Annotated in this window: 370 protein-coding genes, 4 tRNA genes, 1 other RNA gene, 2 pseudogenes and 1 other annotated feature (2 of these 378 running past the window's edge); of the genes and pseudogenes, 304 read left to right on the top strand and 73 right to left on the bottom strand. The window is 44.1% G+C overall.

Annotated features, from left to right (window positions below):
* From addA to rnpB, 28 genes are all read left to right on the top strand, one after another.
* Positions 1-1867, top strand: the final stretch of a protein-coding gene (gene addA, locus NST58_RS25340; RefSeq protein ID WP_339248800.1) for a helicase-exonuclease AddAB subunit AddA. It extends 2177 nt beyond the left edge of the window; the window shows 1867 of its 4044 coding nt (coding positions 2178-4044); the start codon falls outside the window, past its left edge; the stop codon is at positions 1865-1867.
* Between the two features lie 40 nt (positions 1868-1907).
* Entirely contained in the window at positions 1908-3089 is a 1182-nt protein-coding gene (locus NST58_RS25335) for an exonuclease SbcCD subunit D (RefSeq protein WP_076136581.1), read from the top strand.
* 1 nt (position 3090) lies between these two features.
* Positions 3091-6507: an AAA family ATPase gene (locus NST58_RS25330; RefSeq protein ID WP_339244525.1), complete on the top strand. Its 3417-nt coding sequence runs from the start codon at positions 3091-3093 to the stop codon at positions 6505-6507.
* 354 nt (positions 6508-6861) lie between these two features.
* The gene (locus NST58_RS25325) at positions 6862-7221 is read left to right on the top strand and encodes a histidine triad nucleotide-binding protein (protein WP_036683863.1); all 360 of its coding nucleotides are present in this window, start codon (positions 6862-6864) and stop codon (positions 7219-7221) included.
* Between the two features lie 139 nt (positions 7222-7360).
* Positions 7361-7534 carry a 30S ribosomal protein S21 gene (rpsU, locus tag NST58_RS25320; RefSeq protein ID WP_036657994.1) on the top strand — a complete coding sequence of 58 codons (174 nt, stop codon included), beginning with the start codon at positions 7361-7363 and terminating at the stop codon, positions 7532-7534.
* A gap of 15 nt (positions 7535-7549) precedes the next feature.
* Positions 7550-7993: a GatB/YqeY domain-containing protein gene (locus NST58_RS25315; RefSeq protein WP_036683862.1), complete on the top strand. Its 444-nt coding sequence runs from the start codon at positions 7550-7552 to the stop codon at positions 7991-7993.
* Positions 7994-8111: 118 nt separating this feature from the next.
* Entirely contained in the window at positions 8112-9497 is a 1386-nt protein-coding gene (locus tag NST58_RS25310; RefSeq protein ID WP_076192094.1) for an NfeD family protein, read from the top strand.
* A gap of 55 nt (positions 9498-9552) precedes the next feature.
* Positions 9553-10557: a flotillin-like protein FloA gene (gene floA, locus NST58_RS25305; RefSeq protein ID WP_036683849.1), complete on the top strand. Its 1005-nt coding sequence runs from the start codon at positions 9553-9555 to the stop codon at positions 10555-10557.
* Positions 10558-10575: 18 nt separating this feature from the next.
* Positions 10576-11154, top strand: coding sequence for a hypothetical protein (locus tag NST58_RS25300; RefSeq protein WP_076128994.1), 579 nt, complete (start codon positions 10576-10578; stop codon positions 11152-11154).
* A gap of 173 nt (positions 11155-11327) precedes the next feature.
* Entirely contained in the window at positions 11328-11621 is a 294-nt protein-coding gene (yqfC, locus tag NST58_RS25295; protein ID WP_036683844.1) for a sporulation protein YqfC, read from the top strand.
* Positions 11618-12799: a sporulation protein YqfD gene (gene yqfD / locus NST58_RS25290; RefSeq protein ID WP_076128997.1), complete on the top strand. Its 1182-nt coding sequence runs from the start codon at positions 11618-11620 to the stop codon at positions 12797-12799. The genes yqfC and yqfD overlap by 4 nt, the downstream gene beginning before the upstream one ends.
* 15 nt (positions 12800-12814) lie before the next feature.
* Complete coding sequence (locus NST58_RS25285) at positions 12815-13786, top strand: PhoH family protein (protein ID WP_036683834.1); 972 nt, start codon at positions 12815-12817, stop codon at positions 13784-13786.
* Between the two features lie 14 nt (positions 13787-13800).
* Entirely contained in the window at positions 13801-16056 is a 2256-nt protein-coding gene (locus NST58_RS25280) for an HDIG domain-containing metalloprotein (RefSeq protein ID WP_076128999.1), read from the top strand.
* Positions 16053-16550 (top strand): rRNA maturation RNase YbeY, encoded by a 498-nt coding sequence (ybeY, locus tag NST58_RS25275; protein ID WP_339244522.1) that lies wholly within the window; start codon positions 16053-16055, stop codon positions 16548-16550. Before NST58_RS25280 ends, ybeY begins: the two co-directional genes overlap by 4 nt.
* Positions 16550-16945 (top strand): diacylglycerol kinase family protein, encoded by a 396-nt coding sequence (locus NST58_RS25270; RefSeq protein WP_076129003.1) that lies wholly within the window; start codon positions 16550-16552, stop codon positions 16943-16945. The genes ybeY and NST58_RS25270 overlap by 1 nt, the downstream gene beginning before the upstream one ends.
* A 241-nt stretch (positions 16946-17186) precedes the next feature.
* Positions 17187-17606 carry a cytidine deaminase gene (locus NST58_RS25265; RefSeq protein WP_076221046.1) on the top strand — a complete coding sequence of 140 codons (420 nt, stop codon included), beginning with the start codon at positions 17187-17189 and terminating at the stop codon, positions 17604-17606.
* A gap of 666 nt (positions 17607-18272) precedes the next feature.
* Positions 18273-19166: a GTPase Era gene (era, locus tag NST58_RS25260; protein WP_036683823.1), complete on the top strand. Its 894-nt coding sequence runs from the start codon at positions 18273-18275 to the stop codon at positions 19164-19166.
* Between the two features lie 113 nt (positions 19167-19279).
* Positions 19280-19423, top strand: coding sequence for a YqzL family protein (locus NST58_RS25255; protein ID WP_076098533.1), 144 nt, complete (start codon positions 19280-19282; stop codon positions 19421-19423).
* Between the two features lie 36 nt (positions 19424-19459).
* Entirely contained in the window at positions 19460-20215 is a 756-nt protein-coding gene (recO, locus tag NST58_RS25250; protein WP_036683821.1) for a DNA repair protein RecO, read from the top strand.
* Positions 20216-20635: 420 nt separating this feature from the next.
* Positions 20636-21523, top strand: a complete 888-nt coding sequence (glyQ, locus tag NST58_RS25245; RefSeq protein WP_036683820.1) for a glycine--tRNA ligase subunit alpha — start codon at positions 20636-20638, stop codon at positions 21521-21523.
* Positions 21516-23591 carry a glycine--tRNA ligase subunit beta gene (glyS, locus tag NST58_RS25240; RefSeq protein ID WP_076185259.1) on the top strand — a complete coding sequence of 692 codons (2076 nt, stop codon included), beginning with the start codon at positions 21516-21518 and terminating at the stop codon, positions 23589-23591. The genes glyQ and glyS overlap by 8 nt, the downstream gene beginning before the upstream one ends.
* Positions 23592-23753: 162 nt before the next feature.
* Positions 23754-24233 (top strand): DUF188 domain-containing protein, encoded by a 480-nt coding sequence (locus NST58_RS25235; RefSeq protein ID WP_076220169.1) that lies wholly within the window; start codon positions 23754-23756, stop codon positions 24231-24233.
* Positions 24234-24272: 39 nt separating this feature from the next.
* A complete protein-coding gene (gene dnaG / locus NST58_RS25230) occupies positions 24273-26093 on the top strand; it encodes a DNA primase (protein WP_036683805.1) in 1821 nt (606 codons plus the stop codon).
* Positions 26094-26133: 40 nt separating this feature from the next.
* Positions 26134-27267 (top strand): RNA polymerase sigma factor RpoD, encoded by a 1134-nt coding sequence (gene rpoD, locus NST58_RS25225; protein WP_036683799.1) that lies wholly within the window; start codon positions 26134-26136, stop codon positions 27265-27267.
* 110 nt (positions 27268-27377) lie between these two features.
* The gene (locus NST58_RS25220) at positions 27378-28202 is read left to right on the top strand and encodes a hypothetical protein (RefSeq protein WP_036683797.1); all 825 of its coding nucleotides are present in this window, start codon (positions 27378-27380) and stop codon (positions 28200-28202) included.
* A 5-nt stretch (positions 28203-28207) separates the two neighbouring features.
* A complete protein-coding gene (locus NST58_RS25215) occupies positions 28208-28978 on the top strand; it encodes a class I SAM-dependent methyltransferase (RefSeq protein ID WP_076192145.1) in 771 nt (256 codons plus the stop codon).
* Positions 28954-30069, top strand: coding sequence for a Nif3-like dinuclear metal center hexameric protein (locus tag NST58_RS25210; protein ID WP_076098536.1), 1116 nt, complete (start codon positions 28954-28956; stop codon positions 30067-30069). Before NST58_RS25215 ends, NST58_RS25210 begins: the two co-directional genes overlap by 25 nt.
* Before the next feature lie 64 nt (positions 30070-30133).
* Positions 30134-30536, top strand: an RNA gene (gene rnpB, locus NST58_RS25205) — RNase P RNA component class A.
* A 1121-nt stretch (positions 30537-31657) separates the two neighbouring features.
* On the opposite strand, the gene NST58_RS25200 is transcribed toward rnpB, so the two are convergent.
* Complete coding sequence (locus tag NST58_RS25200) at positions 31658-32878, bottom strand: PLP-dependent aminotransferase family protein (RefSeq protein ID WP_076185258.1); 1221 nt, start codon at positions 32876-32878, stop codon at positions 31658-31660.
* Between the two features lie 93 nt (positions 32879-32971).
* On the opposite strand from NST58_RS25200, the gene NST58_RS25195 reads away from it, so the two are divergent.
* Positions 32972-34402, top strand: a complete 1431-nt coding sequence (locus NST58_RS25195; RefSeq protein ID WP_076276749.1) for a PLP-dependent aminotransferase family protein — start codon at positions 32972-32974, stop codon at positions 34400-34402.
* A 5-nt stretch (positions 34403-34407) separates the two neighbouring features.
* On the opposite strand, the gene NST58_RS25190 is transcribed toward NST58_RS25195, so the two are convergent.
* On the bottom strand, positions 34408-36342 hold the full coding sequence (locus tag NST58_RS25190) for a S8 family peptidase (protein WP_076276750.1): 1935 nt from the start codon (positions 36340-36342) through the stop codon (positions 34408-34410).
* A 300-nt stretch (positions 36343-36642) separates the two neighbouring features.
* On the opposite strand from NST58_RS25190, the gene NST58_RS25185 reads away from it, so the two are divergent.
* From NST58_RS25185 to thiI, 6 genes are all read left to right on the top strand, one after another.
* Complete coding sequence (locus NST58_RS25185) at positions 36643-37140, top strand: YpuI family protein (protein WP_036683764.1); 498 nt, start codon at positions 36643-36645, stop codon at positions 37138-37140.
* Positions 37141-37305: 165 nt separating this feature from the next.
* Positions 37306-37527: a DUF1540 domain-containing protein gene (locus NST58_RS25180; RefSeq protein ID WP_036683762.1), complete on the top strand. Its 222-nt coding sequence runs from the start codon at positions 37306-37308 to the stop codon at positions 37525-37527.
* A gap of 12 nt (positions 37528-37539) precedes the next feature.
* Positions 37540-37950: a hypothetical protein gene (locus NST58_RS25175; RefSeq protein ID WP_038572882.1), complete on the top strand. Its 411-nt coding sequence runs from the start codon at positions 37540-37542 to the stop codon at positions 37948-37950.
* Positions 37951-38136: 186 nt separating this feature from the next.
* Positions 38137-38841 (top strand): lytic transglycosylase domain-containing protein, encoded by a 705-nt coding sequence (locus tag NST58_RS25170; RefSeq protein ID WP_038572880.1) that lies wholly within the window; start codon positions 38137-38139, stop codon positions 38839-38841.
* An 82-nt stretch (positions 38842-38923) separates the two neighbouring features.
* The gene (locus NST58_RS25165) at positions 38924-40075 is read left to right on the top strand and encodes a cysteine desulfurase family protein (RefSeq protein ID WP_339244518.1); all 1152 of its coding nucleotides are present in this window, start codon (positions 38924-38926) and stop codon (positions 40073-40075) included.
* Between the two features lie 9 nt (positions 40076-40084).
* Positions 40085-41365: a tRNA uracil 4-sulfurtransferase ThiI gene (thiI, locus tag NST58_RS25160; protein ID WP_339248799.1), complete on the top strand. Its 1281-nt coding sequence runs from the start codon at positions 40085-40087 to the stop codon at positions 41363-41365.
* Positions 41366-41432: 67 nt separating this feature from the next.
* Here thiI and NST58_RS25155 read toward each other — a convergent pair whose 3' ends face one another.
* Positions 41433-42125 (bottom strand): TerC family protein, encoded by a 693-nt coding sequence (locus NST58_RS25155; protein WP_076278783.1) that lies wholly within the window; start codon positions 42123-42125, stop codon positions 41433-41435.
* A gap of 171 nt (positions 42126-42296) precedes the next feature.
* On the opposite strand from NST58_RS25155, the gene NST58_RS25150 reads away from it, so the two are divergent.
* The 6 genes from NST58_RS25150 (at position 42297) to NST58_RS25125 (ending at position 47896) form a co-directional block, all read left to right on the top strand.
* On the top strand, positions 42297-42956 hold the full coding sequence (locus NST58_RS25150; protein ID WP_076136549.1) for a TerC family protein: 660 nt from the start codon (positions 42297-42299) through the stop codon (positions 42954-42956).
* 220 nt (positions 42957-43176) lie between these two features.
* The gene (locus NST58_RS25145) at positions 43177-43686 is read left to right on the top strand and encodes a hypothetical protein (protein WP_076192076.1); all 510 of its coding nucleotides are present in this window, start codon (positions 43177-43179) and stop codon (positions 43684-43686) included.
* Between the two features lie 205 nt (positions 43687-43891).
* A complete protein-coding gene (typA, locus tag NST58_RS25140; RefSeq protein ID WP_076129029.1) occupies positions 43892-45733 on the top strand; it encodes a translational GTPase TypA in 1842 nt (613 codons plus the stop codon).
* A gap of 129 nt (positions 45734-45862) precedes the next feature.
* The gene (locus NST58_RS25135; RefSeq protein WP_076179286.1) at positions 45863-46159 is read left to right on the top strand and encodes a YlaH-like family protein; all 297 of its coding nucleotides are present in this window, start codon (positions 45863-45865) and stop codon (positions 46157-46159) included.
* Positions 46160-46241: 82 nt separating this feature from the next.
* Positions 46242-47342, top strand: a complete 1101-nt coding sequence (locus tag NST58_RS25130) for an LCP family protein (protein ID WP_076129031.1) — start codon at positions 46242-46244, stop codon at positions 47340-47342.
* Positions 47343-47443: 101 nt separating this feature from the next.
* A complete protein-coding gene (locus NST58_RS25125; RefSeq protein WP_076129033.1) occupies positions 47444-47896 on the top strand; it encodes a pyridoxamine 5'-phosphate oxidase family protein in 453 nt (150 codons plus the stop codon).
* Positions 47897-47951: 55 nt separating this feature from the next.
* Here NST58_RS25125 and NST58_RS25120 read toward each other — a convergent pair whose 3' ends face one another.
* Positions 47952-48527 carry a YhcN/YlaJ family sporulation lipoprotein gene (locus NST58_RS25120; RefSeq protein WP_339244515.1) on the bottom strand — a complete coding sequence of 192 codons (576 nt, stop codon included), beginning with the start codon at positions 48525-48527 and terminating at the stop codon, positions 47952-47954.
* 107 nt (positions 48528-48634) lie between these two features.
* On the opposite strand from NST58_RS25120, the gene NST58_RS25115 reads away from it, so the two are divergent.
* Complete coding sequence (locus NST58_RS25115; RefSeq protein ID WP_036683710.1) at positions 48635-49966, top strand: PhoH family protein; 1332 nt, start codon at positions 48635-48637, stop codon at positions 49964-49966.
* Between the two features lie 380 nt (positions 49967-50346).
* On the top strand, positions 50347-51573 hold the full coding sequence (locus NST58_RS25110) for an extracellular solute-binding protein (protein ID WP_076217857.1): 1227 nt from the start codon (positions 50347-50349) through the stop codon (positions 51571-51573).
* Here the strand turns inward: NST58_RS25110 and NST58_RS25105 are convergent.
* Both NST58_RS25105 and NST58_RS25100 read right to left on the bottom strand, forming a co-directional pair.
* Entirely contained in the window at positions 51565-52692 is a 1128-nt protein-coding gene (locus NST58_RS25105) for a hypothetical protein (protein ID WP_339244514.1), read from the bottom strand. The genes NST58_RS25110 and NST58_RS25105 overlap by 9 nt on opposite strands.
* A 140-nt stretch (positions 52693-52832) precedes the next feature.
* Complete coding sequence (locus NST58_RS25100; protein ID WP_036683705.1) at positions 52833-53069, bottom strand: DUF2626 family protein; 237 nt, start codon at positions 53067-53069, stop codon at positions 52833-52835.
* A 345-nt stretch (positions 53070-53414) separates the two neighbouring features.
* On the opposite strand from NST58_RS25100, the gene NST58_RS25095 reads away from it, so the two are divergent.
* The 37 genes from NST58_RS25095 to NST58_RS24915 all read left to right on the top strand — a co-directional run bounded on the left by NST58_RS25095 (position 53415) and on the right by NST58_RS24915 (position 96147).
* Entirely contained in the window at positions 53415-54065 is a 651-nt protein-coding gene (locus NST58_RS25095) for an RsfA family transcriptional regulator (protein ID WP_036683702.1), read from the top strand.
* Between the two features lie 107 nt (positions 54066-54172).
* Positions 54173-55135, top strand: a complete 963-nt coding sequence (locus tag NST58_RS25090; protein WP_076192070.1) for a 2-dehydropantoate 2-reductase — start codon at positions 54173-54175, stop codon at positions 55133-55135.
* A 21-nt stretch (positions 55136-55156) separates the two neighbouring features.
* Complete coding sequence (locus NST58_RS25085; protein ID WP_076129040.1) at positions 55157-55543, top strand: DUF3397 domain-containing protein; 387 nt, start codon at positions 55157-55159, stop codon at positions 55541-55543.
* Between the two features lie 150 nt (positions 55544-55693).
* Complete coding sequence (locus NST58_RS25080; protein ID WP_076129042.1) at positions 55694-57403, top strand: peptide ABC transporter substrate-binding protein; 1710 nt, start codon at positions 55694-55696, stop codon at positions 57401-57403.
* A 221-nt stretch (positions 57404-57624) separates the two neighbouring features.
* Positions 57625-58557, top strand: coding sequence for an ABC transporter permease (locus NST58_RS25075; RefSeq protein ID WP_036683691.1), 933 nt, complete (start codon positions 57625-57627; stop codon positions 58555-58557).
* Positions 58558-58560: 3 nt separating this feature from the next.
* The gene (locus NST58_RS25070; RefSeq protein WP_036683689.1) at positions 58561-59496 is read left to right on the top strand and encodes an ABC transporter permease; all 936 of its coding nucleotides are present in this window, start codon (positions 58561-58563) and stop codon (positions 59494-59496) included.
* A gap of 11 nt (positions 59497-59507) precedes the next feature.
* Positions 59508-60503: an ABC transporter ATP-binding protein gene (locus NST58_RS25065; RefSeq protein WP_036683686.1), complete on the top strand. Its 996-nt coding sequence runs from the start codon at positions 59508-59510 to the stop codon at positions 60501-60503.
* Complete coding sequence (locus tag NST58_RS25060) at positions 60500-61420, top strand: ATP-binding cassette domain-containing protein (RefSeq protein ID WP_036683682.1); 921 nt, start codon at positions 60500-60502, stop codon at positions 61418-61420. The genes NST58_RS25065 and NST58_RS25060 overlap by 4 nt, the downstream gene beginning before the upstream one ends.
* 230 nt (positions 61421-61650) lie before the next feature.
* Entirely contained in the window at positions 61651-63282 is a 1632-nt protein-coding gene (bshC, locus tag NST58_RS25055) for a bacillithiol biosynthesis cysteine-adding enzyme BshC (protein WP_339244511.1), read from the top strand.
* A 102-nt stretch (positions 63283-63384) separates the two neighbouring features.
* The gene (locus NST58_RS25050) at positions 63385-64656 is read left to right on the top strand and encodes an adenosylhomocysteinase (protein ID WP_170914265.1); all 1272 of its coding nucleotides are present in this window, start codon (positions 63385-63387) and stop codon (positions 64654-64656) included.
* A 263-nt stretch (positions 64657-64919) separates the two neighbouring features.
* Positions 64920-65357 carry a division/cell wall cluster transcriptional repressor MraZ gene (mraZ, locus tag NST58_RS25045; RefSeq protein ID WP_036683674.1) on the top strand — a complete coding sequence of 146 codons (438 nt, stop codon included), beginning with the start codon at positions 64920-64922 and terminating at the stop codon, positions 65355-65357.
* 36 nt (positions 65358-65393) lie between these two features.
* Entirely contained in the window at positions 65394-66347 is a 954-nt protein-coding gene (gene rsmH / locus NST58_RS25040; protein ID WP_036683671.1) for a 16S rRNA (cytosine(1402)-N(4))-methyltransferase RsmH, read from the top strand.
* A gap of 23 nt (positions 66348-66370) precedes the next feature.
* The gene (locus tag NST58_RS25035; protein WP_036683668.1) at positions 66371-66763 is read left to right on the top strand and encodes a septum formation initiator family protein; all 393 of its coding nucleotides are present in this window, start codon (positions 66371-66373) and stop codon (positions 66761-66763) included.
* A gap of 46 nt (positions 66764-66809) precedes the next feature.
* On the top strand, positions 66810-69044 hold the full coding sequence (locus NST58_RS25030) for a penicillin-binding transpeptidase domain-containing protein (RefSeq protein WP_076192067.1): 2235 nt from the start codon (positions 66810-66812) through the stop codon (positions 69042-69044).
* Positions 69045-69123: 79 nt separating this feature from the next.
* Positions 69124-71049: a stage V sporulation protein D gene (locus tag NST58_RS25025; RefSeq protein WP_076136530.1), complete on the top strand. Its 1926-nt coding sequence runs from the start codon at positions 69124-69126 to the stop codon at positions 71047-71049.
* Between the two features lie 55 nt (positions 71050-71104).
* Positions 71105-72592: a UDP-N-acetylmuramoyl-L-alanyl-D-glutamate--2,6-diaminopimelate ligase gene (locus NST58_RS25020; RefSeq protein WP_076192064.1), complete on the top strand. Its 1488-nt coding sequence runs from the start codon at positions 71105-71107 to the stop codon at positions 72590-72592.
* Positions 72589-73995: a UDP-N-acetylmuramoyl-tripeptide--D-alanyl-D-alanine ligase gene (gene murF / locus NST58_RS25015; RefSeq protein WP_076306391.1), complete on the top strand. Its 1407-nt coding sequence runs from the start codon at positions 72589-72591 to the stop codon at positions 73993-73995. Before NST58_RS25020 ends, murF begins: the two co-directional genes overlap by 4 nt.
* Before the next feature lie 21 nt (positions 73996-74016).
* The gene (gene mraY, locus NST58_RS25010) at positions 74017-74982 is read left to right on the top strand and encodes a phospho-N-acetylmuramoyl-pentapeptide-transferase (protein ID WP_036683653.1); all 966 of its coding nucleotides are present in this window, start codon (positions 74017-74019) and stop codon (positions 74980-74982) included.
* Positions 74983-74985: 3 nt separating this feature from the next.
* Positions 74986-76407, top strand: a complete 1422-nt coding sequence (murD, locus tag NST58_RS25005) for a UDP-N-acetylmuramoyl-L-alanine--D-glutamate ligase (protein WP_339244509.1) — start codon at positions 74986-74988, stop codon at positions 76405-76407.
* Positions 76408-76456: 49 nt separating this feature from the next.
* Complete coding sequence (gene spoVE / locus NST58_RS25000) at positions 76457-77554, top strand: stage V sporulation protein E (protein ID WP_036683647.1); 1098 nt, start codon at positions 76457-76459, stop codon at positions 77552-77554.
* 5 nt (positions 77555-77559) lie between these two features.
* Entirely contained in the window at positions 77560-78672 is a 1113-nt protein-coding gene (gene murG, locus NST58_RS24995; RefSeq protein ID WP_076136524.1) for an undecaprenyldiphospho-muramoylpentapeptide beta-N-acetylglucosaminyltransferase, read from the top strand.
* Between the two features lie 205 nt (positions 78673-78877).
* Entirely contained in the window at positions 78878-80161 is a 1284-nt protein-coding gene (murA, locus tag NST58_RS24990; protein ID WP_036683642.1) for a UDP-N-acetylglucosamine 1-carboxyvinyltransferase, read from the top strand.
* Between the two features lie 65 nt (positions 80162-80226).
* Positions 80227-80982: an FtsQ-type POTRA domain-containing protein gene (locus NST58_RS24985; protein ID WP_076192056.1), complete on the top strand. Its 756-nt coding sequence runs from the start codon at positions 80227-80229 to the stop codon at positions 80980-80982.
* Positions 80983-81325: 343 nt separating this feature from the next.
* On the top strand, positions 81326-82588 hold the full coding sequence (gene ftsA, locus NST58_RS24980; protein ID WP_076136520.1) for a cell division protein FtsA: 1263 nt from the start codon (positions 81326-81328) through the stop codon (positions 82586-82588).
* A 61-nt stretch (positions 82589-82649) separates the two neighbouring features.
* Positions 82650-83771: a cell division protein FtsZ gene (ftsZ, locus tag NST58_RS24975; RefSeq protein WP_076129065.1), complete on the top strand. Its 1122-nt coding sequence runs from the start codon at positions 82650-82652 to the stop codon at positions 83769-83771.
* A gap of 269 nt (positions 83772-84040) precedes the next feature.
* Positions 84041-84988: a sigma-E processing peptidase SpoIIGA gene (gene spoIIGA / locus NST58_RS24970; RefSeq protein WP_076217866.1), complete on the top strand. Its 948-nt coding sequence runs from the start codon at positions 84041-84043 to the stop codon at positions 84986-84988.
* Between the two features lie 92 nt (positions 84989-85080).
* Positions 85081-85803 (top strand): RNA polymerase sporulation sigma factor SigE, encoded by a 723-nt coding sequence (gene sigE, locus NST58_RS24965; protein ID WP_036683937.1) that lies wholly within the window; start codon positions 85081-85083, stop codon positions 85801-85803.
* Between the two features lie 78 nt (positions 85804-85881).
* Positions 85882-86664 carry an RNA polymerase sporulation sigma factor SigG gene (sigG, locus tag NST58_RS24960; RefSeq protein ID WP_036683631.1) on the top strand — a complete coding sequence of 261 codons (783 nt, stop codon included), beginning with the start codon at positions 85882-85884 and terminating at the stop codon, positions 86662-86664.
* Between the two features lie 130 nt (positions 86665-86794).
* Positions 86795-87139: a YlmC/YmxH family sporulation protein gene (locus NST58_RS24955; RefSeq protein ID WP_036683628.1), complete on the top strand. Its 345-nt coding sequence runs from the start codon at positions 86795-86797 to the stop codon at positions 87137-87139.
* A 104-nt stretch (positions 87140-87243) separates the two neighbouring features.
* The gene (gene pgeF, locus NST58_RS24950) at positions 87244-88101 is read left to right on the top strand and encodes a peptidoglycan editing factor PgeF (RefSeq protein ID WP_036683625.1); all 858 of its coding nucleotides are present in this window, start codon (positions 87244-87246) and stop codon (positions 88099-88101) included.
* 3 nt (positions 88102-88104) lie between these two features.
* The gene (locus NST58_RS24945) at positions 88105-88791 is read left to right on the top strand and encodes a YggS family pyridoxal phosphate-dependent enzyme (protein WP_036683622.1); all 687 of its coding nucleotides are present in this window, start codon (positions 88105-88107) and stop codon (positions 88789-88791) included.
* Between the two features lie 11 nt (positions 88792-88802).
* Positions 88803-89243, top strand: coding sequence for a cell division protein SepF (gene sepF, locus NST58_RS24940; protein ID WP_036683619.1), 441 nt, complete (start codon positions 88803-88805; stop codon positions 89241-89243).
* 7 nt (positions 89244-89250) lie between these two features.
* Positions 89251-89517, top strand: coding sequence for a YggT family protein (locus NST58_RS24935; RefSeq protein WP_036683616.1), 267 nt, complete (start codon positions 89251-89253; stop codon positions 89515-89517).
* A 9-nt stretch (positions 89518-89526) separates the two neighbouring features.
* Positions 89527-90309 (top strand): YlmH/Sll1252 family protein, encoded by a 783-nt coding sequence (locus NST58_RS24930; RefSeq protein WP_036683613.1) that lies wholly within the window; start codon positions 89527-89529, stop codon positions 90307-90309.
* 227 nt (positions 90310-90536) lie between these two features.
* Positions 90537-91049 carry a DivIVA domain-containing protein gene (locus NST58_RS24925; protein WP_051491297.1) on the top strand — a complete coding sequence of 171 codons (513 nt, stop codon included), beginning with the start codon at positions 90537-90539 and terminating at the stop codon, positions 91047-91049.
* A 185-nt stretch (positions 91050-91234) separates the two neighbouring features.
* Positions 91235-91509 (top strand) — a binding site (T-box leader).
* 919 nt (positions 91510-92428) lie between these two features.
* Positions 92429-95521 carry an isoleucine--tRNA ligase gene (gene ileS, locus NST58_RS24920; protein ID WP_339248798.1) on the top strand — a complete coding sequence of 1031 codons (3093 nt, stop codon included), beginning with the start codon at positions 92429-92431 and terminating at the stop codon, positions 95519-95521.
* Positions 95522-95850: 329 nt separating this feature from the next.
* Positions 95851-96147, top strand: coding sequence for a DUF5665 domain-containing protein (locus NST58_RS24915; protein WP_051491300.1), 297 nt, complete (start codon positions 95851-95853; stop codon positions 96145-96147).
* 92 nt (positions 96148-96239) lie between these two features.
* Here NST58_RS24915 and NST58_RS24910 read toward each other — a convergent pair whose 3' ends face one another.
* Positions 96240-96962, bottom strand: coding sequence for a TraR/DksA C4-type zinc finger protein (locus tag NST58_RS24910; RefSeq protein WP_076098553.1), 723 nt, complete (start codon positions 96960-96962; stop codon positions 96240-96242).
* 246 nt (positions 96963-97208) lie between these two features.
* Here NST58_RS24910 and lspA point away from each other — a divergent pair, with 246 nt between their 5' ends.
* The 15 genes from lspA to NST58_RS24835 all read left to right on the top strand — a co-directional run bounded on the left by lspA (position 97209) and on the right by NST58_RS24835 (position 114901).
* On the top strand, positions 97209-97721 hold the full coding sequence (gene lspA, locus NST58_RS24905) for a signal peptidase II (protein WP_036683603.1): 513 nt from the start codon (positions 97209-97211) through the stop codon (positions 97719-97721).
* A complete protein-coding gene (locus tag NST58_RS24900) occupies positions 97714-98685 on the top strand; it encodes an RluA family pseudouridine synthase (RefSeq protein ID WP_076192046.1) in 972 nt (323 codons plus the stop codon). Before lspA ends, NST58_RS24900 begins: the two co-directional genes overlap by 8 nt.
* Before the next feature lie 205 nt (positions 98686-98890).
* Complete coding sequence (locus tag NST58_RS24895) at positions 98891-100144, top strand: LL-diaminopimelate aminotransferase (RefSeq protein ID WP_076098555.1); 1254 nt, start codon at positions 98891-98893, stop codon at positions 100142-100144.
* Between the two features lie 840 nt (positions 100145-100984).
* Positions 100985-101548, top strand: a complete 564-nt coding sequence (gene pyrR, locus NST58_RS24890) for a bifunctional pyr operon transcriptional regulator/uracil phosphoribosyltransferase PyrR (protein WP_036683379.1) — start codon at positions 100985-100987, stop codon at positions 101546-101548.
* A gap of 4 nt (positions 101549-101552) precedes the next feature.
* Positions 101553-102458 (top strand): aspartate carbamoyltransferase catalytic subunit, encoded by a 906-nt coding sequence (locus NST58_RS24885; protein WP_036683376.1) that lies wholly within the window; start codon positions 101553-101555, stop codon positions 102456-102458.
* 109 nt (positions 102459-102567) lie between these two features.
* Positions 102568-103851, top strand: a complete 1284-nt coding sequence (locus NST58_RS24880) for a dihydroorotase (protein ID WP_339244504.1) — start codon at positions 102568-102570, stop codon at positions 103849-103851.
* A 115-nt stretch (positions 103852-103966) separates the two neighbouring features.
* Complete coding sequence (gene carA, locus NST58_RS24875) at positions 103967-105148, top strand: glutamine-hydrolyzing carbamoyl-phosphate synthase small subunit (RefSeq protein ID WP_051491286.1); 1182 nt, start codon at positions 103967-103969, stop codon at positions 105146-105148.
* Between the two features lies 1 nt (position 105149).
* Complete coding sequence (carB, locus tag NST58_RS24870) at positions 105150-108377, top strand: carbamoyl-phosphate synthase large subunit (protein ID WP_339244502.1); 3228 nt, start codon at positions 105150-105152, stop codon at positions 108375-108377.
* A gap of 111 nt (positions 108378-108488) precedes the next feature.
* A complete protein-coding gene (gene pyrF, locus NST58_RS24865; protein ID WP_076185241.1) occupies positions 108489-109235 on the top strand; it encodes an orotidine-5'-phosphate decarboxylase in 747 nt (248 codons plus the stop codon).
* On the top strand, positions 109232-109870 hold the full coding sequence (gene pyrE, locus NST58_RS24860) for an orotate phosphoribosyltransferase (RefSeq protein ID WP_076128834.1): 639 nt from the start codon (positions 109232-109234) through the stop codon (positions 109868-109870). The genes pyrF and pyrE overlap by 4 nt, the downstream gene beginning before the upstream one ends.
* A gap of 2000 nt (positions 109871-111870) precedes the next feature.
* The gene (locus NST58_RS24855) at positions 111871-113358 is read left to right on the top strand and encodes an extracellular solute-binding protein (RefSeq protein WP_339244499.1); all 1488 of its coding nucleotides are present in this window, start codon (positions 111871-111873) and stop codon (positions 113356-113358) included.
* 112 nt (positions 113359-113470) lie between these two features.
* Positions 113471-113635 (top strand): hypothetical protein, encoded by a 165-nt coding sequence (locus NST58_RS24850; protein WP_167347621.1) that lies wholly within the window; start codon positions 113471-113473, stop codon positions 113633-113635.
* Positions 113636-113717: 82 nt separating this feature from the next.
* Positions 113718-113794: transfer RNA gene (locus tag NST58_RS24845), tRNA-Met, on the top strand.
* 44 nt (positions 113795-113838) lie between these two features.
* Positions 113839-113912 (top strand) — tRNA-Ile (locus NST58_RS24840).
* Positions 113913-114388: 476 nt separating this feature from the next.
* A complete protein-coding gene (locus NST58_RS24835; RefSeq protein WP_339191266.1) occupies positions 114389-114901 on the top strand; it encodes a DUF3189 family protein in 513 nt (170 codons plus the stop codon).
* Positions 114902-115537: 636 nt separating this feature from the next.
* On the opposite strand, the gene NST58_RS24830 is transcribed toward NST58_RS24835, so the two are convergent.
* Both NST58_RS24830 and NST58_RS24825 read right to left on the bottom strand, forming a co-directional pair.
* Positions 115538-116755, bottom strand: a complete 1218-nt coding sequence (locus tag NST58_RS24830) for a sialidase family protein (protein WP_076128840.1) — start codon at positions 116753-116755, stop codon at positions 115538-115540.
* A 33-nt stretch (positions 116756-116788) separates the two neighbouring features.
* Positions 116789-117154, bottom strand: coding sequence for a hypothetical protein (locus NST58_RS24825; RefSeq protein ID WP_339244497.1), 366 nt, complete (start codon positions 117152-117154; stop codon positions 116789-116791).
* A gap of 408 nt (positions 117155-117562) precedes the next feature.
* On the opposite strand from NST58_RS24825, the gene NST58_RS24820 reads away from it, so the two are divergent.
* A complete protein-coding gene (locus tag NST58_RS24820) occupies positions 117563-118066 on the top strand; it encodes a hypothetical protein (protein WP_076128844.1) in 504 nt (167 codons plus the stop codon).
* Between the two features lie 885 nt (positions 118067-118951).
* Here the strand turns inward: NST58_RS24820 and NST58_RS24815 are convergent.
* The 7 genes and pseudogenes from NST58_RS24815 to NST58_RS24785 form a co-directional block, all read right to left on the bottom strand.
* Entirely contained in the window at positions 118952-119941 is a 990-nt protein-coding gene (locus NST58_RS24815) for a hypothetical protein (protein ID WP_339244495.1), read from the bottom strand.
* Positions 119938-120432, bottom strand: a complete 495-nt coding sequence (locus NST58_RS24810; RefSeq protein ID WP_076136658.1) for a sigma-70 family RNA polymerase sigma factor — start codon at positions 120430-120432, stop codon at positions 119938-119940. Before NST58_RS24810 ends, NST58_RS24815 begins: the two co-directional genes overlap by 4 nt.
* 330 nt (positions 120433-120762) lie before the next feature.
* Positions 120763-120900 (bottom strand): annotated as a pseudogene (locus NST58_RS24805) (phosphomethylpyrimidine synthase ThiC); the annotation flags it as partial.
* A gap of 96 nt (positions 120901-120996) precedes the next feature.
* Positions 120997-121332, bottom strand: coding sequence for a DUF3139 domain-containing protein (locus tag NST58_RS24800; RefSeq protein WP_076279280.1), 336 nt, complete (start codon positions 121330-121332; stop codon positions 120997-120999).
* A gap of 361 nt (positions 121333-121693) precedes the next feature.
* Positions 121694-121855 carry a hypothetical protein gene (locus tag NST58_RS24795; RefSeq protein WP_155288176.1) on the bottom strand — a complete coding sequence of 54 codons (162 nt, stop codon included), beginning with the start codon at positions 121853-121855 and terminating at the stop codon, positions 121694-121696.
* A 66-nt stretch (positions 121856-121921) separates the two neighbouring features.
* Positions 121922-122473, bottom strand: a complete 552-nt coding sequence (locus tag NST58_RS24790; RefSeq protein WP_036683410.1) for an ImmA/IrrE family metallo-endopeptidase — start codon at positions 122471-122473, stop codon at positions 121922-121924.
* Between the two features lie 163 nt (positions 122474-122636).
* Complete coding sequence (locus NST58_RS24785; RefSeq protein WP_076098563.1) at positions 122637-122813, bottom strand: YjfB family protein; 177 nt, start codon at positions 122811-122813, stop codon at positions 122637-122639.
* Between the two features lie 149 nt (positions 122814-122962).
* On the opposite strand from NST58_RS24785, the gene NST58_RS24780 reads away from it, so the two are divergent.
* Positions 122963-123112, top strand: a complete 150-nt coding sequence (locus NST58_RS24780; protein ID WP_155288175.1) for a hypothetical protein — start codon at positions 122963-122965, stop codon at positions 123110-123112.
* An 81-nt stretch (positions 123113-123193) separates the two neighbouring features.
* Here NST58_RS24780 and NST58_RS24775 read toward each other — a convergent pair whose 3' ends face one another.
* The gene (locus NST58_RS24775) at positions 123194-123631 is read right to left on the bottom strand and encodes a NucA/NucB deoxyribonuclease domain-containing protein (RefSeq protein WP_076302541.1); all 438 of its coding nucleotides are present in this window, start codon (positions 123629-123631) and stop codon (positions 123194-123196) included.
* A gap of 100 nt (positions 123632-123731) precedes the next feature.
* On the opposite strand from NST58_RS24775, the gene NST58_RS24770 reads away from it, so the two are divergent.
* Both NST58_RS24770 and NST58_RS24765 read left to right on the top strand, forming a co-directional pair.
* Entirely contained in the window at positions 123732-124148 is a 417-nt protein-coding gene (locus NST58_RS24770; RefSeq protein ID WP_038572821.1) for a cytidine deaminase, read from the top strand.
* A gap of 174 nt (positions 124149-124322) precedes the next feature.
* A complete protein-coding gene (locus tag NST58_RS24765) occupies positions 124323-125798 on the top strand; it encodes a glycosyl hydrolase (RefSeq protein ID WP_076279279.1) in 1476 nt (491 codons plus the stop codon).
* 73 nt (positions 125799-125871) lie between these two features.
* On the opposite strand, the gene NST58_RS24760 is transcribed toward NST58_RS24765, so the two are convergent.
* Positions 125872-126360 (bottom strand): PH domain-containing protein, encoded by a 489-nt coding sequence (locus NST58_RS24760; RefSeq protein WP_339244492.1) that lies wholly within the window; start codon positions 126358-126360, stop codon positions 125872-125874.
* A gap of 117 nt (positions 126361-126477) precedes the next feature.
* Here NST58_RS24760 and NST58_RS24755 point away from each other — a divergent pair, with 117 nt between their 5' ends.
* Entirely contained in the window at positions 126478-127038 is a 561-nt protein-coding gene (locus NST58_RS24755; RefSeq protein WP_076192017.1) for a hypothetical protein, read from the top strand.
* 214 nt (positions 127039-127252) lie between these two features.
* A complete protein-coding gene (locus tag NST58_RS24750) occupies positions 127253-127588 on the top strand; it encodes a YolD-like family protein (RefSeq protein WP_076128863.1) in 336 nt (111 codons plus the stop codon).
* On the opposite strand, the gene NST58_RS24745 is transcribed toward NST58_RS24750, so the two are convergent.
* On the bottom strand, positions 127585-127749 hold the full coding sequence (locus NST58_RS24745) for a hypothetical protein (RefSeq protein ID WP_169744799.1): 165 nt from the start codon (positions 127747-127749) through the stop codon (positions 127585-127587). The genes NST58_RS24750 and NST58_RS24745 overlap by 4 nt on opposite strands.
* A 117-nt stretch (positions 127750-127866) precedes the next feature.
* Between NST58_RS24745 and NST58_RS24740 the strand changes: the two genes are divergently transcribed.
* From NST58_RS24740 to NST58_RS24730, 3 genes are all read left to right on the top strand, one after another.
* Positions 127867-128553, top strand: coding sequence for a M15 family metallopeptidase (locus NST58_RS24740; protein ID WP_076220018.1), 687 nt, complete (start codon positions 127867-127869; stop codon positions 128551-128553).
* Between the two features lie 75 nt (positions 128554-128628).
* A complete protein-coding gene (locus tag NST58_RS24735) occupies positions 128629-129105 on the top strand; it encodes a WGxxGxxG-CTERM domain-containing protein (RefSeq protein WP_052097266.1) in 477 nt (158 codons plus the stop codon).
* 159 nt (positions 129106-129264) lie between these two features.
* Positions 129265-129350 (top strand) — tRNA-Leu (locus NST58_RS24730).
* 168 nt (positions 129351-129518) lie between these two features.
* Here NST58_RS24730 and NST58_RS24725 read toward each other — a convergent pair.
* From NST58_RS24725 to NST58_RS24705, 5 genes are all read right to left on the bottom strand, one after another.
* Entirely contained in the window at positions 129519-130730 is a 1212-nt protein-coding gene (locus NST58_RS24725) for a site-specific integrase (protein WP_339244489.1), read from the bottom strand.
* Between the two features lie 974 nt (positions 130731-131704).
* Positions 131705-131905, bottom strand: coding sequence for a helix-turn-helix domain-containing protein (locus tag NST58_RS24720; protein WP_076305336.1), 201 nt, complete (start codon positions 131903-131905; stop codon positions 131705-131707).
* Between the two features lie 50 nt (positions 131906-131955).
* Positions 131956-132354, bottom strand: coding sequence for a sigma-70 family RNA polymerase sigma factor (locus tag NST58_RS24715; protein WP_076305335.1), 399 nt, complete (start codon positions 132352-132354; stop codon positions 131956-131958).
* 131 nt (positions 132355-132485) lie between these two features.
* Complete coding sequence (gene manA, locus NST58_RS24710) at positions 132486-133430, bottom strand: mannose-6-phosphate isomerase, class I (protein WP_076305334.1); 945 nt, start codon at positions 133428-133430, stop codon at positions 132486-132488.
* A gap of 1371 nt (positions 133431-134801) precedes the next feature.
* Positions 134802-135026, bottom strand: coding sequence for a hypothetical protein (locus NST58_RS24705; RefSeq protein WP_076305333.1), 225 nt, complete (start codon positions 135024-135026; stop codon positions 134802-134804).
* 374 nt (positions 135027-135400) lie between these two features.
* On the opposite strand from NST58_RS24705, the gene NST58_RS24700 reads away from it, so the two are divergent.
* From NST58_RS24700 to NST58_RS24675, 6 genes are all read left to right on the top strand, one after another.
* Entirely contained in the window at positions 135401-136339 is a 939-nt protein-coding gene (locus NST58_RS24700; protein WP_076305332.1) for an ABC transporter permease subunit, read from the top strand.
* Positions 136340-136345: 6 nt separating this feature from the next.
* A complete protein-coding gene (locus NST58_RS24695) occupies positions 136346-137227 on the top strand; it encodes a carbohydrate ABC transporter permease (RefSeq protein ID WP_076305331.1) in 882 nt (293 codons plus the stop codon).
* A gap of 72 nt (positions 137228-137299) precedes the next feature.
* Positions 137300-138841 (top strand): DUF3502 domain-containing protein, encoded by a 1542-nt coding sequence (locus NST58_RS24690; RefSeq protein WP_076305330.1) that lies wholly within the window; start codon positions 137300-137302, stop codon positions 138839-138841.
* Between the two features lie 38 nt (positions 138842-138879).
* The gene (locus NST58_RS24685) at positions 138880-139944 is read left to right on the top strand and encodes a glycoside hydrolase family 130 protein (RefSeq protein WP_076305329.1); all 1065 of its coding nucleotides are present in this window, start codon (positions 138880-138882) and stop codon (positions 139942-139944) included.
* A gap of 130 nt (positions 139945-140074) precedes the next feature.
* The gene (locus tag NST58_RS24680; RefSeq protein WP_076305328.1) at positions 140075-146578 is read left to right on the top strand and encodes a discoidin domain-containing protein; all 6504 of its coding nucleotides are present in this window, start codon (positions 140075-140077) and stop codon (positions 146576-146578) included.
* A 176-nt stretch (positions 146579-146754) separates the two neighbouring features.
* Positions 146755-151704: a discoidin domain-containing protein gene (locus tag NST58_RS24675; protein ID WP_339244487.1), complete on the top strand. Its 4950-nt coding sequence runs from the start codon at positions 146755-146757 to the stop codon at positions 151702-151704.
* 245 nt (positions 151705-151949) lie between these two features.
* Here the strand turns inward: NST58_RS24675 and NST58_RS24670 are convergent, their stop codons facing one another.
* Positions 151950-154271, bottom strand: coding sequence for a response regulator transcription factor (locus NST58_RS24670; RefSeq protein WP_076305326.1), 2322 nt, complete (start codon positions 154269-154271; stop codon positions 151950-151952).
* 300 nt (positions 154272-154571) lie between these two features.
* Complete coding sequence (locus tag NST58_RS24665) at positions 154572-156890, bottom strand: helix-turn-helix domain-containing protein (protein WP_076305325.1); 2319 nt, start codon at positions 156888-156890, stop codon at positions 154572-154574.
* 230 nt (positions 156891-157120) lie between these two features.
* Here NST58_RS24665 and NST58_RS24660 point away from each other — a divergent pair, with 230 nt between their 5' ends.
* The 13 genes from NST58_RS24660 to NST58_RS24600 all read left to right on the top strand — a co-directional run bounded on the left by NST58_RS24660 (position 157121) and on the right by NST58_RS24600 (position 173135).
* Positions 157121-159121 carry a discoidin domain-containing protein gene (locus tag NST58_RS24660; protein ID WP_076305324.1) on the top strand — a complete coding sequence of 667 codons (2001 nt, stop codon included), beginning with the start codon at positions 157121-157123 and terminating at the stop codon, positions 159119-159121.
* Positions 159122-159300: 179 nt separating this feature from the next.
* The gene (locus tag NST58_RS24655) at positions 159301-160233 is read left to right on the top strand and encodes an ABC transporter permease subunit (RefSeq protein WP_076305323.1); all 933 of its coding nucleotides are present in this window, start codon (positions 159301-159303) and stop codon (positions 160231-160233) included.
* A gap of 121 nt (positions 160234-160354) precedes the next feature.
* Positions 160355-161227, top strand: coding sequence for a carbohydrate ABC transporter permease (locus NST58_RS24650; protein ID WP_256716621.1), 873 nt, complete (start codon positions 160355-160357; stop codon positions 161225-161227).
* Between the two features lie 50 nt (positions 161228-161277).
* Positions 161278-162849, top strand: coding sequence for an extracellular solute-binding protein (locus tag NST58_RS24645; RefSeq protein WP_081391962.1), 1572 nt, complete (start codon positions 161278-161280; stop codon positions 162847-162849).
* 17 nt (positions 162850-162866) lie between these two features.
* Positions 162867-163826: a DUF1861 family protein gene (locus NST58_RS24640; RefSeq protein WP_256716620.1), complete on the top strand. Its 960-nt coding sequence runs from the start codon at positions 162867-162869 to the stop codon at positions 163824-163826.
* A 15-nt stretch (positions 163827-163841) separates the two neighbouring features.
* Positions 163842-164537 (top strand): MgtC/SapB family protein, encoded by a 696-nt coding sequence (locus NST58_RS24635; protein WP_143763939.1) that lies wholly within the window; start codon positions 163842-163844, stop codon positions 164535-164537.
* The gene (locus NST58_RS24630) at positions 164534-164812 is read left to right on the top strand and encodes an HAD family hydrolase (RefSeq protein WP_076305321.1); all 279 of its coding nucleotides are present in this window, start codon (positions 164534-164536) and stop codon (positions 164810-164812) included. Before NST58_RS24635 ends, NST58_RS24630 begins: the two co-directional genes overlap by 4 nt.
* A gap of 670 nt (positions 164813-165482) precedes the next feature.
* On the top strand, positions 165483-166691 hold the full coding sequence (avs1a, locus tag NST58_RS24625; RefSeq protein WP_076305320.1) for an AVAST type 1 anti-phage system MBL fold metallo-hydrolase Avs1a: 1209 nt from the start codon (positions 165483-165485) through the stop codon (positions 166689-166691).
* 22 nt (positions 166692-166713) lie between these two features.
* The gene (locus NST58_RS24620) at positions 166714-167790 is read left to right on the top strand and encodes a trypsin-like peptidase domain-containing protein (protein WP_076305319.1); all 1077 of its coding nucleotides are present in this window, start codon (positions 166714-166716) and stop codon (positions 167788-167790) included.
* Entirely contained in the window at positions 167783-168256 is a 474-nt protein-coding gene (locus NST58_RS24615) for an ABC-three component system middle component 2 (protein WP_076305318.1), read from the top strand. The genes NST58_RS24620 and NST58_RS24615 overlap by 8 nt, the downstream gene beginning before the upstream one ends.
* 20 nt (positions 168257-168276) lie before the next feature.
* Positions 168277-170184, top strand: a complete 1908-nt coding sequence (locus NST58_RS24610; protein ID WP_076305317.1) for an AAA family ATPase — start codon at positions 168277-168279, stop codon at positions 170182-170184.
* 65 nt (positions 170185-170249) lie between these two features.
* Entirely contained in the window at positions 170250-172160 is a 1911-nt protein-coding gene (locus NST58_RS24605; protein WP_076305316.1) for a hypothetical protein, read from the top strand.
* Between the two features lie 804 nt (positions 172161-172964).
* The gene (locus tag NST58_RS24600; protein WP_179088249.1) at positions 172965-173135 is read left to right on the top strand and encodes a hypothetical protein; all 171 of its coding nucleotides are present in this window, start codon (positions 172965-172967) and stop codon (positions 173133-173135) included.
* 423 nt (positions 173136-173558) lie between these two features.
* Here NST58_RS24600 and NST58_RS24595 read toward each other — a convergent pair whose 3' ends face one another.
* Both NST58_RS24595 and NST58_RS24590 read right to left on the bottom strand, forming a co-directional pair.
* The gene (locus NST58_RS24595) at positions 173559-173798 is read right to left on the bottom strand and encodes a hypothetical protein (RefSeq protein ID WP_076305315.1); all 240 of its coding nucleotides are present in this window, start codon (positions 173796-173798) and stop codon (positions 173559-173561) included.
* A gap of 266 nt (positions 173799-174064) precedes the next feature.
* Positions 174065-174190, bottom strand: coding sequence for a hypothetical protein (locus tag NST58_RS24590; protein WP_256716619.1), 126 nt, complete (start codon positions 174188-174190; stop codon positions 174065-174067).
* Between the two features lie 1078 nt (positions 174191-175268).
* Between NST58_RS24590 and NST58_RS24585 the strand changes: the two genes are divergently transcribed.
* Positions 175269-178025 carry an ATP-dependent RecD-like DNA helicase gene (locus tag NST58_RS24585; RefSeq protein WP_339244480.1) on the top strand — a complete coding sequence of 919 codons (2757 nt, stop codon included), beginning with the start codon at positions 175269-175271 and terminating at the stop codon, positions 178023-178025.
* Positions 178026-178147: 122 nt separating this feature from the next.
* Here the strand turns inward: NST58_RS24585 and NST58_RS24580 are convergent, their stop codons facing one another.
* The 3 genes from NST58_RS24580 to NST58_RS24570 all read right to left on the bottom strand — a co-directional run bounded on the left by NST58_RS24580 (position 178148) and on the right by NST58_RS24570 (position 181485).
* Entirely contained in the window at positions 178148-179170 is a 1023-nt protein-coding gene (locus tag NST58_RS24580; RefSeq protein ID WP_256716618.1) for a hypothetical protein, read from the bottom strand.
* A 97-nt stretch (positions 179171-179267) separates the two neighbouring features.
* Positions 179268-181082 carry a hypothetical protein gene (locus NST58_RS24575; protein ID WP_076305313.1) on the bottom strand — a complete coding sequence of 605 codons (1815 nt, stop codon included), beginning with the start codon at positions 181080-181082 and terminating at the stop codon, positions 179268-179270.
* Positions 181083-181095: 13 nt separating this feature from the next.
* Positions 181096-181485 (bottom strand): C39 family peptidase, encoded by a 390-nt coding sequence (locus tag NST58_RS24570; protein WP_256716617.1) that lies wholly within the window; start codon positions 181483-181485, stop codon positions 181096-181098.
* 703 nt (positions 181486-182188) lie between these two features.
* On the opposite strand from NST58_RS24570, the gene NST58_RS24565 reads away from it, so the two are divergent.
* The 6 genes from NST58_RS24565 to NST58_RS24540 all read left to right on the top strand — a co-directional run bounded on the left by NST58_RS24565 (position 182189) and on the right by NST58_RS24540 (position 185372).
* Positions 182189-182401: a helix-turn-helix transcriptional regulator gene (locus NST58_RS24565; protein ID WP_076305312.1), complete on the top strand. Its 213-nt coding sequence runs from the start codon at positions 182189-182191 to the stop codon at positions 182399-182401.
* Positions 182398-182583 (top strand): hypothetical protein, encoded by a 186-nt coding sequence (locus tag NST58_RS24560; protein WP_076305311.1) that lies wholly within the window; start codon positions 182398-182400, stop codon positions 182581-182583. Before NST58_RS24565 ends, NST58_RS24560 begins: the two co-directional genes overlap by 4 nt.
* Before the next feature lie 35 nt (positions 182584-182618).
* On the top strand, positions 182619-183653 hold the full coding sequence (locus NST58_RS24555; RefSeq protein WP_076305310.1) for a hypothetical protein: 1035 nt from the start codon (positions 182619-182621) through the stop codon (positions 183651-183653).
* A gap of 295 nt (positions 183654-183948) precedes the next feature.
* A complete protein-coding gene (locus tag NST58_RS24550) occupies positions 183949-184311 on the top strand; it encodes a hypothetical protein (protein ID WP_076305309.1) in 363 nt (120 codons plus the stop codon).
* A gap of 27 nt (positions 184312-184338) precedes the next feature.
* Positions 184339-185061, top strand: coding sequence for a hypothetical protein (locus tag NST58_RS24545; protein ID WP_076305308.1), 723 nt, complete (start codon positions 184339-184341; stop codon positions 185059-185061).
* On the top strand, positions 185061-185372 hold the full coding sequence (locus tag NST58_RS24540; protein WP_076305307.1) for a hypothetical protein: 312 nt from the start codon (positions 185061-185063) through the stop codon (positions 185370-185372). Before NST58_RS24545 ends, NST58_RS24540 begins: the two co-directional genes overlap by 1 nt.
* Before the next feature lie 465 nt (positions 185373-185837).
* On the opposite strand, the gene NST58_RS24535 is transcribed toward NST58_RS24540, so the two are convergent.
* Positions 185838-186431 (bottom strand): recombinase family protein, encoded by a 594-nt coding sequence (locus NST58_RS24535; RefSeq protein ID WP_076305306.1) that lies wholly within the window; start codon positions 186429-186431, stop codon positions 185838-185840.
* A 504-nt stretch (positions 186432-186935) separates the two neighbouring features.
* Between NST58_RS24535 and NST58_RS24530 the strand changes: the two genes are divergently transcribed.
* The 5 genes from NST58_RS24530 (at position 186936) to NST58_RS24510 (ending at position 193726) form a co-directional block, all read left to right on the top strand.
* Positions 186936-188270, top strand: coding sequence for a flagellin (locus NST58_RS24530; RefSeq protein ID WP_076305305.1), 1335 nt, complete (start codon positions 186936-186938; stop codon positions 188268-188270).
* A gap of 527 nt (positions 188271-188797) precedes the next feature.
* Positions 188798-189694, top strand: a complete 897-nt coding sequence (locus NST58_RS24525) for a glycerol kinase (protein WP_076305304.1) — start codon at positions 188798-188800, stop codon at positions 189692-189694.
* A 27-nt stretch (positions 189695-189721) separates the two neighbouring features.
* Positions 189722-190138 carry a restriction endonuclease gene (locus NST58_RS24520; protein ID WP_256716615.1) on the top strand — a complete coding sequence of 139 codons (417 nt, stop codon included), beginning with the start codon at positions 189722-189724 and terminating at the stop codon, positions 190136-190138.
* 180 nt (positions 190139-190318) lie between these two features.
* Positions 190319-193234, top strand: coding sequence for a RelA/SpoT domain-containing protein (locus NST58_RS24515; RefSeq protein WP_076305303.1), 2916 nt, complete (start codon positions 190319-190321; stop codon positions 193232-193234).
* Positions 193235-193651: 417 nt separating this feature from the next.
* Positions 193652-193726: transfer RNA gene (locus NST58_RS24510), tRNA-Leu, on the top strand.
* A 171-nt stretch (positions 193727-193897) separates the two neighbouring features.
* On the opposite strand, the gene NST58_RS24505 is transcribed toward NST58_RS24510, so the two are convergent.
* From NST58_RS24505 to NST58_RS24490, 4 genes are all read right to left on the bottom strand, one after another.
* The gene (locus NST58_RS24505; RefSeq protein ID WP_076192012.1) at positions 193898-195109 is read right to left on the bottom strand and encodes a site-specific integrase; all 1212 of its coding nucleotides are present in this window, start codon (positions 195107-195109) and stop codon (positions 193898-193900) included.
* A gap of 77 nt (positions 195110-195186) precedes the next feature.
* Entirely contained in the window at positions 195187-195456 is a 270-nt protein-coding gene (locus NST58_RS24500) for a helix-turn-helix domain-containing protein (RefSeq protein ID WP_179086289.1), read from the bottom strand.
* Between the two features lie 529 nt (positions 195457-195985).
* Positions 195986-196198 (bottom strand): helix-turn-helix domain-containing protein, encoded by a 213-nt coding sequence (locus tag NST58_RS24495; RefSeq protein ID WP_256716537.1) that lies wholly within the window; start codon positions 196196-196198, stop codon positions 195986-195988.
* Between the two features lie 74 nt (positions 196199-196272).
* Positions 196273-196659, bottom strand: coding sequence for a sigma-70 family RNA polymerase sigma factor (locus tag NST58_RS24490; RefSeq protein WP_076192010.1), 387 nt, complete (start codon positions 196657-196659; stop codon positions 196273-196275).
* A 743-nt stretch (positions 196660-197402) separates the two neighbouring features.
* Here NST58_RS24490 and NST58_RS24485 point away from each other — a divergent pair.
* The gene (locus tag NST58_RS24485; RefSeq protein WP_076192008.1) at positions 197403-199178 is read left to right on the top strand and encodes a family 43 glycosylhydrolase; all 1776 of its coding nucleotides are present in this window, start codon (positions 197403-197405) and stop codon (positions 199176-199178) included.
* A gap of 60 nt (positions 199179-199238) precedes the next feature.
* On the opposite strand, the gene NST58_RS24480 is transcribed toward NST58_RS24485, so the two are convergent.
* Positions 199239-199787, bottom strand: coding sequence for a TetR/AcrR family transcriptional regulator C-terminal domain-containing protein (locus tag NST58_RS24480; RefSeq protein WP_143762741.1), 549 nt, complete (start codon positions 199785-199787; stop codon positions 199239-199241).
* Between the two features lie 157 nt (positions 199788-199944).
* Between NST58_RS24480 and NST58_RS24475 the strand changes: the two genes are divergently transcribed.
* The 3 genes from NST58_RS24475 to NST58_RS24465 all read left to right on the top strand — a co-directional run bounded on the left by NST58_RS24475 (position 199945) and on the right by NST58_RS24465 (position 204943).
* Positions 199945-201432 carry a carboxylesterase/lipase family protein gene (locus NST58_RS24475; protein WP_339244474.1) on the top strand — a complete coding sequence of 496 codons (1488 nt, stop codon included), beginning with the start codon at positions 199945-199947 and terminating at the stop codon, positions 201430-201432.
* A 22-nt stretch (positions 201433-201454) separates the two neighbouring features.
* Complete coding sequence (locus tag NST58_RS24470) at positions 201455-202540, top strand: hypothetical protein (protein ID WP_076192002.1); 1086 nt, start codon at positions 201455-201457, stop codon at positions 202538-202540.
* A gap of 144 nt (positions 202541-202684) precedes the next feature.
* Positions 202685-204943, top strand: a complete 2259-nt coding sequence (locus tag NST58_RS24465) for a glycoside hydrolase family 3 C-terminal domain-containing protein (RefSeq protein ID WP_076192000.1) — start codon at positions 202685-202687, stop codon at positions 204941-204943.
* Positions 204944-205037: 94 nt separating this feature from the next.
* Here NST58_RS24465 and NST58_RS24460 read toward each other — a convergent pair whose 3' ends face one another.
* From NST58_RS24460 to NST58_RS24450, 3 genes are read right to left on the bottom strand one after another with little or no spacing between them, the layout of a single operon-like run.
* Positions 205038-205751 (bottom strand): DsbA family oxidoreductase, encoded by a 714-nt coding sequence (locus tag NST58_RS24460; RefSeq protein WP_076191998.1) that lies wholly within the window; start codon positions 205749-205751, stop codon positions 205038-205040.
* The gene (locus NST58_RS24455; RefSeq protein WP_076191996.1) at positions 205748-207142 is read right to left on the bottom strand and encodes an MFS transporter; all 1395 of its coding nucleotides are present in this window, start codon (positions 207140-207142) and stop codon (positions 205748-205750) included. The genes NST58_RS24460 and NST58_RS24455 overlap by 4 nt, the downstream gene beginning before the upstream one ends.
* The gene (locus tag NST58_RS24450; RefSeq protein ID WP_076191993.1) at positions 207139-207816 is read right to left on the bottom strand and encodes an SDR family NAD(P)-dependent oxidoreductase; all 678 of its coding nucleotides are present in this window, start codon (positions 207814-207816) and stop codon (positions 207139-207141) included. The genes NST58_RS24455 and NST58_RS24450 overlap by 4 nt, the downstream gene beginning before the upstream one ends.
* 131 nt (positions 207817-207947) lie before the next feature.
* Between NST58_RS24450 and NST58_RS24445 the strand changes: the two genes are divergently transcribed.
* From NST58_RS24445 to NST58_RS24250, 40 genes are all read left to right on the top strand, one after another.
* Entirely contained in the window at positions 207948-208508 is a 561-nt protein-coding gene (locus NST58_RS24445) for a TetR/AcrR family transcriptional regulator (protein WP_076191991.1), read from the top strand.
* Positions 208501-209715: a sensor histidine kinase gene (locus NST58_RS24440; RefSeq protein ID WP_076191989.1), complete on the top strand. Its 1215-nt coding sequence runs from the start codon at positions 208501-208503 to the stop codon at positions 209713-209715. The genes NST58_RS24445 and NST58_RS24440 overlap by 8 nt, the downstream gene beginning before the upstream one ends.
* Positions 209712-210362 (top strand): response regulator transcription factor, encoded by a 651-nt coding sequence (locus NST58_RS24435; RefSeq protein WP_076191987.1) that lies wholly within the window; start codon positions 209712-209714, stop codon positions 210360-210362. Before NST58_RS24440 ends, NST58_RS24435 begins: the two co-directional genes overlap by 4 nt.
* 152 nt (positions 210363-210514) lie before the next feature.
* Positions 210515-212728 (top strand): MMPL family transporter, encoded by a 2214-nt coding sequence (locus tag NST58_RS24430; protein ID WP_076191985.1) that lies wholly within the window; start codon positions 210515-210517, stop codon positions 212726-212728.
* Between the two features lie 239 nt (positions 212729-212967).
* Positions 212968-213402, top strand: coding sequence for a MarR family winged helix-turn-helix transcriptional regulator (locus tag NST58_RS24425; protein WP_076191982.1), 435 nt, complete (start codon positions 212968-212970; stop codon positions 213400-213402).
* An 83-nt stretch (positions 213403-213485) separates the two neighbouring features.
* Positions 213486-215669, top strand: coding sequence for an ABC transporter ATP-binding protein (locus NST58_RS24420; protein ID WP_076191980.1), 2184 nt, complete (start codon positions 213486-213488; stop codon positions 215667-215669).
* The gene (locus NST58_RS24415; protein ID WP_339244468.1) at positions 215666-217489 is read left to right on the top strand and encodes an ABC transporter ATP-binding protein; all 1824 of its coding nucleotides are present in this window, start codon (positions 215666-215668) and stop codon (positions 217487-217489) included. Before NST58_RS24420 ends, NST58_RS24415 begins: the two co-directional genes overlap by 4 nt.
* A gap of 20 nt (positions 217490-217509) precedes the next feature.
* On the top strand, positions 217510-218220 hold the full coding sequence (locus NST58_RS24410; protein WP_076191976.1) for an AraC family transcriptional regulator: 711 nt from the start codon (positions 217510-217512) through the stop codon (positions 218218-218220).
* 109 nt (positions 218221-218329) lie between these two features.
* On the top strand, positions 218330-219331 hold the full coding sequence (locus NST58_RS24405; protein ID WP_076191974.1) for a zinc-binding dehydrogenase: 1002 nt from the start codon (positions 218330-218332) through the stop codon (positions 219329-219331).
* A gap of 12 nt (positions 219332-219343) precedes the next feature.
* The gene (locus NST58_RS24400) at positions 219344-220102 is read left to right on the top strand and encodes an SDR family oxidoreductase (RefSeq protein WP_076191971.1); all 759 of its coding nucleotides are present in this window, start codon (positions 219344-219346) and stop codon (positions 220100-220102) included.
* 202 nt (positions 220103-220304) lie between these two features.
* Positions 220305-222758 carry a glycoside hydrolase family 2 TIM barrel-domain containing protein gene (locus tag NST58_RS24395; protein WP_076191969.1) on the top strand — a complete coding sequence of 818 codons (2454 nt, stop codon included), beginning with the start codon at positions 220305-220307 and terminating at the stop codon, positions 222756-222758.
* Between the two features lie 101 nt (positions 222759-222859).
* Entirely contained in the window at positions 222860-223825 is a 966-nt protein-coding gene (locus NST58_RS24390; protein ID WP_076191966.1) for an ABC transporter permease subunit, read from the top strand.
* A gap of 12 nt (positions 223826-223837) precedes the next feature.
* Positions 223838-224722 carry a carbohydrate ABC transporter permease gene (locus NST58_RS24385; RefSeq protein WP_076191963.1) on the top strand — a complete coding sequence of 295 codons (885 nt, stop codon included), beginning with the start codon at positions 223838-223840 and terminating at the stop codon, positions 224720-224722.
* A 119-nt stretch (positions 224723-224841) separates the two neighbouring features.
* Positions 224842-226617 (top strand): histidine kinase, encoded by a 1776-nt coding sequence (locus NST58_RS24380; protein WP_076191961.1) that lies wholly within the window; start codon positions 224842-224844, stop codon positions 226615-226617.
* Positions 226592-228196 carry a response regulator gene (locus NST58_RS24375; protein ID WP_076191958.1) on the top strand — a complete coding sequence of 535 codons (1605 nt, stop codon included), beginning with the start codon at positions 226592-226594 and terminating at the stop codon, positions 228194-228196. The genes NST58_RS24380 and NST58_RS24375 overlap by 26 nt, the downstream gene beginning before the upstream one ends.
* A gap of 132 nt (positions 228197-228328) precedes the next feature.
* A complete protein-coding gene (locus tag NST58_RS24370; RefSeq protein ID WP_076191956.1) occupies positions 228329-228754 on the top strand; it encodes a MaoC family dehydratase in 426 nt (141 codons plus the stop codon).
* Between the two features lie 233 nt (positions 228755-228987).
* On the top strand, positions 228988-230262 hold the full coding sequence (locus NST58_RS24365; protein WP_076191953.1) for a family 1 glycosylhydrolase: 1275 nt from the start codon (positions 228988-228990) through the stop codon (positions 230260-230262).
* A gap of 134 nt (positions 230263-230396) precedes the next feature.
* Positions 230397-231944: an ABC transporter substrate-binding protein gene (locus tag NST58_RS24360; RefSeq protein ID WP_076191950.1), complete on the top strand. Its 1548-nt coding sequence runs from the start codon at positions 230397-230399 to the stop codon at positions 231942-231944.
* A gap of 169 nt (positions 231945-232113) precedes the next feature.
* Positions 232114-233919, top strand: a complete 1806-nt coding sequence (gene uidA, locus NST58_RS24355; RefSeq protein ID WP_076191947.1) for a beta-glucuronidase — start codon at positions 232114-232116, stop codon at positions 233917-233919.
* A 119-nt stretch (positions 233920-234038) separates the two neighbouring features.
* Positions 234039-235619 (top strand): glycoside hydrolase family 43 protein, encoded by a 1581-nt coding sequence (locus NST58_RS24350; RefSeq protein WP_339244464.1) that lies wholly within the window; start codon positions 234039-234041, stop codon positions 235617-235619.
* A 38-nt stretch (positions 235620-235657) separates the two neighbouring features.
* Positions 235658-236416, top strand: coding sequence for an SDR family oxidoreductase (locus NST58_RS24345; protein WP_076191942.1), 759 nt, complete (start codon positions 235658-235660; stop codon positions 236414-236416).
* 326 nt (positions 236417-236742) lie between these two features.
* Positions 236743-238608 (top strand): LTA synthase family protein, encoded by a 1866-nt coding sequence (locus tag NST58_RS24340; RefSeq protein WP_076191940.1) that lies wholly within the window; start codon positions 236743-236745, stop codon positions 238606-238608.
* Between the two features lie 47 nt (positions 238609-238655).
* Positions 238656-239366, top strand: coding sequence for a glycosyltransferase family 2 protein (locus NST58_RS24335; RefSeq protein ID WP_076192133.1), 711 nt, complete (start codon positions 238656-238658; stop codon positions 239364-239366).
* Between the two features lie 229 nt (positions 239367-239595).
* A complete protein-coding gene (locus NST58_RS24330; protein ID WP_179086288.1) occupies positions 239596-241620 on the top strand; it encodes a beta-galactosidase in 2025 nt (674 codons plus the stop codon).
* 245 nt (positions 241621-241865) lie between these two features.
* On the top strand, positions 241866-243470 hold the full coding sequence (locus NST58_RS24325) for an extracellular solute-binding protein (RefSeq protein ID WP_076191938.1): 1605 nt from the start codon (positions 241866-241868) through the stop codon (positions 243468-243470).
* Between the two features lie 108 nt (positions 243471-243578).
* Positions 243579-244490, top strand: coding sequence for an ABC transporter permease subunit (locus NST58_RS24320; RefSeq protein ID WP_076191936.1), 912 nt, complete (start codon positions 243579-243581; stop codon positions 244488-244490).
* A 1-nt stretch (position 244491) separates the two neighbouring features.
* On the top strand, positions 244492-245358 hold the full coding sequence (locus tag NST58_RS24315) for a carbohydrate ABC transporter permease (RefSeq protein ID WP_076191933.1): 867 nt from the start codon (positions 244492-244494) through the stop codon (positions 245356-245358).
* A gap of 58 nt (positions 245359-245416) precedes the next feature.
* Positions 245417-247243 (top strand): sensor histidine kinase, encoded by a 1827-nt coding sequence (locus NST58_RS24310; protein ID WP_179086287.1) that lies wholly within the window; start codon positions 245417-245419, stop codon positions 247241-247243.
* Position 247244: 1 nt separating this feature from the next.
* Positions 247245-248003, top strand: coding sequence for a helix-turn-helix domain-containing protein (locus NST58_RS24305; protein ID WP_256716535.1), 759 nt, complete (start codon positions 247245-247247; stop codon positions 248001-248003).
* A gap of 43 nt (positions 248004-248046) precedes the next feature.
* Positions 248047-249633 (top strand): glycoside hydrolase family 43 protein, encoded by a 1587-nt coding sequence (locus NST58_RS24300; protein WP_076191930.1) that lies wholly within the window; start codon positions 248047-248049, stop codon positions 249631-249633.
* Between the two features lies 1 nt (position 249634).
* On the top strand, positions 249635-250978 hold the full coding sequence (locus tag NST58_RS24295) for a GH1 family beta-glucosidase (protein ID WP_076191928.1): 1344 nt from the start codon (positions 249635-249637) through the stop codon (positions 250976-250978).
* Between the two features lie 930 nt (positions 250979-251908).
* Positions 251909-252481: a hypothetical protein gene (locus tag NST58_RS24290; protein WP_076191925.1), complete on the top strand. Its 573-nt coding sequence runs from the start codon at positions 251909-251911 to the stop codon at positions 252479-252481.
* A gap of 32 nt (positions 252482-252513) precedes the next feature.
* Positions 252514-255579 (top strand): glycoside hydrolase family 3 N-terminal domain-containing protein, encoded by a 3066-nt coding sequence (locus tag NST58_RS24285; RefSeq protein WP_339244456.1) that lies wholly within the window; start codon positions 252514-252516, stop codon positions 255577-255579.
* Between the two features lie 410 nt (positions 255580-255989).
* Complete coding sequence (locus NST58_RS24280) at positions 255990-258443, top strand: glycoside hydrolase family 3 C-terminal domain-containing protein (RefSeq protein WP_076304615.1); 2454 nt, start codon at positions 255990-255992, stop codon at positions 258441-258443.
* A complete protein-coding gene (locus NST58_RS24275; RefSeq protein ID WP_076191914.1) occupies positions 258436-259338 on the top strand; it encodes a LysR family transcriptional regulator in 903 nt (300 codons plus the stop codon). Before NST58_RS24280 ends, NST58_RS24275 begins: the two co-directional genes overlap by 8 nt.
* A gap of 246 nt (positions 259339-259584) precedes the next feature.
* On the top strand, positions 259585-262029 hold the full coding sequence (locus NST58_RS24270; protein WP_076191912.1) for a glycoside hydrolase family 3 C-terminal domain-containing protein: 2445 nt from the start codon (positions 259585-259587) through the stop codon (positions 262027-262029).
* A 6-nt stretch (positions 262030-262035) separates the two neighbouring features.
* A complete protein-coding gene (locus NST58_RS24265; protein WP_076191910.1) occupies positions 262036-262662 on the top strand; it encodes a hypothetical protein in 627 nt (208 codons plus the stop codon).
* 21 nt (positions 262663-262683) lie between these two features.
* Positions 262684-263700 (top strand): glycosyltransferase family A protein, encoded by a 1017-nt coding sequence (locus tag NST58_RS24260; RefSeq protein ID WP_076191908.1) that lies wholly within the window; start codon positions 262684-262686, stop codon positions 263698-263700.
* A 123-nt stretch (positions 263701-263823) separates the two neighbouring features.
* Complete coding sequence (gene glf, locus NST58_RS24255; protein ID WP_076191905.1) at positions 263824-264939, top strand: UDP-galactopyranose mutase; 1116 nt, start codon at positions 263824-263826, stop codon at positions 264937-264939.
* A 53-nt stretch (positions 264940-264992) separates the two neighbouring features.
* Positions 264993-266975, top strand: coding sequence for a methyl-accepting chemotaxis protein (locus NST58_RS24250; RefSeq protein ID WP_076191902.1), 1983 nt, complete (start codon positions 264993-264995; stop codon positions 266973-266975).
* A gap of 90 nt (positions 266976-267065) precedes the next feature.
* Here NST58_RS24250 and NST58_RS24245 read toward each other — a convergent pair whose 3' ends face one another.
* Entirely contained in the window at positions 267066-267806 is a 741-nt protein-coding gene (locus tag NST58_RS24245) for an alpha/beta hydrolase (RefSeq protein WP_076191900.1), read from the bottom strand.
* Between the two features lie 19 nt (positions 267807-267825).
* Positions 267826-268125: a hypothetical protein gene (locus tag NST58_RS24240; RefSeq protein ID WP_076191898.1), complete on the bottom strand. Its 300-nt coding sequence runs from the start codon at positions 268123-268125 to the stop codon at positions 267826-267828.
* A gap of 379 nt (positions 268126-268504) precedes the next feature.
* Here NST58_RS24240 and NST58_RS24235 point away from each other — a divergent pair, with 379 nt between their 5' ends.
* Complete coding sequence (locus tag NST58_RS24235) at positions 268505-270214, top strand: glycoside hydrolase family 95-like protein (protein WP_076191895.1); 1710 nt, start codon at positions 268505-268507, stop codon at positions 270212-270214.
* A 50-nt stretch (positions 270215-270264) separates the two neighbouring features.
* On the opposite strand, the gene NST58_RS24230 is transcribed toward NST58_RS24235, so the two are convergent.
* Entirely contained in the window at positions 270265-271311 is a 1047-nt protein-coding gene (locus tag NST58_RS24230) for a 2-dehydropantoate 2-reductase N-terminal domain-containing protein (protein WP_076191892.1), read from the bottom strand.
* Positions 271312-271480: 169 nt separating this feature from the next.
* Here NST58_RS24230 and NST58_RS24225 point away from each other — a divergent pair, with 169 nt between their 5' ends.
* The 5 genes from NST58_RS24225 to NST58_RS24205 all read left to right on the top strand — a co-directional run bounded on the left by NST58_RS24225 (position 271481) and on the right by NST58_RS24205 (position 275131).
* The gene (locus NST58_RS24225; protein ID WP_076304613.1) at positions 271481-272011 is read left to right on the top strand and encodes a TetR/AcrR family transcriptional regulator; all 531 of its coding nucleotides are present in this window, start codon (positions 271481-271483) and stop codon (positions 272009-272011) included.
* A 109-nt stretch (positions 272012-272120) separates the two neighbouring features.
* On the top strand, positions 272121-272696 hold the full coding sequence (locus NST58_RS24220) for a LysE family translocator (RefSeq protein ID WP_076191887.1): 576 nt from the start codon (positions 272121-272123) through the stop codon (positions 272694-272696).
* 16 nt (positions 272697-272712) lie between these two features.
* Positions 272713-273495, top strand: coding sequence for an AraC family transcriptional regulator (locus NST58_RS24215; RefSeq protein ID WP_076191884.1), 783 nt, complete (start codon positions 272713-272715; stop codon positions 273493-273495).
* Positions 273496-273532: 37 nt separating this feature from the next.
* The gene (gene panB / locus NST58_RS24210; protein WP_076191882.1) at positions 273533-274366 is read left to right on the top strand and encodes a 3-methyl-2-oxobutanoate hydroxymethyltransferase; all 834 of its coding nucleotides are present in this window, start codon (positions 273533-273535) and stop codon (positions 274364-274366) included.
* Between the two features lie 123 nt (positions 274367-274489).
* The gene (locus NST58_RS24205; protein WP_076191880.1) at positions 274490-275131 is read left to right on the top strand and encodes a transposase; all 642 of its coding nucleotides are present in this window, start codon (positions 274490-274492) and stop codon (positions 275129-275131) included.
* Between the two features lie 279 nt (positions 275132-275410).
* On the opposite strand, the gene NST58_RS24200 is transcribed toward NST58_RS24205, so the two are convergent.
* Together NST58_RS24200 and NST58_RS24195 are read right to left on the bottom strand one after the other, a co-directional pair.
* Complete coding sequence (locus NST58_RS24200) at positions 275411-275734, bottom strand: hypothetical protein (protein ID WP_076191877.1); 324 nt, start codon at positions 275732-275734, stop codon at positions 275411-275413.
* Positions 275735-275908: 174 nt separating this feature from the next.
* Positions 275909-276688, bottom strand: coding sequence for a hypothetical protein (locus NST58_RS24195; RefSeq protein WP_076191875.1), 780 nt, complete (start codon positions 276686-276688; stop codon positions 275909-275911).
* Positions 276689-276868: 180 nt separating this feature from the next.
* On the opposite strand from NST58_RS24195, the gene NST58_RS24190 reads away from it, so the two are divergent.
* The gene (locus tag NST58_RS24190; protein ID WP_081387827.1) at positions 276869-277201 is read left to right on the top strand and encodes a transposase; all 333 of its coding nucleotides are present in this window, start codon (positions 276869-276871) and stop codon (positions 277199-277201) included.
* 208 nt (positions 277202-277409) lie between these two features.
* On the opposite strand, the gene NST58_RS24185 is transcribed toward NST58_RS24190, so the two are convergent.
* Complete coding sequence (locus tag NST58_RS24185; protein WP_076191869.1) at positions 277410-278264, bottom strand: AraC family transcriptional regulator; 855 nt, start codon at positions 278262-278264, stop codon at positions 277410-277412.
* A gap of 266 nt (positions 278265-278530) precedes the next feature.
* On the opposite strand from NST58_RS24185, the gene NST58_RS24180 reads away from it, so the two are divergent.
* The 3 genes from NST58_RS24180 (at position 278531) to NST58_RS24170 (ending at position 281674) form a co-directional block, all read left to right on the top strand.
* Positions 278531-278992: a hypothetical protein gene (locus NST58_RS24180; RefSeq protein ID WP_179086285.1), complete on the top strand. Its 462-nt coding sequence runs from the start codon at positions 278531-278533 to the stop codon at positions 278990-278992.
* Between the two features lie 1183 nt (positions 278993-280175).
* Entirely contained in the window at positions 280176-280469 is a 294-nt protein-coding gene (locus tag NST58_RS24175) for a YolD-like family protein (RefSeq protein ID WP_076191864.1), read from the top strand.
* Positions 280470-280642: 173 nt separating this feature from the next.
* Positions 280643-281674, top strand: a complete 1032-nt coding sequence (locus NST58_RS24170) for a DUF4238 domain-containing protein (protein ID WP_179086284.1) — start codon at positions 280643-280645, stop codon at positions 281672-281674.
* Positions 281675-281894: 220 nt separating this feature from the next.
* On the opposite strand, the gene NST58_RS24165 is transcribed toward NST58_RS24170, so the two are convergent.
* Positions 281895-283088 carry a transposase gene (locus tag NST58_RS24165; RefSeq protein WP_339244447.1) on the bottom strand — a complete coding sequence of 398 codons (1194 nt, stop codon included), beginning with the start codon at positions 283086-283088 and terminating at the stop codon, positions 281895-281897.
* A gap of 590 nt (positions 283089-283678) precedes the next feature.
* On the opposite strand from NST58_RS24165, the gene NST58_RS24160 reads away from it, so the two are divergent.
* A complete protein-coding gene (locus tag NST58_RS24160; RefSeq protein WP_076191859.1) occupies positions 283679-285271 on the top strand; it encodes a sensor domain-containing diguanylate cyclase in 1593 nt (530 codons plus the stop codon).
* Positions 285272-285533: 262 nt separating this feature from the next.
* Here the strand turns inward: NST58_RS24160 and NST58_RS24155 are convergent, their stop codons facing one another.
* Positions 285534-286202 carry a hypothetical protein gene (locus tag NST58_RS24155; RefSeq protein WP_036683328.1) on the bottom strand — a complete coding sequence of 223 codons (669 nt, stop codon included), beginning with the start codon at positions 286200-286202 and terminating at the stop codon, positions 285534-285536.
* Between the two features lie 303 nt (positions 286203-286505).
* On the opposite strand from NST58_RS24155, the gene NST58_RS24150 reads away from it, so the two are divergent.
* From NST58_RS24150 to NST58_RS24115, 8 genes are all read left to right on the top strand, one after another.
* Entirely contained in the window at positions 286506-286874 is a 369-nt protein-coding gene (locus NST58_RS24150; RefSeq protein WP_036683325.1) for a BlaI/MecI/CopY family transcriptional regulator, read from the top strand.
* Between the two features lies 1 nt (position 286875).
* The gene (locus tag NST58_RS24145; protein WP_076191857.1) at positions 286876-288000 is read left to right on the top strand and encodes a M56 family metallopeptidase; all 1125 of its coding nucleotides are present in this window, start codon (positions 286876-286878) and stop codon (positions 287998-288000) included.
* A gap of 224 nt (positions 288001-288224) precedes the next feature.
* Entirely contained in the window at positions 288225-288671 is a 447-nt protein-coding gene (locus NST58_RS24140) for a sigma factor (RefSeq protein ID WP_076191854.1), read from the top strand.
* A 178-nt stretch (positions 288672-288849) separates the two neighbouring features.
* On the top strand, positions 288850-288984 hold the full coding sequence (locus NST58_RS24135; protein ID WP_256715948.1) for a hypothetical protein: 135 nt from the start codon (positions 288850-288852) through the stop codon (positions 288982-288984).
* A gap of 126 nt (positions 288985-289110) precedes the next feature.
* Complete coding sequence (locus tag NST58_RS24130) at positions 289111-289407, top strand: hypothetical protein (protein ID WP_076191851.1); 297 nt, start codon at positions 289111-289113, stop codon at positions 289405-289407.
* 62 nt (positions 289408-289469) lie between these two features.
* Positions 289470-289898, top strand: coding sequence for a hypothetical protein (locus NST58_RS24125; RefSeq protein WP_076317111.1), 429 nt, complete (start codon positions 289470-289472; stop codon positions 289896-289898).
* Between the two features lies 1 nt (position 289899).
* Positions 289900-290160, top strand: coding sequence for a hypothetical protein (locus NST58_RS24120; protein WP_256717515.1), 261 nt, complete (start codon positions 289900-289902; stop codon positions 290158-290160).
* A 191-nt stretch (positions 290161-290351) separates the two neighbouring features.
* The gene (locus tag NST58_RS24115; protein ID WP_076304612.1) at positions 290352-290624 is read left to right on the top strand and encodes a helix-turn-helix transcriptional regulator; all 273 of its coding nucleotides are present in this window, start codon (positions 290352-290354) and stop codon (positions 290622-290624) included.
* Positions 290625-290765: 141 nt separating this feature from the next.
* Here NST58_RS24115 and NST58_RS24110 read toward each other — a convergent pair whose 3' ends face one another.
* Positions 290766-291053, bottom strand: coding sequence for a hypothetical protein (locus tag NST58_RS24110; RefSeq protein ID WP_076304611.1), 288 nt, complete (start codon positions 291051-291053; stop codon positions 290766-290768).
* A gap of 200 nt (positions 291054-291253) precedes the next feature.
* Here NST58_RS24110 and NST58_RS24105 point away from each other — a divergent pair, with 200 nt between their 5' ends.
* From NST58_RS24105 to ascB, 13 genes are all read left to right on the top strand, one after another.
* Positions 291254-293062, top strand: coding sequence for a sensor histidine kinase (locus tag NST58_RS24105; RefSeq protein ID WP_339244444.1), 1809 nt, complete (start codon positions 291254-291256; stop codon positions 293060-293062).
* Between the two features lie 3 nt (positions 293063-293065).
* The gene (locus tag NST58_RS24100) at positions 293066-294697 is read left to right on the top strand and encodes a response regulator (RefSeq protein WP_339244442.1); all 1632 of its coding nucleotides are present in this window, start codon (positions 293066-293068) and stop codon (positions 294695-294697) included.
* 172 nt (positions 294698-294869) lie between these two features.
* Complete coding sequence (locus NST58_RS24095; RefSeq protein ID WP_036683312.1) at positions 294870-296252, top strand: extracellular solute-binding protein; 1383 nt, start codon at positions 294870-294872, stop codon at positions 296250-296252.
* Positions 296253-296356: 104 nt separating this feature from the next.
* Positions 296357-297259 (top strand): sugar ABC transporter permease, encoded by a 903-nt coding sequence (locus NST58_RS24090; RefSeq protein WP_036683309.1) that lies wholly within the window; start codon positions 296357-296359, stop codon positions 297257-297259.
* Positions 297260-297273: 14 nt separating this feature from the next.
* The gene (locus NST58_RS24085) at positions 297274-298110 is read left to right on the top strand and encodes a carbohydrate ABC transporter permease (protein ID WP_339244440.1); all 837 of its coding nucleotides are present in this window, start codon (positions 297274-297276) and stop codon (positions 298108-298110) included.
* 56 nt (positions 298111-298166) lie between these two features.
* On the top strand, positions 298167-299177 hold the full coding sequence (locus NST58_RS24080; protein ID WP_139332055.1) for a glycoside hydrolase family 130 protein: 1011 nt from the start codon (positions 298167-298169) through the stop codon (positions 299175-299177).
* Between the two features lie 381 nt (positions 299178-299558).
* Complete coding sequence (locus tag NST58_RS24075; RefSeq protein ID WP_076279257.1) at positions 299559-301517, top strand: carbohydrate-binding protein; 1959 nt, start codon at positions 299559-299561, stop codon at positions 301515-301517.
* An 88-nt stretch (positions 301518-301605) separates the two neighbouring features.
* Complete coding sequence (locus NST58_RS24070) at positions 301606-302064, top strand: TIGR00366 family protein (RefSeq protein WP_248549335.1); 459 nt, start codon at positions 301606-301608, stop codon at positions 302062-302064.
* A gap of 327 nt (positions 302065-302391) precedes the next feature.
* Positions 302392-304314 carry a BglG family transcription antiterminator gene (locus tag NST58_RS24065; protein WP_076128885.1) on the top strand — a complete coding sequence of 641 codons (1923 nt, stop codon included), beginning with the start codon at positions 302392-302394 and terminating at the stop codon, positions 304312-304314.
* A gap of 29 nt (positions 304315-304343) precedes the next feature.
* Positions 304344-304682 (top strand): PTS lactose/cellobiose transporter subunit IIA, encoded by a 339-nt coding sequence (locus tag NST58_RS24060; protein WP_038572728.1) that lies wholly within the window; start codon positions 304344-304346, stop codon positions 304680-304682.
* A gap of 1 nt (position 304683) precedes the next feature.
* Entirely contained in the window at positions 304684-304989 is a 306-nt protein-coding gene (locus NST58_RS24055; protein WP_036683292.1) for a PTS sugar transporter subunit IIB, read from the top strand.
* Between the two features lie 3 nt (positions 304990-304992).
* Positions 304993-306291, top strand: coding sequence for a PTS transporter subunit EIIC (locus NST58_RS24050; RefSeq protein ID WP_076148309.1), 1299 nt, complete (start codon positions 304993-304995; stop codon positions 306289-306291).
* 18 nt (positions 306292-306309) lie between these two features.
* Entirely contained in the window at positions 306310-307770 is a 1461-nt protein-coding gene (ascB, locus tag NST58_RS24045) for a 6-phospho-beta-glucosidase (protein WP_339244436.1), read from the top strand.
* A 158-nt stretch (positions 307771-307928) separates the two neighbouring features.
* Here ascB and NST58_RS24040 read toward each other — a convergent pair whose 3' ends face one another.
* Positions 307929-308582, bottom strand: a complete 654-nt coding sequence (locus tag NST58_RS24040; RefSeq protein WP_076128891.1) for a GntR family transcriptional regulator — start codon at positions 308580-308582, stop codon at positions 307929-307931.
* Positions 308583-308801: 219 nt separating this feature from the next.
* On the opposite strand from NST58_RS24040, the gene uxuA reads away from it, so the two are divergent.
* Both uxuA and NST58_RS24030 read left to right on the top strand, forming a co-directional pair.
* A complete protein-coding gene (gene uxuA / locus NST58_RS24035) occupies positions 308802-309878 on the top strand; it encodes a mannonate dehydratase (protein ID WP_076128893.1) in 1077 nt (358 codons plus the stop codon).
* A complete protein-coding gene (locus tag NST58_RS24030) occupies positions 309879-311489 on the top strand; it encodes a mannitol dehydrogenase family protein (protein WP_339244434.1) in 1611 nt (536 codons plus the stop codon).
* A 1366-nt stretch (positions 311490-312855) separates the two neighbouring features.
* Here the strand turns inward: NST58_RS24030 and NST58_RS24025 are convergent.
* Complete coding sequence (locus NST58_RS24025) at positions 312856-313692, bottom strand: DNA-binding protein (RefSeq protein WP_143762733.1); 837 nt, start codon at positions 313690-313692, stop codon at positions 312856-312858.
* Positions 313693-314063: 371 nt separating this feature from the next.
* On the opposite strand from NST58_RS24025, the gene NST58_RS24020 reads away from it, so the two are divergent.
* The 9 genes from NST58_RS24020 to NST58_RS23980 all read left to right on the top strand — a co-directional run bounded on the left by NST58_RS24020 (position 314064) and on the right by NST58_RS23980 (position 332124).
* On the top strand, positions 314064-317978 hold the full coding sequence (locus NST58_RS24020; protein ID WP_339248797.1) for a X2-like carbohydrate binding domain-containing protein: 3915 nt from the start codon (positions 314064-314066) through the stop codon (positions 317976-317978).
* 338 nt (positions 317979-318316) lie between these two features.
* Entirely contained in the window at positions 318317-320527 is a 2211-nt protein-coding gene (locus NST58_RS24015; protein ID WP_339244431.1) for a helix-turn-helix domain-containing protein, read from the top strand.
* Between the two features lie 272 nt (positions 320528-320799).
* On the top strand, positions 320800-321732 hold the full coding sequence (locus tag NST58_RS24010; RefSeq protein WP_248548341.1) for an ABC transporter permease subunit: 933 nt from the start codon (positions 320800-320802) through the stop codon (positions 321730-321732).
* Positions 321733-321747: 15 nt separating this feature from the next.
* Positions 321748-322650, top strand: coding sequence for a carbohydrate ABC transporter permease (locus NST58_RS24005; protein ID WP_036683268.1), 903 nt, complete (start codon positions 321748-321750; stop codon positions 322648-322650).
* 136 nt (positions 322651-322786) lie between these two features.
* Entirely contained in the window at positions 322787-324412 is a 1626-nt protein-coding gene (locus tag NST58_RS24000) for an extracellular solute-binding protein (protein ID WP_339248796.1), read from the top strand.
* A gap of 96 nt (positions 324413-324508) precedes the next feature.
* The gene (locus NST58_RS23995) at positions 324509-325642 is read left to right on the top strand and encodes an SGNH/GDSL hydrolase family protein (RefSeq protein ID WP_076191797.1); all 1134 of its coding nucleotides are present in this window, start codon (positions 324509-324511) and stop codon (positions 325640-325642) included.
* Positions 325643-325708: 66 nt separating this feature from the next.
* The gene (locus tag NST58_RS23990; protein ID WP_339244429.1) at positions 325709-327424 is read left to right on the top strand and encodes a right-handed parallel beta-helix repeat-containing protein; all 1716 of its coding nucleotides are present in this window, start codon (positions 325709-325711) and stop codon (positions 327422-327424) included.
* A gap of 11 nt (positions 327425-327435) precedes the next feature.
* On the top strand, positions 327436-329820 hold the full coding sequence (locus tag NST58_RS23985) for a glycoside hydrolase family 95 protein (protein WP_339244427.1): 2385 nt from the start codon (positions 327436-327438) through the stop codon (positions 329818-329820).
* A 249-nt stretch (positions 329821-330069) separates the two neighbouring features.
* On the top strand, positions 330070-332124 hold the full coding sequence (locus NST58_RS23980; protein WP_339244425.1) for an alpha-galactosidase: 2055 nt from the start codon (positions 330070-330072) through the stop codon (positions 332122-332124).
* A gap of 55 nt (positions 332125-332179) precedes the next feature.
* Here the strand turns inward: NST58_RS23980 and NST58_RS23975 are convergent, their stop codons facing one another.
* Entirely contained in the window at positions 332180-333049 is an 870-nt protein-coding gene (locus NST58_RS23975) for an AraC family transcriptional regulator (RefSeq protein WP_339244423.1), read from the bottom strand.
* Positions 333050-333263: 214 nt separating this feature from the next.
* Here NST58_RS23975 and NST58_RS23970 point away from each other — a divergent pair, with 214 nt between their 5' ends.
* From NST58_RS23970 to NST58_RS23960, 3 genes are all read left to right on the top strand, one after another.
* The gene (locus tag NST58_RS23970) at positions 333264-335585 is read left to right on the top strand and encodes a glycoside hydrolase family 95 protein (RefSeq protein WP_339244421.1); all 2322 of its coding nucleotides are present in this window, start codon (positions 333264-333266) and stop codon (positions 335583-335585) included.
* A gap of 242 nt (positions 335586-335827) precedes the next feature.
* Positions 335828-337369, top strand: coding sequence for a response regulator (locus NST58_RS23965; RefSeq protein WP_076187456.1), 1542 nt, complete (start codon positions 335828-335830; stop codon positions 337367-337369).
* A 382-nt stretch (positions 337370-337751) separates the two neighbouring features.
* Positions 337752-342761: an S-layer homology domain-containing protein gene (locus NST58_RS23960; RefSeq protein ID WP_339244419.1), complete on the top strand. Its 5010-nt coding sequence runs from the start codon at positions 337752-337754 to the stop codon at positions 342759-342761.
* Between the two features lie 1649 nt (positions 342762-344410).
* On the opposite strand, the gene NST58_RS23955 is transcribed toward NST58_RS23960, so the two are convergent.
* A complete protein-coding gene (locus tag NST58_RS23955; protein ID WP_162164272.1) occupies positions 344411-346135 on the bottom strand; it encodes a sensor histidine kinase in 1725 nt (574 codons plus the stop codon).
* Positions 346136-346392: 257 nt separating this feature from the next.
* On the opposite strand from NST58_RS23955, the gene NST58_RS23950 reads away from it, so the two are divergent.
* From NST58_RS23950 to NST58_RS23940, 3 genes are all read left to right on the top strand, one after another.
* Complete coding sequence (locus NST58_RS23950; RefSeq protein WP_051491272.1) at positions 346393-347349, top strand: ABC transporter permease subunit; 957 nt, start codon at positions 346393-346395, stop codon at positions 347347-347349.
* Positions 347350-347375: 26 nt separating this feature from the next.
* Complete coding sequence (locus tag NST58_RS23945; RefSeq protein WP_036683186.1) at positions 347376-348266, top strand: carbohydrate ABC transporter permease; 891 nt, start codon at positions 347376-347378, stop codon at positions 348264-348266.
* Positions 348267-348373: 107 nt separating this feature from the next.
* Complete coding sequence (locus NST58_RS23940; protein ID WP_339248795.1) at positions 348374-349987, top strand: extracellular solute-binding protein; 1614 nt, start codon at positions 348374-348376, stop codon at positions 349985-349987.
* 71 nt (positions 349988-350058) lie between these two features.
* Here NST58_RS23940 and NST58_RS23935 read toward each other — a convergent pair whose 3' ends face one another.
* Complete coding sequence (locus NST58_RS23935; protein ID WP_076128941.1) at positions 350059-350910, bottom strand: helix-turn-helix domain-containing protein; 852 nt, start codon at positions 350908-350910, stop codon at positions 350059-350061.
* Positions 350911-351043: 133 nt separating this feature from the next.
* Between NST58_RS23935 and NST58_RS23930 the strand changes: the two genes are divergently transcribed.
* Together NST58_RS23930 and NST58_RS23925 are read left to right on the top strand one after the other, a co-directional pair.
* Positions 351044-353509, top strand: coding sequence for a glycoside hydrolase family 2 protein (locus tag NST58_RS23930; protein ID WP_339244417.1), 2466 nt, complete (start codon positions 351044-351046; stop codon positions 353507-353509).
* A 235-nt stretch (positions 353510-353744) separates the two neighbouring features.
* A complete protein-coding gene (locus NST58_RS23925) occupies positions 353745-355934 on the top strand; it encodes an alpha-galactosidase (protein ID WP_076279238.1) in 2190 nt (729 codons plus the stop codon).
* Between the two features lie 1989 nt (positions 355935-357923).
* On the opposite strand, the gene NST58_RS23920 is transcribed toward NST58_RS23925, so the two are convergent.
* From NST58_RS23920 to NST58_RS23910, 3 genes are all read right to left on the bottom strand, one after another.
* Entirely contained in the window at positions 357924-358802 is an 879-nt protein-coding gene (locus NST58_RS23920; protein ID WP_076130289.1) for an AraC family transcriptional regulator, read from the bottom strand.
* 75 nt (positions 358803-358877) lie between these two features.
* Positions 358878-360233, bottom strand: a complete 1356-nt coding sequence (locus tag NST58_RS23915) for a response regulator (protein ID WP_076186950.1) — start codon at positions 360231-360233, stop codon at positions 358878-358880.
* Entirely contained in the window at positions 360214-361944 is a 1731-nt protein-coding gene (locus NST58_RS23910; protein WP_076130287.1) for a histidine kinase, read from the bottom strand. Before NST58_RS23910 ends, NST58_RS23915 begins: the two co-directional genes overlap by 20 nt.
* A 228-nt stretch (positions 361945-362172) precedes the next feature.
* Between NST58_RS23910 and NST58_RS23905 the strand changes: the two genes are divergently transcribed.
* The 5 genes from NST58_RS23905 to NST58_RS23885 all read left to right on the top strand — a co-directional run bounded on the left by NST58_RS23905 (position 362173) and on the right by NST58_RS23885 (position 369297).
* Positions 362173-363129 (top strand): ABC transporter permease subunit, encoded by a 957-nt coding sequence (locus tag NST58_RS23905; RefSeq protein ID WP_081382600.1) that lies wholly within the window; start codon positions 362173-362175, stop codon positions 363127-363129.
* Between the two features lie 36 nt (positions 363130-363165).
* Positions 363166-364041, top strand: coding sequence for a carbohydrate ABC transporter permease (locus NST58_RS23900; protein WP_036683169.1), 876 nt, complete (start codon positions 363166-363168; stop codon positions 364039-364041).
* Between the two features lie 41 nt (positions 364042-364082).
* Positions 364083-365756 (top strand): hypothetical protein, encoded by a 1674-nt coding sequence (locus NST58_RS23895; protein ID WP_339244414.1) that lies wholly within the window; start codon positions 364083-364085, stop codon positions 365754-365756.
* A gap of 86 nt (positions 365757-365842) precedes the next feature.
* Positions 365843-367267: a family 43 glycosylhydrolase gene (locus tag NST58_RS23890; protein WP_339244412.1), complete on the top strand. Its 1425-nt coding sequence runs from the start codon at positions 365843-365845 to the stop codon at positions 367265-367267.
* Between the two features lie 26 nt (positions 367268-367293).
* Positions 367294-369297 (top strand): beta-galactosidase, encoded by a 2004-nt coding sequence (locus NST58_RS23885; RefSeq protein ID WP_339244410.1) that lies wholly within the window; start codon positions 367294-367296, stop codon positions 369295-369297.
* 76 nt (positions 369298-369373) lie between these two features.
* On the opposite strand, the gene NST58_RS23880 is transcribed toward NST58_RS23885, so the two are convergent.
* Positions 369374-371662 (bottom strand): AraC family transcriptional regulator, encoded by a 2289-nt coding sequence (locus tag NST58_RS23880; protein WP_339244408.1) that lies wholly within the window; start codon positions 371660-371662, stop codon positions 369374-369376.
* A gap of 293 nt (positions 371663-371955) precedes the next feature.
* Here NST58_RS23880 and NST58_RS23875 point away from each other — a divergent pair, with 293 nt between their 5' ends.
* From NST58_RS23875 to NST58_RS23770, 22 genes are all read left to right on the top strand, one after another.
* Positions 371956-372906 (top strand): ABC transporter permease subunit, encoded by a 951-nt coding sequence (locus tag NST58_RS23875; RefSeq protein ID WP_051491278.1) that lies wholly within the window; start codon positions 371956-371958, stop codon positions 372904-372906.
* Between the two features lie 15 nt (positions 372907-372921).
* The gene (locus tag NST58_RS23870; RefSeq protein ID WP_076147925.1) at positions 372922-373791 is read left to right on the top strand and encodes a carbohydrate ABC transporter permease; all 870 of its coding nucleotides are present in this window, start codon (positions 372922-372924) and stop codon (positions 373789-373791) included.
* A 43-nt stretch (positions 373792-373834) separates the two neighbouring features.
* Positions 373835-375397, top strand: a complete 1563-nt coding sequence (locus NST58_RS23865) for an extracellular solute-binding protein (RefSeq protein ID WP_339244407.1) — start codon at positions 373835-373837, stop codon at positions 375395-375397.
* A gap of 37 nt (positions 375398-375434) precedes the next feature.
* Positions 375435-376223, top strand: coding sequence for a glucosamine-6-phosphate deaminase (locus NST58_RS23860; RefSeq protein ID WP_339244405.1), 789 nt, complete (start codon positions 375435-375437; stop codon positions 376221-376223).
* Positions 376220-377380, top strand: a complete 1161-nt coding sequence (locus NST58_RS23855) for an amidohydrolase family protein (protein WP_339244403.1) — start codon at positions 376220-376222, stop codon at positions 377378-377380. The genes NST58_RS23860 and NST58_RS23855 overlap by 4 nt, the downstream gene beginning before the upstream one ends.
* Before the next feature lie 26 nt (positions 377381-377406).
* Positions 377407-379212, top strand: coding sequence for a DUF4838 domain-containing protein (locus NST58_RS23850; RefSeq protein WP_280753415.1), 1806 nt, complete (start codon positions 377407-377409; stop codon positions 379210-379212).
* A 167-nt stretch (positions 379213-379379) separates the two neighbouring features.
* Positions 379380-381521, top strand: coding sequence for an S-layer homology domain-containing protein (locus tag NST58_RS23845; RefSeq protein ID WP_076279227.1), 2142 nt, complete (start codon positions 379380-379382; stop codon positions 381519-381521).
* A gap of 71 nt (positions 381522-381592) precedes the next feature.
* The gene (locus NST58_RS23840) at positions 381593-384523 is read left to right on the top strand and encodes an insulinase family protein (protein ID WP_339244401.1); all 2931 of its coding nucleotides are present in this window, start codon (positions 381593-381595) and stop codon (positions 384521-384523) included.
* Positions 384524-384678: 155 nt separating this feature from the next.
* Positions 384679-385110 carry a MarR family transcriptional regulator gene (locus tag NST58_RS23835; RefSeq protein ID WP_036683144.1) on the top strand — a complete coding sequence of 144 codons (432 nt, stop codon included), beginning with the start codon at positions 384679-384681 and terminating at the stop codon, positions 385108-385110.
* Positions 385111-385128: 18 nt separating this feature from the next.
* On the top strand, positions 385129-386511 hold the full coding sequence (locus NST58_RS23830) for an MATE family efflux transporter (protein ID WP_339244399.1): 1383 nt from the start codon (positions 385129-385131) through the stop codon (positions 386509-386511).
* 191 nt (positions 386512-386702) lie between these two features.
* The gene (locus NST58_RS23825; protein ID WP_036683142.1) at positions 386703-387608 is read left to right on the top strand and encodes a sugar ABC transporter permease; all 906 of its coding nucleotides are present in this window, start codon (positions 386703-386705) and stop codon (positions 387606-387608) included.
* A 63-nt stretch (positions 387609-387671) separates the two neighbouring features.
* Complete coding sequence (locus tag NST58_RS23820) at positions 387672-388454, top strand: carbohydrate ABC transporter permease (RefSeq protein ID WP_052097522.1); 783 nt, start codon at positions 387672-387674, stop codon at positions 388452-388454.
* Positions 388455-388594: 140 nt separating this feature from the next.
* Positions 388595-389959, top strand: coding sequence for an extracellular solute-binding protein (locus NST58_RS23815; protein ID WP_076130274.1), 1365 nt, complete (start codon positions 388595-388597; stop codon positions 389957-389959).
* Between the two features lie 104 nt (positions 389960-390063).
* Entirely contained in the window at positions 390064-391863 is a 1800-nt protein-coding gene (locus NST58_RS23810; protein ID WP_076281335.1) for a sensor histidine kinase, read from the top strand.
* On the top strand, positions 391838-393436 hold the full coding sequence (locus tag NST58_RS23805) for a helix-turn-helix domain-containing protein (RefSeq protein ID WP_339244396.1): 1599 nt from the start codon (positions 391838-391840) through the stop codon (positions 393434-393436). The genes NST58_RS23810 and NST58_RS23805 overlap by 26 nt, the downstream gene beginning before the upstream one ends.
* A 24-nt stretch (positions 393437-393460) precedes the next feature.
* Complete coding sequence (locus NST58_RS23800) at positions 393461-395326, top strand: DUF2264 domain-containing protein (protein WP_339244394.1); 1866 nt, start codon at positions 393461-393463, stop codon at positions 395324-395326.
* Positions 395316-396431, top strand: a complete 1116-nt coding sequence (locus tag NST58_RS23795) for a glycoside hydrolase family 88 protein (protein ID WP_076308172.1) — start codon at positions 395316-395318, stop codon at positions 396429-396431. The genes NST58_RS23800 and NST58_RS23795 overlap by 11 nt, the downstream gene beginning before the upstream one ends.
* A gap of 218 nt (positions 396432-396649) precedes the next feature.
* A complete protein-coding gene (locus NST58_RS23790) occupies positions 396650-397315 on the top strand; it encodes an amino acid ABC transporter permease (protein WP_339244391.1) in 666 nt (221 codons plus the stop codon).
* Complete coding sequence (locus tag NST58_RS23785; protein ID WP_076130269.1) at positions 397296-397973, top strand: amino acid ABC transporter permease; 678 nt, start codon at positions 397296-397298, stop codon at positions 397971-397973. The genes NST58_RS23790 and NST58_RS23785 overlap by 20 nt, the downstream gene beginning before the upstream one ends.
* Before the next feature lie 22 nt (positions 397974-397995).
* A complete protein-coding gene (locus tag NST58_RS23780) occupies positions 397996-398751 on the top strand; it encodes an amino acid ABC transporter ATP-binding protein (protein ID WP_076134604.1) in 756 nt (251 codons plus the stop codon).
* A 19-nt stretch (positions 398752-398770) separates the two neighbouring features.
* A complete protein-coding gene (locus tag NST58_RS23775; protein ID WP_036683125.1) occupies positions 398771-399646 on the top strand; it encodes a cysteine ABC transporter substrate-binding protein in 876 nt (291 codons plus the stop codon).
* Between the two features lie 120 nt (positions 399647-399766).
* The gene (locus NST58_RS23770; protein WP_076304685.1) at positions 399767-400078 is read left to right on the top strand and encodes a hypothetical protein; all 312 of its coding nucleotides are present in this window, start codon (positions 399767-399769) and stop codon (positions 400076-400078) included.
* A gap of 85 nt (positions 400079-400163) precedes the next feature.
* Here the strand turns inward: NST58_RS23770 and NST58_RS23765 are convergent, their stop codons facing one another.
* Positions 400164-400376: a hypothetical protein gene (locus NST58_RS23765; RefSeq protein WP_038572647.1), complete on the bottom strand. Its 213-nt coding sequence runs from the start codon at positions 400374-400376 to the stop codon at positions 400164-400166.
* A gap of 244 nt (positions 400377-400620) precedes the next feature.
* Positions 400621-402066, bottom strand: coding sequence for a hypothetical protein (locus NST58_RS23760; protein ID WP_339244390.1), 1446 nt, complete (start codon positions 402064-402066; stop codon positions 400621-400623).
* Between the two features lie 85 nt (positions 402067-402151).
* Between NST58_RS23760 and NST58_RS23755 the strand changes: the two genes are divergently transcribed.
* The 6 genes from NST58_RS23755 (at position 402152) to NST58_RS23730 (ending at position 407194) form a co-directional block, all read left to right on the top strand.
* Positions 402152-402763, top strand: a complete 612-nt coding sequence (locus NST58_RS23755) for a DedA family protein (RefSeq protein ID WP_339244389.1) — start codon at positions 402152-402154, stop codon at positions 402761-402763.
* A gap of 160 nt (positions 402764-402923) precedes the next feature.
* Positions 402924-403277, top strand: a complete 354-nt coding sequence (locus NST58_RS23750; protein WP_076186911.1) for a VOC family protein — start codon at positions 402924-402926, stop codon at positions 403275-403277.
* Between the two features lie 291 nt (positions 403278-403568).
* Entirely contained in the window at positions 403569-404288 is a 720-nt protein-coding gene (locus NST58_RS23745; RefSeq protein ID WP_076130262.1) for an SDR family NAD(P)-dependent oxidoreductase, read from the top strand.
* Between the two features lie 256 nt (positions 404289-404544).
* Positions 404545-405048, top strand: coding sequence for a DinB family protein (locus NST58_RS23740; protein ID WP_076218439.1), 504 nt, complete (start codon positions 404545-404547; stop codon positions 405046-405048).
* A gap of 322 nt (positions 405049-405370) precedes the next feature.
* Positions 405371-406516, top strand: a complete 1146-nt coding sequence (locus NST58_RS23735) for a hypothetical protein (protein ID WP_076279220.1) — start codon at positions 405371-405373, stop codon at positions 406514-406516.
* 327 nt (positions 406517-406843) lie between these two features.
* Positions 406844-407194, top strand: a complete 351-nt coding sequence (locus tag NST58_RS23730) for a DUF6678 family protein (RefSeq protein ID WP_217696541.1) — start codon at positions 406844-406846, stop codon at positions 407192-407194.
* A 103-nt stretch (positions 407195-407297) separates the two neighbouring features.
* Here NST58_RS23730 and NST58_RS23725 read toward each other — a convergent pair whose 3' ends face one another.
* The 3 genes from NST58_RS23725 to NST58_RS23715 all read right to left on the bottom strand — a co-directional run bounded on the left by NST58_RS23725 (position 407298) and on the right by NST58_RS23715 (position 409205).
* Positions 407298-407774 (bottom strand): hypothetical protein, encoded by a 477-nt coding sequence (locus NST58_RS23725; protein WP_339244388.1) that lies wholly within the window; start codon positions 407772-407774, stop codon positions 407298-407300.
* Positions 407775-407856: 82 nt separating this feature from the next.
* Positions 407857-408264: a VOC family protein gene (locus NST58_RS23720; RefSeq protein WP_076279218.1), complete on the bottom strand. Its 408-nt coding sequence runs from the start codon at positions 408262-408264 to the stop codon at positions 407857-407859.
* 80 nt (positions 408265-408344) lie between these two features.
* A complete protein-coding gene (locus NST58_RS23715) occupies positions 408345-409205 on the bottom strand; it encodes a LysR family transcriptional regulator (RefSeq protein WP_339244386.1) in 861 nt (286 codons plus the stop codon).
* 183 nt (positions 409206-409388) lie between these two features.
* Between NST58_RS23715 and NST58_RS23710 the strand changes: the two genes are divergently transcribed.
* From NST58_RS23710 to NST58_RS23620, 19 genes and pseudogenes are all read left to right on the top strand, one after another.
* Positions 409389-410570: an MFS transporter gene (locus NST58_RS23710; RefSeq protein WP_339244384.1), complete on the top strand. Its 1182-nt coding sequence runs from the start codon at positions 409389-409391 to the stop codon at positions 410568-410570.
* 276 nt (positions 410571-410846) lie between these two features.
* The gene (locus NST58_RS23705; RefSeq protein ID WP_076130257.1) at positions 410847-411770 is read left to right on the top strand and encodes a helix-turn-helix transcriptional regulator; all 924 of its coding nucleotides are present in this window, start codon (positions 410847-410849) and stop codon (positions 411768-411770) included.
* A 249-nt stretch (positions 411771-412019) separates the two neighbouring features.
* A complete protein-coding gene (locus tag NST58_RS23700) occupies positions 412020-412997 on the top strand; it encodes a phosphotransferase (protein WP_339244382.1) in 978 nt (325 codons plus the stop codon).
* 1182 nt (positions 412998-414179) lie between these two features.
* Positions 414180-414998 carry a helix-turn-helix domain-containing protein gene (locus NST58_RS23695; RefSeq protein ID WP_076130205.1) on the top strand — a complete coding sequence of 273 codons (819 nt, stop codon included), beginning with the start codon at positions 414180-414182 and terminating at the stop codon, positions 414996-414998.
* A gap of 23 nt (positions 414999-415021) precedes the next feature.
* Positions 415022-416191, top strand: coding sequence for an MFS transporter (locus NST58_RS23690; protein ID WP_076130206.1), 1170 nt, complete (start codon positions 415022-415024; stop codon positions 416189-416191).
* 947 nt (positions 416192-417138) lie between these two features.
* A complete protein-coding gene (locus tag NST58_RS23685) occupies positions 417139-417687 on the top strand; it encodes an RNA polymerase sigma factor (protein ID WP_076130253.1) in 549 nt (182 codons plus the stop codon).
* Entirely contained in the window at positions 417669-418808 is a 1140-nt protein-coding gene (locus NST58_RS23680; protein ID WP_081387989.1) for a DUF4367 domain-containing protein, read from the top strand. Before NST58_RS23685 ends, NST58_RS23680 begins: the two co-directional genes overlap by 19 nt.
* Before the next feature lie 916 nt (positions 418809-419724).
* A complete protein-coding gene (locus NST58_RS23675) occupies positions 419725-420183 on the top strand; it encodes a hypothetical protein (protein ID WP_076130208.1) in 459 nt (152 codons plus the stop codon).
* Positions 420184-420919: 736 nt separating this feature from the next.
* Entirely contained in the window at positions 420920-421417 is a 498-nt protein-coding gene (locus NST58_RS23670) for a hypothetical protein (RefSeq protein ID WP_339244379.1), read from the top strand.
* A 257-nt stretch (positions 421418-421674) separates the two neighbouring features.
* On the top strand, positions 421675-422118 hold the full coding sequence (locus tag NST58_RS23665; RefSeq protein WP_076279211.1) for a GNAT family N-acetyltransferase: 444 nt from the start codon (positions 421675-421677) through the stop codon (positions 422116-422118).
* A gap of 95 nt (positions 422119-422213) precedes the next feature.
* Complete coding sequence (locus tag NST58_RS23660) at positions 422214-422654, top strand: DUF6678 family protein (protein ID WP_339244376.1); 441 nt, start codon at positions 422214-422216, stop codon at positions 422652-422654.
* A gap of 183 nt (positions 422655-422837) precedes the next feature.
* The gene (locus NST58_RS23655) at positions 422838-423419 is read left to right on the top strand and encodes a TetR/AcrR family transcriptional regulator (RefSeq protein WP_076184227.1); all 582 of its coding nucleotides are present in this window, start codon (positions 422838-422840) and stop codon (positions 423417-423419) included.
* Between the two features lie 23 nt (positions 423420-423442).
* Entirely contained in the window at positions 423443-424066 is a 624-nt protein-coding gene (locus NST58_RS23650; protein ID WP_339244374.1) for an HXXEE domain-containing protein, read from the top strand.
* A gap of 223 nt (positions 424067-424289) precedes the next feature.
* Positions 424290-425474, top strand: a complete 1185-nt coding sequence (locus NST58_RS23645) for a glycosyltransferase (protein ID WP_339244372.1) — start codon at positions 424290-424292, stop codon at positions 425472-425474.
* Positions 425475-425676: 202 nt separating this feature from the next.
* On the top strand, positions 425677-426741 hold the full coding sequence (locus tag NST58_RS23640) for a serine hydrolase domain-containing protein (protein WP_339244371.1): 1065 nt from the start codon (positions 425677-425679) through the stop codon (positions 426739-426741).
* A gap of 114 nt (positions 426742-426855) precedes the next feature.
* Positions 426856-427965: a hypothetical protein gene (locus NST58_RS23635; protein WP_076194982.1), complete on the top strand. Its 1110-nt coding sequence runs from the start codon at positions 426856-426858 to the stop codon at positions 427963-427965.
* Positions 427966-428119: 154 nt separating this feature from the next.
* A complete protein-coding gene (locus NST58_RS23630) occupies positions 428120-428581 on the top strand; it encodes a GNAT family N-acetyltransferase (RefSeq protein ID WP_339244368.1) in 462 nt (153 codons plus the stop codon).
* Positions 428577-429311 (top strand): annotated as a pseudogene (locus tag NST58_RS23625) (amidase family protein); the annotation flags it as partial. The gene NST58_RS23630 and the pseudogene NST58_RS23625, both read left to right, overlap by 5 nt.
* 197 nt (positions 429312-429508) lie before the next feature.
* Positions 429509-430084 carry a dihydrofolate reductase family protein gene (locus tag NST58_RS23620; protein WP_076307288.1) on the top strand — a complete coding sequence of 192 codons (576 nt, stop codon included), beginning with the start codon at positions 429509-429511 and terminating at the stop codon, positions 430082-430084.
* Between the two features lie 139 nt (positions 430085-430223).
* Here the strand turns inward: NST58_RS23620 and NST58_RS23615 are convergent, their stop codons facing one another.
* On the bottom strand, positions 430224-430421 hold the full coding sequence (locus NST58_RS23615) for a hypothetical protein (RefSeq protein ID WP_076130220.1): 198 nt from the start codon (positions 430419-430421) through the stop codon (positions 430224-430226).
* 98 nt (positions 430422-430519) lie between these two features.
* Here NST58_RS23615 and NST58_RS23610 point away from each other — a divergent pair, with 98 nt between their 5' ends.
* The 5 genes from NST58_RS23610 (at position 430520) to NST58_RS23590 (ending at position 434107) form a co-directional block, all read left to right on the top strand.
* Entirely contained in the window at positions 430520-431143 is a 624-nt protein-coding gene (locus NST58_RS23610) for a hypothetical protein (protein WP_076217963.1), read from the top strand.
* Positions 431144-431166: 23 nt separating this feature from the next.
* The gene (locus tag NST58_RS23605; RefSeq protein ID WP_076217962.1) at positions 431167-431517 is read left to right on the top strand and encodes an MmcQ/YjbR family DNA-binding protein; all 351 of its coding nucleotides are present in this window, start codon (positions 431167-431169) and stop codon (positions 431515-431517) included.
* Between the two features lie 77 nt (positions 431518-431594).
* Positions 431595-431786: a hypothetical protein gene (locus NST58_RS23600; RefSeq protein ID WP_076130223.1), complete on the top strand. Its 192-nt coding sequence runs from the start codon at positions 431595-431597 to the stop codon at positions 431784-431786.
* 244 nt (positions 431787-432030) lie between these two features.
* Positions 432031-432795 carry a GNAT family N-acetyltransferase gene (locus tag NST58_RS23595; RefSeq protein WP_339244367.1) on the top strand — a complete coding sequence of 255 codons (765 nt, stop codon included), beginning with the start codon at positions 432031-432033 and terminating at the stop codon, positions 432793-432795.
* 172 nt (positions 432796-432967) lie between these two features.
* Complete coding sequence (locus tag NST58_RS23590; RefSeq protein ID WP_076104344.1) at positions 432968-434107, top strand: 5-methyltetrahydropteroyltriglutamate--homocysteine S-methyltransferase; 1140 nt, start codon at positions 432968-432970, stop codon at positions 434105-434107.
* A 445-nt stretch (positions 434108-434552) separates the two neighbouring features.
* Here NST58_RS23590 and NST58_RS23585 read toward each other — a convergent pair whose 3' ends face one another.
* The 3 genes from NST58_RS23585 to NST58_RS23575 form a co-directional block, all read right to left on the bottom strand.
* Positions 434553-435494: an NAD(P)H-binding protein gene (locus NST58_RS23585; protein WP_076217959.1), complete on the bottom strand. Its 942-nt coding sequence runs from the start codon at positions 435492-435494 to the stop codon at positions 434553-434555.
* A 78-nt stretch (positions 435495-435572) separates the two neighbouring features.
* On the bottom strand, positions 435573-436472 hold the full coding sequence (locus NST58_RS23580) for a LysR family transcriptional regulator (protein WP_076194987.1): 900 nt from the start codon (positions 436470-436472) through the stop codon (positions 435573-435575).
* A 91-nt stretch (positions 436473-436563) separates the two neighbouring features.
* On the bottom strand, positions 436564-437754 hold the full coding sequence (locus NST58_RS23575; protein WP_076130227.1) for a coenzyme F420-0:L-glutamate ligase: 1191 nt from the start codon (positions 437752-437754) through the stop codon (positions 436564-436566).
* 147 nt (positions 437755-437901) lie between these two features.
* On the opposite strand from NST58_RS23575, the gene NST58_RS23570 reads away from it, so the two are divergent.
* The 3 genes from NST58_RS23570 to NST58_RS23560 all read left to right on the top strand — a co-directional run bounded on the left by NST58_RS23570 (position 437902) and on the right by NST58_RS23560 (position 440703).
* Positions 437902-439098 (top strand): macrolide family glycosyltransferase, encoded by a 1197-nt coding sequence (locus NST58_RS23570; protein ID WP_339244364.1) that lies wholly within the window; start codon positions 437902-437904, stop codon positions 439096-439098.
* Positions 439095-440042 carry a YafY family protein gene (locus tag NST58_RS23565; protein WP_076302694.1) on the top strand — a complete coding sequence of 316 codons (948 nt, stop codon included), beginning with the start codon at positions 439095-439097 and terminating at the stop codon, positions 440040-440042. Before NST58_RS23570 ends, NST58_RS23565 begins: the two co-directional genes overlap by 4 nt.
* A 67-nt stretch (positions 440043-440109) precedes the next feature.
* On the top strand, positions 440110-440703 hold the full coding sequence (locus NST58_RS23560) for a DinB family protein (protein ID WP_076302727.1): 594 nt from the start codon (positions 440110-440112) through the stop codon (positions 440701-440703).
* Positions 440704-440720: 17 nt separating this feature from the next.
* Here NST58_RS23560 and NST58_RS23555 read toward each other — a convergent pair whose 3' ends face one another.
* Positions 440721-442337 (bottom strand): response regulator, encoded by a 1617-nt coding sequence (locus NST58_RS23555; protein WP_339244362.1) that lies wholly within the window; start codon positions 442335-442337, stop codon positions 440721-440723.
* A gap of 16 nt (positions 442338-442353) precedes the next feature.
* Positions 442354-444081 (bottom strand): sensor histidine kinase, encoded by a 1728-nt coding sequence (locus NST58_RS23550; RefSeq protein ID WP_339244360.1) that lies wholly within the window; start codon positions 444079-444081, stop codon positions 442354-442356.
* 347 nt (positions 444082-444428) lie between these two features.
* Here NST58_RS23550 and NST58_RS23545 point away from each other — a divergent pair, with 347 nt between their 5' ends.
* The 4 genes from NST58_RS23545 to gnpA all read left to right on the top strand — a co-directional run bounded on the left by NST58_RS23545 (position 444429) and on the right by gnpA (position 449986).
* The gene (locus tag NST58_RS23545) at positions 444429-445904 is read left to right on the top strand and encodes a carbohydrate ABC transporter substrate-binding protein (RefSeq protein ID WP_076302696.1); all 1476 of its coding nucleotides are present in this window, start codon (positions 444429-444431) and stop codon (positions 445902-445904) included.
* A gap of 90 nt (positions 445905-445994) precedes the next feature.
* Entirely contained in the window at positions 445995-446936 is a 942-nt protein-coding gene (locus tag NST58_RS23540; protein WP_244886367.1) for a sugar ABC transporter permease, read from the top strand.
* A 9-nt stretch (positions 446937-446945) separates the two neighbouring features.
* Complete coding sequence (locus NST58_RS23535) at positions 446946-447800, top strand: carbohydrate ABC transporter permease (protein WP_076134560.1); 855 nt, start codon at positions 446946-446948, stop codon at positions 447798-447800.
* Between the two features lie 26 nt (positions 447801-447826).
* Positions 447827-449986: a 1,3-beta-galactosyl-N-acetylhexosamine phosphorylase gene (gene gnpA / locus NST58_RS23530; protein WP_339244358.1), complete on the top strand. Its 2160-nt coding sequence runs from the start codon at positions 447827-447829 to the stop codon at positions 449984-449986.
* Between the two features lie 469 nt (positions 449987-450455).
* Here gnpA and NST58_RS23525 read toward each other — a convergent pair whose 3' ends face one another.
* Positions 450456-451361: an AraC family transcriptional regulator gene (locus tag NST58_RS23525; protein WP_076281361.1), complete on the bottom strand. Its 906-nt coding sequence runs from the start codon at positions 451359-451361 to the stop codon at positions 450456-450458.
* Between the two features lie 182 nt (positions 451362-451543).
* Between NST58_RS23525 and NST58_RS23520 the strand changes: the two genes are divergently transcribed.
* Genes NST58_RS23520 through NST58_RS23510 form a run of 3 tightly spaced genes read left to right on the top strand, consistent with a single transcriptional unit; the run spans position 451544 to position 454471 of the window.
* On the top strand, positions 451544-452392 hold the full coding sequence (locus NST58_RS23520) for a sugar phosphate isomerase/epimerase family protein (RefSeq protein ID WP_076130236.1): 849 nt from the start codon (positions 451544-451546) through the stop codon (positions 452390-452392).
* A 20-nt stretch (positions 452393-452412) separates the two neighbouring features.
* Positions 452413-453426, top strand: coding sequence for a Gfo/Idh/MocA family oxidoreductase (locus tag NST58_RS23515; RefSeq protein ID WP_076308955.1), 1014 nt, complete (start codon positions 452413-452415; stop codon positions 453424-453426).
* A 31-nt stretch (positions 453427-453457) separates the two neighbouring features.
* Positions 453458-454471 carry a Gfo/Idh/MocA family oxidoreductase gene (locus NST58_RS23510; RefSeq protein WP_076307299.1) on the top strand — a complete coding sequence of 338 codons (1014 nt, stop codon included), beginning with the start codon at positions 453458-453460 and terminating at the stop codon, positions 454469-454471.
* Between the two features lie 77 nt (positions 454472-454548).
* Here NST58_RS23510 and NST58_RS23505 read toward each other — a convergent pair whose 3' ends face one another.
* A complete protein-coding gene (locus NST58_RS23505) occupies positions 454549-454758 on the bottom strand; it encodes a hypothetical protein (RefSeq protein WP_036683023.1) in 210 nt (69 codons plus the stop codon).
* Between the two features lie 205 nt (positions 454759-454963).
* Between NST58_RS23505 and NST58_RS23500 the strand changes: the two genes are divergently transcribed.
* The 4 genes from NST58_RS23500 (at position 454964) to NST58_RS23485 (ending at position 457708) form a co-directional block, all read left to right on the top strand.
* Positions 454964-455278, top strand: coding sequence for a hypothetical protein (locus NST58_RS23500; RefSeq protein ID WP_076130239.1), 315 nt, complete (start codon positions 454964-454966; stop codon positions 455276-455278).
* A gap of 117 nt (positions 455279-455395) precedes the next feature.
* On the top strand, positions 455396-455929 hold the full coding sequence (locus NST58_RS23495; protein ID WP_076281365.1) for a hypothetical protein: 534 nt from the start codon (positions 455396-455398) through the stop codon (positions 455927-455929).
* Between the two features lie 97 nt (positions 455930-456026).
* Positions 456027-457145, top strand: a complete 1119-nt coding sequence (locus NST58_RS23490; RefSeq protein ID WP_076310113.1) for a hypothetical protein — start codon at positions 456027-456029, stop codon at positions 457143-457145.
* Positions 457142-457708: a type 1 glutamine amidotransferase family protein gene (locus tag NST58_RS23485; protein WP_339244355.1), complete on the top strand. Its 567-nt coding sequence runs from the start codon at positions 457142-457144 to the stop codon at positions 457706-457708. Before NST58_RS23490 ends, NST58_RS23485 begins: the two co-directional genes overlap by 4 nt.
* A gap of 71 nt (positions 457709-457779) precedes the next feature.
* On the opposite strand, the gene NST58_RS23480 is transcribed toward NST58_RS23485, so the two are convergent.
* Positions 457780-458373 carry a hypothetical protein gene (locus tag NST58_RS23480; RefSeq protein WP_076130242.1) on the bottom strand — a complete coding sequence of 198 codons (594 nt, stop codon included), beginning with the start codon at positions 458371-458373 and terminating at the stop codon, positions 457780-457782.
* Positions 458374-458581: 208 nt separating this feature from the next.
* Between NST58_RS23480 and NST58_RS23475 the strand changes: the two genes are divergently transcribed.
* Genes NST58_RS23475 through NST58_RS23465 form a run of 3 tightly spaced genes read left to right on the top strand, consistent with a single transcriptional unit; the run spans position 458582 to position 460386 of the window.
* Complete coding sequence (locus NST58_RS23475; protein ID WP_076130243.1) at positions 458582-459238, top strand: ribonuclease H family protein; 657 nt, start codon at positions 458582-458584, stop codon at positions 459236-459238.
* A gap of 44 nt (positions 459239-459282) precedes the next feature.
* The gene (ung, locus tag NST58_RS23470; protein WP_076281368.1) at positions 459283-459951 is read left to right on the top strand and encodes a uracil-DNA glycosylase; all 669 of its coding nucleotides are present in this window, start codon (positions 459283-459285) and stop codon (positions 459949-459951) included.
* 30 nt (positions 459952-459981) lie between these two features.
* Positions 459982-460386, top strand: a complete 405-nt coding sequence (locus NST58_RS23465) for a hypothetical protein (RefSeq protein ID WP_036683006.1) — start codon at positions 459982-459984, stop codon at positions 460384-460386.
* A gap of 110 nt (positions 460387-460496) precedes the next feature.
* Here the strand turns inward: NST58_RS23465 and NST58_RS23460 are convergent, their stop codons facing one another.
* Positions 460497-461373 carry the 3' portion of an AI-2E family transporter gene (locus NST58_RS23460; protein ID WP_076130245.1) on the bottom strand. It continues 233 nt past the right edge of the window, so the window shows 877 of its 1110 coding nt (coding positions 234-1110); its start codon lies off the right edge, out of view — the gene reads right to left on this strand; the stop codon is at positions 460497-460499.

Below are 461373 nucleotides of genomic sequence, written 5' to 3'. Positions count from 1 at the left end.
AGAGGCTGAAGAAGAGTATGACCTCTTCTCGGCTCATGTGATTGAATCCGCAAGCACCGTCGAGAATAATGTTTTACCTGATAAAGATCTGCCGCAGATCAGTCCAGAACTGAAGCGCAAGCTTAGACATTTCCTAGAACAGCTGGAAAGCTGGAGAAATGCGGCTAGACAAGGTAGTCTCAGTGAGCTGATCTGGCGTATCTATGGGGAGAGCGGCTATCTGGAATGGGTTGGAGGACTGCCTGGAGGCTCGCAGCGCCAGAACAATCTTAAAGCTTTGTATGATCGGGCTGTGCAATTTGAGAATGACACCGCAGCGCGTGGATTGTTCCGTTTTCTGGTGTTCATTTCACGGCTTCGTGAGAACGGCGGAGATCTGGGTGTAGCTGGCGGTGGCGGTGAAGAAGGCAATGGCGTCAGAATCATGACCATCCATAAATCCAAAGGGCTGGAGTTCCCTGTTGTTTTTGTAGCCGGGATGGCAAAACAGTTCAATCGACAAGATTTGCATTCGCCATTTCTTATGCACAAAGAGCTTGGCTTTGGGCCGCGTTTTGTGGAACGGGAAACGCGAGTTAGCTACCCAACACTTCCTTATCTGGCTATTAACCGGCGTACACGGCTTGAATTATTAGCGGAGGAGATGCGTGTATTATATGTAGCGTTAACTCGTCCGAGAGATAAAATGATTCTAGTAGGCACTGTAAGAGATTTGCCGCGCAAAATCGCTAGCTGGAGCAGCGTACAGAACCGGGATGAGCTGCTGCTTGCAGATCATCTGCTGGCCCGAGGGCGCAGCTATTTGGACTGGGTCGGACCGGCATTGATCCGGCACCCTGCGGCGGCGATTCTTCGTAAGCTGGGCGGTTCAGAAGGTACCGTCTCCACGGTGCTGCACAACGATGTCTCCAACTGGAGCATCAGTGTGCAAAATGCTTCCGAACTTAATTCTGGGGCGTTTCTGCCAACGGATCAGACTGAGGAGAAGGTAGAGGAACGGCAAGCTGTACTCGAAGCACTGCATAAGGGTGAAGCTGTAAATATATATGGAACAGAGACTAGCGATGAAATTGCTAGAAGACTGGAATGGAATTACCCGTATGCGGCAGCCTCAGGTATTCCGGCTAAAACTTCTGTTACGGAGTTAAAAGCGTTGTTGTCGTTGCAGGAGCAGCCCTCTTTTGATCTGCTGGAAGAAGGCAATTCTACAACCTCAATAGAAAACGATAAACGTCCAAGTGTTGCAGGTGCGGACAGTCTTCATTTGCGGCGTCCGAAATTTATGGAAAAACGCAGTCTAACCCCAGCGGAACGCGGGACAGCATACCATACAGTCATGCAGCATATTCCGCTGGAGGGCCCGGTTGATCCTATGGTTGTGGAAGAAACCTTAGCCCGACTTCAGAGAGTGGCTATTCTAACTGCTGAGCAGGTGGAGGCTGTAGCTCCCGATCAGATAGAAGCTTTTTATACTAATGAACTGGGACGTAGATTAATAGCTTCTTCTTGGAAGCTTAGAGAAATGCCGTTCAGTTATATGGTTCCCGCAGGTGAGGCTTATCGAGGGCTCGATTATATGAATGAAGCCGTCTCGGAGCTTTCCCCTGAGAACAATAAGGAAGGCTTTAGTGAGGCTGTGCTAATTCAAGGGGTCATTGACTGCCTGTTCCGTGAAGAGGACCGGATTATTCTGCTAGACTATAAGACGGACTCTGTATTAGAACATCAGGGCGGCTTAGAGGCACTTAAGGAAAAATATCGTTTTCAGCTAGAGTTATACAGCAAGGCATTACATGATATTTTGGGAGAACCGATCAGCGAGATTTGGCTGTACTTTTTTGACGGCGATCATGCTGTGAAATTATAAATTATTCATTGCCGCATAGGAGCGGGGAAAGAGGACGAAGATGCGGATATTGCATACGGGGGATTGGCACTTGGGCCGTACGCTGGAGGGAAGAAGCCGCCAGAAGGAGCAAGAGCAGTTCATAGATGAATTGGTGGAGATCGCCGATTTTCATAAGGTGGATTTGATTATGATGGCGGGAGATGTGTACGATTCCGTTAATCCGCCAGCGGCTTCGGAGCAATTATTCTATGAGGCTGCTGCCAGGCTGACTTCAGGGGGCAGGCCCCTTGTGGTGATTGCCGGCAATCATGACCAACCGGAGCGCGTATCTTCAGTCTCCCCGCTTGTATTAAGGCAGGGGATTACCTTGGTAGGACTTCCAACCTCAGAGCCAGTGACAGTTCATGCTGCGCGGACAGGTGAGATTGCCAAAATCGCAGCCCTTCCCTATCCCTCTGAGGCACGTCTCGGTGAGTTGCTTGCTGGGGACAGCGGGGAAGAGGAGCTTCGACTAGCTTACAGCGCACGGGTAGGCAAACTTATGCAACTGTTGGGACGGGAATTTACGCCACAAACCGTGAATTTGGCGATGAGCCATATTTATGTGCTTGGAGGTGTAGAGAGTGATTCGGAACGCCCAATTCAGGTGGGCGGGGCTTACACTGTAGACCCTTCTGCTTTATCCTGTGGAGCGCAATATACTGCACTAGGCCATCTTCATCGCGCTCAGCGTGTAAAAGGGGAAGGGATGATCCGTTATAGCGGATCCCCGCTGGCATATAGCTTTTCGGAAGCAGGACAAGCCAAGTCGGTGACGCTGATTGATGTTGCGCCGGGCGGTGAGCCGACCTTCGAAGAAATCTATCTTCGCTGTGGGCGTCCACTTGTAAGATGGAGCTCTACGGGGGGATTGCAAGAGGTATATAACTGGTTGGATGAAGGTAGAGATGCTTCCGCTTTTATAGATTTGGAGATTCGGCTCAGTGAAGCTATGTCGATGAATGATATTCAGCGCCTGCGTAAATCACGTGAGGGGATCATTCATATTCGTCCGATTTATCCGCAAATGGAGCTGGAGCTCGAACAGATTTCCCGTTCACGTATGCCTGTACAAGAATTGTTCCGTAAATTCTATCAGCGCCAGACGGGCGGGGCGGAGCCGGAAGATCGTTTGATTGAGCTGTTCTTACAGCTAACCGAAGAAGAACGGCAGCAGCCGGAGGAAGGAGAGGAGAACTAAGGTGAAGCCTATTTTATTAAAAGTTGCAGGATTGCAGAGTTATAGAGAAATGCAGGAAATAGATTTTGAAAGTCTGTGTGAGACCGGGCTGTTTGGGATTTTTGGACCTACGGGCAGCGGCAAGTCCAGTTTGCTGGATGCTATTACTTTGGCGATGTACGGCAAAGTGGAGCGCGCCGTTAATGGAACACAGGGGATTATGAATCACTCTGAGGATTCACTCAGCGTGGCGTTTACCTTTGAGCTCACTTCTTCCGCTGGGGCACATCGTTATCGCGTTGAACGTAAGTTCAAGCGGACAGGTGAGCAAACAGTCAGTAACACCATTAGCCGTTTCATTGAAGTTACACCTGACGGGGATAACGTTATGGCGGATAAACTCGCAGATGTTACACGTTGTGTGGAAGAGCATATTGGGCTCAAGATGGATGACTTCACGCGAGCAGTTGTATTGCCGCAGGGGAAATTCGCCGAATTCTTATCGCTTCGGGGCGTAGACCGCCGACAAATGCTGCAGCGCCTGTTCCATTTGGAACAGTATGGCGATCAGCTTGCGTTGAAGCTTAGCCGACGGGTGAAGGAGAATGAGGCTGCGCTCCGCGCGCTCGAAGCGGAGCAGCAGGGGCTTGGCAGCGCAGGCAAAGAGGATGTAAAGGCAGCGGCGGAGCGCCTCGAACAAGCAGCCCAGCATGCTGCGGAATGCCGCCGCAAGCTGGAGGCGGCGCTGCAGGTCGCGGAGCGTTTCACGCGCATTCGCGAGCTGCAAGAGGAACGGACCCGCCGCGAATTGCAGCGGCAGGGACTGCTCTCCAAGGAGGATGAGATTCTCCTCCTTGAACGGAAGCTCGGCCAAGCTGACGAGGCCGAGGCTAGGCTTCCCGCGCTGAAAGCATGGCGAAGCGCGGAAGACGCCTTCAAGAGCCGATTGACCCGCGCGGAGGGTCAAGAGGTGCTGGCCGCCGCTGCCGAGCAGGAGGCGGCGCGTGCCTCTGCGGCCGCGGCTGCTGCGCAGGCCGCGCTTGCGGCGGAAGAGCCGGCCCTCCGGCAGGGGGCCGACACCTACCGCCGCGCGCTCGAGCTCGAGTCCGAGCTCGGCGCCCTGCGGCGCGAACTCGCGGCTCTGCGTGAGCGCCGCGAAGAGGCCTCCCGCAAGCTGACGGAGCTGCGGGAGGGAATGGCCCGGGAGCGTGAGCTTTTGGCCAAGGGCCAAAAGCGCCAGCAAGAGCTGCAGCAGAGCTTGCAGCCGCTCGGTGTCCGCTCCCAGGAGCGGCAGTCTCTGCAAGAAGCGATGCAGAGACTGCAAGGGCTGCACTCCGCCGAATCCCAGTGGGATAAGGCGGAGAAGGAGCGCCGCGAGCGTGCCGCTGCACTCGCGGCTGCGCAGGCGCGCCTCGCGGAGGCCGAGGGCCGTCGCGGGCAGCAGGAAGCTTCTCGCGGGCAGCTGATCCGCGAGGCGGCGATGCATCAAGAGAAGCTGCTGGCGACAGAAGAAGCTGCGTGCACCGCAGCAGAAAGTCTGGAGCAACATATCAGTTCTTTGGAAGCGGCCCTCAAGGGGCATGAGTTGCACAGACTGTCGCTTGGATTGGCTAAAGAATTGGAAGCAGGACAACCTTGCCCTGTATGTGGCAGCGAACACCACCCGGCCCCTGCTGTATTGCAGGATAACTTAGAGCAACAGGAACTGGAGATAAAGCTTCAACAGGCTCGGGTGTTGTCCAGACGTGCTTTGGAAGCACGCCATATGTTCCGTGGTCTGCGGGAGCAGGACCTGGTTTGGCTGGAGCAGGTGTTTGGTGATGGAGCTTTTGATACGGTAAATCATCCTGCAGCGGCAGGCTCAGAAGTCAGCACTGCCGAGGTTTCCTCTACCGATAAGTCCATTCCAGATGAAAAGGCTTTGGCAGAACTTGATGCTGCATTTTTAGCATTAAAAAGCCAGTCTGGAGAACTGCGCCGTACAGCGATACAGTGGCAGCAATCAATGCAGGAAGTTCAGCAGCTATGCCTCAAAGAAGCAGCGGGTGCCGAAGGTGAGCGAAGCTGGGTAGAAGGCCTAACCGCCAAAGCCGAGGAACTGAGTGGCCAACTAGCCGCATTGCGGCAGAACTGGGTACAGCAGTTCCCTGATTTGGCACCGGAAGAGGTAGAAAAAGCTTATCGTGAGCTGTTAGCCAAGGATGCTCAAGCTGAGGAAATTAGATCCCGACTGGAAATCAGTGTCAAGTTTCTGGATGAGAAAAGCGCTTCGGTGCAGAATCTTCAGGAGACCATCACCGGACTCGATAAAGAGCTTACTCAGTGGAATACACAGATGGAAGGCAAAGAAGAATTGCAGCGTGAAAAAGAACGGCGTCTTTTAGAGTGGACTAATGGCCGCGCTGCTGCCCCTCTTCTAGCAGAGTGTGAGCGTCGTCTGCAGGAATTGTTAGCAGCTGTGGAGACCAGCCAACGATTACATCTCACGGCAGCGGAAAAAGCGCAGCATGAGATCAAGGAGGCAGCGATTACCCGCCAGGCTGCAGAATCTGCTCGAGAGCATTATGTGACTTCAAGCCATCTGTGGGAGCAAAGCTTAACCTCTTCACCTTTTAGTTCCGCCGCTGAGGTTGAAGGAGCAGCTCTCGCACCTGAAGAGCGGGAAATTTCTTCTTCTCGGGTACGTGCCCATCGTGCTGAAGAAGCTGAAGTTTCATTGCAGCTGCGCAATATTGAAGAGAAGCTTGACGGAGCCAGCTTAAGTGAAGAGGAGTGGCAAGTTAGCCAGGAGAGCTTAAGCGTGTGTAAGTCAGAGGATGAAATGTCGCTGCAAGCAAGAGCGCGCGCAGAGCGAGATCTGGAGGATCTGCGGCATCGGCATATTCGCTGGATGGAGCTCGAAGCCCAGCGGCTAGAACATGCTTCTCTACAGGATCATTTGTCCAAATTGCAGACGGTTTTACGTGGAAATGCTTTTGTTGAGTATATTGCGGAGGAACAATTGATGCAGGTATGCCAGTCTGCTTCCCAGCGGCTTCGTTTCCTGAGCAAACAGCGTTATGCGCTGGAGGTTGATTCGGGTGGTGGCTTTGTAATCCGTGATGATGGAAACGGTGGTGTAAGAAGACCGGTCTCCACGCTTTCCGGCGGAGAGACGTTCTTAACTTCCTTGTCACTTGCACTTGCACTTTCGGCACAGATTCAGCTGCGGGGGCAGTATCCATTGCAATTTTTCTTTTTGGACGAAGGCTTTGGTACGCTGGATCCGGAATTGCTCGATACGGTAATCACCTCATTGGAAAGACTGCATAACGACCAACTGTCTGTCGGCATTATCAGCCATGTTCCAGAGCTTCGGGCACGACTGCCACGCAAGCTGGTAGTAGTACCTGCTGAGCAGGGTGGAGGGGGATCTCGGATCCTTTTGGAAAAAATGTGAAGATCTACAATGTGTGTGATTCTTATCACAGATACAGTATCAACGCGCTGTTATAATACAGCTAAGCCGACATTACTTTAGAAACACCTCGGCGGACGTATGGCAGGGAATGAACTCCTTTTCATACGTCCGCCGCCGAATCAGCTTTATAAGCTGTGAAGGGTGTTTCTCTTTTTTTTGTCTTTTTTAGGCCTAACGGTGTTGATATATTTATTTAATGGTTCATTCTGTAACAGATACAGTTTAGGGCAGATTATGCTGAGTTTGCTTGCTGCTTTCGTAATTGATGATTATCCTGTATGATTATCTTATGATGAAGTGGGATTTCACCAATTTTTAGGAGGCAAGCACTCTATGGAGACCGTGTTTAGCAAAATTATTGAGGGTACTATTCCTTCCAAAAAAGTATTTGAGAATGAACGTATTCTTGCATTTTACGACATCGAGCCGGCTGCACCGGTACATGTGTTGATCATTCCCAAGAAGTTCATTGCTTCAATGAATGATGTTACACCTGAGGATCTTCCGCTAATTGCTGAAATCCACAGTGTAGCCCAACAGATCGCCAAAGACCTTGGAATTGCTGAGTCTGGTTATCGTTTAATCAATAATTGCGGACCTGATAGTGGACAAGCTGTGCCTCATCTTCATTATCACCTGCTGGGTGGAGCCAAGCTGGGTGCGCTCACTGGAAACTCAGCTTCGCACGCATAGCATAATCATTTAATGTTGAAGAACTTGCCAGAAAAAAGAATAGCACGAAGGTTGACACGTTATTTCCGTTTGACCTATAATGGAGTTTGATAAACCGTGTTATGCTCTTGGACGGTATGGTCGGAGGGAGGGGAAACCTGTGTCTGAAACGAAAGTTCGCAAAAACGAGACAATTGATGCTGCACTTCGTCGCTTTAAACGTTCCATCGCAAAAGATGGTGTCTTGGCTGAGGTGAAGAAACGCAAACATTACGAAAAGCCGAGCGTTAAGAAAAAGCTGAAGTCTGAGGCTGCTCGTAAGAGAAAGTTTTAGGAGGATTACCCACGCATGAATCTTAGCGAGAGATTGAACGAAGATATGAAGCAAGCGATGAAGAGTAAGGACAAGTTCACGCTCTCCACGATTCGAATGGTTCGTTCTACAATAAAGTATCTTGAAATAGATCTGAAGAGAACATTGGACGACAACGAAGTGCTTGATATCCTTAGTCGTGAAATCAAACAGCGCAAAGATGCCCTCCAAGAATTTGAATCAGCGGGTCGCGACGAGCTTGCCGCGAGTACAAAAGCAGAAATCGAGATTATTATTAAATATCTTCCCGAGCAACTTTCCGAAGAAGAAATTAAAGTAATTGTACAGCAGACCATCCAGGAAACCGGTGCTTCTTCGAAGAGCGAAATGGGGAAGGTCATGAGCGCACTGATGCCTAAGGTCAAAGGTCGCGCTGATGGTAAACTCGTGAACCAGGCGGTTCTGCAATTTCTGCAATAATATAGCACTAGCACCCCTTGCAAAAGGGGTGCTTTTCTATGTTATGAAACGTAAATCCAATTTCAGCGTATTAAAGGTTATGAGTTCTGGGTCAAGCTAAAGAAGGGAGGTAAAATCATTGAGAAGATTACGGAAAATACTGTTAGCTAGCATTCCTGTGGTCCTGCTGTTACTCCTCCTGACACCCTTTGCAACGAATGTAAGCGCTGACGGGACAGCCCCGAAAACACCGGGGGTTACGAACAGTGAGCTGAAAAAAGGTCCCGTGTTTATTATTCCGGTAGATCAAAAGATTGAACGGGGTTTGCAAAGCTTTTTGGAAAGAGGATTTGAAGAAGCCGCTAATTATGGAGCAGTCCTTATTCTACTAGAGGTCGATACACCTGGAGGGCTGGTAAAATCGGCAGAAGAGATTGGGACGATGGTAAGAGAGAGTGAAATACCAACAGCTGCCTATATTAAAGGTGATGCCGCTTCTGCAGGCAGTTACATAGCACTTAATGCAGGTGCAATAATCATGAAGCCGGGCAGTATGATCGGCTCCGCTTCCTTGGTAGACATGAATGGTCAAAAAGTCGATGATGCCAAAATGATATCCTACTGGAGATCTAAAATGATCGGCGCTGCTGCTCTGAATGATCGTGATCCAGACATTGCTGCTGGAATGGTGGATAGTAATTTGGTCGTGGATAAGCCAGAGCTTGGAGTGACTAAGACACAGGGAGAAATCATTGCCTTGTCTAGTGAAGAAGCTTTAAAAGCTGGTTACGCTGATCAAATTACAGATACCCCTGAAGAGGCAATTCAGTGGCTTGGATATACTACAGACGACATCTTTCGCGTAGAGCATACCGGTGCGGAAAAAATGTCGCAATTTCTGACCAATCCGATTATTATGACGATTCTGCTGTTCATTGGGATTACAGGCGTTGTCATTGAACTGATTGTTCCAGGCTTTGGTGCGCCAGGAATTATCGGGACGTTGGCTTTTGTGTTATATTTCTTCGGCAACTATGTTGCAGGATTCGCCGGAGCGGAAACTTGGCTCTTGTTTATCATTGGGCTTGTCATGCTTGTGCTGGAGCTCTTTGTGCCTAGCTTCGGAATATTGGGGCTCCTAGGCTCTGTCAGCCTTGTAGCGGGTGTTGTACGAGCTGCTTACAGCTATAAGCATGCACTGCTCAGTCTAGGTATCTCTTTCGTAGCTGCGACTATAGTTGTAGTAATTGTTGCGGTCATTTTTAAAGAACGAGGGATATGGAACAGATTTATTTTGAAGGAAAGCCTTACTAAAGATCAGGGATTTGTGCCTGTAGAAGAGAAGCTTAGCTTATTAGGCGCTACAGGAACCAGTATTACTCCACTTCGTCCCTCAGGAACGGCTATGATAGGCGGCGAACGTGTGGATGTTGTTACAGAAGGTAGTTTTATTAGTGCTAATGCACCGGTCTCTGTTATTAAAGTAGAGGGCGGACGGATTGTTGTGAAAGAAATCAAGGAATAAGGTAAACACTGGAACCAATAATAGTTCTACAACAAATTTACGGAGGTTATATAGTATGGGTGAAGCATCTTTGATTCCTATTCTGTTCATCGCGGTAGTGGTGATTATTGTATTGAGCGTGTTTTTAAGTTTCTTCCCGGTTATGCTCTGGATTTCAGCATTAGCATCGGGCGTTAGAATCAGTATTATTACGCTGGTGGCGATGAGACTGCGTCGTGTAACCCCAAGTCGTATCGTTAACCCAATGATTAAAGCGACTAAGGCAGGTCTTGGACTGAACATTAATCAACTGGAGAGTCACTATCTCGCAGGTGGTAACGTAGACCGTGTTGTTAATGCGCTTATTGCAGCACAACGTGCAGATATTCCTTTGGAATTTACTCGCGCAGCAGCCATTGATCTTGCAGGACGTGATGTGCTGCAGGCTGTGCAAATGAGCGTTAACCCTCGTGTAATTGAGACACCGGTTGTTGCGGCTGTTGCTAAGAACGGGATTGAAGTTAAGGTAAAAGCGCGCGTAACTGTTCGTGCCAATATCGACCGCCTCGTGGGTGGTGCGGGTGAAGAAACGATTATTGCCCGTGTTGGTGAAGGGATTGTAACGACAGTAGGTTCGAGTGATTCCCATAAAGATGTCCTTGAGAACCCGGATTTGATTTCGCGGACGGTATTGTCCAAAGGGCTTGACTCAGGTACTGCTTTTGAGATCCTCTCCATTGATATTGCGGATATCGATGTAGGCAAGAACATCGGTGCTTATCTACAAACCGAGCAAGCAGAAGCAGATAAACGCATTGCCCAAGCCAAAGCGGAAGAACGCAGAGCGATGGCTGTCGCTCACGAGCAAGAGATGAAGGCGCGCGTAGTAGAGATGAAGGCGCTTGTTGTGGAAGCTGAATCTCAGGTGCCTATGGCAATGGCTGAGGCGCTCAGAAATGGCCAAATCGGCGTGATGGATTATATGAATATCAAAAACATCGAGGCAGATACCCAAATGCGGGGCTCTCTCGGCAAAATGAATGATCAGGACGACAATAACCGTCCTAACAATAATAAATAAAAGGGGATGTGAATCTCCATGAGCTGGATCTATATTATTGCGGTTATTATATTCGCGATCGTATCCAATGTGAATAAAGCAACTAAAAACAAGCCCAAAGGAGCTCCTCGCGGGGGAATGCCCACTTTTGGGGGCGGAGAGGATTCTCCGCTCCGCCGGGTAAAACGCCCGGATATCGATGGAGGGCGCCAAGCGGAGTCTGGCAGTGGATTTCCTGCTCCTGTTAGCACCTCTTCCCGGCAGTCGAGGTCAGAGGATAACCGGGAGTATGATGCCTCTCCTGCCTTTCCAGAACCCGCGTATATACCAACTCCAGATTATTCTACTGGAGAAGGAATGTCTTTGGAGCATGCCGATGACGGAGTTGAATTACGCACACAAAGAATGCAAGAAGAGGTGCGGCGCCTTCAATCTGCTTTTGACGGGATAGCGGGTGCAGATACCAAAAGATCAAATAAGACTAAAAACACAAACTCACCCTCTGCGGCAGACCAGACACATGGAACAGGGAGTCGTGACGACCTGCGCAATGGTGTAGTCTGGGCAGAGATTCTGGGACCACCGCGTTCTCGTCAGCCGCATTCCACCCGAAGATAATATTTACGGATCATAGTAACAATAAAGCCTCGGTTTCCTATCTTTACGATAGGTTGCCGGGGCTTTTTTTTGCTTTTTTCACACTTGAAGGGTCCTCCTTTGTTACTTCTTCTCATAAAAAAAAGCGTTGCCGCATAAGGTGTACAGAAGGCAGGAAGGGGGAACGTCTACTTATGACCCGTATTGGCCGCAGGCTGCGGGGATGGACAAACGGGGTACTGGATCTACCACAGGACTTATTACAGGAAATGCCCCGGATCACCCTGATCGGCAATAAGGAACTGCATATTGAGAATCATCGCGGCGTGCTGCATTTTTCCTCTGGTCAGCTTAAGCTCGCGTTAGCTAAAGGATCGCTTGAAATCACGGGCGAGGGACTTGTCATCCGAAATATTCTAGGCCAGGAATTGGCTGTAGAAGGCGTTATCGGGGAGATCAGATATAACGAAAGCGAGGAGAGATCATGAAGGAGCCACCTCTGTCATCACTGCGGGGGTTCGTTACACTGCATGTGACGGGACCTCAGGTGGAGCGATTTATTAATTTCATTTCTGAAGCAGGAATCATGATTTGGGATGTGAGGCCCGCTGAGGGCGGCGCTTCCCTTAAGCTGCTTCTGGATGATTTTTATGTCCTCCGGCCGATTTTAAAAAAGACAGGCTGTCGTATGCACGTTACCGGTAGAAGCGGACTTCCATTTCTTATGGCGCGGCTGTGGAAAAGGAAATTTTTTGGCATAGGTATTTTGATGTTTGGAATTACACTTTTTATGTTATCTACGATGGTATGGAGTATTAGAGTCGAAGGGAATGAAAAAATTGCTTCTGAGGATATATTGGCTGCCGCTCGCCAGGAGGGTGTGTATCCTTTTCAGTGGATATGGCGTCTGGAGGAGCCGGACAAGCTCTCTAAGGGGCTGCTGGCCCATTTACCGGGTGTTTCTTGGATAGGGCTGCAACGGACGGGGACGAGCATCAAAATTCAGGTTGTAGAGGCTAAACAGCCCGATATCAAACCTTTGCTTAGCCAACGGCATTTAATTAGCCGAACAGATGCGGTGGTAACAGAAATATATGCGGAGCAGGGCAGACCGGTAGTAGCGCGTAATTCGCGTGTGAAAAAAGGGGATATCCTGATTTCCGGTGCTCTTGGAGACGAAGAAAATGTAGAGTATGTGGTAGCCAAGGGTGAGGTTAAGGGGTTGGTTTGGCATGAGTACAATATCGAGGTTCCGCTTGAAACAACCAATAGCACCTACACTGGGGAGCGTAAGGATCGCACCTATCTCGTGTTGGGGAAATGGGCTATTCAGCTGTGGGGTTATGGCAAATCCTCCTTTGAGAATTCAAAGACGCTCACAGAGCATGATCCGCTGTCTTGGCGCTCTATTGAGCTGCCGCTGGGCCTGATGACTGAGAAAGAAATGGAGATCAATGAAACAAAGGATACGATAACTCCAGAAGCTGGAGTAGCGAGGGGAATTGAGCGGGCGAAGAATGATATTTTAGCTCGATATGGTGTTGATAGCGTCATCAAAAGTCAAAAAGTTTTGCATGAGAAGAAAGAGAATGGTAAAGTTTATATGAAAGTGATCTTTGAAGTAGAAGAAAAAATTTCCGAAGAACTGCCAATAGTAAACAATTGAGGAGAATGAGGCTACTTGTCAGAACAGACTGCAAGCATTCGTATATCTTTGCAAAATGCGGGAGAAGCGCAATCGCTGTTTGGCCCGCAGGATGGATTCTTAAAAATCATCGAGAGTGAAATTCCCGCCATTATTGATTCGCGTGAAGCAGAGCTAACGATTCGTGGAGCTGAGCGGGAAGTAGACATGCTGGGGCAATTGTTTAATGTGCTACTGTCCCTCATTCGGAGCGGTTACATACTTACTGAACGTGATGTGCAGTACGCTGTGGAACTGGCGAAAGATTTTCGTGCTGATCAATTGCTCGATTTGTTCAAAGGAGAAATTACTACAACTTTTCGCGGAAAGCCTATCCGTGTCAAAACGGTCGGCCAGAAGCATTATGTGACAACGATCAAGAAGCGTGATATTGTATTCGGAATCGGTCCTGCAGGAACGGGGAAGACCTACTTGGCAGTGGTGCTTGCAGTTACGGCACTGAAAGAAGGTTCGGTTAAGCGTATTGTTCTTACGCGTCCCGCAGTAGAAGCAGGAGAGAGTCTAGGATTCCTTCCAGGGGATTTGCAAGAAAAGGTAGATCCATATCTGCGTCCGCTTTATGATGCATTATACGACGTTATGGGGCCCGATCAGGTGGCTAAGGCACTTGAACGGGGATTGATTGAGATTGCTCCGCTGGCTTATATGCGCGGACGTACATTGGATGATTCATTTATCATCTTGGATGAAGCGCAGAATACAACACCTGAGCAAATGAAAATGTTCCTGACTCGACTCGGCTTCGGGTCCAAAATGGTGATTACAGGTGACGTTACCCAGATTGACCTGCCCCGCGGCAAGAAATCCGGTTTGATTGAAGCCAAAGCGATTTTATCCGGCATAGAAGAACTTGGCTTTGTCTACTTCGCGGAACAGGATGTAGTACGGCATTCCCTGGTGCAGAAAATTATCGTTGCCTATGACCGCTCTGCCGAAAACCTCCAATAAAGGGGATTGTCTTCATGGCTTCAAAGCAACCATCTAAATTAAGCGGATTTGTATATACGAACAACGGATGGAAGTATAGCGCAGTGACACGCTATGCTCTTTTCCTGTTACTCGGACTAGTGTTCTACTTCAGCTTGTCGCCAGAATTGCTACCTAAGAAATATGATATTAAAGAGAATACTTACAGTGCAAAGGAAATAACGGCACCGAAACAAATTAAGGACACCAAAGCTACGTTAAAAGCAGCTGAGGAAGCGGCCGAAAGCGTATCTCCCAAGTACAAAATTATCCCGATGAGGGCAGACAACCTAGTGACCTCGCTGCTGGACCGGATAGATCGCCTCAATCAGGATGATCTGATCTCGCAAAGCGATAAGACGGGGATTTATCGTGATGAAATCCCGCAGAGAGCCAGCGATTTCATCTTGAATTTCGTAGCTTCCAATCGGGGCAGCGCTACATATTCAGATCACCTCTTGGATGAAATGCAATCTGTCATCAAAGAGCAGACCTATGTCATTCCGGAAGAGACTTACATTAAGATTCCGCGCCTGACCTCTCAGGACATTATCGAGATGAAGCCTGTCGCCCGAGATATTGTAACTAGGCTGATGAATGATCAGATTACAGATGCGCAGACCGCTCGCGCCAAGGTAGCGGAACAGGTCAGTATTAGTTCTCTAAGCCAGCGTACAGCGCGTGAGGTTGTTCAGGAGCTTGTGCGTCTTGTGATCACAAGTAACAAGTTCTACGATGAGGATGCTACCAAGGAAGCGAAGGTACAAGCCCGGGAGAACACACCTGATGTATTCATTGAGCAAGGGGACACGCTTGTTGCTAAGGGGCAGCTAATTACTCCAGAGCTCTACACTCTTTTGGATGAGAATGGACTACTAAGCAATGAGGTGAATTACTGGCCACAGTTAGGCCTATTGATTCTCTCTGCGATGCTCTCCGTCGGTTTGCTTGCGTTCATTCGTTATTCAGGCGGCACCTCAGGCTTTAAGTACAACAATTCTCAGCTATTGATGCTGGTGCTTGTATTTGTTATAACTATTATCTCTATGCGGCTGGCCGCTGTTTTGCAGACCGATGTCCGATCTTATATCGGATTCCTGGCACCGGTGGCGATTGGCGCAATGTTAATTGCAATGCTTCTGGACATGCCTTTGGCCTATTTTTGCTCCATTCTATTCAGTGTACTGGCGAGTGTTATTTTGAATGTGCAGCAGAACTCAATCTTTGATTTTAACTTTGGTTTCTTTGCCATCGTGGTTTCGTACGTGGCTATCTTTGCGACTCACCGTGCGGGTCAACGCTCCACGCTCCTTAAAGGCGGGATTATGGTATCGCTTTTTGGCTGTCTGACAGTCTTTATGCAGATACTGTTAGGTGGAGGAGCATGGAAAGAGGTAGGTACCTTGTATTCGGTTGGTTTTGCTTTTGCAGGGGGACTATTGACGGCTGTACTTGTGATTGGGCTAATGCCTTTTTTCGAGGCAACCTTTGGTATTCTATCGGCATTGAAGCTGGTAGAATTGTCTAATCCAAACCACCCGCTGCTGCGCAAACTGCTTACCGAAACGCCGGGAACCTATCACCATAGTGTAATGGTAGGTAACCTGTCAGAAGCTGCCGCGGAAGCGATTGGAGCAGATGGCTTATTATGCCGGGTTGGATCGTATTATCATGATATTGGTAAAACAAAACGTCCGTTTTATTTTATCGAGAATCAAAATAATATGGAAAATCCACATGACTCTATTGAACCGAAACTTAGTAAATCTATCATCGTTGCCCACGCCCGTGACGGGGTGGAAATGCAACGAGAATATAAGCTGCCAAAACCAATCCGTGATATTGCGGAGCAGCATCATGGAACAACGTTCCTGCATTATTTTTACCATAAGGCACTGAAGCTGGCGGAAGAAAAAGGTGTCGATCCTGATTTTACCGAGGAAGATTTCCGTTATCCTGGACCGAAAGCCCAGTCGAAGGAAGCGGCCGTTGTGGGAATTGCCGACAGTGTCGAGGCTGCAGTGAGATCATTGCGTAAGCCAACTGTTCTGCAGGTGGAAACGATGATTGAGAAGATTATTAAAAGTCGACTGGATGATCATCAGTTTGACGAATGTGATTTGACGATTAAAGAATTGGATATTATTGCACGGACTCTGAAGGAGACGGTTATGGGAATTTTCCACTCACGGATCGAATATCCAGAAGATGTGCGTAAGCCGAAAAAAGAGGAAGGGGCACCTAACCCATGAGTTTGGAGATCGTTTGGGATAACGAGCAGGAAGAATACGAGATAAAGGACGATCTCATTACGCTGCTGGAGAGCATTTTGCAAAAAGCAGGTGAAGCGGAAGGGATCGATCGGGGCGAGGTAGCTCTTACTTTTGTCGATAACGTTCGTATACATGAGTTGAATATGGAGTATCGGGGAATTGACCGTCCGACGGACGTGCTTTCTTTTGCTATGAATGAAAGCGGAGAGGACGAGCTGGACATTATATACGAGGTAGAGGAAGGCGAGGCGCTGGAAGATGTTCCAGACGTACTTGGGGATATAATCATTTCCGTAACTCGTGCGCAGGAGCAGGCGCTGGAATATGGCCATTCACTGGAACGAGAGCTTGGTTTTCTTTTCGTTCACGGATTTCTGCATTTGTTAGGATATGATCATCAGGATGAAGCTTCAGAAGCAGAGATGATGTCCAAGCAAGAAAAAGTACTATCTCAGGTTGGGTTGACGCGCTAATGGTGAAGAACACGGCGGTAGGGCACAAGAAGTTCTGGCACTCTTTTCGGTTTGCATCGCAAGGCTTAGTGTCGGCATTCAAATCCGAGCTTAACATGAAGGTGCATTGCTGTTTAGCGGTGGTTGTGCTAATAGCCGCTGCCGTGTTCAGACTTCCGCTGGCCAGTTGGATGTTGCTGCTGTTCTCGATCACGCTTGTCCTAACTGCCGAATTGCTCAATACGGCGATTGAAGCGACGGTTGATCTGATCTCGCCAGAGATTCATCCACTGGCTAAGAGAGCAAAAGATACCGCCGCAGGAGCTGTGCTTCTCACGGCGGTGTTTGCTGTCTTAGTCGGGATCTATGTTTTTTATCACCCTGTGATGGACTGGATTAGCGGACTTATGTCATAATCAGAATATAAAATCAATTCAGGGGAGAGGCGGACCCGCGTATTGCGATTCCGCCTCTTTCGTTACTGAATAATTTGAAGTGAGTTATGTACCCGAATATATCTCATGAAGTACACTGATAAAATTTAGCGCACGCTGAGAAAATAACGATAAACGAAACTAATTAGATGTTTACGAAGTGAGTTTTGTGCGAAGAAAAATCAATGAAGTCAATACTCACAAAACTTTAGGAGGACAATATATGGATTCTACTCTTCTTATGCAAGAGGCGATTAAAGCACGATCAAAAGCTTACATTCCATATTCCCGATTCGGAGTGGGAGCTGCCCTTCTTGATCAGGATGGTCATATTCACCACGGCTGTAATGTGGAAAATGCAGCTTTTGGCCCAACCAACTGTGCGGAACGGACAGCATTATTTCGTGCGATTGCGGACGGTCACGCTATTGGTTCTTTTAAAGCAATTGCCGTAGTAGCTGACTCGGACGGCCCAGTTTCACCTTGCGGTGTGTGCCGGCAAGTAATGATTGAGTTGTGTTCGCCGGATATGAAGGTTATTCTTGGGAACATGAAGGGTGATATCGTTGAGACTACGGTGGGAGAATTGCTTCCAGGCGCTTTTGGTCCCGTAGATCTGAAGCAAGGACAAGCTCCAGAATAAAATGAGGTTTTGATTTAATGCCTGTGCCTGTTTAAGGGCAAATCAGGCATAGTTAGACGAAGGTTGCTACTTTAATTGCACAATGTACAGTTAAATTGCTACTCTTTCGCGACAAAAATGAATTTAGTTGCAGATAGTACAATTAAATTTATGATAAAGCCCATATTTGGCTCTTAAGACAGGATTTAATTGCACAAAATACAACTAAAACACCAAAAACATAAACTCAACCTAAAATTAGTTGTACAAAGTACAATTAAAAGTGTTCTATCTACCAAGTTAGGCTAAACTGGTGCAAACTATTTGTTTTTAGAGTAACATTACGAGGTAAGCGCCACGGCAAAAGCCGTCAGCGATTCTAATTACGTAAGGTTACTTGTAACACAGCCTAAAGCCAATCATCTCAGTAATCTTTATTCATGGTGAGGGCAATGCGAACCGTGTGAATAAGCGACAGTGAAGCGTGTCCCCGATAGGGGAGGAAAGCGCTCATGCACCATAGTCCCTCTAATCCAGCCTAACGTTGCAGTTACGCCCATTTCCGGGTGTCCAGAGGGCCGGGGCCCTTGGGGTCCCCCTTGGCTAAGGGGGATTTAGGGGGATCGAAAAAGATCTTAAAAGATTTTCAAACGCAAATTTAGAAGGTAAGTATGGAAGGAAGATAATATGAAATTCAAATCAGGCTTTGTCGCAATTATCGGCAGACCAAACGTAGGTAAATCAACACTCATGAACCAGGTCATTGGCCAGAAGATTGCTATTATGTCGGATAAGCCACAAACAACCAGAAACAAAATCCATGGTGTTTACACAACAAACACTTCACAAATCGTATTCCTGGATACACCGGGGATTCATAAAAGACAGTCCAAGCTAGGCGACTACATGAACCAGACTGCAATGAGTACACTGGGTGAAGTAGAAGCAGTGTTATTCCTTGTGGATGCGTCAGAGGGCTTGGGCGGTGGAGACCGTTACATTGCCGAGCAATTAAATGGTCTGAAGACACCGGTGATTCTAGTGCTCAACAAGATCGATAAAATAGAGCCGGAAGCTCTGCTCCCGCTTATGGCTCAATATAACAAGCTGCATGATTTTGCCGAAATTATTCCGATTTCTGCGAAGATGGGCAGCAATGTTAACACGCTGTTAGAGCAGGTTGCCAAGTACTTGCCGGAAGGCCCTCAGTATTATCCGGAAGATCAAATCACGGATCACCCCGAGCAATTTGTCTGCGCGGAATTAATCCGGGAGAAAATTCTGCATTTGACTCGTGAAGAAGTGCCGCACTCTATTGCTGTAGCCATCGAAGATATGAAGGTTGAGCCTAATGGAGTGGTGCATGTTTCAGCTGTTATTTTTGTTGAGCGTGATTCGCAAAAGGGAATTATTATCGGCAAGCAAGGGGCAATGCTGAAAGAGGTCGGCAGACGGGCTCGGACAGATATTGAGAACCTGCTGGGTTCGAAGATTTTTCTGGAGCTATGGGTAAAAGTGAAAAAAGATTGGCGCAATCAGGACCGCGTTCTGCGGGATTTGGGCTTCCATAAAGACCTTTAAGTTAATTCCGTTATTCCTCGTTTGGTAGGAATTGCAAGGATAGAACCTGCTCCATCGCACCATCCTAATTCTTGATAAGAGACATCGTCTTTCCCAAGAAAGGATGAATACGAATGCGAAACTTTTCGTGGAAGTATTTTGCAATGACAGGAGACGTCGATGCTTACCTGCTGTATAAGGAAGCTGGCCATCCGCTTGAAGATAGTGGATTACAGCTAGTGGAGGAAGAGAAGGCCTGTGATGAAGAAGCGCAATAAGGACTGGTTGCTTGCCGAATGGTTGGGGGAAGAGGCATGCTACACAGGGTGGAAGGGATCGTCATCCGCAGCATGGACTACGGCGAGGGGAACGCAATTATTACGCTTTGCACCGAGAACGCGGGAAAAGTAGGGGTTCTGGTGCGTGGCGCAAAGAAGGTCAAAAGCCGCCATGCTGCATTGATCCAACTGTTCACCGTTGGGGAATTTGTTTTTTTTAGAAATAATGGAGGACTTGGGACACTGAATTCTGGCGAAATTACGAAGTCGCACCATCCGCTGCGTGAGGATTTGATCAAAGCTGCTTATGCGTCTTATGCGTGTGAACTGCTTGATCGTGTTCTGCATGATGAGGAAACGGGAAGCTTCTGGTTTCGCCAGCTTACGGCCTGTCTTAATGCACTTGAAGAGGACAAGGAACCCGGCGTTATCATAAATGTCTTTGAAATGAAAATCTTACAGGCAGCCGGTTATGGTCCTGAATTCGATTCTTGTGTAATTTGTGGTGCCGAGAAGCCGGATGATCAACTGCTGGTCAGCCCTCGCCTTGGTGGAGCACTGTGCCGCAGTTGTAAACATAATGACCCTCCAGCCATGGAGGTCTCTGCTCGTGCGTTGAAGCTGCTGCGATTATTCGCCAGACTTGACCTGACTAGACTAGGCAATGTGGATGTAAAGGAAAGCAGCCGGGATGAGCTGAAAAAAATTATGCGGGCCTTTATGGATGTACAACTCGGATTAAAGCTGAAGTCACAAAGTTTCCTAGACCAGCTCGACAAGTACAAGATTTGACGAAAGCTGATTTTTCCGTTACTATAGGATCAGTTTATTATATGATCGTCGTTATGCTCCAAATGGGGAGAGGCGTGCATTGATCGGGAAAGTAGTGGACTGTATTGTCGTTATTCAGCGAGCTGGGGGCAGTGGAAGCCTAGCGGGACAACGTTCATGAACATGGCACCCGGGAGTACGAATGCGGCGAATGAAAGTGGATTTCGTTCTTGTTTTGGCAGCAAACTTGCTTATACAAGGTATGAAATCAAGTAGGGTGGAACCGCGGGAGAATAAGTTAAGCTCTCGTCCCTATGTCTGTTAATCAGGCATGGGGGCGGGGGCTTTTTGTTGCTGTCAGGAGCTAAAAGTGCCGCCTCCATGGTAGAAAGTTTTAGGCAAGCTGTTGTAAAAAACTTGTAAAGCGAAGGAGACGGTATTATGAACTTCCAGCAGATGATTTTGACACTGCAGCAGTTCTGGGCTGAACAGAACTGTATCATCGTACAGCCTTATGACACAGAAAAAGGCGCCGGCACGATGAACCCTATGACTTTTTTACGCTCACTAGGTCCTGAGCCTTGGAGAGTGGCTTACGTAGAGCCTTCACGTCGTCCCTCCGATGGTCGTTACGGAGAGAACCCGAACCGTCTGTATCAGCATCACCAATTCCAAGTAATCATCAAACCCTCACCAGATAACATTCAAGAGATCTATTTGGATAGCTTGAAAGCACTCGGTATTGATCCGCTCTTGCATGACATCCGTTTTGTAGAGGATAACTGGGAGAATCCGTCACTGGGCTGTGCGGGTCTGGGATGGGAAGTATGGCTGGACGGTATGGAGATCACTCAATTTACTTACTTCCAGCAGGTAGGTGGCATCGAAGCTAACCCTGTTGCTGTAGAAATCACTTACGGGATGGAGCGCTTAGCCTCTTACATTCAGGATAAAGAAAATGTGTTCGATCTTGAATGGGTAAGCGGTATGACTTATGGTGATGTTTTTCATCAGCCGGAGTTCGAGCATTCTACCTACACTTTTGAAGTATCGGATGTAAAAATGTTATTCTCGCTGTTCAACATGTATGAAGAGGAAGCACGTAGAGCGATGGAGAAACATCTTGTGTTTCCAGCCTACGATTATGTGTTGAAATGCTCACATAGCTTTAATCTACTCGATGCGCGTGGGGCAATTAGTGTAACTGAACGGACTGGATTTATTACCCGAGTGCGTAATCTTGCCCGCTCCGTAGCGGCAACATATCTTGAGGAACGCGAGAAGCTTGGCTTCCCGCTGCTGAAGAAAGAAGGTGCTGACCGTGTCTAAAGATATCCTGTTTGAGATCGGTCTGGAGGAAATTCCTGCACGTTTTATCCGTGCTGCGATGGAACAGCTGCAAGATAGAATGTCCAAGTGGTTGGATTCTGCACGTATAAACCATGCTGGAGTTACTGCATATGCTACGCCACGTCGTCTCGCTGTATTTGTTAAGGACGCGGCTGAGAAGCAAGAGGATATTAGTGAAGAGGTCAAGGGACCTTCACGCAAAATCGCGCTGGATGCTAACGGCGACTGGAGTAAAGCTGCACTAGGATTTGCCCGCAGTCAGGGTGTATCTCCAGAGCAATTTACATTTAAAGAGCTAGCTGGCGTGGAATATATTTATGCCACAAAAAATAGTGCGGGTGTAGAGACTGCTTCTTTGCTCACAGAAGGACTTCTGGGTATTGTAAATGCGATGACTTTCCCGAAGAACATGCGCTGGGGAGCTTACGATTTTAAATTCGTTCGTCCGATTCGCTGGATGGTTGCTCTTTTTGGTAAAGAGATCATTGATTTGGAAATTACGGATGTAAAAGCGGGTAATGTGAGCCGTGGACATCGTTTTCTGGGTACAGAGACTGTAATCTCGGAGCCTGCACAATATGTGGAGAGCATGCGCGCGCAGCATGTACTTGTGGATGTGAAGGAACGGGAAACGCTTATCCTGGATCAAATCAACAAGTTGGCTGAAGAGAAAAGCTGGACGATTGCGATTAAAGAAGATCTTTTGGAAGAAGTACTGTTCTTGGTAGAAACACCAACCGTGCTCTTTGGAACCTTTGATCCATCTTTCTTAGAGATTCCTCAGGATGTGCTGATTACCTCGATGCGTGAGCATCAGCGTTATTTCCCTGTTTTTGATGCAGCTGGCAAGCTACTTCCATTCTTTGTAACCGTACGTAACGGGAATGCAGAATCCTTGGATGTTATCGCTAAGGGAAATGAAAAAGTGCTTCGTGCTCGTCTATCAGATGCCAAATTCTTCTATCAAGAAGATCAAAAGATGAAGATTGACGATGCGTTAGCCAAGCTTGAAAACATTGTTTACCATGAAGATTTGGGCAGCGTAGGGGATAAGGTGCGCCGTATTCGCCAAATCTCTGATCGTCTGGCTGTGAAGCTTGGACTATCAGCTTCTGCTGTGTCCGAAGTAAGTCGCACTGCGGATATTTGTAAATTCGACCTTGTAACACAAATGGTTTATGAATTTCCTGAGCTGCAAGGAACAATGGGTGAAGATTATGCACGTAAAGCAGGCGAGCCTGAAACTGTGGCAAAAGCGATCTTCGAGCATTATCAGCCACGATTTGCAGGAGATGCTGTACCTTCAACAGAAGCAGGTTCAGTTGTCAGCATAGCGGACAAAATCGATACGATTGTTGGCTGCTTCTCCATCGGCATCATCCCGACAGGATCTCAGGATCCATATGCCCTGCGCCGTCAGGCTGCAGGTATTGTCCAAATTGTGCTTGAGCATAAATTGCCAATTACGCTGCGCGAAATTTTTGAAGCGGCGATTGAAATTCATGAAAATTCAGGAAATACGAAACATTCTGGAGATGAACTACGTATAAACCTGTACGAGTTCTTCGGTCTGCGTGTAAAACGTCTTTTATCTGACAATGTACGCTATGATGTTGTGGACGCTGTAACAGCGGCTGGTTTTGACGACGTGGTAGATGTTGTGGGCAGAAGCCGTGCTCTTATGGCTGCTGTGTCCGACCAAGCAGATTTCAAGATTACCGTAGATTCGCTTACTCGTGTCAGTAATTTGGCAAGTAAAGCAACCAGTGAAGTGATTGATCCTGCTTTACTTAAAGAAGATGCTGAATTGCAGCTTTTTAATACATGGCAGGAGCTTCACGCACCTTACCTTGAAGCTATGGCGGCAAAAAATGCCGAAGAAGCACTTCGGATTCTTTCGGGTCTAAAAGACGCCGTTACAACATTTTTTGATTCCGTTATGGTTATGGCGGAGGACGAGCAAGTGCGTGCTAACCGTTTGGCTCTGCTTGCTGGTATTGATGCTGACTCCAAGTCGTTCGCTGATTTTGCGAAGCTTGTCTGGTAATTTTAATCAAGAAAATTTGAATCTTATGGTATAGAATGTTGGTTTGGGGTATAAATATACGGAACGGTGCCAATGCGTCATTTGACATCCGTTCCGTATTTATGCTTAGAAAGAAGGATTTCTTGCGGAGAGGGCGTATATATATTACACGGGAAATTGGTGATGATCATGGAGAAGTCCCAGTCTAGAACGATAGTGGTGGATGGGGATGCTTGTCCGGTCAAAAAAGAGATCGCTGAGGTAGGTCGCACCTTTGGTGTTCCGGTTCTTATGGTATCTTCTTATGACCATGCACTGAAAGCTGAAGAGGGTGTAACGGTTGTGCAGGTGGATCGAGGAGATCAGAGTGCCGATCTATATATTGCCAATCATATTACTGCAGGAGATGTGGTATTGACTCAAGATTATGGTCTTGCGGCACTTGCACTAGGTAAACGATGCAGTGTGCTTTCATTTCGTGGTCAGGAATACGACAATTCCAAGATGGATTTTATGTTGGAGGGAAGACATGCCAGGGCCGTTGAACGAAGACGGGGACATTATTCCAAGGGTCCAAAACCCATAACGGCAGAAGAAAAAACTTATTTTCAACATAAACTGACAAAACTTTTAATACTTTTGCAGGAGAATGTGGAGCAATAGCGAATTATATTTATTTGTTAAGAGATGAAGGTGGTTGAAGTGGCTAGCGGACACGGCAATATTCCGGAAGAGGTTATCGAAAGCGTGCTTGCGCGTCATGATATAGTCGATACAGTCGGTAAGGTTGTTCATTTGTCCAAGCAGGGGAAATATTTATGGGGCCTCTGCCCGTTCCATTCGGAGAAAACCCCTTCCTTTACTGTTACCCCCGACCGGGGAGTATTTCATTGCTTTGGCTGCGGTATGGGTGGAAATGCCATCAAATTTAGGATGGAAATCGAAGGATTAACCTTCCCCGAAGCTGTCAGAATAATGGCTGAAGAAAGTGATATTCCCGTTCCAGAAGGTAAGGGAGGTATGATGTCTCCCCCTGATCCGGAACGCGACCGGTTGATTCAAGCTTATGAATGGTCGGCAAAGTTCTATCATTACTTGCTGAAGAACACGGAACACGGCAAAGCCGCTATGGACTATTTAAGAGGCCGGAACTTCAGTGATAAAATGATTGACCAGTTTCAGATCGGATACGCTCCGGACCGCTGGGATACTTTGTTGCAGTTTTTGGAAAAACGAAATTTTGACCTTGCGGAAATGGAGAAAGGCGGACTTCTGTCAGCCCGCGGTGAGGGCAAAGGCTATTTGGATCGTTTCCGTGGCCGGATTATCTTTCCGATTGCCAACCGTACAGGCAAGGTAATCGCATTCGCCGGAAGAATACTTGGAGAGGGTCAACCTAAGTATTTAAATTCTCCGGAGAGTAGATTGTTTAACAAAAGCCGGATATTGTACAATTTGCACCAGTCCAAAGCATCCATTCGCAAAACTCGACAAATCGTCCTGTTTGAAGGATATGGAGATGTCATCTCATCCTGGGAAGCGGGTGTGCATAACGGCGTAGCAACGATGGGAACGTCCTTGACGGAGGGTCATGTGGCACTGATGAAAAGCCTGGCTGATGAAATTATACTGTCTTACGACGGTGACCGGGCGGGACAAGCAGCAGCCATGAAAGCCATTCCGATGCTTGAAGGCAGCGGCCTGCGTGTAAAGATCGCCTTACTGCCAAGCGGGGTGGATCCGGATGAATTTATCTCCAAGCATGGAGGAGAAAGATTTAAAGATCAGGTTATTGATTCAGCAGTTTCATCCATAAAATTTAAGCTTATATATCTGAAAAAAAACCATATACTCCTAGAGGAAGATGGCAAAATCGCCTATGTCAAGGAGGCCTTAGAAGTTATTGCTTCACTGCATTCCTCAACAGAGCGAGAGGTTTATCTGAAGGAAATCGCTGCTGAACTCGAACTTTCCTATGATAGTTTGAAGCAGGATTGTAATTTACTTAGGGCATCGATGCAAAAAAACATCCCTGAAGGGGATAATAACGACAAAAGGTGGAATAATGGTAGGCATAAAAAAGGGCAGGTGCAGACACCGACCTTACTACCCGCTTATCATGTCGCGGAACGGCGTCTATTGTCCTTTATGATTCAGGACCCGGAAGCCGCCACGTATGTGGGCGAACGCCTCGGAGAAGATTTCAACATCGTTGATCATGCGGCAATTGCTGCTTATCTATATGCCTATTACGCGCAAGGCAAACCACCCGGCATTAGCCGGTTTCTATCATCACTTCAGGATGATCGTCTGGAGAAAACTGCGACATCAATATCCATGATGGATACCCCTCCGGACTGGAATATGCAGGTTCTAGATGATTGTATTCGTGAAGTGCGGAAATACCCACTGCAACGCAAAATGGAACAGAAGCGTGAAGAGATGATTCAGGCTGAAAAGTCAGGTGACTTTTTGCGTGCGGCACAAATAGCAAGTGAGATTATAGCCCTAGAGAGACAATGACATGTTGACAGGATGTACCTAGGGAGGAGGGAGTCGAATTATGGCGAACGATCAGCATACTGAATTGGAAGCAGAATTTACTTTGGATCAGGTTAAGGATCAGCTCATTGAGCAAGGTAAGAAAAGATCATCATTAAATTACAAAGATATTATGGAGAAATTATCGCCGTTTGATCAAGACCCCGAGCAAATGGAGGAGTTCTACGAGCAACTCAGTGATTTGGGAATTGAGGTTGTAAACGAGAACGATGAAGAGGTTAACAGCCTCCGACCAAGTGAGGATAATGAGGATAAAGACAGCGATGATTTCAGCTTTGATGACGATCTGTCGCTGCCACCAGGGATCAAGATTAATGACCCTGTCCGTATGTATCTAAAAGAAATCGGACGCGTTCCTTTGTTGTCGGCTGACGATGAAGTTGAGCTTGCTATGCGGATTAAGAATGGCGATGAAGAAGCTAAACGCCGGCTTGCAGAAGCGAACCTGCGTCTCGTAGTAAGTATCGCGAAACGTTATGTCGGACGCGGTATGCTGTTCCTGGATCTGATTCAGGAAGGTAATATGGGTCTGATCAAAGCAGTAGAGAAATTTGACCATAACAAGGGATTCAAATTTAGTACGTATGCGACTTGGTGGATTCGCCAGGCCATCACTCGTGCGATTGCGGATCAGGCGCGTACCATTCGTATTCCTGTACACATGGTGGAAACGATCAACAAGCTGATTCGGGTTTCTCGCCAATTGCTGCAAGAACTGGGACGCGAACCTTCCCCAGAGGAAATTGCGGCTGAGATGGAACTGACGGTGGAGAAAGTTAGAGAGATCATGAAGATTGCCCAAGAACCTGTATCCTTGGAAACACCAATTGGTGAAGAAGATGACTCTCATCTAGGAGACTTCATTGAGGATCAGGAAGCATTGGCTCCTGCGGATGCAGCGGCTTATGAACTCCTGAAGGAACAGCTGGAGGATGTGCTGGACACGCTCACGGAGCGTGAAGAGAATGTACTTCGCCTGCGTTTTGGCCTTGATGATGGACGGACAAGAACGCTTGAAGAAGTCGGCAAGGTGTTTGGTGTTACCCGGGAACGGATCCGCCAGATTGAAGCCAAGGCATTGCGCAAACTTCGTCACCCTAGCCGCAGTAAACGGCTTAAGGATTTCCTTGAATAGTATTTCATGAACTGGACCTTCTGCTGCTCAGTGGCAGGAGGTTCTTTTATTTGAATTTACGCTGGTAAAAAATGTGTTGACCTTGTGTATCTGGAAAGAAGGATGAGCCAGTGAATTTGGAAAAACGCGACATCATTATAAAAGAGATTCAGTATTGGAGAAAAAGCCGGTTGCTGCCAGAGCAGTATTGCGATTTCTTAACCAATCTGTATGACGATGAGGATGCGAATAAGGATAACAATCCAATTTCGCTGAGAAATTTACAGCAGGGAAGCATCAAAATTTGGCTGTTTTCTTTTGGAATTATTTCCTTGATTTTCTTGATTAGTCTTTATTTTAGCGTTTTTCCCTGGCCTTTGCAACTTGCAACCGCACTATCTGTATTAATTATTTGTTATGGATACTCCGCCGTTTATAAGGACCGGAACAATGTTATCAGTCTTATCCTAGCGGGGCTGGGCAGTGTTTTAACGCTTGGTTTTGGGCTATGGCTGATTGATTTGCATGATCTGGATCCTCAGCTCTGGAGGCCTATTCTAATTGGGTGCTGCGGCTTGTTATGGTGTATTTTGGGATTTTTACTCCGGATAGGTTTGTTGCAGTACTGTGGTTTTGCTTTTTGGGCATTACTGTATGCAGGGTTCTTCGGTGGAAGAAGCCCGGAGGCCTCTATATTTGAACTGGAGTTCCTATGGCTGCCATTGTGTGTGCTGATGGTATGGTTAAGCTGGCTTTTGCATCATAAGGTAAGAGGTGTTGCCAGTGTTTATTTTGCAGTGGGAGTATCGCTTTGGATCATGCCAGAGCTTGACGCTCTTTTATTAAGACAGGATTATCCGCAGTGGATTTCATTGATGCTGATCCTAAAGATTGCAGCAGGGTTAGCTTTGTTGTTTGGGTTTCGAAAAAAATGGATAACGTGGGTGGCAACATGAACAATGTGAAATTATCAGATCGGCTTCAGCAATTGCTGGAGCAAATTCCGCAAGGAAGCAGATTAGCAGATATCGGTTCCGATCATGCCTTGCTTCCTGTGGCCGCTGTCGAAAGCGGTAAGGCTGTGTTTGCAATTGCAGGTGAAGTAAACCCGGGTCCCTTTGATGCTGCTTGTAAGGGCGTTGCAGAGGCTGGACTAGGGAAGGTGATCTCGGTGCGCCGTGGAGATGGCCTTGAGGTTCTGGAACCTGGTGAAGTCAATTGTATCACGATTGCTGGTATGGGAGGCGCATTAATTGCCGCGATTCTGGACCGGGGTCAAAGCCAGGGGAAGCTAAAAGAGGTTACAACCCTTTTGCTTCAACCGAATGTAGGCGAGGATATTTTGCGCCGCTGGTTATTAAATAATAAATGGGTACTCGTAGCTGAGAGAATATTGGAAGAAGACGGGAAGCTATATGAAGTATTGACGGCTGTACCAGAAAATACGGAAGCTGGAATTACAAATGAAAGTGTATATCGTGAATTAACCTTGGGGGATTCCGCTAAAGTCCTTGGGCAAGAGGCCTTGCTTCAAATGGGACCATGGCTGCTTCAAGCACCAAATGCTGTGTTTTTTGCTAAGTGGCAGGGTGAGATTCAGAAATTGGAAGGCATTTTAACATCGTTGTCACGTTCAGAACTCGAATCTGCTGAGCATAAACGGAAACAGATTCAAGGTCAGATCAGGGAAATTACGGAGGTGCTACAATGTTTGCCAAGGGACAAACAGTAATTCAGTATATGGAGCAACTGGCTCCTAAGCATTTAGCTGAGGATTGGGACAAAATTGGCCTTCAACTGGGCACGCTGCAAAAAGAAATCACTAATGTATTAGTTGCTTTAGATGTGAATGATGAGGTAGTTGAAGAAGCGATTCGTCTAGGCTGCAATTTGATTATTGCGCATCATGCGATTATTTTCCGTCCATTGCAAGGAATCCAGACAGACACACCGGCGGGCAAAATGTATGAAAAATTAATTAAGAATGACATTGCGGTGTACATCAGCCACACCAATCTGGATGTCACCGAAGGTGGAATGAATGATTGGATGGCTGAAGCTCTTGGCATAGAAAACGGAGTACCCATCAAAGACATTCACTCCGAGCAATTATCAAAGCTGGTAGTATTTGTGCCGAAGGATCATCATCAGAAGGTTCTGGATGCTATTCTGAATGCTGGAGCAGGGGCAATTGGCAACTATAGTCATTGCAGCTTCAATATCGAGGGATACGGTACTTTTATTCCAGGAGAAGGCACGGATCCTTATATCGGGGAAAAAGGTAAGATGGAACGTGCCGAGGAAATTCGTATTGAGACGATCGTCCCGCACTCCATCCGCAATAAAGTGGTGCAGGCTATGCTTAAGGCCCATCCTTATGAAGAGGTTGCCTATGATTTGTACTCAATGGATCTTAAAGGCCGCAGCTTAGGACTTGGGCGGGTAGGAAAGCTCAAAGAGCCTACAACCCTTGGACAATTCGTGGAGACGGTAAAAAAAGGCCTGAAGGTAGACCATGTACGGGTTGTTGGTGATTTGGACCGTCCGATTCGTAAAGCTGCCGTTCTCGGCGGCTCGGGTGGAAAGTATTATAACAGTGCTATTTTCCGCGGTGCGGATGTCCTGGTTACTGGGGATCTGGATTATCATACAGTTCAGGATGCTGCGCTCGCCGGAATCACTCTGATTGATCCGGGACATAATGCGGAGAAGATCATGAAAGAGAAAGTAGCGGAGTGGATGGCTGGAAAATTGGCCGAGCATAAGTATGATACAGCTGTGCATGCTTCGCAGGTGAATACGGAGCCATTTAAGTTCCTATAAAATTGCCATTTAATAATGCTTGTGCCAGACATGTGATGTCTGTATAATATATAATGTTGTTCGGAAAGTTTGACAGACAATCGCCGGTGACGTGAAGACGTCACGGGAGGAAAGTCCGGGCTCCATAAGGCAGGATGCTGGATAACGTCCAGTCGGCGCGAGCTGAAGGATAGTGCCACAGAAATGGACCGCCGATGGCTGCCTTAGGGCGGCACAGGCAAGGATGGAACCGAGGTGTAAGAGACCCCGAGGAACGCTGGTGACTTCGTTCCTGGTAAACCCCATCTGGAGCAAGACCTAATGAGACGCAGCTGAATAAGCAGCCTTAGCCTGAGGCGCGTCTAGGTTGGTCGCTGGAGCTGTGCAGTAATGTATGGCCTAGATAGATGATTGTCGCTTATGGTGGGAGGGTAGTTCCCGATCGAACCACGACGAGCACAGAACCCGGCTTACGGCAAACTTTCCTAACTGCAACGTTATAATAACAACACCATACAAACGGCGACGTATCCCGGTAACCCGGCCTACGCCGCCTTTTTTGTTGCAAACAAATGCGGATACGGCAAATATATAAAGCGGTGAATGCGATAACATGCAGGGATTTGGAACGTGATATGCAGAAATTAGACTTTTTAGAAGAATTGCTAGCGGCTGATGGGCTGATGAGCTGATGGCTGGTGGTTGATGAGCAGATGGCTGGTGGTTGATGAATAGATGGCTGGTGGTTGATGGTTGATGGTTGATGGTTGATGGTTGATGGTTTGATGGTTTGATGAGCTGATATGCTAACGGACCGAGATGCAGCTATTTGTGTATTTTATGCCTTTTTGGAGGAGTTTCGGACTGGAGAGCCGTTATTCGGCATAAATAGGGTGGATATCGGGCGTTTTGGATCGAATAGTGACTATGGGGTCCGATAGCAAACCAAATGAGCGGAATTGATGCAAATAAGAGCGCTGGGGTCCGATACAAACCTCCAGAACTCCAGAACTCCAGAACTCCAGAACTCCAGAACTCCAGAACTCCATGGTTACTTTGACGCCAGAATTAGACTAGTAGCTAGCAAAATGTAACAATGCGGAGCTTGGCTAATCTTCTGCGGAAAGATTGGTATCAGAAGCATCATATCAATAAGAACCTCTGGCTGTACTTCGCTGTGAAATCGGAGTTAGTTGAGTGGCAGATGAGTTGAGTAACTAGAGGATGTTTGGTGATGCGGAAAGCGAAATGTGGGAAATGGGACATTTGACGTGCAAATTTGCTGAATGCGAAATGAGATGTGTAGAAATGCGAATGTGGAAATACGAAATAAGCTGTACAGAGGCGCTGAATAATGGCAATTCGAAATGTGAAGAGCAAAAATTGCTGAATGTGAAATGTGAAATGTGAAATTACGAAATGAGCTATGTAGTGCCACAAAAGTAGAAATACGAAAATGAGATGTGCAGAAATGCGTAAATGTAACATTCTGCAAATGCGCAAAAGTGAAAGCTCAGAAATCTGCTCACAAAAAACGGCTTCCCCGTCCAATAAAGGATGGAGAAGCCGTTTTATTTTGCCATCGTAGGTATTGATTACGAGCAGTTGTTTACGACCGAACGATGTTTTGATTTTGCTGCCATTGTACCAATGCTTTCTCTAGACGCTGGACAGCAACAGGAACTTGCTCTGGTGGCGTGTGTGTGAAGTTAAGGCGCATTTTGTTTTTGTGAGGCTCCGCTGAATAGAATACCTCTCCGGGTACAAACGCTACTCCGTTTTCCACTGCCAGCGGGAGTAATTCCTTAGTGTTAATCTCTTCGGAAAGGGTAAGCCATAGGAACATGCCACCTCTTGGCTCGAGGAAATGTGCTCCTTTCCAGTTATGTGATCTGAGTTCCGCGGACAGGAGCTTCATACGCGAATGATACTCTCTTGAGATGAGGCGGATATGCTGCTCAATATCAAAATGCAACAGCAGTTCATCTAAAGCACGCTGGTCGATGGTGCTGGAATGCAGATCGGCTGCTTGCTTTGCCTTGGCGATGGTCTTGATTAGTTCGGAATCGCCGATAATCCAGCCGGTGCGTAGGGCAGGGGCGACGATCTTGGAGAAGGTCCCTGTGTAGACTACACAATGATCCCCGCCGAAGCTTCTATCGATGGAGGCTAATGAGGGTGGATATAGAGTTTTATCTTCATCAAAGGTTATTTCTCCATAGGGATTGTCCTCTAAAATAAGAACACCGTAACGGCGGCAGATTTCAACCACCTTCTCGCGGCGTTCTTTACTCCAGGTTGCTCCAGACGGATTGTTGAAGGTCGGAACTGCGTATAGCAGTTTTGGCCGATGTATCCGAATCTGCTCTTCTAACTGATCCGGCAGAATGCCATGTTCATCATTTGGTATCGAATGAATAGCAGCCCGGTAAGAACCGAGCACTTGTAGTGCTGCCAGATAGGTGGGCGCTTCCACAAAAACTGCATCGCCGGGATCCAGCAATATTTTGCATAACAGATCTATAGCTTGCTGTGAGCCTGTAGTCAATACCATCTCAGAGGCTGTAACCGGGATGCCTTGCCGGGTAAGCCTTTCAGCGATTTTGTCACGTAGTGGAGTAAAACCCTCGGTAAGCCCATATTGAAGCGCTGAGGTGTCGCTGGAGAGCACACGATTATAGGCATCACGTACGGCCTCCAAGGGAAACAAATCCTCCCCAGGCAGCCCGCCTGCAAGTGAAATAATGTCATTGCCTTGTGTAACTTTTAGAATCTCCCGAACTGCTGATGATCCTAGATGATTGGCTGCCGTTGAGTATTTGATATCCATAAATTAGTTCTCCACCTTTCGATTTGATGCTATCATAATAGGAGTGCTGTATAACAGTAAAGCGTTGAATATAACAGTGGAGGTGAAGGGTTCATGCATATCGATTTGAATCGCAGCGGCAGCAAAACTCTGCCCCATCAAATTAATGAAACCCTCAGTCAGCGGATCTCATCAGGACTGCTTCAGCAAGGTGTCCGGCTGCCCTCCGTTAGAAGTCTAGCTATAACCTTGAACGTGAGTCAGGTTACAGTAAGCAAGGCTTACGATATGCTTGAGAAACGAGGACTTATTTACTGCAGACAGGGTAAAGGGTGCTTTGTAGCCGATCCAACCCATAATAGACGTCAAGAAGAGGGTTGCTGGCAGGATTTATATGATGATTATTTGCCGCGGGCTCAGCTTTGGCGGAATTTTGATGTTTCAGAAGTGAAATATCCCTTTCATTTAGCCGCCATCCACAGTGAGCTGCTGCCACTTCAAGATATTGGTGACACCTATGCATCCTTGGTCAAAGAGCAACCGGAGCTTATGGCAACCTACGGGAATTTTCAGGGAGATCTTGAGCTGCGGAATGTCATGAGAGAACATTTGAAATCGCGTGGGATTTCACTCACTTCTTCCGATTTGATGATAACCAGCGGGACCCAGCAAGGCATTGATCTGGTGGCTCGTACATTTGTTGGTCCTGGAGATACAGTCTATCTTGAGGCGCCTAGCTATACTGGTGCTATTGATGTTTTTGCGGGACGAGGTGCAGAGATGATTTTTGTGCCTACGGATAGTGAAGGGATGCGAGTGGATGTTCTTACAAAAATGTGTGATCAAAGACCTCCAAAGCTAATTTATACCATCCCTACTTTTCAAAATCCAAGCGGTGCAACTATGAGCATCACAAGAAGACAACGACTGCTGGAATTAGCGCGCAGCTACCGTTGCCTCATTGTTGAGGATGACCCATTTAGTGATTTATATTTCCATGCACCACCACCTAGGGCGATTAAATCAATGGATCCCGATGGACATGTAGTCTATATGAAAAGCTTTAGCAAAGTACTTGCACCTGGTTGCCGAATCGCCTGTGTGGCTGCAGAAGGAAATATTCTGTCCCGGCTGATCGCCGCTAAATCTGCGAGTGATCTAGGAAGTCCCTTGCTGACACAGAAGGCCGTATTACCCTTCATCGCTGAAAAATACGACGCCTACGCAGCACAGCTACGAATTACACTCCGTGGTCGTATGGAAAAGGCGGCGAAGCTTCTGAAGCTGTACGCGCCGCCTGGAGTGAACTATATTCTACCAGAGGGAGGACTTAATCTCTGGCTGGAGCTGCCCCCTTCTCCTGATATTGCAAGCCTGCATGACTTGGCGGAGCAGGAGAGCATTTCTTTTTTACCCGGTGATGTCTGTTATTCTGCGGAAACGCCTTCCCGCCACATCCGTCTTTGCTATTCGCAAATGAAGGAATCGGAAATGGAGGAAGGGTTACAGCGGTTTCTGCGCTTACTTGGCCGGTTTTTGCAATGACACGGTTATGGGGTGTTATTTGTTCTTTGTTTTAATTGATTCATTTGCTGGCGTACATGTTGAGGAAAAAGCTGCAATGGAACTTGATTGCCGCTTGCCGCTTGTAGCGTTTTATAAATATCGACCTGACCCCAGCCAAAGTATTTATCATGGCCGGAAGTTCCCAGATCAACAGCGTTTTTGGTCATAAGGTCCATAACTTCCTTATTCGTCAGATTAGGATTCAGTGAACGTACCAGACCCGCCAGCGCAGCGACATGGGGACTGGCCATCGACGTGCCGGATAAAGCGGCATACTGGCTGTCCGGATAGGTGCTTGCGATGCTTTCTCCAGGTGCAGCGACATCAATATAATCGCCGTAGTTGGAGAAGGAGGCTTTTTCCCCTGAAGCATTTGTAGCAGCCACTGCAATCACTTCGGGATAAGCTGCAGGGTATCCAGGCCGTTCTGTATTATCATTGCCTGCTGCAGACACAAGCACGATGTCCCGGTCATAGGCGTATTTAATCGCATCATGGAGGAACTGCGAGTCGGCATAATTCCCTAAACTTAAGTTAATAACCTTTGCGCCATTGTCAGCTGCCCATATGATACCTTCTGCTACGGAATAAGTCGTTCCGGCACCTGAGTTATCTAGCGCTTTTACAGGGAGGATCTTATTGTACCAGCTGATGCCAGCTACACCTTCCCCGTTGTTAACAAGTGCGCCAATGATTCCAGATACATGTGTACCGTGACCTACATCATCCTCGGGTGTGGAACCATTGGTAATGGCATTATAGCCAGTCAAAAGCTTACCTTGTAAATCAGGATGATTAATCTGTACTCCCGTATCGACTACGGCGACAACCACTTCTTTGCTGCCTTTGGAAAGATTCCACCCTAGCTCAGTTTCAATCGCCGGGAGGTTCCATTGGTAAGTGGAGAATAACATGTCGTTAGGCGTTACAGTTCCTTCAGCGTTTTTAGTGATGGTATCATTGGTTAAATACATATAGTGAGGTTCCGTATACTCGGGATGCCATTTGTTGGTGAAATAGGATTTCAGCTGATAATAGGTCATCTTCTCAGAGCGAAAGATATAGGCATATCCCAGCTTGCGTGGCTGCTTGCAGTGGATATCGGCGGTTATCGTCTGGAGCTGTCCCTGAGTCGGAGCAGTTCCCTTAAAACGGACTACAATTTCATTCTCATAAAAATGGCTGGCATTTTCATTATCATGGCCGGTCTTGACTGTAATGTCCTTTAAGTTATCGGTATGGACTGATTCCACATGGTATTTGCCTTCCTTAGGATACGGAATGAGACGCAGGTTCTTCAGCTGATGGTCTGCCACACGCCCAAGCACCTTTTGGTTAATAAGAGCAATAATCCCTACATTTTTCTGTTTGTTCCGCTGAGCGATAAAGTAATATTTTTCTTTACCGATTGTAAACGTTGGAGATTCATAGGATTGATGACCGTGGATTGCTGATTTTGCCGTATTGAGATATTTTAGAAGCTGTTTGTTCTCCTGTTCGGTTCCATTTGGAAAAGACGACTTAAAGGTCTCAGTCTTTTGTGTGCGGAAATCGATCCACATCAGCATGGAGATAAACCCGTGGTCTTGCTGCAATCGTTTCGCATACACTGATTTATCATGAATCGAAGACATCCCGTCTGTTTCAGACAGGAGTTTAGTTAAGTGTCTACTGACATCGACTCTATTCAGATGATCTGTCGCCTCCACATCCTGGCTTAAGGAGGTTTTCTTTAATGTTTTTTCCTGAGAGGGATTTGGAGGTGAATGCAAAGCTGAAGTTGGAGCCGGATTCTGAACAGCGACTTTTGCGACATCTCTGGTCGTCCCATTAGTGGCAGGGCGCAGGGCAAAGGTAAGTAACCCAACTGTAAAAGCTGCTGTAACCAAACCTGCAACTGTTAGATTTTTTCGTGACATGATTTCCGCTCCTCTATGCAATGTAATGTCTATAGGTTTAGAAGAGAGCGTATCTTTTATGCATCTTAGAAAAGGATACCTTCCTAACGTTTTTTATGATAATATCAGAGAGAATAAGTATCTCGAATTGTCTTCTTGATTTTGTAAGAGATACCTCATTAATTGTCCAGAAGGTTAGACTTCTCTGTGTTCACATCCTGATATTGCAAGAATAAAGAGATACGTCTTTAGGGCGGTTTCTTTCAGAGGATTAACTTTATTGACTACAAGAGCAGGGAATAATAAGGAGGAGCAACCGCTATGTCAGCAGCCAATGTGCAGAAATTATGTGAATCGACGAGAGATAAACTTAAAGTGGTAATCGACAAAATGGAAGTATTTCTAAATGAGCATGCATTGCCTCAGCTTGTAGTTGAGGGAGATGAGGAAACCGTACAATTTTACCAAGGTTTTCTGTCCGATCTTCGTCACCTATTAGTGTTCTCGGAAATGTCATATGAGAAATTAGGCGTTGCGCTGCGTCGTGCGACATTCGATGAATCTTTTGCACAGAAAGCGCTTTATAATGTATATCACTATGGTGTGAACAACTTCTTTTATCCGAAAAATGAAAGCTATTCTGAAGATGGCCGTTACGCTTATACTGGTCAGGATGCAATCCGTTTCCGCAAAAAGCCAGTACGTCCCGCACGTGATATCATCCTAGAAATCACCAAAACGTATGAAGATCTTCGCGATGATCTCATTTATTATGAGAACGACTATTTGACCGAGAAACGTATGCAAAATCAGGTTTAACTTCTAAATAGTGATCTAAAGGGATCAGCACTTTGTCATTTTGTAATGACGATGAGCTGGTCCTTTTTTGCGTGGATTAAAAGCCTGTCTCGATACATCAACTGGAAACCACTCTGTCGAATAGCGGGTAAATGGAGCGGACATAATGAAGCCGAGGTGATAATTATGTCGAGTGAAAAACCACTAGTAAAATGTAGCGTGAGCAATTGTCATTATTGGGGCGAGCATAATTTATGCCGGGCTGAAGAAATTGTCATCGAGATCGATAAGCACGTAGGCAATGGTTATAAGGAAGAATATGCTGAAGAAATGACAAATGAAGGTCACCGCGATCATGCCAGTACATCATCTGCAACATGTTGTCTGACGTTTAAGCCGAACGCTTAGGAGGCCGCCAGAATGGACACAGAAAAGGATAATGAATCAAGCTCATCACGGGAACAATCCGGTCCGAGAAAAGTCATTCTTCGTCCGCGGAGAGTGGACTATCCTCGGCGGGACAGAGAGCATCGCGAAGAATACGCTGCTGAGGTAAATCCGGTTCCAATGCAGGTTCGGGATGCCCCGCGGATAGTGGAAGAACGCAAGGACAGTGAAGCGGAATATAGTGGAAGCCGGGTAATGGGGTATGTTGGACTGGGGATGGGGATCGCCTCATTGTTCATCTGGTCTTTTATTCTCGGACCCATCGCTGCCGTAGTTGGTTATTATTCCTATGTCAAAGAGCAAAAAACGCTTGGGGCATGGGCAATGGGCTTAGGGATTGTTGCGACACTAAGTTACTTCGTGATGATTCCCTTTGCGCGCTAAAAAGAACTGAATGGCTTTGATCTAAACAGGCTTTTAGACCTAAATATCAGGGTCTGAAGTCTGTTTTTTCATTCCAACATATAGCAATAATCTCAGATAAAATGTAAGATTAAGCCGTAATTCATCGAAATTTCAACGCGAAACCTTATATATGATTCGAGTAGGACAAAAAAGGAGTGCGCCAGCATGCAGATCAATCCCGCTGTAACCGACGGGTTAGGGCAGCTTAAATGGATCAACCTTAAGGCTACAACCGAAAAGACTAGCTCCGCGAATGGAAATGAACGGTCAACGGGAGTTTCAGCTTCTGGATTTGCGACAATGCTTCAGGCAATGTCAACGAGTAGTGAAAGTTCAAGCTATTTGACTTCTCTCCCGGATGCAACTTCAGTCAGCAGCTTGTTATGGCAGCAGATAGGTGGGACAACAGAAACCTTCAATAACATAATTTCCGGGGAAATAACGGGTTCCACACCTACGAGCTATGATGATCTCATCCAGAAGGCGAGTGCTAAATATGGCGTGCCGATTGATCTGATCAAAGCAGTGATTGATACTGAATCTTCGTTTAATCCTAATGTGGTCTCTTCGGCAGGGGCTAAAGGTTTAATGCAGCTTATGGATGGGACCGCGAGCGGCTTAGGGGTTACTGATTCGTTCGATCCGGCGCAAAACATTGATGGCGGCGTACGTTATTTATCTTATCAACTGAAACGCTTTGGCGGAGAGGAAAAGATGGCACTTGCAGCTTACAACGCAGGGCCGGGACGGGTAACAGATCTGGGAGTAACCAATGATCAGGAATTATTGGAGAAACTTAGCCTGCTTCCAAAAGAGACACAATCTTATATCTTTAAAATAGAACGCGCTCGCGCTCAATACGCGGTATAATAAAAAGGATCAAACGGGAAACACCGTTTGATCCTTTTTCGATAATAAGTTCACTCAACGAAGTAAAGGAGACATTTGACATATGCTTTACTGGGATTATGCCGCCGCTACACCGCCCTATGAAGAAGTGGTGCAGACGATGGAACAAATTATGAAGCTGCATTATGCGAACCCTTCCTCTTTGCACCGTGCGGGCAGTGAAGCGGGTAAGCTGATCAGACGGTCGCGTGAAGTATGCGCTGCTGCTTTATCTGTACAACCGCAGGAGATTCTATTTACTTCTGGTGCAACGGAAAGCAATAATTTGGCGATAAAAGGCGCTGCTCTGCAATATCAGACTAGAGGTCGCCATTTGGTAACTACAGAAATAGAGCATCCCTCTGTATATGAGAGTTTCCTGCAATTGCAGCGAATGGGCTGGGAGGTTACTTTTGTAGCACCCGATAGCACTGGGGTTGTTGATCCTGAGCGCGTAGCTGCTGCTGTCCGGCGCGACACAGTGCTTGTTAGTGTGATGCATGTCAATAACGAGATTGGAACGATACAACCGCTTAAAGAGATGGGGAAGCTGATTAAAGCTGTGAATCCGCGAACCTTATTTCATGTAGATGGTGTTCAGGGATATGGTAAGCTTGCAGTTGACTTAAAGGATTGGCAGGTGGATCTTTATAGCCTGTCTCCTCATAAGCTTCGAGGCCCACGTGGAGTGGGATTACTGTATATCAAAGAGGGAATTAAGCTATTCCCATTGCTTACAGGGGGCTCTCATGAAGAAGGACAACGCGCTGGAACTGAAAATGTACCTGCGATTGTCGCATCCTCCAAAGCTATCCGCATGAGTGGTGAGCAGCGCGAAACCTTCGTTGCCCAGTTGGTTCCACTCCGAGATCGATTATTACGCTTCTTGCGCACCGTTCCTGAATTTGTTATAAACAGCAGAGAGGATGGAGCTCCCCATATTGTGCATTTCTCTTACCCTGGCATGAAGGGAGAGGTATTCGCCCGCAAGCTAGAGGAACTGGGGATGGCTGTCTCCACCCGTTCGGCCTGCTCCTCACGACTGGCTGAGCCTAGTCGTGTATTATTGTCTATGGGTAAAGATGTCTCCAGTGCTTCAGGTGGGATTCGTATTAGCCTTGGCGACAGTCATACAGATGAGGATGTCGCTGCGCTTGAGCAAGCATTAACCACTGCGGTACAAGCTTTAAAGATTGCTGAAGGAGGAATGAAGTAACAAATGAGCATGATGAACAAGGAATCTGCAGAAGGCAGAGCCCATAGTATAGAATACGCTGATATGCTGCTCCTGCGTTTTGGAGAGTTTACTTTAAAGGGCAAAAATCGTACCCGATTTGAAAAAACCGTACTGCGTCATGTGAAGGAATTGATTAAGCCTTATCCAAACGTAGTTCTGAGCAAGGAATTCGGAAGAATTTACGTGGAATTGAACGGGGAATCTGCGATTGAATTGGTACAAGCACTGAAGAATGTATTTGGCATTGCTTCAGTTAGTCCAGTGAAGGTTTCTAAGTCAGAGCTTGAGAATATTGTAGCGGTCAGCCGTCAATTTTTGGAGATAATCGCGCCTGCTCCGGGCACCAGATTTAAGGTTAATGCTCGGCGGGTATGGAAAGAGTTCCCTTACGGCTCCATTGAGATGAATAAACTGATCGCGACACCACTATTGCAAGGATATCCTGGCCTCACCGTAGACGTTAAATCGCCTGAATTAGAGCTGAGGGTCGAAATTCGTCAGGGACATACTTATATTTTCTGTGAAAATATTGCCGGTGTAGGTGGATTTCCATTAGGCACTAACGGAAAAGCGATGTTATTGCTGTCCGGTGGCATTGATAGTCCCGTAGCAGGCTGGTCATCCATGCGGCGCGGACTTGAAGTGGAGTGCGTGCACTTCTACAGTTATCCTTATACAAGCGAGCTTGCTAGACAAAAAGTTGTGGATCTTGCGCGGGTATTGTCACGTTATGCGGGTGTAATCAAGCTGCATCTGGTACCCTTTACTGAAGTGCAGACTTCCTTTACCGGCATCGGCCAGGATAATCTGATTATTACACTGATGCGGCGGGCAATGCTGAGAATTACTACCCAGCTTGCTGAGCGGGAAGGTGCATTGGCGATTGTAACCGGGGATAGTCTGGGACAAGTCGCTAGCCAGACCTTGCCAAGCATGAACGTGATTGGCCGTGCGACAACCCTCCCCCTTCTGCGTCCGCTGGTAATGATGGACAAAAGTGATATCGTGGACCTGTCGAAGAACATCGGTACCTATGATTTGTCTATCCTTCCTTATGAGGATTGCTGTACTTTATTTGTTCCAAAATCACCTACAACAAATCCGAATTTACGGATTGTGGATAAGATAGAGGCTACGCTTCCGGGATATTCTGAACTTCTGGAAGCGGCGATTGAAGCCACAGAGACCGTGTTAATCACTCCCTATGGAGATGAGAAGCCTAGTGATGTTGTAAGTGTCGAGGCTGGTTTACAGGAAGAATGGTTCTAAAGTAATAAACCAAAAAACTGCCTTGAAGCGTAGTGAAATCTACGTTCTGAGGCAGTTTTTTTGTGGTTTAGACGATTGTGCCCTCCTGAGGCTCTTCTGGTTTTGATTGGCGTTTCCAATGTCCCGCTGCCAAGATACCTATAATGATCACGATTATAAACAGATATTTGAGCAGCGGATGATGATCAAAAAATGGCGCAAGCTGATGTTCATCCGTAATCATACTTGAAGCAGTAAAACCTAAGACAGCAGAACCAATATAAATGATCCATGGATATTTGTTGATTAATTTAATAAAAAGGGTACTTCCCCACACAACGATGGGAACACTGATCAGCAGTCCTATGATAACCAGTGAGATATTATGCTTGGCAGCTCCGGCAATGGCGATCACATTATCAAGGCCCATGGCAGCATCAGCTAAAATGATTGTCCCTACAGCGGACCACAAGCTTTGACCTGCCTTGATATCTGTTGAAGTGTTCTCACTGGTTAACAGCTTATAGGCAATCAGAATGAGTAAAATCCCTCCGGCAAGCAGTAACCAGGGGATTTTCAACAGCCATACGACCAGAATCGTTGCGAAGATCCGCAACACTACAGCACCTGCTGTTCCAAATACGATAGCCTTCTTTTGCGTGTCTGACGGTAAATTACGCGCCGCAAGACCGATCACAATGGCATTATCTCCCGCCAAAATAAGATCTAGAAAAATAATGTTGAGCAGCGATAATATAAACTCCCATATGGATGTATTCAAAGCGAAGTCACTCCCAAGTTTGTTAGATTGAGCTTCAAAATATGCTTAGTTTTGTATACGCAAAAAAAGGAGCTAACATGCGTTCACGCTCAAAAAAAGTTGGACAGGAAGCATAGCTTGTCATTTCCGAACATACAAGTAGTTACATGTGACTCGGGGAGGTAAGAGCGAATGGATTCATTATTGCTCCTTGGTGAAATATTGATGATTAATCTGGTGCTGAGCGGAGATAATGCAATGGTTATCGCAATGGCCAGCAAGGATCTTTCGGCGAAGCACCGAAAGACTGCAGTATGGTGGGGCTCAGCAGGCGCAGTTGTTCTGCGGTGTTTGCTTACTTTTGTTGCGGTATTGCTATTAAAAATCCCTTATATTCAGGCTGGAGGGGGAATGCTGCTGCTATGGATAGCGTTCAAGCTGCTTTTGGAGGAAGAGGAGGATCTCAGAGTAAGGGAATCATCCTCAGTCTGGAAAGCAATCCGAACGATTCTTGTAGCAGACTTCATTATGAGCCTGGATAATGTACTAGCTATTGCAGGAGTAGCTAAAGGAGATTTGGCTTTAATTGTCATCGGGATTGCCCTTAGCATTCCGATAGTAGTGTGGGGAAGCGGCATTATTGTAGGCTGGCTGCACCGGTTTCCAGTGCTCGTATTTATCGGTGCTTATATATTGGCGTTTACAGCAGGGGATATGTTGCTTCAGGATGCAAAATTAGGGACGATGCTCTCCTTTTTGTTCCCTTCCTCACATTCCTATTTGCCCATTGCCTTAGGAATATTAGTTGTCGTTACGGGAGCAATAAAACGCAGAAAAACATCTGCAGGTTAATAAATTGCAATAAAAGGCAATACTAAACGGACATCTCCATAAATTGGAATTGTCCGTTTTTTTTGCGTGATCAGAAGCGGTTATCGACACTGATTAATCACAGGGAGTGATGGCATTTTGTGTATGTTTCGGATAATATATGAGTAAGAATCCTGTCGCTTTCAGGCTATAAGGTGACGAGGAAATGAGGTAGACGTGAAATTGAAGGGATGGGTGAAGGATGTCTTCAAAGAAAGATATACAGCTAGGAATTTTTATTGTTGCTGCTGGCATCGTGATTTTATTAGGTAAGCTGGGCGTCTTCGGATTTTTGGGGCGCGCGCTTTGGCCTCTAGTGATTTTAATTCCAGGAATAGTACTACACATGTTATTTTTCAGCCGTCGTGCTTCGGCCTCGGTATTGGTTCCTGCCGGGATATTAACGGTGTATGGTTTGTTGTTTGGCCTCTGCAATATTTGGGGATGGGGGCTTATGAGAAGCTTATGGCCTGTGCTGTTGCTTGGTCTTGCCGTGGGCTTGTATGAATACTCCATCTATGAACCTAGACGGACGGGTGGCCTGTCAGCAATTGCTGTAACATTAGGCTTACTAAGCCTTGCGCTTTGTATTTTCAGCCTTATGGGCACCGGCGCGATCTACCTGATCGGGATTGTATTAATAGCTGTAGGAATTTGGCTGATTACCGGTCGAGGCAGAGCACGTGGCCGGAATAGATGGTATCGAAGCTAATTGCTGTAGGATCTTGTGAAAAAAAACGGAAATTGGTAACTGTTTTTTCATAAAAAGACTTGCTTTTCATGGTACTTTCACTATAATATTAATGTTATGTTGAAGCGTCGGCTTTCTGCCTGGCGCTTCTTTTGTGAGACTGCCGTGACATGCTATGAATTTTAACAGTTTTAATTTGATAAATGAGAGGATTTGGATACAAATCATGCATTCAAGAAAAGATATTCGCAACATTGCGATCATTGCCCACGTTGACCATGGCAAAACAACACTCGTCGATCAGCTCCTTCAACAATCGGGGATCTTCAGCGCCCATGAGCACTTGCAAGAACGTGCTATGGACTCTAATGATATCGAACGGGAACGTGGAATTACAATCCTAGCTAAAAATACAGCAATTACTTATAAAGAGTTTTTGATCAACATTGTGGATACACCTGGACATGCTGACTTTGGTGGCGAAGTAGAACGGATCATGAAAATGGTTGACGGTGTATTGCTGGTTGTTGATGCTTATGAAGGCTGCATGCCGCAAACGAAATTCGTTCTGCGTAAAGCATTGGAACAAAAACTTACACCGATCGTTGTCGTGAACAAGATTGACCGTCCAGCTGCTCGTCCTAAGGAAGTTATTGATGAAGTGCTCGATTTGTTCATCGAACTTGAAGCAAATGACGAACAATTGGAATTCCCGGTTGTTTATGCATCTGCTCTTAATGGTACATCAAGCATGGTTCCTGAGAAACAAGATGAAACGATGCTTTCGCTCTACGAAACCATTGTTGAACATATTCCAGCTCCAACCGAAAGTGTTGAAGAACCGCTTCAATTCCTCGTAACGTTGATGGATTATAACGAATACTTGGGTCGTATTGCGATTGGACGTGTTAACCGCGGTGTGATCAAACAAGGTCAATCTGTAACAGTTATTATGCGTGATGGTAAGAGCAAAACTGCACGTATCGAGAAATTGTTCGGCTTCCAAGGTTTGAAACGTATTGAAACAGAGCAAGCGGGCGCAGGGGATATCGTTGCTATTGCAGGGATCAAGGACATCAATATTGGTGAGACCATTGCTGATCCTGCAAACCCTGAAGCACTTCCGGTTCTGAAGATTGACGAGCCAACCATGCAAATGACATTCCTAGTGAATAACAGTCCTTTTGCTGGTAAAGAAGGTAAATGGGTAACTTCCCGTAAACTACGTGAGCGTCTATTTAAAGAACTTGAAACAGACGTGAGTTTGCGTGTGGAAGAAACTGATAGTCCTGATGCATTTATCGTTTCTGGACGCGGTGAGCTTCACCTTGGTATTCTGATCGAGAATATGCGTCGTGAAGGTTATGAAATGCAAGTTTCTAAACCACAAGTAATCATTAAAGAAATCGACGGTGTCAAAATGGAGCCGCTTGAGCGTCTAATGATTGATATTCCAGAAGAGAGCATGGGCTCTGTTATGGAGAGTCTGGGTACTCGTAAAGCCGAAATGGTCAATATGATTAACAACGGTACGGGTCAAGTACGTCTGGAGTTCTTGATTCCTGCACGTGGATTGATTGGTTACAACACTTACTTCTTGACTTTGACACGCGGTTACGGCGTTATGAACCATGCTTTTGACAGCTACGCTCCACTGGTTGCTGGTCAAGTTGGCGGACGTCATCAAGGTGTGCTTGTAGCAAGTGAGACTGGATCAACAACTCAATACGGAATCGTGGGTGTTGAGGATCGTGGTATTCTCTTCTTGGATGCAGGTACAGAAATTTATGAAGGTATGATCGTAGGCGAGCATACCCGTGATAACGATATTATCGTTAACATCTGTAAGGAAAAAGCACTTACCAACATGCGTACCTCAGGCAAAGATGATACTGTAAAAATGAAGACACCACGCACCTTCTCTTTGGAAGGCGCACTTGAATATTTGAATGATGATGAATATTGTGAAATTACACCTAAATCCATTCGTTTGCGTAAAAAGATTCTGAACAAAGGCGAACGCGAACGTGTAGAGAAACAACGTAAAACAGCACAAGCCAACGCGTAAACACATGCTTATGAATAAGACCGCCGGATTATTGCATCCGGCGGCTTTTTTTAATATAAGAAACAAAAAATTCCCCTACTGATGATATAATGTAAACGTATCTTAAATTTGGGAGGAGTGCGGTTATCTATGCAGGTGTGGTTCGCTGAGCATCCAATCGTCGCTTATATTGTTATCTTTATATTGCTTACTTTTGTTTATAATCAAGTCTTTCGTGTGAATCAAAAGTTATCGATTGGCAAGGAAATCATGCTCTACATAATGATGGCGGTTGGCTCTGGCATGCTCCTCATTTTCCAACATGATAAGCTTCCGATTATCCAGTGTCTGTTGGTTGCTGTCGGATTAATGCTGATGGTACGGATACGTTATATAGTAGAAGCTCGACAGAAGAGAAAGGCTGCGGCAGCAGCGAAGAGATCGTAATCGCAACTTTTGTACCTTAAGGATCGTCTAATTAATGTAGCAATTCTAATTCTAAATGAAATGAAAAGGACTTTATTCTATTATGAGTACAAGAAACAGCGGTTTACCTCCAAGAGCAAACGGGCAACAACCTACTAATAGAAAACAGCCTGTGAAGGGTGCTTCTAAGAAAAAAACGAAAAAGAAAGTGAAAAAGAGAGGTTTTTTTGGCAGATTAGTTAGAGTATTGTTAACTTTGCTAATTATTGCGATCCTCGGCGTGCTGGGTTATGGCGGTTATCTGTATTGGAAGCTTGAGCATGGCGTATTTAATGCAGGGGTTGAGGGTACGGTTGCTCCAGGGCATTCCGCTTCAGAAAAACCACTGACAATGCTTATACTGGGAACGGATAACAGACCTAAACACGAGTCTTATTTGACTGACGTAATCATGGTTGCAGCACTTAATCCTAAGACTAAATCAGCGACTATTGTTTCGCTTCCTCGTGATACCTACGTGGAGCTAAGTGGCTATAAGAAGACGAAAATTAATGAATTTTATGCTCGCTTCAAGGGTAAGGAGAAATCCTCTGGTCTACTGGCTGAAGATGAGATGAAGACGATGATGGGTAAGTATTTGGATATTGATGTAGATTATACAACGATTCTTGATTTTCAGGGCTTCCGTGATGTAGTGGACGAGCTTGGGGGAGTCGAAGTAAATATTAGTGAAAATATGTGTTATACAGACACTGTGGATGGCACGAATATCAATCTGAAAAAGGGTCCGGCAGAGCTGGATGGAAAAAATGCACTGGACTATGTGCGGTATCGTAAATCCAATTGCAAGCCTAAGACCAACGCATCAGATGATTTTGATCGCAACAAACGCCAGAACGAAGTTCTGAACAGTCTGGTGGATCAGATGCAATCGCTTGGTGGCGTATTAAAAATCGGCAAGGTGCTTGATGCAGTGGACAGTAACATGAAGACAGATATCGAAAATTCGCAAATCAAAGATATGATTGCGACGTATTGGAAGATTTCCAAAGAGAATATCGAATTCAAGCCGGTTACTGGAACGTGGCGAAGTCCATATGTATATATTAATGATGAGGAGTTTGAGGCCGCTAAGAAAAGCTTGCAGGATCGGATTGCAGGAATTTCCACGGGAGCTGATTCGACAGCTGCTGAGACGCCTTGAGGACCTTAATATCTTCCATAGCTAAAATTGAATGCAAGTTTCAGCCTGTGCTATAATATAATAAATCGAATGAATTAACGTCGCATAGGGGGCCAGTACTTATGTCCGAAGCCGTTGCTCAGCTGAATGAAACTTTGCTATCGATGCTGCAATCGGAAACCTTTGTTCTTCTAAACACAGTTGATGCGGAGACAGGCGGTCCTACATCCACAGCTATTTCGTGGCTTTATGCTGTTAGTCCTAGTACTGTGCGTTTGGCTATTGATCATCGTTCAAGACTTGTGAATAATATGAAGGTTAATCCATTAATAACTATAACTGTGTTTGGTGAAGGAACTGTCTATGCCATTAACGGTAGTGCTGCTGTAAGGCAGGACCCGCTAGAAGATGTTCCTTTTAAGATGTGCTGTTTTGATGTTGAAATTCAAGCGGTCCGCAACGCGCTTTTTTACGGCGCGCAGCTGGACTCCGCCCCAAGATATGCGAAAGTTTATGATGGACGTGCCGCTGAGAAGTTGGACGGACAAGTATTTGCTGCCATGAAAAAAGCCTAGTGAAAATATCACTGGGCTTTTTTTGAACTCAAAGAACATCTTTTGTTCTTAATCTCTACTGTGCATTTTTTTGCGGCTTGGTATCCTCTGGCAGCTGTGGCATGATTCGTCCGATAATATCGGCCAGCTCGGATGAGAATCCGGATATCGGATGTCCCTTGGAGATATGGCGGCTCATTTCCGCTAATCTGCTGGAGAGATCCATATCCGCAGTGACAAGCGCCCGTACACTTCTTGGGTCTTTGCGGATGGCTTCCGCTACAGAATATTTGATGCTTCCTACACGTGAACGGCCCAGAGAACCTTCTACATCAAGACCAACTATGGCAACATTGTTCATGACTACACAGTGTGCGCCATTTACACCGGGAACTCTTTTGGCCAACTGTTCAAAATGATCCTTAAGTGCAATTTCACTTTCTCCATTAACATTGACGGCTTGACCAGCTTTTGAGGTGGCTTTAGGATTAGTCGCACCATCATTGGACAATTGCCGAACCTCATGGTTCCCCGTACCCTTTACAGCATTCGCAGATTGTTTATTCTGAGGAGAGGGTGATGTCTTTTTATTAGCGATACCGCAGCTTGTCAGTAGCAGCAGTACCAGCAACAGACATATTGATTTTCTCATATGTGATTACTCCTTTCAGCCAAAGAATCGTTTCTGTACCATATCTTTTCCCTTGGCGGAAAGAGTTATGTATGATCAATCAAACCAGGCGCTGTGGAGGGGATAATATGAACAAGATATTTGTGCTAGATACCAACGTGCTTTTGCACGACCCCAATTCAATTTTCTCTTTCAAGGAGCATGAGGTGGTTATTCCGGCTGTTGTGCTGGAAGAAATCGACTCCAAGAAGCGCAATGCTGACGAAATCGGTCGGAATGCCCGTACGGTATCCCGATTGCTTGATGGACTCCGGGAACTAGGTCATTTGCATAGTGGTGTGGAACTGGAGCATGGAGGCAAGCTGAAGGTAGAACTTAACCATCGCAGTTTTGTGAAGGTACAGGAAATGTTTGGTGAGGTGTCTAACGACAATCGGATTTTGGCTGTTGCTCTCAATTATTTGAATGAAGAGAATGAGAAGCCCGATCCGCGTCCCGTTGTGCTTGTGAGCAAGGATGTACTGGTTCGTATTAAAGCGGATGTACTGGGAATTACGCCAGAGGATTATTTGTCAGATCGTACTGGAGACTTAAATGAACTATACACTGGTTACCAATCTCTGCAGGTTCATCCCGCATTGATTGATGAATATTACAGTCACCGCTCTCTGACGGTAAAACAGCTTGCGTTGTCGTATCCGTTGTACCCTCATGAATTTGTGATTCTCAAGGATGAGATTGGCACTGGCAAATCAGCTCTTCTCAAAGTGAATAGTGATGCCACACGTCTGGAGCCACTCTATCTGGGCAATGATTCGGTTTGGGGGATTAGCGCCCGTAATGCTCAACAACGAATGGCACTGGAGCTGCTGCTAAATGATGAAATCCCACTCGTAACGATCACGGGTAAGGCTGGGACAGGGAAGACGTTATTGGCGCTTGCAGCCGGACTATTCAAAGTGGAGGATGAACATAAATACAAAAAATTGCTTATCGCCCGTCCGGTCGTTCCTATGGGTAAAGACATTGGGTATTTGCCCGGTGAGAAGGATGAGAAGCTTAGACCCTGGATGCAGCCTATTTATGATAATCTGGAATTCCTGTTCGATACCAAAAAAGCTGGCGATATCGATAAAATCTTAATGGGGTTAGGAAGTATACAGGTAGAAGCCTTAACCTATATTCGCGGCCGTTCAATCCCATCACAGTTCATTATTATTGATGAGGCGCAGAACCTTTCCCGTCATGAGGTGAAGACCATTGTCTCCAGAGCGGGAGAAGGAAGTAAAGTCATTCTAATGGGCGATCCGGAGCAAATCGATCATCCATATCTGGATGCTGCGAGCAACGGACTGAGCTATATCGTCGAGAAGTTTAAACAGCAAGGGATTAGCGGACATATTACTTTGGAAAAAGGTGAGCGTTCCCGCTTGGCGCAATTGGCCGCGGATCTACTCTAACCGTTCATCAATCCTATTTTCAGCCGGGAGAAGCAAACACTCCCGGCTTTTTCCTGCCCGCCCGGAAACGGCAGAGGAATTTAAAGTTGGTTGTGGTGATTAGAGCCATGGAAAGAAAGTTTGGAACTGTAAAAGCGAAGCGTTCGCCTTTATCCTCGGATTTTAACCGCATGATGCGGTAATTAAATCAGGAAATCTGAGGATAACAGCGATCGGAAGTCCAAAGCTTTCTTGTAATGGCGGTCAGATCACCTTCCTATTTTTAATGCCTCTGGCGTATCACCCATATAATAGAAAGAGAACGGTTTCACAAACTAAAGACAAGCACCGGAGGGTTTGGTAAAATAGGGGAGACCAATCAAAAGGGAAGGTGGGAAATCGTGCTGAAACGCAAAAATTATTGGCTGCTTTTTGCAATTTTACTACTATCGCTGACAAGCCTGTCGCCCAGTATGGAATTGAGTACCAGTAACGATCCACGTCCTATGAAAAGACCACAAAGTCAGTCGACTCATCCCTCTTCCGGAGATGAGGGAACTATAGATAGCTTACACATAAGAGTATCTTTAAATAGCGAAGAATTTAGTGAACTGGAGCTCCTTAGCAACCGTTATACCTTAGAAAGTGGAGTAAAGGTTATTTTAAGCAATGTGGATATGGAGGATGCCGATGAGGTATTGAAGCATGATTTAACGATCGGGGACAGCCCGGATATAGTCATGGCAGATGGACGAAGCATTCTGGACTGGGCCACACGTGGATATTTATTGCCGATGGATGTGTATCAGAGCGTTCCGGGGAGTGCACCGTTAACACAGTTGATCCCCTGGATGCAGTGGAATGGATATAATTGGGGAGTCCCGTTAGATATAGATCCTTACGTGCTTGTTTATTCCCCACAACGGCTGGCGGAGCTGGGTTTTAATGCATTACCCAAAAGCCTCGAAGAGTGGAATATCCTGCTTCAGAATGTGCTAAAAGAGCAAGGGAAATATTTACTTGCGATGGATACCCGCAATCCTTATGGATTGTCAGCGGTAATGGAGAGCATGAATAGCAGCTTGTTAGCAGATAACCAAAATGTGTTGAATTGGATTCAGAATGCCCGCAGTTATTTTTATCTCACCAGCCGCTACAATAAAGATGTCTGGGATATGCTCCAAGGAGGTAGTGTCGCCGTTGCTTCATTACCGTTATCCGAGTGGCAGAAGCATGGAAATTCATCCCTTGCTGCTGTACCGGCCCTGACTGCTAATAATGGGGGTGGGTTTGAATCCTGTTACAGTCGATCTTTTGCCCTTCCAGCTCAATCTCAAAGTCCAAAGGAAGCTGTGAATTGGCTGACCTTTATCACCTCAGAGGATGCTCAGCTGGATTGGTTGGAGAATACGGGTAGCTTGCCGGCGCTTGATGTTCTTTATCGTTCGGAGCATGCTTTTAAATACAAGCTTCCTTTCGATGTTGAGCTATTGCTGACAGAAGAAACCGCCCCGGAGGATGAGTCACAGGGCGGCTGGAGTAAGGTTGTTGAAGCTGTATCGTTACTATTAACAGGGCAGATAGATGCGGAAGGCTACAAAGAATTTCTAAAAGAAGGCCTAAAATGAAATGGAAAGCTTAACATGCAAGACGCCCTCTTGGCTATCTACTGCCGTGGTACGAAGGAAAGACACTATTTTGCCTGGATAAAAGCCTAAGTCAAATTCTTCTTCCAACGTTTTTCTTGTTGTGTCAGGCAATTCAAGACCGTTAAATACAATATGATCGACTTGGAATATAAGGCCGTTGATCGGTTCTTCCTGAATGGTATAGTGACCGGTCAGTGAAAGGGCTAGCGCTCCGCTTTTTCCAGTGGCAGTAATCGATCCGTCATTGAAATGAAAGGCGAAGTCTTTAAACAGCGAATTCTGCGATTGCAAAAATTCATTCAGGTCCTCTTCCTTCAGGTTTAGCTCATAAGTCATTCCTTTTCGGGTCAGTACACCCTCTCGATTCTGAACAAACTGTGGTAGTTTATTCATTGCGGAGGATAACGCCTTGAAATAAGTTTTTACCTCGTGCAGGCCGATATTCTCCCAATATAATGTGAATTCTTTAAGTAGAGTACTCATATTTTCAGGATCGCTGCTATTTTTAATCCCACCCTCAATATCCTTGTTGAGCGCGTTTACCCGAACTTGCTGTTCCTCCAGAGCCGTACGCAATCGGGCGAGCTCTTCCGAGTTTCGCTTCGCAGTCTGAAGGGTATCCTTCAAATCCTTATATTGTTCTTCATATTGTGAGAGAATATCGCGGTCATTTCCAATAATAATCTCATAATAATCGAACAGAGCCAGGAATCTGCTGATACTTTTTGCTGAAAAAAACGCGGCCAGAAGATTATCTCTATCCCCCATATAATAAGAACGCACAACTGCACCTGCCCGTTCCTGTTGGTCCGCAATGGCTGTTTTTTTCTGGGTAGCTTGTCTGTTCAGGCTTTCTACCTTTTGTTCAAGTGCTTTTTGTTCGGCTGTAATCTTGATGATTTCACGTTCAATTTCTGCAGAAGACAAGGTCTGTTCAAGTAGTTTACGGGTTTCTTCATTATCTGGTATAGCAGAATTGAAAAAATCACCGCTAGGATCGGCAGACAAGTACTTCACAGGTTGTAACGGAAACAAAGTACAGCAGAAGAGAATTAGTATGGTTGCAATCATGCGGCTTTGTAAATTGCGGGAGCGCACCACACCACCACCTTTTTTTTGAAATGATATATGTATGTACTAATAATATGTTTAACCCTTCTAAAATAGCATACAAACAAAAAAACGGAAGTGATCCTTATAAGATAAGGACCTCATCCGCTCCAAAAGAGTACTGCAATTTATAGTGGAAGACCCATTTGAAAGATCGTCCAATAACTAAATCCGGTGAAAGTCAGAATCATGTATGCCCAGAAGAGAAGAACATAAGTTTTTTCAGTAAATTTCATATAGCCAAGTATTACGAAAAATGCAGTTTGTAAAAAGAAAAGCAAGGCCATTTCTGTTAGACCTCCGGCGAAAGCCATCAATCCAATAGCTAATGTGAAAAAACCTAATACCCGAAACATGCGGTCCAAGAGAGAGTCCCCCTTCCAGTATGTATCTCACGAATATTCCTTCGATTTATTATACCCTCAACATAATTATGTGTAAACGAATTCATTGAAAAAAATGCACTAATCTTCAAAAAATGTGATTTTTATAATTGACCTGAGTGATTAGTGCTTTAAAAAAGAGAATTTATAGTTTTATGCGTATGATGTACGCAGATAATGGAAATACAAATTAGTATCAAATAGATTCTATGAACTCTATGAGAAGCATAGAAATGGAGTAAGCAGCTTTTATCCCTATTCACTACCCGGCAGAACTGCCGGTTATGGAGATGGTTATTTCATGACGTTGTTAGGAGGTTTGGCTTTATGACAGCCGTTAGACAGGACGCTTGGAGTGCAGAAGATGATCTAATATTGGCAGAAGTAACTTTGCGACACATTCGGGAGGGCAGCACACAGCTTGCCGCTTTTGAAGAGGTGGGTGAAAAAATCGGCAGAACTTCGGCCGCTTGCGGATTCCGCTGGAACAGTTGTGTTCGGAAAAGTTATGAAGGTGCAATCGGTATTGCTAAAGGGCAACGTCAAAAGCGTAGCTACCTGAAAAAGCAGCCGTCAGTAAGAGGAGCGCAAGTAGCTGGTCTCATTCTGGGTGATGTCGATGAGGAATTTGGGCGCGGTGAGGGATTAAGTGAAAACACATTATCCATTGATGCGGTCATTCGTTTCTTAAGACAATGGAAGGGTACGATCCAGGAAGCAGGACGTCAGCTGAAAATGCTGGAAAGAGACCTGCGCGAGAAGGAAGATGAATTAACAGAATTACGATCTGAGAATGAACGGTTGTCTAAAGAGGTTAATCTTGCTCAAAGCGACTACCGGGTAGTCAACGATGATTACAAAGCTTTAATTCAGATTATGGATCGTGCTCGCAGGCTTGCTTTCTTAAATGAAGAAGAAGAAGAAATGAAGACTCGTTTCAAAATGGATGGTAACGGAAATTTAGAACGCATTGAATAAACGATAGGTTAACTAACAATCCCGCAAGTGGTCTGCTTTTTAAGCACCACTTGCGGGGTTTTTGGTATACTTAGAAAAATTGTGCTTAAGATCAGCAGGAGGGTTATATGAAAATTGATATAATTGGTGCAGGTTCACTCGGGCTGCTGCTGGCAGGGAGACTGATCCAAACCGGGAATGATGTGAGACTGTGGTGCCGAGGGGTAGAACAATGCCAACGATTAGGGCGTGATGGCTTAACGGTTACCTACGAGGATGAACGCGAGCCGATAACAATTTCGGAAGATCAGTTTGTATCCGCGCCAATAGGGGAGTTCGCTGGTGCTTATCTAGAAGAGCCGAGTGATTGGATCGTGGTGACGGTTAAACAGAATACTCTACATAATGATTTGCCTGAATTTCTATCCCTACTTAAGGAAGAGCAAGTACATATGATTTGTTTTCAGAATGGTACAGGACATATGGAGATGTTAGGAGGCATGTTGCCAAACGCCAATTTATATGTAGCTGTGACTACGGAGGCTGCGAAGCGCAAATCATTAACTGAAGTCATTCATGCAGGAGCAGGGGAGGTGTGGATAGGAAAATGGAGCTTAGGGGATGGACAAGCTCATAGCATACATAATGATTTAAAAGCGAATAATTTAATAGAAGTTCTCATAATGGCAGGATTCGCAGCCTTTTTGTCGAATGAAGTGGATACCATGATTTACCGGAAGCTCTTGATCAATGCCGTTATAAATCCACTCACGGCGATTTGGCGTATTCCAAATGGGGAGCTCTTGTCTTCAGAGCAACGCCTCCAATTAATGAAGGAAGTTTTTGAAGAAGCAATAATGGTGTATGATTTCTGTGAAATTACTTATGATAAGGATGCTTGGGATAACATCCTTCAGGTGTGCCGGTTAACGTCTGGCAATATTTCATCTATGCTGGCAGATGTACTTGCTTCAAGAACCACAGAAATTCGTTGGATCAATGGAAGTCTTGTAGAAATGGCAGAACGATCTGGAGTGTCGGCACCATTAAATCGCTGGCTCTGCCAATTAGTAGAAGGTATTGGGGTATGATCTCTGGGGAGAGGTGAAGCTATGGGACTGCTGATGGATTCGGTTATTACTTTAAGCGTTATTCCGATTGTGCCGTTTTTGATTGTTTTTTTCATTGGAAAGGGCTTAAAAAAAGATAAAAAGAAAACTTTTATGCTCGCTATGGACGTGACCACATTTTTTTTATTATTATCGGTCTCCGCATTGTTTAATAACATCTTTAATTCCGGTTTTGGGTTTTACCTTATACTAATTATTGTATTAATATCCGCTGGACTGATTGGCGGAGCTCAAAATCGGATGAAAGGAAAGGTAGATGGGAAGCGGTTATTTCGGGCAGTTTGGAGACTTTCGTTCTTTTTTATGAGCTTCGGATATTTATTATTTATGTTTGTTGGGCTAATTACCTACATATCACAAGCGATGTAACGTTCCACTGCTTCGGTGAAGCGTCAACGTCACAAAAGTTTAAAGTTTTAAAAAAAAAATATTTTCTGAAAACATTGCACTAGATTTTTTTGACCACTGGTTGTATAATCATAAACCATATACCACATTCTATTTAGGGGGAACTGCTAGATGAAGAAGAGTAAAAGTCTATTGCTAATGATTGCATTAGTACTTGTTATCGGCACAGTGCTTGCTGGCTGCGGCGGAAACAATGCAAACAGCGGCAATAAAGGTAACAATGCTAACACTGGTAACACGGCAACTGGTAATGCAGCTACAGAAGAAAAATTGGCTGCTGACCAAACATTGAGAATTAACCTTAGTTCTGAGCCTCCAACATTTGACCCAGGATTGGCTCAAGATAGCCAAGCTCACACTGTCCTGACAACAATGTACGAAGGTCTGACTCGCATGAATGCTGAATCTGGTCAAGCTGAACCAGGTGTTGCTGAAAGCTGGGAAGTTTCCGCTGACGGTCTGGTATATACTTTCAAACTCCGTGATTCACAATGGAGTAATGGCGATCCTGTAACAACAGAAGACTTCGTTCGCGCTTGGAAACGCGTGCTCGATCCTGCTGCTGCATCCGCTGCACCTTACGCTTATCAATTGTACTACATCAAAAATGCTCAAAAGTTCTACAACAAGGAAATTACCGATTTCAGTCAAGTAGGTGTCAAAGCGGTTGATGAGAAAACTCTTGAAGTTACTCTTGAAGCCCCAACTCCTTACTTCCTTGGATTGCTTTCCTTCTACACTTATTACCCTGTACACAAATCCATTGAGAGTAATCCTAAATGGGCAACAAGCAAAGATACTATGATCGTTAACGGTGCTTTCACTCTTACAGAGTGGACTACAGGTCAAACACTTGTTGTAACTAAAAACGATAAATATTGGGATAAAGATTCGATTAAACTTAACAAAATCGACTTCTCCCTTGTAAACAGCGGTGCAACTGAGCTGCTCAGCTACAAGAACGGTGAATACGATCGTGCCGGTGGACCAACTGGTGAAATTCCATCAGAACAAATTCCAATCGTGCAAAAAGAACTTCCTAACGAATTCAGCCGTAAAGGTATTGCCTCCGTATACTACTACGAATTCAATATCACTGAAAAACCTTTCACAAACGCTAAAATCCGTAAGGCTCTTGCAATGTCCATTAACCGTCAAGCTTTGATTGACAATGTAGTACAAGGTGGACAATTCCCAGCCTACGGTTATGTACCTCCGGGTATCGCTGGTGCTGATGGTGAATACCGTACAGCAGTTAAAGATAGCTACTTCACTGAAGATCTAGAACAAGCTAAAACATTGCTTGCTGAAGGTCTGAAAGAAGAAGGTATGGATAAACTGCCTACATTCTCCCTGACTTACAACACAAGTGAAGGTCACAAGAAAATCGCTTTGGCGATTGCTGATATGTGGAAAAACAATCTTGGTATCGACGTACAAACCGTTAACCAAGAGTGGGCTGTATTTATTGAAAACCGTCAAAACCTGAACTACCAAGTTGCTCGTGCTGGTTGGACTGCGGATTACAATGATCCAATGACTTTCCTTGATATGTGGGTAACAGGTGGCGGTAACAATGATACTGGTTACGCTAACCCTGAGTATGACAAATTGATCAGCGAAGCTAAAACAAGCACTGACTTGGCAGTACGTCAAGAAAAGTTTGCTGCAGCTGAGAAATTGCTCATTGAGCAAGATATGGTTCTGATTCCTTTGTACTACTACACTAACAACTCCCTGACTAAAGAGTACCTTAAAGGTGTTACTCTTGACTTTAGTGGTGCAATTGACTTGACTCGCGGATACTTGCTTGAGCACTAAGATATTGCTTTAGTAATTACAACAGAATAGTTAGTTGACTGAAGTTGCAGAATACTTCGGGATATATATGTGGAATTCCATATATATCCCTTTTTTTTGTATTCCTGTCTATTTGTTAATTAATGTTATTAATAACATATATAGAAAATAGACAAAAATCCGTTTTTTTCATAAAATCATTATTATGTGTATCAAAAATTGTCGGAGGAGGTGTGATGGGGATGGTTCGTTATGTCGCAAATAAGTTTTTCTATATGTTGGTTTCTCTATTTGTATTGATTTCAGCTACCTTTTTCTTGATGAAAGCTATTCCGGGGGATCCGTTTACTTCTGAAAAGAAGGTACCGCCAGAAATTAAAGCACGTCTGATGGAACAATATGGTCTGGACAAGCCGCTCTCTCATCAGTATTTTAAGTATTTAGGTGATATTATCCAAGGTGACCTAGGTGTCTCAATGAAACGCCTAAATCAAGATGTATCACATTTGATCAGTCAAACCTTTTCAGCGTCGCTGAAGCTGGGACTCGTCGCAATCGTTGTGGCGGTTATTGTCGGAGTATTTCTCGGCATGTTGGCGGCACTCTATCACAGAAAGTTTATTGACAGCGCAGCTATGGTGCTGGCAGTTCTGGGGATTGCGGTTCCGAGCTTTGTAGTCGCGTCATTACTGCAGTATGTATTTGCTTTCAAACTGGGTTGGGTACCGGTTTCAGGTTTTAAAGGGCCAATCTATTATTTCTTACCCGTGGCCGCGCTCTCGGCACAGCCGATCGCCTTTATCGCCCGCTTGACCCGTTCAAGTATGCTTGAAGTTTTGAATGCGGATTATATCAAAACGGCTAAAGCAAAGGGATTGAGCTGGATGGCTATTCTGAGCCGCCATGTACTTCGTAACGGAATTCTACCTGTTGTTACTTATATGGGTCCAATGACAGCTAACATCGTAACTGGTTCGGTTGTTATCGAGCAGATCTTTGGTGTTGGGGGTATTGGTAAACAGTTCGTGGAAGCGATTGGTGTCCGTGACTATACCGTTATTATGGGGATAACCATTTTCTATGGTGTATTACTCATGGTTGCCCGCTTTATTACGGATATTGCTTATGTATTAATTGACCCACGTATGAAATTAAGTGGAGGAAAGGAGGGCTAAATAGTGGCTACTGAAAATAACTTGCTAAATCTAAAACCGGAAGATTTTCAAAAAGTCGGTGTAGATGAAAAAGAAGCCGAAGTTATCCAGCGTGAGAGTCTCTCTGCTTGGAAAGACTCTTGGCAACGGTTGCGTCAAAATAAAATGGCGATGACTGCGCTCGGTATCCTGGGTTTGATTGTACTTGCAGCGATTTTTGCACCTTTTATCTCGAAATATAACTATTATTCTAATGATTTGATGAGCACCAATAAGCCCCCTTCCTCCGATCACTGGTTTGGAACGGATGATCTTGGTCGTGATATCTTTGTTCGTACTTGGTACGGTGCACGGATTTCCTTGATCGTTGGTCTTGCTGCGGCAGCCATCGACTTGTTCATCGGTGTTATCTACGGAGGCATTATGGGCTTCTTCGGCGGCCGTGTAGATAATATTATGAATAAATTCTCTGAAATTTTGTATTCTATTCCTTATTTGCTGGTTGTAATCTTGCTCTTGGTCGTTCTTGAGCCAAGTCTTGGAACAATCATCCTAGCTCTAACCATTACAGGCTGGATTACGATGTCGTGGATTGTGCGTGGAGAAATTATGCAGCTCAAGAATCGTGAATTCGTATTGGCGTCCCGTTCCATGGGTGCTGGTTCTGCGAGACTGTTGTTCAAGCACCTTCTGCCGAATGCGGTTGGTCCGATTATCGTAACCATTACACTGTCTGTACCAAATGCTATCTTTGCTGAGGCCTTCCTAAGCTTCTTGGGTCTTGGTGTACAAGCTCCTGTTGCTTCACTTGGATCGATGATCAATGACTCACTCACCGGCTGGTTGTACTATCCATGGCGCTTCTTGTTCCCTGCGATCCTAATCAGCTTAACAATGCTTTCTTTCAACATTTTCGGTGATGGTCTTCGTGACGCGCTTGATCCTAAGCTGAAGAAATAGGAGGAATATGGATGGAACCTATTTTACAAGTCAAAGATTTGCATATTTCCTTTTTTGTTAAGGGCGGAGAAGTACAAGCTGTCCGTGGTATGAATTTTGAAATTGGCAAAGGCGAAACGGTTGCCATCGTCGGCGAGTCCGGCAGCGGTAAGAGTGTAACTGCTCAATCGATTATGCGTTTGATCCCTTCCCCACCTTCTAAAGTGAAAAAGGGAGAGATTATTTTTCAAGGACAGAATCTGCTAGACAAAAGCATGAAAGAAATGGAATCTATTCGCGGTAAAGATATTGGCATGATTTTTCAAGACCCGATGACTTCTCTGAACCCAACCATCAAAGTGGGCAAACAGATCACTGAAGTTTTGATTAAACATCAGAAAATGTCAGCGGCCGAAGCGAAAAAGCAAGGTATGGAGATGTTGAAATTAGTAGGCATCAAAAATGCGGAGGCTCGCTTTAACCAATATCCCCACGAATTCTCAGGCGGTATGCGCCAGCGTGTAATGATCGCAATCGCGTTAGCTTGCCGTCCGGCTTTGCTGATAGCAGATGAGCCTACAACAGCTCTAGATGTAACCATTCAGGCGCAGATCATGGAAGTTATGAGAGAGATGCAGCAAAAACTAGGTACCTCCATTATTCTGATTACACATGATCTGGGCGTAGTTGCTGGCATGTGTGATCGGGTGATTGTAATGTATGCAGGTGAGGTTGTGGAGACCGGAACAAGATGGGAAATCTTTAAAAATCCACAACATCCATACACCAAAGGTCTGCTGCGCTCAATGCCGCGTCTGGACCAAAAGAAAGGCGAGCCGCTTATTCCGATCATCGGCACACCGCCAGATCTGATCAAGCCGCCGATCGGCTGTCCGTTCACTGCTCGTTGTAATGAAGCGATGCATGTGTGCGAACAAATCGATCCCGGCGCCACAGAATTCAGCGAAACGCATATGGCGCGTTGCTGGAATCTGCATTCGATGGCCAAGGAGGTGCAGTACTCTTGAGTAAGAACCTAATAGAGGTAGAAGGTCTTAAGAAATATTTTAATGTAGGTAAAGGTAAGGTTCTTAAGGCTGTAGATAATATTAACTTCACGATCCGTGAGGGCGAGACACTTGGGATGGTAGGTGAGTCCGGTTGTGGTAAGACTACTGCTGGACGTACGATTCTTCGCTTGTATGAGCCAACTGCTGGAAGTGTGAAATATAATGGTACAGACATTTATAAATTGCCTGGAAATCAAATGAAGGCTATGCGCCGTGACATGCAAATGATTTTCCAAGATCCGTACGCATCGCTTAACCCGCGGTTTACGGTTTCTGATATCATCGGCGAGGCACTGGACATTCACGGAATGGCTGGCAGCCGTGCAGAACGTAAGAAACGGATTGAAGAACTGCTGGATATGGTTGGTCTTAACCATGACCATGCAACCCGTTATCCGCATGAATTCTCCGGTGGACAACGTCAACGTATCGGGATTGCCCGTTCGTTAGCGGTTAATCCTAAGTTCATCGTTTGTGATGAACCGATTTCCGCACTTGACGTATCCATTCAAGCTCAGGTCGTTAACTTGCTTAAAGAATTGCAAGATCGTCTTGGATTGACTTATCTTTTCATCGCGCATGATCTGTCCATGGTTAAACATATCAGTGATCGCGTAGCAGTTATGTACTTGGGTAAAATGGTTGAGTTGGCGGAAAGTGAAGAGCTGTATGCAAATCCTATCCACCCTTATACTAAATCCCTATTGTCGGCTATTCCAGTTCCGGATCCGGAAATTGAAGTCAACAAAAAACGTATTCACTTGCATGATGAGCTTGGCAGCCCTATTTATTCTGCTAACGATAAGACCAATGACAGTGACTTTGAATTAGTAGAAGTATCTAAAGGCCACTTTGTCAGCAAAAAATTCGCATAATTTATACTTAGGTTTTCAAAGGCGGGAGCATTATGCTCTCGCCTCTTGTATGTATTTAGGATATTATTTAATGAATTTATAGTATAATTGAACAGTTGGCTGTACCTGTGTTGCTGATATCAAGACATGTTTTACTTTGACGCGGCTCCTGACTTTGGATACAATCATAGAGAGTTTTTACGAACTTGGATTTACATATAACTGCTTAGTAGAACTGGAGGCACTAGCAAATGAATATTGTAACGGAACCGCTCAAGGGTGGATCTGCACTCTCGCGCGACTATATAGATCATTTTGAAAAGGTTAGTCATTTGTACGGTGGGGATTTCCGCAATAAAGAAAGTAGAAGTAGAAGGGCAGAGTGGCTAGACGGCAGAGAAAGCCTTCGTGCCGACCGGACTCAGATTGCTGAATGTCTACGTCAATATAATGAAAAGCATAACTCGCATGATGCGGTGATGGCTTCGCTGGCTCTCTTAGAGCAGCCGGGGACATTAGTGGTGACAGGTGGGCAGCAAAGCGGACTATTTACTGGATCCCTGTTAGTGGTATATAAAGCTGCAACTACCATTATGGCGGCAAAAGAAGCAGCTGAACAACTCGGCCGACCGGTAGTTCCTTTATTCTGGATTGCAGGTGAAGATCATGACTGGGATGAAGTGAATCATACGTATGTACTGAATCGTACGCAGGAGATTACTAAGATTAAGATAGAAAAGTCAGAAGAGAAACGCTCCTCAGTAAGTGATATTCGTGTAGAAGAGGAAAGCTGGCAGCAGGTAGTAGAACAGTTAGACGGTCTGCTTCAGGAAAGCGACTTTAAGCCGCAGATTATGGAATTCATTCGCACTTCTTCTTTTAGAGCAGATAGTATGACGGATGCATTTGCCAAGCTGATGGGTTCATTATTTGGTAAATTTGGTCTAATTCTGCTTGATTCTGCTGATCCCAACTTACGTAAGTTAGAACAGCCATTTTTCACTTCGCTAATTATGCAGAATGATGCACTGGAAACAGCGTATATGAATTCTGCTTCTGATATTGTGGGCGCCGGATATGAGCTTCAGGCTGATGTTACAGCTGGCAATGCCAACCTCTTTTATATTCATGAAGGTACACGGCTTCTGCTTCACAAGAAGGACGGAATCTTTACGGATCGCAAGGGTCAGGTATCCTTTTCCCGTGATGAATTACTTGAGGAGGTGCAGGCACATCCGGAACGCTTTAGCAATAATGTGCTGACACGTCCACTTATGCAGGATTATGTGTTGCCTGTTCTGGCAACGGTGCTGGGTCAAGGTGAGATTGCTTACTGGGCCATTCCGCGTCGTGCGTTTGAGACCATTGGGGGAGAAATGCCGTTAATTATCCCTAGAATGTCTTTTACTGTCGTAGAAGGTACGCTGCACAAGCATATGGATAAATATCAACTTAGCTTTGAGGATGTAAGACAAGGACTGGATCACAAAAGACATGAATGGCTGGCCGCACAGGATGAGCTGGGGATTGAACGTCGTTTTGAAGAAACCAAGACCTCATTCGCCGCCATGTACGAACCGCTGATTGAGCAGCTTGGAACGGTTCAGGCCGGTCTGCTTAAGCTGGGGAATAACAATAAAGAGAAGATTCTAGATCAAATTACTTTTTTACAGGCGAAAGCCCAAGATGCAATGGCAAAACAGAACGAAGCTGCAATCCGGCAATGGGAGCGAATCGAGCTGTCGTTAATGCCACTGGGTAAACTGCAGGAAAGAGTGTACAATATCATGTATTACTTGAACCGGTACGGGCTTGCTTGGCTGGATGAGTTAATGACGGTTGAACCGGATTACAGTGGAACACATCGCATCATTTATATGTAATGGAAGTATCGCTTTCCACAAAACTAAGCTTTTGCTTACGAAGTGAGTTTTGTACGAAGCAGATCACTGGAGTTATTTCCCACAAAACTTTTAGGAGGTTTCATAATGAGTTCATCTAAACAAAATAGTATCGTGGCTGATATGTCACTCGCACCGGAAGGGCATTTGAAAATCGACTGGGTTCGCCAGCATATGCCGGTACTGAACCGTATTCGTGAGCAGTTTGAAGCAGAACAGCCATTTAAAGGTCTGAAAGTATCGATCACATTGCATTTGGAAGCTAAAACCGCTTATTTGGCGAAGGTTGTCAAAGCTGGTGGTGCAGATGTAACCATTACAGGTTCGAATCCACTATCTACACAGGATGATGTATGTGCAGCGCTTGTGGAGGATGGAATCACAGTATTTGCTAAATACAATCCATCTCCTGAAGAATTTAAAGCCCTTAATATCAAAGCACTGGAGAGCAAACCGGACTTGATTATTGATGACGGTGGGGATTTTGCTACATTGCTGCATTCGGAGCGTCCTGATCTGATGGAGAATATTCGCGGGGGTGCTGAAGAAACAACTACCGGGATTATTCGTTTAAAAGCTCTGCAAAAGCAAGGCGTATTGAAGTTCCCAATGGTCGCGGTTAATGATGCCTACTGCAAATATTTGTTTGATAACCGTTATGGCACTGGTCAATCGGCATGGGATGGAATTATTCGCACAACCAACCTTATCGTAGCGGGCAAAACAGTAGTTGTTGTCGGTTACGGCTGGTGTGGTAAAGGTGTTGCCATGCGCGCCAAAGGACTTGGAGCAAAAGTAGTTGTCACAGAAGTTGATGCGATTAAAGCCGTTGAAGCACATATGGACGGTTTTGAAGTAATGCCAATGCTGGAAGCAGCTAAGGTTGGTGATTTCTTCGTTACAGTAACTGGTAACCGTTATGTAATTCGCGGTGAACATTATGATGTGATGAAGGATGGAGCAATCATGTGCAACGCGGGCCATTTCGACGTTGAAGTGAATAAGCCTGAGCTGTCGGAAAGATCCGTATCCCAACGTACCGTTCGCAAAAATATCGAAGAGTACCAGCTTCGTGACGGACGTAAATTATATCTGCTTGCTGAAGGCAGACTTGTAAATCTGGGTGCTGCTGATGGTCACCCTGCTGAAATTATGGATACAACCTTTGCACTCCAGGCACTGTCGCTGAAATATGTAAATGATAATTATAAGAGCATTGGCGTAAAAGTTGAAAATGTTCCTTATGAGCTGGATGAGCAAGTAGCACGTTATAAGCTGGAAAGTCTGGGCATTAACATCGATAGCCTCACTCCGGCACAAGTGGATTATTTGGACAGCTGGAATTTGAACGATTAATAACCGAACGCATAACAATAAAGTGTATTAACCAGTGTACCTTGAACTGAAGCAACTTTTTTAACAAAGCCATGCAACGGACAAGATTCCGATTGTATGGCTTATTTCTGTGGAGAAATGTTTTTCGGGAAACGAGCTATCTGATTTAGGAAAAATTTCCTTGGCCAGAAAAAGGTTTTTGATTTTTAATGGCGAATCTATTATGCTTAAGTGGTGAAAAGTGGGGTAAAGTGGGGATTCGGGGATTAGGGGTGGGAAAAAGGATGTTCATGGGAGAGTATCAACACAGCATTGACGACAAAGGCCGAATCATTATTCCGGCTAAACTCCGTGAATTGCTCGGAACCTCCTTCGTGACGACCCGCGGCCTAGACTCCTGCCTGTTTGTTTATCCCATGGAAGAATGGGCAATCATGGAACAAAAGCTTAAAAGCCTTTCGCTGATGAAATCAGATGCCCGCGCATTTAGCCGCTTTTTTTTCTCAGGTGCAACTGAATGTGTTTGGGATAAGCAGGGAAGGGTAAATCTGCCGGCCAATTTACGGCAGTATGCCAAACTGGACAAAGACTGTGTCATTCTGGGCGTTTCGAACCGGGTGGAAATCTGGAACAAAGAGCTTTGGGAACAGTACTTCGAACAGTCCGAGGAATCGTTCAACGAAATCGCTGAGAAATTGGTGGATTTCAATTTTGATCTATAAAACACAATAACGAATACTGTCCTGGAGGGATGCAGCTTGTTTCACCACATCACGGTGCTTAAGGAAGAAGCGACAGAAGGGCTGCACATCAAAAAAGACGGAATCTATGTAGATTGCACTCTCGGTGGAGCGGGTCACAGCTCACTTATCGCTTCAAAGCTTAGCGGCGAAGGCCGTTTAATCTGTTTGGATCAAGATGATTGGGCTTTGGAGAACGCAAAAGAAAGATTAGCGGAATACGGAGACAAGGTTGTGACGATTAAGACTAACTTCCGTGATCTGGAGAGTGTACTTAAGGATGTGCCCTTTGTGCCACAAACAGATGGTATTCCCCAAGTAGATGGAGTGCTCTTTGATCTTGGCGTATCCTCTCCCCAGTTTGACGAAGGGGAACGAGGCTTTAGTTACAATCATGATGCTCCGCTGGACATGCGCATGGATCAGTCAGCACTTTTGACGGCTGCTGAAATTGTGAATACATGGTCCGAGCAGGAGATTGCCCGTGTTCTTTTCCAATATGGAGAAGAGAAATTCTCGCGGAGAATCGCTAGAAAAATTGTAGACAGAAGAGAAGAAGCTCCTATTGAGACAACAGGAGAATTAGCAGAACTGATCAAGGAAGGTATCCCGGCAGCTGCTCGAAGAACAGGAGGGCATCCCGCTAAACGTAGCTTTCAAGGATTAAGGATTGCTGTGAATGACGAATTGGGTGCTTTTGAAGAAGGGCTACATAGTGCAGTACGTTGCCTTGCACCAGGAGGCAGAGTATCCGTCATCACCTTTCATTCGCTCGAAGACCGAATTTGCAAGCAAATTTTTAGCAGCTATTTAAGCAGATGTACATGCCCGCCTGACTTTCCGTTTTGCGTATGCGGCGCGAAAGGCACGCTTAAGTTAATCAATCGTAAACCGCTTGTGCCTTCTGAAGAAGAGCTTGAGCTTAATACCCGAGCCCGCTCAGCTAAGCTGCGCATTGCAGAAAAATTGTAATTGACGATAAAGGAGAGTCAGAGATGGCCTATACCCGCGGCAATTTAGCAGTTCAGCCCAAAAGAAAAGAAGAGGTAAACCCCCTTTACCGCGAGAAGACAAAAGTAGTTACCAGACGAAGAGTACTTCCGCTGCAAGAGAAACTTTTGTATATGCTGACGCTAGGAGTATGCGTTCTGGTGGCGATCACCCTGATTTCACGTTACGTCCAAATTTATGATTTGAACTTGCAGGCTCAGAAATTAGATCAGGATATTGCAACAGCCAAGAAGCAGATTTCTACGTATCAGATGGAAAAGCAGAATCTAGAGCAGAAAGTCGCCCAAAAAGCACGGGATCTTGGTTATGTGTCCCCGGATGAGAATGCAACAATCTATATTCCGGCAAGCTCGGCAACGACTCCGGGTGATAATTAGTGAGCGATTGGCAAGATCGCAATAAAAAAAGTTGTGAGGTTCGCTTATGCTGAAAAGAATAAAACTTCGCACGCTGTTTATAGGAGGGTGTATTACCCTCTTTTTTCTTGTTTTGATCGTTAGAGTGTTCTGGATTCAAGTTATGCAAGGTGAGGAATGGCAGGAAAAGGCCGCCACGCTTTGGGCGCATACCTCAACTATCAAAGCGGAGCGAGGTACGATTTCTGACCGTAACGGGAGTGTGCTCGCTAGCGATGTCCCTGCTTATACCGTGGTGGTGAATCCTGAAGTGATTCAACAACAAGGCATCGGGGAAGAGGTAATCACAGGATTACACGAATTGCTCGGCAAACCAGAGGATGAGCTGCGTAAGCTGGTTGAAGCCAAGGACGAAAAGACGGGTGCTTACCTCAAGAACCGGGAAATTCGTAATGAAGGCTGGAAGATTGATCAGGAGCTTGCCGATAAGGTGAAAGAATTTTATGTAGCCCTAGGTAAAGAACATAAAATTCAAGAGACCGGTATTGGGCTTGTTAGAGAGCAGAAACGATATTATCCAAAAGATGAATTAGCTGCACATATCTTAGGTTATACAGATAGGGACGGCAATGCTATCATGGGACTGGAAAAATACTTTGATACGGAGCTTAAGGGTGCCGATGGCAAGCTGCTTTATCAAAGTGACGGTCAAGGGGTAAAATTGCCGGATTCACAAGATACCTATAAGCCAGTAGTAAATGGAAGTAATTTCAAGCTTACAATCGATAGTACGATCCAGCATTATATAGAAGAGGCCATGCAAAAGGCGTATGCGCAATATAAGCCAAAAAGTATGAGTGTCATTGCTGCTGATCCGAACACGATGGAGATTTTGGGATTAGCCAATATGCCTACCTATAATCCAAATGAATTTTGGAAGACCGGGGCTGAAGGGGCAGGATTCTATAATCATGCTATTAAATCTACTTATGAGCCTGGTTCCACCTTCAAAATTGTAACGCTTGCCGCCGCAGTAGAAGAGAAGCTTTTTGATCCTGTTGCGACATTTTTGTCCGGGTCCATCCGGATAAAGGGATATAGTAAGGCCCTGCATGATATTAATCATGCTGGATGGGGGCAAATCAGTTTTCTTGAAGGTGTGAAACGTTCTAGTAACGTTCTATTCGTTAAGCTATATGAAATGCTCGGACAGGACAAACTATTACAGTATATCAATGATTTTGGCTTCAATGAGAAAACGGGAATCGATCTGCCAGGAGAAGCAAGCGGAGTCGTTAACCCTAATGTTGGACGTCCTATAGAAATTGCGACACTCGCATATGGACACGGAAAAGTGCTAGTAACCCCACTTCAGCAGCTCGTTGCCGTATCTGCTATCGCTAATGGGGGGAAGTTGATGACTCCGTATGTAGTTAAGGAGGTCACAAACCCTAACACTGGTGAGACAAAGGTTACTCAGCCTAGTGTAGTGCGTCAGGTGATTGATGAGGAAAGCGCCAAGAAAACGGGTGAATATTTGGAGCAGGTTGTTGCTGACCAAGTAAAAGGAACAGGCCGCAACGCTTATATTGACGGCTATCGTGTGGCAGGTAAGACAGGAACGGCTATCAAGGTTGAAGGAAAGGATTATGTGAAATCCAAAGTACTTGTCTCCTTTATTGGTTATGCTCCTGTTGATGATCCAAAGATCGCTGTTATTGTCATTATTGACGAACCGAACGTTGAGGTTGGCGGCGGTAAGGCAGCTGCTCCAGTATTTAAAGAGATTGTATCCCAGTCTCTGCAATACATGGGAGTACCTAAGCTGGCGTCTGAGGCTAGTGATAGCAGCAGCAAAAAGCCGGCTAAGACTGAAACAGTCGCACTTCGGACTACACCAGATCTAACAGACAAGACGATGAAGGAAGCAAGAGAAGCACTTTTGGATCAAGGCTTCGATTATGTAGTGGTCGGTGAAGGATCTACTGTAGAGAGTCAATATCCTGAGGCAGGTACGAAGCTTGCTACAGGGCAACGGATCTATTTATTAAGTCCACAGGGGGCTCAGCCTACCATTCCAGATTTAAAAGGGGAATCCCTGCGTGATGCACTTGAAATTCTAACTCTACTAAAAGTAGAGATTGCGGTAGACGGTGAAGGTTACGTCTCAGAACAGATTGTAGGCACGCAAAATGGCAAGACCTTGGTCACTTTGAAAATGAAGCCATTAAATGATTATGGCGAAGATATTCCCGTGGCCCCGCCTGCTGATGAGGGGACAGATTCCGAGAGCGGAACATAGCTTGTTCTAACCCCTGTTTGTCCCGAATAGTCATGAAGATAAGAGCTCATGTCTATTGTTGAAAGTGGGGGAGAACGGAATGAAGGTTTCCAAAGTCGTAACACGGCGGAGAATGCTGTGGACATTGCTGGGACTGGCAGTGTTATTCGGTTCGCTGGTCGTGCGTCTTGCGTATGTGCAATTATCTCAAGGCGAGGAATTGACTGCGAAGGTAGAAGATTCCTTGCGCCGCAATATTCCTTTTACCGCTAAACGTGGTGAAATTATGGATCGTGAAGGTGTGCCGCTCGTTTCTAATATCACCACACCTACAGTGTATGCAGTACCGGTGCAGGTAAAAGAGAAGCAAAAGACAGCACAGCAATTAGCTCCACTGCTTGGGATGACTGAGGAGAAGCTGATGACATTGCTGTCCAAAAAAGAAATGTCGGTGAAACTTCAGCCCGGCGGCCGCAAAATTACGATGGATCTTGCCGCGAGCATCCGTGATTTGCAGCTGCCGGGCATCGTTGTCGCTGAGGATAGCAAAAGGTATTACCCTTACGGCGATTTAGCCGCGCATATTCTAGGCTTCACAGGTATAGATAACCAGGGTATTACAGGAGTAGAGAGTATATATGACAATCTGCTCAAAGGTATAGCCGGCAATATTTCTTATTTGTCTGATGCGGGCGGAAGACTTATGCCTGGCTCATCTGAGAAATATTCTGCCCCTCAAGACGGACTTAATCTGGAGCTGACGATTGATAAACAGATCCAGTCCATTATGGAACGTGAGCTTGATCAGGCTATGGTAAAATATCAGGCGCAGGGTGCTTGGGCTATAGCTATGAATCCGAAGAATGGTGAGATACTAGCCATGGCTAGCAGACCGGGGTATGAACCAGCATCATACAAGGAATATGATGCGCAGATTTACAACCGGAATCTGCCTATCTGGATGACCTATGAACCTGGTTCAACGTTCAAAATCATCACTCTGGCTGCTGCGCTGCAGGAAGGTAAAGTAGATCTTCAGAACGATCATTTCTATGATCCGGGGTTTATCGAGGTGGCGGGCGCAAAGCTGCGCTGCTGGAAAAAGGGCGGTCATGGTAGTCAAACCTTTCTACAGGTAGTTGAGAACTCCTGTAACCCTGGGTTTGTCGCCTTAGGGCAACGGCTGGGAAAAGAATCACTTTTCAAATATATTCGTGATTTTGGTTTTGGCAGCAAAACGGGAATTGATCTGAATGGGGAAGCTAATGGTATTCTGTTCAAGCTTAATCAAGTAGGTCCGGTAGAGCTTTCGACTACAGCCTTTGGTCAAGGGGTTTCGGTTACGCCTATTCAGCAGATTGCTGCGGTATCCGCGGCTATCAACGGCGGTAATCTCTATAAACCTCATGTAACAAAAGCATGGGTTAACCCGGTTACTGGAGAGACTGTATCAGAGGTGAAGCCAGAGCTTGTGCGGCAGGTCATTTCGGAGGAAACATCCAAGAAGGTGCGGGCAGCACTTGAGAGCGTGGTTGCCAAAGGCACAGGACGGCCGGCTTTTATTGACGGCTATCGTGTAGGTGGCAAGACGGGTACTGCACAGAAGGTTGTAAATGGACGTTATTCTCCAACAGAGCACATTGTTTCTTTTATTGGCTTTGCACCAGCGGATGATCCTCAGATCGTTGTGTACACTGCCGTGGATAATCCGAAAGGGATTCAATTTGGGGGTGTGGTTGCAGCTCCAATCGTGCAAAATATTTTGGAAGACTCGCTGCACTATATGAAGATTCCGGAGCGCAGTGATCAGCTTCCCAAAACTTATAAGTATGGCGAAACTCCGATAGTGACCGTACCTGATCTTACCGGAGCAACGGTGCAGGATATCTATGAGGATTTAAATATGAATTTTAATCTTGCACGTTCAGGCACAGGAAATACGGTCATCAATCAAGCTCCTAAGGCTGGGGCCAGAGTAGAACAGGGCTCAACCATCAGGATTTATATGGGAGCATCTAGTGAATAATGATTAAGGTATAAGGTTTCAGCTCGTATCCGAAAATGTAGAGTGAGGGATTACTATGAAAGTTAACGAATTATCTGCTTGTCTTGCTACTTCGCAACTATACGGGGATGGAGATGTGGAGATTACTGATCTTCAGACGGATTCCCGCCGTGTAGGCCCGGGAGATCTATTCATTTGTTTGCCTGGCCACACCGTGGACGGGCACAAATATGCGCCGCAAGCAGTAGCCTCCGGAGCGGCGGCTATTGTATGTGAGCACAAGCTGGAGCTTGATATCCCGCAGATTGTTGTGGATGACTGCCGGTTTGCGATGTCTGTCATGTCGAATGCTTTCTTTGGCTCACCTAGCAGCCGGATGAGAATGATCGGAGTGACGGGCACAAACGGCAAAACAACAACGACTTATCTCATTGAGCGGATTATGCAGGATCAGAATATGAAGACAGGTCTGATTGGAACGATTCAAATGCGCTATGACGGCAAAAGCTACCCTATGTCAGGCACAACTCCAGAATCGCTAGATCTGCAGCGTTCCCTTCATGATATGGCTTCCAAAGGTGTGGAATGTTGCGTAATGGAAGTATCCTCTCACGCACTTCAGCAAGGACGTGTGAAGGGTGCGGACTTCCGTACGGCAATTTTTACGAACTTAACCCAAGATCATCTGGATTATCATCATACAATGGAGGAGTATCGGGCGGTTAAAGGGCTCTTTTTCTCCAGATTGGGAAATGTGATCTCTCCGTGGAAGGAAGAACGCAAATATGCGGTGTTGAACGCGGATGATGAAGCCAGTCAATATTTTGCAGCCCAAACTGCGGCGGAAGTGATTACATATGGCATTGATAACAACGCTAATGTCCGAGCTTCGCAAATATCGATCACCGCAAAAGGAACTTTTTTCCATGTAGATACGTTTAAGGGGAAGACGGACATTTCGCTCCGTATGGTTGGTAAGTTCAATGTCTACAATGCACTCGCGGCGATTACAGCTGCTTTATTGGAAGATGTCTCTCTGGCTGATATCAAGACTAGTCTTGAGGCAATCGATGGTGTAGCTGGACGGGTGGAGTCAGTGGATGAAGGTCAAGAATTTGCTGTTATCGTTGACTACGCACATACACCAGACGGGCTAGAGAATGTATTAAAAACGGTCTGCGAATTTGCTACCGGCAAAGTGCTTACAGTATTTGGCTGTGGCGGTGACAGAGACCGGACGAAACGTCCATTAATGGGGAAGATCGCTGCACGATATAGCGACATGGTATTCGTAACTTCTGACAACCCCCGGACGGAGGACCCTCAACTAATCTTGAAGGATATAGAAGCAGGACTAATAGAGGATGGAGTCACCTCTGACCGGTATCATATGATTGTTGATCGCCGAGAAGCTATCGGGAAGGCTATTGAAATGGCAAGCCCTGGCGATGTAGTATTGATTGCGGGGAAAGGTCATGAGACCTATCAACTGATTGGCGGAGTGGTTCATGATTTCGATGACCGCATCGTCGCTAAAGAAGTTATAAGGGGCCGAAACTATTGATTACAAGAACGCTTGAAAATATTGCTGCCATGTGCGCAGGGGAACCTGCTGCTGTCGAAGCTATGAATACAACCCTTACGGGAGTCGTTACCGACTCCCGTAAGATCACACCCGGCTGCCTGTTTGTGCCTCTATCTGGAGACAAATTCGATGGTCACCACTATGCTGCCGCAGCACTGGCTGCTGGTGCGGGTGCAACCTTGTGGCAACGCGATAAAGGACCGGTTCCTGAAGGTGGCGGAGTTATTATTGTTGAAGATACACTAGAGGCTCTTCAGAAGTTGTCCGCTGCTTATCTGAAGGAAGTGGCTCCACAGGTTGTCGCTGTTACGGGCAGCAACGGGAAAACAACAACAAAAGATATCATTATGTCTCTGCTTGAAGTGCAGTTCAAAGTGCATAAGACAGCAGGGAATTTCAATAATCATATCGGTCTTCCGCTTACTATTTTATCCATGGCTGAGGATACAGAGATCGCTGTACTTGAAATGGGGATGAGCTCGCGGGGAGAAATTGCTCTGCTGGCTTCTTTGGCTGAACCAGACGTAGCGGTAATTACTAATGTAGGCGAGTCGCATTTACTGCAGCTGGGGTCACGTAAAGAAATAGCCCGCGCCAAGCTGGAGATTGCTGAAGGGCTGAAGCCGGGGGGATTGCTGATTTATAATGGTGACGAACCGCTGCTGACTGAGGTAATGCAAGAGTCCACTTTTAAGGCTCCAGAAGGGATGAGAACCTTCCGATTTGGTCTAAATGAGGATAATGATGATTATCCAACAGGGATGATGTCCCATACTGGTGGCATGACGTTCACGTCAAGCCGTCATAAGGAACATGCTTTTACATTACCGCTGCCAGGTCAGCATAACGTTGTTAACGCTCTGGCTGCACTAGCGGTTGCTCGTCATTTTGGGGTTACGGAGCAGAATATGAAGGAGGGTCTCAGCAGGCTCAAGTTGACGGGCATGCGGATTGAAGTGATTCGGACTTCCTCCGGACTTACGCTTTTAAACGATGCTTATAATGCCAGCCCTACTTCTATGAAGGCGGCTATAGATGTCCTGCAATCTATGAAATGCAGTGGCAATAAAATCGCTGTGCTCGGGGACATGCTGGAACTTGGGCCGGAGGAAGTAGAATTTCATCAAGAAATAGGCTACTACCTTGACCCTTCATTAACTGATTTTGTATGTACTTACGGACCATTATCCGTTCATATTGCCAAAGCAGCAGAAGAGAAATTCGGCAAAGAGCGCGTAAAAGCTTTTACAGATAAAGCGGAACTAACCGCTGTCCTTCTAGAGAAATGCAGTGCTAAGGATATTGTTCTATTTAAAGGATCAAGAGGGATGAAGCTCGAGGAAGTGCTTCAGAGCCTAAATAAAGATATTCAACAGACCTAAATCATTGGAGGGGGTGTACCCATGGATTATCAACTATTGTTATTGACTATTGCTGTTTCCTTTATCCTTGCGGTCATTGCCGCTCCGCTCTTCATTCCGCTTCTGCGCAGGATGAAATTCGGACAGCAGGTGCGAGATGACGGACCGCAAACCCATTTGAAGAAAGCGGGAACGCCGACTATGGGCGGTATCGTGATTATCGTAGCTTTTACCTTGTCTTATCTGAAATTTTCTGTGGTGAATACAGATTTTTATGTACTGCTTGTAGCTACGCTTGGTTTTGGATTGATTGGATTTTTGGATGACTATATCAAAATTGTGTTTAAGCGTTCCTTAGGGCTCACAGCACGTCAAAAGTTATTTGGACAGCTGCTGGTTGGTGCTTTAATGTGCGGTCTTCTGATCTATGCCGGACACAGTACAAGTATCAGCGTTCCAGGTACTGATTTCAGCTTTGATTGGGGTGGCTGGTTCTATTATCCATTCATCATTATTATGATGATGGCAGTGACGAATGCCGTTAACTTTACAGATGGAGTCGATGGACTGTTGTCCGGGGTTAGCGCCATTGCTTTGGCCGCATACGCGGTGGTGGCAATGCAGGCTACGTCTATTGCGGCAGGTGTATGTGCTGCGGCAATGATTGGTGCTGTACTTGGCTTTCTTGTGTTTAATGCCCACCCTGCTAAAGTATTTATGGGGGATACGGGTTCGTTTGGTATTGGTGGCGCGATAGGTGCTATTGCTATTGTCACGAAGAGTGAGCTGCTGTTTCTCATCATTGGCGGTGTTTTTGTAATTGAAATGTTGTCCGTTGTGATTCAAGTCGTTTCATTTAAAACCCGTGGCAAACGTGTATTCAGAATGAGCCCGATTCACCATCATTTTGAGCTTGGTGGCTGGTCGGAGTGGCGTGTGGTAATTTCGTTCTGGGCGGTTAGCTTGGTGTTGGCTGCTGTGGGACTATTTATTAGCAAGGGGTTGTAGAGAATGAAACATCCAGATAAGTATCGTGGTGAAGAAGTTGTGGTTCTTGGGCTTGCTAAAAGCGGTGTCCAGGTGGCTAAAGTGCTGCATGAACGCGGCGCTGTAGTTACGGTGAACGATAAAAAGGAAAGAGATCAAAGTCCCGAAGCTTCCGAATTGGAATCTTTGGGAATTTGTGTTATATGCGGTGGGCATCCGGAAGGTCTTATTCATGAAGGTGTAAGTCTGGTAATCAAGAATCCAGGCATTCCTTATTCTGCGCCTCCTGTACAAAAGGCAATTGAGCTTGGAATTGAAGTGGTCACAGAGGTAGAGGTGGCATATCGACTTTGTGCAGCGCCGATGATCGGGATCACGGGTTCCAATGGTAAGACGACAACGACGACCTGGGTAGGCCATATGCTGGAAGCTGCGGGAATGAACCCTATAATTGCGGGCAACATTGGTACGCCTCTCTGTCAGGCTGCACAAGAGGCTACCGAGGATAACTGGATGGTAGTTGAGCTTAGCAGCTTTCAACTTAAAGGTACGGAGACCTTCCGCCCTAAGATAGGCTGTCTGCTGAATATTGCAGAGACCCATCTGGATTATCATGGAAGCATGAAAGATTATGTGGATTCCAAAACCAAGCTGTTCGCTAATCAATTAGCTACGGATACAGCAGTGCTGAACTGGGATGATCCTGTCTGCCGGGAACTTGTACCCTATATGAAGGCTTCGATTCTTCCATTCTCCTTGTTTGAGGAGCTGCCTCATGGAGTATTTGTTAGCCCGTCCTACATTACGGGGCAAGATGATGAGCTGAAGCGCCACATTATCTATCGCGAATCTGCGGACAAGGAAACGATAATCGCGGATGTGGATTCCATCGCCCTTCCGGGTCGCTTTAATGTGGGGAATGCGCTGGCTGCCTGTGGAATTGCTATTGCCGCTGGAGCGGACCCCTCTCTATTAAGCAAAGTGCTTTCTTCTTTTCGCGGTGTGGAGCACCGCCTGGAGTATGTAGCTGATAAGGCTGGAGCCGCTTATTATAACAATTCCAAAGCAACGAACTCCAAAGCGACAATTACGGCTTTGACATCGTTTCAGCGGCCGGTGGTATTGATCGCTGGCGGATTAGACCGTGGCTCCGATTATATGGAGCTGCTGCCTGTCCTGAGCGGACGCGTCAAAGCTTTGGTGGCGTTAGGACAAACCAAGGTCAAGCTAATAAATGTAGCACAGCTGGCAGGATTAAAGCAGATTATCTCCGTCGATAATGGGGAGAGCGCCGCCGCCGTGCTGCAAGCAGCTGTGCGGGAAGCTTCCGCTCTGGCGGAAGAAGGAGATATCGTTCTCCTGTCTCCTGCATGTGCTAGTTGGGATATGTTTACATCCTATGAAGAGCGCGGGTGTATTTTTAAAGAGGCGGTGCATAACCTTTAAGTAGGGGGGTGGATAAGCCCCTACTACGGATGCAAGAGGTGTGCTCCTGATGAACAAAACTCGTCATGCTCCCGATATTTGGTTGCTGATTCCCATTCTTTCTCTGCTGGTGATCGGCATGGTGATGGTATACAGCGCCGGATCTGTTTTAGGCTTCCGCAATTATGGAGATTCGTTTTACTTTGTAAAGAGGCAGCTTTTGTTTGCAGGACTGGGACTTGTTGCAATGTTTGTTACAGCGAATACAGACTACAAAGTGTTAAAAAAGCTGGCTAAGCCGGCACTGATTGTCTGCTTTATCCTGCTCGTTATGGTGCTTATTCCCGGCATTGGTGTAGTTCGCGGGGGAGCGCGCAGCTGGCTCGGAATCAGCTCCTTCGGGATTCAGCCCTCCGAGTTCATGAAGATGGGGATGATTCTATTTCTGGCGAATTGGCTGGGAAAAGAAGAGTATGATATCACCTCCTTCACTCGTGGCTTACTTCCCCCGTTAGCGCTTATCGGATCAGCTTTTGCACTGATTATGCTCCAGCCGGATCTGGGTACAGGTACAGTTATGTTTGGCGCAGCCTTGATGATGGTCTTTACAGCTGGGGCAAGAATGAAACATCTACTCTCACTAGGAGTAGCTGGGGTGGCTGGTTTTGTTGCTTTGGTTGCCGCAGCACCTTACCGGTTGCAGCGGATCACCGCTTTTCTTGATCCTTGGTCCGATCCCCTCGGTGCAGGCTACCAGATTATTCAGTCGCTATACGCGATTGGGCCTGGAGGGCTCGGGGGTCTCGGACTTGGAATGAGCCGGCAGAAGTACAGTTATGTACCTGAGCCGCAGACCGATTTTATTTTTTCTATATTGGCCGAGGAACTGGGGTTTATCGGTGGTTTGGCAGTGTTGATCCTGTTTCTTATTCTAATCTGGCGCGGAATGAAGGTGGCGATGAGTCTGCCTGACCGTTTTGGGAGCTATTTGGCCGTTGGCATCGTCTGTATGGTGGCTGTGCAAGTCATTATTAATATTGGTGTGGTCATTGGTCTGATGCCTGTAACAGGCATTACGCTTCCTCTGATTAGCTATGGAGGTTCTTCGCTTACACTGATGTTAACCTCCCTGGGCATTCTATTGAACTTATCCCGTTATGCGAGGTGAAAGACATGCGTATCGTATTAAGCGGCGGAGGCACGGGTGGTCATATCTATCCCGCAGTCGCTGTTGCTAGACAACTGGAATCAGAAGATAGTGAATCTACCTTCCTGTATATTGGTGGAACGCGTGGCTTAGAGAGCAAGCTTGTTCCCCAAGAGAATATCCCTTTCAAATCTATCGACATCACTGGCTTTCGGCGCAAGCTGTCCATGGACAACGTCAAGACGGTGATGCGTTTTTTAAAGGGCGTTAAGGCTTCCAAAGAAATGTTAAGAGAGTTTAAGCCTGATGTTGTAATTGGTACAGGTGGTTATGTATGTGGTCCAGTCGTTTACGCTGCATCCCGGCTGGGCATCCCAACCTTGATCCATGAGCAAAATGCTATCCCTGGTTTAACAAATCGTTTTCTAAGTCGTTACGCGAGTACAGTGGCCGTAAGCTTTGAAGGGACAGAATCTGCTTTTCCGGGGAGCAAGCACGTAATCTACACAGGTAATCCTCGGGCAACGACCGTTACTACGGCTAGTCCGCAACGGGGGTTTGCCTCGCTGGGCATTCCGGATAACAGCACGGTTGTTTTGGTTGTTGGCGGCAGTCAAGGGGCTAAGGCTATTAATAAAGCCATGATTGAAATGGCCCCATTTGTGGGTAAGGGTAATGGTGTTCATTATGTTTACGTTACAGGTGAGCCTTATTTTGAGGATACCCGTGCTGAATTGCGTCAGAAGCTGGGTAGCACACCGAACTGGCTGCATGTCCTACCTTATGTTCACAATATGCCGGAGGTCTTGGCTTGTACCTCCTTAATCGTAAATCGGGCGGGGGCATCCTTTCTCGCTGAGATTACAGCGCTGGGCATTCCTTCTGTACTTATCCCTTCTCCTAATGTGACGAATAATCACCAAGAGGCGAATGCAAGACAGCTGGAACGCGAAGGAGCCGCTGTGGTGCTGCTTGAGAAGGATTTGAATGGTAAGGCGCTTTATGAAGCTGTGCAAGCAATCATTGGAACTGAAGCTGTACGCCAAAAAATGTCCGAGGCTTCCAAACGACTGGGCAAAAGGGATTCTGCTGCCATTGTCACTAACGAACTCCGAAGACTAGCCGGTAAACAGTCTTAAGCCATTAACCTTTGAGAGGTTTTTCCTTATTGGCAGCTCTCTGTCACACACTTGGAGGAACGAACATAGGATAATCCTATAATCGTGACAATCACCCAGGACACTTCCTAACCTGAAAGGTAGTGCAGGATAATCTTGTACATTTCATATGACCTTGTATCGGAAGTGTTTGTGGTGGGTGAGCGGTAATCTCGGAGGTGATACATTGGACAAATTGGTGATTGAGGGTGGAAGTCCCCTGTCAGGCACCATTCGTATCCATGGAGCAAAAAATGCGGCGCTGCCGATTCTAGCGGCAAGCCTGCTGGCCGAAGGAGTTCACTCACTGCATAATGTGCCGAAGCTGCTGGACATCGAGACTATGCTAGACATCTTGGATCGGCTGGGCTGCAGGTGCGTGCATCAAGAGGATACGGTGACGATAGATACGTCAGCCGTGGGGACATCTCATGTACCTGAGGATTTGATGCGGCAGATGAGATCTTCCATTTTTTTAATGGGACCGCTGTTATCCAGATTTGGTGAGGTAACGATCTATCAGCCTGGTGGCTGTGCGATCGGGGAGCGTAAAATCGATCTTCATTTGCAGGGTCTTAAAGCACTGGGGGCGGAGATCGAGGAAAGCAACGGACGAATATCCTGTCGGGGCTCAAAGCTTGTAGGGAGTGATATTCATCTCGACTATCCAAGTGTTGGAGCCACGGAGAATATTATGATGGCTGCCGCCAAGGCAGAGGGGACAACGACGATATCGGGAGCAGCAAGAGAGCCGGAAATACAGGATTTACAGCAATTTTTGAATAGTATGGGTGCTCAGATTATCGGTGCAGGCACGGATACCATTACGATCCAGGGTGTCAAAAACTTATATCCCTGTACGTACGAGGTAATCCCAGACCGGATAGTGGCTGGAACTGTAATGATTGCTGCGGCAGCTACACGTGGGAATGTGACCTTGACACATACGAACGCCGGGCATCTGACTTCGCTTATTCATGTGCTTAAGCGGGCTGGTGTTCAAATCACAGTATGCAATGATATAATTAATGTCAGCTGCATGGGGCGTCCGCGTGCGGTTGAGAGAATTGTAACCTCTCCTTATCCTTCTTTCCCGACGGATCTGCAATCTCAGGTCATGGTGCTGCTGTCGCTCGCCGATGGTTTTAGTGTGATCAAGGAGACGGTGTTTGAGGGACGGTTCAAACATGTGGAAGAAATGGCCCGGATGGGTGCTGACATTTCTATCGATTTGAATCGTGCGTTTATTCGCGGCGTTCAGAGATTGTATGGTGCTACTGTGGAAGCTACTGATTTGCGGGCGGGTGCAGCTCTGGTCATTGCCGGGCTTGCTGCACAAGGGACTACGGTCGTTGAGCAAGCGCATCACATTGACCGTGGTTATGATGGAATAGAGAAGCTGTTTCAGAAGCTTGGCGCGCGTATAAGCCGTAAGGTGCCTGTAACGGATCCACTTGATTTGGCCAATTAAAGCTCCCTGTCTCCTTCCAGATCTCCCAGAGAAGGAGACAGGGCCTTATTACGGAGAATATGAGAATGACTACAACCCGATTACCTCTTCTTAAAGAGGACAAGCCTAAGAAAAAAATGAGCCGTAAGATTACGGCGATCCTGCTGCTGCTGTTCACTGCGCTTCTTGCTGTGATTTTTTTTAGATCGTCTATTAGCCATATTACAGTGATAGATTTTCAAGGTAGTAAGTATTCTACTAGTGAAGAGTTACTCTCACAAAGTGGAATTAAAATAGGTGGGCAATTCTTTGCTGTATCAACGAAAGATGTGGAAGAATCTCTGCTGAAGCTTAAGACGATTAAAGACGTCAGCGTGCAGAAGGATTTCCCTGGGGTGATCACAGTGAAGATTGAGGAGTTTCCAGCGGTAGCCTATGAACTGGAACAGGGAGGCCTCTTGAAGGCAATTCTGTCCAGTGGAGCTGCAGTCCCTGTTAATGAGACAGGAATTGCCGTTGAGAAACCCATATTAACGAACTGGGACCCGGAAGATCCGAATAAGGCTAAGCTTTGTCAAGCATTAGCAAGCATTCCTAATGAATTGACAAGTGATATCTCTGAGATTGTTCCCTCGCCGACCTTGTCTTTTCCAGACCGGATCAAGCTCTATACTAGATCCCGTTTTGAGGTGATTACAGCCATCTCATTGCTAAAGAGCAAGGTGTCCTATTTGAATCAGATTATAGAGACTGAACAGCCTGGACTGATTAAAATGCTAGAAGCCGATTCATATGTTCCCTTTCAGGTTGTAAGCGATGAAGAAGATGTTGCGCAAGAGTAGTGTGGAGGTAAATAGTCCCTACTAATAGAGTTAAAAAAATGCTACAATCGGAGTTACGGGCAATAAGCTATATCCCTCTTTTTTCTTCGATTTTTTTGAGATATAGTACTATATTTGGTTGAAATGACCAATTAGGCCGATATTTCTTGTGATAATTGCTATTTTTACAATAACATATGAGTAACTATTCACATTTGGGGATGTTGGAATATTATTCCGTTCAAAAAATTTGTAGAAAAAAGAGGGAAAGGATTAGGTATGTTGAATATGTACAGAGAAGTTTCCCGGGACCGGGATAAGGTAATGCAATTAATTATGATTATAACAGGAGGTGCCATAGGACTTGAGCAACAATGACATCATTGTTAGTTTGGACATCGGTACATCCAAAGTTCGGGCAATAATTGGGGAAGTTACCAATGGAACCTTTAATATTATTGGCGTTGGATCTGCCGATTCGGAAGGAATACGTAAAGGCGCGATTGTAGATATCGACCAAACTGTGCAATCGATCAAAAGTGCTATAGATCATGCAGAGCAGATGGTGGGTATTCAAATATCAGAGGTTTATGTAGGCATTTCCGGTAATCATATTGGCCTGCAATCCAGCCACGGTGTTGTGGCCGTTCAGAATGAGGATCGTGAAATCGGCGATGATGATATCGATCGCGTAATTAAAGCTGCGGAAGTCATTGCTATGCCTCCGGAGCGTGAAGTGATTGATGTTGTTCCCAAACAATTTATCGTCGATGGTCTTGAAGGAATTCAAGACCCGCGCGGAATGATTGGTGTTCGTCTGGAAGTTGAGGCAACAATCATTACGGGTGCTAAGACGCCAATACATAATCTACTACGCTGTGTTGAGAAATCAGGGCTGAAGGTAAAGGATCTTGTGCTGATGTCTCTTGGAGCTGGTGGATTGGCGCTGTCCAAGGACGAGAAATCGATGGGATCTGTTCTGGTTGATATCGGTGCGGGCTCAACAACAATAGCCATATACGAAGAGGGTTCTCTTAGTGCAACCTCCACGATTCCGATCGGAGGAGAATTCGTAACCAATGATATTGCCTACGGACTTCGGACACTTACTGATCAAGCGGAGAAGGTAAAACTTAAATATGGTTGTGCTTGGATTGACGATGCAGCCTCAGACGTTGTCTTCAAGGTATTGCGCATTGGCAGTAACGTGGAGAAGGAATTTAACCAAGAGGATCTGGCGGCCATTATCGAGCCAAGGGTGCAAGAAATATTCCACCTGATTCGTCAAGAAGTTAAACGGCTTGGTTACAGTGAACTGCCTGGAGGTTATATACTAACAGGTGGGACTGTCTCGATGCCGGGTGTATTGAAGGCTGCTCAGACTGAGCTGGCTGCATCTGTACGCATCGCCGTGCCGGATTATATCGGTGTACGGGACCCTGGGTTTACCGGCGGTGTCGGTATTCTGCATAATGTTGTCCGTAGTTTCCGTGGAAGAAACAGTGGTGGAAGCAGCAACAAAAAGACGGTCAACCGGAGCAAGCAGAACGCCACTCCGAGTCAGGAAACTGTTCAGAAGCCCGGATTTGTGGAGCGTCTAAAAAATATGTTTAGCGAGTTTATATAAGTGTAAGTCCAGATATACTTGGACCGGCCATCCAAGCACATTGAGGGGGAGATGGAACAATATGTTAGAATTTGATTTTGAAATGGAGAGCTTGGCGCAAATAAAAGTCATCGGCGTGGGCGGCGGAGGTAGTAATGCTGTCAACCGGATGATTGAAAACGGCGTTCAGGGTGTAGAATTTATTACGGTTAATACAGACGCCCAAGCGTTGCATATGGCCAAATCGGAGCACAAGCTGCAGATTGGGGACAAGCTGACCCGCGGTTTGGGTGCAGGCGCCAACCCTGAAGTCGGTAAGAAAGCAGCGGAGGAATCCCGTGATCTGATTTCGAATACCCTTAAAGGTGCAGATATGGTATTTGTTACTGCAGGAATGGGTGGCGGTACAGGTACAGGTGCGGCACCAGTTATAGCTGAAATTGCTAGAGAGTGTGGAGCCCTGACTGTGGGTGTAGTGACTCGCCCGTTCACTTTTGAAGGAAGAAAACGTTATAACCAGGCAATGCTTGGAATCGAAGCTTTGAAAGAAAAAGTCGACACGCTAATCGTCATTCCAAATGACCGTTTGCTTGAAATTGTTGATAAGAAAACACCGATGTTGGAAGCTTTCCGTGAAGCAGATAATGTTCTCCGGCAGGCTGTTCAAGGTATCTCTGACCTAATTAAGGTTCCAGGTCTGATTAACCTTGACTTTGCGGATGTAAAGACGATCATGACAGAGCGCGGTTCAGCGCTTATGGGTATTGGTATTGCAAATGGTGAGAACCGTGCGTCTGAAGCAGCACGTAAAGCCATCATGAGCCCACTCTTGGAAACGTCTATTGAAGGCGCCCGCGGCGTAATCATGAACATTACGGGAGGATCTAACCTCTCTCTATACGAAGTCAATGAAGCGGCTGAGATTGTTACATCCGCCTCTGATCCTGAAGTGAATATGATCTTTGGTGCGATAATTGATGAAGGCCTGAAGGATGATATCAAAGTAACAGTAATTGCTACTGGCTTTGAACATAAACCATCACCTGAAGCACCAGGACGCCGTCCGGTCTCGACGAATAACGAGCCAGCGGCAGCACCGGATAAGAACGCTGCTAATCTGCGTCCGTTCGGGAATCAGAATACGTCAGATCAATTAGATATTCCGACGTTCCTGCGTAACCGTAATCGTGGCAACAATGACTAATTAAATATTTTTATTAAAAGATATGAAGCACCGTATTCCCCAGCTAATAGAGCTAGGGCAATGCGGTGCTTTTTTTTATGTGAAATGTTGTTCAGTAGGAATAAAACCCTCCCGCGCTATAACTCGACAAAAAAACCTTAAGAATGCCCCCCAAGTTTAGACAGACTTTGAATGCGAGACTTTTTATACTAATCATATCGTCCAAAAAAACAGAGCCTGATCCATTTTGGCTACAGGATAGATTCCGCCATAGTAAGCAGGTGAATGCACTGGTTGTTTATATTGACTTGATATTCGCCGCCAATCTAGTGATCGACGGAATTCTTTTGTGGCTGACAGGCTGGATGGTCAAGCTGAGGATATCATGGTGGCGTTTAGTCCTCTCAGCTCTGGTTGGTGCGCTGTATGTGGTGATGATGTTTGTGCCGGAGTTGTCTTTCATGTATACCTTCCTCATTAAGTTTGGATTGTCGGTGGTTATGCTATGGATTGCCTTTGGTTTTGGGAGTCTGCAAAGCTACCTTCGCACTATGGGAGCTTTTTATATTATCAATTTCGCAGCGGCTGGTGGGATTGTAGGTATTCACTATTTGCTGCAGAGCTCCGGTGATATTTGGAATGGTATTATGTTCACTGCTTCAGGAGGGCATGCTTACCGCCTAAAGATTGGCTTTTGGTTTGTAATTGCAGTATTTCCCCTGGTGTTAATCTGCTTCAAGGCAGTGCACTCCTCACGAATCAGAAGGGAGCAGCTTGAAACCTATATCGGTGAGGTGGTAGTAGAAATTGATGGAGTGACTGTTTCCTGTCCCGGCCTGCTAGACACAGGTAACCGGCTTTGTGATCCTTTGACCCGCATACCGGTGATGGTTATGGAATCTTCGCTCTGGGAGGGACATCTGCCTGAAACATGGAAAGGTAGACTCACTCAGGACGGAGCGGACAAACTTTTACTAGAAACGGACGGGCAGTCGTTTGCTTGGCAGGACAGGATGCGACTGGTGCCTTACAGGGGAGTTAACCGGGGGGCATCATTTATGCTCGCACTGAAGCCTGATCAGGTGACGATAAAGCTTGGTGAAGATATCTTTTATTGTAAAAGAGTCTTGATTGGGCTGGATGGTGGGACATTGTCGGGGGATGGAGCCTATCGGGCTGTAATACATCCTGATTTGGCTCAAAAAGAGAGCGCTACTGTTGCAGCACTGCCTTCCTAATCTTTAAAGCTAGCTGAACCAAACTTCTGATGGCTGAAAGCGGGATTTGAAAGCTTCACACGCGAACCGTGCACTTCTTGGAGGAGGAACAAATAATGGTCAAATGGAAAATTGCTCTGCAGCTGCAATATTACCGCATGCTGTTTCTACTAGGGCTGAAGAGTCAGGAAATCTATTATATTGGCGGGAGTGAGGCACTTCCTCCACCGCTGACACGGGAAGAAGAAGAATATCTGCTTCAGCGGCTGTCTAGCGGCGATGCAGCTGTTCGTGCGATGTTGATTGAGCGCAATCTTCGCTTGGTAGTATATATCGCTCGTAAATTTGAGAATACCGGCATCAATATCGAGGATCTGGTTTCGATTGGCGCTATTGGCTTAATTAAGGCTGTGAACACTTTTGATCCTGAGAAAAAAATAAAACTGGCTACTTATGCATCCCGCTGCATAGAGAATGAAATCTTAATGTATCTGCGGCGGAACAGCAAGACACGGAGTGAGGTTTCTTTTGATGAGCCGCTTAATATTGATTGGGATGGCAATGAATTATTGCTTTCTGACGTATTAGGAACAGAAAATGATACCATTTATCGAAACATAGAAGAACAGGTTGATCGCAAGCTGCTGCAAAAGGCACTGGAAAAGCTGAGTGACCGGGAAAGACTTATTATGGAGCTGAGATTTGGCCTGCGCGGAGGCGAAGAAAAGACACAAAAAGATGTGGCTGATCTGCTTGGCATCTCCCAATCTTATATTTCGCGGCTGGAGAAAAGAATTATCAAGCGGCTGCGCAAGGAGTTTAACAAGATGGTGTAAGGTGAAATTAGCAAGGAATAAAATGGCGAGCCCGGGAGATAATGTACAGTAATGTTTCTCCTTGGGAGGTAAATCATCATGACCCGTAATAAAGTCGAGATTTGCGGTGTGGATACTGCTAAGCTGCCTGTTCTAACGAATGTGGAAATGCGGCAACTGTTCACTTCGCTGCAGCAGCAGGGCGAGCGATCCGCCAGAGAGAAATTGGTAAACGGTAATCTTAGACTTGTTCTAAGCGTTATCCAGAGGTTCAATAATAGGGGAGAATTTGTTGACGATTTGTTCCAGGTGGGTTGCATCGGTCTGATGAAAGCCATCGATAATTTCGATTTATCACAAAACGTTAAATTCTCCACATATGCAGTTCCGATGATTATCGGTGAGATTCGGCGTTACCTGCGTGATAACAACCCGATTCGGGTATCACGTTCTCTCAGAGATATCGCCTACAAGGCGCTCCAGGTACGTGATAGTCTGACCAATCAGAACTCACGGGAACCGACGATATTCGAAATATCAGAAGCGCTGGGTGTGCCGAAGGAAGATGTTGTATTTGCTCTTGATGCCATTCAGGATCCAGTGTCCTTATTCGAGCCGATCTATCATGACGGCGGCGATCCTATTTATGTAATGGACCAGATTAGCGACGATAAGAATAAGGATGTGTCGTGGATCGAAGAAATTGCATTACGTGAAGCGATGCGTAAATTAGGACAAAGGGAGAAACGAATTTTATCCATGCGGTTTTTCGAAGGGAAAACACAGATGGAGGTCGCAGATGAGATTGGCATTTCACAGGCACAGGTCTCACGTCTGGAGAAATCTGCGATTCAGCAAATGCAAAAACACGTGAAATCTTAGAGCAGTAGCCATGAGGAGATATTCCAGAATCCGGTTTAAGGATTTTGGGCTGTCTCCTCTTTTTAATGCATGTTGACAAGCTTCCGGATCATATATTGGACTATAGGTCGGATTGTACAGGGGTGGTGAGATGAACGAGGATTATCAAGGGTCTGCCAAAAAAATGAAAATCTCTGATTTTCAGACGAAGGATGTTATCAACATTGTAGATGGCAAGCGGTTGGGGCAGATTAGTGATCTGGAGCTTGATTTGCGCCGTGGTGTCATTGATGCCATCGTTATACCCGGATACACTCGGTTTATGGGATTGTTCGGAGGCGGGACAGATCTGATTATTCCATGGCGGAATATAGTCAAGATCGGGTCCGATGTTGTGCTCGTGAAGATTGAAGAGTCGCGGATGTCTCCGGGACAGGAAGAGCGTGAAACGATGTATCTGGAACGGGGAGATCGCAGCGAACGGCGCACTTATTAATTAGGTGCGTTTTTTGTTTTTTTATTTAAGAATTTAGGCGATCAGGCTTAACCGTCACTTTGTACGGGTATTTACATGTGGTACACTAAGGCGGAGGTGAGGAAATGGAACCGTTTGTGCAGGGGAAAGAAATGCTTATGCTGCTCCATCTGGAGCCTTGGCGAGTGGAGCATAACGAAATTACAGCGGGGTTTACTGGTAGACAGGGAGGGGCTAGCAAGGCGCCCTATGACAGCCTGAATTGTGCGTTTCACGTTGGGGATGCTCCTGAAGATGTCCTGAGCAATCGGAGAGCGCTTGCCGAAGCTCTTGATTTCAAGCCGGAAGCATGGACCTGTGGAGAACAAACTCATGGGGCAGAGATAGCTGTAGTAAGGGAAGTAGACCGTGGGCGGGGACAACAGGACAGAGCATCGGCATTTCAAGCTACGGATGGTCTGCTGACGGATGTGCCTGGGGTTTTGTTGACTTCTTTTTATGCGGATTGTGTGCCCCTTTATTTTTATGATCCCGTGCGTAGAGTCGTCGGTCTTGCGCATGCAGGCTGGAAAGGAACGGTGGCTCAGATTGCCGCAGCTATGGTGAGTAAGCTGCAAACGGTATACGGCAGCCATCCACATGATATTGTGGCAGCGATCGGTCCATCCATTGGCGACTGCTGTTATGAGGTGGATGATTATGTGATGGAGCATGTTCGGCAGCTGGAGGGCAGCTTGAATGAGGGGATAGAAACTTTCGATGCTGTGGAGCTTTACAGAGCCTCAGAGACTGATCAGAGTAAATACTTGCTAAACTTGAAAGAAATGAATCGACGCATTATGATAAAAGCAGGAATATTGCCGACTCATATCGAATGTACAACATGGTGTACAAGCTGTAATCGTGATTTGTTTTTTTCTTATCGCAAAGAAAACGGTATTACAGGCAGAATGACGAGCTGGATCGGAATAAAGGAGAGTTGAAAGTTGTCTTTAACACTGCAGGAGAGAATTGCTGAGGTAGAGGAACGTGTAGCACGTGCCTGCGCGGCAAGCGGCCGGGATCGTAATGACGTCAAGGTAATTGCAGTGACGAAATATGTTTCTCTGGAAATGGTATCCTCCGTATTGGAGGCAGGCCTAGAGCATGTTGCTGAGAGTCGCTGGCAGGATGCTGAGCACAAATGGAAGGTTTTAGGGGACAAAGGGACATGGCATTTTATCGGGCATTTGCAAACCAATAAGGTTAAAGACGTTATTGGCAAATTTCAATATATACACTCTTTGGACCGGATGTCTCTGGCGCAAGAATTACACAAAAAGGCGCTTGCTGCTGATCAGGAAGTGAATGTGTTTCTTCAAGTGAATATCTCTGGCGAAGATACGAAGTTTGGTCTGTCACCTGAGGCAGTACCTGGATTTTTACGTGAAATCGCTAGTTTGGACCGCGTTAAGGTAATTGGACTTATGACGATGGCACCTTTAGAAGGTGATCCGGAGCTTACCCGTCCTGTATTTCGCGGACTTCGTGAGCTGCGCGATGAGCTTAATCAACTTGCTTTGACACCTGAGCCGATTACGGAGCTGTCCATGGGAATGTCGAATGATTTTGAAGTGGCGATACAGGAAGGAGCCACCTGGGTACGCCTGGGTACGGTGTTAGTAGGCCATTAGGAGGGATCGTGATGAGCGTTATGAACCGATTTATGAGTTTTTTGGGCTTGCAGGAGGAAGAGGAAGTTGTGGAGCGGGAGCAAATCCACGAAGAGGATGAGTATGAGCCGGCCCCTGTAGAAACCCGCAAAAATCAGAGGGGCAACGTTGTCAGTATCCATTCGCAAAAAAATGTCAAGGTTGTATTATATGAACCACGTTCATATGATGAGGCACAGGAGATTGCTGATCATCTCCGTTCGCATCGGACGGTAGTAATTAACCTGCAGCGTGTTCGCAATGATCAAGCAATGCGAATTATTGATTTTCTCAGCGGAACTGTTTATGCCCTTGGGGGAGGAATCTCTAAAATTGGGGGCAATATATTTATGTGCACTCCAGATACTGTTGAAATTCAAGGCTCCATTACAGAAATCCTAGGTGACGATCAAGACTATAACAGAATGAGGTGAATGGGCTTTGCTTCAAATTGATTACATTATCGATATTTTGTTTAACATTTATTTTTACATGATTATTTTCTATGTGCTAATGTCCTGGTTACCCAACGTTCGTGATAACTTCATTGGAGAACTGCTAAGCAAACTCGTAGAGCCGTATTTAACACCTTTCAGACGGTTTATTCCACCGCTCTTCGGTACACTTGATATCTCTCCAATTATTGCATTACTTGTCTTGGAATTCGCTGCAGGCGGACTTAAATCTATCCTGCATTTGATTTTTTAGGCAATTGTGATGAAGAACGAAGTTTACGGGCATTTTCATCCCGATGAACGTCAATTTGTGGACAAGGCCTTCGAATGGGTTACCAACGCTGGAGAATATCATGAGACTAAATTAACTGAATTTCTCGATCCCCGCCAAGGTTTTATTTTGCAAACTTTAGTTAACCGCCATCCTGATGTGATTGTTAAATGGGAAGGTGGACATGCTGAGGCAGAGCGGAAGCGAGCGCTTGTCGCTCCTGATTATCGTGACCTGGATCAGGAAGACATGGAGCTGAAGGTGCTTGCAATAACCTCAGGGGAGCAGAAGTTTCTGGCTCTGGAGCATGGGGACTACATGGGTTCTATTCTGGGGCTGGGCGTTAAACGAGGCAAAATCGGTGATATTCATGTTCTGGACGATGGTTGTCATGTTGTAGTCGCTGCTGATATTGCAGATTATTTAGCTATGAATTTAACTGGAGTGCACCGGATACAGGTAAGTACGGAAGTATTACCCCTTTCCGCCTTGCGTAATAGTGAGGTTAAGCTGGAATTGATGGATTTGACTGTAGCATCCCTGCGATTGGATGGCATTGCCGCAGATGTAACACGGCTTAGCCGAAGCAAAATTCTTGCTCCCATCAAGGCTGGACGTGTTCGGGTAAACTGGAAAGTGGAGGAAGACCCATCCTGCGGTCTTAAGGATGGTGACATGGTATCTATTCAAGGCTTTGGTCGCTTCAAGGTTCTAGAGGTCGGCAGTTTGACGAAAAAGGGCCGATACCGTGTTCAGATTGGTAAATTTGTGTGAATCCCTTGCAGGAATACGGTCTTACTTGTCGAAATTGATTATTTCGAGGGAATCAAACATTTTTTAAGCTGGACGCCGATACTTTTAAGAAGAGGCGGACCATGAATGGCAGGCGGAACACAGGAACACCTTCTGCCTTTACTTGAAGTACAGTCTTTCTTCTTTGTCTGCCGCTTAGTTGCGATTTAGAGATAAAGAAGGTCCGAAATTTCTAGGAGGTGCACAGCATGCCATTAACACCGCTCGATATACATAACAAGGAGTTTTCTCGGAGACTTCGCGGTTATGATGAGGACGAGGTCAACGAATTTCTGGATCAAGTGATCAAGGATTACGAAAGCGTCATCCGTGAGAACAAGGAACTGCAGAATCAGCTTTTGTCTATTCAAGAGCGTCTGGATCATTTTGTGAATATTGAAGAAAGTTTATCGAAGACGATCTTAGTCGCTCAGGAAGCGGCGGATGATGTGAAGAACAACTCCAAGAAGGAATCCCAGCTCATTATCAAGGAAGCGGAGAAAAACGCCGATCGGATTATTAACGAAGCGTTATCCAAATCCCGTAAGGTTGCTATTGAGACTGAAGAATTGCGCAAGCAAGCTTCGATCTATCGCACTCGTTTCCGGACATTAGTGGAAGCTCAGCTGGAGCTGTTATCACAGGATGACTGGAATGCCTTAGAGAGTCGTGAGGCGAGCGAGAATGTAGCTTTCAAGGATGATGTTCTTCATCGCATCTAAAGGTTTCAGACGATAATTGGCTAAATAGAGGGAGCTATTCCCTCTATTTTTATTTTCCGATAAAATAGACCATAATAAAGTGAACTCCATGCGCAAGTACGCTCATAATAGCTAGATTGGGTGAATGGTTGTTGACATTTAGATTCAAAAAGTCTATAAATAGAACATATCTGTATAATGTTTATATGTATTCGATGACGGGACAAGTACGACAAGGTAACGTTCTCCAGAGAGTCGGCGATTGCTGCGAGCCGATTGTTCGAACCCTGCCGGAAGATCTTCCCCTAGAAGTTAAGCTGAAGCGTTGATCGTGCGTAAGCCTAACCGTCTGCCGGACGTTACACCGGACCTGTGCACAAGATTTACGCGCAGGACTGAGATTGTGCTGAATACACTCCCCTTAAGGATGTGCTCATGCGCAGAATTAGGGTGGTATCGCGAGCGTCGTCTCGCCCCTTTGGGGGTGGGATGACGCTTATTTTGTTGTTCCGGGGCGGCCATCCCCCTAAATCCCCCTTTCTAAGGGGGACCCCAAGGGCTGCTGCCCTCTGGACACCCGCAAAGTAAAGCCTCGTGCAAACTAGGTACGGTGGTGGAAACGAACGGATTCATGTGGCTGAAGGAGCGGCCCTTCTTAGGCTCCCCTGGCGGGTTCGCCTGCGGGGCCTTTACGGCAAGAGCGGTGAGCGACCAGCTGCGCAAGGTCGCCCATTGGCGCCCCGAGCGATTGCTGCCCTGCGGGAACGCGGCTCGGGAGCCCGGGCAAGAGCGGTGAGCGCCCAGCTGCGCAAGGTCGCGTATGGCGCCCCGAGCGATTGCTGCCCTGCGGGATCGCGGCTCGGGAGCCCGGGCAAGAGCGGTGAGCGACCAGCTGCGCAAGGTCGCGTATGGCGCCCCGAGCGATTGCTGCCCTGCGGGATCGCAGCTCGGGAGCCAGGGCAAGAGCGGTGCGACCAGCTGCGCAAGGTCGCGAAAATGGCGCCCCGAGCAATTGCTGCCCTAACGGGATCGCGGCTCGGGAGCCAGGGCAAGAGCGGTGCGAACAGCTGCGCAAGGTCGCGTATGGCGCCCCGAGCGATTGCTGCCCTGCGGGATCGCAGCTCGGGAGCCAGGGCAAGAGCGGTGAGCGACCAGCTGCGCAAGGTCGCCCATTGGCGCCCCGAGCAATTGCTGCCCTGCGGGAACGCGGCTCGGGAGCCAGGGCAAGAGTGGTGAGCGACCAGCTGCGCAAGGTCGCGTATAGCGCCCCGAGCGATTGCTGCCCTGCGGGATCGCGGCTCGGGAGCCAGGGCAAGAGCGGTGAGCGACCAGCTGCGCAAGGATCGCCCAAAGATCGAAAAGAGCTTTATAGACTAATCCATGAAAGGATTGACCATCACATGCAAAAAGTAGATGTCAGAGAAAAGGCGCGGGCAAGAGATGTCCGCATATTAAAGAAATGGAGCGATGAAAATACGTTCCGCAAGTCCATGGAGAACCGTGAGGGACGTCCAAACTATGTATTCTATGAAGGTCCGCCAACAGCAAACGGTGCGCCGCATATCGGACACGTGCTGGGACGGGTAATCAAGGATTTCATCGGTCGTTACCAGACAATGAAAGGTTACCGCGTGGTACGTAAAGCAGGCTGGGATACACACGGTCTGCCAGTAGAACTAGGCGTACAAAAGAAGCTTGGCATCTCCGGTAAACAAGAGATCGAGGAATATGGCGTAGAAAAATTCATCCAGGAATGTAAAGACAGCGTCTTTGGTTATGAGAAGCAATGGCGTGAATTTACAGAAGCGATTGGATACTGGACAGATCTAGATAATCCTTACGTAACCTTGGATAACACCTATATCGAAAGTGTATGGAACATCTTGGCTACAGTGCATGAGAACGGGTTGCTTTACCGCGGACACCGTGTTAGCCCGTATTGCCCGAGCTGCCAGACTACACTAAGCTCGCATGAAGTTGCTCAAGGCTACAAAACCGTTAAGGATCTCAGTGCAACCGCGAAGTTCAAGCTGGATGACAGCGGAGACTACGTATTGGCTTGGACGACAACACCTTGGACCTTGCCAGCCCATATGGCGCTAGCTATGAACCCGGACATGGATTATGTACGTGTGCAACAAGAAGATGGTGTGTACATCGTTGCTAAAAACTTGGTCGAAGAAGTAATGAAAGGCGAGCACACAGTCCTTTCTACACATAAAGGTTCCGAGTTTATCGGTAAAACTTACGCACCTCCATTCGGATATATTAAGGCAGAGAAAAGCAATGTTATCGTAGGCGCTTCTTTCGTTACAGATTCCAGTGGTACAGGGATCGTACACATGGCACCAGCACATGGTGAAGATGACTACAAGACTTGCCGTGAGAATGGCATCAGCTTCGTAAATGTGGTTGATAATTCCGGTAAGTATACGGATGTAGTCTCTGATTTTGCGGGACGTTTTGTTAAGGATTGCGATCTGGATATCATTAAGGTTTTGTCTGAAAAAGGATTGCTTTACGGTAAAGAGAAATACGAGCACAGCTATCCGTTCTGCTGGCGTTGTGATACACCACTTTTGTATTACGCAACAGACAGTTGGTTCATCAACACTACAGCGATCAAAGATCAGCTGATTGCTAACAACAACAGTGTAACTTGGTACCCTGAGCATGTACGAGAAGGCCGTTTCGGGAAGTTCTTGGATGAACTGGTTGACTGGAATATCAGCCGTAACCGTTATTGGGGTACACCCCTCAATGTCTGGGTATGTCAAGAAACGGGCAAAGAGTTTGCACCACACAGCATTGAAGAGCTAAGAGCGATGGCGATTGGTGATGTTCCGGAAGATATCGAGCTGCATAAACCTTTCGTGGATAAGATCAAGCTGCGCAGTCCGTTTAGCGAAGGTGCAGAGATGGTTCGTACATCGGAAGTGATCGACGTATGGTTCGACAGTGGCTCGATGCCTTTTGCACAAAGCCATTATCCGTTTGAGAATGAGGATAAGCTGAATGATCAGTATCCGGCAGATATGATCTGTGAAGGGATCGACCAGACCCGTGGATGGTTCTATAGCTTGCTTGCAGTATCCACCTTGTTCAAGGGTAAAGCACCTTATAAAGCGGTAATTGCTACAGGCCATATCCTCGATGAGAATGGTCAAAAAATGTCCAAATCCAAGGGCAATGTTATTGATCCTTGGGAAATCATGAATGAGTATGGTACGGATGCTTTCCGTTGGGCTATTTTGTCCGACAGTGCACCGTGGAATAATAAACGTTTCTCGCGTGGTCTTGTAGGTGAGACGAAATCTAAAGTAGTGGATACGCTGGTAAATACACATGCCTTCTTGACGCTGTATGCGGGCATTGATGGTTACGATCCAGCCGATCATCCTTTTAAAGTATCAAAACATAAGCTGGACCGCTGGATTCTGTCCCGTCTGAACAGCTTGATTCTTTTGGTGGATAAAGGACTTGCGGTAAATGACTTCGTGAATACATCTAGAGCTATTGAGAACTTTGTGGATGAGCTGAGTAACTGGTATATCCGTCGTTCCCGTGACCGTTTCTGGGGGAGTGGCCTAGGTGAAGATAAACTGGATGCTTACCGTACGTTGACTCATGTGCTTTTGGCGACAGCAACTTTGATGGCTCCATTTACACCGATGTTGTCCGAAGATATCTTCACGAACCTTGGCGGCGGAGAAAGTGTGCATTTGGCAGACTACCCGGTTGCTGACGAGAACTTGATCGATAAAGAGCTGGAAGAGGATATGGAAAGTGCAAGACAGATCGTTGAGTTGGCGCGTAACGTACGTAACGAAACAGGCATTAAGAATCGTCAACCGCTGTCCGAGCTGATCGTTTCGATGAACCGCGACTTCCATTTGGCTGAGTATGAAGAGATCATCAAAGATGAGATCAACATCAAGAACATCGTGCTGGAGAACAGTGACAGCGGATTTGTTGATTTCACACTCAAGCTGAATCTTAAGGTAGCCGGTAAAAAATACGGTAAAAATGTAGGCTTCCTGCAAGGCTTCCTGAAAGGTCTCGACAGTGATTCTACCCGCAAAGCGGTACAGGACGGTAAAATTGCAATTGCGACACCTGAAGGTGAAGAGCTTGTAATCACTTCTGAAGAGCTGCTTGTTGAAAAACAAGCCAAAGCAGGTTTCGCCGCAGCTTCCGGATATGGAGTTACGGTTGCGCTCAATACCGAAATCACGCCTGAGCTTGAACAAGAAGGCTGGGTTCGTGAGATCATTCGTGCGGTTCAAGATTACCGTAAACGTCTGGATCTGCCGATCGAGAAACGGATCGCACTCACTTTGAAGTTAGATGATGAGCTAAAAGCAGCTGTTACAGCATTTGACAATGTATTGCGAGACAATGTTCTTGTGACTACGGTTGATTTTGATGGAGAACATGCTTTTGAGACGGTAGAAGTCGGTGATAAATCCATCGGTATCCATATCGAAGCATAATTCTGCATTACCTGTCCCAAAACAGCATATACTAGCGGCATAAGTGTAAACGGAGATCTTCCGTTTATGCGGGAAATATAGTCTTTATATTTCGGCGCAAAACTAACGAGTCCCGAGCTTAAGGAGATGAATTCTCTTTGGCCGGGCTCGTTTACTTTGTAGCGAAGGAAAGACATATGAGAGGAGCCGTAGCTGTGGAGGGAAATAAGAGGAGAATCTCCATTAAGACATCCGGCAATAAGAATAACCCAGACAAGGAAAAGGAGAATAAGGCTTTTCCTGAAGTTAATCCTGAGTATCTAACAGCAGATCCGCGTAATCCCGAGGATATTCCGCTGGAAGAAAAAATGAATACGATGTACCGTTTGACCTTTGAGTGGGCTCATATTTTGGAAAAATCCCGAATTTATCAATATACGGATCTGCTATATTCACCTTGGCGGTTGATTTGGAGAAATATTTTATTTGGAGCAGCTCGGGGAGTTGGGATTGCACTGGGTTTTACTTTTTTTGCGGCAACGATTATTTATATCCTTCAGGGACTAGGCGCGCTCAATCTACCGATCATTGGTGATTATATTGCGGATATTGTGCGGATCGTACAACGTCAGCTAGAGTTCAAATAGTCATCGAAACGTTAAGATTAAAAACAGCGAACCATTCCTCAAAACTGGAACAGTACGCTGTTTAAATGTTTTTGTATAGGGGACATTTGTGTTTAGTCTTCGTCGAGAGGATCTAGGCTATGAGTTGCCTCGTCACTGTCCAAATAACGCTGGTAGCTCCGTCCCGGCACTACAATTAGATTGTTGCCCGTGATATCAGTGGCGATAAAGTTCTCCCAAGGCTCTACGCAGCCTTCCAGCTCATCGGCTTCAATCTCCATATCATTATAAGAATCAATATTGTTGCCCTCCGCCATGGCGGGAGAATTCGAGGTACCCCAGCTTTCTACAATCTGCCAGGCATCCTCGCCGTCAAAACCGTTTTGATCGTCGCGCTCATCCAGACTGGTGCGTCCAAAAGGTGGAGATAACAGCTCCTCTTCTACTGGTCGAGTGAAAGGTGCGTTTTGCCGCGGGTTGTGCTCTTTACAATAAAGTGTGGAAGGGATGGCAGATAAACGTTCAAAAGGGATCGGCTCACCACTAGCCTTGCATATCCCATAGGTGCCATTATCCATAGCAGATAAAGCAGCTTCAATATCGTCCAGCTCATGCTCGTCCCGCTCTAACAGTGAAATGTCCATGGAGCGATTATACAAATCGGTGGCTGCATCTCCTGGATGGTTGTCATTCTCGGAAAGTTCTCCGGAGCCATCCCGCATGGATTCATCTAAGCCGTAATGTTCATTATTCTGAAGCCTGTGCTGAATCGTATCCCGATCTTTTTCCAATCGTGCGCGTAGCTCTGAGAGCTGCTGTACTGTCAGGTGCGTCATAATGAGAAAGCTCCTTTCTGTACCTTTTATAAGAATCATTCCGACTTGCCGGATAACACCGGATGGTTCTTCTGTTAGGTTGACCGGAGAGCAGGGATTTTAGCGCTGGAAAATAGTCCCCAAGATTGAACTTAGCGGATGTCCCGCAATAGACGATTCTTTAAGGGCTGTGCTACAATATACAAGTCTTTAAACAGTATTCGTACCGCATTTAGCGGGAAAAATAAGAACGGAGTGACAACTTCTGTGGTGTACTATTTGATTGCTCTTATTGTATTTTTGGTGGATCAAGGGACAAAGTATCTCATTGCTACACGTCTGGAGATCGGAGAACAGATTTCTGTTATCGGAGATTTTTTCCTGATTACCTCTCATCGCAATCGCGGGGCTGCTTTTGGGATTCTCGAAGGTCAGCAATGGTTCTTCTTTCTAGTTACGGTTGTAGTGGTTAGTGGTATCGTTTGGTATTTGAACAAGACTAGACACTCGCGGAAGCTGTTATCTGTTGCCCTAGGGCTTGTACTGGGTGGAGCTATCGGTAACTTCCTGGACCGGATAATCAATGGTGAGGTTGTTGATTTCCTTCTGTTCAATTTTGGGAGCTATAGCTTCCCGATTTTTAACGTGGCGGATTCTTGTATTGTCATTGGGGTTGGATTGATTCTTCTGGATTCTTTTCGTGACCTTAAGAATGGCGAAGAAATTACGGAAATAAAAGAAGTGAAAGAAGCAAAGGAAGTAAGAGAAGGGAATGAATGATTTGAATAAAGACGTCAATCACCAAGCGGCATCTACGAGCGAAGAAGAGAGGGACGTCACGGAATGGACCGTTTCGGCAGAGAACGCGCGGGAGCGAATCGATAAATATATTACGGAATCATGGGAAGAAGAAATTTCCCGTTCTCAGGTGCAGCTGTGGATCAGCGGCGGTAACGTTACGGTTAATGGCAAGCCAGTGAAAGCCAACTATAAGTTATCGGAAGGCGACGTGGTTAGCGTTGTTGTCCCTGAAGCAGAAGTAACGGATTTGATCGCGGAGAACATTCCTCTTGAAGTTGTATATGAAGACAGCGATGTCATTGTGATTAATAAACCCCGGGGCATGGTTGTGCACCCAGCTGCGGGACATCCGTCAGGCACCTTAGTAAATGCGCTGATGTATCACTGTAAGGATCTGTCCGGCATTAACGGTGAGATTCGTCCAGGTATTGTCCATCGGATCGATAAGGATACCTCTGGTCTTATCATGGTGGCTAAGAATGATGCCAGTCATGCCTCGCTTGCCGCACAGCTTAAAGAGCATAGTGTTACGCGCCGATATATTGCAGTCGTACACGGCAACTTGTCGCATGATAAGGGAACTGTTGACGCACCGATTGGCAGAGATCCACATGATCGCAAGCTATACACAGTAACCGAAAAGAACAGCAAGAAATCCGTAACCCATTTTACAGTAATGGAACGTTTCGGAGATTGTACACTGCTGGAGCTGCAGCTGGAGACTGGCCGCACGCATCAAATCAGGGTACATATGAAGTTCATTGGCCATCCACTTGTAGGTGATCCGATATATGGACGCAGCAAGGGCACTACGATGAATGGACAAGCGTTGCATGCGGCGGTGCTTGGATTTGTTCATCCTACCACAGGTGAATATAAAGAATTCAGCAGACCTATTCCAGAGGATATGGAAGAAGTGCTGTTCACACTACGCAGCAGATAAGTACAAATGAAGTGATAATTAGTCTATGGTATTGAACACTACTTTACGGCATATTTAAAAACATAAGGATAAAGAAAGGGTAATGCCTTATTCTTTATCCTTATTTTTATAATGAAACGGATATCCGGAAACATACGCCATCCAAGGGACGGCGAAGCCGTTTCTTTTAAAAGTAGAATAGATATTCAGGAGATGAGATGACAGTATGAGTATTGAACAATACCAAGATAGCTTCATTCAGACTAATTTTGCAGACCGCATCGGCGGTGCCAATTATGGCAAAGACACTTCGATTTATAAATTCGAGAAAATCAAACGTGCTAAAGCATCCGCAAAACAGGATTTTCCTAACATTGAACTAATTGATATGGGCGTAGGCGAGCCGGATGAGATGGCTGATGCGGGTATCGTAGCTAAGCTTGCTGAAGAAGCAGCGAAGGAAGAAAACCGTGGATATGCGGACAATGGAATTGCCGAATTCAAGACTGCTGCTGCTGAATATTTGCGGGAAGTTTTCCGGGTGGAAGGAATTGATCCAGACACGGAGGTAGTTCACTCCATCGGATCGAAGCCTGCGCTGGCTATGTTGCCATCTTGTTTCATCAATCCAGGTGATATCACGATTATGACCGTGCCGGGTTATCCAGTCTTGGGTACACATACTAAATATTTGGGTGGACAAGTATTTACAGTGGAGCTGAAGAAGGAGAACAAATTCCTTCCAGATCTGAATGAAATTCCGGAAGACATTGCTCGTAAAGCTAAGCTTCTTTATCTAAACTATCCAAACAATCCAACGGGCGCTAGTGCCACTCCTGAGTTTTTTGCTGAGGTCGTTGCATGGGCGAAAAAATACGATGTAGTGGTTATCCATGACGCACCTTATGCTGCCTTGACCTATGACGGTTTGAAGCCACTTAGCTTCCTCTCCGTTCCAGGTGCAAAGGATGTGGGTGTAGAGCTGCATTCTCTTTCTAAGTCTTACAATATGACGGGCTGGAGAATTGGTTTTGTGGCTGGTAATCCGCTAGTGGTTAAAGCCTTCAGCGATGTGAAGGATAACAACGATTCCGGCCAATTTATCGCGATTCAAAAAGCAGCGGCTTATGGTCTTGCTCATCCGGAGATTACTGAAGCGATTGCGGATAAATACTCCCGTCGTCACAACCTGCTGGTTGATGCACTGAACAGCCTCGGCTTTAAAGCTGAGAAGCCAAAAGGCTCTTTCTTCCTGTATGTCGCTGCACCTAAGGGAATCAAAGACGGCCGTCGCTTTGAATCCGGTGAAGATTTCTCCCAATTCCTGATTCGTGAGAAGCTGATCTCCACTGTGCCTTGGGATGATGCAGGCCCGTTTGTTCGTTTCTCCGTTACCTTTATTGCTAAAGGTGAAGAGGAAGAGAGACGTGTCATCTCTGAAATTCAAAGACGTCTTAGTGATGTGGAATTTGAGTTTTAAGCATTGTTATTGAAATTAATGAGGCTGTCCCAAAAGTAGTGAATTCTACTTGGGGGCAGCTTCTTTTTTATGGAATAGGAAATGTTGTAGATGTTACTGTGCCGTATGACTATATGCCACGTGTTGTGTTCTGTGTTTGTGAGAAGTAAAGAGTGGGTTTTAAACTAATTAGGGAAAAACTCCCTGAAATTAGCCGATCTTCGCTCTAAATGTACGAAATCAGGGAAAAACTCCCTAATAATTAGGTGGTTTTCTATATTAATCACTGAATCGGCCAACAATTAGGGAAGTTATCCCTAATAACAAGTCTGATGAACAGAAATCACTGAATTTCAGGGAGAAATTCCTTAATTACTATATAAGTACCTCACCGATTGCATCATTTTCAGCATTACTAGGTGCGCCTTTTGAATCATTTGGACATTAAGTAGTGTTAAGAACATAAACGAGGCTGTCCAAAAAGCGATGAAAGGCTATTTGGGACCAGCATCGTTTTTTATGCAGATATACTGAGTACCGCTTCCCCCTTGTTGTTAATAGAAGTAAGGAAGAGAAGTGCAAAAGTTTAGGCAGAGAAAGTTGACATGAGGGGGTTGTTCTGTCATAATTCTTGTTAAATGAATAGCGCCTTTAATTCAGTCCTGTGAGGCTGGCAAGGTAACGTGAATCGAGGTTCGCGACTCTTAGAAAGGTATCCGTGTGTAAATACGGAACTGTCTTTTTATGCGCGCGGCCGTCATCTTCCTCATCTGCGGATTTCACTCCTTGCCTGTTATAGGCAAGGAGTTTTTTGATTTCCGGGAACTTGAATAGGCGAACAAGCTGGAGGGTGACAAGATTATGGTTACTGAGAAAAATGTCATTATGGATGAAACGGCGATCCGCCGGGCCTTATCGCGTATTGCTCATGAGATTTTGGAGAAGAACAAAGGTATCGAGAATTGTCTGCTGGTCGGCATTCGGACACGAGGTGTGTATCTGGCACAGCGTATCGCTGAGCGCATCAAGGAGATTGAAGGCGTCGAGATTCCATACGGTGAGCTGGATATCACACATTACCGGGATGACCGTGAAGTGGAAGGCAGTGAAGCAGTAGTGAAGAGCAACGTCGTTATTACTTCAGGAAGTGCTGGCATCCATGATCAGAAAGTCATTTTGTTCGATGATGTACTTTACACCGGACGCACCATCCGCGCGGCGATGGACGCTTTGATGGATTGCGGACGCCCACGAATGATTCAACTGGCAGTACTGGCTGACCGCGGACACCGCGAGCTGCCGATCCGGCCGGACTACATCGGTAAGAATGTACCTACCTCAAAGCACGAGCAGATTGAAGTGGCGCTGAAGGAATACGACGGCAAAGATGAGGTCTACATTATTTCAAACCGGGAGGAACGATAACATCATGACACTTACCAAGGTAAAGGAACGTAGTCTGCTGGGAATCAAAGAGCTTGACCGGTCGGAAATTATCCAACTGCTTGACAGAACAGCATTTTGGGACAATCAAAGTGAAAAGCTAACGCCCATCTTGAACTCCCATTTTATTTCTAACATGTTTTTTGAGAACAGCACACGCACACGCTTCTCTTTCGAGATGGCAGAGAAACGACTAGGTGCGCAAGTACTTAATTTTACGGCTGCAGCTTCTAGTGTAGAAAAAGGGGAGTCGATCTACGATACAGTGCGCACACTGGAATCGATGGGGATCGATGCCGGAGTTGTGCGTTTGAAGCCTGCAGGTGTGCTGCAGCAGTTAGCTGAGAAGGTGTCCATACCGCTTATCAATGCGGGCGACGGCAACAATGAACATCCTACGCAGGCACTGCTTGATTTATACACCATGACCAAAACCTTTGGGGAACTAAAGGGTCTGACAGTCTCCATCATTGGGGACATTATGCATAGCCGCGTAGCGCGCTCTAATCTCTGGGGGCTTACGAAAATGGGAGCCAAGGTGCAGTTCTGCGCACCGGATAATATGAAGGCTCCTGAGCTTATGGAGTATGCGCCTTACGTAACTATGGAAGAAGCTCTTAAAGCGGATGTAGTAATGATGCTTCGAGTACAGCTTGAGCGCCATACTTCCGGCATTAAGCTGTCTGCTGAAGATTACCGTAGCCACTATGGTCTAACAGAAGAGCGGGCAGCTAAGCTGGCCAAAGACACAATCATTATGCATCCAGCTCCGGTTAACCGGAATCTAGAGATTGATGATGCAGTAGTTGAGTGCAGTCAATCGCGGATTTTCCCGCAAATGTCTAATGGCGTACCGGTCCGGATGGCGGTTCTCGAAAGAGCTTTACTATAAGCTTACAGAATGCTAACGTATAGAGACTAATAAATATACACAAAGATGAATTTTTATTATATAATAACGAGAGGGCCCGCAGCTGTGATCTGAGGGTAAAGGTAGAATCATGACAGTGATTATTAGAAACGCCAGCGTATTGAATAAGGAAGGCTTGCTTGAGCGCAAACACATCGAACTTCAGGAGGGTGTGATCTCGGCTATAATCGACGGAAATGAAGCTATCGGAGAAGCCACGGAGATCATTGATGCTGAAGGTAAGCTGCTCATTCCGGGACTCATTGATATGCATGTGCACTTGCGTGAACCGGGATTTGAACACAAGGAAACAGTGGAAACCGGAAGTCGCTCAGCTGCTAAAGGCGGATTTACAACCATTGCATGTATGCCAAATACTCGTCCGGTGACAGATAGCCCGGAGATCGTGCAATTTGTGAAAGACAAGGCGCGTGAAGCAGGACTAGTTAAAGTGCTTCCTTATGCAGCCATTACGAAAAATGAGCTCGGACGTGAGTTGACGGATTTTGCGGCGCTCAAAGAAGCTGGAGCTATTGGTTATACAGACGACGGTGTGGGCGTACAAAGTGCTCAAATGATGAAAGATGCAATGAACATCGCAGCATCGCTCGATATGCCAGTCATTGCCCACTGCGAAGATAATTCACTGGTTGAAGGCTGCTGTGTAGCTGAAGGTGAGTTCGCTAAGAAGCATGGCCTCAAAGGAATTCCGAATGAGTCAGAAGCGATCCATGTTGGACGCGATATTTTGCTGGCAGAAGCGACAGGCGTTCATTACCATGTATGCCATGTCAGTACTGAACAGTCGGTGCGGCTGATTCGCCAAGCAAAAGAGATCGGCATTAAAGTAACTGCTGAGGTATGTCCGCATCACTTGCTTCTTGCTGAAGACGATATTCCAGGCCTGGATGCCAATTGGAAAATGAACCCGCCGCTGCGCTCCAGCCGCGATGTTGAAGCGTGTATCGAAGGGTTGCTTGATGGCACACTAGATATGATTGTTACAGATCATGCGCCACATAGTGAGGAAGAGAAAGCTAAAGGAATGCAGCTGGCACCTTTTGGTATCGTTGGATTCGAGACAGCTTTCCCACTCTTATACACGGCGTTTGTAGAAACCGGAAAATGGGATTTATCCTTACTTGTACAAAGAATGACTGCCGATCCTGCACGGGTATTCAGATTGAACACCGGGGTTATGGAGATCGGAGCTCCTGCAGATTTGACACTGATCGATCTGGAGCAGGAAAAAGAAGTAGACCCAAGTTCCTTCGCAAGCAAAGGACGTAACACTCCTTTTGGCGGCTGGAAGCTTAAGGGTTGGCCAGTAAAAACTTGGGTGGACGGCAAAGCCGTATGGACTGAGAAAAACTAGCGGACTGGTGAGGCGAAATTGCTGATCTTTACAGATCAGCAATTTGAGCGCGTACACTCCGGAAGGCATGCAAGGCATACGTATCAGACTACAGAACATGAAGGAGTGGAAGGGAATGCAGGCGAGATTGCTGCTTCAAGACGGAACTTTATTTACAGGTACCGCATTTGGCGCTGAAGGTGAAAAGACAGGCGAGGTTGTTTTTAACACAGGAATTACAGGATATCAAGAGGTGCTGTCTGACCCTTCATATTGCGGACAAATCGTTACCATGACGTACCCATTGATCGGGAACTACGGGATTACGCGGGATGATTTCGAATCTGTTCGACCTTTCGTACACGGTTTTGTAGTGCGTCGTCATGAAGAAGTTCCAAGTAACTGGCGCGCAGAATACAGTGTGGACGACCTGCTGAAAGAATATGATATTCCTGGAATCAGCGAGATTGATACCCGGATGTTGACGCGGATTATTCGCCACTACGGAACAATGAAGGCGATCCTGACTACCTCTAACAAACGTGTAGAGGAATTGATGGAAATGATGGGCGACACCTCAATTGAAGAATTGCGCAATCAGGTAGCTCGCACATCTACTCCAAGCATGTACAATAGCCCAGGAACTAAAGAACGCATCGTGCTTGTAGATTACGGTGCGAAGGCTGGTATCTTGCGCGAGTTGAACAATCGCGGTTGTGACGTTGTAGTTGTACCTCATGACGTAACCGCTGATGAGATTCGTCGCCTCAATCCAGATGGTATCCAGCTGTCCAACGGCCCTGGGGACCCGAAAGACGTCCCACACGCAGTGAAGACGATCTCGGAATTGCTTGGTGAATACCCAATCTTCGGCATCTGCTTAGGTCACCAGCTGTTTGCACTGGCTTGTGGCGCGGATACAGAGAAGCTGAAATTCGGGCACCGTGGCGGTAACCATCCGGTTAAAGAATTGGAGAGCGGACGTTGCTTCATTACTTCTCAGAACCATGGCTACACAGTGAATGAAGATTCTGTGAAGAGCACGGATCTAGAAGTTACTCACATTAATAATAATGATAAGACCGTTGAAGGACTTAAACATACCCGTTACCCTGCATTTTCAGTACAGTACCATCCAGAAGCAGCACCGGGACCTCATGATAGCAGCTATTTATTCGATCGTTTCTTACAGATGATCGCTGACCATAAAGCTAACACACCTGTAAGCTCGCGCCAGGCGCAGCTTGCGGCAAACGCCAGAATCACGGCGCCAAAACCTACAGTAAAACAGCTTGAAGCCGTGAAAGGAGCTCTATAACATGCCTAAGAATGAAAAGCTTAAAAAAATATTAGTAATTGGTTCTGGACCGATTGTTATCGGGCAAGCCGCAGAATTTGACTACGCCGGAACTCAGGCCTGTCAGGCCCTGAAAGAAGAAGGCGTGGAAGTTGTGCTGATCAACAGTAACCCGGCGACTATCATGACTGACACCAATATGGCTGATAAAGTTTATATCGAGCCGATTACCCTTGAATTCGTAACTGGCATCATCCGCCAGGAGCGCCCGGATGGCTTGTTGCCAACTTTGGGAGGACAGACAGGTCTTAATATGGCTGTAGAATTGGCTCGTGCAGGAGTACTAGAACAAGAGAATGTTAAGCTTCTAGGTACCCAGCTTGAATCCATTGAAAAAGCAGAGGATCGCGATTTGTTCCGCGATTTGATGCGCGAACTGGAACAGCCTGTACCAGAGAGCACTATTATTACCACAGTAGATGAAGCGATGAAATTCGCTGAGGAAATTGGTTTCCCACTGATTGTACGCCCAGCCTATACGCTTGGCGGCACCGGCGGCGGGATCTGCGACAACGAAGAAGAGCTGCTTGAGACTGTCAAAGCAGGTATTCGTTATAGTCCAATCGGACAATGTTTGGTGGAGAAAAGCATTGCCGGCATGAAGGAAGTTGAATACGAGGTTATGCGTGATGCGAATGACAACTGTATCGTTGTCTGCAACATGGAGAACTTTGACCCGGTAGGTGTGCATACGGGTGATAGTATCGTTGTGGCACCTAGCCAAACGTTATCCGATCGTGAATATCAAATGCTGCGCAGCGCTTCACTCAAAATCATTCGTGCGCTGAATATCGAGGGTGGCTGCAACGTGCAGTTCGCACTGGATCCGCAAAGCTATCAATATTATGTAATCGAAGTAAATCCACGTGTCAGCCGCTCTTCGGCTTTGGCTTCGAAAGCAACCGGTTATCCGATTGCCAAAATGGCTGCCAAAATCGCACTTGGTTACACACTCGATGAAATCGTCAATCCAGTTACTGGACAGACCTATGCTTGCTTCGAGCCTACACTTGACTATATCGTAAGCAAAATCCCACGCTGGCCGTTCGACAAGTTCATTCATGCGAACCGTAAGCTGGGCACACAAATGAAAGCAACTGGAGAAGTTATGGCCATCGGTCGTACCTTTGAAGAGTCCATTCATAAAGCAATTCGTTCCCTGGAAATCGGTGTACACCGTTTCCGTCTGCCGGGCGCTGAGGATCTGGAAGAAAGCGTCCTGCGTGAACGTCTGGCAAAACCTGATGATGAGCGGTTGTTCTTGATCGCTGAAGCTTTCCGCCGCGGATTTGGCTTGCAAGAGATTCAAGACATTACTAACGTAGACTGGTGGTTCCTGTCCAAAATCGAGGGACTGATCAACTTTGAAGAGGTCATCCGTGGGGATGAAAGCTTATCAGAAGAAACCTTGTATCAGGCTAAACGCAAAGGTTTTACAGACCGTGCGATTGCTGAGATACGTGCAGAAGGACTAGCGAACGGTAAATACACCAAAGAAGCTGATGTACGCGCGCTTCGTTTAGAGCGAGGATTAACGCCTGTATTCAAAATGGTAGATACCTGTGCAGCTGAGTTCGAAGCTTCTACACCTTACTACTACTCTACTTATGAGACTGAAAATGAGGTCATTCATTCCGATAAACAAAAGGTTATCGTGCTTGGATCGGGTCCAATCCGGATCGGCCAAGGGATTGAGTTCGATTACTCCACTGTGCATGCAGTGTGGGCGATTCAGAAGGCAGGTTATGAAGCAGTTATTATCAATAATAACCCTGAGACTGTATCTACGGATTTTAATACTTCGGACCGGTTGTATTTCGAACCGTTATTCTTTGAAGATGTAATGAACGTAATTGCGCAAGAGAATCCGATTGGGGTTATCGTACAGTTCGGAGGCCAAACAGCCATTAACCTTGCTGCACCACTAAGTGCGGCTGGCGTTAAGATTCTCGGAACTAGCCTAGACAGTATTGACGAAGCTGAAGACCGGAAGAAATTCGAAGCTTTGTTGGCTCGTCTGGATATTGCCCAACCAAAAGGAAAGACGGTTATCAACGTAGATCAAGCAGTAGAAACTGCACAATCGCTTGGGTATCCGGTGCTGGTACGTCCTTCCTATGTACTGGGTGGACGCGCAATGGAAATTGTATATAATGATGCGGAATTGCTTAGCTACATGGTAGAAGCGGTTAAGGTAAATCCGGAGCATCCGGTATTGATTGACCGTTACATGTTAGGTAAAGAGGTTGAGGTAGACGCAATTTGTGACGGTGAGACGGTAGTTATTCCAGGGATCATGGAGCATGTTGAGCGTGCAGGCGTTCACTCCGGTGACTCCATCGCTGTATATCCTCCGCAATATCTGGATGAAGGTCTGAAAGCAAAAATTGCTGAGATCACAATCAAGATTGCTAAGGAACTGAAAACGATTGGTCTGGTCAACATCCAGTTCGTTATCTATCAAAATGAAGTGTACGTAATTGAAGTAAATCCACGTTCATCGCGTACGGTTCCATTCTTGAGTAAAGTAACTGGAATTCCAATGGCGCATCTGGCAACCAAAATCATTCTCGGCGGCAAGCTGAAAGATGACGGTTATACAGAAGGTCTATGGCCGGAAAGTGATTATGTATCGGTTAAAGTGCCGGTGTTCTCTTTTGCCAAGCTGCGTAGAGTAGAACCAACGCTCGGACCTGAAATGAAATCGACGGGTGAGGTTATGGGCCGCGATAAATTGTATGCAAAAGCTTTGTATAAAGGTCTAATCGGAGCAGGAATGAAAATTCCAGCAACCGGCGCTATCATCGTTACAGTGGCAGATAAAGATAAAGCAGAAGCTGTAGAGCTTATGAAAGGCTTCCACTCGCTGGGTTACAAGATCATTGCTACCGGAGGCACCGCTCAAGCGCTTGAAGAAGCAGGTCTCAACGTAATGAACGTAAACAAGCTGGATGAAGGTGCGCCGAACATTCTCGACTTGATTCGTGGTGGGCAAGCCAACTTCGTCTTTAATACACTGACTAAAGGGAAAACACCAGAGCGTGATGGATTCCGTATCCGTCGTGAAGCGGTTGAGAATGGCGTCGTATGTATGACATCACTTGATACAGTAACGGCACTGCTCAGAATGCTGCAGACGATCAACTTCTCGTCACAGTCCATGCCTGCTTTTGTCGGACAATTAAACTAATCTCATAAAGATGTATAGGGCGGTTTGCGTTTACGCAGACCGTTCCGCTATGCCTAGGGGCTAATAAATGAAGAGTGTGGATTTAAGTCTGCACTGGATGGGAGAACGGTTATGGGACAGGGAGATGCAAAGTGGAATGAAATGGCGAATCGCTTGATGATCGCCTTAGATTACCCTGATGTTGCTGGGGCAAGAACCTTGATTGACAAGCTGGAAGGGATTCCTTGTTATATGAAAGTGGGAATGCAGCTTTTTTATGCAGCGGGACCGGAATTCATTAATGAACTGAAATCTCGGGGGTATTCTGTATTTGCAGATGTCAAAATGCATGATATTCCTAACACGGTAAAAGGCGGGGCAGAAAGCCTTACGAACCTCGGTGTGGATATGTTTAACGTACATGCCGCAGGAGGCTCAGCGATGATGGCTGCTGCCCGGGAAGGCGCTGCTTCAGTAGTTAATGCGAATGCTGCGCTTAAAATGCCTTTGATTATCGCAGTTACACAGCTGACCAGCACGAGCCAAGAAGTGATGAATAACGAAATTGGAATCGCAGGAGAAGTAGAAGATACTGTGGTCAGATACGCTAAGCTGGCAGCCGCTGCAGGTCTGGATGGGGTAGTGGCTTCACCGCAAGAGTCTTCAGCGATCGCAGAGGCTTGTGGGCCCGCATTTTGTACAGTTACACCTGGTATCCGGCCAGCAGGTGCATCCCTAGGTGACCAGTCCCGGGTGATGACGCCGGGCAAAGCCATTCAGCAAGGCAGCCACTTTCTGGTGGTGGGCCGTCCTGTTACAACTGCGGCTGATCCACGTCAAGCAGCACTAAATATTATTGAGGAGATGACCCTAGCATGAGTACATTAAATAGAAGTGAACAAGTAGCAAGTTATCTGCTTACGATAGGAGCAGTGGCACTGCGTCCGCAGGAGCCTTTTACCTGGACCTCTGGTATTAAATCCCCGATCTATTGCGATAACCGTCTGACTATGGCTTACCCAGAGGTACGTAACTATATTGCTGATGCCTTCGCTGAGCTTATTAAAAGCCAGTATCCAGACGCAGAGGTGATCGCAGGTACAGCAACCGCAGGCATTCCTCACGCAGCTTGGGTAGCTGATAAACTTAATCTGCCAATGGCTTATATCCGCGATAAAGCTAAAGGTCACGGCAAGCAGAACCAGATCGAAGGACTGATTAAGCCGGGGCAAAAGGTAGTCGTTATCGAAGACCTGATCTCCACTGGCGGAAGCTCCATCAAAGCAGCTCAAGCTGTGCAAGAAGCAGGCGCAGAAGCGTTGGCTGTATTGGCAATCTTCAGCTACGAGCTGGACCGTGCGGTGGATGCTTTTGCCGCAGCTGAAATGCCATTACAAAGCTTATCCAACTACAGCACATTGATTGATGTGGCTCTTACACAAGGCAAGATCGCAGCTACAGATGTGGAACTGCTGAAATCTTGGAGAAAAGATCCTTCCGCATTTGGCGTTTAAACTAAATATCTGATTATAGTTTGGACGGGCCTCTCACTTTTTGGTGGGAGGCTTTTCTTTTTAACTACATTGAGTGTAATAAAAAGGAAAGCGTAAAGCGCACTCAGCTGTGTAGTTGCATGAAGTATGCTGCTATTTATTGCAAAAAGATGCAATGATCCAGCCGCGGCAGGTGTAAACTCTGGCGCTCTGGATTCTGAAACTCTGCTGTTATGCGCTAACGCTCTATGCTCTGGCTCTGAACACTCTGATACTCTGCTGCTATGCGCTAACGCTCTGCGCTCTGAACGCTCTGACACTCTGCTGCTATGCGCTGTCGCTCTACGCTCTGAACGCTCTGACACCCGGGGATGCCATCGCAATGTCGTCTCAAACGCCGAATAGTTGCAGTTTGTGCACTTAAACTAATCTTCCTTAGAGGATCTGTCGATATAGTTGCACTTTGTGCAATTACATCCGCCAGAAATCCGCCGAAAGCACCTAATAACGTTTTTTAACTGCACATAGTGCAATTAAAAGGAGAAGCACAACACACTCCGCTTTAATAGTTGCACAAAGTGCAATTATCCTGCGTAGAAGGGGCGATTTGTGCCGGTCACATGAAATGTAGCAGGTTAGTCAGTAGGTTAGTTAGTAGGGAAGGCGAATGCTGTATTGGTAAAAGGAAAAGTAGAGTGGAGAGTAGGGTTTTGGTGTTTGCCTTTACATTCACTTACATTTACAATCAATTTCTGACACTTGGCTGACCTGCGCTCTGTCGTTCTGGTATATTGCGCTCTGACACTCGGGATTCTGAAACTCTGCTGCTATGCGCTGTCGCTCTATGCTCTGGCACTCTGACACTCTGGAATACTATACTCTGCCCCGGTGATTCCATCGCGCTGTCGTCTCAAGCGCCGAATAGTTGCAGTTTGTGCACTTAAACTAACCTTCCTTAGAGGATCTGGCGATATAGTTGTACTTTGTACAATTACATCCGCCAGAAATCCGCCGAAAGCACCTAATAACGTTTTTTAACTGCACAAAGTGCAATTAAAAGGAGAAGCACAGCACACTCCGCTTTAATAGTTGCACATAGTGCAATTATCCTGCCGTAGAAGGGGCGATTTGTGCCGGTCACAGGAAAGGTGCGGGTTAGTTAGTAGGTTAGTTAGTAGGGAAGACGAATGCTGTATTGGTAAAAGGAAACGTAGAGTGGAGAGTAGAGTTTTGGTGTTTGGATTTACATTTACATTTACATTTACATATACATTTACATATACATTCACGTTGTGATACTTGGCTGACCTGCGCTCTGTCGCTCTGGTATATTGCGCTCTGACACTCGGGATTCTGAAACTCTGCTGCTATGCTGCTATGCGCTGTCGCTCTATGCTCTGGCACTCTGCTACTCTGCTGCTATGCGCTGTCGCTCTATGCTCTGGCACTCTGCTACTCTGCTGCTATGCGCTGTCGCTCTATGCTCTGGCACTCTGCTACTCTGCTGCTCTGCGCTATCGCTCTGCGCTATCGCTCTGCGCTCTGAACGCTCTGAAACTCTGCTGCTATGCGCTATCGCTCTACGCTCTGAACGCTCTGACACCCGGTGATTCCATCGCAATGTCGTCTCAAACGCCGAATAGTTGCAGTTTGTGCACTTAAACTAACCTTCCTTAGAGGATCTGGCGATATAGTTGCACTTTGTGCAATTACATCCACCAGATAACCGCCGAAAGCACCTAATAACGTTTTTTAACTGCACATAGTGCAATTAAAAGGAGAAGCACAACACACTCAGCTGTAATAGTTGCACAAAGTGCAATTATCCTGCGTAGAAGGGCATTTCAGTATCCTCAGGAAACTCGCGGAACGTTTTTTATAGAAATAATATGAAGAAATCGTAGCATAACTTTAAACAGCCTGTAACTTCCCCTCCTGAATAAAGCTATATACTGTTACTAGAATTATGGGTAATTATTCATAAGGTGGATGGATTGAGTATTTTATGGGAGGGTTCAAGAATGAATCATATAAATAATAATAGAAGGCTATGGCGGCGCTGGTTAAGCTTTGGAATATGTGCAGCACTCCTATTGCCTTTAATTTCTGAAAGCAGGCATACAGCCTGGGCGGAGGCTTCTAAGCCATCTGCAGAACAGCGCGTGTTACGTATTGGCAGCCTTTGGTCTGGAGAGGACGATTCTTCTTTTCGTCAGCAGTTTACAGATATGTATGAATTGCAGCATCCTGAAATCAAACTTGAGATTATTCCAGCCATTAATATGAATGAGCTTCGTTTTGACAGCACGTATCCAGAGGTTAACCCAGATAATCTGGAGAATATCCGAGCAATTATGGGCGGTGCACAGCCGGTTGATGTAATCGTCGGTGATAGTACATTGGTGAAGAGTTTGGAGGAACATAATCTGGTGCAATCGCTGGAGCCGCTTATCGCACGAGATCAATATGATTTAAGCAATATGGCGCCTACGATGCTAAGTGGAGTTCGTGAGCTGGGTGGAGGAAGTCTTTACGCGTTAGCACCGACCTTTATGTCGAGTGCGTTATATTTTAACAAAGGTATTTTTGATGCTGCTGGTGTAGGTTATCCGACAGATGGAATGACTTGGGATGAAATGTTCGCGCTGGCCGAAAAGGTGACCAAGAAATCGACAAATAAAGATAAGCGTATATATGGCTTTTCTATGAACCGTTATATGAGCGATCCTTTCTGGGATATGCAGACCTATGTCTCACCGCTTGAGCTTGCTATGTATGACAACAAGGGACATAAAATGGAGGTAAATCAAACACAGTGGAGTCAAGCTTGGACGACCTACAGCCAATTGGTGAAAAAGCAAATTACACCTGGGTTAAACGGTATGGATTTTATAGAAACAGAACGGAGCTCCTATAGTCCTGTCCAAGGGGATCTTTTCCTTACCGGAAAAGCTGCAATGGTAATTGGAGAATACGATTATCTTAATGAGCTTACAGGTGTGAGCCGCAATGCAGCAAAGATCAAAAATTATAATCCTGTCGATTGGGGTTTCGTTACCGTACCTACTTTTAAGGAGAAACCAGGAGTGGCTGTAGGTACTTGGGTAGGTAATATGATGGCTATCAACACTATGGCTGCTAATAAGGAAGATGCGTGGGATTTAATCAAGTTCGTCAACAGTAATGAAGTAGCCAAAATTAAAGCCCATACCCGCGGGGAACTAACTTCCCGTAAGGATTACATTACCACGAAAGTACCTTCAGTAAATCTGGAGTCCTTCTATACGCTCAAACCATTACCAGCCAATGATCCTTTGATGAACGTCCTACAAACACAGAAGCCTGGAATTAGCCGTGTTAATGATGTTGGGCGCCAACTGTTCACAGAAGTTTATCAGGGCAAGAGAACGGTCGAGAGTGCACTTAAAGCTTGGGAGAAGCAAGGGAATACGATGCTGGGTACGCTCGAAAAAGATCCCACATATTATTTTGACTCCATAGGGGATTGAGTTTTGGAATATGTAGCAGCCACCGGATTTCCGGTGGCTTATTTTGTGGAACTTGGGCATGATAAGTTCAGAGCAGCGTAAGATTAATTTGCGAAAAGGAGAAGAGGGCATCATGAATTGGATATACTTCGCGAAACTGTTCAGAACGAGATTTCAAGCAGGCTGTTTGGCAAAAAGACTGGAGCAAGATGGCTGGATTTATGGCTATCATGACCCAAGTTTTGTGGAGATTTATCGATCCCGCAAAGGAAGATATGGGGTTAGATTTTTGCCTTGAGAACTTTTACAAATTCATCCTTGACGTAGACCCATTTTGTACTGTATATTATTTATTGTCGCTGTTTGAATATTATTTCTGACGCGGGGTGGAGCAGCCCGGTAGCTCGTCGGGCTCATAACCCGAAGGTCGCAGGTTCAAATCCTGCCCCCGCAACCAATTTTATTACAACAGCAATTGTACATTCGGATATTTTTAGATCCGGGCCCTTAGCTCAGTTGGTTAGAGCGGTCGGCTCATAACCGATTGGTCGGGGGTTCGAGTCCCTCAGGGCCCACTTATCAAAAACCCTTACTTTGTAAGGGTTTTTTGCTGTCTGTAGGCTTTGTGATATTAAGAAAATAGAATGGATAAAGACCAGGATTTTGAGCTTGCTAACGGATTTGCTAACGGAAATTATTTCACTGGTCGTGGAATCTTTTTTTTGACGCCTGCTTTACGTACTAGTACGTTCATACCTTCAGTAATTCGTTTTGGTTTTGTATAACTTTTTGCCAAGGTAGCAACATACTAAATCATTATCCTTATATGAGTCTCCATATTTTTTAATAAGCCTCAATTTGCGTGTAGCGTTCCTTAAGGTCATTCCTAATATTTGAATATGAAAAGTATAATAATGCCTATTAAATTAAATAGGGTATTTATTAAGGGAAGTAAGACCATACTCTGCAATTAGGGTTTGAAATTAATAAAACGAATTACACCATTATAAAATGGATATAATCATAAGAGAAAAATATGAAGGATGATATTATGATTTATATCTATAATGATTATGGTGGGACACATACGACTTCTTTAGCAGCAGCATATCATTTAAAACAAATTACTCAGTCTGAGCGGAAATTAACTTCAGAGGAAATATTGAATGTTAAATTTTTTAATAAGTTAACGAAAAATGATTTTGGTAAGATTATTTTTCACGGAATTGATGAAAATGGAGACGCAGTTTATACAATCGGTAGGAAGTCATCAAAACTTGTAGTCCCAGCTTTAAGAGACCTGAGTTTATTACTTGAAAGTAAACATCATTTTGAAGAAAAAATAATATTCTCTAATACTTCACCCACGGTGCCCATTCTGATGTCAATCGGAGGGTTCTTCTCAAGAGGATTAATGATTGATTTTATTGGTGTTCCTTTATTAGTAATGGGTGCTAAACAATGTTGTGATAATATTTTTCGTTTGGTTGAAAATACGAAACAAATAGGGAAGTCCTCAAATGAGGAACAAGTTATTATTTTAGAAAATGAAGTCTATAAGTAATGATTCTGCAAAAGTTCATAAGAACCATGCATCGCAACAAACATTGTGACAACACGCTCTTATAGGCGTGTTTTTATTTTGCAATCGGATCTCCGGGGAGTGTTTTATTTGAGATAGGTAGAGGGGGCGCTTCAAATGTATACGGGTCTGTTTTTGCTTATTCGATAAACCCTGTAAATACTGCTGTCCGCAGCGAGCCAACCTTATGGATGGTTCAGTTCCGGGATAGTATACAATCCTATGTAGACAATGTTATGTTTACGTTGAAATGCAGTAGGTAGTTCTTCCAGCGTGATCACATTTTGGTCACGGCGTTATTAGATCCTCTGGTTTTATCACAGATCATCTGGAAAACGGTAAAAAGTATGTATTCTGTGGAATTGCCCTACTCTTGTAGAGGAAAGGGGACAGTCATGACATATAGACTATTAAGTAGCAAGCACCATACGCCGTAGATTTTGATTGAATTAAAAGCATGTCCAATACGCTGAAATTGATGATTTCTTTGAACAGGTTAATGCTGAATTTTGATAAGAAGCAATAGAGGATGCCGCATATTCGCTCGGCATCCTTTATTGCAAGTAGATATACTAACTTAACAGCCTTTTAATTTATCATCAGAAGTTGATTAATAGCTTATTGATTATCCCCAAACCAGATGTTCTCAGTACCGGTCCGCGTGTCTGTCCATACGCTCACTAGACGGCCTGTTTGGGGGACGATGGCATTACCGATGTAGTCCCCAATTAGGGGGATGCCGGTGACGTCAAAGGAAGTTGTTGTTATCCGGGTGTTTGTATACGTCATACCGCCATCTCTAGATGTTGCTAGATAAACATCAAGGTTGAGGGGGTTGACTCGATTAGTGTAATAGGTAACGAATATTGCACCATCCGCAGGGGATACGGTGATGGCTGGGAAAAAGTTTTGGGAGCCCACCGGACTACCTGTAATGGATATTGGTGCCCCCCAATCCACACCAAAATTGGTGGAAGTGGCAAGAAAAATATCGGAATAACCTTCTCGAAAATCTTGCCATACAGCATAGACATTCCCTCGCGTCGTCGGTGCATTAGAAATATCTGCTGCGAGGGAAGGGTATGTCAGACATCTAAATGTATATCCCGGCAATGGATCTGGTGGGACTACAACGCTGGCGACCATGGTTTCAGGAGTAAAAATGACCCCACCGTCTGAGGATGTGCGAATTTTAAGATCAGTATTACCGGGAGGCTGATTGATCCATCCCACGATAACAATCCCATTTAATGTAATTGCTATACCGGGGAATTCTTCGAATTCTTCGACCGAAGACAGCAGGGAGGGACTGGAATAGGTACTACCGTTATCTAGGGAACGATTGAAGAATATCGTATTTCCCGGTATGAATTGTGTGTTGTAATCATGCGTATAACCAGTATATACATTTCCAAAAAAGGGACTTGATCCAGCTTTGTCGGTGACAACGACCACCTGATCATCATTTACAAACTGCCCAAACCCTTGATTCACGATGACTGGAGGTCCGAATGAAGAGGCATTGTCGGCAGATGTATAGGAAACGATCGACCCGCTGAGACCGTCTGAATCGAAGGCGTGGGCTAATACTACGAAAGTGGTCGGGAAAATATAATCAATATGTGGTGCTTCGATGCCTGCAAATCCTGTCGGTAACGGCAATAACGTTGTTGTCCAAGTGGCACCTGCGTCAATAGATTTGTATAAACCTATATTAGGAGGGCCTAATCGAAGATCTACAGCTACGGCAACCATAACTGAAGGATTAAGCCAATTTACCGCGATGGTGGGCTCAAACTGAACGCTTGCGCTCGGCGAAATTTGAATATTAGCCATGCTAAGCTCCTTTCGTCAGAGAGTTTTCGGTACTTATGGGTTCAGCTGAGCTATGAAAGTAAGTTCGGATTGCAGCACTCTTTGATGGGGAATGACGTTTCCTGACGAATCCGTTCCGAACACCGTGATAATCGTGTCTGCCGGTGCGTTTCCAGTTACGAGAAATTGGACTTCATAAGCTGAATTGCCTGCGATATTAAAACTGAGAAACTGGCTGGTGTTAGCATTAACATTTAATGAGTTGGAGTAGACTAAACCTTTACTAACCAAGGTATTCCATACGTAAACGTGATAGACTACGTTAGATGAAAAACTAAGGTTGTCATTATCGATATTAATGAGCACGTTGGATGCTGGGGTAGTCCCTGTGTTCGTAATGATGCCTGTTGTTGTTGCCATGAGCTTCACCTCTTTATTAGTTTGCTATATATATATGAATTGAGATTCATTGTGTTTGGACAAGGGAATCAGAAAAATCGCGGAAATGAATACTGAGAGGTCTAATTAGGTGGGGAAATACAAATAAATTTTCAGAAATCTGAAGATAACTTGATTATAAGTTGAACAGCAATTGACGATTTTTACGACTTCTCTGCCACTGCTGATCTTGTAAGGCGCATGCAGGTAACTATTCGCTATCAGGAGGAGAATTTTAAGAATTTTAAATAGAAGGTCTGACATTCATTTTAAATAAATGTTATAATTATAATATCAGTGTGTAGAGATATTGGTCTTTTTTATTGGGCCAAAAATATATGTCTCATGATACGTCTGCCATCTGAAATATTATTCACGGAGATGACAAACATGCATGGAGACACAAGACTGCCCAGAAACGGAAAAGAAGGTATACTATTTTTACTCATTATTTCAATCATTTCAGTTAACACTATTGCCCCTATTATTGTGGGTTTGGAACGCGGCTTCAGTAAGGAAGTGTATATAGATACACTAAAGGTTATTCCGTTTATGTGGATGATCGTAGTTTTATCCGTAAGATTAGTTGCAGGACCGATTGTTGGAAAAGTGATGCCGAAATTCATGGGACAAACCGATGGATTTAATGCAAGGATTCTGTTGAATACTTTATTGAATGTCACAGTGTTATCTATTTTACTATCAATTATCGGCACATGGGTTGGGACGAAACAAATAAGCCTGGATCCACTTAAAAACTTCCTTCACATCTGGCCGAGAAACTTTGGAATAGCATTTTGGATTGAACTGTTGGTTGCGCAGCCGATCGCAAGATTTGCAATGAAAACATTACACGCAAGACAGGATCGTAAAACGGAAAGTGTAAATGCGTAACTAGCTAGAATTTTGTAGACGAATAAGAAAAAAAGGAGCGTCCATGTTGGGCGTTCCTTTTTTGTAGCAATCGGAAGTGGAGAGAGACCCTGTGTTCTTTTGAAATTTGATTCGATAACAATTACGTGAACGATGCTTCTCCTGTCGGACACAGCTGACCCTTAAAGCGGTTTTTTCCACATTTGCAATTCTAACGGACTCCATAGTCGCTATGGGCATAAAAAGTACCGCATGTGAGCCTCTTTCTAGGCATTAGCGTCCATGGAGTCCGAAACCATGCTCTTAAGGCTGAAAATCAGCAAATAGCGACATCTGGGTCCGATAGCTCGAGGTGGAGGAGGTTAGTTCGTTAATTCGTTAGCTCGTTAGTGCCGTGCTCCTCACAGATTTAGTTGCAGAAATTACAATGAGAAGCAGCTTTTAAAGGAACAATCAGTAGTCTCACCTCTACAACCAGCATATCTAGTATGCGAGTTCATAAACCATTCAGTAAAGCACAAAACGGCACTGCTCCAAACCATGAAATGGTTTTGAAGCAGCGCCGTTTTTGTTAGCAGCCAGCTAAATTGTCCAATGGAGAGCAGGGTGACCGAAACGTTGTCCTTAATTGCTTCCGATCGCAGTCCCGATCGCAGTCCAACCGCAGTCTCGATCACAGTCCCGATCGCAGTCCCGATCACAGTCCCGATCACAGTCCCGATCGCAGTCCCGATCGCAGTCCCGATCGCAGTCCCGATCGCAGTTCCGATCGCAGTCCCGATCGCAGTCCCGATCGCAGTCCCGATCGCAGTCCCGATCGCAGTTCTGATTACAGTCCCGATCGCAGTTCTGATTACAGTCCCGATCGCAGTCCCAACCGCTATCCCTGGGTTTCCACCAGCATTCCTAAAGTTTCATGCTGTTCCACAGCTGCTGGAATGCCCCGGATTCGACCTCGAAGAATACCGGTGCTTGACCGTAGCGTACAAGTCCTTGACCGAACAGCGTCAGCTCTACTCGGGCGTTGTCTTCCAGCTGTAAATAGATGATCTTACGGTCTTCGCTGTCGTAGATGCCTTGCTCGATCAGCGGCTCTGCTGCCAGTGGTTTAGCCGCTTGGAGGGCTGTCAGGAAGCTATCAAGCGCCTCGCCATTGGCGAGTGGCGCCTGCTGCTGGAGGCCGTTGTTCCAACTGTTGAAGCTTTCCCATTGAGCTGAAGTAACTCGGCCTTCAAGATTCAGCTTGCCGAACAGGTCGGCGCCGCTGTTTATGGTGATGCCGTTGGTGTGCTCATACAGTTCGGCGAATACCTCGCCGTTGATTACCGAATAGGACATAATCAGAAAGCTGGGGTCATAGCCCTTCACGGAATAGAGATCCGTTTCGCCGATGTTCGAGGCTAACTCAATATATTCGTCGTTACCGCTCCATTCGTTGATGCCGCCTGTAGTGCGTCCCAACTTATCACCGCGTAGAGCAGCAGCATCGGCAGCGTCAATGCGAGTCGCTGACTGTGTATAAATATTATTTTTATACACGACCAAGGCGATCATATCTGCCTTCACGCCAGACTCCTTATCTGGCAGTTTCAGCTTGGGAATGACAATGCTGCCGGATGTAGCTGTGCCTGAATTGCCAGCATTACTTGCTTCCGGAGTTACCTGGGTAACCTGCCCTGGGGAGCTCTGACTGTTCAACTGCTGCCATATACTAGACCCAGCCAGACCTATTCCTGCGGCGAGCACGACACTTGCCGCGATATAAACGGTTTTGCGCGGACGCTTCCGCTCCTGCCGCTGCTCTATTTTATTGAACAATTCTTTTTTCATCTCTTCACCTGGTTTCATCGAATCCACCGCTTTCTTATATGTTGTTCGAAACTGATCTTCCTTCACTGTGGTTCCGCTCCTTCCAGCTCCAGTTTTAACAGTTGCCGTCCCCGCTGAAGTCTCATCTTCACGGCAGACTGACTAATCTGCAGAATCTTGCTGATCTCCTGGATGGGATAGTCCTCGTAATAATAAAGATGGATTACGGTTTTATACTTCATGGGCATCGCCATAACTAACTGCAGCAGAGCCCAATCCTCGGGGCTGTCTGCCGCAATTGGCTCAGCGCTCTCCAGCTTAACCTCGCGCTTGCGCCAGCCTCTGCCCAGTAGTGTTTTACAATGGTTGGTGATTACCCGGATTAGCCATGCCTTCTGATGTTCGGCATCTTTGAACTCCGGCGCTTTTTCTATTAGCTTGATGAAGGTATCCTGAGTGGCTTCTTCGGCATCTTGCCGGTTGCCTAGATGGACCAAAGCGATCCGGAACAGCATATCTGCGTAGATTTCGTAACTCTTCATCACATGATTTCCCGGCCGGGTCATGGATCGCTGCATGATACTGTGCCCCCCTTTACCTATAACACCATTTAGGACGGCATTAGGTCACATTTTGTTCCTGAGGAAATTCCTTTGTGTTTGAGCGTAAAGAATACCTATTCATAAATTATCTCCAGAGGCTTACGGACTCAGAAGTCGTTATTTGCATATTTATAGGCTTTTGAGCAGGTTCGCGGACTCCAGTGACGCTATTCCTTAAAAAGGAGGTCTTATATGGTGTTTTTCATGCCAATAAAGGCTATGGGGTCCGCTACACTTTGAAATGGAGTGTTATACCGCGCATAAGATCAACTGTGTCCGATAGCTGCTAAGAACCACGCCAATGTTATCTGTAGTCAGTGGACCTAATGTATAAAAAGGGGCTTCGTTACAAGTTACAAGTTGCTTATCCATATTCTCTTTAATCAAGTGCATCGGCGCATGTCCTGGACCCTCTACCATCACCTGTCTACGCAAACGATGTTTACCTATTTAGAGCAGGGAAGATCAAAAAAACGCGTTTGCCCAAGCAGCAAAGTGCTGACTGCTGGACAAACGCGTCTTTTTAATAGGGCAACTCCTTCACGGGAGATTCTCCTCGATATGTTTATATGTATAGCTAGGATCATTACCTTTAACAGGAGCCCTGCTGTATTGAAAGATCCTTCCATTTTCTTTTCGATAAAAGTATCTTGCGTAGGGTTCGTCTGCAAAAATCACCGTGGTACTTACGAGGGGAGCTTTGGCAATCTGGGTGTATACTTTATCAAAATCTTCTTTCTTATAATTTCTCGTCTCTACTAGATAATGAATGACTTCTCTGTTCATATGATTTTGGAAGGAGTGAAGGGCTAAGGATGTTATCCCATAGATTAAAAGGATTAGAACGATGAAGATTAGTTTTGTTTTTTTCTTCATTAATTCCCTCCATATAGATAATTTGTATATAGTATAAGATAATATGCTGAGACTGTTATGTCATTCATAGATATATGACGCAGGAGGAAGAGAAAATACTGGAGCTGGAGCAGCAAATTAAGATGCTGGAGGACCAGGTAAGTCCAAGGCTGCCGGGGTGGAAATCTTATGGTTTTTAATATGGGGTTTTGTCGGTATATTCATTATTCTAGTTCTTATTGGTGATACATTTTGTATTTGCATAACAGATTATACAAAAAGGCAGCAAATAACAATAGTAATCCAGGCATAAGCGAACGAAGAATTGCCGGGACATACTATATTTGCTGCCTTTTAACTTATGAAGAATAATGATTCTCTTTTAGTCCTCTTTGGGTTCTTGCAATAAAATGGAGAAGGTCCCCGTTTCGTGATCCACCTCAATCGTCTCAATGCCCACGAAATCCGGGATTTCGGGGTGTACTGCATCTACATTATAATCCGGATGAGTCAGTAATAATTCAATTACTTTAATGGCTTCCATGTCGTTCCCCCTCACGAGAAATTCCACCATAAATGAATATGCAGAGCACTATTGCAACTAAGCTTATTATCTCCGTGATCCGTTGCGAATATGTGTCAGTCGTTCTTCGTTTCTTCCCATCACGGCCAATAATTGCCCTTGGAACACACGTCTTTGGATCTGATCAATCCGCTGTAAGGCCAGCTCGGCAGGAACTTGAAATTCTGCTGCGAGATAGGAGATGGCATCCTCCCGTTGCTCAGGCAATGTCATGCGGGAGATCATGGAGTAAGGCATCGCCGCATACAAGATAAAACGCTCGGATTCATCCTCCTGTGCCCGCGTGAAATGCTCTGGCATCAAGGTCTGATTATCACTGCCATGGCGAAGGAGGTGACACAGTTCATGAAGAAACTCTAGCCGTTGAAGATTGGCTGGAAGGCGGTTGTCGATAAACAGGCTGTACATCCCTGCAGACGCTTCAATGCTCTTGCTTCTCACATCCAAATAATGAACCCAGATATTAAGCCGCTCTGCAATATACGATATTGAAATTTGTGAGGGCTGATGAAGATTTAATCGCTTGTATAAATCCTCCGTCCATTTCTCAAGCACAGTCATTTGATAATATGATTTCATGTTCTCCAACTTATTCACCTCGTTTAAAATCACTAATAAATCACTAATGGGATCGTATGTTCGCATAAATGCGCAAAAGAAAAGCCCGAAGGGCTATGTAGAGTAAAAAAATGCTAAGGATACACAGGAACATTCGTTCTCATGTATCCTTAGCATAAAGCAATTACACACTAATATCAAGTGTTTTTCCCAAATTAGGAGCAACGCTTTTGCCCAGCATTTCCACCATGGTTTGGCTCTGGGTTTCAGCCTGATTCTTGGCAATATTCATGACCTGTATCCCAACATTTTGAGCTAAGGATGCTTGGCTCATTGCCATTGATAATGCAGCTATATCCATATTGCACCTCCTTTGTGTATATCCTGTTTATCGACTGTCCACCTTCAATTCATTAGGTGATTGGCATTTGTTTGCCAATTCGCCCAAACGGCTTATCTCCTTTTTACATATCTTGTGCTGTAGTCATTAATCATTAGGAGGAATTGAAAATGGGAATGGAACATGGTTGTGGTTGTAACGTAGGTCCGGTAGTAAGTCCAGCATCAGTAGGTCCGGTGTGTAGTCCTTGGACTTCAACAGGAGCAATTCTGGTACTTTTCATCTTGCTGGTTATCATCACTAAAGCTTGCTTATTCTAAGTTAGCTGATGTGCAGTGTAGCCCCATCTGGCGAATGCCAGGTGGGGCTATTCTGTTGCCTGGGGCTGGTCAGACAGACCGTTATTTAAACATAAATTCTACCCGCGTTCCGTCTGCATAATCCTCCAGCTGATTGCCAACCCAGCTTCCTGCCCCGCGGTTATCGCTTGGCGTTATGTATTCAATGTCGGCACCAATGCCGCCTTCCTTACACATAGCCATTGGCCATTCATCCCGGTCATACCCCTTTTTAGTGGGGATCCCTTTTAAGGACTCTTTACGGTTCTCTTCAGCCTGCTCTCGGTTAATCGTACATGTGGCGGATTCACCTTTCGCAATGGCATCCTGAATATGTTTGGCGGTCTCAGGATAGCGGTCTGATGGGAAGGTTAGCTGAACAACACTCGAATCGGATGGAGACGAGGGGTCTGTAGGCTCTCCGTTTTGTTCAAACCAGTAACTAGCCAAAGCAAGTAATGCAACAATGATGAGACTGGAGATCCATTTTTTTACTTTCAATTCTGCTCCTCCTTTTTTGGCACTTAAAATAGTATATCTTATATCATAATTCAGTGCGATTTAATATAATTAGGTAAAATAAAGGAGGACGGAACTGGATATGGAGTACATAATTACCATTGAGGATCAGACGCTTATTACGGCTGCCGAAGATATAATTACTAGGCGTTATGAATGGGGACGGCACCATGTGGGTGCAGCGCTTCGTACTAAAACAGGAGAGATTTTTACAGCGGTACATGTGGAAGCCAGCATGGGGAGGATTACAGTCTGTGCAGAGGCGATGGTGATTGGCAAAGCGATATCCGAAGGTTATAAGGAATTTGATACGATTGTTGCGGTAAGGCATTCTGATCCAGACAGCGAGGAAAAAGAGATTAAAGTAGTCTCTCCCTGCGGCATGTGCCGAGAGTTAATTGCGGATTACGGAATAGACTGCAAGATAATTGTATCGGAGGATGACCGATTAGCTAAATATGAAATCACTGAGCTATTGCCTTTAAGGTACACGAGATAAGAAAAAAAGTAATGAGGAGCCGCGGAGCTCCTTTTTTTGTTGAGCCGTGAATTTATTCAGCAGTTCCTTATATCGTCCCAACTTATTTTACAACTTCATGTCCATTCGCTGAGTTCATGTCATTATTGTCCCCATACTATAACTTAAAAAGATTTAAAAGGATGGTGAGAATAGATGGAGCAGCGGATTATTCGTCAGATGGTTGATTCAGCATCAAGGTTCGTGGGCGATGTGCAGTGGCAGATGGCTTTTCGCAGATTACAAATGGCTCCGGCGGATTCGGGGCTGTCGTCCTCGGCTCAGCTATTGCTGAATACCCTCTATTACTTGCAGGGAAAGGGTGTGATAAGCGGCCAACATGATTATTTGGAAAGTGCAGACGAGCTCATGGAGAAGCTTAAAAATACGAGTGGGCAATATGCTGCGCTGCATGGCTACGAGCTGGGCGCAATCAATAATCAGTCACAGGCTCTAATTGACAATCAACGGAATTGGGTCGTCAGCAGTGCGATACGCTGGTCTAGGGCCGGCGGGATCGTAACGATGTGTTATCACGCTGCATTACCGGGGACAGCGCCAACTTGGGGGAATGTAAATACGAGCCTAAGCAATGCTGATTTTGATAAATATATAACCCCAGGTACCACCCAGTATAATGCTCTGTTAGCTGATCTGGATAAGATAGCCCTGTCGCTGAAAAAGCTTAATGACGCAGGGGTTCCTGTACTTTGGCGGCCGTATCATGAAATGAATGGTGGATGGTTTTGGTGGGGGCAAAAGAGCAATTACGCTGCATTGTGGAGCCTTATGTTCGATCGTTTTACCAATTATCATAAGCTGCATAATTTATTGTGGGTTTGGAGTCCAAATGCAAAAAATCAGTGGTGTGATGAGCCGGCAGAATACTATCCGGGCAGTGATAAGGTAGATGTGCTGGCGCTCGACATTTATGACGCGGATTTCAAGATTAGTCATTATGATAATTTATGGGATCTGGGTCGTGGCAAGCTGATTGCGATTGGTGAGAATGGAGAGCTTCCGTCTGCTGAACTGTTGTCCAAAACACAGCCCAAATGGTCTTATCAGCTGACCTGGGGGAAACTCCTCTATGAGAAGAATACCGATGCTGTGATAAAAGCTTTTATGAACGATAAAATGGTATTCACACGAGAGGAGTATGCTGCTGAGGCCGCCGCTTTCGCTGCTATCGGGGATAGTGTGCTGGAGAGTGGACTCTGTGGCCAATATTACAATAACATGACGCTTAGCGGCACGCCTGCACTGTTGCGTACGGATGCCAATATTAACTTTTCATGGAGACAAGGTTCGCCTGATCCTGCCATTCGTGTAGATGCGTTCTCTGTGCGGTGGAGTGGGAAGCTGACGGCTGCTTTTAGCGAGGTGTATACCATTTATTCCTACTCTGATGATGGGATACGGGTATGGATTGATGGCGGGCTAGTCATTGATAGTTGGGTGAATCAGAGCGGCCAGGAACGAAAAGGGAGCATAAACCTGATTGCAGGTAAGCCGTATGAAATAAAGGTGGAGTATTATGAGAATGCGGGCGACGCCAGGGTTGTTTTGCAGTGGGAGAGTCCGAGCCAGATCAAGGGGGTTATCCCAGCGGGGGCATTTTATCTTCCTTAAAAAAGAGTACTTCAAGTGTGCAAGCGCAAGCAAAAAGCCCCGGTTTTCCGGGGCCTTTTTACGTATGAACGTCTTAAATTTGCTCGCGGTAGCTAATGTTGTTGGCGATCTTCTCGTCACGAATGGCTTTGCGCAGAACATCTTTGACGGTTTGGGCATCATGGATTTTTCGAAAAAGAAGCTGAGGCGCTGAGGCATCATCAGAAAATACAGTTAATGATCCAATGCCAAGCATCCGGTCCATTATAGACTGTTTTACGGATAAATCGCGTACGCGCAGCAATTCGATTTCTTCAACATTTTTACCGATAAGTCCGGTCTTTACCATAATACGCTGACTTGTAATGGTATATGAAGTTGTGTTAAGTCCTACGATTCCTTTGAGTCGATCCGAGATGCCGGCAGGTTTGCCTTTCCAGAGCACGACTTCTTGAATGACATGATTATCTACTGCGGGTCGATGAGCGGTTACTGGAGCGGTACCGTCAAGGCTGGTTCCACATTCTCCACAAAATTTAGCGCCCTGCTTGTATTCCGCTCCACAGGTGGTGCAATAAGGCATAAATACTCTCCTTTCCTGATCACAATTAAAATAATTATAACATAACAGTCATTTTACATATATTTCATTTGCGCTTTACACAAACCGACATTATCCTGTTAAGTGGAGGGATAAATAATGAAAAAAGCTTTACTAATAGGAATGCTGATGATGACTGTCATCCTTAGCGCCTGCAGCAATAATTCAACTTCATCGGCACCTGCCACGGAGGAAGAAGTGCAGGAGACCGTGCAAAACTTCTACAATGAAATGTCTAAACTTGAAGAGTCAGGAAAAACTTCTTTAGCGGATTTCAACGAAGCCATTGCTGGTTATTCAGCAGGAGAACTCACGGACAAGCAGTTGGAGAAGAAAATTAAGCAATTCCAGAGTACCGCAACTGATTTATCGAATCAAGCCGAGAAAGTAAAAATTTCCTCCAGCTTGCCGGAAGACATTCGTAAGTTGCTCGAAGAGTCTAAAGTTGCCTTTGAAAGTGCTTATTCTTTAAAAGAAGAGGCCTCTCAAGGTGCTGATTCCGCAAACGTTACGGCTGAGCAATTTAATGAATTGAATCAGAACGCTGATGTAGCGATGTTATTCGGTATTTCCAAGCTTAACGAGGCAAGAGAAGCAACAGGACTTATAGATTCCGAAGGTCAGGCTACCTCAGAGTCTGGGGACGTTGTTCAAGAATAAATCAAATCAGGCGCTGCGCAGTTTATCTGTCAGCGTCTTTTTGCTGCGAATTTTATCTTGAATAGATATACATTAATATACATCTTTTGAATAAAGAGTGACCCTTAAAAAGGTATCTTTTTCCTGATTATTGATTAATATGCGAAGATGCGGATATAATACAAACATACGTTCGTGTTCAGAGGAATAGATATATAATTAAGGAGGGGTTACCATGGGCAAAAAGCTGGAGAAAAACGGGCTGTGGGAAAGCAGCCGCATGATGCTGCCGGAGCATAAGATACGAATTATAAGAGATGAACGGGAAACGCTGCGCCGCATCAAGCCTATTCTGGATGAGCAGAAGCTGGAGGAGATTGAATGTACACTGGCTTTGTCGTTGCGGAGTCATGTACGAGTGACAGTTGTTCTTTTTGACCCTTTTGAAAATACGATGTTAAGTGGTTTTGTGACTTCCATTCACACCCACTCGCGTGAGTTTAAGCTGCAGTGGGCGGAGGAATGGAAGTGGATCGATGTGGATGATATTGTCGAGGTCTACATCGTTTAATGCTGAGAACCGTTGCCTTCGCTTTTCTCATAAGCGATTAAGGTAACGGTAGGATTACCGGTCAGATGTGCAATGGAAGCTTCAGCATTCCGAATAATTTCCAGTGCTTCTTCCTGTTCACTAAGGGCTGCAACTTTATAGCTATCGCTATGAATATCCATATGTCTCCCACCTTTCGTTAAATATTTTGTCCTTTTTTGTGGAAATCATCCTAAAGGGGACAGGGGTACAGGCAAATAGGGCAGCGGCATCATTGAATATACCAAAGGGGTGATTCTATGCTGACTTTGGAGCAATTGAGGGAAAAATCCGCGGCGCGTCTGGTCGGGCTTCATCCTGTCTTGGCGGCAGGTGCGAATGTTTTGATTCAGCAAAGCCATGCGAGAGGAGTCCCTATCGTTATTACTCAGGGTCTACGGACCATTGCTGAGCAAAATGCTTTGTATGCGCAGGGTAGAAGCAAACCAGGACCGATAGTTACCAACGCTAAAGGCGGTACCAGCTATCATAATTATGGTCTTGCGTTTGATTTTGCGCTTTTGCTGCCGAATGGCACTAGCCTTTCTTGGGATATCAATCGTGATGGTGATAAGGATAAGACAGCAGATTGGCAAGAGGTTGTACAGGAGGCTAAGCGGCTTGGTTTAGAATGGGGCGGGGACTGGACCTCTTTTAAAGATTATTCACATCTGCAAATGACTTTCGGTTTAACTATAGATCAACTTCGGGCAGGTAAACGTCCAACGACGGACCAAGCCAAAGAGGCTTTAAAAAAGATTACCGGAGGGGATGATCAGGTGAACAAAGACGTTACAGTGACCATTAACCTAAACGGCCGCAAGCTTACCGATGGCGTTCTCGATACCGGAACAACCTATGTACCCATACGTGCGCTGGCTGAGGCGCTTGGAGCAAAGGTTACTTATGATGCTGTGACTAAGACAGTTAATGTAGTAAAAGAGTAAAACCACCATGCATAGACAGTGCCGTCCAAGGGGAAATTATCAGTGATAACTAACCTTAAAGGGAGGCATAACACTGTGAACAAGCTGATAACAAGCCTTGCATGCGGTACTGTATTATCAATGAGTCTAATGGGAGCTAGCTATGCATCAAATGCCGTGGGATCAGCAGCATTGGGCGGTATCCCCGCCGCGAATACCGGGATGGATGGGACTGCGGAACACACTCGGATGATGAACACGGAAGGCAATTTAATGAACGGCACCACGGGAACAATGAATCAGCATGAGAGCATTATGAAAGACAAGATCCGCATCGATGATAATTACAGACCTAACAACTACAACACCAATAACTACAATGACACCCGGAACAACTACAGAACCAACAGCACTGTCAACCCGGCAACCAACACCACACAGACCGGCAAATACCGTGCAACTAGTACAACAACGAATGCTGCAACTAACAAAGGATCTAACTGGGGCTGGCTCGGTCTGCTTGGACTTTTGGGACTTGCCGGAATGAGAAGCAGAAGTGACGAGCGTAGATAATCCGCGTTTATAATAACCCGTATCGGTTCTGGCTGAACGGGTTATTTTTATTGTGAATAAAATTTTTTCGAAAAAGGATTGCGCGTTATCGATATTCATGATATTATATTTCTTGTCGCGTTATATGTGAACAACGTATGAAGCTTCAACACATAATATGCCGGGGTGGCGGAACAGGCAGACGCACAGGACTTAAAATCCTGCGGTACGTGAGTACCGTACGGGTTCGACCCCCGTCCTCGGCATCCTTGATTTATAAGGGTTTTTTCCGAAAAACCTTGGTTTTAGAAACAGCTTGGGAGAGAACTTTTTAACGAGTTCTCTCCTGCAGTTCTCTCCCTTTTCCGGAGGAGAGAACGAGGAGAAGATCGCATGACTCTCATGAATTATTGAGGGTGGTGCGATCTTTTTTATTAAAAGACTAAAACACCACTCATTGTTGATGCCGAAGATATTTTGGAACTGTACTCAAGATGAGAATAAATGTTGGCCGTTGTAGAATAGTTGCTGTGTCCCAGCCATTCCTGAATTTCTTTCATACTGACTCCATTGGCGAGTAAGAGGCTTGCACAACTATGACGCAGGTCGTGATAACGGATATGACGCAAACCATTTTTTTTAAGATTTCTAGTAAAGTTTTGTGTGATATAGCCGGGTTTAATTCGTTGTCCCAACTTATCCAGATAGATATACTCCTTGTAATCAGTGCAGTAGGATTTACCACACATGGCTTTATTGAGAGCTTGAAGCTCACGAATACGCAGCAGTAATTCCTCAAAGGCTGGCACAAGTGGTAAGGTGCGGCGACTTGGTTTATTTTTAGCCCGGTCCTTTTCAATGATGTGTTCCTGACCTTCAAAATAAACCGGAGTTACAGTGTGCCTAATACTAATCGTTTTATTTTCAAAATTTATAGCTGTCCATTTCAACCCAACTACTTCACTTCGCCGCAATCCATAAAAAGCCGCAAGAATGACTGCCAGTTCTATCAGTTCACCCTTAACTTTTTCGAACAGAATATTAGTTTCCTGCTTATTGTAGAAACTGCCTACAAAATCATTCTTCTTAGGTCTTTCAATCTTATCTGCTGGATTGGTGTTAATTAAATCATTTTTAAGCGCATGCTTTAGCGCTTTGCGAATATTAGCGTGATAGTGGAGAACCGTATTGGTCGTCACTCCATTTTCTTCAAGCTCGTACTGATAGTAATCTTGAATGTGACATGGTAATAGCTCTTTGAGGAACAGCCCTTTTTCTTCAAAGTAAGGTACAATATGATTATTAATGACGTTGTGATATGAAGCGTAAGTGATAAATTCTACCTGGTGTTTCATCATTGTAAGCCACTGAAGCATGAAGTCAGAAAATAGTGGTCCCTGATCAACTGGCTCTTCAGCTGGTTTTTCTTCGATAATTTCTTCAACTATCGATTCTTCCTTAGCAGCATTTAAAAGAAGAGTGAATTCCCTCCTTGTCTCTAATAGCAATGCTTCTGCTCTTTTTTTGTTTCCTTTTACCATAAGGCCAGTTGGAATCCACTTTGGTTTTCTCTTACCTTCTTCATTCTTGCAATTCAGGACAATATAAAAAAGACCTTTCTTTTCTTGTAGGTGGCCTGCTACCATGAATTTTCCTCCTTCATAGCAGCCCGCATTAACCCTACCATTGACGTATTAATTATAACACGTATGAGAACGGTGGTTCAATGCGGTAAAGTGTGAAAGTTACAGGATGAAGTACTGTTCCCAACTGAGGTTAAGTAATTGATAATATAGATTTTGGGGATTTTGTATATCCTACCAATCTTAAAGTACTGTATACGATCTGCTTGCAATAATTTGTAAGCAGTTTTTGTGCTTATGTTGCCTAGCATGATACACAATTGATCTATATTAACTACATCGGGAAAATCACAATACATAAACAGAAGTAAAGATTGAAATTCTAGCTTTCCTATATCATTTGGCATCTAAAGCACTTCCTTATCAAAGATAATTTTTGCAGATAAATGGAGGTTGGAGATGTTATTAATGAATCAATATATTCTTATCAAATTCATAGAGATCTGTTCAAGCTGCCGACGGTTACTCGACATCATAGCTTTTTTTAAAAGCTCCCCCTCATCCGAGCAGGCTGCCCCCAATGCAGTGACGCTGGCCAGGCAGAAGTATCATAATCCCCAATGCCGATCTTTGCGATTCATCCTACCATAGGACGATTCAAGTCGGAAAGATAGTCGCTCAGGACACATGTGATCCGTCTTGGCGCTTCCTCTTTGTCGCTTCTGCTGTGACAGGAGCAATGGGAAAGTACTTGAACAGAAGATATGTAGATATCAAAGAACGAGTAAGGGACTTAGAAGTGGTTTAGTAAAGCTTAGTGCCTATAATTTAAATGGGAATGAGACAAGTAATAAGCAATTGAAATTCTAAAATTTTGAACTGTTTTTTGCTCCTTTACATATCTGGATAGAATGATTTTACTAATATAAAGATACCCCTTGCCATAAAGACAGGGGGTTAAAAAATGATTACATAGATTTATTTATAAAAATATTTATTAATGAAAGCCTCTTGAAAAAATACACAATCTTCAAAATCTAACGATAATAACGTTTAAGATTAAAGCGACGTACTGCTAATATGAATTCTAATGTAAGGTGTTGTCTGCAATCCTCATCTATATGCCCATTTTGTTTTGCAAATTTATTTATAAGTGGTTGATAAAGAAAAATCAGTCTAGCTTCGGCATCACGATTGCCACTCTGAGCCAATTCAATAAGTGTACCTATTTCTTGCATAATGATTCCATCCCTTTTTAATTTAATGTAAGGTTAATAGAATTATTAGTTTAACAATATAAACAAAGATGCTCTTTTAATTTTCGTAATAAATTTGCTTTCATTTTACTGACAGCTTGTCTTGATATACCAAGATTATTGGCAATTTCTTTGTCAGTTTGGTCCTTACAGTACTTTAATACCAATACCTTCTTTTCTACAGCATTAAATTTCAATTCATCGATGATTTGTAAAAATGTAGCACGATTTTCGACTCGTATAGAGGACGATAAATAAATATTAAGGCTGGGGCTAATGTCATGCAATTCATTTTCGTCCAACAGAGTGGTATGAGAATTATAGCGAAGAGCTTTTTTAAAATAATCTCGACTCGCATGACGTAAACACGACTGTGCATAACTACTAAAAGCATTTTTAGTTGCTTTTTGATCTTTAATAATATTATGCATAAATCCATCTCCTCTCATAAAATAAATGGGAGTGATGAAAATAAAAGGCAACCTTAGGTTTTCATATAAAAAAATGTAAAAAAATTTTTGTATTTTTATTATTTAATTAGCACAATAGCATATGGTACAAATTATTCACATGAAATGATAAGCTGAAGCATTCCATCAATTTCATAAGGCCCGCAATCAACAGGAAGAATAAGATGATCACCTTTATTTAGTCTATACTCGTCGTCTAAGATCCTAAGAAAGCCACTGCCCTCAATCACACTAACGAGAGAATATTTCGGATGAGCAGGTAATTTTGTTTTTTTAAAGATTTCCCATTTTTCTACTGTAAAGAACGAATTCGAAACAAATATGGTTGTATTGAGTCCGTCATATTTGTGGGTTACATATGAAGACTGGGTATGTATCTGTGATGTGGTTATAACATCGACGGCTTTCTCTAAATGAAGTTCACGCAAATTCCCATTATTATCTCGGCGACCATAATCATACACTCGATAAGTTGTGTCAGAACTTTGTTGGGTCTCCAATACAACAATTCCTTTCCCCAAAGCATGTAATGTGCCACTGGGAACATAGAAAAAATCTCCTTTCTTTACTGGAATCCTTCTGAGTAGTTTCTCCCATTCCTCATTTAGAATCATATATTCTAGTTCCTGCTTAGATGATGCTTCATGCCCGTATATAATAGTGGCACCAGGTTCAGCATCAACAATGTACCAACATTCCGTTTTACCAAGCTCTCCATTCTCATTCTTATCGGCATAACTATCATCTGGATGCACCTGAATAGACAAATTGTCTGAGGCGTCCAAAATTTTAATGAGTAAGGGAAACACTAGTGAACTTGAATCGAACAGTTCAGGTTTCGAGTTCCATAGCTCCCCTAGTGACATACCTTGAAATACGCCTCCTTTTACAATGCTCTGACCATTAGGATGTGCCGATATCGCCCAGCATTCGCCAGTCGAGTCATTTGGAATGGGATAATTGAACAATTCTTTAAGTTTCGTTCCACCCCAAATACGTTCTTGAAAAACAGGTTGCAAAAAAATAGGTAGATTCATAAAAGTTATAACTCCTTTTTTAAATAATGGTTAAATATAAGGCCGGCAACACCAATTAAGTCAGCGAGATAGAGAATTAAATGATGCTGTAGATGAACGGATAGACATTTTGATTTGCGCCATTTGCTGAAAGGAATATATTTTTTGGTTTTGTCCTCCTCCTTGCCCTTCAGGAAATAAACAATCTTCGGATCGGTAATCAAAAATTGCAGATAGTCATGACCTGACTGTAGTTCATGTTGGAAGTTTAGCTGATTTGAGACAGGGTCGTTTTGGAGCGGCGGTTGATTTCATCTAAGTCGTTGTCAGTGAACAGCGAGAAAAGAGCACTCTACAGTAGGTTAACAGTGATTAGAACGAGCAGTAGAAAGGAGATCGTAAGCTTTTGAAAAGTTTTTAACGTAGAATACATTTCAGGATTCGAGTGTTGATTCCTCCATTGCTGCTGAGTTGTTTATTAAACTATAGGGTAAAACAGACACAAATGGTATCATCTTGCTTAAAAATGAGAGCTGTAGCTCCGTTTTGAAAAAGCTACGACTGAATTATGAAAGCGATAGGCGAATTTCGAAATGGACGCCGACCTGTGCACGCCTACGATGTTAGAAGATGGGCCTTCAGAAGGTGGGCTGAATAGGGGGTGACAAACTGGAGATGGAAAATAACTGATATGTTCAGCTAAAAAATAGGAGAACTGATAGAAACTCTTTTAGATCATAACAATTCATTTAGGTGAGCAGACTCGAGCAGGAGTGCAGACGGGATGACGTACAATATGAATAGCGTGCCTTTAAGAATAGACAACTCTTCGGAGTAAGCGATCACTTCATCAGGAACATGAAAAATCAGCGGCGTTTCCCTTATACCCAAGAATCGTTTCCGCATTCTTATTTATATGTGTAATCCGTTCTTTAGAATCGTAAACGATAATTACGTTGCCTACAGAGGACTGGGAAATGGCTTCTTGAAGCATATGCAGGGAGAGGAGCCAGCACCGCCAATATTGCTCAATATACTATATAATTAATCCGCTGCCGCTGCTCACTAAGATGCCCCTATAGATATAGGGGAAAGAGTACCGAAAAAAGTTGATCTGCCAATGACAACCAAACGGGCAGTCAACAGAGAAGCTGGCAAACCGCCAAAGAAAGCGGAAAAAATCAAATGATTATTGTATTAAGGTCTTTAATATTTATGGGCTTTTTCACACGCGAATCTGCTTCATTCAAAACTGGAGGCAAGACCGGTTGCATACCGTATCACTGAAGAAAAATCCATTGCAATAAGACAACTATATAAGCTGAACTTAAGAATGATAGCCAGCCGATGGACGAACCCCTTGCAGAGCATGGATTTCGTCCATGCAGCAAATTAGATTCTTAAGTTCACTCTATATAGAGAGTAAATGATATCTGTAGTACTTGGAAACATGATACTCACAGGCGAGCCCACTGTAGCTGCATCCACATTCAATGTCGTGGCTGCCGCTGCGTGCACTTGCGGCATTGGCATAACGTTCCGTATCGCGGCTCCGTAAACGCCACAAAGAGCGCATAGCCAACCCACCATAATCTTTGGAATTTTTCGTGCTCTCATCAATTCTCCTCCTTGAAGGCGCAAATTTTACAATAATGGTCTCCTGTTACCACCCCCCTTTTTCTATACCTCTAAAGTAACGGCTCTCCGGTCAGAAAAAAACGATAAATCCTTAACATCCTGTTGATATATTAAGGTTTTTTCTGGAATTTCGATTTTGTGCAGGCTTGTTCTCCGCATGCCATCAATTGTTTTATTTCAGACATTGATGCTTCTTGAAGTTTTGATGCTTTCGGGAAACGGGAGAGATTCATGTATATAGTAATTCCTGTTAAATCTCGCAATTGCGGGGTTTATAAGGTCTTGTTAATGTTAGCTCAGACAAGAAGAAGTAGACATGACTCATTACAACGAAACTAGGAGGTCTTTTAGGAATGCAACATGTGCGAGGTCGGGGGATGGGCTACAAGCTGCGGCAGATAGCGCGAAATCCTTTTTTATACTGGATGGCGGTGCCGGGGTTATTGTTCTTTCTTGTATTCAGCTATTTTCCGATTTACGGAATCATGATCGCTTTTAAGGATTATGACTTTTCCAAGGGAATCACTGGCAGTGACTGGGTGGGGCTGCGGAACTTCAATTATTTTTTCACATCCGATGATTTTTGGGTGATCCTGCGCAACACGGTACTGCTGAATGTGCTCTTTATTCTATTTACAACGCTTGCGGCTGTTCTGATCGCCCTGATGTTCAATGAGATTCGCAATAAGTATTTTAAAAGAATATCACAATCATTAATCTTTCTTCCTTATTTCATGTCATGGATTGTGATTGGCATGCTTGTCCAGTCATTCCTGGGTGGTGAATCGCCTCCGGTGAATGCTTGGCTTCAGAATCTGGGCTTTGAGCCGGTCAACTGGATGTTTGAGTCGGTGCTGTGGCCATGGATTCTGACGGTTATCCGGGTATGGCAGGGAGCAGGCTACCTTTCCATTATCTTTTTGGCAGCTATTACTGGAATTTCCGAGGATTTGTATGAAGCTGCCCGCATTGACGGCGCCTCGAAGATGCAGATCATGATGAAAATCACACTGCCTCTGCTGGTACCAACGATTTCCATTATGACCCTACTCGCAGTTGGCAAAATATTCAATGGGGATTTTGCCATGATTTATGCTATTATCGGGGACAATTCTCTGCTGTACCCTACCACCGATGTTATTGATACCTTCGTATTCCGCTCGATGAGGCAGCTCCATGATTTCGGAATGTCCTCTGCGGTAGGCTTGTTCCAATCCGTTATGGGGTTGATTTTTGTAATAATCGCCAATGCGGTTACTCGCAAAATGTCCAAAGAATCTGCTTTGTTCTAGGAGGAAATGATGAAACAGTCGTTGTCTGACCGCTTATTTACTGCTGCTGCCTATATTATTCTTGTAATCTTCACCCTGTTCTGTATTTTTCCCTTTCTACTGATGGTAATCGGATCCTTCACCGATGAGGGTGAACTGATTGTTAACGGTTATTCGCTTTTTCCCAAAAAATTCTCAGTTGCCGCTTACCAGGCGCTGCTGCATTCCGATGCCCTGTACCAGGGTTATGGTGTTACACTAATCGTTACGACCCTGGGCACACTGACCGCACTTTGCATATCAGCCATGCTGGCCTATTCACTGGCTAATAAACGAAATGTGTTGCAAACGCCGTTTTTGCTCTTTTGCTACCTGCCGATGCTTTTTTCAGGAGGGATTATTCCTTTCTATATTGTGGTCAGCCAGTGGCTGCATCTGCAGAATACCATCTGGGCGCTTATTCTTCCGCTGCTCTGCCAGCCTTTCCTGGTATTTCTGCTGGTCAGCTTTTTCCGGACCGTGCCGGAGGAGCTGGAGGAAGCGGCCCGGATTGACGGAGCCAATGAGATGAGAGTGTTCTTTCAGATAATTCTGCCGATCTCCAAACCGATCCTGGCTTCTGTAGGATTGTTCTACGCACTGTACTATTGGAACGATTGGTTTATGGGCCTGATGTTTGTTGACAACGAGAAGCTGTTCCCGCTGCAATTGATTCTGCGCCGGATGGTCTCCAACATGGAAGCGGCGAAGAATCTGATTCCGGCTTCCGCAGCGATTGCCACCCAGGCTCCGACCTACGGAGTACGAATGGCTACAACGGTCCTGACGATCGGTCCGATCGTCCTGCTGTATCCGTTTTTGCAAAAGTATTTTGTCAAAGGTCTTACCGTCGGTGCTGTCAAAGGCTGACCTTATCATGGCATTAACCGGAGTTTCCGGTTATCGCATATAAGCATTACACATTTAGGGAGGGTTATAAAAATGAAAAGAAAATTTCTAAGTACCACCTTGGCTGCGACCATGTCGCTTTCCATGCTGCTTGCCGGCTGTGGTGGCAATAACGGAAACAACGGCACTGCTGCCGAGGCAACAAATGCTCCACAGACTGGCGAACCAACCACTACGGTAGAGACTCCCAAAGAAGTTGTGGCGCTGAAAGCCTTTTTCCCGGGGGATAAGCCTACCGGCTTCGACGATGTACTCAAGGCCGTCAACGAGAAGCTGAAAGCCGATAATGTTGGAGCTTCGCTGAATATTAATTTCCTTCCCTGGTCCGACTACGGAAATTCGGTATCCGTGAAAATGTCCGCCGGTGAAGAATTCGACATGTATCTGGATGCTCCGTGGCTGTCACTGTCCCAAATGATTGCCAGCGGCTCGATTATTGCACTGGATGATATGGCAGCGGCGCGCAAGGAACTGAAGGAATCCATTCCCGACCAAATGTGGGATGCAAACAAATTCGGCGGCAAAATCATGGGGATTCCGCTGGGAACCACCCAAGGAACGCTCTACGGCTTCGTAATCCGCAAGGATCTGCGTGAGAAATACGGCATGCCTGAACTGAAAACGGTAGCAGATGTGGAGAAATTCCTGTACACAGTCAAAGAGAAAGAAAGCGATATCAAGCCGTTTATTATCGATGGACGTAGAGCGGATAAGTTGCCTATCATATTCTCGGATTCTGCAAATACATCACAGAATGATATCGAAACCTCCGTTCCGATGTTTTACTATTCAAACAGTGACAAGAAAGTTGTTGGCGCTTGGGATGCGAAAACGTTTGATCAGGCATTTGAACGCTCCACCAAATATTACAAAGACGGAATACTGTCCAAAAACATTGCCCAGGAGCAAAACGCTGTAACATTGTTCAACCAAGGCAAATATGCCTCAACACTGTATGCCAGCGACGGTGTAGAAGGACTGAAATATATGGATGTCCTTAAAAATCCCGGGGCCGGGCTTGAAGTTGTTGTTCCTTTTGATGAAGCCTCCAAACCGTATTCAACCTTCCAACAATGGAATTTCTTCTGTATCCCGAAAGCATCTAAGAATGCCGAGCTTGTTATGGATGTAGCCAACTGGCTTTCGATCAAGGAAAACCATGATCTGTTGGAGTATGGCGTTGAAGGCAAGGATTGGGAAGCTTCTGGAGACACCGGGTTCAAACAGCTTTCTGGATATTCGTTCCCCGGCTATGTAATGACCTGGCGTCCAACGCTTGTGCGCACTCCGGACAATATGCTCTCCGACGATAAGGAATGGTTCAATAAGTCGAGAGATGCAAAGACATTTACACTCAGCCCTGTTTCCGGATTCAGCTTTAATGCCGAAGCAGTGAAGACTGAATATGCCAAGGTCACTCCATTCTTTGATTCTGTTTATCTGCCGCTGTCCCAGGGCGTAGTGTCTGTGGATAAAGGAAAATTAATGCTAAAAGATAAAATTTTTGGTGTAGGTGGACAAAAGGTGATCGACGAGATTCAAAAGCAAATCGATGCTGTAACAAGCGCGCAATAGTCTGCAGTTAAAACTTATGAATTGAAAGAGGGGATCATGTGATAGAATTACGCAGTTTATATAATCCGATTATTACAACAAGTGACGTCAAGCCTTCGCGTCCTGATTTCAAAGTGCTAGGCGCTTTCAACGCAGGAGTTGCCCGCTATGGTGATGAGACCATTCTGCTGCTTAGGGTAGCAGAGGCACCGGTGTCAACAGAGCCTGGCAAGCTGCTCATCCCGATACTGAACGAAACGGACGGGAAAGTCAGGGTAGAGCAGCTGGCGCTTGACGATGAACGGTATGATTTCTCGGATTCGCGTTTTGTCGCCGAGAACGGGAAGATGATGATGCTGACCTCCATGTCCCATCTTCGGGTTGCGCGCAGCCACGACGGTATCCATTTTACGGTTGAAGATCATCCTGCCCTGTTTCCGCAGGGGTCACTAGAATCCTGGGGAATTGAAGATCCCCGCATTACCGCTATCGGCAGCAAATTCTATATCACGTATAGCGCGGCCTCTATCCGTGGAGTCGGCGTGGGGCTGGCTGAAACGGAAGATTTCAAGGTGTTTACACGTCATGGCGTTATACTCGCCCCGGAGAACAAGGATGTGATGCTCTTTCCAGAGCAGATCGGCGGGAAATACTATAGTCTTCACCGTCCAGTTCCTCATTCTTTCGGAGCTCCGGAGATGTGGATTGCCGAATCCAAGGATCTGTTCCACTGGGGCAATCACCGTTTTCTGATGGGGTTGCGCCCCGGAGAGTGGGACGGAGGGAGAATGGGTGGAGGTGCCGTTCCGTTTCGGACAGAGCGCGGCTGGCTGGCCCTGTATCACGGGGCGGACACGAAGCACCGTTACTGCATGGGAGCGGTTCTACTTGATCTGGAGGATCCAGGTAAGGTGCTTGCACGCTCGGTGCGTCCGATTATGCAGCCGGAGGACGATTACGAGCTGAACGGGTTCTTCGGGGGAGTGATCTTCTCCTGCGGCGCCCTGCTGCTGGGCGAAACCGTCCGCATGTATTACGGGGCAGCGGATGAAGTGATGGCTGTTGCCGATATTCCGCTCCAGGATATTTTTGATACCCTGTCTTACGAAGAGCCGTTGATCTAGTACCAGCCCGCAGGAAATAAGCGATCCGGTATCCCGAAGGTATTGCCGGGGGATACCGGATTAACCAATTTGTGTGTCAGCCCGCAACAATATTGAAAAAATGAAAACGCTTAAGAATGGGAGGTATTAAATGCTTACAATGAAAAGCTTCAATATCCCAAAGCTGCTGGTTATGACTCTGATCGTTTCGTTGCTTGGCAGCAGTGTATTACCCGGTTATAAGAACGGCGGCAAAGCTGATGCAGCAGCGCTCAGTCAGACAATCGAGGATTTTACGGATGTAAGCGACTGGACAACCAACAGGGCAAGCATTGCAGCAAGCAATATCGGCACCGTGAACACAGGTTACGTAAAAATCGGCACCGAAAGAGGGTACGGCTCCGTAGATAAAAAGGTCACCTATGACCTGGAGGAATACCCTACTCTTACAGTCGACGTCGCTCAACTTGACGCGGGGGCGAAGTGGGCGCTCAAAGTGAATGACACAGATGCAGACCAATCAGACAAATTGCTGGAAAATGATACAACCAAGACTGGTAAACAAACCTATAATCTCAAAGCACTCACCGGATGGAGCGGCAAAAAAACATTTAAAATCCGTCTGTACGTTATCGCTGCAAATGGGAGCGGCAAGGGCGTACAATTCAGCTCAATCGCAATATCCGGTTCGGATTATGTGCCTGTCTCGTCGATCCATGTGAAGGGTGAAAGTCAAACCCTGGAGATTAAAAGCAATGGCGGCAAGCTTCAAATGATAGCCGAAGTGAAACCTGAAAACGCTACCACGACAAACGTAAACTGGTCGGTTAAGGCAACGGACGGAAAGCCGACCGATCTTGCCGAGATTAGCGAAGCTGGCATGCTGACATCGAGAGGAAACGGACAGGTCAGGGTCATCGCCTCGGCGAAGGATGCCTCCGGGATCTCCGGTGAAGCTGCGGTGACCCTCAGCGGTCAAAAGGATATCCTTCGTGAGCTTCCCGAGTATGTCGGTAATGTCAGACTATGGGGAGATTCGGACTTTGACAGTGATTCGATTAAGAATAGCGATGCGAATCAATGGCGCTGGTTGAGCTATCCGTTAAGCCGGCTGTCGCTCAATCCCAAGCAAAGCAAGCTGAAGAGCAATCTGGATTTATCGCTGGAATATATGGTGGGCGGGCTGGGTACCGCTCCGGTACAACGCGAACAGCAATCCGTCGTCCGCATGAGTGTGAACAACGGAGTCCAGCAAGAAGCGAGCAGCGTAAGCACCAGCTGGTACCCGTACAAGCTGACATTTGATGCCCTGTACTCCAATCTGAATGCCAAGATCAGCGGATATGAATTTTTCGCCGATAAGGATTCGATCATCCGCGTGTTCAATCTGGACGGTCCTGACGGAAAAACAATGACGCTGAGCGGCGTCGGCAACGGGTCAGTCACTTGGCTGGATGACAAAAAAGTGATATTGATCGAAAGCACCGGCTACAGCTATGCCATTAACCTAGCGGGCATAGACGGCAGTGGACAAATCTACGCCTTGTCGCAAAAGCCTTCTGTTGACGGAAGCAGCTGGAGCATCAGCATTCTGTTCGGCGCTGGAACAAGCAGCGTTGCATACGGATATGGTTTCTCGACAGCTGCGGAAGGCAGCCAAAAAGCCATAGAAAGGGCGAAGCAACTCTTCGATCAACCGGTTGCCGTGCGTCTGGCCCAGACGAAAGCCTATTGGGACGGTACCTTGGGCCACGCTCCGAAGCCGCAGAATTGGGGCATTACGGAGGTGGATAGTCAAGGCGTGACGCCCGAACAGCATAGACGCAGCTACTATGCAGCCTGGACGTATTTGCTGGATTCTATTCTGACCGAGACGCCGGAAAAAGACTTTAATTACAGACAAGTCACGCTGGGACGCGGTTCCGGATGGAATTCCGGACACGAAAAAAGTCCGAGAAGTGCCGCCTGGGAGTCCTTTTACAACATTCAGCTTGTGTCCTATCTGGACCCGGCGACCGCATGGAGTGCACTGGAAGGATTTATGTCACTGATCGACCAGAACGGCTCGCTGAGCGGTGAAGGACTGCCTACCCAAAAAGCGCATACGGCATGGGTCGTTTACAGCATGGACCCTGATAAAGATCGCCTTCAGGCAGTGTATCCCGCAATCAAACGTCATTTGAAATTTTCAGCGGATAATCCAAGATGGATTTACGGAAGCCACAATTATTCGGATGAAAAAGATATATCGTTTGTGTCCCACTTCCTAAAGGACGCGGATTATGCCATCAACATCGCGAAGGAACTCGGGCTCAACGAGGATGTTGCTATGTGGCAAAAGCTGCAAATGCAGTTGACAAATCAAGCCAGAGATTGGTTTTTCGCACCGGATAAAATATACAATTTTAGTTTTGTAGACAAGGGCGTTCATTACTACGCGGACCGAATGACGGATGATCCCAACTATATTGCCGAGCTGCTGGTGAACCAGCTGCCTCAGGATCTGACAGAACGGCTTGTTGCTTACTATAAGCAAACATCGGACCCGAATAAGGAATTGCTCGGTTGGAGCTTCGCCAAATATGGAGACGTGGCGAATACGGCTGTGGGGTTGTTTGACAGCGGACTGACAGCCGAAGCACGCCAGTTCATCGACAGCATGATGAGACATTCAATCCGGACAGGTGAGTTCTGCGAAACGATGGAGTCCGGCAATTTTAATCCGCAAGGCGTCACGCCGTCCTCTTTCACAGCTACTCTCATGATTGATTATACTTGGCTGAAAAATGGCGTGCGTTACGACCAAGGCAAGCCTACAGCACTGATCGACCCAGCGGATAAAAGCGCGAAATCCATCGCCGACGGCATCCCGTATATTGTCACACCTGCAAAAAATGCGGAAAAGCTGCAGCTGCCCGCCGTTCCGAAGGGATTCGAGATCGCAATTGAATCGTCCGGCAACCCGGCAGCGGTCAGCGTGGATGGTATAATTCACACATCCGTGGCGGAGCGAGTTGATTTAGTACTGCGTGTTACAAAGCAATCGGATCAATCGAACGCCCTGACCCGGACCTTGTCCGTCCCACTTCCTGTCAAAGTGCAGGAAGTTGTCGTGAGCACGGCCAATCAAAGAGATCAGATCACGGAAAAGTATGGCACCGTTCAAATGATGGCGGTGATTAAGCCCGACAACACAGACGAAAGCCTCAACTGGAGCGTGTCAGGTGTGGACGGAAAACCGACAAGCGCTGCCCAAATCACAAAAGACGGCGTGCTCACTGCCACTGGCGACGGAACTGTCAGAGTCGTGGCCACGGCTACATCGGGCGTGAAGGGCTTCAAGGATATGGTTATTGCGAATCAGAACGTTACAAGCCTGGCGTTTAACAAAACCGCGACGGCATCCCGTTCGGAATCCGGCTCTTTGCCTGCCGCAAGCGCTGTGGATGAGAATCCGACGACTCGCTGGGCAGCAGGCACGGGGGGCGAGCAATGGATTTCCGTCGATCTGGGCAGGACATACAATATCAACAAAGTCGTATTGTCATGGGAAGCCGCTTATGCCAAAGGCTATCGCATCCAAGTATCAGGCGATGCCTCGAACTGGAGCGACGCCTATACAACTTCGACCGGTGGAGGCGGACTGGAGGTACTGTTATTCCCGTCAACAGCCGCCAGATACGTGCGGATGCTGACAACGGCAAACGGACCGTTCAACAGCTATTCTTTATATGAATTTAAAGTATATCCGGACCCGGAATCGATTGCGGCAACGCCGGTTACCGGCATTGTCGTCTCCGGCAAGGATGGCGTAAATGCAATTGTTAAAAAGAATGCCCCGCTGCAGATGACGGCCTCGGTCAGTCCTGCCGATGCAACTGATTCGCGTGTAAGCTGGAAAGTTACAGATGTGGTCGGGAACCCGACGACTCTTGCTGCAATCGATGCGCGCGGGATGCTGACGCCTAAAGACAATGGCAGCGTCAAGGTCCTGGCGACGGCGGCTGACGGCTCGGGCATAACCGGAGAAGCAACCGTTATCATCACAGGTCAGGATACAATGAATGCGGCCATGGGAAAAGCTGTAACGGTATCCTCGTTCGATTCATACGCCAAGGAAGGAGCAGTCGACGGCAACACAGGCACGCGCTGGGCTTCGAGTGGAAACGAGGCGAACCCTTGGATTGTTGTCGATCTCGGGAGCGTCTATAAGATCGACAGAGTCGTTCTGAACTGGGAAGCCGCCTATGCCGACGGCTATCGAATTCAAGTATCGAATGATACCTCCGAATGGAAAGAGGTTTATTCAACCACAACCGGCAAAGGAAGCATAGAGGATATTTCCTTTGATGCCCAAAACGCGAAATTTGTGCGTTTGTATGTGACGAGCAAAAAGACGGAATGGGGAGCTTCACTGTGGGAGTTCGAAGTATATACGGCTCCCGCCACGATTCCGGGAACGCCAGACGGAGTACAGGCCGCCGGTCGCGACGGATCGGCAGAAGTGAGCTTCCTGGCACCGGCTGACAATGGCGGCTCCGGGATACTGAAGTACAAGGTAACCGCCTGGCTGAACGCCGAGTCTGTCCAGACGGCAGAGGGAACGGCGAGCCCCATTTTCGTGACCGGTCTGAGCAACGGGAAGGTCTATACGTTCACGGTCTCGGCAATCAACGCTAAAGGCAGCTCGCCTATGTCTGTGCCGTCGAATGAAGTCACTCCGATGGCGTCAGTGCCGGCGGTGCCGGACAATCTGACTGCGGTGCCGGGCGACGGTCAGATCGATCTGACCTGGGATGCCGTGGCCGGAGCGGACAGCTATGAGGTGTACAGCTATGAAGGTACGGCTGAACCCCGGGATCAGAGCAGCTGGAAGCTGGTTAAGTCCGAGCTCCCGGACACCTGGCTTACTGTGACCGCTCTTACGAACGGCACAAGCTATGCCTTCGCGGTGAAGGCGGTGAATGCGGCAGGCGAGAGCGAATTCTCGCAGGCGGCAGTCGCCGTGCCGACAACAGTATTGCCGGACGCGCCGGACGCGCCGGACCATCTGGCCGCAGTAGCGGGTGACGGCCAAGTGGTTCTGAGCTGGAACGCTATGCCGCGCAGCGTGACCTATGCAGTGTACCGCTTCGAAGGTACCGAAGCACCGCTAGATCCGGCTCAGTGGATTCAGGTGGTTGAAGCTGTGCGGGGCACATCGTACACGGTAACCGGTCTGACGAACGGTTTGAGTTATGTGTTTGCGGTGAAGTCAGCCAATGCGGGAGGCGTAAGCGACTTCTCGGGAACCGCAGTGGCAACGCCGGGGGCACCCCAGCCGCAGCTACCGGAAGCGCCGGACCCACTCAGTGCCACGGCAGGCAATGGGCAAGTGACCTTGAACTGGAACAGTGTGGCTGGAGCAGTCAGCTACGCGGTGTATAAACACGAAGGGGCTTCAGCTCCGGAGATTCCGGAAGCGTGGGAATTGGTGAAGGAAGGGATCACCGAATCAGCTTATACGGTCGCTGGTCTGACAAACGGCACAAGCTATGCGTTCACGGTAAAGGCGGTCAATCTGGGAGGAGCAAGTGAACTCTCCGGGGCTGTGATTGCGGTACCGGTGGCACTGCAGCCTTCGGTGGACAACAACCCGAGTCCAAGCTTCCCTACGGCCACGGACAACTCCGTCATCAAGTCAGTAACCGGAACGATTGTTCTCCCGGCCGGACGGGCGGGAGAAGTCAGTCTAGGCGATCAGGTAGTCCTTTCTGTGCCGGCAGGAACGGCGGAGCAGGAGCAGCGGATCACCATTGGGAAGGTGGCTGACATTGCCCAACTGAAGAACGATCAAGGCACACTCATTAGCGATGTGTTTGAGGTGCTGAAGAACATCATCGGAAACTTTAAACATTCAGTTACGCTGTCGCTGAAGTTCGATCCGTCCGCCGTGAAGACAGACCAGCGGGTCGCAATCTTCTACTATGACGAAGCCCGGAAGGTGTGGGTCGAAGTGGGCGGTAAGGTGGAAGGCAGCCGGATCACCGCCGAGTTGGATCACTTTACCAAGTTCGCGGTGCTGGCTGTGGACGTGAAGAAAGATGAAGGCAGCGTGCAACCGCAGCTGTTGCCAACCTTCACGGACATTGCCGGACACTGGGCGGAGAACCTCATCCGCAGAGCGGCCGGCCAGAAGCTGGCCGGGGGGTATACGGACGGCAGCTTCCAGCCGAACAAGTCGGTAACGCGTGCAGAATTCACGGTCATGCTGATGAACGCGTTGAAGAGCGAAATGGCAAGTGCAGCCCCGGCCTTCAAGGACCAGGAGAAGATTGGCGCCTGGGCAGCTGAGGCAGTAGCTCAAGCGGTAGCGGCGGGAATTATTAGCGGGTACGAGGATGGAAACTTCCGTCCGGATGTGTTAATCACGCGGGCAGAGATGGCGGTCATGATCGCGAAGGCATTGGATCTGCCGCTGGATTCGGCAGGCGCCACCAACTTCACCGATGATGTGAAGATCCTGGCATGGGCGAAGACTGCGGTCAAGGGTACCCAGGCGCTGGGCATCCTAGAGGGCCGCGGCGCAGGGCGGTTCGCACCGGCTGAGCCGGCGACACGCGCCGAGGCTGTGACTGTGCTCCTTAGAATGCTGGAGCATAAAGACGGGAAATAATCGTTTGTTGGCGGGCACATGCATAAACAACATTTCTTGTTTTATACATTGTGCCCGTTTATTAATATGTAAAAACGTAAATCGATGCATGTGCAAAAAGAATTGCTCTATATAGGTTACTAAGAACAACAGTGGTGCCGTCTGTCAGTGCTCCGCCGCTAAGGGGGTTAAGAATTATGTTGAAAAAGTCAGCCGTATTAGTAATCATCGCCAGTATGTTATCCACTATGTGGGGGGTACCACCTGAAGCAAGGGCAGCTGAACCTGCGAGAAAGGTCGTACAGGCAGCCATTCCCGATGTTTCCAAGTTCCCGAATAATCCTGCGCCGTACAGCTATATGGATTGGAAACAGCGCGCATTGGATTATGATGCTTTTGTGTACGATTGGAATAAGACAAGCCCATTACCGACGATTCAGTGGGACGAGACTCACTACAACCTCCCCTACAAAACATTCAAGATGCCTTCTTACCTGGGAGATATCAGATTAAGCCAGGATGGGGAACAGGAGGCCGTGAATATGCTGGCTAGCATAGCGGGGGCCTCACTGTCCGGCGTAGATAAAACTAACCAGAACGGCATGAATTATGTTGATCTGATCCGGACGTTTAAGCATGATTTCAATGACAGGAAACTGTTCTTCAATTGGCCGAACCCCACGCATGAGCGGAATCAGACCGACTGGTGGTATGATCTTGCCCCGAACATGCTGTATTACATTATAGCTGATTTATATCCGGACGATCCGCATGCGAATGAGCTTAGGACCGGCATCGCGGATGCGTTGTACAAAATGACGGTTAATTTGGGCGGACCGAACGTTAACTTTTGGCATCAATCCTATAATCATGATACGCAAACTCCCGTGAATAAAAGTTGGAAGGTTCCTGAAGCGGGGATGATCAGCGGCTTAATCCAATATTGGGAGTACAAAAGAACAGGCGATGCCAAATATTTGAACGGTGCCAAATGGAGCATGAATTATTACAATGACCTTGGAAGCAATCCTTACTATGAGGTTGGTGCCATGTTCGCACCTTATATTGCAGCCAGAATGAACGCTGAGGAGGGAACGAATTACGATCTAAATCACCTGTTCAAATGGATTCTGTCCGGCTCAAGCGTAAGAGGTGGCTGGGGAACGATACAGGAGAATTGGAATGGATATGATGCTTATGGGCTGCAGGGCAGCCGGTCAGACGGAGGCGGCTATGCCTTCTTGCTGAATACGTTCGCGACTGCGTTTTTTGCTCCTGTGGTGAAATACGATTCAAGCTATGCGAATGTCGTAGGCAAGTGGCTGCTGAACTCCAGCAATGCCGCACGCTTTTTCTACGCGGACCAGATGCCAGCAGACAAGCAGTATTACGGGACAAAATATCAGGATGCTCCTGAAAAGGTAATCGCTTACGAAGGACTGCGCAAAACACAGGACGGCCAATCGCCTCGCTCAACCGGTGATCCGCATAAGTACTGGAGCAGCTGGGGCTGCGGTGAGACCTGCTCCGATCTTGGTTTATACGGAAGTAGTTGGGCTGGATTCTTCGGTGCTATCCTCAAAAACACAAATGTGGAGAAAATTCTGCAGATTGATTTAAATGCGCTAGATTTCTACCAGACAGGAAAGAGTCTTCCGACATACTTGTATTATAATCCGTATCAAACGGATCAGAATGTCCAAATCTCGTTGAGTTCTGCATCGGACTTGTTCGATGTCATTTCGGGTGAATATGTAGCGAGAAATGTGTCAGGTTCTCAAACCTTCCATGTTCCCGCGAGCAACTCTGTCGTGCTCGTTGTTGCGCCGTCCGGAAGCAAGCTTACTTACACCGATAATCGGACACTCATTGATAGAGTACCGGTGGTATATGCCAACGCACCACAAGATCTGGCACAAGGAAAAACGGTCAAAGTATCAAGTGTGGACAAGTCACAAGCAGCAGATCTCGCCGTAGATGGCGATCCCAATACCCGTTGGGCATCCACCAATACTGATCCACAATGGATGTATGTGGACCTCCAAGAAATTCACAACGTGAACAAAGTTCGGTTAAGCTGGGAAGCAGCATATGGAAAAAGCTACAAAATCCAAGTGTCCAACGATGCTTCAATCTGGACAGATGTATACTCGACGACGAGCGGCAATGGAGGAATCGACGACATTTCATTCACTACCACAAATGCCAGATATGTGAGAATGTGTGGTACGGAAAGAGGTACCACTTACGGCTACTCCTTATATGATTTTAAAGTATACGCTGCACCCGAGACGGCCCCCGATGCGCCTGTGGGCGTGCAAGGAATTGGGGGAGATGGTACAGCGATCGTAAGTTTCGTACCACCGGTAAATAACGGCGGCAGCGCAATCCAAAAATACAAGGCGACAGCCTGGCTGGGCGCAACAGCTATAAAAACTGTGGAAGGTATGTCCAGTCCGATTACCCTCTCGGATCTTTACATCGGCAGTGAATATACATTTACGGTTACAGCCGTTAATGCGGTTGGAGAGTCTCAGCCATCGACTCCCTCCAATATTACGGTCGCATTGCAAAACTTGGCAAAGGGTAAACAAACAACCGCTTCATCAAGCCCGAATGCACAAGTAGCAGCAGGTTATGCGGTAGACGGCGATCCGGCTTCAAGATGGGGATCAGAAGCATCCGATCCGCAGTGGATATATGTGGATCTTGGTTCAAGTTATAAAGTGAACCGAGTAAAGCTGAACTGGGAGGCGGCCTACAGCAAGAGCTACAAAATTGAGGTATCGGATAATGCTGCCGATTGGACAGAAGTCTATTCAACAGAGGCGGGCGACGGGGGGATCGATATGATCACATTTGACCCTGTCAATGCCCAATATGTACGGATGTATGGCACGCAGAGAGGGACGAATTACGGATATTCCCTTTATGAATTCGATATCTACCGTTCATGGGTCCCAACGTCACCGACGGGTGTAAGTGCGGCAGCCGGTGACCGCGAAGCGACGGTTAGCTTCACAGCACCGATGAGCAGCGGTACTAATCCTATATTGTCTTATAGGATAACAGCATGGGAGGGGGATCAGGCTGTAATAACGAAGACGGGAGCTTCAAGTCCGATCCTTATGACGGGACTTGAGAATGGCAAGACTTATAGGTTTACGGTAATCGCAACTAGTGCAGCAGGAGATTCCCAATCCTCCGATCCTTCAAATGAAGTGATGCCTGTAGCCGTCGTGCCAGTCGCACCGGGCAATCTGCAGACAACGGCAGGCAACGGTCAGGTCGAATTGACATGGGACACGTCAACGGGAGCAGACAGCTACGAGGTGTATAAGTATGAAGGGTTTGCAGCGCCAGTAAGTGCAGGGGACTGGGTCTTGGTCCAGGCAACTGTGACAACCACAACCTACAGAGTGACAGAGCTTGTGAACGGCAAGAGCTACGCGTTCGCCGTGAAGGCGGTAAACAAGGGGGGCACGAGCGATTTCTCGGTAGCTGCAGTGGCGACGCCGACTAAGCCATTGCCCGGCGCGCCAGTCGCACCGGACAATTTGCAGACAGCGGTAGGCAACGGTCAGGTCGAATTGACATGGGACACGTCAACGGGAGCAGACAGCTACGAAGTGTATAAGTATGAAGGGTTTGCAGCGCCAGTAAGTGCAGGGGACTGGGTGTTGGTCCAGGCAACTGTGACAACCACAACTTACAGAGTGACAGAGCTTGTGAACGGCAAGAGCTACGCGTTCGCCGTGAAGGCGGTAAACAAGGGGGGCACGAGCGATTTCTCGGTTGCTGCAGTGGCGACGCCGACTAAGCCATTGCCAGGTGTGCCAGCCGCGCCAGGCAATCTGCAGACAGTGGCAGGCAACGGTCAGGTCGCATTGACATGGAATGCGTCGACCGGAGCGGACAGTTACGCGGTATTCAATTATGAAGGAACATCTGCGCCGGAAACTCTGACCGATTGGGTTAAGGTGCAGGAGGGTATAACAGGAACCAATTACACGGTGACGGAATTGACGAACGGAACCCGCTACGTATTTGCGGTGAAGGCGGTAAACACAGGCGGGGAGAGTGTCTATTCGGCCGCTGCGACCGCGACACCGATGGGGCCGCACCCACAGAATCCTGTCGACAACAGCACACCGGTCATTGACAATTCGGTTGTTAAATCGTCCGGGGGCAGCATCGTGATCCCGACTCGAAGAGCAGGCGAAGTCAGTCACGGCGACCAGGTAATCATCGCGGTGCCTGCAGGAACAGCGGAGCAGGAGTTGTGCATCACCATTGAGAAGGTCAGCGATACGGCACAACTGAAGAACGACCTGGGAACATTGGTTAGCGAGGTGTTCGAGATACTGAAGAATCTGAGTGGCAACTTTAAACATAACGTCAAGCTGACGCTGAAGTTCGATCCTACAGCGGTGAAGGCAGGCGAGCGGGTAGCGATCTTCTACTATGACGAAGCCCCAAAGCTATGGGTTGAAGTGGGCGGAAAGGTGGAAGGCAACCGGATCACCGCCGAGGTGGATCACTTCACCAAGTTCGCCGTGCTGGCAGTGGATGTGAAGAATGAGGAAAGCAGCGAGAGTAAACAACCGCTGCCGACCTTCATGGACATCGCCGGACATTGGGCGGAGAAACTCATCCGCAGTGCGGCCGGGCAGAAGCTGGTCGGGGGCTATCCTGACGGAAGTTTCCAGCCGGACAAGACGGTGACGCGGGCGGAATTTACGTTCATGCTAATGAACGCGCTGAAGACCGAAGCGGTGGGTATAGCCCCAGCTTTCAAGGACCAGGAGAAGATTGGTGCCTGGGCGACTAAGGCAGTGGACCAAGCGTATGGAGCTGGAATCATCAGCGGATACGAGGACGGAAGCTTCCGTCCGGACGCGGCGATCACGCGAACAGAGATGGCGGTCATGATAGCGAAGGCGCTGGGGTTGCCGATGGATCCGGTAGCCGGTACAGGATTCACGGATGACGAGAAAATTCCGTCATGGGCGAAGGCTGCAGTCAAGGGCATCCAAATGCTGGGTATCATCCAAGGCCGCGGCGCAGGCCACTTTGCTTCAGCCGAGCCGACGACTCGGGCCGAGGCCGTGACTATGCTGCTTAGAATGCTGGAGCTTGAAGAGTAACTTATTTCAAGATATGACGATCCACTCGAATGCGAGGGTGGCAGCTAAGTGGAAATTTTAAGAGTAAGAGCGAGAGGCAGGTCAGAGGTTTATTCTTGATCTGCCTCTTTATCGTGTTTTTTGGAAGTATAAAAAAGCTGACATAAAGACCTTTTATGGTCGATAGGGCAGCTTGAAATTGTTACTGTCCAGCAGCAAACGCTCGAATCTCTGAAGCTTCGCATAGCGATTGCTGTTCTCGGAATTTACTTGTTAGATTTACGATACACAGCCGGAGTGACGCCGTATCTTCTTTTGAAAGCAATATAAAAGGTATTCAAAGAGGAAAAACCATATTTCAGCACAATTGGCTCAATGGCTTCATCGCTTCTTACTAGTTCCTCGCTAATCATACTCAGACGCTTCTCGGATATCGTCTCAGTGATGGAGCGATTAGTCTCATTCTTGTACAGATTTCTAATATAGTTCACAGAGAGGCCAAGCTCATCCGATAACATCTTGACTGACAGATTGGCATTTGTCAGATGTCTCTCAATGATACTGTCTACCTGCTCAACCAGACCGGCGTTCTTGGAGAAGCTGCGTGCTTTGGCAAGTTCATCTAAAAATTGAGCGGCTATCTCTGACATCCAATATGTAACAGCTTCCAGGGTTTCTAGCTTGATGATCTGATTCTCAAGTGTTGTCATACTCCATGAGCTTGGTAGCAAAGACCGGTGAGACACCTCCTGCATCGATCGGCGGATATCCATAAATAAAGTAATCAATGACATTTTACATTCAAAATAAGGTCTTTCCCGGAGAGACGAGACTGCGGTACGCAGACTTTCCATGAAGGAGAGGGTATCAGTTTTATTGATCGCCTGCTCCATCTGGCGCTCAAGATCAAGCGGCATTTGATAAAGCTCTGCACCCTCTGTATCGGAATTTTCCTCAATTATGAATGATCCATGGCCCTTTCGGAATCGTTCCTGGGTCATTTCATAGCTTTCCATATAACCTTCATGCAGTTCTGGTAAACCTTCCAAATATTTTCCGCAGGCGACCGTGGTTCCAATGGATAGAAACTGCTCTACGAGTTTCTGTGCCTGGCGGAGCTTCTCGCTAAAAATAGCTGCAGACTGCCCCTTGCCCACAGGGAGAAGTACAGCAACATGGTCCTTGCCCATATCCACGGTCTGAATTCCATAAACTTCATCGGTCTGCAGAGCTTCTTGAATGATATTGGCCATGGCGAAGCGGAGGAGTCGTTGGTCTTTATCCGAATAACGCAGGCTAAAATCAGCGAAATGATCAATACGGAAGATGGAAATAGATATATTATCCTCAGGAATTTTAATACCGAGGTCCCTGCAGATGTTTCGGATCTCCGAAATGGATTGCGAAGGTTCCCCCAATAATTCCCGTATAAACCGTTCCCGTGCCAGCACCTTATTATGCCGTCCATGTTCGGCCAGCTCAAGGATTCTTTCATTCTGCGAGAAAAAAACCCGTGAAAGATACACAAGCTCGTTAGCCTCCTGTTGGCCGTCCAGCTGCTGCGCTTGATGCTGCTCCATGACATTGTGCACGAGCTCCTGAATGGGTGAGTATACCCGCCTAGATAACAGAATAATCACCCATAACGATACGGCAAATAAGCCGGCAAACAACAGCAGTGTCAGATTCCGGAGAAAAGTTATTTTGCTTAAAATAATGGATTTGGGGATTGTCTCAATAATTTTCCAGTTCTGGATACCGTTGATTGACGTATTAGCATAGATTAGCATCAGGTCTTTCTGGCCCTGCGGCTTAAAAATCTGCCAACCGTTCGGGCTCCTCCCGCCGGCCTCGCTGAACTCACGGATCTTTTCCTGATCCAGCTTTACGGTACTAAAAATAAGCTCGCTCTTTTCATTGAGCACAAGGATGCTGGTCTCCAGATAATTGCTATTATTCTGAAGCAGAGTCATGATGCTGTCGGTGTCGACATTCAGTACAAAAGCAGAAATGGATTTTCCAGTCTCATAAGGAATAATTGCCGTAATGACCTTTTTTAATTTGCCGGACTCTAAAGGCAGCGGTATGGAGCGAGGGATCAAAAAGGCTCCGTCGGTTAGCTTGCGGTTTCGCAACCGCTGCAGCACTTCTTGATCATAAAAGCTGTTGAAATCGGTTAAGCCTAGCCTGGAGTCAAGAATTTGCTGCGTATAATCATTAATAAGATAGACGGAGTCAAGGGAAGGATTTCCGTTCTTAACATTCATGAGCCGGCTCCAAACCGCATAGGTATCTAGATCACTATGTTCCTCTGAGAGCGCATACGATTCGATTTGCACGTCAGAACTGGAGGAGTATGCATAATTGATGGACCATTCCATAAGCTGGGCAGTATTTTTGGCGCCGTTGATCAGCAAGGATTTTGAGTGGTCGCCAATTTCCTCAAGCAGCGTTTTGGAAGAAAGGGAATAGAGCGCAATAAAGGAAATAGCCAGTACCAATACATTGGCACTGACGAAATAAATTATGATTTTTATAAAAGTAGGACGTTGTTTAAAAAGTAACCGGGATCGTTTGAATTTATGCATGCTCTGCCCCCGTCTTTCTATTATGGATCACGTTGCGTTATTATTGTATCACACCGATGCTGCTAATGAAGTTAATCGATGGTTTTTGAAACTGTGATGCTTTTGAGAAACGCATAAAATTATGCAGAGCATTCAGAAAAAGGATGCAGATAAGATATTATTATTTCCTGGGTGATAAAATAAGGGTATGGATCTTGTCGGGTGGGTAAATTGAATCGATTTTCTGCAAATGTTCGCAGGGGATACCGTAAATCCAACCGTGCGGCAAAGGGAGCGCCTTAACTGGCGCTCCCTTTGCCTTTATTGCCGCAAATCCAACCGCTTAATAGTCGCCTGCTCCCTGCAGGCGGAGGGAGAAAGCCCGTATTTTTTCTTGAACAGGGTAGAAAAATAAGTAATATTGTACATTCCCACCGACTCGCTGATTTTAGCGGCCGTTTCATTGGTGGTGAGCAGAAGCTCCCGCGCTTTCTCCAGCCGGGTATGGTTGAGATATTCGTTGAATGACTGCCCTGTCGAGCCTTTGAAAAGCTTGCCCAGATAGCTAGGGGACAGACTGGCGAAGTTAGAGACGGACTCCAGGGACAGATTTGGTTCGGTATAATGGTCCCGAATGTAGTTTTGCACATTCTCGATTACGCTGTTGTGTTTTTGTGCATTTAGCCATTGATTTTTCTCTTCTATTAAAACACTTATGTTGGCACAGTAGCTTCCGAAGATATGAGCGATCTGCTCCAAGCTCTCCGCCTTTTCAATATCTGTTATAGCATCCAGATATTCATTGAAATTGGTTTCAGGTAAAAACTGCAAATATTCAAAGTGCTTCAGCAGCGAGAGCAGTAGCTGGATACAATAAGTAATCAACTGATTGCATGAGCCCGTAGAGACCAATTGGATGAAATTATCAATACTTTCCTGAATGACATCGGCCTTCCCGGATTGTATGGCTTCTATCAGTTTCTTTTCTGTAACGGTCGGATAACTCAAGGTTGTCATAAGATGCGAACGTGTTGCGGAAGCATCTAGAATGGACTCGTTTCCGTAGATCAATTTGTATTTTACGTACTGCTGGGCCGAAGTGAAGGAATATTGCATATTTTTTCTGCCATACACAATATCCCCAACCCCGATGGAGACCGTCAGCTTGAAATAGCGGCTGAGGAAGCTCTGAACGCTGCGCAGGGCTTTTTTTAATTCGAAAGGAAGATCATTGGTTTCGTACTGAATGACCGCCACCGCCTCGTTTTCCTCGGTAATCAAGATGTCGCATGCCCCGAATTGCTCCAGTGATTCCTTGGCAATATTGCCCAGAGCGAAGCGGAGTAGAGGCTGCTGTTCAACACTTACTCGCTTTTTTACCGCTTCGAACTCATCAATCTTGAATACAATTACGCAAAAGTAAGGTCCAGTCATCTTTCGGTCGATATCCTGGATGATCTCTTCCGGGACGGCAATATCGCGTGTATTCCCTTTGAGGAGTGCCTGCAGATAATGTTCACGAATTGTCTTTGAGGAGCGGCTGATGACGAACTGCATCGATTCGCCTTTTTCTTCCAACGTTGTGAAGACTTCTGCTAGAACTTGATATTCATCAATGAGTAGAGAATTCGGGCTGGACAGGGATTTTGGCTTGATGGTATCAAAGAGTGACGACATCGGCTTGTACATATTCTTGGTCAAAAATATGGAAATTAGCAGCCCGGCAAGAACAAGCGCTAAAGTCACGAACAGAGTCACGGTCCGAAGCTGGCGGATGTTGGAAATCAGATTTTCATATGGGGAAACGTTTACAAAGTACCAATTCATTTCAGATGACTTAACATAGGTGATCAGATACTTCTCTTTGGTAATGCTCGCTGTGAAGCTATGTTCCGGCTTACCCTCATGGAGAATCCGCTGAACGTAGTTATTGGCGGACAGATCCTCCATGAAAAGGCCTGAATCAGTATGTGATAGCACGCGCCCTTCACTGTTCATCACGAACACATTGTTCGCGGAGTTGGCTTTACTAATGTTGCGGATCGTCGTCAGAATGGACTGTTCCTCCACATTGATGTAAATGAACGAATTGTCCGAGGAATACAGCGAATAGTCGGGATATAGCAGGAAAGTAAGAAATTGTAGTGGACTATTATTGTTGAACCCTTGGACAGATAGCTTACGAGGATAGAACTCCATATATTTTTGTGCGCTGATCGCATACAGGGATTTGTCAAACGGAAGTCCGGAGGTATCTACATTACTGTCTGTGGATGGTCGGTAGACCCCTATGCTATGGATGAACGGATACGCGCTTTTGATCTTAAACATCTGCTGGAAGACATGGTAGTTCTTTGTCTTGTCCTCCTCTCTACCGTTCAGGAAAGAGATCATTACAGGGTCATTGATTAGGGAGTTGCCAATAGTCATGACCTGATTATATACAACATCAGAGGCGTAGCTGATTTGGGAGAGCATTAATTTGGAATTTCGGTCAATCTCATTAACTGCACTGCCCGAAAAAAGCGAAAAAAGAACGCTCGACAGTAGACTGACAGTAATAAGAACGAGCAAGAAATATGAAATTGTAAGCTTCTGAAATGTTTTGTACCGGATAAGCCGGCCTAGGGTACCTCGCATGTAAGCTTCCTCCAATGCTGCTGAAATCGTCTCTTAACTATAGGGCAAAACCTACGAAAAAGGTACTATCTTACTTATAAATGAAAGTCATTCAGTATATTTGAAATATGCAGGCAGGATTGTGAAAGTAAGTTCCTGTTTTCGAAATGGACAGCAAGAGGAGGTTCTACCTAAGATGGAAGAATGCTGCCACTATGAGAAGAGGCAGTATCGAGAAGGAGAGTGAGGACATGAGGATGTCAAAAAAATGGACTATGTTGCTATTGGTGGGTATGATGACGTTTACTGGAGTCACAACCGGGGAGCTGCCTAAAGCTAAGGCGGCTGCTGAGGAGGATTCGCAGCAAGTGAAGCTGATGACCTTCAATATCCGCAACCGCTCGGGGACGGGAGATATCGCTTGGGTGAACCGCAAGCAGCGGGTAGTAAATGCAATTGAATCGTATGGCCCTGACGTTATTGGGATGCAGGAGGGCTATGAGAATCAAATTCACGATTTGCTTAATGGACTAAGCGCCTCTTATGCTTCGGTAGGCGTGTCACGCTACGGAAATACGACAGACGAGTACAACAACATTCTTTACCGGTCGGATAAATATCAGGCTGCGGAGTGGGGACAGTTCTGGCTCAGCGACACTCCGGATGTGCCGGGCAGCAAGAGTACTCACGAAACCAGCTATCCGCGGATCTGCACATGGGCCAAATTTCAGTCTCTGGACGATAGCCGGGCACAATTTTATTATTTCAATACCCATCTAGGACTGACCGATGAAGCACGAGCTCAGGGGGTAGGGCTGTTGCTTAACCGGATCGCCAAATACGTGACATCGCCTACAATTCCAGTTTTCCTGGGCGGAGATCTCAATATGGAAGAGACCAGCCCATCGTTCCAGCAACTTCAGAATTCAGATCTGAACGATACCTGGGCCGATTTGGGGCATAGTTACACCAATGACGGAACCTATAGCAATTTTGACGGCTCGGTGGATACAGGCCATATCGATTGGATCTTTCAACGGAATTCCACACGTCTCCAGTCAATTGAGATCAATCGTTATAACGAAAACGGATTGTATCCTTCCGATCACTATCCCGTTCAATTGACCGTAAATATTCCACTTACCGGAGACCCTTCCCCTGATCGAACAAGCTTTGGGACAGCAACATCGCAATATAGTGACAGTCCCGCCGGAGAGGAAGCGGCGAAGGCATTCGACAATGATAAGCGGACTAAATATTACACCCCCCATGGCTCGGCCTGGGTACAATTTCGGTTCGCAAACGGCAGCCGCTTTGCCATCAACCGCTACCGGTTGACCTCCGGTAACGATAACCCGCAGCTCCGCGATCCGAAGAACTGGACGGTTAAAGGCTCGAATGATGGTGTGAACTGGACTGTTCTCGATGGACAGTCAAATCAGAACTTTGAGCTGCGCTATCAAACTAGGGAATATGCTTTCTCCAATACCGCGGGCTATGAATATATTCGCTTCGAGTTTACGAGCGGCGGCGGCTCCGGCCTGCAGGTCTCGGAGATTGAGCTGTTCGACTATGTTAATACGGCACGTAATGTAAGCGCCACCGCAGATGGATTTGTATATGGCGAAGGGCCAGAGAAGGCAATTGACGGTACGGTAGCCGGGAACAGCAAGTGGGCTGCTACAGGAGCGGAGCCACATTATTTGCAGTTGGATCTTGGGGTCCGTCACAACATCACCCGATTTGTCGTCAAGCATTCCGCCGCCGGCGGAGAGGCGGCGGAACTGAATACCGCGGCTTTCCGTATTCAGGTGAGTGAAGATGGCACCAACTGGAACAGTATGGTAAATGTCACGGACAATAAAGCAAATGTGACGACACATAACGTGAACGTATTTGGCAGATATGCCCGACTCTATATTACAGACGCCGCAGCAAGAAGCGGTGATACTGCAGCCCGCATATATGAATTTGAAGTATACGGATTGAAGGAAGGAGCGGTATTTTACCAGCACGGAAGCTATGGCGGATATGCTGTAAGTTTGCCTAAAGGTCGGTATTCACTGGACCAACTCATCGAAGCGGGGATTCGCAATGACGACATTACCTCACTGAGAATTGTCGGGGGGGTGTCAGTGAAGCTCTATTGGAACGATAACTTTCAGGGGGATTCTCTGACTCTTACATCGGATCAGACGACGTTAAGTCCTTACGGTTGGAATGATAAGGCCTCTTCGATCGTTATCGAGTAGTGCCTTCAGATGAGTTTATCAGGATAGTGGAAGCTACTCGTTTAATATGGAGGTCTGATAACCGATTAGTTAAAGAAATGTCCGGTATTTGAAATAGCCAGCAGCCGGAATCTGGCCTAATGTTAGCGTCATAGCAAGCAATCAAACCACAATAACGTTAACGGGAGGATTTGAAATTGATGAAAAAGTTTCGTCGGCGAATGGGGGTTCTATCGGATATCCGCGCCAACAGCACATCCTATCTGCTGGTTTTGCCGGCAATGATCTACACGTTTATATTCGGGTATATGACCTATCCTTATATGCTGATCGCGTTTCAACGGTTCAATTACACGGAAGGAATCTTTCACAGCAAATGGGTGGGCTTTCAAAATTTCGAATTTTTCTTTCGCTCCAACAAGGCATTCACGGTAACCTTTAATACAATTTTCCTAAATATCCTGTTCATTTTCTTTGGCACACTGACAGCACTTGCTATTTCCTTGCTATTGAACGAGCTGCGGAAAAAGCTGTTTGTTAAGATTAGCCAGTCTGTTATGTTGTTTCCGAATTTTATCTCCTGGATCGTCATTAGCTACGTGATTTATGCGTTCTTTTCCATGGACATGGGGATTGTGAACCAACTGTTAAACAAGCTAGGGATAGCTTCCATCAACTGGTACACAAAACCCGGAGTCTGGCCAGTGATTTTGACCCTCATGCATGTCTGGAAGGGAGCGGGGATGAGTGCGGTGATTTACCTGGCCACCATTACAGGCATTGACGATACCTTGTATGAAGCGGCCGAAATCGATGGAGCCAACCGCTGGCAAATGTGCAGGCGAATCACAATTCCCCTGATGATGCCGACGGTTGTCATATTGACGCTACTCTCCATCGGAAAGATCATGTACGGCGACTTCGGGATGATATATGCCTTGGTCGGCGATAACGGAACCCTATACCAGACTACGGACATTATTGATACCTATGTGTTCCGTTCCCTGCGACAGATTGGTGATCCTTCCGAAGCGATGGCCGTCGGACTGTTCCAGTCGGTGGTTGGATTCATACTTGTCTTTGGCACCAACACGATTACACGAAAATTCTTCAAGGATGGTGCGCTTTACTAGAAAAATGTGTTGTTTTGAGTTAAACCTACCGAGGTATGCCCTGAGACCATGTTTTCAAAGTGAGTTTTTTACGATGTCTAATCAGGGTAGCTAAGCTCCAAAAATTTTAGGAGGAGTTAAAGTGAAAAAGGGTTCCATTAGCAACATGATTATGTATATCTGCGTTACCCTGTATTCGGCGATGTGTCTATTGCCCATGCTGCTGGTCCTGATGATTTCGATAACGGATGAAGATACAATTCTGAAGAACGGCTACAGCCTGTTTCCCAAAAAATTCTCTTTTTATGCTTATAAAGTAATTTTTACCGGCGGATCGCAGGTCCTGCACAGTTACATGATATCGATCTTCGTTACGCTCGTTGGAACGAGTCTGGCTATTCTGATTACTTCCATGGCCGGTTATACCTTGGCCAACAAGAGTGTGAAGTACCGCAATGCACTGTCACTTTATTTTTTTATTACGATGATCTTCTCCGCCGGAATTGTGCCCTGGTATTTAATGAACCGTTGGCTGGGGCTTACTGATAATATTCTTGCATTGATTATTCCATCATTACTTTTCAGCCCTTTCAATCTCTTTCTGGTGCGCAATTTCATGAATGGAGTGCCAGACTCGCTGCGAGAATCGGCAACGATAGATGGGGCAAACGATTTAACAATTGCTTTCCGGATCTATCTTCCGCTATGTACACCTGTGCTTGCAACAATAGCGCTGTTCTATGGGCTCGATTACTGGAACAACTGGTGGAACGCAATTATGTTGATTAATGACAGGAGTCTGTATCCGCTACAATTCTTGCTCCTGCAATTAAAATCTGAAATCAGCATGCTTAATGAGATGACGATGCTGGCTGGAGCAGGTGACGTCACTCTCCCAGCTGAATCTGTCAAGATGGCTACAGCAATTGTCACGATTGGACCCATCATTTTTCTCTATCCCTATTTACAGAAGTATTTTGTTAAAGGACTGGTTATAGGATCAGTTAAGGGTTGATATAATCCCTCTGGGGTTTATATACAAAATTATAAGGGAGTCGATTTTACATGAAAAAAAGTCTTTCTCTAGCGCTTGCAGCCATGCTTGCGGTTACCGCACTCACCGGATGCGGCAACAATAACTCCGGCAATACGGTGAATGAAGAGGGCAAAGGAAATGCTGCCGGCACACAGACAGCCGATGAAGAGAATAAGACAGTACCGGTCAAGATTAAATATGTTGTTCCAGGCACGGAACCGAGAGACTACAAGGAAGTCTATCAAAAAATTAATGAAAAGCTGGCTGCAGACGGAGTAGGAGTGGAAGTCGAGAAAATTTATATTCCGAGCGATGCCTGGGACCAGAAACTTAATCTTATGCTGTCCACCGGTGAGGATTTTGACCTGTTCCATATTATGCAGGACCGTACTCCGTTCTCCAGCTACTATAACCGAGGAGCATTAGCTGATATCAGCGGGGCAATTGAGAAATATGGGCAAAATTTGAAAAAAAATATTCCCGATGATATTTTCGACGGTGCTACAATCGATGGGAAATACTACACAGTTCCGTCCTATTGGGTGGAAATGGCGAGTGAAGGCGAGTTCAATATCCGCAGGGATATCCTCCGGGCAAATAATCTTGAGGAACCAACTACTCCGGATGAGCTTATCAGCACTTGGGAAACAGTGATGAAGAACTGGAAGGGCAGCAGCAAACCTTACTTCGCAACCAAGGCGGATTTCGATCCAGTTAGTCTGCACACCTCAATTCTACATCGCACCTACGAAACATTCCCGTTTACGGTCAAGGATAAATTTTTCTATGTAAATCAGAAGGGTGAGGTCAAGTCCTGGATTGAAACTGCAGAATTTAAGAAGGACGCCGAATTTATGCGCAAGTTGTACACTAAGGGGCTGACCAATCCGGACATTCTCGTCATGAAGCAGGAACAGGTTAAGGCTCAACTCGACAACGGCGACTGGTTCGTGAACCTCGGCACAGCGGGAAGTTTGAGCACTTTGCAGAAGAACAATCCTCAAGCTACAGTGGATGACGTCGGAGTCGTTTGGTTCAATCCGGAGAAAGTCTATCTCCGTCCGCTCACCTTCAAAAACGGTAATGCGGTTCCCGTGGGAAGTAAGCATCCTGAGGAAGCGGTCAAGTTTATGAATTGGATTCTGGACAGCCAGGAGAACTACGACCTAGTGCAATATGGAATCGAAGGAAAACATTACAATAAAGACGGCGACAAGGGCATGAAGGTTATTAATGATCCGAACAACAATAACAAGCCTGGTTACAGGGGCTCGGAATCACAGAATGGCAATGTAAACTTTATGCGGTTTGATTTAGAGAACAGCATTCCTGAAAATAATAAAGTGCTGTATGAAGCGAATCCAACTGCGGTAAACAGCATCGCTGCTAACTTTGTATTCGATCCGACCAATGTGCGGACAGAATACACTAATATTGTCTCGGAAGCCAGTGCGAGCATCACCCCAATCTACATGGGCGTGCAAGAGTTCGACAAGGACTTCCCCGCCGCACTCGACAAGATGAAGAAGGCAGGCTTGGATAAAGTCGTCGCCGAATATGTTCGCCAATTCAATGAATATCAAGCCAAACAAGGGAAATAAAAGAGAAAAGAAATGGAGTGAGTAGTTTGACTTTACTAGAGCAAAGAATTCAATTTGAGGTAACTAAACAAATTTATGATCGTGCAATCCTAAGCTTTCACGGGGTTGAGGGATTTGATGTATACAACATTACCATCCCCTTTGAACGTGATGGCAAACGCTATCTGTTCGGCCGGGTAGAGCGGCGCGATGAATGGGCACGGTCTTGGGTTCGCCTCTTTGAGGAGACTGGACAGGATGAATGGACTCTCGTACAGGGCAGTATGATTTATACGCTGGAAGACCCTTATGTCAGCCTGATCGGCAGCGAAATCGTCATGGGCGGCACTCATGTCCAGCGGGAAGGGGGGAAGGTGAAGACCTATTTCGGATATTTTCACAGGGGAACGGATCTTCATAATTTGTATTATTTCACTACAGGTCCCAATAAGATGAAGGATATCCGCCTGGTCGAATTGCAGGATGGCAGAATAGGAGTCTTCTCCCGTCCACGTGGAGCGGAGACTCTGGGTAAATATGGTAGCGAATCTATGATTGGCTTTACTGTGTTTGACGGCCTAGATCAGCTTACAGCCGAGACAATAGAGCAAGCTCCTTATATCCCGGGCATCTTTGGCGAAGGTGAGTGGGGCGGGGTCAATCAGGCATACTTACTGGACAGCGGAAAGATCGGTATTATCGGCCATAACTGTTACCGGGATGAGGATGCAAGCGGTGGCGAAGTGAAGGTCTATCTCAACATGGCATTCGTCTTCGACCCGGGAACCCGGAAAGCGGAAGACCTACATCTAATTGGTAGCCGTACCTGCTACCCTCCGGGGCCAGCCAAGACGCCCGCTCTGGTCGATTGCGCTTTCACCTCCGGCATTGTGATGCGACAAGACGGTAAAGTGGATCTGTACAGCGGAATCGGTGATTGCCAGGCAGGCCGAATTACGATTGATTACCCATTCGAAGGATATGGACAGATTGTATAAAGGGATGAAGTGATAATGACTGCCAATCCAGACGTGTGGCATATTGGCTATATGGATATTAGCCTCAGGATCGCCCTTGCTCTCCTGATCGGTGGACTCGTTGGACTGGAAAGAGAGCGGGGCCAGCATCACGCCGGATTCCGCACCCATATTCTGGTCTGCCTGGGCTCGGCGTTGATTACGCTCACCTCGATTTACGGCTTCAGCCAATTTGCTGGGGAACCTAATGTCCGGCTGGACCCGGCCCGGCTGGCGGCACAAATTATCAGCGGTATCGGCTTCCTTGGAGCCGGAACGATTCTGCGCACCGGAAATACGATTTCCGGATTGACGACAGCCGCGTCGCTCTGGGTAGTCGCCGCAATGGGTATTGCCATTGGCGCCGGCTTCTATTACGGGGCTATCCTCACCTTTGTTTCTGTGCTGGTCTGTCTGTTTGTGCTCCAGTGGGTGGAAAAGCGTATCCGTCCGTCCGGCAAGACGGCAGTGTATACGGTAACGGTGGCGAAGGAAGGCGATCCCGGGATCTTTTTGAACTTCTTCCGCGATGAGGGGATCAAGGTGAAGTCCTTCAAGATGGATATGCTGGAAGGCGGTGCAGTAAGAATGCATTTTGTCCTATCCAGCAAGCATTCGGATATGAAGCAGAAGATATCCACCATGTCTCTTAACCGTGACGCAGGAATACAGCAAATGGAGATCGGAATGTGAGGAATGAAGGAATGGAATATAAGCTGCTCGCACTGGATATGGACAAGACAGTACTGAACCGGAACCATGAGATATCCACAGAGAACCGTAAGTGGATTCACCGGGCGATTGAACAAGGGATTGCCGTAATGTTCGCTACGGGCCGGGAGGTGCAGAGTATTGCGCCTTATGTCGAACAGCTCGGCCTGCGTTCTCCGCTTGTTGCCGTCAACGGGAGTGAGGTGTGGCGGGCTCCAGGTAGCCTGCTGGTTCGCCATACGCTAGAGGATAACTAGGTTCAGGAGCTTTACGCGCTGGCGCTTGAGAGCAATTGCCGGTATTGGGCCTACACTGTAAATGAAGTATTCACTGCGCAGAATTGGCCCGGGCAGATCCTGCGACCCGAAGATGATCCATGGCTCAAAATCGGAATGCATTCCGACGATCCGGCTTGTCTGCAGGAGATTCACCAGATTTTGATGATACATCAAAACCGGGCTTGGTTAGAAGTTAGAATCAATCAACTTAAAAGGTAGGAACCCACAATAAACAGCGCATAAGATTAATTATGCGCTGTTTGTTGTGGTAGTTGCATTTTAATAAAGATCTAACTCATTCAAATTAATTGTCCAGCGATAAAAATATTCAAGCTTTCACGATACACACAGCCTTGTGGGTTCCTTGGCATTAGCTGCTCCCGTTCTTGCTGCTGATAATCGAACCACATTTGTGACGCTGCACATTAATGGAATTAACCCCAGCTAGAGAATTTTTGTTTCTTAATCAAGTGTAATCATAACTTTTTATTTAGCTAAACTTCGTTATTTTATTGAATTTTAAAATTTTAAGAAATTAACAAGTTGTTTATGATTTTATTACATCTGCCCCTGAATTCGACAACTTTCGCCAACTTATTTTGGTAAAATTAAAAGAAATAAAGAGAATAAAAGAGGAAGGAGTGGAAATTTGGAATCTAATTTAATGATAGAAGTTTTCCCAGCATCAGAAGGGGATTGCTTCCTTGTTACAGTTGATAAAAGTCACATTCTTATTGATGCTGGAATTAGCAGTACATATCATGATTTTCTGAAAATTCGTCTTCAAGAATTAGCCTTGAATAAGGAGGAGATAGAATTACTAATAGTGACCCATATAGATGAGGACCATATTGAAGGAATGGTTGAATTGTTTTCGGAAAATGTTAATTACAATTCTTCGAGAATCATCTTTATTAAGGAGGTATGGCACAATAGTTATAAACACTTACAATTCTCAAAGCAAAAAAAAATTGAAGACCGTGAACTAGAAATACTAAATGATATTATCTCGAAAGGGAAGAAATTAGCTGAGCAAATAAATAATGAATCTCAAGATATTAGTGCTAAACAGGGTTCTACACTAGCGGCATTATTGTTAAAGGGCGGATATCCCTGGAATCAAAAGTTTGGGGGAAAAGCGGTCAATTCTGATGACTTTTCTGAGCCTTTTCCATTTTCAAACTTCACTGTGACATTACTATCACCAAATACGAATAAACTTAATAGATTAGGAGGGAAATGGGAGAAAGAGCTCAGGAAAGAGAAGTATAACTTTATTTTTTCTGAAGACATTATTTTTGATGATGCATTCGAATTTAGCTTGCGTATGGAAAGCGAAAGTGAAGAAGATGAAATACACAAACCAATATCTGCCCAATATGTTTCATTTGACGACCTCATTTCCGAAAAGCCAAGAAAAGATACTTCTGTTACAAACGGATCGTCCATTGCGTTTATACTGGAGGCCGCGAATAAAAGAATGTTATTTTTAGGCGATTCTCATGCAGAAGTAGTAGTCGATCAATTAGAAAAAATGACTAAGGATGAGAATGGTCAAGTTCAGTTTGATTTAGTTAAAATATCACATCACGGAAGTTCTAAGAATACCACTACACGATTATTAGAACTTCTCAATTGCTCAACATACATCATATCAACTGATGGTAGCAAACACAGTCATCCGGATCTCAGTACCCTTGCAAAAATAGCTGGAAAATCAAGTGGAAAAGAAATATCAATTTATCTTAATTATAAAACGACTCATTCACAACAAATCCAAGAAATGATTGAAAAGAAAAATTTGAACTGTACGTTTGTATATCCAAAGGAAAATAATATTTTAAATATTAAATTATGATTGTGAAAGGGTATGTGTATAAATGTTGCACAGTGCAAAAGAGATCTCATCTTCTGTGTGTAGGCTCACTTGCGGACCAGAGGATTGTTTAGATAAGGGTACAGCCTTCTTAATTTCACCGAGTAAAGTCATAACCGCAACTCATAATATTAAAAATCATTTAAACGATGGTTCTATTGCCATTGTGTTAGAATTTTTAAATATAGGAAGTGAACGTAATGTAAGGAGAGCATTACCGGTAACGAGAGAAGTTACAGACGCTGTTGTAGTTCTTGAGTTAGATTCACCAGTAAATCACAGTCACTTAAGATTCTCAGATTTTGAGGTGGGAGCCGGCGACGATTATTCTACATTTGGCTATCCAACAGTGAAATGGTCAAGTGGTCAATGGGTAGGAAATAAAATATCAAGGGTTATTGGTGAAGAAGAGTTTAATTCCTATGATTGGAATATAGATTTGAGCCATCAAACTCCAATTTCGGATTTCTCGGGGTTATCTGGCGCACCTTTAATGGTTGATGGTAGATTGGTTGGAGTCTTTATAACTGAAGCGATGGAGAAAGGAAAAGCAATTTCACTTGGAGCTATTGGTGTCTCTAAATTTGAGAAAGTTCTTAGTGATAATCATATTGATATTCATGAGTACATAGACCCTTACTTCTACGAGCTTGAGGAAGATTATTATAAAGATTTCGTGTTTGTTGAAAAACTAGAAGCGGCGCAGATTTTTGAACATCAACTTTGTCAAACAGAATTCTTTCATGCAGAAATGTTAAGTAACGCTGTTAAAAGCAAATCAGTGAAAAGTGAAATTAAGGAATTAGCTCGTTTGCAGAATGACGTAAGGAGCTATTGGCACAGTAAACATCTTGGTTATAATGATGAAAATAACGGGGCTGTATTATTGTCAAGTGTATATGAAAAAATTGAGCTTATGGCAGATTCGGCTCTATTATCTAAAAATCTATCAGCTAGTTTATATGCCAAAAAGGGTATGTTACATCAATGGTCAGACAACTGTAAAATTGGCTGGGTTAAAAATTACGAGGAAAATTTAAGGCTATATAGGCTGCGGAAGGAGGAACAACAGAATGAATAAAGCTTCCGAAGTTAATTCTGAGCTTATCTTAAATGTAACACGAATTCTAGTATTGTTATCAAATTTTAACAATCAAAAAACTATAAAGACAACATTAGACAAAATTATGCTGTTTGATTTTTACATGAAATATCCTCGGGTGATGATTGACGATGAAAAATCTGAAGAAAAGATAAGTTACTACGACTACTATTCATATTATCATTGGAAACCAGACAGAGCAGAGTACCATATGTACCTAAGGTATCTAATGGCAAAACGATTAATTACAAGAAACATAGCAAGTAATGAATTTGTATATATTATTTCAAATAAAGGTATAGAGATCACCGAAAGTTTGAAATCAACACACTCTAATGATTTAAAATCTGTAGCTATGTATGTGAAAAAGTATGTTTCCAAGCTAAGCGATACTAAAATTGAAGAAGATATAATTTATAAAAGTATGTCTCGCTTAAAAAGATGAAATAAAGGGGCTAAATTAAAGTGGGGAAAATATACATTCAAAAGTTGACATTAAATGGGCGCAAAAAAAATTATTCAATTAATTTTAGAAGGGGATTAAATTACATCTCTGGCCCAACATCTACTGGAAAATCTTCTATAGTGGAATTAATAAATTATGCTTTGGGGTCCGAAGACCATAAAGATTACATAGAAATTGGAAACAGCTGTACTGATGTTGAACTGGAAATTACATTAGGAAATAAATTGTTTAAAATTGTTCGTCCGCTATTTGACTTTGACAGACCAGTAAAACTTTTCGAATATTTGGAAAGTGAAATGAAATATAGTAATGAGTTCAAATTACTACCTATTGACTCTCCCGCAAATGAAGATTCCTTATCTCGTTTTTTACTTGCTCAACTCGGCTTTATTGATATTAAGGTAGTCAATCAGAACTTTAGTTTTCGAGATATATTTAAGTTCTGTTATCTTAAACAAACAGAAATTGATAATGAAGATATAATGAAAGAAAAAAATTGGGGTCCGAGTATTAAAAGAAAACCAACCTTTGAAATTATTTTTAACATTTTCGATAGTATGTTATCAGAGATCAAAGCGAAAATCAAAGAACAAGGTGAAAAAATTTCAGACTTGGAAAAAAGAAGACAAGGTGTATTTGAATTTCTTAAGAATTTAAATATGTTGGATTTAGAGACATATAGGAAGAAGAAAAATGAACTTGAATTATATATTGCTGAATTACAAGGGGATATATATAGTTTGAAATCGAATAGAAAGCAACTTGGAATACCTGGAGCAGAAATAGAAGAATCTATTATAAAAAGACAGATTGAAATCAATAAACTTAAGAAAGATATTCTAGAACAAGCGCAATATATTGAAAAATTAACTTTGCTTAGAAATCAATATCGGAATGAAGTTGAGAAGATTGATTTTTTATTAGAAGGCTCCATTACACTGAATCGTTATAAATTTGAAGTATGCCCATCATGTTTAAATGAATTGGTGCCACATGAAGGTGGTTGTGAGTTGTGTGGTAGTATACTTCAGAATTTATCTGAAGAAGAACAAAGAGTGTATAAAAGTGAATCTAATCGACTGAAACTGCGTTTTAATAAACTGTCAACTTTTATTATTGATCAAAATGAGACTGTTAGAGACTTGGAATTTAAGAAAATTAACGAAGAGTCATTATTAGTAAATGAACAAAATACATTAAACCACTTGAGAATGGAATATATTAGCCCCTATATTGAAGAAATCGAAAAATTAAATATGCAGTTAGGTGAAAATAAAAATCAACTTAAAGAGTTAGAACAAACATTAAGAATTATCAATGAGTTTCATTTTATGCTACATAAGTTGCAAGGCGAGAATGCAATACTAAATGGACTGAAACAGCAAGTAAGGGATATAGAGTCAAGTAATATGGACAAAGACACAGTTATAAACAAAGTGAGTAGGGTCTATGAAGAAATTCTTAAGGCTTTTAATTTCCCTAAATTATCAAATGCCTATATCTCTGCAAAAGACTATTTGCCATATATCAGAGGAAAAAAATATAGTCAAATAGGTAGTCTAGGTTCTGTAACCATGTTAACAATGGCATATTATCTTAGTGTATTAATTGTTGGAACCGAAGAAAAGTTTAAACATCCAGGACTATTAATAATTGATACACCTCGAAAAAATTTAGGGGCAGATCCTAAAGATGAGGCAGTATTCAAAGATGAAAGAATCTATAATTCAATAATTCAGTTCTTTCTTAAATTGGATAAGGAAAAGAAACATCAGATTCAATTGATAGTAATCAATAATGGTTATCCCGATTTTTTGTCTGACGAATATATAGTAGCGAAATTTGATGGGGATGGTACCAAAGGTTTGCCTTATGGATTAATTGATGATGCTGAAAACGAGAACTGAATTTTTTGTATATCTGCCTGAAGGGTTTTTGTTGTTGATAGTGTTTTGAAGATATGGAGGAATTAATGCCGATATCGTTAATCTATGTAGGATTTATTTTTCCTTTACTTATGCTCCCATTTTTCATCCTAAATATTTATCACCCTAATAATTTTATTCGTCGATTATCAAAAATACTTATTACCTTATCGTTAATTGTGGCCATTATTGTTGTGCCATTATACGGGCTTCATCAATTGGGCATTAAGAGTCTTCTTATTCCAATTGTTCCTATTCTGAGCCGAGGAGTTACTTGGGGGTTAGAAAAAACAAATGTATTCAAAGTCAATCTCATAGTTATCGTAGATAAATTATTGAAATTATCATTCATATCTGTTGGTTTAGTTATGTTGGGTACAGCTTATAATCAACCATTAAAACCTGTTGTATTTACTATTATTGTAATAGCATTTATTCTTTTTGTTGATATTGGTAAATATATATTGATGGGATATTTATTTGGAATAGTGTTAGCAGTGTTTTTGATTTCTCAATCAACGGATGCGATGTTTACAGTTGTTTTCATTTATATAGTTGTTATGCTGTTACTACGATTTTTTGATAAAGTTTTTTCATTTAGCGAAAAAGTAAGAAATAGTTTAGAAAGTTCAGCAATGATTATTATTCTCTTGATCTCTTATCCACTAATTATTAATGGTGGGCTAAAACTTAATTTTGAAGATTTATTTGTTCAGTTGGCAGTATTTATTGGATTGTTATCTATTTATTTATGTACTACATATTTAATTGGGAAGGTAAAGTTTTCGATTTCCTTTCAACACTATATTCCATCTGGCACTTCTTTCTTGTTAGTATTCCTAATGCTAAAATTGATTGAAAACTTTAACATTGCTAATAGATTTGGTATTGTATTTTATTTGTTAATCTTTATTTTTCTCTTTTTAACATTTTTTAGAGTATTTTCTCCTCTTGCAAAAGATTTTTATTTTTCAAGTTTTATTAATTCAACTAATATATTAGAAGGATTGCAATTCTATTTTGGAAAGAAGTTTGGTCAAAATTTGTTCAACTTTTTATGTGGCAGTAGCCCAGAATTAATAAAACCTATTTTAGCGTATTTGATGCTTGTGGTGCATTTTATCGGTCTTATTATTATTTACCTTCAAATAATTCCTGAAGGTGGAAAGGTGGAATTATTAAAAAATGACTTTATGTTTTACACTCTCATGTCATTCGGTTCTATTTTAAGCTTTGTAACTTCAATTTCAAAAACTATTGAATTACAAAAGATTAATGAAGGAATGACTACTGATGAAGCAATGAAGAGTAGTGCTTCGATTACTCTTAATTATTTTTTTACACTGGTCCCCTTTATACTTATATTTTTCAAGGAATCAGAGGGTGTGGGTTTATTCGGAGTGGTTTTTGCGATCATATATATTTTTTTAATTATTGTTAATACTAGCTTTGCATTGTTTAGAGATTTCTTAAAACCAGAGTATAGTAAATTTGCATTGACAAGAAGTTATCTATCGATGGCAATTTTAATTTTACCTCATATTGCATTGATTGGAGCTTTCTTATATTACTTTGATGTAAATAACACTCTAAATAGTCTAAAACAAATAATTGGTATTTTTGTTTTGCTAAGTTTTCTGTCTATTATTATTGCCCGAGTAATGTCTTATGATAATATTTTGGGAAGTAAAAAATTAAAGAAACTATCTTTTCCTATTTTGGTTATTTTGATTATAACGATAAAGCCCATTACTATGATGAATGCTTACATATTTTTATTAATTGGTTTTAAATTGGATATAGCTATTAAACTCACTTTTTATTTTGAAGTCTCATTTTTTATGGATATGATTGCTCTTTTAGTTATACTATTAGTTCCTTCATCGAATGATAACTATAAAGGCAAATTATCAGATATCCTTCATAGTTGGAAAAGTCAGTTTTATGAGAAGAATTAAATTAACTATCTCTTGCTAGAGGCGATAAACTAATTATGAATATCGCCTGCGAAAAGGTCTTTGTCGCTTAATCATTCCTGAAACATTAAAGCCGCCTATATCATAAGTTCGGAGCTGTCTCATCACTTTTACAAAAAAAATTGGATAGCTTCTATGATCATATTTTCCAGGAACTTCATTGGGAAAAACCTATGGTACCTGGAAGAGAGCATACGCTGGATCGAACAACATCTATTCTCTAAAGGGAGTAGCCCAGGAGATACCTTTCAAGATCAATGTCTTGAAGTTACAATGCAATGGGATGCGAAGAAGCATGCATGTAGTAGACCATCGTGGATCCAAGCTTATCTTCTATAAATGGGTAAAAAGCTTTTTTGAATCTGTATCCTCTCTTTCATCGAGATTATGAAAAAGAGGATGATGAAGGAGCCAGCAGGAGGGAGACGGAGAATTGGGCATCGTAAATAAAGGAGAATACGGATTACTCTTATTTTTCCAGTATATGCACGTCTCCAAATTCGTCCTAGTGATTCTCGCCCCCATGTCTCAATAAATTATAGCCCTTTCATTCCTTCATCATATCTAACTAAGGGGTGAAGGTCAGTCTTTCTAACAGAACCGGTCCGAGCCCTTTTGCTTAATGCCTCCCTATACTCCTGTCCAAAGACAAAATAAAGAAGTAGACTATTCTTATCAAAATAAAATTATATTTTTTTTTTTGCAGAGAGTCGCTTTTGAGCGGCTCTTTTTCAAGGTGAAACCTTCCTTCATGTCGAAAATTGATACAGAAGGGAGGGGAAGAGAATGCTGATAAAAAAGAAAATGCAAGTTGAATTTTTTTCAGGAACAGGACTCAAAGAAGTGCAAGAAGAAGTTAATGAATTCCTGGCTAGTGTACCTGCTGAGGAAATAGCGGATGTAAAATTCACTTGTTCTCAAGAATCATGGGATGTGCTTGTTCTTTATACAAAGTAATTTTTTATTTTTCAGCGTCCGGTCATATGATCGGACTTTTTTTGCTGTCCATTTACAGGAATGGATGAAGGGGATGGAAAGTATACTGAAAATCTGGGCAGACAACATCAAGGCGGTCTATTAAGCCATTTCAGACAATAACGAGGTGGTGGTAAAGTTTCAGGAGATTATTGAAAATAGCGGCATGGATATGGAAGTTGCTATACATGTAACATATGAAGCAATGCGGCGCGCCGATGGTATTATATTTAGGACTACACCGCACTGACTAAAAAGATCAATGGCATGAATAACACACCGATCCACGGGAGATTAAAAATAATTGCATTGGTTCTTGTATGAACAAGTCAAACATGAGCAATTTGATGATATTGGTAAGATTGAAAAGTATTTGAATATTATTGCTTGTAATAAAAACTCTGGCTAATGATAAGCCTTGACTCCAATAATGAGATCGTCATATCCACGGACAATTAGGAAAGAATGCTCCTGCTCCAATTTGTTCAATTTGGCAGCGATAATGTCAAAGTTACGAAAACCACGTACTGCACATGCATCATATATATCGGTAACTGCGACCAACGCACCATGATCCTTAAAAGACTTTAAAGGAATTGTACGTATGATTTCTACAAGTTGTTGATTGCTTAAGCTTGTATTCAAGGTCTTCCTCCTTTCTATATTAGATAATCAATTCTCTTTCAAAGAAATGATACAACCTAAAGTTGGTTTGCTTTCTGTTCCACCAGTAATCTTTTTAATCGTAACCTTGAACCGCTTTCTCCGATCCAGAATAGGGGCCAAGATTGAAGCGTCATCAGCGTCGATATGCCCTATCTGCTCCTGCTTTACCCACACTTCTATGGCATCGGGAAATTTCTTGCTTGGCTTTCTCTTTAGCGTAATGTCCTGACCCGCGCTACACTTCCTTAAAATTTTTGACGGTTAACTTTGTTAGGGTTATCAAAGGTAACGCCAACAACACGGTATTCATGGTCCCATTCTCCTGTTGGGTCAGGAGAAGGTGCCGTAGAACCGAATAGCCATTTGAACATCTTGTTCCTCCTTTGAAAATCAGAGTAATCACATCATAATGTTCGACAGAGAAAGGCGGAAATCCTGTAAATTTAACGACGGTGTGAGCGTTAGTGAGGTACTTCTAAATGAAGACACAGTTGCTATAATAAATGAAAAATTATTGAATACGTCAACAATAAGCACATAAGATACGCTAGGTATTGCAGGTGAAGTGAAAAAATGGGGTGGAAGCTTTGCTGAACGCCAATGCTCGCTGGTCCAGAGCAACTTTGTAATCTAGCAGCTTACTTCATACTGGCATGTAAGGCTGATGATGAGTCCTTTTAGGTAGAAATTCTTTCAAGCATCGGTCCTTATTCAGTCAATTGTGCAACTTTGGAGATGTTTCTAAAATTAGTTCTGTTGTTCCTCTTGTATCAAATTTAAAATAATTACAGCCGTATATGCGGCAGGGATTGAAAATATGCGTGATTTGTATACTCAGGTTTCTAACAGAGGATTAGGTAAGACAGACGGCACTTCAATTTTAGAAGCTGTTTTGGAAACTAGTTTACTAAAATCAAAAAGAGAGCCCAACACATGATTGGTTGCCTTTGTTCAAATGGGCAATTTTGGTGAAGATTAATAACTGAGAACCGTATCACAAATAGTGGTAAAGCAGAAGATCAAGTTGAATGTAGAAGCTACGCTGATTAATGCTCGTTTATCATAAATGTCCACGCATGTAGAGTAATCATATTTAAGAAAGCCCGATCCTATGTGAATCGGGCTTTCTTCTTTTCTGAAACAGTAGGAATGTGATGTGTGCTAGATTGTGTCAAAATGAATGATATATACTTTTATGTGGACGTAGGTGTTATACACGCTTCAAACACACTCGAATTATTCATTATATTTATCCTTAGGCTATTGTTTGTTGTCGTAATACTTTCACCATGTTAGATATAAACTTTTTAAGTTAGAATTAGTAGGAGAAGGCAGGGACAAATAAAGAATTTGTAGAAAGACGAATATAATTTTATTACATTTAAATTCCTCTATTGATGGTAAAATGGTATCTATTAACGAAAAAATCCTAAGAAATGAGGCAAGCGAATGACTACCGGATCCGAAACAATTCGTAGAATTAACGAGCAAATTCTTAGAAGCGATGCAGCTATTTGCCGTCATATTGAAAACCTTGACGCTTTGGGGAGAGGAGCGGTTTCACAAGATATTTTGTCCAATTTGCGGACGTTTGTTGAACACACAATGTTCAAAATCTATGCGCATGCTAATGTTACTACATATAATTATTCGAACATAGATCAGGCTATTAGTTTTGTAAAGACAAAAGGACATTTGAAATTCTTATGGAGGTTTCACGCTTTTTTACAAATTGTTGCTTCACACTATACCCTAGAACCTGAGGATTCAGAACGTGCGATGCTGAAATACTATGAATTTATGTTGAGAATCAAAGATTTCCTAAAAACTCAGTATGGACTTGATGTGTTGGCGAATCTGGACAAGTTTCCATTAAACATAGATAGAAATCTTCAAGAGTACTATGAGAAAATAGCTGAGAGGTTACGACGCAGAAATCACAGCGCAGATCGAGCATCTTCCGATAATATGCGATACTACGTTTACAAAATTAAGCCATTTTTTGTAGATCAACGAATTTATTATGAAGTTACTTTCATGCCCGCGACTGGAAAAGCGAGTAAATTTGATCGCATAATCGCTTTCACCACATTAGACATCTCGAAATACTATGCTGTAAAGCTAGGAACGATCGAAGAGAATATCACTATCTTAGGTAGGACTATGCCTATTTTTATCATTGTGAGTTGGGAAGTGGCAATTCGGCCAATTGAGATAGAGAGGTTTTCAAGCATTTTCGCGATAGATTTGCCCGGTTATGCAAGTTCTGCTGAGGGACGAGGCTTGATGCGATTCTTGACAAGGACCGGACTTAACCTAGTTGAAATTCTTTGTTTTGAGGATGCGCATTATAGGCAAATTCGTTCCAGCATCCTCTCGACTTTTAATGCAAAGGTCAGCCATCTTTTTGATTTATTTGACCGTTGTCGCAATATTATTGGAAGCCACCAAGCAGGGTCCAATGTGCTTAGATACTTACTTTATCATATGAATAAAAGGATCATTGAGGATCAACTTGGTGAGTCTAACGGTTATTTGTCAAATCTTCGTCTGAATTATGGGTGTATTCCCTTTGATAAAATGCCGTTTAGTACTTCGCTTTTACATCACAATCCGAAGCTAGTTGATTTGTTTGACTGCCTTGACACTACGAATAGAACACATGAATTGCTTGCACGCTATGTACTCAAAAATACTGAAATAAATGGACAACTGTATACTTCGCGAAGCGACCTTGAGCGTTTTGGCGATGTTGATGTGCTTGTGAGTACTTTCAATAGAAAGTTGTACCATAATGAGCGTCATCAGGCTCGCCGCTTGAAAGAAAGGAATGCTCATTTTTATATATCTGGTTATGAAAACGACACCGTATGGATTATTCAGAAACTCACTGAATTGTCAACGAGAGGCATCCAGAACTACACTAACTCTGTAGACGATTGGCTTACTTCTGAGGTTCATTTAGTGGACTGTGAAGAAAAAAGATCCTCGTTGCGGCAAATGTTCACACAATCTTCTGTTGCACTCATTTACGGCTCGGCTGGTACAGGAAAGTCTACGCTTATTAACCATATTTCAAATCTATTTATGAACCAGAGCAGGTTATACTTGGCCAACACTAATCCTGCTGTGGACAACATGAAACGTAGGGTTACAGTTCAAACAGGTGATACGGATTTTATGACTGTCACAAAATTTATAAAGAAGCAGAGTATACGTACAAAATATGACATAGTAGTCATTGATGAATGCAGTACGGTCAATAACAGTGATATGAAAGAAATCTTAAAAAAAGCCGATTTTGAGTTGCTTATTTTGGTAGGTGATATTTATCAAATTGAGTCTATCCAATTTGGGAACTGGTTTAATGCGGCAGAAGGTTTTTTACCGGCATCATCAATTAATCATCTTACAAGACCTTACCGAAGTAATAATGAGGAGTTGCAGACCTTATGGGATAGGGTTCGTAGCATGGATGATAGAATAGTAGAAACAATAGCTAGAAATCAATATTCAACATCTCTGGATGCTTCCATATTTACACCTTCAGAACTAGATGAAATTATTTTATGCTTAAATTATGACGGGCTCTATGGAATAAATAATATTAATCGGTTCCTCCAACAGGCTAATCCCAACCGCGCCGTCCCATGGGGACTCCAATTGTATAAAGTTGGTGATCCGATACTATTCAATGAATCTGATCGCTTCACGCCTTTGATTTATAACAATATAAAAGGATGGATAGTAGGTATCAAACTTGGTGAAGATAAAATCCAGTTTGATATTGAAGTTGATAAATCAATTAACGGGCTAGAGGCTATGCCCTATGATTTTGAACTTCTAGAAAATTCAGTAGCAGGACGTTCAGTAATCCGCTTCATAGTCGACGACCAGAGACAAGTTGATGAAAATCTTGAAGTGCCATCAACGGCTCTCGTACCGTTTCAGGTTGCTTATGCAGTATCAATTCATAAAGCACAAGGCTTAGAGTTCAATTCTGTAAAAGTCGTTATTACTGATGAAGTCGAAGACCATATAACCCATAGTATTTTTTACACAGCCATCACTAGAGCTCGAGGAAGGCTGAAGATATATTGGACACCTGAGGTCGAAAATAGAATTCTCGGTGCAATTAAACCGAAAGATATCAGACGAGAAATCGTATTTCTAAGAACTTCATTAGCTGAACATACAACCTCATGAGTAAAGAATTTGATTAGCTTCGTGGTTGAAAAAGAAACAGCGACAGTAAGACTTTCTTTTTATCTCCTTTACAATCGCTGTTTCAATTTCTAAAATCAATCAGGAGTTTAAGCATTAATGGCTCACGGCATATCATTTATTGTGGCGTGTGCTTTAAGCAGCGATTCATATAAATCACCATTACTGGTCGAATTAAATAATTTGTTAGATAATTCCCCGAAAATAATACTTGAATCAATTGCTTCAAGCATATATCGTCTCAAATCATGAGGAACAAACAATCCAAGTGACTGTATAGATAGATCTTTACATCGTTCTATAGCTCGATAAAATCGTGCCAAATCATAAGGCATAGCAGACCCGCATAAAAGTCGAATGTCCGCCGTGGAAAAACTCTCCTGAATGCGTTCACCAAGGACCCCACAATCCATTACAATAACGTTATAATTTCGGTTTAATTTTTCTGTTATATAAAGATCATTGCCTTCCAACTTATATGCGTTTCCAGTTTTTTTCGGTTCGTATAAATGGATAATATGCGCCAAATGATTATTAGAATTCGCCTCTACATAACAGGCTCTTCCACCGTGGGTATTGATCCAACAGACCAGGTTCATTGCTGTTATAGTAGTTCCCACTCGTCGATCACTACCCGCGACAGCTACTCTAAGATTAGTACAGGAGAATTGATACTTTGTCTGTTCGGGGGAATGTTGGGACTGCTTTTCGTATACTACCTCAACAGTCTCTACAGTCGGTTTGAATCGTTGCATTCCACCGTCGGAAAAACACTGTCTTAACTCGTCTTGTAGTACTTCAATTTCCGAAGCCGCTACAATGTCAAAGATGCCGATCTGAATTAATTGCTGAACCAAGGGACTGCCAGCTGGCAGTCCCTCATCTATGATAACTACACGCATTCCATAAATCGTTTGATACGAGAGAAGTGCTTGAATCAGACCCTCGTCAGATTCACTTATTGCCATCCGATCCAGTACAACAAATTGGGCATGAGAAAAATTCCGCATGTCCTTTACGACAAAGGAAAGGAGATTAAAGGTACCAATTAATTTTTTAATGGGAAGCTCTTGCTCCAGAAAGTCTAGCAAATTGACATGAGCCTCGCTTGTTAAATATAAGATCATACGTTACCCCCTCATTTCATCAGTAAGAGAATGACTCCAACGATCACCAGACCGATGTAAAAGAATAGCTCAATAATCTGTTTGTGTTTATTCATCGTTAACGTCCTCCCGCCGAACCCATGTAAGCAAACTTATAATCGGGGATCTCAAAATGGGCATGGATACGCTTGGAGCCAATCATAAGCAGAGAGTGTTCGCGCTTCTTGCCTGCCAATAATTCCTCTTCTGCATCCGTCAGATTGTAGAGTTCTTTAGTTTCCTGAAGATTTTTGCCATCAGTCCCCATCAATATCTTAATGCAGGGAATGTCCAATAGGGCTTGTCCGTACATCTTGATTTCTGGAGCAAGAAAATCAACGACGCTGTGAGAAACTATAGCTAATGCAGCTTCATATTTACGAGCGCGCTTTTCAACGTTGCGAAGAAATACCAAGCTTTGAGGAACCTTCGGGTCGATCATTAAATATGTTTCATCACAAATCAAGAGAACTCGCTCCGTTCGATCCTGCGACATCTGCTCCCAGCACCAGGAAAGCAAATTGAAATATTGGGTTCGTTTGATGTTTTCGCTGGTGTTTTGTAGGGAATGCGTATCTAAGCAAATGCAGCGGCTACGGGTCTGAATGGTGCTGTGACCATTCCAGAGGAAAGAGTCTCCGCCATTAGCGATGTCAAAAAGTAGGAGCACTAACTCCTTGTAAATCTGATCGCCTACAGCCTGCTCTTTAAACTGAACGAGAGTGTACAAATCACTGAAGGTAGGGAAATCGGTGCTCTGAAGTGTCGAAATATCGGTTGTCCAGGTGATGTGAAATTGGTTATACAGCTCGATTAGGCATTGCTTGAGTACAGCGAGCTGCATCATATTCAAATCAGGAAGATATAGATTGAAGAAAATCTCCAGGTTTTTAAGATGTAGGGCCAAGTCAGACATTCCGTTTCCTTCATCTTTATAAAGGGGATGTTCTTCTCCTTCCTCATCCCGCGGAGCTGGCCGAATCTGTAGTGGGTTAATTTTGCCGAGGGAACCACCTCCGGCATTAATCCAATCCCCCCCTAGCTGTTGACAAAGCTCTTTGTACTCCGATTCTGGATCGATAAAGATAACTTTGGTGCCTTTCATATATTCGCTCAGTGCAACATGCTTTACCGCTGTGGACTTACCAACTCCAGCTACACCCATAACGACGATGTTAGAATTTGTGCGATCTCCACCGCGTTTCCAGGGATCAATAATAATAAGACCACCACTGGAGTCTTTAGCCAGATAATAGCCAGTGCCATCATTAAAACCGCTACTAGCGAACGGAAATCCTCCAACGAAGGTGCTCATGGGCATGATTTTGTTCAAGATGTTTTCAATGGTATCCTGTGCCGGATACATGGGGGATAGCTGCTGCAAACTCTCTTTCTGCAAGTGAGCCAGAGTTCGAATCTTACAGCGCATCAGGCTGAAGGTATTCTCTACTCGCCGGCAGGTTCGAGCAAATAGCTTGTCATCATTAGCAAAGGGCATGACCAGTACATTCATGAGCCCGACGGTTTCTCCATTTTGGTCAATTTGAAGCATAATGCGTTCTCCATCTACTGCAGCTTTTTCTGCTCGTTGTCTTGTGAGCGCATCTTTGGCGTTGTCCGCTGTACTGCGGTTTTGAGTAATGGACTTAGATATGGATGAGATGAGTGCGCTATTGTCGATGGGGTGAAATCCAATGGAGACCATGGTGGAAGGTAAATTGGTGAGCGCAGATAACCAGCCAACATTTGCCTTTGGGGGATATTGAATCACGCCGTAAATCTTGGCTGCTTGTTCTCCAATTATCAGACTGTTACGCGAAAATTCCAACCCCAAAGGGGTAATCACGTTTAGCAACGAAGCATTTACGCTCGCATCTTTTTGTTCATTTCGCATCTATTTCCCTCCCTCAACCTATAATCCAAAACGGACCGCCGGCAGAAGCGTTCTTCCGGGCTTCGTTCAAGATGATGGAGAAATCCCACACTTGTTCGCTACGTTTGCGGCTGGCCGGATCAGCAATCAAAATTTCCCCCTCTGAGGTAACACCACGTAGTACCATAAAATGCCCTGATGAAGTAAAATGGCCTTTTCCCATAATGGCAATTACAAGCTTTCCTTGCGTTAGGGCATTAATAATCTTCTGGGTTTCATTAATAGAGGCTCCAGTTACATTGAGGCCAAAGTGTTTGGCACCATCAGGAATCAAGCTGTGATAACTACCAACTCCTTCAGCCAAGTAGGCATTTTCGTAAGCCCATTTGGACATCGTCACGGGATCTACGGTGTTCCCTGTCAATTGTTACCTGAAACGAAAAGACTAAAGAAGTTGTGATTTGTAAAGACAGTATAATAATTTAGAAAGGAGAGGAGAATGAATCGTCAGATTCCTCTCCCCTCTATCATTTTTTCCTCGATTTTGAATACCTCATACCAGACCAAATTCACATTATTGCTATATCTAGCCCTGAAGTTTTACTCTAGCGTGTGATTTTAAGATAGTACTCCATAACTATATAGGGGAGATGTTAGTTCTATTTATTCAGGGACGGGGTGGTTTAGAGTTGGAAAAACGTTTAGGTGAGAGTTAATCTGCTATACACATACCCGCAGAAACCCTTATTAGAATTTCCACGACACGATAGGTACTGACTTTTTCCATTGTCATTATAAATTTGAAACGCTTTCGAAGGAATCAATTCTAGTGCTTTTTAACCTTTAAAATAATATAAAACCATGAATAGCTATAAAGGTAACAGTGCATGAATCAATCTCTAGGAAGGTAGTGGTCAAAAGTGGAATTTCTAAAATGTACGAATTACGGTGTATATAGAATATATATTATATATAGATAAATCTATTATTGTATATCTATATATTATATATATACCGCAAATCGCACGTAATTGATTTTGCATCAACATCCCCTGCCAAAATGCTTAACTTTTTAAGCTGCTACCACTTAATAAGTTAAGAAGACAATTTTGAGGGGGAGTTACAGAATGCAATTTGAGTTTAGTGTAAGACAAGGTTACCAGTTGTTGAGAAAGCAACAGAAGATAAAATTAAAAGAATTGACATCAAAAATTGGGGTATCAGTTCCTATGTTATCAATGTATGAGAACGAGATCGTGAATCTCCACAAGGAAAAGGAAAAACAATATCGAGATTACATTATTGGTGGGTTTGGCAACGAGGAGAATGAATCATTGTGAGCAAAGCATTAGCGAGAGAATATTATTATTGTTACTCAGTACCTTTGTTCAAGTTTCTTAAAATGGACAAGGGCATTTCATTTATTTGTTATGCACTTCACGATAAAACTTTTATGCCTTTCTGGATGTTTGAGAAGAATGATGAATTAAAGAAAGCGTTGAAAAAATATCAGCATAGATAATGTACGTTTATTAGTGAATATATAGAGGTGATTGGTTGGCTATCAAGAGTGACACATACTATGATGAAAGAGAATTGAGATCGATATTAGATGTAGATAGAGAAAGTAAACATAGAATATACATACCCAATGAGGTTTTTAACGACTTAGTTAATTGTAAAGACTTCAAAACACGAAAGGCAAATGCAACCCACATTGCATTTGCCTTTTCTTATCTTTACTTAGCTTCATACATGTATAGGTATGCAAGATTTACGTATTATGATAAGGAAAGCGGAGAGAATTTCATTGATGATGCGGTTATGTATATGATCTGTAACACTTCACCTCATAGCAGAGGAAAGGATGGGAAAAGTTACATCACCAAAAAACAAGGTATCCTATCCGAATTAGGTTATTTGCGAAAGGAGAGCGATTACCCAATAAACATTGACTATTACACTGATGACTATGGAATTACGGATTATAATTTTGTGGATTGGCACATGTATTCTTCTCAAAATAAATTGACTGGGATATTTAATGCACCGAAGGCTAGAAAGATTAACTTACCTGTTAGAGGTATATATGGAGATGAACAATCTGAAAGAGAGAATGAAGTGACAGGGTACTTCTATCAATTCGAAAACACAACTAATTTGGATATAAATACATTTATATTTTGCATGAAGCACAGCGACATAGGAGTTGTTGGATTCTATTTGTATTCTTTCTTCAAGTGTATGAATGGTTACTTCCGAGGTGAATACAATAGCACCATTGAACAATTAGTAGCGGACACTGGTATTAAGAGTACTAAGCTTTCCGAAGTTATAGTAACTTTAGAAGCGCATAATATGATTATAAATTCACATAACACTTTTGTGCCTTATTTGGCACAAGATAAAAGAATTCCAGCGAATGGCTATAGAACTCTGGACAGCAGTCAATTTACTGATTCAAGAAAGGATGTAGCTGTACGGAAAGTTATGAGTCAATCGACATATGAAAAGACTGGTGGGAAATATCTATCTGATGATTCTTCAATAGAAGAGTACGATGATGACGAATTGAATGATCTTCCTTTCTAAACAGTACTTTATTTGGCACGAATTTACAAAAGTTTGTTTGATGTGGTATTATCACTTGATAATTATTTTGAAAAAAAGGAGAGTGCTTATGAACATCTTTATATATCGAGATTTCGAGACAATACCATACGGTTTTAAGAAGCGGAGTGGCTAATATGCCCTCCGCTTTTTCTTTGGTCAAAATTTGGCTCTGTACTTTATTTGGCACCTTTAAGGGAGGTGGTCTGAATGTAGATATTAAGTAATGGTTTATTCGTAAATTAATTCGATTTTATATTCTAAAGGAGGAATTTAAATGTCTGATGTTCCATTATCCATGGAGGGTTTTCCATTGACTGATTTGATTGGTAAGGAAGTAAACGTAAAAATTATTTCTGGAAAAACACCTATAACAAGACTAATGTATAATCAGAAAAAAAATTTAGCTGAAATTCTTTGGCACATTGAGCCTGTGTCTTCTAATGGGGATTATAAATTAAGAATCCTGCTTATTAGTCGATGCAAAATATCAAAATCATCACAAGCTGGTTTTAAAACAAGTTACAGTATTCGTTATTCCAACGTGAAATTATCAGAAGTAGAGAATGGGACTATGTTTGATGTAAATACATCAAACATGAAAGAACTACTTAGTACTCTCATACTAAATAAAATCTGAGTTTTATTTATAGTGGGAGGTTTTTAAATGGAGAGTAAAGAAGAGCGTAGTAAGCGGATTCTTGAAAATTTCGAGAGTATTCTTTCGCAGTTATGGCAGAAGTCCCGAGAAAACGATGAAACTTTGAAAATTGAGTATATGAATACCCTGCATACGAAGCTTTTAGGTGTTATACGAAACCAACTCACTATTCCAGCATTCTATACTTATTTTACAGGCTTTAGTATAGAAGATATATCAAGTGATGTAAGTATCATATTTGGAACCAATACTACTCTGAAAAAGGAAATATTGGAGAGTGAGTATTTGTCATTGCTGAAAACAGTGTTGACAAGCATAACAGGAGTTTATTATAAGATTTCGATTGTAGTCAATGACAAAAACGTAGTGCCTGAATCACTTGAAGGCAAGACCCTTGAAGAACTATGGGTAATGGCATATGGAGAGGGAGATTTAGAAGAACGGAAAGTACTACATCAGAAGAGGAAGTTAAAGTCAGATTATGGTGAAGGAGAGATTAATTTAACTGATTGTCCTATGTGCGGTTGCAATGAGGTTCCAAATACTGATATAAGTATTGAACTAAAACTTGGAGGGACGTTGTTGTTTAACGTCTCCACTTGCAGAGGAGCCAAATGTGCAAAGTGTAATGAAATGTATTTTAATACTCTCACATCAGATTCTATATTAAAACTCGCCAAAGTCTTTGATGAACTATTTCCTGAGCAGAATCCAAAAGAGGTGAAATAATGCACGAAGCACAGATGATTCAGGAGCGACTTAATCAACTTAACGAGAGTGTCAATGTGTTGACTGACAATGTACTTTCAACTGTGTCTTATACAGATGAACGACTCAAAGCAATTGAAAAATTGATGTGGAAGATCGAGAGTAAATTGGTTGACCAAACTAAAATCTTGAATTTGTTATCTAAAAATGAATTAATAGATCAGTTAGTAACACGGAAATATCATAAGGATCGAGTTATACCATTTCATCTCATGAGCCAAAAAGACAGATTAGAAACCATTGAAGCAATGTTTGATAATGATGATGAATGATGAGATTTAAACAAGAACATGCCTATGAGCCGATTATTGCTCGTAGGCTTTCTTTAATGACGTAGGAAACATGAGAACGTTGGAGTTAAATGCGGCACAAGGTGGTGCAGTTAAGATGTAGGATGTAGGATGTAGGATGTCGGTGAGAAGTGGTAGTTGAGTCTGATACGAATGTTACTCTTAGATGTGGTTCTAGTACCATCACAGTGACTCCTAGTGCAGTTAAGATCGCTGCTTCCATAATAGATTTGGACTAAGAAACTATGTTAACGTCAATTAGCTCTAATCTTGTAATTAAGAGTTAGGGCTATTAATGTATAATCACTTTCTAAGCTCCATCATTCCAAATTGTTTAAGGTTCCTTTATATTCAGTCTGAACAGTAATCTATAAATCCTAAAGGGGATAGAGTAAGATCATAGGAAAAAATCCTATTCAATAATAGACTTCAAATTCACTGAAACTACTATGACTTTTCTAGCTTTTTTAGTTCAGCATACAATGTAGCTTTAGGTATGCCAGTGGACTTGATGATTTCGCTTACTGTCAGTGCATTTGTCTCACGTTCAGCGTACAGATTCAAAGCACGTTTGATGATGCTTGCATCCTTTGCAGGACGACCCATGTGAGTACCTTTAGCTTTAGCTCGTTCTCTGCCTTCTGTTGTGCGGTCTACTATCAAGTCTCTCTCAAACTGTGCGAATGAGCCTAACATGTTAAACATTAGAGATTGCATAGGACTAGCCTTCTCAACAGCTTCAAAGTGTAGATTATCCTTTAAGAATTTCACATTGATACCTCTAGCAAGCAAGTCATTGACAATGTTGTTCAAGTCGATAATGCTTCTTGCAAGTCGGTCTATCTTGGTTACTACAAGCGTATCACCTTCTGACATTGCTTCTAATAGTTCCTTCGATGCAGAACGCTTCTCTGTGGATGTTCCAGTCACTTGCTCATGATAGATGTTAGCACATCCTGCTTCTTTAAGAAGTTGCTTCTGAGTCTCTAGTCCATTGTCCTGCCCAACTGTCGATGTTCTAGCGTATCCGTACATTGTCATTGTAAATACTCCATTCATCTAAAAGTTAGTTAACTTCTATACAATCAATTCTAGACTATCTTTTGTACAATTACAAGTACGGATGTTTTAGACTTTTGAACTATTTTCACCCTATGGCAAAAGTCGAAACTTTTAGACTACTATGTAAGATTGTTGGTTTTCAACTAAAAGAAAAACCGCCTTATGATAAAGGGGCTAATTGAACTATTGTTCTTCGCAGCGTAATATCTTACCTGTCATCTATGATAAGGTTCACCGTACAGTATCTAATACAAAGTATTATTTAAATAAAAATTTACATTTCAATCTAATTAAAATGACCACTTCAATTATGAAGTGGTCATTCTGACATTCTGTTATATAAATTAATTCTCATATTTTCTAACTTTATTAAATAGTTCGAACCCCACATTTCTTAATAATCTTCTGCTTCAGCCAAACTAATTGTTGTATACTTCTTCAAATGGTATAATTTATAAAACATTCATTTCAAGGAGATTTCTTGTGATTATTAACCATAATATTTCATCATTAAATACATTAAATAAATTAAATAAAAACAACAAAAATACAGCATCATCTATGGAAAAGTTAGCTTCTGGATTACGAATTAACAAAGCCAGTGATGATTCAGCAGGATTAGCCATAAGTGAAAAGATGAGAGCCCAAATAAGAGGACTGCAACAAGCTGAACGTAATATACAAGACGGGATATCTCTAATTCAAACTGCTGAGGGTGGTCTTTCTGAAATTCAAGACCCTAACCTACTAAGACTACGGGAGTTGGCTATTCAATCTGCTAATGATACTTTGACCAATGAGGATAGACAACAAATACAAGAAGAGGTTCAACAAATTAAAGAGGGTATTAATGAGATTGCTAATAATACTAAATTTAATGAAAATAATTTATTGAATACAGAAGGCACAACCATAACTACAACAACTACAACAACTGTAACTAACTTGGTACCTCAAACTGTAAGTATATTATCCACAGGGGCTGTTTATTACACTGAATTTCTACAAAATCCAACTGGAACTGAAGTTTTTGGTCTTGGATATTTCCCACAAACAACTGGAGATGGAAGAATTGTTTTTACCTTCACAAATCCACCATCAAATCCAGATGATATATACACTCCTATTGGTGCAGATTTAAAAGAGACTTTAAATAATATTAAGAATACTTTCGAGTCTATTAAGCTTGGTTCTAGCGGAACATCGGCACAACAGAATACGATACTCTCAAAGAATATGAAGCTTCAAATATATGAAAATCATTTGGTTCTCATTGCGGATGCAAATATGGCATCTACAATTGGTGGAGGTGCAGGAGGAACAAATAATGGAGGACATTTTTTCGGGACGGGAACTACTGCGCATATTAATTACAATTCCGAAGTTACTACAACCATCACTAATACGACGACGACGACAACTCCAGAGAGTATAATATTACAAATCGGTGCTAACTCTGGAGAATCATACTCACTTCAACTTACTGATGCTAGAATAAATGCACTTGGAATTGATAATATTGACCTTTCAACAAGACAAGGTGCGGAATCTGCAATATCAAAGATAGATAAGGCAATTGAAAAAGTTTCATCTGAGCGTGGTAAATTTGCTTCTTATCAAAATAGGTTAGAACACGCATTAAATAATGCTTCCAACTATGAAATAAATCTAACTGCTTCTGAATCTCGTATTCGTGATGTAGATATGGCTAAAGAAATGATGGAATTAACTAAGAATCAAATATTATCTCAAGCTTCACAAGCTATGTTGGCTCAAACAAACCAACAACCACAAAATGTTTTACAACTATTAAAATAAGCAAATATCATTAGATGATTCTGCTTATTTTATTTTTGATTAACTCAATAAAACTTAATCCCAACCAGAAGCCCTAGGAGTCAATCTTAGGGCTGTTTGACCTGTTAACAATGAGCCCTCAGTGACAATGGTTAATGCCTTATACTTGTATTAAATTGGGCATAAGAAAAGCCCAAGGATGCTTTCTTTGGAATGTTTAGACATAATTTTAAGACATTCTATGCGATATGAAGAAGGTAAGCAAAAAGCAGTAGATGCAATTTATAAGGACTAGCCACTCAATAAGAGTGGTTTTTTTATTTGTAGGAGCAGATGGGGGCTAGTTTACAGTTGGAAAGGGATTGTTGTTGTAACGAAATGCTGGTACACATACAGCCAGATACTCGATGGTGATATTGATACGAGTATTGATCAATACAAAATATTATTAAAGCAGAACCTATATGAAGAATTAGTCGGTTGGTGTAAAATTGTGGAATAATCTATGGGGTGAAATAATTTAATTGGGATAGGAGACTAAACGGGAAATGTCAGATAAGGTGAAGTATTTATCCACAACTGCATTGTCAAAAGAGATGGGATTTACATCTAAAGATTTATTTGGAGTCATGATGAACTTAGGACTGATAACTAGAGAAAATGATGCTTGGGTTCTAACGGAGCAAGGGAAAGCAAGGGGAGGTATTATCAAGAATCATCCCCAACACGGCTCATTTATAGCTTGGGATGAGACGATTAAGGATGAATTGAACCTGACAAATTTGAATGAAGAAAAACTTATAAATATAGTAGCTTTAAGCCAACACTTTGGAGTTTCTAAGCTTCGCATTAATCCAATTCTGTCTGAACTTGGCTTATTGCAAAAAGGAGTAAAGGGATGGTTAATAACTAAGCTTGGCGAGAGTATAGGCGGAAAACAGTTTGAATATGACCGAAATGGCGTACCTTATGTATGCTGGGAACCAAGTATTTTAACAAACAAGCGGCTACTTGAAACGATGAAGGAGTTACGTGGTGAAAATGTAGAGACTGCAATTGAGAACAAAAAGATTGAGACAGTTGCTGTGGGCTTTAGAGAAAAATTTGAAGCAACACATAGATCGGCAGATGGGCATTATGTAAGATCAAGAGCAGAAATGCTTATTGATAATTGGTTGTATATGTCTGAGATTGTTCATGCATATGAGAGAAAGCTACCCATTGAGGAAGATGTTTATTGTGATTTTTATTTACCTGTTGGCAAAGTATACATAGAGTTTTGGGGTTTGGAAAATGATGCTAGATATAATGAAAGGAAAAAAATCAAGCTGGAGATATATAAAAAGTATGGATTTAACCTAATTGAGATTGATGATAAAGACATATTGAATTTAGATGATATCTTTCCCAAGAAACTATTGAAATTTGGTATTCAGGCGTATTAAGTAATGCTCATAAATGGAGGTTGAATCGTGCTGGGATTTATTTTTTTGATGATTATAGCAGTTGTTGTAGTCGCTGGATTTATTGTATTTAGAGTTCTTAATCGAAAGAACAACTTGAGTCATTTAAAATCTAACGACTATAACTTAAAGGATATTGATATTAGAGATATTGATAAGATGGAAGATGGCTCTGGATTTGAAATGTATTTGTATAAGTTTTTAATTGAACTTGGTTACTCTGGGGTTTATAAGACTGTAGGAAGTAGAGACTTCGGAGCGGATGTGATTTTTACAGATCGAGAGGGCATGAGAAACGTAATACAGGCGAAGCGGTACTCTGTTGACCATCCAGTGGGCATCAGTGCTGTGCAGGAGGTCTTCTCTTGCATGAGGTACTATAAGGCTAAGAAAGCCATCGTGTTCGCTACAGCCAAGTATTGGTGACATCATAGCAGCACGTGACATCATCGAAGGGGAGCCTAGGATGATACTGGAGTCGTGGTCAGAAGCGAATAGTGGTATGTTGCATGAAGTTCGAAAGGATTATAAAGCTGAGAAGTTCGTGAAGAAGGTTATGGGGAAGTAATAATGAGAAGTTATTCGACATCTTAAGGAGGTTGTTTTATGGAAAATGAAAGAATACTCGAATTAAGAAAAGAGTACCATCAAAATCGGAAAATCTACAATGAGTTTTGTGACACACTTCTATTCCTATTGAAAAAGTTATTAAAAAACAATGGTTTTCAATTTCAATTGGCAAGTGCTAGAGTAAAAGAAGAAGACTCTTTAATTAAAAAGCTATCAACAAATAGAGCCCTATCTAATATTAACAGTATCTTCGACTTAGATGATATGGCGGGTAGTAGGGTTATTTTTTATTTGGACAGTGAAATTCAAAAGTTTTCGCGGTGCATATATGAAGAATTTGATGTAGTGAAAAATAACTTAAGGTATTCTGATGATGGATATAATGCTCAGCACTTAATAATTAAATTTAAAGAAGACAGGCTAAACTTAACTGAATATGCTCAGTTTGAAGGATTGAAATGTGAACTGCAATTAACTACTGTATTATATCATGCTTGGTCTGAGGTTTCTCATAATATCACATACAAATCCCCTCAAGGTTTGATTGATTTTGATAAAGAAAAAATGGATTTCTTCCAAACCGAACTGAAAACTATTATGAAGGACTACATTAAACCAGCAAATTATAAGTTTGAATTTATTAATACAGAATATTTAGAACTGTTAAAGGGGAATGAAATATTTCAAAATGCTTTTTATGAAGATATCCTACAGACTAATAACTTAAGAGGGATTTATTTGAAATTAAGTTTGCTATCTAAATATATAAAAAAGTATGGAGATAAAACACCATCGGGATACAAATTAACTGACTTTATAAAAGAGGTGTTAACTCGCGCTCAAGGAGTAAAGGAAGGTGATGAAAGTTCTGAGATTTTAAGTTATGGTAACGACTTTAGCTATGTGGTAACGCAGTGCTTAGAAATTTTAAATGTAGTTAAATACCATTACACTGATCAAATATTCCCTATATATATTGACCTTGCACGTAATACGAACGAGAAAATAAGTAAGCTAGCTCTAGATTCAATTAAAAGACTGGCTGAATACAAGTTAGGAGTGCTACAACAATTTGGATTACAGGTGCAATTTTATATTATTGGACAAATAAAAAAATGGGATATCTATGAAAGCCTAGCGAGAATAGAAATTGTAAATTACGTGTTTGTGGAAGTTTTTAAATTAGACTTTAATTTTACTGAGAGTATAGATCATAAGTCGATAATATTTGGAAATGAATCGCTAACAGTAGATGAACCGTTGAAACAATTAAGAATGCAATCAGTGGAAATTTTAAAGGGTTTGTATTTTGTGGCTAAGGAAATTCCTCAACAGCTACGCATTTTGGATATTCTTAAAGAAGCAACAAAAACTCCAAATAGAGGGGGGTGTCCTGAAGAGATTGTGAACTTAGTAGTAACAAATACAACTTCACTTATCGACTGGTATCAATTCATTGTAAATGGGAAAGTCCCTTTAGAAATAATAAAAAAGATTGATGAACAAGCTAATTGGTTTCAGCGGAGATTTTCAACTAGTATCGAAGGATTAGCTGACCTAAAAAAATTAATTAAGGCGAACGATAGATATAAAATCTATAAGGATTTAGTTGGGTATGATTCAGACTATCTAGAAGAAATGGATTGGCGTAGATCGAAATTGATACGAAATGAAAGAATTAATAATTACTTGGAAATCATTTCTGAGGAAAATAAAGCATTCTGGATAGAACTTATTGTTGATATTTGCAAAGGATCTGAATTCATTGAACCAGGCAAATACTCATATTTCAATGGTTTTCTATTTGATATTTCTAAATCCAATCGTGAATTTGCAAAAGAATTAATTGTTAATTTGGAAAAAGATTTCAAAAGATTTCTCCATCATATAATTGCTGGATTAAAAGTAAGTGATGGTGATTATGCACAAAAACAATTAGATGATTGGATCAATGAAGAAAGAAATCTTTTAATCTGTGTACTTTCCTTTTTGTATGATGAAGAGGTTGAAGCAGGTATATTAAATCGTATATTTGAAAAAGCATCTAAAAAAAATGAAAATGAGGTTTTAATTGAGATAGTTCGAATCTTAAATACTACCAAAGTCAACAAGGAAAAAAGTACGGGTCTTTTTATAAGAACAATAAATGAACTTTCAAGTAAAAATATATTTTGGTGGACTAATTTTATATGGTTCGATGAAGAGTCTATACTTAACCATTTCGATGATGTAAAGCAAGATCAATTAATTGAAGCACTTATTGGTTGCCCTCAAATTGAATATCATGCTGAAGAAATTTTGACTTCTATTGCAAAAAGTGAGCCATTAAAGGTAGTGCGATTTTTTGAGAAGCGATTACTGAGTCAAGACGAAAGGAAGAAACTGATCCCTCAATATGAGTCTATACCTTTTCATCTTAATAATTTAGGGGAGCCTTTAAAAGAACATTCTGAAATAGTTATACCAGAAATTCTTAATTGGTTTAAAAGAGAGGATTGGTTTTTTAGTTATGAGGCTAGCGATTTACTACAAAAGATCTTTCCTTCATTTGATGAGCCTCTAGAGTCATATCTTAGAACTCTTTTAGTTGCTAAGGATATTGTTGAAGGAAAAATAATATTGGAGATATTAGGGAAGTATGATGGAAATCCTTCTATTTTTTCGTTCTGTCAAGAATTTGTTATAGCTTACGAAGGTCATGCGGATTTACTTTCAAATCTTATGGATGTACTATCAAGAACTGGTGTTGTAACAGGAGAATATGGGTTTGTAAAAGCAATGGAAAGTACTAGAAGAACAATAAAAAAATGGAATAATTCAAAGAAGGGACCTTTGAAAAGTTTTGCAAAGGATTTCGTTGATAGGCTAAATTCTGGAATAATTCATGAAACTAAAAGATCAGATGAACATGTACGATTGATGCAAAATCATTATAGAAAAAGTAGTGAGTAAGCTGTTTGAATCAGTAAATATAAGTTAATAGCAGGTACCCCCTTTGTATATCTGAAATATGAATTTTACGGAGTCGTGGGGGAGGTTGCTGAAGCATGTTTGAATGCGCTGTTAGGTAAGGTTGTAGCCTAGAATGAATAGAGCTGATCAAGGCTGAACGATGGTGTGAGAATGACCTTTCGTGAGTGCTTGGTAAAAAGGCTTGTACGGGGAAGAACGCAAACGAGTCAGCAAGTTATAGGGGAATTTCTATTTTGTTTTTTTGTACAAAGGACATAGTGTATTTACAAATTAGAGGTAATAGAGTAACTTAGTATCAACACACAGAATCGTTGAGATTTAGACTTTTTAAATTGAAAGGAGTCCTTTGTGGCTAGAAAAGACAATCACTGAAAAAACCAGTGTTATCAAGGCTTTGGCGGAACAGGCAGACGCACAGGACTTAAAATCCTGCGGTACGTGAGTACCGTACGGGTTCGACCCCCGTCCTCGGCATCCTTGATTTATAAGGGTTTTTTCCGGAAAACCTTGGTTTTTGAAACAGTTTGGGAGAGAACTTTTTATAGAGTTCTCTCCTGCAGTTCTCTCCTTTTTCCGGAGGAGAGAACGAGGAGAAGATCGCATGACTCTCAGTAGTATTGAGGGTTATTCGATCTTTTTTTATTAAAAGATCAGGATACTACTCATTGTTGATGCTGAAGATACTTTGGAACTGTATTCCAAGTGAGAATAAATGTCGGCTGTTGTGGAATAGTTGCTGTGTCCCAGCCATTCCTGAATTTCTTTCATACTGACTCCATTGGCGAGTAAGAGGCTTGCACAACTATGACGCAGGTCGTGATAACGGATATGACGCAAACCATTTTTTTTAAGATTTCTAGTAAAGTTTTGTGTGATATAGCCGGGTTTAACTCGTTGTCCTAACTTATCCAAATAGATATACTCCTCATAATCAGTACAATATGATTTACCACATATGGCTTTATTAAGAGCTTGAAGCTCACGAATACGTAGCAGTAATTCTTCAAAGGCTGGCACAAGAGGCAAGGTGCGGCGGCTCGGTTTGTTTTTAGTTCTCTCCTTTTCAATGATGTGTTCTTTTCCCTCAAAATAAACCGGAGTTACAGTATGACGAATACTTATCGTTTTGTTAACGAAATTGATGGCAGTCCACTTAAGTCCAATCACTTCACTTCTTCGCAATCCATAAAATGCAGCAAGAATGACCGCAAGTTCAATCAGTTCGCCCTTAACTTTTTCAAATAGGATATTAATCTCCTGCTTGTTGTAAAAACTGCCGACAAAATCATTCTTCTTAGGTCGTTCAATTTTATCTGCGGGATTAGTGTTAATTAAATCATTTTTGAGAGCATGTTTTAGTGCTTTGCGAATATTAGCGTGATAATGGAGAACTGTGTTGGTTGTCACTCCATTTTTGTCAAGCTCATATTGATAATAATCTTGAATATGACTTGGTAATAATTCTTTGAGAAAAAGTCCCTTTTCTTCAAAGTAAGGAACAACATGATTTGTTATAATATTGTGGTAAGATGCGTAAGTGATAAATTCAACCTTGTGTTTCATCATTGCTAGCCACTGAAGCATGAAGACAGAAAATAGTGGACCCTGATCAAATGGCTCATCGGCTGGCATTTCTTCGCTAATTTCTTCAACTATCGGTTCTTCCTCAGGAACATTTAAAAGAAGAGTAAATTCCCTCCTTGTCTCTAATAGCAATGCTTCTGCTCTTTTTTTGTTTCCTTTTACCGTAAGGCCAGTAGGAATCCACTTTGGTTTTCTCTGACCTTCCTCATCCTTGCAATTCAAGACCATATAAAAAAGACCTTTTTTTTCTTGTAGGTGGCCTGCTACCATGAATATTCCTCCTTCATAGCAGCCCGCATTTCTCCTACCATTGACGTGTTAATTATAACACGCGTGGAAGGGGCGGTTCAATGCACTAAAGTGTTAAAGTGAGGAGGGTTAAAAGTGTGGTTGAACAAATTAAGATATAGTAGGATATTTATTTTAGGGATTTTATAATTGCGCCCAATCTTAAAATGATGAATTTTATTCTCTTGTAAAAGCTTATAAGCAGTCTTATTACTTATACCGCCAAGCATCTCACGCATCTGTACAACAGTGACAATGTCAGGAAAATCATGATATATTACAGCGTACATATCTGGAAGTTCTTTATGTTGGTAAAAATCACTCTTCATTAGTAAATTCTCCTTTATAACGGAATCTTAAGTAAAATAAACTTAGAAAGTTGTTTTTTCAGAGATAAATAGTCTTTATCAAGCTGCTGATGGTGTGCAACATCATAACTCCGGCAGTACCGAAGTTCCCCCTCATCCGAGCAGGCCGCCCCCAATACAGTAACGTTGGCCGGGCGGAAGTATCATTATCCCTCTTACTTGTTATGGCGATTCAAACCTACCATGGATTGATTTGAGCCAGAAGATGATCGCTCAGAGCTTTGGGATTTGTATGTATAATCCTAAAACCCATCATGGCGCTTCTGCTGCGTCGCTTCTGTATTTTTACAGAGCAAAGAGGAACGTACTTGATAAAAGACTTCTTTAATTATCAAAGGACACCGAAAATTTAATTACTGATAAATAATAGAGGATGTATTATTTATCTATTACAATTAAAAAATCTCCTCTGTATTTAAATGGTATTTAGTATTTGTGAATACAACCAAAAATAATAACATTGGCAATTAAATTGCCAAAAATAAGTAAATTATTTCAATGAATTATTTATATAACGATCTAGATCAAATCGACGGACTGCCATTATAAAAGAAATAATTAGGTGCTGTCTACAGTCTTCATTATATTGACCGTTGTGCCATGCATATTTATAGATTAATCGCTCATATCGAAAAATTAATTCTTCTTCAGCTAGCCTATCCCCACCCTGAGCTAACTCAATAAGATCCATTACTTCCCTCAAACGATTACCTCCTTTCTATGGAAGGTTCCAGTTTATAGTAGAAATGGGGGAGGGCATTCGGGGGGAATTTAACTCTACAACTCCAGTTGGTGCCTAAGTTTATCCAATAATGATCTTTTGGCTTTACTGACAGCTTGTTGAGTTAATCCGAATAAACAAGCAATTTCAGAATCGGTCTTTCCTTCGAAATATTTTAAAGTTATAAGTTTCTTCTCCATTGGACTTAATGCTCTGATGACAGAACCTAAGTAATCTTGTATCTCTACTAATACAGTAGGAGAAAGGGAATAAGAATAGACCATAAGCTGAAAGTTATCAATATCTTCGCCCATTGGTTGAAGGTATTGAGCATCTCGATCCACTTTTCTGAAAAATTCACGACTAGTATGGAACAGACATGTTTGGATGTAACGACTAAATCCCTTTTCAACATCGGATGAAATTTTAGGTCTTTTGTTCATTATGAACATCTCCTCTCTTTCTCAAATAGAAAAAAAGTTCGAAAAAAACAACTTCAGACAAATAATTGTAAAAATATAAAAAATATTAATTATAGAGTCGAATTTGATCGTCGTGACATTATCGAAGAAATTTACAAATTCGGATTTTGCATGATTTAATTAGTTGCTTTAAAATTAAACCCACTTAGCTTGTAGTATAAAAACAGCAGGTCTCAATAAGGAGACCTGCTGTTTTTAATTTTTAATGTCTAGTGATTAAATTACAGGTAATAAATAAAGTATTTCAGATGATAGTGCGAGTGTATAGGGTTACACAAAAAGTGAAATGTTTCTTTAAAGGAGTATATATTCGGTTGTGAAAAAAAACACTTAGCAGTTCAATCGGCCACAACTTCTCATTCTATCTTAAAGAACTATTGATCGTCATTCTAACAGTTTGAAGACTTTTTCAATGACACTTTGACGACTATTACAGGATATGATTTTAAATTGCATCAACAAATAACAATCTGAATTCTATGAATATGTACATGGATTTAAGGTTATATAGAAGAATTGTTATTGGGTCAAGAATAAGCTTGTAGAGTATATTTTTAATCTTTTATTTAATTAGTCGTAAAAGTGTTAGTCTATTAGTCGTCAAACCGTTAGAAGACCAATGGGTTATTCCTTAAAATGATGTTAGGCAACTTACAATACTTTGACAGCGGAGTAATAATCAACAATTCCTGTAGGAGGTTAATATGAAATATTTATGTAATCCAATTAACGTTGGCTACAAGTACCAGTTTAACCAGACTGAAAGTGGTAAAATATCTGTCTCCCGTGAGGCGGCTGATCCATCCATGATCAATTTTAAAGGCAGATATTATATGTTCCCGTCGATGACTTGCGGTTTTTTGTATAGCGATGATATCGCTACATGGAATTTTCATTCGCTTAAAAGTTTGCCCGCATACGACTACGCACCGGACGTGAGAGTTGTTGGGGATTATGTTTATTTCTGTGCATCCTCACACGAAATCTGCAACTTCTACCGTACTAAAGATTTGTTCAGTGATGAGTTCGAGGAAATCAAGAGTACTTTTCCATTTTGGGATCCTAATTTGTTTGCAGATGACGATGGAAGAGTCTATTTATACTGGGGATCGTCAACTAGTTTGCCCCTTTACGGCATCGAACTTAACCCTGCAGATATGACGTCTATTGGTGAGAAAAAGGAATTGATCTTCGGTAATGTTGAGGATATTGGATATGAAAGATCGGGGGAAAACCACATACCACCTCATTCACCAGGGAAAATGACCGAGATGCTGAAGAATTTTGAGGAAAGTAAAGACAACATACCAGAAGAATTGAGAGCTGCAGCTCTGGCTTATGTAACGGGGGCCCCCTATATCGAGGGAGTATGGATGAATAAGCATAACGATGTGTACTATCTGCAGTATGCAAGTCCTGGCTCCCGTTATAACATTTATGCGGATGGGGTTTATGTGGGGGATAGCCCGTTGGGGCCTTTCAAGCTTGCCAAAAACAATCCGTACTCCTATAAGCCCGGCGGATTTATAGCTGGAGCTGGGCACGGCTCCACTATGAAAGATGAGTATGCGAATCTATGGCATACAGCCACCATGCGCATAGCCAAGAACCATAATTTTGAACGCCGCATTGGTTTATGGCCGGCAGGATGGGATGATGACGGAGAGTTGTTCTGCAATCAACGTTATGGTGACTGGCCAATCAAGGTAGATTTGGCCAAGCACGACCCGTGGGCACAACCGGAATGGATGCTGCTCTCCTACGCCAAGCCGGCAAATGCCTCTTCTTGTGCAGAGGATTATATCACCACCAGTGTAACAGACGAAAACGTTCAAACCTGGTGGAAGGCAGCATCGAACAAGCCGGGTGAGTGGATCGAGATCGACCTCGGCCAAGAATATGATGTTCATGCTGTACAGATTAATTTTGCGGATGATGGTCTATTTCTGTCTCCTCCGGATGGAGTAGAGTTTAGGGGCGAACTGGGTCAGGTGCGATGGATAGATGAAACTCCGCAGCCGACGCGATGGGAGCTGGAGGGGTCGGCAGACGGGAACACCTACTTCTTTATCGAAGACAAGAGCGAAGTGAACACAGATCTCCCCCACGACCTGGTAGTCATAGAGGAGGGGATAAAGGCAAGGTATATTAGACTCACAATCACTTCTCTTCCATACGAACAGGTTGCTTGCGTATCCGGATTACGAATATTCGGGCTTGGCAGCGGACCGGCCCCCGAACAAGCAACGGCTATTACAATAGAACGATTAAGTGATCTAGACATTGAATTAAGCTGGAAGGGCAATGGCACGGGCTATGTTGTAGAGTGGGGTTACTCACCTGACAAGCTCTACCACAGCTATCAGGTTTTCGGACAGAGCGTAAGAATTGGCGCACTCGTGAAAGGCCAGGATGTCTATGTAAGAGTAGATAGCTACAACGACAATGGTATTACAGAAAGTGACGTAATCAAAGTATAGTTAGCGGTTGCAAGCAGGCAAGGTACAATCACTCAATAAAAATAGAGAGACTGTACCTTTTTAGTTAAGTAATCCATCATGGGGTACTCCAGATAATCTATGAATATAAGTAGTCAACATTACGGCAATTTCTTCAGGCAATTGCTGATAATCATTCAGACTCCACTGATAAATAATTGCAGTAACTCCACCAGAGATGAATTTATTTAGAGAGGATTCGTTTAGCTGATCACCTAAATTCTCCAATAATGCTTTATGAATAATAGGCATTAAAATTTTATGAAACTCCATATAAATCTTCATAATTTGTTTGTTCTCATAATGAATGCGGCATATATCTAACATCATACGATAAATATCTTCCTCTGAAGAAGTACCCTTCTTCTCGCTGTTTTGTTGCAAAGATAGTTCACACATCTCCTCCACATATTCCGTTAGGATATCTAGCGGCAGCGAATAATATTTATAAAAGGTGGTCCGGTTGATCTGAGCCTCGTTGCATATTTGGGAAACGGTAATGTCCTTGATGTCCAAACGTTCGATAAGAGACCAGAGTGCGTTTTGTAGAGCTTGTTTGGTTTGAAGTATTTTTTTGTTTGTTTTCATCATATAATTCCTTTCAAATCAACAACTTTAGTAGATTCTGTCTAGTTCATTCCTTCGTTCTGGGTCACCTTATTGACGACTGATGACATTAAACTTACTGTAAAGATGTAACGAAGTCAACAAATGTTGATTTAAATTGATTAAGGAGAGGGTTAATCTTATGATTATTAACACCAAAAAAGGAAAAGTAGAAGGTTTTGAAACAGAAGGTGTCAACGCATGGTTTGGTATACCGTTTGGTAAAGCACCGGTGGGAGACCTGCGCTTTAAGCGTGCACAACCGGCTGATCCGTGGGAGGGTGTTAGAGATTGTAAGGTTGCCGGTCATGATCCTATCCAGTTTATCGCTTTCCGAGAGGGTGAAGATGAAGATTGCCTTAATGTGAATGTGTGGGCACCCAAAAATGCTGAAAACCTCCCTGTTGTTGTGTGGCTATACGGCGGTGGCCTTCATTATGGCTTCAACACCGACCCGAGCTATGATGGTGCTCCTATGGCAGCAAACGGTGTGGTCCGTGTTAATCTCAACTTCCGCTTAGGGCCGCTCGGTTATTACGATTTTAACCAGTTCGACGATTCCTTTGATACAAATTGTACAATTTCCGATCATATTGAGGGACTAAAATGGGTCAAAGAAAATATCGAAGCATTCGGCGGAGATCCTGGCAATGTCACCATTTTTGGAGAAAGCGGCGGCGGAGTAGCGATATTTGATTTACTTGCAAGCCCAGCAGCAAAAGGTCTGTTTCAAAAAGCGATTTCACAAAGCGGCCTTCCCCGTCTCAGCGGTGGCAGAGAATATACAAAGTTAGTGATACCACGTTTTCTTGAATATATCGGGTTACAGCCTGAAGAGGTCTACAAGCTTAAGACGATGGATATTGACATCATTAAAAAGGCGGGTAGCAAGTTTTATGAGGATTTCACAACATTATTTGCAGGAATTAACATGCCTGGTCCTTTATTCGGTGATGATTTGTTGCCAGAACGTCCTTGGACCGCTATCCAGAATGGCAGTGCCGAAGGCGTCGATGTGATTATCGGATATAATCGTGACGAGGGTGATACCTTCATTCAGTCAACCGAAGTGGTGCAGGGGTGGTTTCCTTCCTGGGAATGTGTTGAGACTATGCTCAAAAACAACGGCAAAGAACAGTATTATCCGGAACTCAGAGCAGCTTATTCCGATATTGAAGATGAGCGTAAAGCGCTTAGCAGCTTTGTTAATGATTATTTCTTTGCCATGCATTCCTATATCTGTGCAGACAATCAGGTAAACCACGGTAATGTGTGGATGTATCGCTTTGATTTTGTGCCTGTTGCTTATCAGCAGCTTAATATGGGTGCTGTTCATGCAGCTGAGATTCCCTTCGCACTTGATACTCTGGATAGAGGTTATTTCTCTTATGCCACGAAAGGAACACCGCAGGATCAGCTGGAAGCTATCCGTGACCAGATTAATGGAGCTTGGCTGAATTTCGCTAAGACGGGTAATCCGAATGGCGGATCCATTGAATGGCCGAAATATGAAGGTAAGAACAGTCCGCTGCATATCTTTGACCTCGAGCCATCCAACAGGGATGTGCGATTAAGTGAACAAGTATTCGCAATATGGGACGAAATCGGCTTACCTTATGATCAAGAATAAGGTATTTAAGGAGCATAACCACATGAAAAAAATTACAACCGTGCTAGGGGATATTAAACCGGTCGAATTAGGGTATACCACGATGCATGAGCATGTGCTTGCAGACGCTTCCTTGTTAAATAGACAGGTTATGCATTTTAAGGGCAGAATACCTGATTATATGCTGGAGCTTCGTATGGAAAATCTGGCGGGCTTAAGACAGGGAATGTCCATTTTTTCAGATGATTGTTCATTGGCCGGAGATATTGATTTCGCAGTCGCTGAATTCAACGCATTCCAAAAGATTGGAGGTCAAGCTGTCGTTGATGCATCTCCAATAGGATTGAGGGCTCCAGCCGGGCAGTTGAAGGAAGCTGCCGAGCGGAGCGGAATCCACCTTGTTACATGTACCGGAATTTATGTTGCAGCCGCCCGTCCGGATGAATATATCGGCAAAGACGATATATTTATGTACGAAGTATTCAAAAAGGAAGTTGAAGAAGGTATCGATGGCACCGATGTTAAACCTGGCTTTTTGAAATGCGCGGTGAATGCGATCAATGAAGATGGTTCCATCGACAAGAGTGAATTAGATGCGCTTCGTGCACAAGCAAGACTCTCTAATGAAACAGGTCTTTCCGTTCATGTTCATACGGGCTATCCAATGACAAATGAACATCTATACGAGGTTGTGGATGTGGCTCTTAAGGAATGCGGAATGAATCCTGACAGATTGTTAATGATGCACCAGGACCAGTTTTTGCGTAGAGGCTGTGAGAATAATGTATATCTGAGTAGTCCTGAAATGGGAAGAAACGTTAATACGGAGTATCTTGAGAAGATTCTAGATCATGGAGTATATATAGGCTTCGATTCCTGGGGGACATTTGTAACAACGCTTCCGGATGATTATGACCGGGTGAAGGGCTTGGTTGCTTTATTAAAAAAAGGCTATGGTTCTCAGATTGTCTGTGGGCATGATTGTATAACGAAGGCGTATGGCAAAACTGCCGGTTCCTATGGATATACCCGGTTCCCGGAGATGCTCGGACAATTGCACCAGTTCGGTCTTGGCGAAGAAATCCAGAAAATCACCGTTGAGAATCCGGCAAAGCTCTTATCATATTAACCTGCTAATGAATATAATCTTCACAGAAAAGGGTAGCACGGGTCTTAGTCCTAAATTCCACGGGATTTAAGGTCTTTTTTTAACATTAAAGTTAGTTGTGAAGCAGCAGCACAACTTAAAGATTATAACCAGGAGGGACGAATCATGGAAAGAAATATTGAACAATTGATTTCGGAAATGACTTTAGAAGAGAAAGCGGGTCTGTGTTCTGGATTAAACTTCTGGCAAACGAAGCCGATTGAACGATTGGGAATCCCGTCCATCATGATGACAGACGGACCTCACGGATTGCGGAAGCAGGAGGGACCTGCAGATCACTTGGGGTTACATGGCAGCTTGCCCTCCACTTGTTTTCCGTCCGCAGCAGGTCTGGCTTGCTCATGGGACGTGTCACTGACCCGTAAAGTAGGAATTGCACTTGGGGAGGAATGTCAGGCAGAGGACATTTCAATTCTGCTAGGACCGGGTGCCAATATGAAACGCTCGCCGCTTTGCGGCAGAAACTTTGAATACTTTTCTGAGGATCCGTACCTATCAAGCGAGATCGCGACCGGCCATATTGAGGGAGTACAAAGCCAGGGTGTGGGAACATCGCTGAAACATTTTGCAGTCAACAATCAGGAATATCGCCGAATGTCTGTCAGTGCGGAGGTGGACGAACGTGCGTTGAGGGAAATCTATTTGGCAAGCTTTGAAGGGGTTGTGAAAAAGGCGCAGCCATGGACAGTGATGAGCTCCTATAACAAAGTGAATGGAGATTACGCTTCGGAAAACCATCGATTGCTAACGGATATCTTGAAGGAAGAATGGGGGCACGAAGGATTTGTTGTTTCTGATTGGGGGGCTGTCAACGAGAGAGTCCGCGGACTTGCAGCAGGCCTGGAACTCGAAATGCCGTCCAGCAACGGTAAGGGAGACAATAAGATTATAGAGGCAGTACGCAATGGCTCTTTGACTGAAGAGGCACTCAACCGAGCAGCGGGTCGTCTACTCAAGGTCATCTTCAAAGCCGTTGACAATAAAAAACCAAATGCTTCTTATAGTGTGGAGGATCATCACCAACTGGCTCGGGAAGTAGCGAGAGAAAGCATGGTGCTACTTAAGAATGAGGATTGTATTCTGCCACTTAAGAAGGAAGGAAACATAGTGGTTATCGGCGAGCTTGCAAAAGCTCCACGTTATCAGGGTGGCGGCAGCTCTCATGTAAATCCTACTAAGTTAGACGATATCGCCGCGGAGCTTAAAAAATCTGCAGGCGGCGCAGCGGTCATGTATGCGCAAGGTTATGAGATTGCGAGCGATGAGGTAAACGAGCGCTTGGAAGCAGAGGCGATCCATTTGGCTCAGGCATCGGACGTGGCTATTATGTTCATTGGATTGCCGGAGCGATACGAGTCTGAAGGCTATGATCGTACGCACTTGCGTATTCCAGCAAATCAAATTGCTCTAATAGAAGCTATTTCTACAGTGCAGTCGAATCTCGTTGTCGTACTGAGTAATGGCTCTCCTGTCGAGATGCCATGGCTTTGTAAGGTGAAAGGGCTGCTAGAGGCGTATTTGGGTGGTCAAGCACTTGGCGGAGCGATCGCCGACTTGCTATTCGGTGATGTTAACCCGTCCGGCAAGCTGGCTGAGACCTTCCCAATGATACTGGAACATAATCCGTCCCATCTGAATTTTCCAGGGGAAGGCGATAGAGTGGAATACAAGGAAGGCTTATTTATCGGATATCGCTATTATGATATGAAGAAGATTGAACCGCTCTTCCCATTCGGCTTTGGCTTAAGCTACACAAGCTTTGAATATACTGGCCTTACGGTTAGCAACAAAACATTGAAGGATACTGATTTCGTCAACGTTACACTACAAGTGAAAAATACAGGTAATATGACGGGTAAAGAGATCGTTCAGCTGTATGTACATGACGTGGCGAGTAGCGTTATTCGTCCGGCAAAAGAATTGAAGGGCTTTGAAAAGGTTGAACTAAAACCAGGAGAAACTAAAACCGTGTCCTTCACACTTGGAAAGCGCGCCTTCGCTTATTATAATATCAAATTGCAAGATTGGCATGTTGAAACGGGGGAGTTCAATCTCTTGATCGGAATGTCCTCTAAGGACATTATACTGACAGAATCCGTATATGTGGAGTCTACAGTTTCTCTTCCGAAAAGCTACACTAGAACTTCAACGGTCGGTGATTTGATGGCAGATCCGGATGCTGCGCAGATTGTTCAAGCAATTCTTTCGAGTCAATCCAGAAATGGAATGGACGAGAATGCTTTCAGTTCAGAAATGCTTCAGGCTATGATGAACGGGATCCCGCTGCACGCACTACTCAATTTCAGTGGAGCTGATTTCACTGAAGAAATGCTGGATGATATGCTCGAGAAATTAAATAATTAAAAAACGGTAAGCAAACTATTTAATAGACATTAAGTTAAGAGGCAGCCGAAGGGAGCTGCCTCTTAACAATTAACATTCAGGATGTCGCATCGGTTCAAGAATTGTGTTCAGGCAATTCACATCCTGTTTCTGCAGTGCAAATGTCTGAAGAAGCCTGAGAATTCTCTACTGATTGTACATCTGTCCATGCTTGTTCCAGCTCTTGTAGAAAAACATCTGATGTCTGTGCACCGGATATTGCATATTTTCCTGCGATCAGAAAGAATGGAACACCGCGTACACCGACTTTTGTTGCCATTTTAGTATCGTTACGGACTTCTGTGGTATAATCCTCGCCTTTCAGTATTCTGAGCGATTCATCGCGATTCAGGCCTACTTGAACCGCTAATTCAGCCAGTACCTCGTGACGACCTATATGCAAGGTATCAGTAAAATAGGCTTTCATTAGCCGTTCGGTCATTTGCAGTTGCTTCCCTTGAACGGAAGCAAAATGCATCAGTCGATGTGCATCAAATGTATTAGTTCGTATCGTCTTGTCAAGATGATATTCAAGTCCAGCCGATTCTGCCAGGTGTATCATATGATTTACACTTGCCGAGGCCTGTTCGTTAGACATTCCCATTTTTTGTACCATCAATTCGTATGTGCTAGGGTTGCCGTCAAGTGATGCATGGGGATCCAGTTGAAAGCTTCTTATCGTGATGTCTACTCGTTCATTATGCAGAAACTTGCTCAGTCCCTCTTCAAATCGGCGCTTTCCTATATAACAAAACGGACATGCGAAATCCGACCATATTTCCACTTTCATAATTGCTCCCCCCTCTGCCAATTCTTATTACCTGTACGTCCAAAATGCCAAAAGTATAATAAAGACACGATTAATACAACTACGGCCATACCTGCACAGATATTGCTGTACACCGTTCCAGAGGCATACAGATGCAGCGGATTCAAGGTCAGTGAGGAATCCCCGTAATCAATAATCTTACCAATAATAACCGTCGACATTGCTCCTGAGAGAAACATTATCATAGAAAAAAGCCCCATGCCGATGCCGACCTGTTCCTGTGTTAATGTTCGTGAGACGGTATTAGATAGACCAAACTGCATAGAAACCTGACCAACACTTCCGGCAATCAGAATTAAGGCTACTACCCAAGGATCTGCACCTGCCATAAGCGACAGCAGGAAGAAGCAGAGAAACATCAGAGTCATAGCCAGACTCACAAGTAGCGGATTTCCATGGCGGTCGGCTAGCTTACCTGCACTTTTTCCAAACACCGCGGAGATGAATGCTCCTGGAAACACCACAAAACCAACCATACCTGGAGATAGTCCGTTCAACTCGGTCAATAATTGCGGTATTACAAATGAGACTCCCATTACCACCGCCGCATTCAAAAAACCGATGACCAGCGCTGTAACATAACGCCTATTGCCAAAAAGTGCCGGTTGAATAAATGGAGTTTTCGCCTTAGTCAATCTCCAGATAAGCAACAAAAGCATAAGAATTCCGGCTAGCGTTAACCAGCCGTTACTCCAAGTTATCGCTAATAGTAAGAAAGCAACCAGGGCAGCGAGCAAACCGGCCCCAAGCGCATCAATTGTACCGCTAGATGGGGGATGATCAGGCAAGTATTTTCGGAAAAATGGTAATGCAACAAGAACTATAAGAGTAAGGCCAAAGAGTACCCGCCAGTGGAAGGTCTGAACAATAAAGCCTCCTACAATTGGCGAGACAGCAGTTCCGATCGCTAATCCCATCGAAACCATGCCGAGTGCATGTCCCCGATTCTTTGGCTCATAATAGCGAACAGGAATGATTAAAGCTGCTGCCGGAATGACAGACGCACCTGCTGCCTGCAAGATCCTTCCGGCAATGACGGTTGAAAAATTGGTGGAGAAAAGTCCAATCAGTGAACCGCCGGCAAAAAAAAGCAATCCGATGGTTAATAAATTTCTTAACCTGAATCGGTCAGAAAGCTTTCCAAATACCACTGTTCCAATAGCATATAAAGATGTGAAACCAGTCATTACCCAACTGACTTGAGAAGCTGTCAGTTCGAACTCTTCGCGCATTTGCGGTAGTGCGACATTAAACATGGCAGCATTCATCACAGATAAAATCAAAGTGGCCATCAAGACCAGCAGAAGCCGCTCTTTCTGCTTACTCTCTATTGCAATTTGATGTTCCGTCATAATTCTTGAACAGGCTTGAAATCTTTAGGGAAAGTTTCTTCGAACTTATCTTTGTTGCGATACAGCTCATACCAAGCCTCTGCAATCAAATCCGGATCTCCTTCTGTTCCAGGTTTAATTAGGGTTCCTATGGCCAAGAAGCCTACATAGACCCCGTTAACCTTCAATGTCTCATGCAGATTGGATGCATAATTTCGTAATGCGGCCATAACGGCACTCCCATTACCGAGAAAGGGGAGTGGATATTGCGCAGACACCCCGCTAGAGAAAAGAATGGATCCTTCGCCTTTTTGTTGCATTTCAGGTAGTACTTCATTTACACATTGAATGGCTGGAAGCAAATAGCCGTTTACGTACTCCAAGACGCTTTGCGGTGTAGTCTCCAGTATATGTTTGTAAGTTTCAAGGCCTGCGGACGGGCTGAATTCCAGTACGTCAATTCCGCCAAAATCGCTTTTCACCTCACCAAGTGCTCGCTTTAATTGGGTCAACTGGCTGATATCAGCTAAGTAAAACTTGGCTTGATTGTCCATATTATTAAGTTCTTGAATGATTGCTGCCAATTTATCGGCGTTGCGGGCAATTAAAGCTACTTTGAACTGTTGTTTACCAAATCTTTTGGCAATAGATAATCCTAGGCCGGGACCGGCTCCGACAATGGCAATGGTTTTCATGGATAACCTCACCTTCCTTTGATATATTTAAAACAACTCATGTCGTTTTAAGTCAAGTCTATAAGTTGCTGTCTTACTAAGCAACCAACAATAATCCATATATGTGGAGATAGGGAGTTGTAGAGTTATTTATGACCATAAAAGTCAAGAATATCAGGAAGACTGGAACAAGGCAGGCAATAATTGAAGCGTTTTTAGCAATTGCCAGTAAAAAAAGTATTGAAAAAATAACGATTCTTGAAATAAGTGAACGTGCTAATGTAAATCGGGCTACATTTTACGCTCATTTTCTGGACAAATATGAAGTATTGGATGAAGTAATCGGGGAGTCCGCTGCACAGATGGTACAATTACATACAAAGGATGTCTATCTATTCAATAAAGAAAAAATTAATCAACTTGTTTATGCAGTGTTTGAGTATTATGAACAGATAAACAACACCTGCAAAGGCAATTATGAAAGCAAAATTCCACAGCTGCGTTCCCGAATGATTGATACTTTACGCAGTCACTTGGAAAAGTGTTTAGCAAATATATATGAGCAAGAAGATCGCACATTCTATGCACGGATTTACGCCGCTCTAAGCTATGAGGCAGGTTATCTATGGGCAACAGACCAAACGGGATTACTACTGGGGGAAGCAGCAGAGAAGGTAGCTGACTTAATTATGGGGGGATTGCCTAATGTTTAATTTGCTAAAATTCTATGGTAATCGTGAAACAACCTCATTTATCCAAACCATGAATGATTTTAGAATACCGGTACTCATTTGGTCCTCGCTGGTTTATGGTTCGACAACTATTCAGAGCATAAGGGAATTTCATTTAGCAGAGTATTTAATTTTCAGTGCATTATTCATTATTTTTCTTTATGTAAACTGGGAATCAGCTCTTTTTGCTAAGCGATATACATGGTCTTTTTTTATCCTGCAAGGTTCATTAATTTCAATTAGCTCAATTCTTATGCCTTCAGCTGCTGTAACTATATTAGTGGGTTTACTACCTGTCCTGGTGGGGCAGAGTATTGGATTCTACTATAATAAAAGAAAAACCATACTGGTCATTGCCTTAAGTATAACTATATTTATTAATGTATTAGTCTGCGTAGGGGAATTTCACAACCTAACTTTAGTGCTTGCTCCTTTTTTATTGTTAATTATTGTCGTGTCAGCATATACAGGTCTGTTTTTTCAGCAAGTACATTCACGATTGCGGACGCAAAAATATTTGCATGAACTGGAGGCTGCATACATGAAGGTTGAGGAATTAACACTAGCGAATGAAAGACAACGGATGGCTCGTGACTTACATGATACAATGGCACAAGGCGTTGCCGGATTAATCATGCAGTTAGAAGCTATAGGCTCTTTTATTACAAACGGAAATATTCATAGGGCACAAGAAATTTCTCTGCGTTCCACAGATCAGGCTCGCAGTATTTTGAAGGATGCACGTAAAGCGATAGATAACTTACGTCTCAAACCAGAATTTAACGAGAAGAGTTTTTCTGAAGAAGTTAGAGATGAGATCGATCGCTTTATCAGTTCAACAGGGATCAAGGTTTCTGTAAATCTCAAGGTGGATCATAAATTATCGAAGAATTTAACCGAGAATATCTTGTTGATAATAAGCGAATGTATGATAAACATTCTTAAACATGCTAATGCTACAAATGTCTGGGTTAGTGCTGAGGTCTCAAATGATTTTCTTGTGATCGAAGTTAAAGATGATGGTGAAGGTTTCATTATGGAAAAAATTGTAGAACAAAAGGGACATTACGGGTTATTAGGAATACAAGAACGGGCAAAGTTGTTACGAGGATCAGTAGAAATAACAAGTAATAATAGCGGAACCCTTGTAAGAGTGAAGGTTCCAATATTTGAAGGAGAAAATGAATGAAACCCTACAAGATATTAATTGTTGATGACCACAGTGTCGTGCGGGAAGGCATAAAATTGATCTTGGAAACGACAAATAAGTTTGAGGTTATTGGTGAGGCAGTCAACGGTGTCGAGGCTCTAAGACTCGTAACAGAGCTTTTACCTGATGCAGTGCTAATGGACTTAAGGATGCCGGTTATGGATGGAATAGAAGTTATGAAGGTTCTAAAAGACAAAGGTTCTTCTATACCAATTATTATTTTAACCACATATGACGAAGGTGATTTGATGCTAGAGGCATTGAATCTAGGTGCAAAGGGTTATCTGCTAAAGGATACAACAAGTGTGGATTTATTTCGCGTAATTGAATCAGCCATTGTTGGTGATACTATTCTACTATCAGATATGATGACAAAATTAATATCCATAACCAAAGAAAAGTTATCTCCCGTTGCAGAGGAAGAGAATGTATTAACAATTAAAGAATTGGAAATTCTGCGTTTAGTTGCGAGAGGATATAAAAGTAAAGAAATTGCGTTTGATTTTGGGATCTCAGAACGAACCGTAAAAGCACATTTAACAAGCATTTATAGTAAGCTTGAAGTTGATTCCAGATCTAAAGCTGTTGCAGTTGCACTAGAAAAAAAGATGATACATTTAAATTAGTTAAAATCCAGAAGGAGTAATATCTTTCTGGTTTTTTTTGTTTCTGTGTGGAATTGCCCAAAGGTACATGTACTTCTGCCTATTGGTACGATGTAATCACATGCTGAATTATCTAAAATATATTTATGTTTAAATAAAGGGGTGGTTGTTGAGTGGCGAAGTATTTATTTCGACTGGGATCATGGTCCGCGAAGAATAGTATAAAAGTCCTTGTAGGTGGTTTAGTTGTTTTATTATTACTTGTTGGTATAGCAATATCTTTAGGACCCTCATTTAGTTCAGAGATGTCAATACCTGGTTTAAAGTCAGAAGATGCCATGAAATTATTGAGTACTGAATTTCCGGCGCCTGCTGAGGAAGGTGGTCAGATTCAACTCGTGTTTAAAGCTCCGGACAAGGCGAATCTTACAACTGAACCGGAAAAACAATTTATTCAAAAGTATTTGAAGGAGATTGCTAGCGATTCTGAAGTAAAAGGGATTTCTGATCCTTATGAAAGTATGACGTTAAGTCCTGGGAATAACATAGGATATGCGATAATTACGTACATGCAACCGGATGTTTCTGACGAATCCAAAAACGCTCTAATCCACATTACAGAATCTATGCGTAATGAAGGATGGCAAGCTGAGCTAACAGGATCGGGATATGCAAGTTTGATAACAACTAGCGCCGGAGTTAGTCCTACCGAAACCATAGGTGTTCTTGTTGCCTTTATTATTTTGTCAATTACATTCGCTTCTTTTCTAACCGGCATTTTCCCTATCATAACCGCACTGGTAAGCCTATTGATAGGGATAATGTGTATATTAATTAGTTCAAATGTGATGGACATGTCATTAAACTCTATATCGGTAGCAGTAATGTTAGGGTTAGCTGTAGGAATTGATTATGCTATGCTTATGATTTCTCGATTCCGCCAACAACTCGGAGAAGGGTATGATGTGGAAACGTCAGCTGCAATCTCAAATGCTACGGCTGGAACCTCTGTTGTATTCGCGGGAATTACTGTCGTTATTGGTCTGGGAGGTCTTGCTGTAGCTAGAATCCCCTTTATAACAACAATGGGTATTGCAAGTGCATTTAGTGTTATAGCAGCCGTTTTAGTTGCAATTATAATAATGCCTGCAATATTCGGGGTCTTAGGTGAACGGTTTAGTTATAACAAGCAGAATAGGTTTTTAAAATTATTTAGTAGGTCTTCCAAGAAAAAAGGTTCGGAAAGCCGATGGGGGAGATTTGTTACTAAACGCCCTTGGTTAATTGTTATTTTTGGGGTTTCCTTCTTGTGTGTGCTGGCAATACCTTTTTTCCATATGAACCTGGGTATCCCGGATGATGCACAAAAGTCTACATCAAAAACAGAACGCCGTGCTTACGATCTTATCGCGGAAGGTTTTGGTGCGGGTTATAATAGCACAATAGTTATTTTGGCTAAAAGTAATGACGAAAACATATTGAATGCTTCCATTGAGCAGTTAACTGAGGAATTAAAAAGTGTTCCGGAAGTAAAAAGTATCACTCCTGCTATTCCGGGAAGTTCAGGGGAAGTAAAGATGATTCGTGTTACCCCTAATACAGGTCCAAATGATATTGAAACTAAAGAGCTGGTTCATCTTATCCGTGATAAAGCATCTACATTAGAAAATGATGGACAGGTGCAATTATTCGAGACAGGAAGTACCATTGTTAACATTGATATTTCAGAACACTTGAATGCGGCAATCGTCAAATTTGCAATAGTAGTTGTTGGGCTTGCGTTCCTATTACTAATGCTCTTATTCCGGTCATTGTTAATCCCTATTAAAGCAGTCCTGGGTTTTGTTCTATCATTAGTGGCAACATTTGGTTTCCTTGTATTCGTAATACAAGATGGTCACATGGGGAGCATCTTCGGCTTTCATGCAACTGGACCCATACTAAACTTCCTGCCTATTATGGTAGTTGGTGTTCTATTCGGTCTTGCCATGGATTACGAGGTATTCTTGGTCAGTAGAATGCGTGAAGAATACAAACATACTGGTGATGCCCGCCGTGCTGTTCTTGCCGGAATTAAAGGCAGCGGAGCTGTAGTAACGGCAGCAGGATTAATTATGATCTCTGTATTTGCCGGATTCATTCTGGCTGAAGAATCAATGGTCAAGTCCATGGGATTTGCTCTTGCTTTCGGAATCCTGTTTGATGCATTTGTTGTACGCTTAATGCTTGTTCCGGCTATTATGACTATTCTAGGAAAATCAGCTTGGTATCTTCCTAAATGGCTTGACCGTATCCTTCCGAATGTAGACATAGAGGGTGAGGCGATCATGAAGGAGTTGTCTGAGAAAAAGGGATCTGACAAAATAACCAACTCTTTGTGGGATTAGTCTCCCATTGACCATGACGAAAATAAAGCAAAAGCACTCGACTCGAAAGAGGTGGGTGCTTTTGCTTTTTATAAACTAATAAGTCGTCAAACCGTCATTCGAAAAGTCGTTATATCGTTAGAGAATGATGAAAACTTCCCCTATGCTTAACCCTAAGGAAAGTAAATATATAGGTCGTAATGGAGGTGGGTGCTTAAGATGACTATGCGACTGCACGATATACGAATGAGTTGGACTGCATGAAGCCGCCTAAGTCTATAGGATTTGAAATCAAGGTGTTGGCCAACTTAATCAAACGGAAATTAGACGATGGCTCATTAGATGATGGGGAGGAGAGCTTGACCGGCATGCAAGGTTGGATCATTGGTTACTTAAAAGCCAATCGGAATCGTGCTGTGTTTCAGCGGGATATTGAGAAGGATTTTAATGTCCGGCGTGCAACGGTGACTGGAATGCTGCAGTTAATGGAACGAAACGGACTTATTATTCGTGAACCGGTGATACATGATGCCAGGCTTAAGAAGCTGACCCTGACTTTGAAAGCCGATAGAATGCACGAACGGGTCGTTAAGAGATTTGAGGAATTCGAGAACCATTTGCGCAGTGGATTGAGTGAAGAAGAGATAGTTGTATTTATTGAACTTGCTGAAAAGTTAAAGAGGAATCTGAACTAGTGATTGCCATGCCTATATTGTTAGGAGCCTGACAGTAAGGGCAAGAACAACTTGTATCTGTCCGAGAAGGAAGGTGGAGTGGTATGAAGCTTATCTTACGTTATCTAAGACCTTTTGCCTTTACGTTGGCAGTTAGTCTGGCCTTTCTGCTGATTCAGGTATTCTGTGATTTAGGTCAGCCGAGATTAATGAGTGAAATGGTCGATATCGGCATTCAATCGGGAGGGATTGAGTCTGGAGCACCTGAGGCGATCAGTGCCGAGGGAATTGAACTGTTGAATATCTTTCTAGACGAGCAGGACGGAGCAATCCTTGCGGATGGATATTCTTTAGTTTTGGCTGGAACGAACAAGGAAATCTCAGCACGTTACCCTACTGAAGATAAGCAGGATATCTTGATTCGGGATGACCCGCACTCAGAGGACGTAGACCGGGCCTACACCCGCGCAGTTCATGCACTTGTGCTTTCATTAGAGAAGTCTGAGTCTAATGACGGAAATCTGAAACTGGAGCAATTGTACTCCATGCTGCCGTTCTTAGCAGAACGTAAAGCTTCTGGTGAGTTGACCTCCTTCATCAGCTCGGCAGCAACAGATAATTCCTTGGTCAGTTCTCGAATTGGAGTAACGTTCACCCGCCTTTTCTATAACGAACTTGGTGTTGATCTGAAGCAGTTCCAGCGGGCTTACATGATTGAAATTGGAATGAAAATGTTAGGGGTATCATTACTCGGGGGGCTCGCAGCAATTATGGTGGGCTGGTTTGGATCCAGGATCGGTACGTCGGTTGCGATGCAGCTGCGCAGAGACATCTTCGAGAAAGTCACCCGGTTCCCAAAAGTAGAGTATGAACAGTTTTCACCCGCATCGCTCATTACTCGAACCACTAACGATGTGCAGCAGATTCAGCAGTTGATCTTGACGGGACTACGTTTATTGCTCTTTGCGCCTATTATGGGCATCGGAGGTATCATTCTAGCTATTCGCAGTAGCTTGTCAATGAGCTGGATTATCGCAGTATCGGTCATTTCAATCTTTGGTATTGTCTTTGTCTTATTTTCCTTATCAATGCCGAAGTTTAAGACGCTGCAGAAATTAATCGATAAGCTGAATTTGATCACCCGAGAAAATTTATCCGGTATGTTAGTCATCCGTGCGTTTGGAAATGAAAAGTACGAAGAGACACGGTTCGAACAAGCCAATAGCAATCTTAAGGTGACAAACCGGTTTGTTCAGCGGACGATGGCATTCATGTTTCCGGCAATGACGTTGGTCATGAACCTTATTATCCTACTAATTATTTGGGTAGGAGCAGGAGCGGTAGCGACTTCCGAACTTCAAATTGGTAACATGATGGCCTTCATGCAGTACGCCACACAAATCATTATGTCTTTCTTACTCATGTCATTGATGTTCATGATGATCCCGCGTGCACTGGCTTCGGCGGAACGGATTCAAGAAGTACTTGACACCGAAGTGAGCATTTCCGATCCCAAACATGCGAAGTCAATTAACGTCGAAGAAGGAGGGAGGGTAGAATTCAAGAACGTTTCCTTCCAGTATAAGAATGCGGAAGAACCGGTTTTGGAAGACATCAGTTTTACGGCATGGCCAGGTCAGATGACGGCCTTCATCGGTACAACTGGTTCAGGTAAATCGACACTAGTGAACCTTATTCCTCGTTTTTATGATGTGACTGATGGCGTAATTACAATAAATGGGATCGATATTCGTGAACATTCACAAGAGGAGCTACACATTAATATAGGCTACGTTCCACAGAAGGGATTTTTATTCTCTGGAGATATTGTTTCAAATGTCCGGTATGGAATGGAGTCTGCAGATGAGTCGGAATTTGAGGAAGCATTGGAAGTAGCTCAAGCGAAAGGATTTGTACAGAATATGCCGGATGGAATAAAGACAACAATTTCTCAGGGAGGAGTTAACGTAAGTGGAGGTCAAAGGCAGCGGCTTGCCATAGCCCGTGCACTGATTAAGAAAGCGCCTATTTATATTTTCGACGATAGCTTCTCAGCACTAGATCTGAAGACAGATGCGGCTCTCCGAAGAGCGCTTAGACCTTTCACTTATACTGCGACTGTCTTGGTAGTTGCACAACGTGTAAGCACGATTAAGCATGCAGAGCAAATTATCATGCTGGATAAGGGGAGGATCGTTGGTAAAGGAACACATCCAGAATTGCTTAAATCCTGTGCTTCTTATCGGGAAATTGCAGAATCCCAGCTGGAGAAGGAGGCATTGGCATGAGCAAAGCCGGATTAAACCCACCCTCCGCCCAAAACTTCAAGGCTGGGATGAAGACACTGTTAACTTACCTGGCACCATTTCGCTGGAGGATTACTACCGTGGCTTTCCTTGTCGTAGGCGCTACACTATTTAACATTGTCGGACCAAAAATACTTGCTAAGGCGACGGATGAACTTGTGACGGGCATTTCATCGAATATGCAAGAGGTTTCCAGTACAATCGATTTTCACTTTATCGGTAGAATCGTGCTTTCGTTAGCGTGTTTGTATGTACTTGGGGCCTTATTTAGCTATTTTCAGGGACACTTGATGGCTGATCTTGCAACTAAGATTTCGTATAATCTCCGTAACGCAGTCATGACCAAGATCAATCGTATGCCTCTTGGATATTTTCAGCGTAATAGTCAAGGAGATATCTTGTCCAGAATGACGAATGATGTGGATACTATGGAACAAACTCTCAGTCAAAGTATCACCCAATTGCTCACTTCCATGGCTACGGTCATCGGAGTTGTGGTGATGATGCTGACAATTAACTGGCAACTGACGCTAATCACTGTTGTGACAGTGCCCGTCTCGCTGTTTTTCGTTATGCTTCTTGTTCGGGTGTCACAAAAGCATTTTCGGCATCAACAAGAGTTTCTCGGGCGTGTCAACGGACATGTAGAGGAGACGTACAGCGGCCACATGATTATGAAAGCTTTTAACGGCGAGAAGAAAGCACTGAAGCAATTCGATGCGGAGAATATAAAGCTTGCTGGATATGCGAAAAAAGCTGAGTTCTACTCCAGTTTAATGATGCCAATTACGATGATCATAAGTAATCTCGGATATGTCTTGATTTGCATCGCTGGTGGGTCGATGGCTGTTAACGGAAAAGTGAGCATTGGCGATATTCAGGCCTTTATTCAATACGTGAGGAATTTTTCCCAGCCAATCATGCAGTTGGCGAATTTATCAAGCCAACTCCAACGGCTGGTTGCCGCTTCAGAGCGCGTGTTTGATTTTTTGAATCAGGAAGAAGAAGAAGAGGAAGAAGCCTTTATACCCGTGGATGAAGTAATGATTCAGGGTAATATCCAATTCGAGCACGTAAAGTTTGGCTATGAGAAGGGGAAGCCGAATATTAAAAACTTTTCACTGGATGTTAAGCCGGGACAGCGCATTGCGATTGTTGGCCCGACGGGAGCAGGGAAAACAACAATCGTCAAGTTACTGATGCGATTCTACGAGCTGGACGACGGGAGGATTCTTATTGACGGGAATGATCAGGCTGAATTCAGACGGAAGGATATCCGCGGCAAGTTTGGCATGGTCTTGCAGGATACATGGCTGTTCAATGGTATAATTATGGATAATATCCGTTATGGAAACTTAAACGCATCGAATGAAGCAGTTATTGAGGCCGCCAAGGAAGCTCAGGTCGATCATTTTGTAAGGACTCTGCCTGAAGGTTATCTGATGGAATTAAACGAGGAGACGAGCAACGTATCACAAGGCCAGAAGCAATTACTTACGATAGCAAGGGTCATTCTGGCTGATCCGAGAGTGCTCATTATGGATGAGGCGACCAGTTCTGTGGACACAAGAACGGAAGTTTTGATTCAAAAGGCGATGGATAAACTTATGGAAGGCCGGACCAGCTTTATTATTGCACACCGGTTGTCCACAATTCGGAATGCTGATATGATCCTTTGCATGGATCAAGGTGACATCGTTGAACAAGGCACGCATGATGAATTGCTGAGGAAGGGCGGGTTCTATGCGAACCTGTATAATAGCCAGTTTGATCAACCGGAGATGATCGCGGATTATCTCTAAAAGAATTTGAGGTGCTGTACATGGAGAAGTTAAACGAAATCACTGACGCTTATGCCCTAAGAAAAGGAAACGATTCTCTATCGTATTTGCTCAGCTGCATTCGCAAGGGAAATAGCAGCCAGATTGAGACTGAGCTTAACGATCCGGAGTATCTCCAATTTACTGAAATGATCTTTAGACATGAGTACTCTTTTGCCTATATGATCATCCAGTTCCTGTGGCCCCAAATCGTCCGCGCTGCTGTAGAAGGCGGAATGCCGGAAATGGCCGCATCGGGGTTGTACAGGAGCTATATTGATAAAGCTAGGCGGAGTAAATCAGTTCGGGTACTGTTAGAAATGCATAAGCAAATCTTTCTCGAGTATTCGTATAAGGTTGCACAGTCGGCCGTTGATTCGTATTACTCACCACTTGTTCGCAAATGCCGTTCGTTCGTAAGGGGGAATCTGTATGGGCGTCTCTCTATAGGTGAAATTGCCCGAGAGCTTCATTGCAGTCGAAGCCATTTAGCCCATGTATATAAGAGTGAGACAGGAGAGACGCTGACCGCCCGTATCCGTCTTGAGAAGATATTCGAGGCCAAGCTGCTTCTAGAGCACTCTTCATTCCCGCTTTCCAACATTGCTCAGAAGCTGGGCTATAGTTCGCAAAGCCATTTTGCCGATACCTTCCGCAAGGTAACAGGGATGACACCTGGCCAATTTCGTAATCAAGCTGAAGTAGAAAGCTAGAATAAAAAAAGCACAAATTTGATATAATTTGCATGATGTTTGTATCCTCCCATATTCTGTGCTGTTATGTTTATAACTGATCGCTAAAGAATATGGAGGTGCTGTATTTATGAAAGCAGCAATTTATCGAGGTGTTCGTGATGTGGTTATTCAAGAGATTCCGGACCCGATTTTAGGCGAGAAGGATGTCATTATTCAGAATTTAGTCTCCGGCATTTGTGGTTCGGATATCGCTGCCTACACTCATGGCGGGGATAAAGTGCTTATTTATCCCAATAGCGAATTCGGACATGAAATGATCAGTGAAGTGATTGCAGCGGGACAAGATGTAAAGGATTTCAAAGTCGGCGATCGAGTGTATCCTTATCCGACCTTCGCTAAAGGAGACATGATGCGTGCGGCTACCATTGGAGGATTCTCCGAGAAAGTTCTTATTCCAAATGTTCTGCTGAATCATAGCTTATATAAAGTACCTGACAAGATATCCAATACAACCGCAGCTATGATCGAACCATTTACAGTCGGTTTTTATGGTGCAAAGCGAGCTAATCCTGAGCCTGGCCAGACGGCTGTTGTGTTCGGTTCAGGTATCATTGGGGTTGCTGCTGCCTTTGGGTTAAGGTCGAGGGGAGTGGAGAAGATCTTAATCGTAGATATCAGCGATTTTAGACTTGATTTATTGAAACAATTCGATTTTGAGGTTTGCAACTCCATGAAGGAAGACCTTGGAGCCAAATTGGCTAATGTTTTCGGTGTGGAATCCGAACTATTCGGCGACAAGATAAACGTAGATATTTTTATTGATGCAGTCGGTGTAGAACAAATTCCGCAGCAGTTCCAGCAATACGGTAAGATGGGCGCGAAGATGGTTGTGATCGGGATCCACCATACACCGCGAGTAATCGATCTTCAAAAAATTACGATGCATTGCCAATCGATCATCGGAAGTGCGGGTTATGAAGACGTAGATTACGTACTGAATTTCATGAAAAAAACTACTTATAATCTGGAGAATCTTGTAACTTCAGAGCACTCATTAGACGAATTCGAATTGGCGATTGCTGCTGCAGGTAACAGTAAGAACGGATTAAAAGCCGTTATAAAATATTAAGAGGTGTCACAAATGAGATTCAAAGATAAAGTCGTTATTATTACTGGAGCCGCTGCAGGTTTAGGGAGACAAAATGCAATCCGTTTTGCTAAAGCAGGAGCAAAGATAGCAATTTGTGATATTCAAGAAGAAAAATTAAAGGAAACAGTAAAGCTGTGCGAAGCAAAAGATACAGATGTAATAGCAACAATTACCAACTTAAAGGAACAAGAACAAATGAAGGAATTTGTTCAGGAAATTAAACAGAAATTCGGCCATGTGGATGTACTAATTAATGGGGCAACTTCTTCCAATTATATGGTGCCTTTTCTAGAACAAACAATTGAAGATTTAGACCATTCTTTAAGAACCCAACTCTATGCAACCTGGTCGATGATGCAACTGTGTTTTCCTTTAATGCAGGAAAAGGGCGGCTCAATCATTAATTTCATAAGCAATGCAGTGCAAGGTTTAGATGGATATGCATCGTATACTGCAGCTAAAGGAGCTGTCGGGGCACTAACTCGAACTGTCGCTATCGAGTGGGGGAGATATAATATTCGCGTGAACAATGTAAGTCCTATAGCGATAACTGATACGGTAATAAATGACTCTCCGAAAGAACTTTATGATGTAATTATGACTCAAGTTGCGAAATCCAGTCCGTTTAAAAGAGTTGGAATACCAGAAGATGATGTTGTCCCGGTTATTTTATTTCTGGCTTCAGAAGATAGCAGATGGATCACTGGGCAAGATATACGTGTTGAAGGCGGCGTAGATATTCACTGGTAGACTATGAGTTATAGATTGTTTTTTAGTATTGAGTTGAAAATATAGATTCTCTTAAGCCATTGCCGATCCAGGCGTGGCTTTTTTAATATCCTATGGAGCAAATTAGTCGCTAAAACGTCAATGAGAAAGTCGTGAGAGTGTTAGTGAGGATTTGAAATTCTCTTTATCATAAGTAACAGAATTAAGTGAAGGGAGAAGGGAAATGAAGAGACTGAACATTGATCGGGCATGGGAATTTGTAAACGGTAAACCGTCTCAAATACCTGGATATAGTATTTCTCAGGCCAGTATCGTAAATTTACCCCATGATTTTATGATCGGGACAGATACCTTTAAGGATGCCCCTGCTGGATCGTTAAGCGGTTATTATGACGGAGGAGTTGGTACCTACACGAAGATGTTGGATATTCCGGAAGAGTATGCCGGGAAGCGGGTTTTAGTGGAGTTCGATGGATCGTACATGAACACGGCTGTATCATTGAACGGGCATCTCGTCACCAGGCATCATTACGGATACACACCCTTCCATGCCGACCTCACTCCCTATATAAAGCCGGGAAAGCCGAACCGCCTATCCGTAACCGTTAACAATGGGGCGCAGCCGAATGCAAGATGGTACACCGGCTCCGGTCTTTACCGCCATGTAGACCTGCTTTGTGCTCCACAGGTTCATATTGCACCATGGGGGATTTATGCCTATACGTCACATATTGTAAACGGCACAGCCTTCATTGTTGTAGAAGTGTCGGTAGAGAATCATACGGGCAAAAGTGAGCATGTATGGGTGGATGTCCAAATAGAAAAAGAGTCAGGAAGAACCGACGCGGGTCACGGCAGGATCAAGATATATCTCCCAGCAGGCGAAACAGTCACCGGACGGGTGCATATTTCAATTGAGAATGCTGAGCTATGGGATATCATTTCACCAAATTTATACCGGATTACCGCTAATTTGTCTGGTAAAGACATTGTACTAGATGAGGATAGTACTCTATTCGGTATTCGTACCATTTCCGTAGACGTCAAAAATGGATTTATGCTGAACGGTCGAACTGTCAAACTTAAGGGCGGCTGTGTTCACCATGACAACGGGATTCTTGGTGCCGCATCTTATTATGACAGTGAGTTCCGCAAGATGAAGCTGCACAAAGACAATGGCTATAATGCGATTCGCTGTGCACATAATCCTCCATCGAGAGATATGCTGGAAGCTTGTGACAGGTTAGGATTGCTCGTTATTAATGAAGCATTCGATGTCTGGACCATGGAGAAGAACATCCATGATTACAGCCAATATTTCGAATTGGATTGGAAGGAGGATATGAGAGCCTTTATTTACCGTGATCGGAATCATCCCTGTATCATTATGTGGGCTACCGGCAATGAGGTCCCTGAGCGAGGAGGCATGTCTGACGGCTATGCATGGGCTGCCAAGCTTGCGGCATGGGTGCGAGAGTTAGATTCGACACGTCCGGTTACCAATTCGTTGTGCTCCTTTTTCAGCGGACTTGATGACGAAGACACGGAGAAATTTTATCAAAGTTTAAAGAGTACATCTGAAAGTAATGGTGGACTTCAAAATCTGGATTCGGAATTCGGCCGAAGTGTCTGGGGCGACTATACTGAGGCTTTCTGTGCCCCCCTCGATGTCGTTGGTTATAACTACTTGAATTACCAATACGAAGATTCCATTATGAGATATCCTAACCGGATCATCTACAGTTCTGAAAGCAAACCGCTGGATATGGCCGAATATTGGCATGACGTTGAACGCTTCTCCCATGTTATTGGCGATTTTAATTGGACGAGTTATGACTACATCGGTGAAGCGGGTCTAGGCAAGCAGCTCTATCTTAAGTCTGATGAGGTGGGACAAGCAAGTATGCTGATCCATATCTCCCCGTATCCTTGGCGTCTTGCCTTTGACGCAGACTTCGATCTATGTGGCTTTGAGCGCCCACAACTCGCTTACCGCAGAATTGTATGGGGATCTGAAGAGACGTTTATTGCCTCCCATAATCCGGAGAACTATGGCAAAACGGAGATTCTGGCGCGTTGGGGATGGCCGGAGTGTGAAAATACGTGGTGCTGGTCTGGTTATGAAAAGAAGCCAGTACGGGTCGAGGTCTATTCGGCAGCAGACGAAGTGGAGTTGATCTTGAACGGCAAGAGTCAAGGTAGAAAGCCAGCCGGTAGGGAGAATCGTTATTCTGCTCAGTTTGAGCTTGTTTATGAGCCGGGATTATTGAAAGCAGTAAGTTATAAAGCCGGTAAGAAAATATCTTCTGACTCGCTCATAACTGGCGGGGAGCCTTCAGATATTCGGATTACGCTGGATAAGAAGGAGCTGGCAGCAGATGGGCAAGCGCTGGTTCATGCAGTTGTAGAAATTATCGATGCCAAAGGCCAAACGGTACCAAATGCTGAAGTCAAGGTGTTGGCCAAAGTGGAAGGTGCAGCTTCATTAGTAGCATTCGGTACCGGTAGGCCGCAGACGGCCGAGAACTATACAAAGGGTGAATTCACATCATATAAAGGCAGGCTGCTTGCAATTGTACGCGCAGGTTATGAATCAGGAAATGCCCTTCTTACAGTGTGTATTCCTGGACTGGGAACCGCCACTTCCAATATTCCGGTTGTCCAGTTAAAGTCGTAAAACTGTCATTGAATTAGTCGTCAAACTGTTAGTTGGGCGGAAGTACATCCTATAGGATAAGGATGTAGCATACATGAAAACAAATAGGAAGGGGATCGGATATGAAACCAGCCGCAACAGCCGCGGCAGTACAAGCCGGGCCAAAAGTGAAGAAAACAAAGATTAATTACAGGAAACATGCTCCGTTACTTATTATGATGATTCCGGGCCTACTGTACTTGCTCGTTAACAACTATCTCCCAATGTTCGGAATTGTCATCGCTTTCAAGGATATCAATTTCGCCAAGGGTATCCTTAACAGTGATTGGGTTGGATTAAACAATTTCGTATATTTGTTCAAAACGTCGGACGCTTTTATCATTACAAGGAACACGATCCTGTATAACCTTGTGTTTATCTTCCTTGGTACGACACTGGCCATTGCCTGTGCAATCTTGTTAAACGAGCTTAAGAATAAAGTAATGCTCAAGTCGATCCAAGCGATCATCACCATGCCGCATTTGATCTCTATGGTCATTGTAAGTTATCTCGTATACGCATTGTTTAGCGCAGAAACAGGATTTATGAACCATACAGTGCTGCCATGGTTTGGTATGGAGGATGGAATTATGTGGTATAGCGAGGCGAAGTACTGGCCTGTTATCTTGACCTTGGTTCATTTCTGGAAGAGCATCGGTTATTCCAGTATCGTCTTCTTCGCTTCGCTTATCGGCATAGATGAGGAGTATTATGAAGCAGCAAGACTGGATGGCGCGAGTCGTTGGAAGCAGATTACTAATATCACCCTGCCGATCATGATGCCGGTCATCATCTTGATGACACTACTCAGCATCGGACGAATATTCTACTCCGACTTCGGTTTGTTCTACCAGGTCCCAATGGCTTCCGGAGCATTGTTCGAAACAACGGAGACGATTGATACGTACGTCTTTAAAGGACTCATGGGTTCGGGTGATCTGGGCATGTCCACGGCAGCAGGGGTCTATCAGTCTATTGTCGGATTTGTTCTTGTCATTTTCGCCAACTATACAGTACGTCGATATAGCAAAGATAATGCATTGTTCTAAGGAGGAAGCATCATGAAGTCGGATGGCAGATTTCTTGGCTTGTTAAGTATTATAATTATGGTATTGTTCGCTGCTGCATGTATCATTCCGTTTGTTCTGCTAATTTCGGGCTCGTTAACGGATCAGAATGCGATCGTAGCACATGGTTATTCTTTTATTCCATATACGTTTAGTACAGACGCTTACGTTTATTTATATGATAGAGGGTCCGATATATTGCGGGCATATGGTGTAACGGTGTTCGTAACAGTAGTCGGAACTGTCGTCGGTGTGACTATTACGACACTTATTGCTTACCCGCTATCCCGAAGAGAAACACCACACCGAGGATTAATTACATTTCTTATTTTCTTCACGATGTTGTTTAACGGTGGCCTTGTACCCAGCTACCTCATTTATACGCAGTTATTCGAAATGAAGAATACCATTTGGGCACTGATTTTACCGGGAATACTTACGAACGGCTATTATATGATGATGATGCGAACATTCTTCCAGTCGACTGTTCCACCAGCCTTAATCGAATCAGCACAATTGGACGGGGCAAGTGAGTACCGGACCTTATGGTCTATCGTGCTTCCGATTTCAACTCCCATCCTGGCTGCAATTGGAATGTTCATTGCAATCTTCTACTGGAACGATTGGCAAAATGGTATGATTTACATTACAAATCCGGCACTCTTTAGTATCCAAAACTTATTAAACCGGATTATGCAGGATATTCAGTTCATTACAACGAACATGTCTTCCAATTCAAGCGAAGCGATGTCGCAGATGCCAACCGATTCTGTAAAGATGGCGATGGCAGTTATAGGTGCACTACCGATTCTAGTAGCATATCCATTCTTCCAGAAATACTTCATAAAGGGTATCGTCATCGGTGCTGTTAAAGGATAAACTAGGAAAGAGTTAAATGATTAGGTGTCCAACAGGCTGCAACTCTATAATATGGGTTGTGGCATTTGGACTTTCTTTACTTGTATGTATTGTTGAAACCCTGTCGAAGGAGCCCTGTCATGACTAATCGCAAATGGCTGTTCGGACGAAGCGCTTTGCGTCGCAAGTTAATACAAAGCGTGTTGCTGATGACCGTTCCTCTGATTGGAATGCTATTATACAATAACTTCTATGCTATCCATGTAGTTCGAGGGCAAGTCGCTGATTCATACAGTAATTTGCTGGGGCTGTACATGAATCAGATTGATAGCAGTTTGAATGACGCTGATGCTTACATGAATACGGTAGGAGGCTCAGGTTATGACTTGACTTCCCTGGGACGGGCCTCAACGGACACGGAGTATTATAGCGCCAAGGTGTATATGTTCAACAAGCTTTCAAGCGATATTTTACTATATGATTCGATAGACAGTTTCTTCGTTTATGAACCCAAACGATTGGATTTTATGATAGTCCCCAAAAGCAACAAATCGTATGAAGAGATTGAGAATAGCACGGATTATATTGTGAATTGGATTCAAGAGGGCACTTACTCAACGGGTACGGCTACTACTGGATGGCAACATCATAAAATTGGGCATGAACATTATCTGATTGAATTTGTTCAATATGGAAATGTTTATCTAGGAGCTTGGGTAAAGACCGAACAGTTGCTCAGGCCGCTGAAATCTCTTCAGATTGGTGCGGGTGGCGAAGTGTTGCTTGCGAATGCGGAGGGGGAGCCAATTGCGACAACGGGTATTGTTAGTGATCGAGGGATAGAATTAAAACAAAGTATGAATAACTATTATCTTTCCGGTACAAAAGAGAAATTCCTTGTGGTAGGTACGCCATCGAAGAGAGGGGCGTTTAGTTTAATAGCTTTTATTCCAGATCAGGATATCTTAGCTAATCTTCCATATCTGCAGTGGGTTATTTGGATGATTACCGCTGCTGGATTGCTTTTTGTTCCATTGGGGCTATACGCGATAAGACAGTCAATTTTGGTTCCATTAACCCGGTTAATGCGAGTAATGAAGAAAGTCCGCACCGGAGACTGGAGCCAACGTGTGGAACTGCGGGAAACGTCAGAGGAGTTCCAAGTGCTCGGCGAATCGTTTAACGCTATGATGACGGAAATCGATACTCTTCGTGTAAATGTATTCGAAGAGCAGCTAAATAAGCAAAGGGAAGAGCTGCAGCGCCTACAAATGCAGGTGAATCCTCACTTCTTCTTAAACTCATTAAATATTGTGTACAATCTTGCCAAAGTCAAAAACTACGAGCTAATCATGCAAATGACATTAGCACTGATTCAATACTTTCGGTTTTTGTTCCGGAGTAATACCTCTTTCGTGAAGCTCAAAGATGAGCTTGAACATACGCGGAATTACATGGACATTCAGATGTTGCGCTTCCCAGGACGATTATCTTGGCGCCTTGATACACCGGACTATTTATCAGATGTCCCAATTCCCCCGCTTGTTATTCAGTCTTTTGTCGAAAATTCAATCAAGCATGCGATGACAATGGAAAAAACTATTCATGTTGCCGTAAGCATCAGATTTGCCGATGATGAAAGCGGTTCTCACCTGAAGATCCGAATCGAGGATTCAGGTCAGGGGTTTGATAATGAGGTGCTTAAGGAACTGCAAGCGGGCCGAAGCGTCGAGAATCAACTGGGCGAACGTACGGGAATCTGGAATGTCCAAAGGAGATTAAAACTGTTGTATAGTGAGCCCCTTTCCATTCACTTCTTTAACGATAATGGATCGGGCGGTGCAGTAGTGGAAATGATTATACCGACCCGCCCGGAAAGGGGGAAGCCAGATGAACAATCAAATGCTTATTGTTGATGACGAAATTCATGCTATTGAAGGCGTTAAAGCTGATTTGGATCTTACAAAGCTTGGGATTATTAAGTTGTTCACAGCTTATAGCATGCGGCAAGCTCAGGCTGTATTCGGGCAGGAGATCATCGATATCATGCTGTGCGATATTGAAATGCCGCAAGGCAGCGGCCTCGAACTAGCGGCCTGGGTAAGGGAACATCATCCGGAGACAGTGATAATCTTTCTGACTAGTCATGCTGATTTTAAATATGCAAAAGAAGCGCTGAAGCTGGGAAGTCTTGATTATTTGCTTAAACCCGTACTTACAACCGATTTGGAGAAGGCAATCGTAAGTGCGCAAAATGTACTCGACCAGTATAACGAAAAAAATCGCCATGTCGTCTCTCATCAATTGTGGACGAAGCATCATGCCTATATCATCGAGCGGTTTTGGCAGGATCTTATCAATCATTCGACACCACGTACCCCTCAAGCGGTACGTGAGCAGGTAGAGCTTCATAATATTCCGATTACGATAGAATCTGTTTTCATACCGGTGTTATGTTCCATCCAACGATGGAATAAGACATTAAAACGAAGAGACGAAAAAATACTGGAATATGCTTTAAGGAATACCGCTGAAGAGATGATTATCGGGAGTCACTCTAACGGTATTTGTTTTCAACTGGATCGGGGGATGCTGCTCATTATCCTTGAACACAACAGAAACGCAGATGTGTGTGATGTTCAATTTAAAGAAGCATGCAGCCGGTATATTTATTCCTGTAATCAGTATTTTTACTGCGACCTATCTTGTTATTTAGGTAATCCTGTAGAAGCTCATGAAATAGCGGATATGGTAATGGAATTGAGAAATCGGGATCGTAATAATGTTGCAACGGTCAATAAACTTTTCACAGAAACTGAGGCCATTCAGATCGGTCATATAGTCACACTTCCGGAGCTAAGACACATTGCTTTGCTAATGAAGACGGGAACGAAAGAAGCCGTTTTTAGCGAGGTGGAAAAAATTCTTAGTACTCTCATTTTGAAGCAAGAGATGAATGCGGAAGTACTCCATCAATTTCATCAAAACTTCATGCAGCTGCTGTACTCATACCTTAATGTCAGAGGTGTTCAGGCCTACAAATTGTTTGGAGACGATCAATCCAAGGAATTATCCCAAAGGGTAGGACGTTCGGTCACTGATATGCTGGAGTGGGTGCGTCATGTTGTCGGCAAAGCTATGAAACAAGCAGATGTGGTCAGAGAGACAGAGACAGTTCTTGAAACCGTTAAACGTTATATTGTACTTAATTTGGAACAAGATTTGCCTCGTGAACAGGTGGCTGAGCAGGTGTTCTTAAACCCCGATTATTTATCAAGAATGTTTAAGAAGGAAACTGGTTATTCGATTTCAGATTATATTCTTATGGAACGAATCAATTATGCGAAGACATTACTGTCACAGACGAACATATCAATTAGTTCAATTGCTACATCTGTTGGTTATACGAACTTTTCTCATTTTGCCAAAATATTTAAAAAAATCGCAGGGATTGGTCCAACCGAATATAGAACTCAGCACAGAAATGGAGAATAGGCCAATAAGAGGTTTCTGGCTTTAAAAACAACAGACGAGGGAAGAGCTATAAGCAAACATGTAGTTCAGCTTGATAAAATGTATATGCCGTTATAGTATAAATAAATAATCAATCCATTTTGAGGTGTATCCATGAGGTTTAATGAGTTTTTTGTCGGACAAATATTTAAAACCAACTCTTTAAGAATCACGAAAGATAGTATTACGAGTTTTGCATCGGAGTATGATCCACAATATATGCATTTGGACGAAGATAGAGCAGAGCAAGGAAGGTTTAACGGAATTATTGCTTCTGGAATACAAACTCTTGCTGTTTCGTTTAAACTTTGGGTTGAAACGGGAAGTTATGGTGATGATGTAATTGCCGGAACAGCTATGAATAATATTAAATTTATAAAACCTGTGTATCCAGATGATGAACTTTATACCATTGTGGAAGTGATTGCAGTTAGAGAGAAAAAGAATGAAACGGGTATCGTTACAGTGTTGTTGTCAACCTACAACGATAAAGATGAGAAAATTTTTGAAGGCGATCTATCCGTTCTGGTCAAGCAATAATTTCATTCGAACAAGACGGCGGCAGTTCAGGACTTATTTACCCGGTCCCAAACTGCCGCTATCTTTATTTATATATGTATTTAAAGTAGCAAACGGTTAACTAATTGACTTTTTTAGTATAGGAACAAGTCTGGAAAGTAACATTGAAATAGTCGTCAAAACGTTAGTTAGTACGATTAGCAAACTATAAAATTAAAATAGTAACTCATTATCATCGTACAGGAGGAAACATAATGTCACTTCAATTTCCTAAAGGCTTTTTGTGGGGAGCCTCAACTGCAGCTCACCAGGTGGAAGGTAATAATGTGAATTCTGATTTCTGGCTGATGGAGAATTTGGATGAATCAGTATTTGTAGAACGCTCCGGAGATGCGGTGGACCATTTCCGGCGTTATCGCGAGGATATCGCTTTAATGGCTAATTTAGGATTTAATGCTTATCGCTTCTCGATCGAATGGGCAAGGATTGAACCGGAAGAAGGCGTGTATGATAATGTGGCTATCGAGCATTATCGAGATGTTCTAAAGACCTGCAATGAATATAAAATCACACCGATTGTGACGCTGCATCATTTCACTTCACCAGTCTGGCTCATTCAATCAGGAGGATGGGAGTCGGAAGACACCCCCTCACGTTTTGCCCGTTATTGTGGCAAAGTTATGCAAGAATTAGGTAAACTCATTCCCTATGCATGCACCATTAATGAGGCGAATATCTCCATTGGAATTACCAAGATCATTAAAAAGCATCAATCACAAGGTGCCGCTCAAGTCGGGATTAACCCGGGGACTGGAGCGCGTTTGGAGACATACGCTAGAGGGTTGAGAACTGCTTTTGGCATTCCGCAAGAGGAGGTGTATTCTTTCCTGGGTCCTCGTTCAGAGAGAGGATTGGGGATCATATTCCGGGCACATACAGAGGCCAGAACAGCCATTCGGAACGTTTCTCCGAACACTCAAGTTGGAATTACTATGTCGCTATATGATATTCAAAGCTTACCCGGAGGGGAAGAACACGCATCCAACGCGCTCAAAGAAGAATTCCTTCAATTCATATCTTATTTGAAAGATGATGATTTCTTTGGCTTACAGAACTATACTCGATCGGTTTACGGACCTGAAGGGTTCTTACCGATTCCCGAAAATGCCGAAAAGACTCAGATGGGTAACGAGTATTACCCACAAGGGTTAGAATCCGTTATTCGCTGTGTTTCCAAATACTTGGATAAGCCGATCTTTGTTACGGAGAATGGTGTGGCAACAGACGATGACGAGAGACGCATCGCCTTTATTGATACTGCATTAAAAGGTGTACATGCTTGTATCCTCGACGGGATACCCTTAAAAGGATATATGCACTGGTCGCTGATTGATAATTTCGAATGGCAACTTGGTTTTTCCAAACAGTTTGGACTCATCGCAGTTGATCGTACAACGCAAGAGCGTCTACCTAAACCCAGTGCTTCTCATTATGGTAATATTGCAGCGAGTAATATGTTATTTATCTGAAAGATGTATGAGGTGAGAAACCTATCAACGAAGTCGTGAAAGCGTTATCCATAAAGTCGTCAAAGCGTTAGTCTATAATTATATAGAAAGTTATGATGGGTCTGTAGTTAACTTATTCGATCAGGGGGATCGTAATGAAAACAAAAGCAAAGCTTATCAGTATGGCCTTAGTTACAATAATGTTAATGGGGATTTTTACCGGATGTTCATCTTCTAATAATGATGGTAATGAATTAACTCCTCAAGAAACAACCGGAATAAATGCTAATTCTTCTGACTCAGGAAAGGATAGTGCGACAAAAGATCCGTTTGAAATTACGATGGCTCTTCCGGTTTTTGGTCCAATACCGGTAGATATTGAATTGGTTCAGAATGAAATAAGCAATATAACCAAAGAAAAAATTAATGCAACTGTAAAAATACTTCCAATCAGCATCGGTTCGTACAATCAACAAATGAACTTGATGAGTTCCAGTGGCGAGAAGCTGGATATGTACATCTCTCTATCATCCATGTATAACTCGGAAGTATCAACAGGTAAATATATTGAATTGGATAATCTGGTGGACATTTATGGTCAAGATCTTAAAGCTCAATTTGATTCCGTATATTTGAACAGTGCTAAGATTGACGGAAAGCTTTATGGGATCCCTGTCCTCAAAGATTTTACAACTGGAGTTCCTGGAATTTTGATGAGAAAAGATTTGGTTGAAAAATATAAGATTGACATCTCGTCTATTAAGTCAATAGATGATTTAGACCAGGTATTCCAGACCATCAAAGATAACGAGCCCGCCATGACTCCGCTTGGAGTTGGCGTATCAGCACCTCTGAGCCAGTACTTGTGGTATGACAAACTTAGTGATCGTTATGGTGTTTTGCCGGAGTTTGACAATGGTTTAAAAGTAGAGAACATATTCGAGTCGAAAGAGTATGAGGATGCATTGAAAACGATGCATCGTTGGTTTAAGGCTGGCTATATCAATAAAGATGCAGCAACCAGCCAGGCTAATTCCTCAGATATGGTGAAAGCAAACAAGGCATTTTCATACTTCGTGACAAACAAGCCGGGGACAGTTGAGGGCGATAGTCGACTTACCAATCATGAGATGGTAGTTGCTCCATTAAAAGATAGAGCATATTCCACAACAAGTGATACATTATTGGCATTGTGGGGCATTTCCGTTAACTCTAAAAATCCCGAAAGAACGATGATGCTATTGAACCTGATGTATTCTGATCCGGATATTGCCAATTTACTCACATGGGGCATAGAAGGAAAACATTATGTGAAGGTGACGGATACAACCATTGATTTCCCAGCAGGTATTGACGCTAAAACGGTTGGATATTCCAATCAGAATTGGATTGTCGGAAACCCGCTTCTTACTTACACGTTTAAAACTGAACCAGTGGATAAATGGGAGCAAGTGAAACAGGCAAATGCTAATGCGACTAAATCTAAGGCCCTAGGCTTCCTGTTTAATACTGAACCAGTTAAAAACGAGATGACGGCTCTCAAAAATGTTCTTACTCAATATGAGAAAGTTCTCGAAACCGGAACTATCGATCCAACTGACAAACTTGATGAATTCAATACAAAGTTGAAGGCTGCTGGAATTGAGAAAGTTATCGCAGAGAAGCAAAAACAGCTTGATGAGTGGGCAGCTGCAAATCAATGAAATTTTGGGGGACCAGGTCTGAAAAGTGACCTGGTTTTTCCTTTGCTGAAGCTAACAAGTCGTGAAAGTGATACTGCAAATGTCGCCAAACCGTTAGTGAGTGGGGGCAGGATCACATATCATTATAATTAAGCTGGAAACTTCAAATAAAAGGAGCCGAAGAACAACTATGCTATATCCTATCGTAACCGACACACGTTGCATTATTGATTTATGCGGGATTTGGAATTTTAAACTGGATTCAAGTAAAGGTTTTCAAGAAGAATGGTATAACGAGCAGCTAACGGATACAATCTCTATGTCCGTTCCGTCCTCTTTCAATGATACGGGGGTTACCGGTGACATTCGCAACCATGTGGGCTGGGTATGGTACGAGAGGAATGTTACGGTGCCGAGTCTACTGTTCTCGGAACGAATTATGCTACGATTTGGATCTGCTACACATAAGGCCAAAGTATACCTTAACGGGAAGCTTGTCATCGAGCATATTGGTGGATTTACGCCTTTTGAAGTTGAAATCAATCCGTATCTGCAAGCCGGTAAAAACCGACTTACAGTTGCGGTTAACAACATTGTTGACGAAACAACGCTTCCGATGGGGGATTACAACGAGATGGAAGTTCCGGGCGGAGGAAAGGTCATCAAGAATAGCCCTTATTTTGACTTTTTCAATTATGCTGGGATTCATAGACCGGTTAAGATTTATACAACCCCCAAGAATGCTTACATTCAAGATGTTAGTATAGTGACAGAATTGAACGAGGCTACAGGAATCGTTAAATATAAAGCGTTAATTAAAGGAGAGGCTGAGGTTAAGGCCATATGCATTGATCAGTCTGGAGCGACGGTTGGAGAATGCAATGGAATATGCGGTACTATTCAACTTGAACACGTTAAGCTTTGGGAACCGCTAAAATCATACCTTTATCAACTCAAGCTAGAAATCCTGCAGGAGGGACAAGTTGTCGACACTTATGAGCAGCCTTTCGGGGTACGTACGATTGAAGTAAAAGATGGTAAATTCCTTATCAATAATAAACCCTTCTACTTCAAGGGCTTCGGCAAACATGAGGATACACCAATCAATGGCAGAGGCCTAAACGAAGCAGCGAACGTCATGGATTTTCGATTAATGAAATGGATCGGAGCCAACTCATTCCGCACTGCACACTATCCTTATTCAGAAGAAATTATGCGACTTGCGGACAAAGAGGGAATCGTTGTTATTGATGAGACTCCTGCTGTCGGGTTACACCTCAGCTTTGCCATAACCCCCAAGCAAGGAGCCAAGCGGAATACTTGGGACACGATTAATACACAAGAGATTCATCGGCAAGTGGTGCAAGAAATGATTGCGCGTGATAAGAATCATCCTAGTGTGGTTATGTGGTGCATAGCGAATGAACCAGCTTCCGAGGAGGATGGAGCTGAGGAGTACTTTAGACCGCTCGTGGAATTGGCTAAGGAATTGGATCCACAAACCCGGCCCGTTACGATCGTTAATATTATGATGGCTACCCCGGATATTGATAAAGTGGCTGAATTCGTCGATGTACTGTGCCTTAATCGTTATTATGGCTGGTATGTGTTTGGTGGTGATTTTGAGACAGCCAAAGCCGTGTTGCGGCAAGAACTGAATAGTTGGATTGAACGCTGTCCCGGCAAACCGATTATGATGACGGAATACGGGGCGGATACGATTGCTGGCCTGCATGATGTAGATCCCGTCATGTTTACGGAAGAATACCAAGTCGAATATTTACGGGCGAACCATGAGGTCTTCGATGAATATGAAGCTTTTGTCGGAGAACATGTGTGGAACTTTGCCGACTTCCAGACCAGCCAAGGTGTAGTAAGGGTACAGGGAAATAAAAAGGGTGTCTTTACACGGGATCGAAAGCCAAAGGCAGCCGCCCATGAACTGCGCAGAAGATGGCAAGCAATTCCTAATTTTGGGTATAAAGCAAACGACTAAAATAAACGCGAGAGTAAGAGACGTTGGTCAATAAATTCCAGCGTCTCTAACATATAATGTATTCATAAAACTAGCCTGCTCATAGGGGGAAATACAAGCATTGCGAAGGAGAGAAATCAATGAAATTCAATAATCCTGTCATTCCAGGCTTTCATCCAGACCCAAGCGTATGCCGTGTCGGAGAGGATTATTACCTGGTCACGAGCTCGTTCGAATACTTTCCTGGTGTACCGATTTTCCATAGCAAGGACTTGGTGAATTGGCGTCAACTGGGACATGTCCTGACACGGGAAAGCCAGCTTCCTCTTGCCCGCCAACTGCCTCCAGGATGGTCACAAGGGATCTACGCACCTACGCTCCGCTATCATAGAGGCAGATACTACATGATTACGACGAACATTACACTACAGGAAACCTTTTTCGTATGGACGGAACAACCGGCGGGGCCATGGTCGGATCCCGTCTATCTTGAGGGATGGGGGGGAGTCGATCCGTCCCTGTTATTCGATGAGGACGGTACTGTGTATGTGACTGGCACGGCGAACTTCAACGGAGAGCATGCCGGCATTTACCAGGCTGAGCTTGACATGGAGACAGGTAAACTGCTGACAAAGAGAAAACTGATTTGGGAAGGTACCGGGGGCAGTCATCCAGAAGGACCCCATTTATATCAAATTAATGAATGGTACTACCTTATGGTTGCAGAGGGCGGTACGGAATACGGACATATGGAGACCATTGCACGTTCCCTTCATCCGTATGGTCCCTACGAGTGTAACCCTAACAATCCGATATTGTCGAATCGAAGTACGTCAAAGCCGATTCAAGCAACAGGCCATGCAGATCTCGTGCAAGCCGCTGATGGGAGTTGGTGGTCTGTATTTCTGGGTATTCGGCCTGTCGGGAATGCAAAGCGGCATCACTTGGGCCGTGAGACCAATCTGGCACCAGTATGTTGGACCGACGCCGGATGGCCAATCATCGGAAATAACGGGATTGCAGAGATCGAACACGACGCAGGCGGTCTGCCGCTTGGAGAACCTGAAGAACCGGAGAGCCGGGAAGATTTTAATGCCTATATGTTGTCACCTGAATGGAATTTCTATCGGAATCCAGTACCTGGTTCCTGGTCACTGACAGATCGTCCTGGATGGCTAACACTGAATGGACAGGCTACGACTTTGAATGACAAGGAATCACCTGCATTCATCGGACGCAGGCAGCAACACAAAAATTGCGAGATATCGGTCCTACTGTCATTTCGGCCTTTATCAGAAGGCGAAGAAGCTGGACTTACGATCTTTATGAACGAGAAGTTCCATTACGAAATCGCTAAAATAATGGATAAAGGACTAACGAAGCTTATACTTAGGAAGAGGATCGGAGGAATGATAAGCACTGTTGCCGAGATTGAATATGACGAGGAGACAGTTGTCTTCGGAGTTTCGGCAGATGAATTATGGTATACCTTTACCTATTCCAATCCAGGCAGCGAGCCCAAGCCGTTCGGTCAAGGCGAAGTTGCTTTTCTTACAAAGGAAATTACAGGCGGATTTACTGGCGTCTACGTAGCCATGTATGCAACCGGGAATGGAAAAGACGCGCAGTCACCTGCTTACTTCGACTATTTTGATTATGTTCCGCTGGAGGATAAGCCACTTGATATGTTTGCGGTGATGGGTATCAGCAGGAATAAGTAGAAATTTCTACGATTAGCTTATCATGAGGTTGGTTAAATATGAAGCTCTCAGGACAAGTAGCAGTTGTGACAGGGGCAGCGTCAGGCATGGGGAAGGCCATTGCTGAGCTCTTCGCCGAAGAAGGAGCCCAGGTGATCGTTTCAGATCTTAACCTCGATTCTGCGGCCAAGGTGGTGGAAGGAATTATAGCTAGAGGCGGGAATGCAATTGCAGTCGTGACAAATGTCGCCGTAGAAGAGGACGTCCAGCGATTGATCGATACTGCATTCAAAAAGTTCGGGACGGTGGATATTTTGGTTAATAATGCTGGAATAATGGATAATTTCGTTCCGGCAGGGGATATCACGGATGACTTATGGGATAGGGTATTTGCAGTGAATACGACCGGACCTATGAGGACCACACGCAAGGTTCTTCCTATCTTCACGGAAAAGAAGAAGGGAGTCATCGTAAATATTGCTTCCGCAGGAGGGCTCTTCGGTTCGCGTGCTGGTGCAGCTTATACCGCTTCCAAGCATGCAGTCGTAGGCTTTACGAAGAACGTCGGCTTTCAATATGCAAAACTCGGTATTCGCTGTAATGCAATAGCTCCAGGTGCCGTGAACACAAATATCGGTGCCTCGCTACAAGCGCCGAATCCATTCGGAGCAGAACGTGCCTCGATTGGAATGGCTATCAATCCAGGATTAGGACAACCAGAAGATATCGCGAAGGTTGCTTTATTCCTGGCATCGGATGATTCGAGCTTTGTCAACGGGACAACGGTTACGGCCGATGCAGGCTGGACAGCTTATTAGAACAACTTCTGGGTCGCAACGATCCGTATATCTGTGAAGCGACTGTGATTATAACTTTTGTTGCCAGGAAACATCTATCAAATGCGATTGATAAAAGTATCTTTTGCTTTTTTTTTGCGTGTGTGAAAAATATAAGAGGGCCTCTTTGAAGCGTTAGGTATTGCTTCAAAAGGGGCCCTATTTTGCATTTGCCCAAAGGTGCAGATCCTTTCTGCACCTTTGGACGATGTCAGAATTTATTTTGGACTATAAAATAATGTGTATAGTCTTCTAAAAAGCGTGTCGCTTAAAAGGTGAAATTACAATGATTTTAAGGGAATGGTATTATGGAAAACTTATTAAGACTAAGACACAAACTACTGTTCCAATTTAGTTTGATCTTGTTAATGAAGAGTGCGGTGGCCTGGTTTGTAGTGTTTAATGATAGTCCGAATTGGAATATGGTGCTGACAGAATTTCCATTCTTCATCATAGTATTCTGTCTAATTGAGTGGTTTGCGGCTAAACGAAAGCTCCTGTATTATATGATTGCTAATTTTTTGATTACGATAATCTACTTCGCCGTTCTGATGTATTACAAATACTACGGTGTAATTGCCACCTATCATGCCCTGCAGCAGGCAAAAAAAGTTACCAACGTAGGAGAAAGCACATATTCATTGATCTCCCCTTACTATCTCTTCATCTTTGTGGACATCTTATACTTTGTATTTGTTATGTTTTGTCCTAAGTATATTACCAGATGGAAGGAAAAAGGCTTAACCCGTATGAGCCGTAAGGCTCTGATTGGCATGATGGTTGTGTCTCTCGGACTCTGTACCTTCAATATCTGGCCTAACCATGCCAGTATGAATGAGATAAAAAAGGCAAAAAGTATGGGGATACTGAACTATGAAGTATATAAGATTATTGTAGACACTACCGGGAAGGAAGAACTCATTGATTCCAAAGAAATCACACAACAGGCCGTTGATCAGTTGAAAGGTATTGATAACCTGAGCGCACCTGAGTACTGGGGTACAGATAAAGGCAAAAACCTGATTATTGTACAAATGGAATCCTTTCAAAATTTCCTAATAGGGCTAAGGGTCGGTGGACAGGAGGTTACCCCTAATCTGAACAAGCTGGCTAAGGAAAACACGTACTTCAGCAGCTTTTATACGAATGCGGGCCAAGGGACAACCTCAGATGCCGAGTTTGTCGTTAACACCTCATTTTATGTACCTGAGAATGAACCAGCTACCTCATCCGAATATATGAACAAAGCATTGCCGAGTCTGCCACGACTGCTTGGCGGTAATGATTATTTCACAGCTACGTTCCATACCAACAATGTCGACTTTTGGAATCGTAAGGATTTATACAAAGCCATCGACTTTGATCAATATTATGACCAGTCCTTCTACGGAGACGAGGATCATATCGCTTTCGGTTCTTCGGACGAGATGCTGTTTGCCAAGACCATACCGGAGCTAGTAAAGATGGATAGCCGGGATCAGCCTTTCTATGCCATGATCATCTCTATGAGCGCGCATCATCCCTTCCATATCCCAGAAGAGAAATACAAAATGGAATTGCCTAAAGATTACGAGGGGACACTGCTTGGAGAATATATTAGGGCCCAGAATTATGCGGACTATGCAATGGGTGAGTTTCTGGAAGAGCTGAAGACCAGAGGACTTTGGGATGATAGCCTGGTTGTATTCTACGGTGACCATCAGGGTGTTCCAATGTATAGCCTTACCGGGGAGGAAAATGATCTGATAAAATCGCTAATCGGGCATGAATACGGCTATACAGACATGTTCAACATTCCGTTCATTGTTCATTCTCCCGGCGCGAAGCTTCCATCCGTTATGGAGGGTACGGGTAGTCAGATCGACATTATGCCGACGTTAGCCAATCTGCTCGGCGTATCTATGCAGAATCAGCTGCATTTCGGTCAGGACCTGTTCAATCAAGAGAGTAATTTGATCCCCCTCAGACACTTTTTACCGACAGGGTCTTTCGTGAATGAACAGAGTATTTATGTCACGGGCAATGATTATACCGATGGGAACAACTACAGCTTAAGTGACAACACGATTACTACGAACGGTTCGAACGAAGCGCAGTTTGCCACGGGTCTGCATTTGCTCGAGCTGTCCAACAGCTATCTGCTTCAACTGCCGAATGATGGAGAAGAAAAATAATGCGGAGCTGTTTTTCATCATCCAATTCAGAAATTGAGGTGTTCCCAATGATCTATCTTTCAGTCGTCGTGCCTGTCTATAACGAAGAGGAAAATATATACGATCTTTATTTGAGTATCACTGACGCATTGAAAGGAAAGATTGAAAATTATGAAATCGTGTTGGTGAATGATGGAAGCAAGGACCGAAGTTCTATACTGTTGAATGAAATCGCCCGGATGGATTCAAATATAAGAGTTATTCATTTCCAAAAAAACCACGGGCAAACGGCAGCCATTTATGCCGGAATAAAAAGTTCCAGAGGGGAGTTAATTACCCTTATGGATGCCGATTTACAGACAGATCCCCGGGATATCTTCCGGCTGATGCCATTTATCGATAAAATTGATTTTGTAAACGGAAGACGCATAGATCTAAAAGATGCCAGACTTAAAAAAATATCCTCTCGTATCGGAAATCGAATCCGTAATTGGATCACTGGAGAAGCGATTTATGATCCTGCATGTCCCCTGAAACTGTTCACGCGAGAAGTGGCAGATAGCTTTCATTTATACAATGGGATGCACCGTTTTCTGCCGACACTAGCCAAGATGAACGGGTTCTCTGTTATTGAAGTAACGGTAACCCATCAAAAAAGAAAACACGGTGTATCTAAATATGGGATTTTGAAGGGGAGCTATACGGTTTTCATGGATGCCATAGTTATTGGATGGCTTAAAAAAAGAGGGATTATATACCAAGTTAAGGAAAGAACATAATAAAGTTCATTGAGATTACGCCAATAATTCTCTTCTAAATACATTTGATGGAGGATTAGTGTGAGGTGTTTTGAACAGAATCTATTAAAACTCAGGTGAAAATTAAAATCAAAAAAATACCCTAGAAAGTCCCTAACTCTGTCAGTTATAAGTATGTAAGCGCTCTGTTATTATGTGAAAGGACGATTATATATTGAAACTAGACTATTAAGTTAATGAGGTGAAACAATTGATTAATGTAGGAACGAACTACCATCCGCATGATTGGCCTCGGGAACGCTGGCCAGTTGATATTCAATTGATGAAGGAATCCGGATTCAATCTCGTTCGCTTGGGGCATCTATGTTGGGACAGCTTTGAACCTTCGGAAGGGAATTTCACGTTCGAATGGTTTGATGAAGTGATGGAACTATTTGCGGAAGCTGGAATCAAGGTTGTGCTTGATATTGCAACTCGTCCTGCACCGACTTGGTTGCACAAGAAATATCCAGGAATTGACCTTTCGGATCGAAACGGTAACCGGCTTGCTGCAGTTCATCGGTATATGGATGATGTGGGAAATCCGGATTTCCAGAAATATGCCTACCGTTTTGCCGAAGTAATAAGCAAACGCTACGCAGATGCTCCAGCCCTTTATGCATTGGGACTATGTAATGAGGTGGGTAGCGGAACGCCGAGCTTCTCAGAAGAGGCACGTCGGCGTTATGTGGGATGGCTGAGAGAAAAGTATGTTACGATTGAGCACTTAAATCTTTGCTGGGCTGCGCATCGATGGTCACGCAAATTGAACAGCTTCGAGGATGCAGAGTTCCCTGTGGCAGGTGCGATGAATGGAGCTCCAGAGAGAATGCTGGACATGTGGCGGTTTTTCTCGGACGAACAGCTAGTTTATCTAAAGGGATTAAGGGATATAGTCCGCAGGAATGCCCCGAATGCCAGAGAGTCGACCAATCACTGGGGAGAACATCCAGGCTATGGATTTGATTATTTAAAGGCTTATAGAAGCACATTTGATATTCCAGGAGTTGGATTTTATCCTGGTGTCAATCCGGAAGATAGAAACGCTCTTCACGGAACCTGCTTTACAATGAACCATAGGATAGGCGAGATGGACAAGCCAATTTGGTGTCTGGAATTTCAAACAGGGTCGTTTGGGGCATATGCTCCACCAAAAGGTGTGCTAAGAATGTATGCCTATCTGGCTTTATTATTTCGTGCAGAGACTATATGTGCCTGGACATGGCGATCAATGTTGGGTGGTGAAGAACAATATTTTTACGGATTGTTGGACCATGATGGTCTCCCAGGAAGAAAGCTGGATGAATTCCGGCAGTTCACTTCTGAACTCGATAAATTAACTGATTTGGGATTACCCTATATGCCAAATCCCGAGATCGCACTTGCCTATTCTTATGAAGCTTTCAAAGTCTCCGAAAATCAGAAGGCATACTACAAAACTGCTTATCTGAAACAAGTTATAACAACGTATCAGGTTTTGATGGCAGACAACACAGAGTGCAATGTTGTGAATTTGCGGAAAATTGAAAAGGATTACAAGCTTCTATTGATTCCCGGACATTGCATTATGGACGAAGCTTCTGCCCAAGCGGTTCGTCAATTTGTGGAAAAAGGCGGAACGGTTATTATGACAGCGTATTCTGCTAAAGTAGATGAAAATAACCAGGTGTTCAGCTCAACTTTGCCGGGCAGACTCAGCGATGTATTCGGCATCCGTGCGGGTGCATTTGAACGCCCGATTTATCATACTTCCGATGCGAACGAAGGCGGACTTCAGAAGGAGCGGATGAATCTCCGCCGTGAATCGCCACGGATCCGCATGGGCGACAAAATTATGGATACACCAATCGATTATTATGAGATTCTGGAACCTAACACGGCAGAGACCTGGGCTGTATTTACCGATATTGACCGGGAATTACCGGCTGTTACCGCAAATAATTATGGACAGGGGACAGCCATATATACAGCTGTTCCTGCACAAGCAGATGTTCTGCAAGCGCTGCTTGAGGGTTGCTATGAAAGGTTGGATATCCGGAAGGGAATTACTACTCCGGACGGTGTCGTTGCCCGCCAAATGGGTAGTTCGGAAATTTATGTAAATACGACTGCTTTGGAGCAGACTGTAATCTTGCCCGCGAAAGCCCATAGCTTATTTTCAGATAATGTAGTTGAAGGCGAAATGGTGCTGAAGCCTTATGGCGTAGAGGTTCTTGAACATTCGGACCTCACCTAAATATAGTCAACGGTACAACATGATGTTATATAATTCCAACAAGCCGGAGCGCAAATACACCGGCTTGTTTCGGTTTTGGTGAATAAAGTAAGCGATTTCTTAAATCCTAAAAACACCTGAGTAAAATCCTAAATCTCCCGGTTTAAGCATTAAGGCTAATAGTATAATCTAAATGCAAGCGCAATCATTAACGCTATTAAACTAAAAATTGTGCTAAATAAAATTATCAAAGGGGGAACATATGGATGCTTAGAAGAAAAATTCTTAGCACTATGATGATTACAGTGTTATTACCCGGTATTATTGCTGGCTGCTCTTCGAACAACAATAACGGGAATGCTAAGTCAACAAACAGTGCTCAAACGACCAATGCAGGAAGTACACAGGGGCCAACAGATAGTAAAGTCGTTGATCTTGAAGTTTGGTGGCCAAATACTGGCTATAAGGGAATTGAGAAAGATAGTCCGTTATACAATCAATATGCCGATTTACTTGGTGTTGGTGTCATTAGCCCCTATGTAGAATGGAATGGCGGCACTGACTACTTGAACACTCTCAATATGAAGATTGCTGCTGGTGAAATGCCAAACGTATTTCTTCCATGGAATGGAAATGAAACCGATCTTGCCAAAAATGGTGCTATTGCAGATTTGACAGACTTGTTGCCTGAATATGCACCGAACCTATGGAAGCTAATTCCTGAAGATGTGTGGAATGTAGTTAAAGCAAATGACCCGACAGGACAAGGGAAAATTTACTGGATTCCAGGTATTAAAGGATATGAGAGAACAACGGGTATGATCCGTAAGGACTGGCTGGACACTTTAGGGTTGCAAATTCCAAAGACTCAAGATGAATATGTGAATGTTTTGAAAGCGTTTAAAGAAAAAGATCCAAACGGTAATGGTACAGCGGATGAAGTTCCTACCGGTGGCAGACAAAATGCCCGGTGGATGGATCACCTATTCAATATGTATGGTGTGGCTATGGTCGAGGGATATCCAGATTGGGATATCTATAATGGGGAATTAACATACTCGGCTGTTTCACCCAATATGAAGGATGCTCTTGCTTTTATTTCCAAACTCTATAAGGAACAGTTAATGGATCAAGAGACATTTCTTAATGACAAAGCTGCTTGGGATGGAAAAGTGGATGGGAATCTAGTAGGAAGTTATTTTCAATGGGCTGAGACATCCTATCTCCATCTTGGTCTCATTGAACAATCTACTGGTGTGAAGGCAGACTTCTCGGTACTTCCGGTTCTTGAAGCTCCTGGATATGAGGGTCAAGGTTTTATTACTACTAAGCAAGTGGGGAATCCTGAATGGGTGGTAAGTGCTCAACAAGATGATGAACACCTGAAGGCGAGTTTAAAGTTTCTTGATGGTATTGCTGACCAATCCAAATGGATGGACATTTACTGGGGAGCGGAAGGCATGCATTACAGTGTAGTAGATGGTAAAAAAACCAAATTACCAGATGATAAGAGTACTCAGCAAAATCGTCTAAACTCATACGATCAATTTGGAAACATTGAATTTAAAGAGCAATTGTTGACTGAATCAGCATCAGAAAGCGATAAATGGCAATTTGAACAAAGCATTCGGAACATGAAGGATCTTCAGCAGTACGTAAAAATTATTGCTGGTGATGGTTTGCCTTCTACCGTATATACCGATTATCCGGATATCAAGAATAATACACTCTGGTATGAATATGCGACAAAAATTATTATCGGAACCTATTCCATCGATAAATTTGATGAGTTTGTGGATAAGTGGAATAGTTCTGGTGGTGAAGAGGTAACAAAAAGAGCAAGAGAATGGTATGCCAAGCTCGAAAAGTAACGGAAGTAAAAAATAGAAACTTAAGGAGAATGGGCAGTTTGATTGCTATCGGATTGCCCTTTTCTTTCTTAAAACAAATAAATAAACAGGATGGAGTGGAGAATCCATATGCAAGCTACTGGTCGATTTTATCAGCATGCGCGAAAATGCTGGCCGTTGTATCTCATGGCTTTGCCTGGGTTGGTTTTTTTCATTGTACTACGCTATATTCCTCTTGGAGGATCTATTATCGCTTTTCAAGATTATTCCTTATTTAAAGGGATAGCTAACAGTCCTTGGGTTGGTTTCAAGCATTTTAAGATTTTGTTTGATTCTCCTGATTTTTATCGTATTTTTGCGAATACGCTGATTCTCGGCTTTTTAAAAGTCGTTGTCATATTCCCGGTACCGCTTATACTGGCTCTTATGATTAATGAAGTCCGGGCAGTACTGCTGAAAAAAGGGATTCAAACTGCACTTTATATCCCGCATTTTTTATCATGGGTAATTATCGCCGGTATTGCCTTCGACATGTTTTCATTAAATGGGATATTTAATACGGTACGCGATTGGTTTGGTTATGGACCGAACCTGATTATGCAGGATGAACGTTATTTCCGTTGGATCTATGTATTCACTTCTATATGGCGGGAGGCTGGCTGGGGAACAATAATCTATTTGGCGGCTATCAGTTCTATGGATCCCCAGATCTACGAGTCAGCCACTATTGACGGGGCTTCTAAAATGAAACAGGTCCGGCATATTACATTACCTCTTCTACTACCAACCGCATTAGTACTTTTCTTGATTAATCTTGGAAGTTTCCTTGATTTAGGTTTCGATCAAGTGTTCACTTTGCTTACACCAATGACGTATTCCGTTGGAGATATTATTGATACTTACGTATATCGGTCGGGTATTCAGGAAGCCCGTTACAGCTTTGCTACAGCAGTCGGTCTGTTCCAGGCCATTATTGGATTTGTACTTGTTTATGTTTTCAACCGAATTTCAAAAAAAGTTACGGGCGGGGGGTTGTGGTAATATGTCAATGTCCTTTAGTGAAAAAGTCATTCAAAAATGCATCGTTGCTTTTCTAATTATATTATCGGGAATTGCTCTGATTCCCCTAATTTCAGTTTTGTCCGTTTCATTCAGTTCAAGGGTTCCGGTAGAACTGAACCAGGTGACGATTTGGCCGAAAGGGTTTACACTGGACTCATGGAAATACGTACTTGACCGGCCAGATCTGTGGAGATCATTCGGGGTTACGGCAGTTGCGACAATTGTTGGGACCGTTCTAAGCTTATTGATCACCGCGCTAATGGCCTATCCACTCACTAAAAAAGAGTTTACGATAGGAAAGGTTGTCATGGTCGCCGCAGTTATAACCATGGTATTTAAGGCTCCGCTAATTCCATACTTTTTGACGATGAAAAATATTGGTCTGTATGATAATCCGTTAGTTCTTGTTATTCCGCATATACTTACTGCGTATAACCTGATTATAATGCGGACTTTTTTTCAGGAATTCCCTCATGAGCTTGAGGAGGCTGCTGTTGTTGAAGGGGCGGGATACTTCCGGTTATTATTCAACATTGTGCTTCCGTTGTCCAAAGCCGTACTTGCCACACTTGGATTATTCTATGCGGTGACGCTTTGGAATCAATTCCAGCATCCGCTAATGTTCATCCAGAATCCGGACTGGTATCCACTGCAGATAAAAATAAGACAGTTTATTACAAGTGACAACGAACTGCAAATAGTGGGTAATATGTCACAACTGAACTACAGTGCCAGAACGCTTCGTGCAGTTACCATTGTGTTTGCAATTGTCCCGATCTTAATGATTTACCCTTATTTACAGAAGTACTTCACTAAGGGTGCAATGCTGGGTTCCGTAAAAGGATAAGTTGTAACTCGTGCGCTGTCGCCCTACTGTTCATTCTAATATGAAAGCGGGAGACAGCATGATAATTAGCGCGATACGCCGACGGATTGGTGAAATGAAGCTACGGAACAAGCTGATGTTCAGCTATTTCGTGGCTTCCATCATTCCGATTATCGTAATCAGTTTTACTATCTACCATTTATCCGCAAAAAGTGTGGAGCAAGCATCCAAGGAATTTGCTTCAATGTACATTTCACAGGCGACCACGAACCTGAATGATTTCGTAGACAAGTCCAATAGGATAACTCGTTCGGTACTTCAGGAAACGGATATTATGGGTATTATGAATAACCGCAGTCAGTTAACAATGGAAGATTCGATTGAGACCCAAAAGGTGATTTCAGGATATTTTGGACAGATGTCTATGGAATATCCAGAGATTGAAACAGTGATGCTGATTAGTGCAGATGGGAAAATTTATGATTATACCAAAGCTCCCGATAAGGTGAATACAGATCGGTTGGTGGAGCAAGTCTGGTATAAACACATTCGGGGATCCGAAACAGCATTGTTTATTACCCCTATACATGATAAAAGTTATTACGGAAATTCAAAAGGAGATGCCACATTTACGGTCGGAAGGATACTCCGTAATTATAACGGGTCCTATGCCGGGATGATTTTACTTGATATGGACCCTGTCCATCTGATTAATCTGAATGAGGATTTCCTAATGCTTGGCAACCGTTATAACATCAAGATGATTATCACTAATGATGAAGGCGAGTTAATATATCATTCTGACGGTGCCACTGGGAAGAAAGCATGGAAGGACATTATTGACGACAAGTACTTTGCTGATCTTTCTAGGAGCGGGCAGGACAATATTGTGTTGTCAAAAGATGCGTATGACGGACGACTGCGGATTAATACAGAGATTCCACTAAAAAATCTTCTGGCCACAATTAATAATATAAAACATGTGACAATATGGTCGATCATAGTGTTCCTGTTTTTCATTGCACTGCTTTCAATACTGTTCAGCTATAAGATCACCAAACCTGTATTAAACCTGAGGCGCAGTATGAAGCAGGTGGAGATTGGAAATTATACGTCGCTTATTCAGGCTCCAGTGGCTAATGATGAGATCAGTAATCTGGTCAAAAGCTATAACAAAATGATTATAAAAATCAAGGAGCTTATCGAGGATGTCTACCTCGCAGGGTTAAAGCGCAAGCAGGCACAGTTTCTCGCCCTTCAGGCACAGATTAATCCGCATATGCTTTACAACACTCTTGAATCAATCCGGATGAAAGCCGTGGTCAAAGAACAAGACGACATCGCCGAAATGATAAAAATTTTAGCCCGTATGTTCAGACATTCTCTAGGCAAACAGCGTGAATACAATCTGGTAAAACATGAGGTAGAATACGCTGCGAATTTTTTATTTCTGCAGAATATCCGTTACGATAACCGGTTTGTGCTTGATGTTCGCTTAAGCGATAGAGTGCTAGGGACTCCCATCATTCCACTTGTTTTTCAGCCAATCATTGAGAATAGTATTAAACACGGCTTTCATAATTATGATAGTCAACTGCATATTACAATCGAAGAGGAGATCACAGAGACTGGAGATGTCTTGATTCGAATCACGGATGACGGGTATTCCATGACCGCCGAAAAGGCGTTTGAGATTAATGAACTTCTGTGTTTATCTGATTTGGGCGGAATGTATCAAAATACCGATGATGGAAATGGTGAAGGTGGAATTGGTCTTTACAATATTGCAGAACGTATCAGACTACAGTATGGAGATACTTATGTTCTAAGAGTACGTTCCGATGAAGAGGCAGGAACAGTTGTTGAAATGCGAATCCCACTTCAAGATTCATCAAGGGGGAACTGAGTTGAACTATACTATGGTTTTGGTGGATGATGAAAAAGGGATTATTGATGGGTTAAAGGTCATAATACGACGTTATCTACCACAATGTGAAGTTATCGGCTGTGCTTACGATGGAGACGAAGGGTATGAGCTTGTGCGTCGCTTACAGCCCCAAATTGTAATTACAGATATCCGAATGTTGCATGTAGACGGACTAGAGATGATAGAGAAGCTTAAGAAGGAAAGTGTAGCCTGCAAGTTCATTATCCTTAGCGGGTATGCTGAATTTGAGTATGCGCGTAAAGGGATGTATCTGGGCGTACGATATTATTTGAATAAGCCTATTGAGGAAGAGGAACTTCAAGACTGTACGAATCAAATTATCAAGGAAATTGAAGAAGAACGCGTTCACGGTGAATTGCTCGCTAAGTATCAGCCACCGGCTAAGGATTCTTTTTCAAAAAAGGATATTATTACTGAGATTAAACAGTACGTTGCCGATAACTTTAACAATAATATAAGCCTTGCAGATTTATCTAACCGGTTCTATCTGAACCTGAATTATTTAAGCCAACTCTTCAAAGAAAAAACGGGACAGAATTATCTCGAATATTTGACGCAAGTCCGGATGGAGCGGACGAAGGAGTTGCTGACCGAAACCGATCTGAAAATTTATGAAATTGCTCAGATGGTGGGCTACAGCGATCCGACCCATTTTTCCAAAGTGTTTGAACGAGCAGCCGGGTGCAAGCCAACTGAATACAGGAAAATTCATAGTTAGAAGTTTTTAAACGCTGATACCATATGTATAAGGAGTTGTCCTCATGATTGAAAATCCAATACTATCAGGTTTTAATCCGGATCCATCTATTGTTAGAGTTGGTGAAGATTATTATATCGCAACCTCAACATTTGAATGGTTTCCAGGAGTACAGATTCACCATTCAAGAGATTTAAAGCACTGGCGGCTACTTACCCATGTTCTTACAGAGGAATCACAGCTTAATATGGTTGGAGATCCCGACTCCTGTGGAATCTGGGCCCCTTGTTTGACATATGATAATGGGCTTTTTTATTTGATTTATACAGATGTAAAGAGCCGATTAGGTGTGTTTAAGGATACTCATAACTATCTCGTCACAGCAAAGTCTATTGAGGGTCCCTGGTCCTCACCTGTCTATCTGAACAGCAGCGGTTTCGACCCGTCGTTATTCCATGATGAAGATGGACGGAAATGGCTTGTCAACATGCTATGGGATCACCGCGCTAAGCACAATTCATTTGGGGGTATCGTCCTTCAAGAATATAGCATACAGCAGCGAAAACTAATCGGCGAACGGAAAAATATTTTTTTAGGAACTCCGATTAGATCCACTGAAGCACCCCATTTGTACAAGCAGAACGGTTATTATTATTTGTTAACCGCTGAAGGCGGTACCAAATATGATCATGCCGCAACGATGGCGCGTTCTAAAAGTATAGAAGGACCTTATGAGGTAGACCCGCAAAACCCCATTTTGACTTCTTCAAACCGGAAAGAGTTATATCTTCAAAAATCAGGCCATGGCTGTATAGTGGAAACTCAAGCAGGAGAATGGGCTATGGTACATTTAGTGGGAAGGCCTGTAGCTGATGATTTTTGCATCCTTGGTCGTGAAACAGCAATTCAAAAAATGGAGTGGAATGATGAGGGCTGGCTGCGGATTAAAGGCGGGGGTAACGCTCCGATTTCTATGATTCATGAGTTCTCTTTGCCGGAGCATACTTTTCCTGATGAACCGGATACCGATCATTTCAACAGCAGCAAATTAGGAATCCATTGGAATACGCTGAGGCTGCCGGCAGATGATACATGGCTTACACTAACAGAACGTCCTGGATATTTGCGCTTGAGTGGAAGAGAATCGTTTAATTCGAAGCATCGCCAGAGTCTTGTTGCCCGTCGCCAGCAAGGGATAAACTGTGAAGCGGAGACTATGCTGGAGTTTCAGCCTGATCATTTTCAGCAGATGGCTGGGATGGTATTATACTACGACACTCAAGACTATGTATATTTGCGGATCAGCCGTGATGAGGTGCTCGGCAAATGCCTTGGGCTTGTCCGCTGTGTAAAAGGTAAGTGGGAAGAAATTTCGGATGCAGAAATTTCTATCGAGGAAGCCGAATACTGCAAGTTAAAAGTCGTCATCTTTGGCAGGGAAGCCTGCTTTTATTACGCTATAAATGATGGAGAATGGACGCCGATTGGTCCGAAGTTGAATATTCTGCATCTTTCAGATGAGGGTGGAGAATTTATAAGGTTTACAGGCAATTTTATAGGTCTCTGCGTTCAGGATTTAAGTGGTACAGGCAAGCATGCGGATTTCGATTATTTCCGCTATACCGAACACACACGTGAAGGAGGTAATTAATTTGGCAATCATTAAATTCCCCGATTCTTTCCTCTGGGGAGCGGCTACGGCAGCCTATCAGGTTGAAGGAGCCTTTAATGAAGACGGCCGGGGATTGTCTATATGGGATACTTTCGCACATATTCCGGGAAATACGCATGATGGGGACAACGGAGATATAGCTTGCGACAGCTATCATCGATATGAAGAGGATATCGCACTTATGAAGGAGCTTGGCATCCAGACCTACCGATTTTCGATTTCCTGGCCGAGAATTCTGCCGAATGGAACGGGTGAAGTAAATGCTAAAGGTCTTAACTACTATCACCGCTTGGTCGATAATCTGCTTGAGAATGGAATTGAACCTTTTTGCACCTTATATCACTGGGATCTTCCGCAGGCTTTGCAGGATCTGGGTGGCTGGAAGAACCGTGATACTATCGACGCTTTTGTCCGGTACTCCGAAATCATGTTCAAGGAATTCAGCGGCAAAATCAAGTACTGGGTAACCTTCAATGAACCTTGGTGTGTATCCTTTAAAGCTCACTACGAAGGAGATCAGGCACCGGGTGAACAGAATCTGCAGAGTGCCATTGACGTTGCCCACCATATTATGATCGCTCATGGAAAGAGCGTTCAGCGGTTTCGCCAACTTGGCTTGTCCGGACAAATCGGGTACGCTCCCAATGTCAGCTGGCGTGAACCATTCAGCTCTAGACAGGAGGATATAGAAGCCTGCTACCGCAGAGTGGGCTGGATGGTAGAATGGTTCATAGACCCTCTACTTAAGGGTGAGTATCCGGAGTTTATGATACAAGCCTTTGCAGCTAAAGGAGCACATGTGCATATTCAACCTGGTGATATGGAATCAATTAACCAACGGATTGATTTTCTCGGTATCAACTATTATATGGGATCGGCCGGACGCTATAAAAAAGGTGAAGGCTTATTTGATATGGAAGACATTGATGAAGGCTATGAACGTACCGATTTCAACTGGCCGATCTATTCACGCGGCTTCTATAAAGTCCTAGTACATATTACAAAGCGTTACGGACCCATCCCTATCTATATTACCGAGAATGGGGCATGCTACAATGATGAGCCTACCTTGGGCAGAGTTCATGACGGGAAGCGGATTGAATACTTGCGTAAACATCTGATTCAACTCAGTCGGGCAATAGAATCCGGTGTGCAAGTAAAGGGATATATTACTTGGTCTCTAATGGATAATTTTGAATGGGCTTCCGGCTACAGCAAACGTTTTGGGCTGATCCACGTGGATTATAACACGCTTGAAAGGACGAAGAAAGACAGTTTCTACTGGTACGAAAAACTAATAGCTAAAGGGTGGCTAGAAACTTAACTGTTGGTTCTTACTGCCAGCAAGCCCCGATGGAACAAAACCCAAAAATAGCGCTTCTCCATTAACGGAGAGGCGCTATTCTACTACTAACTTTATTGATTTTTTAGGATAGACATTATAAATTAATAAGTTTTAAAATTCTTTACATATAGGTTTTTTGAAAGCTTTTTGGATTTGTAATAAAGATAGTAAAAAAATGAGAAATGAATGAGTGAAATTAAAACACTGGGTATATAAGCATTGTGAATACCTAGTGAATATCCAATAACTATATCATAAAGGTGTATGCAGTACGAACTATCCCAAGCTGAATTGGAGCAAAAGTTTGATATGCAATCTTTGTAGCAATAAAAGAAGCACTCCATAATAAAATGGCTGTGATACATGCTAGGAAATATAAGTGAGTCGATGGATTCTTCTTCATTAAGCACCCTTCTTTATAAGCCACTTCTGCAGCATCTTTATTTTCGCTTATCTTATCAGAGACAATTGAAAAAATCCAATAAGTAAACTGAACTTGATTGGGTGGGTTCTACTAATGTCGAAATAGAGCATAGATAAGCTCTTTTTCATCTGTGAAATCCACATTTGAACAGTTTTTATCTTATATCAACTAAAAGTCTATACCCTTAAACTTTTAGTTGATATGTATATATGCACTAGTGTGTTAAATTCGATTATGTATTAAAGGTGATTCATTACATGAAATTAATTACAGGAGATGGTGAAAGGGAGGAAAGCATGTTATAAAGGGAAGCATATAACGGACGGAGTAATTTGATTCGTATGAAAAAAGGGGAAAATTTATAAGATGCAATTTTTTCCATTAGAAATTATGTTTGTCAGACAGTAATCAAAGATAGGTAATGATGTAAGCGGTTAACAATCTGTTTAAATGTTCCTTAAAATTTAAAAACACGGAGGATTTTTATGAAAAATATAAAGGGTTTAAAAACGCGGTTTATGGCAATTGTGATGGTTGCAACTATGGCTCTAGGACTTGCAGCCTGTGGTGGCGGAAGTAAAGATATTTCCGGTACTTATTCCATTGACTATACGACTGAGCAACTTTCAGGGAATTTATCTAGTAACGGATATTTGATTGCTATCAATGCTACGCAGAAGAACACTTTGGTTCTGAACAAGGATGGAAACTATGAATACACCAAAGTTGTTAGCGGAGAAACGGCAAAAGTTGCTTTGACTTATAAGTTTACTGGTAGCTACACGAACGACGGTACTGCGGTGACTTTGAAAGTACCGACTGATGTGGAATTCAATGAGGACTGGGGACAGCTAAAAGAAGCTGGCAAAACGAACTCTGAAGGCAAAGCTTCTGAAGGCGCGACTGTGCAAAAAGCGGAAGGTGTAAGTATTGAACCTTCGAAATTCTTCTCATCACCGTACTATGCTGAGAGCGAAGCCAAAGATGTAGCAATTACAGTTGATACCGATAACGATTCATTTACTTTTGCTGAAGCAACTAGCTCTGATGATGAATAACGCACGCGAATTAGAAAAAGGAGGATTATTCTGTGTCAAGTAAAAAAAGGATGAAAAAAAAGCCCTATCTGATCCTATGGTCTAGTGTGTATATTGTTATTTTATGCGTAGTCGTTGCGCTTAATAGTGTGGCTATTTATTGGGATAAGGCTTTAGGCGAATTTATGGGGACGGTTGGGGAAGGTGTTACTTCCTCGGGTACTTCCGAAGTGGACACAGAGTACTATAAAAGTGAATATAGCTCCACTGATGAATTACACAAAGCACAGCAGACACTTGCTGAACAGATTGTTGGGGAAGGTACCGTATTATTAAAGAATGATGATGTTTTGCCTTTACAATCCGGTTCTAAAATCAGTTTGTTCGGGCTGTCTTCTTCTATCGGGGCAGCGTCCGGTTCGGGTTCCGGTGAAGTTAGTGAAGCTTTGGATAATTCATGGAGTAAGTCCATCGGTGATGCAGGTTTTGAAATTAATGAAACGCTATTAAATTTCTATGCAAACTCCGGACATAAGCGCGGCATTGGTACTGCGGCAAGTGATGGTACCGCTAAAGGTGAGTGGAAAGTAGATGAAGTTCCTCAAGCAGAATTCACACAAGAAGTAAAAAACAGTTATTCTGCTTATAAAGATGCGGCGGTGGTTATCTTCTCACGCGGAGGCGGTGAAGGCGGTGACTTACCTACAGAGATGTCCAGACATGAAGGCTCTTCCGACGAGAGTTATCTTGAACTTGATTCGAACGAACGTGACCTGTTGAAAGCGATTAAAGATGCAGGCTTCGAAAAAACAGTAGTTATTATTAACAGTTCCGGTGCTATGGAACTTGGTTTTGCGGATCAGGAAGAATTCGGAGTTGATGCTTGCCTTTGGGTGGCAGGAACAGGTGCTACCGGTATTAATGCAATGGGTAAAGTTCTATCAGGTGAAATCAATCCATCCGGCAGATTGGTTGATACCTATGTATACGATAATTTCTCTTCTCCTGCTATGCAGAACTTCGGTGATTATCGTTACGCTGATGCAAGTGGCAAGCTTACAGATTATTCCTATGTGAACTATGGAGAAGGTATTTATGTCGGCTATAAATACTATGAAACCAGATATGAAGATGTTGTCATGGGAACGGAAAATGTAGGAGATTATAATTATGATTCTACTGTGAAGTATCCGTTTGGTTACGGATTGAGCTATACAGATTTCAAATGGAGTGATTACAGTGTTACCCCGAATGGGGAAGATGTCACTGTAAAAGTAACAGTAACCAATACAGGGAAAGTTGCAGGTAAGGATGTTGTAGGAATTTATTATCAATCACCCTACACTGATTATGATAAAGAAAACGGAATCGAAAAGGCCTCTGTAAATCTTGTTGAATTCGCGAAAACAGGACTGATTGAAGCGGGGCAATCCGAAACCATAGAAATATCCTTTGGCAAAGAAGAAATGGAATCCTATGATGCGAAGGGAGCAAAAACATATATTCTAGAAGACGGTGAATATCATATTACAGCAGCTCCTGATGCACATGCTGGGGTGAATAATATTCTTGCTGCCAAACAATACACAACGGATAACGGAATGACACAAGCTGGTGATGCTGCTATGGTTGGCACATACACAGTGAATGAATTCACTAAGCTGGACAAATCCGCCTCTGGCGGTACCATTACTAATAAATTTGATGAAAGTGTTATCAGCGATTATACCTATCTCACCAGAAGTAATTGGAAAATGATGGATAACGGTGCTCTGACCTATGCTACCGGAACCATGCAAGGGGTATCTAATGTTACAGACGCAGCAGGTACTGTTGGGACTATAACTGCAGACGAGAATACACTAGCTGCTCTGAAGGAGACGGGTCGAGCTGCTTCGGGAGTCCCTGAGGGCAACAGTTATCCGGAATCTTCAACTTATACCTATGGAACAGACAACGGTTTGGAATTAGTTGATTTACGAGGTAAGGATTATAACGATCCGATGTGGGATGATCTGCTTAATCAAATGAAACTTTCTGAAATGCACTCTTTGTTTGGCAAGGGTGGTTATGGTACATCTGAAATACTCAGTATCAACAAACCTAAGACATTTGAATACGATGGACCATCCGGGATTGCTAACTTTATCTCTGGAGAGAGCAGTTTCTCATTCCCGGCTGAAATTGTTTTGGCGGCTACCTGGAATGTGGAACTTGCTGAGCAGATGGGGAAACTCATCGGTGAAGATGGTATTAGTACAAAGACAAGCGGTTGGTATGCGCCAGCTATTAATACCCATAGAACACCTTTCTCTGGAAGAAACTTTGAATACTTCTCAGAAGATGGTATTCTTTCAGGGAAAATAGCGGTAGCTGAAGTTGGTGGCGTTCAGTCTAAGGGAGTTTATGTATACCTGAAGCATTTTGCACTCAATGATCAAGAAACAAATCGTGCTGCTAATGGTCATGTAGCGACCTGGTCAAACGAACAAGCAATCCGGGAAATCTATCTCAAGCCATTCCAGTATGCGGTAGAGAGAGCGGATGCCCACGGTGTTATGACAGCACTCAACCGTATTGGGACGAAAATGACAAGCGGACATTATAACCTTCTTACAGATGTTTTAAGAGGGGAATGGGGCTTCAAGGGTGTTGCTATAACGGACTACTTAAGCGGTCAAACTGGTGGATCTGTTGACATGATGCTCTCTGCAGGTATGGATTTAGTGCTTGCTACTGCTGCAAACACACTTTCGGATGCAAAACAGGATTGGAGCAGATACGAGCTTAGGGAGGCAGCACACAATGTGTTGTATAATACCGTAAATAGTCTGGCAATGAACGGCTTTGAACACGGTTCTGACTATAAAGCAGGTACTCCTGTTTACAAAATTATTCTTTATGCATTTGACTTGTTAGTGGCTGTAGGTATTCTATTCGGAATAATTTCAGTAGTGAAAAAAGTAAGAATGACTGATGAGCAATATGCAAACCGTAAGAGAATGAGCAAAAAGGCAAAACGTATCCTTTGGATAGTATTCGGTATTGCCATTGTTACTATCGCCATTGTATTCTTTATAGTTGTCCTGCCGCTCCTTCAAAAAGCATTTTTAATGTAGCTGTAAGTACGTAAAAGAATAAATAAAAAGCGCAGGCTGTAATTCACATTGGTGATTTGCAGCCTGTGTATATTTAATGAGAGGTTTTGCTTAAGATTGGATATTAAATTCCGGAAAGGAGGAGTATGTAATATATCTGCAGGAAATTACAATTTTCATGCATGAATTGTGCTAAGCCACCAGTAATAATCCTATAAGCGTAGGAGTGTGAATTATCTTGGAAATACGCATGGCGGATTAGTTGAAATAAAAAATCAGTGGTATATACTCTACCATAGACACACTAATCGTCATTCTTATTCCAGGCAAGCATGGGATGGAACTCATCCATTGTACTTCCAGTTTATGGGGAGAGGGAGTATTGATTTTATGTCATTTGAATTAAAAGCTTCTAAAAAGAGGAATTAAAGATGAAATATAGAGATTTAATTAAGGAAATGACTTTAGAAGAGAAGGCTTCCCTAATGTCAGGGAAAGATTTCTGGACCACTCAAAATATTGATCGTCTTGGAATCAGTAGTATGTTTCTTGCCGATGGTCCGCATGGGATTAGAAAGCAGGCAATAGCATCAGATAAGCTTGGACTTAATGCAGGGATTCCCGCAACTTGCTTCCCAACAGCTGCGACAGTAGCGAATAGCTGGAATGTGGAATTGGGGGAGACAATCGGAGAATATCTTGGGCAAGAGGCTGTTGCACAGAAAGTTAACGTGCTTCTGGGACCTGGTGTTAACATGAAGAGAAATCCCCTATGTGGTAGAAATTTCGAGTATTTCAGTGAAGATCCTTATCTTGCCGGTAAAATGGCTGCTGGTTATATTAGAGGTGTTCAATCACATGGAATTTCAGCTTGTGTGAAGCATTTTGCTGTTAACAATCAGGAAGAAAGACGCATGGCTATTGATACAATTGTTGATGAAAGAACACTCAGAGAAATCTATCTGACTGCATTTGAAATTGCAGTGCAAGAAGGCAAAACTAAAACCGTCATGACTTCCTATAATAAGTTAAACGGGACTTACACCAATGAAAACATGCACTTAATGCAAGAGATTTTGCGGAAGGAATGGGATTTTAACGGAGTGGTGGTCACTGATTGGGGCGGCAGTAATGATCGCATAGCCGGACTGCTAGCCGGTAATGAGCTGGAAATGCCAACAACCGCAGGGGAAACAGATCGGGAAATTATTCAGGCGATTCATACCGGAAAAATTAAAGAAGAAGTACTGGATGAATGTGTAGACAGATTACTGGAGCTTATTTTTACAACAGAAGAAGCCTATAAGAAGATTCATGTTGATTTTGACGTGGAAAGGCATCATAGAGTAGCACAGAAGGCTGCGGAAGAGTCTATTGTCCTATTAAAAAATGAGGGGAATATACTACCGCTGAAATTCGGTAAAAAAGTTGCGGTAATTGGAGATTTTGCCAAAGATGCACGATACCAGGGGGCAGGATCCTCTATTGTAAATCCTACCATTCTGGATCATACATTAAATTGTTTTGAAGAATCGGGAATTATCAGTATTGGTTTTGAAGCTGGCTTTGAACGCTACGGACAGAAAAATATTGAAAAAGTAAAAAGCGCATGCCTGCTTGCGGAAAAAGCAGATGTTGTTCTTCTATATATTGGCCTGGATGAAGTTACTGAAGCAGAGGGACTTGACAGGCAGAATATGAAAATTCCTGAGAATCAGATAGATTTGTTAGATGCCGTATTTAATGTTAATCCCAATATTGTGGCGATTCTTTCTTGCGGTTCTGCAGTTGAAATGCCATGGATTGGTAAAGTACGAGGATTAGTACACGGTTATTTAGGCGGACAAGCAGGAGCACGATCCATTCTTAGAGTTTTGTCGGGTGATGTGAATCCTTCAGGCAAATTAGCTGAAACATTCCCCCTCCAATATGAGGACACACCTTCTCTTCTTCATTTCTCAGGTAAAGAGGTTACTGTTGAGTATAGGGAAAGTATTTTTATTGGTTATCGTTATTATGATACTGCCAATATTGATGTGCTCTTTCCGTTTGGATTCGGGCTCAGCTATACAACCTTTGAATACTCGGATATTCAGATTGCTAAGGAGGGAGTAACATTTAAGCTAACCAACTCGGGGCGAGTTGCCGGAATGGAAATTCCGCAGCTTTATATCCGATGTAAATCTGATGCAATATTCAGACCTAATATGGAGTTGAAGGGATTTGTTAAGATTTTTATAAATGCGGGTCAAACGAAGACGATAACTATTCCATTTGACGACAAGACATTCCGCTATTTTAATGTAACAACAAATCAATGGGAAATTGAAGAAGCGGAGTATGAGATTATCATTGGTGCTTCAAGCGCTGATATCAGACTAACCGGTATCCTTGCGGTAGAGGGGACGGGAGCTCCTATCCCATATAACAAGGTTAAGCTTCCATCGTATTATTCTGGAAAAGTAAATAATGTCGGTCTAGAGGAATTTGAGTACTTGCTTGGAGATAAGGTGCCTATATCCACATGGGACCGGACACAACCGCTTAGTTACAATGATACGATTGCGCAATGTCAGTATGCAAAGGGCAGATTTGCAAGATTAGCCTATCATACAATCGTTTTTGCACATTGGTTTTTGAGGAAAATAGGCAAGCGGGACACAGCGAATCTAATAATGATGTCCATTTATCATATGCCGTTCAGAGGAATAGCAAGAATGACGGGCGGTGTAGTGAATATGCCAATGCTGGACGGGATTTTAATGATTGCAAACGGGCATTTCTTTAAAGGATTGAATCATGTAATAAAAGAAAGAAGAAAGATGCGAAAATACCGTAAAAGCATCAATACACTGGAAATAGGCAGTAGGCAGAGATATGAATAAAGACGCATTAGAATGTTTTATTAAAGTGTATGAGAAGAAAAGCGTGACGTCGGCGGCCAAGGACTTGTTTATATCTCCGCAAGGATTAAGTAAAACTATAAAACTGTTAGAATTAGATGTAGAAGCAGAGTTATTCTTCCGAGGTCCCCATGGAATGGAGGCTACTGATTGCGGAGAGTTATTGTATGCACGGGCTAAACATCTCTGTTATCTTATGGATGATATCAAGAAAGAAATTGGTATCATGAGTGGAGGAAAGAGCACTTTAAATGTCTTGGTTAATTTCTCCACAACACCTTCTGTTCCACCAGATATATTGTTTGGATTTACCAATATGTATCCACAATTCCAAATGAGACTAAGAGAATTCCCGGATGAGTATCCAATTGGCCGGATATTTCAAGAGGAGTTTGATGTCGGGATCGTATTGGGACAGCAGGAAATTGATAATTGTGAAATTGAATTAATTCAATTATGTGAAGTAGTAGCGGTTGTATCCAAAAATCATCGGTTGGCAGGAAGAGATGAGATTTCGATAATGGAATTAGAACATGAACAACTTGTCTTGAAATCTGTGGAAAAAGGGAAAGAGCACAGTTTAATAGATAAATGTTTAGAACATGGGTTTACACCTCATGTTGTTCATGAATTTAGTAATATTGCTACTGCTCACATACTCTGCGAAGAGAGTGGATATCTAGCCATTTCAGTAGATCTTATGGAAGAGTTCTATAGCAATGAAAATTTAAAAATTATAAGATTAATCGAGAAGATTCCCCAGAATATTTATTTGGTCAGTAGAAAAAGAGATATTCAGACTAGAGCAGTTTCGTTATTTCTTAGTTATATTAAAAATTATATTAATGAGAAAACAGGTCATATTGATGTGGAGTAATACATCATATGACCTGTTTTTTATGCTTTAAACTAAAAGTTTATCCCTCTAACTTTTTGGTTGATGGAGAATTCAATAGATAGGGGGTAATATAAAAAGTGCAGGATGAAACTTAAAATTTACGTATATATATAAAATGTAAGGGAGGGGGAGTAAGTAAATGAAAGCGTAGACAATCCCCTTTCTTATAATTGGAGAGAGTTCCTGTAGGTGGAGACATACTAAATTACAAAAAGAGGAATCTAAATGAAACATAAAAGTTTGATTGGAAAAATGACTTTGGAAGAGAAAGCATCTTTAATGTCAGGAAAAGATTTTTGGACCACTCAAAACATAGATCGTCTTGGAATCCCTAGCATATTTTTGGCGGATGGACCGCATGGCATTAGAAAACAGGCAGCAGCAGCAGATCATCTAGGCCTTAATGCCAGTATTCCGGCAACCTGTTATCCAACTGCTGCGACAGTAGCCAATAGCTGGAACTTGGAACTTGGCGAAAAGCTTGGAGAGTATCTTGGGGAGGAAGCCGTTGCACAGCAAGTCAATGTTCTTCTAGGACCTGGTATTAATATGAAAAGGAATCCTCTTTGCGGAAGAAACTTTGAATATTTCAGTGAAGATCCATACCTTGCCGGTAAGATGGCTGCCGGTTACATTCGAGGTATTCAATCGCATGGGATTTCAGCATGTGTGAAGCATTTTGCAGTGAACAACCAAGAAGAGCGACGGATGTCGATTGATACTATTGTCGATGAAAGAACGCTTAGGGAAATCTATCTGACTGCATTTGAAATTGCAGTTAAGGAAGGCGAAACGAAAACGGTTATGTCCTCCTATAATTTATTGAACGGAAGTTACACAAATGAAAGCACGCATTTGATGAAAGAAATCCTGCGGGATGAATGGGATTTCAATGGGGTAGTGGTAACTGATTGGGGCGGCAGTAATGATCGTGTAGCAGGCTTGTTAGCAGGTAACGAATTGGAGATGCCAACAACAGCAGGCGAGACCAATGAGGAAATCATTCGAGCCATTCGAAGCGGAGAAATCGCAGAAGAAGTATTAGATGAATGTGTAGATAGACTGCTTGAGCTTATTTACACAACAGAGATAGCTTCTAGTAGGCCTAAAGAGTATAGTGTGGAAAAGCATCATAAGGTAGCACAGTGGGCCGCAGAAGAGTCTATAGTTCTTCTTAAAAATGACGAGAAAATATTACCCCTGAAAAAAGGGAAAACGGTTGCCGTGATTGGAGATTTTGCAAAAGCCCCTAGATACCAGGGAGCTGGATCCTCTATCGTAAATCCAACCATACTCGATAATGTTTTAGAATGTTTTGACAATTCGGATATTGTCAGCATCGGATATGAGCCGGGATTTGAACGTTACGGGAAGAAGAATTCAAAAAAAATAAGCAAGGCTTGTGATATTGCTAAAAAGGCAGATGTTGTCCTTCTCTATATGGGACTTGATGAAGTTACGGAAGCTGAAGGATTAGACAGGAAAAGCATGAAGATACCGGAGAACCAGATTGATTTATTAAATGCTTTGTATGAAGTGAACCCCAACATTGTGGTGATTCTCTCTTGTGGTTCTGTGGTAGAAATGCCCTGGATTAATAAGGTTAAAGGATTGGTGCATGGTTATTTAACTGGGCAAGCTGGTGCGAGAGCCACAGTCAGGATTTTAACAGGTGATGTAAATCCTTCGGGAAAGCTGGCAGAAACTTATCCCGTTCGTTATGAAGATACCCCTTCCTATTACCAATTTCCGGGCAAGGAGGTTAGCGTTGAGTATAGAGAGAGCATTTATATTGGCTACCGTTATTATGATACGGCAAATAAGAAGGTGCTTTTCCCGTTTGGTTACGGACTTAGCTATACAAACTTTGAATACTCGAACATTCAGGTATTCAAGGATCAGGTAACATTTAACTTGACTAATACCGGAGATGTATCCGGTATGGAGATTGCTCAACTGTACGTAGGTTGTATGTCAAAGGATATTTTCAGAGCTAACAAGGAATTGAAGGGATTTACTAAAGTATTTCTAGAAGCGGGTGAAACTAAAGAAGTAACCCTGTCATTTGATGATAAAACCTTCCGCTACTTCAATGTAAAAACAAATAAATGGGAAGTTGAAGAAGCGGAGTACACGATCAATATTGGTGCTTCAAGTGCTGAGATCAGATTAAAAGGCACCTTATTGGTGGAAGGAACAGGTGCACCACTTCCATATGATAAGAAGAAGCTTCCTACCTATTATGCAGGTGTAGCAAGCAATGTCAGCTTAGATGAATTTGAGAACCTAATTGGATATAAAGCGCCTGTGTCTAAATGGGATAGATCACAACCACTGGGTTATAATGATACGATTGCCCAGTGCCAGTATGCAAAGGGGGGCGCTGCAAGATTTGCATACCATTTGATGGTTTTTGCACATTGGTTCTTAATTAAGATTGGAAAAAGAAGTACAGCTAATATCATCATGATGTCTATCTATCACATGCCCTTCAGAGGTGTTGCGAGAATGACAGGCGGTATTATGAATATGCCAATGCTGGATGGAATCCTGATGATCGTAAATGGTCGTTTCTTCAAAGGATTCAATCATGTACTAAAGGAAAGAAGTAAAATGGTGAAGGTCGCTAAGGTAAAAAAGACCATACCAAACGCGATAAAGGAGACGTAGAATAAAATGAACGATGTAAATATTAATAATAAAAAATCAGGTACGGGTTTAGTGGGGGCTTGGAATAATTACAAGGAAAAGCATCCTAGTATTGCCCAGTTTCTAGTCTTCTTTTTGCTTAGTACCGGAATGACCGTATTACAACTGATTATGATGCCTGTGTTCAAAGGTATATTCGCACAAACATCATTAGTCGATACAAGCTTTCGAATTTTGCAGTTTGGCCATAATTTTGATGGAAGTGATTATTATCTTTTTGATTATGGATCAGGTTCACTTGCTTCCGGCGGTGGAGGCGGGCTTGCCTATTTCCTCGCAGTTCAAATTACGATTGGAATTGCCCAGATCATTAACTTTTTCTTACAGCGGAATATTACATTTAAGTCTAACAGCAATATTTGGACGGCTGCCTTCTGGTATGTATTGGCTTATTTTGTAATAACAATAGGCGCTGCTGCAGCTCAAGGGTTTTACAAAGCCCCTGTTTATAACTTGTTGATGAATACTTGGGGGATGGGCTCATTTGGTGAAACAGCAGCAGATCTTATTACAATGATGATTAATGCTGCAATTTCCTTCTGGGTATTCTATCCGATATTTAAAGTGATTTTTAAGCAAAATCCAGAAAAATAGGGAAGTAAAGGTAGTGTTCGTATGAAACTATTATCAGTGGTAATTCCTTGTTATAACTCACAAGACTATATGAGATATTGCATTGAGTCCCTTTTGCCGGGGGGCGAGGATGTAGAGTTGCTGATAGTAAATGATGGCTCCATGGATCAGACCGGAGAAATTGCGGATGAATATGCCCACAAATATCCGTCTATAATTAGAGTAATTCATCAGGAGAATGGCGGACATGGAGAAGCTGTTAATGCCGGTATCCGAAATGCGAACGGGTTGTACGTAAAGGTAGTGGACAGTGATGATTGGGTAGATACAAGGGCCTATCTCAAAATTCTAAAAACCCTACGTGATTTTGGTACAGCAGAGAACTCTATGGATATGGTTATCAGTAATTTTGTATATGAAAAAGAAGGCGCAAAATATAAGAAAATTATGAAATATGATAATGTGCTTCCAGAGGGAATCGTTTTCTCCTGGGACGATATTAAGCGTTTTCGTAAAGGACAATATATCTTGATGCATTCTTTAATTTACAGAACCCAGCTATTAAAGGACTGTGGACTGGAGCTTCCGAAACACACCTTTTATGTAGATAACTTATTCGTATATGTACCGCTCCAGCATGTTAAGAAAATGTACTATATCAATGTGGATTTTTACAGATATTTCATTGGCAGAGAAGATCAATCGGTCCAAGAAAATGTCATGATTAAAAGAATCGATCAACAGATTAAGGTTAACAAGCTTATGATTGAGCAGGTACAAATTAGTAATATTGAAAGTCCAAAGCTTCAGCAATATATGCTTCATCATTTGGAAATAGTGACGGTTATATCCGGTTTCTTCTTAATACGTTCAGGAACGGCTGAGAATCTTGAGAAGAAGAAGGAACTATGGAGGTATATCAAGCACAAAGACGTAGAGCTGTATCGTGATCTCAGATATGGTATTATGGGTGGTTTATTGAACTTACCAGGCCGCCCGGGACGCAGTATTTCAGTTGGAGCATACAAAATAACACAAAGACTAGTTGGTTTTAACTAAAACATTGATAATCGCTATAAGCCTTGAACGGGTGTGGAAGAGACTCCGAACCATTTCGCCGTGGTTCCATCTCTGCACTCGTTTTTTCTTTGCATAGCAAAATATTATTGGAGAGTGACATTTATGAATAAAAAATATGACTATCTAATAGTAGGGGCAGGTTTATATGGTGCTGTGTTCGCTCATGAATTGAGAAAAGCAGGGAAAACATGCCTGATCATCGATAAACGGGACCATATCGCAGGAAATATATATACCGCAAAGGTTGATGGTATTCAGGTGCATAAATATGGTGCGCATATTTTTCATACCAGTAATAAGGAGGTGTGGATTTATCTAAACCAGTTTGCTGAATTCAACAGATACATTAATAGTCCTATAGCAAATTATCATGGTGAAATCTATAATTTGCCCTTTAATATGAATACATTTAATAAAATGTGGGGAGTTGTAACACCGGATGAGGCCAAGAAGAAGATAGAACAGCAGCGTAAAGAAAATTATGTTGAGAACCCTCAGAATTTAGAGGAGCAGGCTATAAACCTGGTTGGCCTAGATGTATATAACAAACTCATTCGTGGCTACACGGAGAAGCAATGGGGTCGTTCCTGCAAAGAAATACCTGCATTTATTATCCGCAGACTGCCCGTTAGATTTACTTACGATAATAATTATTTCGATGATCCCTATCAGGGTATACCCGTAGGCGGATATACGGGAATGATTAAACGAATGATTGAAGGCATTGAAGTGAGGCTGGGGACAGATTACCTTGAAGATAAAGTGAAATGGGATGAACTCGCTGAAAAGATAGTCTATACAGGCCCAGTCGATGCGTATTACGGCTACAGATTTGGTGTTTTAGAGTATAGAAGCTTAAGGTTTGAAACAGAGGTTATAAATATGACTAACTATCAGGGAAATGCTGTAGTGAATTATACAGACAGCAGAACACCGTATACTCGCATAATTGAGCATAAGCACTTTGAATTTGGCACTCAGCCTAAGACAGTGATTAGCCGAGAATACAGTGAAGAATGGAAACGGGGGGACGAGCCCTATTATCCCATAAATGATAGCAAAAACAGTGTGCTGTATGAAAAGTATAAAGCATTAACAGAAACTCAAAGCAATGTTATATTTGGCGGCCGCCTAGGGGAATACAAGTATTATGATATGGATAAGGTTGTAGAAGTTGCTTTACAGAAGGTACGAGAGGTTTTGCAGTCTGCATTATGATCCGAATGAATTAATACTTCCGCTGCACCTTGAAGAAAAGGAGTTTAACTAAATTGAATATTACCCGAACACTTCGTTTTAGATTAACACTACTCATTTTGATGCTGACGCTCATACCTCTGTTTAGCCTTGCCATATTTCAAATTAATCAGTTTGAAAGCGGAACCACTCACAGCATTGATAACCAAAAACTGGATTTAGCAGAAAGCAATATTACCACCATTGACCGCTGGCTGAACACTAAGGTTTCAGCCATTAATGAGGTGCTGAGTGCAACGAAAGGATATTATCAACTAGACGCATCACAGAAATTAGCTGCCGTTCAAGCGGTTGATAAGACTGATGAGGAAGTCGTTTCAATCACTGTTATAGAAGCAAGTAACGAGGAAGATAGTGACTTGGCAAATCAAGAGTTTTATCAAAGAGCAAGGAATACGAAAGAACCGGTCATAAGCGATTTACTCCCCGGTTTTACAACTGAAGCGAACCTAATTATGCTCGCTGTCCCATATCTGGATGACAAGAATGAGTATCAAGGTATGATTATAAGTGTTTTTACTGGGAGTGCATTGAAGCAATCCATTGGACAAATTCAACTTGAGAAAACAGGATATGGAGTACTGCTATCCAGCAAAGGAGACTTCATGTATCATCCTGATGCTGAAAAATTGAACACTAATTATCAAAATACGCTAAAAAGCGAAAGTATGCTTGATGCATTCACTAATTCAATTTTAGTAAAGGAACACGGATCAATTCTTTATACCGATGATGACGGTATAAAGAGAACTGCAGCTTTCTCTACAGTTCAAAGTACAGGTTGGAAAGTACTCGTTACTGTGCCGGAGGAAGAAGCCTATGCACAGGTTCATTCAGCACTTACAACTACCAGGATTATCATTATATTTACCATAGTATTGGTAATTCTTATTTCAATCACTATAACAGGCTTAATTACTACTCCCATAAAACGTCTTTCTAAGTTTGTGAATTTTATGGCGCAAGCTGATTTTACATCAGTTATTCCTGCGAATATAGCAAAGCGCAAAGATGAGGTAGGGCAATTGGCTCAATCTTTGGAGAAAATGTCAGGATCTATTCGTGAGATCCTTAATCAGGTGAACGAAGAAACATCGAATGTGAAATCTAATATCACCCATTCTGCGCATAGCATGTACGTGCTGGGAACTCAGGTTGAGGAGGTTTCAGCAACAACCGAGGAGATGTCAGCCGGTATGGAAGAAACAGCGGCGATGGCCCAGCAAATGAGCGAAACTTCTGCGGAGATTAAGCAAGCCGTAAGTTCGATTGCTGATAAGGCTCAAGTTGGATCTGCTATGGCTGAAATGATTTCTGATCGAGCGAAACAGTTGAAGGAGACAGCAATAGCCTCAAGGGATGCAGCACATATAATATACAATGCCATTGATACAGAATCTAGATTAGCGATTGAACAAGTCACGGCTGTTGAGCAGATTCATCTATTGACAGACTCTATTCTGCAAATTACATCTCAAACGAATCTGTTGTCGTTAAATGCCGCAGTAGAGGCTGCTCGTGCTGGGGAAGCAGGCAAAGGATTTGCTGTAGTTGCAAGCGAGATTCGGAAATTGGCAGAGAATTCGGCAAACACGGCTAGTGAGATCCAGAGGGTCACATATAATGTAATTGATTCTGTAAAGGGATTAACATTAAGTTCTAGAAAAGCATTAGAGTTCATTGATAAGAAGGTCATTAAGGATTATAACGCGATGGTCGATACTGGGGAACAATATTACAAAGATGCTGAGTCTATACAACTTCTGGTTACAGATTTCAGTGTGACCGCAGAACAATTACTAGCTTCCATACAAAATGTGGTTTATTCCATTAATGAAATCACCGCTTCAAATAATGAAAATGCTCAAGGAACAAGCGACATTGCGGATCGATCCTCGGAATTGCTTAGCCAATCTGCGGAAGTAGCTAAGCTCATGAAAGTCTCAGAGGAAACCGCACAAAAGTTACTGACAGCTGTGTCTAAATTTAGAATATAATAGTATGATTGCTTTTATGCTGAGCCAGACCTTGCATCTATAGAGGGTCTGACTCGGACTCTTTTAGTAAGAAGTACGGTGAATTTAATATCAAATAAATGAATTTAACATAAATTTTGCGGATGCAGATAATTCTCTCTTACTCTCTGGAGTGTCCTTGCCTGTAGTGGTGAAAGCATGGAAACAGTTTGTATACTCGGTTGTCTCAACGAATACACCTGCTTTTCTGGCTTTCTCAGCAACATATTTACTGTCAATGGCCAGAAACTCACCTTTATCATACACAATCTTCATTGGTGGCAAACCTTTAAAATCAGCAAGGATAGGTGAAATATAAGGATTCTTTAGATCTTGATTAGGGGCATACATCTTTGTAAGCTGATTCATACCAGCAGCGGATACTGTTGTTTCATCAGGACTATCTTTTCTCACTATTCTACCTGACATATCTGCGACAATACTATTAATAACAAGTGATGCAGGTAATTTGAACTTCTCATCCCGTGCCTTTAAGGCAATCACTAAAGATAAATAAGCGCCGCCACTTTCTCCAATAATGCTTATTTTGCTATCTGGATTTTTTTCGACTAGATGTTTATAAACTGCGTAGGAGTCATCAAATCCTGCAGGAAAAGGATCTTCCGGAGCTAATCGGTATGAACAGGCAACTACTGTACAACCTGTGGCGAGCGCTAACTGAGAAGAGTACGGGCCTGCAGTTAGGCGATCTCCCGTAACTAATCCTCCACCATGAACATAATAGACGATGTTATTACTAATAGGATTCTCAGGTTTAAAGATGGCAACATCGACTCCAGCGAAAGTATCCAAATGTAACGCTACACCCTTCTCAACTAAATACTTCCACAAATATCTCAGGATAATCCGTTGAGATATTATCATTTTCAATATAATGGGTCATAAAACCAACTGCGATATTAGCGCACATATTTGCTTCCATTTCTGCATGAGGTCCATGAGAAGAAGCAAGATATTCTTCCTGAATAAATTTTTTTAATGCGCTGATAATATCTATTTGTTCCGTCCTGATTTTCATCAGAGATTTTAACGCGGTTCTATTTTTAATGAAATATGCGCTGCTCAGATCATTGATTTCGCTGAAATGTACTGGTTGCTTTATCTTTGACAATAATTTTCTCGAAGGGCTTATTTTGCAGCAGCTCTAAAAATGCATTCATAATATTTCTGTCCGTTCGCTTATATTGCAGATTTTATCATTTGGTTTTTCGTTATCTAAATGAAGCATTCCGGTTGAACTGATATGAGAGTAGGATTTTGGATGTCGACTTGTCCCAGAATATTTTCGTGCCAGCCTGGAGAGTCCTCTCCGTTCTGTAGTTTCGGTAGACGGAAGCCAGTTCATCCTGTCTGGAACAGCGCCGGAGCATGTCTCCCCTAACTACTTCAACATCGAGGAACCCGTCCGGTATGGAGAGAAGGGATTAAATTACACAGGACGGTTAGCCATCATTCACCAAGGCGGGGGATTAAAGGCAGATCTGAACGGTTTGCATGTTTTCGGTGCCACCAGTGCTACCCTTTACTTCAGCGCAAGCACATCGTTTGATACACATACAGGCGCCAGCAGCCCCGGCCGGGACCCTGAGAAGCTTACAACTGAAATCATGGGGGCAGCCCTTGCTCAAGAGTACTCTGATCTCTTCAACCGACACCTTGAGGATTACCGCCGGTTGTTTGGCAGAGTCTCCCTGTATCTCGGAGAGAGTCCCGCTCCTGAAGACATGCCGACTGACAAGCGCATCGCCGAGTACGGAGCCCGCGATCCCGGCTTAGTAGAGCTTTTGTTCCATTATGGACGTTATCTGCTTATCGCGAGCTCGCGTCAGGGAACCCAGCCGGCGAATCTTCAGGGAATCTGGAACGAAGACACCCGGGCACCCTGGAGCAGCAATTACACCCTGAACATCAATACCGAAATGAATTATTGGGCTGCAGAGACCTGTAACATGGCTGAACTACATGAGCCGTTGATCCGGTTTATTGAGCGGCTGTCCGAGAACGGCAAAAAGACGGCGGAAATTAACTACGGAGCAGGGGGCTGGGTGGTGCATCATAATTCCGATTTGTGGGCGCAGACGGCGCCGGCTGGTGAGTACGGGCATGGGGAGCCGGTCTGGGTGTTATGGCCAATGGGCGGCGTCTGGTTAACCCAGCATCTATGGGAGCATTATGCCTTTAGCGGTGACAAGGAGTTCCTGCGAAATGTAGCCTACCCGGTAATGAAGGAGGCTTCGTTATTCTGCCTGGATTGGCTGGTGGAGGATGATGAAGGTTTCCTGGTGACCTCACCATCCACTTCCCCGGAGCACAGGTTCCGGACGGATAATGGGCTGCATGAAGTGACTAAGGCTTCCACTATGGATCTTATATTAATCCGTGAACTGTTTGACAACTGCTCTAAGGCCGCAGAGCAGCTGGATGTAGATCAGGATTTCACCGCAATACTGGCGAACCGGCTTCAGAGGTTAAGACCCCTTCGGATTGGCAGTAAAGGACAACTACAGGAATGGGCCGGGGATTATGAGGATGAGGATGTACCTCACCGTCATGTTTCCCACCTTGCAGGAGTATATCCGGGACGGACGGTTACAGAGCATATTGACCCGGAGCTGTATAAGGCAGCTAAGCAATCATTGGATATCCGGGGCGATGAAGGAACGGGATGGAGTCTCGGATGGAAGATCAGCCTATGGGCCAGATTCAAACAGGGCAACCGCGCCTTAGGCTTACTCTCGAATTTGCTGACACTTGTAAGTTCGGGGGATTCGGAAACTCGTAGAGGGGGCGTGTATGCCAATCTGTTCGATGCCCATCCTCCATTTCAAATTGACGGTAACTTCGCAGCAACGGCCGGAATTGCAGAGATGCTGCTGCAGTCTCATCAAGACTATATCGAGCTGTTGCCGGCGCTCCCCGGGAATTGGAGGGACGGTTATGTCAAGGGACTGCGGGCCAGAGGAGGCTATGAGGTTGATGTGGAATGGAATGACGGGCACTTATCAGCAGCGGAGATTAGAGCTTCGATTACGCAGACCTGCCATGTGCGGGCTGACCGCATGCTGCATATCACCTCCGGCGGCAACGAAGTCAGTGGGCAGCAAATGACGGATGGAAGTGTTGCTTTCCAAGTTGAACAGGGGAAATGTTATTCGCTGTTGAATAGATTAGGAGAGAAGGGGCTATCCCAAACGCCATGAAATGGCTGCTTGGTGTAGCCCTTATTTGTGCGGATGGTAATAGGTAATCTTTACGTGGCTCGACTCTTAGCTTCATGTTCAACCAGACGTTGCAATAATTCCTTCGAAGCCTTCATACCTCTGCCCTGAAGCTGCCCCTCTGCAATCGAATTCCGTATAGATTCTACATCCTGGGCCTTCACCTTACCGCCATGATGGAAACGATTGAACGCCTGATAATCTAACGGCAGCATATCTTGTTCCATTTTAAGATGTATTTTGGCTGTCAGGTAGGGGCCCATCACTAAACCCATAATCTTGCCGATCAGACCATGCTTGGGCAAGGCTGCTATTTCACCCTGCGCACGGCAGGCGAGCCGCCAAAGATCTTTATTGGCGATAACGGCCGTGAAATTCGGCCAGCCTGCGATATCACAGGCGGCATACACGGGAAAACCTATGCTTGAGTAAATATTGAACATAGCCGGACTGACCTGACCACAGCGTGAGACCCCGGATTCATTATACAGTGCCACAAATTGCTTGGCTGCTAGTTTATTATTATTTTCGACCTGGAAACCGATCTTGTTCGCTGGATGTTTGTAACAGACAATGGCTTGGGCAATGAGTTTGGGGTCTGTGGGTTCACGTACAGGCAAGCCTGCCTTGGACTGATGACTTAATGTCCCCAGTATTCCTCTCAACAGTTGGTTTTCCGGAATTCTCATGGTTAGAAGATAATGTTCACGAATCCCGCTTCCAAACGCATTCATAATTACTGTAGTTGTAGAGTTACGAACGATATCACCCAATCGGGATAACATAGCTGCGCCTTCTGGTGAACGGCTCACACTGCCGTCTAATGTAATAATAATAAATGAATACTGCTGAGGCTGTATTTCTTCTATATCCTCTATGACATTAAAGCCGCTGAATTCTTTCAACGTGGCATCGTCATAGCAATATAGCTTCTGAGGAGGATCGAAGGCTGCTTTACGTCCTTTTCGTACAAGAAAGGTAATACCGGCGCCTGATAAGTGGAGATGGTATCCTACAGAGAAACCTACTGCTCCAGCACCTACTATAAGAATGTTTGTTTTATTTGAGGGAATTGTCATTGTAGTTCATCTCCTTAACGATTCATTAAGTGAACACTTGTTGATTTAATATCGTAAAGACAGTATAATCTACACATCTAAGCAATCACAATCATCAATGTATTTGCAAATGGTATGAAGTAAACAGATTACATCTATTATGTTGATCGGATAGAACAAGGGGGAGCTTATGGTTGGAATTAAGAATAATAGAAGAACTAAATATACGATCAATCTCATTAAGGAGAGCTTCCTGTTTCTCTTGGAAACCAAAAAATTACCGCAAATAACGGTTACTGAAATATGCAACCGCGCAGATATTAACCGTGGTACTTTTTATTTGTACTACAAAGATCCTTATGAATTATTTGAAGTTATGCAGAATGAATTTAATAATGAATTAGCGGAAACATTGCAAGAAGGAGACAAGCCCTGTACATCTGAAGAATCCATGATCAACCTGTTGAACATCATTCAAGATAAGAAAACCATGTATCAGATCCTAATTTCGGAGAGTGGAAAAAGCGGGTTTTTAACACGAATCTTACTTGAGCAAAACTCGAACGAACCGTTTATAATGGACTATTCCTTCACATACAAGGTTCATGGGTCGATTGGAGTTATTAATCAGTGGCTCGCGTCAAATGACGGAGAAAGCCCGCAAACCATTGCCAGACTCATTCTTTCCTTGGGTCATGAGAACATAAACGTTCGAAAATAGGTTCTAAGAGACTTTTTAGAAATCTATATAATAATTGCTGCAATAATGTACTACATTCAATCGACTCTTTCGATGTATTCTTAAAGAATATATTGAAGGGGGCCTCACTGTGAATATCGTATCATTCCTATTATATTGTTTTATTGTTACTTTTACGCCTGGACCCACAAACATTGTCATATTATCTACTGTTAATAATTTCGGGTCAAAAAAAGCTATGAGATATACGTACGGAGCAACCATTGCCTTTGGCATGCTTCTTGCGGTATCTGCTGTTTTGAATACTGCTCTAATCACAATTATTCCGAAGATACTAATTTATATGCAAATTATTGGTAGCTTATATATGCTTTATTTGGGGTATCAAATCTCAAAAATGAATACTTCTAAATCATCTACAAACCAAACGGGTACTTTTTCATCCGGCTTCTTCATGCAGTTCTTAAATCCTAAGGTAATCATATTTACGTTGACGGTATTGCCGAATTTTATTATGCCATATTATGATTCGGTACCAGTAATTTCAATAAGTGTTGCGGTTGTAACCCTTATCGGATTTTTAGCATTTGCAACTTGGGTTCTTTTCGGTACAATCTTCAAGGAGTTTTTACAGAGAAACCAGAAAGTAGTTAATTTCCTTATGGCATTATTTATGGTGTACGCAGCAGTAATGATCTGGATATAGGGATGAGGGATGTTTCGTGAACAAATTTATCTATAAGAGATCAGCTGGTATTACTGCGTTATCAGCACAGATTAGCGATTTTGAGTACAAAAATCACTCTCATCAAGAATATGCAATTGGCGTAACATTACGCGGTATTCAACATTATCATTTGAATGGCAACTTACAGCTATCTCATCCAAAAGGAGTTATGTTATTTAATCCGGAACAAACACATGACGGAAGAGCATATGACAAAATAGGGCTTGATTATATTATGCTTTATATCGAACCACAAATGATTCTAGATCTTATAGAGAAAAAGGATGTTGTACGTCTTTTAGAACCTGTTGTGTACAGTTCTAAGCTAAGACAAAAAGTGTTAAGTCTTTTTCGCGCTATATCAAATGAAAGAGATGAGGCATTATGCTACGACTTGTTTATTACTTTAATAGAAAGCCTTATGCAAACCGATCTCTCTTCAGATTATAAAAGAGATGATACTGTAATTCGGAGAGCGAAAAATATTATTCATCAAACGAACTTGGAGAGCATGCTTAGAATCGATGATATATGTAGTGAGCTTGATCTATCTAAATTTCAATTCATCCGTTTTTTTAAGGCGCATACGGGAATCACTCCATATCAATACTTTCTTAATTTAAAGGTTGACTATGCGAAGCGGATAATTGAAACCTATGGAGATATTTATTTAGCGGTAGCTATGTGTGGTTTTGTAGATTTAACTCATTTAAATAAATTATTTAAGAATGTTTATGGGACAACCGCATTTGATTACATGTCACATATAAAAAACTAATGATATACTAACTCAACAGTTTGAGGAGGAAGTGTGCTTGATACAAACAACTGATTTACTAAAAATGAAGCGAAATCAAGATAAAATTGTAATGATTACTGCCTATGATTATCCTTCTGCAAAACTTGCAGAGAAAGCGGGCGTAGACGTCATTTTAGTTGGGGATTCACTAGGAATGGTTGTTTTGGGATATGATTCAACCATTCCTGTTACACTCGAAGATATGATTCATCATACAAAAGCCGTCAAACGAGGAGCAAAAGAGACCTTTATCATTACAGATATGCCTTTCTTAACCTATCATCTATCAGTTAAAGATACATTACTTAATGCCGGAAAATTAATTCAGGAAGCCGGTGCCCACGCAGTGAAACTTGAAGGTGCCGATGACGTAATCGAACATATTGCAGCCCTGACGAGTGCGGGGATTCCTAGTTGCGCGCATCTTGGCTTAACCCCGCAAACAGTCGGCGTCTTAGGAGGATATAAGGTACAGGGGAAAGATGCAGTAGCAGCTAAGAAACTGTTGGAAGATGCTAAAAAATGTGAAGCTGCAGGGGCATTTGCTCTTCTTTTGGAATGTGTACCAAGACAACTCGCAGGGGAAGTATCCCAAGTACTTTCGATTCCGGTCATAGGTATAGGTGCCGGTGTAGATGTAGATGCCCAGGTTCTTGTCTACCATGATATAATTGGTTATGGTGTTGAGAGAGTTGCTAAGTTTGTAAAACAGTATCAATCAATGGATAATCAAATATTAGACGCTATTAAAGCGTATACTGTTGATGTGAGAAATAGTCAGTTTCCTGAAGAGAGACACTCCTTTACGATGAAGGAAGAAGAATTGAATGCACTCTATGGAACAAAATGAATTCATCTGTAGCTATAGAGTAAAACGTTACTTTATTTGCTCCCTCACTGTAGTGAATGCCCGATATCTGTTTAATAGAGGAATTGTCGATACTGCCTAACCTCAGTAAGTACTAAAGATAATATGATTGCTGAAATGTTTAAGGTTGCCTTAGAGCTCGAAGAACCATGGAAATTGACACATATAGAATATGATAATAAAGACGAGGCCTGGTATCTATTCATCGACTTCGAGCGGAGCGCGATGTTCTCTTGTCCGTCCTGTGGTGCTGCATGTAAAGCCTATGATGCGGAGAAGAAGGTGTCATCTGGATTTTTGGAATTGGAAAACTTATATGCACGCCCGTGTCCCTCGGACCAACTGCACAAACTGCACAAGGTGACCCTCGTTCCTGTAAAGTGGTCACGTCCCCTATCCCACCTCACGCTGCAATTCGATGCTTGGGCCATGCGGCTTATGGCGGAGATGTTGGTCAATGCAGCCGCAAGAGAACTTCGAGAACACAATACACGGATGTGTCTGATTTTTCATTACTACGTCTATGTAGCCATGAATGAACTGGATCTGACGGGTATGAAACGAATTGCTGTAGACGAAACTTCATCCCGTCGGGGCCATCGCTACATCACTTTATTTGTAGATGTAGATACCAAAACGGTGTTGTTTGCAAATGAAGGAAAGGGTAAAGAGACGCTAGAGACATTCGAGGCATTCAGGAACAGTTCCCTGAGGCTGAGAGTACCTTTGATAAGTTTCAAGTCATGAAAATGGTGAATGGGGCCGTTGATGAAGTTCGCAAAGAAGAACAAAAGCGAGTTCCTGAATTGAATAACAGTCGATATCTGTGGCTAAAAAGGTATCTACCTTAAAGAACGAACAGAAGCTGAAACTGGAAAAACTAAAGGACGGGCACTTCCAAATGGGAAAATCTTACCGCTTAAAGCTATCTCTGCAGGAGCTCCGGACACAGCCTCAAATTCTAGCCGATGTCTATTTACGGGAATGGATGGGGTGGGCTAGACGCAATGTTGTCAGGTTAAGCATTTATAGCCCTCGCCTCTTGGTTTTTTTATTAGCTTTTGTCTGTTTGTCGCGCGTGAAGGAGCGACCCTTGACGACAGGAACAATATTACGCTGTAGTTCTTCCAGAAAGCGAGCCTGTAGAGTCTCCCGTTTTCCATCATCCTCTTCCAACGCCATTTCAATGAGCCGGTTACGTAGTTTGCCGACCAAGATATTTTGGTTTATTCGATACTCGCTGTACTTCAGGGGCTCCGTTCGTTTAGTTTCCATCATTTGTTCCTCAGCCTCTTGTTCCCTTACGGAAGCCATGTTGCAGCAGAACCCTAGCGTAGAAGTCCTGCTCAATGAGTTGGGGCTCCTGTCCCGAAAATTCTCAATCTCAAACTTCTGTTTCAAATCATCAAAGCAAGTTTCATTTCCCCATCTTAAATACAGCGGCTTACTCGCTTCGTAACTCAGTTCATCCGCGCTGACGTTCGTCAGCAGGATTTCCGTTTCGCCGGTGGACAGCTCTATTTTCTAGACTCGAACGTGCAACACTGTTCCCGGCGGAATGATCTTACCCTGCTTCTTAAGCTGGTAGGCTCTGGCTTTCGTAATTTCTATCGTTACGTTTTCATCCGGCTGAATGGTGTTCATGATTTCTTTGTAGAATGATCCTTGTGCCCGCATCAAGTAAGCGATCCCTCTCTCTTGCAAGTACAACAAGAAGTCCGCAGACGGATAACCACGATCAAATTGAATTAGATTTCGAACTGAGGATGACTCCAACTGCAACAGATGTTCAATATTGCGTTTGGCCAAATCGCGTTCATTATCGTCATATCGACTGAGACAGGTGCTTACAATCAGTTTGTTTTCCACTTCGTACAAATGGGAAGAGAGAGCTCTGGCGATCCGAAACCCAATCTTGTATGTTGTGGTATACCCATAAACACTCCGAGTTTCCGAGGTATTGGGTAGTTCCATCACGCTGCCATTCATCGGCAGTAGCCGAAAACCGTGGTGCGTTTTTAAAGCATTCTCTTCGTAGAAGGCTCGAACTAATTCGTCGTTCAGCATCGTAAACGCAGTGGGAGAGAATTTTTGTCTGGCTTCGGAGAACGATTGTTTCGTGTATGTGGTTTTTGCTGCTTCTTCTGGCATAAATCGCTCTCGAAACTCATCCAACTCTAACTGTGTTGGTTTTCGAACCATTCGAAGGACGAGCAGCAGCAACGGAATAAATCCCATTTTTCGATTTCGTTTAAAATCTTTCTCGTACCGCTTTGCACTTTCTTTAAATTCATCGCTTTTCATCTTGTTAAACACATGGGATATCGTAGTGGATTTGTTTTTTCACACGGATTCATCCATTCCTATCGTTTACCTCTGCTATACCAATTTCTACTAACCTGACAACATTGGGGCTAGACGCTCCCAACTGAAACCTATGATGGAGTTATCCAAAACCTTGATTTAAGATATGCCTATGATCTCATGACTGGCGTCAGGTTTACAGGTGGGCTAGGTTTGACGCTTACCTTGAAGCGACACGAAGAATGCATCTTACGATGGTTTCATAGTCGTATGACGAATGGCTTCCTTGAAGTTATTAACGGGCTCATCCAAGCGGTAAAGAGAAAAACGCGGGACTACCGTAATGTCCAAAACTTGATTGCGATGGTGTACATGACAGCGAACAAGCTTAGACTCCCAACGCTCGCAGCTCGTCGAGGGCAGTACCCCTCCCCTTTATACAAGGGAGTTAAGAATCTATTAAAACAAATAAGATATTGTGACCCTCCGGTTCCGAGGTCTATACATACATAGAGGCTCTTTTTTTCTTCGCAGATGAGGCTAGTGATTCTGGTTTTTCAGACCCCACTCCAGCAACTCATACCTTGAATTCTCGAAAATGCCCCCACCAAAACTAAGAAGAACAAGAACGTCCGTTTCTATCAACTGAAGGTTGGATCTTTAGTTCACCCTGTAATAAGAAAGGTTTTGTTTAGAAAAATGAACTCCTGAAGTTGAATCATTAATTATACAGATCCTTCTGGTTCCTCTCTCGGAATTTGCGGGGGGATTCACCGATTACACGGGTAAACAGAATGGAGAAATAATTGGGGTTGTCGTATCCAACCATTTTGGCGATCTCCCATACCTTCTTGTTGGTACTGGCCAATAGTCTCATGGCTTCTCCCATACGGCGCTGAATTAAGTAGTTGATCGGTGAGATTCCGAAATTGTTCTTGTATATGTGAACCAGATAATAGGAGTCGATATGAAAAAATTGTGCCAGGTCCATAAGGCTTAGCTTGCGTCTGTAATTAGTGTCTAAATATTCTTTGATTTGATTGGCAAGCGGGGATTTCCCTTCCTTTGTAGTATGATGCTGCAAAAGAAGCATGCGTTCAAGCAGGAGCAGGATAGCTTCTAATAAATGCTGAGAGATCTGTTCATAACCACTATTTCGCAGCGAAAACTCGCCAAATAATGTCTTCATCAGCAAGGACAGCTCATTTGAATAATGGTTCGAACGAATGACTGGTTCTCGGTCGGGTTGAATGACCCAATCACGTTGTTCGGCAATAGGAGAGTTGAAGCGAAATCCGCAGTAATAGGTAAACAATGGTTTGTCTGGATCAGACTGCTCCTCATGCAAAATCCCCCGATTATAAATCAATACATCCCCTTTTTTTGCAGTATAGGCCTTACCATCAATCACAAACGAACCGATTCCGCCTTCAATAAAAATAACTTCATGCAAATCTTCATGCTTATGAAGCGCAAATTTCCACTCCGGGTTGTCGCTTAACTTACCAGCGTAAATCAGCTTGCTGTTGTAGGCGAAAGAAGTATGGGTTAATAATAAGTCGTTGCTCTCGCGCATAAGACACCTACTTTCAAACATTATTGATTGGATGACATTATAATGACAAGATATATCATATTTTACCGAAAGACAACAACAACCTTTATTGTTCCCCGTTCGGTTCATTTGTAAAATTGATATGAGGATAAGAAGAGATTTTAAGCGAATGGATGTGGTGACATATTGATACTTGACCACGGCGCGGTTCGCCATACCTGGGAAGAGAAAGGATACGTGCACATGCGAAAAGCAGTTCCGTTTTTCTACGTGTTGCGTTTTGAAGCGTGGAGACAAATGGAGAGTCAGCCATTGACGGGTTCCTTGAATCATCATCAGTATATCTGGGACATCCGGTCTATGCCACGGATATATTCGGCATTTGCCGTTATCTTGAATACTCCCGCTATCTGGGTGGAGTTTTGCAGTGCGAAATCGACGGGTATCCTAGACTCTTGTCCGTTAATATAGACGGAAGCAGTATTAACATGCAAGATGGAAATCGAATTTTAGCTCTTGAAGCCAACCTGGCTGATTTAATTATTATTGACCAGCGGCGATTGCGGATTACGAGTTATACGGATAGAGATTGGTTCCCCCTAAGGTATATTCCGGCTCAAGAGAACAATCATGCCTTGATCAAACAGCGGGAGCAGCAATATCTCGAGGGGCAACATCCCCCGGCTTTTCTTACTGAACTTGGTCAACAATTGCTCGGCCACCATCAGTGGGGAACAGAGAAACAATAGAGTGAAGGAGGAGATAAAATGTGGGTTTTACTAGGGTTGCTGATCTGGACGTTTCTTTGCAGTACGATTCTGATATCCGCCAGCTATGCTATATCACTTGATGACAAAACATCCCAGATATAAGTTCAAAAGATCGATCTATTAAGCAATATATATAATAATTATGTATCACTTGGATCATAAACAAGTTGGATAAGCTGGAGGTTAAAGACCTCCTGAATTTCGAGGACTAAGGACTTAATTCAGCAGTTAAATCCGGATACTATCAATGTGGCTAAAGGCGGAGCTTCCGTGATGCTTCTCATTAAAGATATTGAGAAATCTCATGTATTTACTGCAGGAGATGTACTGCTTGGCAATGTCTCCAAGAGGGGGATTGGATTGTTATAGCCGGAAGCGGCGAAGTTAGAACGGAAACGCTTGCCAATGCCAACTGGCCTTGCGAGAATGAGAAGTCTCCATCGTGGGGATGTTTTTATTCTGATAAGAGATCTTGATAGCGTTAACTGTTAAATCTAATGTGAATTATCAAGTTACCCCTAAGGGCTTCGATAGAGGAATCAATATGCAGTAGGTACATGTTTTACGGTCCAAAATATAGATATTAACCAATAATTCAATAGGTGAGATATTCCGTTTAAACGGAATATTTCACTATTTTTTGTTATAAATTACCTTTCAAGTAGAACAACAGAAGCCTGATGCTATTAATATTTCTGCTATTTTCTCCTCATTCTGTGCACTACAAATGCTTGCAGGAGGAAGACTAAAGGTTGGAAAGGAATACCAGTCATATGTATAGCGTTTGCGAATGCCATTAATCTTAATCAAAGTCAAAAAGATGATCGCCATGAATGTAATGGAATGGTACGGTACTTAAGAAGCTTGGGGTAGAATTACCCAGCAGGCCGAGCTTGCTGCTAAGACAAAGACTGTATACTCGTTGTGAGTTACAGTCTTTGTTTTTGTGTAATCAAAATTCATTTTAGCCATTTCGAGAGTACTTAGCTACTACTGATGTAAGTTATCATTTAATAAATTTATAACGCCACCACTGAGCAATATATGCAAGTGATACTAAGTTAATCATTGATAAAAGATGTTCGCATATATATAATACAAACAAATGTTCTTTTATAGGTGTTTGCTAGACTTACTGTACAAATTATCAGGAGGATAATAGATGAAAAGAAAAATAGATGGGGATTTATTGGATAAAGAAAATATTATATTACGTACAAAACCTAAACTTACTAGGGTTCAATTACTAGTGATAAAAAGTGCCATAAATAAGTCTATTGAAGATCATAGTCCATTATGGTTAAAAGTATTTTATCCTAATTATGATAGAGTGCTACACGGTATCGTAATGACTGTAGATTATCAGTTACAACGAATTGAATTGAGAACTATTGGAGATCAATCAGAATGGATAAAAATAGAGGATATCTTAAACGTAATTGAATCGAAGGGCTAGGCCTTAGTTTGTAATTTTGGGTTGATATAGAATTGTAGTTGAAGCAACTGAAGATGATGATTTGACATTAATGGTAGGTGATTAAATGGGTGAAATAGTGAAAAATCAACATTATATTCCACAGAATGTTCTTAAACATTTTGCTGATAAGGGTAAAGTTTCTGAAGTGTTGGTTGAAAAAAAATGCCGATCCGTACCAAATCCCTTATCGAAATTCTATGTCAGAACGCTTTACAAATGAGCATTCACAATTAGCGACCAACGCAATAGAAAACTTTTTTCAAAAAATTGAGGATGACTTTGGGCCAGCTATTGTTGAAGTATTACGTTTACTAAGGCAGGTTGATTGTGGTGAGGGGAAATTAAGTAGTGTTGAAGAGTATATCCGTTCCTACCTTAATGCAATAATAATTTATTACTATCGAAGTGGTGCGTTATTGTATGAATTTGAACATGAGACTACAAGTAAAGAGAATCGGATTTCAACGATGCTTAACAAATTATCGAATACGAATTACATAAACAATCTTAGCGAAACTATCAGAAAATATTATGATTTTGCTATTATTAGAAGCAAATCTGGGAATTTCTTAATCAGCGATCAGTACATCTCTACTGCTGCATTAAGAATTAAAAGTAGATTCTCTGATATTAGTAATAGACATTTAGGACTTATTGAGGTTCTAATATTAGTACCTCTTTCCAATGAGTATTATGCAATTTTCTATCATGGACATAAACCAGAATATATTCGACCTCAATCCATAAATTATCTTACTGACGAACAAGTACTCGAAATTAACAAAGTTATCATAAATAATTCCTATAAAAAATGTGTTGGGAAAGAAAAGAGTACACTTCAAGAGGCCCTACCTTATTTTGAATGGCGATCTCCTTCTGCAATTTATATTGGCCACAACTCTGGCAAAGTAAGTGGATCAACACTAAAAAATGAAGTCTTCTTTTATGAGAAGGAGAAGAGAGCTTGGGAGCTTTTTACTGATCCTATGCATTTTAGAGACTTCAATAATTTGGGCAGAAATGACTATTGTGGTTGTGGGAGTAATAAAAAGTTTAAGCTATGCTGTTTTGAATATTATGTGGAAGTCAAACGAATATGGAGAACTATTAATGATAAAAATCTAGTATTTAAAATCGGAGTACATCCACGTGCGCAAGTTGAAGAAAGTATATTTTCATTTTGAGTTGAGAAAAGTGAAATCAAGTATACTTTTATTGATAGGCGTAAGTTTATGGTTCTGATCTTTTAATTAAGCGTTGAGTTTTATGATCTTATACCTATTTGAGCATTTTGCATAATTCAATTTTCGATTCTAAGGTCGTAGTCTAACCACTTCCAAAGCCCCGTTTTGTGATTTCGGTTATAAATGGTCAGACGGGCAGAATTTCGGAGAATCATAAATTTTAAGCGGCGTTTTGGACTCGTTGCTTCGCAATGGCAAGTGCAGCAGCAAGTAACACAATCGCATTTAAATATTGGTGGGTTGTTACCTTTTGAATCCCCCAGACATGGAGCTGGTCTGCGGTTAAATAGGTCTTCATTCGAGAATTACAGCGTTCTACACTGGTCCGTTTATTGTAAAGCTCCTTCCAGCCTCGGCTTTCTCGATGCGGTAGAGCGTAACGTCTAAGATCCGTTTGGCTGTCAACTTTGACCACCATTCCATAATTAGAGGACGAACAAGCGGCCATGCCTAAAGGACAATTCACATGTCCTGTCGCATGTGGACAACGGAATTTCAAAGATGTCTTCTCTTGCCCCCAATACGTCATGGGAAAGCCCATCGAACAACAGGGCGTACCTTTGCGCGTAATTCCTGCTGGCGGTTCCTTTTCATTCCGTGGATTCAGCGGAATAATGGCTTGTGCCTTGACGTTCCGGGCTCCCTCGTAGTTTTTCATTTGGTCGTAGCCCGCATCCATCATGAAGAATTTCACTTTGGATTTTGCAGCAGCCAGCGTCGTGAGTGCAGGCCCTTCGTCTCCGTCGTTCACATGGGCAGGGGTTACCTTCAGTGCCATCGGAAGTTCACTTTTGGCATCGACGGCCAGATGCAGCTTATAGCCAAACCACTTGATTTTATTGCCGAAGGTGTCAAACTTTGCACCCCAGTTGGCATTGCCAGTGAGCTCGCTTTTTCGCTTGGGTTCTTTTTTCTCGTAAGCGTGAATGGATGCGCTGTCGATGGCGACATGAGTGCCGTCGATGATTCCAGCTTCTTGGCACTGAGTCACAAGATCCTCAAACAACTGCTGGGCAAGGCTTTTCTGAGTCAACTCGGTAAAAACCCGGCTTAGAGTGGAAATCGAAGGGGCAGGGATGTCTAGCCGAAGTCCACATTGGTAACGGAAACGAAGGTCAAACTCCAGTCTGCGTGCGAGGCCAGTGAACGTATCGATGTTCTCCAAGGGAGCCGCGAGTAAGGCACGAAGAATGCCTTGCCGACAGTGCCCCTCCGCTCCTCGGGGTGAAGGTTTTCTCAATTCTCTCGCATAAGGACGCAGGTCGAGAGCGCTGAAAAAGATGGGAAGACGTTCTTTGGAATCCATTTTTTGAAGCTCTTCAAAGGAAAATAGACTTTCTTGGAGAATATACAAAGGGGGCTTCCTCCTCTTGAGTGTTTTGGTTTCGTCACCAAAAAACTTCTCCAAGTTGGGGTGAAGTCCTTTTTTATATCCAAAATTCCTTTGTGTAGCAAGGACTTAGATTAATGCAAAATGCTCAAATACATGCCCTGCTTAATTTTCTTCCGCATTTCCCTTGCGAATCTGAAATCTTCCTTATAACGAATGGGTAGGGTCCATAGATTGTCCCCTTACCGTCTTTGGAAGTGAAATGAGCAGGATCGTAAGGCTCTGCTCATATTTTTCTGCTAACATTTTTGCTAACATGGCTGCATATCCAAATATCTGAACGCAGAGAGTGTGGAACACAAAAAAGGTTCTGTATATCTGGGAATCACATTCAAACACACAGGACTCAGGGTAATAACACTCCTTTTCAGAGCTTGTCTAATCACAAGCTCTGGAGGGAGTTTTTTAATATGTAAGATTTCATGAACCGCCGTATATCAAACGGTACGTACAGTGAAATGAGAGATCCGAGCCCATTGATTACTGTCGAATAACATCTTAATTTGTTGTATTATTGATTAATCTAGTTTTCAAGAACCAAGGAGGGTTAAAGTTTGCTTACACTGAGAAGAGCCGACCCGGGTCAAAGTAAAAAGCTCAGTCTTACATCGCTGCTTACGGGCTTGGTTACGCTGGTGGTTCTACTAACCTCAAGCATCCTTCTGATTGGCTCTTACGAGTCCAAAAAACAGTCCTTGATGGAGACTACACTCCATCTGAATTACTACAACGCTGACCGAATGACCAAAACAATGGATTCCTTATTTCAGTCCATGCGCAGCAGTTTGGAATACAGTGCTGACACACTCTCCGATGACGAAACCTCAACGCCGAAGCAAGTGGATGATAATTTGGAACTGATGCGCAATAGTAGCAATTACTTCAATTCTATCGCCGTGCTCGATGCCGACGGGCTGATCCGCAATGTAGTACCGGCTAGTTTGGGGTCAGTAGGAAACCATATTACTTCTAAGGTCGGTTTGGAAGCTCTGGCGTTAAAAAAACCTTACATATCCTCCCCCTACATGACCCAAACCACCAATAGACTAATCGTTTTTATGAGTCAGCCGATTTTTAGCAAGAATGGTACATATCGCGGTATTTTGAGCGGCACATTTTATCTGCAGGAGAACAATATTTTGTCTATGATTTTTGGCGACAATAACGTGGACGATTCTGGCTCCTATTATTATATTGTGGATTCCAGCGGGCATCTGTTGTACCACCCGGATAAGCAGCTCATTGGGGAGGATGTCAGCAATAACAAGGTTGTGCAGAAACTCATGAATGGGGAGAGTGGGGAACAGCAAGTGCGTAACACCCGTGACGTTGAAATGCTTGCCGGATACTCCAGCGTTCCAGCCAACGGATGGGGAATTGTGGTCGTTTCGCCGATTAGTGTCATCCATCATCAACTGATGGGGCACCTTCGGACCATTCTCTGGTATTCGTTGTTTCCGTTCATTATCCTCCTGATGGGCGTCATTCTCGTAGCACGCAAGCTGGCCCGGCCTTTTGTGTACCTGGCAAATCTGGTGAGCAGGATGGGCAAGGAGAAGATTGAATTGCCAGAAGCGAAGCCGCAATGGAGCCGAGAGGCAGATCTGCTGACCAAGGCTGTGTTGCTTGCCGTGACGGATATTCAGAAGCAGACGGATCAACTGACCCAAGAGGCTACGACGGATGCTCTGACCGGTTTAATGAACCGGAGATCGTTAGAGTATACGATGAGTCAGTGGATTGACTCAGGACAACCGTTTTCGCTCATTGTACTGGATGTAGACAAATTCAAACTCGTGAACGACACTTACGGTCATCTCATCGGCGACGAAGTGCTGAAACATGTAGCCAAAGTTATAGTTACCTCGGTTCGTCCAGACGATGTTTGCTACCGCTACGGCGGTGAAGAGTTCATCATCTTGCTAGCCCACACAAGACCTGAGGAAGCTTTCATCATAGCTGAAAGAGTCCGGCGGGCAATGGAACAAAGCAGGGGGCCAATCGAGACACAGGTTACAATCTCTCTAGGAATCGCCCATTATCCTTTTCATACATTGGAGCGGGAGGGGCTGCTGGAGAAGGCGGATCAGGCGTTATACTTGGCCAAGAGCAGGGGAAGAAACCAGACTATGGTCGCTGATGTTTGAAACAATGGCTCGAAATATAGAAGCATATAAACCTCCTTTGCTATATCTGACTAAATCAGATGAAGTAGAAGGAGGTTTTGTCAATGGCTATACGTTTAACAAAAGTTAAAAAGGCAGCAATAGCAATAATGGAAGAAGCATTAAACAGTCTATCAATTAGAAGAAAGCGAATAACCTCAATGAACAAGCAGTCCTTGATTACCCATACATATCAATCTACGTTTCAAACATCTACCCGACACTACAGAATCAGATGATGAGTTTAGCCGTCAACTACGCTCATTTGCGCATATCCTGTTGTGCTGTACGTGCTAGCCCGAGCCCCATATGCAGTGTTTGAATTCAGTTTAGTGAGATATAGTTTTCCACCTTGCGGTAAGTTATTTGCATAACCTACATCCGAACCAGTGTTAAGATTTGTGAAACCGGCATTATAGCTTGTCCCTGGTAAAGAATCACCTATCATTGTGACTCTATTAGCGCTGGAATAAAAGGTGTAAAACGGTAGTGACGCTCCAGAATTTGAGGGTTCAAATAAGTAGACAAACCCAACATAATTCGCGGCTAGGGTATGAAAATCATAAGTTTGAGGCTTAGTTAACTGTTCTTTTCGTACATCTTCTTTCAATTTAGGAACATCCCAACCTGGAAAAAGGTCCGAAAATTCTGGAAGTTCTACTAACATTCCATCGGGCAACTCATAGCCAACCTGACCATCAACAGTCCAAGAAGTACTGTATATTATAGAATTCCTTGCATTCAAGATGTCGTCTTTCCATTCCGTAGGAGCTGCGTCAACATCCTGATAAGCGAGCTTCTCTTCCGACAGGGAAGCGAAGTAGTTCTGCTGATTACTTGCAAGCGCAAAGCTTGGAGTGAGGAGGAGGAGGAGAGCCAGGGCCGAGAAAACAAAGAGAGATTTCTTTTTCATTAATTAGTAGCCTCCATTCTAAAATTGGGAATTTGGTTTTTCGTTCAACGTGAAAGTATTCGTTAATTGTTCATCGGAATTGCCTCCGTTTCATTAGTGTTAAACTATGAAAATGCTTCTTCATAATATATATGTCTTAATGTATCGAATTGGGGACAAAGATTTTCAAAAATATCCCAATATTGTTTTTGTGGGTGATAAATAGGATAAAATATTTCTATTTTATAGATTTGACATGAATTCAAGACAAATGTAGAATATCATTGTAGACAGTTGTCTTAAAGGAGTTGATTAATAGAAATAATGAGAAAATTGCCAGATGCAGAGTTTGATATCATGAAAGTTGTGTGGGCCAATGATTCACCTATAACGACTAATGTTATTATGCAACAGCTTGGAAATGATAGGAAATGGAAAGCGCAAACGGTCATTTCTCTTATGTTACGGTTGGTTGAGCGTGGCTTTATTCGAACTGAAAAAAAGGGAAAAGAGCGCACTTATTTCCCTTTAATTAACAAAGAGGAGTACCTGAAATTTGAAACAGGCGACTTTATGGAGCGTTTTCATGCGAATTCATTCGTTAGCTTGGTTGCTACGCTATATGCTAGTAACAAAGTAAAGGACAGTGACCTCGATCAATTGGAAAATTGGCTGAAAGATAAGAGGGAGTGATATGCAGGGATTTTTAGTTACCGTGCTCCAATGCTCTGTATCTATGTCATTGCTGACGCTTGTGTACGCGGCAATACAGCCCTTTATATCCAAACGATATGTCGCAAAGTGGAATTATAGGGTTTGGCTGCTGCTTGCGGTAGGCTGGATATTCCCCTTTCGTCCACAGATTGACCTATTAGTTCTCCCTGTGACCATGCCGGATCTTCCTGCAACGCTTGTTCCATCCATAATCCGTACTGTCCCCTTAATGGACTTTGGGGATAGGGGGGATGCTTGGGCAACAATCTCTTTATGGTGGGTGCTTACAGCGATTTGGGGGTGCGGTATTGTAATCATAATACTGTATCATGCTCTACGGCATAGTCGTTTTATGAAGACGGTACGTCGTTGGAGTGATCCTGTAACCGATGCGAAGGTTCAAGGGATTTTAGACAGTGTAAGGTCGGAACTCGGGATTAAAAAGCATATAGGTTTATGCGTATGTGAAAGCGTTACAAGTCCTATGTTCATTGGCTTTATACAGCCTGTCATTTTACTGCCGCGAGTGAAACTATCAGATGATGAAGTGTATCTAATTCTAAAGCATGAGTTGATTCATCTTAAACGGCATGACCTCTGGTGCAAGGCCATGATCTTGATTGCAACCTCGTTTCATTGGTTCAATCCAGTTGTCTATCTTATGGCAAAAGCGGCAGCGGAACAATGTGAAATCTCTTGTGACGCATTGGTTTTACAAAACGCAGATCATCAACGGCGAATACAATATGGGGAAATCATTATTACTGTTGCGAGGAATGGGGCGAAGCTCCAAACAGCATTATCAAGTAATTTTTATGGAGGGAAAAAAGGTTTGAAAAATCGCATTTCTTCAATCATGGACCTAAAAGAGAAGAAAAATGGTGTTCTATTCCTTTGTGTGGCGCTGATAGCAATTATATGGATAGGGTCCGCGTTAACCGTTTCAGCTAACGCAGATGAACCTCAAGCATCTACTACTACCGAAGTTGTTACTTCGTCGTATGACAGAAATGACAATATTGATAGCGATAGTGAAATTGTTAATGAGGTAACACGCCTCAAAGAGCTATTGCGCCGCTATGCAAATAACCTAGGATATAAATGATGAATAGGAAGAAGGCAACCTTTTAGAGGGTTGCTTTTTTATTTTTAATTTTTTTTGAAAAAGTGTTCCTATTATCTGTTTATAGGGTAGTATTGAAATACCAATATTTATATGTTTATATAAAATTATAACTAAAGTAGATTGTATTTCATAAAAAGGAAATGGTGGTGAGAAGGCGGTGCTAAATGATAATCAACGTCGCACCATAAAAGTATTATACGGAAATGTATAGTTCATTGTTGGCATATGCACAAAGCAAGTTGAATGACCGCACACTGGCCGAAGAAGCCGTTCAGGACACATTTAGAATCGCATGTGCTAAAGCCGACAAATTTCTATTTTGTTCCAATCCGAAAGGCTGGCTATTTAATACATTAAAGAATGTTATTAAAAACAAAGTTCGCAGTCGGGCATACCTTAAAAATATAGTAGTAACTTCATTCGAAATAGATGAAAACGTTATCTTTGAGGATAGTGACGTACTTGATGTTGACTTTATATTTTCTGACTTAACCAATATTGAAGACTATAAATTACTTAAAAAAATTACTCTGGAGAAGTATTCAATGATGGAGGCGGCTAATGAAATTGGGATTTCTGTAGAGGCCTGTAAAAAACGGGTTCAGCGAGTAAAGAAGAAGTTAAAAAAAGTTTTGAAAAACATAGTTTAACCAGCCAGCAATCATGAAAATAATATAAGTGTTCTGGCGCAAAAAAACAGTGGCGCAGCAAGTATTGTATTCAACCTTGTTATGCAGGAGAGGTTACGGCTATCGTGGAGCTGCTTAATAAGCAGAGAAATGGATAGGACCGGTAACATTTGTTCATCATCTGAAGGATGCGTTCATTATGCCTGGTGTACATGATAACCATGTATTTTTTACCGGTTACATGTCCATGCACCGTGGAGTGGATCTGACGAATGTCGCTACAATCCAAGAGGCTTTAGAGTTGCTAAAACAAGAGGCAAAAAAAACCTTATAGCAAAATGTATACGCTTACGGGTGGAGTGAAGAGTGTTGGGGCGAGCTTCCGGGGCAAAGCTTATTAGACGAAGCTTTTACTGACAGGGCTGTAATCGCCATTAATTTGACGAAAAGCTATTGTTGGATGAACAAGCTTGCCCAGGATAAGTATCAGTTTCTCCCTAACCAATGCAGCGCGGAATCACGCGCCCGTCTCCTTCATGACATGATGCAGGATCAGGAATTAGTCAGACAAGAGTTTTTGGACTTTGTCCGAATGCTTGCTAAGCGGGGTGTAACTTCGATAAAAGATATAGGCTTTGACAGGCATAGCGGTTTGCTGCCGGTCCTTGAAGAGCTGGAAGCAGCGGGAGAGCTGCCGTTGCAGGTCCATTTCGCGCTTGGATGCTTATATGGCTGCTGTGGCCGGAAAAGAAAATGAAAGCCGGTTTTATAATTACAAGTCCATGCTTGAGGCCAATGTTCCGATTACGATGGGTAGAAATGGAAACGGTTAAACTTAAAATAAAATGGTCCCTTCCTCATAGTTATACATTGATTTTTCTGATTATCGTGGCTATTGCCGGATTAACCTGGATTGTCCCGAGCGGCCAATTTGACCGCCAGGAAGTGCTGGTGGATGGTTCCTCGAGAACAGCCATCATCCCGGGAACCTATCATACCGTTCCTAAAATCAGTGAGCAAGGGGATTTGAGACAAGGATTTGCCCAAATTGCCAGTGCGCCGTTGGAGGGAATCATCAATGCTGCTGATGTCGTCGCCTTCGTCCTAATTGTAGGGGGAGCTTTTAGAATTATTCTGCAGACGGGGGCGATTGACCGGGCACTGATGGCTTTAGCCGGAAGACTCAAAAGTAAAGGGATATTACTGATTCCGATAGCCATGGTGATTTTCAGCGGTATTCCAAAATGATATTCTAAACCGCCAACACTTCATCAAGGAGAACGATGGGATAGAAGTAAGTTTCTCGAATCGGGATAAATTAATTATTGGCGGCTTCATCTTTACTTTGGGGCTTATTGTCTGGGGAATACTGAGCAAAGGCTGGTATATGACCGAGATCGGAGCGCTTTTCTTTGCACTTGGTATTTTTTCGGGGATTGTAACCCGGATGAGTCAAAAGGAAATTGCCGAGAATTTTGTTAAAGGTTGCGGAGAATTTATCTACGTGTGAGTTGTAATTCATCTTGTCAGCGTTTGTAACGATTTTTGGCACAAGTATCTTAGTCCTGATGGTCAAGAAACCCTTGATTTATCAGGGCTTTTTTAATGGTTTTCCTTGAGTATTATTAAAGATACTCTAAATGGCTAAAACTGATTTTAGGTTCAAAAGCTCGTGGATCAATTGTTGGCACAAATCGTAGTGTGGAGGTACAACTACGAAAAATACATAATCTTAATCAAACGGATTTTGCTAATAAAATCGGTGTTTCTCAAGGCAGCCTTAGTGATTTGGAATCTGGAAAAGGTAAGCCGGCAATAGAGACGGTTTTCTCAATTTGCTCTGAGTTCGGTTGTTCTTATGAATGGCTTTTAACCGGGAAGGAGCATTCAACTATTGGTGAATTAAGTGGTACAGTAGTGGAGTTATTGCAGACTGTTAAGGGGCTTAACCCTAGAGAACAGCTAGAACTGTGACAGATCGCAAAAATTAAGCGTGATTTACTGTAAAGATGATCAAGCGGAAATAAAAACGTAAAATTGAAATTTTGACGTAGTTTTACATCTTCACATCCAGATGTCGAAGCAGCAAATGGAAGCAGTATATTGTTACCAGACCTATACATGGAATACCACATGAAGCAGACCAGATTGCCCGCCGCCATAATAAGTGAACACTGCGTTGCCGCCAGTATTCAGTTGGGGCAGGACTTCGCTCAACGTTCCCCCCATCTCTGTTTCATGCTTCATAGAATCGCCCTTGAAACCGTCAGTTTGGCTAATTGTATTATTTTTTACGTATGAGGCAACAAAATCAGTGAGCTCTGCTACTGTTGGATCGTTCAACATTTGCCGCAGAAAGCCATCAAACGGAATGGACTGACCGTCACAAGCATAATTACTCAATCGCGCAGCTTCCCGTCAACTTGAGCCATGATTAGTGAATCCGCACCATGTTATGCGGAGGGCCCCCTGCCTATTGATAATAAGGGACGGAATCCGCTAAATAATCATGCCCTGTCTTGACACCGGACTGGAGCAGCCATATGGTACAAGTGACAAGAACATACAAACATAGGGAGATACATGCTCAAGAAGGGGGAACTATGAATACATTCACAGCCTATGGCCGTAAGATCCGGCAGCAGATCGCCGGCAGGTATTACCGGATATCCATCAAACAGAGGATTCTGTTCTCGTTCATCGTGCTGATTACGCTGTCCATCGGTGCAATGGGCAGTTTCTCGTATTGGATTGCCGCGCAGGAGATCGAGGATAATGCCTATGCCGGCAGCCGGGAGACCGTAAGCAAGACGGCACAGCTGCTGGATTCCCGCCTGAATGATGTGGCGCTGTCTGTGCAGTCCCTGATGCTGAGCGATGCGTACCGCAAGATGATGCTCGATGTGTTCAGCCATGATGTGTCGAATTACTATGTCCATCTGTCGGATCTGCAATATGTGCTCTCCCAGGTAACGTTCAATCAGCCGATCATCGAAAACGTGCTGATCGTTACCCCGATTGGCGATTTCTATTCCACTACGCAGATCCGGGCGCAGGACAACTCGTTCTACGGCTCGGAATTATATGATCTGAGCAAGGAGCGGCCGGGCGGCTACTGGGCCAAAGGACATTATGACCGGTTGTTCACGGGCAGCCAGCGGGTGGTCTCCTTCGTAGTCCGGGGGATTTATGAATACCCTTACACGCCGATCAGCAATGTATTTATTGTGGTCAATATCAGGGAGAGCCGGATAGATGAGCTGCTGAATACAGGCGGAGAACAAGCAGGGAGAAATTATTATCTGGTGAGCGGGGAAGGAGAGGCGGTGGTGGAGTCCCGCTGGCCGTTCCGGGGCAGGTTCCCCTGGAAGCCGGTGCTTGCCGAAGCCGGGAAAGCGGCTGATCCGCAGGACCACTACTACAGCTATGGCGGCAAGGAGTATCTGGTTAATTATACAAGCTCAGCGGTATCACCCGACTGGATCATCTCCGGCATGCAGTCGCGGGACCAGCTGCTGGGCAAGCTGCAGCGGGTGCAGCGCATTACCCTCTATGTCATCGTTGTTTTCCTGCTGGCCACCTGGCTGATCTCCAACCAGCTGACATCTGTGCTGCTGAAGCCCCTGTTCAAGCTGCGGCGGCTGATGCGCAGAGTCGAAGAGAACCAGCTCAGCGTGGTGTATGAGAGCCGTTATGAGGACGAGGTTGCCCAGGTCGGCTTTCAGTTCAACCGGATGATGTCAGAGATTAAGACGCTGATCGCGGATGTGAAGACCAAGGAGGAGGACAAGCGGCATGCAGAGATCCGCGCGCTTACGGCCCAGATGGAGCCGCACTTTCTGTACAATACACTCAATACCATCTATTGCAAATCGGTCATGGGGGAGAATGACGATGTAAATGAGATGATCCTGTCGTTGTCGCAGATGTTCCAGATCGGGCTCAGTGGCGGCAAGGATCTGATTACCCTTGCGGATGAGCTGTCCCACGTGCGGCAGTATTTCGCTATTCAGCAGAAATGCTATGAAGGTCTGTTCGAATACACGGTGACGGTAGAGGATGAGGCACTGCTTACCTGTCTGATGCCCAAGATTATCCTGCAGCCGGTGGTGGAGAACAGCATCCAGCATGGATTCAGCGACCGGACTTTAGGAGGCAGGATAGACATCACGGTCAGCCGGGAGCAGGGGCTGCTGCATATTTGCATTACCGACAATGGACGGGGACTTGATGCTGTACGGGTCAAGCAGGGGATGCTCAGTGCTCCGCAGTCGAGGAAAGGTTATGCCCTGTTCAACATCAGGCACCGGCTGGCGCTGTATTACGGGGACGAAGCCCGTATGGATGTGGGCGGCGAACCAAGTAAGGGATCACGGACGGATCTGTGGATTCCCTCAGAAGAGGAGAGATGAAGGATGGACCGGAAGCTGGAGCTGGAAAGGTTCAAATTATGTGTAATCGACGATATTAAAAGTGTGGTGGAGATGGTCTCGAGCAAGCCGCCATGGCAGGAGCACGGTATTGAGGTAGTCGGTACAGCGCTGGACGGTGAAGCGGGGCTGCAGATTATCCGCGAGACCCGGCCGGACATTGTGCTGACTGATATCCGGATGCCAAGAATGGACGGCCTGCAGATGACCCGGGCGATTCTGGAGGAACTGCCGGACTGCAAGATTATTATCCTCAGCGCCTACTCGGAGTTCTCTTATGCCCAGGAAGCCATCCGACTAGGGGCGCTTGATTTCGTCAAGAAGCCCTTTTCCCTGAACGAGATTGTGCAGGCTGTGCTGAAGGCCAGGGAGTTGTGCCGGGAGGAGCGTCAGGAGACCACCAGACTTGCTGTGATGGAGGCCAAAATTAGAGAAAGTCTACCTATTCTCCGCCAGGAATATCTCATCTTCCTGCTGCACCACCAGACGACAGAATGGGATGCACGTTCTCGTTGGGCCTATCTCGATATCCCTCTGGACCAGCATGATTTCTTCGTATTTGTCGCCGAAATCGATCATTTCACGGAGAAGCTGAGCGGCCAGCCTGTGCAGGAGGTCGAGCTGCTGCGGTTCAGCCTGCATAATATTCTCGAAGAGACGATTTCCGCCTGGACCCGCGGCGTCATTATCCGGGAGGCGACAGACCGGTACGTCTGCATCATGAACGGCTCGGACCCGGATACGGCGGCGCTGGTTACGGAGACCTGCTGCACGAATGTAAGCCGATTCTCCAGGCATACGCTTTCCATTGGCGTGGGGCTGGGCGTAGCGGCGATCCAGGAGCTGGGTGTAGCGTACAGGCAGGCGATTAGCGCGCTGGGTTATCATTTCTACACCGGAGGAAACGGGGTCTACATTTACAGCAATATTGAGAATAAACCGCTCGCACTTCACAGCTACTCCGCCGCCGTTGAGCAGGAGTTACTGTTCGCCCTGCGTTCCGGCAATTCTGCCAAAAGCCTGCAGATGCTCGATCAACTATTCGCGGAGCTGCTGGACAGCGGGCATTTGCCTGAGCCGCGTTATGTGGAAAGCGTCGGCTATGAGCTGGGCTACAGGATCTGCCGGGTCCTGCTGGAGCAGTTCCCCTACGGGCAGGTGGAGCCGCTGGAGCACAGGATTGCCGTCTTGAAGAACCGGGTGCATCCTTCCCTGCAGGATATCCGGGACCTGCTGTCCGGGCTGTGCCGGGAGGCCTGTGCGCTGGTTACGGAGGCCCGTTCCCTGGAGTCCACGCGGATTATCCGCCAGGCCGCCGCTTATATCGATAGCCATCTGGATACGGGGCTGTCGCTGGAGCAGGTGGCGAAGCAGATTAACCTCAGCCAGGGGTATTTCTCCAACCTGTTCAAGAAGGTGCAGGGGATTTCGTTTCAGCAGTATGTGATGCACGAGAAGATGGAGAAGGCTAAGGCGATGCTGATCAGGGGCCGGCAGGTTCAGGAGATCGCCCAGGATCTCGGGTATGAGCACAGGCGCTATTTCAGCGAGGTGTTCAAGAAATATACCGGAATGACCCCGTCCGAGTTCAAACTGCATTATCTTGGAAAAGAATAAAAATGCGCAGGGGAGGCATGTCCGCAGGGCGGAGGTGGCCTCCCTTCACTGTATAAAGCTCCTGCAGAAATCTGCCCTTAAAGTGGGCTTACCCGCCTTATCCGGATGCGCCAATCCGTCTATAATCAGGTTGTAAGCGAATACAACAGGGATATATAAGGGGGAACTACCAATGATGAAGCGTATGCTAATAACATCTCTGAGCCTGGTCCTGGCACTTGGCCTGACAGCCTGCGGCAACGGTAACGGTGGCAATGCTGCAGAAGGTAAGGGAGACGGGAAGACAGGCGGCTCGGGGGACAAGACCAAAATCAGCTACTGGACCGGCGACCGTCATGATGCGGATTTCGTGAAGGACAAGGTAGCCGAGTTTAACGCAACCAATACTGACGGGATTGAGGTGGAGCTGGTCGTCAAGGGCGACGACTTCGATACCGCACTCGATCTGTCCTTCCAGACCTCCGATGCGCCGGATGTAATCCGGGTGAAGGAGAATACCATCCAGACCTTCTACAAAAAAGGCTTTCTCGCTCCCATTGACGAGTTCCTCACCGATGAGCTGAAGACGAAATTCCCGGTCATGCCGGATCTGAATGAATTTGACGGCAAGCGTTACAGTCTGCCGAATTATGGAACAACCATGCGTCTAGTATACAACAAGGATCTGTTCGCCAAAGCAGGCGTTGAGCATCCGCCAGCTACCCTGCAGGAGCTGGTGGATACCGCCAAAAAATTGACGGAAGCCGGTAAAGCGGACGGCGCTTACGGCTTCGCCCAGAACTTCAAAAGCCCCGGAAGCGCGTTTGCGCGTTCGGCGCGGGTGATTGCGGAGATGAGCGGCTACGGCGGTTTCGGGTATGATTTCAAGACGGCCCGCTACGATTTCAGCGGCTTCGAGTCGATCATCAATGCCTTTAAGCAGATCCGGGACAACGGCAGCATGCTGCCGGGTGTGGAATCGCTGGATATTGATCCGCTGCGGGCGCAGTTTGCAGAGGGCAAAATCGGAATGTATATGTCCTACTCCTCGGAGCCGGGCGTCTACAAGAATCAGTTCCCGGCCAAGATTGACTGGGCAGCCGCTCCGGTTCCGACCATCGACGGCACCGTGAAGGGGGCTTCGGGCTTCCTCGGGGGCCAGTGGCTGGCGCTGAGCTCGAAGTCGGAGCACAAAGGAGCAGCCTGGAAGTTCATGGAGTTCATGTACGGCGATCAGGTGCTGACGGATTATCAGGAAAAAGGCTTTGGCATCTCCATGGTTCCATCCGTCAGCGCAGTAGCCAAGACACCGGATGTGAACGGCATTGAAGGCTTCCTGCCGAACAAGCACGATGGAGTGTGGCCGGTCTATCCGTCTGTAGCACCGGAAGGGATGAAATCGGATGACGCCTTCTTCAAGTATATGCTGAACGGCGGCGATCTGAAGGCAATTATCGCCGATCTGAACAAACGCTATAACACTGCACTGGACAGCGTGATTGCGAATGATGGCGTGAAGGCCGAGCCGGATGCCGGCTTTGACCCCGCCGCATTGGGCGGCAAGTTCGCCAAGTAGATGGAAGGTCAGGGATAGAGATATAGGCCAAAGCAGAGGGATGAGGAAGCAGCTTTCCCATCCCTCTGCTCTGGCCGCAAGGGAGAGGAGCCGGAAGAAACCAGATGAACAAAACAAAACAAGCCTTATTTTCATACAGCTTTATCTTTCCAAGTGCCTTGCTCACGTTGGTCCTCGGGATTTATCCGATTGCCTGGGCGTTCCGCTATATGTTCTATGATTACAAAGGGTTCGGAACGGCCCGGTTTACCGGGCTGGCCAATTTCAGCCGCATCCTGAAGGATACCCAGTTCTGGGATTCGGTGGTGAACACGTTTGTCTATGCAGGCGGCAAGCTGCTGATCACTATTCCGCTGGCTCTGCTGCTGGCCTCCATATTGAATCGGGGGCTGCGGGGCAGACAGCTGCTGCGGGGGATTTTCTTCATGCCGACCGTCATCAGTACCGCCGTAATGGCCGTAGTCTTCTTCACGATCTTTAACTCGTATAACGGGATTCTCAACCAGTTCCTGATCCGTTCGGGCCTTTCCGATTCCGGTGTGGACTGGCTGGGGCCGAAATATGCCATGCTCACCGTCATTTTGGTTGCGGCTTGGGGGGCGGTCGGCAATTACATGCTGCTCTTCCTCGCCGGTCTGCAGAATATCCCGGAGGATGTTTATGAAGCCTCTTCCCTGGACGGAGCAGGCAGACTCCAGCAGTTCCGCTATGTCACCCTGCCGATGCTCGGGCCTGTCATGCAGATGGTCATTATGCTGGCGATCATTACAGCTTTGAAGGGATACGAGAGCATTATGGTGCTGACCGAAGGCGGTCCTGTAGGCAAGACAGAGGTGATGTTCCTGTATTTGTACAAATTATTTTTCCCTGTCGGCGGAGGCAGCGCGGCGGTCCAGGTCCAAGAGTTCGGATACGGCAGTGCGGTCGCCTTCGTGTCTGCGGTCATCGTCGGGATCATATCGCTCATTTATTTCTACGCATCCAGACGTATGAATCAGACCGATTGAGGAGAGAGGCTATTATGAGAATAAGAACCATACTGGGCAATATCATCCTGTGGATTTTTTTGCTGGCATTTGCTTTTATCACCCTGATTCCGGTTGTTATCACCATTCTCGGCTCCTTCAAGACAAATGCCGAACTGACTGCGGGAGCCACCTTCCTGCCGGATAGCTGGCATTTCTCGAACTATGCCGAAGCCTGGGCACAGGCGAATTTCTCCAGATATACGCTGAACAGCCTGATTGTCTCTCTGGCGGCGGTGGTTGGCACGCTGCTGGTATCATCCATGGCGGCTTATGTGGTGGACCGGATGGATTTTGCAGGCAAGAAACTGTATATCGGCCTGCAATCCTTCACTATGTTCGTGGCAGTAGGGGCGGTCGTGCTGCGTCCGCAGTTTGATCTGATGGTCAAGCTTCATCTGCACAGCAGCCTGTGGGGGGTCATATTGATTCTGATCTCCGCCCATGCTTCGATCTTCTTCATTCTGTCCAGCTTCATGAAGGGGATTCCCCGTGAGCTGGATGAGGCGGCGCTGATGGACGGCAGCTCCCCCGGCCACACCTTCTGGCGGATTATTCTGCCGCTGCTCGGACCTGGACTCGGCGTAGGTGCGCTGTTCACCTTCCGCGGCGCGTGGAATGAATATCTGCTGCCACTCGTGTTCACGATGACGAAGCCGGAGCTGCAGACGCTGACTGTCGGGCTGGCGAACCTGAAATACGGGATTTCGGCCGCTTCCCAGACCCACTATATGATGGCAGGCGCCTGCTTGTCCATTCTGCCGATTCTCGTAGCCTATCTGTTCGCCAACAAATCCTTCATGCAGATGACAGCCGGTTCCCTCAAAGGGTAGCGGTCCGGCCCTGCGCAACCCATATTCCATATTTAACATTCAAGGAGGTACACCCCATGACTCAACACGCTCCGGCAATTCTGCAATCTGCCCCGTTCATCCGGCGGTATCCGGGCAATCCTGTGCTGGATGCAACGAAGGTTCCTTACCCCACCGCACTGGTATTCAATGCCGGTGTAACGAAATTTAACGGCAAGTATGTGATGATCTTCCGTAATGATTACGGCTCACTGGTAGATCAGACGCTTGAGCCGCACCACACCACGGATCTCGGCATTGCTTACAGTGACGACGGGCTGAGCTGGACCGCCGGCCCGAAGCCAGTGTTCAAAATTCATGACGAGGAAATTATCCGCGCCTACGACCCGCGCCTGACCGTGATCGGCGGCCGTTGTTATATGTGTTTTGCCGTGGATACGCACCATGGCATCCGCGGCGGAATTGCCGTTACCGATGATTTGGAGCACTTCGAGGTGCTCAGCCTGTCTACACCGGACCTGCGCAATATGGTACTGTTTCCCGAGTTGATCGGCGGCAAGTATGTCCGGCTGGAGCGTCCCTTCACGGTATACAGCCGCGGCGGCCGGGACCGCTTCGATGCCTGGATCTCCGAGTCGCCGGACCTGAAGCATTGGGGCAACTCCAGCCTACTGCTCGCCGTCGAGCAGGTGCCGTTTGCCAATGACAAGGTTGGCCCGGCCGCACCTCCGGTCCGGACGGATAAGGGCTGGCTGACCACCTTCCATGCGGTGGATGTGGACCCGGCCAGAGGCAAGCAAGGTTGGGAGGACACCTGGAAGAAGCGCTATACCGCCGGAATTATGCTGCTGGATCTGGAGGACCCCCGCAGGGTGATCGGCATGAGCAGGCAGCCGCTGCTGGCACCGGAGACAGACTATGAGATTGGCGGGGGCTTCCGCAATCATGTGATTTTTCCGGGAGGGATGATTCTGGAGGATGACGGCGAGGTCAAGATCTATTACGGCTCTGCGGATACGGTGGAATGTCTGGCAACGGCCCATGTGGACGATATGCTCCGGCTCTGTCTGGAGCCGGAGCATAGATAAGATTGGAAGCAGGCTGAGGGCGGAAATGCGGAGTAACAGTAGGGCCATGTGCCATGATTGGAGCGGCTTGCGCGGAGATTGTGCATGAAGTGCAACAATGCTAAATCAATAGCAGCGACCGTGGGGAGATTGTGCATAAAATGCAACAATACAGCTCAGTAGTAGCGACCAACGCAGAAATTCTGCACAAGGTGAACAAAACCGGGGCCGTATTTTAAAAGGAAACTTTGCTGATGCAGAAAAGGTTAGTATTACTCTGCCACTTCCGAAGCTGAACAGGAATATGTCGACTTTATGAAAAGAGTAATAGAGCATCACTGGTGAAATCATTATTCACTGATGACAGAGTATTTTCTGAAGATATGAAAGAGGTGTTTATTTATGCTAAAAAGGTTAAAACTATTAAGTTTAATTGTTTGTATGCTCGCCAGTCTTTTAGCTGTCGTTCCTTTGACAGCAAGAGCGGCGGGCACAATTGTAAGCTATCCATTACCATCGATCTATACCACGACCAGTCAATACACGGTAACAGCAGACTCTACAAATATACCGGTAATCGACACTTCGGCGGTATTTGTAAACTATAATTATTGTAATTTCTCTTTTTCAGGTACTACTACAATCACAATAACAGCAAGCGAGACAATCAATACCTATAATATTTCTCCCAAAGCTTTGGGAATCACTGCAACAAAGAGCGGAAATACACTTACATTTACACTTTCATCACCAACATATCTTATAGTTAAAATCAATAACCTGAAAGATCTGGTTATTGCTGCAGATGCTCTTGAAACCAATGTTCCGGCTTCATCCGGTACAGGTATATACAATGTTAAAACCGGGTACGGTGCCGACAGTACCGGTGCCGCTATGGCTACAACTGCAATACAAAACGCCATAAATGCGGCTAACGCAGCAGGTGGCGGTATAGTATACGTTCCAGCCGGTGTTTATAAGTGCGGAAACCTTGTTTTAAAAAGCAATGTTTCGGTTTATCTGGAGGGTGGTTCTGTTATAAGGGGTTCAGGAAATCCAAGCGATTACACTACCCATTTTCATAAGAATTCTCTGGGTAAGGATGGAACATGGTTTATTTATACTGAAACAAATGCAAACAATATTAAGATATACGGCAGGGGGACTATTGACGGCAATGGCCATTATATGAGAAATACAAACAATTATTTGAACAATATTCTTGTACCCTTGCAGTGCAGCAACTTCACGGTTGACGGCATAACAATAAGAGACAGCGGTGGCTGGGCTACAATAGTTACAAGATCTAATAACGTAACATTCCAGAATACAAAGCACTTCAACAACAATGAACTTGATTATGAAAATGATGCAATCGACATTCAAGAGAGCCAGAATGTACTCATAAAGCACACTGTAGCAGTATCGGAGGATGACACATACTCATTTAAGACATGGGATGTAGAAACTACGGATATAGCTGCAAACTGGCCTGGAAGTCCTGAAAGCCAGTCAAATGTAGTTGTGGATGATGCTTTGGCTTGGAGCAGATGTGGAGCATTTAAGGTTGGAGATGGAGTGAAACAGCTTCAGGATGGCATAGTTGTTAAAAACTCTTATGTATACCGGTGCTGGCGTGCTTTAGCAGTAGGTCATCTTTATGGAACTCCAGCAGCACAAAACATCATATTTGACAATATAGATGTAGAAGGCTTCTGGCCAAGATCCGGTGTTCACTCCAGATGGTTTGATCTTTCTGCGAAAACCGGTCCGATAAAAAATGTGGTCTATAATAATATAAATTTACGCGCTTTAGGTGAAGTTTCAATAATGAAGGGTTGGAGTGACACATCTACTGTCTCCGGAGTTACATTAAACAATGTTCGCGTCGGTGGAGTTGCGGCAACTACATTGGCAGAATTGAAAATAACAGATACTAACAGCTATGCTGCAGCTCCAAAATTCAACACATTGAAATTTGAAGCGGAAGGCTATAACCTTAGTTCAGGTGTTATTTCCTATGAGGCAAGCACTGATGGTGGGCTGGATGTTGGTGGAGGGAGTAATGGTGACTATATAGCATTTAAAAATGTAGATTTTGGTAGTACAGCTAAAACAAGTATTGATTTGAAGGTTGCATCCGCTAATTCCGGCGGAAGAATAGAATTCCACTTGGACAGTCCTACGGGCACTATGCTGGGTTATTGGACAGCAGAAAGCACAGGCGGATGGCAGACATGGTCAGTCAAGAATATCCCGCTTAATGCCGGGACCGCTGTAGGGACCCATACCGTATATGTAACTTTTGTTAAGTCAGATTCAACCACAGTTGCAAATTTAACCTGGTTCCAGTTCAAATAGAATGGAAACGGTTTGAGTTAATTGCAATAAGATGGATCTAGCTATTGTTGTGGCAGAATCGCCGAATTGAGGCCTTTTTAATGCCAAGATGAAATATAACTCACACTACGCTGCTGTGATCATCGGTTTGGCCCGGGGGATCCTCGTCGTTGCAGAGAACGGGATGATTATCGATACCATTTTGAATGGCCTGGCTACTATGCTTAAGGGTTTGCCGAATTACTTGTTCACCACCATCATGCTGGTCGTGCATAATATTATTACGTTCTTGGTTCCTTCTTCATCCGGAGAGGCGGCCTTGACGATGCCTGTGCTTGCACCATTAGGCGATCTTGTGGGTGTTAACCGCGAAGCGGTAGTAACCGCATACCAATTTGGAAATGGATTAACGAATCTCATTTCGCCAACAGGCGGTGTGCTGCTGGCAGGTTTGGCCATCGCCCGGATCAATTTTGGACAATGGTTAAAGGTAATACTCAAGCTGTTTCCGATTCTTTGGCTGGTGGCGGCAATCTTTGCTGCAGTTTCCTCAGCTGTGGGCATGTAGTGGATAACATATTGCAAAGCCATGCGGGATTTCCCGCAGAAGATAATCAAAATCCCAAGGTCATACTGACCTTGGGATTTTTGACTCTACATATTGATCCTATTCCCCTCACATCACACTCTCCTCGTTGTTGTATATTTCCTCCTGATTTGTGGCCACAAATAATGTATGCTAAGAATTTAATCCGTTATTTACCTATCCGTCAGTTTCTGCCGTTCCAAACAGCAGAATACAAACTGTTCAGAAGATAACGCTTCCACGTATGATGTATTCATAACCAGCTGAGTGCTTCATCCGATACTAGTATCACAAATGAGGGAATTTAAGGTGAGAGAATATACGATTGTTAATATTTTATATACCCGCAAGAGTCCTGTGCGCATGAGTGAGCTGATTGCCGAAGTGGGGTTGTCCGAACGGACTCTCCGTGACGTGATCCGTGCACTCGACAAAACAGGAGAGGCGAATGGTTTCGGTATCCGTATGATCCGCGGCCAGGGTTATCTACTGGAGATTGGCGATGAAGCCAAATTCAGTAGCTACCAGGAAAAAGGAATGCTGCAGCTGGATCAGGTGGATCTCGATAATAAGCAATCACGCCAGCAGTATTTACTATTCTATCTCTTGCAGAACGATAACTATCAGTCTATGGATAACATGGCGGAAGAAATCGGCGTTAGCCGTTCTACTATTATTTCCGATCTGAAGGAAGTAGAGCAGCGACTTGCCGCTTTCCGGCTTAGCTTGAAACGTCGGGCTCATTATGGCATGAAAATCGAGGGGGAAGAGCAAGACTTCCGTAAAGCCTTTTCTTACTTTATCTTGCAATCGGGTCATACGCTGCAGCATACGGAGGATTTTCATGCTTTTAGTCAGGACTTTGATGCTGAGCAGCTTAAGGGATTTCTACTGCAAATCCTCAAGGAAAAAGAACTGAAGATCTCGGATGTGTTTCTGGATAATATCTTGACCCATCTGTTCATTCTTCTTTACCGGGTTTCCAAGCACAATTTCATTGTGGCTGGACAAGCCTTGCAGGGAACACCTGAGCCGCTGTATCAGGATATTGCCGGGAGTATTGCAGATTTCATCTCCTCTCAATACCAGATTAAGCTTCCGGCGGATGAGATTGATTATTTGGCGCTGCACATTTCTGGCAAGACCATTATGGAACGGATGTCGGAAGAGACCAAATCGCATCTGCGGGAGGGAATCACGGCTATTCTGGAGCGCTTGGACCGCGAGTTCCTTACTGGATTCACGCAAGATCAAGAGCTGCGCGAAGCACTGCTATTGCATATGTTCCCGCTGCTGAACCGGTTGTATTACAATCTTCAGCTCGGCAACCCATTGGTGGAGGATGTTTACAGCCAGTATGCCAATGTGTTCGTCATTTCCTTCCGCTTCGCTGAGATTGTAGAGGAGCAGTACGGGTTTCGGATGTCGCGCGATGAGGCAGGGTATGTCGCGTTGCATTTTGCCACCCATCTGGAACGGATGCAGCAGCGCAATCTGGAGAAGTTCAAGCGGATTGCCGTGATCTGCTCGACGGGAGGGGGCAGTGCCCAGTTAATCCGGCTGAAGCTGGAAGCGGTATTCCCCAAAGCGTCGGTGATCACAGCCTCCATCACGGAGGTGGAGGAGATCAGCAGCAAGCCTGTGGATCTGATCCTCTCTACTGTGCCGCTGGCAACAGAGATTAAGGAAAAACCGGTGATCCATATCAAACAGCTGCTGGATGATCAAGAGATTCAGCGGATCAAAGAAATATTGTCTTTGCAGATTAATCGCACAGAACCATCCTACAAGCTGATGGATTTCAAGGATTTGTTCCGCAGGGAGCTGTTTCATCTGTCTGGTTCGGACGAAGATTACATGGAGCTGTTAAAGCAGCGCTGCCGGGAGATCGTGGGCAATCATTATGCAGCTGACGATTTTCCCGAACAAGTGCTGCTCAGAGAGCAGAAATTCACCACCATTTACAAAAATGGGGTGGCCGGCCCGCATCCGATGCGGATGAGCGCGATCCGCGACTGTATCAGTGTAACCGTGTTGAAGAAACCGCTGATCTATGAGGGTAAGCCGGTCCAGTTGATTTTTCTGATCAATCTGGGTCCGGGGCAGTTATTCCTGCACAAAGAGATCAGCAAGCTGCTACTAGTTCTAATGGAGAAGGAAGACAGCCGTAACCGGCTGCTAAACACGAATAGTTATGAGCAATTTATGAATGAGATAGAGAACCTACTATAAATAAAATGACGATACGGAGTGGAGAACCCATGGATTATGAACAAACGATTATGCAGATTATTGCCAGCAGCGGAGAGGCAAGAAGCCTTAGCCTAAAAGCGGTAAGAACCGCGCGCGCCGGAAACCTGGAAGAAGCGGGCGAGATGATTAAGAACGCCAAGACCAGCTTGACCAAAGCACATAAAGTACAAACGGGGCTGATCCAGGCTGAAGGCCGGGGCGAAAAGACAGAAATTACGCTGCTGATGATTCACGCGCAGGATCATTTGATGAATGCCCTGACGGTTAGAGAACTGGCTGTGGAACTGATCGAAGAAATCAAAGAACGCAAAGCGCTCGAACTAGAATTGAAAGGATCGGTGAACTAAGATGAAAAAAATATTGCTCGCCTGTGCAGGCGGATTCTCGACAAGTATGCTGGTGGAACGGATGAAAGAATCGGCACGGACACAAGGGGTTGAAGTGGTTATTGATGCGGTGGCGGAGAGTGACATCGCCGATCAAAAGCCTTTTGACATCATTATGCTTGGACCACAAATGGGACATGCCGAAGGCGATCTGGCCGCAGAATATCCGAACATTCCAGTAACTACGATCGATATGATGGACTATGGCATGATGGATGGGGACAAGGTGCTGGCTACAGCACTTGAACTGATGGAGAAGGGGGCTTAAGTCATGGCAGGCGGCGCAGAATGGAGAGCCAAGATCCAGAAAGTCAGCACGAAAATCCAAAAAAATACCTATATCAGCGCTATTTCCAACGGTCTGATGGCCTTGATGCCAATTTTGATTCTGGGCGCTATTTTTTCCCTGATTAATGCACTCAAGCTTGATCCTTATCAGAATTTCCTGGAAAGCACTGGACTCAAAACTTATACTTCGATTCCGGCAACTGTAACCACCGATTTGATCGCACTCTACGCGGTGTTCTCCATCGCTTACAATTTCGCTACCCAACATAAGCAGCAAGGCTTTTCGGCAGGGATTTTGGCGCTGATGAGTTTCTTGCTAGTTACACCAAAAGGACTGCTGGATGACGGTGTGACCAAAGCATTTGGTTACTCCTGGTTGGGCGCCAAAGGATTGTTCGTGGCAATCATCCTGGCACTGCTGGTAGGTAAGATCTATACCTTTGTATTGGAAAAGAAATTCTATATCAAAATGCCGAAGGGTGTTCCGCCCACGGTCGAGAAATCTTTTGCCGCGCTTACGCCTGGTTTTATCGTAGCGGTTCTGATGCTAGTGCTGACGGCGATTTTCGCCGCAACGAAATATGGCAATATGCACGAGTTTGTCTTCTCGATTATCCAGCTGCCACTGACTAGTCTGGGGGGTACCTGGTGGGCGATGCTGATCTGCATCTTCGTAATTCACCTGCTGTGGTTCTTTGGAGTTCACGGCACCTTGGTAGTCTATTCCGTTGTCGGCCCGATTTGGGTGGCTTTGGGACTTGAGAATCTGGACGCTTACCAAAGAGGTGTGGAAGGTACGCATATCATTGGTTCGCCGTTCTTCCCGGTTTATGTACTGATCGGTGGTGCAGGGGCAACGTTAGGTCTCATTATTGCGATGCTGTTTGCCAAATCTACACGTTATAAGACACTTGGTAAACTGGCAATTATCCCAAGTCTGATCGGTGTCAATGAGCCGGTGATTTTCGGGATGCCATTGGTGCTGAATGTTCGGTTTATGATTCCGTTTATCCTGACTCCGCTGGTGAGTAGTGGTCTGGCGATTCTTCTGACGACGCTGGGTATCCTTCCTGTGCTGCACGGGATTCAGGTGCCGCTGGGCATTCCGGTGCTGGTTAATGGCTGGATGAACGGGGGCTGGCGCGTAAGTGCGTTCCAGCTGGTTATGATTGGTGCAAGCTTCATGATCTACTATCCATTCTTTAAAAAAGCCGATGCCGAAGCGCTGGAGCAAGAACAGCAGGCTGAAGCTAAAGCGGCAGCAACCGCTGCCGCCAATTAATAAAAGGAGGCTCAACCGATGACTTATCCATTTCCGGAAAACTTCCTGTGGGGCGGTGCGGTAGCCGCTAATCAGGTCGAAGGCGCCTATAATGAGGGCGGGAAGGGTTTGTCCACTGCTGATGTAGTCAAATATTGTCCTCCTAAGGAACGGCAGAGCCTGGAACAGCTATTGTCCATGTCCGGCCCACAGCTAGAAGAGGCCATACAGGATGATAATCAGGGGAATTACCCCAAACGCAGAGGGATTGATTTCTACCACCGCTACAAAGAAGATATCGCCTTGTTCGCTGAGATGGGTTTTAAGGTATTCCGTATGTCCATCTCCTGGCCACGTATTTATCCGAATGGCGATGAGCAGGTACCTAACGAGGCAGGATTGCGTTTCTACGACGATGTTTTTGATGAGTTGCGCAAATATAATATCGAGCCGCTGGTCACCATTTCCCATTATGAAATGCCGGTGCACCTAGTCACCAAATACAACGGCTGGGAATCCAGAGAACTGGTTGAACTGTTCGTCCGTTATGCGGAGACTGTGTTCACCCGTTACCGGGATAAGGTGAAGTATTGGCTGACTTTCAACGAAATCAACTGTACGCTCAAAGCGCCGTTTCTGGGCGCAGGGATTATTCTGGATGGCAAGTCAAATGAGAAGCAGATTGCTTTTCAGGCTTTGCATCACCAGTTCGTAGCCAGTGCGCTTGCGATTAAGCGGGGCCGGGAGATCAATCCGCAGTTCCAGATCGGCTGCATGCTGGCCCGCAAGCTGCTCTATCCATATTCCTGTCATCCCGGTGATGTACTGAAAGCACAAGCTGAGAACCAAATGGCAATGTTCTGCTCCGATGTTCAGGTTAGAGGCTATTATCCTTCTTATATCCGCCGGCATTTGGAGCAGCATGGAGTGACAATAACCATGTTGCCGGGAGACGAAGCTTTGCTGCGGGACAATCTTGTGGATTTTCTTTCCTTTAGTTATTACATGTCCTCAGTAGTCAGTGTAGATGAGAATATCACGGCCACCACGGAAGGTAACCTGTCCTCAGGGCTCAAGAATCCCTTCCTGAAAACTTCCGATTGGGGCTGGCAGATCGATCCAAAGGGGCTGCGGTTTGTGCTCAAGGAGATGCATGACCGCTACCAGCTTCCTTTGTTCGTAGTAGAGAATGGTCTGGGTGCTGCAGATGTGCTCGAACTGGATGGCACGATCCGTGATCCATACCGGATAGAGTATCTGGCACAGCATATTGAGCAGATGGCGGAAGCCATTGCCGATGGCGTGGAGCTGATGGGCTACACCAGCTGGGGCTGTATTGATCTGATCTCGGCTTCCACCTCGGAGATGCGCAAGCGGTACGGCTTCATTTATGTTGATCAGGATGATGCAGGCAATGGAACGCTGCTGCGTCTGCGTAAGGACAGCTTTTACTGGTACAAAAAGGTCATAACCTCTAACGGAGCAAATTTAAGCTATTAGTGCGGCGTTATAATCCTTGTTCATTTTTTACGAAAACCTTGAGAAATCAAGGTTTTTTTGTTTTTTTAATAGGGAATAGAGATCGTGTGTGCTTCTTCTTATAACGAAGTTTTATCCGGGAAGGCACTTAACTTATGGGCAATCTGCCTTTTAGCTGACTATTTCTTTAAATATTCCGAGAAATTCTCCTGAAAATCCAGTGAATGAATATCTTCCCGGAGATGGTGGTGGATTAGCGGGCCGATTTTGGCGGTTTCTTTTTGCACCATAAGCTCAAGAATGGATTGGTGTTCGTTCCAGATTTCTTCCAGCTTGTCGGTCTTAAGCATGTGCAGTCTGCGGTATCTGAGATAATGCACATTCGACTGCTGGATCAGAGTCCACAGATACTCACGTCCAGCAAGCCTGTACAAGGCCCGGTGAAACTCGTCATCTAAATTAAGGAAAGAATCTACAGCATTCTCCTGCCCGATGACCTCTTTCTGTTTCTTAAGAATTTCTTTAAGCTCGTGCACTCCTGGTAGTAAAAGCTGTGCAGAAAGATCCTTGAGGATCTCCTTTTCCAGTGTGCAACGCAAGTATGTGATTTGTTCAACAGATTCAAGATCAATAAAGGAGACAATATTACCTTTTTTCGGATAGATATCGGTATAAGATTCCAGTGCAAGCTGTTTGAGAACATCACGCAACGGCGTACGTGAAATCTGAAACCGCTCAGACAAGGCTGTTTCACTCAGAATGGTGCCTGGCTTTAACGCCAGCGTGAGGATTTCTTGCTTCAGTGTGTTTAGAATTTCAGCTTTAATTGACATTTCTGTTCCTGCTTTCAATTGTTAATGACAGATACAGTACTAGTATACATGATAAGTTCGTTCATTAAAATCATTGGGATGAAAATAGGGTGGATATTCCTTGATTTCAGGATAAAATTCCTGATCAAATTGTGATTGACAAAGAATTGTTCTTATTCTATGATCAAGTAAATCTTGTATACAAGATAGTTGAAAACGAATTCACAGGAGGGTTTATCAATGAACATGACGTGGAGATGGTATGGCGAGGGCAATGACAATATCACGCTGGATCATATTCGGCAGATTCCGGGTGTTATGGGGATTGTCTGGTCTTTGCATGAGAAAGTAGCCGGAGAAGTGTGGGAAATGGAACGGATCCAAGAAGTGGCGGATCAAATCACCAGCAAGGGTTTCAGCACGGCTGTAGTAGAAAGCGTCAACGTTCATGATGATATCAAAATCGGCTTGCCGACCCGTGATAAATATATCGATATTTATATCGACACCATTCGTAAACTCGCCAAGGTTGGCGTTAAGGTGATCTGCTATAATTTTATGCCTGTTTTCGATTGGACCCGCACAGAGCTGTATAAAGAGTTGCCTGATGGCTCGAATGCTCTCTTTTATGAAAAGGCTGCCATTACCGATAATCCGCGTGAGATGGTGGACCGGATTCTGAAGGGAGCTGGAAAGTTCACGATGCCGGGCTGGGAGCCGGAGCGGCTGGCAAAGCTGGATGAGCTGTTTGCGGCTTATGCGGATGTGACGGAAGATAAACTGTTCGACAACCTCCAGTATTTCCTGGAACGCATTATTCCAGTATGTGAGGAAGTGGACATCAAGATGGCTATCCATCCCGATGATCCGGCTTGGCCGATCTTTGGACTGCCGCGTATTATCCGCAATCGGGATATGATCCGCCGCTTTCTGGATTTGGTGGACAGCCCGTACAACGGTTTGACGTTCTGCACAGGGTCACTCGGCACGAATCCGGATAACGATCTGCCAGCGATGATCCGCGAGTTCCATGATCGTATTCATTTTGCCCATATCCGCAATGTGAAGGTATTTGAGAACGGTGATTTCATTGAGGTGTCGCACCGTGGGCGTGACGGAAGCGTTGATGTGGCCGAGGTGGTCAAAGCCTATCATGAGAACGGATACATTGGTTATGTGCGTCCGGATCACGGGCGGCATCTGTGGGGGGAAGAGAAGAACTGCCGACCGGGTTATGGCTTGTATGATAGAGCTATGGGCATCATGTATTTGCTTGGTGTTTGGGATAGCTTGGATAATGTCAAGGAGGCAAAATAAATGCTGCATCTGACCAGAAGCAGTATCCAAGGGGAAAAAGCAGCTTGGAAAGCTGCTGGAGTGGAGCTTCCGCAGTTCGACTATGAGCAGATAGCAAACAATACACAGCTTAAACCGGAATGGATTCATTTCGGTGCAGGTAATATTTTCAGAGGATTCGTGGCAAATGCTCATCAGAAGCTGCTGGATGGCAGGAAGTCGGATACAGGTATTATTGCGGTGGAAACCTTTGATTTCGAAATGATTGATAAAGTCTACAAGCCCTACGACAATCTGACCCTTTTAGTGCTGATGAATGCTCGTGGTGATTTCCAGAAAAGAGTAGTCAGTAGTATTGTGGAGGGAATCGCAGCGGACAAAAACCGCGAAGCGGAGTACCGTAGATTGATCGAGGTGTTCGAGAATCCCAGCCTGCAAATGGCTAGCTTCACCATCACGGAGAAGGGATACTCGTTGACGGATCCGCACGATAAATATCTTGGCATTGTGGAAAACGATATTGTGAGCGGACCGGAGCATCCTGTTCATGTCATGAGCATTGTTGCTTCGCTTGCTTATCGAAGATATCTGAAAGGCCAATATCCGATGACCTTTGTCAGCATGGACAACTGCTCACACAATGGCGACAAGCTGAAGAACGGAGTTGTGTCCATCGCTAAGGAATGGGCCCAAAGAGGACTTGTTATAGAAGACTTCGTGCGTTATCTGGAAGATGAACGAGTAATAACCTTTCCATTGTCCATGATCGATAAAATCACACCACGTCCTTCGGAGAGTGTACAGGCAGCGCTTCTGGAACAGGGAATTGGTGATATGGATGTGATCATTACCTCCAAAAACACATATACCGCTCCTTTCGTAAATGCTGAGATCAGCGAATATCTTGTAGTGGAGGATAACTTTACGAACGGACGTCCACCACTAGAGGAAGCCGGAATTATTTTTACGGACCGGGAGACAGTCAACAAGGTGGAGACGATGAAAGTAACGACCTGCCTTAATCCGCTGCATACGGCGCTTGCTGTTTCCGGTTGTCTGCTTGGCTACACCTTGATCGCGGATGAGATGAAGGACGATACTTTGCGGAGGTTTGTGGAGATAATCGGTTACAAAGAAGGTCTGCCCGTCGTAGTGGACCCGGGGATTCTCAGTCCAAAGCAGTTCCTGGACGAAGTCCTTACGGAGCGTTTTGCCAATCCATTTATCCCCGATACTCCGCAGCGGATTGCTACAGACACTTCGCAGAAGGTAGGTATACGGTTTGGTGAAACTATTAAATCCTATATTCGACGGGAGGAGCTCGATCCAGCGCAGCTAACGGCGATTCCACTGGCTATCGCTGTGTGGTGTCGTTACTTACTTGGAGTGAATGATGCTGGAGAGGTCTTCACATTGAGTTCAGATCCGTTACTAGAAACACTGCAAGGTTACCTGCAGGGAGTTTCACTTGGAGACCAAACCGCTAGTGTGCGCCCCATTCTTGAAGATGAGCGACTTTTTGGGGTTCCGTTGTACGAGATTGGTCTTGGCGATAAGATTGAGCTTATGTTCCAGGAAATGATGGCAGGTCCAGGAGCGGTACGGAGAACATTAGAGCACTATTTAAAGTGAAAGCTAGGCAGTTAAGTAGATTTGAATTAATATAGGAGAAAATAAAGCGAAAAAAGTCCCGAGGCAATCAATCGGGGCTTTTTTTTGTATGATTTTAAAAAATCCAAACAAAGTGTGAAAAGAATCTTATGTAAAATGAGAAGGACGAAAGTTAAACTAAACACATGACGAATAACCGGTGTTCGTCAACTGAGCGACGAATTTTGAGGGGGTTCAACACCATATTGTGGGGCGGGCAGAAAGGCCGGCTGGAGTGGAAGTGGCGAAATGAACGGTATAAATCCCGCAGAATGCAGCGGATGGAGCGAATGTGGCGAAATGAACGGTATAAATCCCGCAGAATGCAGTTGATCGGGCGAATACGGAGAAAAGAACGGTATAAATCCCGCAGAATGCAGCTGATCGGGCGAATACGGAGAAATCTACGGTATAAATCCCGCAGAATGTAGCTGATCGAGCGAATGTGGCGAAAAGAACGGTATAAATCCCGCAGAATGCAGCTGATCGAGCGAATACGGAGAAATCTACAGTATAAATCCCGCAGAATGTACCGGATCGAGTGAAGGTGGCGAAAAGAGAGGCATAAATACCCTAGAAAGTGGAGGATGGAGTGGAAGCAGCGAAAAGAGAGGCATAAATGCCCTAGCATGTGGCGGATCGGGCGAATGTGGTGAAAAGAGAGGCATAAATGCCTTAGAATGTGGCGGATCGAGCGAATGCAGGGAAAAGAGAGGCAAAAATGCCCTAGAATGTGGCGAATCGAGCGAATGTGGGGAAAAGAGAGGCAAAAATGCCCTAGAATGTGGCGGATGGAGTGAATGCGGGGGAAAAAGAGGCATAAATACCCTAGAAAGTGGAGGATGGAGTGGAAGCAGCGAAAAGAGAGGCATAAACGCCCTAGAATGTGGCGGATCGAGCGAATGTGGGGAAAAGAGAGGCATAAATGCCCTATAATGTTGCGTATCGAGCGGAAGTGGCAAAAAGAGAGGCATAAATGCCCTATAATGTGGCGGATCGAGTGAATGCGGAGAAAAGAGAAGCATAAATGCTTTAGAATGTGGCGGATGGAGTGAATGCGGGGGAAAGAGAGGCATAAATGCCTTAGAATGTTGCGGATGGAGTGAATGTGGGGGAAAGAGAGGCATAAATGTCCTAGAATATGGCGGATCGAGCGAATGTCATCAGATCGAGCATATACGGTGAAATAAACGGCATAAATCCCGCAGAATGCACCGGATAGAGCGGAGTGGACTGGACCGGACCGGGACCAATACACCCTAAAGGAGTGATTCCCTCCATCAACCAGAGAACCACTCCTTTTTTATAACCAACTTTATAATCCAATCAACGACGACCTCCGTGATGCTTAACTGTGTATTTTGCTGAACTCGATTCGCGAGCTGAAGGACCTGGTAAACTCTTTTTCGATTATTGTTTTCATGATGTTGTGATGCACTTTGAGTTGTGATTGATCGGCGTGGTCTCTAAGGAGTTCAAAGAGCGCTGCTGATTTTTTGAAGCCTGTATCATCGTCTAGCTTGATGCTTAATAACAAGATTTCTAGAATAGTGTTGATTGTATCGTACATATTCTCTTGTTTATAGTAATACATCGCCAGCAAATAAATGTAATCCTCATGGTATTTGATATTCACAATAGTCTCATGTTCTCCTATGTCATCAACATTGATTTTGAATTCCTTCAGAATCCAATCAACGGAATAATCATGTATTATCGAAGATTCTAAGATGGTAATGAGTCCCGGCAATAATTCTTCATCATCACTTTTTCTAATAAACTCAACGTATTTATGTAGCACTCCCATTTTGCCTTCCAGCAGATCGATAACGTATGAATTGGCTTTTGCTATATTGCGGTAATATTCGACTTCATAAATGGCCTCTTCATCTAAACCTCCTATCCAGCCAAGGTCAGCATACTTCTGAATACATAGTTTTGCCTCGTCAAACTTACCGGACTTTTGTAGTGCTATACCTTTTGCGCATGAGCTATATCCAAAATAATAGGGGATACTCCGCTTCAGTTTAGGACCTCTTATGAGGTTACTATTGTTTTCATATATGATGGAAATTTGTTCATGTAGCTTGTCTGCAATTTCAATCATGGCATCCCAATTCTCAAATGAAAATGATGCTTTAAGCATCTGAATCAAGGAATCCACATTCAACTCTTCCAAATCCAACTTCAATCCTATCTCCCTTTCTAGAGCATATCATGCATCGATTAAGATAATTGTATTTCATTTCTAAATTATTCATTTATTTTACATTAAATCATGTGATTTCCATCACGTTACATAAGGTCAAAAGGGTCTTTATTAATAATTTTCAAAATACATCCAGCTCACATTATCTTCCTTAAGTTTCTAGTGTTGGAGGAATAATGTTTGTTCCGTTGTTCATTTGTCCCCTTGTTTTTGGGTTATTTGTACGTAAAATGCGGAAATGTACCTATCGTGGAACTCGTTCTTCCTTTATGATCATCCCGTAAAGAAAGCGCTATCAAAGAAATTTTAACCACATTTCATGAGGGGGTAAGGATAATTTGAAGCGAATGGGAAAAAAGCTGGGAATGAGCCTGTTGGTATTTATAATTGCAGCAGCGCAGTTCGGTTTCACAGGAACGCAGGGCAATGTGGCACTAGCAGCTGAGAAAAGTATGGCGCAAAAGCCGTATATGGGCTGGAGCAGTTACAGCATGCAGGTGTACGACGGTGCAGGTAACTGGACTTCGGCCGAAAGCATTAAGAAACAATCGGATGTTATGCATGAGAAGTTGCAAGCCCATGGATATGAATACATCAATATTGATGCGGGCTGGAATGGCGACATGGATGAATACGGCAGACCGATTCCAAGTGAGACCTTATATCCTAACGGATTTCAAGAGGTCATCGACTATGTTCATAATAATGGACAGAAAATTGGAATCTATATGATTCCGGGGGTATCCATCGATGCCTATAATCGGAATCTTGAGATTTACGGGACTGGTGGCCAATGCCGCATACAGGACATTACAGCCAAGCCGCTTACCATTATGGATTATTGGAATTCCTACACTTATAAAATTGATTTCACGAATCCATGTGCCCAGAAGTATGTGGATTCTATTGCCGATATGATTGGCGAGTGGGGCATTGATTTCGTCAAATTTGACAGCGTGACTCCTGGCTCGGGGATTGATAACTTGAGCCGTGATGCGCGCGGCGATGTTGAGGCATGGTCTAAGGCTTTTGACAGAAATAACATCTGGTTTGAGCTGTCCTGGGCGCTCGATCACAATTACGTGGATTTCTGGAAAAAGTATGCCAACGGTTGGCGAATTGACTGGGATGTGGAAGCTTACGATGGCAGTGGGCTGACAGCCTGGCCGAGTATTTCCCGCTTGTTCCCCAAAGCAGCACTTTGGTGGAGGGATGCAGGTCCTGGGGGTTGGAATGATTTTGATTCGCTGAACGTTGGTAACGGATCTATGGATGGTCTGACCAAAGACGAGCGGAAATCCGCGATGACATTCTGGTCAATCTCTTCCGTGCCACTGTATACAGGGAATGACATGACTAGGCTGGACAGCTATGGTCTAGAACTGCTTACCAATGATGAGGTAATTGCCGTAAATCAGGCAGGACGTCCAAGCCATCCGGTATCTATGGATACCCAGCAGCAGGTTTGGTATGCCAATAATGGAGATGGCACTTACAGCGTAGCTCTGTTCAATCTGGGCAGTCGGAGTGCGGAGGTGAAAGTCAAATGGAGTGATCTCGGCCTTGAAGGCCCGGCATCTGTTCGCGATTTATGGAGTCACACTGAGCTGGGAGACTTTGAGAAGGAATTTAGCGGAGGCATACTTGAACCTCATGCGTCACGGATGCTTAAAGTTACAGCATTAGGTGGCACCTCTACAGTCAATAATGATGATACAGGTATGCGCTACAGCGGGGATTGGAAGCGTAATGGCGGCAAAGAGCTGCTAGAAGGAAAGCAGGATTTGAGCATTACGATCAAGGATTCCTCGTCTGCTCCGTCGATGGCTTCACAATCGGATATTACGAACTATGGGACTGACCCGTCTGAGAATTCGTCTGCTGCGAACAAGGCAACGGTCACTAATGTAGTTTACATTAATGATAATGACAGCGGCATTAAATATAATGGCGCATGGCAGGTAAGCTCATCTCGAGGATTGGGTGATTATAAAGACGATGTGCATTATTCCGAGAAGAACGGGGATTCCTTTGAGTACACCTTTACGGGCACTGGCATTGACCTGCTGACCGAAAAGCATGAATCTCAGGGAGATGTGATTATTACGCTGGACAATGAGGCTGCACAGACCGTTAGTGCTTATAAAACAGGATCAAGAGAGGTACAGCAAAATCTGTACAGTGTCTCAGGACTGGCTAACGGCTCTCACACGCTTAAAGTGGTCAAAAGCTCAGGTGATTTTATGCTGCTTGACGCATTTAAGGTGACTACAGAAACTCCAGCAGGAGAACAGAATAGTACCATTACTCCGACATCTGCTCGATTCGACCAAGCAATAGAACAACAAGAGGATGTTACTGTCACTCTGAATTTGAATGGTAATACACTGAGCGGTATTGAAAATAATGGCGAGGCACTTTCGGAAGACGATTTTACGGTGACGAATGATAAATTGACCATTCATAAGCAATACCTTGCGCAGCAGCCGGCAGGCACAACCGGCTTGATTTTCATTTTTAACACTGGTGATCCACAGACCCTGTCGATACAAATTAGTGATTCTACAGGCATTCGTTATGTGATGATTAATAACGATGATTCGACAGTTAAGTACAATGGCACTTGGAACCGCAGCAGTGGCAGAGGATTGGGTGACTATAAAGACGATGTGCAATATACGGAGCAGAATGGTGATTCTTTTGAATATACCTTCAGAGGAACGGGGATTCAGCTGTTCACAGAGGTAGATGAGTCACAGGGTGATATGGATATATATGTTGACGATCAATTTAAGGAAACCGTCAGTGCCTATCATCATGGACAAATGTCACTTCAGAACCTTTACAGCATTTCTGGCTTACCGGATGGAATGCACACGCTCAAGGTTGTGAAGAAATCAGGCAGATTTATGCTCCTTGATATGCTTAAGGTAGAAATTCCGAATATGATTAATCCGATCGCTGCCAGCTTTGATAAAGCTGCTTCCGCTCAGGAAGATATTGAGGTGACATTGCTGCAGCAAGCGGAAAGCTTTGCCGGTATTACTAACGGATTATATGATCTGGTTCTCGGGACTGATTATTCAGTAGCAGGTAACCGTGTTACACTGAATAAATCTTATCTTGCTGCACAGCCAGTGGGGACGCTGAACCTTAAGTTTACTGTGGAGGGAGATTATCTTAACGATGTTCACTCCACATCAGTGGACGGTGATTTCTTTGAATATACCTTCAAGGGTACCGGAATCAGCCTGATCACACCTATGGGTCCAGAGCAAGGTGATATGGATATTTATGTGGATGGACAACGGGTCCAAACCGTGAATGCGTATAGTCAGAGCCGCCTGACCCGTCAGGGAATTTATAGTATTTCGGGATTGGAAGGCGGGATACACACGCTTAAAGCTGTGAAGAAATCTGGTGATTTCATGCTGACGGATCAATTGAAATTCACAGTTTCAACGAGTCCTGCTGTATCTCCGACACCAACGCCAAGTCCGACACCGACATCAACTTCTACACCGACACCAACACCAACATCAACGGATTCGGGTGGCTCATACATTCCAGCTCAGCCATCTTCTACACCTGCCCTAACTCCGACGCCAACTCCGGCAACTGGAAATGAGGATGGATCTGCAGGGAATGGCGGGTCTAATCCGATCCGTCATACCGCATATATCAAAGGTTATCCGGGTGGGTTCTTCCAGCCGGAGCACGAAATTACGCGTGCTGAGATGGCAACGATTCTTGCCAATGTTGCTGAGAAGGGAGCTACTGGAGCAGGGGTTGTGTTCAGTGATGTGCCTTCTGGTTACTGGGGTGCTGATGCCATAACTAAAGCAGCGAAGATGGGACTAATGAAGGGTTACAGCGATGGCACCTTTAAACCTAATCAACCATTGACGCGTGCAGAAATGGCCAGTCTGGTGACCCTGCTTAGAACGGATTCGACGCAGAAGGGCTCCGGTTTCTCTGACATCAATGGACATTGGGCACAGGCGGCGATTTTGCAAGCCCAAGGTACGGGCATTTTGACTGGTTATAATGACGGGACTTTCCGTCCTAATGCCAAGCTTACTCGTGCCGAAGCTGTTGTGGTTATGAATAGGGCTTTGGGCAGAGGTCCTCTAACCAATGTAACAAATCCACAGTGGGCAGATGTTCCGGCAACGCATTGGGCCTTCGGCGACATTGAAGAAGCTTCGACGGATCATGTCTTTACATCTGGATCAGAGGCCAGAGATCAGAAGAAGAACTGATTGTCTAGCCAAAGCATTGAAGAAGGGGGGCCGTTACTGGCCCCTTTTTTCTAAATGACAGGAGGGTCACGCACTATAGATAAAATATCGGAATTGCCGATAAATGGCAGTGATAACGGCGTAGATCGCTGTTTTTTTTCCATTTCTGAAGAGGTGCAGGAGGGTGAAGTGAGTTCAAACCCTTGACTATGAAGCAAAATGTTTTAATCTATGGTAATGATAGCGCTATCGAAATGTCATATTGAGGGAGGCTAACTACGCTGAAATATTCCAATATCTTTCGTAAATTTCTAATCTCTTATGTGGTCATTTTGGTCATACCCAGCATTGGCGGGTACATGTCCTATCTAACCTCGATCTCCGTGACACAGTCCATCTCGATTGAGAATGGAGTCACTCAGCTTCAGAAAAGTCAGGAGATATTGGAGCGCCGTATGGCGGAGGTTGAAGGCTTTACCAGGCAATTGGCGGTCAACCAGGAGCTAAATGTTCTTATGAATGAAAGTGAAAATGAGACGAATGTGTATGGGATTTGGAAAACGATGCGGAATGTTTTGACCTTCGGCCAGACTAATGATTTTTTGCAAAACTATTATATTTACCTCGCCAACTATAATCTTATCCTAACCCCAGGTTCGACCTATCGTCCGGAGCATTACTATTCTAATTTCAACTATAAGGATCTTTCGTTACAGGATTGGAGAAAAGAAGTGCTTGAGACAACCCACCGCAGCGAGATCAAGCCACTTAGTGATTTTGTCAGCAGGGGGATGCAAACCTCGGTCATTACCTATATGCAGTCACTCCCCTTGGATAGCTTTAATGATTCCTCGCCGGCCGTCGCAGTAGTGATTATTGATGAAAAAAATATTTCCAGTCTGCTTTCAGGCCTGACCGAGCGATATGGGGGTTGGGTGCATATTAGTGATGCTAAAGGGAATACGATTGTTCTGCAAGGAAGTGATGAGCAGAAAATGGTCAAAATGCTCGACGATCCAGCTTTTGATAAGAACAAGGTCAGTCAGTTTTACAAGGATGATCTGGTGATTACTACCCGTTCCGATTCCAATGGCTGGGTGTATCAGACCGGGATTCCTCAAGATATTTTGATGGAGAATGCTAACAAAATCAAGAGAATCTCCATACAAATTACGGGAGGCACTCTAATTATCGGTTTGATTGCCGGACTGATATTAGCTTACCGTAACAGCGCGCCAATCAACCGTATGCTCAGTGTCATGAAGGAGCAATTCGGCAAAGAAGAAGCCTCGGAGAGAAATGAATTTGACTTTTTGAGCGGCAATATAGCCGATATGATTACCAAAAATAAGCTGCTCGAGTCCGAGCTTAACCGCCAGCTTCCTCTGGTCCGAGATGCCTTCCTGAAACGGCTGATTGCCGGTGAATTCAAAACGCGGGATGAAATTATCTCTGCCGCCAAACAGGCGGATATCAGCATGAATCAGAATACTGGCTACGTAGGAATTGTTCAGATTAACGGTTATGCGGGTATGGACAGTGTTGAAATTCTGAACGAGCTGAGTGCTTCCCGGCTGCTGCTGAAACAGACCTTGGCTGATCTTGGCGTGGATGTCTTGATGACGGATATGGGCTCTGATAAAGTTGTAACGCTGTTCTTTTCTAGGGAAGACGGAGCTGACAAGGAACAGGAAGCAGCGAATATCACCCAGACGATGGAGGAGCTCGCTATAAATGTCTTTAATGAGTACCGCATTACCATTCTGGCGGGGTTCGGGGATCTATTCACAGAGGTAACAGAGGTTAGCCTTTCGTATGATCAAGCGAAGCAGGCACTGGAATATGCTGTTTACATGAATAAAAAAGGGATTATCTGGAGCAGTGAAGCTCAAATTGAGAATACAACTTATTATTATCCGCTGGATTCGGAGCAACGGTTAATCAGCACGATTCGAGCCGGAGAGCTAGAGGAAGCCAAACGGATTGTGCGTGCGATTATTGTCCAGAATATGGAGCAGCGAGAATTATCCATCGAAATGAAGCACCAGCTTGTCGGGGAAATGAAGGGGACTTTTCTCAAGCTATTGGATCAAAAGGCATTTACCGAATATTCAGATATCGAGAGTGTCAAACGGCGGGTCATAGACATTGGCTCATCAGAGTCGCTTGAGACGATCCAGAACGAATTTTTTGACATTATGGAAGAGCTGTGCGGACTCATTGCGAATAAAAAGAAAGATATTCATATTCAAATCATCAAGCAGATTAAGGACTACACAGCAAAAAACTACTCGGATACGGAACTAACCCTCTACCGGGTGGCGGAACAGGTGGAGCGGCCGGAAAAATATATTTCCCAGCTGTTTAAAGAGGTCACGGGTGTTAATTTCTCCGACCATTTGATAAAAGTCAGAATGGATCAGGCCATCATCCTGCTCAAAGAGAGCGGATTAACGGTGGATGAGATTGCCGTTCGGGTGGGCTACAACAGTTCACATTCCTTCAGACGCGCATTCAAAAGGTTGATGGGTGTTTCCCCGAGTGCCTACAGACAATCTGTGGATGAATAAAAAAATAGGCCATAACATAAGGCTGCACTGTCCACTTTGGACGATGCAGTCTTTTTTCTGATTTCAACCCTGCAATTCGGAAAAATGGCCGTTCTACTGCTATTTTGTGCTCCTCAGATAGGGCGATTTGTACGCTGAAGCACCCAAGTGTACCTTTCTTTTGGAGATAAAAGTCATCTATGATCAATCCGTAGAAAGCGCTATCACAAATCACAGACATCTGCTTAGGGGGAATTGTTCTGGAGAAAGAATTAGTATTACATCGCAAGTCGTTGCCGAAAAGCAAAGGCCCCGTATTCTTACAAAATGCTCGCAAAAGCATAAAAAAGCACTGGCAGTTACATCTGCTTGTGATTCCGCCTTTGCTGTTTTTTATCATCTTCAAGTATTATCCGATGCTGAACACTGTCCTAGCCTTTAAGGACTATAACGTCATAAAAGGGATATGGGGAAGTCCATGGGTCGGATTTAAAAACTTTCAGCTCTTCTTTGAGAATCCGCAGTTTTGGACACTGCTCAAGAATACTATTATGCTTAGTGGCTATCAGCTGCTGGCGGGTTTTCCAATCCCGATTATTCTTGCGCTCATGATTAATGAGGTACGGGGAGGAAGGTTTAAGAAATTCGTTCAGCTTGTATCGTTTGCCCCTTATTTCATCTCGACGGTTGTCATGGTGTCAATCGTTATGCTCTTTCTGGCCCCTCGGCTCGGTTTTGCCAACATTGCACTCAACTTCTTCGGACTGGATTCTATTAACTTCCTAGGTGAACCCGGCATGTTCCGTTCGATTTATGTGTGGTCTGATATTTGGCAGACAGCGGGCTACAGTGCAGTCGTATATTTGGCAGCGCTTGCAGGGATAGACCCAACACTTTATGAAGCTGCCAAAGTTGATGGAGCCTCGCGGTTTCAAAAAATCCGCCACGTCGATCTGCCAGGGATTGTGCCAACCATCGTTATCATTTTGATTCTGAATGTAGGGAATGTAATGGCGATTGGCTTTGAAAAAGTCTACCTGCTACAGAACCCGCTTAACCTCGTTAATTCTGAGATCATTGCCACCTATGTCTACCGGGTCGGTCTGTTGAATGCCAATTACAGCTTTGCAACTGCGGTGGGCCTGTTCAACTCCATCATCAACTTGGTTCTCTTATTTACAGTAAACGGTCTGGCGAAAAGAATCACTAAGAACAGCATCTGGTAGGAAAGGAGCTCATCTATGGCAGCAGCAGTTCAAAAAAAGATTAAAGAATCCGTCGGCGACAAAGCGTTCCTGATCACAATCTATATTGTGCTTACTCTTGTGGTAATCGCTGTACTTTATCCGCTTATTTTTATCATCAGCAGCTCAATCAGTAGTCCGGCAGCCGTGACCTCTGGTCGTGTCTGGCTCTGGCCTGTAGATATATCCTTCAAAGGTTTCAAAGTATTGCTGAATACGCCTGAGATTATCACTGGTTATGGAAACTCAATTTTCTACACCGCAGCGGGAACGCTGATTAGTATAACTTTAACGGTCATGATCGCTTACCCGCTGTCTCGAAAAGGTTTTTTCGGACGAAATACACTGATGATGATCATTACCTTCACCATGATCTTCAGTGGGGGGCTAATTCCCACCTATTTGGTAGTGAAGGAGATGCATCTGATCGACACTCGCTGGGCGCTGCTGATTCCGAACGCCATTTGGGTCTGGCAGGTCATTATTGCCCGCTCCTTCTTTCAATCCTCGATTCCGGAGGAGCTTTTGGAAGCTAGTGAAATCGACGGCTGTAGTGATATGAGATTCATCTGGAGCGTAGTGCTTCCCTTATCCAAGCCGATTCTCGCAGTGTTGGTGCTTATGTACGCGGTAGGTCAATGGAATGCCTATTTCGATGCGTTGATTTATCTGAAATCAGCAGATTTGTTCCCCTTACAGCTTGTCCTGAGAAGCATCATCATTCAGAACAACAGCGCTGGTGGGGCCATGGACGTGGGGAAACTGGTCGAGAAACAACAGCTTTCCGAGCTGCTGAAGTATTCCTTAATTGTGATTGCCACCTTGCCGGTACTTGTTATCTATCCTTTCGTACAGCGTTATTTTGTACAGGGGATGCTTGTTGGTTCCGTCAAGGGTTGATCTTAGAAATCTCTTTTTTTGAAAGGAGGTATGCCCGGAGTACACACTTAAGGTATCATCGTATCACCTGCTAAATTACAAAAGGGAGTGATAATATTTGAAGAAGCAAAGCTTGATAACTTTACTAATTCTGGTCATGGCATTTACGGTTGTAATTAGCGGATGTGCAAATAAAAATACAGATAACACATCCAGCACGCAGCAGGGTTCTGGTTCGGGTTCGTCTGGCAAGCCGGTTGAGATCAGCGTGTTCTCAGTTCAGGAATCCGGCATCGACCTTCCGACCAATAAATTCACAAAACATGTAGAAGAGAAATTTAATTTCAAATTCAACTGGCAGATCAACCCATCGGATGGTGCTCAGGAAAAACGCCAGATCTCACTGGCGAGTGGTGACTATCCGGATGCTTACCTGCTTACTCACTATATTGATCAATTCTCACAGGCCGATCTACTGAAATACGGCAAGCAAGGTGTACTCATTCCTCTAAATGATCTGATTGATAAATATGCTCCAAATATTAAAGCAGCCATGGAAAAGAACTCTGACCTAAGAACGCTTAATACTGCACCTGATGGCAACATTTACGGACTTGTAGCTTATACAGAATGTTTCCACTGTTCCTATCCTAGCAAAATGTGGCTGAATACTGAGTGGATGAAAAAGCTTAACTTGGAGATGCCGAAGACCACTGAGGATTTCAAAAATGTACTGAAAGCCTTTAAAACGCAAGACCCGAACGGCAATGGCAAAGCCGATGAAGTGCCGCTAAGCGGTTCCATCGAGGAGTTCGGCGTACGGATCGTACCTTTCTTGATGAACGCATTTGTTTATGATGATGATCGTAATTACCTGAACATGAAGGATGGAAAGGTGCAATCTGCTGCCATTACTCCGGAGTGGAAAGAAGGATTGACCTATATTAAATCCCTGTTTGACGAAGGTTTGATTGATCCGGGTGCCTTTACACAAAACGCGGAAGCTTTTAAGAAAATCGGTGAAAATGCTGATGCAGAAATTCTAGGTGCAGGTGCAGGTATGCACCCAGCGATCTTCGTAAACATCGACCCGGGGAATACCCGTTCAGCACATTACAACCCGCTGCCTCCGATTTCGGGACCTCAAGGAATTTCCTATGCGACTCATGATGGAGGCGGCGTAGTCCCGGGTGCAAAATTCGTGATCACAAACAAAGCAAGTGAAGAAGCACAAATTACACTGATCAAGATGGTGGATTATATGTTCACACCAGAAGGCCAAACGAATGGCGCAGCTGGCCTGAAGGGAACCGATTGGACAGATCCGGTTGAAGGCGATGTGGCGTTGGGGAAAGATGTTAAACCGATGATCAAACTAATTCCAGGTGAAGAAGGCGCAGCACCACGTAATGCAGGCTGGAGTGGTATGGCTCACTTCTATGAGCCTAAAGAATACCGTGATACTTACGTTCAAGGTACCGACATCTTTGCTTCTGATGGTTATGAACGTAGACTGTATGATGCGACTCTGCTATACGAAGGTCATGAGCCTAAAGAGTTATTCCCCATCTGGTCGATCTGGATTGATCCAATTGAGATTGATGAAGCCAGCTTGCTGCAGACAAATTTGAAAAATTACATCGAACAAAATGAGCTGCAATTCATCACAGGCAACAAGGATCTGAACAAGGACTGGGACGCTTATGTAAAGGGATTGCAGAACTTGAAGCTTGACCGTTATCTCGAAATTTTACAAAAGGCTTATGATACTTCAAAAAAATAAATATTGAAATCAGAATCAGGTGCTGTATGATAGACCCCGCACCTGATTTCTTGATTTCAGGGGAAAATATGGGTTTTTGTGGATGGAGGTTGAGTTATGACAGACGAGAATCATTGCAATCATTCATTTGTAGTTCCGCGCCGTGGACTACCTCAAATTAACGGCAGGCTTACGGAAAAAGGGACTGTAACCGTTGCCTTTTTAGGCGGCTCAATTACGGAGGGGGCAGGTGCTTCCGAAGCAGACACATATAGCTGGAGAGCACTCACTGGTAAGTATCTTCAGGAGCGGTTTGCGGATCAGGAGTTCCGCTTCATCAACGCGGGAGTGGGGGGGACGAACTCAACTTTAGGTGCTCATCGATTACAGGAGCATGTCCTGCAGCAGGGCACAATTGATTTGTTATTCGTTGAATTTAGCGTCAATGACGGCAATGACCGGGAAGAATCCATTAGAGGGATGGAGGGCATTGTCCGCCAATGCAGGCGGTTGTCACCGGGCACTGATATTTGCTTTTTGTATACGGCAGCAGAGAAGAATCTCTCCGGGAGCAATCCCTTTAATATTGCTGTCCATGAAGAAGTAGCTGAACATTATAAGCTTCCCTCTGTTAATTTTGCAGCTAGAGTCTATGCGCAGCTAGAGGCGGAACAAATGGAGTGGACTAAGCTGGCACCGGATGGATATCATCCTAATGATGAAGGTCATGCGCTGTATGCCTCTTTTTTGCGAGAGTATCTGGAGACAGCGCTTGTTCCTAACAAGACGAATTTGAGTAGCGAAAGCTCTTTAGATATTCCACCTTTGGCGGAGCAAAATTATGAATACGGCAGCCTGCTTGATTTCCGTGCGGCTGATCTTGTGAACGGTTACGAACTTCGCGAACTGGCTGCAGGAGATCCGCTGATGAACTGGCGTTTTGGAACAGAGCATCTGTATACCCATAGCAAGGAGGCTGTTTTTTCTTTTACAGTGACCGGGCAAAGCGCAGGCTTGATGCTGCTCTACGGACCGGATAGCGGGATTTTTGAATATTCGCTAAATGGCAGTTCTTATAAAGCTGTGAACTTATTCGATGAATGGTGTCCGCTTGCCTTTCGGCCTATTATCGCCATGTTTCCGATCCAGGAACAACGTCAAGAATTGCATGTTTCAGTACGCATTACGGGGCTGAAGGATGAACAGAGTAAAGGCACCAGTCTGCGTATTCTGAAACTGCTGCACAATTGATTATTTTAAGCGGAGAGATTATACTGCCAAATATTAAGCGTTTACAAAAAAAGAAAGGCGGTGCCGATGATTACTTCTGCTGAGAATAACGCCTTAACTGCTCCTGCTGTAATCCGCCTGACGGATTATGGAGTGCTGCCGGATTCTGGTTTAGACGCGCAGCCAGCCATGGTTCGGGCTATACAGGCTGTCGCTGAAATTCCCGGTCCGGTACTACTGGATTGCCCGAAGGGCTGCTATCATTTCTATCCGGACGAGGCTATCCGCAAACCTTATTTTATCTCAAATACTGCCAGTGAAGAAGAGAACAGGGATGTCACTAAAACCATCGGTATTTTGCTGAAGGGACAATATAATTTAACGCTGGAAGGCAATGGTTCATTATTTATTTTTCACGGCAAGCAAACGATGCTCCTGCTGGATGGCTGCAAGAATGTGGAGATCCGTAATTTACATACCGACTATGCCCGGCCAACTGTGACGGAGATGACGATTACCGAAAGCGGTGACCATTCGTTCGATGTCCAAGTACATCCCGATTCACGTTATGAGATTAGGGAGGATAAGTTGGTCTGGATCGGTGAGGGCTGGAGCTTTTCTGAAGGCCCAATGCAGACTTATGATCCGCAGCGCAATACGACTTGGCGGATGGATAACTGGCTGGAGCAGGCAGACACTGTCGAGGAACTGGAGCCGATGAAGCTCCGTCTGCATTTTAATTTTCAGCCTGAGGTTATTCCGGGGCATGTTCTACAAAGCCGTGACGGCATCCGTGATCAGGTGGGCGTATTCATTACGGAAAGCTCGAACATCACCTTGAGCGATATTGGGCTACATTTTCTGCATGGACTTGGCATCGTTGGCCAGTTCAGCGAGAATCTCAGCTTCCGCCGTATGGATCTCTCACCGCGTCCGGAAACGGGACGAACGGTCACAGGCTTTGCGGACTTTATTCACATGTCTAGCTGCCGGGGAAAGGTGATCATTGCCGATAGTAATTTTTCCGGTTCACATGACGATCCCGTTAATGTCCATGGTACTTATCTGCGGATCGTAGAGCAGCCATCGGCGAATGTAGTAAAGGTCCGGTTCATGCATCATCAGACCTACGGATTTATGGCTTTCTATCCGGGGGACGAAATTGAATTTGTTCGCTCCGGTTCATTGACCACTTATGCGGCTAATGAAGTGGTCGAAGTGAAGCGGCTAAATCCACGCGAGCTTTTGTTGACGTTGGCTCATCCGGCTCCTGATGATATAGGCAGCCATGATGTTATAGAGAATGTTACCTGGACTCCAGAGGTTGAAGTCACTAATAATCACTTCGCGAGAGTACCCACCCGCGGTATTCTTGTGACAACCCGGCGCAAAGTGGAAATTAAGGGTAACATTTTTGAACGGATGCATATGAATGCCATTCTGATTGCAGTGGATGCTGAGTCCTGGTATGAATCCGGCAAGGTGGAAGATGTGATCATCAGCGGCAATCATTTTCTGGAATGTGGAAGTCAAAAGCATCCGGTTATCTTTATTTCGCCGGAGAATGTGGAGATAGATAAGCGTGCTCCCGTTCACCAGAGAATTGTCATCACGAATAACAAGTTTGAAAGTATTGATGTGTTGGCCCTTAGTGCCAAGAGCACCTGCGGACTGGTCTTTAAGTGCAATGGAATTCTGGCAGGCAGTGGTGAGGCGAGTCTTTCGAATCTTGATGATGCGATTGAATTAAATGCCTGCAGTGAGGTTGAAATTGCTGATAATTTATTAAATGACAGATGGTGAGGAGAGCGCGTATGAAACTTCAATATGACAAGCCAGCAAATGTATGGACGGAAGGACTTCCAATTGGGAATGGACGTCTGGGCGGTATGATCTTCGGTGGTGTGGAACAGGAGAAAATTAGTCTAAACGAGGATACGCTTTGGTCAGGATACCCAAAAGAGGGGAACAATCCCGGTGCTAAGAACGTTCTGCCAAAGGTGCGACAGCTGATTCAAGAAGGCCGTTATGTTGAGGCGGACACGCTGACCAGAGAAATGATGGGGCCGTATACTCAATCTTATTTACCTTTTGGTGATCTATTGCTTCGTTTTGAACATGGCAACGTCTATCATTCTTATCAGCGTACACTGGATGTGGAAAATGCGCTGCATCGCATTGAATATCAGATTGGCAATGTTACTTATACCCGTGAGATGTTCTCTTCTCATCCTGATCAGTTGCTTGTACTTCGTTTGACCGCAAGTGTGCCAGGCGCATTGAATGTGCATGCCACGCTGGAAAGTCCACTCCGGCACAACCTTTATTCGCAAGGTGACAGCTTTGTTCTATCGGGAACGGCACCGGAGCATGTAGATCCAAGCTATTTCGGGAGCGACAATCCCATCCAATACGGTGAATTAGGCAGCAGCAAGGGAATGGCTTTCGAAGGACAACTCTCCGTGACGGCGGATGACGGCCAAGTAACGGTTGATGGCAGTGGGATTCATTTGCTGGGTGCGACAGCGGCAACCTTTTATTTCAGTGCGGCTACAGGTTTTAACGGGTATGACCTAATCCCGGGAATTGAAGGAAAAGATGCCTCCACCATTGCAGCCTCCTTCTTGGCAAGTGCTCAAGGCAAGTCTTACACCAGCCTGCTTCAAGCGCATATCACTGATTACCGGGCACTTTTCGATCGGGTGAAACTTCGGCTGGGCAAGCCGCTGGCACCGGAAGGAATGTCAACCGAGCAGCGGATTACGACTTACTCCGCGCAAGATCCGGGTCTAGTTGAGCTGCTGTTTCATTTCGGACGTTATTTGCTGATCGCAAGCTCGCGTCCCGGAACGCAGGCCGCCAATCTTCAGGGAATATGGAATGCCTCTACTCGTCCGCCTTGGAGCAGTAACTATACACTGAATATCAATACAGAAATGAACTATTGGCCCGCTGAGATTTGCAATCTGGCAGAATGTCATGAGCCACTTTTGGATTTCGTCGGCAATCTGGCGAAGAGAGGGGCGGATACCGCTCGGACCAACTATGGCACCCGGGGCTGGGTAGCTCATCATAACTCGGATCTTTGGGCACACACTGCACCGGTAGGTGATTATGGCGATGGAGATCCAAGCTGGGCTTATTGGCCAATGGGCGGCATCTGGCTGACCCAGCATCTTTGGGAACATTTTGCTTTTGGCGGAGATACTGAATACTTGCGGACTTCGGCTTATCCTGTCATGAAGGAGGCGGCTCTGTTCGCATTGGATTGGCTGATTGACGACGGCAAGGGTAATCTTGTGACCTCCCCGTCCACTTCACCAGAGCATAAATTCCGGACAGCGGAGGGTGTGGCTGCGGTCAGCCCGGGTGCCACAATGGATATATCACTGATCTGGGAGTTGTTCACGAACTGTATCGAGGCATCAGTGATTCTTGGAACGGATGAGGCTTTGCGTGAAGAGCTGAAAAGTACCCGTGAGCGTCTATTGCCACTGCAGGTTGGCAAGTACGGGCAACTGCAGGAATGGTCCTCTGATTTTGAGGATGAGGACATGTACCACAGACATACCTCGCATCTGGTTGGAATTTATCCGGGCCGCCAGTTGTCAGAAGAAGAGACCCCTGAGCTATTTGCTGCGGCAAGAACCTCGCTGGAGCGGCGCGGGGATGAAAGCACAGGCTGGAGTCTGGGCTGGAGAGTCGCTTTATGGAGCCGCTTCCGGGATGGAAACCGTTCCTTGCGTCTGCTCTCCAACATGTTGCGGTTGGTGAAGGACGGGGAGTCGGAGCAATATAATCACGGCGGAGTTTATGCCAATCTGCTCGGCGCGCATCCGCCGTTCCAGATTGATGGCAACTTTGCAGCCTCCGCCGGGATTGCCGAAATGCTGCTGCAATCTCACCGCGGCTATCTCGAACTACTGCCTGCATTGCCAAATGAATGGCAGGAGGGAAGCGTTGCAGGTTTACGTGCCCGCGGTGGCTTTGAAGTCAGCATTCAGTGGGACAACGGCAAGCTAGTGGAAGCGCAGATTACTTCCCTGCTGGGCACAGAATGTGTGATCCGCATGGATACTCCACTTAAGGTAACCTGTGGCAGTCAGGATATACAGTGTGAACGTTCCGCCGAAGGAAGGGTAAGTTTCGCTACAACCGCGGGACAATCCTACAAGCTTATCATTGGTGATCAGCAATAATCCGTTTTATAAGCGTATGAACAGCAGTAGGACCTGAACGTTTGGTCCTGCTGCTGTTTTTTGCATTTTCAGCATGAAGCTTCAGGACCAGCAGAGTTTAGGTAAGATGTGTTAGATCGCGGTATGGATCGGAAGATCGTTGTATAGAAAACGCTTTATCCGCTCTTTATAATGAGGTCATACTTGGGGGATACAGCTACTGAGACTGCCGCCTTCAAGGTCCAAAATGCAGCAACAAGGAGGCAAATTATGCTAACTGACAGTAATACAACCGTAAACGTGAATACAGATACAACGTCTCTTATCCGTGTAACCAATGGCCTGGTGAATCTGGAGATTGATCTCGGAACAGGTGAGTCATCCGTTGTCGGCGGGACTTCTGCACATGTGAAGGGGATTCGGAGCGCCTTTCGCTGGCAGGGCCGGGAATATAATACTGAACACTATCAGAGCCACGTGCTGAAGTTGCAGGAAGAGGTTGTTCGTGAAGGTTTTGGCAAAGGTGTTCATCTAGTGATTGTACATGAAACATCCCTGCTGCCACAGCTGGAGCAGCATTTTTATATTTATGAGTCCTCCTCATATGTGTTGATGCAAAGTGTGATCGCAAGCGATGAGGATATCAAAGCGAACCGCATGGCGGTCATTCAGAGCAAATCGGTATCCCTCGGCGGCGAGTCAGGTCAACCGGATGAACCAAGCATCCTGCGTGTGCCTTACGACAACGATAAATGGGTCAGATATACAGTGGTGAAGCCACCTATGGATACAGAGAGCTACGAGGTAACGGCAGTGTTCGCACCGGATAGCCGGCGAGGAATTATCATGGGTTCCATAACTCACAAGGTGTGGAAAACGGGTATTCGTATCAAGAGCGAGCGAAGCGGCCAGATCGAGGAGCTGGATCTTTACGGTGGGGCTGTGAGTGAATTAACCCGCGACTTTCAGCCGCATGGTTATGTAAAAGGCAAAAGAGTGGAGTCACCGCTCGTATTCGTAGGTTTTTATGATGATTACAGAGAAGGTCTTGAAGCTTACGGCCGGGCCAATACATGGATTGAAGCTCCGCTGGCTTGGGAGGGTGGCGTTCCTGTTGGCTGGAATAGCTGGTCTGCTGCAATGGCTGATCTGGATTATGATTTGTATACGTCGACCAGTGAGTTTTTGAAAAAAGAAGTGCAGCCGTTAGGATTCCAGAATGAGGATACGCTGTACATCAACTTTGACGCTTTTTGGGATAATTTCACAGCAGAAGAAATGAAAAATGCACTTGAGCTAGTGCGGAAGAATGGTCATAGACCGGGAACTTACTGGACCCCTTTCGCTTTCTGGGGAAGTCCTACTCAGTTCGGAGATGTCGTGGAGGGTACGAACGGTAAATACACCTATGGCGATATCCTGCTTCGGGACAGCGAAGGAGAGATTCTGCCGGATGTTGATGGAGGGCTAGCCATTGACCCCACACATCCGGGGAACCTGCAAAGAATAGATTGGTATACAAAAAAATTCATCTCGGAAGGATTCGAGTATATCAAGCTGGATTTCCTGGCACATGGCGCACTGGAAGGCCAGCATCACAATCCGGAGATTACGACGGGCATTGCGGCGTATCACTACGGTATGTCCTACTTGCAGAATAAGCTGTCTCCAGAGGTTATTGGTCGACCGTTCTTTATTAATCTGTCCATCGCACCGTTGTTCCCTTATGCATTTGCACATAGCCGGCGTGTCTCTTGTGATGTTTTTGGCACGCTGCAGGACACAGAATATATGCTCAACTCTTTGACCCATGGCTGGTGGATGAGCGATTCATTGTACCGTTTCAATGATCCCGACCATTCCGTACTGTACAAGAGCCATAACCAGGAAGCCACGGGCTGGCATGAAGGCCGGAGCCGGCTAACCGCTTCGGTGATCGCGGGAACGGTGCTGCTGCTAGGGGATGACTTCCGAAAAGAGGAAGCCGCCGCCCGGGCTAAAGCTTGGCTGAGCAATAAGGAAATTATGGATGTTGCTCGTCTTGGCAAAACCTTCAGACCGATAGAAGGGGACCTCGGCAAGCAATCCTGTGATACTTTTGTGCTCGAATCTGCAGAAGAAAATGCCTTTTATATAGCTGTCTTCAATTACGATGTCACGAAATCTGCTCCTAAATCCCTCTCATTAGAACGGGCAGGGCTGAATGCTCAAGCTGCTTACCAGCTGCTGGACCTATGGGAAGGTGTAGAAGGGGAAACCTCAGGAAAGCTGGAAGTTACGCTTGAACCCGCAGAATCTAAAATCTTCAAATTGACGGCAAAATAACAAAAGAATACGCGCCCTCTGCTTCTTGCGGATAGCGCGTATTCTTTTTTACAACCTATATTTGTTTTCGGCTTTGCGGATTAAGGCGGTATTGTGTGGGTTTTATGCCGTAGCAGGCACTGAAATGTCTGGAAAAGGGATGGATCGAAGGATAGCCTAATTTCTCAGCAATGGCAGTAACACTTAGCTCGCTCTCCAGAAGCAGACCTGCCGCCCGCCGCATAACGAGATTATGATGATAAGCGCGCGGCGTCATTCCGGTTTCTCGCAGAAACAGCTCATGAAAATAAGTTCGCTTGAGTCCGCAGAGCTGTGCCCAGTCTTCGATAGATTTACCACGTTCGGGATGAGTGTTCAAATACTCCAACAGGCGCACAATCCGATAATCGCTTGGCTGATGCTGATGGAGGGCATTATACCAGCTTAATATCCAACCGTATAACAAGCTATGAACCGCTTCATTCCGGTAGAATATCGCTTCATTGTATATTTTGGCAATCATCACAAGACTATCGTATAGCTGTGGATATTTAGCTAGCGGGAAAACGCAGGGCAATTCTTTCAGCTCGGCACAGGGGACTTCGGTGGCCTTTTTCTCAAGCCTAAAGGGTTCAGGCGCATGGATAAAAGAAAGATTAGTAGACATAGGCGACTGCTTGTCCCACAAATCAAAATAGACATTGTAGGACGAGAGTGGATGAGAAGGGGAAATATGAAAGGCATGTGGCTGGCCGGGGCGCAGAAACACCAGTGTTCTACGCTCAATCGGATAACGAACTCCGTCGATTTCCATCTCACCGGGGCCATCGGTAAACAGATGAAAGGCGTAGGCATTGCCGACGCGCAGATGCTCATTGCTGCTTCCGTCGTACAGATAAGGCATGATTGCTCCAACATACGGTGTGATTTCAGATAGTTTGTTCATACTATACCCCTTTGCTAGCAGCATTTCTTAATTTTGGCCTGTAGTTAAATATTTGGGATAACGGATAAATTGTCAAATGAATGAACGAGTCAACAAAGACTAGTAGTACTGATGATGTTACGATAAATGCGATAAATACACAATGTTAATAACAGAGAAAGCGGATTAATTAACAACAACTTTTGAAGGTCTATTACAGACAGGAGACGATCAAATGAGCGATTTTAAATTGTGGTATTCAACCCCTGCAACAAGCTGGTCGCAAGGGTTGCCGTTGGGTAACGGAAGAATAGGTGCTGTTGTAATGGCGGCGCCGCATCGTGAAGTGTGGAGCATGAGCGAGGTGACCTATTGGTCTGGGCAAACGGATCCCGAGTCTGCTCCTGCCGGAGGTAGAACTGCGCTGGAAGAGATGCGAAGTCACTTTTTTGCCGGCGATTATGACAGCGGTGATCGTTTAGCCAAACAGTATTTACAGCCTAAAAAACAAAATTTCGGTACGAACCTGGGATTATGCGAGGTGGTTATTGATTTTGCCCAGGATGCGGATGTTAAATCAGGCGGTGTGTTTCGGCGGGAGCTGGAATTGACAAGTGCAGTGTCTGGGGCGGTCTATGAGAGCGGCGAAACAACAATCCGTCGAGAGGTCTTCGCTTCACATGCCGATGATCTGGTAGTTTCAAGAATTTGGAGCGATAAGCCTGGAGGGGTATCCTTTACGCTTGCCATCGAAGGTGGGACAGAATCGTTTACGACTGAGGTTGTGGATGGCGACACTATTGAATTCAAGGGGCAAGCTACAGAAAAGGTGCATAGTAATGGTAAATGCGGGGTATGGGCAAAAGGGCAGCTCAAAATAAGTCTATCCGGCGGTACGATCTACAGGGGGGATGGCCGATTAAGAGTTTCCGGAGCTAATGAGGCCCGGATTTATTTTGGGGTCAGTACTGATTATCGCCGGAGCAATCAGGAATGGGAGACGGAGAGCTACAGCAACCTAAGGCAGGCATTAACCAAAGGTTATGCACAGTTAAAAGAAGATCATATTCAAGATTACCGTCAGGATTATGCAAAGGTGGATATTCAATTGGGTAGCTCCGGGAAAGAAGGTCTGCCTACCGATCAGCGGATTAGGTTACTGGCACAGGATCAGGCTGAGGACCCTCAGTTGTTCGCATTGTTCCTCCAGTATGGCCGCTACCTAACCATTGCCGGATCACGGGAAGATTCACCTCTTCCACTGCACTTGCAGGGAATCTGGAATGACGGTGAGGCTTGCCGTATGGGCTGGAGCTGCGACTATCATCTCGATATTAATACACAGATGAATTATTATCCGACAGAAGTCGTGAACCTTGCAGACAGCCACCTTCCATTGATGCGATATATTGAAGATTTATCTCAGGCGGGAAAATCAACTGCACGCGATTTATATGGCAGCAAAGGATGGGTAGCGCATGTATTCTCTAACGTCTGGGGGTTTACAGCTCCGGGCTGGGAAACCTCATGGGGGCTCAATGTCACAGGCGGATTATGGATTGCAATCCATCTGATGGAGCATTATGAATATAGTCAGGATCGTGTATTTCTAGAGCGCCAGGCATATCCTGTGCTAAAAGAAGCCGCAGAATTCTTCCTCGACTATATGACGATTCATCCGAAATATGGCTGGCTGGTGACGGGTCCTTCTAACTCGCCAGAGAACAGCTTCTATCCCGCAGATAGCAGCGAGGGTGCACAGCAGCTGTCTATGGGCTCGACCATGGATCAAGTGCTCGTGCAAGATCTTTTCGAGTTCTGCCTGAAGTCTGCGGTGTTGCTCGATACAGATGTGGAGCTTCAGCTGAAGCTTAAGGAAGCTATGGCTAAGTTACCCCCGCTACAGATTGGTAAAAGAGGTCAGCTGCAGGAGTGGCTTGAAGATTATGAAGAAGCGCAACCTGAGCATCGACACTTGGCTCATTTGTTCGCTTTGTATCCAAGCAACCAGATTACACCGGACAGAACACCGGAGTTAAGCGCGGCAGCAAGGGTAACGCTGGAGAACCGGATGGCTCAGGAAGAACTGGAGGATGTAGAGTTCACCGCCGCCTTATTCGGTCTTAGTTTTGCCAGACTATATGACGGGGAGAAGGCGTATAAGCATATCTCTCATTTAATTAGCGGACTGTGCTTCGATAATCTGTTCAGTTTCTCCAAATCAGGGATTGGTGGGGCAGAGTGCAATATCTTTGTCGTGGATGGCAACTTTGGCGGGACGGCTACCATTGCAGAGATGCTGCTGCAAAGCCACGCGGATGAAATTCATCTGTTGCCAGCGCTTCCGCAAGCCTGGAATACAGGATCGGTGTCTGGATTACGAGCCAAAGGAAAGGTAGAGGTAGACGTAGTTTGGGAGAAGGGGCAGTTGACGGAAGCTACGCTTCGCACCTACGCACCGGGAACGGTGACCCTTCGATGGGGAGATCAGAGAACTACCTTCCAAGCAGAAACAGGAGGAAGCTACTATTTCAACAGCCAATTGGAGCTGTTATAATGATTCGGCGGGGGCGATGAGCCTCCGTTTTCATTATGCGTCCGAATAATGATGAGTAGGTATCGAAGGGCTATCTGGTCTGCTTAGGACCCGATAGCCTTTTTACGAGCACGTTGGGATTAGATCTTACAAAGTAACGATTCATGCCTGAAAATGACTTACATTTATTTGGTCGATGATCGCCTAAGGGGAAAAGAATATAATAGGAGCAAATACAGACAACAAGAAGGAGGGAACCTCAGGTGTATAGTATTTTTTTGGTAGATGATGAAGAAATGGGTCTTGAGATGATGAGAGATTATATCCGCTGGGAAGAGATGGGCATCTATGTAGTCGGAACAGCGAGCAATGGTAGAGAAGCTTTGGAGAAAATAGAGGCTTTTCAACCGGATATTATTCTTACAGATGTTCAGATGCCGATAATGAATGGAATTGAGTTGGCTAAAAAAATACATGAATGTTATGACCAGATGCAAATTATGTTCCTCACCGGACATGATGAATTCCACTATGTTAAATCGGCCCTTAATGTAGGAGCTGTTGGATATTTACTGAAGCCGCTAGATTTGACTGAAATTGAAAGCGTTATCGAAAAGGTTAAAGCGCGCTGCGAAGAGGTTCAGATGAAACAACGTTCTATGGAGGCTGCTAAAACTAAGATTCTTAAGGAGCTTTCTTTTGAAAAAAATGCGGAGCAAGCCGCAGAGCTGGCAAATAACTTCAATAGGCTGACACGTCTCCCAGAGAGTAATCGTTATACCATGGCACTGTTCAGCATTGATCCCAAAGAGGCGGAGGGTGAGCAGCAGAGTCTGGAAGAGTGTATGAGCCGGTTGATTTCTTATCTGGATCACTTTTTTAAGGCGAAAAATATAGAGGTTGTTTTTGTTCCTTACAAGGATGGCGAGACAGGTGTGTTCATGGAAGCGACTCAACAGCCTGGCTATTATGCTTGGGAGGATTTAGCTGTGGCTATTCGTAGTGCGCTGGATTTTACGGTGACGGCAGCAGTCGGAGCGCAGGCAGCAGAATTAGCGCTGGTCCATAATCTGTATAAGCAGACGCGTGTGATTTTAAATGAACGTTTTTATAAAGGCACGGGCTTAATTATTCATGCCGAGGCTATTTCGAATCAGTTCGACAGTGAACATATGCCACCTTTTGAGAGAAAAGAGTGGTTTGAAGCTATCCATCAGCTGGATTTCGAGCAGGCCGCACAAAAGCTGCATCAATATTTCGTGGGACTGGCCACACTGAGAATCAAGAAAAAAATCATCTGTGATTGGGCGATTGATCTTGTTGATGAACTGCTAGAGCAGCTGCATCAGTCTGTTCCCGAGGGCTTTAAGCGGGCGGAGCTCTATCATTCCATCTATAATGCGCTGACTTTACATGAGATCGAGGATTTAATCCTGGGCACTGCGGGTGATGCCGTGAGCATGCTAGGTGAGCGACTTATGGATAAAAATACAAAGCTCGTCCACAAGGTTCGCACCGTGATTGAACAAAATTACGATCAGCCGATTACGATTAATAGTCTGTCTGATCAGGTTTATCTGTCACCGAACTACTTAAGATCTATTTTTAAGGATAAAACAGGCATCACGATCCACGATTATTTAACCCGTATTCGGCTTGATAAGGCTAAGGAGCTGCTCGCAGACGGGTCACTGAAGATTCAAGATATTGCCCAGAGAGTGGGGTACGAAAGCACGTCTTATTTTATTTCTCTATTTCTGAAGAACCTTGGGGTCACACCTAACGAGTATAGGAAAAATATTTAACCTTCCGCACTTCTGCTTACTGAATAGAAAGAAAAGTTGCTTTCCTTTATGAATTGTAAACTTGCGATATGGAAAGATGCCCCTTTGCTTTTTACAATAAGCATGTATTACAACTCAGCACATGTGAGGGGCTTGATTCATTATTGCGATTAAAGGAAGCTTTTTTACACATCTAATTGCGATAGCGCTTTCAAGAAATCCAGACGGCAATAGTTGGATACAGCATTCTTGAGAGAGTAATCGGTACGGGCCGTACATTCCTTACATGACGTTACTTACAACAAGGAGAGGAGTTCTGAAGACGTTATTTGGAAAGAGGAACAACTGATGAATTGCAACCGGAAGGCTTTTCTTATATCAGAAAGTTAAATGGAGGGATTAAATGTTTGGACGTGTAATGAAAAGAGGGGTCTTGTTCTTTCTTATGATCAGCTTAGTGTTAGGCAGCGGTGTTCAGTTTGCCGGCAAGGTCTACGCCGAGGATACAAATAGCTATGAAGCTGAAGCGGATGGGAATATTCTGACGGGTAATGCGTCAATTTCTGACCACCCAGCGGCTTCCGGAGGGAAAAAAGTTGGCGGCATGTATCAAGGCAGCTCCTTGTTGTTCAATAATGTGACCGTGAGCGAGCCGGGGAATTATAAAATTACAGTGTATTATATTTCTGGCGATTCACGCCCGTTTAATATCAGTGCCAATGGCGGTGACAAGCAATTTGAAGAACCGTCCAAGACTGTGGACTGGGATACGGTAGGCACTTATGATGTGACGCTTCCGCTGAACGCGGGTGCTAATACCATCTTGATCGATGACAACAACTGGTATTCTCCGGACATCGATAAGATCGTAATCCGTGGACTGGACGACAGCGATCCAGGTGAAGGACCCGGGGGTGACTGGAAGGAGAAGCTGCATGGTGTGATCATGGAAGCCGAGGCTACTGAGAATATGCTTACAGGCAACGCCAAAGTGGCGGACAGCAGTGTGGGCTCTGGCGGTAAAATCGTAACGGATCTGAACAAAAACAGTTCCTTACAGTTCACAAATGTTGCAGTACCAGCAGCGGGAACGTATTTAATCCGCATCTCCTATATTTCCGGCGATCAACGTCCTGTCTATATGCAGGTTAACGATGGACTGGATGAAATGATTGACCTGCCAAAGACGGCAAGCTGGAGCACCGTGGGAACCTATGATGTGGAGGCCTCTTTGGTAGAGGGTTTGAATACTATTACCTTCTCAGATCATGATTGGTATTCTCCAGATTTCGACCGGATAGAAATTATTCCTTATACCCTCAGCTATGAAGCAGAATCTCCACTCAATGATTTGACAGGCGAGGCCCAAGTTTCCGCTAGCCCGAATGCTTCGGGTGGTCAGAAGGTAGGGTACTTGAATAACGGCAGTTCCATAACCTTCAACAAGATTACAGCCCCTATGACTGTTGATTACCGAATCACAATCGCCTATATTTCAGGTGACCCACGCAGCTTCTACGTTAGTGCGAATGGTGTAGCAGAGCAGTATTATGAGCTGCCCAAGACACCGGACTGGGATACGGTTGGAATGTATGAACTTACACTGCCACTGAACGAAGGCGAGAATACAATCAAATTTACAGATGGCAACGGGTATGCGCCAGATCTGGACCGGATTATAGTTGAGCCAGCTATGGGTGTGGATCCTAATCCCCCAGTGGAGGAAGACGGTGATTTAGGAACACCGGGCGCTTCTAAGATCTACGGAGCTATCACAGTTACCGAATATACTTACGGACTGCTTGTATCAAATGGCCAATATGAAGTGTCCTATAATACCAAGTCCGGATATGTAAGCTATAACTGGGCTGACGGACAGAAGCTGCATGGGATCTATAGCAGTATCAAAATCGGCGATACGCTCGTTGAGACTACAAGCTATGAGAGTCATACAAGTGTTGGTGCTCCGGTAGACATTCAGGATGGTTTCGGCAAAGGCGTGGAGCTAACTTTTGTCCACACTTCCACAGGAAAACCGACGTTAAAGCAGGTCTACAAGTTTTATGACGATCAAAAGTATTTTCTGACCCGTCTGGATGCGGCCAGCGATACAGCGGTCAAGACCAACTATATGTCACCTATTACCGTAAAACGTACAGGTGGTTTGGATATCGGAGCTAGTGCGGATAATCGTGTGCTTACGGTTCCTTTTGACAACGATGCTTGGATTCGTTATAAATCTCAATCTATGAATCGTGCAGATACCAGCTATGAGATGACGACTGTGTTTAACAACTCGACACGCAGCGGCCTTGTGCTTGGCTCTGTAACTCATGATACCTGGAAGACAGGCATCGACTGGAAAGGTTCCTCCAATCGGCTGAATGAGCTGGTCGTATATGGTGGTGCAGCTAGTGATGTTACCCGGGATACCCAGCCTCATGGCAGCTTAAGTGGAACAAACTTGTCCTCACCTATGATCATGGTAGGGGCCTTCAGTGATTACCGTACAGGGCTTGAGGAGTATGGCAAAGCTAATGCGATCATTACACCTGCACTTGCGCTAAACCCCGAGCTGCCACAAGGCGTACCGGTTGGTTTTAATAGCTGGGGAGCTTACGAGGGTACGCTTTCGTATCAAGATGTAGTGGATGTCTCCAATTACTACAAAGAGAATCTGCAAAATTTCAATAATAACGGCAATGTATTTATTAACATGGATTCTTATTGGGATAATCTGAATGATAAGCAGCTGACTGACGCCGTATCGGTTATTAAAGGGAATGGCCAGCATGCGGGTATTTATTGGGCACCGTTTGTATACTGGGGCAACAATATGGACCAGATTGTAGAGGGAACTGACAATAAATATACTTACGGCGATATTGTCCTTAAGGATGCCGCGGGTCAACCGCTGCCGACTCTGGACGGGGCTTTTCCTTTGGATGTAACACATCCTGGTGCCCAATTGCGCATGAACTATTTTTTGGACAAATTTAAAGCTCTGGGCTTCACCTTCATCAAATTGGATTTCTTAACGCATGGTTCGCTTGAGGGGCAACATTTCGATCCAACTATATCGACAGGAATCCAAGCTTATAATGAAGGAATGCGTTATGTGAAAGAACGTCTGGATGGAAAAATGTTCATTAGCGCATCAATTGCGCCAATTTTCCCGAGCCAATATGCGCATAGCCGACGAATTTCCTGCGACACCTACGGCAAGATCAATGAAACCGAATATATGCTGAATTCATTAACCTATGGCTTTTGGCAAAATGGCACGATCTACACCTACACCGATCCTGATCATTTGGCATTGGCCCGTGCTACCAGCTTGACTGAAGCGCGTACCCGTATGAACTCTGGCGTTATTGCTGGAACAGTACTACTTGGCTCTGACGATGTTAACGATCCAAAAGCACAGGAGTACATGACCGCTTTGTTCAACAACAAAGATGTTCTCGATTTAGCTTTAAAAGGAAAAGTGTTCAAGCCACTTGAAGGAAATACAAACGCCAATGCCGCCGATACTTTTGTTATGAAGGATGGCAATGATTATTATCTGGCCGTATTCAATTACAGTGCATCTGCTTCGGCAGATAAGCAAGTTGATCTTGGCCGCGCTGGACTGGATACTGCAGAGATTTATACTACGCAAGATCTCTGGACAGGAGAGGTTTCCTCTGCCACAGGAGCTATGAAATTGTCCTTACAGCCGACAGAGTCGAAACTGGTAAAATTGACGGCTGCACCTAAGACAGTAACCGGTATAACACTGGATAAGACAGAGCTTTCGTTGACCGCTGGTGAAACCGGCAAGTTGACGGCTACAGTATCGCCGGATGATGCGACGGATAAAGCAGTACTTTGGACTTCGAGCGATACCTCTGTAGCTACCGTAGTGTACGGAACAGTAACCGCTGTAGAAGCTGGAAAGGCCACCATTACTGTGGAGACGGTAGACGGTGGGTTCAAAACATCGGCAGAAATCACAGTCAAAGAGGCCTCTACAGGAGAGCCGGGAAATCCGGGAGAGCCTAGTAATCCGGGAGAGCCTAGTAATCCGGGAGAGCCTAGTAATCCGGGAGAGCCGGGAAATCCGGGAGAGCCTAGTAATCCAGGAGAACCGGGAAATCCAGGAGAGCCTAGTAATCCTGGGAATCCAGGAAACAATGGGGGTACCTCTGACAGTACTTCGGATCAAGAGAATGCTGCGGGCACTTTGATTCTCATGCCAGATATGCTGAAAGTGGACAGTACTTCTGGTCAGGTAGTGGTTGAGATTAAAGGGGATATTCAGCAAGTTCAGTTATCCTCTGCTGTAGTCCGACAGTTGGCGAACCACACCCTAGTTTTGAATGCGGGTAAGCTCTCCTTGCAGGTACCAGCGGAGCTAATTCACCAGTTGCAAAACAAGCTGCCAGAGGGACAGCGGGAAGATAGCAAGATTGCCCTGAAGATGGTGAACCTCAGCAGCAAGGCCGATGAGTTGGTTGCTACAGTGGCTAGTTCTACTAATGCGGCTGTTGTACTCAAGGGAGACATCTATGAATTTAGTCTTTCTATTACCACCAAGTCAGGCATTACAGACACACTCGCTACATTTGATAAGCCAATAACACTCATCATGCCAGTGGCAGAAGGCTTCAATGCTAAACGAGGCGGTGTTTATTATATCGCGGACAATGGCAGGCTGGAATATATTCAAGCTGATTATGCTAACGGTGTATTAAAAGCTGAGGTCAGCCACTTCAGTAAATATGCTGTGCTGGAGTTGAACCGCATCTTTGTCGATGTTCCGGCCAATCACTGGGCTAACCCAGTAATCCAAGAGCTGGCGTCCAAGCTATATGTGCAGGGCACAAGCAAAGAAAAGTTTGAACCAAGCCGGGCAGTTACACGTGCCGAGTTCACCTCGATGCTTGTTCATGCCCTTGGACTGACCGCGACAGGAAAAGAAAGCTTTGCTGATGTTGCTCCATCCGCCTGGTATGCGGAGCCTATCTCAATCGCTTACAAGGCGGGAATCGTGAGTGGCAGAAGTGCGTCCAAGCTTGAGCCGGGCGCACAAATCACCCGTGAAGAAATCACGGTGATGCTAATGAAGGCTTACGAGCTGAACAACGGCGTAACAGCCAATGGTGCAACAACCAACGGTGCAACAACTAACGGTACAACAACTAATGGCGCAAAAACCAACGGTGCAACAACTAATGGTGCAACAACCAACGGTGCAACTGCCGCAGCGTTCACCGACATGAATCAGGTGTCTGCTTGGGCCGCTGCTTCTGTAAATGAAGCGGCCAGTCTAGGACTGATTCAAGGTCAAAGTCATGAACGCTTTGCACCAAAAGGAATCGCTTCGCGCGCAGAAGCGGCTCAAGTGATCTATAATTTGATTTTGAAGTAAGCTGAAATGACTACAAAAGAGCGACTCTCCATTAACCGAAGAGTCGCTCTTTTGATAGATCAGTTGATGAAATTAGCTACTTTATCGAACTTTGCTAATAGATATTACATTACTGTTTGTTACATTGCTGTTCGGCAGTTACTAATACCGCACTTTACTATCTATCGGAACTTACTCCAGGAAAGTAGAATCCCGTGCAAAAGTCGAGCACACCCCAGCAAAGTAGAATCCCGTGTAAAAGTAGAACACACTCCAGCAAAGTAGAATCCCGTGTAAAAGTAGAACACACCCAGCAAAGTAGAATCCCGCGCAAAAGTAGAACACACCTCAGCAAAGCAGAATCCTGCCAAAAGTCGAACACACTACGGAAAAGTAGAATCCCGCGTAAAAGTAGAACACACTACGGCAAAGTAGATCATAGTTAGAACACATCGGACCGTATCGCAGCTATTTCGGCTATTTGAGCTATTCTACAAAGGTATCGGACTGTATAGCTCTTATTGCTATAAAAATGTCCAGAATTACTGTGCAAATGAGTCAATAGCTGCATCTGAGTCCGATAGCCGAGCAAAATGCCCTGATTCATCGAAATAGGGTCCCCTCGGTCCGATGCGTATGAGGAAGGAGTATAAGTAGAGCACACCTCAGCAAAGTAGAATCCCGCGCATAAGTTGAACACACCCCAGCAAAGTAGAATCCCGCACAAAAGTCGAACACACTACGGCAAAGTAGATCATAGTTAGAACACATCGGACCGTATCGCAGCTATTTTGGATATTTGAGTCATTTTACAAAGATTTCGGACTGTATAGCTCTTATTGCTATAAAAATGTCCAGAATTACTGTGCAAATGAGTCAATAGCTGCATCTGAGTCCGATAGCCGAGCAAAATGCCCTGATTCATCGAAATAGGGTCCCCTCGGTCCGATGCGTATGAGGAAGGAGTATAAGTAGAGCACACCTCAGAAAAGTAGAATCCCGCGCAAAAGTAGAGCATACCCAGCAAAGTAGAATCCCGCGCAAAAGTAGAGCATACCCAGCAAAGTAGAATCCCGTGCAAAAGTAGAACACACCCCGGCAAAGTAGATCATAGTTAGAACACATCGGACCGTATCGCAGCTATTTCGGCTATTTGAGCTATTCTACAAAGGTATCGGACTGTATAGCTCTTATTGCTATAAAAATGTCCAGAATTACTGTGCAAATGAGTCAATAGCTGCATCTGAGTCCGGTAGTTGAGCAAAGTACCCTGATTCATCGAAATAAGGTCTCCTCGGTCCGATGCGAATGAGGAGGGAGCATAAGTCGAACACACCTCAGCAAAGTAGAATCCCGCGCAAAGTCGAACACATCGGACCGTATCGCAGCTATTTTGGATATTTGAGTCATTTTACAAAGATTTCGGACTGTATAGCTCTTATTGCTATAAAAATGTCCAGAATTACTGTGCAAATGAGTCAATAGCTGCATCTGAGTCCGATAGTCGAGCAAAATGCCCCGAATCATCGAAATAAGGTCTCCTCGGTCCGATACGAATGAGCAGGGAGCAAATAGTACCGAGCGATCTAAACGATCCCATCGATCCCATCATATCCAAGGAGAAGCAAGCCAAACGATCCCCGCAATGGAGAATCCCCTCGTCACCGCTCCTACACCTCTTTTTGGGGTAAACGAATCTGCACAGTGGTGCCTATTCCTAGTCTGCTAAATACTTTAACGCCGTAGTGCTCACCAAATTTCAGTTTGATGCGGCGATCAACGTTAGTGATTCCGTACCCTCGTCCAGGCTTATCCTCAAGCAAAGAACTGAGCGTCTCGCGGCTCATCCCCATGCCATCATCGATTACTGACAAAATAATATCGTTCGCTTCCATGACACCTTTGATATGAATATTTAGCGGACTTTCTTGGCTCCACACGGCATGAAGCACTGCATTCTCCACAAAAGGCTGTAAGGCAAGTTTGACTGTAGAGTAGGGCAGAATCGCTTCATCTACTGTGTAGGTAATGTTCAGTTGTCCTTTAAAGCGGATTAGCTGAATGGCGTTGTAGCTCTGGGTCAGCTTTAATTCCTCGTGGATGGTCAATATACTTTTCCCTTTATTCAGGGAGATTCGATAAAACTTGGCTAGATGAAGCACCAAATCTTGTATACGCGTATCTTGATGTTTTAGGGCAAGCGACGAGATGGAGCCCAGTGTGTTATACAGAAAATGAGGGTTGATCTGCGCTTGCAGCAGGTCAAGCTCGGCTTCCTTGCTCTGCAGCTCCTTCTGATACACCTCGGTAATGAGACTTTTGAGCCGGGTGGTCATTTGCTTGAAGGCAAAATGCAGCTGGCCAATCTCATCATTTCCCAAATGTTCTTCTGTACTATGATTGAAATCCCCCCGTTCCAGGCGGCGGATCATCCGGATTAAAGTACGGATACGCTTGCTGAATAGCGACGCCGTAATGTAAATCAGCAGGAGGGCCACGCCAATAAAGCCCAGTGAGATTTTGATAATCAGATCTGAGAGTGATTTAGCATCCTGAATAATGCTGTCATAAGGGAAGATGGACACCGTTTTCCATCCATTTTTGAGCGTGTTATAGACGGCGAAAGCCTTTACCCCTTTGTAAGTTGTGTCAAATCTGCCCGATGGCGATTCATCGAATTTCTGATCAAGCAATTCCGGCAGGCTCGTATTTAATAAGTGCTTGTCTGCTGCTGAGAGAATAAGCCCTTTGTCATTAATAATAAAAATATCTTTCCCGCCCGCTTCTTCCTCCATTAAAGAATAGATTACCGATTCGGAGATTCTGAAGACCAGAATACCGTAGGGATATTGATTGCGGTTATTGTTCAAAAATCTTGCTAAGGTAAACATGGCCGGACTATCTTCGGTTTGCGGTGAGGACAGATGAATGATATTCCCGTGTGACTGCTGAAGCTGCTTGAACAGCTCGGTCTCTTTAACCTCAGCTGTTACCGGCTTGATATAGTAATCATCTTTGGGAAGTGATTCATTGTCCGAATAAATGAAAACGCTATCAAAATCAGGATAGGCAGTCATTATCGTGTCCATGCGGTTGCCTATATATTGATAGACATCCAGATAAGAAGGATCATCCTGGTATTCACTCGTGAGGTAGCTGGCAAGTCTGTTATCCAGGTAGATGGAAGCTGAAATATGTTCATAGCTGTCCAGCTTGTTTTCCAAATTTTTATTAATCTGAGCTGTTGAATTCATCATATTGCTGTAAATCTGATCCGTTAATTTTGATTTTGTTAATTCGTAGGAAAGGTAGGCGAAAAGCATCATCGGAACAATGGTCACTAGCACAAATACGCTGAACAGCTTGGAGCGAAAGCTCAAATCAATAAAAGGCATATAAATATATTTCCTATATATATGGCGCATAGAAGAAGTCCCTTCTTTACTGTAAATTCGCTGTTTGCCATGTTCATCATAGCAGACTAAATATCGAAATCCAATGCTCGAATCTGCCGAAACTCCTTTAAAAAGCGCTATCATTCGGAGGATTGAAGTATAGAAAGCCACCTGTTGCGGACTTAAGATGAATAGGAGAGAAGTTGAATCGAGATGTGGCTCGACATGCTGCACTAAATAAAAAGGGAGGGTATTTGATGCATAAAGCAAGCGCTATCAAAACAGTCAGAGGCAATAATCTGTGGTACAGATTAAAAGAGCAGAAATGGTTATTTTTGCTGATGCTGCCTGCCTTAATTGCGACATTGCTATTTTCTTATGGTCCTATGTTTGGGATGTATATGGCGTTTACGAATTATCAGCCGGGCGGAGGAACGTTTTTTCAACAATTTTTCCATGCAGAGTTTGTAGGCTTCAAGTGGTTTGAGTATTTCTTTACTACCGGAGATTTCTACCGTGTAATGCGTAATACGCTCGCTACAAGCTTGCTGACCTTGTTATTCGGATTTCCAGCGCCGATCATCCTCGCACTTGTACTGAATGAAGCTAGGCAGGGATTTTTCAAAAGATTTGTACAGACGGTTTCTTATCTGCCGCATTTTATCTCATGGGTTATCGCTGCAAACATCGTGATTACGCTGCTGGCTTCCGATGGGATGTTTAACAATTTACTGGTGACGTTGGGCATTGTTCAGGAACCGGTTGCTTTTCTACAAAATGGACCACTATTCTGGTGGATTATCGCTTTGTCTAACATGTGGAAGGAAATGGGCTTCAGCGCCATTATGTATCTTGCTGCAATTTCCGCTATTAATCCAGAGCTCTACGAAGCAGCAAGAGTGGATGGAGCCAGTCGCTTCCGGCAAATGTGGCATATTACGTTGCCAGCCTTGCGTCCAACCATTGTTATTTTAGGGATTCTAGCCGTCGGAGGCATTTTGAATGCAGGCTTTGAACAACAATACCTGCTGCAAAACAATACCGTGCTTGAGTATTCAGAGGTTATCGATATTTATGCATATAAATACGGGCTACAAAACAGCATGTTCTCCTACGGGGCGGCCGTTGGGGTATTTAAATCCGTGATTGCCTTCATACTTGTTGTAATTGTGAATCGTATTTCTAGAAAAGTGAACGACCAAGCGTTGTTCTAAACACGAAAAAGAGAGGAGCGCTTGTGATGATTTCGAATAGATACGGGGATCATATTTTTAAATTTATAGTTTATTTCATTCTTATACTTGTGTTGTTAGTTACCTTTCTGCCTTTTTGGAATATTCTCGTTCTTTCATTAAATGCTGCTGAGGATACCGTACGTGGTGGCGTCTATTTATGGCCCAGAGTCCTCACCTTTGATAGCTACAGTCAAATCTTAAAAGATAGCGAGATTTTGAATGGCTTATGGGTTACTGTCAAACGTACCGTAATTGGAGCGCCGCTATCTGTCCTTGTCATTACGATGCTTGCTTATCCGCTAAGCCGCCGGAATTTGATGGGACGTAAAGGATGGAATCTATATTTTGTCTTCACGATGTATTTTGGAGGCGGACTGATTCCTTATTACATGGTGCTTAAAGCGCTGAATATGATTGACACGTTTTCCGTATTTATTTTGCCAGGGTTGATGAATGTCTTCTATATGATTATTGTCCGTACCTTTATGGAGGGGCTGCCTGGTGAGATCGAGGAGTCGGCGAAGGTAGACGGGGCGAATGACCTGACGATTTTCTTCCGGATTGTTCTACCTTTGACCACACCCGTGCTTGCGACTGTAGGACTTTTTCAGGCAATCTCACATTGGAATTCGTGGTTTGACTCCTATGCGTTTACCTATAGTTCTGACTTAAAGACCTTGCAAGCCGTACTCGTGAAAATATTAAGTCAATTCCAAACCGGAGGCATGGTATCGCAATCGCAAATGCTAGCTAACTCGGCTAAGCGGAATGCGGTTTCAAGTGATACTATCCGGATGGCAGCGACGATGGTGGCAACATTGCCTATCGTACTGGTATACCCATTCCTGCAAAAGTACTTTGTTAAGGGTATGACTTTGGGAGCGGTTAAGAGTTAATATGATTAAATAAATGGCGGCCCTGAAGGGGGGTGAGCGGACAGACTTGCTTGGTTGCTTGATAGACTTATGAAGTAACTTACTTAATGGGAGGAATTAGGGTGTCTATGATAAAGAAAAACAAATGGTTGAACGTGAGTATTACTGCCGCATTAGCCGTTGGTGTATTAGCGGGTTGTGCTTCAAATGATGGAAAAAACAATACAAACCAAACGGCCGGAGACGATAAAAAACAAGAGCCGATTACATTGACCTGGTTTGATTCAAATACCAAGGGTGAGCCTTTCACTGATGCTATTGCGCAGGAAATCACCAAAAAAACGGGCATTTCGATCTCAATCCAGCAGCCAACGGGTAATCCTACGGAAAAGCTGAGCTTGATGCTAGCCAGCGGTGACTATCCGGATGTAGTTGTAATGAGCCGGGGTGATGCTTCTCTCGATAAATACATTACAAGTGGCGCATTTATAGCGCTCGATGAGTTAATTGAGAAAAGTGGACCAGACATTAAAGAAATGTACGGCGACACATTGATCAAAACACGTTATAAAGATGGAAAAAACTATTACCTAGCTAACTGGTATGGCCTGGATAGTGATCCTGTCTTCGGTATGCTGATGAGAAAAAATCTGGTTGCTGACCTGGCTCCAGATAAGGCAGATGGCTCCACCCCACTCACAACGGATGAGTTTGAAGCACTTTTAAAGAATTTTAAAGAGAAAAACAAGACAATTGATGGAAAAGAAACTGTTCCAATGACGATGAACGGTGAAAATATGGGCGCCAACCTGGGTACATTTAAAGGGATGTGGGGTCTGAGAACCTACTACGATAATAATGGAACATTACAATATGATGTTAAGGATCCAAAGTATCGCGAGATGCTGCTTTATGTGAACAGTCTGTATAGAGAAGGTCTAATCGAAAAAGAATTTGCCATCAGCAAAACACAAACCTGGATTCAAAAGCTGGCTAACGGCGCAGTGTTCTCCACACCAGGCGCATACTGGGACCCAGGTAACGCAAATGGTACTCTGAAGAAGGATGGCGGAGATGATAATCAGTTCTTCCCGTACAAGGTTGTAGCACCAGGCACAGAGACCTCCCAAACAACATTCGGACCAAGAAGCTCACTTGGATGGGATGCTATTGCCATTACGAAAAATAACAAACACCCTGAAGAAACTATCAAGCTGTTCAACTACCTAGCGAGTGACGAAGGACAACATTTGCTGCTATGGGGTAAGGAAGGCGAGCAGTACACCATGGTGGATGGAAAGAGACAACCAGACCCTGCATTCCTGCAAAGCTTCAAGGATAACTGGGACGATGCTGTGAAGAAGAGTGGTGTTCGTAAATGGTTGTGGTTTGTTAAAAATGGTCTGGATGCCAATGAACAGCCATACGATATGGCCGTTAAATACCAACGTAGTGAAATTGACGAAATGGCCATTAAGAGCCTTGGAGATTCCGTATGGGATACAGCAGAATTTGATAACTTAGGTCCTGACGGCGGAACGCCTGAAGCGCTGACCGCGCAAAAAGTAAAAGATATTATGGACCAAAGCATTACGAGAGTAATCATCGCTCCTTCTGAAGCCGAAGCCAATTCTACATTCGACAAGATGCTTGCGGATATGAAAAAAGCTGGGGATGAAAAAGTAGAAGAAATCTTCAATCAGAAGTATAGCGAACGTATGGAATTGTGGAACTCAAAATAATATATTTATCTATGTAAAAGCTTCCTCTCTGCATTTCAGCAGAGGGAAGCTTTTTTTGTTGTATAAAAAAACTAAACCAGCCGATTAACATGTGCATTCCTGCGGAAATCAAGCGGGGCTTGATGATAGAATTTTTTGAATTGATGATAGAAATGACTGACATTCTCGAAGCCGGATTCCAAAGCGATATCGACCACACGCAGCTCGGTAGTGAGCAGTAGGTTGCGGGCTACATTGAGCTTTAGCTGGTTGATATATTCCGTAGGTGTCTGGTTCAAGTATTGCCGGAAGGCGCGGTTCACATGACCGGCGCTTCTCCCTGACAGCTCGTACAAGGCATGAAGTCCACGGTGCAAATTATCCTTTAAATGCATTTTGGTTATGGCATGCTCTAGCCAGAGCGGGAATTCTGGTTGAGCGACTGTCTCTGCGGAGAAAAAATGCTGGGTGAGTGTATCGACGAGCAGGCCTTTTAGAAAAATCCGGGACTTAACCTTGTCTAGGGTTGATAGGATGCGAATGCGTTCCATAGAACGGATGAAACTAGCCATTTCCAGCTGAGATAACATGGCGATTCGGGGGAGAGGCGTGTTGAGCAATCCGTGCAAAAACTCCTCTTCATTCAGATAAGTTAAAGCATCTTCAATGAGGCTTTTGCGGCAGGGAATGTTCAGGAAACGGCAATCGCTATCACCATCTGCTTCATATCTGTGGGTATCACTGGGCCGAATAAAGACAAGGCAGCCCGTCTGAAGCAGCTGCGCTGTCCCGTTAACAATATGCTGACATCTGCCTTCTGTGAGAATGAAAAATTCATAGAAATCATGCGTATGCTCTGGAGATACCTGACTTAAGGACTCCACCCAGAAAGGGTCTGCTAGTAGTTCAGGATTCATATGGCTTGCCTCGGTGTATTTGAGCATATTCGTCCTCCAGGGTATTAGTGATGTTAAAATAGCACATGATTCTCGAGAACACAACACAAGAAATATAAAGATATTATTGATAGACTTGATCTATAAGAAGGCAAAATAGCACATTTTGGAGGCGGAGAAAATGCATCTTGTAGATCTAAATGGAAAATGGAAAATGAGACGTCTGCATGAGCCGAGCTGGCTGGAGGCTAGTGTGCCAGGTTCTGTCTATCACGATTTATTGAATGCCGGAGAAATGCCGGATCCGTTCTATCGTGAGCAGGAATATGAGGTTCTGGAATTATCCAATGACGATTACGAATATCAGCGTTGCTTTCAAGTGGAAGCTGAAGTGTTACAGCATGAGCGCGTATTTCTGCTGTGTGAGGGGTTGGATACGTTATGCGAGCTTTTTGTGAATGGAACTAACATTCTGAACAGTGATAATATGCACCGGACGTATGAAGTGGACATTAAGTCAGTGTTGAAGCAAGGCGATAACACCATTCACGCGATTTTCCGTTCCCCAGTGGAATTTGCTCTGCGGAAGCAAGCGGAGCTGCCGCTTAGCAGTTGTGCTGATGCAGTGGAGGGAATATCCCATCTGCGCAAAGCACATTCCATGTTCGGCTGGGACTGGGGTCCGAAGCTGCCCGATCTTGGAATCTGGAGAAGTCTCTCCATTCAGGGGTATGACAGTGCCCGTGTTGACGATGTTTATATTACACAATTTCACGAGCCGGATAAGGTTACTCTGGATGTTCGGGTAAGAACAGAGAGCTGGCAGGAGGTTGAACGGGAAATCGTAGTCAGCGTTCACACTCCAGCAGGTGTGGCCGTTGAACGTCGTGTGTTCGAAACTGCCGGAGAAGATCATCATATTACACTGGAAATTATCGAGCCAGAGCTGTGGTGGCCGAATAATCTGGGTGCACAACCCCTGTATAACGTCGAGGTTGTGCTGTTACAGAAGGGACAGGAGCTGGATCGTCGAGAACTGCGGATTGGATTAAGAACGATTTCTGTGAAGCAGGAAGAAGACCAGTGGGGACAATCATTCGCTTTTGAAGTCAACGGCGTGCTTATCTTTTCTACAGGTGCTGATTATATTCTGGAAGATAATCTTCTGCCTCGCGTGACTAAGGAGCGCACGGATCGCCTGCTCCAAAGCTGCGTGGCTGCTAACTTTAATACCATCCGCGTATGGGGTGGCGGTTATTATCCTGACGATTATTTTTATGATCTATGCGATGAATATGGGCTTATCGTCTGGCAGGATCATCTGTATGCCTGCGGGATCTATGCACTGACAGAATCTTTTGAGGACAATATCACACATGAGACGATCGACAATATGAAGCGCCTGCGCCATCACGCATCGTTAGGCTTGTGGTGCGGTAACAACGAACAGGAGATGGCTTGGGTCGATTGGGATTGGGAGAATCATTATTCGCTCCAGCTAAAGGCCGACTATATCAAGCAATATGAAGTGCTTCTGCCAGCCATTGCTAAGGAAGTTGATCCCAATACCTTTTACTGGCGTGCCTCTCCTTCCTCTAAAGGAAGCTTTGATAAGCCGAATGACGAGAACTATGGAGACATGCATTACTGGGGAGTTTGGCATGGCAAGGAGCCTTTTACCGATTACCGGAAGCTCTATCCGCGTTATATGTCTGAGTTTGGCCTGCAATCCTTCCCAAGCTTAAAGACGATTGAATCCTTTACGCTGCCGGAGGATCGCAATATTTTCTCCTATGTCATGGAGTCCCACCAAAAGAACAATACCGGAAATGAGAAAATTCTCTATTATATCAGCGAGACCTACAAATATCCGAAGGATTTTGAATCTATTCTCTATGCGTCCCAGCTTATCCAAGCCGAAGGCATGCGCTGTGGCGTAGAGCATTGGCGTAGACATAGAGGGCGCTGCATGGGCGCATTGTATTGGCAGTTGAACGATTGTTGGCCGGTTGCTTCCTGGTCTAGCATCGATTATTATGGCCGGTGGAAAGCAATGCATTATACAGCAAGACGTTTTTTTGCTCCAGTTCTTGCTTCTGCACATGACGAAGGAACCGTAGTTTCCCTGCATGTCTCTAATGAGAGCAGAGAGAAGGTGAGCGGTGAATTAAGATGGAGACTGCTTACTCCGACATCAGAGGTTCTAATGGAAGGTGCGAAGTCGGTGAAAGTTGAGGCTTTAAGCAGTGCCGAGTTCGATCGGCTTGATTTTGGTCATGTCTTGGATACAAAAGAGAAGAAACGTGAAGCCTATCTGGAATATGTATTTGAGGTAGAGGGGGAGACGATAAGCGGGGGAACCGTCTTGTTCGTTAAGCCGAAACACTTCAGCTTTGTTGATCCTGAGCTTGAAGCCGTAGTCACAGAGGAAGCAGAACAATTCGTTATTACTGTGAAGTCAAAAGCATATGCCCGTTTCGTTGGACTTGATTTCAAGGAAAGAGATGCGATCTTCAGTGATAACTATTTCGACCTGTCAGCTGGCATTTCAAGAATCGTTACGGTTGCCAAAAAAGATCTCGACAAACCAGCTACGGCTGAGGAACTGCGTGCCCAGCTTACTGTACGTTCCGTCTTTGATATTTAAGCAAAAGGTTATTTTCCTACTATATCCTAGGCTACCAATCTCCAAATGACAGTTTGATGATATATATTCTAGTGGTTTAGATCCTGTGTATAGATAGATCAATATTTTACTATAATAGGTATAGATATTAAGATTGTATACCCTTCCATTTCACTCTAAAATAGACTTCGAAGAAGCATTAACTACAAACAATAAACGTTCTATTGAGCTACCTTAAGGAGAGTGCAAACATATTATGGGTATTTATTATGACGACAACCGCAAGGTGTTTCATTTACAGTCAGAGAAATCCAGCTATATTATTGAAATGATCAAAGGTGTTATTCCAGCGCATGTCTACTGGGGCCCACAATTGGCAGGGAGAGAATTTCAACACCCGTTGAATTTGGTGGAACGTTGCTCTTTTAGCCCAACTTATTTGCAGGAGGATAAAAATATCTCCCTCGACACCTTGCCAAGCGAATTCCCTTCCTATGGAAACGGGGATTTCCGCGAACCGGCACTGGAGGTTCACCTAGTAGATGGCACGACCGTAACGGATTTCCGTTATAAGAGCTACACCATTAATAAAGGAAAACCTGCACTCAAAGGTCTGCCTGCTACTTATGTTGAAAGTGATGAAGAAGCAGAGACCTTGGAAATTATACTGCAAGATGATAAAACAGGATTGATCGCTGCCTTGAGCTATACCGTATTTAACGATCAGGATGTTATAACACGTTCCGTGCGGATTGAGAATCTGGGTAAGGACAATCTGGTTTTGAAAAGAGTATTAAGCGCGAATGTTGACTTCCATGATTCTGACTATGACATGCTGCAATTATCCGGTACTTGGACTAGAGAACGCCATATTCACAAAAGACCCCTCGTTCCTGGCATCCAGCGGATTGACAGCAAACGCGGCTCCAGCAGCCATCAGCAGAATCCTTTTATGGCCTTGCTTGCAAAAGATGCGACAGAGGACCATGGCGAAGTTTATGGATTCAGCCTTGTGTATAGCGGGAGTTTCCTCGCCCAAGCAGAAGTGGATCAATACGGAATTTCCAGAGTAGGGATCGGTATTCAACCTTTCAACTTTCAGTGGTTGCTTGAACCGGGCGAATCCTTTCAGGCACCTGAAGCAGTATTAGTAAGATCCAGTGAAGGGCTTGGCGGTTTATCGAGAACCTATCACCGTCTGTATCGGACCCGGTTATGCAGAGGTGAATTCCGCGATAGCAAGCGTCCTATTCTGATCAACAACTGGGAAGCGACTTATTTTAATTTTAATGCGGATAAAATCAAAGAAATTGCTAAAGCAGGAAAAGAGCTAGGCCTAGAGCTGTTTGTGCTGGATGACGGCTGGTTCGGCAAACGTGATAACGACGACAGCTCCCTGGGAGATTGGGTAGAGGATCGTCGCAAGCTGCCTGAAGGTCTTGGAAAGCTAGGCGAAGATATCACGGCAATGGGCATGGAATTCGGATTATGGTTCGAGCCAGAAATGGTATCGCCTGAAAGTGATCTTTACCGTGAACATCCAGACTGGTGTCTCCATGTACCTGGGCATAAAAGTTCATTAGCCCGCCAGCAGCTAGTGCTGGATTTATCCCGTAAGGATGTATGTGATTATATCGTCGAGTCAGTTAGCTCGGTATTATCATCCGCTCCGATTACTTATGTGAAATGGGATATGAACCGGAATATGACGGAGATTGGATCAGCGCTTCTTCCAGCCGAACGTCAACGTGAAACGGCACACCGTTATATCCTTGGACTTTATGATGTGCTGGAACGTATCGTTTCCCGTTTCCCTCATATTTTGTTCGAAAGCTGCTCCGGCGGGGGCGGACGATTTGACCCGGGAATGCTGTATTATATGCCACAGACCTGGACTAGCGATGATACGGATGCAGTGGAAAGATTGAAGATCCAATACGGAACAAGTATGGTGTATCCTGCGAGTTCAATGGGTGCCCATGTGTCGGCTGTTCCTAACCATCAGGTACATCGTATTACACCTTTGGAGACACGTGGTCATGTCGCGATGTCGGGTAATTTCGGCTACGAGCTGGATTTGACCAAGCTTACTGAAGCTGAGCGCGAGGATATCCGCAAGCAGGTTTCGGAGTACAAGGAACTGAGAATGCTGATTCAGTACGGTGATTTCTATCGACTGCTTAGTCCTTTTGAAGGAAACGAGACGGCATGGATGTTTGTTTCCGCAGATAAAAAAGAAGCCTTCGCCACCTACTTCCAAGTTCTGGCCGGGCCTAATCCACCGTTGCGCAGATTGCGTCTGAAAGGACTCGACCCTGCGAAATCGTATAAGCTTGAGCTTAACGGCGGAGTATACAGAGGGGATGAGCTGATGCACTTCGGACTCACGCTTCCACAGCTTGAGGGCGATTTCAGAAGCCTACTTTTCGTGCTTAGAGAAGTTTAATCAAAAAAGGAGGGTGCCCCAAAAGCCATTGGCTGCTGAGCACCTTCCTTTTTTTTCTCCTTTTTTGAGTTCTTTTGTGACTAGCTGCGCGCCCGAAGCTGTTATTGGATGGGGTGTTTAGCAGAATGTTTACCTAGCCTTAGCCGGGGATAGCAGGCTCGAATAAGGGTGTTTAGCAAGATGCTTTGCTAGCCAGGTGCTGCCGTACGCGAATTAGTGCACCTTGTAAGTAGCTTGACGCCACTGGAATTGAGTGTTTATAACTCGAAGTCGGCGGGCTCAAATTGGTGCACCATGTAAGTTGCTTCCCCAGCCAACACGGTGCTATCGGACTCAAATGCCGCTAATCGCAGTCTTTTCACACATTTGGAGTTTTATCGGACCGCATAGTCGCTATTGACTCTAAAAGTACCTAATATGCACCTCTTTCGAAGGAATAGCTGCACTGGAGTCCGAAACTGTGCTCAAAAGGCGGAAAATTGGCAAATAGCGTCATTGGGATCCGAAAGCGGCGGTAGAGGGGGTGACTCGGTGCTTTCGTACGCGATTTTGGGTGTTTAGCAGGATGTTTACCTAGGCGGGGGCTGCCGTACGCGAATTAGGGTGTTTAGCAAGTTTCTTCCCTAGCCGTGGGCTAGCGTACGCGAATTGGTGCGCCTTGCAAGTTGCTTACTCAGCCAACACAGTGCTATCGGACTCAAATGCCGCTAACCGCAGTCTTTTCACACATTTGGAGTTTTATCGGACCGCATAGTCGCTATTGACTCTAAAAGTACCTAATATGCACCTCTTTCGAAGGAATAGCTGCACTGGAGTCCGAAACTGTGCCCAAAAGGCGGAAAATTGGCAAATAGCGTCATCTGAGTCCGAAAGCGGCGGTAGAGGGGTGACACGGTGCTTTCGTATGCGAATTAAGGTGTTTAGAAGGATGTTTACCTAGGCGGGGGCTGCTGGACGCGAATTAGTACGACATGCAAGTTGCTTACCCATCCAACACAGTGCTATCGGACTCAAATGCCGCTAACCGCAGTCTTTTCACACATTTAGAGTTTTATCGGACCGCATAGTCGCTATTGACTCTAAAAGTACCTAATATGCACCTCTTTCGAAGGAATAGTTGCACTGGAGTCCGAAACTGTGCTCAAAAGGCGGAAAATTGGCAAATAGCGTCATCTGAGTCCGAAAGCGGCTGTGGAGGGGGGGACTCGGTGCTTTCGTACGCGAATTAAGGTGTTTAGCAAGTTGCTTCCCTAGCCGTGGGCTAGCGTACGCGAATTGGTACGCCTTGCAAGTTACTTACTCAGCCAACACGGTGCTATAGGACTCAGATGCCGCTAACCGCAGTCTTTTCACACATTTGGAGTTTTATCGGACCGCATAGTCGCTATTGGCTCGAAAAGTACCTAATATGCACCTCTTTCGAAGGAATAGCTGCACTGGAGTCCGAAACAGTACTCAAAAGACGAAAAATTGGCAAATAGCGTCATCTGAGTCCGAAAGCGGCGGTAGAGGGGGGTGACTCGGTGCTTTCGTATGCGAATTAAGGTGTTTAGCAGGATGTTTACCTAGGCGGGGGCTGCCGTACGCGAATTGGTACGCCTTGCAAGTTACTTACTCAGCCAACACGGTGCTATAGGACTCAGATGCCGCTAACCGCATTCTTTTCACACATTTGGAGTTTTATCGGACCGCATAGTCGCTATTGGCTCGAAAAGCACCTAATATGCACCTCTTTCGGAGGAATAGCTGCACTGGAGTCCGAAACAGTACTCAAAAGACGAAAAATTGGCAAATAGCTTCATCTGGGTCCGAAAGCGGGGGAGGGTGCTTGTGAGTTGGCACCACCAGATCTGAATGGTTACTACTTGCATCCACCGGCCCCGAATTAGCACCCCACGCCTGCCACGCCTGCCACGCCTGCCACGCCTGCCACGTCTGCCACGCCTGCCACTCAGCTCTATCGAAGCCGAATAGATATGCCTAGCAACATCAATTTTCAAAAAACACATGTTTGGACAGGAACTCTAGGTCCTGCTCGCGGTAAGTGGAGGGGCTAACTCCAAAGTAGGAACGAAAGACTTTGCCGAAATAGCTGGCATTGTCAAACCCGGTGTCCACAGCGATCTGGTAGATCGTCTGATCTGTTGTTTTCAGCATAGATGCTGCCAGCTCGATCCGTCTCCTTCTTAAATACTCAAAGGGCGAGAGATTGATGTTTTTTTGAAATAGCCTGCAAAGATGATGTTTGGAAATTCCAACATGAGCGGCGACATCGTCTAAGCTAAGGTTATTATTGTGCAGATCATTTTTCATGAATTGTATAGCGGCATGGAGTTTGTCATTTTTTATATAGGTGGTTAACAAACTTGGTTTCTTGAGGTATTTCTCCATGGACAATATCCACTGAAAGGCTTTCCCCGTTAGAAAATGCAAATCTCTTTCTTCATCAACCTGGATGTCCTTGAACATACTCCACAATAAATCCATCGGAACCGATTCCTGAGGGAGTTCTATAATAGGACCGCCATGTGCGATCAGTTGGTTCCAGAGTGAAATAGCTAGAGGTCCTCGTACATTCAGCCAAATGAATTCCCAGGGCTCTGTACCTTCCTCCGGATAATAATATCTGTGTATACTGGGGACAGTCACTAGGAAAGCTTTGCCCTTCGTTAATGGGTGAACAACCCCGTCTATTTCAATTCTACCCTCTCCAGATAAGGTGTACTGAAAAATAACACAACTTCTCTCCGTCCGGTTCTGGCCGTTGAATGAATATGCCGGAGTTTCGGCTTGTTCCCAGCCAATAGAATCAAACAGAAGCATAGAAGCTTGTTCTTCCGAGCGAATGGTGTAGGAGGAGCGCAACATTAGCAGGTTTCCTTTCCATGGTTCGTTACTTCATTCAAAGTGTAAACTTTTTTGTTGATCTGTTCAATTTTTGTTTCATTTAATCTGCTGTCTTCGATATTGATAAGGCGTAATGCCATACTGATCTTTGAACAGCTTAATGAAATATTGTGGCTTTTTGTAGCCGACTAGATGTGAAATATCGAGCACATGTAAGTTGGAATCGATCAATAACTTGGAGGCCTTTTCCAAGCGTTTAGAAGAAATGTAGCTCGATAAATTTTCACCCGTCTCCTGCTTATAAAATTTGGACAGGTAAACAGGATGTAGGTGAACAATTTTCCCTAAGTCCTCCAGGCTCAAGCAATCACTAATATGATTGGAGATATAGGCTTGAATGGTATGAACAATGTTTTGATTGGAAAATTTAGCGCTTCTATCTAATTGGGTGAGACTCTGCAAGATGGATTGAAGAGCCGTATCTGGTTCTGATAATTGATTGAAAATCCAGTCTGCGACCTCACCTGATTGGATTTTATCGGTTGTGGAATACAGCAAATTAATGAATTCGAGCAGGTAGAGGAGCTTTTGTTTTTTGACAGTGAGCTTGGCAAAGTTTTTTAAAATGTTTTTTCTGGTTTGTTCCCATTCTCCAAGCTCTAATTTAGGGAGAGCACTAGAGGCACTCAGCATAGTAAAGTCACTGGCCCCAATATTTTCATTAAAAAAGAAATGATAAAAAATATGCCGAACAGCATGCTTTTGAGAAAATTCAAACGGCTCGGAAAAAGAAATGGAATCGACGCTGCTTGCCACAGTTTCGGTATTGGATTCTGGAATAATTCCAGTAATGGCTGATGGAGTGATCCAAATAAAGTCCCGTCCACCATTATGATCTTTTAACATCATTTCATCTTTCCCTCTAGGCCCTGAGACGTGAAAAAAGCAAAAGTGCTCATTCCGTAAAGCAGTATCGAGTGTGCTGTGATCATAACGTAGTGGGGAAGGTCCGCTAATAACAGAAAGCAAGTAACCTAGCCCATCTATCTTTTTCTCTGCCACTGGGGTTTTTGGGGGTTTCTCAGCGATACTCTTAATAACTTGACTCATGGCTTTTTCCATATCCTCTTTATCAACCGGCTTGAGTAAATAATCGAGTGCACCCAAACGAATGGCTTGTTGTGCATAATCAAATTGAGAATAACCGGAAAGGAAAATTACCTTGGTATTGAGCTTTTTCTCATGAACATGATGCAGTAAATCAATGCCGGATACCTCGGGCATACGAATATCTGTAATAAGGATATCTATATGATTCTGATTCAATAGCTCCTTGGCTTCAATCGAATTTGTTGTCGTCTCAATATGCTCAATTCCAAATTTGCTCCAATCCAGCAGGTGTTTTAAATATTCAACGATGTAATGTCCGTCATCAACTATCAATAATCGCATATTGTCCTCCTTCATCCAGCGAGAAATCTATGAATGCCAGCACGGATAAACCACCCCAGTCATTGATGAAGAACCGCAGTCCGCTTAATTCACCATACGCATTTTTGAGGCGATGATGAATGTTCCAAAGACCAATTCCTCTTGATCCTTCAGGTGGGGATTCATTCTCAAGTCTGGCCATTAGCTGGTGTATTTCCTCAGCAGTAAGCCCCTTACCGTCATCGGCAACAATAATTAATGCTCCAGTATCAAGTTCTTTTACATCTATAGTAACGCGATGAGCCCCTTGCTGTTCTTCAATCCCATGCTGAATTGCGTTCTCGACCATAGGCTGGATAATCAGTGGCATAATCAGATGCTCTCCCAGTTCAGGAGGCAGGTTGATTTCATAATTTATTTTTTTGGAAAGTGACATGATGGATAAAAAATGATCGGCAAGCTGCAATTCAGAAGCCAACGTAACATTATCTGAATTCATTTTTGTTAAATAACGATAGTACTCTGCTAAATGCTTGCTCATCTGCATTACGGCTTCCGGTGAAGTTTTTGCCACTGCCATAATAAAAAACAGATTATTGTAAAGAAAATGTGGATTGATCTGAGCCTGTAGCTGTTTCACTTCGGCGTTTCTGCGCAGCTCGGTTTCTATTTTTAATGAAGCGAATAAAGCCTGTATTTTGGCGACCATGTGGTTAAAGCTTTTAAATAGACTATAAAATTGATTGTCCGGGTTCTCACTAATTCTGGTGCTGTAATTCCCTTGTTCCACTTGGTAGAATTTCTTGTCGAGCAGATATACATTGCGATAATAGTTTCGATAGAACATAAAAATCACGATAAGACCAATGATCAAGATCATTAAGATGCTGACAAAAAACACCTGTTTATTCCGGTTAAGCGGATTCAAAAAATCACTCATTCGCGTATAGGTAACAAGATACGTATCAATCGGCTCAATATACTTTGATAAAACATAATAATCGTCATCGTTGATATGATAGTCAAACTTTAAAATTTCATGTGCATTGGGTGTTATCGTCTCCTTGGCTTTTTCCTCGATTCGAATATCCACCGCTTTATTGCTAATCATTAAACTCTTGTTCACAAGTAAAAAGGCATTGGAGCTCTCGCCGCCACTCACTGCTTTTTCTAAAAGACTTGTTAAATACTCCTTTTTCAGCTTAACGCCCACGATGTACTGAATATTGGCAGGATTTTTAGGTTCATGAATATAAGGATAGATTGAAAAATAATACAAATTGTTATTAACAATCTGCCAGCCTCGCTGCGTGACTTTCTGAAAGGGCTGTTTGGCAAGCGAATCATGACCCGTAAAAATAAAAGTGCCGTCCGATTTCCAGTAGATACCGATAGATTCAATCGCCTGACTGGAGAGAAGTGGTGCTGATATGCGGTCATAGATATCGTTTTTTTTCATCTGGGCATCGTAATTGTTCATCTCTTGTATTTTGCTTTGATAGAAACGTACGGAGGTGTCGGCTGTATATTGGATGCCATACAAACTTGCCTCAGAGATGATGCCATCCAGAATGCTTTCCGTATAGGCTAGCTGATTTTTGGAGGAGTTAACCAAGCTCTCTTGAATGGTTTTGGAACCTAGGGAGTTCATTACGAAAAACAAACTTAAGGTAAGTAAAAGGAAAAAAACGAAAAAATATATGAATCGTTTCATATTTACTTTTTTAATCATAAGCATTACTCCTGTCGCTAGGACTCGTGTGAATTCATCATAAGCCATATATTCCAAAAGAAAAAGAGAAGAGCTCTCGCAAAATGAAAGCGTTTATAAAGATGTTTAGCGAGTGGTTATGATATTTAATTTGAGACATTTTCGAATGAAAGCGCTTTTGTTAACATTAAACCAGAAAGAAATTAGCAGCCAAGAATGTAAAAGGGGGTAAGCACAATAGCACAGATAATGAATACCCAGCTCAAATGGAGTGAGAAAGCCAACGTTAAAAAAAGCAGAAAGAATCCTTGGAAAAAGGAAATCAAAAAAAATTGGCCATTGTATGTTTTATGTATCCCAGCTTTGGTATTCGTTCTAATTTTTGCCTACGGTCCTATGGTCGGATTAGTGATGGCCTTTCAGGATTACAAGCCCTGGCTTGGAATTACAGGTTCAACTTGGATTGGTTGGGATAACTTCGCAAGAATCTTCCAATATAAAGAGGCAACACAATCCATTATCAACACCCTCATTATTGCTGTAATCAAAATTATAGTCGGAATTATTGTTCCTATCTTTATGGCGATTCTGCTAAGCGAGATTAGAAACATGGGGATTAAAAAGAGTATTCAAACCTTGGTCTATTTACCGCATTTCCTCTCTTGGGTAACCGTTGCCGGAATCATGATTGATATCTTAGGTCTGGATGGGGGCATAAATCATTTTCTTACGAATTTCCTCGGACTGAAACCGATTTTCTTTCTGGGCGATCCTACGCTGTTCAGACCGACGATCATCATCAGTGATTTATGGAAAAACTTCGGATTTGGCATGATTGTCTACTTAGCGGTGATTACAGGGATCGATCCTTCTTATTATGAGGCAGCTGAGATCGACGGCGCGTCACGCCGCCAACAAATAAGACATGTTACCTTACCGAGTATGATGCCGATGATCATCGTAATTGCAACGTTAAGCCTTGGAAATATCCTGGATGCAGGATTTGATCAAATCTTTAACTTATACAATCCACTCGTATATAGTACGGGGGATATCATCGATACTTATGTTTACCGGTCATCCTTATTGAATGGCCAATACGGTTTTGGTACTGCTGTTGGATTATTTAAATCCGGCATCAGCTTCATATTAATCGTAATTTCCTATCGAATTGCTTACAAGGTAGCTAACTATAAAATATTTTAAGCCGAAGTTGTTAAGCTTACAAAACTGTTAGGAGGAATGGGAGTGTATTATAAATCCAAGGGATATAGGATATTTTCGATTTTCAATCATATCCTCCTGATTCTAGTAGCCTTATCGTGTTTATTGCCTATGCTTCATTTGCTAGCACAATCATTTAGTAGTAAGACAGCGGTAAATGGGAATTTGGTATCCTTTTGGCCGGTGGACTTTAATATCGAAGCCTATGTGAAAACTTTTAAAAACACGAATTTTACAGGCTCCATGAGAATCTCAGTGGTCCGGACGGTACTGGGGACGTTAATCAGCATGTTCATTATTACAACGGCGGGGTATGCCTTGTCCAAAGATTTCCGTGGGCGTAATGCTTTAATGTGGATTTTTATATTCACGATGTTGTTTTCCGGTGGATTGATTCCTTCTTATATATTGGTTACGAAACTTGGGCTCAAGGACACGATCTGGTCGCTCGTGCTTCCCGGTGCCTTCGGAGCTTATAATTTGATTCTGATTATGAATTTCTTTAAAACAATCCCTAAGGCGCTTGAAGAGGCGGCATTTATCGATGGGGCTTCGTTCTTCGTCATTTTCCGGAAAATCTATCTTCCGCTTTCCCTTCCCGGTCTGGCAACCGTTGGATTGTTTATCATGGTGGGGAGCTGGAACGCATGGTTTGATGGGATTTTGTATATGTCGAATACAACGGACTATCCGTTAGCTTCATTCTTACAGACTGTAGTGGTGCAAGGTTCAGCGCAGAGTATGGCACTTAGTCAATCAGAAGCAGCCGCGTTGTCAGAACAGAGTATCAAAGCTGCGCAAATTTTTATTAGCACACTGCCCATTATCCTTGTGTACCCTTTTCTACAGAAGTATTTTGTCAAAGGCATCGTTCTGGGTGCTGTAAAAGAATAACGTGACCAACACATAAAACTTTAATTCAAAGGAGCTTATTGATGAAAAAAACAGGGGCCTTAATAACGACTACTGTATTGATGGCAGGATTGCTAGCGGGCTGCGGCTCAAACGGTAAAGAATCTACTGCGGCAGAAGCGGTTCTCAAAGACGGCAAATACGTTCCTCCTATTACTATCAACATCGCCAAGCAACAAGATGAGAATGCCGGTAAATATATCAACGGGGAGAGCTTAAATGATAATGTGTTGACCCGCTGGGGTGTCGAGAATCTAGGGATTAACATCCAAACTACTCTTTTGGGCGGTGATGCCTCCCAATATAATACGAAACTTCGTTTAGCGCTCACTGGTTCCGAGAAGCTTCCGGATGTTTTGCCAGTGTATGATACCTCATTAGAAAATGATCTGATTCAATCTGGACTTGTAAAAGATATTGCGGAGGACATTAACAAATATATGCCTGAGCGTCTGAAAGAAATATATAAACAATATCCAACAACGTTCAACCCGGTTATCCAGGACGGCAAGGTTTATGGGATGGCGATCTCGCCCAATCTCACTGAAGGTGAGGTCATGCTTATCCGTCAAGATTGGTTAGATAAATTAAATTTAAAAGCGCCAACAAATATAGATGAATTTGAACAGGTAATCGCTGCTTTTACGAATGATGATCCGGACGGTAACGGAAAAAATGATACTTATGGATTTGATTTCTCGGGAAAAGATTCTTACAACACGGGCTGGGTAAGCGACTCTGTAATGATTTTTAGTGCTTATACAGGGAAGAGTCTTCCCGGCCAATGGTATAACGACAATGGAAAACTCACTTACGGTTCCGTCGCTGATGGGACAAAGGATGCGTTAGCTAAACTTCGCGATTGGTACTCCAAAGGGTATTTAAATAAGGAACTGGCTACACAGGGTGCATGGGATGCACTGGCGGATTTCACTGAAGGTAAAGCAGGGATTATTATTGGCCGTCCTTGGCTGTACGGCAGTGTTAAAGATGTGGAAACTAACGTAAAAGGGGCTAAAATCAAAGCTTACCCAACAATTAATGGTGTAAGTGGGGATCGAACCTACCAATCCGGTCAACAGAACGATGGTGTCTTTATGTTTAATAAAGACTTTAACAATATGGAAGCTTTCTTCTTGTATTATGACAAGCTTTACGATGCAGCATTTGGTACCGGAGATTTCAAATATGGTTATGCTCAGGGATATGATTATGACATCGTTGGCGATGAAGTGGTATTCGATTCCAAAAAATTCAATACGCCTTTGGATGCCGCTCAAGGTGTAGGTAAAATGGCTTTTACCAAAAATACACCTAGTGTTGATGGTCCAGGTAAATCTTTTTATGATCTTTCCAAAGGTGCAAAAGCAGAGAATGGGGTCTTGATCAGATCGGCATCAAATGATGAAACAGCCAAAGAGGGATATGTGATTTCTTATGAGAATAGAGAGTCACTGCTTCCAAATGCATTTAACGGTCCACCTACCAAGACCATGCAGACAACTTGGGAGCAACTGAATACGATGGAAAAGGAAACCTTCACCAAAATTATTTACAGCAAAGAGCCGCTAACTGCGTACGATGACTTCGTGAAGCAATGGCATGACAAAGGCGGTACGAAAATTTCCGAAGAAATCAACGAATGGTATAACAATGCTAGCAAGGTGGATGTGATGTCTCAGATGGGATTGAAATAAGTTCGCAAGAACAGCAGGTTCAGTTAAGGTCATCCTTGGCCGGACCTGCTTTTTTGTCTAAAAATCTGATCCTCTGGAGGTTAATCATGGACGAAAATGCGAGTACAGTCACCCTACTAAATAGCGCTCCACTTCTGGATATGAGCGGAAATCCTGTACATGCACATGGTGGACATATGCTCTATACGGATGGATATTATTACTGGTTTGGTGAGAACCGGATGGATCGGCGGAGAGTGAGCTGCTACCGATCTGTGGATCTAGTGAATTGGGAATGGCGCAATGATGTGCTCACACTCGATTCACCGGTACAGCCGATTTATCATCGCACCACATTAGAGCTTGAACCCTTGGACAGGGAGGGGCGCCCAACGGGTGCGGTAATTGAGCGCCCAAAAGTACTCTACAACAAACTTACAGGGAGATTTGTTATGTGGATGCATTGGGAAAATGGACGCGACTACTCTGATGCGCGCTGCGCGATCGCTGATTGCGGGACGGTAGATGGGGATTATGTTTACCGGGGCAGCTTTAATCCGATAGGTAACATGTCTCGGGACTGCACCTTGTTCCAGGATGACGATGGGACGGCATATTTTATCTCCGCGGCAAGGGAAAATGCTGATCTTATTATGTATCGTCTGTCACCTGATTACCTCAGCATAGAAGAACAGGTCAAGACCTTGTGGCCCGGACAAGCGCGTGAAGCACCTGCATTAATGAAACGTCAGGGTGTATACTTCCTCATCTCGTCCGCCTGTACGGGCTGGTTGCCTAACCAAGGAACCTATGCCTGGTCTGAGGAATTATTTGGTCGTTGGTCACCCTTGCTGCCTTTGGGCGACATCACTACATACGACAGCCAGCCTGCTTTTATAGTTCCTATTGTAGGAACAGACAATGACCAGTGCTCTTACTTGTATGTTGGGGATCGCTGGGACCCTGCGGATTATTATGCCTCTTCCTATGTATTTCTGCCGCTCAGCTTTCCTTCTGACCGGGAAATGAAGCTTGACTGGGCAGAGCGAACGGTGATTGACCTTAGGAAGGGAATCGTAGCTGTGGAATGCGGCTCTGGTAGTGGTCTGTTCAGATTGAAAAGCTTAGGAATGGGGCTTTATCTGGCGGCGGGAAATCAATCCATTGAACATGAGGAGACCCTGAACGTCGAAGTCCGGACGCTTTCGTATGAAGATCAGCAGCAGAGATGGACGGTTGAATACGGGGAGAAGGGTAGGGCGAGAATTCGAAACAGTGAAAAGGCCTTATCTATTGGCCCGTTGAATTCCTTGCTGCTGGAGCCTATTCGTGACAACGAAGATCAGTTTATATGGTTGCTTACAGAGACAGAAGCAGGTTCACTGACTATTGGGAGCAATGACGGAAGAGTTCTTACCGTAGCAGGAGAACAGCGTGGGGGCTGGGGTTGTGTGTTTCTTGAATCCACACGCTGCCATGATCCTCGTCTAGGTGCAGACCCGCAGCTTTTTCAACTGATTTCAGTAAGGTAAACAGTTTAGAGAAAAGAGGTATACCGATGAGTTTATCTGTCTCCTTCCCTATGGAATGGTTTAAAAGTGACCCCCATACACAACTTACTGCGACTTCCTCTGAGGCGTTTCAGTTCATCACTACACCAGAAGGTGGTGGATTTGAGCTTCAGCCAGGGCAGCTGGAATCCGCCGCTTGGTGCGATTATGGTTTCGTTAATGCAAAGGTTTACCATGAAAGCCATGACGTTCTGGTGCTGTTATTCAGTTTTTATGATCGGGATCATCGCGTCATTACTTATCATGTAGGAATTTTACCCGGTGTGCGCACGGAAATTTGTTTACCCTTGATTCATTTAAATGGTGAGAAGCTGTTCCTTCCCCGTTATCCGGGTGTGATGCAGACAGTACTGAGGGGAGATGCAGGCATCGATCGCAAGCATATCACCCGATTCTCTATCGCTACTCTCCCTTCAACAACAAGTAGAGCTGTGCAAATTAGTGACTTGGCTCTAAGTCTAACTGAGCCCGTCTTTGAGTATGAACAGCAACCATATATAGATGATCTGGGCCAATTAAAGGGAAGGGGTTGGCCAGGGAAAACGGTTGATGCAGAAGCGTTGACGGATCGGCTGCGCACAGAGCAGCAACTTGCGGCACAAGCTGATCACAATGGAGGTGACCTCAGCAGGTACGGAGGTTGGAAGGCGCTGAGATTCGCGGCAACTGGATATTTCCGCACGGAGTTTGACGGCAGCCGCTGGTGGTTCGTTGATCCAGAGGGTTATGCCCTGTTCAGTACGGGGATGGACTGTGTGGGTCCAGCTTGTTCTATGCATGTAACTGGCATGGAACACTTGATACCCTCATTGCCGGAGCGGGAAGGAATCTATCAAGAAGCTTGGTCACAGGATGGCGAGGAATTCAGCTTCGAGATTGCTAATCTGATCACTGCTTTTGGGGCGGAGTGGCGCTCTAACTGGGTGGCTATGACGGATTTTCGCTTACAACAATGGGGATTCAACACCATCGGTAACTGGTCTAATGATAGATTTATCAACGAATCCCAGCTTCCGTATGTTTATCCTCTAGTGGACTTTCCTATGACGGAGCAGACTATTTTCCGGGATTTCCCCGATGTGTTTAGCCCGGAGTATGAGCGGAATGCCGGGAGCTTTGCGGAGCAGCTTCTTCCATTAAGGGAAGACCAGAGAATGGTCGGTTATTTCATGCGTAATGAGCCGCATTGGGCATTCGTGGATGGGTTGAATTTGACCGGGCAGATGCTGAAATCTCCGGTCCGTTATGCCAGTAAGAAGGAATTCATTCGCTGGCTTGCAGAAAAGTACAAAACAGTGGAACGATTAAACATGGCGTGGGATAGCGTTTTTGAAGAATTCGAGGATTTATACGATGTATCGAATGTGAATGTAACCGGGGATAATCTCACTTCTGCCCGAGAAGTAGATTATAACCTGTTCAACCGGATCATGATCCGGCGGTATGTAGAAGTGCCAGCCCGTCTTTGCAAGCAGACGGATCCGAATCATCTGAATTTGGGAATGCGTTATGCCTGGGTTGGCAGTGATGAGGTGCTGGAGGGCTGCGAATGGTTTGATGTATTCTCTATGAACTGCTATCAGTTCAGTCCTGACAAGGACCAGATCGCCCAGATCAGCGGACGACTGAACAAACCAGTCATGATTGGGGAATATCATTTTGGTGCGGCTGAAGGCGGCATGTTGGCTTATGGGATCCGTGCGGTGGCAACCCAGAAGGAGCGCGGTGAGGCTTACCGTTATTATGTGGAGCAGGGGGCAGCCATCCCGCAGCTCATCGGAGTTCATTATTTTCAATGGAATGATCAGCCTGTGCTCGGACGTTATGACGGAGAAAACTATCAAATCGGTGTAGTGGATGTCTGCAACCGTCCATATGAACCTTTCGTGCAAGCAGCGAGAAAGGCCCATGACCAGATGTATCAGGTGCGGACGGGTATGACAGCGCCCTATAATATTGTGCCAATGGAGATTCCGAAAACGGGATTCTGATTGCAAATCTTTACAACAAAAAGGCCCCCAGCCAATGGGGGGCCTTTTTTGTCCTCTCCTCTGCAATGTAGCCTCTTTACAAGCCAAGGCCGGAGGAGGGGAGTGAACCATCACGGGAATAGCGCTTGCGGTATTCGCCCGGAGTTATTCCGGCACAACGTTTGAACATACGGATGAAGGAATTTACGTTCTGATAACCGACCTGAAGCGCGATATCCTGAATCCGCAGTTCCAGATTCATTAGCAGCTCTTTGGCCCGCTCAATCCGCAGATTGTTCAGATATTCACTGAAGTTGATGTTTGTTTTCTCTTTAAAAATGCTGGACAGGTAACCTGGAGTTAAATTTAACTTGTCTGCTACTAGGTTGAGGTTGATGTCCTCGCCGTAATGTTTGTCTAAGTAATCCAGCACAAAGCTGATAATGGGGTCGCGCGACTCCGAGCGGCTACTGATGACCACGAGCACAGGACGAACCAGATCACGCAGCCATTCCTTGTATTGATCCATTGAGTGGAAAGCGTTAAATGGCTCTAGTCGGGGTGGTAAGAGACGCTCCGCTTCCGCTTGGGACAGATTCAGCCTCGTCACCGTTTTGCTCGTCTGTTCCGCTGCTCCCAAGGCAAATGCCCGAAAATCCGCCGCCGCCGCGTCCTTGTGCTGCAGCTGCTCCAGCTGACGATCCAACCAAGCGAATACAGCCTCCTCATTGGCAGACTGCAGCAGATTGTGCAGCTCCTCTCCGTGTGTCACCTTTAAATGAAAGGATTTGGCGGATGAGGCTCTAGGTTCTACGATAATTTGTGTTTCCCCGTTCAATCTACGCTCATTTAACAACATCGATAGATTATTGTAGGCATCGGTAAATGAGGTTTCGCCTGAATATACCGGACTTACAGCAATAGTCAGATATAAGGATGTCTCCGAATCCAGCAGCTCCTTAAGGGTATCAAGAGCCTGCAGAAAACTGCTCTGCGGTCCGGGATTGAACAGGAGCAGCATGAGCTGATCATGTTCCGGCTGGAGTGCGACGCTTTCGCTTTCACCACCAGTGATCAAGTTTTGAACCAGCTTCCATAACATCAGTATGTGTTTTTCCAATTCGTCCGGCAAGGTTTTGAAGCTGACCTTGAACAGAATGGAGGCATAGGGCTGTTCGGATTGCCTTACATCTTCAAGCTCCGCGAGGCTTTTACTCAGCGGGATATTTTTCACTTTATGAGTATAGGCATATTGGCGCACCAGTGAGTTCTTATGATCAAGATCGGTCTGGATGAAGCGGTTATTCTCTAAAATGGAGCTCAGGCGTTCGCCGATAATGGCGAATTCCTTCACACTGCTCAATTTTTCAGGCCGGCTGCCTGCCTTACGGTCCAAGGCGGCAATCAGGCGCTGGAGCGGTTGGTTAAGCCGGTGGCTGAAGATTAGGGATGAGAGAACACTGATCAGTACTGCGGCAGAGAGTAATACAGCCAGCAATAGCTGCATCCCCCGCATTTCCGCAGCAATAGCCGCCACCTGGGTCACTCGGATATAGGTGAATCCAGTCTGTTTACCTTTTTCATAGAAGTAATATTGGTCTCCGACCCGCTCATGGGCATTGCCACTTTCCGGAAGCTGGCTTGTTTGCAGTTTACCCTCTGATGTAGAGAACAATAGATTCTTCTGCGCATCCAGGATATAGAACGGGGTATTGCCGGCATCACCGTAGGCGGCCTGCATCAGCTGCGGATTCAGCATGACAATGCCGTACACTTCCTCATAAGGAATCGCTTTGACCAGCACTGGCATTAACCTTCCGAGCGTACGGGTGGAATGTATGGTTTTCTCGGTAAAGGTTACGGCGGGCATGACTTTTAAAAATTGATTGTCCATCGTTTGCCGGCTCCAGTACTCCGGAGGGTATTCTGCACTGAAGTAGTATTTACCGAACATATCTGCGGCGCTGCTTAGGCCCTCCCTCTCCAGTACATAATTTTCCTTTTTAAAATAAAGAATGAAATTTTCGATATGCAGAAAAGGATTAGCATACAGCGTTGAGAGATCCGATATCACTTCTGCCGGGATATCATATCGTCGGTTCTCTTTGAGGTGGCTTAGAATGCCTAGATTGGCAGTCCATGAATCGGATTGGGTGAGGGCAAGAATCATGTTCTGGGTCAACCGGAAATGATTTTCGTAGCCTTCGACCGTTTGTGCGAGGCCTAGCTCATTTTGCCGGATCATCTCCTTATAGATTTTGCCGCTTAAATACAGATGGGAGAACAGATTAAATGATGCCAAAATCAAGATGACACTGAGGAAGCTTAGCATCAGCTTAACGAACAGGGCATTCAGCGCAAATTTGCCTGTAACGGATCCCTTCATATGTATCCCCCTTTGGATGCACCCGTAAATGAATTGGATTAATTCTATCATAGCGGCAAAAAGCTAACACCAACAATATGCAATTTTGCTGATTTGTACGCTATTCTATGGAAATCCGCAGTTAAGGCGAAATGTTATATAACATGTAGATAGCGCTTTCCAAAGAAATGCAGCTATAATTCGGAGACAAATCCCAGGAAAAAGGGGGAAGTAATCTGACATCTATATGATTTATGATCATTTTAACAAGAGGAGACATGCATATGGCTCAAGCTAGCGTAGTGCAGGACAAAATGCGAAAGAAAGTGCACCGGCGACCCCAACGACCTCAACGCCACAAAGCGGGAATCCTTCGAACTTGGAATAAAAACAAGGCGCTCTGGCTGCTGTTCCTGCCGTGCCTGTTGTATTATTTGATCTTCCGCTATGCACCGATGTTTGGATTAGTTATCACTTTCAAGGATTACAATCTTTTTAAAGGGATTTGGGCCAGTGATTGGGTGGGACTCAAATATTACAGGATGTTTATAGAGAATCCCGATTTTTGGCCGCTGATGAAAAACACTTTTCTGCTTGGTTTATATAAGCTGTTTTTTGGCTTCCCGGCACCCATTCTACTGGCGATTCTGCTTAATGAGGTGCGCAAGGCTGCTTTCAAACGAGTTGTGCAGACCGTCAGCTATCTTCCACATTTTATCTCAAATGTCATTGTAGCCAGTATGGTGATCATGTTTTTATCCCCAACCGGAGGGCTGATTAATAATCTGCTTGGTGCCATAGGGATTGGACCGATCAATTTCATGAATGAACCTGGATTGTTCCGCGGTATTTATGTCCTGTCGGAGATCTGGCAGCATATCGGCTGGGAGACTATTATCTACTTGGCCGCGTTGACCGCTATCGACCCGCAGCTGTATGAAGCTGCTGATATGGACGGAGCCAGCCGCATGCGTAAAATATGGCATGTCACCTTGCCCGGCATTTCACCCGCCATCGTGATCACCTTGATTCTTAATATCGGTAAAGTACTCGAGATTGGCTTCGAGAAGGTGTTCCTGATGCAGAATCCGGCGATCTACGACACAGCGGATATTATCAGTACTTATGTCTATAGGGTGGGTATGGTGCAGGGGAACTTCAGCTATGGCGCTTCTATTGATCTTTTTATGGGCGTGATTAGCTTGATCTTCATCTATACAGCAAATTACATCAGCCGCCGTGTAAGCGAGACAAGTTTATGGTAGAAAAGAGGTGTGGTGATGAGATCACCCCGTTTATCCTGGTTTAATGTCGTGAGCACTTTTATCCTTCTCGTGGTTGTGGTGGTCACGCTTTATCCGTTCCTGCATATGCTCGCTGTCTCTCTCAGTAGTGATGTGCATGTCATGAAGAATACCGTTTCTTTTTGGCCTAAGGGATTTAACCTGAATATGTATAAGCTTGTACTTGGAGATTCGCAAATCTGGGTGGCTTACAAAAATACACTCATTTACACCGTGCTTGGCACCCTTATCTCGCTGGTGGTCACCTCCACGGGTGCCTATGCACTCTCACGCAGTGATATGGCGCTGCGCAAGAGCTTCACCCTGTTGATTGTGGTGACGATGTTTTTCAGCGGAGGAATGATTCCCACGTTCCTCGTGGTTCGCTCCCTGGATATGGTCGATACCGTTTGGGGCATGGTGCTGCCGGGTGCGGTCAGCACTTGGAATCTGATTCTGATGCGGACCTTTTTCTCCGGCATTCCTAAAGAGCTGGAGGAGTCTGGCCGCATCGACGGACTGAATGATATCGGCATATTTATCCGTATTATTGTTCCGCTTTCCAAGGCTTCCTTCGCCACCATAGCGCTCTTTTACGCGGTTGGCATGTGGAATAACTTTATTTACCCGCTGCTCTACCTGCGCTCACCGGATTTGTTCCCGCTGCAAGTACTGCTGCGCAATCTGGTGCTGGCTGGCAGTGCTAGCTCAGGGGATGTTACTAGCATTGGAGGTGACAACATGGTGATAGAAGAATCGCTGAAGTACGCGACGATTATGGTCTCGACGCTTCCGATTCTGATTGTGTATCCATTTGTACAGAAGTATTTCGTTAAGGGGGCCATGATTGGCGCGGTTAAGGGATAGGCGGGTGGAACCGTCAAAAATTCAGCATAAGGGAGAGATCGTAATGAATAAATGGAAATCTGTACTGCTGCCACTGATGATTGCAGCAACCGTAGTAACTGGCTGCAGCGGAGGGGGCAATGACACCTCGCCGCAGAGTAATACTCAGGGCAGCAGTACCGCTTCACCTGCTGATTCGTCCAAAACGGAAAAAACCTTCACTGCGCTCTTAGACAACAATGCTACGTTCCCTTATTCGAAAAGCTGGCCTATTTGGAGCTGGTTGAAGGAGAAAACCGGTGTCACACTCGAGGTACAGACCCCTTCCGGAAAGCTTGAAGAGAGCTTGAACCTGGCGATTGCCTCGAAGGCAATGCCGGATCTGATGTATATGCCTAACCGCAAAGAATCGAATAAATTCGGGCAACAGGGTGCGTTGGTGGATTTGATGGAGTATATGGACAAAATGCCGAATCTGACCGCCTGGGTAAAGCAGTATCCACAGGAAGCGAAGGCTGCACTGTCTGCTGATGGCAAAATGTATATGTTCCCGAATCAGGGCTTTGGCGAGACGAACCGCATGATCTGGTTATACCGTAAAGACATTTTTGACAAAGAAGGAATCCAGGCACCAGCCACATATGAGGAGCTGCATACAACTCTAAAAACCTTGAAGGCGAAATATCCGGACAGCTATCCGCTTTCGATCCGCTACGGACAAATTCCGGATGAAATGAATGCCAATATGACTGTGAATTACGGGACGGGTGAAGGGGCTTATTATGATTTTGATAAAAAAGAGTGGCTTTTTGGACCCACGGAAGATAGTTACAAGGAAATGGTTGGTATGTGGAAAATATTTTATGACGAAGGGCTGATTCCGCCCGACTTTCTATCTCTGCAAACTAAGCAATGGCAGGACATGGTATCCACGGGCAAATCGTTTGTGACCATTGATTACATCAGCCGGATCGATTTTTTTAACAATGCGATGCAGCAGGAAAATCCGGAGTTCAACATGCAGTTTATGGCTCCTCCAGCGGGCATTGCCGGCGGCAAGCAACTGAACCCGTATTTTCATTATATGGAAGGTGGCCTAACCGTGGCTTCAACCTCGAAGAACATCGATGATGTGATGAGTTATATGGACTTTTTCTATTCCGAAGAGGGACGTACGCTCAGCAGCTGGGGCGTGGAGGGTGAGACATATGTGAAGGAAGGCGACACGATCAAGTTCAAACCAGAGTACAACGATGTGATCGAAATGCGGAAGCAGACAGGACTTCAGACTAGCGGAACGTACACCTGGATCGACTTTGGTGCACATCTGTCGTTGTTCTCAGACAATTTGAAGTATGCCTTTGAAGAAGCGACGAAATATGATCCGTCCATGATGCAGCCACGGCCTGCATTTACGGAGAAAGAGAATGAAATTATTGCGATAACCGGCCAGGCGATCCAAAAACACCGCGATGAAAGCTTTGCCAAGTTTGTTACCGGCTCCCGAAAGCTGGCCGACTGGGACAAATATGTGGAGGAGATGAACAATCTCGGCGTGGATAAGCTGCTGGCTACTTATAAGGAAGCTTACGACCGTGTTCAGAACATTCAGTTAAACGGGAATTAATCTGTCTGGTGCCAAGGACAATAGGTGCCCGGAAAGGATGAGCGGGATGAATGACATCATTAAGCCTTTAGAGACACACAGAGTGGAGCAGATGTCCGTTCAGGTTTATGAAGATCGTAACCTGATGGGCGCTGCGGCGGCATCGCAGGTTGCGCAGAAAATTAGAGCTTTGCTTCAAGATTCTGCGCGTCAGGTCCGAATTGTGTTTGCTGCCGCACCTTCGCAAAATGAACTGTACGAGGGGCTGGTGCGGGAGCAGGGGATGGATTGGTCCCGGGTCAATGCTTTTCATATGGATGAATACATTGGCCTTGCGGCTTCGGCTCCCCAGCGTTTCGGCCGTTTTTTGACAGATCGGCTATACAGTCGGGTTAACCCTGGCCGGGTAGAACTGCTGGATGGTCTCGCCGCTGATGTGGTGCAGGAATGCCAGAGATATTCGGCTTTGTTGAGCGAGGCGCCTATTGATATCGTTTGCCTCGGGATCGGGGAAAACGGGCATATCGCGTTTAATGATCCGCCAGTCGCTAATTTTACCGACCCGCAGCTGGTCAAAGCGGTCGAACTGGAGGAAGCCTGCCGCCGCCAGCAAGTGAATGACGGTTGTTTTACCTCGCTGGACGAGGTGCCAACCCATGCGCTGACGCTTACGGTACCAGCCTTGCTGGCTGGCCGTCACCTGTACGGAATTGTACCGGGAGTGTCCAAACGCAAGGCTTTACACGCGGCACTTCATGATTCGATCAGCACGGCATGTCCAGCTACTATTCTGCGTACCCATCCGGAGATCACGATGTTCACGGATCGGGCTGCCTTCGGCCTATGAACGCGCCAATTAAGGGAAAGCACTATAAAACTGGGCTGCCGGTTGAGGTAAGTGTCGAGCAGGGGCGAATCACTTCGGTCATCGAACTTGCGGAGAGTCCAGCCAGGGCCGATTGGCCCTGGCTGGCACCCGGGTTGGTGGATCTGCAAGTGAACGGGGGCTGGGGGCTGGATCTCAACACGCTGCCTTTACAGCCTGCCACGGTATTGGAACTGTCCCGACTTTTGCTAGGAAACGGGGTAACCAGCTATTGTCCAACTCTGATTACTAATGGCAAAGAAGCGCTGGCTCAAGCGGTCTCCGCCATTGCGGAAGCCGCTTCGCTGTATCCGGAAGATGCTGGGGGGATTGTAGGAATTCATTTGGAAGGCCCCTTTCTGTCACCAGAAGAGGGTCCGCGCGGCGCCCATCCAAGGGAACATATTGGTCCGCCGGATTGGGATATGTTATGCCGCTGGCAGGAAGTGGCTGAAGGGCTTATCCGTATCCTCACCGTCTCCCCGGAATGGCCAAACGCCGCTGCATTTATCGCCCGGTGCAGTGAATCAGGCATCCTTGTTTCTATAGGGCATACGGCAGCTTCCCCCGAGCAGATTAGGGAGGCGGTTGCCGCAGGAGCGGTGATGTCTACGCATCTCGGCAATGGCACACATCTGACGCTGCCCCGTCATCCCAACTATTTGTGGGAGCAGCTGGCGGCGGATGAACTATACGGCTGTATGATTGCAGATGGTCAACATTTACCACCCGCTCTGTTGAAAGTAATCCTACGGATGAAGCGCAGCCGCACCATCTTGGTCAGCGATGCTGTATCACTGAGCGGAATGCCGCCGGGAACTTATCACCTGCACATTGGTGGAGAGGTTGTATTAACAGCAGAAGGGCGGCTGCATCTGGCTGGCAATCAGCAGCTGCTTGCAGGTTCCGCAATGATGCTTCCAGATCAGGTGGCCTATCTTGCGGAGGCTGGATTAGCCCGGCTGGATGAAGCCTGGGATTGTGCTTCTGCTCATCCGGCCACACTGCTGGGGCTGGAACAGGCGGCAGGGCTTAGGGCTGGAGCGCCTGCCGATCTCGTGAGCTTCTGCTATGAAGACAGGACACTTACCGTGCTGGAATGCTGGAAAAAGGGTCATAGCAGGGCTTGCAGTAATTAATTACAGCAAAGATTAGGAGGAGAACGATGCAGAGCTTGATACCGCAACCGAAGCAGATCCAAGTGAAAGAGGGCGAAGCTTTTCAGTTCAGCGAAGATGTAAGCCTGAGCCTCTACATGGAGCGGCATGATCCGAGACTGGTGGTTCATTGCCGCCGCTCGTTTCCGGAGCTGGAATGTACACATGTTATCTCGGGAAAAGGATATTCACTTATTCTTCAGAGTCTCTCGCAGCCAGAAACGAAAGGAGCACAGCCAGATGAAGTGGATCTGAAATTGCTTAACGGCCGGGCGGAAGGGTACAGGCTGGAGGTGTCGGAGCGCCGGGTGGTAATCCGTGCACTGGATGCGCCGGGTCTGTTTTACGGGCTACAAACGTTACTACAACTGCGTAAGTCAGTAGGGGAAGTTCCTGCTGTGTCTATCACGGACTGGCCTGACACTACCTTGCGGGCGATGAACTTTGATCTTCGCCAGACATTTTCCAAGCCAGAGCTGCTGCTATCGTATTTGGCGGATTTTGCCCGGTATAAAACGAATGCGGTTCTGATTGAATACGAAGATAAATTCCCGTTCCAGAAGTACCCGGAATTCGTGCATCCTCAGCATTCGTTAAGCCTCACACAGCTAGAGGAGCTGAAACGCACAGCCCAAGAATATTTTATTGAGATCATTCCGCTGCAGCAGAGTTTCGGGCATCTGGAGTATGTACTCCGCCACGACGCTTGGCGGCACTTGCGCGAAACGGAGTTATCCCTCGGGGAGATCTGTCCATCGCATCCGGAATCCTTCGAGCTGATTACCGATCTGTTACAGGAGATGATGGATGCCCATCCGGATTCCCGCTACATCCACCTCGGCTGTGACGAGGTATACAGCTTATGTGAATGCGAACGCTGTAAAACGTTGTTCGGAGGGGTACGGGAGCGGGCGTTTATCGCTTTTTTGAACACTTTGATTGAATATACAGCCAGCCGTGGTAAAAAAGCGATTTTCTGGCATGACATGCTGGACAAATGCCCGCCGGAGGAACTGGCAAAGCTGGATAAGCGGAGTGCGGCGATGATCTGGATATACAACGGACGTAATATTGAAGCTGAGGTTTCTTCTCTTACGGATAAATTCAGGTCACTAGGCATCGAGGTTATGGGAGCCCCGGCGGTTCGCAGCTTTGACTGGGCTGAACATCAGAATTATCCGGTACTATTGAACCGGACGGATAATCTGCTCCAATGGGCGGAGACAGCGGATAAGCTGGACCTCGGGTGCATCGTCGCCACGAACTGGACAGGGCCGTTCAGCCTTGGTGTTCCTTATGGGATCTTTGAGACGACGTGGTATCCGATGCTGCTGCACGCCGATTTGGCCTGGAACCGCAAAGCGGACTCAGCAACATTTATCGATCGATTCATGGAGCAGTTCCATGGCATCGGTCCTAGAACAGGTCACGCACAGCTCGGGAATTATCAGCTGGAAGATTATTATGATGTTATCTGGAAGCTGTTGGACAAGGTGAAGGATCATAAGGATGAAGCAGAGCTGATTGCCATTATGCATGATTTTGAAGCGGCGACGGACCGTTCGCGGGCGATCCACAAATATGTCTACCGCTGGGAGCTCTATCCGGGAGACGAAGCGGAAAGGCACTCGCTGCTGAACAATTACATGCGAAATCGCCGCGGACGTGAGAACGTTTTGCCTCGCATGAAAGCGGCTTTGGAGCGTTACCAGCCATCCGATATGGCGGAGCATTTTGTGAAATCCCGCTTCTATCTTCACGATTATCTGGAGCGGACATTATACCGTGAGCTGGGGTTTGCTCAGGTAGAATAAGAGTTTTGAAAAGATCGTAGGGCTATCGTGTAAGCGGGTAGCAGTGCGGTCTTTTTTTAATTCATAGCTGGATGAAGCTACATATTACAACATATTCAGGAACTAAATCCCAGTTTGCAGCGTCTAACTTATAAAGTTCTAGCAAACTACATTGGAGGAGAATGAATATGAGAGCTACACCCATAAACCGGACTATAAGGAAGGTTACACTTACCGCATTATGTATTTTGCTTGTATTGCTGAGTGGCAGGGTAATGGCGGAGCCGTCTCCGGCACAAAAGACAACCGCGGTATTCACAGCGGAGATGCAGAGTGCCTTGGAAGGGGCACAGAATGTGCTGCTGACGATACAGCCATTCCCGGACGAAGCAGCCGTAGGTTTCTTCAAGAATGGGCGCAGTCTGCCCAAGGGATATCTGGAGCAGACTGCCGATAAGATTCTGGAACAGCGGGGCAAGTTCACCAAGGTGGCAGAGCTAACTCGAACAGCGCTGGCTTACAGTGCTGCGGGGGGCAACATCAACAACATCGCTGGTATTGATCTTTATCCATTCCTGATGAATCATGACGGAATTGATTCGGAAGGGGCAGCAGCGGTAGCAGCCGCCTATATTACCTCGAAGAATTCCATTTCAAATTCATTGGAGCGGACAAACCGTTACCCCGATTTGTTGTTTTATCAGCTGCTTGATATGCAGCTAGCGGACGGCAGCTGGCCGCTGGCCGGGCAGAAGCAAGGAGATCTGGTAGCTACTGCCTGGGTACTAACCGCACTTGCTTCGGAAGTGAGTTCAGAACAAACAGCGCAGCCGATCGAGAAGGCTTTGTTGTGGCTTAAGAGCAAGCAGCAGCTAGACGGAGGGTTCGATGGTAAAACTGCGACGACAGCGCAGGTGATTGTTGCTTTATCCTCGCAGGGAGTCGATGCAGCAGATTTCACCAAGGAAGGCGGAGCCTCGCTGCTGGACCATTTGCTGGCGCGGAAGCTCCCGGGTGGCGGCTTTACACAGACAGCAGGCGGAGGAAACGATAGTCCCGCAACTGTGCAAGCCTATCTTGCCCTGACTTCCTATAAGCTGCTGTCCAAGCAGGCTGGCATGCTGTATAGCGGACTGCATCATGCTGGACTTGACCGGGCAACAATTCAGGTCGAAGGACCCGGTGGCACCGTTGCCGGGGGGCATATTGTTGGCGGAGATGCTGTGAAGGCAGCGGCAGCTTTTTTACAGGCGAAGGGTCTGGCGTATAAGCTGAATGCGGATGCAGCTAAACCGGCCTTCACAGCTATCGAGGGGATTCAGAACGGGCGATACAATGGACGCGGAGAATGGAAGATTGCTGTATTCAGCGGGGGCAGTGCATGGATGTATCCTGAGAATAGCCCGTACAGACTGACGATAGGCAATGGGGATCAGTTGCTTGTTTACTACGCGGACGATACAGAACTGCTTGACCGGATGGAAGTGAAATGGAAAGATAAAAACGGCCAGGAAATGGGTGGATACGCAAGCGCCAATATGCCGTTTTCCCTCCATATCACCAAGTCAAACGGTCAGCTGGGCGGTCTTCCGGCTTTCGGCGCTACTGTGACACTTCAAGGAAAAAGCGTAGTGGCTGACAGCACGGGAAAGGTGTCATTTGCCGGCATGAAGCCCGGTGTCTATCCTGTGCAAGTCACCAAATACCGTAAAGATGCCGCTCCAGCACTTTCCAAACGGACGTTTGCGCTGCATGTCTCTTCCCCGGAATTGGCCAGCTTTACGGATGCCAATAAAGTCGCAGCTTGGGCACGTTTGGATATCGCAACAGCGCTCAGCAGCGGATATATTCAGGGCGTGAGTGCCAGCGGAAATGTGCTGGCTCCTAAGCAGAAGCTGACCCGGGCTGAATTTCTGACCCTGCTGCTGCGGCTATTGCATGAGTTCCCCGATGCCAAGGCCACTTCTAGCTTTAAGGATGTTCCGGCGGACAAATGGTACAGCCGTACCATCGCCAAGGCTGAGGAGCTGGGCATTATCAGCTCTCCAACCGGTAAGTTCGAGCCGGACCGCGGTATTACGCGGGAAGAAGCGGCGGTTATGGTAACCAAAGCCGCCCGGTTGTCTACGTACGGCAGCCCGGACCGTGTGAAGTTTGCCGATACTTCCAGTTTGTCAGAGGCGAGCCGCCAGGCGATTCAGGCCGTGAATGAACATGAAGTAATGACCGGCAGCGGGGGCCGCTTCGATCCAAAGCAGATTCTGGTGCGTGAGCAGGCAGCGGCAATTTTAGTCAGACTGCAGAAATTAATCCCGGAAGCCTTCTATTAATGGAATAAACGTCCAGGGATATGATAAGCTTCAGATAGAGTTATCACATCCAGTGCAGAGGAGGCAAATCTATGAGCCGCTTGATCACAGGCAATATATATTATGGATTTCAGGTCGTTAATGAGGAATTTATCCGGGAGATCGATTCCGCCGTATTCACGATGGAACATCTGAAGAGCGGCGCCAGGCTGCTTTTCGTGCAGAATCAGGATGACAACAAGGTATTCAGCGTGAGCTTCAGGACCCCGCCTGAAGATAGTACAGGGGTCTTTCATATTTTGGAGCATTCTGTATTATGTGGTTCGGAGAAATATCCGGTGAAGGAACCTTTTGTAGAATTGCTAAAGGGTTCGATGCAGACATTCCTGAACGCATTTACGTTTGGGGATAAGACGATGTATCCGGTGGCGAGCCGGAATGAGCAGGATTTCTCCAATCTGATGGAGGTCTACCTGGATAGTGTTTTTCAGCCGAATATTTATAAGCAAAAGGAGATTTTTGAGCAAGAGGGCTGGCATTACGAGCTTCAGCAAACAGAAGCTGAGCTGATCTATAAAGGCGTGGTTTACAACGAGATGAAGGGTTCCTATTCCTCGCCGTTTACGGTACTGATGGACAGGATCAAAAAGTCGTTGTATCCAGACACGATTTACCGTCATTCTTCAGGTGGAGATCCGCAGGAGATTCCTGCGCTTACGTATGAGCAATTCCTTGAGGCGCACAGCAATTATTATCATCCGTCCAACAGTTATTTTTATCTGTACGGAGACGTCTCTATTGAAGAGAAGCTGCAATTTATAGACCAGGAATACCTTAGCCGTTATGAAAAAAACAGCTTTGATACCTCCATTCCCCTACAACAGCCTACCGGAATGACGGAGCTGGTAGCGGATTATCCGATTCTGGAAGCAGAAACGGCCGACGACAAAACTTATTTGAGTCTGAACTATGTAATTGGAACCTCTACGGATCGGGAACTGAATCTGGCTTTTGATATTTTGAAAAGCATGCTGATGGACAGCAATGCAGCTCCGCTTAAGCAAGCCCTGCTGGAAAGCGGTCTGGGTAAAGATGCCTTTGCTTTTTATTCCGACAGTATGGTTCAGCCGCTGCTTGGCATTACCCTGACACATTCGAACGCCTCCGCCAAAGATGCCTTCGTGGAGCTGGTGAAGACCACATTAAGCAGCTTGGTTAAGAACGGGCTGGATGAGAAGCTGGTGCTGGCGGCGGTCAACAGCAAGGAATTTGAGCTGCGGGAAGCGGACTTTAGCCGATATCCAAAGGGACTTACTTACAATATCGAAGTGATGAAGTCCTGGCTCTATGACGGTCAGCCGTCTACTCATATGCTTTATGAAGAGGTATTCACTACCATTCGGGAAAAGATAACGGATCGTTATTTTGAGAAGCTGATTGAGGTCTATTTACTGAACAGTGATCATTGCAGTCTGGTGGTGCTGAACCCGTCCAAGACGATTGCAGCTGACAAGGAAGCGAGCACCCAGCGTCATTTAAGTGAATACAAATCATCACAGCAACCAGACCAGCTGGAGCAGCTTGTGCAGAGTACACAGCATCTTCTGGCGCGGCAAGGTCGTGCAGATGCAGCCGAGGATTTGCAGAAGCTGCCGAGTTTATCTCTACAGGACATTAACCGCAGTGCTGAACCTCAGGTGCCATCCCATGAATATAACCTTGAGGGTCTAAAGCTGATCCACCATGACGTATCTACTCAAAAGATTGCGTACTGCAAGTTTTATTGGGATACGAGTGTTGTGGCTCCTGAGCAAATTCCTTATCTTGTACTGCTGGCAGAGGTATTGGGCCAAATGGAGACAGCTTCTTACAGCATTGAAGAGCTCACTAGTGAAATTGGGATCAAAACCGGAGGCATTCATTTCAAAAATGAGATCTTTGGCGCTGCAAAAGATACTGGGACCAGTTATCAGCCTAAATTCACTGCGCAGGTTAAGGTGATGGCGGGGCATATTGGCGAATCGCTGGATCTGCTGCGTGAGATGCTCTATACCAGCGCGCTCGATAACCTGACGAAGCTACAGGAAATCGTCCGGCGGGAAGCCTCACAGATGGAATCAGTCCTGAATCAAAAAGGTAATGAAATCGCGGCCAGCCGCCTGATGTCTTATTTTTCGGACATGGGAGCGTATCAGGAACAACAGGGTGGCGTGGCCTATTACCGCTTTATCCGTGAGCTTGCCGAGAAGATCGATCAGCAGGGAGCTGAGGTGGCAGACACGCTGAAGGATATCTGTACGGTTTTATTCAATAAACAGAATTTAATCATCAGCGTGACGGGTACCCCTGATTTGTATGAAGAATTCGCCGCTAATGTAGCGAAGCTGGATATTCAGGATCGGCCAGTGGTGAATAAACCTAAGATTACGGCGCAGGGGCATGCGGATAATGAAGGTTTTATGTCTTCCAGCCAGGTGCAATATGTGGTTAAAGGCTACGACTTCAACAAGCTAGGATTTACGTATTCCGGCAAAATGCAGGTGCTCAAAAAAATCATGAGCCTCACCTATCTGTGGAATGCCGTGCGCGTGAAGGGCGGAGCTTATGGCGGCAGCCTGATGCTGCGCAGAGATGGGATATTGATGTTCACTTCCTACCGTGATCCCAATTTGCAGGAGACGCTGGAGGTTTATGATCAGGCGTACCGATTCACCGAAGGATATGAAGCGGATGCCGACGAGATGACCAAAGCAATTATCGGCACCCTGTCCATGTTGGACCAGCCGCTGAGCCCAAGCGCTCAGGGACGGCGGGCGGACCGGCATTATTTTGAACAGGTAACCGGGGCCGAGCTGCAGCAGGAACGGGATGAAATCTTGTCGACCACACCGGAAGACATCAGACAGTATGCCGATTTGCTTAAGGCTGTGACGGAACAAAATTATTTCACAGTTGTCGGCAATGAATCCAAGCTGAAATCAACAAAAGTCTTATTTGGAAATCTAGAAGAACTTGTGATGTAATTCTCTCTATAAACTCCTCTTCAGTACCTGTCTACTCGACAAGTGCTGGAGAGGAGTTTTTGTATTTAGTTAGAACCTTGACAGTTAGAGTTCTATCTATTATGATAATGATGTTACTTAGAGTTCTAACTAATCCGCAAGAGGAGGAAATAACAATGAACAAACCCGTGGTAGACACACCATTTTCTAATTTAATACGAGAGATTGGGATAAAAATAAAAGGTACAGCTGACACCAGGTTAAATGAGTTAGGTCTGAACTCACAACAAGGCCGCATGATCGGCTATATTTTTGAGAATCAAGCAGAAGGTGTTATTCAGAAGGATTTAGCGGAGGTCTTTAACAGGAAGGGGGCGAGTATTACCAGTATGCTTCAGGGGTTGGAGAAGAAAGGGTATATCCAGCGTGTCACTCCTGAAAATGATGAACGTCAAAAGAGTATTTTTGTATTGGAAAAAGGTGCTCTTTTAGTGGAAGAGTTCAATGAGATTTTCTCTGAGGTAGAAGCAAGCATTACTAAGGCGCTTAGTCCGGAAGAAACTGCAACCCTAAAGTCTTTACTTCAAAAAGTTAGTTCAAGTTTATAAACGTTCGGAGGTTCACTTATGACAAATGAGTTGTCAAATCAATATTATTTAGAGTCGGCGCCCATGAAAAAAGCGATCGCTCATTTATCGATTCCCATGATGATTGGGATGTCTGTGGGTACTATTTATAATGTAATCAATGCTTACTTCATCGGCTTATTACACAATACCAGTATGCTGACCGCAATCACGCTGGGCCTGCCTATTTTTACCGTTTTAATGGCTTTTGGAAATGTGCTGGGGGTAGGCGGAGGAACATTTATAACTCGCTTGGCGGGGCAAAAAGAGACGGAAAAAGGGAAAAAGGTTGCCGGATATACTTTTTACGGGAGTATTGTAGTGGGGCTTCTTATCGCGCTCATCGCTTGGTTAGCTATTAATCCGATCACGCGAATGCTTGGTGCAGATGCTGCTACCTTAGACTTTACGAAGTCTTATGTGCTCACTCTTTTTGCAGGCGGATTTGCTGTTGTGCTTAATTTTGCTTTGGAACAACTGGTCCGTTCGGAAGGTGCCTCGAAGGAATCGATGTATGGTATTTTTATCAGTACGGCTTTAAGTTTGATTTTTGATCCTTTATTTATTCTCGTGCTGAATTGGCATGTTACCGGAGCTGCTTTGGCTATGGTTTTAGCAAATTTGGGCTCTGCCATTTATTATATTTACTTTTTGGAAACGAAAAGTGAGCATTTAAGAGGATTTTTGAAGCATTTCAAGATATCTGTACGAGATCAGCTTGAGGTTTATAAAATAGGTACAGCCGAGCTATTGCAAGCCAGTTTTTTAATTGTCAGCACGCTTTTGTTAAATAACTATTCCATTCAATATGGGGAGAGTGTGGTCGCCGGATTTGGTGTGGCTTTAAGAATTGTGCAGATTCCAGAATTTCTATCGATGGGTTTATTTTTGGGATTGATTCCGCTATTTGCTTTTAACTTTGCTAGTAAAAATACGGAGAGACTTAAATCCAGCATCAAATACGCTTTTGCATATATAGGCAGCATTGCAGTTGTTTTTGTAAGTCTAGTATATGTGTTTAGAGGAACGATTCTTCATTGGTTCTCAGGCGATCCTTCTGTGTTAAGCATGGGAACTTATATTTTGGCAGCGATGCTGATCTCCGCTTTATTTAATGGATTTACCGGATTATTTATGAGCATTTTTCAAGCAACAGGGCAAGGCACACCCACTACTATTATGGCGATAAGCCAAGGTGTATTATTTATACCGATGATTATCGTATTGCATTCTATTTTTGGCCTGCATGGTGTGATTTGGTCGATGACTGTGACTGAGGTAATAACGAGTGTGATGGGTGTGGTTTTGTTTATGATTTTTCGGAAAAAGCTGAATAGTGCGGGCGTTGATGGAAAAGGGGCTGTAGAGGTTACGCCGGTATAACGCGATTGTTTTATGTAAAACTCAATATGGATTTTGTTTACTGCGGGAGCTTGGCTCGCGCTTTTTTTGCGTTGTGCAAAAGGAATATAAAACTGCTGGATCGGTAAAATTCGTTCCAAAATGAACAATTCTAGTTCTTATGAAGACTGCTTACTTTTTCTACAATTATGGATAAGTAAAGGAGGAGAACTATGATACGCAAAAAAAGGTTTCATCTTAACATGGACACACGCGAAGCGATGGCGGGATATCTATTCGTTGCTCCGCTTATGCTTGGGCTGATCATCTTGACGTTGATCCCGGTGCTGGGCTCACTGCTGTTAAGCTTCACGGACTGGAACTTTGTGGCTGGGTTAGGGGGGATTAAGTTCGCGGGCGTAGATAATTTCATCAGGCTGTTTCATGATGATGCTTTTATGAAAAGCTTGCTGAACAATTTGCTCTTTATTATCACAGTACCGGTTACGATCATCGTTGCCCTGCTGCTGGCTATCCTGATTGATAAACAGGTTTTTCTGAAGGATTTGTTTAAAGTGATTTATTTCCTTCCGTACATTTCCAGTGTAGTTGCCATCGCTATGGTTTGGCAGGTTATGTTTCACCCTTCACTGGGACCCGTCAATCAATTCCTGATGTCACTGGGGTGGAACAACCCACCCAAATGGTTAGCGGATATCCATTATGCTCTGCCGTCGCTGATGTTGATTCAAGTCTGGATTCAGCTCGGTTACAACATTATTATTTTTATTGCAGGTTTACAGAGTATTCCAAAGGATCTTTATGAAGCGGCTGATATTGATGGTGCCAACGTCTGGCGCAAATTCCGCAACATCACGGTTCCCTGCATTTCGCCAACTACCTTTTTCCTGCTGGTAACAGGGGTTATCGGCTCATTTAAAATCTTTGATCTGATACAAGTATTGACCCAGGGTGGACCGGCTAACTCCACGACCGTTATCGTCTACGAGTTATATGATACAGCCTTCAATCAGCTGAAGACAGGTTACGCCTCTAGCATGGCACTCGTTCTGTTCCTTATTTGCCTGATCATTACAGCCTTGCAGATGTTGGCGCAAAAAAAATGGGTCAACTATTAAAGGCGGAAAGGAGAAATTACAGTGAAAAAAGAGCTTCTATCCAGAACCTTCTGGACCATCGCCATGGGACTGCTAGGTATCGCATTTCTTTTACCGTTCCTATGGATGTTATCCACTTCCTTTAAGCTGGAGAAAGATGTGTTTAACTTTCCAATTCAATGGTTGCCACAGCAGTGGAACCTCATTGAAAATTATAAACAGGTATGGTCGGGTGACTTCGCTCGCTATTATGGAAATTCCATTTATATTACGCTGGCTACGACTATAATTAATGTGCTGATATGCGCACTTGCTGCTTATGGGTTCTCCAAGCTACGTTTTCCGGGCAGGGATGCGATGTTTATAGTTGTATTGGCACTTTATATGGTTCCTCCGCAGGCTTCGTTGGTTCCACAGTTTCTACTGTTTAACTGGCTGAATTTAATTGACACACATTTGGGATTGATCCTGATTAACAGCTTTAGTATTATTGGAGCGTTTATGCTCAAGCAATTTTTTATGGGGGTAAACAACGAGTATCTTGAATCGGCGCGGATGGATGGAGCAGGGCATTTTCGCTCTTTTCTACAGATTGCCTTTCCGCTGATCCGTCCCGCTGTAGCTACTTATGCTATTTTGCGCTTTATTTGGACCTGGAACGACTATCAATATCCACTCATTTTTTTGAAATCCAAGGAGCTGTTTACGATTCAGCTGGGGATCCGGTTGTTCGGGGACCAATACGGGGATGTCTATTCACTCATGATGGCTGGTGCGGTATCTGCAATCCTGCCGTTGCTCATCATTTTTGCACTCGGACAGAAGCAGGTTATTGAGGGGATTGCCCTTGGAGGTGTGAAAGGATAATAAAAGTCAAAATAGTTTCTCTTCGGTAGAATATGAGAACTTTCCTCGTCAATCCTGCATGTTAGGATGTTCTTGTAAGCAGTTACATAGTCACTGGTTATTAAGCGAGTAATGCCCAACACATTTATAGGAGGGTCTATATGAAAAAGAAATTATTATCTGCATTCATCATCACATCGATGGCGTTATCATTGGCCGCTTGCGGCGGAAATGCGAAAACCAATAATGCAGGAGCGACTAATGCACCCGATGCTGGTGGAAATTCAAAGCCTGCAGCAGAGAAGGTTACCCTGAAGCTGAGCACCTGGCAGACAGAAGCCAAAGCGAAATGGAGCACGATTATCGCGGAGTTTGAGAAGACGCATCCCGATATTCATGTGGAAGTAGATTTGCTGAATGAAAAAGGTGATTCGGTTGCCTCTATGCAGAAGCTGGATTTGATGGCGGCTGCGAGCGATCCGCTGGATATTGTCGAACTGCCTTATACCAACTATTCACAGCGTGCAGATATCGGTTTGTTGGAACCGATGGATGACTATATTCAGAAGGAAGGTTATAAGCTCGCAGATGAATATCTGGTGGACACTACGGTCAATGGCAAAATCTATGCATTACCGTCTTCCATGCAGCGCTGGTTCGTGCTCCTTAACAAAGAAATGTTAGATGAGGCGGGCCTTCCGGTTCCGACCGACTGGACATGGGCGGATTTCGAAGAGTATGCCAAGAAATTGACCAAGGGTGAGGGCGCAACGAAACGTTTTGGCGCATATCTGCATAATTGGCCGGATTATTTCCAGCTCCAGCTGATGAGCAAGTCTACGGATAATACTTTTCTAAAAGCTGATGGAACCTCCAATGCACTTGACCCGCAATTTAAGGCTAATCTGCAGATGATGAAGAAAATGATGTACGAAGATAAGAGTGCCACTCCTTATGAGGATATTATTTCGCAAAAACTAGCCTACCGGAATCAGTATTTTAACGGTTTAGCAGCGATGCTTCCGATGGGCGACTGGATGGTTGCGGAATCGGGTGGAACGGATGCCATTCCGGCAACCTTTGTTACCGCGTTTGCGCCGATCCCCCGTCTTGACAGTGAGAGCAAACACTACTCACCCGTACAGCCGACCTACATGGGAATAGCCGCTAAATCCAAGCATAAGGAGGCTGCCTATACCTTTGTGCGCTGGTATACCTCAGAAGGACTGGAAATCGGTGGACGCGTTTTCTCTGGTTGGGCCAAATCGGATACGAACAAATTAGTGGATACAATTGTGAGTGGTTCTAAGGATTCCTCTAAGATTGATGTGGATTCTCTGAAATATACGATGGAGAACTCGACACCTGGTGCAACGCAGGTTCCGGCTAAATATGCGGATGAAGCTAAGAACAACGTTATTCCAGAAGCGGAGATGTATCTCCTAGGCCAACAGGATCTGGATGTCACAGTTGCCAATATCGATAAAAAAATAACGGAAGTTGTTCAGAACAATAGCGGAAAGTAAGCGGAGGCTGATTGTACCCTTTTCAAAGGGGGCTTATAATGTGGGGGCAGGAAAGCATTTCTGCCTCCTGCTCCAAATTCAAACAGATGTGGGGCCTGTAATCCGTGTTTAGAAAGCATCAATCCCTCCGTAAGAAACTTGTCTGGTCATCGCTGATCTGCGTGCTGATCCCGCTTGTCTGCATTTACATGGTTACAGATTATTTGACCCGGGATCTCATTCTGGAGAAAGCGGTTGGTAGCGCAAGAGAATCTTTAAATGCAGCCAGCGCCAATATGAATGCCATATTTGAACAGACACTGGAACAGTCCAACTTTGTGCTCCAGAACAGCGAGATCAGGCAGATGATGTCTGCCGATTCAGAGTCGCTCCGTGCACCAAAGCAAATCATTCAGTATAACCGTATGTCGCGGATGCTGGATGATATGTTTGTTTTAACAGAATATTTGAAGGTGACGTTAATCGGAAAAAATGGTTTGATTTATACCAGCTATCCTTACAGTGACTTTAACCCGAAAAATTTCTACAACAAAAATTGGACATCGTTGCTGAAACAAATTCAACCCATTTCGACTTATTGGAGAGCGGAGCACGATACGTACTACAATTATTCTGATAAAGGCTCAGCTGATTGGGTAACCATTGCGAGGCCGATTCAATCGACCTCCAGCAGTACCATCGGATATTTAATTATTAATATCAATGAGCGTAAGCTCCGTCCTTATCTAAATAACGATAATGATAAAGAGATGATGCTTTTGGATGACAAGGGAACTGTAGTTTCCCATGCTGACAAGACCCGAATCGGAGAGACGATGACGTGGTTGAAAATGGATGGCGAGCTTGACACTGTGGAAATCGACGGAGAGAAGTTTTTATATGTTGATCAGGAGCTGAGCAGTAACAAATGGCGGATGGTCAGCATTATCCCGCTGAAGGCAGCCTTGTCGAAAAATAAGCAGATTTTATTTATCAGCCTGGCGGTGCAGATTCTTTTTTTTACCTTGTTTTCCGTTCTCTTAACCGTTCTAATCTCAAAGCTGACTCAGCCAATCGTAAAATTAAGCGCTTTTGTAAAGCGAATAGGTCGTGGTCAGTTGGATGAACGTTCGTTCATTCGAGGGAATAATGAGGCAGCACAGCTCGCCCGCACCATTGACCAGATGCTGGATCGGATCGAGTCTATGATTGAACAAATCACTTATGAACAGACGGGAAAAAGAAAAGCCGAACTAGAGATGCTGCAAGCGCAGATCAATCCACATTTTATGTTTAATCTGCTGAATTCGATTCGCTTAAATATCCTGATGCAAGGCGATCGGGAGAATGCTGAGTTGATTGGTTCGCTGTCGTCTTTGCTCCGGATGACCTTTAACAGGGACAATGAGTTTATCCCGCTTCGTGAGGAGACAGATACGATATCGCATTACGTCACTTTAATGAATTTCCGCCATGCCAATCAGGTCAGGCTGGAAATGAATTTAGCGGACGGTAGCGCTGAAGCACTGGTGCCTCGATTTATGATTCAACCCATGATCGAGAATGCCATCATCCATGGCTTCGAGCAGTTTGGTGGCGAGATTTTTATTGAAGCTCGTATTGTTGCAACTACGGGAAGCTTGGTTATCACCATTAAGGATAATGGGATCGGGATGTCGCCGGAAACTTTAACAAGACTTCGTGAAACCGCATACAGCAGCGAACAAATTACAGAGGAGGACAGAAAAGGGTTCTCCGGCATAGGTTTACGCAATGTGGCCCAACGCCTCAGTATGATTTATGGCGCTTCTTTTAAGCTGAATATTCAAAGTGAACCTGATGTGGGCACAGAGATTTGTCTGGAGTTTCCTCTGGATTACGGAAAGGTGGGTGTGGAGAATGCTGACGGCAATATTGGTGGATGATGACTATCCGGTTATCCGTTATTTGTCGCAGGCCGTACCTTGGAGTGAGCTCGGTATTGAACTCATCGGATGTTATTATAGCGGTCTCGAGGCTTGGGAAAAAGCACAGCAGAGTCCACCAGATCTTATTATTACCGATATTGGCATGCCCAAGATGAACGGGCTGGAGATGCTGGAGCTATTCAGAGCTGTGCAGCCCGGAATCCGTGCGATTATTCTCTCCTGCCACAACGAATTCAAATACGCCCAGCAAGCGCTGAAATTAAACGTAGGAGAATATATTTTAAAAGAATCACTGGATATTGAGCAGTTACAGCAAGCGATTAGCACCCTTGTGGCGGAAGTGGGACTGAATAGGCAGCAGCATACAGAGATGCTGGTTTATAAGCAAAAGCAGTCTCAAAATCGCGCCGCGCTGAAGGAAAAGTTTCTAAAAGATACCTTGTATCAATCCTGGGATAAGGAGGCTTGGATCGAGCAGGCCCGATCAAACGGAATTATGATCCATGCCAAAAACTATATCCCGCTGGTTATTGTAATTGATCGTCCAGAGGAAGCTTCAAGGGTGCGCCGGATGAGTGAATATACGATTTCTTTTGCGGTTGAGAATATTATGCAGGAAGTGCTTGAGGCTGATCACAGTCTGTTTATTTCGAGATACAGCCATAAGGAGATTGTCATTCTCTTTTGCAGCGACCAGCCTTCCAAAGATCACCAGGCTATCTATCACTCCATTCAAAATGCAGCCTCTGCGGTTCAAAAATATCTTAAACTCTCTGTCTCTTGCTTATTTGGCGCTGAGGCGCGCAGTCCTGAGGAAATTCGCGGAACATTGCAGCGGATGCTGAGGGAGAAAATACAGCGCTTTTATCTCCCTGCGGCGGGAATCCACCGTTTTGAAGAAGTCTGCTTTTCCGGAGAAGATATTTATGCTGAATATGGAACCTTGTACGCTGTTATCAATGATGATATTGCCTTGAACAGGAACACGGAGCTTCGCGTTCATGTAAAGGAATGGAGGGAATGGGTGGCCTCGCAAAAATTCCATCCGAATGAAGTCAAGGAATGTGTGCTTCGCTTGCTGATGGACTTGCAGATGAAGACGAAACAGCTTCTGCAATCTCCATTGCCTATAACCGAAGAAAAGCTTTTTAGCGTGGTTGGTGACATTGAAACTCTGGAGTATTTGGAACAATGGCTGGTGCAGTACTTGGAGGAATTAGCGCGGAAAATAAGTATGTTCTCCATCAAGTCTAAACGGAGTGAGGTCATCAAAGCCCAGCAGTTCGTGATTAGTCATGTGACGGAGAAAATAACGCTGGAGGACATGGCAGGCCGCCTTAACTTAAATGCCAGTTATTTCAGCCGCTTATTCAAACGGGAAACAAACCAGAACTTCATCGAATATGTAAATATGCTAAAGCTTCAGAAGGCAAAGGAGCTGCTTAACCAATCTGAAAAGACAGTGGAAGAGATCTCCGAGTATCTGGGATATGCCAACAAAAGTTATTTCATCAAGCTGTTTAAACGGGAAATGGGCATGAGGCCTAGTGAATATGCCGCTTGGCATTGAGTGTGGACAGGAGGAAACATTGCTGTGGGAATAAAGGGCACTAAAAATGAATTACAGATGTTCCTAAATGAACTATATACTCCACTGGAGCGCAGATTTACCTCTGGTTGTGCAGGAATTAATATGGGCGCTACAGGATCGATTTACAATGAAGCTACAGCGCTTATGGAAGCTTTCGCCCGTCCTCTATGGGGCCTTGTTCCCCATGCCAGCGGTGGAGGGGAAAGTGCACTCTGGCCGATGTTTCTGGAAGGGATCATCAACGGAACAGACCCGGAGCATGAAGAATATTGGGGGCAATTTACTACCAAAGATCAGCGTATGGTAGAGCAGGCCGTGTTGGGACTGGGGCTTGCTCTTGCACCACATAAAATGTGGGAGCCGCTGAGCGACACGCAGAAAATGAATGTATATAACTGGCTAAATCAGATTAATCATGTGGATCGTTCCAATCCGAATAACTGGCTGATGTTCACGGTTCTTGTGAATGTGGGCTTCAAGAAAGTCGGATTACCTTATGATCAGAGCATAATGGATGATTATCTAGCGCAGATCGATAATTACTATCTTGGTGACGGTTGGTATTCCGATGGATTGACCGATCAGAGGGACTATTATATTGCTTTTGCTATGCATTATTATACGCTGATATACGCTAAGCTGATGGCGGATGATGATCCTCAGAGAGCTGCTGTTTATCGGGAAAGATCCGCACGATTTGCCGAGGATTTCATTTATTGGTTCGCTGAGGACGGAAGCGCACTTCCTTTTGGTCGTAGCCTGACCTATCGTTTTGCACAGGTTTCATTCTGGAGTGCGCTGGTGTATGCAGATATGGTTCCTTTTTCATATGGCGTTCTTAAAGGAATCATTATGCGCCATTTTCGTTGGTGGTTTGAACAACCTATTATGGGATTAGACGGACTGCTTAGCATCGGATATGCTTATCCGAATCTAGTCATGACAGAGAACTACAACGCCCCCGGATCTCCGTATTGGGCCTTTAAAGCTATGCTTATTCTTGCCTTGCCAGATGATCATCCTTTTTGGCAGGCGGAGGAAGAGCCGTTGCCTATTTTGAAAGAGGTACGGGCTCTCCAAGAGGCGCGAATGCTTGTGAGTCGTCCGGAAGGAAACAGGCATGTTATTGCCTATACCTCTGGCCAGATGGCTAACTTTGATATGGCCCATAGTGCAGCCAAATATTCTAAATTTGCATATTCCACTCTGTTTGGCTTTAGTGTCCCGAAAGCGGGTTACGGGTTGGTTCAAGGCGCTTACGATTCTACACTCGCACTATGCGAATGTGATGAACACTATCGGGTACGCAGATTCTGCGAGACCTGGGAAATCGGGGACAGCTATGTATATTCCCGCTGGCATCCCTGGAGTGATGTACATGTGGAGACATGGATTATTCCGGCTGGTCTATGGCATGTTCGTGTTCACAGCATTCATACTGCCCGGCGGCTGGATGTATCGGAGGGTGGATTTGCCATTGGCCAGTCAGCTGGCTTCTCGCACAGTGAACGGGAAATCATTAAGGTATCGAACACTGCTGTTTCGGTGCAGCTGCCCTGGGGAATCAGTGCCATACATAGGCTAAGCGGCTTTGATCGGGGAGAGTGCGTATATCCCGAGCCAAATACCAATCTGCTGAAGCCGCGGACACTTCTTCCGAGCTTGTGCTCCAGACTGGAACCGGGAGATCAAGTATTGATATCTGCTGTCTTCGGAGCGACGAATACTCCGGAGAACCAGGCAAGTCTTGCTTCACCGCCGCTTATTCAATGGCACTCGGACGGAAGGGTTGCTGTATACGAACCTAGTAACGATACACTTTTGCATACTGTTGATTTAAGGGGAGGGAGAAACAAAGATGTGGAATAAGGCTATTGAGGATGCGATTCACAAAGTTGGGAGCAATATGGCTAACCATCCGGGCAAACTGCCTCATATCGCTGAGGGGCAACAGTACGAATGGGGAGACAACGACGACTGGATAGAGGGTTTCTATGTTGGGATGATGTGGCTTGCTTATGAATATAGTAAGGATTCATGCTATAAGGAGGCGGCAGCCTCTTGGTTAGGGGACTTCAAGCATCGTCTGGATCAGCACATCGCCCTGGACCATCATGACATTGGTTTCTTGTATACACTGACCGCAGTAGCGGAGTGGAAAATAACGGGCAGCGAAGCGGCGCGAGCTGTCGGTCTGCAAGCTGCGGACACGCTGTGCAAGCGCTGGCGTGAACTAGCAGGGATTCTTCAGGCCTGGGGACTGGAGAGTGACCCGGAGAATGCGGGACGTATCATTATTGACTGCTTGATGAATTTACCTCTATTATTCTGGGCAGCTGAGGAAACAGGAGATAAGCGCTATTATGAAATAGCGCTCGAACATGCGTTTAAGAGCCGGAAATTTCTTGTGCGTGGGGATGCCTCCTCTTACCATACTTTTTATTTTGATCCGGCTACCGGAAATGCAATTCGTGGAGGAACACATCAAGGTTATGAGGACGGATCGACCTGGACACGTGGTCAAGCTTGGGGAATATACGGTTTTGCTCTGGCGTATCGCTATACGCAGAATGAGGATTTTCTTAAGACTTCTAAGAGCCTAGCGGATTATTTTATCAGCCATCTACCGGAGGATAGTGTGGCTTATTGGGATTTCGATGTGCCAGTGGGAGCGGAGACCCCTCGCGACAGCTCGGCTTCGGCGATTGCGGCAGCCGGTCTTTTGGAACTGCTCGATCACCTAGGCGTAGACGATCCGGACCGGGCCATTTATGAAGTTGCTTTACACCGTAGCATGAAATCTCTAGTGGAACATTATGCGACATCTGGAAATCCGGAAGCAGAGGGACTTCTAAAGCATGGTTCTTATCATGTGAGAGGTGGACGTGTGCCTGATGGTCATATGATTTGGGGAGATTATTATTATATGGAAGCGCTGATCCGCTTGCAGACCGGCATCCGAGGCTATTGGTAGTGGGATGTTAGGGTGGGGCAAGGTTTATCCTATAGAAGAAGGAAACTGCTAAGACTAATCTCTTAGCGGTTTTTTTTGTGTGGACTATTATACAAGAGTTTTAAAACGTAGTTATTTACTTGGAATAGTATGAATAAAATCATATCACCACGCGTAAGGTTTAATGTAAGATTTTGATAATTATATACATTAAGAAAAGGGGATCGGGTTACTCAGATATGAATTTAGACTGGGAGTTTATCTACGAGAGTTTGCCGCTTTATGGTGAGGCGATGTGGCTGACAGTGAAGCTAGCGTTGTTAGCTATTGTATTCTCACTCCTTATTGGATTACTGTTCAGTATCGTCTTGTACTATAAGGTCAAAATCGTCAGTGATGTTATTAAGATCTACATTGAGCTTTCACGGAACACCCCTTTACTTGTGCAGCTCTTTTTTCTTTACTATGGCTTACCTAAGATCGGAATTCACTTTAGTGAAATGACCTGTGCGATTGTAGGCATGACATTTTTGGGCGGGAGCTATATGACGGAGGCTTTTCGAAGTGGGTTCGAGGCAGTTAGCCAATCGCAGATTGAATCAGGTCAGAGCATTGGACTGTCTAAGCTGCAGCTGGTCAGATATGTTATTTTTCCCCAAGCCTTTGCGATAAGTATTCCTTCTTTAGGGGCAAATGCGATCTTTCTGCTGAAGGAGACCTCTATTGTAGGTACCATTGCTTTAATGGATTTGATGAATGTGGCAAAAGACTTGATCGGCATGCATTACAAAACAGCGGAGTCTCTGCTCCTTCTGGTACTCGCCTATTTGGTGTTAGTCCTGCCCTTATCGCTTTTATTGACTTGGGTGGAAAGGAAGGTGAGATATGCAGAATTCGGGGATTGAGGTGCTTTTTGAAGGTTCTAATTTCGAACGATTATTAGGGGGCTTACTTGTAACGATTGAAATTTCATTTCTCTCTATTGGAATCGGTACGTTATTAGGGATCGTTATGGGATTGCTCCGGACGCTGGGATCGAGGCCATTAAGGTTTATATTACGTCTTTATTTGGAGACTTTTAGAATTATTCCGATTCTAGTGTGGCTGTATGTAGTACATTTCAGTTTCTCTCCATTACTTCATATCGATATCAGCGGGGAGGCTACCTCTATATTGGTGTTCAGCTTATGGGGAGCTGCGGAAATTGGCGATCTTGTTCGTGGAGCTTTGCAATCTATGCCAAAACATCAGGTGGAATCTGCCAGGGCGCTAGGTCTGAGCAGCAGTCAACTTTATCGGCATATTTTGATCCCGCAGGCTGTACGCAGAATGCTGCCGGGAATGATTAATCTTGCCACACGAATGATCAAGACAACATCACTGGTGGTGCTGATTGGAGTGATTGAGGTGGTAAAGATCGGGCAGCAGATCATTGAACTCGGCGTAATAAAAGCGCCCACCGCTTCATTCTGGGTATACGGCTTTATCTTTATATTATATTTTTCTGTATGTTTTCCGTTATCCAGACTTTCGAAAAAAGTTGAAAGCAGATGGCAAAATTAAGGCTTAGGAAGGAACGGTTGTAATGGCAGATTCCGGAGAACTCCTGCTGGAGGTTACACAATTACACAAATATTTTGGAGAGCGAAAGGTACTGGACGGCATTGAATTGCAGGTCGAAAAAGGAGAAGTAATCGTTATTCTCGGTCCCTCTGGCTGTGGAAAAAGTACGTTTTTGCGTTGTCTTAACGGTTTGGAACCGGTTCAGGAAGGCGCGATACAATATCGTGGGCAGAACCTCGCGGGGGCTGCTGTAGATTGGCGTGAAGTTAGGCAGCATATCGGAATGGTCTTTCAAAATTATGAGTTATTCCCGCATATGACGGTTATGGATAACATTCTTCTAGGCCCTCTGAAAGTACAAAAGAGAGAGCTTAAAGAAGCAACGCAGCAAGCGGAACAGCTCTTAGAGCGGGTTGGGCTGCTTGAGCGTAAACTGGACTATCCACGCCAGCTTTCCGGTGGACAAAAGCAGAGAATAGCTATAGTAAGAGCTTTATGTATGAATCCGGAGATTATGTTATTTGATGAAGTGACAGCATCCTTGGATCCGGAAATGGTTCGGGAAGTGCTTGATGTCATCTTAGGGCTTGCTCAGCAAGGAATGACGATGATCATCGTGACTCATGAAATGGGGTTTGCCAAATCGGTTGGGGATCGGATCGTGTTTATGGATCAAGGCAAGATATGTGAGATCGCTGCCCCGCAACAATTTTTTACCCACCCTGCGACAGAACGTGCCCAGCATTTTCTGGATATATTTCAGTACGAAAAATTATAGAAATAGGAGAGGAAGAGAAATGAAGAAAAGTTTGAAATGGCTAACGATGCTGGTAGGTGTAAGTATATTATTGATGGGATTGGCTGCTTGCGGAAATAGTTCGGATAACAACGGAAACTCAGCATCTTCTAAATTCACTTCTATTGAACAGCTAAAGAAGAAAGGGAAGATTAAGATCGGCGTATTTGCAGACAAACCACCTTTTGGTTATGTGGACGCTGAGGGTAAAAACCAAGGGTTTGATGTGTATATTGCCAAACGCTTTGCCAAGGATCTGCTAGGGGATGAATCGAAGGTTGAATTTGTGTTAGTTGATGCTGCCAGCCGCGTGGCATATCTTGAATCGGGTAAGGTTGATATCATTATGGCTAACTTTACGGTCACCGAGGAAAGAAAAGAAAAAGTGGATTTCGCTAATCCGTACATGAAATTGTCCTTTGGGATCGTATCCCCAGACAGTGCTCCAATCACTTCCATTGATCAATTAAAAGGGAACAAGCAAAAGCTCATTGTAGCTAAAGGTACGACAGCGGAAACCTATTTTACCAAAGAATATCCGGATATTGAATTGCTCAAATTCGATCAGTACACCGAGATTTTTGCAGCGCTTAAAGATGGTCGGGGGGCGGCAATCGCTAACGATAATACAGAACTCATTGCTTGGGCTAAATCAAATCCTGGATTTACGGTCAGCATTCCTGCTTTCGGAGGTCAGGATACAATAGCTCCAGCAGTGGCAAAGGGGAATAAGGAATTGCTGGACTGGATTAATACAGAACTTGATACCCTTGGTAAAGAACAATTTATCCATCAAGCCTACAAAGAAACCTTAAATGAAATTTACGGTGAAGGATATACTGATGAGCTTGTCGTTGAAGGCGGGAAAATCCAGTAACGGATTGGGAATAACATTGCGGGGGCATCTGAGAAGATGCCTTTTCTACAGATAGACTATTGCAATTTCTATAATGCCGAGTATAATACTGGGTATACACAGAATAAGGAGTCGGTGAAAATGTCTGTCGATGATTATCTGGATCTTCTAAACTACGCAAAAGCAATTAACGATGGACAGTGGCATGCTGACATCATAGACCGTTTGAATAAGCTGAGTAAGGCTTCTCATGCTGAGACAACAGAACAAAGTGTGAAAGAGCTGTGGATTCAATTCGACGATATAAATGCAATATTAATGGATTTATTTAATAAGCTGAGGGAAAGTGCGGATCCAGTAGAGCAGTACCGGTGGAAAGAGAAAGTCTGGGAGTTAAAGCAGGAACGGATTAATCTATCGAAGAAGATTCAGAGTAGATATATCAGGATATAATTTAAGCTCACATTGTAATAATAAATAGAAAATAAAAAAAGGCATGCAGTTAGTCTGCTCTGCCAAACTTACGATGGTCTATAGGCTACTTAGACATTTGCATTCCTTCGCGCATCATTGTCATACACATAGTCATCATTTCATCGCAGTCCTGCATTTTTTTCATCATCATATCCATGTTCATATCCATCATGCCCATTTCAGACATTTTTTCCATGCCCATCTTCATACAGTTCATCTTAGACATCATATCATCCATACACATGTTCATCATCATTTCCATACACATCTTGTCCATTTTTAATTCCTCCCTTCTTTTAAATTACCTTTCTTCCATAAAATACTATACAATTTAGGAACAATCAACGCTAGATTTGATATTTTACTAACTTATTTTTCTTATTTGTCGTAATTATGTATATCCTTACCATACGGATGTTATTAATCAGAATACTTAATTGCGGATGGTGACTATTGGCTAGATTGCCTCAGGTCAGCGTTTTTTTGCGTTCTACAGAGTGAGGAATTAACGAGCCGGATCATCACTCTGGGATAAACGAGAAGACACTGCCATAGGTCCCTGTAAATACGGGCTGACCAAATTTTTGTGTCCATTCCTTGAGTAGTTTATAGGGGACCTTTTTGCTCGTAATTACATAATCGGGCTGATCGTAATTAACGATCTCGGGAAGGTATTCAGAGAATCCGTGCATCGAGCGTTCAAAAGCAGTCCAACCCAATACGCCAAGAGAATCTTTTGTCACGAAGGGATCTTGTCTGCCATCACATAACACATCTCCCCCTCGAAACATGACATAGCCGGATGAACCGTAGTGGGCGAGAACTTTCGGACGTGTACCTTCAGATGTATGCTGTAGAATATAGTCCATTTCATCGACAGGATATTTTTTGGCGTCAATAACTGGTGGTACAAGGAATAGATAAGCAATGTTTAGCAGCAGGCCAACTGCCAGTAACCCTCGTAATGTACTTTGTCGGACTAGAATACCTGTTTTGGTGAATTCAGGAAGCGCATCAAAAAATACAGCCGCAAAATAGGGGATGAACAGCCACATAAACAGGTTTTGCTTGAAGTTTGATACACCGAGGTATAGAATCCCAAGCATAAGAAAAAAACGGAACGGTTTACGCTGGAGTGCAAAAGGAAGTGTGCAGGCAAAGAACAAAAGCAATAGTAAGATGGGCAAATTCTCCAAGCTATTGAACCGAATCGGCTGCCATTCATTGATCAGCAGGTTAAAGTTCTTTTTCGTAACTGTCAAAATAAACAAGAGACTTTTTACGCCGCCTGGATTTAGAATGCCAACGAACCAGACGAGACTGAAGACTATGATTTTACGCCCATTCAGCGTTTTTTGGATCAAGGATTCAAGCAGAGCCATCCCTGTAAATACAGCAATTACAAGCCATACTCCTGCATGAAAATTGGCAATGGCAATAGAAAGAGCAATCATCGCAGCGGCATATTTCTTTTGAGAACTCATTTGATATTCACGTAAATATACGAAAAACCAGACAATCATAAACGAAGAGATCATCTGTGGACGGCCTTTGAAATAATTATAATAAATCCAGCAAGAAATTAGCAGCACAAAAGGGAGCAGGAGTACATGGTCTTCTTGAAGTCCCAGTTCTTTGCGTGAAACCTTACCCAGCCGAAGCAATCCGAGCACTAAAAAGAACAAGCATACAGCAGTCAAAATATACACACCCGGCCATCCAAAAGCTGCATAAAGCGGGGCAACGAGCAGTTGGAATCCGAATTCATGAGGGACGTAGGGCAGCTTATCTCCGTAAAAAGTATGTATGGCATGATGTAGAACTTGTCCGTGCCCGATCATATATTGTCCTAGCTCTATATGCCAGAAGGTATCGGGATCATTGTAAGAAAATTCAGGGAACATCAGCAAGATAGCGGCTATAACGAATATGCCATACAAAAATTTGTGTATATTGAATTTCATCATTATTTTGTTTTCCCCCCGTTTTTTGTTCAATTATAACGAGACTTTCTTAAGGAATAGTAAAATTTATGAAGCGGAGTGAACACTCATGCATCAACTATTTACGTGGATATCTGAATCCGCGCTTCATCTTGTTAATTCTATGGGTATTTGGGGCATATGGTTAGGGATGATTCTAGAGAGTGCCTGTATCCCCATTCCCAGTGAAGTGATTATGCTCAGCGGTGGCTGGCTGATTGCGCAAGGCTCGCTTACTTTTATGGAAGTTGCTGTCGCTGGGATATTCGGAAACCTACTGGGTTCCATCATTGCCTACTATATTGGTAAGGCAGGTGGACGCCGGTTATTAGAGAAATACGGAAAATATATTCTCTTGAATGAGCATCATTTGGAGCAATCGGAGCGTTGGTTCGAGCGTTATGGCGAGAGTACCGTATTTTTTACTCGTATGTTGCCCTTTATTCGTACTTTTATCTCATTGCCCGCAGGGGTTGGTGGAATGAAAGCTTGGAGATTCATAACATTTACAGCACTCGGCTGTATCCCGTGGAACTTAGCTTTGATCTATCTGGGATACCGCTTAGGTGACAACTGGGGTATCGTGGAGCAATTTATTCGCCCAATCAGTTATACCATTTGCGGAATCGTGGTGCTTCTTGTGTTGAGGTGGTTAGTACGGAGATTTCTTAACCAGACTTAATGCCAGCTCTTCGGGTGTTTTCTGGTGTTTTCTGCTCGGTGAGCCTCCGCAGCTAAATATGGATAAATAAAGGTCAGGAACGTCGAGGCTAGAATTAACTGTTATATGTTGAATGCATTCTATATTCAAGGATAATCTACTTATGTCTGGGAGGTTTGAAATGAAGGTCAAACGAATCGTCGCCAATATAAACACGAAGGATCTCACGGCAGCTAAATGCTTTTACGAGGATGTGCTCGGTCTTGATTTAATGATGGATCATGGTTGGATTAGAACTTATGGTTTAGACGAGGAGATGAGTATTCAGATTAGTTTTGCCTCACAGGGTGGCTCAGAAACGCCTACGCCTGATCTATCAATTGAAGTCGATGATGTCGATGCTACATTTGAAAGCATGAAGAAAGCTGGATTTCCGATAGAATATGGGCTTGTTGATGAGCCTTGGGGTGTTCGGCGATTCTATGTCCGCGACCCGTTTGGCAAACTTATCAACATCCTTGAGCATAGACATTAGAAGAGTGGTCACGGCGTGCAGAAATCTTGATTGTTAAACTATCGAATAGCGATAGCTAAATGATGACATAAGGCAGCCGGTCAGTGGATCGGCGTCTTTATTCAACTAACGGGCAGGATAGTTGAACATAATCATGCTTAACCGTATTATAAGTAAGTATAAATTCATTGTTGAGGGAAGCGTCATATAAAAATTCAATGTTCTTGTTGATTCTTATATTGAATGATTTTCAGCATTCACTGTAAATTTAATGATTAAATGCAGAGATAAATCATATCGAAAGGATAACTTATGAGAAATTTTATTATCTTCGGAGCAAGTAAAGGATTAGGTGAGGCATTCTTCAAAGGATTGCCAGAAAAAGGTGATCGTGTTTGGGTGGTTTCTAGAACTTATCCTAACAATTTAAATCTTGAAGATGGTGTACAGAAATATTGGATTGAGGCTGATTTAGCGAAATCTGATGCAAGCAAGCTGATTGCGAATACAGTAAATGACGTTACAATAGACGTATTAATATATAATGTAGGGATATGGGAGAGCAAAGGCTTCAGGGATGACTATGATTTTGAAAAAGATGACCCAGCTGAAATCGTCAACATCATTAATGTAAATGTTACTTCAGCTATTACCTGCATACAGAAGCTTTTACCGAATCTAAAAAAGTCAGATAACGCAAAAATTTTCTTAATTGGTTCTACGGCAGGTCTTGAACATAATGATTTTACGCAAGTTTCATTTGTAGCTTCTAAGTTCGGTTTGCGTGGTATTGGAAATTCTATAAGGGAGCATGTAAAAAAGTATGGGATCGGTGTGACTTGTATAAATCCTGGTGAAATTGCAACCCAAATTCCATTGGAAGATGGAATTGAGAAAGTCTTGTCTGCGTATGGCGGTACACAGATTCCTCTTCAAGATATTGTTTCTTTAGTTAAATGCTTAATGAACCTTTCCAAAGCCTCTTGTGTAAAAGAAATAAATATTCCAGCAATGTTGGATACAAATGCGTAATCAACTCCATTGAGAATGATAGTGCAAAAAAGCGAGATTCTAAGAAACCACTCCATAGTAAGGAGTGGTTTTCGCTTTATACATGAATGTGTAAAGTTTGGTCAAACTCTAATTTATGCTTAGATATACTACGGTGAGCCGTATCATAAATAACGGTTGAGTTAACGGGGGTAGTTTAAGTAAATGTAAATATTTACTTGCGAACTAATGTTCGGTACAATGAACTTGATTCCATTACAAAAAGGAGATGTTGGATATGTATAAACACATTAAAGATTTTGCCGCAACTTGGCAGAATGAAACGGAAGCAACAATGCGGACACTGGAGATGCTGACGGACGAGTCTCTTGGTCAACAGATAACAAGCGATCATAGAACGCTTGGACGTGTTGCATGGCACCTTGTACAGACGTTGCACGAAATGCCATCTCGGACGGGACTGTCTTTCGAAGGACCAGGCGAAGATATGCCGGTGCCAGCTTCGGCAGCAGACATCGCATCAGTCTATAAGAGGACCTCACAAGCGCTCCTTGATGCTATACAGTCCAGTTGGAAAGATGAGAATCTGCTTATCATGAGCGATATGTATGGTGATCAATGGCCAAACGGCTTAATGCTGGAAATTCTCGTAAAGCATGAGATTCATCATCGTGGTCAGATGACAGTACTGATGCGTCAGGCAGGCCTTCGTGTGCCGGATCTTTACGGCCCGACAAAAGAGCAGTGGGCCGAGTATGGAGCGCTACCTCCAGTAATTTAGAGTAAGATTATATCCGCTTTGGCCGTTTGGCTATAGTGGGATTTATAAGTATTTTATCATAGGATTGAAAGTGGTGGCTTGAATCATAGACAAGAGGATACCATCGGACTGAAACTGTTGATTCTATTGAACTAACGGGAAACAATAGCTTAATCTAAAACGAAGGTAGCTGGTCTATATGAACGGCTACCTTCGTTACGCTAAAGGACACATTTCCCCTTAATCTATATAGAATTGAGGATGAGAGAGCAGGAAATCTCACATCAGCTAGGGAATACCAATTATGGATTTATAAATGTACATGAAAGGTTGATCCAAGTTTATGAATGACCATAATCTCACCTTCGTAGCCAAAGCGAAAATGATGCTTGTATACCCTTTGCTGCTTGCCCTGATCGTTATACTTGTGGTCAGTAGCCTTACTGCCTGCGATAATTCCACCGCAGGCAAGACAGCAAGCAAATCTGCGCAGCCGACTATAGTGACACCTGTGGTAGCGCAAGCATCGGGCAGCATTTATTTGTACGGTGAAGCACACGGCGTAGCCAAGATATTGGACAAGGAATATAAATTGTGGTCTCAATACTACCACAACGAGGGCATGAGGCACTTATTCGTCGAGCTGCCCTATTTTACCGCCGAATACTTGAATCTATGGATGCAGTCGGACAATGACGATATTTTAGAGGAGATTTATGATGATTGGGAACGGACACGTAGTCACAACCCTGATGTCAAAGAGTTCTACAAAAAAATAAAGAGCGAGTGTCCGGAGACGATTTTCCACGGCACAGACATCGGGCATCAATATGAAACTACCGGGAGCGGCTATTTATCTTATCTTGTGGCAAACGATCTGGGAGAATCGGAGAAGTATACTTTAACAATGGAAGCGATCCGGCAAGGCCGTGTTTTTTACAGCAAAGAAGACGGCGTATATCGGGAAGACACGATGACGGAAAACTTTATTCGCGAATTTGAGAAGTTGGGCAATGAGAGCGTTATGGGCATTTACGGCTCAGCGCATACCGGGCTTGATGAAATGGACTATAAGACCCAATCCATCCCTTGTATGGGCAATCAATTACAGGAGCATTATGGCGATAACATTTATTCTGAGAACCTAAGTTGGATTGCTAAAGATATTGAGCCATCCAGAGTAGATTACATCTCCTTACAGGGCAAGGAATATGCAGCATCTTATTTTGGTAAGCAGGATTTGAACGGGTTCAAGGATTACGCCTATCGAGAATTTTGGCGATTGGAGGACGCCTATGAAGATATCCAAGACCTTCCACTGGTGGACAATTATCTTCCTTACGATAACTATCTGATGCCGATAGAAGTAGGCCAGGTCTTTGTGGTCAAAAGCACCAAAACAGACGGTTCAGTGCAAAGAGATTACTATCTGTCTAGCGGCCAAGTTGTGGAGGGTGTGAACTCAACACAACAATTCACAGCAGAGTGACGATCAGTAATATGATGATTATCTCAAGTACAACACGCTCGCTCATGCATCGGGCGTTCATAAAAGCTAATTGGGAAAATTGTCACGTGCCGAAAATGAGTGCTCGGTTGATATAAGAGTGGCTCCAAAATTCACCGCTTCAACCAAAGTGGTGAACCGTAGGTATGGGTAAGTTTTTTACTGATTGCATTACGCTAACGGGACACGTTAGTTCAATAAACATGATAAGGCAGCCCGTCAGTCAATGCGATCAGCTGCCTTCATTCAACTAACGGGCAGTTTTGTACAAGAAAAAATGATGAACTGGAATAAACACGTGCAGTACTGATGGATGAAAAAGGTGAAGATATGGATTCAAATGAACTAAAACCTTTAATGAACAACACAAAATGGGAAGAAATAAGACAAGCAATGCTCAACTATGCCTTTCCAACCAAATGGAGGATTAAAGACATTGATACTGGCTATATCAGCCTTTGGGATGGAGATTGGTATTACCATTTTTCAGATGGTGGTTACAAATTTATTGAGTGGTTAGAAATTCATGCTGAAGATGACTCGATAAATGCTGATTTAATTCAAATCTTGAAAAAAATACATGTTCCAGGTGAAGTAACTACCGACTCCATCATAATTTATGGATATAACAAAACTAATGAATTCATTGATTATATATAATACGCTTCACCTCAATGCTTCCAAACACAAAGTACAGTTTGACCATTAAATGTATATCTGTATATAAAAGAAAAAACACTCCTGACAATGGAGTGTTTTATTATTATTCAAATTTATTTGAAGTCCATGTAGCAATTCCATTCATTGGACATGCAACAACTAGCCAGTTATCAGATTCTACTCCCACCTGCCAACATTCATACTTCTCATGAAAACCAATAACAAATAGTATGCTACCTGATTCAAAGCTTATAATTAAATGTGGAGTGCTGTCTCCCAATTGTATATCTATAATCTTTTCACGTCTCATCTTTATGATCTGACTGTATTTTTCTTCCTCAGAAATATCTGCAATTTGACTTTCGTTACTAGGGTATTGAGAGGGAACTGAATTAAATATAGTCCACTTTGATTCAATGTTTAGGTACAGTTGACCAGCTAAATCATCGAAGCCTTCATACTTAGTTAAATAAACTTGAGTAGCACCACTTGATACTCCAAATCTAAGACCATCAATTTTTGCCCCAATACAAAGATGTTTAAGAACTCGTTCAGCGAAGTCCCTATTTTCTTTATTCATTCCGTTCCCCAGCTCTTTTCATCAACGTATACGCCCGAATCATTACACCATATCTTGGATTTGTTGGTGTTGGCTTTTCGCTTCAAATTTCGCGTTTTGGCATTTTGCTCTCATCCATGTACAGCAGATTCCAGCGGTGACCGTCCAGGTCGGCAAATCCTGCGCCGTACATCCAGCCGTCAGTTTCACTTGGCTTGCCAAAGATGTTTCCTCCGGCAGACTCTGCTTTTTGGATAAAAGCATCTACTTCTTCTCTGCTTTCAGCACCAATGGAGAAGATTACTTCAGCGCTATGGGAAGTATCTGCGGTTTTTGAACCAGTAAATTTCTCAAACGCCGCATCCGGGAACAGCAGAATTGTTGTTTGACCTATTACAAGCTTAGCTCTCTCGTTCCCAACACTCACCGCTTGGAATCCAAGCTCATTGAAAAAGGCAGTTGACCTCTCAACATCTTTGACTGGCAGGTTAATCCAAATCTCCTGTGACATGGCTGTAGCCTCCTAATATATTTTCATTCCTACTATACTCTACTTCTGGCAGCAGAAGCGATCTCTTTCGCAACTCACCTTTAATTGAAATACTCGATAGTTTTCTCAATAAATGACTTGGCCGATTTTGTCAGAAAACGGTCGGACCGATGAATGATCTCAAAGTGACGATATGGCGGATCGTCTGTAATTCGGATGCAGCGTAATGTTGGTTCATTCATTGCTTGGATCAAACGGTAAGGCAGCAATGTTCCTCCGACGTTGGCTTTCACCAAGCTAATAATGGAAGTTGCCGAACTGGTCTCCATGATCGTATCTAAGCTGAATCCATATTTACGGCAATAGCCATCAACCAATTCTCTGCCTGTAAATCCTTCGGGGAACATCACAGTTTGGATATTACGCAGTTCCTGGATTACAATCGTGCTTCGTTCAGCCCAATCATGATTCTCAGAAACGACAAGTACATATTCTTCACTGCACAAGGGAATGCGTACAAGCCGATCATCTGGAGCAGAGGTGATCTCGATCCCGATGTCTACTTCATTATCCAGTACTTGATTCAAGACGTAGATCGATGAGATAAGCTTCAGCTGCACCTTGGGGAATCGCGTATGAAAATTCACGAGCAATGGGGTGAACCGGTAGTCTAGATCGGAAGGGAGAACACCAATTACCAACCGACCTCGTTGATCATTGCGTAATTCAGCTAACGCATCCTGGGTATTCTGTAAATGCCGAATCATCTGTACACAGTGCTCCAAAAACAGATTTCCTGCTTGAGTCATCACAACCTTTTTGCCGACTCGGTCAAATAAGGGAACTCCGAGTTCATCCTCAAGTGCGCGTATTTGTTGACTCAACGTAGGCTGAGATATGCCAAGCTTCTCAGCTGCTCGTGTAAAATGAAGCTCCTCACACACAGCAATGAAGTTTTCCATCTGACGAATCTCCATATGAATGACCTCTAATCATTGGTTTTAGTAATCATTTTAATAGAAACTATAGTATTGTTCAATCATTGTAATGATTCTATACTTAATCGTGCACCTCCCAAAGATCTGTTATTAACAAATAGGATCATGGGAGAATGCATCGATACTACTACCATGAGGTGATTCATAATGAAACTTTTTTATATCGTCTTGGCGCTTATCCTGGCTTCACTGAATTTACGACCACCCATTACATCCATTTCTCCTCTAATGAGCATCATTCAGAATGATTTGGGTATAAGCGGGATTACCGCCAGTTTGTTAACCGCACTTCCGGTATTATGCATGGGCATATTTGCTCCGTTCTCCGTACGATTAAGCAGAAGGTGGGGAAATGAGGGCGCAATTGTTCTGGCTTTAATCCTCATTGGGTTAGGTACGGGATTACGATGGTTTGTTGGTACAACTCCTTTGATGATGTTCACTTCTTTTCTTTCCGGTGTAGGAATTGCATTGGCAGGGCCGCTGTTGTCCAGCTTCATTAAGCAGTATTTCCCTGACCGAGTGGCATCCATGGTGGGTATTTACTCTACAGCGATGGTGATGGGGGCCAGCATTAGTGTGGGACTATCGGTTCCGCTACAGCATACATTGGGTGGTTCGTGGAGAGGCTCGTTGGCTGTATGGGCATTACTGGCAGCCATTGCGTTGCCGATTTGGTTGAGATTAGCCTGGTCTGCGCGCACAGATCGACAATCCGGTAAAATCTCGAGTGTACTTAATGCACCACTTCCGGTGAACAACAAACGTGCCTGGGTGCTGACATTATTCTTCGGGCTGATGGCAGCGATCTTCTATTCGTTGACCGCCTGGCTTGCGCCAGCAATCCAAAGCCAGGGGTATAGCCAAGAAACTGCTGGCAAAATCCAAACTTTATTTACATTGATATCGCTGCCCTCTACTTTGTTCATTCCGATGCTTGTACATCGTTACCAAAGACGTGTATTCTGGCTTGTCGGGTGTGCTTTATTGGAGTTGATGGGTGTCCTGATGCTGAACCTATCCGTTAGCCCCTGGCTCGCGGCGATTCCACTCGGTATTGGAGCGGGTGGGCTGTTCCCGATTGCACTGATGTTGCCCATTGATGAAACAAGTAATGCTCAAGAAGCTAGTAGCTGGTCCGCAATGACCCAATCTGGTGGCTACATTCTCGGAGCGCTTGGGCCGCTAGCGATTGGCTGGCTCCACGATGCAACAGGCAGCTTCGTTCAAGCATTCTATGGTTTGGCTGTAATCATCGTGCTTCAGATTATCGTTCAAATGGCTATAGGAAATAAAAAAAGTTCTCCATCCATTTCTCGTCTCCATTAAAGGTTTCGTGTGATACTTCATGTTGATCAATTAGTGAAGTTGTGCTTGCATGGACCTATGAACGTACGTGGTGTAATTCAACTAGCGGGCAGGATAATGGAAATGAACTGTAGAAAAAAACCTATAAATGAAAGTGACAAAAGTGGAGAATTCTACCGACAGTTGAATAAAGCGCCTATGAAAATTCAACCACCGCTTGATAGGATTGCGTTTGAGGAAATGCTATGCTGTTTTCGACAGTGCGCACTGTACATTTTGTTTTATTGGAGGTATACAATGCTCGACTTGCGTAAAATTGGAGCTTATATTTCGAAGCTTCGCAAAGACCAGGATTTGACCCAATTGGAACTTGCCGATCAACTGAATGTAAGTCATCAAGCGGTATCGAAATGGGAACGGGGCGACTCGCTACCGGATATCGGAACGCTTCCGCAGTTTGCGAGGTTATTCGGCAAAACGGTAGACGACATTTTAAATGCAGGAGACAACTCAGAAAATCGGGAGCACCAGCACCTAGGAACGATCGTTGAGGAGATCGCAGAGAACAGGCCGGACCAAGTTGCAGAGATGGTCAATACCGGTGAGATGAAGGTGGAAGAGCTTGTAGAAGTAGCACCGTTTGTAAAAGCAAGCGCTCTGCATAAGGTTACAGAACGATTAGACAGCAGCGTCCTTAAGTTAGACGTGATCATGCGGCTGGCTCCGTTCCTTGGAACAGATACATTGGATGAACTGGTTCGTCAGGCAGAAGAGGGCGAAATTATGTGGAATGCCATTACTGGACTCGCTCCGTTCGTCAGCAGCGACACATTAAGCCGACTGGTAGATAAATCGATTGACGGTTCCTTAGAAGTGCACAATCTTGTTGGAATTGCCCCGTTTCTTGAAAGAGAACATGTAGATCGGTTGGTTCAACAAGCAGAAGAGGGTAGCTTGAGCTGGCATTTCGTTCAAGGGCTGGCACCCTTTATTAGCAGAGAAACGTTAAGCCGCTTGGTAGACCGGGTTGCAGATGGCACTATTGATGCGAACCGGATCATAAGCCTCGCACCTTTTCTGGACAGGGAAAATCTCGAGAAGTTAATTAGTGGAGTCGAAGCTGAACATCTTAGCCCAGATCTGCTGGCAAGCCTTGCTCCTTTCGTCGATCAAGGGACATTGAGTAGAATGGTGACAAACTTATTAAATAAAGTAAAGTAGACACGTATATCGGAGATTGGTGATGCATAGGCAATGGCGTTAAGCTAACGGGAAACGCTAGTTCCATAAACACGATAAAGGCAGCCCGTCAGTAAATGTGATCGGCTGCCTTTATTCAACTAACGGGCAAGTTACCTTAATAAACTAAGTGGTGGATAAAATATAAATATAAGAGTTCTCTCCCGAACTATTAGAAAAAGTCATGGTACGATGTCCTTATTCGGCTGTTTCAGGGGGAGTGAGGAGTACATGTTAAATACTCATGATGTTGCAATAGAAGCATTAACTTGTTATTCGATTACTTATCAATCAATAGCTCATATTGGCCAAAATGCAAACGCCATCTATAAAGTGACAGATAAGGAAAGTAACTACTATAGTTTGCGGATACATCTATCAAAAAATGATTCGATGGAAAGTATTTGGTCTGAGGAAAAAGTCATTCATTCAGAAATGATTTGGCTGGAATCATTAATAAATGATACTGATCTGGTGTTACCGTCACCTATAAAAAATAACATTGGTGAATATGTTACTAAGATAGCTGACATGAACTGTACATTGGTAAAATGGGTAGAGGGTGAACAAAAACAATTTGTTCCAACAATCAATGATGCCGAGTGCGTAGGTGAATTGATCGGAAAGCTTCATAAACAATCATCTATTTGGAAGGTTCCGCAATCATTTACTAGACCATCCTTTGATAATACTAGAATTTCACAATCATTAGAAAAGCTCAAACAGCTTGCTGACGGTGGTGAGCTCAATAAAAATGATGTGGAAATTCTGCAATTGGCCGGTGAGCGTGCAATTTTAATGATGAACGATATAGAAAGAACACCTGGCAACTGGGGGATAATTCACGCAGACTTGATTCCAAGTAATTATGTGTTTCATAAACAAGAAGCTAGAGCCATTGATTTTGGAGCTTGCGGGTTCGGATATTATTTATTCGATTTAGGTTGGACACTTTCTTATATCCACCCAGCGTTCAGAAGCCAGTTGCTAGAATCATACGCCAAACAATTCGACCTGCCTCATAACTATGTTCAACAGTTAGAAGGCTTCTTTGTAGCTGCCCAACTCGAAACAATGAATTTTTGGCTTGGGTTGCCTGAATCTAATGAGTGGTTACCCAGTCACATTAGTAGATTAGCAAGTCGGGAATTTAAGTTATATGTAAATAAAAAAGAATTTCTTTTTAGTGGGACTCCTTACTGGGAGTAGTTTGTTCCACTAACGGGAAACGTTGTCTCAAATCACGATCAGCCAGCTGCGTGATCAGCTGCCCTTTGCTCGAACTTGATCGTATCGGACCGTATTGCAGCTATTTCAGCATATGGGTACATATTGCGAAGGTTTCGGACTGTATAACTCTTATTGCCCTTGATTTGCGTAGAAAAGAAGTACATTTGAGCGAATAGCTGCAACTGAGTCCGATAGTGTGGCAAAACGAGCTGAATTGTGGAAATAAGAGCAATTGAGTCCGAACAGTTGGTGAAAAGAACGCCGCCTGCCAAATTTGCTCCTAAACGTGCTACCCAGTGTTTAAACTAGCCGTCTATAGCTCAAGCTATCTACACCGTGCGCGGAATTAGCTATCTATAGCTCAACCTAGCTGCACCGTGCGCGGAATTAGCTACCTATAGCCCAACCTAGCTACTCCGTGCGCAGAATTAGCTAACTACAGCTCAAGCTATCTACACCGTGCGCAGAATTTGTTACCTGTTGCTCAAACTAGCCGCCTATGTCTCGAAACTAGCTGCCCTTTGCGCGATCTTGATCGTATCGGACCGTATTGCAGCTATTTCAGCATATGGGTTCATATTGCGAAGGTTTCGGACTGTATAGCTCTTATTGCCCTTGATTTGCGTAGAAAAGAAGTACATTTGAGGGAATAGCTGCAACTGAGTCCGATAGTGTGGCAAAACGAGCTGAATTGTGGAAATAAGAGCAACTGAGTCCGAACAGTTGGTGAAAAGAACGCCGCCAGCCAAATTTGCTCCTAAACGTGCTACCAAGTGCTTAAACTAGCCGTCTATAGCTCAAGCTATCTACACCGTGCGCGGAATTAGCTACCTATAGCTCAACCTAGCTGCACCGTGCGCAGAATTAGCTAACTACAGCTCAAGCTATCTACACCGTGCGTGGAATTAGCTACCTATAGCTCAAGCTAGCTACTCCGTGCGATAATTGAAGGATGGGCAAAGGTGAAAACGTTTATTGGCTTATAACGCACCAATTAAACCTTGGAAAGAAGCTTAATATAAACAAGAAGGCAGCCGATCAACACGATCAGCTGCTTTTGTTCATCTAAGAGTAATTTCTCAAATAAATAAAAGCATCCTTGACTTTCCCCTGCACGGGAAACTGTATACTCACTTTATGTTATAGATTGGAGATGATATTTTGTTCAAAATTAGTGCATTTTCTAGGCTAAGCAAGGTATCCTTAAAAACACTGCGTTATTACGACCAGATTGGCATACTAAGGCCGAAAAAAGTGGATCAGGATACGTGCTACCGTTACTATTCCGCAGATCAGCTCCTTGAGCTCAACCGAATTTTAATCTATAAGGAATTGGGTTTTACATTGCCTCAAATTAAACAGCTGCTTCAGGAAAATATTTCATTAGAAAATATTCAAGGCATGTTTAAGCTGAAAAGAAGCGAAATCCAGCATATCATCGATACGGAACAAGCTAAACTCGTCAGGATTGAGGAACGTATGCAGCTTATAGAAAAAGAGGGGCAATTCGAAACGGGTCAAGAAATCAGAGTCAAAGCAGAGGGTGCTCAATTGTTTCTTTATCAGAAAGCATGCGGGAAAGAAGAGGACATTCCGGATTTGCTTCGTCAATTTGATCAGTTTATAACGACGGAAAATCGTCAATTCATTCAAGGCCCTCAGGTTGTTTTGTGGAAAGACGTCGAAGGAAAAGAGGATGAGTTTGAGTTTGAAGTCGGGTATTTTTTAACCTGTGAGCTGCGATCATTTCCAGAACCGTTTCAGCTACGGACTCTTCCTCCTGAACCGATGATGGCCACAATGGCTTTTCATTCAAATACTAGTTTTGATTGTGCTGCCTGTGTTCATTTAGCTAAATGGATTGAGAAAAACAACTATCAGATCAAGGAGAACGAACCGGGCAGGGAGTTATATTTACCGTTATCTCCAGAACGAGATGCACAATTCATAGAAATACAAATTCCCATTATAAATAGATAACAGAAGAAGTGGAGTGGGGGAAATTGAAAAATAAACGGATCATTTATATTCTGGCACTGGCTGTTTTTCTGATTGGAACCATTGAATATATTATTACAGGAGTTATTGAGATGATTGCTGTGGACTTGGGAGTATCTACTTCTGAAGTTGGATTATTGGTGACTGTGTTTGCCCTCTCTGCAGCCATTGTCGCTCCGGTTTTGATTGCATTAACGATCAATGCAGATCGCAAGAAACTACTAATGATCACCCTAGGTGTGTTTATTGCCAGCAATGGACTTATGTTTGTAGATCTTGCTTATGAAACAGTACTATGGATACGTATTATCCAAGGGGCTAGCGGAGGAGTCGCTACCGTTGTAGCCATGGCAATAGCGACCCGACTCGTTGAAAAAGAAAAAAGGGGCAATGCCATCGGTATCATTTTGATGGGGCTTAGCAGTTCACTAGTGCTTGGTGTTCCTGTGGGCACATTTTTTAGTGAGATGTTTGGATGGAGAGTGCTATTTGTTTTAATCGGATTATTAAGTATTCTTCCATTACTTATCATCTATAAAAAGGTTCCGGCAATCAAAGAAGAGGAAAAGGTTACCCTCAGAATGCAGCTCTCTATTTTAAAAAATCCAACCATTCTGATGGCCTTGGTTATTACGTTGTTTTATGTCGGCGGCTATTCTACACTGTTTACTTATATTACGCCTTTCTTGCAAGCCACGTCCTCTCTTTCCATGACCGAAATTAGCGGTGTTCTGTTCCTGGCGGGCATTTGCAGCTTTGTCGGATCAAAGCTGGGCGGACAACTGGCAGATGCAAAGGGATCGAAATTTACCATTTGTCTCGGGCTTCTGTTACAAGGGGCGACTCTGCTTTTATTTGCTCTAGCCGGAGTCAATCTGTTGGTTTTAATCTTGGTTTTAATGATTTTTATGTTAGCAACGTGGAGTATTTCCCCGGCCCAGCAACTATATCTGGTTACTCTGGCGCCTCGAAATCCGGACATTGCTCTTAGTGTAAATACTTCGTTCATCCAATTTGGCTTTGCACTGGGATCTGGATTAGGCGGGTTAGTCATCAGTCGTACCTCTGTCCTATATTTGAATTGGCTGGGTTTTGCCGCTGTATGTATAGCTTTACTTCTTGCCATCTTACTATTTAAAAAAATGAGCAGTAGGACTAAAATTACTATGGTTTAAATAAGAAATGGATTGGAGAACGACAAAGAGAACTTTATCGCCGAATTTTTCCAGAGCCATCTGGGACTGAGTATCAGCATTCCAATTTAATGGACAGAGCTGATGTTGAGTGTTTATTTGATTACTGTCAGATATTAGAAGCGATAACCTCGAAGAATTTATTTTTGAAGTCGAATCACATGTCGATTCATTACCTGAACTTTAAGCTAGAGTGAAACGATATCTTAATAAAAACAAGAAGGCAGCCGATCAACACGATCGGCTGCTTTTGTTCATCTAAGAGTAATTTCTCGAATGAATAAAAGCATCATTGACGTTTCTCAGCACGGGAAACTGTATACTCACTTTATGTTGTAGATAGGAGATGACACTGCGTTATTACGACCAGATTGGCATACTTAGGACGAGAAAAGTGGATCACGATACGTGCTATCGTTACTATTGGATAGTTCATGGCGAGAAGTTTGTCGGCCAAAAGTATTTTGGTGTTCTTGTCCGCGAGGGGTTCAAGGGTGCCCAGAGCGACTAGCTTGTAGTAAAAGTACCGGATTCTACATCGTGGAGTCAGGCTGTTGTCAGCTGCCAGCTAAGCTAAGTGTAACTCCATTTACGTTACCGATCCCTAGGAAAGTCCAGCGAGAGAAAGTCACTGCCGCCAACCCCCACCAATGTAGGCCCTGCCTTTATTTGCGAGGCGCTCCTGAAGACCGGCTATGATGACCGGATGTAATTCTGATTAAGGTCCATGCCAATGCATCCCAATACTGGAAAAACGGGAACCTGGCTGAGAAGGTGATGCACATGTTCAAGCGGATCACCAACCGGGATTCATCTGTAGGTTTCATTTGCTGTGCAGCCGGAAGAAATAAATGTCACGCCTGAGGCTACTCAAGTGTTATATCTATAGAAACAGAAGAAATAGAAGAAAGGAGACCAACGTGGATTCTATGGAAGAGAAGATTAGGAGAATACAGGCCGGAGATGCCCGCCTGTTCTCAGATGTAATCAAGCTGTACCAGCAGCGGATATACCTCTACTGCTTCCGGATGCTGAACAGCAGGGAAGAGGCGGAGGATGCGGTGCAGGATGTCCTGATTAAGGCCTATCAGAATATCGGGCAATACAAGCCGCAGGCGGATTTCGTATCATGGCTCTACAAGATCGCGTACCACCATTGTCTGAATCAGTTGCGGCGGCAGAAATTTCAGTTTCAATTGCGCAAGCTGCTCTGGCAGGAGGTTACGGTGAACAGTGCCGAACAAATGGTCGAGGACCGTCTGTTCAGCGAGCCAGTCTCGACCGCCCTGGGGAAGCTGAATGTGGAAGACCGGAATTTGTTGATTCTGCGTATTTATGAAGATAAATCGTTTGCGGAAATCGGCGAAATTCTGGGTGTCAGTACGGCTACCGTACGCAAAAGATATGAACGGACCAAAGGCAAGCTTAAAAAGGTGTTGGAGAGAAAGGAGAAACAACTATGGACAAGAGTGAATTAACCTCGGAGGAGCGGTTTCTGAAGCACGGAGACCGGTCCGCCAATTTCATCCCCGTTGATGTTCATGAACAGGTAATGACAGCGCTCGGGCTTGGCGGGATCTTACCTGCTGCAGAAGAGCAGACCCCTCTGCAGACACTTCCGCCAAACGAAGGGGCTCCTAACGTTATGCGCAGGCTAAAGACAGAAGCCGGAACGGGGCGGAGCCGGAGGAGAATCCTGCGGATTCCGGTGCAGGGCTGGGTGGCGGCACTACTTGTAATGGTCTTGTTGGGCGGCGGTTATACCCAGTATTCCGGTGAACTCCGGCAGGGGGCCCAAATTCAGTACAAGGTGCTGCCCTATAAGCCACTTCTGGCAACGAAATCAGGTGGAATGATAGAGAAGCCGAATGAACCCTTGATTCCCTGGCCGGCCAAAGCGCAGCTGAGCAAAGAGGATGAACTCTACAAGATGAAATATGCAAAGGGCTACAATGCCATTGAGAAGTTGCTGCTTCCTGGAGAGTATGCCACCTATGTTATCAAACGTGAAGACGGGAAAGAAGAATCTCATCTTGGGTTATACTGCCCGCCGATCATAGTCAAGGACTATTCCACTTATAAGACCAGTGTTGAGAAGCACCACGCTCCCGAAGTGAAGCAACCGGGATATATGCCGGACGGGTATACCTTGGACGAGGCGTTTATCAAGCCTTCTTTTATAAAGGTCGAAGATGACAAGCAGTTTAAAGGTGAAAGCGAGATAGACCTAGGAGACAACTTCCGGATGACTTGGAAACGGGAGAAGGCGGAGAATATTGCCTATGATTCTTCTACACTTGTGTACAAGAAGGGGAAGATTCAGGTGAGAATCAGTGCCTCACGTGTTGATGAAAAAGCTACACCGGTAGAAAGCCTGATGTGGACCAAAACGACAAAGGTGGAGAATATTGATATTGGCGGCAAGCAGCTCATTTATCTCGAACCTTCCAGCAACGAAAAGATTGACCTGGGGTATAAGTATAGACTAGTCTGGTCTGACCCGGAAGCGCAGATCATCTATAATGTGTCGGTTCGCCAGGAGAAATCTGAGTTGACCAAGGATGAGGTCATCCGTATTGCTGCCAGTATGATGAATTAAACGAACACAGATATTACGCTCAGGACTGTTTCGCTATCTATGATAGCGGGACAGCCCTCGAGCGTTTTTTGCATATGCGAAGCACTGCATATTCGTGAGATTTTATAAGAATTCTTGCATTGCTCTCATATGAACTTCCGATTCATATTATTAATGTAGCAATGTAGCAAGATATTGCAGATTATAGCCTCTCGGAATAAGGAGCAGCATGGAGGGGCTAAACCAGAGAAAGTGCATAATTAGAGCTGGAAAAGATGGATTATGAAAACCAGTTTCAAAAAAAGGGCAAACCTCAAGTGGGTACAGTGTGCTATACTGCTGCGCAATGTAACACTCGAAGTCTGCCCTCTATACATAAAGACCGTCTTCAGTGGTTCAAGTTTGTCCTCTATGTATAACGACAATCCCGCTGTTCTGTTTTCCAGTACAAGTGTAACACGACTGAAAATCAACGAGGAGGCTGAATAACGATGCGAGGCTGTATCAGCAAACGAAAGAATGGAACCTATGCGTACACGATTGAACTCGGGAAACATCCTGTTACACAAAGGAGACGGTAGCGCCTCAAAGCCGGTTTTGCTACATGGAAAGATACTGAACAAGCCCTAGTGCAGGCATTAGCTCATTTTGGACGGGGAAGTTACATAGCGTTCCACTGCCCCAGCAGCAAAATTCAAGTGCTTTATGAAATCAATGAAAAAAGTGGTTGGTTTGACTGCGATAAGCTCGAAGAATTTATTTTTGAAGTCGAATCACATGTCGATTCATTACCTTAACTTTACGTTAACGTGAAACGATAACTCAATAACGACACACAGGCAGTCGGTCAATGGATCGGCTGCCTATGTTCAACTAACGGGCAGGATACTTCCAATATGTGGTATTCTAAGGTATGGGATTTGAACAGGGGGGAGCCATGTTGACGGAAATAAAATATCCAGTTAAGAATCCATCCAGAATTGGAACTATTATAGGCATGATTGCTCTTATATCGAGTCAATCTATTCTTGGATTGAGATTATGGAATCAGAGAGGGGTATTCTACACTTCGTTAACTGTGGTTCTTTTGTGTTTAGTTTTATTGTTACTCGCATTGTACAGAACATTTTTTAAGAAACCAACGGAGTTATGCCTATCCAATGAGCAAATTATATTAAATGGAAATATTATTAATTCAAAGGATATTAAAGTGATAATGACCAGGGGGTACTTTAAACCTGTTATTGGGATATTACCTTACAGGAGGAAGATCGTCCCATTAGATATGGCATTTAGGTATTCAAAGGATGAAGATAAAGGTATCTCGGATTTAAAGAGTTGGGCAAAAATGAACAATGTTAAGATGGTCAATAAATCGTTTCAAACGTGGATATAAGTGTATTCAAAAGCACTATTCGGCAGTTAAATGCGGTATTATATAGTACGATTATCCATAAGAGATGAGGTGCCTTTATCAAGAAGAAATATGCTTTTCTAATCGTTTCCATATTATTATTTGTGATGGCTTATACAAAACCAAGTAGTCAATATTATGATAATTACCTCCATAAGGTTCACGGTCTTAAATGTGACAGTTCCGAAAGCTCAAATTGCTTTCATACTATTAATGACTTGAAATCATCAAGTCTCACACATCAGATTATTTTTATGACAGCAGAAACAAAAATTTTTGGAGAGGCAGATAACAAAATACGAGTAGTAGGTATTTTCAATCATTTTTTTGTGATAGAAAATCGTCTTCATCCTAAATCAGATAATAACAATAATATCGAAGTTCCGTTAAGCTAACGGGCAGGATTGTTTAGAAAGTCCCTGATTGTATTTACCTATGCTTACTGTTAATCTAAACAATAGAGATGCTAACAAAGGAGCATAAACCTTATCATGTGGAATACTCTGTAAAGATTAACAATTTGAAGGAATGCCTGAAATAGTGATTACACTATTTTATTAGGTGTGCTTTTCTTTAATCTTACAGGGTGTGCAGGGAAAGGTGTATCATATACCCATCCTGCGGATACCTGATGGTATTCGCTTTTATTCGTGGGAAAACGCATCTCTATTGATTCCTACCTGTTTATCCTTCTACTAGCGAGTGGAGGAACTTTATTATGCGATCGAAATTAGTCTTAATTGAGGGGATGCCAGGATCTGGCAAAACAACAACTGCTCAGCTCGTTCATGAAATTCTTACGGAAGTGAACATTACATCGCAGCTTTTTTTAGAAGGAAATTTGGAACATCCTGCTGATTATGATGGAGTCGCTTTCTTTAAGAAAACTGAATGGGATGAATTATTGAATACCCATAAAAAGTTTAAAGATTTGTTGAGTAATCTAATGATTCAACAAGATAACGATTACTTCCTAGAATATCGGAAAATAAAAAGTGAAGTCTGGTCAAGTTTTCCAGATGAATTGCATCGCGCAGTTTTTAAACATGATATTTATGAATTGCCGCTAGATCAGAATAGGAAACTTATAACAGAACGATGGACGAAGTTTGAGGATCGTGTTATGTATGGCGCAGACACCTTTATTTTTGATTGTTGTTTTATACAAAACCCTGTAACAATTTACCAGATTAAACATTACCAAGATAAAAGTTGATAACTCTTCTTATAATAAAAACGAGTATAAGCAAGTTTTAGAGGGCATTTTATCAGAATATTATAAATCAACAAACTAATGAGAGATTGGATTCTAGGGATTGCAGGCTGAAAAAGAGGCAATCTATAAAGCTTACGGGAAACGATAGCTGAGGTGCATTGCCATGGCGATGCTCCTTTTTTATTTGTTGAAGTAACGGGCAGGATTGCTTCATCCACTGTCGAATCCTTTGCTTGAATATTTCTATAAAGGAGGGGATGGAAATTAAGATACGAGAAGTTGTAGCAAATGATTATGCTGAAGTTGTTTTTTTATGGAATGATGTACTTGGTGTTCGCAATGTTAATATTGAAAATTTTCGAGTTACTATGGAAAACATGAATAAGGCTGGGAATTATAAAACATTCGTTGCATTATTTGAAAATGAAGTGGTTGGTTTTGTCACTATAGTTCAGGCGTTATCCGTAGGGTCTTCGAATGGTTATCTACATATTCAAGGGCTTGCCGTTAAAAAGGAATTACAGCATAGTGGGATAGGTACAGAACTACTAAGACACACTGAGAATTATGCTAAAGAAATGGGAATATCAAGTATTATTTTATGTAGCGGATTTAAGCGAACCGACGCCCATGCTTTCTATGTGCATAATGGCTATGACAAAGATTCATACTGCTTTGATAAGATTATTAAACTTGACTAATTTTGAATTAATTTACCGGGAAACGATAACTCAATAATGACACACAGGCAGGTCAGCGTGGGATTTATGTTGTTTATTCAGGAGGATTTTTGATTGTGGGTTATGAACAGGATTTTAAAAAAAGGGTACATGAAGTTATTAAACAGAAACAACTATGTTCAGTTATGAATGACACTAAGTGGGGAAATTTACAAAGTGATGTACTAAATAAACTACCTTTTACCCCTCCATATCAAGCTAAGTATGTCTTAGACGATATACTTTATCCAGAGAACTTCGAAAACGACGTCTGGTATTTAGGGGATTGGATAGAAGGACTTTCACCTTTTTTTTCTGTAGAATGGATACGGGTTAGACCAAGGTATCAGAAGCACAAGGGGAATCTGCTTCCTCCTGAATTAATTGACATAAGTAAAGAATTTCTTTCGATTTTACATGAATTAAGAATTCCGTATAGAGAAGAAAATAATACATTTTTTATTTATGGATATATATCAAATACAGACACACTTTTCAAAGGTAATCAATTAAGCTAACAGGAAACGTTAATTTAATAAAAACATGTAAGCAGCCGCTCAAACAACCGGCTGCTTTTTCATTTAAACTTGGTTTGATTTCGGATAAATAAAAGTTGCAAAAAGGAAAAAGATTGCTATACTAAATTTAAACGTTATTTTAAATGTCATTTAAATCAAAGAGAATATACTTGGAGGTTGCGTATGGAGACAGACAAAAAGTTGGAAACAAAAGAGAAGATTATGCGTGCCACACTGGAGTTGACTAAACAAGAAGGCTTTGAAAGGATCACTATAAAAAAAATTGCAGAAGCCTCAAGCACGAATGTCGCTCTAGTTAACTATTACTTTGGGTCCAAAGAAAATTTGTTTAGCGAGTCCATCAAATTGATATTGAACAGCTTTCAGCATACCTTTGCCATACTTGACGATTTCTCTATATCCTCACGAGATAGATTGAGGCAATTTTTACTGGATTATTTGCAAGTGATCCTTCAATATCCCGAATTGCTCTCCAGAATCATCCTGATGGGCAAGACCGTTTTCTCCTCCCAGCATGAATATGGATCATTTTTGAATCTATTGGGGTTTCCTAAGATACAAAATACTTTAAGAGAGTTAACCGATGAACAGCAACCAGAGCACCTGATGACCATGACGATGCAGATTTTTGGAGCGCTTTTTCTACCGGCACTTATGAGTCCTATTCTAGAAACAGGAGCTTCCGTGAAGATTGCACCTATAGAGGAACAGATTGACCTGCTCTTTGCAAGATACTTTCATTAATAAACTCAGATTGAGGTGATTAAATGAATTTTTTAAGAAAATATTGGCAGGATATAGGACTATTCATTGGCATTGTTATATGCATGTATCTTCTAATGAATTGGGAAACAATACCGCGGATAAACAGCATATTATGGTTAAGCTTTGTGGCGATCCTTCTTCATCAATTTGAGGAATACCGCTGGCCAGGGTACTTTCCAGGCATATTCAATATAGCCCTTTTTAAAAGTGAATCCCCTGACAACTATCCATTAAATAAACAGTCGGCAATGATTATTAATGTGGTCATCGCCTATGTGTTCTACTTGCTCCCTGTATTCTTCCCGTCAGTAGTATGGCTTGGGATGGCACCTGTTTTAATGGGCTTTTTCCAAATCATTTTCCATGGAGTCGTCATTAATATAAGAGCAAAAAGCATGTATAATCCAGGATTAGTCTCCGCAATTATTGTACATTTGCCGGTGGGGATCTGGTACATCAACTACTTATATGAGCATCATTTAATAACCCTCTCAGACTGGATTTGGAGCGCAATTTATTTTGCCATAGCTGTTTATATTTTAATAGTGAAAGGAAATACATGGATGAAAAACAAAAACTCCATTCACAAATTTTCGCAAAAGCAATTATGGTCTTTTCATAAGTAGCTCCTCATAACCCACCAGAAGGTTCAGTTGGCCTTTAACTAAACACAGAACATTAATCCTATCGTTACTGGAGGTTGATGCACTGTGTTTTTTTCTGCGGATTTCTTCGTTTGCTTCGCGCTATGAAAATGTTGAAGTTAATATTCTTTTGAGGATCTCATCACTATCTGTTTACGATTCAGAGTTAGAGTTAGAGAAGGCCAAGCGAAAAAGGAGCTTTCTCATGAACACAGATCCTAAAGTGCTTATTGTAACTTCGGCATTTGGAGACGGGCATCTCAAAGTAGCAGAAGCGATTGAGCATTCTTTTAGACGTAGAGGGATCAGCCGGATTGTCACCTTGGATCTTTTCGCTACAGTCTACCCTACTCTGAATGAGCTGTCCCGCAGATTCTACCTGAACAGCACAGGTTATACTCAAGAATTTTATGGATTAGTGTACAAGTTGACGAGCAAGATGAACCCAGACCAGTTCATGGGTAGATGGATTCATTCTATGGGCAAGCGGAAAGTGCAAAGGATCATCGACGAGATCGGACCGGATATTATCATTCATACCTTTCCTTATTTGGCCGCTGCAGAGCTTGCATCAACAAAGGGGAGACGGATCCCCCTTTTCACTGTCATGACGGATTATGTGGTTCATGGCAGATGGCTTCATCCACAAACCACAAAGTATTTTATCGCTACGGAAAGCATGAAAGCAGAACTGATGTCATTAGGTATTGCTGAAGAAAAGCTTGTGGTTAGCGGGATTCCGATTCGTGAAGCTTTTGAACAGACTCAGGAACGTGAAGCCCTTTTACGTAAGCATGGACTAGATGGAAATCGGCATTATCTATTACTTGCGGCAGGAGCTTACGGCGTGTTGAGTGATATTAACCATTTAATAATAAGGGCGCTGCAGCTATCAAACTTCGATGTAATGGTATTGTGCGGGAATAATCATAAGCTCCAGATGGCTACGGAAGAGCTTTTTCAAGAGAATCCTCGGGTTCACATACGGGGTTATACAGAAGAAATGCAGGAGCTAATGTGCATATCCTCCTGTCTGTTGACCAAAGCAGGGGGGATTACCTTGACTGAGGCGATGGCTCTAGCACTTCCTGTAATTGTCTATCGTCCGCTCCCCGGTCAGGAGGCAGGTAATGCAGAATGGTTGTCTGAGCACAATTTAATAGAGATTGCCCGAAACGGGGAGCAGTTAGTAGAGAAGCTTCAGAGATTGGAGCATCTGGGGTACAGGGATGAAAAGGTGCAGGATATGAAGAACTTTTCCCGGAAATCAGCCGCGGATGTTATCGTTACTGAGGCTTTAGAGGTTATCAAGCTGCGGCAGCCGTCTGTTTCAGCTGTAAATTCTATGATTGTTGAAGGGCAGGCGAAGACGATTCGTGGATATTATTAGCAAGGTAGGAAGACCACGCGTTGTGGGTCCTCTAATTGGAGGCTGGCTCGGAAGCTCGGGGAATGAATTGCTGCCTTTTCAAGTAAGCACCTGTTTATTTGATTATAATTATTTATTACCAGATAAAGGGTCGATAAGATGTTATTATTTGTATGGGTGAATTTATTGAAAATGCTGCTTTATTGTCATTGGGGAGGTCAAAATGTACACGAATCAGAAGTTAGAGGATATTTTGCATGAAATGCTAATCAAGTCTGTGGAAAATGAAAAGTTTCCGGGATTAGCGGCCGGAATCGTAAAGGACAACCAAGTTCTGTTTACTGGTGAATATGGGACGGCAAATTTATCGACGGGTGATCCTGTTGTTCGTGGCACTTTGTTTCACCAAGCCTCTGTCTCCAAAACCTTCGTAGCAACCGCCATTATGCAATTAGTTGAGCGTGGTAAGGTAGAATTGGATGCTCCCATCACTAAATACCTGTCATATTTTAAGTTAGAGGATGAGCGGTATCAAAATATAACAATAAGACAGCTTATGAATCATACCTCTGGTATGTCTGATGAGGAAGATTACGCGTGGGAACGCCCTGAATACGACGAGCAAAGTCTTGAACGATATGTAAAAGGGATAGGTCACCACAAGCTGTTAAGCCAACCGGGAGAGAAATTTGCCTATAGTAATATAGGATATGAGATCTTGGGAGATATGATAGCAAAAGTCAGCGATATGAGCTTCGAGCAGTATATGGAAAAAAATATTCTGAAACCGACAGGAATGCAGTCCAGTTCTTTTCTTAAACAGGAGGTTGAAGCTTATATTGCTGCACCTCATGTGCTTGGAGCTACCCATGAATGTGATGGCTGCGTTAGTAGTGTTTTTCCATATAACAGGGCTCATGCACCTAGCTCCACTTTATATACCCATGCCGAAGATATGTGCCAATATCTGCTGATGCATCTAAACGGTGGAACAGCCGGGAACGGCAATGAAGTCCTCCAGCCAGGTAGCTATAATGAAATGTGGAAACCTCATGCACAAACGGGCTATGATCCGGAAAATGCACAGATAGGATTGGGCTGGTTTCTAGGAGAATATAAGGGTTCTCGTATTCTCTCACATTCCGGCTGGGATACTGGATTCTTAAGCAATCTGTTCCTGCTTCCTGATAAAAAAATCGCTATTTCTGTTATGAGTAATTGTGACTATGTCAACATGGGCAGTGTATGCTTCCCAATCCTTGATCTGTTGCTTGGCTCCAATATTTAAAATGAGTCTGTAAATGATTTTACAACTTCATAACAAGGGGCTTCGTACTTTATAACATTCGTATCTTAAAGTACATGTAAGTCAAGCCCACTTACACTATGGAGGTTATGAGAAATGAAGAGTAAAGATGTGAAATCAGCCCTCGGGGTGATCGCGATATCCAGTGGTCTGCTAGCCCTCACTGCTTTGGCAGTGCCCACAATCGTCGCTTATACTACAGTGAACCAGAATGTGTCTCAAGCGAACGTTTCCTACACGCAAGAACTCAACCAGAAGCCAGCTGTTCAACTGGCGAGTAGCCAGATCCCGGTACTTAAGGTTGCAACCAAAACACCGGTCTCGACGATCAAGTCTTATTTTGAGCGCACAGTCACTGCTGAAGAAATTAAGCAGATTAATGAGTATGCAGAGAAGGCCAGGCTCACTGGCAAGGATGAACAGCTTACGCGGCAATTTACGGACCAGGAGAATAAGCGGCGGATGTTATTGGATGATCAATACAAGTACGATGGCTTACGGCCCAAGCAGAAGCTACCTTTGAAATCAGGGAGTTCCGAATTTTATCTGGATCAAAGCAAATTTACCTATGTAATTCCTAAGCGCGAACTGACTGATGAAGAAATGCTGCAATTGATCGACTGGAATTATCGCTTTAATTATGTGGTAAGCCTCAATCTTGTCGTGGCACAGCCAGATAAGAAGGACATCAGTCAGGATGAAGCCCTACGCAGAGCAGAAGAGAGCGTAAGCCGTCTATTCGGTGTCGATCTCTCAAAGTTGCAGGCTCAGACCTCATATTATAAACCTTTTCCTGATTCGAAAGGGCAATGGTTCGTTAATTTTCTACCTTACCGTGCAGAGACACTGCGGGCTCAGGATAAGTCTTATTTCATGTATAATACGTTCGTGGATGCAAAGAGCGGAACCGTACTTGATACCACGATAGTGGACCTGTCCTATAAGAGAACTCCGATTACAGCCGCTATGAATAAACAGATTAGCCAGGATTCCAGCTGGCTTCAAGCCGCTAAATCCATTGTGGTGGACAAGCAGGGCGAGACCCGTGCGATAACCAGCTCCTCTATCATTAAAGACAGTGCATATGACAAAAGCGGAGTAGTAGCGGTCTTGGTCAAACTGAAAGACGGTAGCTCCTACACGGTAGAGCTGCGCTATCCGGAGAAGACTCTGCGTTGCCTGATCTATACACCGGTTTCCAAGTAATGAAGTGAACCAGCGTTATAAACTTCTTTAGTATTTACAACCTACAGCAAGCCCCACTCGGGGCTTGCTGCTCTGCATTTTGAGAGCTGGTGGATGACTATTGTGAGAGCAGGCATAGGTATAGGAATTTCTTTTTACAAGAAGGGATGGTTAGATGCTAGATATTAAATCCTTACAAGAATGTCCTCTTCGTCAAAATGAGCTTATTGAGTATGTCAAAAAACGATGGCCAAAAGTACAACAAGTTGTGCTCCCCAATATACAAGAAAGTTTAATCTCAAAAGATGAGGAGTTCCCTTTTACATTTTTGCTGTTGAAACATGATGTAATCATCGGGTTTTATCAATTAATTGAGCAGGAATTTATAACTCGAAAAGATTTATCACCTTGGATTGCGCCATTGTTTATTGACGAAAGTGAGAGGGGTAAAGCACTAGGAGCCGTTTTGTTGGAGCATGCCAGAAAAATAGCTGGGCAACTAGGTTATGCAAAAGTCTACTTGGCGACGGATCATATTCTTTATTATGAGAAATATGGATTTAAGGAAATAGGTCTGGATAACTTCGAGTGGGGACGGCCCACCAAAATATATGAACATGACACTATTTACGTTTGACCAGAGTGGTCCCATGATAAACTCTATTATGGAAATGAATCCAGATGCGATTTATATTACCGAGGCATTAGATCAGGAAAGGAAATTAAGCGGAGCGCGAAGTCTTCTACATGGTGTGCCTGTATTATTGGAAGGGAATATTGAAACGAATGATAAAATGCATACAACTGCGGGCGCATTAGCTTTGGAAAACCATGCTAGCTCAAACGATGCCTTTCTTGTCCAAAAACTAAGGGATGCTGGGGCAATTATACTTGCAAAAACAAATATAACGGAATGGGCAAATGGGATGTCATCATCCATGTGGGCTGGGTATAGCTCAATAGGAGGACAAACCAAAAATCCATCCGGTGATCATTTTCCGGGGGGGTCCAGTACGGCTTTTGCCGCTTTCGTTGAAAATTACTTATATAACCTTCCGGCTCAACTTCCTGTCCATAACCTAAATGAATGGATGGAATGGAACGAGCGGAATTCGGAAAAGGCTTTGAAATATGGACAAGATATGCTGAACTATCGATCACAGCTAGATAAACCGTTGAATCATTCGGAATATATAGTAGAGTCTATCTCTGGCTTATATTATTCGCAAAATATGGGGATCGATCATGCTTTAGAAAAGTATGGATTGGATGCAATCCTGTTTCCTGCTTATGTCGGAGATGATTTAAATGCTAGAGCAGGTTGTCCAACTATAGCAGTGCCCGCAGGCTTTCAAGAGAATGGAAGAGCCTTACTTATTAATAGAAAAAGGTACATTTACAAACGAACGTATGTTTGCTAAAATGTTGATGTGGATAAAAATACCAAAGTGAAGAAAAAAGCGTTTGAGATTAGCAATCCATAAGAAACAACCCAAGTTGAATTCTGCTAAAATGTAGTTAATGTCTAATGTAGATATCCCTCATGAACAAAGGAGAACTGAAAATGAGAAAACTCGTTCTATTTCTTCACGCATCGCTTGACGGTTTTGTAGAAGGGCCGAATGGTGAAATGGACATTGGCTGGGTTTCCTACGATGCTGATTTGGAGAACCATGCGAAAGAAATTCTGAGTACTGCCGACACTGTCATTTGGGGACGTGGGACTTATCAGATGATGCACAGTTACTGGCCATCTGTCCCTTCGAACCCATCAGCTTCGCAGCATGAACGGAATCACGCCGAGTGGATCGAAAAGACAGCCAAAATTGTTTTTTCCACGACGCTGGAGAAAGTCGAATGGAATAATTCCAGACTCGTGAAAGAAGCTGTCGAGAAAGAGATCAATATCCTCAAACAGCAGCCCGGCAAGGATATGGTCATCCTCGGCAGTCCTAGATTCGCACACCACCTTATGCAGCTTGATTTAATTGATGAGTATAAAATTACGGTTTCTCCCGTCCTGATCGGTAAGGGATTGCCATTATTCCAAGGTCTCAAGGAGAAGAGAAATCTTAAGCTAATCGAAAACAAGACCTTTGATTCTGGAGCCATAGGTCTCGTTTACCAGACGGTAAGATAACCTTGTCACTTAAGGTGATTGCTCACGGGGAACGTTATTGGAACGACAACAGCGGCAGTCTAAGACTTTATTTATCAAGTCTTGGTCCGCCGCTGCTTCTTTTAATGGATCCAGTCTAATACTTTATTTTTACCAAACACTAATCAGATGTTGGTTCTTTCATAAACCATGAAATATGGGTGCATCGCTTACAAATAAGGATGGCAGCGTTTTTGTTCGCCCAGTCAAAGCCTAAAAATGATGCGCCGCTTGTGTTAAGCAGTTTATAATCCAGATCAAAAGTATCGTTTTGACAGCAAGGACAGATTATTGGTGCGCCTGCAGCACTGTATCTCATTTTAAAAAACCTCCTGTGGATTTGTATAATACTTTAACGTATTTGAGGTTATTCAGGTTTCGTGCACTTGAACTTACTAGTTAATTTGGGGTGAAGTTATGTTTAGCTGGAAAAAAGCTTTGTCAAAGGTATGTGAACTTTATTTTTCATCCAAAATGAATTCGAATTTAGAATGGATCTTGGTTGGCTCGGTCGGTTCGGTTCTTCAGGGCTGTGAAATGACCCCAGGAGACGTTGATATTTATACAAGGAATAAGGAAGGGCTTGACCAATTTGCAGAACTTCTTAAAGAATTTTCCCTTTTGGATAAATGTGAATTTCCTCATGGGGATAACTGGTTATCTTCTTTAGAAGAACCTACATTCACTCAAACCTTTTCTTCGGGATTTTCTTGGACAAAAGGGAGTTGGATAATCGATGGATTTAAGGTGGAGGTTGTTCATATTTCCAATTCAGCTGGAATTCCTGATTCTATGGATGGTGGGGGGATATGGGAAGGTGGACAATTCATTTGGAGCCATTTCAAAAACGTGGAGATCGGACCGTATACTATTCCTACGGTTCCGTTAGAAATACAGTTGGAATCTAATTTAAGACGAAAAAGATCAGATAGGACACAAGCGATTATCGCTGCATTACAAAAAAATGGCTATGATAAAGAACTAATCGATAAAGCCTTATCAAAGGAACACTTATCTTATTTTTATTCCCAAATTGGTTAGGCTGAGAAGGCGAGGGACTGATTTTGACCCATAATATTATTGAATACTGTTTAAAAAAGAACGGAGCAACAAAGGACTATCCTTTCGGATTCGATCCATTGGTGATTAAGATTGCCGGTAAAATGTTCGCGCTTATTTTTGAGAATAAGGGGAATTCTGCTTACATAAATCTAAAATGTGATCCGGTGATTGCAGGGAACTTGCGAGAGCAGCATGAGAGCGTTCGGCCAGGATACCACATGAACAAAAAACACTGGAATACGATTGTTTTGGATGGCTCCTTACCAGAGTCGGATATCTATTTAATGATTGATCATTCTTACGATAGGGTTGTCCAAAATCTTCCCAAGAGCCTCCGACAAACGATCTACTGAATATGGCATTAATTTGTCGTTTAAATGGTAATGAACTGGTATAATATGGTTTATAATCATGGAAAGGAGTTGTTTTTATGTCTGACTTTTTTAATTCAGGACCTAATCCCAATATGACGGACCCTGGAGGCCATAAAGCAAACCATGATGTAAATGCGCAAAAATATCATACTGAAGGCGTTCCTGGATTTTGGAGCGAGGTAACCAATCTGTTGATCGTTGTGGCTATAATTGCCGTCATTTTTTTAGTTATAAGGTTTGTTTTATGATTACCCTGGTTTAGAGTGAAGATATTGACTTTTAGGAGGCGGTTCCATTGGTAACTATCATTAGGTGGACAGAATTTAGAAGGATAACGCCTACTCGTCCATAAACTGCGTATTTCCTTCTTAATGAGGGTACTAGATGCAAGAATATAACATTAGTATAATGAAAGACTTTTCAAAGCATTACATTGACCAAATCCGGATATTAGAACAACTTTGCAAGACGTCCGACAGGTCAAGTTTGAGGGTGGGTATAGAAAGCCTTAAGGAGATAGACGGAGATGAGGCATTCTTGTGCCAGATCGATAACCAATTAGTTGGATTTCTCAGTTGGTATACTTCGGATGGCATCGAAGCTAATATTAACGGAATGGTTCACCCGGACTTTCGTCGCCAAGGGGTATTCCACGACTTACTGAAAAGTGCCGCATCAGATATGCAAATACAAGGCATACAAACTTGCCGTTTTAGGATACCTTCTAATTCTGAATCAGGGATGGATTATATCCGGCATTTAGGGGCAAGTGCTGCACCGTCTGAATTCCTCATGGTTTTTAATCGGGCACAAATCGCTGGATCAAGCCACTCCGGTTTAGTTGTGCGATTGGAAGAAGATCAGGATTTAGAGTTCATGGTTAAATGTTCATCACAAGCCTTTGGTGATTCAGAGTCCTGGACTAGGAATTATTTAACTCGTACCAGAGAACCGGCACGGATTACTTACATTGCTGTGGACAACATGATTCCGGTTGGGATGATTAGAGTCAATGATTTAGATACAAATACTGCGGTTATACATGATTTTTGTGTGCTTCCTTCGTGTCAAGGCAGAGGATACGGTCGTGAAATTCTTTCAGAGGTAGTTAAAATCTTGCGAGATCAGAAGAATTCCCAGATTCGTCTTAGCGTGGTCACTCAAAATAGAAATGCATTATCCCTCTATCAGTCGGTTGGGTTCGAGGTGACTGCGGAGTTTAATTACTATGTAATTTCCGTCGATATGATTTGTTAAGGAAGCGGCGCTACTCATGCGCCTCTTCTTTTTTTATCATGCCCTTCTAATTATCACACTGAATCTAGCTATAGTTAATACTTATAACCTGTCATAGCGCATTGGTAGATCGGTATAGTCAGTCGGTTATGCTATATTAATTCTAATAATTTGTTTACGAGGAGATTAATATATGAGCATTCAGACCAAACCCCAAAAACGAACCGTTACTCCATTTCGATATGATATCGTGGGCAGCTTCCTGCGCCCCCAAGCGTTGAAAGAGGCTAGATTAAAATTCAAGAATGGTGAAATTACTGCCGAGCAGTTGAAGGAAGTAGAGAACGACGAAATCGTTAAGCTCGTGCAGAAACAAAAAGAGGTGGGGCTTCAAGCGGTAACTGATGGTGAATTCCGCCGCTCTTGGTGGCACCTCGACTTCTTCTGGGGACTTGACGGTGTAGAACGGACAATTATTGATCAAGGTTACCAATTTAACGGTGCAGAGTCCAGACCAGAAACAGCCCGACTGACCGGGAAAATAAGCTACAGCAGCCATCCTTTTGTTTCGCATTATGAATTTTTAAAAGATGCTGCTGGTGAGGACGTTGTTGCGCGTCAATCGATTCCTGCGGCTGCACAATTCCTGTTCGAGCTAGATCGGGCGGAAAACAAGGAGAGCACAAATGAATTATACCCGAATCGCGAAGAGCTTATCTCGGATATTGCCAAAGCATACAAAGCATCGATTCTTGCCTTCTATGCAGCGGGCTGCCGCAGCATTCAAATCGACGATTGTACGTGGGGAGCACTTTGCGACGAACAGTTTATAGCGTTTATGAATCAGATTGGCGTGAACGTAGCTGAATATGCAAGCGAACTGGCAAAATTGAACGAGGAAGTTGTAACGGGTCTGCCGGAAGATCTTGTTGTAACGACCCATGTATGCCGGGGCAATTATGTTTCGACTTATGCTGGAGTAGGTGGAGGCTACGAGCCTATCGCACAAACGCTTCTTAATATCAATAACTACTCGGGTTATTATCTGGAGTTTGATACCGAACGTGCAGGCGATTTCAAACCATTGCGCTTCTTGAAAGACAATCAGCAGGTTGTGTTAGGTCTGTTCTCATCCAAATTTGGTGAGCTTGAAAGCAAGGAGGATATTCTGAAGCGTATTGAGGAAGCGAAGCAATATGTTGATCTAAACCGGATTTGCCTTAGCCCGCAATGTGGCTTTGCTTCCACGGAAGAAGGCAACCACCTGACTGAAGAGCAGCAATGGCGTAAGCTTGCTTATATTAAAGAAATTGCTGAAGAGATCTGGAACTAACTTTAATTAAAAATAGACAGAGATAAAGATAATGCACCTTTAGCCATTCGGATGTTTATCCGTACAGTTAAAGGTGTATTTTGTTCTACAGCGATTTTACCGATATACTTGGCTAGTTCTATCTATACCGTGACGGAGGATTAGGGAAAACCTCCCTAATAAAAGTCGATAATTGCTCTAAATGAATGAAATTAAGGAATAACTCCCTAAAAACAGAGCAATATCAAGATTTACAGCCAAATCACTTAAATTTCAGGGAAGAATTCCCTGATTATTAGTCTGATGACCAGAATCCTCAGAATATTAGGGAGGTTTTCCCTAATTATCTCCAGGGCGAGCATATGATTGAGCTTTACGGAGTTTTTGTGCCACGCTCAGTATAAAAGAAATCACCCCCGTTTAATAAACGGGGGTGATTTAGCCTAAGAAGTAAGAGTGGCAGCTTTTAATTGTCTTTAGAGTGTCTTTCGCCAACCTGGAATTCATCGGCATGTTCAAACATATATTTCACGGTCAAAGGGTCTTGACCAGTAAGTTGTTTGAAGTCGTCCGTATAAACATCCATTTTTCCTTCACGAATAGCTTGTCCGAAAGTAACCATACCTTCTGAAGAAAAGGGGGCTTCGGAACCTTCTTTAAATGCACCATCGGTGGTTCTAGGCACGCCCATTGCTTCGAATACGGCATAATTTTCTTCGTCCGTGTTTTCTTTGTAGGTGATATGATTGCCCGTTACTTCATTACCAATCTTAATGAAGTCGGTAATTGTCATCAATTCAAGCCCGTTGATATTTAGAATCGCTTCCTGATAGTTATTGGAGGCTAGGGCATACGCAACGGCTTTTGCGCAATCCTTCCGCGAGATATAAGCCATTTTACCGTCACCTTGATTGTTTGTTAATACCCCGTCACCCTTCACATAGGTAAAGTAATTGGTTATCATGGCTTCCGCATATTGGGAATTCCGAAGGAAGATATAATCTAGCCCAACGCTTTGAATATAACGTTCGGTATACACATGGTCAATTTTTTCTACGCTTGGATTGCTTTCATCGGCTGCGTTGACCAAAGAAGTATAAATGATCTGTTTGACTCCAGCTTCTTTGGCAGCATCAACCACATTTTTTTGTGCATTTTGACGTTTCTCTCCAACAAAAGGCATGGAGATTAGAGCGAGTTTATCGGCATGAGCAAAAGCTTCGGCAAGGCCTTCCTTGTTATTAAAGTTGGTCACATGTGTTTCAATCCCTTGTTCCGCATATTCTTTCAAACATGCCGGATCGTAAGCGCAAAAAATGATTTGGTCTTTATCTACCAGCTCCAACAAGTATTCCGCAGCTTGCTTCCCTAGATTTCCATCGACACCCGTCAACAATAATTTACCCATGATCGTTGTCACTCCTTGTGGATATGATTTATACCCTTATAGTATGTGAAAAAAAGAACATAGTCTAACACATAAAACTTATGGTCGATTGCTAAATCCAATTTGGATTTGTTGCAGGAAGGAGGGCAAGGCCGGGTTTGTATTATTTTTGAGATAACCTGCTTCGATTGCAAAGGTATGGTGTGAATCATCTAAAGGAATTAGCCGGACCTCATCTTGAAGATAAGCGAGCTGATAGTTATCCGGGAAAAAGCCAATCAAATTCTCTGTGATGATATAAAACAATTCTGTCTCCACATCGTCTGCGGTTCGAAGAATGTTCGGCTGATAGCCGTCTTCAATTGCATGCTGGATCATTAGATGATAAGAGTTTCCAATAGCTGTTGGATTCAGCATGACTAGCGGATGTTCATATAACTCCTCTTTGGCGATCGATTCATGATGAAACAGGGGATGGTGATGACTCACAGCTGCACAATAACGTCCCTTATATAAGGGATAGGTTACAATGTCCTCTTTTCCCTGAAACTCGGAATCAAAGGCAATAGCCACGTCGTAAATCCCTTTTAGCAAGTATTCTGCAATATCTTTTAGCAATACTTTATTCAGTTCCAGCTTAATATTCGGATGATGATCCTGAAACGAGGGAATCAATTTCAACAAACTTTGGATATCCGTCATCGCCGCATATTCGATACTCAGGGATTGCGTATTATACTTTTGAAAGTTTTCCATGCTCAGCTTCATATGATTATATTGCTTCCAGAGGATGAGGGCTTCGCCATAGAAAAGCCATCCGGCTTTGGTTGGCTCAATAGGGATCTGCTTTCTGTCAATCAATTGAATGTTGAATTCCTCTTCAAGCGCGGCGATTTGTTGACTAATGGTGGTCTGCGAAACATAGTTCTTTTTAGCTGTTTCCGTAAAATTTCTGCATTCCACGAGATCGATAAAATATTTAATCCTTCTTATGTTCATAGTATCCTCCGCCTGCCGCTGTTTGCTTTTATTATAACCCAGAAAGTAAAAAAGAGAGCCTCGTTTAGAGACTCCCTTTGTTGTACTACTCTTATTTTGTATAGTTATCGAAATAACCTTGGATATAAATCATTGGTGTTCCTTTATCGCCACTACCAGAAGTCAAATCAGATAATGATCCAATCAGGTCAGTTAATCTACGAGGTGTAGTCCCTTGGGCTTCCATCGCACCAACTAGATCATCATTTTTATTCTGGATGTATTTAGAAATGGCTTGTTTTAACTCTTCACCACGAAGATGAGAGAAGTTGTTATCGGCCAAGTATTTCAATTTTACTTCATTTGGTGTTCCATCAAGTCCGGCAGTGTAAGCAGGGGAGACAACTGGATCTGCGAGCTCCCAGATTTTTCCGACTGGATCTTTGAATGCTCCATCGCCATAAACCATAACTTCTACAGTTTTACCTGTAATTTCTTTGATTTTTGCTTGGATACCATCCACGATAGGCTGGCAGTTGTTTGGAAATAGCTTTACACTTTCTTCTGTAGCTTTGTTTGATCCTAGCAGACCATAAGCTTCGTTAAAGCCGCTGCCATCGATTGATTGTGTAAGAATATCATCCAAACCAAATACTTTTTCAGCACCGTTGTTTGTGAGAATGCGTTTGGTTCTGAAGCGAGTGTGAATATCGCAAGTTAATACATTTTTTGTATAGTTTAAAATGGTTTTTGGGTTGTTGGAGAAGATGACTTCACAAGCCACACCTTCAGCTTCAATTAAACCTTTATAATATTCAATATAGTCAACCCCTGTGAATGGGTGCTTAATATAGCCGAAAAACTCACGGAACTGAGCTTCTGTTAATACATCCGTCCATGGATTGATACCTTTAGCATCTAGTTCGTCGATGTCTACAAGGTGGTTGCCTACTTCATCAGCTGGATAGCTTAACATTAGGACTACTTTTTGTGCCCCTTTGGCAATACCGCGTAAGCAGTTAGCAAACCGGTTACGGCTAAGGATTGGAAAAATGACCCCTACAGTTTCTTCGCCGAATTTCCCCTTTATATCAGCAGCAATATTGTCAATCGTTGCATAGTTTCCTTGTGCCCGAGCAACAATGGATTCAGTTACGGTCACAATGTCACGATCTTCGATCGAAAAACCCTCGACTGTTGCTGCATTCAATACCGTCTGAACTACGATTTCTTCAATGTTATCCCCATTGTTAATGATAGGTCCGCGAAGTCCACGTACAACTGTTCCAACTACTCTTTCCAATATGATCTCTCCTCTAATAAGGGTATACTCTATATTATTAAAATGGTTTTAAAGCCTATATTACTATACCCTTTTAGAGCGATATAAGTAAAATTAATGTTTATAATATCTAATATAAAAATGATTTATAGTTAAGGAGGATTACAATTGGCGCGTGTGTTATTTATTAATGGTGGATCAGAGGGACATATTAATCCCACGATTGGCGTTGTGGAAGAGCTTATTTCTCGTGGCGAAGAGGTAGTGTATTTTTGTATAGAAGCTTATAGAGAACGTATGGAGATGACGGGGGCTACAGTACGAACATTTGACGATCAGAAATTTATACAAGCTTTTATCTCAGGTGGAAGAAATTATGTACTCGAAAGAATCAACGGTCTTTTACTTACGACAGATATAGTTATTCCAAGCGTTCTTGAACAGATCAAAGGGGAGCATTTTGATTACATCATCCATGATTCTATGTTTGGTTGTGGACGTTTGTTAGCTCAAATTCTTAGGCTTCCGGCCATTAGCTCCTGTACTTCTTTTGCGCAGACAAAAGCAGCATTCGATGAAATGTTAGAACAATTTTATACTACAGTTCCTGCAGAAGTAACTAATCCTATAAAGGATAAATTCCAAAGCTTGACGCAAATGGTGAAGGGCAAATATGATGTGGACATCGAATCCCCTTATGAAGTGTTTTGTAATCCTGCCCCACTTACTATCGTTTATACAACTAGGGAGTTTCAACCTGAGGGAGAAGCTTTCGACCCGTCTTATATCTTTGTAGGACCCTCCATCTCTTCACGATTAGCTCCAGAAAACTTCGACCTCATGGCAATTAAGGGGAAAAGTCCAATTTACATTTCACTCGGCACAGTTTTTAACCAAGCCATTGAATTCTATAAACTTTGTATTGAAGCATTGGGGAACACGGAGCACACTATTGTGATGTCAATTGGAGATAAAGTCCAAATCACGGATTTAGGGGGAATTCCGCAAAACTTTTTCGTGAAAAATTATGTTCCACAAACGGATATACTGCAATACACAAAGTTATTTATTACACATGGTGGAATGAACAGTATCAATGAAGGGCTTTATTACGGGGTTCCGCTAATTGTAATTCCACAAAGTGCGGATCAGCCAATAATTGCGGATCAAGTCGTCCATGTCGGAGCAGGCATTAAGTTACAAATGCAAAGTTTAACTGCAACTCAACTACGAGAAGCAGTAGATCATATATTAAGCGATTTATCTTATAAAAAAGCTGTCTCCAATATCAGTGAATCGTTTCGGAACTCGGGTGGGTATCGACGAGCTGTTGATGAGATTGTTCGGGGAGGGGGAGTTGTATGAACAAAATGGACCGGTTGTTAGCTATAGTGCTTGAACTGCAGCGTAACAAAATGTTGCGGGCGGAGGATTTGGCTGCTACGTTTGAAACGAGCGTAAGAACGATCTATCGGGATATTCAGGCACTGAGTGAAGCGGGCGTTTCCATTATAGGAGCGCCAGGACAGGGTTACTCCTTAATCGAGGGGTATTTCCTGCCACCCGTTAGTTTCACGCTGGACGAAGCAGTGACATTGCTTATCGGAACTGATTTTATCGAGCAGCGGTTTGATGCACACTATGGTAATAAGGCTAGAAGTTCTAAAGCAAAGATAGAAGCCATCCTGCCGGAAGCTATCCGCAGTGAAGCATCACAGATTCGCAAAAGTTTTCGTTTATTTGCATCCGCAGAAGATATAGCACCCATACAAGAGAAGGCATGTTTGGAAGCCATTCGTGGAGCGATATTGGAGGGAAGGAAAATAAGATTTCGTTATTCCAAAAGAATCGCCGAAGCCGATGGGAACCGTCAAAGTATTCGTACGGTTGCTCCTTATGGACTTGTGCTTCATCACGGGTCATGGGTACTCATCGCCTGGTGTGAATTGCGTCAAGACATCCGTCATTTCCGGTTATCCCGAATGAGGGAGCTTATTAATCTGAAAGATGAATTTATACTGCCAGCAGATTTTCATCTGGAGGTATACCAACCTCCTGATGATCGCAACGTTCATGTGCTTATCTTAGTCCAAGCTGACATAGCCGATAAGGTAAGGGAATCAAATAATTTCTATATGGAAACTATTGAGGAGCATGCGGAGGGGGTACTTGTTACTTTTCGCGTTCGCGAGCCAGGGGAATTGCTGCAATGGGTGCTTGGCTGGGGAGGCGGTATGGTTGTGCTGGAGCCCGAATCTTTCCGTGATCAGGTTAGAAATGAAATAGAAATAATGTTAAAACGCTACTGACATAACGCTGTCAGTAGCGTTTTTGTATACTTGGACCATCAATGACTACAGGAGCTGATATATGATGATTACAACAAAAGAAGTCTTACAACGATTTGAAGAAACTGCGACATACTATATTCAAGAATTGGAGCGATTCAATCTGGAGCAGTTGAAGCAAAAGCCGAGTGAAAACGCCTGGTCCATCGGACAGATGTTTCAGCATCTCATTAACTCGGCGCTGTATATGCAGCTTCGTAATATTAATCAATGCCTTGTGCTAGACCAAGATCCCTTAGTAGCTCATGTGGGGAAAACTGAGGATGGTGCGGCTATATTTGCGCAAGGAAGCTTTCCGCCCATTCGTATTCAGGTTCCGCCTTCCGCCCAATATACGCCGGAGCAGCCGGAGAGCAAAGAACAATTAATTCAAGGGTTACGTACAGTCATTCAAAGAATGAGAGAGATCGAACCCTCTCTTGAAAAAGCGTCCAAACAAAATACCGTATCTCACCCGCGATTCGGTGGACTATGCGCGGAGGAATGGTTCCTACTTATTGAAATGCACTATCGTCATCATCTTCTGCAGCTGGAGCGGTTAAACAAAGAGTTGTTGTTTAATTCCATATTTGCACCTAAAGAAGGGTTCATCAATAACATTCAGGTTGTGAAAGGATCATAAAAAGAGTTGGAATGGTCTTAATTTCCTGAACCAAGCGTGGCCTGAACGTGATTCTTATATTCACTAGGATTAACACCAAAGTGTTTTTTGAATAACCGGGTGAAATAAAATTGATCGTGTATACCGATTTGCGTGGAAATTTCTTTAATGTATGGATTCCCTTTAAGTATTAATTCTGCGGCTTTTTCCATTTTCACAGTATTAATGTAGTGAATGATGCTTTGCCCCACTTCTTCTTTGAAGATTCTGGACAGATAGTTCTCACTTAAGTTGACATGCTTGGCAATCAGAGATAAGGTCAGCTTCTTCTGATAATGTGTGTTGATATAGTCAATCGCTTGTTTAACATCTCTATTGTGTGTAGTTACGATCTGTTGCTTTTGATGGGAGAATAGTTGGAACACAAACTCCATTATAGATAGAACGTCAGTGGTACGTTTACTGCTGGCGATATTTTCTATATAGGTCTTCAAAAGCTTCGGATCCTCGACAATGAGATGAGCATCGCATAAGGGAAGATAATGCAGACAATTTACGATGAACTTTTTGGTTTCAGCAGGATTAATTTGCTTGGATTTACAGATGTCGAGAAATTGCTGAGTTGCTTGATTAACGGCTTCAACCCCTGAAAGCTTCCAGTTCTGAATTAATTGCGTCGAGAAATCATGTACATCCTCGAAGTCCAGCGTATCCTTTAAATGAACATCCTTTGGATCTATAATCGTTATTTCGTTGTAAAATTGGATTTGCAAGGATTCTTTACATCGCTCTAGGGTTCGTTTTGCTTCAGCATATCCCCGTACAGGATCAGAAAAAACAATAGTAGGGGTGATAGAAATATACATTTTGATTAACCGAATGACCCTCTGGATAAAGTCTGTGCGGATAATTTGATGATCGTCTAAGGTATCACAGGAGATTAGAAGCAGCAGCCCATTAGATTCTAGCTGAATAATTTCTAACTGATCTACGGTCTCCAAGATATCCAAGATAATGTTTTCAATAAAGGATACGGAGATGTGATTTTGTCTTTCGTTTTGGGTGGCGTTATTCTGCTCAAAAGTAATGTAGAATAAATAACAGCTGCTTTCGCTGAAAGCGAAACTTATAGCATCATGCTGATCAAGCTGCTGCACATCGTAATAAGGATCGGTGAAATAATCTTTTAGCAGCGCATTTTTCACGCTTTTTAAATTGTGTTGTAATAACTGTGTTTGGGTCTCCTGCTGCTGCCTAGATTGAAGCTGCTCTTGAATTAGCTTCGTAGATTTCTCCAGCAAATGGATCAAATCCCACGTTTTCATACTAATCTTCAGCATGTAATCTATAGCCCCAAGCACTAAGGCTTCACGAACTAACTCATACTCCCCGTGGTTGCTCGCCACCAGAATTTTTCCTGCAAACCCTCTGTTATTCAGTTCTTTTATCAGCTGCAGACCATCCATATTAGGCATTTTGAGATCTGTAATGATGATATGGGGATTAAACTTGTCTACAAGTGTTAAGGCTTCAACTCCGTCAGAGGCAGTAGCACAGATCATGTATCCAAGCTCTTCCCATGGAATCATGGTTCTGAGCGCGACTTTAACAATAGGTTCGTCATCCACTAGCATTACATTATACATAGGATACATAGTATCACCCCTTAAGTTAGTATGTTTGTTTAGGGATAATTAGGCGGCAGCAGGTTCCATGACCCATTGAGCTTGTGATGAACAGCCCGTAACTCTCACCGTATTGAAGTTTAATGCGATCGGCCACATTTGAAATTCCGATACCCGACAGATTGTCAGCTTTTTCAGATTTGGTGGTGTCAAACCCTTTTCCGTTATCGATGATCTCAATAATAAGGGTGTATTCATTTTTTGCGTATACCTTAATTTGGATTAGAACTTTTCCTCCTATATCTGTAACTCCATGAAGAATCGCGTTCTCTGCGATCGGCTGCAGGATGAGCTTGGGGATCATGCTCTGTAATAAAGACTCATCCAAGTCATATTCAATGTCGAACCTGTCGGCATAACGTATTTTTTGAATGGCAAAATAATGATCCAGATTGTTCAGCTCCTGCTTGATGGTGATTTGCTCATCTTGATCGATAATGGTACTACGCAGCAATTCAGCTAGTGAGGAGATGCCGTCGCTAAGGACGGGAACCTGGTTAATCATCGCCAGCCATCGTAAGGAGTTAAGTGTATTAAAAAGAAAGTGAGGATTAATCTGCGATTGCAGCATTTGCAATTCGAGCGAACGTCTTCTTTTCAGATCTTTCTTTTGATCCTTCATCAGCTGTTCCATTCTACTGACCATGCTGTTAATTCTATTGGCCAACACGCCCATTTCATCGTTGCTGTGATCTTCGATCCGGCTTGATAGATCACCATAAAAAATTTGATTGCAGAAGACGATGATTTGTTTGATTGGTTTCAGAATGCTTTTATACAATACGATAATAATTAGAATACACACGACTACAATGATGCTGACAACAATAAGTAGTCCAGTGGTGATTTTACTTGTCTCTGAATTGATATAAGAGAAGGGCACGGTAGAAATCATGTACCAGCCTAATTGATTATTGTTAATATAGGAGATTTGCTGCATTTTTCCATTGACCATGCCTTGGAAGGAATGGTTTTTCTTTGCCTCTTGTGTCTTGATTTGCTTAAAAAGCTCATCTTTATAATAGGGTTCTCCTAGCGGAGTATCCTTTTGATTCGAGGACATTACTTTTCCCTCTCTATTCATAATAAGGAGACTGGAACCTGTACCTAAATCCACACTGGAAAGAATGACTTTTGAAAATAACTCCCCACCAATAAAAACAAACACATGACCTAAGGGAACGCCAATGTCATCTTGATCAAAAATTTTCCGGCCCAGGACAATGGTATTGTAAGCGCGATAGCTTTTTGCGTAGTTAAGACTGTCATAAGGGGCATTGAGCTCTACTTGTTTCATAATTTCTTCATACTTAGGATTGGGGATGCCATCGTAGCCTAATTCATAAATAGGTTGGTTCTTGGCGTCGATGACCCGAACGTTCTGGACATATCCGGGGTAGATGGTTCTATATAAATTGTCCATGGCATGATTAATGGCAGCATTGCTAGGAGCGGGTTCATTTGGTGCTGCCGATAAACGCTCCTGAATAATACTATTGGTAGAAACAGAGCCTGCAAGATATTGATAGTTGTTAAGTTCACTTAACATCGTTCGATTAAGCAGGGTTAAAGCCTGAAATGTGGATTTACTTAATTTATTGTTAATAGATTTGGAGTAAATGGTGTAGGAGTAGAAACCTATAAAGATGATTGGGATCACGGATACGATTAAGAAAATGACGGTTAAGCGATTTTGAATTTTAACCTTGCGCATGATTTGCGGAGGATTAGGAAAATGCAGCTTCCCTTTGCGTCGACTCAGGTGGATGACCTCCCATTCACTATCTTTTACTTACAAGTTAACATAAAAAGAACAATGGAATATATATGCAGCGGCGAAAAGTGAGAATAATCTATGGAATGGATAATATTATCCATTCCGTTAACGGCTAAGTTTACAGGTTATGTGACCCTGATGAATAAGCTTACACGAGCTCGCATTGGAAGATGGATAAGATAATACATAGGTAGGTTTGTATTGTAAATGTAAATATAGCGTAAATCCTTCTATACTTAGATTATTAAAAAAGCGTTTACAAGAATATCTTAAGGAGGGCGTTTATGAAAAAGACTATGAGTACATTATTAGCAGTAATGCTGCTAGGTGTGGGGTTGCTCGGCTGTGGGAACAGCAATAATAAACCTGCTGCCTCGAATGAATCTGATTCAACGAAAGCTGCGGGCACCGCGCAAGCTACAAGTACAACGAACGCCGGGAAGACTAAAGAAGAACCTGCTAAAGATTTTGATAACAAGGAACTTAGCATTGCTGTATTCCAAGGGGGATATGGTGCGGATTATTGGAATGAAATTGTCAGCAAATTCGAAAGTGCTTATCCAGGTGTGAAAGTGAACATGACGATTAATCCTAAAGTTGGTGAAGTAATCCGGCCGCAGATTGTTGCGGGTAATCCTCCCGACTTCCTATCCGTTACAGATACAGAGCAAAGTGGCATCGTGCTTTCACTGATTAAAGAAAAAGGACTGCTAGATATCAGCGATGTATTTGAAAGCAAAGCGCTTGATAAAGAGGAGACGCTTAAGGATATGATTCTACCGGGGATGCTGGACAGTACAAGATTTCAGCCCTATCAAGATGGAAAGACGTATCTCGCACCTTTTAATGCTGGACCGATGGGCTTGATTTACAATAAAACACTGTTCACAGAAAAAGGCTGGAGTGTTCCTGAGACTTGGGAGGAGTTCTTTGCTTTAGGGGATGAGCTGAACAAAGAGGAGAACTATCTGGTTAATGCAGATGGAACCAAAACGAAGCGGGCTTTATTCACTTACCAAGGCATCTATCCGGATTATTTGGAGGAAATTCTCTACCCGGCCATTGCGAGTGCGGGGGGAAAAGAAACGCTGGATAAAGTCTTTGCTTATGAGGAAGGTTCATTTAAGAACGACACGATCAAAAAAGTACTGGATATTTTCTATAAAATCTCTAAAGACGGTTATCTGATGGACGGCACGGTTGCCTTGAACCATACACAGTCACAGACCGATATGATGATGGGTAAAGCTTTGTTTATCGTAAACGGGAACTGGATGGAAAATGAAATGAAGGATTCACCTAGAGAAAATGGATTTGAATTTGGGATGACAACAGTACCTGTGTTCAATAAAGGCGATCAGAAGTATGTGCTTTCCAGCTACGAGCAATTCTCCATCCCTGCTAAGGCCAAAAATCCTGAGCTCGCTAAGGAATTCTTGAAGTTCCTGTATACCGATGAGTCTGTGAAACTATTCGCGGAAAAAGCGAATGGGGCGTATGCGCTTAACGATGCGAAGGAGCTGTCTAAGCCATTTTTGACTAAAGGTGTCTATGACATGTTTGAGGCTTATAATGGTTCCATTTCTATTCTACAGGGCTGGCAATCATTACCGAAGGGTTCCAAGGTTAGTGTAGTCACTGAAATGTTCAAGAATACGGTCACACCAGTGATGACAGGCCAAATGACCACAGATCAATGGATGGATAATGTGGAAAAAGCTTTTGCACAGATTCGTAAAGAGAAAGCGGCTAGTAAATAATCTATAGTATCTCATGCAAATGCATCCTGTTAGGAATGGATAAGGTTATCTATGAACGGGATGCATTTTGTATGAAGGGGAGTGAGAAAGATGTCTGAAATGCAGCTGGCAGAAGTAGCTCCTAGACAGAGGAAATCAAAGATTAGGACAGCGAAAACCAGAAATCCTAAGCTATTCATAGCGGTATGCACGATTCCAACGCTCCTGTTAACCCTCGTATTTATGATTATTCCAACCTTTAGGGCATTTTTTATGTCTTTTACGGATGCTACCGGGATGAGTGATGAGAACAAGTTTATCTTTTTGGATAACTATAAATATATGTTTCAAGATGAGATGTTCCTCAAAGCTCTGAGCAATACATTTAAACTGATGCTGGTCGTGCCAGTAATTACATTGATTTTTGGGCTGGTGCTTGCTTTTCTATTAACGCAGACGAAGCTGAAGGAAAGAGGATTTTACCGAACCGTATTTTTCTTTCCTAGTATCATCTCTTTGACGGTAGTCGGAATTATCTGGTCCTTTGTGTTTCATCCCAATATGGGCATTTTGAATAATATTCTGGGGAGCATCGGATTAGATCAACTGAGCAGACCCTGGCTTGGAGATAGCCGAACAGCATTGTGGTGTGTAGCCGTTACACTGATCTGGCAAGCGGTTGGTTATTATATGGTCATGTACATCGCTGCGATTGATGGGATTTCTGCGGATGTGTTTGAATCGGCGACTATTGATGGTGCGGGATATTTCCGGAAGCTTACCAGTATTACGATCCCTCTGCTAAAAGATATTATTGGCATTACGTTTGTGTTGTCTCTGGCAGGTACGATCAATTTAAGTTTTATAGTTGTAACTGTAATGACTGGTGGTGGTCCGGCAGGTGGAACTACTGTTTTACTCCACTACATGTACACGCAGGCCTTCCAGAATGCGAACTTTGGTTATGCCATGGCTATAGCTATATTTACGCTGGTGTTCGCCTTTGTGCTTTCTTTTCTGTCCAGACTACTTACAAATCGAGCAGAAGGGTAGGGGAGAAGGATGACGAGCAATCAACAGAGTCTTCTAAAAATGAATATTGCTAACTGGATCACGCGGCTGTTTCTGATTGTAGCCACCATTGTTTTATTATATCCGTTTGTATGGAATCTCTTAGCCTCATTTAAAAGCAATACAGAATTTCTGACAGACCCCTTCTCCTTTCCACAAGCCCTACACTTCGATAACTATGTACGTGCTTTTCAGAAATCCAAGATGGGGAGTTATTTCCTGAACTCTATCTTTCTTGTGGTGTTATCCACGGCGATTCTAGTTATTTTTGTGGTTCCTATGGCTTACGTCTTAACGAGATTTAAGTTTTGGGGCTCTAAACTAATCCTTAACCTTTATATGGCCTGTATTTTTCTGCAAGCCTCCTACATTATGGTTCCTTTATTTCTGCAGGTGAATTCGTTCGGGATGTTAGACAATCGCGGGATGCTCAGTTTAATCTATGCTGTTCTGCAGTTTCCCTTTGCCATCTTTGTATTAAGTGGATTTCTGAGGTCCGTCCCTAGAGATTATGAAGAGGCCGCTAAGATTGACGGTTGTGGCAACACAGGAGTGCTCGTCAGAATTGTTGCGCCGCTTGCTAAACCGGGCATTGTGACGGTCTGTATGCTGGCAGCGATGGGCTTTTGGAATGAGTATCCGCTGGCATTGGTCTTAATTCAAAGTGATAGCAAAAAAACATTGCCAGTAGGTTTAGCCAATCTTTTTGAGGTTCAACGTTATGCTACTGATTGGAGTGCACTTTTTGCCGCGCTGATCCTAGTGCTGATTCCAACGATTCTTTTATATGTGATTGGACAAAAGCAATTGCTCCAAGGAATAAGCGCAGGCGGAATTAAGGGCTGAACAACAAAGACATGGAGGGAAGTTACGTGGACAAAGGAAGATTTACACTGCCTGGTGAAACAGGGATGGAAGAGGTCATAGCCGATCTCGTCGAAAAATGGGGTGTAGATGCCGTACGTGACAGTGATGGCACGAATCTATCGCAGGACATTCTCGATATGGGTCTGCAAATTTATTCAACGCTTTGTCTTGTCCGTGAGGACAATGAGTGGGCGAAGCAGCATCCGCAATATAGACAGCAGATTTATCTGATGTCTGCTCCAGTAATAGTAACTTCAAAGGTGAAGACCATCGATATTATGGCTGATTATTTTGCCGAGCAATTTATTCCTAACACAGATGTGGATATAAAAAAATATTGGCAGGTTGTAAACCGGACTACAGGAGAAGTATTACCTTCTGAATGTTGGAGTTACGCAGAGGGAATTGTCACACTTGAACAGGCGGTACAATTTCACAAGTATACGGTCAGTTTCTTGGCCTACCAGAAATGGGAGCCGGTCTCCATGTACAACCACATCACGAATGATTGGGATGAGGAGCATCGTTTACCGTTGGATATTCGTTATCCCGAGGCTCAAGAGCATGTTTTGAAGGTGCTGGAGGATTGGCTGAAGAAACATCCCAAGACTGATATCGTACGTTTTACGACCTTCTTTTATAATTTTGATTTGATTTTTAACAAGGAAGGTAAGGAGAAACAGGTGAATTGGTTTGGCTATCTGAGTTGTGTAAGTCCACTTGCGTTAGAGCAATTCGAACAAGCTTATGGGTACCGATTGACTGCAGAAGATTTTGTGGATGAGGGGCGATATAACACACCATTTAAGAACCCGACCCAAAGATATATGGACTGGATGGACTTCAATCAGAAATTCATCGCAGGTTATGCTAAACAATGTGTAGAAATGGTGCATGATTTCGGGAAGAAAGCGATTATGTTTTTTGGGGATCACTGGGCTGGTACAGAGCCTTATGGAAAATATTTTCCGGAGATCGGGCTCGACGCAGTGGTAGGGGCAGCAGGAGATGGCGTTACAACCCGTATGATTGCGGATATACCTATTAAGGATACCGAGGCACGTTTCTATCCTTATTTCTTTCCTGATGTCTTTTTTGAAGGGGGAGACCCTGTCGGAGAGTCCATGCCAATCTGGATCAAATGCCGGCGTGCGCTCATGCGCAAACCAGTTGGCAGGATGGGGTATGGCGGATATTTAAGTCTAGCGCATCAATTTCCGGATTTTATAGATCATGTGACAGAGATTGCGACGCAGTTCAAAGGGATTCATGCCAATGCAGAAGGGACACAGCCTTTTAAAGCTCCTTTTAAAGTGGCGGTTCTGAATACTTGGGGCTCCCTTCGAAGCTGGCAGACACATCAAGTGGCTCATTCATTATGGAATCAAAGATGTTACTCCTACATAGGGGCATTAGAGTCATTGGCGGGCTTGCCGTTCGACATTGAGTTTATAAGCTTTGATGACATCAGGTTAAGTGGGATTGATCCTAGTATCGGTGTGATTATTAACGCGGGTGATGTACACACCTCTTGGAGCGGTGGAGATCAATGGAGCGATCCGCAAGTTGTGGCAACACTTCGTGAGTGGGTGGAGCAAGGGGGCGGTTTTATTGGGATTGGTGATCCATCAGCTTATGAACATCAAGGGGTTCTTTTTCAACTAGCGGATATTCTAGGTGTTCAGAAGGAAATTGGATTTACAGCAAGCATCAATAAGCCCAAGGTAACGCCTGTGCAGGGTCATTTCATAACGGAAGATCTGGAAGGTGAGATTAATTATGGTGAAGGGATGACCATGATTTATCAAGCGGAGGCCGGAGCAGAAATATTGGACGTGCACCAAGGCAGCTGCAATCTTGCCGTGAACTCATTTGGTCAGGGGCGGGGCGTTTATATCGCGGGGCTTCCCTATAGTATTCAGAATACCAGACTACTCAGCCGAGCGATCTTTTGGGCCGCACATCAAGAGGAGCAATTGTATTCATGGTTCTCAGTGAATCCGAATGTTGAATGTCACTCGTATCCTGAGACGGGTCGATATTGTGCCGTAAATAACACTTCCGAGATCCAAAAGACGACGATCCTGATGGATAACGCCGTGATCCAAGAAATAGAGTTGGGTGGGATGGAAAGTGTGTGGTTTCAATTTGAGATCACACATTAAGAGTCAGCCGTAACTACGGCGAATAATTAGACTTCCGGCTGCTGTTATCTCCAACTTTCCTGAATTGTACTGCTTCGATAGAGTGATTGGGGAATTTCTCCCTGAAATTCCGGGATATTTGGTCATCAGACTAATAATCAGGGAAAACCTCCCCAAAGTTTAGCTGATTCGTTAGCAATTATAGTTATTCCTCTTATTATTAGGGAGGAATTCCCTGATTTCGTTCATTTAGAGCGAATATTGGCTGTTTTCAGGGAGTTTTTCCCTAATTAGTTTTAGAGCATTCCCCGCATACTGCATTAACGCAGAAAACACGAACGTTCGCCGCCCCGCATATTGCACATCTCACCGTACAATGTATATTGTTTATCGGCCCCCACAGGTATCACACAAAGCAGATGACCCATCACCCTCAATGTTTTTGGCAAGTTTTTCTTACTTGGATTGAGATATCTTGAGTTTTCCGTTTCTAGAGTATCCGGGACATTTTGCGATAAGCCCGCGGAGAAATCCCCTCATTTGCGGTAAATACCCTGCTGAAATAATGGATATCAGGATAACCAACCTTATCCCCGACCTGTTCAATCGGCCAATCCGTTTCACGCAGCAGCTTGCGTGCTTCTCGATGCCGGATGGAACGGAGATATTCACCAGGAGGCATGCCAGCTACCTCACGAAATAACTTGGAGAAATGGTCTTCATGCATATTCATGGCACCAGCCATGGATTTATTGCTCCAGCGGTCTGCTAGCTTTGAATCCATCTCATCGATTAAAGCTCTGATCCGCCCGGTATGAACGGAAGATTTAGCTGCATTCCGGGAGCTTTGTGTTCGGAGCAGCGAGGTTAGAACGCCGAGCAGTAACCCCCGACAGACCCATTCATAACCGGCAGGCCGCATCGTAAATTCATGCACGAGCTGTTCCATCGCATGGATACATTCGGGTGGCGGGGTATAAATGGGCTCCTGTGACAATGGCATAAAAGGAGCGGTCACAGCTTCCAAGGCAAACTTCTCGTCCATAACCTCCTCCTCATTGACCAGCATGTCTTCATCGCTTGTAATAATCGATTCCCCAAAAAAATCAAAATGGATCCCAATGAGTTTGGTTTCCGAATCTGAGACAATCGCATTTTGATGATATACCCCGGAAGAAAGAAATATCAGTTGTCCTGAATTCAGGATATATTCCTCCGTATCCATCTTTGTTGATAATTTCCCCTGGCGAACGTATAGCAGCTCGAAATCATACAATCTTCTTCTTGGAAAGAGGCAAGGTGAGAGAGTTTGGAATTGTGCGTAGTGAATGCCAGGTGACCACTCCCGGGAAGGGACCTGTTTTCTCAGGGGATAACGGGGTTCTTTTTCAGCCACAAATAAACCTCCCATACAGTATAAAATGATTTATTAAATAGACCGGAATCGTGCAACAAATCTCTTGTTCACCTAAATAAATCTAACTTACAATCTATTATAATATAAATAAATCAAGGATATAAGCGCATTTAGGGCAGAATCTTAAAAAACGGAAAATAACAAATTTGAGGAGGATTCAGATGAAAAAGGGAATAAACATTTGGTCGTTTCGCGAAGGTACTGAGATCGAAGAATGTGCACGTCTGGCTAAAGCGGCAGGTTTCGACGGAATTGAGTTATCTTTGAATGAATCGGGTGAACTTGGCCTGCAAACCACTGAGAAAGAAGCTATTAAGATCAAAAATTCCATTCAGGAGATGGGATTAGAAATTGCAGGACTGGCGACAGGACTATATTGGTCATATGCCATGACAAGTGAATCCGCGGCGAACCGGACGAAGGCTATCGATGTATGTAAAAAACAATTGGAGCTGGCAGCAACACTTGGCGTAGATACGATTCTTGTCATTCCTGGTGCGGTTGGTGTGGATTTTATTGAGGGCTGTGAAATAGTCGATTATGAAAAAGCTTATGATCGAGCCTTGAAGGCGATCAGTGATCTAGCTCAAGATGCAAAAATGGCGGGTGTTTCTATTGGGATTGAAAATGTGTGGAATAAATTCCTGCTGTCTCCGCTCGAATTACGTTCTTTTATAGATGCTGTAGGCTCCAATTACGTAGGTTCCTATCTGGATGTAGGGAATATCGTTCATTCTGGTTATCCAGAGCAGTGGATACGGATTCTAGGCCATAGAATCAAGAAGGTGCATTTCAAAGATTACCGCCGGGCAGCCGGAGGACTTCATGGATTTGTTGATCTACTTGCTGGGGATGTGGATTATCCTGCTGTTATGGAAGCACTGCAAGAGATCGGCTACAGCAATTATGTTACTGGAGAAATGATACCGCCATATACGCATTATTCGGAGCAAATCATTTTTAATACTTCTGCAGCGATGGATGCTATTTTAGGACGCACTAGTTACTAAGTTTAAGAGAGGTGAAGGCTGTGCTCAGAGTGGGGCTGGTGGGTTTTGGATTTATGGGCCGAATGAACTTTGATCAGTATGTTCAATTGCAGGAAGACGGTCATCCGATTTCTCTGGTTGCCATTTGTGACCCGCAGATTAAAGTCCTTAAACATACTAAATCCGCGGGGAATATGAACACAGCCCACGAGGTATATGATTTATCCCCTTACAGCCTTTATGAGAATTTGGAGCATATGCTCGAAAAAGAAGAACTAGATGCTATTAGCCTTGCAGTACCTACGTACTTGCATGCTGAAATGACTTGTTCGCTGCTGGAACGAGGGTATCATGTGTTCTGTGAAAAGCCGATGGCGAGACATTCCGCAGAAGCTTGGAAGATGGTAGCGGCGGCGCAAAGCAGCGGAAAAAAATTGCTGATTGGTCATTGTCTTCGCTTCTGGCCGGGATATGAATATTTGAAGGGGGTTATAGCTAGCGGTGAGTTCGGTGAAGTGACAGAGGCTTATTTTTACCGGGGTTCCGGTGCTCCTAAAGGGTGGTTGGTCAATGATGAGCTAAGTGGCGGCTGTATGCTGGATATGCATGTACACGATACGGACATCATCCATCACTTGTTTGGGAAACCAGATAAAGTATCAACGCTTGGGCGGAAGGTTTTACCGGGAAGTGGCTATGATATCGTCTCCACTCATTATTTTTATCAGGATGGAAAAGTGGTCAATGCCCAAGCGGACTGGACACTGGAAGGCGACTTTGGTTTTTACATGGGCTATCGGATTAATTTTGAACGGGGAAATGTAGTCTTTGATGGCGCGGAAGTTAAGGTAAATCCTAATCGTCAACCGGGGTTCATTGCGAAGCTTTCTTCGCATACCGGATATTACAGAGAGTTGGTATATTTCTTGAAAATCATCCAGAACGATGAGCCAGTGACCCTATGTATGCCCGAAAGTGCTGCCCAGTCCATAGAGATCATTGAGGCTGAAATCCAATCGGCTGATCAGGAAGGGGCCTGGATACGGATACGTTAAGTACCATACTTTTAGTAAAGGAGACTTCACGATGTTGAAAATAGGCTTGATCGGCTTTGGATTTATGGGCCGGATGCATTTTGATAATTATGTGCGCTTAACAGAAGAGGGGCAGCCCATTGCCCTTAAAGCCATCTGTGATTTGCGAATTGAGGAATTAAAGGATGGAAAAGCAGGCGGGAATATGAGCACTGCCCAGGAAGTCTATGATTTGTCAGCTTACAATCTATACGATGATCTGGAGAAAATGATAGCCAGTGAGGAACTGGATATGATCGACATTGCGGTTCCTACTTATCTGCATGCGGAAATGACTTGTTCGCTGCTGGAGCGTGGATATCATGTTTTTTGTGAGAAACCGATGGCCAGAACTTCCGTACAAGCGCTGGAGATGGTGGAAACGGCAGCCCGCAGTGGGAAAAAACTGATGATCGGACATTGTCTCCGTTTTTGGCCGGGGTATGAGTATTTAAAAGAAGTGATAGAGAGCGGGCAGTTCGGTCAGGTCACGGAAGGGTATTTTTACAGGGGATCTGGTGCTCCTAAGGATTGGTTTCTTGATGAGACACTAAGCGGTGGAGGCATTATGGATATGCATATTCACGATACGGATATGATTAACTATCTGTTCGGCAGACCGGATAAAGTATCATCCTTAGGACGTAATGTCCTTCCGGGTAGCGGATATGATATCGCATCGACTCACTATTTTTATAAGGATGCAAAAGTAATTAATGCTCAGGTGGATTGGACGCTGGAAGGTGATTTTGGTTTTTACATGGGGTACCGGGTTAATTTTGAACGTGGAAATATAGTGTTTGATGGCAGCGAGGTCAAGGTCAATCCGAATGACGGGGCAGGCTATTTAGCGGAACTTTCACCGGATGTTGGCTACTATAGAGAGCTTGTATATTTTCTGGATGTTATTATCCAGGATAAGCCTATCATTATTTGTACGCCAGAGAGTACAGCGGAGTCTTTAAGAATCGTGGAAGCAGAAATGAAGTCAGCGGATGCTGAAGGCGAATGGATTGTGCTAGATTAGTTGTGTGTAGAGTGAATAAGGACGTGAGCTGGAAGAGGATCATTCACAATGACCTTTTTCCAGTTCACGTCCTTTTGTCATCGCTGAAATTTGGTGTTGTCTCTTGCATAATGGGATACTGATCCGTCATATCTTCTCAGCCGTACTTGTTCGTCAGAGAACAGTTCAACAATTCCTGAAGCAACCTCTGAATACATTCCATCAGGATCAAGCTGTAGCGCAGAAATATAGGTTTGGGATAAGGCAGCTATAAAAAAATCAATATTTTTCACTAATGTTTGTGGCATGTTATTCCCTCCGGTGACATCTTGTACATGATGATATATTAAACCATAGGAGTTATTTTACCATGATTTATCGTTGAGTTTTAGGAAGAATTCTTTGGTAAAAGTCGAAAATATGAGAAATTTGGTTGAAATTGTATTTAAGATCGTCTTTAATGAAACGAAGAGGGTAATTTTACCACTCTAAATAAATTAAGGGGATTACATAATGAAAGACTATGAAGTGCTGGAAATTAACAAAAAGAGTTTTTTTAAAACAACTATCTATTTTATGATCATTCCTACACTGCTATTGTTTATAGTAGGTCTAGGGATGGTGGTGGTCGGGCTTATCATTAAAGAGACGTTTATTGTTGTTATGGGTATCCCTTATTTGATTATGCCGGTTATTTTGATACTCATTTATGGATTGGTGGGTATGCTGGTAGCGCTGGTATATAACAAGCTGGCGAAGAGATTCGGAGGACTAGAACTGAAAATAGTGGAGAAAACCCCTCCGGTTGAAGCAAACTATTTACCATAACCCGAAGTTATTAAAGGGCAGGTATTGCGATGATTTCGCTACCTGTCCTTTTTTATTTTAATTTGAAAAGAAACCGGGGAATGGATATGATTTGGATAATGAAAGGATGATTGCCAGATGACAGAACCGACACAAAGAGCCAAGGAGCTGTACATTCAGTTTTTGGGTCATTTTTTAAATATGCATAAAGCAGGAGTACTTAAGGAGTACAAGAGTTTTGAAATTCCAAGAGAAGTGGAGCTGGAATGGCTGCAGGAATGGGCTACGGAGCACGTCAAGCAGTTGTCGATACGGGACTGGGATGCGATTACGATACTGGAATCCATCTCGCGGAATTATCAGGATAGCTGGATTGTGGAAAAAGTGGCTTCTTTTGCTTCGCGGAATATTATGAGCGCTGATAGTTTGGTTAGACTGATTTATGCGGAAAAAATGCTTGAAATCATTCGTTCTCATAACCAAGTGATCACAAAAGAACTGTTATTTCAAGGCTGTAAGGTTGCTGTGCAAATTCTCGAGGATGTAATCTCACAGCCGCTGGTCATTGATCCTGGACACGAACTTAAAGAACATAACCTTAAAGATAAGCGCGCGTTAAACAGTCGAGCCCAACAAGGGATTGAAGAGGTAAAGGTACTTATTAATTCTTAGCTGCCAAAGTTGACATACTGTTGTCAAATTGGGTGTGCTACGATTTCATGACAGAATCAAGTCTGCTGATCTAAAGAAGAAAATGAGGGATTATCGAATGGCTGAACCTTTAAAAGCAATGTACAATGAACAATTTCTGCGTGAGTTCGGCGAAAAGATTCGTGGCGTACATAATGTCTTCGAGACTGAGGCATTTGTAAGCTCAGCCATGACTGAACCGTGGGAAACGCTTGAGCTGAAGGCAAGAATGCGGCGGATCACCGAGACGTTGGGCAGCCACTTAAAGCTTCCTTATGAGGAAGCGCTGGCTATCCTATTCGCCATTGCTGACGATTGCGTGGGATTTCCTTATTTGATTTTTCCGGATTTTGTTGAGGTATATGGTCAGGGAGACGATCATTGGGAATTGTCTATGCAGGCGCTGGAAAGATTCACAGCGAAATCATCGGCTGAATTTGCAGTTAGGCCGTTTCTCTTACGGGAACCAGAGCGGATGATGGCTCAAATGCTGGTATGGGCGGAGCACCCTGATGAGCATGTACGTAGGCTGGCTAGTGAGGGCTGTCGGCCTCGTCTGCCTTGGGGACAGGCGCTTCCCATGTTCAAGCTTGACCCAGCTCCGGTATTACCTGTACTTGAGCAGCTTAAGGCGGATACATCCCTGTATGTACGTAAAAGTGTCGCTAATCATTTGAATGATATTGCAAAGGATCATCCGGAAGTGGTGCTCGATACCGCTCGGCGCTGGAAGGGAACACATCCCGATACAGACTGGATTGTGCGGCACGGCTGCCGTTCTTTGATTCGTAAAGCTGAGCCAGAGATTATGGCTTTATTCGGATACGCAGAGCAGACAGACGAAGCTGCTCCACTTATAACGAGTGCCTTCATTCTATTGGAACCTTCAATCCTGACCATTGGCGAAAGCTCCGAATTACAGTATAAGCTTCAAGTTCGTGAGGGAGCTCCAGCACGGATTCGGATTGAATACGGAATCTATTTCGTGAAAGCGGCAGGTCGAACCTCCCGTAAATCTTTTTTGTTATCGGATAAGACCGTACCTGGAGGTACAATTCTGTCAGGTAAACGGACACATCGTTGGGCTGATTTAACAACTCGGCGTCATTATCCAGGAGAGCACCGGATTGTGCTGCTGGTAAATGGGCGAGAAGTGGCGGAAGTGGCGTTAGAACTTAAAGGGGGTGCTAATATATGAGAAAAGAAGTTTTGATGTTTCTATCCAATGGCTACGCTGATTGGGAAAGCGGATATATTAGTGCCGAACTAAATAAGCAGGAAAGTGAATATAAAGTAAGAACAGTTGCTCTAACTAGCGACAATGTCAAATCTATGGGTGGATTTACTGTTGTACCTGACTATACTTTAGACAGTTTACCTGCTCAGTATGAAATGTTGATTTTAATCGGGGGCACAGGCTGGAAAGATAATTCAGCTATTACTCCAGTGATTGAAAAATGTCTGCAGGAGAGTGTACCTATAGCCGCTATATGTGATGCTACAACTTTTTTGGCTGAACATGGCTATTTAGACAACATACCGCATACCGGAAATTCATTGGATTATTTAAAACAAAATGCTCCTAATTATAAAGGAGAAGCAAATTATATTGAAAAACAGGCAGTTTCGAGTGAATATATTATTACAGCTAATGGCACAGCTTCTTTAGAATTTGCAAGGGAAGTTATGAAGAAGTTAGAGGGTTTCCCAATCGAAACCGTCGAGGGATGGTACAAATTTTTCAAAGATGGTTTTTATTAAGAATAAGGTTTGCATATAAAAAGGTGATCTCAAGTCTTAACGACTTGAGATCACCTTTTTGGGGTTGAAGCTTATTTTTTCACTTCTGTAACACCAGTTACTTTTCCTTGATCGGATGAATTAAAGGTGGATTTATATTGATCGTTTGCGAAGTAGACATTGCCTTCAACGGTTGCGTTCACTAGGGTAAATCCATCCGCTTCTACGTAAACATCTCCAATAAAAGTGCCGCCTTGGATGCGGGCGTTTTTACTCTTGATGGTCAATTTTGGAGCAGTCAGTTTAAAGGAGTTGGTGATGTTGTGATCCGCATCTTGTGTGTATAGAGCAATTTTTCTGGCGGGTTCCTCTTTATTCATGAATTCTCCATCCACCACGAGATCTTCGGTGAAGGTTAAGTCTTTAAGTGTAGCAGCAATCCAGGTTCCTTCTGGACTGATGGCGCGTTTGAAGGCTTCTTCATTATCTACTACGGAAGCTGAGGTTACAGCATCTGTGGTGTTATTTTGATTATTAGCCGTGCCTGTATTATTAGTGGTTCCCGCATTATTCGTGTTCTCAGGAGTGCTTGTTGCAGTAGCATTATTGGCATTGTTTGTTGCATTTCCACATCCGACCATTAACACAAAAGCAAATACCGCAGCAACACTTGCTATCTTTCTCATCTGTATAACCTCCCTAAGTAATTGTACTGATATCCTTCGAGCTTACTATAGAGTGATTAGTTAGTAATTTACCAATCAATCTACAAATGGTAATATAGGCCTGGACATCTCTGGCGTATAGTATGACCTGAAAAATGTGATTTATCCGATGAATTCACGAGCAATATGGATTACAATAAGTACAGGCAGTAGAAAAGGAGCATTATCCATGGCCAAACAGAAATATTATGTAGTCTGGGAAGGTAAACAACCGGGAGTCTATAGCACTTGGGCAGAATGCCAGGCACAGACAGATCATTATACCGGTGCAAAATATAAATCCTATGAATCTAAAGCAGCAGCTGATGCGGCATATAAAGCGGGCTGGAAGGGGAATTGGGGAACAGGGGCAGCTGGAGCAGCAAAGTCTAAGGGGACTAGTTCTTTTAAACGCAGTGCTACAGTAGAGACCTCTGAGGAGATTGATTACAACAGTATTTCAGTAGATGTGGGGACTCGTGGTAATCCGGGGCCTGTTGAATATAAGGGTGTAGATACACAAACGGGAGATATCATTTTCTCCTGTGGTCCGATCAAAAAGGGCACTAATAATTTAGGCGAATTTTTAGCGATTGTTCATGCCTTGGCGTTGTTGAAGAGAGAGGGAAGCGATAAAACGGTCTACAGTGATTCTGTAAATGCAATGAAATGGGTGAAGCAGAAGAAGGTGGCAACAACCTTGCCGCGCGATTCTTCAACAGAGGAAATTTGGGTGCTTATTGATCGGGCAGAGCGTTGGTTGCAAACCAATACATATGACAATAAGGTGCTCAAGTGGCAGACCAAAGAGTGGGGCGAGATCAAAGCGGATTATGGTCGGAAATAAAAAAGCTATATCGCTATGGTTTCGGTTAAAGGAGGAGTTTGGGGATGTTTGGCAACGATTGGGATGAGGTATTGCAGGATGAAATGCAAAAGCCCTATTTTCTAAAATTAATGGACGCACTAACACAAGAATATAAGGAACATACCGTTTATCCGCCAAAAGAATTATTGTTCACAGCATTGAAATTAACGCCTTATAAGGAGACCCGTGTAGTTATTTTAGGTCAAGATCCTTATCATGGTCCCGGACAAGCGCACGGACTAAGCTTCTCTGTCAATCCGGGGGTACGTATCCCTCCGTCACTGCGCAATATTTATGCAGAGCTGAAAGAGGACGTCGGTGTGCCTGTTCCGAACCACGGCTCTTTACTGCACTTAGCAGAGCAGGGAGTGTTGTTGCTGAACACCGTGCTGACGGTACGTGAGGGTGAGGCTGGTTCGCATAAAGGTCTGGGCTGGGAGACATTCACAGACACTATTATGCAAAAGCTAAATGAAAGATCTACGCCCATGGTGTTTATATTATGGGGAAGTCATGCGCAGAAAAAAGGCGCATTCATCGGCCAAAGCCGGCATAAGGTGCTGCAATCGCCTCATCCAAGCCCACTTTCATCGCATCGTGGATTTTTTGGCAGTCGTCCGTTCTCAAAGACCAATCAATTTTTAGAGTCGCAGGGAATGGCAGGAATAGATTGGTTCATTCCGGACTTATAATTTATGGAGTGATGCGAAGGGGAGGTAGCTATGAAGCATTGGGTAGGTAAACCCGTTATAATGTACTGCGGAGAGAAACCTTATACCATTATGAAGGGAATCCTGCGCAAATGGGACCTTTCCGCATCGGTGGCGGTGATTGGCCATCAGGAAATTGCTGTGCCGTTTCGGGATATTGTTGTTATTAAGGCTCTGGCTCCAAAAGAAAGAGCGCTGCCTCCAGTTCTCCATTCCGTGGGTTATGTGATGAGGGATCGGCAGCAATTTGACAATGCAGTGTATTTTAAATCGGCGGTTAGTGTCTGGAAAGAAGATCAGCTTATTGCCTTTAATACGATTATTACCTCACATACGAAAGGTTCAGTTACTCTTCAGAACGGCCAAAACCTGATGAAGGGCAATCACATCTTTGTAGTTCGTTCTTTACGAGGGTGATTTCAGGCACCTGTAAAGAATAAAAAAGGGTACGACTCCGAGTGATTGGTGACGTACCCTTTTTTATTTTATAGATAAGCTCCGCCCGTTCACGAAGTAGATTACAACCGTTATAGCTCCTCTTTTTTGATAGGCTCAGTTTCATCTATCCGGTCTGCAATAATAATCTCATACACGCGCAGGAAAACAATTTTTATAATCATATAAACAGGGAGCGCAATAAGAACTCCGATAATACCGTAGAAGTCTCCACCTATAAGGACAAGGATGACCGTAGTCAGTGGATGAACATCCAATGATTTTCCGTAAATAATCGGTGAGAGTACATTATCCTGGATCTGCTGGGCAATGAAGATTACAACCAGGGACCATATGGCCATCGTCGGTGATTCAATGAAACCCACTATAATTACCGGAATCGCTGCTAAGAATGATCCCACATATGGAATGAAGTTAAGGGGCACTGAAATTACGGCGAGCAACAGGGAGTAAGGCAGTCCGATGATAAGGAACCCTATATATAACATAATGCCGAGTACGACATTTAGCACCACGCGTGTGACGATGAAGCTGCTTAAGGCGCTGTCGATATCTCCAAACATCTCTTGCCCTTCCTTACGATATTTTCTCGGAATTAAGCCTTGAAGTTTAGGCGATAGCTTATAGTCATCTTTTAGCATGTAGTACAGAATGATGGGCAAAGTTGCGATTAACACTACAATGCTGGAAACAACGCCAATCAAATTGGACATGGAATTGGTAACCCAGGTAATAGTATCGCTAAGAAATTCTGATAAACGGGCTGCGACGTCGGAATCCCCTTTGAAAAAACGCGAAAGTGTCGGATTCTCCCTCAATGCATTGAACTGATCCTGCAAACCTTGCACGAGGTAAGGAGTGTTATCAATAAAGTTCTGAATTTGTTCTTGAAGTGTCGGCCAGACTAAAATCCAGAAGAGAACGAACAAGCCGGCAATCAGAAAATAA

The organism is Paenibacillus sp. FSL R10-2796 (genome assembly GCF_037965315.1).
Classification (GTDB): Bacteria; Bacillota; Bacilli; order Paenibacillales; family Paenibacillaceae; genus Paenibacillus_AQ; species Paenibacillus_AQ odorifer.
Note: the sequence above shows the minus strand (reverse complement) of the source record. Positions and strands in the feature narration are given on the sequence as shown.

Bases quoted from the DNA above. Each gene is read 5' to 3' on its own strand.
- NST58_RS25030 (WP_076192067.1), top strand. From the start codon at position 66,810: ATGCTGAAAAGAATAAAACTTCGCACGCTGTTTATAGGAGGGTGTATT.
- NST58_RS23790 (WP_339244391.1), top strand. From the start codon at position 396,650: ATGAATTTAGACTGGGAGTTTATCTACGAGAGTTTGCCGCTTTATGGT.
- NST58_RS24620 (WP_076305319.1), top strand. From the start codon at position 166,714: ATGTTGCACAGTGCAAAAGAGATCTCATCTTCTGTGTGTAGGCTCACT.
- NST58_RS24185 (WP_076191869.1), bottom strand. From the start codon at position 278,264: ATGCGCGAGAGCAACGACTTATTATTAACCCATACTTCTTTCGCCTAC.
- pyrF (WP_076185241.1), top strand. From the start codon at position 108,489: ATGGGACAGGGAGATGCAAAGTGGAATGAAATGGCGAATCGCTTGATG.
- NST58_RS25210 (WP_076098536.1), top strand. From the start codon at position 28,954: ATGTTTGCCAAGGGACAAACAGTAATTCAGTATATGGAGCAACTGGCT.
- NST58_RS23535 (WP_076134560.1), top strand. From the start codon at position 446,946: ATGACGAGCAATCAACAGAGTCTTCTAAAAATGAATATTGCTAACTGG.
- NST58_RS24880 (WP_339244504.1), top strand. From the start codon at position 102,568: ATGACAGTGATTATTAGAAACGCCAGCGTATTGAATAAGGAAGGCTTG.
- NST58_RS24500 (WP_179086289.1), bottom strand. From the start codon at position 195,456: ATGAAGAGTGATTTTTACCAACATAAAGAACTTCCAGATATGTACGCT.
- NST58_RS24695 (WP_076305331.1), top strand. From the start codon at position 136,346: ATGATGAAACAGTCGTTGTCTGACCGCTTATTTACTGCTGCTGCCTAT.
- NST58_RS24670 (WP_076305326.1), bottom strand. From the start codon at position 154,271: ATGCATAAATTCAAACGATCCCGGTTACTTTTTAAACAACGTCCTACT.
- uidA (WP_076191947.1), top strand. From the start codon at position 232,114: ATGCTATATCCTATCGTAACCGACACACGTTGCATTATTGATTTATGC.
- mraZ (WP_036683674.1), top strand. From the start codon at position 64,920: ATGTTCATGGGAGAGTATCAACACAGCATTGACGACAAAGGCCGAATC.
- NST58_RS23795 (WP_076308172.1), top strand. From the start codon at position 395,316: ATGTGGAATAAGGCTATTGAGGATGCGATTCACAAAGTTGGGAGCAAT.
- NST58_RS24830 (WP_076128840.1), bottom strand. From the start codon at position 116,755: ATGGCTAATATTCAAATTTCGCCGAGCGCAAGCGTTCAGTTTGAGCCC.
- floA (WP_036683849.1), top strand. From the start codon at position 9,553: ATGGGTGAAGCATCTTTGATTCCTATTCTGTTCATCGCGGTAGTGGTG.
- NST58_RS24000 (WP_339248796.1), top strand. From the start codon at position 322,787: ATGGCATTTACGGTTGTAATTAGCGGATGTGCAAATAAAAATACAGAT.
- NST58_RS23945 (WP_036683186.1), top strand. From the start codon at position 347,376: ATGATTTCGAATAGATACGGGGATCATATTTTTAAATTTATAGTTTAT.
- NST58_RS23550 (WP_339244360.1), bottom strand. From the start codon at position 444,081: ATGCGCAAGGTTAAAATTCAAAATCGCTTAACCGTCATTTTCTTAATC.
- NST58_RS24195 (WP_076191875.1), bottom strand. From the start codon at position 276,688: ATGAAAAGCGATGAATTTAAAGAAAGTGCAAAGCGGTACGAGAAAGAT.
- NST58_RS24090 (WP_036683309.1), top strand. From the start codon at position 296,357: ATGAACAAAACAAAACAAGCCTTATTTTCATACAGCTTTATCTTTCCA.
- NST58_RS24460 (WP_076191998.1), bottom strand. From the start codon at position 205,751: ATGAAAGTGGAAATATGGTCGGATTTCGCATGTCCGTTTTGTTATATA.
- NST58_RS24485 (WP_076192008.1), top strand. From the start codon at position 197,403: ATGAAATATTTATGTAATCCAATTAACGTTGGCTACAAGTACCAGTTT.
- ybeY (WP_339244522.1), top strand. From the start codon at position 16,053: ATGAGTTTGGAGATCGTTTGGGATAACGAGCAGGAAGAATACGAGATA.
- NST58_RS23580 (WP_076194987.1), bottom strand. From the start codon at position 436,472: ATGAACATAAGAAGGATTAAATATTTTATCGATCTCGTGGAATGCAGA.
- NST58_RS24590 (WP_256716619.1), bottom strand. From the start codon at position 174,190: ATGTTCAAATGGCTATTCGGTTCTACGGCACCTTCTCCTGACCCAACA.
- pyrE (WP_076128834.1), top strand. From the start codon at position 109,232: ATGAGTACATTAAATAGAAGTGAACAAGTAGCAAGTTATCTGCTTACG.
- NST58_RS23510 (WP_076307299.1), top strand. From the start codon at position 453,458: ATGTTGAAAATAGGCTTGATCGGCTTTGGATTTATGGGCCGGATGCAT.
- NST58_RS24370 (WP_076191956.1), top strand. From the start codon at position 228,329: ATGAGGTTTAATGAGTTTTTTGTCGGACAAATATTTAAAACCAACTCT.
- NST58_RS24835 (WP_339191266.1), top strand. From the start codon at position 114,389: ATGATTTATATCTATAATGATTATGGTGGGACACATACGACTTCTTTA.
- NST58_RS24450 (WP_076191993.1), bottom strand. From the start codon at position 207,816: ATGAAAACCATTGCCATTGTCGGAGCCGGTCCCGGCCTAGGATTATCT.
- NST58_RS23980 (WP_339244425.1), top strand. From the start codon at position 330,070: ATGCTAACTGACAGTAATACAACCGTAAACGTGAATACAGATACAACG.
- NST58_RS23725 (WP_339244388.1), bottom strand. From the start codon at position 407,774: ATGAATAAAGAAAATAGGGACTTCGCTGAACGAGTTCTTAAACATCTT.
- NST58_RS24755 (WP_076192017.1), top strand. From the start codon at position 126,478: ATGAAAAAAGCTTTACTAATAGGAATGCTGATGATGACTGTCATCCTT.
- NST58_RS23600 (WP_076130223.1), top strand. From the start codon at position 431,595: ATGTCTGACTTTTTTAATTCAGGACCTAATCCCAATATGACGGACCCT.
- typA (WP_076129029.1), top strand. From the start codon at position 43,892: ATGCATTCAAGAAAAGATATTCGCAACATTGCGATCATTGCCCACGTT.
- NST58_RS23785 (WP_076130269.1), top strand. From the start codon at position 397,296: ATGCAGAATTCGGGGATTGAGGTGCTTTTTGAAGGTTCTAATTTCGAA.
- bshC (WP_339244511.1), top strand. From the start codon at position 61,651: ATGAATATTGTAACGGAACCGCTCAAGGGTGGATCTGCACTCTCGCGC.
- NST58_RS23780 (WP_076134604.1), top strand. From the start codon at position 397,996: ATGGCAGATTCCGGAGAACTCCTGCTGGAGGTTACACAATTACACAAA.
- era (WP_036683823.1), top strand. From the start codon at position 18,273: ATGAAATTCAAATCAGGCTTTGTCGCAATTATCGGCAGACCAAACGTA.
- NST58_RS24825 (WP_339244497.1), bottom strand. From the start codon at position 117,154: ATGGCAACAACAACAGGCATCATTACGAACACAGGGACTACCCCAGCA.
- NST58_RS23705 (WP_076130257.1), top strand. From the start codon at position 410,847: ATGCTCGACTTGCGTAAAATTGGAGCTTATATTTCGAAGCTTCGCAAA.
- NST58_RS24765 (WP_076279279.1), top strand. From the start codon at position 124,323: ATGGAGCAGCGGATTATTCGTCAGATGGTTGATTCAGCATCAAGGTTC.
- NST58_RS23850 (WP_280753415.1), top strand. From the start codon at position 377,407: ATGCAGAGCTTGATACCGCAACCGAAGCAGATCCAAGTGAAAGAGGGC.
- NST58_RS25035 (WP_036683668.1), top strand. From the start codon at position 66,371: ATGGCCTATACCCGCGGCAATTTAGCAGTTCAGCCCAAAAGAAAAGAA.
- NST58_RS25065 (WP_036683686.1), top strand. From the start codon at position 59,508: ATGGAACCTATTTTACAAGTCAAAGATTTGCATATTTCCTTTTTTGTT.
- carB (WP_339244502.1), top strand. From the start codon at position 105,150: ATGCCTAAGAATGAAAAGCTTAAAAAAATATTAGTAATTGGTTCTGGA.
- NST58_RS23740 (WP_076218439.1), top strand. From the start codon at position 404,545: ATGTATAAACACATTAAAGATTTTGCCGCAACTTGGCAGAATGAAACG.
- NST58_RS25190 (WP_076276750.1), bottom strand. From the start codon at position 36,342: ATGTCACGAAAAAATCTAACAGTTGCAGGTTTGGTTACAGCAGCTTTT.
- NST58_RS25265 (WP_076221046.1), top strand. From the start codon at position 17,187: ATGGATTCTACTCTTCTTATGCAAGAGGCGATTAAAGCACGATCAAAA.
- glyQ (WP_036683820.1), top strand. From the start codon at position 20,636: ATGAACTTCCAGCAGATGATTTTGACACTGCAGCAGTTCTGGGCTGAA.
- NST58_RS24540 (WP_076305307.1), top strand. From the start codon at position 185,061: ATGCACGAAGCACAGATGATTCAGGAGCGACTTAATCAACTTAACGAG.
- ung (WP_076281368.1), top strand. From the start codon at position 459,283: ATGTTTGGCAACGATTGGGATGAGGTATTGCAGGATGAAATGCAAAAG.
- NST58_RS24075 (WP_076279257.1), top strand. From the start codon at position 299,559: ATGCTAAAAAGGTTAAAACTATTAAGTTTAATTGTTTGTATGCTCGCC.
- NST58_RS24230 (WP_076191892.1), bottom strand. From the start codon at position 271,311: ATGACAATTCCCTCAAATAAAACAAACATTCTTATAGTAGGTGCTGGA.
- NST58_RS24505 (WP_076192012.1), bottom strand. From the start codon at position 195,109: ATGGTAGCAGGCCACCTACAAGAAAAAAAAGGTCTTTTTTATATGGTC.
- sigG (WP_036683631.1), top strand. From the start codon at position 85,882: ATGACCCGTAATAAAGTCGAGATTTGCGGTGTGGATACTGCTAAGCTG.
- NST58_RS24900 (WP_076192046.1), top strand. From the start codon at position 97,714: ATGAATGATTTGAATAAAGACGTCAATCACCAAGCGGCATCTACGAGC.
- NST58_RS24145 (WP_076191857.1), top strand. From the start codon at position 286,876: ATGCAGGGATTTTTAGTTACCGTGCTCCAATGCTCTGTATCTATGTCA.
- NST58_RS23845 (WP_076279227.1), top strand. From the start codon at position 379,380: ATGAGAGCTACACCCATAAACCGGACTATAAGGAAGGTTACACTTACC.
- NST58_RS24435 (WP_076191987.1), top strand. From the start codon at position 209,712: ATGAAACCCTACAAGATATTAATTGTTGATGACCACAGTGTCGTGCGG.
- NST58_RS24690 (WP_076305330.1), top strand. From the start codon at position 137,300: ATGAAAAGAAAATTTCTAAGTACCACCTTGGCTGCGACCATGTCGCTT.
- NST58_RS23505 (WP_036683023.1), bottom strand. From the start codon at position 454,758: ATGCCACAAACATTAGTGAAAAATATTGATTTTTTTATAGCTGCCTTA.
- NST58_RS23610 (WP_076217963.1), top strand. From the start codon at position 430,520: ATGTTTAGCTGGAAAAAAGCTTTGTCAAAGGTATGTGAACTTTATTTT.
- NST58_RS24310 (WP_179086287.1), top strand. From the start codon at position 245,417: ATGATAATTAGCGCGATACGCCGACGGATTGGTGAAATGAAGCTACGG.
- NST58_RS23865 (WP_339244407.1), top strand. From the start codon at position 373,835: ATGAATAAATGGAAATCTGTACTGCTGCCACTGATGATTGCAGCAACC.
- NST58_RS25145 (WP_076192076.1), top strand. From the start codon at position 43,177: ATGTCTTCAAAGAAAGATATACAGCTAGGAATTTTTATTGTTGCTGCT.
- NST58_RS24005 (WP_036683268.1), top strand. From the start codon at position 321,748: ATGGCAGCAGCAGTTCAAAAAAAGATTAAAGAATCCGTCGGCGACAAA.
- NST58_RS24360 (WP_076191950.1), top strand. From the start codon at position 230,397: ATGAAAACAAAAGCAAAGCTTATCAGTATGGCCTTAGTTACAATAATG.
- NST58_RS24800 (WP_076279280.1), bottom strand. From the start codon at position 121,332: ATGAAGAAAAAAACAAAACTAATCTTCATCGTTCTAATCCTTTTAATC.
- NST58_RS24535 (WP_076305306.1), bottom strand. From the start codon at position 186,431: ATGACAATGTACGGATACGCTAGAACATCGACAGTTGGGCAGGACAAT.
- NST58_RS24910 (WP_076098553.1), bottom strand. From the start codon at position 96,962: ATGACGCACCTGACAGTACAGCAGCTCTCAGAGCTACGCGCACGATTG.
- NST58_RS23555 (WP_339244362.1), bottom strand. From the start codon at position 442,337: ATGTATCCTATGTATAATGTAATGCTAGTGGATGACGAACCTATTGTT.
- NST58_RS23650 (WP_339244374.1), top strand. From the start codon at position 423,443: ATGAATTTTTTAAGAAAATATTGGCAGGATATAGGACTATTCATTGGC.
- NST58_RS24680 (WP_076305328.1), top strand. From the start codon at position 140,075: ATGCTTACAATGAAAAGCTTCAATATCCCAAAGCTGCTGGTTATGACT.
- NST58_RS23995 (WP_076191797.1), top strand. From the start codon at position 324,509: ATGACAGACGAGAATCATTGCAATCATTCATTTGTAGTTCCGCGCCGT.
- NST58_RS23870 (WP_076147925.1), top strand. From the start codon at position 372,922: ATGAGATCACCCCGTTTATCCTGGTTTAATGTCGTGAGCACTTTTATC.
- NST58_RS24720 (WP_076305336.1), bottom strand. From the start codon at position 131,905: ATGCAAGAAATAGGTACACTTATTGAATTGGCTCAGAGTGGCAATCGT.
- NST58_RS23900 (WP_036683169.1), top strand. From the start codon at position 363,166: ATGGGAGTGTATTATAAATCCAAGGGATATAGGATATTTTCGATTTTC.
- NST58_RS23540 (WP_244886367.1), top strand. From the start codon at position 445,995: ATGTCTGAAATGCAGCTGGCAGAAGTAGCTCCTAGACAGAGGAAATCA.
- NST58_RS23920 (WP_076130289.1), bottom strand. From the start codon at position 358,802: ATGTTGCGCTCCTCCTACACCATTCGCTCGGAAGAACAAGCTTCTATG.
- NST58_RS24125 (WP_076317111.1), top strand. From the start codon at position 289,470: ATGGAAACGGTTAAACTTAAAATAAAATGGTCCCTTCCTCATAGTTAT.
- NST58_RS25175 (WP_038572882.1), top strand. From the start codon at position 37,540: ATGGACACAGAAAAGGATAATGAATCAAGCTCATCACGGGAACAATCC.
- NST58_RS23855 (WP_339244403.1), top strand. From the start codon at position 376,220: ATGAACGCGCCAATTAAGGGAAAGCACTATAAAACTGGGCTGCCGGTT.
- NST58_RS24290 (WP_076191925.1), top strand. From the start codon at position 251,909: ATGAAAAATATAAAGGGTTTAAAAACGCGGTTTATGGCAATTGTGATG.
- NST58_RS24085 (WP_339244440.1), top strand. From the start codon at position 297,274: ATGAGAATAAGAACCATACTGGGCAATATCATCCTGTGGATTTTTTTG.
- NST58_RS25130 (WP_076129031.1), top strand. From the start codon at position 46,242: ATGAGTACAAGAAACAGCGGTTTACCTCCAAGAGCAAACGGGCAACAA.
- NST58_RS23815 (WP_076130274.1), top strand. From the start codon at position 388,595: ATGAAAAAGAAATTATTATCTGCATTCATCATCACATCGATGGCGTTA.
- NST58_RS25335 (WP_076136581.1), top strand. From the start codon at position 1,908: ATGCGGATATTGCATACGGGGGATTGGCACTTGGGCCGTACGCTGGAG.
- NST58_RS24780 (WP_155288175.1), top strand. From the start codon at position 122,963: ATGGGAATGGAACATGGTTGTGGTTGTAACGTAGGTCCGGTAGTAAGT.
- NST58_RS25090 (WP_076192070.1), top strand. From the start codon at position 54,173: ATGAAAATTGATATAATTGGTGCAGGTTCACTCGGGCTGCTGCTGGCA.
- NST58_RS23755 (WP_339244389.1), top strand. From the start codon at position 402,152: ATGCATCAACTATTTACGTGGATATCTGAATCCGCGCTTCATCTTGTT.
- NST58_RS25020 (WP_076192064.1), top strand. From the start codon at position 71,105: ATGAAAGTTAACGAATTATCTGCTTGTCTTGCTACTTCGCAACTATAC.
- NST58_RS25255 (WP_076098533.1), top strand. From the start codon at position 19,280: ATGCGAAACTTTTCGTGGAAGTATTTTGCAATGACAGGAGACGTCGAT.
- ascB (WP_339244436.1), top strand. From the start codon at position 306,310: ATGACTTATCCATTTCCGGAAAACTTCCTGTGGGGCGGTGCGGTAGCC.
- NST58_RS24320 (WP_076191936.1), top strand. From the start codon at position 243,579: ATGCAAGCTACTGGTCGATTTTATCAGCATGCGCGAAAATGCTGGCCG.
- NST58_RS24885 (WP_036683376.1), top strand. From the start codon at position 101,553: ATGACACTTACCAAGGTAAAGGAACGTAGTCTGCTGGGAATCAAAGAG.
- recO (WP_036683821.1), top strand. From the start codon at position 19,460: ATGCTACACAGGGTGGAAGGGATCGTCATCCGCAGCATGGACTACGGC.
- NST58_RS24930 (WP_036683613.1), top strand. From the start codon at position 89,527: ATGAAGAACGAAGTTTACGGGCATTTTCATCCCGATGAACGTCAATTT.
- NST58_RS23960 (WP_339244419.1), top strand. From the start codon at position 337,752: ATGTTTGGACGTGTAATGAAAAGAGGGGTCTTGTTCTTTCTTATGATC.
- NST58_RS23880 (WP_339244408.1), bottom strand. From the start codon at position 371,662: ATGAAGGGATCCGTTACAGGCAAATTTGCGCTGAATGCCCTGTTCGTT.
- NST58_RS24350 (WP_339244464.1), top strand. From the start codon at position 234,039: ATGAAATTCAATAATCCTGTCATTCCAGGCTTTCATCCAGACCCAAGC.
- NST58_RS24020 (WP_339248797.1), top strand. From the start codon at position 314,064: ATGGGAAAAAAGCTGGGAATGAGCCTGTTGGTATTTATAATTGCAGCA.
- NST58_RS24325 (WP_076191938.1), top strand. From the start codon at position 241,866: ATGCTTAGAAGAAAAATTCTTAGCACTATGATGATTACAGTGTTATTA.
- NST58_RS24660 (WP_076305324.1), top strand. From the start codon at position 157,121: ATGAGGATGTCAAAAAAATGGACTATGTTGCTATTGGTGGGTATGATG.
- NST58_RS23615 (WP_076130220.1), bottom strand. From the start codon at position 430,421: ATGAGATACAGTGCTGCAGGCGCACCAATAATCTGTCCTTGCTGTCAA.
- NST58_RS24645 (WP_081391962.1), top strand. From the start codon at position 161,278: ATGAAAAAAAGTCTTTCTCTAGCGCTTGCAGCCATGCTTGCGGTTACC.
- uxuA (WP_076128893.1), top strand. From the start codon at position 308,802: ATGAACATGACGTGGAGATGGTATGGCGAGGGCAATGACAATATCACG.
- NST58_RS25315 (WP_036683862.1), top strand. From the start codon at position 7,550: ATGAATCTTAGCGAGAGATTGAACGAAGATATGAAGCAAGCGATGAAG.
- NST58_RS24575 (WP_076305313.1), bottom strand. From the start codon at position 181,082: ATGCGAAATGAACAAAAAGATGCGAGCGTAAATGCTTCGTTGCTAAAC.
- NST58_RS23685 (WP_076130253.1), top strand. From the start codon at position 417,139: ATGGAAGAGAAGATTAGGAGAATACAGGCCGGAGATGCCCGCCTGTTC.
- NST58_RS24425 (WP_076191982.1), top strand. From the start codon at position 212,968: ATGAAGCCGCCTAAGTCTATAGGATTTGAAATCAAGGTGTTGGCCAAC.
- NST58_RS24015 (WP_339244431.1), top strand. From the start codon at position 318,317: ATGTCCTATCTAACCTCGATCTCCGTGACACAGTCCATCTCGATTGAG.
- NST58_RS25270 (WP_076129003.1), top strand. From the start codon at position 16,550: ATGGTGAAGAACACGGCGGTAGGGCACAAGAAGTTCTGGCACTCTTTT.
- NST58_RS23830 (WP_339244399.1), top strand. From the start codon at position 385,129: ATGACAAATGAGTTGTCAAATCAATATTATTTAGAGTCGGCGCCCATG.
- NST58_RS24410 (WP_076191976.1), top strand. From the start codon at position 217,510: ATGGAGAAGTTAAACGAAATCACTGACGCTTATGCCCTAAGAAAAGGA.
- murD (WP_339244509.1), top strand. From the start codon at position 74,986: ATGAAACATCCAGATAAGTATCGTGGTGAAGAAGTTGTGGTTCTTGGG.
- NST58_RS24380 (WP_076191961.1), top strand. From the start codon at position 224,842: ATGACTAATCGCAAATGGCTGTTCGGACGAAGCGCTTTGCGTCGCAAG.
- NST58_RS23495 (WP_076281365.1), top strand. From the start codon at position 455,396: ATGACAGAACCGACACAAAGAGCCAAGGAGCTGTACATTCAGTTTTTG.
- NST58_RS24105 (WP_339244444.1), top strand. From the start codon at position 291,254: ATGAATACATTCACAGCCTATGGCCGTAAGATCCGGCAGCAGATCGCC.
- NST58_RS24795 (WP_155288176.1), bottom strand. From the start codon at position 121,855: ATGGAAGCCATTAAAGTAATTGAATTATTACTGACTCATCCGGATTAT.
- NST58_RS23885 (WP_339244410.1), top strand. From the start codon at position 367,294: ATGAGTTTATCTGTCTCCTTCCCTATGGAATGGTTTAAAAGTGACCCC.
- pyrR (WP_036683379.1), top strand. From the start codon at position 100,985: ATGGTTACTGAGAAAAATGTCATTATGGATGAAACGGCGATCCGCCGG.
- NST58_RS25195 (WP_076276749.1), top strand. From the start codon at position 32,972: ATGCATATCGATTTGAATCGCAGCGGCAGCAAAACTCTGCCCCATCAA.
- NST58_RS24925 (WP_051491297.1), top strand. From the start codon at position 90,537: ATGCCATTAACACCGCTCGATATACATAACAAGGAGTTTTCTCGGAGA.
- NST58_RS23620 (WP_076307288.1), top strand. From the start codon at position 429,509: ATGAGAAAACTCGTTCTATTTCTTCACGCATCGCTTGACGGTTTTGTA.
- NST58_RS24855 (WP_339244499.1), top strand. From the start codon at position 111,871: ATGAATCATATAAATAATAATAGAAGGCTATGGCGGCGCTGGTTAAGC.
- NST58_RS23635 (WP_076194982.1), top strand. From the start codon at position 426,856: ATGAAGAGTAAAGATGTGAAATCAGCCCTCGGGGTGATCGCGATATCC.
- NST58_RS23465 (WP_036683006.1), top strand. From the start codon at position 459,982: ATGAAGCATTGGGTAGGTAAACCCGTTATAATGTACTGCGGAGAGAAA.
- NST58_RS24490 (WP_076192010.1), bottom strand. From the start codon at position 196,659: ATGAACAAAAGACCTAAAATTTCATCCGATGTTGAAAAGGGATTTAGT.
- NST58_RS23825 (WP_036683142.1), top strand. From the start codon at position 386,703: ATGATACGCAAAAAAAGGTTTCATCTTAACATGGACACACGCGAAGCG.
- NST58_RS24080 (WP_139332055.1), top strand. From the start codon at position 298,167: ATGACTCAACACGCTCCGGCAATTCTGCAATCTGCCCCGTTCATCCGG.
- NST58_RS25170 (WP_038572880.1), top strand. From the start codon at position 38,137: ATGCAGATCAATCCCGCTGTAACCGACGGGTTAGGGCAGCTTAAATGG.
- NST58_RS24345 (WP_076191942.1), top strand. From the start codon at position 235,658: ATGAAGCTCTCAGGACAAGTAGCAGTTGTGACAGGGGCAGCGTCAGGC.
- NST58_RS24375 (WP_076191958.1), top strand. From the start codon at position 226,592: ATGAACAATCAAATGCTTATTGTTGATGACGAAATTCATGCTATTGAA.
- NST58_RS23640 (WP_339244371.1), top strand. From the start codon at position 425,677: ATGTACACGAATCAGAAGTTAGAGGATATTTTGCATGAAATGCTAATC.
- NST58_RS24070 (WP_248549335.1), top strand. From the start codon at position 301,606: ATGAAATATAACTCACACTACGCTGCTGTGATCATCGGTTTGGCCCGG.
- NST58_RS23655 (WP_076184227.1), top strand. From the start codon at position 422,838: ATGGAGACAGACAAAAAGTTGGAAACAAAAGAGAAGATTATGCGTGCC.
- NST58_RS24365 (WP_076191953.1), top strand. From the start codon at position 228,988: ATGTCACTTCAATTTCCTAAAGGCTTTTTGTGGGGAGCCTCAACTGCA.
- NST58_RS24565 (WP_076305312.1), top strand. From the start codon at position 182,189: ATGCAATTTGAGTTTAGTGTAAGACAAGGTTACCAGTTGTTGAGAAAG.
- NST58_RS23670 (WP_339244379.1), top strand. From the start codon at position 420,920: ATGCGATCGAAATTAGTCTTAATTGAGGGGATGCCAGGATCTGGCAAA.
- NST58_RS23970 (WP_339244421.1), top strand. From the start codon at position 333,264: ATGAGCGATTTTAAATTGTGGTATTCAACCCCTGCAACAAGCTGGTCG.
- yqfC (WP_036683844.1), top strand. From the start codon at position 11,328: ATGACCCGTATTGGCCGCAGGCTGCGGGGATGGACAAACGGGGTACTG.
- NST58_RS24750 (WP_076128863.1), top strand. From the start codon at position 127,253: ATGGGCAAAAAGCTGGAGAAAAACGGGCTGTGGGAAAGCAGCCGCATG.
- NST58_RS24675 (WP_339244487.1), top strand. From the start codon at position 146,755: ATGTTGAAAAAGTCAGCCGTATTAGTAATCATCGCCAGTATGTTATCC.
- NST58_RS23645 (WP_339244372.1), top strand. From the start codon at position 424,290: ATGAACACAGATCCTAAAGTGCTTATTGTAACTTCGGCATTTGGAGAC.
- NST58_RS25075 (WP_036683691.1), top strand. From the start codon at position 57,625: ATGGTTCGTTATGTCGCAAATAAGTTTTTCTATATGTTGGTTTCTCTA.
- NST58_RS25080 (WP_076129042.1), top strand. From the start codon at position 55,694: ATGAAGAAGAGTAAAAGTCTATTGCTAATGATTGCATTAGTACTTGTT.
- NST58_RS23750 (WP_076186911.1), top strand. From the start codon at position 402,924: ATGAAGGTCAAACGAATCGTCGCCAATATAAACACGAAGGATCTCACG.
- NST58_RS24095 (WP_036683312.1), top strand. From the start codon at position 294,870: ATGATGAAGCGTATGCTAATAACATCTCTGAGCCTGGTCCTGGCACTT.
- NST58_RS24985 (WP_076192056.1), top strand. From the start codon at position 80,227: ATGACTACAACCCGATTACCTCTTCTTAAAGAGGACAAGCCTAAGAAA.
- NST58_RS23765 (WP_038572647.1), bottom strand. From the start codon at position 400,376: ATGGACAAGATGTGTATGGAAATGATGATGAACATGTGTATGGATGAT.
- NST58_RS24415 (WP_339244468.1), top strand. From the start codon at position 215,666: ATGAGCAAAGCCGGATTAAACCCACCCTCCGCCCAAAACTTCAAGGCT.
- NST58_RS24785 (WP_076098563.1), bottom strand. From the start codon at position 122,813: ATGGATATAGCTGCATTATCAATGGCAATGAGCCAAGCATCCTTAGCT.
- NST58_RS23735 (WP_076279220.1), top strand. From the start codon at position 405,371: ATGAATGACCATAATCTCACCTTCGTAGCCAAAGCGAAAATGATGCTT.
- NST58_RS24455 (WP_076191996.1), bottom strand. From the start codon at position 207,142: ATGACGGAACATCAAATTGCAATAGAGAGTAAGCAGAAAGAGCGGCTT.
- NST58_RS25325 (WP_036683863.1), top strand. From the start codon at position 6,862: ATGGAGACCGTGTTTAGCAAAATTATTGAGGGTACTATTCCTTCCAAA.
- NST58_RS24470 (WP_076192002.1), top strand. From the start codon at position 201,455: ATGAAAAAAATTACAACCGTGCTAGGGGATATTAAACCGGTCGAATTA.
- NST58_RS24150 (WP_036683325.1), top strand. From the start codon at position 286,506: ATGAGAAAATTGCCAGATGCAGAGTTTGATATCATGAAAGTTGTGTGG.
- NST58_RS24420 (WP_076191980.1), top strand. From the start codon at position 213,486: ATGAAGCTTATCTTACGTTATCTAAGACCTTTTGCCTTTACGTTGGCA.
- NST58_RS23910 (WP_076130287.1), bottom strand. From the start codon at position 361,944: ATGATTAAAAAAGTAAATATGAAACGATTCATATATTTTTTCGTTTTT.
- rpoD (WP_036683799.1), top strand. From the start codon at position 26,134: ATGGCGAACGATCAGCATACTGAATTGGAAGCAGAATTTACTTTGGAT.
- NST58_RS23475 (WP_076130243.1), top strand. From the start codon at position 458,582: ATGGCCAAACAGAAATATTATGTAGTCTGGGAAGGTAAACAACCGGGA.
- NST58_RS25150 (WP_076136549.1), top strand. From the start codon at position 42,297: ATGGATTCATTATTGCTCCTTGGTGAAATATTGATGATTAATCTGGTG.
- NST58_RS24515 (WP_076305303.1), top strand. From the start codon at position 190,319: ATGGAAAATGAAAGAATACTCGAATTAAGAAAAGAGTACCATCAAAAT.
- NST58_RS25180 (WP_036683762.1), top strand. From the start codon at position 37,306: ATGTCGAGTGAAAAACCACTAGTAAAATGTAGCGTGAGCAATTGTCAT.
- NST58_RS24525 (WP_076305304.1), top strand. From the start codon at position 188,798: ATGTCAGATAAGGTGAAGTATTTATCCACAACTGCATTGTCAAAAGAG.
- NST58_RS23860 (WP_339244405.1), top strand. From the start codon at position 375,435: ATGAGCGGGATGAATGACATCATTAAGCCTTTAGAGACACACAGAGTG.
- ftsZ (WP_076129065.1), top strand. From the start codon at position 82,650: ATGTTAGAATTTGATTTTGAAATGGAGAGCTTGGCGCAAATAAAAGTC.
- NST58_RS24405 (WP_076191974.1), top strand. From the start codon at position 218,330: ATGAAAGCAGCAATTTATCGAGGTGTTCGTGATGTGGTTATTCAAGAG.
- NST58_RS23745 (WP_076130262.1), top strand. From the start codon at position 403,569: ATGAGAAATTTTATTATCTTCGGAGCAAGTAAAGGATTAGGTGAGGCA.
- NST58_RS25300 (WP_076128994.1), top strand. From the start codon at position 10,576: ATGAGCTGGATCTATATTATTGCGGTTATTATATTCGCGATCGTATCC.
- NST58_RS23485 (WP_339244355.1), top strand. From the start codon at position 457,142: ATGAGAAAAGAAGTTTTGATGTTTCTATCCAATGGCTACGCTGATTGG.
- NST58_RS23875 (WP_051491278.1), top strand. From the start codon at position 371,956: ATGCGAAAGAAAGTGCACCGGCGACCCCAACGACCTCAACGCCACAAA.
- NST58_RS24275 (WP_076191914.1), top strand. From the start codon at position 258,436: ATGAATAAAGACGCATTAGAATGTTTTATTAAAGTGTATGAGAAGAAA.
- NST58_RS24615 (WP_076305318.1), top strand. From the start codon at position 167,783: ATGAATAAAGCTTCCGAAGTTAATTCTGAGCTTATCTTAAATGTAACA.
- NST58_RS25120 (WP_339244515.1), bottom strand. From the start codon at position 48,527: ATGAGAAAATCAATATGTCTGTTGCTGGTACTGCTGCTACTGACAAGC.
- NST58_RS23890 (WP_339244412.1), top strand. From the start codon at position 365,843: ATGGACGAAAATGCGAGTACAGTCACCCTACTAAATAGCGCTCCACTT.
- thiI (WP_339248799.1), top strand. From the start codon at position 40,085: ATGATGAACAAGGAATCTGCAGAAGGCAGAGCCCATAGTATAGAATAC.
- NST58_RS23710 (WP_339244384.1), top strand. From the start codon at position 409,389: ATGAAACTTTTTTATATCGTCTTGGCGCTTATCCTGGCTTCACTGAAT.
- NST58_RS23500 (WP_076130239.1), top strand. From the start codon at position 454,964: ATGAAAGACTATGAAGTGCTGGAAATTAACAAAAAGAGTTTTTTTAAA.
- NST58_RS23585 (WP_076217959.1), bottom strand. From the start codon at position 435,494: ATGGGTAAATTATTGTTGACGGGTGTCGATGGAAATCTAGGGAAGCAA.
- NST58_RS24600 (WP_179088249.1), top strand. From the start codon at position 172,965: ATGCTGATAAAAAAGAAAATGCAAGTTGAATTTTTTTCAGGAACAGGA.
- NST58_RS25235 (WP_076220169.1), top strand. From the start codon at position 23,754: ATGATCATGGAGAAGTCCCAGTCTAGAACGATAGTGGTGGATGGGGAT.
- mraY (WP_036683653.1), top strand. From the start codon at position 74,017: ATGGATTATCAACTATTGTTATTGACTATTGCTGTTTCCTTTATCCTT.
- NST58_RS23835 (WP_036683144.1), top strand. From the start codon at position 384,679: ATGAACAAACCCGTGGTAGACACACCATTTTCTAATTTAATACGAGAG.
- NST58_RS24715 (WP_076305335.1), bottom strand. From the start codon at position 132,354: ATGCATAATATTATTAAAGATCAAAAAGCAACTAAAAATGCTTTTAGT.
- NST58_RS24030 (WP_339244434.1), top strand. From the start codon at position 309,879: ATGCTGCATCTGACCAGAAGCAGTATCCAAGGGGAAAAAGCAGCTTGG.
- NST58_RS24605 (WP_076305316.1), top strand. From the start codon at position 170,250: ATGCCGATATCGTTAATCTATGTAGGATTTATTTTTCCTTTACTTATG.
- NST58_RS24745 (WP_169744799.1), bottom strand. From the start codon at position 127,749: ATGGATATTCATAGCGATAGCTATAAAGTTGCAGCCCTTAGTGAACAG.
- NST58_RS24440 (WP_076191989.1), top strand. From the start codon at position 208,501: ATGTTTAATTTGCTAAAATTCTATGGTAATCGTGAAACAACCTCATTT.
- NST58_RS23480 (WP_076130242.1), bottom strand. From the start codon at position 458,373: ATGAGAAAGATAGCAAGTGTTGCTGCGGTATTTGCTTTTGTGTTAATG.
- NST58_RS24585 (WP_339244480.1), top strand. From the start codon at position 175,269: ATGACTACCGGATCCGAAACAATTCGTAGAATTAACGAGCAAATTCTT.
- NST58_RS24190 (WP_081387827.1), top strand. From the start codon at position 276,869: ATGACTGGCGTCAGGTTTACAGGTGGGCTAGGTTTGACGCTTACCTTG.
- manA (WP_076305334.1), bottom strand. From the start codon at position 133,430: ATGAATCTACCTATTTTTTTGCAACCTGTTTTTCAAGAACGTATTTGG.
- NST58_RS23715 (WP_339244386.1), bottom strand. From the start codon at position 409,205: ATGGAAAACTTCATTGCTGTGTGTGAGGAGCTTCATTTTACACGAGCA.
- NST58_RS24700 (WP_076305332.1), top strand. From the start codon at position 135,401: ATGCAACATGTGCGAGGTCGGGGGATGGGCTACAAGCTGCGGCAGATA.
- NST58_RS24725 (WP_339244489.1), bottom strand. From the start codon at position 130,730: ATGGTAGCAGGCCACCTACAAGAAAAGAAAGGTCTTTTTTATATTGTC.
- NST58_RS25095 (WP_036683702.1), top strand. From the start codon at position 53,415: ATGACAGCCGTTAGACAGGACGCTTGGAGTGCAGAAGATGATCTAATA.
- NST58_RS25135 (WP_076179286.1), top strand. From the start codon at position 45,863: ATGCAGGTGTGGTTCGCTGAGCATCCAATCGTCGCTTATATTGTTATC.
- NST58_RS25280 (WP_076128999.1), top strand. From the start codon at position 13,801: ATGGCTTCAAAGCAACCATCTAAATTAAGCGGATTTGTATATACGAAC.
- NST58_RS24465 (WP_076192000.1), top strand. From the start codon at position 202,685: ATGGAAAGAAATATTGAACAATTGATTTCGGAAATGACTTTAGAAGAG.
- NST58_RS24335 (WP_076192133.1), top strand. From the start codon at position 238,656: ATGATCTATCTTTCAGTCGTCGTGCCTGTCTATAACGAAGAGGAAAAT.
- NST58_RS25165 (WP_339244518.1), top strand. From the start codon at position 38,924: ATGCTTTACTGGGATTATGCCGCCGCTACACCGCCCTATGAAGAAGTG.
- NST58_RS23840 (WP_339244401.1), top strand. From the start codon at position 381,593: ATGAGCCGCTTGATCACAGGCAATATATATTATGGATTTCAGGTCGTT.
- NST58_RS24225 (WP_076304613.1), top strand. From the start codon at position 271,481: ATGGTTGGAATTAAGAATAATAGAAGAACTAAATATACGATCAATCTC.
- NST58_RS24205 (WP_076191880.1), top strand. From the start codon at position 274,490: ATGATTGCTGAAATGTTTAAGGTTGCCTTAGAGCTCGAAGAACCATGG.
- sepF (WP_036683619.1), top strand. From the start codon at position 88,803: ATGAGCGTTATGAACCGATTTATGAGTTTTTTGGGCTTGCAGGAGGAA.
- NST58_RS23730 (WP_217696541.1), top strand. From the start codon at position 406,844: ATGGATGAAAAAGGTGAAGATATGGATTCAAATGAACTAAAACCTTTA.
- NST58_RS23665 (WP_076279211.1), top strand. From the start codon at position 421,675: ATGGAAATTAAGATACGAGAAGTTGTAGCAAATGATTATGCTGAAGTT.
- NST58_RS25115 (WP_036683710.1), top strand. From the start codon at position 48,635: ATGAACAAGATATTTGTGCTAGATACCAACGTGCTTTTGCACGACCCC.
- NST58_RS24895 (WP_076098555.1), top strand. From the start codon at position 98,891: ATGAGTATTGAACAATACCAAGATAGCTTCATTCAGACTAATTTTGCA.
- NST58_RS23490 (WP_076310113.1), top strand. From the start codon at position 456,027: ATGGCTGAACCTTTAAAAGCAATGTACAATGAACAATTTCTGCGTGAG.
- NST58_RS23930 (WP_339244417.1), top strand. From the start codon at position 351,044: ATGCATCTTGTAGATCTAAATGGAAAATGGAAAATGAGACGTCTGCAT.
- NST58_RS24475 (WP_339244474.1), top strand. From the start codon at position 199,945: ATGATTATTAACACCAAAAAAGGAAAAGTAGAAGGTTTTGAAACAGAA.
- NST58_RS24270 (WP_076191912.1), top strand. From the start codon at position 259,585: ATGAAACATAAAAGTTTGATTGGAAAAATGACTTTGGAAGAGAAAGCA.
- NST58_RS24790 (WP_036683410.1), bottom strand. From the start codon at position 122,473: ATGAAATCATATTATCAAATGACTGTGCTTGAGAAATGGACGGAGGAT.
- NST58_RS24400 (WP_076191971.1), top strand. From the start codon at position 219,344: ATGAGATTCAAAGATAAAGTCGTTATTATTACTGGAGCCGCTGCAGGT.
- NST58_RS23915 (WP_076186950.1), bottom strand. From the start codon at position 360,233: ATGCGATTATTGATAGTTGATGACGGACATTACATCGTTGAATATTTA.
- NST58_RS24055 (WP_036683292.1), top strand. From the start codon at position 304,684: ATGAAAAAAATATTGCTCGCCTGTGCAGGCGGATTCTCGACAAGTATG.
- NST58_RS24770 (WP_038572821.1), top strand. From the start codon at position 123,732: ATGGAGTACATAATTACCATTGAGGATCAGACGCTTATTACGGCTGCC.
- NST58_RS23520 (WP_076130236.1), top strand. From the start codon at position 451,544: ATGAAAAAGGGAATAAACATTTGGTCGTTTCGCGAAGGTACTGAGATC.
- NST58_RS24395 (WP_076191969.1), top strand. From the start codon at position 220,305: ATGAAGAGACTGAACATTGATCGGGCATGGGAATTTGTAAACGGTAAA.
- NST58_RS23675 (WP_076130208.1), top strand. From the start codon at position 419,725: ATGTTGACGGAAATAAAATATCCAGTTAAGAATCCATCCAGAATTGGA.
- NST58_RS24100 (WP_339244442.1), top strand. From the start codon at position 293,066: ATGGACCGGAAGCTGGAGCTGGAAAGGTTCAAATTATGTGTAATCGAC.
- NST58_RS23720 (WP_076279218.1), bottom strand. From the start codon at position 408,264: ATGTCACAGGAGATTTGGATTAACCTGCCAGTCAAAGATGTTGAGAGG.
- NST58_RS23775 (WP_036683125.1), top strand. From the start codon at position 398,771: ATGAAGAAAAGTTTGAAATGGCTAACGATGCTGGTAGGTGTAAGTATA.
- spoVE (WP_036683647.1), top strand. From the start codon at position 76,457: ATGAACAAAACTCGTCATGCTCCCGATATTTGGTTGCTGATTCCCATT.
- NST58_RS24140 (WP_076191854.1), top strand. From the start codon at position 288,225: ATGTATAGTTCATTGTTGGCATATGCACAAAGCAAGTTGAATGACCGC.
- NST58_RS23680 (WP_081387989.1), top strand. From the start codon at position 417,669: ATGGACAAGAGTGAATTAACCTCGGAGGAGCGGTTTCTGAAGCACGGA.
- NST58_RS24050 (WP_076148309.1), top strand. From the start codon at position 304,993: ATGGCAGGCGGCGCAGAATGGAGAGCCAAGATCCAGAAAGTCAGCACG.
- NST58_RS24665 (WP_076305325.1), bottom strand. From the start codon at position 156,890: ATGCGAGGTACCCTAGGCCGGCTTATCCGGTACAAAACATTTCAGAAG.
- murG (WP_076136524.1), top strand. From the start codon at position 77,560: ATGCGTATCGTATTAAGCGGCGGAGGCACGGGTGGTCATATCTATCCC.
- NST58_RS23925 (WP_076279238.1), top strand. From the start codon at position 353,745: ATGGGTATTTATTATGACGACAACCGCAAGGTGTTTCATTTACAGTCA.
- NST58_RS24480 (WP_143762741.1), bottom strand. From the start codon at position 199,787: ATGATGAAAACAAACAAAAAAATACTTCAAACCAAACAAGCTCTACAA.
- NST58_RS25125 (WP_076129033.1), top strand. From the start codon at position 47,444: ATGTCCGAAGCCGTTGCTCAGCTGAATGAAACTTTGCTATCGATGCTG.
- NST58_RS24060 (WP_038572728.1), top strand. From the start codon at position 304,344: ATGGATTATGAACAAACGATTATGCAGATTATTGCCAGCAGCGGAGAG.
- NST58_RS24850 (WP_167347621.1), top strand. From the start codon at position 113,471: ATGAATTGGATATACTTCGCGAAACTGTTCAGAACGAGATTTCAAGCA.
- NST58_RS24955 (WP_036683628.1), top strand. From the start codon at position 86,795: ATGAACGAGGATTATCAAGGGTCTGCCAAAAAAATGAAAATCTCTGAT.
- NST58_RS24580 (WP_256716618.1), bottom strand. From the start codon at position 179,170: ATGATCTTATATTTAACAAGCGAGGCTCATGTCAATTTGCTAGACTTT.
- NST58_RS24810 (WP_076136658.1), bottom strand. From the start codon at position 120,432: ATGCAGCGATCCATGACCCGGCCGGGAAATCATGTGATGAAGAGTTAC.
- NST58_RS24655 (WP_076305323.1), top strand. From the start codon at position 159,301: ATGAAAAAGTTTCGTCGGCGAATGGGGGTTCTATCGGATATCCGCGCC.
- NST58_RS24280 (WP_076304615.1), top strand. From the start codon at position 255,990: ATGAAATATAGAGATTTAATTAAGGAAATGACTTTAGAAGAGAAGGCT.
- NST58_RS24635 (WP_143763939.1), top strand. From the start codon at position 163,842: ATGACTGCCAATCCAGACGTGTGGCATATTGGCTATATGGATATTAGC.
- NST58_RS23935 (WP_076128941.1), bottom strand. From the start codon at position 350,910: ATGCTCAAATACACCGAGGCAAGCCATATGAATCCTGAACTACTAGCA.
- NST58_RS23990 (WP_339244429.1), top strand. From the start codon at position 325,709: ATGATTACTTCTGCTGAGAATAACGCCTTAACTGCTCCTGCTGTAATC.
- NST58_RS24135 (WP_256715948.1), top strand. From the start codon at position 288,850: ATGCCTGGTGTACATGATAACCATGTATTTTTTACCGGTTACATGTCC.
- NST58_RS23975 (WP_339244423.1), bottom strand. From the start codon at position 333,049: ATGAACAAACTATCTGAAATCACACCGTATGTTGGAGCAATCATGCCT.
- NST58_RS24550 (WP_076305309.1), top strand. From the start codon at position 183,949: ATGTCTGATGTTCCATTATCCATGGAGGGTTTTCCATTGACTGATTTG.
- NST58_RS24705 (WP_076305333.1), bottom strand. From the start codon at position 135,026: ATGAGAGCACGAAAAATTCCAAAGATTATGGTGGGTTGGCTATGCGCT.
- NST58_RS23760 (WP_339244390.1), bottom strand. From the start codon at position 402,066: ATGATGAAATTCAATATACACAAATTTTTGTATGGCATATTCGTTATA.
- NST58_RS24260 (WP_076191908.1), top strand. From the start codon at position 262,684: ATGAAACTATTATCAGTGGTAATTCCTTGTTATAACTCACAAGACTAT.
- NST58_RS24340 (WP_076191940.1), top strand. From the start codon at position 236,743: ATGGAAAACTTATTAAGACTAAGACACAAACTACTGTTCCAATTTAGT.
- NST58_RS23820 (WP_052097522.1), top strand. From the start codon at position 387,672: ATGGGACTGCTAGGTATCGCATTTCTTTTACCGTTCCTATGGATGTTA.
- NST58_RS23565 (WP_076302694.1), top strand. From the start codon at position 439,095: ATGAACAAAATGGACCGGTTGTTAGCTATAGTGCTTGAACTGCAGCGT.
- carA (WP_051491286.1), top strand. From the start codon at position 103,967: ATGCAGGCGAGATTGCTGCTTCAAGACGGAACTTTATTTACAGGTACC.
- NST58_RS25025 (WP_076136530.1), top strand. From the start codon at position 69,124: ATGAAGGTTTCCAAAGTCGTAACACGGCGGAGAATGCTGTGGACATTG.
- NST58_RS24315 (WP_076191933.1), top strand. From the start codon at position 244,492: ATGTCAATGTCCTTTAGTGAAAAAGTCATTCAAAAATGCATCGTTGCT.
- NST58_RS23590 (WP_076104344.1), top strand. From the start codon at position 432,968: ATGAGCATTCAGACCAAACCCCAAAAACGAACCGTTACTCCATTTCGA.
- NST58_RS25185 (WP_036683764.1), top strand. From the start codon at position 36,643: ATGTCAGCAGCCAATGTGCAGAAATTATGTGAATCGACGAGAGATAAA.
- NST58_RS24390 (WP_076191966.1), top strand. From the start codon at position 222,860: ATGAAACCAGCCGCAACAGCCGCGGCAGTACAAGCCGGGCCAAAAGTG.
- pgeF (WP_036683625.1), top strand. From the start codon at position 87,244: ATGGAACCGTTTGTGCAGGGGAAAGAAATGCTTATGCTGCTCCATCTG.
- yqfD (WP_076128997.1), top strand. From the start codon at position 11,618: ATGAAGGAGCCACCTCTGTCATCACTGCGGGGGTTCGTTACACTGCAT.
- NST58_RS23770 (WP_076304685.1), top strand. From the start codon at position 399,767: ATGTCTGTCGATGATTATCTGGATCTTCTAAACTACGCAAAAGCAATT.
- NST58_RS24175 (WP_076191864.1), top strand. From the start codon at position 280,176: ATGAAAAGAAAAATAGATGGGGATTTATTGGATAAAGAAAATATTATA.
- NST58_RS24740 (WP_076220018.1), top strand. From the start codon at position 127,867: ATGCTGACTTTGGAGCAATTGAGGGAAAAATCCGCGGCGCGTCTGGTC.
- ileS (WP_339248798.1), top strand. From the start codon at position 92,429: ATGCAAAAAGTAGATGTCAGAGAAAAGGCGCGGGCAAGAGATGTCCGC.
- NST58_RS23700 (WP_339244382.1), top strand. From the start codon at position 412,020: ATGTTAAATACTCATGATGTTGCAATAGAAGCATTAACTTGTTATTCG.
- NST58_RS23895 (WP_339244414.1), top strand. From the start codon at position 364,083: ATGAAAAAAACAGGGGCCTTAATAACGACTACTGTATTGATGGCAGGA.
- glf (WP_076191905.1), top strand. From the start codon at position 263,824: ATGAATAAAAAATATGACTATCTAATAGTAGGGGCAGGTTTATATGGT.
- NST58_RS24820 (WP_076128844.1), top strand. From the start codon at position 117,563: ATGCATGGAGACACAAGACTGCCCAGAAACGGAAAAGAAGGTATACTA.
- NST58_RS24760 (WP_339244492.1), bottom strand. From the start codon at position 126,360: ATGCCTTATTGCACCACCTGTGGAGCGGAATACAAGCAGGGCGCTAAA.
- NST58_RS23545 (WP_076302696.1), top strand. From the start codon at position 444,429: ATGAAAAAGACTATGAGTACATTATTAGCAGTAATGCTGCTAGGTGTG.
- NST58_RS24130 (WP_076191851.1), top strand. From the start codon at position 289,111: ATGAACAAGCTTGCCCAGGATAAGTATCAGTTTCTCCCTAACCAATGC.
- NST58_RS23940 (WP_339248795.1), top strand. From the start codon at position 348,374: ATGATAAAGAAAAACAAATGGTTGAACGTGAGTATTACTGCCGCATTA.
- NST58_RS24445 (WP_076191991.1), top strand. From the start codon at position 207,948: ATGACCATAAAAGTCAAGAATATCAGGAAGACTGGAACAAGGCAGGCA.
- NST58_RS25085 (WP_076129040.1), top strand. From the start codon at position 55,157: ATGGGACTGCTGATGGATTCGGTTATTACTTTAAGCGTTATTCCGATT.
- NST58_RS23805 (WP_339244396.1), top strand. From the start codon at position 391,838: ATGCTGACGGCAATATTGGTGGATGATGACTATCCGGTTATCCGTTAT.
- NST58_RS24300 (WP_076191930.1), top strand. From the start codon at position 248,047: ATGATTGAAAATCCAATACTATCAGGTTTTAATCCGGATCCATCTATT.
- NST58_RS23905 (WP_081382600.1), top strand. From the start codon at position 362,173: ATGAATACCCAGCTCAAATGGAGTGAGAAAGCCAACGTTAAAAAAAGC.
- NST58_RS24545 (WP_076305308.1), top strand. From the start codon at position 184,339: ATGGAGAGTAAAGAAGAGCGTAGTAAGCGGATTCTTGAAAATTTCGAG.
- NST58_RS24155 (WP_036683328.1), bottom strand. From the start codon at position 286,202: ATGAAAAAGAAATCTCTCTTTGTTTTCTCGGCCCTGGCTCTCCTCCTC.
- NST58_RS24385 (WP_076191963.1), top strand. From the start codon at position 223,838: ATGAAGTCGGATGGCAGATTTCTTGGCTTGTTAAGTATTATAATTATG.
- NST58_RS23950 (WP_051491272.1), top strand. From the start codon at position 346,393: ATGCATAAAGCAAGCGCTATCAAAACAGTCAGAGGCAATAATCTGTGG.
- NST58_RS24265 (WP_076191910.1), top strand. From the start codon at position 262,036: ATGAACGATGTAAATATTAATAATAAAAAATCAGGTACGGGTTTAGTG.
- NST58_RS25200 (WP_076185258.1), bottom strand. From the start codon at position 32,878: ATGGATATCAAATACTCAACGGCAGCCAATCATCTAGGATCATCAGCA.
- NST58_RS24040 (WP_076128891.1), bottom strand. From the start codon at position 308,582: ATGTCAATTAAAGCTGAAATTCTAAACACACTGAAGCAAGAAATCCTC.
- NST58_RS23985 (WP_339244427.1), top strand. From the start codon at position 327,436: ATGAAACTTCAATATGACAAGCCAGCAAATGTATGGACGGAAGGACTT.
- NST58_RS23630 (WP_339244368.1), top strand. From the start codon at position 428,120: ATGCTAGATATTAAATCCTTACAAGAATGTCCTCTTCGTCAAAATGAG.
- NST58_RS23955 (WP_162164272.1), bottom strand. From the start codon at position 346,135: ATGCCTTTTATTGATTTGAGCTTTCGCTCCAAGCTGTTCAGCGTATTT.